The organism is Kosakonia pseudosacchari, assembly GCF_900184035.1.
Classification (GTDB): domain Bacteria; phylum Pseudomonadota; class Gammaproteobacteria; order Enterobacterales; family Enterobacteriaceae; genus Kosakonia; species Kosakonia pseudosacchari.
This window is the reverse complement of sequence record NZ_FXWP01000013.1, coordinates 171,241-632,613: the sequence shown is the minus strand read 5'-3', so window position 1 is coordinate 632,613 and position 461,373 is coordinate 171,241. Positions and strand designations below refer to the sequence as shown.

Here is a 461,373-nt window from a genome sequence, read left to right as displayed (position 1 = left end):
ACGTGTAGCAACAGGCTCCCTCGCGATGGCGAGGGAGCTTTCGTTTCACTTTTTTTATTTTGCCGCGTCGCGCATTACCGCATTGAACTTATCAATTGGACAGAACCCTTCGCCATCTACCGGGCAACCCTTTAAGGCCAGCGTGACACGCTGTGCCGGGGATTTCAGGGTCAACGCTTCGGCGTTGCGCAGCTGATCGCGGCTCTGATAAACATATTCAATCTTCATCAGATCGCGATTCCCCGCCGTGTCATGCCAGCGCTGGAAAACGATCTTCCCGCCAATCGGCGTGCGTTCATTCTGGTCATGCAACTGATAAGGTTTGAAGTCGAGCGCCGTGAGCAACGAAGCGATGTTGGAGTCATGCCCCACCAGCAGGGTCAGTTTCGGCGCGCGGTCAGCCTCTTCCACCAGCGTTTTGTCGATGTATTTCACCAGCGGTTTGGCCACGTTGCGCGCCACTTCCGGCGAGGTGAATAAGGTATCCTGATAGCTATTTTTCAGCTTCGACAAAATATTCCATTGCTGATCAGTTTTGATTTCGCCCCACGCCACCTGGTCCATTGGGAACCCTTCGTAGTACTGCAAGGTGAACGCGTCTACCAGCGAGTTCCCCACTTTCAGTGGCCCGGAAACTCCCGGCTCCTGCTGATATTTCGCGCTGAAGGTATCGGTGCTATCTGCCAGTGAGCATTGTTGTTTCTCTTTACAGGCTGGCGACTGCTGGTAGCGGATGATTTTTTCCAGCAGTTTGTAGCTCTCTCCCAGCGCATAGTGCTGGCGCTGAGTTTCCATCGCTTTCACCGCCTGCTGGCCGAACGAGGCGGACTCGTCGGTGATCACCGGATTGAAGGTCGGATCCATAGTGCCCATCTTTTCCTGATGATGTACCGGGACATCACAACCAGGAAACGCGCCGTTGATAAAGAACTGCGCTGTAGCGACAGTACGTTGCAGACTATTAGCCCAGGCGTAAACGCTTTCTGGCGCCGGGCACTCGCCCGTAGCGATGAGTTTCTGTTCCGCAAGCCATTCGCGCATATAGTGCCCCATATACACTTCCAGCACGCCGCCTTTGGTGGTGAGCTCCCCGCCGGGCACATCCCACTCGGGCCATTTGTTGGGTGTTGATTGTTCCAGCACGCTGCCATTATTCGCCAGCGGTGCACGTAAGTTATGACGGCTCATAATCAACACTTGCTGTAACTGATAACCCTGTGGTGCCGTTTGCGCCATCGCGGCAGGAAGTACCATGGTGGAGGCCATTGCACTAAGCCAAAAAACCGTTTTCATTATACTTTCCTTATTTTTCTACCCGAAATTAGATTGTGACACATTCATGACATCTCACTCGCATAAGATCTGCGGAGTGTGCACTGGCGCAAAAAGCGGTGTGAAGCCGCACGATGTGGTTTTATAATTAAACCGCTAACCGGAGAACCGCGATGAAACGTACTCGCTTTGAAGAAACTTTCTGCCCTGTAGCTCGTTCACTGAATATTATTGGCGACTGGTGGTCGTTACTCATTGTGCGCGATGCATTAGCTGGCGTGACGCGGTTTGGTGAATTCCAGAAAAACCTGGGTATTGCCAAAAATATGCTGACTGCACGTCTTAAGCTACTGGTGGATGAAGGTATTTTGCGCACGCAACCCGCCTCTGACGGCAGCGCCTGGCAGGAATATGTGTTAACAGAAAAAGGCCGCGCCCTGCAAACGGTGCTGGTCGCTCTCTCGCAATGGGGACAAGAATGGTTGTTTGAGCAGGGTGAACCCGCCAGCGTGCTGGTCGATAGCCATACACAACGTCCGTTACAAAAACTGGCTCTGCGCGCCGAGGATGGCCGTGAGTTGCTGCCAGAGGACGTGCGGCTGCGTACTGCCAAAATCTGATAATTCAATTTGTTACCTCAAACGATTATAAAATCGCACTTTTTGCCGCCCAATTTGGTTGCATTATAAAACCAAATAGCAGAAGCTACATTTAGTTTTATGATGAAACCATTTAATAACGAGGTAAGAGAAAATGACAACTGCATTGATTACCGGCGCCTCTTCAGGGATTGGTGCTATCTATGCCGACCGTCTCGCGGCACGTGGTTACGACTTGCTGCTGGTCGCGCGGCGCGGCGATCGTTTACATGCACTTGCCGACGATTTGCAGCAGCGACATGGCGTAAAAATCAACACGCTGGTGGCCGATCTCAGCAAGGCTGAGGGGATCCAGCTGGTTGAAACGGTTTTGCGTGACGACACGACGATAAATCTGCTGGTGAACAATGCCGGTGCAGCAAATCTTGCTCCTGTCCTCAGCAGCAATGCCGATCAACATGAAGCCATCAACACGCTGAATACGACGGCGCTGATGCGTCTGACGCTGGCAGTATTACCGCGTTTTGTGGAAAACAATCAGGGAACCATCATTAATATTGCGTCAGTCGTTGCTTTCCATGCTCGCGCAGGCAGCGCGGTCTATAGCGCGACGAAAGCCTGGGTGCTTAATTTCACCCGTGGTTTGCAAGAAGAGTTTGCCGGGAGCAATGTTCGCATTCAGGCTGTGCTGCCAGCCGCTACCGCGACTGAAATTTGGGGGCATTCCGGTATTACACTCGATGCGTTACCGGAAGGCTCAGTAATGACCAGCGAAGATCTGGTCGACGCGGCGCTGGCAGGCCTCGACCATGGAGAACTGATCACGGTTCCGCCAGTCGAGGATTTACAGCTGTGGGATAACTGGGAAGCGGCGCGACTCGCGCTATTTAGCGCTTCGCGTAATGGCAAACCTGCTTCACGTTACTCACGCGATTAACGTTTTAACTTATTACCGTGATTACGCATCCACTCGGCCAGCGGATCTAACGCGCCGCGCAAGGTCAGCCCCAACGGGGTAATGCAATATTCGACGCGCGGCGGGACTTCCGGATAAACCTGTCGGGAGACCAGCCCGCGTTGCTCAAATAACCGCAACTGGCGGGTCAGCTCTTTTTGCGTAATCGGTGAAACAGCACGCTGCAACTCGCTAAAGCGCACCGCCGTATTCAACACAATTAAGCGGTATAAAATCGGAATAGCCCATTTTCCGGAAATCAGGCTGACAAAATCAGTCATCGGACAGGGCTCTGTCACATAATTTTTTTTCGGCAACAATGCCGCTGAATCCGCCATAACGCACCTTCTGTCTCTTTAGTACCCATCTGGTACCTTGTATCCAAAGGATACTAACGGCTCTATAGTGCTTTCTCAAGTTTAAATAGAGGAGTCGAAAATGGGACGCTTAGCAGGAAAATACGCACTGATAACCGGCGGTACCACCGGGATCGGCCTTGCTACCGCACAAGAATTCATTGCCGAAGGCGCGCAGGTAGCCATCACTGGCCGTAACCCGGACACCTTAAAACAAGCGCAGGCAATACTTGGTGATAATGCCTGGGTTATTGCTTCTGATGCCAGCCGAACCGACGATCAGCGCCAGCTGGCCGCCACCCTCGCGACGCGCTGGCCACAACTGGATGTATTGTATATTAATGCGGGTGATGTCTCGCACGGCTTACTTGAAGAGTGGCGGGAAGAGAACTGGGATCGGTTGATGGACACCAATCTTAAAGGCCCCTACTTTCTTATTCAGGCTCTCCTGCCACTGCTACATAATCCCTCGTCAGTCATTTTGTGTGGTTCAGTCAGCGCGCGGATAGGACTGCCGACCAGCAGCGTGTATGCCGCGAGTAAGGCAGCGCTCCTGTCACTTGCCCGTACGCTATCGGCGGAATTGCTTGCGCGCGGGGTGCGCCTCAATGGTTTGAGCCCTGGCCCGGTTGAGACGCCGGCGCTGAATAAGCTGGGGCTGAGCGGCGCGGCGCAGGCATCGCTGCAAAGTGAAATCAAAGATCTGGTGCCATTAGGAAGAATGGGCACACCGACGGAGCTGGCGAAGGCCGCGCTATTTCTTGCTTCGGATGAGTCCGCTTATGTGGTCGGCACGGAATTACTGGTCGACGGCGGTACCGGTAGTTTGTAAATAAAACGGAGCCAGCCAGTGGCTCCGCTTTTACAACTCAGTAAAAATTCGCGCGGGTGGCTACTGTCATATGCGTCAACGCATCCCCGGAGTTTGCCGGGGTGACATTTATGTGGCAAATAACAGGAACTTGCCTTTCGTCGTACTGGCATTCACTCACCGCAGTGAAATTAAAACGGGCATCAAGAGCAGATTCGTTGACCATCGTATAATCGAGCGGTTTATTGACGCTATCCGGGTAGCTAATGCTGGTTGAAGAGGCGACGAGATCGCCTGAGTAATATTGCACCTTTTTGATATTGCCATCAGTGTCGTAGAAATGATCGGTAATTTTTAGCGTCCGCAGCATTGTCTCGCCGAGCAGGCCTTGCGCATTGGTTTTGTAATCAAGATGCCCATTACTCTCATCGCGGCTCGTTAAATTGCATTTATCATCCAGCCCAAAAGTGACAGGTTGATCGTTAAATGTCCCTTTTAACGCCCTCCCCTCTTTGACTAAATTCATATGGCTATTATCGGATTTCCCGTCGCGACGTAACCTCTGTACACAGCCCTCAGCTGATAACGCCACATGAAGCGTGTAAACCTCGTTGCCTTTATCATCGGTTCCCACAGAATCGATGGTCTTGACATGACCTTTGACCGGGTTGAAATCGAGCAGTGTCGACAGATTTAACAGTACCGGAATATAGGTTTGCTGTGCACAGGCTACCGTGGCGGTGCTACCAAGCACGAGCGCCAGCAAACAGGAGCAAATTTTCACTTCTGCCATCCTTTGACATAAAGTGAAAAGAGTAACAAATGCGGATAATTCAGCAAGACCAGACAGAGGAAAATCTGAAGGCGAACAGAGTCAGTTTTGCTTAAAACCGGTTAATTTGATCGCACATGTTGATAATCGCCAAAAGCATGGCTGTTTAAGCCCCAACATTCCCGGTTAATTACGCCCTTTCCTTTTCACAAACTGCGAATAAAAAGATCGCTACGGTTAAATCGACTATAGCGTTAATTTTATCCGGATAATTCAATCTGGTGCTTTCCATAACTCGACACGATTGCGCCCCTTATTTTTGGCAATATATAGCGCCTCATCAGCAACCTGTATTAAACGTTCGTAATCAGGGTGCCCACTGAACATTGCCGCACCGATAGAAAGGGACAGTGGAATATTTTCACCCGAAGGAGAAATAACATTGGTTTTTTCAACACGGCCACGAATACGCTCTGCAATACGCAACGTATCAAACTCTGTCGCCTCAGTTAAAATAATGACAAATTCATCACCGCCGTAACGGAAAACATAGTCACTGCTACGCACATTGTCATAAAAAGCGTTCGATACTTTGCGTAAAATTTCATCGCCTGTATGATGACCCCATGTGTCATTAATTTGTTTAAATTTATCAACATCAATAATTAATACAGACAACGGTGTATTCATCCGCTTGGCATGGGCAATTTCGCGTTTAAATATCGTCGGCAAAAAGCGTCGATTAAGGAGTTTTGTCAGCACATCCATTCCCACTTCATGCCGGGAAACCTCCTCAAAGAGTTCACGCAACATTGTAATGATCTGCGAAACGGTATTTCTGATCTGAATAAGAAATTTGACACGGAGCGTTCTGTTACTTAAAGCTCTGGGGGTAATGCGTGTATTACGAAAAACTTCATCAAGATCCTGAATGAGGCGAGAGATATGCCCCACTTCGGCGATACCGCTAAAGTAATGACGGCCTTTATGGTTGAACCACAGGCCAAAGTCAGACTGGCTGAGGGAGAGGCTGTTACCGAGATCAGCGTCCATAATGATTTTGTAGATAAGGTCAATCTCCCAGCTTAACAATGCAGCGATCTGACGCTCTTTTTCTTCTTCCGCATTCTCAAGTAGCGAGAAAATACGGTAATTCTCATCCTCCTTCGCTGAGTTGTGTTCCGTAAAGGTAAAAGCGCGCGACATCACTTCCATGGCCAGATCAATACTGTTAATGGCGTAATGGTAAACTTCGAGCTTGTCTGCTGCACTGTAAGAGGAAGAATTGATCACCGGGAAGAGGATTTTTTTAAGAACACGGAAACCCATTTCTACAATTTCAACCGCAATGCCAATACGCGCGTGGATCGAAGCCACGTGTTGCTGAACCGCTATAAGCCTATCAATATCAGTGATTTGACAAGCTAACACATCTTTAATCCACTTCTCTAACGCTCTTTTAAGATGCCGTTCTACTTGATCATTAGACAGAAACTCTTCCGCATGAGGGTCGGTCAGCACAATACGGTAGAACTCCTGACTCAGAATATGTGCATGCGTATTGCCAACTTCCGCCGCTAAAAAGCGAATACGTTCATCTGTTCTATCAATGAGATGAAACCATTCACTTTTCATTAATTTAAGATAATTTTCCATTACTTAAACCCTTACGATAGTTAACGCGTTTTCTGCCTGCCCTCATCAGCATGCTGAACATCGCAAGCCGGGAAATCCTAACAAATGTTGAAACTTCTCCATTCTATTTTAAAAAAGCGAAATAATATGCCAAGAAAAAAAGAATCTACAAGATAAAAAAACAACATTATCTAAAATGCATCAGTTAATATCTTTCTTTATTTAAAACAACAAAATCACAAAATTCATCTAAGAAGTATAGACGGCAAACACGTAATTACAATCCACTCCGCGTCTAACCTTATCACTCACAAGGTTCCATTTAAGACTATTTAATTACAGGTTCCACTCCCTGCTAATTATAATCCAGGAATTATCCGCAGAATTATTCAACATGATATCGAGCAAACACATGAAGATTTATACAATCAGTGACGATGTTTATTTCCAGAATGGAATTATTTCATTAGCCAAATCGAAGGGATGGGACATAGTTGCACATGAATTAGATTCTTCACTTACCAATCAGCTCACGCCAGATGACGTCGTTATCCTTCACCTGGACGCGAAAAATAACTCCTATGCCAAGGCAATCTCACCACTTAATAAGGTCTGTAAATTACTGGTTATTTTAGGTGCCACGAGGGATATCGTGATTAATGATGCCGATCTGGTCATCAAATCCAGGGACTCGCTTCTCGACATCAGCCGCGCAATTAGAGTTGTGGCTAAAAAGAAAAAAGAGGTTTCGATCAGAGATAGTGAGCTCAGTGATATCGAGAATACTATTCTCAAAGAATCACTAAAAGGCAAAAATATTCATCTGATAGCTAAGTCGCTTAATATACCGCCCAAAAGGGTTTACGCTTATCGCAACAAGGCGTGCAAAAAATTGGGGGGAAAGAAAATAAGCGACCTGCTTTTGATAAGAGATAAACTACTTGAAGAATCATCAACATTTTTCACCTCTCCTGCCAGTATAAGAGAACTGGATTACAGCTTTTAAAACATGCAAACACAAGATCGTCACCGCCTGTAGTAATAGAAAAGCTACAGGCGGTTTATTTATTTACCAAAGATGGGTCTGTTTGTCGATCGTCCCCCAGCGGAAGTACATGTCACAAGCCATCATAAAATCCCGATGCCAAAGCGCGTAAATATGTAGATAAGTAAAGCCAATGCAAGGTAAAAAGCAGATCAGAAAATAGATCTCAAACCAGAGTTGCCATCCGGACCATGCCAGTAACATGCTAGCAAGAATGATCCAGACAAATTCAATGCACAGTAACAGGATCATTCTCCACCAAAAGGGTTTGGCATAGAATGCAGGCCATGGCAATGACACTGAAAAGTAAAAATCAATTTCTTTTAAAAACAACCTACCGAGTAAAATATAACGTTTCGACAAACGAGTAAAAAGTAGGTTCATCATTAAAACAATGCAGCATAAAATAAACATTGCGACGACTGCCTCAGCAGAAAAAACACCGACCAGAAGCGAAAAATCCGCATCATGTTTCAAAGGCGAAATAGTCAGTAAATTTAAAGCGAGACTAAGAATAACATACGCAACAATATAGCGATAAAGATGTTTATACTTCACTTTTTCAACCGCCGCTGTTGCTACCTGCTTAATATAACTGGTCCTTAAGACCCGAAACACAGCGTAAATAAAAATCGGTGAAATCGCCAACAAAGGAATCATGACGTACATTGATGGATAAAGCAGAAAAACACCCTTTATAAATAATCCAAAGACAGCGGCAAAAAAAATACTGACAACGAATGGGTGAGAAAACCATTTTTCTATTCTGCCAAGTTTCTTCCCGGTAAAAAAGGTGAAGTCCATAGCTTTAGTAACGCATTTGTATGCCCAAAAAGCTTTAAGTTCATAAATTGAGTTAAAGAGTAAAATACTCACAATACCACTAATATAATAAACATCACTTTGATTAATTTTATAGCCGTTATTCTTCCAATAAAAACCAATCATAATAAAAACAACAACGAAGAGAAAAGGCAATATTTTTTTATCCTGAACACGGATAAATTTGAGATAGTCTGGAATCACAATAGCACCATTAAATTGAAAATAATCCCCTGCAATGTAATGTCATCTCAGAGTTAAAATTTACGAAATCCTTTAACACTTTCCCAAGGTAAGCTTTATTGCTAATTTCAATGAACAAGACTGGGATTTTATGTGCTAAAAACAGCGACATTGAATCTGCCCATTTAACAGTATGCGTCAAATGCAAGGAGAGATTTTCTTTGATCTGTACCGGTTCGCTTTCTGCCCTGCCCGTCACATTCATGACAACATCGTACTGGGGAGGGCAAATTTCAGCGTCTGAGAGATATTTGCGCATTAAAGGTACGCCTTCGGCCATCAGACGCGTATGCCAGGCACCGCTTACACCGAGCTTCGCAGGCTCATAGCCAGCAGCACGGAGCTGATGTGGAAACTCATTAAGCGCAGCTACCGATCCGCCGACTACTTGTTGTTGGCAGCTGTTATCACAACTGATATCGATTGGCAGATCGGATTCAGTGATCATTTGGCTGAGAGCGGTATGATCGACGCCTTTCACCGCCAGCATATAACCTTTGTTTTTTTTACTAACCTCATCCATCACCTGCGAACGAAGATGGATCAGGCGAAACAAATTTTCCAGTGTTAAGGCTCCGGCAGCATAAAGTGCACTATATTCCCCGACGCTATGCCCGCATGAACCGATAACATGTGTGTCACCAAGTTTATCTTTGCAAAGGGTATAGAGCGTAACATTCATCGCGGTTACAGCAATTTGTTGCACAGTTGTCTGGATCAAGCGATTCATTGGTCCTTTTAAACATAATCGCCTGATATCCATACCAGAAATATCGCTGGCGCAATCCCAGATGCCACGTATCGTCTGATTAATATTCCACAAATCAGCCCCCATACCGATAACAGGATTACCCTGGCCAGCAAAAAGAAAAACAACAGGTTGTGATGTACTATTGATATCCATAAATAATATCCTTACAAATGATATTCAACTCCCAAATAAAAACCAACCGATCTACCAAAGTGGGAAAATTCAGCATCTTGTGAGCCAACCGCCGAAAAAACACCCGCATAACCTTCAACTTTTCCGTCGAAATAATCAAACGGTGTCGAGTAGTGCATCCCTATTAACGAACTGTAATCCACCATGTTCGTAACAATATAAGGTTGCAAGCTAGAACCATCTTCTATAGCTAAACTTGCATAAGCATTAATATAATGTTTACCCTGTAAGTTTCCTTTATTTGCGACATTACTTATCTCTGCACCCATGAGATATTTATACGCATCAAACACCTGGTCTAGTACAGCATACTGATTTTTGGTGTTGAGATAATCGACAAAATTCATTTGTTGCCGCCACTCACGTGCAGAATATCCCTCGCTTTGAAAATAGTATTCCAAACCAAACATACTAAAGTTATCTGTTGTGTACTGCCCCCCTATCGCCAGCTCAATACCCTGCTTCTCTTCGGTGGTGTAAAGCGAAGACGGGAAAGCATAACTTTGCACCGCAGCAGCCCGCTGTGGTGAAAAATGGCGCCATTGCTGGTCTGAATGCAAGGCAATTTCGGCATTGATAATCCATTGTGGCGTGTAATTAAAACTGTCAGCTAAAGCAACAGAGCGAGATTCTCCTAACATCACATTCATTGAAGACGTATGTTTTTTAAGGCGATACTCAGTATAACTTAACAAATAACGTTCACTCGAATTAGAACGTTGATCAGCAGACCAGTTTCCTGATGAGTCATAGCGTTTATTTATTCGTGCTAATCGAGGTGCGACAGTGAAAGCCAGGCCATAATCTCTTGTCTCATGAATAAGGCTTGCTCCCCAAAATGATTCGGCATAAATCGGCTTCATTGCCGGAGTATAAAGTCGATCATTTTTAAATCCCGCATAATAGTTGGTTAGCAGAGCCGATGGCGATTTAAGAAAAAAAACACCCGGTCTATCTCTGAGTTTACCGGCTTCCAGTCGAACGTTATCTGAGGCTATAAACGTAAGCTTAACCTGATTCAGGAGCATTCGCGAATGATGATTATCCTTCTCAAATTTCCCCAGAGATCGCCATGGATAATAAGTCAATCCATACGCTGATAGCTCTAAATTCAGACGTTGTTCAATAAGCGAACAATCACTGCTGAATTTCACGCCTGCACTATTATTAATATTATCTTTTACATAAGCGTTCTTACCTTCAATATTCCATATCGATGGTTTCTTTTTTGTATAAGAGCCTTGCAACGTTAGCGTAACATCAGCATTTTTTTGAATATCTGAACCAGAAAGACAACTTGCATAGAGACTAAAAGGTAACAGTATAAATGATAAAGTCACCAGAGTTATGCGGCAACTCACTTAACACCTCGTTGAATATATTCCCTGGTAAAATTAGATTCAGGCAATAACTCGAACCTGGCATCACTGTATTCCATTACAGAATAGCCCTTACTGTGCTTTGCATCTCGCACAACTATTCTCATTGGTCGCATTTCCCCTAGCACCATTTGAAAATTTTCATACTTAACTGTTTTAAGCAATTTATCGTCCATTGAATAATAAGATGCCTGATATGGATGATAATTCTCTTTTTCAACCAAATAGATAATCTTTGGATATGTCACTGCATCTGATTTACGTAGCAAGACGAGTTCGTAGCAGATCGATTCCCCGCAGGGCTTATCTCCAGCCAGTGTTGCGCTATAAGAATATTCAAAGTTAGTAACGATAACATCACCATTTGAAATTTGCCCAACTAATCTTTGTTCGCGCGATACAGGTATAGGTCGTCGAAGCGATGGCGTATAAAACCATAAATCATACCAGTCAGATAGCATGATATTTCCTTTATCCCGGGGGGGGTAGATAAAACGAGCCAGTGAACGAGCATCAGCTGGCATTCCTTTTTCAGGCTTCATAAAGCGCATTGATATATCAAGAATCTGTTTGTTTTCTTCCTTTTCTACACCGTCTTTGTACTCCAGAACTGTAACGGTGTAGCGAAAAGGTTTATTTGGTGAGCGAATCTCATCAGCGCGACGAATAATATCCAGCGCTCCGACTGAAGCTATGACGCTGGCATTTGCCATTATAAGAAAAAAAGACACAATAATGATTCGGAGACTAGCAGTGACAATCATATTAAGCCTTAAGAGAATTTAAATGCATCTGATATATTTAACCTGGATGCTCGCAAAGCCGGCAGTATTGAAGCTAACGAGGAGGTTAACACAGGCAACACAAAGGTTAGCCATATTAGCTCGACGTTGTTAATTTTAATGAAAGCAGTATAACCTTGCGTTTGCCCGGGTGAGGGAGGCATGGCAATACCGTGTAGATTAATAATACCAGCAAGAATAAAGCCGATAACAAGACTACCTATCGCACCGAGAGTACCAATAAATATTCCTTCCAGCAGGAACAACCGCGAAACATGTAATGGCTGTAAACCAATAGCCCGTAGCGTGGTGATTTCTCGCGTACGCTCTATAATGTTCATCGTCATCGCATTACTGATCATAAAGATAACGACAAGAGCTACTATGAGCTTAATAAAGAAATAAATGCCTGATAATAAACTCTCTACTTGTTGATAAAAAATAGAACTATCTTTCCAGCTTTTTACTATTAACGGCAAATGATGTTCATCAATAAAATGTCGTAAATTATTAATAAAAAGATCCGTATTATCTTTTTTTAGCAGAATTAATACCTTGCTTACGCCATCTGTACCCATCAGTTTTTGTGCTGTCGCCAAAGGCATTTTCATCGCAACATCATCATAATCTTTAATCCCTGAGGAAAAAATACCTCGCAATTTCAATGAAAGAGCGCCCTGACCACCATGGGTGTTGACTGTCATTATATCAAGCCAGTCACCATAATTAGCATTTAGCGTTCCGGCAAGCCCTTCACCGAGGGTGACTTCATTGGTTTTCACTCGAGATAAATCACTACCAGAAATAATTTTATCGAATGAACCGAGCTTTAAAGATGGTAACGGCTCCACACCTAACCCTGAAAAAAAACTGGAGGTTTCATTTTCGTACTGTGATACGACGCCGCTAAACTCAAGTTGTCCTGAAATAGTTGAGATATCAGCAGATAACGCATGATCGCTGAGAATTTCTTTTTTCAGATTTGCATAATCTGCAATCAAGCTGCGGCTTTTATTTGATGTCTCGAAATATTTGGGGTTATAGATCTGTACGTGTCCTATATTTGTCCGAATCGTCTGCTCCTTCAAAATCCAAAAAGAGTAATCGATAAATCCACCATAAAGAAAAATAGACACGCCACCAAGCATAATGGCAATTGTTGTTGAAATTGTTCTTTTTTTATGCCGAAACAAATTTAGGAATGAAAACTTTGCATCTCTAAATTTAAAAAGTAGATAATAAAGGACAAAACACATTATCACAAGAATAATTATATTTGTTAAAAGCATGTGCATGGACATCTATTCGCCTTTGAATAATGGAATGACAATCTGGGTAACTTCATTCATATCCCACTCTGGTTCAGCATGAAGATTTGTATCGAAAAAATTAGCATCCACGGAGGTTTTCGCTTTTATTTTTTCCATTAACAATTCGGCCTGCTGAGGCTGATTACAGTTTACCAAGGCTTTATAACGCATATATTCAATATGTTTTAAAATATCATTATCGAATACATTCTTTTCTTTTAATAAACGCTCGGTATCATCAAGTGTAACCACGCAACGCCCTATTACAGCAGGTAAATAAGCGTCGATACGAGCACGTAGATATCTAATACGAGGATTGCCTTCATGTGAATCTACTGCTTCATCAAGATAAAAAAAACCCGTTTTCGCATATTCCGAAGCATGAATAAAATCATTAACAACCGAAAAATGATTCGCCTGTCGTAACATTCCATAAGAATAAAAGATCAGCGATGTCACGTTCTTCGTTTTTTCAAATTCCTGGAAAAGCGCCTGTGTCGTTTCCTCTAACGCTTCGGGTTGTTCAGGAAACCCGTGCTGTATCACTTTATCGGCCTCCGGAGCGGTCATCGCATAAGCCGTATTCGCTATAACAGCGCAGACCAACCCCACCCAGAATAACCAATAATACTTACGTATTTGTGCCATGAACTAACGCTCCATCTTTAATTTCAATGACCCGCCCGGCTCTGTCTCTGAGTTGGGTTGAATGCGTGGAAATAACAAATGTGGTGCCGGTCTGCTGATTTATTTTCATCAACAGCTCTAAAATGGCTTCCCCCGTTGTTAAATCCAAATTCCCGGTCGGTTCATCGGCGACAACGACACTGGGTTCATGCGCAAGCGCACGGGCAATCGCAACGCGCTGCTGCTGTCCTCCCGATAACTGACCGGGTTTGCGATCGACTAAATGGCCAAGCCCCACGCTATCGAGGAAATGTAAAGCGCGCTCTTTCGCTTCTTTCTTATTGAAATGTGCATTCAAAATAAGTGGATAAAATACATTATCAAAAACACTAAGTACGGGAATAAGGTTAAAAAACTGAAAAATAAACCCTAAGTATTTGCTCCGGATATAGGCCAACTGTTTTTCGGGCATTTCATTAAGAACATTATTAAGAAACATGGCAGTTCCAGCGGAAGGCGTATCGATGCCAGAAAGTATATTAAGCAATGTACTTTTCCCACTACCGGAGGGCCCACATAGCGCCACAAACTCCCCTTTCTTAATTTCAAGATTAATGTTTTTTAGCGCATCGACCTTATTCTCGTTAATACCAAAACTCTTAGAAATATCCTGCATAAAGATAGCTGGTAGTTCTTTTATTGTATTACTCATCAATCATCACCCTGCCGAAAAGAGAGTATCAAAATAACCATACCCGCCGAATTTATCAGCTAATACTGTGCGCATTTTTTTTGAAGAAACCGTTTTGTTTAACAGATACTCCCAACTCAGCGCTGGTGTCAGGCAACCACTCGCCCCATAGATATCCTTCAGGTCGACAACATCAATGCAAGTTTTCGGAGCTATATGCGTGATATTCTCTTTTCGCCCCAAAAAGGTGAGGAGATCACCTTCCGATAAATCTTTTGTTATCTCATGTTGAAGGTAATCCAGGTTATCGTGAGCCACATACTTACCACAATTCACTCGTAGTGCACTTTCGCGTAAACTAAAAATAAAACACCCTGTTCGTTCAACGGAGAGCTGGACGCCATTTTTATGCTTCGTTTTGATGCGGCCTCTTTTGCCCGGGATAGCTTCATCCGAAAAAACTAATACGGGGATCGCTCTGTATGCTCCGCATATCACTACAAAATCGAAAACATTCCAGTGCAAATAATCTTGCGCTAATTGCATCGCTTGTATTAATGAAAAATTCTCTCCACGAATTTTGCAGGTCACGTTTTTGATTGAGAATTTCTTTAATATATTTTTTGGTAATGTGTCAATCGTCGCTGTATGCAGCGCACTGGTGATATTTTCAAAGACAGATGATTCTCCCCACGTATCGATATAAATGAAAGCAGCACGCGACTTCAACAGTAACATCCGATCCCTCGGGGTCATCTGCTGCAATGCGGCATCCGCGGTTTGCTCCATGGACTCAATATAATCAATATAACGCGGTTTGCGTATCATTTCCCGCGCATACGCTTCTTTATCAGTGCCGAATCGCTTAAACGCCCAACCACTTGCGGAGGTAGATTTAAGCGCCTGATTATACAGATGAGCTTCCCATGCATTTAACCAGTGCGGAGCATAAAAATAAAAATTATCTGCTGGTTCCGCAAGCGAAAATGATGAAAGATAGATCTCGTTTTTCATATATATAAATCTCAAATGCTGGTATCAGACATGACAATACCGATAATTGATCCATCAACACCGAGCCCCGTCTTCAGCAAATGTTTCTTTTCATGTTTAACAACGCCGATATCCGTCAATAACTGACCTGCTATTTCTTCAATAATATCGTCATTGCTTACCGGAGTAAGTAATTCACGCTGGCGAAGAGAGTGTTCGCCAATAATCAAATCGACGATCCCTGAACCTGTTGTGGTGTAACCCAGTTGTCCTTTATAAGCGAGAACCGGAACAGAGTGCTTGTCAGAAAGCATTGCTATCGCTTTGGCTTCTGCCTTATCACTATTTGACGAACCATTGCCATGGGGAACAATCGCGCATAAATCACCGAGCTTAATACTCGCCTCATCAAGTATTTTACTCATTACTTTAATAATATTAGCGCTTAACCAGGCTGAATCATTGCTGCGGCTTGCACTAATTTGCGAATATGTTGATTTGAGTTGTATACCACCGTTTACTCCTCTGGCCTGGCGATGTTTCTCACTTTCAAGCAGTATGACGCAGCACCCCTCTGAAAATAATACCGAGCTGCTATTTTGGCAAAACGGTTGTACTGATTCACCATCAAGCATAGATTGATTTTCGAGAAACCAGATATCTTGCGTTTTAATTTTAGAACAGTTAATTACACAAATAAGATCTGCCCCATCATTATCAATCGCCTGACAACCAAGATGCACTGCAGTTAATGATGAATTACTGGTGCAATGTAAATCAGGCGGAAGATAGTGTAATCCATACTTATGCGCAATATTGTAGGCAAGTTTATCCTGCGACATATTGTTAGCATGAAGTCGGCTTATTGATGGCGAACATTTAAGATCCTCAACATCATTATGATCATAAAAGGATTTATAGTCCATGCCATCAACACGTGGCCCCAGGCCAGTTAAATATACCCTTACCCTTTCACCGGTAAGGGCGTTTTTGCTGAGATTAGCCTGGGCCAGCGCTTCATCAATTAATCGATACAATAACGTTAATGGGCTATCATCTATCTGCTCCAGTCTTGCCACGCGCTTATTTCCTGTAAATCCGCATTTCCGTGCAACTTCCTCAGAAACAAACCAATAATTTTCATTAACACGCTTACCGGAGCGAAGATTATTAATCAGCTGACAATAATTTTCTGCAAAGGGTAAATATAGACTGTAACCTGCAATGATAGCCGCATTATCCATTACGCTATTCCTTAATTACAAATGCATAATAGTTGCCACCTTCTGTAGCCCCAACCAGAAGTACATGCTTAAGCGTTAAATGTTGAGGGCTCCGTACGAAGTTTATACGTGAGTCGAAGAACGCTTGAGTATAAGGAATGGCCGGCACTGATTGCTTTTTAATGCAATCAGTGAGAACCAAAAGATTAAGTAACCCGGCAGATGAAGCCACGAAACCGAAATAAGCGTTATAGTTAACAACCGGAACCTGCGGATTCTCTTTGTGGAAAACGCTATAGATGGCGTCGATTTCGATTTGCGAATTTTCTTTACTACCATTGCTACTGCCGCAAACCAAATCGATATCTGCTGCACTTACACCAGCATCATTAAGCGCACGTTCAATGGCGAGCGACATTGCTGATGATTTTTCATTCAATAATGATGCGTCAAAGTAACTGTTACTGCTGGATTTACCGTAGCCCGCAATTTCGGCCATCACCTCTACACCACGTGCTACTGCGGCATCCGGGTCTTCCAGCAATAACATACAAGCACCTTCGCCGGGAATGAATCCCTTTGGCTGCTCACCATAAATCTGATAATCGTTGACATCAGAAGTCATATGGATTTTCTGTGTTAGCGCATCCATATAGAGTGACAGTGAGGGGAAATATTCATCAGCACCACCCACTATCACATGGGGTTGCAGGTTTTGCCGGATAATTTCATAGCCATAGGTTAGTGCGCCGAGTGCCGCATTTTCACCGGTAGCGAGTGTGGTGGTATAACCTTTAATACCTTCAGAAATACCGCAGAAAGTAGCGATAGAATTCATTAACGAGCCCGGGAACTCGGAGGTACTGACTTTCCGCGGATCGGGTTTCAGGCTCTGCAAATATTTATAGGTTGTCTCCTGAGGGCCACGAGACATCCCCATGATCATGCCGAGCTCTTCGCCATCACGCTTTATTTTACGCTTTGCCATATTCAACGATTCAGACATCGCAACAAGCGCAAACGTACCGCCACGCGTTGCCTTTCGGGCATCAAAACGGCGCAGATGTTTACGCGGCTCCAGCCCCGTTACCTGGAAGGTCTTAAAATCTGGCTCCTGTTCCGGAAACGTTACGGTGCTCATGGCAGCTTCATCACCAAAAATTTCTTCGAGTTGATTTGTGGCTACCAGCACCCGTAACAATTCACGCGCTTCTGCGAGGGTATCATCAGGAAACGTGACGCCGCCCAACACAGGAGCGCTATTTTTTTGCCAGACGTTGTACAAAATGTCATTAACCGTGTGACCAATCGCCGTTACAGCTCCTACACCAGTAATAGCTACACGTTTACTGTCATATTGACTGACCGGGACCGTCCCTGGTTTTGTACTCACCACCATGCAGCAGTTATTTCCACCAAATGCATAGTTATTTTTCATAAAGATATTAATTTCTTTTTCTCGAAACGCATTTGGAACATAGCCCAGGTCGCAATTTGGGCGCGCAATTGAGAAATTGAGCGTTGGCAAAACTTTATTTTCAGGTAGCGTCACCAGGCAAGCGATGAGCTCAACAATGCCTGCAGCGCCAATGTTGTGACCGAAATAAGATTTTGTTGAACTGACAAGCAAATTGTCGCTATCAGGAAACACTTTCTTCATCGCCAGCGTTTCAATGCGGTCATTCGCTTCTGTACCTGTACCGTGCGCGTTTACGTAATCAATTTGTTCCGGTTTTACGCCAGCATTCTCCATGGCTTTAAGCATGACCTGAACAGCACCACTGGCTCGCGGGTCCGGGCCTGTTTCGTGATAGGCATCGCAGGAGGTTGCGTAAGAGAGAATCTCACCATAAATTTTGGCGCCACGGGCGATAGCATGTTCATAATCCTCCAGCACGATCGCACCGGCCCCTTCGCCGATAGACATACCAGACTGGCCTGAAAAAGGGGTGCAGGAGTCGGGGTGCATAACATTCAATGCGTAAAACCCAGCAAACGTTGGCAGGTAGATAGGTTCTGTACCGACAGCCAGCATGGTCTTACTTTTACCATTTTGGATATAGTCAAAAGCCATACCGATCGCGTTAGGGCTGGCAGTACAGGCGGTTGCCACCAATTCCCCGCCGCCTTTAAGGCCTAAGAGTGTCGAAACACTTGAGCAACAGGAAGAAAATCCCCCCGAATAAATAGCCTTGCGGAGTGAGAAATCATCCATTCGCTGCTCAAAAATTGGCAGAAACGCTTCTGTTCCGGCGGAAGAGACGCCGATAATTAATCCTGTCTCATCCAGACATGTTTTGTTATTGATAAGCCCCGCCTGTGTCAGGGCATCCTTGCCCACTTTGTATGCCCATAAGGCGGCATTATCCAGTGAATGGATAATGTGTTCGGGGAGCTCTGAATAGTCTATTTCGTGAAGAACTTCCGCTGCACGAGCATTTTCAAACCACGCCGTAAATCGCTCACTGTTGCCGACACCATTTTTTTTATCAAAGAGCGCTTGTTTAAAATCTTCAATAGTTTCAGCAAGGGATGACAAAATCCCCATACCAGTAATGACAACACGTTTTCGATTCGTCTTCATCGTTATCCCCCGAGTAGAATATCTTTTAGTCAATAATAAATAGACAAAGTAAAGCGACATATTTATATGTGTCGCTTTACTTTCATTTTAATTATTAGAATTACATGATTCGCTTTGACTTTGACGCATCAATAAAACTATGTTCAGCCGGATTAACCAACATACTTAAGTTATATAAAAACGGCACACTTTGGGTTCTTGCCGGGATACTTTCTTCTGACGTTAAAATTTCAAACCCAGGGATATCCGCAAAAGCATAGTCATTATCAATTAAAGCTAGCGCGATAATTGATTGCAACGCAGGGGAAAAACCGGATTTAACAATAATGCCAACCTCTTTACCCTCAACCAAAACTTTATCATCAGATTGAATACTATTGCACTCAGCCGTCGGGAGCATACCAACGAGTTTACGCTCTCCTTGAGTATGCGACTGTGGCTCTATAACTGACTTGCCAATAAAGTTTTCTTTATCGTATTGAATTGCCCACTGCATTTGCAGTTCAATTGGGTTTTGGCTATAGCCGGAAAAAATACTTTCATCCCAGCCTGTATTCTCAAGGCGAACAATATCCTGATATTGAATGCCCCCTGCTTTCAATTGATATTTTTCACCAATTGAAAGGATAGTTTCCCACAATTTAACAAGGGAAGATTCCTGCCCAATGGCCATATACGCAAATTCACCATGCTTTCCGCAGCGGAAAATGATCAGATCATCGGCCTCATTAATATATTCAAAATAAGGCAAACCAATGATGTCATAGCCATATATTTCTGACATCACTTCCCAGGAGTAAGGGCCTTCCAACATGATTGAGCCCCAGCCATTGTCTGCCATAGATTTAATCTCCGGCGGTTCAACAATATCAACTGCTTCACCACTTTCTAAAATCGAGGTAAGACGTTCAATTATCTCCGGAGCCGGGATGTTTTCAGAAAGGATGTAATAGCCGTCAGAGGTGCAGAGCACATAAATGTCCCCACGGATGGTACCATCCTCATTTAATACTAATGAGTAGATACCTTGTTCATCACGAATGATTGAAATATCAGCAGAGGCCATATGATTGACTAAAGCCCAGGCATCGTCTCCCATCACGCTAACGATAGACATATGGGAGTAATCGACAAGTAATGCATTTTCCCTGACGGCTTTATATTCAATCGCAAGATCATGATATGCGACAGGCACAGTGCGATTATTATAAATGCCCATCCTGGCATTGTTTTCCAAGTGCAACTCATTAAGAGACTTCATAAAACCTCTTCGGGTAAACTGATTAAAAAGTCAGGAACGTTTCTTTGTGATAACAAATGATGCCAAATTATTAATGCTACGCATGTAAGAAGGATCATCCCCTTCATTTACCTGGATATCAAAAACCTTATCAAGCAAAACAATAATTTCTGTCGCGTCTACTGAGTCAAGTTTTAAACCGTTTCCAAATAATGGTGTATCATCATCAATTTGTGTTTCATCTCTTTGAATGTTTAATCGTTGAATGATTTCGGTTTTAATTGTGAAAAGTACATTTTTACGTTCCTGGATATTATCATACATAGTTGTCATTACTTATGTCCCATTAATGGTATGTTTCGCTTCACGGTAGTTAATTATTGTCCCTTGACTGATCAATTTCTTACCAACATTAGCCGTCACGGAATAGTGCTTAAAACCAGTTGGATCTGAAAATGCCAGCTTGCTTATGACCTCAATGGTATCTCCTGGATAAGCAATATCCTTAAACTTTAAATTCTGTGCTGCTAACACGCCACGCACTTGTGAACGTCTTGTTCGAATAATATCCAGTAATTCCTGTTGATGGAGCTTTGTATAAATATCTCGTAAGTTTTTTAATTCAATGCCAAACTTTTCAAAATAGATATCACAAACATCAGTAATAAATGAAAAATACTCACTTGCCTGACCGAATATCTCTGCAATGAGAACACCGGGCATGATAGGGTCATCTGGAAAGTGACCTAGTAAATAGGGCTCATTATAAGTAATATGCTTTACGATCTGTACATACCCATTTTCCCCATACTTATAATCATCTATTCTGTCGACCATTAATAAGGGTTGCCGCCATCCACCCATCTCAAGGAAAATTTTAGAGGGAATAGAATATCTGGACATAGATCACCGCATAACCAGACCACCATCGATCACGATGGTTTGGCCAACAATATAACTGGCGGCAGAAGAACTTAAATACACTATTGTATTCGCTACTTCCTGACACTGCCCCAGACGTTTCAAAGGAATAGAATGCGTAACCTCACGAACTACAGTTCGAGAAACTTTTTTTACCATTCTCGACTCAATCATTCCGGGAGCAACTGCATTCACTCGCACCCCCCGAGGGGCCAACTCTGCAGCTAATGTTCTGGTAAAACCGAGCAAAGCACCTTTTGAAGCACTGTAATTAACCTGTCCTATACTTGGAATTATTGCTGCTATAGAAGCAACATTGATAATCGCGGGGCTGTCAGAACATCTCAGCAGCATTAGCGCTTCTTTCGTCAATCTGAAGGTACTCAGCATATTTGTACCAATAACAGAACTAAAGTCCTCAAAGGTCATTGACGCAAAAAGATTGTCTTTAACAATACCTGCGTTATTCACTAATACGTCGATCTTCGTTACTTTATCATTCAAATATTTCATTAATATAGCTACTTTTTCAGGATCAGCTATATCACATTGCAATATATTTAATCTTTGCCCTGAGGAGTTATTTGCTTTTAACTCTTCCAAACGATCTGCATTTGTATTATACAATGCATAAATTTCACACCCTTGTTCCAGAAATTTTTCGCAGATGGCAATACCGATGTCACCACTGGCTCCTGATATCAAAACGGTTTTGCCTTTTAGATCATTATATTTATACATTTCCATTACACGCAATTGAGTTAACAACAGATACAGCTACGGCATGAGTGCGACAATGTGATATGCTAAGTGACACATCAACAACACCACTTTCCTTTATTACTTTGCTCAACCTTCCAGTAAATAAAAAAGATGGACAACCATATTCATCATGATTTATTTCAATATCTTTGAAGCACACTCCGCCGCGAAACCCACAACCCAGCGCTTTAACAATAGATTCTTTAGCGGCCCAAAATCCGGATGCCCTTTCAAAATTCGGTTCATTAGCATTAATTTTGTTTATCTCTTTTTTTGTAAATACTCGTTGTAAAAAAAACATACCGCCATTGTTAATCGCGCTGGCGATCCGTTCTACTTCAACGATATCAGTACCGATACGTATTCGAGGGTTTACCATATGATTACAGTTGATAAGTTACATTAAAATTAGATATAAATTGATCTTCAATGAGGCCAGTCGGGTACATTAAAGGAGCCGATAAAGAGATATCATATCCTAGAGATTTAATTGTTCCCTTAACTCCAATGATTGATCCCATTATCCTTTTCCCATCAAAAGCATTTTGCGGGTAGATTTCACCTGAAATCTGTCCATAATCGACGCCAAAATATAACTCTGCATTATAGTTCCCGATAAGAAAATGAAATGTATTCTGGATATAAAATCCTTTATTTCCATCTAATCCTGCGCTGGTTTCAAACCCTCTAACGTTCCACCGGTTACCGATTGAAAATTGATCTTGCAATGTCAACGGTACTTGCGAAAATTGTGCCCCCGTATTCAACTCATAATAATAGTGCCAAGGTGCAGTGTAGAACCATTTTACATAGTTTGTATTCAGGTTAAAAATTTGGCTTTTAGGACTCACATCCCCTGACACCATATCCGGCGTTTTCTCACCACCTAACCAAGTCATAAAATGTTGCCAGCTAAGGGAGGAGTCCAGCGTCGCATCCTGGAAATTTTGTTTAAAATTAAGCCCAAGTCGAATATTGCCCATATCCCGTTCTTGCAGTTCTAAATTCACACCACCTAATTGATACGCAGATCTACGTCTTAATAGTTCAACATTCCCTGTTATTTTTTTATCCATATTTCGGAAAAGGGTCCGGGTTCCTTTCAAACTAAGATACTGATTTTTTCCTTGATAATCTAAATCCCAATAACTCAGCCCAACAGGCTGGCGAGACATACTGCTACTGTAGAAAACTTCAAAATCCCAAAACCGAACAGGTAAGGTATAAAAAGCGCTGATGCTTTTATATCCACCTGTTGTACTGCTGGTGCCAGCCAGATAGAAAAGATCGCCAAGTCTTGCAGTGTTATACAAATAACCTGAAATACCTGTAAGCATCTTTCCTGTATTTCTATCACCCCAGTTGTTATACGTCGCTCTGATATTCCATAATTTTTTACGATTAGTGTTGATAACTATATCGCTATGCCCGTCGTGATCTCCCGGTACGATATTAATCTTAACATCAACGCCAGGTACTTTCTGCAAGTTCTCCAGACCTTGTTCAATATCGCGAAGATTAAGAATGTCACCCGATGTAAAAGGCAGGATCCAATGTTTGATGTCATCATTTTCAATGATCACATTACCGATCCTTCCTGCTAAAATTTTCAGCTGCAACTTTTTTACTTTTAAATTTTGCACAGGAATATCCACCCGTGTTGTTACATACCCGGCCTTTATATAATAATCCTGCAAATAGGTCGCAACATACTCAATACCTTTCGAGCCGAGGCAACTGTTCGAGACCATATCACTTATGTCTCGAATCATTTTATTACCCAAAAATTCATTTTCGAGGATGAGATCTTTGATAGGGTAACATTTTTTTTCAGCGGGTAATTCAAAATCTATAATGTTTTTATCTTCGACTTTCGAGAAAACATCTTTTTTATCAATTCGATTTTCCTGGGCGGTATTATTATCAATTTTTTGCTGCTCTTTAGCCAGTCGGTCCAGTTGAGTATCAGCATGAGCATAGGCACGACATAGCAAAATGAAAGCTAAGAAGTAAAATTTGATTTCCATCACCTCAAGAAAATTAAAAGTACAAGAACACCTAACACCGCTAAATTATGTTCATCACAACAACTAAAACAACTTAATTATCCTTAAAAAAATAAAAATCAACATCCATTAAAAATAATGCATCTTTAATATGGTAATGTTACTGATGTAATATATAATCACTGATTATGCATTAAATTAATTAACCATTAATACGCTCAGTTTATTATTGGTGGTATAACGATCATTTTCATCTCGAATAAACGCTTAAAACATATCTTCCTGGAGAGCCGTCCCTCTCGCAGCCCTCAAGCAAAACATAATGGAACACATTTAATTACCATCAAACAATTATATATTTTATAAATATATATCCTCGCAAAGAAAAACCATACCCCCCCTCATCTTAAATAAGAGTTTAAAGCAACAAAACTCAATTTAAGATATATGCCACCCTCACCCCCAAGAAGCATCTTCCTAACTATTAAGGATTTTTAAAATGCCTCATCCAAGAGCATGAATTATTAATCGACCTGAGATAAAATCCTCAGACCTACGGCATTTATTGTTGTAAAAAACATAGCAATACATCTATTGTTATGCTGAAATTAATAACATAACATTTTAACCTATTACATACATCGCTAATAAAGGACACAGCCTCTGGCTGCTTTGGAATATATATGTACTGGATTATCAACGACAACATTGAATTCAGACCGGGAATGAAAAGACTTTCATCAGTAAATAATCCCGAAATGAACGTTACTCTAACATCACCAGCCAGCCGTTGCCTTCTCTTACTGCTTGAAGCATCTCCAGATATTGTACTTCAGCAAGACTTTTTTAAGAAAGTTTGGGAAGAAGAAGGAATGTTAGTTCCAACGAATACACTCTATCAGAATATATCCATTGTTCGTCGTGGATTGCGCGCTGTAGGTGAGACAGACAGAAGACTTATTGCCACCATTCCCCGTAAAGGTTTTCAGATAGATGACAGTGTAAAAATCTCCAGACGGAACGATAACGAACCGACTACACCTTTTCCTGTTCCTATTACCAGTTATCAAACAGTCAATAACATTCCTGAAGTGAATAACCAACCAAAGGATGAAGTACTGGACGAACAAGATCTTCACGCCGAGACCGACACTCGTGAGATTAAGAAAAAGAAGTCGTCTGCAATGTCGAATGGAATTTTTGCTGCTTCATCTTCATTTATCGTAGGCCTGCTCGTCGTTTACCTGACATGGAATATTAATAACAATAACGATGCAACCTTTTTTAAAAGTTATAGTTTTATTGAAAAAGAAGATGGTTGCCATTTTTACACTAAGGATGATAGTCATGATAACAATGAATACTATCTGAAATACAAATCTCTTATTAAAGATTCAGGTTTGAATTGTAAAAATTACCCTTGGGTCTATTTTCCCACTTCACCTACCTCACCATCACTCGCTGCGTTAGTCTGCAAGAATAAATTCTCGACAACATCATCGCCAGGATGTATTTCACTTTTAATCAGGGGGGTAAACGGTGACTAAAAAAGCAATCTTCTTTTTAAGTCTCGTTTTTATAAGCGTTGGGATTGTGGCGGGATATTTTTATTATTCATTGCTTATTAAAAACAGAAATGCTGAAACTTGCAGCGCTTCCATGATTGTCTTTCATAAAGGAACACAAGCCAACATTACTTTCGACTTTATGTACAATAATGAAAAAAGAAGTGGCATCGTTTCAGTAAGCGGAAGTTATCTTGAAAACACTCACCCGGAAGGTACTATTCGAAGAGATATCTCCTTTACCTGGACCGAAAACCACGGTACCTACAATTTTCAGTCATCCGGGATAAACAAAATCGATAGTCTGGAAACCTTGCCGGATAAAGTCATCGCTACTGTTTTGCCCGGTTTTTATGTTTATCCTAATCAAAGCATCACGTATTCAATCCACCCCCAGGGAGCGCAAGGATTCCTTTTCACCATTGGTAAACGGCCGCTTTTCTTTTGCGCCCGCTAAAAGCCGTTAGCGAGAGACAGTAGATTTGCATGATGGGGACGACCAGACCAGTCCTCCCCTGCTTACATCGTTGATAAGAACGGCACAGCTGATTGTGCGTCGATGGAATTCACGTATTGTCCTGCCCACATCCTTAGAGTGCGTGCTAAGTGTAACCAGAGTTGATTTTCCCGATAAAAAAAGCCCCAGCTTACTAAGTAAGCTGGGGCTTTATATTTGGCGGAAGCGCAGAGATTCGAACTCTGGAACCCTTTCGGGTCGCCGGTTTTCAAGACCGGTGCCTTCAACCGCTCGGCCACACTTCCGGTGTGAGGCGCACTATAAACATCCTCGAGTCTCATGTAAAGCCCGGGAATGTTTGTTTGCCTGAAAAACCATCAAAATCGTGCTGTTAGATCGAAATACCAGCACTCTGAACGTTTATTCAGCGCATCTCAAATCAGTGTTGCTTGATGTACAAATCTTTTGTCAGATACACGCCCAGGCTATCGGGTTCAAAACCTCCGACCCAGGGCTTCACCAGATGTGTACGAACATAATGATAAACCGGGATAGCCGGAACGTCTTCTCCGAGTATATCCTCTGCCTGCTGGTAATATTTGCCACGTTCAGCAACATCCTTCGCTTTCGCTGCACTCTTCAGTGCCTCGTCATATGCCGGGTTACTGTATTTACTCGTGTTTTCACTGTCTCCGGTACGGAAATTATTCAAAAACGTTGCTGCATCAGCATAGTCTGCAATCCACGCATACCGTACCGCATCGAAATTACCCGTGTGCATGGTATCAAGCATGGTTTTCCACTCCTGATTTTGCAGCTTTGCATTCACACCAAGGTTTTTCTGCCACATTGAACTGGCGGCAATCGCAATCCGCTGATGTGTTTCCATCGTGTTATACAGAAGACTGAAGCTCAATGGGTGTTCATCATTGAAACCTGCTTCATTAAGGAGTTTTTTCGCTTCGGCGAGTCGTTTTTCCCGCGGCCATGACGCGTAATCTGGTGAGGCAATTTTCACACCGCCAATTTCTGGCTGGCTGACTACCCATGCAGGACGCTGCCCCTGCGCCATCACTTTATCCGCGATGACATCTTTATCCAGCGCCATATTGAGTGCGCGGCGTACCCGAGGATCGTTAAATGGCGGCTTAGTGGTATTAAACTCGTAGTAATACGTCGCCAGTTGTGGAGCGACATGCACCTGATCGCCTAACGTTTTCTTTAACTGCGCAAACTGGTTCACTGGAATGGTGTAGGTAATATCAATCTCGCCAGCTTTATAACGGTTAACGTCCGCAGTTTCTGCATTGATAGGAAGATAGGTGACTTTATTAATTACGGTCGCTTTATTGTCCCAATAGCGGGTATTACGTTGGGCAACAATGCGTTCATTAACGACCCAATCGGTGATCTTATAGGCACCGCTCGTCACGATATGTTCCGGCTTTGTCCATTTATCACCAAAACGATTGATCAACACGCTATCTACCGGAACCAAAGATGGATGCGCCAGCATCGGCAGGAAGGAAGCTGTAGGTTGCGTCAAAGTGACTTCCAGCGTTGAATCATCCAGCGCCTTCACCCCAAGCGTATCAGGCGTTTTTTTACCTTGCGCGATATCTGCGGCATTAACGATATGCATATTTCCAGGGTAGCTGGCATAAGGAGATGCCGTTTTCGGATCGACTAAACGTTGCCAGCTCCAGACCACATCTTTTGCGGTGATCGCCGTACCATCTGACCATGTGATCCCCGGGCGTAAGTGGAAAATCCAGACAGTGTTATCTTTGTTTTCCCATTTTTCCGCCAGCCGAGGTTCAATGGATCCATCTTTCTTAACTGCGACCAGGCCGTCAAAAATATCGCTAATAATGTTGAACTCGACGTCGCTTTCCACCTTATGTGGATCCAGCGATGCAGGCTCGCTGCCATTGTTACGCACCAACTCCTGTTTTTCCGCAAGCGTTGTTCCTGCGGGTACTGTCGCTGCAAGCGCGCCAGAACATGCGCTCAGAATACCGAGAGTCAATAATGAAAGTGCAATGTGGTTACGTGTTTGTGGTTTCATGTCCTTTCGCCTTAATAATGTACATTGTCACGACGCGATTACACTCTTAGCGCCCCAATAGTTATATAGCAATAGATTTCAGTGACATATAAGACACCAATATGGATCTGTCTCACATTTATCCCTTTATGCTGTGTAGCACTCATTTCCACGCATGAATCACTGTGTCAGCACCGCTGCTTTATGAGTAAAGATGGGTAAAACAACTTTGTCATCAAACGAGACTTTTTTAGACTCTGCAATCAATTACATCTGTCATAAGAGAGTGACTCATGGATCGCATTATTACTTCATCGCGTGACCGTACTTCCCTGCTAGGTACGCACAAAGTCCTGCGTAATACCTATTTCCTTTTAAGCTTGACGCTGGCGTTTTCCGCAATTACGGCGACCGCCAGTACCGTACTAATGTTGCCTTCTCCGGGCCTGATCCTGACGCTGGTTGGGATGTACGGTTTAATGTTTCTGACCTATAAACTGGCGAACAAACCGACCGGTATTCTGGCTGCGTTCGCCTTCACTGGTTTCCTCGGTTATATCCTGGGGCCCATGCTTAACGCCTATCTCTCAGCCGGAATGGGTGATCTGATTGGCCTGGCACTCGGCGGCACTGCATTGGTCTTTTTCTGCTGTTCCGCATACGTATTAACGACACGCAAGGTTATGTCTTTCCTCGGCGGCATGCTGATGGCGGGCGTGGTGGTAGTGCTGATCGGGATGGTCGCAAACATTTTCTTGCAGTTGCCAGCGTTGCACCTGGCTATCAGCGCCGTATTCATCCTGATTTCCAGCGGTGCTATCCTGTATGAAACCAGCAACATCATCCATGGCGGTGAAACCAACTACATCCGTGCCACTGTTAGTCTTTATGTGTCGCTGTACAACATCTTTGTCAGCCTGTTGAGTATTCTGGGTTTCGCCAGCCGGGATTAAACAAGACTGCTTCCAACTTAGCCCCGCTTATGCGGGGCTTTGTTTTTTGCTACACTCCCGCCGTTGTTGACTAACGCTGCTAAAAATTATGTTGATCTTTGAAGGTAAAGAAATCGAAACCGATAGCGAAGGCTATCTAAAAGACACTACGCTGTGGAGCGAAACCTTAGCGCCTATCATCGCTGAGAAAGAGAACATAACTCTCTCTCCTGAGCACTGGGAAGTGGTGCGCTTTGTGCGTGAATTTTACCTGGAATTCAATACGTCTCCCGCGATTCGCATGCTGGTAAAAGCGATGGCGAATAAATTTGGCGAAGAGAAAGGCAATAGTCGCTATTTGTACCGCCTGTTTCCAAAAGGGCCTGCTAAGCAGGCGACAAAGATCGCTGGTTTGCCAAAACCAGTGAAATGCATCTAATAGCGAATACCGAAGTTTGTCCATTCCCTGCCGGGTTGATGTGGTTCAGTAAGAACTCGGTCAACCCGGGCACTACGCGGTCCCCCCGCTTTTAGCCACGCAATCAGCTGATTCACTGCTTGCTCGTCGCCGCAGGCAACCACTTCAACACTGCCATCATCAAGGTTACGTGCATACCCCGTCAGACCGAGCCGCTGTGCTTCGTGCTGCGTGCTATAACGAAACCCGACGCCCTGCACCATTCCGTGTACCCAGGCGATTGTGCAGACATGTGCCATCTTTCCCCCCCTCTCAGCTCAGGCTCGTTGCATTTGCCCGATGAACCCGTGACAATAGCGCCCATTTTCTTCAGTTTATAGAATAGCCGAATATGAGTGTACGTTTAGTGTTAGCCAAAGGGCGCGAGAAATCCTTGCTGCGCCGTCATCCCTGGATTTTCTCCGGCGCTGTTGCGCGAATGGAAGGCAAAGCCAGCCTCGGTGAAACGGTTGATATTGTCGATCATCAGGGCAAGTGGCTGGCGCGTGGAGCATTATCTCCTGCATCGCAGATTCGTGCTCGTGTCTGGACTTTCGATAAAAATGAAAGCATTGATATCGCGTTCTTCACCCGCCGTCTACAACAGGCACAGCAGTGGCGAGATTGGCTGGCGCAATGTGATGGGCTCGACAGCTATCGCCTGATTGCTGGTGAATCAGACGGGTTACCAGGCGTAACCATCGATCGGTTTGGTAATTTTCTTGTTCTTCAACTCCTTAGTGCCGGTGCAGAATACCAGCGCCCAGCCATTATTTCAGCGCTCCAGTCTCTCTATCCACAATGTGCAATTTACGATCGCAGCGATGTTGCCGTGCGTAAAAAAGAGGGGCTGGAACTTGCGCAAGGGCTGGTGGTTGGCGATCTCCCGCCAGCGTTGTTGCCTATCCAGGAGCACGGCATGAAGTTATTTGTCGATATTCAGGGCGGGCATAAAACCGGTTACTATCTTGATCAGCGCGACAGTCGTCTGGCAACACGTCGCTACGTGGCAGACAAGCGCGTATTAAACTGCTTTTCCTACACCGGCGGCTTTGCCGTTTCCGCGCTGATGGGAGGATGCCGCCAGGTCGTTAGTGTCGATACCTCGCAGGAAGCGCTGGATGTAGCAAAGCAGAACATTACTCTGAACGAGCTGGATTTAAGCAAAGCAGAATTTATTCGTGATGACGTATTCAAACTGCTGCGCAAATATCGCGATCAGGGCGAAACTTTCGATGTCATCGTGATGGACCCGCCAAAGTTCGTGGAAAACAAAAGTCAGTTGATGGGCGCATGTCGCGGTTATAAGGACATCAACATGCTGGCGATCCAGCTCCTGAATCCCGGCGGTGTGCTCCTCACTTTCTCCTGTTCCGGTTTGATGACCACAGATTTATTTCAGAAAATTATTGCTGACGCCGCAATAGATGCTGGTCGTGATGTACAATTTATAGAACAGTTCCGTCAGGCCGCCGATCATCCTGTGATCGCTACCTACCCGGAAGGGCTGTATCTGAAAGGGTTTGCCTGCCGCGTCATGTAACTTGAAATTTGGAACCTCGCCCGCATATCTGCGGGTATGTAAGGTTCCCGGGAGGTGACAATGATTGCCAGCAAATTCGGTATCGGTCAGCAAGTTCGCCACTCACTGCTGGGGTATCTTGGCGTAGTGGTCGATATCGATCCTGAGTATTCACTGGACGAGCCGTCAGCAGATGAACTGGCAGTGAATGACGAACTTCGCGCGCTGCCCTGGTATCACGTCGTAATGGAAGATGATGATGGCCAGCCAGTGCATACATACCTGGCAGAAGCACAGCTGACAAGTGAAATTACGGATGAACATCCGGAGCAGCCATCCATGGACGAACTGGCGCGCACCATTCGCCGACAGCTTCAGGCTCCGCGCCTGCGTAACTAAAAATACCCCGCAAGTTGCGGGGTATTTTTTTATTTCGCCAGACCGAGCCGCGGGATCTCAATCGCCGGGCAGCGATCCATTACGACACTTAACCCCGCCTCACGCGCCAGCACGGCAGCTTGTTCATTAATCACTCCTAACTGCATCCAAAGCGTTTTCGCACCGATGGCAATCGCCTCCTGTGCAACCCCCCATGCCGCTTCCGAATTACGAAAAACATCCACCATGTCGATTTTTTCTGGCACATCGGCAAGCGTTGCATAGCCCTGCTGCCCAAGCAGGGTGGTACCGGCTACTTTCGGCGAAACGGGAATCACATGATAACCCTGGTCCAACAAATACTTCATAACGCGATAGCTTGGTCGATCGGGTTTATCACTCGCACCAACCAGCGCAATAGTTTGGGTCGTCTGTAAAATATCGGCAATATCGGTTTCTTTCATGTTTTCCTCCCGGCGATGTCACCAAAGTGTAAATCAAACAGACCCACTCGACCATTTTCGGATTTTTTTAACCACTTCTCTTGCAGCATCAGACGCTTCCAGTAATCTGTAGCGAAAACTACTGACGGAAGCGGATTATGGAATCAACCACTCGCACCTTACCCGTGCGCAAAAATATTGCACTGGTCGCACACGACCACTGCAAACAATCATTAATGAAATGGGTAGAACGCCATCAGCCTGTACTGGCCAAACATGAGCTATATGCGACGGGGACAACCGGGAATTTGATTCAGCGGGCAACCGGCCTTGAAGTCAATGCCATGCTGAGTGGCCCGATGGGCGGCGATCAGCAAGTCGGAGCGTTGATTTCAGAAGGCAAAATTGACGTACTGATTTTCTTCTGGGACCCGCTCAATGCTGTCCCGCACGATCCTGACGTGAAAGCCCTCTTACGTCTTGCAACGGTGTGGAATATTCCGGTTGCGACCAATTTATCTACCGCTGATTTTATTATCGAATCGCCGCAGTTTAATAACAGCGTCGACATTCTCATTCCGGACTACCAACGTTACCTCGCTGAGCGTCTGAAATAAGTCCTGGCGGCCGTAGCGGCCGCCTTCGTTTCACGGTTTTCGCGCTACCGGCACACCCAGCGATTTTAACGTGTCGACAAAGCGTGACGGTTCATCTTTATCAAACAACAGCCAGACGCGATGGCGCGCACGCGTCAAGGCGACGTACAACAATCGCCGCTCTTCCGCATCAGGGAACTCTTCCGCCTGCGGCAGTAAGGCTTGTTCCATAATAGATTCCCGCGCCGGAGCAGGAAAACCATCCGCGCCCTCTTTCAACCCCACCACAATCACATAGTCCGCCTGTTGCCCTTTACTGGCGTGGATGGTCGTAAAATCAAGCTGAAGTTTTGGCCAGCGGGTTGCGGCTTTCTCCAGAACGTCGGGTTTTCCGTGGTGATAGCGAGCCAGAACCAGAATCCTGTCTTCCGGCGTTGCATATCCGCTGAGTTTATCTAACAACGCATCCAGTTGATCCTGCGCCATCAGCGTCACTGCGTTTTTATCGCCTGTTTTCAAACTGTTCAACGGTTTTGCAAGCTGCCATGGGTTCTGCTGGATGAAGCGATTTGCCACTTCGCCAATACGGGAATTGAAACGATAAGTGGTATCCAGTGCGCATAAATCACCTTCACCAAAATAGTCATGGAAAGCGGTGGTTAAGGAAAGTTGCGCGCCGCTGAAACGGTAGATAGCCTGCCAATCATCACCAACTACGAACAGTGTCGTTTGTGAGTTTTGCTTACGCAACGCAGCCAGCAAAGCCGCGCGCTGCGGTGAAATATCCTGAAATTCATCGACCAGAATATGCTTCCATGGGCTTATAAAACGCCCTTTTTCAAGTACATTAATCGCCTGATGAATCAACCCGGAAAAATCGACAGCGTTTTCAGACTTTAGCTCGGCTTTCCACGCTTTTAAGATCGGCGCCATCAATTTAATGCGTTTACTGAACAGGTCACGTACTTCATCTGGTGCGCCGGCGATCATCTCCGCCTGTGCGCCACCATGCATACGCATCAGACCGATCCAGCGATCGAGACGCGGAGCGATGCGGCGCTGCAATGTTGCATCTTCCCAAAAATTGCCTTCAGGAACTTCCCATGCCATCTCATCCTCAAGCCATTGACGCCACCCTTTCGCTTGAGCTTTCTTTTCGCTGCACTGTTGGCGCCAGGTATCTGTTAGCAAGCTAAGACGCGCGGATGCGTCATTTTCCAGATTGCTTAACGTGGGCACTTTTTTACTTCCCTGGGAGATGATATACAGCGCCAGCGCATGAAAAGTGCGCGCGGTAATCTCCTCGGTATGCAGTCTTTGCTGGATACGCTCATCCATCTCCTGGGCAGCTTTGCGACCAAACGCAAGCAGCAGGATTTGATCTGCCGAGGCTTCGCCACGAGCCAGCAACCAGCCTGCTCTGGCCACCAGCACCGAGGTTTTTCCACTCCCCGCGCCAGCGAGCACTAATAAAGAGTGCTCACCATTGACCACGGCCCGCGCCTGCGCCGGATTTAATGGTGATGTTTCAACTTGCTCAAAAAAAGCAGCGTACTGAGTAACCATCGTTTCAGTATAAGTTTGATTGTGCTGTGTCCGGCGCGTCTCTACATCCGTCAGCCACGACTGGCACTCACGCCAGAGCTCACGGCAATTATCAAACGTCGGCAACCGGCTTGTCGGAATCGGCAACGCGGCAAACGCCTGCTGCAATTGCTGCTGTAGTCCCTGAAGCTGCTTTCGGGTAAGCCATTTCGTTGGCTCAATACGTCCGGAAATCAACGCCAGTTGCTCAGATAAAACCCCGGCAGCAACCTCGCTCATTTCCGCACTCCATCGGTTCCAGCGCTCATTTAAAAGATGGTAAAAGCGCTGTGTTTCGCTCCATTCCGTTCCGTGGAGACGAACCACTTTGTTGTCGGCAAGCTGAAATTCCATCTCTCCCCACACCAGCCCACGCTTACATTCAATCGCCAACAACTGATTGAAAGGAATGAGATACTCGTGTCTGTCACCTGCCACTTTAATGCCGGCGTTCAGCATGACTGCGCGATCATAAGGGTGTTGCGCCAGACGTTTTCCCAGTGAAGTCGCTTTCAGTTCCATGACTTATCGTTCTCAACTTGTGACAATAATTGCCAGTTTACCTGCCAGAGAATTGGCGCTCCAGCCCAAATAATCGTTACAATTAGCGGCATTCACTACCGACCGGCTTGTACTGAGGTTTTATGCGTACTGTTTTGAATATTCTAAATTTTGTGCTTGGTGGTTTCGCCACAACGCTTGGGTGGCTACTCGCGACAATGATCAGCGCTCTGCTCATTATTACTCTGCCGTTGACGCGCTCCTGCTGGGAAATCACAAAGCTCTCACTCATCCCGTGGGGAAATGAAGCCATTCACATCGATGAACTCGAACCACAGAATAAAAACAGCCTGTTAAATGCGGGTGGAACACTATTGAATATTGTCTGGTTTGTTCTGTTTGGCTGGTGGCTATGCATTATGCATATTACCGCCGGTATCGCTCAGTGTCTGACTATCATCGGCATTCCTGTTGGCGTCGCGAACTTTAAAATCGCTGCGATTGCACTGTGGCCAGTTGGCCGTCGGGTGGTATCTGTAGAAACCGCTCGAGCTGCCCGTGAAGCCAATGCGCACCGTCGTTTTCAATAATCGGATCGCTTGTCATTATGTTAAGTCCTCTGCTTCGCCGTTATACATGGAACAGTGCCTGGCTCTATAACGTCAGAATTTTTATTGCGCTTTGCGGGACCGCTTTGCTGCCCTGGCTACTCGGCGAAGTGAAACTGACCATCCCGTTAACGCTTGGCGTTGTTGCCGCCGCACTTGCCGATCTGGATGACCGCCTGACCGGGCGTCTGAAAAACCTGATAATTACGCTGGTGTGCTTTTTTATTGCTTCTGCATCTGTGGAGTTACTCTTCCCGTGGCCATGGTTATTTGCGCTTGGTCTTGTGACATCCACCATTGGTTTTATCCTGCTTGGCGGGCTCGGACAGCGCTACGCCACCATTGCTTTTGGTGCGCTGCTCATTGCGGTCTATACCATGCTGGGAATTTCCCTTTTCGAACAGTGGTATCAGCAACCACTACTGCTGTTGGCCGGTGCCATCTGGTTTAACTTGCTGACGCTGGTTGGACACTTGGTTTTCCCTATTCGAGCCTTACAAGACAACCTGGCACGCTGCTATGAACAACTGGCACATTACCTTGAACTGAAATCACGTCTTTTCGACCCGGACATCGAAGATGATAGTCAGGCGCCGCTCTATGATTTAGCACTGGCGAATGGCCAGTTAGTGAACACACTCAATCAAACCAAAGCCACGTTGCTCACGCGTTTGCGCGGAGATCGTGGGCAGCGCGGCACGCGTCAAACATTGCATTACTATTTTGCGGCACAGGATATTCACGAACGAGCCAGTTCGTCGCATATTCAATACCAAACGCTGCGCGAACACTTTCGTTATAGCGACGTGATGTTCCGCTTTCAGCGCCTACTTTCCATGCAATCACATGCATGCGCTCAGTTATCACGCGCCATTTTGCTTCGCACTCCGTATCAACACGATTCTCGCTTTGAACGAGCATTTATCCACCTTGACGCGGCGCTTGATCGCCTTCGTGCTAATGGCATCACGCCTCAGGAGCATATGAAAGCGCTTGGTTTTCTTCTGGATAACCTAAGGGCGATTGACGCTCAGTTAGCAACTATTGAATCAGGGCAACCACAACCCTCATTGTCGAATGACACGGAAAATCAGCTTTCGGATGATAGCCTGAGTGGGTTCAACGATATGCGGCAGCGGTTACGTAATAATTTAACGCCTGAATCCGCACTCTTTCGTCACGCAGTGCGTATGTCGGTGGTGTTATGCCTCGGTTATGCTTTTATCCAAATAACCGGGCTACAGCATGGTTATTGGATCTTACTGACCAGTCTGTTTGTCTGCCAGCCGAACTATAACGCCACTCGCCATCGCCTGACGCTACGCGTTATTGGTACGCTGATTGGGGTTGCGATCGGATTACCGGTACTTTATTTCGTTCCCTCACATGAAGGGCAACTGATACTCATCGTCATCACCGGTGTACTGTTTTTCGCATTTCGAACAGTACAATACGCGCATGCCACGATGTTTATCACTTTACTGGTGTTGTTGTGCTTTAACTTACTGGGCGAAGGATTTGAAGTCGCGCTTCCTCGTATTATCGATACGCTTATAGGTTGTGCTATCGCCTGGGCGGCGGTGAGTTTTATCTGGCCGGACTGGCGTTTTCGACACCTGCCCCGCGTCACTGAGCAAGCCTTTGACGCTAACTGCCGCTACCTTGATGCCATTCTTGAACAGTACCATCAGGGACGCGATAACCGGCTTGCTTACCGCATCGCCAGACGTAATGCTTATAACCGTGACGCTGAACTGGCATCGGTCGTTTCAAATATGTCTTCCGAACCCGGAACCTCACCTGAACTTCGCGATGCCGCGTTCCGTTTATTATGTCTGAATCATACCTTTACCAGTTATATTTCCGCACTTGGCGCACATCGTGAGCAGCTCACCCAGCCGGATATCCTACGTTTGCTTGATGATGCAGTCTGCTATGTTGACGATGCCCTGCATCACCTGCCAGCAGACCAAAAACGTGTTCAGGATACCCTTGCCGATCTATCCCAACGCATTAAACACCTGGAGCCGCGACCGGATAGCAAAGAGCCACTGGTACTGCAACAGATTGGCTTGCTGATCGCTTTATTGCCTGAAGTGTGCCGTCTGAAAAGCCAACTTACTCAGTAAGGACTCGCTCCTTTCTTGATTACACCGTTAAACCACTCCATCAGTTCCCGGCGTCGCGGCGCCGGTAACGCCGCTTCGTGAAGCCCAACAATTGCGCCCTCTAGTGCAAGAAGCACTTTCGCGCTTAGATGCTTGTTTGATTTTCTCAATCTAAGCCAACAAGCTTTTGCTCCGAGCATTCGCAGTGTATGTGCATCCAGTACACCAGCTTCATGGAGTTGAACTTCAAGTTGAAAAGTAAGGTTAGGCAGATCGCGCAACCGTTTTCTGGCACTGCGCCGATCTTTATCACGCCGCGCAGCATCAAGTGAAAGAGCCGAAAGTTGCAGAAGTAACGGACGATCGCGCCACACACTCTCGCTCACGAAGTAGTAATTTAACGAAACCTGACGCCCACGTTTGTTGAATACCAGTAAAGGGGCATCTTGCGTAACCGTATATTGCGCACTCTCGTCGCAAGCACGAAGGTAGAGTTCCCCCTCTGCAACCATTGCGAAAACAGTTTTATCCACTGACAAGCTGTAACCGCCAAAATGAGCGCGGTGACAAATTGTGCCGAGAGGCATGAGGTATTCGCGCGACTGATATATCCGTTGATAAGATAGGTCTTCCATGATTTTTGCCTTATAAATCACATAGTAAAAGCCAGATTTAAATTACTGAAACCACTACGCAGGAACATAGGCAACTGTGAGCAAGACGGCAAGCAAATTTTTCATTACACGGCAGGGACAAAACAAAAATGCGAGATAGTTTCCGAAAATGAGGTTGATCTCTGAGCATGCAAAGGTTACTGTATAAACATACAGTAACCCACAGGACTGGATTGATTATGTACACTTCAGGCTATGCTAATCGTTCGTCAACACTCGCTTCTACACTCAACAAATTAAACCACGTTGAGCCTTCCAGCATCACTACCGGGCTGATTAGCGAAATGGTCTATCGTGAGGACCAGCCCTGGATGACGCAGCTTCTTTTACTGCCTTTGCTGCAGCAACTCGGGCAACAATCCCGTTGGCAACTGTGGTTGACACCTCAACAAAAACTCAGCCGTGAATGGGTACAATCCGCCGGGTTACCCCTCAGCAAGGTGATGCAGGTGAACCAACTCTCTCCAAGCGTAACGCTGGACTCAATGATTCGTGCATTGCGCACCGGTAACTATAGCGTTGTAATTGGCTGGCATTCTGAAGAACTGACGGCTGAGGAACATCGCCAATTAGCTATGGCGGCAGAAGAAGGCAATGCGATAGGCTTCGTTATGCGTCCTATACGCCACGATCCTCTGGCTGCGAGACAGCTTTCCGGGATAAAAATTCACTCAAATTTGTATCATTGAGTAAATTTAGGAGTTTTCCTAGGATGTTTTTTGCGTAAGAACAGGTATTCAAATTTATCGTCAAAATACAGCGCGAAAGCCTGTGTAGCGCGCTTTGTTCGAAAATAGGCGCGGCTAAAAATTCATCAAAAGTGTTAAATATTGTGTATACAAAGCCTTTTTTTTCATATGCCTGACGGAGTTCACACTTGTAAGTTTCCAACTACGTTGTAGACTTTACATCGCTAGGGGTGCTCGGCATAAGCCAAAGATATCGGTAAAGATATCTGCAGAGTTGTCAGTGAGCAATGCCCCCGGTGAAGGATTTAACCGTGGCTTCTCTAAAGAGATTCCCATGGCGATTTTTGGATGATAACGAGGCGCAAAAATGAAAAAGACAGCTATCGCGATTGCAGTGGCACTGGCTGGTTTCGCTACCGTAGCGCAGGCCGCTCCGAAAGATAACACCTGGTATACAGGTGGTAAACTGGGTTGGTCCCAGTATCATGACAAAGGTGCGGTATGGCAGAACGATGGCCCGACCCACGAAAGCCAACTGGGTGCTGGTGCGTTCGGTGGCTACCAGGTTAACCCGTACGTAGGTTTCGAACTGGGCTATGACTGGCTGGGTCGTATGCCGTACAAAGGCGACACCGTTAACGGCGCGTTCAAAGCTCAGGGCGTTCAGCTGACTGCTAAACTGGGTTACCCGGTAACTGACGATCTGGACCTGTACACCCGTCTGGGTGGTATGGTTTGGCGTGCAGACGCTCAGAACAACCAGGGCTTCAAAGATCACGATACCGGTGTTTCCCCGGTCTTCGCTGGTGGTGTTGAGTGGGCAGTAACCCGCGACATCGCTACCCGTCTGGAATACCAGTGGGTTAACAACATCGGTGATGCAAGCACCGTTGGTGCTCGTCCGGACAACGGTATGCTGAGCGTAGGTGTTTCCTACCGCTTCGGCCAGCAGGAAGACGCTGCTCCGGTAGTAGCTGCTCCGGCTCCGGCTCCGGCTCCGGAAGTGCAGACCAAACACTTCACTCTGAAGTCTGACGTTCTGTTCAACTTCAACAAAGCGACGCTGAAACCGGAAGGTCAGCAGGCGCTGGATCAGCTGTATGGTCAGCTGAGCAACCTGGATCCGAAAGACGGCTCCGTAGTGGTTCTGGGCTTCACCGACCGTATCGGTTCTGACGCTTACAACCAGGGTCTGTCTGAGAAACGTGCACAGTCCGTAGTTGATTACCTGGTTTCTAAAGGTATCCCGGCTAACAAAATCTCCGCACGTGGCATGGGTAAATCCAACCCGGTTACCGGTAGCACCTGTGACAACGTGAAACCGCGTGCAGCGCTGATCGACTGCCTGGCACCGGATCGTCGCGTAGAGATCGAAGTTAAAGGTAGCAAAGACGTTGTAACTCAGCCGCAGGCTTAAGTTTCCGTCTAAAAAACCCCCGCTTGTCAGCGGGGTTTTTTATTGCCTGAAATACAGCAAATATAGGCAAGGGAAATTCACATCTATTCTTTCCCAAGTAATGCCTGAAGGTCATGTTTCAGCGTGGACATCTGAGATGCATACTTCTCCTTGTGTTCAGCATCTTCGATCAGTTGCACAATCGTTTCGGAAAGCGTTTTCCCTCTGCGCTGCGCTAACCCAGCCAGACGCTGCCAGACCACAAATTCCAGGTCGATCGATTTTTTACGCGTATGCTGATGTTCGGCATTGAAATGCCGCTTGCGGCGGGCGCGAATAGTTTGTTTCAGCCGGTTAATCAATGACGGATTGATATGCTGTACAATCCAGTCGTTGACCTGTACGGGTTCATTTTCGAGTGTCAACAATAAATCGACCGCATCTTTAGCGGCACTGGCTTCTATATAGCGCGTGATTAATTCCCCTTCACGATGCTTTTTTACCAGATACTTCCATTTCCAGCCGCTTTCGAGATTTTCCAGTTGTTGATATTTCATTGCGCTCTCAACGTGACCGTGTAACTCAGTTCAGAATATCAGTTTTTTCCAACTCTGCTGAAAAGAAATCGCGACCTCGATTAGGTCAATCGCGTTCGTGTCCCGAAAGCGTGTAATCAATGTGTGCTGTACGAGCGTTTACGGTATAATCGCGCCTTTGACATCAGACTAAAAAAACGACTTTGACCATTACAAAACTTGAATGGAACGACCTGGTTCCTGATACCACCTGCTATCAGGAAGTGTTTGAATCGTCCGAATTAACCCGCGAAACAGACTTCTCCCTGGCCGATACACAACCCCGATTACAGTACGCGCTGGAGCAATTGCTCTATCCGCAGGCGACGTCACGCTTTTTGCTGGCTAAAGCGCCAGAAGAAGCCGAATATCTTGCGCTTATCGCCAGCGCCACAGAGATGCTCATTCCTGAAGCCCGCCCATTTTCTGGCGGCCAATATCATGTCAACGGTTCGGCGATTCGCTTTGAACCTTCAACTGATGCCCAGGCAAATTTTATCGGCAACAAACCAACCGTAATCGCCGACTGGGTAGAGGCAGAACAGCTTTTCGGCTGCCTTCGCCAGTTTAATCAGGAAATCACGCTGCAACCCGGCCTCGTCCATCAGGCAAACGGTGGGGTGTTGATAATTTCCTTGCGAACTTTGCTCGCACAACCGTTGCTGTGGATGCGCCTGAAAACCATGATAACGCAGCGCCGTTTTGACTGGGTCTCCTTTGATGAATCGCGCCCCTTGCCCGTCATTGTGCCCTCCATGCCAATGGATCTTAAAGTCATCCTGGTGGGGGAACGTGAATCACTGGCGGATTTCCAGGAAATGGAGCCGGAACTCGCGTCGCAGGCTATTTACAGCGAATATGAAGAAACGCTGCAAATTGCCGATGCCGAAACAATGTCCATATGGCGTCAGTGGGTCGAGCAAACCGCACGCGATGCGCACTTACCTGCCCCTGCAGCCGATGCATGGCCAAAGCTCATTCGCGAAGCTGTCCGCTATACAGGCGATCAGGAAACATTACCGCTTTGCCCCATGTGGTTGTCACGACAATTGCGAGAAGTAGCGGCGATGTCCGCCGATGAAACCTTCAGTGGGGAAGAGTTCCAGACAATGCTTGCTCAGCGAGAGTGGCGAGAAGGTTTCCTCGCGGAACGCATGCAGGATGAGATCTTGCTTGAACAAATCCTGATCGAAACCGAAGGAGAACGCATCGGTCAGATCAATGCGCTGTCCGTTATTGAGTTTCCAGGACATCCACGTGCCTTTGGCGAACCCTCGCGAATCAGTTGTGTGGTACATGTTGGCGATGGCGAGTTTAACGATATTGAACGCAAAGCTGAGCTGGGCGGTAATATCCATGCCAAAGGCATGATGATCATGCAAGCGTTTCTGATGGCGGAACTGGAACTGGAACAACAGATCCCCTTCTCCGCCTCACTGACTTTTGAACAATCGTACAGCGAAGTCGACGGTGACAGCGCATCAATGGCTGAACTGTGTGCATTAATCAGCGCGCTGTCTGAAGTTCCGCTTAACCAGAGCATCGCTATCACCGGTTCGGTGGATCAATTTGGTCGCTCCCAACCGGTCGGCGGGCTGAATGAAAAAATCGAAGGCTTCTTCGCTATTTGCCAGCAGCGACAGCTCACTGGCAAACAAGGAGTGATTATCCCCTCGGCAAATGTGCGCCATCTCTGTCTGCATCAGGAACTTCTGGATGCTATCCAGGCGCAGCAATTTTTCATCTGGGCAGTAGATGACATGATGGATGCGCTACCCTTATTAACGGGCTTGCCGTGGGATGCCGAAGGGCAAAACACCCTTAAGCAACTCATCCTGGAACGTATTGCGCAGGCAACACAACAGGATGCGCGCCACCGCTTCCCGTGGCCGCTTCGCTGGTTGAACTGGTTTATCCGAAACTGATCGGACTTGTTCAGCGTACACGTGTTAGCTATCCTGCGTCCGAAACTATAAATAAGGCTTACTGAGAACATGGTAGATAAACGCGAATCCTATACAAAAGAAGATCTTCTTGCCTCTGCTCGTGGCGAATTGTTTGGTGCAAAAGGCCCGCAATTGCCGGCACCGAATATGCTCATGATGGACCGTGTGGTCAAAATGACTGAAACCGGCGGTAACTTCGATAAAGGCTATGTTGAAGCTGAGCTGGATATCAACCCGGATCTGTGGTTCTTTGGCTGCCATTTCATTGGCGACCCGGTGATGCCAGGCTGCCTCGGCCTCGATGCAATGTGGCAACTGGTTGGTTTCTACCTGGGCTGGCTCGGCGGCGAAGGCAAAGGCCGCGCGCTGGGCGTAGGCGAAGTGAAATTCACCGGCCAGGTGCTGCCAACGGCGAAAACCGTGACTTACCGTATTCACTTTAAACGCGTTGTAAACCGTCGTTTGATTATGGGTCTGGCAGATGGTGAAGTGCTGGTTGATGGTCGCGTTATCTATACCGCTGCCGACCTGAAAGTAGGTCTGTTCCAGGATACGTCTAATTTCTGATACCGGGTTACTTACCCAGTAAAGGCGAAACCTCCGCAATGCGGAGGTTTCTTTTTTAAAGAGACAGAATCAGGCAATGACTGCCCTGTCTTCCATGGCCTCCCGCCAGCCTCCCAGCCACTCGGACCTTTGATTCAGGGTTTGGTAGGGACACATTTCCTTCGGGCGCCCGGTAATACCAGCCTGATAACCACGTTGATGTGCCCGTTCCAGGCGATCGCGTTTTTGTCTCTTCATGCCTCGTTTCCCTCATTATTTGATCTGGTGGAAAAGAAAACAGTGGTCACTTAATGTGCAACCACAGGTCACAAATACCTTGAATAGACTTCGTCGTCAATGCGCAAAATTCACGCCAGTGTCATAAATGTGAGCTACACAAAAGTTCATTTGTACAAAAAATGTGAGCCAGCACAACTAATGGTTTGTACCCAAACATAAAAAAACCGCCATAAATTTTGTCTATGGCGGTTTTTTTTAGACTTCCGATTTACTTATGGCAGGCGATTTAACGCATTTGCAATACTGACAGCCTCTTGCTGCCAGCCCAGTGCCAGCATTTTCACCATATCATCATAGCCATCCTGCTGCTGTTTGAGCTCGATATGGAAAGGGCGCTTGATCAGTTGCCCCTGATGCTTGAGCAACCATTCACCGCTTACAATCACGCGCCCATCATAGCGGCCATGAAAACCGGTTACGGTTACGTTTAGCGTATCTTGTTCGCTTCCTAACGGCTGCGAGGCAACCACCCAACCCGGCAGCTGATTGCTCAGATTGGACACCAGCGTGTTACGCAGTTGCTGATCGAGCGGGCTGGCCCATAAATTGTTCGTTGCAATGACGTACTGCACATCGCTGGTTTGGTACACCACGCCATTTCCTGCGAGAAAATCAGGGACCGAAACTTGCTCAACCCATAACTGACGATTCCCCTGGTTTTGCCCGGCCATCGCCTGCGCCTTCACCTGAGCCGGCGAAGGCAGCTGATAGTAGCTTTTGTTATCACCGCCACTACTGCAGGCTGTCAGCAACAGCGCCAGTATTGCTAATGCGCTCTTTTTCATTCTTTTGCCCTCTTCGGCTGCGGATCGGGTTTCCCTTTCGCTTCAAATACCAGCGCGTTGCTCTTATCGTTGAGCGTTTTCAGCACTGGTTGCAGTTCACGCAATACCTGATCGAGGCGCTGCATATCCGCCACCATTTTGTTATAAGCGGCGGAACCCGGCTGGAAGCCCTGCATACTACGGTTGAGCTCGCGTAGCGTGCTTTGCATATCTGCGGGCAGTTGCTGCATCGACTGGCTGGCAGTCAGTTTGTTGAGGTTATCCAGCGTCGTTTGCAGACGTTTGAGCGTTTGCTGGCTTTCAGATAGCGTGCTCGTCGCCTGCTGGATCATCGGGTTCAACGGTAAGTTGTTGATTTTGTCCAGCGTGTCCATTAACCGTTGCTGGATCTGCGCCAGTCCGCCACTCACTGTCGGGATGATTGGATAGCCAGCGAACTCATGCATGCCGCTGATCGCTGGCGCATTATTGTAAAAGTCGAGATCGACATACAGCGCGCCGGTAACGATATTGCCGGTTTTCAACGAACCACGCAGACCACGCTTCAGTAGCTCATTGAGATGCGCGCTCATATCCGGATCTTCACCCAGTTGATTCGCCAGACGTTCCGGCTCAATACGGATCAGAACCGGAATACGATAATCATCATTCAGCGCCTGACGCATACCTTCCGTAAAGAATGGCACCTTGCTCACGGTACCAAGGCGGATGCCGCGGAATTCAACCGGCGCGCCGGGTTGCAAGCCCCGGATCGAATCTTTAAAGAACATCAGATAATCAACGTGTTCGGTGTATAGCGAGTCCTGAATACTGCGCTGATCGTCATACAACTTAAAGGCGCTATTTTCCGCCACCGGCTGCCCCAAATCCAGGCCTTCCGGCACATCGAAGCTGACACCGCCGCCGAACAGCGTCGTCAGCGACCCCATCTCGACGCGCATCCCGGCAGAGGTGAGATCGACGGCAATGCCGCTGTCTTTCCAGAAGCGCACATTGCTGGTCACCAGCCGATCGTTCGGCGCATTAATAAATAGCTGATAGCTCATGGTCCGTTTTTGCGTATCAAAAGTGCTGGTTTCCACCGACCCCACGCGATAGCCACGGAACAACACCGGATCGCCTGGCGTTAATTGCCCCGCTTTATTACTGTCAAGGATCACGCGGATGCCCTTCGCATCCGGCGGTGCCAGCGGTGGCGAATCGAGTAAGTTATAGCGCTCCGGCGCATTGCCTTTCATACCGGGCTGAAGCTCGATATAGGCACCAGAAAGTAACGTGCCAAGCCCGCTAATACCTTCGCGGCCCACTTGCGGTTTCACCACCCAGAACACCGAGTCATTATGCAGCAGCTTTTCCATGCCGGAATTCAGCCGCGCTTTGATCTCCACATGCGTAAGGTCATCGGTCAGCGTCGTGCTCTCCACCACGCCGACATCCACACTGCGACTTTTAATCGTCGTTTTGCCGCCGACAATCCCTTCGGCGTTATTGGTGATTAGGGTGACTTCCGGACCTTGATGGCTGTAATGATAAAAAAGGATCCAGGCACCAATCAGCGCCGTCACAATCGGGAAAATCCACACCGGTGACCAGTTTCTTACCTTTTGCACCCTGGCTTCCCCACTCTTATTCTCCATGCTTTAACGACTCCTCATGGTGCGTTTGTGGCTCGCGATCCCAGCTCAGACGCGGATCGAAAGTCATTGCCGCAAACATCGTGATAATAACGACCAGCGCAAACATCAGCGCACCCATCGCAGGATAAATATTCATCAGCCCCCCCATCCGCACCAGCGCAGACAGTACGGCAATAACAAACACGTCGATCATTGACCAGCGCCCAACGAATTCCACTATTTCATAAATAAAATGCATGCGTTCGCAATCGCGCTTTCCGTGCCCTTTTGCATCAATACACAGCCAGGCGATACCAATCATTTTCAGCGTCGGCACCATAATACTGGCGATAAAAATCACTAACGCGACCGGATACGACCCCTCGCTCCACAGTAAAATCACCCCGGCCAGAATAGTCGACGGCATACGGTCGCCCAACAGATCCGTCACCATGATGGGCAGAATATTGGCGGGTAGATAGAGCATGATGGCGGTCATCAGCAGCGCCAGCGTCCACTGAATACTGTTGCGCCGACGCACATGGCCGTGCGTATGGCAGCGTGGGCAAACCGGCTGGTCAATCGCGACTATCGCCGTACAGCAAGGGCAGGATCGCAGACCCTGCCGTATACCCGGAACACCGACATGTAGCGGCTGCGCAACAGCCGGCGCTGGCGCAATGTCGTCCCACAGCCAGTGGCGATCTACACACTGAAACGCCCGCAGTTGCAACAGACAGAACAGACACCAGGGAATGAAACTGCTGCCAATGCCAATATCGCCATAGGCCATCAGTTTGACAAAACTCACCAATACTCCGGCGAGAAAAATTTCTGCCATTCCCCAGCTTTTAAGCTGGAATAACACACGGGCCAGACCAATTTTCAGGCGAAAATCCATCGGCACGCGGTTAACCAACAGCAGGATCGTCACCAGGCAAAACGCCGGCACAAACTGCACGAACAACAGAAAGAAAGTGCCGAGGCTGGCGTAATCTTCCGAGAACATGACGCCAGGAATTTCCAGCAGCGTCACCTCACTGGCAACGCCCGCCACTTTCATATTTACGAAGGGAAAAAGGTTGGAGAGCAATAACATAAACAGCGCGACGATAGCATAAGCAGTGGGACGCTGCCGCGGCGCGTCCCACTCGGTCGTAAGCGTTGTCCCACAACGCGGGCAAGCCGCTTTATGTCCATGTTGCAGCGGAGGTAACGCCACCAGCATGTCACATTGCGAACAGAGAATGTGTCGAGTGGCGTGGTGGTGTTCACACATACAGGCTCCCTTTATGCGCCGTTTTTCAGAGCCTCCAGATACTCCCAGCGTTCAAACGCTTCCTCAAGCGCTTGCTCCGCCGAAGCCATATCGGCTAAGACTTTCTGCGTATGGTCGTGCGGCTGACTAAAGAAACTGGCATCGGCGACCTGCGCTTGCAAATCCCCAAGTTGTGCTTCCAGTTGTTCCAGCTTTTGCGGTAATTGTTCCAGTTCACGCTGCAGGTTATAGCTTAGTTTGTTACTGTTGCGTTTGACAGTTTCTGCTTTGGCGACCGGCGCTTCCAGACTTTTTTTCACGGCGTCCTGCTTTTGCATCTGCGAAGCAGCCTGTTGACCACGGGCATCGTGATAGCCGCCAACATACTGACCAATCTGGCCGTCACCTTCGAAGATCCAGCATTCGGTCACGGTATTATCAACGAACTGACGATCGTGGCTCACCAGCAGAACCGTACCCTGATAGGCGTCGATAAGCTCTTCCAGCAGCTCCAGCGTTTCAACATCCAGGTCGTTGGTCGGTTCATCGAGAATTAACAGGTTGCTGGGTTTCAGGAACAAACGCGCCAGCAACAGTCGGTTGCGTTCCCCGCCAGAAAGCGCACGTACCGGCGTCATCGCCCGTTTCGGATGGAACAGAAAGTCCTGCAGGTAACCCAGAATGTGGCGCGGCTTGCCGTTCACCATCACCTCTTGTTTACCCTCAGCAAGGTTGTCCATTACCGTTTTATCCGGATCCAGTTCGGCGCGGTGCTGATCGAAATAGGCCACTTCCAGCTTAGTCCCCACATGGACGCGTCCACTGTCGGCTTTCAGTTGATCAAGCATCAGCTTCAGCAAAGTGGTTTTACCGCACCCGTTCGGACCAATCAGCGCAATTTTGTCGCCGCGCTGCACTTGCGTGGAGAAGTCGCGCACCAGCACTTTGCCGTCGATGCCATAGTTAACGTTTTCCATCTCGAAAACAATCTTGCCCGAGCGGGAGGCTTCTTCCACCTGCATCTTCGCGCTGCCCATCACTTCACGGCGTTCACTGCGCTCGCGGCGCATGGCTTTTAACGCGCGCACGCGGCCTTCGTTACGCGTACGACGCGCCTTGATGCCCTGGCGGATCCACACCTCTTCCTGCGCCAGCTTGCGATCGAATTCCGCGTTTTGCAGCTCTTCCACACGCAGGGCTTCTTCTTTCTCCAGCAGATACTGATCGTAATTGCCCGGATAGGAAACCAGCTTGCCGCGATCAAGGTCGACGATACGTGTCGCCATATTGCGAATAAACGAACGATCGTGAGAGATAAAGATAATGGTGCCGCCGAAAGATTTCAGGAACCCTTCCAGCCAGTCGATAGTTTCAATATCCAGGTGGTTGGTCGGTTCGTCGAGCAGCAGTACGCGCGGGCCGCTTACCAGCGCGCGCCCCAGCGCGGCCTTACGCAACCAGCCGCCGGAAAGGGCAGAAAGCGACATATCAGCCGTCAGCCCAAGCTGCGCCAGCACTTCGTTGATACGATTTTCCAGTTGCCATAAACCGTGGTGATCCAGCATCTCCTGCACACGCGCTAACTCGGCGAGATTTTTATCGCTCGGATCGCTCATCACCAGATGAGAAACCTCATGGTAGCGCTTGAGATACTCGGCCTGCTCTTCAATCCCTTCAGCGACAAAATCGTAGACGCTGCCGGTAACATTACGCGGCGGATCCTGCTGCAGGCGCGCGACCACCAAATCTTGTTCATACACAATGCGACCATCGTCCAGGTTAACTTCCCGGTTGAGGATCTTCATCAGCGTCGATTTCCCTGCGCCGTTACGCCCAACAAGGCACACGCGTTCATTTTCTTCGATATGCAGTTCAGCATTATCGAGAAGCGGCGCGTCGCTGAACGACAGCCACGCGCCATGCATACTGATTAATGACATTTATTTATCCTTTCAGGCTGCGGTAATCAGCCAGCAGTTGTGGATCTGACGGTTGCGGGCAAAATCCTGCGACAGCGTTTTTTGGGTGATTTCTTGTGCTTTAAGACCCAGTTTCGCCAGCCCGTCGAGATCCATACGGAAACCGCGTTTGTTATTGGAAAACATAATCGTGCCGCCCTTACGTAACAGACGCTTCAGATCTTCCATCAGGCGCATGTGATCGCGCTGGACATCAAAAGAGTCCTCCATACGTTTGGAGTTAGAGAAGGTCGGCGGATCGATAAAGATCAGGTCGAACTGCTCATCAGTATCGCGCAGCCACGCCAGGCAGTCGGCCTGAATCAGGCGATGTGCACGACCGCTCAGCCCATTAAGACGCAGGTTGCGTTCGGCCCACTCCAGATAGGTACGTGACATATCCACCGTTGTCGTCGAGCGCGCACCGCCCAGACCGGCATGCACACTGGCGCTGCCGGTATAAGAGAAAAGATTCAGGAAATCTTTGCCTTTACTCATTTGGCCGAGCATACGGCGCGCGATACGGTGATCGAGGAACAGACCGGTATCCAGATAATCGGTCAGGTTGACCCACAGGCGAGCGTTATATTCGCTCACTTCCATGAAATCACCCTTTTCATTCATCTTCTGATACTGGTTGTTGCCCTTCTGCCGTTCACGGGTTTTTAGCACCAGTTTGTTTGGCGCAATTCCCAGCACCTGAATGGTGGCGGCGATGATGTCAAACAGGCGCTGACGTGCTTTTTGCGCATCAATCGTTTTCGGCGCGGCATACTCCTGCACCACCACCCAGTCGGCATAGCGATCGACCGCGACGTTGTAGTCCGGCAGATCGGCATCGTACAGGCGATAGCATTCGATACCTTCCTGACGCGCCCATTTCTCCAGCTTTTTCACGTTCTTGCGCAGGCGATTCGCGTAATCTTCCGCCATTGCCGGCGCTTTCGCTTCGCCGGTATTTTCCGCCAGATGGTAATTTTTCTGTACGCAGTCCAGCGGGCCATTTTTCGCTTTGAACTGGCGCTCAGCGCGCAATTGCAGGCAGTTCAGCAGATCAACGGAGGCGCTAAACAATGACAGATTCCAGCCACCAAATTGTGCTTTCAGCAGACGCCCCAACAGGCTGTGCAGCGCGATTAGCGCCGGTTCACTTTCCAGACGCTCACCATACGGCGGGTTACTGATCACCGTACCATACGGGCCTTTTGGCAGCGGGTTGCTCAGCTCAGCAACGTCTTTCACCTCAAACGTCACCAGCTCGCCAATCCCGGCACGGCGGGCGTTTTTACGGGCGATATCGATAACGCGCGCGTCGCTGTCTGAACCATAAAAATGGGATGCGTAATTTGCCAGCCCCGCACGCGCACGCGTTTGCGCTTCAGCTTTCACCTCTTGCCACAACGCGTCATCGTGCTGCGCCCAGCCACCAAAACCCCAGTGGCCGCGGTGCAGACCCGGCGCGCGATCGGTCGCCGCCATTGCAGCTTCAATCAACAGTGTCCCGGAACCACACATCGGATCGAGTAGGGGGGAGCCTGGCTGCCAGCCAGAACGCATCACGATCGCGGCGGCCAGGTTTTCTTTGATCGGCGCCATCCCGGTGCGATCGCGGTAACCGCGCAGGTGCAAACCTTCACCACTCAGATCAAGGGAGATATTCGCTGTATCCTGGTTCAGCCAGACGTTAATACGCAGGTCTGGCATCTCACGTTCCACATTCGGACGCGGCAGGTTTTTGCGGGTAAAGCTGTCGACGATCGCATCTTTAACTTTCAGCGCGCCGTACTGGCTGTTGCGGATTTCATCGTTCAGGCCGCTAAAATGGACGGCAAAGGTTGCGCCCGGATTAAATATCTCTGTCCAGTTGATCGCCTGCACGCCGAGGTAGAGATCAAGATCGCTGTAAACCTTGCACTCCCCGAGCGGCAGCATAATGCGCGAAGCCAGACGACTCCACATCAGGCTCTGGTACAGGAGCCGCGTGTCCCCTTCAAAATGGACACCACCCTGAACAACGCGGCACTCCACAGCGCCGAGTTTTTCCAGTTCAGTTTTTAACAGCTCTTCCAGCCCGCGGGCCGTACTGGCAAACAGAGAAATCATAATGTCACTTACATTCAACGAAAATTGTTGCGCATTATAGCTAATCTGGCGTTCATGTCATAAAGTTGAGGGCTAATTTTCATCAGACAGGGGGAAGACGTGCCAACGCTTTCACGTCTTTTTATTCATCCGGTAAAATCCATGCGCGGTATCGGCCTGACGCATGCACTTGCCGATATCAGCGGCCTCGCTTTTGACCGTGTTTTTATGGTCACGCAACCCGATGGCACTTTTATTACCGCACGGCAGTATCCGCAGATGGTGCGCTTTACGCCATCACCGTTAACCGATGGCTTGCACTTGACCGCACCGGATGGCAGCAGCGCGGTGATTCGCTTTGCCGATTTTGCGCCCGACGCCGCACCCACGGAAGTGTGGGGTAATCACTTTACTGCACTTATCGCGCCCGAAGAGATTAACCGCTGGCTGAGCGGCTTTTTTTCCCGCGAGGTGCAATTGCGCTGGGTTGGGCCTGAATTAACTCGCCGCGTCAAACACCACGAGGATGTGCCGTTATCTTTCGCCGATGGCTTTCCGTATCTGCTGGCGAACGAAGCCTCGTTGCGTGATGTACAAAACCGTTGTCCGGCCAGCGTGAAAATGGAGCAGTTTCGCCCCAACCTGGTGGTAACGGGCGCGCAGCCCTGGGAAGAGGACAGCTGGAAAGTGGTGCGTATTGGCGAGGTGGTTTTTGACGTCGTGAAACCGTGCAGCCGGTGTGTGTTTACCACTGTCAGCCCGGAGCGCGGGCAAAAACACCCTGCCGGTGAACCGCTCGCGACCTTACAGCGTTTTCGCACTGCGCAGGACAATGGCACTGTCGATTTTGGCCAAAACCTGATTGCCCGTAACAGCGGTGTGATTCGCGTCGGCGATGAGGTAGCCGTGCTGGCAACAGCGCCCGCGAAAATATACGGCGCAGGCGCAGTCGAAGAGTCTGTAGAACAGGATGCGCAACCCGCAGGCACAGTGGAAATTAACTGGCAAGGCCAAACATTTCGCGGGAATAACCAACAAGTGTTGCTGGAACAGCTGGAGAACCAGGGGATTCGCGTGCCCTACTCTTGTCGCGCGGGGATTTGCGGCTGCTGCCGGATCCGCGTAATGGAAGGTGAAGTTAGTGCGCTGAAGAAATCAGCGGTTGCACCGGATGGTTCAATTCTTTGCTGTAGCTGTGTGCCGAAAACATCGCTGCGACTGGAGGCTTAAACCGCCTGTTCGAGCTGGATGGCGTTGGTATGCAGCTGTGGTTTGAGGCGATCGTTCATAACTTTAATCGCGTCGCCCAGCTGCATGGTGCGCCCGGCAATCACCACACCGGGTTGCGCCAGCAGACACAGCGCGGCATTTTCACCCGGTTCGACCACCAGCAGATTCACACACTCCTGCGTATCGCTCAGCCAGACACAAGCGCCTTCGCCCGTAACTGGCGTCCACTGGGAATCATGCGTCATAAAGTGCCAGCTTTTCGGCATTTGCGGCTTCAGGAAGCGAATCGCTACCAGCGCATTAAGCACCAGTTCAGCGCGTTGCTCATTGGATAACGGCAAATCGCGACATTTTTCATCAAAGGAGAAATAAAGCGCAGCATCATCAACGCAAAAACCAGACGGCGAGAAAGCGTCTGGTGTCAGCGTCTTACGGGCAAAACGAGAGCGAAATAACATGCCATTGGCTAAGTCGAGCATCATGCGATCATGCTCATCATCAAAATACCATCGCCAATTATCGTCAGGTTTAATTCGCATTTTCCTCTCCCCTTCCCCTAAACATCCTGTCGTTTTTTCATCCTGTTTGCCGCCTCGTTTATTACCTAAATAATAAAAGACTAAAATGTTTAAATTAGCAACAGTGGTGGAATATAAAACAACCAGGGCGGGAAATAAAGCCCTGGTTACACAGGAAGGGATAAAAGATTAGATATGGGTAACGATTTCTTTAATCAGCGGTGGGCCTTTAAAAATAAAGCCCGAATAAATTTGCACCAGTGACGCACCGGCGGCAATTTTCTCGCGAGCCGCTATCACCGAGTCGATGCCGCCTACGCCAATAATCGGCAAGCGTCCGTTTAATTCTTGCGACAACCGCCGAATAATTTCCGTGCTTTTTAATTGCAACGGACGGCCACTTAAACCACCCGTTTCGTCACAATGTTTCATTCCCTGCACCAGCGATCTTTCCAGCGTGGTATTAGTGGCAATAACGCCATCGATATTGTGGCGAACTAAACTATCGGCTACCTGGATCAATTCCTCTTCAGAAAGATCTGGTGCGATCTTTACGGCTACCGGAACATATTTATGATGCACATTTTGCAGATCGTTTTGCTTATTCTTAATTGCCGTAAGCAGATCGTCCAGCGCTTCGCCATATTGTAACGTACGTAAACCGGGCGTATTTGGTGAGGAAATATTGATGGCGATATAACCGGCATAGGCATAGATTTTTTCCATACAAATCAGGTAGTCATCTTTACCCTGCTCGACAGGCGTGTCTTTATTCTTGCCAATATTAATGCCCAGGACACCGTCGAAGTGCGATTTTTTCACGTTCTCAACCAGGTTATCGACGCCAAGATTATTAAAGCCCATGCGGTTGATCAGCCCTTCAGCCTCCACCAGGCGGAAGATCCTCGGCTTGTCATTACCAGGCTGCGGGCGCGGCGTCACGGTACCGATTTCGATGGCGCCAAACCCCATCGCACCCAGCGCATCAATGCACTCACCATTTTTATCCAGCCCGGCCGCTAACCCCAACGGGTTTTTAAAGGTCAGACCCATGCATTTGACCGGTTTCTCCGGTACACGCTGACGCACAAGGGCTTCAAAAGGCGTGCCGGTAATACGGCGTAATTGCTGGAACGTTAATTCATGAGCGCGCTCTGGATCGAGCTGGAAAAGGGCTTTACGAACGAAGGGGTAGTACATGAACTCTCCTGGATTCCCGGTTGCAAACCGGGGGCGTATTATCTGCGATTACCCGGTGAAAGGGAATTGACCTGCGGCAAAAAAAGGCGATTCGACGCAATCGTTTTCTCTCATCACTCTCCTTTATGCAAATTTCAGCATATTTTCATCGAATAAATCATTTAGTGGAATAAATCGACTCTGCCACACTGCCTTAAATTGTTATGAATGTTATCTAAAAGCAAACAATTGGTTATAAGGAGCGATTATGAGAGTTGTCACCCTGGCCGGAAGCCCGCGCTTTCCCTCCCGCTCCAGCGCGTTGCTGGAGTATGCCCACGAGCGCCTGAATGCGCAGGATATCGAAGTGTGTCACTGGCATTTGCAAAATTTCGCGCCGGAGGATCTCATCTATGCCCGCTTTGATAGCCCCGCGTTGCAAACATTTATAGGGCAACTTAACGAGGCCGATGGCTTAATCGTCGCCACACCGATCTATAAAGCGGCTTACTCCGGCGCCCTGAAAACGCTGCTCGATCTACTGCCCGAGCGGGCACTGGAGGGCAAAGTGGTGTTGCCGCTGGCCACTGGCGGCACCGTGGCGCATATGCTGGCGGTGGATTACGCGCTAAAGCCGGTGCTCAGCGCGCTGAAAGCGCAAGAGATCCTGCATGGCGTTTTCGCCGATGACAGTCAGGTGCTGGATTACCAGCACAAGCCCAGCCTGACGCCTAACCTGCAAACCCGTCTGGATAAAGCACTGGAAACCTTCTGGCAAGCGCTGCACCGCCGGGATATTCAGGCCCCGGCTTTCCACCTGCCGCAAGGAGTCGCGCATGTTTAATCTGTTCAAAAACCGCGCGCAATGGTTAGCGTTAAGCGGTTTACTGACGCTTTCCGCCTGGACGCAGGCCGCCGAACCGGCACCGGAAAGTTTGCGTATTGGTTACCAGAAAGGCAGCGTCAGCATGGTGCTGGCAAAAAGCTATGCACTGCTGGAAAAACGCTACCCGAACACCAAAATCACCTGGACGGAATTCCCGGCAGGCCCACAAATGCTGGAAGCGCTGAATATTGGCAGTATTGATCTCGGCAGTACGGGCGATATTCCGCCGATTTTTGCCCAGGCCGCAGGCGCGGATCTTTTGTATGTCGGCGTTGAGCCGCCAAAGCCGAAAGCAGAAGTGATCCTTGTTGCCCAAAATAGCCCGATTAAAACGGTTGCCGATCTGAAAGGACACAAAGTCGCTTTGCAGAAAGGTTCCAGTTCACACAATTTACTGCTGCGTGCTCTGCAACAGGCCGGGCTGAAATTCAGCGATATCCAGCCGGTGTTTTTGACCCCAGCAGATGCACGTGCCGCGTTCCAGCAAGGTAATGTTGATGCGTGGGCCATCTGGGATCCTTACTACTCGGCGGCCCTGCTTCAGGGTGGCGTGCGCGTATTAAAAGACGGCACCACGCTGAAACAGACCGGTTCGTTTTATTTAGCTTCGCGTCCCTATGCGGAAAAAAACGGTGCATTTATTCAGGGCGTTCTGAATACCTTTAGCGAAGCCGACGCGTTAACCCTTAGCCAGCGTGACGAAAGCATCGCGCTGTTTGCCAAAACGTTGGGGTTGCCTCAGCCGGTGATTGCCAGCTATTTCGATCACCGCCCGCCAACCAAAATTTCGCCAGTCGACGACACCACCGCCGCACTGCAACAGCAAACGGCCGATCTCTTTTATGAAAACCGTTTACTACCGAAAAAAGTCGATATTCGCACCCGTATCTGGCAACCGGCCAATCAAGGAGCCAAGTCATGAGCTTAAATCTGTTCTGGTTTTTACCCACCCACGGCGATGGTCACTATTTAGGGACGGACCACGGCTCGCGCCCGGTAGATCATGCTTATTTACAACAAGTCGCGCAGGCAGCGGATCGTTTAGGGTTCAGCGGAGTGCTGATCCCCACCGGGCGTTCCTGTGAAGACGCGTGGCTGGTCGCCGCCTCACTTATCCCGGTGACACAGCGGTTGAAGTTTCTTGTCGCCCTGCGCCCCAGCGTCACGTCGCCGACCGTCGCTGCGCGTCAGGCGGCCACGCTGGACAGGCTCTCCAACGGACGGGCACTGTTTAACCTGGTGACCGGCAGCGATCCGCAGGAACTGGCCGGAGACGGCGTATTTCTCGATCATACGCAGCGTTATGAAGCCTCTGCCGAGTTTACTCACGTCTGGCGTCGTCTGCTGGAAGGCGACACTGTAGACTTCGAGGGTAAACATATTCATGTGCGTGGTGCGAAACTCTTTTTCCCGCCGGTGCAGCAACCGCGACCGCCGCTCTATTTCGGCGGATCGTCCGATGTGGCACAAGATCTGGCCGCTGAGCAGGTAGACCTCTATCTGACATGGGGCGAGCCGCCAGCGCAGGTAAAAGAAAAAATTGAAAAGGTACGCGCCAAAGCCGCAGCCTACGGGCGTAAAGTGCGCTTCGGTATTCGTCTGCATGTAATTGTCCGGGAAACGAATGCAGAAGCCTGGCAGGCAGCGAATAACCTGATCGCCCATCTGGATGATGCCACGATTGCTAAAGCGCAGGCCGCCTTCTCTCGCCAGGATTCCGTCGGTCAACAGCGGATGGCGGCGCTTCATGGCGGCAAGCGCGATCAGCTGGAGATCAGCCCCAACCTGTGGGCTGGCGTTGGGCTGGTACGCGGCGGCGCGGGAACCGCGCTGGTGGGCGATGGCCCGACCGTCGCGGCAAGAATCAATGAATACGCTGAGCTTGGTATCGACAGTTTTATTCTTTCCGGTTATCCGCACCTGGAAGAGGCATATCGTGTCGGCGAACTGCTGTTCCCGCACCTGGATGTCACGGTGCCGCAAATTCCGCAGCCACAGCCATTGCAACCGCAGGGCGAAACCGTGGCGAACGAGTTTATTCCCCGAAAAGTGGCGCAAAGCTGAGGCAAATTATGGCGGCAGAAAAGAGATGGCTCCTGCGCATTGCCCCCTGGCTGCTGCCGGCGGGGATTGTGGTGGTATGGCAAATCGCCTCCTCCACCGGCCTGCTCTCCACGCGCATTCTTCCCTCACCGGAGGGCGTGCTGGAAGCGTTCTGGACATTAAGCGTGAGCGGTGAATTGTGGCAACACCTGGCGATCAGCTCCTGGCGTGCGGTGATTGGTTTTTCGATCGGCGGCAGTATCGGTCTGACGCTGGGGTTGATTAGCGGGTTGTCGCGCTGGGGAGAACGTCTGCTGGATACCTCGATCCAGATGTTGCGCAATGTGCCGCATCTGGCACTGATCCCCCTGGTTATCTTGTGGTTTGGTATTGATGAGAGCGCGAAAATTTTCCTTGTTGCGCTTGGCACGTTGTTCCCCATTTACATCAATACCTGGCACGGCATTCGTAATATCGACCGCGGGTTACTGGAGATGGCGCGCAGCTACGGTTTGTCCGGTTTTGCGCTCTTTGCTCATGTGATCCTCCCCGGCGCTCTGCCGTCGATTATGGTCGGGGTACGCTTTGCGCTCGGCCTGATGTGGCTGACGCTGATTGTGGCGGAGACGATTTCCGCTAACGCCGGGATTGGCTACCTGGCGATGAACGCCAGAGAGTTCCTGCAAACGGATGTCGTGGTGGTCGCCATCATCCTCTATGCCCTGCTCGGTAAACTCGCCGATGTCAGTGCGCAATTGCTGGAGCGCCTGTGGCTGCGCTGGCATCCCGCTTATCACGTGAAGGAGGCAACAGCATGAATACTGCGCGACTCACTCAGGGGATCCCGCTGTTATTAAATGGCGTGAGTAAGCATTACGGCAATAACACCGTGCTGAGCGGGCTGGATCTGCATATTGCCGCCGGGCAGTTTGTCGCCGTGGTAGGTCGCAGCGGCGGAGGCAAAAGCACATTGCTGCGCCTGCTGGCCGGGCTGGAAACCGCCAATGCCGGAGAGCTGTTAGCGGGTAGTACACCGCTGGCGAACATTCAAAATGACACGCGAATGATGTTTCAGGATGCCCGGCTCCTGCCATGGAAATCCGTAATAGATAATGTCGGTTTAGGGTTGAAAGGCCGCTGGCGCGAGGCCGCACAGGATGCGTTACGCGCGGTCGGGCTGGAGCAGCGAGCCAGCGAGTGGCCTGCGGTGTTGTCCGGCGGCCAGAAACAGCGGGTCGCGCTGGCGCGGGCGCTGGTACATCAACCGGGGCTGCTGCTGCTCGACGAACCGTTAGGTGCGCTGGATGCATTAACCCGACTGGAGATGCAGGCGCTCATCACACAGTTATGGCAGACACACGGTTTCACAGTGGTGCTGGTGACGCATGATGTCAGTGAAGCAGTGGCAATGGCGGATCGCGTACTGTTAATAGAAGAAGGAAAAATCGGGCTGGACTTAGCCATCGATCTGCCACGTCCACGCCGCCTGGGTTCGGTAAGGCTGGCGGAGCTGGAAGCGGAAGTATTGAACCGGGTGATGAAACGCGGCGAGTCGGAAACCGTTCCGTTACCGCATACTCGCCACGCTTAATGCTCTGTAGTAACCGGCACAGGTCGCGCCCGTTAAGGCTTATTGCTTACTGAAAACCACGCTCTGTCGGCGCGATCATCAACCGGATTGAGTTCTGCCCGGTTGGCTTTGGGATTAAATAACAGACTGGCAGGCGCTGCTTATTACAGTTTCGGCGTGCCCTTTGTGGGGAAAACAGTGCCGCCTTCGGTGAAGGCGGCATTTTCATTACGCCAGCGCTTTGCTGACTTTCTCGTACAGATCGCCGGAAAGGTTCGGCAACGCTTTTAACTGCTCCAGCGCCGCACGCATCATCGCCTGACGTTTAGCGTCATAGCGTTTCAGGCGGATCAGCGGCTCAATCAGACGCGATGCCACTTGCGGGTTACGGCTGTTCAGCTCAGTTAACATCTCGGCCAGGAACTGATAACCGCTGCCATCCAGCGCATGGAACGCCGCCGGGTTGCTGCCGGCGAAAGCGCCAATCAGCGAGCGGATGCGGTTCGGGTTGCTGAGCGAGAACGAGCGATGCTTCAACAGGCTGCGCACCGTTTGCAGCACATCTTCCGCCGGGCTGGTGGCCTGCAGGATAAACCATTTATCCATCACCAGGCCGTCGTGATGCCATTTGTCATCGTACTCTTGCATCAGCGCATCACGGCACGGCAGTTGCGCGGCAACCGCTGCAGAGAGCGCCGCCAGGGCATCCGTCATGTTATCAGCGTCGTGATACTGCTGGCTCACCAGTTTGTCTGCCAGTTGCGCATCGCCAAACGCCAGGTAACGCAAGCACGTGTTGCGTAAAGAACGTTTGCCGATATCCGCATGTTCAACGCGGTAGCTATCGAGTTTGTGCGCGTTGTACACCGCCAGGCACTCATCAGCAAGTTCGGTGGCAAGCGTGCGCGTCAGTGCTTCACGTACTGCGGATATGGCGATCGGATCGATAGTTTCAAACAGCTCGGCGATCTCATTTGCCGACGGCAGCGTCAGGATCTCCGCGGCCAGCGCTGGATCAATCGTTTCGTCCAGCAGGATCGCACGGAAGGCATCCGCGACATGCAGTGGCAGCGACAGCGCCTGGCCCTGTTGGTGGCGCGCAACGTTCAGTTTAATGTGTGTTGCCAGCAGGCTTTGTGCCGCATCCCAGCGAGAGAAATCGTTACTGGCGTGGCGCATCAGGAAAGTCAGTTGCTGATCGCTCCACTTATATTCCAGTTTCACCGGCGCGGAGAATTCACGCAGCAGCGACGGCACCGGCTGGTAATAGACGTTATCAAAGATAAAAGTCTGTTCCGCCTGCGTGACGTTGAGGACGTTATGTACCGGGTGCCCGTCTTTCTGCAGCGGGATCACTTTACCTTCGTTATCATACAGTTCGATATCGAACGGAATGTGCAGCGGCAGTTTCTCTTGCTGTTCGGCGGTCGGCGGTGTGCGCTGGCTGATGGTCAGCGTGTATTGCTCGGTGTTCGGGTTGTAATCATCGTGCACCGTCACCACGGGTGTACCGGCCTGGCTGTACCAGCGGCGGAAATGCGACAGGTCGATATTCGACGCGTCTTCCATAGCCTGCACGAAATCGTCGCAGGTCGCCGCGCTACCGTCATGACGCTCAAAATAGAGCTGCATCCCTTTCTGGAAGTTCTCTTCGCCAAGCAGCGTATGCATCATGCGAATCACTTCCGCGCCCTTTTCATACACCGTCAGGGTGTAGAAGTTATTCATTTCAATGACTTTATCCGGGCGGATCGGGTGCGCCATCGGGCTGGCGTCTTCGGCGAACTGCATACCGCGCATGGTGCGCACGTTATTAATACGGTTTACCGCACGGGAGCCCAGATCGGAGCTGAACTCCTGATCGCGGAATACGGTCAGGCCTTCTTTCAGGCTGAGCTGGAACCAGTCGCGGCAGGTTACGCGGTTACCGGTCCAGTTATGGAAGTATTCGTGACCAATTACGCGCTCGATATCAAGGTAGTCTTTATCGGTGGCAGTATCGGTACGGGCAAGCACGTATTTCGAGTTGAAGATGTTCAACCCTTTGTTTTCCATCGCGCCCATATTGAAGAAGTCGACAGCGACAATCATATAGATGTCGAGATCGTACTCAAGGCCGAAACGCTGCTCGTCCCATTTCATGGAGTTTTTCAGCGAGGTCATCGCCCATGCCGCACGATCGAGGTTGCCGCGATCGACATACAGCTCCAGCGCCACTTCGCGCCCGGAACGGGTGGTGAAGGTGTCGCGCAGGACGTCGAAATCCCCGGCGACCAGCGCAAACAGATAGCAGGGTTTCGGGAACGGATCCTGCCACTGCACCCAGTGACGGCCATTATCCAGCTCGCCCTGATCAACGCGGTTGCCGTTAGAGAGCAAGAACGGATAGCGGGTTTTATCGGCAATCAGCTTGGTGGTAAAGCGCGCCAGCACATCCGGGCGGTCAAGATACCAGGTAATATGGCGGAAGCCTTCCGCTTCGCACTGCGTGCACAGCGCTTCACCGGACTGGTACAGACCTTCGAGCGCGGTGTTCGCGGCCGGGCTTATCTCATTCACAATGCGCAAGGTAAAACGCTCTGGCAAGCCATCGATCACCAGCTGGGAGCCTTCTTCTTTATAGTTGGTCCAGGGCTCATCATTTACGTGAATGGAAATCAGGGTCAGTTCGCCGCCGTCCAGGCGTAGCGGCGCAGCAGAGGCGCTATGGCGTGACACTTTGCTCTGCGCCGTGACGACGGTTTTGGCGGCGTCAAGGTCAAAGGTCAAGTCAATATCGCTAATCAGGTAGTCCGGCGCACGGTAGTCGTGGCGGTATTTGGCTTGTGGCTGTTGTGTCATAAAAAACCTTTAGCATCTTCTGTTGGTTACGACTCCAGTCTATTCCGGTTGCCGCAAACGCGCCACGCAGAATCTTCATCTTTTCAGAGGGAAAAGCTCTGTCTGCTACATTTTTATAACAGGAGGCACGAAATGCCATCGACCCATCCAGCACGTTATGGTGTGATCAGGGTTCAATAACCTGGTAAACAAGGTATACTCCAGCGACTACCTGCTTTGTTTATTGTACTAAACGCTCCTGTAAGAGGATGCTACTGCGCACCATGACTCAACTCGCTTTCTCTGGTCTGCAAACGCTGCTGGATACCGACGCTTACAAGCTGCATATGCAGCAAGCGGTGTTCCACCACTATTATGACGTGCATGTCACGGCCGAATTCCGCTGTCGCGGTGATGACCTGCTCGGTATTTATGCCGATGCCGTCCGCGAACAGGTCGACGCCATGCAGTCGTTGCGTCTGCAAGATGACGAGTATCTGTGGCTGTCCGGCCTCCCCTTCTTCCAGCCTGACTACCTTAACTGGCTACGTCATTTTCGTTACGACCCGCGCCAGGTCACGATTACCAATGACAACGGCAAACTGCATATCAGCCTTTCCGGTCCATGGCGCGAAGTGATCATGTGGGAAGTGCCGCTGCTGGCAGTGATCAGTGAAGTGGTTCACCGCTGCCGTTCGCCACAGACTGGTGTTCAGCAGGCTCTGCTGCATCTGGAAGAGAAACTGGCGGATTTCGCTACGCGCACCGCGCAAATAGATATGTCCGGTTTCCGTCTGATGGATTTCGGCACGCGGCGTCGTTTCTCCCGCGATGTGCAGCAAGCGATAGTCGAGCGGTTGCAACAAGAACCATGGTTTATCGGCACCAGCAATTATGATCTGGCCCGTCGCCTGTCACTGACGCCGATGGGTACCCAGGCGCATGAATGGTTCCAGGCGCACCAACAGATCAGCCCCGATTTGGCCACCAGCCAGCGCGCGGCGCTCGCGGCCTGGCTTGCAGAGTATCCAAACCAACTGGGGATTGCGTTAACAGACTGCATTACGATGGATGCGTTTTTACGTGACTTCGGCCCGGAATTCGCAACCCGCTACCAGGGCCTGCGCCATGATTCTGGCGATCCAGTGGAATGGGGCGAAAAAGCGATTGCTCACTATGAGAAACTCGGCATCGATCCCCTGTCGAAGACGCTGATATTCTCGGACAATCTTGATCTGAATAAAGCGCTGGATCTCTATTGCCACTTTGCCGATCGCGTCAAGCTGGGCTTTGGTATCGGGACACGCCTGACGTGTGATATTCCCGGCGTAAAACCGCTGAATATTGTTATCAAACTCGTTGAGTGCAACGGAAAACCGGTGGCGAAATTATCTGACAGCCCCGGAAAAACCATCTGCCATGACAAGGCGTTTGTCCGCGCCTTACGCGAAGCGTTTGACCTGCCGCAGGTCAAAAAAGCCAGTTAATAGCAGGGAGCCTGGGGGCTCCCTTCTTTTTTGCCAATAATTTATTAATTGTTCCTGCTAATTCTGCTTGTCTGATGGCGTACGCCAGGTAACATAGATATCCCCCCTAATCGGGCGGACAAGTGTTTATTTTTTCCGACTATTAACAGAGAGAATATTATGAGCGTTGTGCCTGTAGCCGACGTATTCCATAGCCGTGTTGCCGTTGACAGTGAAGTCACCGTACGCGGATGGGTACGCACCCGCCGAGATTCTAAAGCTGGTATCTCCTTCCTCGCCGTTTATGACGGCTCCTGCTTTAATCCTGTACAGGCCGTTATTAATAATTCTCTGCCCAATTACAATGATGAAGTGCTGCGTCTGACCACCGGCTGCTCGGTGATTGTGACCGGTAAAGTCGTGGCCTCACCGGGCGAAGGCCAGAGCCTGGAGATTCAGGCGACATCTGTCGAAGTCACCGGCTGGGTTGAAGATCCGGATACCTACCCGATGGCGGCAAAACGCCATAGTATTGAGTATCTGCGCGAAGTGGCCCACCTGCGCCCGCGTACCAACCTGATTGGTGCGGTTGCGCGCGTTCGCCACACGCTGGCGCAGGCGTTACATCGTTTCTTCGACGAACAAGGTTTCTTCTGGGTATCTGCGCCGCTTATCACCGCATCGGATACCGAAGGTGCAGGCGAAATGTTCCGCGTCTCCACGCTGGACATGGAAAACCTGCCGCGAACTGCGGAAGGCAAAGTCGATTTTGATAAAGATTTCTTTGGCAAAGAAGCCTTCCTGACCGTTTCCGGCCAGTTGAATGCTGAAACCTATGCCTGCGCCCTGTCCAAGGTTTATACCTTCGGCCCAACTTTCCGCGCGGAGAATTCCAACACCAGCCGCCATCTGGCTGAGTTCTGGATGCTGGAACCGGAAATCGCTTTCGCCGATCTCGACGATAACGCCCGTCTGGCTGAAGCGATGCTGAAATACGCCTTTAAAGCGGTGCTGGAAGAGCGTCTGGATGACCTTAAGTTCTTTGAAGAGCGCGTGGATAAAGACGCGATTGGCCGTCTGGAGCGTTTCATCGCGGCAGATTTCGCCCAGGTTGATTACACCGATGCGGTCGCTATTCTCGAAAAATGCGGTGAGAAGTTCGAGAACCCGGTTTACTGGGGCGTCGATCTGGCTTCTGAACATGAACGTTACCTGGCCGAGAAACACTTCAAAGCACCGGTGGTGGTGAAAAACTACCCGAAAGATATTAAGGCGTTCTATATGCGTCTTAACGAAGATGGTAAAACCGTGGCGGCGATGGATGTGCTGGCGCCGGGTATCGGTGAAATCATCGGCGGTTCTCAGCGTGAAGAGCGTCTTGATGTCCTGGATGCCCGCATGGCAGAAATGGGGCTGAATAAAGAAGATTACTGGTGGTATCGCGATCTGCGCCGTTACGGCACTGTACCGCACTCCGGCTTCGGTCTCGGTTTTGAACGCCTGATTGCCTACGTAACCGGCGTACAGAACGTGCGTGATGTGATCCCCTTCCCGCGTACGCCGCGCTCCGCAACATTCTGATGTTCTCAAGGCCAGCGTTATCGCTGGCCTTTTCATTTATGTGACGCCCGTCAACTTTTATTAACAGCCCATCAGTTGAGTCACCGCATTTTTACCCTTCTTTGCGCTTTTTTACCCCTGAAAAACATCTGTACATAAATCACCCAATCCGTTTATTGCGGAATATGTCAGCCTGTTAATTAGCACTTTTGGTTAAAATACGCACAGCAATCTGGACGGCTAAATGCCGTTATAAGAAAATACACGACACGAGCGTTTAGCGGATAAGAAAAGCCTTTAGCTTAATTAAACATAAGTAATTCATATAAATAGCAATGATATCGCTCATTAAATCAGCACCTGAAGCTGAACTTTGAGATGGTTCACAAAGTTCCCGTAAATACACAAAATCTTACACAATATTTCTTTTTGTTACTGCTTTAAGACATTTGTAGCACTTTCAGGGTAGCGAAACGTTGTTATGTTTGGAAAGATGCCTTTCAGACACAGAAAGACACCAAACTCTCATCAATAGTTCCGTAAATTTTTATTGACGGAATTTATTGGCGGCAGTGGCAGGTGTTCAAAAAAACCAATGAGGGTAATAAATAATGATGAAGCGCAATATTCTGGCAGTGGTTATCCCTGCTCTGCTGGCAGCCGGTGCAGCTAACGCTGCAGAAATCTACAACAAAGACGGCAACAAAGTAGACCTGTATGGTAAAGCTGTAGGCCGTCATGTTTGGACGACCACTGGCGAAGGCAGCTCTAACAGCGATGCGACTTACGGCCAGATCGGTTTTAAAGGCGAAACTCAGATCAATAGTGATCTGACTGGTTATGGCCAGTGGGAATATCGTACCAATGCAAGCAAAGCAGAAGGCGAGCAAGGCGCAGGTAATACCCGTCTGGCATTTGCAGGTCTGAAAGTTGCTAATGTTGGTTCTCTGGATTACGGCCGTAACTATGGTGTTGTATATGATGTTGAATCCTATACTGATATGGCACCGTACTTCTCCGGCGAAACCTGGGGTGGCGCTTACACTGATAACTACCTGACCAGCCGTGCTGGTGGTGTTCTGACCTATCGTAACTCTGATTTCTTCGGTCTGGTTGATGGCCTGGCTTTCGCTGTACAATATCAGGGCAAAAACGAATCCAGCCACAGCCTGAATGCACAGAACGGTGATGGTGTTGGCTACTCTGTAACTTATGATTTCGGTGAAGGTTTCGGCGTTTCCGGTGCATACAGTAACTCCAAACGCACCACCGCGCAGGAAGCAGATGGTAACGGTGACCGTGCTGAAGCATGGGCTGTTGGTGCAAAATATGATGCAAACAACATCTACCTCGCCACTGTTTACGCTGAAACGCGTAACATGACTATCGTTAACAGCGCTGCTGGTCAGACTGCAATTAACGATGCAACTCCGGCAGGAGAGACTGCAGCTGATTACTGGGAAGCAGCTAACAAAACTCAGAACTTTGAAGTTGTTGCCCAGTACCAATTCGATTTTGGTCTGCGTCCGGCAATTTCTTATGTCCAGAGCAAAGGTAAAAACCTGAACGGTGCAGAAAGCACTGCAGACCTGGCTAAATATATCCAGGCTGGCGTGACTTATTACTTCAATAAGAACATGAACGTGTTCTTCGATTACCGTTTCAACCTGCTGGATAGCAACGATTACAGCGCTAAAACCTACGGCATCGGTACTGATGACCAGGCAGCTGTTGGTCTGACCTACCAGTTCTAATAGTCACCCTCGACTGTTATATGCATATCAAACAGGGCCTTTGGCCCTGTTTTTTTATGCCAGCAAGATAAATCACGATGAGTTTTGAAAAGCATCGCGCTTTTTATCGCAAACGGTTGGCAATTCCTGTGTCAGCCGTTAACCTGATAGCGGACCTCCCTTCTGTCATCAAAATGGAACCTCGTCATGTTTGAGAATATAACCGCCGCCCCTGCCGATCCCATTCTGGGTCTGGCCGATCTGTTTCGCGCCGATGAACGCCCCAATAAAATCAACTTAGGCATCGGTGTCTATAAAGATGAAACTGGCAAGACCCCGGTGCTGACCAGCGTTAAAAAAGCCGAGCTTTATCTGCTGGAAAATGAAACCACCAAAAACTACCTCGGTATCGACGGTATTCCTGAGTTTGGCCGTTGCACGCAGGAACTGCTGTTCGGCAAAGGCAGCGCGATTATCAATGACAAACGTGCGCGCACCGCGCAAACGCCTGGCGGTACAGGTGGCCTGCGCGTGGCGGCAGATTTTCTCGCCAAAAACACCACCGCAAAACGTGTCTGGGTGAGCAATCCGAGCTGGCCGAACCACAAAGGCGTGTTTAACTCCGCCGGTCTGGAAGTGTGTGAATACGCTTACTACGATGCGCAGAACCACGCGCTGGACTTCGACGGTATGCTGGCAAACCTGAATAACGCTCAGGCGGGCGACGTGGTGCTGTTCCACGGCTGCTGCCATAACCCGACAGGTATCGATCCAACGCTGGAACAGTGGGAAACGCTGGCGAAATTGTCCGTTGAAAAAGGCTGGCTGCCGCTGTTTGACTTCGCTTATCAGGGCTTTGCTCGCGGTCTCGAAGAAGATGCCGAAGGGCTGCGCGCATTTGCCGCACTGCACAAAGAACTGCTGGTCGCCAGTTCGTTCTCGAAAAACTTTGGCCTGTACAATGAGCGCGTTGGTGCCTGTACACTGGTGAGCGCAGACGCGGAAAGCGCCGATCGCGCATTCAGCCAGATGAAAGCCGTTATTCGTGCCAACTACTCAAACCCGCCGGCGCATGGCGCTTCGGTGGTTGCAACCATTCTCAGTAACGAGGCTCTGCGTGCCATTTGGGAGCAAGAGTTAACGGACATGCGCCAGCGCATTCAGCGTATGCGCCTGCTGTTTGTTAATACCTTGCAGGAGAAAGGGGCTAACCGCGATTTCAGCTTTATCACCAAACAGAACGGTATGTTCTCGTTCAGCGGCCTGACCAAAGAACAGGTGCTGCGCTTGCGTGAAGAGTTTGGTATCTATGCGGTTGCTTCTGGGCGCATTAACGTCGCAGGTATGACGCCGGATAATATGTCGCCGCTGTGCGAAGCTATCGTTGCCGTACTGTAAGTTACAGCAGTAACAAAAAGGGTCGCCGAAGCGACCCTTTTTTATTTACCAGACCGGTAATTCATCTTGCAGGAACGGATTGTGCAACCTCTCATATCCCAGCGTAGACATTGGGCCATGTCCGGGAAGGAAAGTAACATCATCGCCTAATGGCAATAATTTGCGCTTGATGGAATCAATCAATTGCCCATGGTTGCCTTTCGGGAAATCACTGCGCCCCACGCCGCCTTTAAAAATCACATCGCCGGAAATCAGCAAACGGGATTGCGCGTCAAAGAACACAATGTGCCCCGGCGTATGACCAGGACAGTGCAATACCTGCAGCGTTATTTTACCCACCGTGACGCTGTCGCCTTCATTTAACCAACGATCGGGCGTCAGCGGCTGGCACTCCTCCAGGCCAAACATCCGGCTTTGTGCAGGCAGGCCTTGCAGCCAGAACTCATCTTCTTTTTCCGGGCCAATAATCGGCACACCATAATGCTGCGCCAGTTCGGCTGCCGCGCCAACATGATCAAGGTGACCATGCGTAAGCAGGATTTGCGCGAGTGTCACGCCAGAAGCATCCACTTCCTGAATAATCCGTTCGGCGTCACCACCGGGATCGACCACGGCGGCAAGTTGGGTTTGTTCACACCAGATAAGCGAACAATTCTGGGAGAACGCGGTAACCGGAATAATACGATAGTTCATACTGCTCCTGTAGCTCAGCCTGAATTTTACCAGTGCCTTACCGGCCCGGTATCAATATGCACAAAGTTGCTGCTGGGGTAGTATCCTACACCACCCGCGCGCAGAGATAACGCAGCTTTGCGAATATTACTCAGCGAAATCCCTTCAATATGGAAATCCATGGCCTGACCTTTGGTGTGATAGCTCTGTTTTGCCACACCGCGGCTGTGCGCGCGTAGTTCATTGTTGGTATCAACAGAACGGTAGCCGGAGATCAGCTGCACAGGCTTGCGTGTTCCCAGCAGCCCCTGCAAACGGAAAAGGTGGTCAAACAAGCGAGGGTCGATGGTTTTAATTTTATTCGCGCGGTAATCACGGAAAAAATGATTAAGTTTTGCTAATTCATCCTGAATATAGCCCCTGCCATCGAAGAACTCAGCTTTAATAGATTCACCGGTATTAAGATTATTCAACGTCAAAATACGCGGTCGTGGCGTGGAAAGGGTGGCAAAAGCCGGAGTTGGTAAGATGGCAGCACCGAGTGCAACCCCACCCAACGCCAGCAATTTGCGGCGATTAGCGTCAAATTTATCCATGATAATAAATTCTACAGATAAGCAATGTTGAACAAAATTTATGCACTCTTATAGCGCACGAGAGGCACCTTACCGGGCTACAAACGCCACGTCAAGGCTGCCTCATCCCAGTAAATACGGGCTCTGTAACCTCCAGAGCCCATTTTCTACCAGTTATTACGACAACACGCTGACTGAAACTGCTTCATTTATCTGATTAATTGTTCAGCTTTCGATAAGATTTGTGCACCCGATCGCGCCGTCAGATCATAATTGTAAATATCTGTACGATACTGGGTCCGCCCGTCAGCACCAACAAAGGCGGTCAGGTAATAGAGATTGACCGGGATATCATGACGAATATTGACATAACGCGTATCTCCCTGTTTTAGCGCATCGGAAATCCGCGTATCGTTCCATCCCGCATCCTGCAACAGCATATTAGCGAGCTCAGAGGCTTTGTTGACGCGCACGCAGCCCGAGCTTAACGCCCGCGCCTCTTTCTGGAACAGATTATGGTTCGGCGTGTCATGCAGATAGATAGCGTCTGAACTCGGCATATTGAACTTATAACGTCCCAGCGAATTCTGCGCACCTGGCGCCTGCTGGAAGCGGAACGGCAAGTTCGCAGGCGTTATGGTCGCCCAGTCAACCATGTACGGGTCAATCGCTTCCTTGCTGTTCCATCCCCGCAATACGGTGTAACCGTGGCGTTCAAGGTAAGTCGGATCGTTCCACACCTTCGGTAGAATATCCTTACGCGCCAGGGTTGGCGGCACGTTCCACGGCGGGTTAACCACCACGTTATTCAGCGCGCTGCTCATCATCGGCGTTTTGCGATCCGGGCGGCCCACAATCACCCGTGACGCCAGCACCTGGTTACCGTTGAGGTAATAAACCAGTGAATACTCAGGAATGTTGACCATGATGCCAGTCGAAAGCGTACCCGGCAGCAAACGCAGGCGCTGGATATTTAGTGCCAACAATCCGGCGCGCTGCGACTGACTTACGTTCAGCCAGTCGCGCGTGCCCTGGCCAATCACGCCATCCGCATGCAACCCTTGCCATGACTGGAAACGCTTGACGGCTTCCACCAACTGGCGGTCATATGCCGCGCGCGTCTGCGGCGCTTTTTTCACGTGCTGAGCTGAGGGGCTGACAGCGACGTTATCACCTGGTAAGGCGATATTGGGTCCGCCATCCAGCATGCCAGTGCGCTGCAGGATCTCACGCAGAGCCGGAATGTCATTGCTCCACTGCCCCGGACGCAACGTTACCGTGCTGGTGATTTGCGGCCACGGACGCGAATCCCCCACCAGCGCCAATAGTGACTGGTGCATAGCAGCATATTGCGGATGATGCGGCGCAAGATGATCGATAAAACCAGGCAGAGATCCCTTGTCCAGCGCCAGTTGCCACTGGTTAATGACCGAAATAGCAGGCGTCGCAAGCGCATAAGGTTTGTCGCTATAGAGCCAGCGCTGCCCTTTTGACTGAATACCCGAAACAAAGTGTAAATAGCCGAGCATCGCGTCCGACAGCACGACATCGCGCGCCATGCCGGAAACCGCCGGATCGGTCAGTAATTCAACCCAGGTAGTAAATTGTGGCTGAAACCCTGCAATCGCCACTTCAGCCAGTTGCTGCTGAAACGCCTGTACCGCTTCGCGGTTATCCCACATCGGTTTCTGCCCGCGCGCGGCATACAACGCAGCGAGCTGATCCATGTAGACCGGCGTCCAGCCAGCAGGTAATTGCGACTGAAGTTGTGCACGCACATCGGCAACGGAAACGCCGGACGGGAAAGATTTAACGCCGATCAACATCGCCGTCGCAGGCGACTGTTCCTGCGGCTGCGACAGCACAGTTGGCTGCTCACCTGGCGTCGCCGAGCTATCCACCGGCACGATTTCAGGCTCATCGGCCTGCACACTAAACAGTGGAGCGAATGCGAATGCCAGGCATAAACTCAGCGCCGACATTCGACGACCATACGACTTCTTAAGCAACATCCCTTGCCCCCTGTTTCTCTTACATTGCTCGTGACGAATTCGTCACCTTTCTCTCAGTATATAAAGACAAAAAAGCATTTGCCTTACCTAATGTAAAGAAGTTTAAAGATTAAACGCGGGCTGGCAATAGCTTTCCGCAAACAAAAAGGGCGACATTACTGTCGCCCTTTCGCATGATTCTTTGTTACGACGCATCTGCCGTGCCGGGAAGCGTTTCCGGCAGCTGCGCGGCAAAACCACGCAGACCGACAACATGCACATGCTCATGATTTTGCACGACTTTACGAACCAGCTTGTAGGTGGTGCCTTTTTCCGGGCTGATATTTTCCGGTGCCGCGATAATAAGCTGCATTTCCAGACGTTCGCACAGCTCAAACAGTGTAGCGATAGAGCGGGCGTCCAAACGTGCGGCTTCATCAAGGAACAGCAAGCGGCACGGAGAGATATCTTTGCCGCGCAGTCGACGCGCTTCATCTTCCCAACTTTGTACCACCATCACCAGAATCGACATCCCGGTACCAATCGCTTCACCGGTCGACAGCGCACCGGATTCCGCGCGCAGCCAGCCATCGGAGCCACGGTTAACTTCCACTTCCATCTCGAGATAGTTACGGTAGTCCAGCAACTCTTCACCGATGGTTTGCGGCGTACGCTGCCCCATATCGATTTGCGGGTTCAGACGCTGATAAAGTTTTGCCAGCGCCTCCGAGAAAGTCAGGCGGCTACTGTTAAACAGATCCTGATGCTGCTCGTGCTGTTCAGAAAGCACCGTCAACAATGTGGCATGGGTTTCCCGCACATTCACATTCAGACGCACGCTGTTCACCTGGCCGAAGGAGACACTTTGCAGCCCCTGGTTCAGCATACGGATACGGTTCTGCTCGCGCTGAATGGTTTTGCGAATAATATTCGCCACGCTACGCGAGCTGATCGCCAGCTTCTGTTCACGGGACGTCAACTCTTCTGTCAGGCGGCTAAGCTCGATTTCCATCTGTTCGATGGCTTCAACCGGATCGTCGGTACGAATAATATCCTGGCGGATACGCTCACGGAGATGCTGGTATACCGCGACAAAGAACTGGATCTTACGCTCAGGGCGTTTCGGATCTTCGGAAAGACGCAGCACATCGCGCAAATGTTCGTTATCGGCAACCGCCGGACGCAGCGCACCGAGCGCCTTATCCGACATCGAGCGTAATTCATCGGCAGAAAGGTAGGCCAGCTCACGGCGGTGCAGACGGCGTTCAACACCGCTGTCTTTCACCATGCGCATCACCGCGCACCACCCTGCTTTCGCGGTAACCACCTGTTCACGCATTTCATGGTAGTCACGTTCCAGGCGGCGCAATTTACGCGTCAGGTTATCCATCTCCGCTTCGCAGAAGGTGATGGCTTTTTCCAGCTGGTTACGGCGTGCGCGGTTGCCGGAGAGCTGCGCATGCAGCTCGTCACGACGGATACGCGCCCGTTCTTCTGCGCCGCTGTCAGCGCGAACGCCAATATCCTGCAACTCTTTTTGCAGATCGTTGAGCAACTCTTTTTTGGTATCGAACGAACTCTTCAGTGAAGCCAGTACCTGGTTGTACTGGCTGTATTGCGCGGCATGGCTGCGCATCGCTTCACGCGCTTTGGTGCGTTCCGCTTCTGCCTGTTCCAGGCGCTGGCGCAGTTTTTCGTTGAGATCGTTATTCCCGTTAAACATTTCAGCGGCATCAGAGTAGCTGAAGTGCGCACGGCGCTGTACCACTTCCGCCAGGGCGAAAGCTTGCTGACGGGCATCACGCTGTACCTGCTGCGAGGTAGCGTAATCTGCCTTCAACTGTTCAAACTGCTCCGGATCGCTTTGCAGTACGGAAACAACCGGCTCGAGTTTCGCCAGTTGGTTGCCAAACTGCTGGATAAACCGCGCCGCTTCCTGCGCTTCGTCCAGGCGTTCCTGAATTTCATCCACGCGATCGGCAAGGGTTTCGTCAGCCAGCAGATTAATGCGCGGCAGCAAGCGGTTAAGCTGGGCAACGCCCTCTTTCGCCTGTTCGAACTGCACACGGTTTTGCTGGTTGTCATTTTCATGGTTGCTGATTGCGCGTTCCAGCTCGCCACGACGGCTGCTGAGCGCGCGGATTTCCGCTTCCGGATCATCCTCAAATGCTACCGCCAGGTGGCTACCAATAAAGCGGCTGAATGCCTGATGCAGGCGCTGCGTTTTCTGCACATCAAAAGAGAGCGTGGCAAAACGCTCCGCCAGCGCTTCACGCTCTGCATGCAGGCTTTCAATACGGCTTTCGCGTGCCGCGCGGCCAAACAGCGGCAGCGTCGGGAAGCGTGAATAACGCCACTGGCGATCGGCGATTTTCACCACCACCGCTTTTTCCAGCTCATCCACGCTAAACACGCTGTCATCGAAGGATTGCGGGTCCCCTTCGATCAGATAGAGATCTTCCGGGCAATCTTCCAGCCCTTCGAGCATATCGGCGACCAGCGACAGATCCGGCACCACAATCGCATGACGCGAAGGCCCGTATAGCGCGGAGTAATACGGCGCATCGTCAATGCTGACATCGTCATAGATTTCCGACAGCAGTACGCCGCCAAAGCGCTCTGCCAGCGCATTGAGACGACCATCTTCGGCACCGCCCGGCTGGCTTAAACGTTCGATTTCATCATCGACAGCGCGTTTTCGTGCGCCCACTTCATCGCGCTCAACGATGGCTTCACGCTCACGTTCCAGCAGTTGCTGCAGATACTCGGTAACCTCCTGCCCGGACTCAAACTGCTCACCGCTTTGCTCGCACAGTTGCGTCAGGTTACTTTGCGCCGCCAGCCACACCGGCGCGCGCTTGGTCAGCGACTGAATACGCGATTGTAATTGTTCCAGTTCCTGACGCAGCGCCATGCGCTGCTCACCGGCAGCAGAAACGTTGTCAGAGAGTGCGGCGATTTGCGCTTCCAGTTCCTGATGCAGCGCTTCAAGCTCTTGCGCATCATACTGCTTGCCCTGGCGTTTGCAGAACTCTGCCAGCAAACGCTCGGCATCCTGCTGCTCACGCAGACGCTGTTCCAGCTCATTCAGGCGCATACGCAGCGGCTGCACTTGCTCAGCCAGATGGCGCTGGTTAACGCCATCACGCAGCAGCTCGCGCGCCACATCCCAGGCTTCGTTACGCGCCAGCGGGCCGTTAATCGCCGCCACCAGCTGGTAAGCCTGCTCGAACTGACTGTGCGCGGTTTGCGCCACACTTAATTTCTGATCCAGCGACAGCAGTTTTTCCGTCGCTTCCTGCTCTTTCGCCTGGAAGGTTTCCAGCCATTCGTCGGCGCTTTCCGGCGTCAAATCCGGCAGGTTGCATAGCTCTCTTGCACGCTGCAGAGCCTGCAACGCCTGGTTGTACTGAATGGCGCGAGTTTGCTGGACATCCAGCGCTTGCTGGTAATCGGCAAGCTGGCTTTTCAGTTCATCCACTTCAAGCTCGGCGGCTTCGGCGCGGGCCTCGTTCTCTTCCTGACGCTCAGCGGCTTCGGCAACAACTTCATGCTGCTCTTCAAGGCGAACTTGCAGTTCGTCGAGATCCGCTTCGTAGCGCTCGATTTTTTCCTGCTGACGCAGCGCGGTTTGCACCAGATTCAGGTGATCGCTGGCGGCCTGATAGTCAGCTTCCAGATCCCCTTCCGCACCGCTATGCTCGGAGAGTTCGCGCGCCATATCGACATGCTTATACTGCTCTGCCGCCAGTTGCTGGCGCGAGGTAAAGAGATCGCGACGATATTCAAGCGCTTTGTCCAGATGCACCCGCCGTTCGTTAGCGTGGCGCATATAGTCTGCCGCCACGTAGTTAGTCGCCTCGCTGATCAAATGCTTGAACAGATCACGATCCGACTGAGTCACGCGAATGGCTTCCAGCGTCATGCGGTTTTCACGCAGTGCCGCTTCCATATCCTGGAACGCTTTGCGCACCCCGCTGTTTTCCGGCAGTAAATAATCACGCAGCGAACGCGTAATGGCGCTGGAGATCCCGCCATACAGCGAGGCTTCAATCAGGCGATAGAACTTGCTGCGATCGGAAGCCGAGCGCAAACGACGCGCGACAATACCCAGATCAAACATCAGCGCGTGATAATCGGTGATGGAGTTGAACTGCTTGAACTGCACCCCTTCCATCGTATCCAGCTTGTCTTTCACTTCCTGCAGAGAAAGCACGCGCGCCTGACGCTCATTCAGCGTTTCCGTCAACAGCTGCGTCGGCAGCATCGAGGTCGGCAAGCCCTGAATAGCAAACGGTTTGATATCCACTTTACGATCGCGACCCGCGACCTGTTGCAAACGCACCCCCACCAGCACGCGCTGATGACGGGAGTTGATCACATCCAGCACTGAGTAACAAACCCCGGCTTTCAGTTTACCGTGCAGGCCTTTATCACGAGAACCTGAGGTCGCGCCCGCTTCGGTGGTGTTACGGAAGTGCAGCAGCGTCAAATCCGGAATCAATGCCGTAACAAAAGCGGCCATCGTGGTCGATTTGCCGGCACCGTTGCCCCCGGAGAGCGTTGTCACCAGCTCATCCAGATCAAATGTTCGGGCAAAAAAGCCGTTCCAGTTAATCAGCGTCAGCGAACGAAATTTACCGCGATCAATCATTACTCTTCCTCCGAGCTATCCGGCTGATTATCTTCAGGCTCATCATTGAGCTGCAGATGGTTTTCGACAGGCATCGCTTCACCGTCGCGGATCATGCGCAGTTGCGCTTCACGCGCATCATCGCCCGAGCGCACATCAGCGCCAAAGCGGAACACGGACTCAGTGATACGGAACTTGCTGCTGTCGTTACCCATAAACCAGATCATGCCGAGACGGCGCAGACGGTTCAGCGAAGAACGCACCTTTTCCTGCAGTTTTTGTCGGTCAAGATCGGAACCGGTAGAACGGTTATTTACCAGCTTCAGCAGCTTCGCTTCATCCGCCAGCGATAACAACTCGTCGTACAGCTCTTGTTGGGTGAAGATCCCTTCATTTGCCAGACGCTCCGGGCTGAGGTAGAGATAGCAAAGAATTTTACCTACCATCATATCCAGCTCCGAAAGCACCGAGCGCGGGATAAGCGTGGTGGAACGCGGACGCAGATAGAAAAAGCCTTCCGGTGCGCGGATAAGCTCAACGTTATAGCGCGCGTAAAACTCTTCCAGATACTCCTGGAAATCCATTAAAAAAGCGTGATTGTCCAGCTCGTCGAGGCCGATGTGTCGCCCTGAGCGCAATGCGCTGTCCAGTGCCGGAAACAGAGAGTTAGCCAACGCCTGTGCCAGTTTAACCGGCATCACTTGTTCAATATTTGTCGATGACATGCGCCTGTACCTTGGCTCCGTAATCATTAATCGGCTGCCACTTCGGCGGCAGTCCGGTGAAATCTGCTTGCGCTACGCCAAGACGTACCGCCTGATCAACCACGATGCGCGCGATATCGAAATGACGAACGCGCGGATATTGCGCCAGATATTCGCGCGCCACCAGGCCGAGATCCAGCGGCACGCCTTTGGTCTTATAAATTGCCAGTTGCTGCTCAATAAGCGCCGCCAGTTGCTCGCGGATTTCGTTAAACTCTTCATACTCCAGATCCGGCGGCAACTCACCCGTGACTTCTTCATCACGCAGCGCCATCTCTTCATCGCGCATGTCCAGCAGCCTGTCGGCGCTGGCGTAGGTTAACGCCCACGGCGCATCGAAGTAGGATTGTACCGACTGACGCAAACGCTGGGCAAAGACGCGGTTCTTATCCATATCAATAGCGGTACGGATGAATTTGTGTACGTGGCGATCGTAACCAATCCACAGATCGATCGCCTGCTGGCCCCAGCTCACAATACGATCCAGCTTACTTTGCAGGTTGAAGACCAGTTGATCGAGGAACTCAAGATCATCGCGCCCAAGGGTCGCGTCCTGAATGCTCAACAGATTGGTCTGCAACTTATCCCCGGCGGCATCAAGCGTATCCTGCAGTTCACGTAACGTACCGGAGGTTTCAGACAGCAACAATTCACAACTGGAGATGGCCGCGCGCCAGTCTTTATTCAGTAGCTGTGCAATATCATCTTTGACCTGTTGCTGCTGTTCATCCATCAGGCGCTGCGTCAGATCGATGCTGTCAAAAATCTCCGCGACCGAGTATTTCAGCGGTGCGTAAACATTGCGATGCCAGTGGAATTCGTCTCCGCCCTCCTGTGCTGCGTCTGCGGCGCGTTTTAACTCGCTGGCCACAATGGAAAGCTGCATAGAAAGACGCAGCGTGGAGAACTCACGCTGGCGAATGTAATAGTCAGTAATGCCAATGCCCAGCGGCGTCAGGCGGTAGATGGCATTGCCCTCCACCAGCTCACTGGTAAAGCGATTTAACAAACGCTGGCGAACCAGGTCGTTAATAGCGTTATTGGCACGCTGGATAATGGTTTCACTGGTTTGCTCAAACGCATCACTCACATGACGAAAGGCATCGACCAGTTCACCTTCGTTCATTTCCCCATCCAGACGCTCGCCATTGAGCGTGGCGATGGCCAGCAAGAAAGAGAGCCTGTCGACCGGCAGCGAGATGGAGAAATCATTTTTCCTGGCCCAGGCAACCAGTTCGGGGACTGTCTGGGAAAATTCACTCATCGTTTGTCCTTTCATCGATTTGCGGCTTAAGCGCGGTCACGTGGATATAGCGGCCAAAGCTAATATAGGGCTCCTGGCGGCAATAGCGTGTTTCCAGTTCGAGTAGCGCGTCAAAGCAGTCATGCTGCTGGTGTTTTTCGCGCAGATAATCGTGAAACACGCGCACCCCCGTTTTGCCCGTTACCTGCCAGCCAATCTGTTCGAGCCAGCCGTAAACATCCGCTGGAGCACGCGGAAAATCCGGGGAAAGGGTACGTTTTTTGCGCTTCGGCATACCGACTTTCACATAGTCAAAATTTCCTGCCACCATATTGTGCATCAGCAAACCGTCGGCATTGTAAAACATTAATGACAACGCGCCGCCAGGGCGTAGCACCGACCACAATATTTGCAACACCGGAACCGGTTCTGCGACCCACTCCAGCACAGCATGGAACAATATCAGATCAACCGGCGATTCCAAATGCTGAGCAACGTCCTGAACGGCGCATTGTATAAAATGCATGTTACCGCTCACACCTTTCTCTTCTGCCACCACCTGGGCACGCGCGATCATCGTTTTCGACACATCACAGAGCGTGACGTGATGCCCCAACTGCGCCATGCGAATCGCCGTCTGGCCTTCCCCGCCGCCAGCATCCAGCACACGCAACGGCTGGTCACCCATCCTAGCCAGCAGCGCATCAAGATCCTGCCACAGGATCGCCTGACGCAACTGACCTTTCGTCGTGCCGTAGATGTTGCGCGAGAACTTCTCGGCAATATCGTCGAAATTGCGATCCTTCATGGGGGCTCCACGCTCCTGGCAAAACCGCTATTTTGTCACAGCCGTGCCGATAATGAACCCATCTGGTGTAAGATCGACGCAAAAGGCCTGCTATATGGTCAAAAAGGAGACGGATACGGTGCTTTTTACCCTTAAAAAATACATCGGCGGCCTGATGCTGCCTCTGCCTTTTTTACTTTTGCTGATCGGGCTGGGCATTGCGCTGATCTGGTTTAGCCGCTGGCAGAAAACCGGCAAAGTTCTTATCAGCGTCGGATGGCTGGTTTTATTGCTGTTGAGCATGCAGCCCGTAGCCGATCGCTTTTTACAACCGATCGAAGAGACCTACCCGACCTGGCGCAACACGCAGCCGGTAAAATACATCGTGATTCTCGGCGGCGGCTACACCTGGAACGACGCGTGGGCACCGAGTTCTAACCTGATTAATAACAGTCTGCCGCGTCTGACGGAGGGCATTCGTCTGTGGCAGGCCAACCCCGGTTCAAAAATTATCTTTACCGGTGCGGCGGCGCAAACCAATCCGGTCAGCACGGCGGAAGCTGGCGCGCGCGTCGCTGAAAGCCTGGGCGTGCCGCGCAGCGCCATCATGACGCTGGATCAACCGAAAGACACCGAGCGGGAAGCGCTTGCGGTAAAACAGGCGATTGGTGATGCGCCTTTCCTGCTGGTGACATCGGCGTCTCATCTGCCACGCGCCATGATTTTCTTCCAGCATGCTGGCCTGCATCCATTGCCAGCACCGGCAAACCAGCTGGCAATTACCTCTCCGCTTAATCCGTGGGAACGCATTATCCCCTCCCCGGTGTGGCTGATGCACAGCGACCGGGTGGGTTATGAAACGTTAGGGCGTATCTGGCAGTGGTTGAAAGGCAGTTCAGACCAGCCAGGGGAGCAGTGATTTCGAGGCAAGATCGAAGTTAGCGCGGTTAAACCGTCCGGTATTCACCAACTGCGCCACTTCATCCCATAACAGATAGAGCCAGCGCCGCCACAGAAAGGATTCCGCAACCGGCGCGCGCTGAAGATAATGCCAGAGCAATCCTTCTGCCTGCGCACCGTCCACCAGCCGGAACAGTTCATACTCACGCGGCGCCCAGAGCATAATGCCAGGCCCAACCATTGCCAGTAACTGGTCGCTGCGGGCATCCTTCAACATACTGCGCAAGTTAAAACTGCCATGCACCAGCACGCAGTTATCGTTAAAACCATCAAACAACGCGGGTAGACACTCGCGAGTACGAAACAGCATGCGCTTATCCTGCATCGTCAACCCGGTGTTGTGATACTGGTTGAGCGTGGTCCACAGCACTTCCACGCGCTGGCGATACCAGGAAGGCCAGATGTTTTCCTGGGTACTGTCAACGGTGCCAACACAACCGTGGCTATCCTGGCGGTGCCAGAAAAGTAATGCCTCAACGATTTGATCTTTGAGTTGCTCCCAGCGCTCAGGCGTGCGTGCTGGGGCTTCAACCGGTACGCCGCGTAAACGTTCGATGAGCAGCACATCCGGCCCTGGATGCTCTTCGTGCGTCATGACACCATAAACAACCGGCATGCGGACAGCCCCACCACGCGCCAGCATTGATATCTTCCAGGCTAACTGGCGCGCAATGCCAGGCGTTGAAAAACTTCGTGCCAGCAGCGGCATCGGATTTCCCTGGCTGTCATACAGCGACCAGAGTGCGGAATCCGGCTTTTCGCTGACGCACTCCATGCGACTCAGTTTTTCACCCAACAGATGACTCAGTTCAGCGCGCAGTTGTTCCATAGCAGATTGCCCTCACAAAGATGACTGCTTTTATAATGAGCGCCGATAGCACAGATGTCATCCAGATGAGATCAAAACAGCATGAGAATTTCGCCGGCAAGCGACAAATCCCCTCCGAATGGAGGGGATGGAAGGATTAACGCAGCTCCTGACGGACGCGCGCCAGATCTTCAGGGGTATCCACACCGGTACCCGGCACCACACTGGCGACGGCAACGTGGATTTTCTCGCCGTACCAGAGCACGCGCAGTTGCTCCAGCATCTCTATCTGCTCAAGTGGGCTGGTTTGCCAGCTGACATAACGGCGGATAAAACCGGCGCGATAGCCATAAATGCCGATATGACGCAGGAAAGTATCGCCAATCATCTCGCGAGATTGTGCGAAACGGTCGCGATCCCAGGGGATCGTGGCGCGGGAGAAATAGAGCGCGTAACCTTCGGCATCCATCACCACTTTCACTGCGTTCGGATTGAATGCCTCTTCCGCGCTATGAATGGGAACCGCCAGCGTTGCCATCCCAACATCACGCGCGGCAAGGTTTTCTGCCACCTGGCGAATAATCGCCGGGGGGATCATGGGCTCGTCACCCTGCACATTGACGATGACGGTATCGTCACTGAAACCGCATTTTTCCACGACTTCTGCAAGGCGTTCCGTTCCGGACTGATGATCGGCGCGGGTCATACAGACTTCACCACCAACCGCCTGCACCGCATGCATCACCTCTTCGTTGTCCGTCGCCACGATAATACGCTCAGCGCCGGATTCACGAGCGCGCTCCAGCACATGCACTACCATGGGCTTACCGTTAATATCGACTAAAGGTTTGCCGGGCAAGCGAGTGGAAGCATAACGCGCGGGAATGATAACAACGAAACTCATGGCCGGCTCTCTTCCGCAGTTAATGAACGCGCTTCAGTTTCCAGTAATACCGGAATACCGTCCCGCACCGGATAGGCGAGGCTGTCGATTTTGCAGATTAGTTCTTGTTTATCCTGGGTGTAATTCAGTTTGCCGTTACACACCGGGCAGGCAATAATTTCAAGTAAACGGTGATCCATCTTTCCTCCTGATACACCGATAATTAACGGTTTAAGCTTATCATATTCATTTCTTACGCCGCGTCTATTTCCAGCCCGGCACGGCATGCGGCAAATAACCCCGCAGGCAGCTGCGTGAATGAGACCCGCAACGCTCCCTGCCAGCGGGCAAACTCGGTAATAGCACCTAACAGCCCCTTTTCCAGCGAATGTCCGGGCTTAACGCCATCTTCCAGATAGAGCGCAATAATCTCCAGCATGCCCTCTTTACGGTGCATTTTTGCATCCATACGTCCCACCAGACGCCCACGATGCAACAATGGCAACACAAAATAGCCAAATTGCCGTTTAGGGGCCGGGGTATAGCACTCCAGACGGTAGCTAAAATCGAACAGTTGTTCGGCTCGTTTACGATCCCATACCACCGGATCAAATGGTGAAAGCACCGCGCTGTGAGTAGCAACAAGTTTGCCAGCCTGCGCCTGTTCAAGTAGCGGCATCAGAGAAGAATGTATCCAGGCCGGCCCGAGCTGTTCGACATTCACCGGAAAGATGGTTCCTGCCTCCTGCATTTTTTCCAGCACGAGCGGCAGGTTCACCTGGCGCAGACGATAGTAATCCGCCAGCCACTGCGCGCGAAACAGCCCTAAACTGCGGGCGCTGTTTTCCAGCATCTGATACTCCGCAGCATCCTGTGACAGCAGGTCGCGCGTATCATCCCAGTGCGGCACAACCCGCTGCGTTAAATCATAAACACGCTGGAAATTGCGACGTTCCACCACCATCACTTTTCCGGCCGTAAATAGCCCTTCCAGATGCCGCTTATGCGGTTTCCATTCCCACCAGCCGCTGGTACCTTTACGTGGATGTTCAAAATCAGCCGAACGCACCGGACCATTTTGCTCAATATGCGCAATGAGCTGCTCGATTTCCTCCGCATGTTCCTGCATCCACGCTTCGCGATACTTCCAGCCCATTTTATCTGGCGCCAGCATGCGATGGCGCACCAGCGCAAAATCCTCGCGCGGCAGAAAGCAGGCTTCATGGGCCCAATACTCCATCAAATCACCGTTGCGTAGCGCATCATCAAGCCAGTGCTGAGGGTAGTGCCCAAGGCGGCTAAAAAGCACCAGATAAGGGCTGCGGGCAACAATATTAATGGTGTCAATTTGCAGCAGCGACATGCGCTGAATAGTGGAGAGAATATCGCCCGGTTTTGCCCGACGGGAAGGTTTACGTAATAGCCCCTGGGCTGCGAGGTGCAGATGACGAGCAGCAGTCAGAGAGAGTTGCGGCACGGACATGAGAGTTCCTGTTAAGTAACAGGGCGCGGCCGATACGACAACCGTCAGCGCGCCAGAGTGAACAATTCCTGCAGTAATTCTTGCGCCTGCTCGCCCTCAAGCTGCGCGTCTACAGGCAAATACCACCAGTTATCCTCAGCAAATAACCGACACTTTACCGCGTCTTTTTCGGTCATCACCAGTGTTTGCCCTGGTTTCACCAGTGGCTTAACATCATGCAGCGTTAACGCCTGATGATCGGCAAGCGCCACCGTCTGTTGCAGCGTCGCACCGCACTCGGTGAGAGTAGCAAAGAAACGCGGCGGATGACCGATTCCTGCCATCGCAACAATATTGGTCAATGTGTGAACTTCACGGCGTTCGCCGGTAAGCAGATTAACCGCCAGCCCAGGCCGCAAGCGCATCGGGATCTCTCCCGCTCTGGCTACACCGCCGTTGGTAATGATGGCATCCACACTTTTTAAGCGCGATGCCCGCTCGCGCATCGGCCCTGCGGGCAACCACCAGCCATTACCAAAACGCCTTACGCCATCAACAACGACAATTTCCTTATCCCGCGACAGCTTATAATGCTGCAAACCATCATCCGTAATGATCAGTTGTACCGGGTATAGCGCAAGAATTGCACTGACGGCGTCACTTCTGACGGGAGAAACCGCAACCGGCGCGCCAGTACGTTGATAAATCAGAACCGGTTCATCCCCCGCCTGGGCCGTAGAGGTTTCAGATGTCAGCACAAGCGGATAACGCTCCGCTTTACCGCCGTAACCACGCGACACCACACCAACACGGATGCCACGCTGCTGTAGTTGCTCCACCAACCAGATAACAACTGGCGTCTTACCGTTGCCTCCTGCCGTCAGATTGCCGACGACCACAACAGGAACAGGCGCACGCCAGGATTTTTTTAAACCAATGCGGTAGGCGAAACGAATAGCACCGCTCACCAGGCCGTAGAGCCAGGAGAGCGGTAGCAACAGTAACCACAGGGGGGATTCACCGGACCAGATGCGTGCAATCATTCGCCAAACTGCATTTTGTGAAGTTGAGCATAGACACCACGTTGCTCCAGCAAATCCGCGTGGGTGCCACGTTCAACGATACGTCCATCTTCCACCACCACAATTTCATCGGCCTGTTCGATGGTCGACAAACGGTGAGCAATAACCAGTGAGGTACGGTTCTTTTGCAGCTCATTCAGTGCGGCCTGAATGGCACGTTCAGATTCAGTATCCAGCGCCGAGGTCGCCTCATCAAGAATGAGGATCGGACTGTCGCGCAGCAGCGCACGGGCAATCGCAATGCGCTGGCGCTGACCGCCTGAAAGCAGCACACCATTTTCCCCTATTATTGTATCCAGCCCCTCATCCATCTTATTGATAAAGTCGTAGGCATAGGCCATTTTCGCTGCTTGCTCAATCTCTTCGCGGCTGTACTCTTCGGTACGCGCATAAGCAATGTTATTGGCAACCGTATCATTAAACAGATGTACGTTTTGCGACACCAGCGCAACCTGGTCACGCAACGAAGTGAGCTTATATTCGCGTAAGTCGTGGCCATCCATCAGGATTTGCCCTTCGTCGACATCATAAAAACGCGTGATCAGGCTTGCCAGCGTCGACTTACCCGAACCGGAACGCCCCACCAGGGCGACGGTTTTGCCCGCCGGAATCGTCAGGTTGATGTTGCGCAATGCTGGCGTTTCACGCCCCGGATAGGTGAAAGTCACGTTGCGAAACTCAATATCGCCGCGCGCACGTTCAATCACACGCGTGCCTTCGTCTTTTTCTTGCTCGCTATCCAGAATCGCAAATAGTGTCTGGCAAGCCGCCATCCCACGCTGGAACTGAGCATTGACGTTGGTCAGGGATTTCAAAGGACGCATGAGCGCGATCATGGAAGAGAAGACCACGGTAATCGTACCGGCCGTCAGGGTATCCATTACGCTTGGGAAACTGGCGGCATACAGTACAAAGGCCAGCGCCAGCGATGCGATAAGCTGAATAACCGGATCAGAAATTGACGATGCCGAGACCATTTTCATGCCCTGCAGGCGCATCTTGTTACTGACTTTATCAAAACGGCTGGTTTCGACTTCCTGGCCGCCAAACATCAGCACTTCTTTATGCCCTTTCAGCATCTGCTCCGCACTGGTGGTCACCTGGCCCATCGTGTTTTGCATATTTTTACTGATATTCCGGAAGCGTTTGGAAACCACGCGAATCGCTATCGAAACGATCGGTGCCAGCACAATCAGGATCAAAGAGAGCTGCCAGCTGTACCAGAACATCATGATAAACAGGCCAATGATCGAAGCCCCTTCACGCACGACGGTAATTAACGCGCCGGAGGAAGAAGAAGCGACCTGTTCAGAATCATAGGTAATACGCGAAAGTAAAGTACCGGTGGATTGCTTATCAAAGAATGAGACTGGCATGCCCATCATATGGCTGAACAGGCGACGACGCATGGTCATCACCACTTTTCCGGAAACCCAGGAAATGCAGTAACTGGAGACGTAGCTGGTGATACCACGCAGGATCATCAACCCAATAACCACCAGCGGCATCCACAGCAGCACAGAGCGGTCGGTTTTACCAAAACCATCATCCAGTAATGGTTTGAGCAGCGATAGCATAAAGGTATCGCTGGCTGCGTTGAGGATTAACGCTATCCCCGACACGATCAGACCCGCTTTGAAAGGCGCAATAGTTGGCCATAATCGGCGGAATGTCTGCCACGTGGAGAGATCTTTGTCGTTATGCATTCAAAAAACCAGCACTTGTTGAAATAGCCGCATATTCTACCCGTTATCACTGGGGACGCCAAACCACTGATGATACCAACGCGGTAAAAGTTGATCTCGTAAGCTATGGATTTCCCAGCCCTGTGGCGAAAACGATACCGTTATCTGCCCTTGATGCGGCGTGTCGTACCAGCGATATCCCTGCTCACGGTAGCGATCAATCACCTTTGTCGAGGGGAACCGCCACGCGTTGTAACGCGACGCCGAGGCCAACGCAGCCTCGCCGCCAATTCGCTGCACAAAGGGCAGCGACGATGAACTATTGCTTCCATGGTGAGGCACCTGCACTAGTGTAGACTGCAAATGCGTCCAATAGTGGCTCAGCATCGCCATCTCCCCCGCCGCTTCAATATCCCCTGTGAGCAGGAAGCTGTATTGGCCGTCATCGACTCTGACTACGCAAGAACGGTTGTTACCTTTCGTCCCGGCACCGCTTAGCGGCCAATGAACGGTAAAGGTTAGCCCCTGCCACTGCCATTGCTGGCCACGAAAGCATGGTTGATGAGCAGCCCAGCCCAGTGGGCTACGAACCCATAATTGGGGCCAGGCATTCATCAGTGAGTCCAGTCCACCACGATGATCCAAATGTTCATGACTCAGAATAATGCCTTCAGGCTGTAACGCATGCCAACGCAACCATGGAATAATTAACTGCCGCCCACTATCACCGCCGGGCCACGCAACACCTGTATCATAAAGAATTGCTTTACCATTACGTTCAATTACCATTGCCAGGCCCTGCCCAACGTCCAGCATATGCACCGCCCACTCCCCTTGCCGTTCTGTGCGCCAGAACGGCAGAGTAAGCAATGTCAGGCATGCCAGACACAGCGCCGGGATGCTCCGCCATAAATGCAAACGCCAAACAATCAGCGCCAGCCACGGTAAACAGGCCAGCCACTGCCAGCGCATATCCACATTAAGCCAACCGGCGGGTAGCCAATGCAGAAAAGCAAACAGGAAATCCAGTGTCTTATCTGCAAGGTACCAGCAAGCCAATTCCCCCGTTACAGGGCCAACCAGGTGCAGCAACATTCCCAGTAAAATGAGCGGTACGGTAATAAAAGTCACCAACGGGATGGCCAGCAAATTTGCCGCTAACGAGCTCAGGCTTATACCGTGGAAAATTGACAACTGCATAGGGAACAGTAGTAGCGTCATCCCTACTTGTAGATGAAGCAAATTAATACTGCCCTGGACCAGCCGGGTATGTTGTTTTGTAGAAGCGGGTAACCATTGATACCAAAACAGCAGCGCGACTACTGCGAAAGCGGACAGCCACAGGCTGGTTGATAGCACGGCAAGGGGATCGGCGAATAAGATAGCGGCAATGCAACAAAGCCATACCTGCCAGGGCGACCACAATCGCCCGGATAGCCGTAACGCGGCCCAGACGCTAAGAGAAATAGCGGTACGCAATGCAGGAGGTTGTAGTCCGGTCAGCCAGGCGTAACTTACTGCAAACCCTACGCCAATAAGCAATGGTAAACGCCAGCCAATCCAGCCGCCGGGAAAGAAAAATTGCATGCCACGAACAATCAGCCAGCCCAACATTGCCGCCAGAGCAATATGTAGCCCTGATATCGCCATTAAATGCGCCGTACCGGTTTGCCGCATTATCTCTTTGACACTGGCATCCAACGTTGCGCGTTCGCCCATGCCTAACGCCAGTATCACCTGCCGCCAGGAATATTTAGTCAGAGTTTCGGTTAATGATTGAAGGTAGCGCGCACGCCATGTGCACTGGGGTTCGGTCAGACGGGCATCAATAAAACGGCCACTCAGCGGCAGATGAGAAGCCATTGCATAACGTTGAGAATCGAAACCGCCATCATTCAATTGCCCATGGACAGCACGTGCTCTCATCGTCATTGTCCATCGCTGACCGGTACAAACTGGTTCAGGCAAATACTGACCATAGAAGCTTATTCCTGGTGACGGAAACAGGCGCTTGCCATCCAGACGGGTAATTTTACCCCAATGCCGGGTCATATGATCCGTATCGGTAATTACCACTTCAACCTGGTGATTCGCTCCAGGTAGTTGCTCTGCAGGCCAGACAGCCTGCATTGCTGCCAGCACTCCCCATGCAAAGGCAAGTAACGTGACAGCGCAATAACGAAACAGACGAGGCCGAAAACACGCGATCAGGCATCCGATGGCAATTACAAACCATACACATCCTGGCGTGGGTAGTGAAGGCAACCACTCTAATGGCAAAATGCCAATTATCAGGCACATAGCTAATGCCGGTAACGTCATGCATACCTCCTTGTCGCGTGGAGAGTATGCCCACTGTCGCCAGTACTTTCTGGCTGAGATTACCGTTTTGCGGTGCAGGCTGGTTGCTTTCGACACACTTACAAAGCATCTGCAAAATTGTGCGAAGCAGCTTCAGAAATAAAGAAGTCCGAGAAACAAAAAAAGCACCCACAGGTGCTTTTTTTGTCGAAGTAAATTTCAGCGTATAGCTAAAAATTACTCATAAATATTGGCGCGGTCGCGTAATTCTTTACCCGGTTTAAAGTGCGGAACGTATTTTCCTTCCAGATCCACTTTATCGCCTGTTTTCGGGTTACGCCCGGTGCGAGGTGCACGATAGTGCAGGGAAAAACTGCCGAAACCGCGGATCTCAATGCGCTCGCCCTGGGCAAGAGTAGAGGCCATATGCTCCAGCATCTCTTTTACAGCATCTTCCACAGCTTTAGCCGGAATATGCGACTGCTGGCTTGCAAGTCTTTCAATCAATTCTGACTTGGTCATGATTCCTCCGGTTTCCTTCAACGCAAAATTAGCTTTACTAGCTTTAACAAGGGCGGCCGTAGCCGCCCTTTGTCATTGATTACAGGACGAATCCTGTGATCTGTCAAGTAACTCATCATCGTTCACGCTGCTGCCATGTGACTTACGTCCTGGTACAGCGTAAATAATTCAGAGCACTTGATATTACTCGCCTTTCGCTGCTTTGAAAGCTTCAGCCATAGCGTTAGAGAAGTTGCCTTCTTCCTGTTTGTTGTTAACAGAAGCGATTGCATCTTTCTCGTCAGCTTCGTCTTTCGCACGAACAGACAGGCTAACTACGCGGTTTTTACGATCAACACCGGTGAATTTAGCTTCAACATCGTCGCCAACATTCAGAACCAGAGTTGCGTCTTCAACGCGGTCACGGGAAGCTTCAGAAGCGCGCAGGTAACCTTCAACGCCGTCAGCCAGTTCTACGGTTGCGCCTTTAGCGTCAACTGCAGTGACTTTACCGTTTACGATTGCGCCTTTCTTGTTCAGTGCAACGTAGTTGTTGAACGGATCTTCTGCGAGCTGTTTAACGCCCAGAGAGATACGCTCACGCTCTGCGTCAACCTGCAGAACAACAGCTGCGATTTCGTCGCCTTTTTTGTATTCACGAACTGCTTCTTCGCCTGCAACGTTCCAGGAGATGTCAGACAGGTGAACCAGGCCATCGATACCGCCGTCCAGGCCGATGAAGATACCAAAGTCAGTGATAGACTTGATTTTACCTTCAACGCGGTCGCCCTTGTTGTGGGTTTCTGCGAACTGCTGCCACGGGTTGGATTTGCACTGTTTCAGGCCCAGGGAGATACGACGACGTTCTTCGTCGATATCCAGAACCATAACTTCCACTACGTCGCCAACGTTAACAACTTTGGACGGGTGGATGTTTTTGTTGGTCCAATCCATTTCGGAAACGTGAACCAGGCCTTCAACGCCTTCTTCGATTTCAACGAAGCAACCGTAGTCGGTCAGGTTGGTCACGCGACCAGTCAGCTTGGTGCCTTCCGGGTAACGTTTAGCGATAGCTACCCACGGATCTTCGCCCAGCTGTTTCAGGCCCAGGGAAACACGAGTACGTTCGCGGTCGAATTTCAGCACTTTAACAGTGATTTCATCGCCAACGTTTACGATTTCGCTCGGATGCTTAACGCGTTTCCATGCCATATCGGTGATGTGCAGCAGGCCGTCAACGCCACCCAGATCAACGAATGCACCGTAGTCAGTGAGGTTCTTAACGATACCTTTAACTTCCATGCCTTCCTGCAGGTTTTCCAGCAGTTGATCGCGCTCTGCGCTGTTTTCGGATTCGATAACCGCACGACGTGAAACAACAACGTTGTTACGTTTCTGGTCCAGCTTGATTACTTTGAATTCAAGCTCTTTGCCTTCCAGGTGCAGCGTGTCGCGGACCGGACGAACGTCTACCAGGGAACCTGGCAGGAACGCGCGAATACCGTTCAGCTCAACAGTGAAGCCGCCCTTGACTTTGCCGTTGATAACACCGGTAACAGTTTCAGCATCTTCGTAAGCTTTTTCCAGCGTGATCCAAGCTTCATGACGTTTAGCTTTTTCACGGGACAGCAGGGTTTCACCGAAGCCGTCTTCTACTGCATCCAGAGCAACGTCAACTTCGTCACCAACCTGGATTTCCAGCTCGCCCTGGGCGTTTTTGAACTGCTCTGCCGGAATGGCGGACTCAGATTTCAGACCGGCGTCAACCAGAACTACGTCTTTGTCGATAGCAACAACAACACCACGAACGATAGAACCCGGGCGGGTTTCGATTTCTTTCAGGGACTCTTCAAAGAGTTGAGCAAAAGATTCAGTCATATTGATAATCTTCAGGATTCTTCAATTTAACGTCCACCTGGCTTCATGCCGGATGGGGTTGTTTCACATGCCTGCTCACACTCCATTGCAGCAGGTACTACGAATTCGGTCGCTTACGCGAGAGCCAATTTTTGGCGAGCATATTGTAGCGCTTTCTCAATCACTTGCTCAATACTTAAACTGGTTGAATCCAGTACTAAAGCATCGGCAGCGGGAACCAGCGGTGCAACAGGGCGGTTTCGATCGCGATCGTCACGTTCCTTTATCTCGGCCAAAAGGCGTTCAAAGTTAACACTAAAGCCCTTCTCCTGCAACTGTAGCATGCGTCGATGCGCACGCTCTTCAGAAGAGGCGTCAAGAAAAATTTTTACCGGCGCATCCGGAAAAACCACCGTCCCCATATCACGCCCGTCGGCGATAAGACCCGGCGCGTCACGGAATGCGCGCTGACGGCGTAATAACGCTTCACGCACTCGCGGAAAAGCCGCAATCTGCGAGGCCGCATTCGCCACGTCTTGCGTACGGATTTCGCTGCTGACATCTTCACCTTCCAGAATGACTTCCAGATGGCCATTTGTTGACACAAAACGCACATCCAGGTGTGCTGCCAGCGGAACCAAAACATCTTCGGAAGAAACATCGACATGGTGATGCAGCGCGGCCAGCGCCAGAACACGATAAATTGCGCCTGAGTCCAACAGATGCCATTGCAACGCTTCCGCCATTGCCTTGCAAAGCGTGCCTTTACCCGCGCCGCTTGGCCCATCAATGGTGATTACCGGGGCAATTGCCGTCATCTTTCTCTCCTTAATCAAGGCATACCGTTACATAACCGCGCGCATTATACGCGCCAATGGTCACAACCGTTACTGTTGCGTGCGAATAACCGAAGAGGATGCAGCTGAGTGTAGAATAATTGCGCGGGAAGCGGGCTGATTTACACCAGCCCGCAAGAAGATGAGTTATGCCAGCGTACTAATACGGGCTAATTGCTCGAAATAATCCGGGAAGGTCTTCGCTGTACATTTCGGATCAAGAATGGTGACCGGCGTATCAGACAGCGCTACCAGCGAGAAACACATCGCCATACGGTGATCGTTATAAGTCCCTATTTCCGCAAGCTGCAGTTTGGCAGGCGGTGTCACGCGAATATAGTCTTCGCCCTCTTCCACTTCGGCCCCGACTTTACGCAGCTCTGTCGCCATCGCGAACAAACGATCGGTCTCTTTCACGCGCCAGTTATAAATGTTGCGCAGAGTGGTCGTGCCTTTGGCAAACAGCGCTGTCGTCGCGATAGTCATTGCCGCATCGGGAATGTGGTTCATATCCATATCGATGGCGTTCAACTCGCCACGCGTGCAGGCAATATAATCATCGCCCCAGACAACGGTTGCGCCCATTTTTTCCAGCACATCGGCAAAACGAATATCGCCCTGCACGCTGTTACGGCCGATACCTGTGACTTTCACCGTACCGCCTTTGATGGCGCCGGCCGCGAGGAAATAAGAAGCTGAAGACGCATCGCCTTCGACCAGATAATGGCCCGGTGACTGGTATTGCTGCGCACCACGCACAACAAAGCGTTGATATTGCTGGTTTTCAACCTCAACACCGAAGGTCTTCATCAGATGCAGCGTGATATCAATATACGGTTTGGATACCAGGTCACCTTTGATGGTGATAACCGTGTCGTTGGGTGCCAACGGGGCGGCCATTAGCAATGCGGTTAAAAACTGGCTGGAAACGCTGCCGTCGACGCTGACTTCACCGCCAGTAAAGCCACCGCGCAGATGCAGCGGCGGATAATTTTCCTGTTCGAGGTAGTCAATCTTTGCCCCGCCCTGACGAAGCGCATCGACCAGATGGCCAATCGGACGCTCTTTCATACGCGGCTCGCCAGTCAGCACAATATCGTTTTCGCCAAGGCACAGCGCAGCAGCCAACGGACGCATGGCGGTTCCTGCATTACCCAGAAACAGCTCCAGTTTTTCGGCTGAATGCAGCGGACCGTCCCCCCCTGTCACTTCACAACGGGTACGATCGGCAGACAACGTGTAATGAACCCCCAGCGCGCTGAGGGCATTGAGCATGTGGCGCACATCATCACTGTCCAGCAGGTTAGTCAGAACAGTCGTGCCACGAGCGAATGCAGCCAGCAACAAGGCGCGGTTGGAGACACTTTTTGAACCAGGCAGATTGATGGTGCCATCTACTCGCGCGATGGGTTGTAACGTCAGGGATTCCATGAAACTTCACTCTCAACAAACAGAAGAAAACCCCCGCAGTAAAACTACGGGGGTACGTCAAAACAGTGTAATTAACCGTGGCGGCGTTCGAAATCGACCATAAAGTCAGTGAGCGCCTGTACGCCCGCCAGCGGCATCGCATTATAGATAGAGGCGCGCATCCCGCCGACAACACGGTGGCCTTTCAGCGCATGCAGACCCGCAGCGAACGACTCCTCAAGGAAGACTTTATCAAGCGCGCTGTCCGCTAACTGGAACGGCACATTCATGCGTGAACGGTTCGCTTTCGCGACGTCGTTGCGATAGAAATCGCTGTTGTCGATCACCCCGTAGAGCAACTCGGCTTTTTGCTGGTTAATTTTATCCATTGCCGCCACACCGCCCTGTTTTTTCAGCCACTTAAACACCAGCCCGGAGAGATACCAGGCAAAGGTTGGCGGCGTGTTAAACATTGAGTCGTTTTCATTCAGCACGGTGTAATCAAGGATCGACGGGCAAGCCTGATGCGCTTTACCCAGCAGATCTTCGCGCACAATTACCAGCGTCAAACCTGCCGGGCCGATATTTTTTTGCGCACCTGCATAGATCACACCGAAGCGGCTTACGTCAATCTGACGAGAGAGAATTGTTGAGGAGAAGTCAGCGGCGACGATCACATCACCGAAGTCCGGCGTTTCATCGATCGCAATACCGTCAATCGTTTCATTCGGACAGTAATGCAGATAGGCCGCATTATCGCTCAATTGCCAGTCACGCATCGGTTTCACCGCACGCAAACCATCAACAGTGATTTTGGCGTCAATAACGTTCGGTGAGCAGTATTTTTTCGCTTCTTTAACCGCGCTCGCCGCCCAGTAGCCCGCATCAACGTAATCAGCGGTGGTTTTATCGCCCAATAAGTTCAGCGGAACGCCCGCAAACTGGCCGCGTCCGCCGCCGTGACAGAACAGAACCTTATAGTTAGAGGGAATATTCAGCAGGTCGCGAAAATCCTTTTCTGCTTCTTCCGCCACGTGGATAAACTCTTTACCACGATGGCTAATTTCCATCACCGACGTTCCAAGACCTTGCCAGTCGCACAGCTCTTGTTGCGCTTGTTTGAGCACATCCGCCGGTAATACTGCCGGGCCAGAACTAAAATTAAAGACCTGAGTCATTTCCCCTCACCACGCTATAAAGCAATAAGTTATTCCTGTGACATCGGTTTTATCATTCAGCGCTACGCGCCGCAACGGGTAATGGGCGCCAGCGGCAAGATGTGCGCTAACTCACATAGCAGAAAGTTTTGTTTGCTCAGCGCAGACCCGATAAAAACGCTGTTATGTCACGCGAACGGCCCGGCTTGCCTTCGACCATTCCGGATTTGCACAACGCGGGCAAGATTGCTTTTCCCCTTTTTGCATGGCGACAATTTTACTGCAGCGGACACAAACATAGTCCCCCGCTTCGGGAACCTCTGTGAAACGCTCACTGCATCCTTCAGGCAAAATACATAACCCGGGTTTCACCTCATCGTCCGGGAAGTAGTAAACGCTAATTTGACCGTTGGTTTCCATTATTGCCAGGCGAATCTGTCCGAGTTGTTCCACGCCACTTAAACGCAGCTCCATAAAGAACTCGAATTCCGTCATGTTCTCCGCATGCACTTTTTCCCATGCCAGTTCGCCGTTCTCGACGATGACAACCGGTTTGCCTTCCAGCAAATCCTCCAGCTTTTCGCTGTGCGACATCAGCCACATCACAAACCGATAGAGCACCGCTAAAGTGATAAACACCACCAGCACTGGCAGCATTGGCACATCGTCGTAGAAAGCGACATCCCCGGCAGCCGATCCCAGTGTCAGGATTATCAACACCTCAAACAGGGACATCTGGCGTACGCCACGTCGCCCGGTGATTTTGAGAAATAAAAAGACCAAAACAAAGGTATAGAGACTACGCAGTGCGACTTCCCCGAGAAACTCAAGAGGGACCTTGTCGAGCGCCATACGCTGCAGATCAAACGCTTTCATTTTTTATGCCTGAACAGTTCGTTACTTTTCTTAATCATAGCCAGAAGTTTTATTTTCGTCGGTCAGACGTGGAAGATAGCGTCAGTCACGCAAAACCCGTATCATTGCGCGCTTTACGTACGAAAAAAGTGACCGCCATGACTCAAACATTTATTCCCGGCAAAGACGCCGCACTGGAAGATTCCATCGCCCGCTTCCAGCAAAAGCTCACCGATCTCGGCTTTAACATCGAAGAGGCCTCATGGCTGAACCCGGTGCCAAACGTCTGGTCTGTACATATTCGCGATAAAGAGTGCGCGCTGTGCTTCACCAACGGTAAAGGTGCGACCCAAAAAGCTGCGCTGGCCTCTGCGCTGGGCGAGTATTTCGAGCGTCTGTCCACCAACTACTTCTTCGCTGATTTCTGGCTGGGTGATGAAATCGCACAGGGCCCATTCGTTCATTACCCGAATGAGAAATGGTTCCCGCTGCCAGAAGATGACTCCCTGCCGGAAGGCATTCTGGATGCGCGTCTGCGCGCTTACTACGACCCGCAGAACGAACTGGCTGCCGGGATGCTCGTTGATCTGCAGTCCGGCAACGATGAGCGCGGTATCTGCGCCCTGCCGTTTACCCGCCAGTCTGATGAGCAGACGGTTTATATCCCGATGAATATCGTCGGTAACTTATACGTTTCTAACGGCATGTCCGCCGGGAATACGCGCAATGAAGCCCGCGTGCAGGGGCTGTCCGAAGTATTCGAACGCCATATTAAAAATCGCATTATTGCCGAGAGCATCAGCCTGCCGGAAATCCCGCAGGATGTGCTGGCGCGCTATCCGGGCGTTGTCGAAGCGATTGCCAAACTGGAAGCGGAAGGTTTCCCGATTTTTGCTTACGACGGTTCGCTGGGCGGTAAATATCCGGTTATCTGCGTTGTCCTGTTCAACCCGGCTAACGGCACCTGTTTTGCCTCTTTTGGTGCGCACCCTGATTTCGGCGTGGCACTTGAGCGTACCGTTACCGAGCTGCTGCAAGGCCGCGGGTTGAAAGATCTGGACGTGTTCACACCGCCAACCTTTGATGATGAAGAAGTGGCCGAGCATGCCAACCTCGAAACGCACTTTATCGACTCCAGCGGTTTGATCTCATGGGATCTCTTCAAGCAGGATGCGGATTATCCGTTTGTTGACTGGAGCTTCGCTGGCACGACGGAAGAAGAGTTCGCCACACTTATGGCTATCTTTAAGGCGGAAGATAAAGAAGTCTACATTGCCGATTATGAACATCTGGGCGTTTACGCCTGCCGTATTCTGGTGCCTGGCATGTCCGATATTTATCCGGCGGAAGATCTGTGGCTGGCGAACAACACCATGGGCAGCCATTTGCGCGAAACCATCCTCTCTTTACCAGGCAGTGAATGGGAAAAAGAGGAGTACCTCAACCTTATCGCACAGCTTGATGACGAAGGTCATGATGACTTTACCCGCGTTCGCGAACTGTTGGGTCTGGCGACCGGTAAAGACAATGGCTGGTACACGCTGCGCATTGGTGAACTAAAAGCGATGCTGGCGCTGGCAGGCGGCGATTTGGATCAGGCATTGGCCTGGACTGAATGGACGATGGAATTCAACGCCTCGATCTTTAGCGCCGAACGGGCCAACTACTACCGCTGCCTGCAGACATTATTGTTACTGGCACAGGAAGAGGATCGCGAGCCGCTGCAATACCTGAATGCATTCGTTCGTATGTATGGTGCACAAGCGGTTGAAGTTGCCAGCGCCGCGTTAAGCGGTGAAGCGCCGTTCTACGATCTCCAGCCTGCAGACGGTTCGCTGAAAGCCTTCCCTGCACACCAGTCTTTGTTAGCGGCTTACGAAAAATTACAACGCGCTAAACGTGCGTTCTGGTCGAAATAACGACAAGTAGTACGACAATATGTAGGCTTAATGAACGGTCTACGCTATATTACGGGGCAATTTCATTGCCCCTTTTTATTTATTATTTGGCGATGACAACCATATGTAATATTAAAGTTAAATATGGGTAAATATAATTATCCATTAAAACTAATATTGTTACTTATTATGGTGATTACTCCATTTTAATTAACTGTTGTTTGGGAGACCGCATAAAAAAATTCAACTCATTTTGTAATTCTTAAACTTTATTTTTATTTTGATAATCAACAAGTTACTCCGCAACCGTAGAAAAACCATACGCTTTGCGGTCCTATAAGCCAGGCGAGATATGATCCATATCAAATTCTCTTCTATAATGCTTTGTTAGTATCTCGTCGCCGACTTAATAAAGAGAGAGTTAGTGTGAAAGCTGACAACCCTTTTGATCTTATTCTTCCAGCCGAGATGGCCAAAGTTGCCGAAGAAGCTGGTGTCTATAAAGCGACTAAACATCCGCTTAAGACTTTCTATCTTGCGATTACCGCAGGTGTGTTTATCTCCATTGCTTTCGTGTTCTACATCACCGCCACCACAGGTACCGGCGCAATGCCGTACGGTATTGCTAAACTGATCGGTGGTGTCTGCTTCTCCCTGGGGCTGATCCTTTGCATCATTTGCGGTGCCGATCTCTTTACTTCAACCGTACTGATTGTCGTGGCGAAAGCCAGTGGGCGTATTACCTGGGGGCAGCTGGCCCGCAACTGGATTAACGTCTATATCGGCAACCTGGTGGGTGCGCTGCTGTTTGTGTTGTTAATGTGGTTGTCTGGCGAGTATATGGTCGCCAACGGCGGTTGGGGCTTAAACGTGCTACAAACCGCAGATCATAAAGTACACCACACCTTTGTTGAAGCTGTAGCGCTGGGCATTCTGGCTAACCTGATGGTGTGTATGGCCGTGTGGATGAGTTATTCCGGCCGCAGCCTGATGGATAAGGCCATGATTATGGTTCTGCCGGTGGCGATGTTTGTTGCCAGCGGTTTTGAACACAGTATTGCGAATATGTTTATGATCCCGATGGGTATTGTAATTCGAAACTTTGCAAGCCCGGAGTTCTGGACCGCCGTTGGCTCCAGCCCGGAAAATTTCTCTCACCTGACCATTATGAATTTCATCACTGATAACCTGATCCCTGTAACAATCGGGAATATCATCGGTGGAGGATTATTAGTCGGGTTGACATACTGGGTCATTTACCTGCGTGGCAACGATCATCATTAATGGTTGTTTCAGGCAGTAAATAAAAAATCCACTTAAGAAGGTAGGTGTTACATGTCCGAGCTTAATGAAAAATTAGCCACAGCCTGGGAAGGTTTTGCGAAAGGTGACTGGCAGAAAGAAGTCAACGTACGTGACTTTATCCAGAAAAACTACACCCCGTACGAAGGCGATGAGTCCTTCCTGGCTGGCGCTACTGAAGCGACCACCAAACTGTGGGACAAAGTCATGGAAGGCGTTAAACTGGAAAACCGCACTCATGCGCCAGTTGATTTTGACACCTCCGTTGCATCAACCATCACTTCTCACGACGCGGGTTACATCAACAAGTCATTAGAGAAAATCGTTGGTCTGCAGACTGAAGCTCCGCTGAAACGCGCAATCATTCCGTTCGGCGGTATCAAAATGGTTGAAGGTTCCTGCAAAGCGTACAACCGCGAACTGGATCCGCAACTTAAAAAAATCTTCACCGAATACCGTAAAACCCATAACCAGGGTGTATTCGATGTTTACACCAAAGATATTCTGAACTGCCGTAAATCCGGTGTTCTGACCGGTCTGCCGGATGCTTACGGCCGCGGTCGTATCATTGGTGACTACCGTCGCGTTGCGCTGTACGGCATCGACTTCCTGATGAAAGACAAATACGCTCAGTTCCAGTCTCTGCAGTCTGATCTGGAAAATGGCGTAAACCTGGAAGCGACTATCCGTCTGCGTGAAGAAATTGCTGAACAGCATCGCGCACTGGGTCAGATCAAAGAGATGGCAGCGAAATACGGTTGCGATATCTCTGGTCCGGCTACCAACGCTCAGGAAGCAATCCAGTGGACCTACTTCGGTTACCTGGCCGCTGTTAAGTCTCAAAACGGCGCTGCAATGTCCTTCGGCCGCGTATCCACCTTCCTGGACGTGTACATCGAACGTGACCTGAAAGCAGGCAAAATCACTGAGCAAGACGCTCAGGAAATGATTGACCACCTGGTCATGAAACTGCGTATGGTTCGCTTCCTGCGTACTCCTGAATATGATGAACTGTTCTCTGGCGACCCGATTTGGGCAACTGAATCTATCGGTGGTATGGGCGTTGATGGCCGTACGCTGGTTTCCAAAAACAGCTTCCGTTTCCTGAACACCCTGTACACCATGGGCCCGTCTCCGGAACCGAACATCACTGTTCTGTGGTCTGAAAAATTGCCGCTGAACTTCAAAAAATTCGCTGCGAAAGTCTCCATCGATACCTCTTCTCTGCAGTATGAGAACGATGATCTGATGCGTCCGGACTTCAACAACGATGACTACGCAATTGCTTGCTGTGTAAGCCCGATGGTTGTGGGTAAACAAATGCAGTTCTTCGGTGCGCGTGCTAACCTGGCGAAAACCATGCTGTACGCCATCAACGGCGGCGTTGATGAAAAACTGAAAATGCAGGTTGGTCCGAAATCTGAACCGATCAAAGGCGACGTGCTGAAATTCGACGAAGTGATGGATCGTATGGATCACTTTATGGATTGGCTGGCTAAACAGTACGTCACCGCGCTGAACATCATCCACTACATGCACGACAAATACAGCTACGAAGCTTCACTGATGGCGCTGCACGATCGTGACGTTATCCGTACCATGGCTTGCGGTATCGCTGGTCTGTCCGTAGCGGCTGACTCCCTGTCTGCTATCAAATACGCGAAAGTTAAACCGATTCGTGACGAAGACGGTCTGGCTATCGACTTCGAAATCGAAGGCGAATATCCGCAGTTTGGTAACAACGACGCTCGCGTTGATGATATGGCGGTTGACCTGGTTGAACGTTTCATGAAGAAAATTCAGAAACTGACAACTTACCGCAACGCTATCCCGACTCAGTCTGTTCTGACCATCACTTCTAACGTTGTGTACGGTAAGAAAACGGGTAACACCCCGGATGGCCGTCGCGCTGGTGCGCCGTTCGGACCGGGTGCTAACCCGATGCACGGCCGTGACCAGAAAGGTGCTGTTGCCTCTCTGACTTCCGTTGCTAAACTGCCGTTTGCTTACGCTAAAGATGGTATCTCTTACACCTTCTCTATCGTGCCGAACGCGCTGGGTAAAGACGATGAAGTCCGTAAAACCAACCTGGCTGGTCTGATGGATGGTTACTTCCATCACGAAGCGTCCATCGAAGGTGGTCAGCATCTGAACGTGAACGTCATGAACCGCGAAATGCTGCTCGACGCGATGGAAAACCCGGAAAAATATCCGCAGCTGACCATTCGTGTTTCTGGTTATGCCGTACGCTTTAACTCCCTGACTAAAGAACAGCAGCAGGACGTAATTACTCGTACTTTCACTCAGACCATGTAATGGTATTGACTGAAACTACGCAGTAAAAAGCGTATAATAAAGGCTCCACGACCGTGGGGCCTTTTTAACACATGAAGTGTGCTTCGTCAGCCATCTATACTTGCTGGATGTCTGCCAAAACAGACTTAGCGCAGAAGGAATTAAACTGCGCAGACACAGGCCCCGGATGGGCCACATCTGGAGAAAACACCGCAATGTCAGTTATTGGTCGCATCCACTCCTTTGAATCCTGCGGCACGGTCGACGGCCCGGGCATCCGTTTTATCACCTTCTTCCAGGGCTGCCTGATGCGCTGCCTGTATTGCCACAACCGCGATACCTGGGATACACACGGTGGCAAAGAGATCACCGTTGAAGAACTAATGAAAGACGTCGTTACTTATCGGCACTTTATGAACGCCTCCGGCGGGGGCGTCACGGCATCCGGTGGAGAAGCAATCTTGCAGGCAGAATTCGTTCGCGACTGGTTTCGTGCCTGTAAAAAAGAGGGCATCCACACCTGCCTCGATACTAACGGCTTTGTGCGCCGTTACGATCCGGTGATTGATGAATTGCTGGAAGTTACCGATTTGGTGATGCTCGATCTCAAGCAAATGAACGATGAGATCCACCAGAATCTGGTCGGCGTATCCAATCACCGGACCCTTGAATTCGCCCAGTATTTATCGAAGAAAAATATCAACGTCTGGATCCGTTACGTCGTGGTACCCGGCTGGTCTGACGATGACGATTCTGCCCATCGCCTTGGTGAATTTACCCGCGACATGGGCAACGTCGAGAAAATCGAACTCCTGCCCTATCACGAGCTGGGCAAGCATAAATGGGTGGCGATGGGCGAAGAGTATAAGCTGGATGGCATTCACCCGCCGAAGAAAGAGACCATGGAGCGCGTTAAAGGCATCCTGGAGCAGTACGGTCATAAAGTAATGTACTAAGCCATCCTGAGACAAAAAAGCCACAACACTCAGTTGTGGCTTTTTTATTTATCAAGCGGCGTATTTCAGGCGTGCGCCACCGGCGTTGGGTGATGTCCTGCTTTGCGCATCAGCATCACCAGATAGATAAACGACACACCCGCAATCATGATAAACAGCAAGCTATCTGAGTAGCTTTGCATCAGCATTGCGGTCAGCGTCGGACCAAGCAGGCTGCCAATGGTGTAACTCAGCAACAGCGCCTGGTTCATTGCCACCAGCTGGTGATGTTCCACTTTCTCACAGGCCCATGCCATCGCCACCGGGTACAGGGTAAAGCCTGCGGTCCCGAGCACAAAAAGCGCGGGAGCCATAGCGGCATTGCTCAACATCGCAAAACATCCCACGATCACGACAAACACCTGCACACGCAGCACCAGCAGGCGACCAAAACGATCTGCCAGCCGACCAATCGGCCACTGCCCTACAATACCGGCGCTAACCATCAGCGCCATCCAGAAACCAATCCCCGAATCGCTGATCCCCTGGTGCGAAAGATAAAGCGGCATCAAGCCGTACAGCGAACCAAGAATGATCCCGGAGATGATACAGCCATTCACGCCCAGGCGAGCATGGCGCAGGCGCAGCATCGGCCATACCGAGGTCGGAGCCTGCTCTTCACTCTGCTGGTTGACAATGCGAGTAAACAGCAGCGGCAGGATCGCCGTTAACACCAGCGCAGTCGTCCACGGCAGTACGCTCATCAGATCTGTCGGCAACTTACTGACCATCACCTGGCCAAGCACTGTGCCGACGTAGTAAACCATCATATAAGCTGCTAACAGGCGCCCACGATTGCGCGATGTGCCGCTGCACATCAGAGCACTTTCCACGACCACCCAAATCATCGCGCAGCCCACACCAGCGACAAAGCGCCAAACCATCCAGCTCCAGAAACCAATCATTAGCCCCAGGCCAACACAGCCTGCGGCAAAAATCAGCGAAGCAAGATAATAGCTGCGGTTAAAACCCAGACGGCGAATTAAACGGCCGGTCAGTAACGTACCCAGCAAATTGCCAGTGAAATAGGAAGAACCCACCATCCCAACCTGCCAGGTCGGTAAATTTTCGTGGGCGAGCCAGAGCGGTACGAGCGTATTTAGCGTCGCGATCGCCAGCGTCAACAGCATTAAGCCACAGAGCAATAGCAGCACTGGCCGGGTATAGATGGACATGGATAAAAACCGTGAGGAAGTTCAGTTTGCGTGCGCATCATGCCACCGGTAAGGACATTGTCAATCCACGGATTTTGGACGCTGACGTGTTTTGCACCACGACGATTCGTAAAACTTATCCAGCATTGGGCTTAAAAGAGAATGACATGATTCACACTATTGAAAATAAAAGAATACTTTTGCTAACAGGCAGAATTATCGGTCGAAAAAATTCATGATGAATGCCGACATAAAAAAGGCTGAAACTGGTACGGGAAAATGTGCAGTAAAAATTATTTCCCTGCACAGCAGGCTGCATGGATCTTATCCAGCAAGGACGTGCCAAAACCTGAAACAGAAACTTCAGCCAGTTCTCTGAACGTTAACCCCGAACCTGGTGCTCCCCCCGCGCACGGGGCGTTGTTTTTTAGTAAGCAATAAAAAAGCGCCCGCAGGCGCTTTCAGAATGAACATTCACTACAGGCAGATGATTAGCCGATAAACTCAAGGCCGTTCATGTACGGACGCAGTACTTCCGGCACTTCAATTCGACCATCAGCCTGCTGATAGTTTTCCATTACCGCCACCAGCGTACGGCCAACTGCCAGACCGGAACCATTCAATGTATGTACCAGGCGGGTTTTCTTGTCGGACTTGCTACGGCAGCGCGCCTGCATACGACGAGCCTGGAAATCCCAGACGTTAGAGCAGGAAGAGATTTCGCGGTAAGTGTCCTGCGCCGGTACCCACACTTCCAGATCGTAGGTTTTGCAAGCGCCGAAGCCCATATCACCCGAGCACAGCAGCACTTTACGATAGGGAAGCCCCAGCAGCTGCAACACTTTCTCCGCGTGACCCGTCATCTCTTCCAGCGCCGCCATGGAATCTTCCGGGCGAACGATCTGCACCATTTCAACTTTATCGAACTGGTGCATACGGATCAGACCGCGCGTATCACGCCCATAAGATCCCGCTTCTGAGCGGAAACATGGCGTGTGCGCAGTCATTTTGATCGGCAGATCATCTTCATCAATGATCTCATCACGCACCAGGTTTGTCAGCGGAACTTCCGCTGTCGGGATCAACGCGTAATTGCTACTGTCTGCTTCTTCTTCCAGCGGACGAGTGTGGAACAGATCACCCGCGAATTTCGGTAACTGCCCGGTGCCGTACAGCGTATCCTGGTTGACCAGATACGGAACATAGTTCTCTGCGTAGCCATGCTGTTCGGTGTGTAAATCCAGCATGAACTGCGCCAGCGCACGATGCATGCGCGCAATCTGCCCTTTCATCACTACAAAGCGAGAGCCGGTAAGTTTCACCGCTGCGGCGAAATCCAGCCCGCTGTGCATTTCACCCAGCGTCACGTGATCGCGAATGTCGAAATCAAATTTGCGCGGCGTACCCCAACGGCTGACCTCAACGTTGTCATTTTCGTCACGGCCGACTGGAACACAATCGTCTGGCAGGTTAGGGATTGTCAGCGCGATGTCGCGGATCTCCGCCAACAGAGTTTCCAGCTCCGCTTTAGCCGCGTCCAGCTCTTCACCCAGCTTGTTCACTTCCAGGCGTAAAGGCTCGATATCTTCCCCGCGTGCTTTCGCCTGGCCAATGGATTTCGATCGCGAGTTGCGTTCCGCCTGCAAGTTTTCCGTATTAACTTGCAAGACTTTACGACGCTCTTCAAGCGCGCGTAATTTATCTACATCCAGCTTAAAGCCCCGGCGTGCCAGTTTTTCAGCGACTGCGTCTGGCTCGGTACGCAGCAGATTGGGATCGAGCATGCTTTTCCTGTGCTTATCGAATTGAAATAAAAGAATACGACCGCAGCCTGCGGTCGATGGTGTAAGTCGTAACCTTACCGCAACGCCCGCACTAGCGATAGCGTTTTATAGGGCTTTTATGATCCTGTTCGGTAAGCCAGGCGAGCTTTTCGCCAATCTTACCTTCAAGGCCTCTTGTCGAGGGGTGATAATAGCGTGTCTGTGCCAGTTCTTGCGGGAAATACTCTTCACCAGCGGCATAGGCATTGGGTTCGTCATGAGCGTAACGATACTCCTGCCCGTAGCCCATCTCTTTCATCAGTTTGGTGGGTGCATTACGCAGATGAACCGGCACGTCATAATCGGGGCGATCGCGTGCATCCGCCAGCGCCGCTTTGAACGCGGTATAAACGGCATTGCTTTTCGGTGCGCAGGCAAGGTAGACAATCGCCTGCGCGATGGCACGTTCGCCTTCTGCAGGACCAACGCGCGTAAAACAATCCCAGGCGGCAATCGCGACCTGCATCGCACGCGGATCGGCGTTACCGACATCTTCAGAGGCAATCGCCAGGCAGCGGCGCGCGACATATAAAGGATCACCACCGGCCGTAATAATTCGCGCATACCAATAAAGCGCCGCATCCGGCGCACTGCCGCGGACCGATTTATGCAACGCGGAGATCAAATCGTAAAAACGATCGCCTTTATTGTCGAAACGGGCGCTGCGTTCACCGGCAATTTCCGTGAGCAGTTCTGGCTTTAATACACGCTTGCCGGAACTGTCGAGTTCCGCCATATCTGCCATCATCTCAAGCGTGTTAAGCGCCCGACGCGCATCACCGCCAACCAGCTCGGCAATCGCCCGCCGGGTTTCATCCGGCAGAACAATATCCTGCCCGCCGTAACCACGTGCTTTGTCTTCCATCGCCTGCGTTAAGACCTGCTCGATATCCTCGGTGGTCAGCGATTTAAGCAAATAAACACGCGCGCGAGACAGCAACGCAGAATTGAGTTCAAAAGAGGGGTTTTCCGTCGTCGCGCCAATAAACGTGATGGTGCCATCTTCAATATGCGGCAGAAAAGCGTCCTGCTGACTTTTATTAAAGCGGTGAACTTCATCGACAAACAGAATGGTACGACGTCCGGCGTTACGGTTTTGGCGCGCGCGCTCAATGGCTTCACGGATCTCTTTCACCCCGGAGGTCACCGCAGAGATACGTTCTACATCTGCACTGGCATAACGCGCTATCACTTCTGCGAGCGTGGTTTTGCCCGTTCCCGGCGGCCCCCACAGAATCATGGAGTGCAAATGCCCGGCTTCAATCGCACGCGGGAGCGGCTTACCCGGTGCAAACAGATGTTGCTGACCAATGTACTGCGCTAAATTTTCTGGCCGCATACGCGCGGCCAGAGGTTGAAACGCATTATCGGAAAAGTCGAGCGACATGTTACTCATGCACGCCTCTTACTTGCGCTGATCGTCAACCGTTACGCCCTTCGGCGGGGTAAAGGTAAATTTAGATGCATCAACAGTGCCGTTTTGCTGCGATTTAAGCTGATAGCTGCTGCGCTGATCGTCCTGCTCAATGGCGCTAAATTGATGGATTGTGCCATCACGCCCCACGTTGATGGTGAACTGTTTCAGGTTGCCGTTGTTGCCTTTCGGCGTCAGAACGAAATCGTCACCCTTTTGCTCAATATTGTACTGCTGCCAGTCGCTTGCCTGATTACGGGCAATCAGCATAAACGGTGTGTTACCCGTGGCGTCTTTCAGCCAGGTTGCAGTTGCCTGTTCAACAAATGGGTTATAGAACCACAGCGTTTTACCATCTGACACCAGAACACTTTCATCCGGTTGGGTCATGTGCCAGTTGAACAGGTTCGGGCGTTTCACCCATAGATCGCCCTGACCTTCCTGCACCGCAGCACCGCTGCCATCGGTCACTTTTTGAGTGAAGGTAGCGTGAAAGCTGCTGACTTTATCGAGACGGCTTTTCAGGTCGCTGGAAGCATCCGCCCAGACATTGCTGACCAACAGACTACCCATTAATGCACAAACCAAAGCGACTTTTTTCATTGCTGTTCCTTAAATACGTCACTCCCGACATGGGAGAATACTTCTGTCACTCTAAGCACCATGTACCGGCAGCAACAGAAGAAAAGACTGAATTTCTATTGCGTTACATATTTTTGCAATCAGTCAAACGGCGGCGGTGCCAGCACTTCACGGTTTCCGTTATGCCCTTGTTCGCTGACGATCCCCTGGGCTTCCATCTGCTCAATGATGCGCGCAGCGCGGTTATAGCCGATACGGAACTGGCGCTGTACGCCGGAGATAGAGGCTTTGCGTTTTTCGGTCACGAAATTAACAGCCTGATCGAATAACGGATCCAGCTCTTCGCCCCCATCAAAACCGCCACCTGCACCGCCTTCGTTTTCGCTATCCGACGTAATGCCATCGACATACTGCGGACGCCCGCGCGCCTTCCAGTCCTGCACAACAGCATGCACTTCCTGGTCACGAACGAATGCACCATGTACACGTACCGGTGCAGAAGTCGAGTTCGGGCCGGAATAGAGCATATCCCCCATCCCCAGCAGCGATTCAGCACCGCCCTGATCGAGGATGGTACGTGAGTCAATTTTGCTCGAAACGGTAAACGCGATACGTGTCGGGATGTTGGCTTTAATCAGGCCTGTAATGACATCCACTGATGGACGCTGAGTCGCCAGCACCAAGTGAATGCCCGCAGCGCGCGCTTTTTGCGCAAGACGCGCAATCAGCTCCTCTACTTTCTTACCGACGGTCATCATCAAATCGGCGAATTCATCCACCAGCACCACGATATACGGCAGTTTTTCCAGCACCGGATGTTCGACATCCATGCTGTCACCCGGCTTCCAGTAAGGATCCGGGATCGGGCGGCCCATCCGCGCTGCTTCAGCGATCTTCTCGTTGTAGCCCGCCAGGTTACGTACTCCGAGCGCCGACATCAGCTTGTAGCGACGTTCCATTTCATTGACGCTCCAGCGCAAGGCGTTGGCAGCGTCTTTCATGTCGGTGACGACTTCGGTAAGCAGATGCGGGATCCCTTCATACACTGACAACTCAAGCATTTTCGGGTCGATCATAATAAAGCGCACCTCTTCCGGCGTCGCTTTATACAACATGCTGAGGATCATGGCATTCACGCCTACCGATTTACCGGAACCGGTCGTACCCGCAACCAACAGGTGTGGCATCTTCGCCAGGTCGGCTATAACCGGGTCACCTGCGATATCTTTACCCAGCACGACTGTCAGCGGCGACGGGTTTTCGCGGAATTTCACGCAATCCAACACTTCACGCAAGTAAACGGTTTGTCGTTTCTTGTTCGGCAGTTCCAGACCAACGTACGGTTTACCCGGAATAACTTCCACCACACGCACAGCAACGGTCGACAACGAACGCGCCAGATCGCGGGAAAGGTTCGAAATACGCGCAGCTTTCACACCAGGGGCGAGATTTAACTCAAAACGGGTGATAACCGGGCCAGGAGAATAATTGACCACATCAGCTTTGATGCGAAAATCCGCCAACCGCGCTTCCACCAGACGCGCCATCTGTTCCAGCGCGAACGTATCTACCGGTTCAACTTCCGCTGGCGGCTGCGTCAACAAATCCAGCGACGGCAGCGGTGTCGTCGGTTTTTGCATCGGGCGGCTGTCGCCATTACGCATTAGCAACGGGTGAATCAGACTCTCTTGCGGTTGTGCAGCAGGTTGCTGAACCGGCTGCTGATACTGCTGCGACTGTGCAGCTGGTTGATGCACCGGTTGCTGATAGTGCTGCGGTTGTGCAGCTGGTTGATGCACCGATTGCTGATAGTGCTGCGGTTGTGCAGCTGGTTGATGCACCGGCTGCTGATACTGTTGCGGCTGTGCAGTAGGTTGATGCGCCGACTGCGGATATTGCTGCGGCTGTGCAGCTGGTTGATGCGTCGGCTGTTGATAGTGTTGTGGCTGTGCAACAGGCTGATGAGCGGGCTGCTGATAGTGCTGCAGCTGTGCATATGATTGGTGAGCGGGCTGCTGATAATGCTGCAGCGGTTGTTGGTGGTGCTGCACAGCAGACGGTTCCTGCTCCGGCATCACGCCAGGTGTGAACAGCGGTTCGCCTGGACCATCATCTACCAGCGTCTTCATTGGTGAGAACGCAAAGTCCTCCGGCATAAATGCTTGCGCCGCGGCAGGCTGTTCACCTGCATACCGCTGCTGCTGCGACGCCGCAAACTGACGTGCAAGCTCCGCCTCTCCTGCGTCTTCTTCACTCGGTACAGCATGCTGCGACTGGAATTGCGGCGTTTCATGCTGGAATCCATCACCATAGCGATCATGCTGCGTAGCGGCAAACTGGCGTGCCAGTTCATCCTGCTGCTGCATATCAGCGGCGTCTTCTGAGAATTGATCATTATGATGGCGCGTTTCATCTTCTTCGCGCGCGCGTTCTTCGGCCATCCGTTGAGACGGCAGCTTGATGCCATAAGAAGCCAGTTCACGGCGCGTCGGTACACGCACCCGGTTCGGACGTGGCAGTTGCGGGCCAATTCCCTCTTTCACCTGCGGACGCGGCGTACCACCCGCTGCAAGGCTGAAAACCGGACCTGCGGCTGTTGCTGCGGCGACACTACTGGTGACCTGCTGCACCCCGGCGGCAACTGGCGCAACGGTTGCTTCAACAGGCGGTATCGACGGCATTGTCGGCGCAGCCGGTTTTGAAACCGGCTCGATATTTTCAGGCTCAGGAATCGGCTGATACCACGCCGCCAGTTGCTCACGCTCACGCGCGCGTTTCTCCTCTACTTCCTCAAAGTAATAAAGAGGAGGACGAGTCTGTTTCACTTCTTCAACCACAGGCTCAGGCTCGACAACGAGTTCAGGCGCCGGGGAGATTTGCGGCTGCGGCTCACTCTGCCATGGCAGCGGATCATGTACCGGCTGCGAATAAACCTCATTTTCTTGCGGCTGTGCTGTCACCGGAGCTTCTGGCATCCAACTATCCTGCGCGACAGGCTGTTGCCACTGTGGCTCAGCGTATTGTGCAGCCGGATATTCAGCTTCGTGTGAAACCGATTGGTTTGATACAGGCTGGTAAGATGCGAGAGAGTTCTGCTCTTCTGGCGTTGGCTGATACGCAGCGGTCTGTTGAACAGGCGGCTGAGCATAGGGCCATTCACTATCCTGCGGTGCCTGCACAACCGGGTCAACCGGCGCGGCATAAGCCTGCGCAGCGACAGTCGTCGCGGCTGCAGCGGTGGCCACTGGTGCCGTTATGCTGCGACCGTTGAGCAGAGGATCGTATTCTTGTTCAGATTCAGTTGCACGATGTCCGGAGAACAACACATCGTCAGCGTCCGCAGGGACACCACGAGCGCTATAAGCAATATCGTCTTCATCGTCATCCATGCGCTTACCGGAGAACAACGCCTCATCGGTTTTACGCCCCATAGGGTTAGCGAATTTTTCAGCAACACGTTTACGCCTTGCCAGGGCACCACGCAGGATACGCGCACGACGAGATTCTCGCGGAGCATCCATGTCGCCTGCATCCTCGTCATCATCTTCATATTCGTCGTCATCAACCCAGGTGTCATCCCGGCGGGTACGATTACTGGCAAAAGTGAGAATATTGAGGATCACACTGCCAATTTTCTCGGCAATGGTCACCCATGACCACCCGGTGAACAGCGTCAAACCGGCGGCCCAGATACAGAGCAGCGCCAGTGTACCGCCACTGCTACGCAGCAAAGGTTGTAGCGTGGTACTTAGCAAGCTGCCAATAACACCGCCGGAGGCGAAATACCAGATATCATCCGCATTAATCGCCGCCAGGCCACAAGAAGTGAGGATCAGCGCCAGCGCGCCAATCATGCGCAGCGATACGGCAAAATAGTCGATATAGTCTTCACTGGCCCGATGGCGATAAGCAAACCAGCAGCCGCCGATAATAATCACCGGGATGGTATAAGCCATGATGCCAAAAATGAAAAACAGCGTATCGGCAAGCCACGCGCCAGGCACGCCGCCAAGATTATGGATAGGCTCATGCCAGGCCGTTTGCGACCAACTCGGATCGGACGGGTTAAAGCTAAGAAGCGCTGCCATTAACCAGACGGCAGAAAGTGAAACGAGGATCAGCAACGCCTCCAGGAGTCGACGTCCGCTGCTTAACTTGGTCAGTGTGACTTCTTTGTCTTCGGTGTATTCCTGGCTCAAGACAGGCTCTCCAGGTCCTTGATGCTAAAACGGACAACAGCGCCGGGTCTCCCCGGCACTGTTGCTGTATGGATTAACAGGAGTGTAATCAAAAAACAGCGATTTTGCACCTGTTCCGTATTAGCGCGTCTTAATTACCAGACGATTGCTCTGTTTGACTTCTTCCATTACCACATATGTGCGGGTGTCGTTAACGCCCGGCAGACGCAACAGGGTTTCCCCTAACAGTTTGCGGTAGGCCGACATATCCGGCACACGCGTCTTCAACAGGTAGTCGAAATCGCCTGAAACCAGATGACACTCTTGAATCTCTTCAAGTTTTTGCACGGCGGCATTGAATTGTTCAAACACATCCGGCGCGCCACGATTCAGAGTAATCTCAACAAATACCAGAAGTGATGCATCCAGATAATGCGGGTTCAGCAGCGCCGTATAGCCCTGAATAAACCCTTGTCTTTCCAGCCTGCGCACACGCTCAAGGCATGGCGTTGGGGAAAGCCCCACTCGTTTAGAAAGCTCGACGTTGGAAATACGCCCATCTTTTTGCAATTCGTTCAGAATATTACGATCGATGCGGTCGAGATCTTTGCCAGGGCGCTTCTTGCTATCTACCATTATTATTGTCTCTCTGTATTCCTTCCCTACTCCTGTCTTGACCCTGTGCACTTCACTGTTCAGAGTCTTTGCCCGTCGCGCTACGCGGCGCGTAATGTTAATTAGCGCGTCACGTAATCCCAGGGGCAGTATTGAGAAGACCGTTGCCAGGGGCAGCTATCGATATCACGAATGGCGTCTGTCCACGCCATACGTAGATTTCGCTAGCCCGGTAAAAATGGCATTTACATGCATGAACTTGCGTCACGCGCGAAACACTGCTTTTTTTCTTCCTTTGATGTTTTCGCAAATGCGCAGGGGATTGTCAAAGCAAAACATCTTTTTTTAGTACAACATGCCAGATATTCATCAGGGTCGTTCCCTAATCATCATTTTATCACCTTATAACTGCCCCTTTTTCAGTAGGAATTATTATGTTTCACCTGTGAATTCGTAGTCAGCCATTGGTCATTTCTATTACACATATCGTTAACAAAATCGCTGCGCCCTTTTTTTACGCCAGTAAATTCCCTACAATCCAGCCCAATGTCTGCCAAACAACAATGAGGATCTCATGGGTACGGCCAAACACAGTAAGCTGCTTATCCTTGGTTCAGGCCCTGCCGGTTATACCGCTGCGGTCTATGCTGCGCGCGCAAACCTGCAGCCGGTTCTGATTACCGGTATGGAAAAAGGCGGCCAGCTCACCACCACCACTGAAGTGGAAAACTGGCCGGGCGACCCGCACGATCTGACCGGGCCACTGCTGATGGAACGCATGCATGAGCATGCCACCAAATTTGATACCGAAATCATTTTCGATCACATCAACAGCGTGGATTTGCAAAATCGTCCGTTCCGCCTGACTGGCGACAGTGGCGAGTACACCTGCGACGCATTGATTATCGCCACTGGCGCGTCTGCGCGTTATTTGGGCCTGGCGTCTGAAGAAGCGTTCAAAGGCCGCGGCGTTTCCGCCTGCGCAACGTGTGACGGTTTCTTCTACCGTAACCAGAAAGTCGCGGTGATTGGCGGTGGTAACACTGCAGTAGAAGAAGCGCTATATCTGGCAAATATTGCCTCTGAAGTGCATCTGATCCATCGCCGTGACACGTTCCGCGCAGAAAAAATCCTTATCAAACGCCTGATGGATAAAGTGGAAAGCGGTAACATCGTGCTGCATACCCACCGTACACTGGAAGAGGTGACGGGTGACCAGATGGGCGTTAGCGGCCTGCGTTTACGCGATACGCAGAATGCAGATAACGTCGAATCACTGGAAGTTGCAGGTCTGTTTGTGGCTATCGGTCACAGCCCGAACACCGCCATCTTTGAAGGTCAACTGGCGCTGGAAAACGGCTACATCAAAGTGCAGTCCGGTATTCATGGCAATGCCACGCAAACCAGCATTCCTGGCGTCTTTGCTGCCGGTGATGTCATGGATCATATTTACCGTCAGGCGATCACTTCTGCAGGTACAGGCTGTATGGCAGCGCTGGATGCAGAACGCTATCTCGACGGGCTTGCTGAACGTAAATAATCTTTACAACTCAGTAACAAAGGTAAAAAAGGCGACTATAAGTCGCCTTTATTTTTGCCCCGATGTAACATTGCGCCAGCTCAAAAATTCGATAACTTCACCTGCAAAGCGCGCAATGAACAAAACCCGTCAACAAGAACTGACCCGCTGGTTAAAACAGCAAAGCATTATTTCCCGTCGCTGGCTGACACTCTCCCGCCTGCTTGGCGTGGTCAGCGGCGTGCTGATCGTCGCGCAAGCGTGGATTATGGCGCGTATTCTGAACCATATGATTATGGAGAATATCCCACGCGAAGCCCTGTTACTGCCATTTATCTTGCTGATCCTGATTTTTATCCTGCGCAGTTGGGTGGTCTGGCTACGTGAACGCGTCGGTTTCCATGCGGGTGCGCATATTCGTTTCGAAATCCGCCGGCAGGTCCTTGATCGGCTCCATCAGGCCGGCCCGGCGTGGATCCAAGGAAAACCCGCCGGAAGCTGGGCTACGCTGATACTTGAGCAAATCGATGACATGCACGATTTCTATGCCCGTTATTTACCACAAATGGCACTGGCGGCGAGCGTTCCGCTGCTGATTGTTATTACCCTGTTTCCGATTAACTGGGCTGCGGCACTGATATTGCTCGGTACAGCGCCGTTAATTCCGCTCTTTATGGCGATGGTCGGCATGGGCGCGGCGGACGCCAACCGTCGTAACTTCAAAGCGCTGGCTCGTCTGAGCGGCCATTTCCTTGACCGCTTACGCGGGATGGAGACGCTGCGCATTTTTGGCCAGGGTGCCGCGGAAACAGAAAATATTCGTCATGCCTCGCAGGATTTTCGCAGCCGTACCATGGAAGTGCTGCGCATGGCCTTCTTATCTTCCGGTGTGCTGGAGTTCTTCACCTCGTTATCAATTGCATTGGTGGCGGTCTATTTCGGTTTCTCCTACCTTGGCGAGCTGAATTTTGGTCACTACGGGGCTGGTGTGACCTTGTTCGCCGGTTTTCTCGCGTTAATTTTGGCCCCCGAGTTCTTCCAGCCGCTGCGCGATCTCGGTACCTTTTATCACGCTAAAGCCCAGGCGATTGGCGCAGCGGATAGCCTGAAAACGTTTATGGAAGCACCGCTCGCCCATCCACAGCGGGGCGATATTACGCTGAAAACTGATGAGCCGGTAACGCTGACGGCGAGCAATTTGCTGCTGAAATCTCCCGAAGGCGCGATACTCGCCGGGCCACTCAATTTTTCCCTGTCCGCTGGTCAGCGCGTCGTCGTGGTAGGAAGAAGCGGCTCGGGCAAGAGTTCGCTGATCAATGTGCTTTCTGGTTTTCTGCCTTATGAAGGTTCATTGCGTGTTAATGGCGTCGAACTAAGTGAGTTAGATCCGGATAGCTGGCGCGACGCGATAAGTTGGGTTGGGCAAAATCCGCAACTTCCCGCCAGCACATTGCGCGAAAATGTGTTGCTCTCACGGCCCAATGCCAGCGATGCAGAGTTGCAAGCCGTTCTGGATAAAGCGTGGGTCAGCGAGTTTCTGCCACTGCTGCCAGAGGGGCTGGAGACGCAGCCTGGCGATCAGGCGGTACGTCTCTCGGTTGGCCAGGCGCAGCGCGTGGCCGTTGCCCGTGCACTGCTCTCTCCCTGTAAACTGCTGCTACTGGATGAGCCTTCCGCCAGCCTTGATGCCCACAGTGAACAACGCGTGATGCAGGCACTTACCGAGGCCTCACGCCAGCAAACGACGCTGATGGTGACGCACCAGTTAGAAAATCTGGCTGACTGGGATGCTATCTGGGTCATGCAGGATGGCCAGATTATGGAACAAGGCAGCTACGCCGAGCTCGTTGCTGCGCAGGGGATCTTTGCGGATCTCCTTGCCCATCGCCAGGAGGAGATTTAAATGCGCGCATTACTGCCTTATCTTGCACTGTATAAACGCCATAAATGGATGCTGATGCTTGGCGTTATCCTCGCCGTTATCACTTTGCTTGCCAGCATAAGCCTGCTGACGCTCTCCGGCTGGTTTCTCTCTGCGTGCGCCGTGGTTGGCGTCGCGGGCATCTACAGTTTTAACTATATGCTGCCCGCGGCCGGTGTTCGTGGCGCAGCGATTATTCGTACGGCCGGGCGCTATTTTGAACGGCTGGTCAGCCATGATGCGACGTTTCGCGTACTGGAACATTTGCGCGTTTCGACATTCAGTAAACTGCTCCCCCTCTCTCCTGCCGGGCTGGCGCGTTTTCGCCAGGGTGAGTTGCTCAACCGGGTCGTCGCCGATGTCGACACGCTCGATCACCTTTATCTGCGCGTAATCTCCCCGCTGATCGGCGCACTGGTGGTCATCATCGTTGTCACACTGGGTTTAAGCGTACTGGATATACCGCTGGCGCTGATGTTGGGCGGTATTATGCTGGCAACCTTGATTATCCTGCCGCCGTTATTTTACCGCGCGGGTAAACCAACCGGCGAAAGTCTGACTGCCCTGCGCGGTCAGTATCGCCAGCAATTAACCAGCTGGCTGCAGGGTCAGGCCGAGTTAACTATTTTTGGTGCCAGCCAGCGCTATCGCGAACAGTTAGAAAACACCGAACTCAGCTGGCATGACGCCCAGCGCCGTCAGTCCGATCTGAGTGCCGTTTCGCAGGCCGTGATGCTACTAATCAGCGGCGCGGCAGTGTTGGTTATGCTGTGGTTTGCTTCCGCCGATATTGGTGGTAACACCCAGCCGGGCGCATTGATTGCGCTGTTTGTCTTCTGTGCGCTTGCAGCTTTCGAAGCGCTGGCCCCGGTAACCGGTGCGTTCCAGCATATGGGCCAGGTTATTGCTTCCGCCATGCGCATCACGCAGGTAACGGAATGCCAGCCGGAAGTGACGTTCCCGCAAAATAGTGCCGCCACACCAACAAATGTTGCCGTGCAATTCGATGCCCTGACGTTTAACTACCCAGGCCAACCGCAGCGCGCGCTGGAGGCAATTTCTTTATCGATTGCTGCCGGAGAACATGTGGCGATCCTTGGTCGAACCGGGTGCGGCAAATCCACATTATTACAATTACTGACGCGCGCATGGGATCCGCAGCATGGAGAGATTCGTCTCAATGACCAGCCGCTGACAAGCTTTGCGGAAGCTGATTTACGCAAACTTATCAGCATGGTGCCGCAGCGCGTGCATCTGTTTAGCGCGACGCTGCGTGATAACTTATTGCTGGCCTCGCCGCAGGCCAATGACGATACACTGAGTGCGATGCTAACCCGCGTCGGGCTGGAAAAACTCCTTGAGGATAATGGGCTGAATGCCTGGCTCGGCGAAGGTGGACGCCAGCTCTCCGGGGGCGAATTGCGCCGTCTGGCTATTGCTCGCGCACTCTTGCATGATGCGCCGTTGGTGCTTCTGGACGAACCGACCGAAGGTCTGGATGCTGCGACCGAGAGCCAAATCCTTGAATTACTTGGCGAAGTGATGAAGGGCAAAACGCTGCTGATGGTCACACACCGTCTGCGTGGGCTGGCACGTTGCGATCGGATAATTGTGATGGACAACGGGCAAATAATTGAGCAAGGTAATCACGCAGCGTTAATGGCGAAACAGGGTCGGTACTACCAGTTTAAGCAGCGTCTGTAGTGGCTATTGGTCATTTTGCCGTTTCTGTAACGGCAACGCTAAAGTGAAACGGCCAAAATGACGATAGTAAGTAGGGTCCCTTGTCGCGTTGTGGAGCACAGAAGTCATGCGCCTGGTGCAGCTCTCTCGTCATTCTATCGCTTTTCCTTCGCCCGAAGCGGCGTTGCGTGAACCCAACGGGCTGCTGGCGCTGGGCGGCGATCTCAGCCCGGCGCGTCTGTTGATGGCCTACCAGCGAGGCATCTTTCCCTGGTTCTCGCCCGGTGATCCCATCCTGTGGTGGTCGCCCGATCCTCGCGCCGTACTGTGGCCTGCAACATTTCATGTCAGCCGCAGTATGAAGCGTTTTCATAAAACCTCTCCCTATCGCGTAACGCTGAATCATGCTTTTGGTCAGGTGATCGATGGCTGCTCGCAGGATCGCGATGAGGGCACGTGGATCACGCCTGACGTGGTGATGGCTTATCATCGCCTCCACGAGCTTGGGCATGCGCACTCAATTGAAGTCTGGGAAGGTAACGAACTGGTGGGTGGCATGTACGGTGTATCGCAAGGTGCGCTGTTCTGCGGTGAATCAATGTTTAGTCGCCGTGTAAATGCCTCCAAAACCGCGTTGCTTGTTTTTAGCGGTGAATTTGTACGCATGGGCGGCGAGTTAATTGATTGCCAGGTGCTGAACAGCCATACTGCGTCGCTCGGCGCCATTGAGATCCCGCGTCGGGATTACCTTTTACATCTTGAGAAAATGCGCAAACTTCCGCTCCCTTCCCACTTCTGGGTGCCCCGAACGCTGTTTTCATCGCTCTGACGAATGTTTTCGGCACATTTTTTATCAGGGTGTTATAATGGACGCTCAGAGCAGCTTTTGCCTGTTGCCCCGCCCCACCCGGGAATTGTTCGTATCAGGGATGCCCTTCGTTTTACTCCACCGCTCCCCTTTACGGTTGCGCTATTAGCGCGTCCTGGCTGTTGGCGTGAGGGTAACTGGCAAAAGTCGTTTTGCTGCGTTTTATCAGCGCAAATCTTTACTTAACACACGAACTTCGGCATTATCTTGCCGGTTCAAAAATTATGGTAGTGATACCCCCGAGGATTAGATGGCCAAAGAAGACAATATTGAAATGCAGGGCACCGTTCTAGAAACGTTGCCTAATACGATGTTCCGCGTAGAACTGGAAAACGGTCACGTGGTCACTGCGCATATCTCCGGCAAAATGCGTAAAAACTACATCCGCATTCTGACGGGCGATAAAGTGACTGTGGAACTGACCCCGTACGACCTGAGCAAAGGCCGCATTGTCTTCCGTAGCCGCTAAGATCTTCCATCAGCACAGCTAAGTGCACCTATTTTAAAGGCCGGGTAATTCCCGGCCTTTTATTATGTTTAACTAGATACGCTCAATTATTAATGCTATCCCCTGCCCTCCGCCGATACACAGCGTCGCCAGGCCTGTTGTTTTATTCCGCCGCTGTAATGCGTGAACCAGTGTCACCAGAATGCGCGCACCGCTTGCGCCGATGGGATGCCCCAGTGCAATAGCGCCACCATTGACATTAACCTTGTCTGGCGGGAAATCCAGTTCTCTGGCAACAGCCAGATATTGCGCCGCGAAGGCTTCGTTAGCTTCGATTAAATCCAGATCGCCAACGGTCATTCCGGCTTTAGCCAACGCACGTTGCGTGGCAGGTATTGGTCCTAATCCCATCATGGTGGCATCCACCCCTGCCGATGCCCAACTTTTGAGCCGCGCAAGTGGTACCAGCTCCTGAGCGCGTGCCGCTTTTTCTGACATCAATACCAGTGTTGCCGCGGCATCGTTAATACCAGAGGCATTTCCCGCTGTCACGGTGCCCGCTTTATCAAACGCCGGACGCAGTGTCGCCAGTGAAGCAGCATCGACTTCCGATCGCGGAAATTCATCAGTATCGAACTGGCGCGTCTCTTTTTTATATTTTACGGAAAGCGGTACAATCTCGCTGGCGAAATGGCCCGCGCGAATGGCGGCAATTGCTTTTTGTTGTGATGACAGGGCAACCTGATCCTGCTCCTCACGGCTTAACTGATAGCGCTTAGCAATATTTTCCGCAGTAATCCCCATATGGTACTGATTGAAAGCACACCATAAGCCGTCGTTAATCATTACATCCGTCAGCTCGCCGTTACCCATGCGATAACCCTGACGGGCGCGGGAGAGAAGATAAGGTGCGGCGCTCATATTTTCCATGCCGCCAACAATACAAGTCTGATTATCACCACTCAGAATTGACTGCGCGCCAAGTATCACGGTTTTCAAGCCGGAGCCACACACTTTATTGACGGTAAAGGAAGGGACAGAGTCAGGTAAACCAGCGTGACGAGTAACCTGGTGGGCCGGGTTTTGCCCCAACCCAGCCTGCAATACGTTGCCGAGAATCACCTCGTCAATGTTAATTTCTGCCGGTAACTCCATCAGATTTGCCCGCACACTGGCCGCGCCCAGCATTACGGCGGAGATCTCAGCCAGGCTTCCGCCAAATTTACCAATAGGTGTGCGCTTTGCGCTTACAATCACTACGGAGTCGGTCATGGCTGTTCCTCCATTGGCTGGACGATTTTCAAATGTTCCGAGAGTCGGAAATTGGCTTCCGTTCGCGCCCGCAGCTCATCCAGAGTGATCGTGTCGCTGATTTCGTCGAGTATCATCTCGCCGTTTACAAAGCTGAATACCGCGTATTCGGTGATAACTTTGCTCACTTTTCCAACAGCCGTTAAGGGGTAGTGGCAACGATGTAGTAGTTTCGGTTCGCCACTTTTGGCGCAATGCTCCATCGCAATGATGACTTTTTTCGCTCCGACCACCAGATCCATTGCGCCCCCCATACCCGGCACCATTTTTCCTGGCACCATCCAGTTGGCGAGGTTGCCCTGCTCATCGACCTGCAAGCCACCGAGCACACAAACATCAACATGCCCGCCGCGAATCAACGAAAAAGAGAAACAACTGTCGAATATCGAAGCGCCAGGTAAGATGCCACAAGGCTGTCCACCAGCGTTGACGAGGCTGGTATTGACCTCTTCTAGCGGTCCAAGGCCAAGAAAACCGTTTTCTGACTGCAACGTGACCTGAATATCATCCGCCAGGAAATTTGCCACCTGAGTCGGAAGGCCGATACCCAGGTTAACGACATCGCCATCACTCAGTTCTTGCGCGACACGTCGGGCAATACGCTCTTTTGCGTTCATCATTGCGCCTCCTCCATTACCAGGTAATCCACCAGCGCCCCCGGCGTTACGACTTGCTCTGGAAACACGCTTCCCAGGGGTTCAATGGAACTGACCTCCGCGACGACGATATCCGCCGCCAGCGCCATCACCGGGTTAAAATTTCGCGCGGTCAGGTCATAGGTGAGATTGCCAGCCTCATCAGCGGTCTTTGCCAGTAAAATGGCGAGATCGGCTCGCAAAGGGCGCTCAAGCAACCATTTCTCACCTTCAACCAGCACGGTTTGCTTGTTCTCTTCTACTACCGTTCCGAGACCTGTCTGGGTGAGAAAGCCGCCTAAACCGGCACCGCCCGCGCGGATCTGCTCGGCGAGCGTTCCCTGGGGAACTAACTGTACGTCCAGCTCATTGGAAATCATTTTTTTCCCGGTTTCCGGATTCGTGCCAATATGCGAGGCAACAACACGTTTGACTTGCCCACTAGAAATGAGCGGCCCAATGCCTTTATCAACAAACGCAGTGTCGTTACCAATCAGCGTTAACTCTTTTACACCTGAACGGATAATTTCGGCGACCAGATATTCCGGCGTGCCAACACCCATAAATCCGCCAAACATAATGCACATACCGTCGTGTAATAATCCGCGGAATTTTTCCGCCGTTATTTTTTTATTTCGCATTGTTGAGATCTTAATTTTTTGCAACAGCGCTCCCGTGGCGGAGTATTAACTCCGCCAGAGAAGTATGATTGCTTGGTTAGTGAAGATTAAATCGACATATCCAGCAGCGCTGAACTTAGCCCTTTTCCATGCATGTCCAGCGCCAGCGAACGCGTCACACCGCCGCCTAACGCTTTATGCATGACAAAATTCAACGCTCCCAGTTCAGGTAATTCGTAACGAATAACGTCACCATGAACAATATCGCCAAACCAGGCTTTTACTTTTTCAGCCGTAACCTGTTTAACTAATTTTTCATAATCTTCGGTACGCCAGGCAATTAGCGAAATATTGGAAATATTTCCTTTATCACCGGTACGGGAATGAGCAATTTCGCGAAGTTTCATTATTTACTCTCCAGGACGGTTATATGGTGTTGAACGCAGTCACGCGCTATAAGCGTGGAATCCATCGCCAGGATCTCTTTTACGGATTTCATAACGCCGCCGCCACCCGCTGGGCCGTTGGTATAGAGCGTTTCTACTTCATTACCTACATTCACAGCCTCGGCTCTGGTGGCGCAGCGGGCGGCAACTCGGGCACGAACTTCATAAGGATCGCTGTACTGCCCGCGCGTTTCACCATGCAGCGCATTGACGCCGATGAGATCAAATCGCGTTTCTTGCGGTTGAAAATCGCACAATGCAAAACGCTCGCGAACAATATCCAGCGCAAGGCGACCACGGCTTACCGCCCCAGGCCCTGCATAGGAAATCTCTCCCTCGCCAATAAAACCATCCAGATAACCAACAGAGACTTTAAGACTATCGGTACGCTGCGTACCGGTTGCACCCGTGACCGCCACGGCATCCTCTCCGACATGTTCAAAGCGGACATGGCTGAAATCCGCGACAACATCAGGCGTGAGATAGCGATCCGGTTGATGAATTTCATACAGCAACTGCTCTTTACACGTATCCACCGTGACCTGCCCGCCGGATCCAGCCACTTTCGTGATCGTTGCGCGGCCATCTTCACTCACCTCCGCCAGCGGGAAACCGAGCCGCGCCAGGTCAGGCACCTCTTTAACGCCTGGATCGGCATAATATCCACCGGTAATTTGCCCGGCACATTCCAGAAGATGGCCGATACAGGTTCCCTGGCCCAAGCGATGCCAGTCATTAGCGGCCCATTTAAATTCATGCATCATCGGCGCAAGAAATAATGATGGATCGGCAACACGCCCGGCGATAACCACATCGGCTCCCGTTTCCAGCGCTTCACACAACCCTGCCGCACCCAGATAAGCGTTCGCCGACAGAAGCGGTTTATCAAAGCGGGAAACCGGTTGCCCAGCTTCATCAAGAGTCAGATCCTTCGTGCGGATTAACGTCAGAACATCATCGCCTGTGATAACAGCCACTTTAAGACTGCTCAGACCGAGTTCTTGCGCCACTTTAATTACCGCATTGCCAGCGGCGATCGGGTTTGCCGAACCCATATTCGAGATAATGCGCACACCTTTGGCCTTACATATCGGTAACACTGCGTGCATCCGCGCTTCGAGCAATTCGTTATAACCTCTGTTCGCATCCTGCTGCTTTTGTTTTTGCCCGATGGCGATCGTGCGTTCGGCCAGACATTCGAAAACCAGATAGTCCAGCTCGCCTTTTTCGGCCAGCTCAACAGCGGGCTCTATTCGATCACCCGCATAGCCTGCACCGGAACCAATTCGGATTGTTTTCATTTTAGATCCTTCATTTTAAACATGATTTAACTATCAAAACGGGAATACACCGGCTAATGCGGCGGCAAATGTCATCACGACGCTGGCGGCCCATAGCACCGGGATAGAGAATTTTTGGTGATCCGCGAGATCGACACCCGCGAGGCTGACCAGCAAGAATGTTGCGGGCGTTAAAGGGCTGACCGGGAAGCCTGTCGTCATTTGCCCCAGAACGGAAGCTTGTGCAACCTGAATGGCGGGGATCCCCATCATATCAACGGTATGTGCGATAACCGGCATAATGCCGAAATAGTAGGAATCGGGGTCGAAAATAAGCGAGAGCGGCATGGACACCAGGCCGACGAGAAAAGGAATATGCGAAGCCAGCGCATCCGGCATAAACTCAACGGCGGCATGAGACATTGCTTTTAACATCCCCGCGCCGCCCATGATCCCGGTGAAGGCCCCCGCCGCGAAAAGGATACTCGCCATCATCAACGCTGCTTTCGCGTGAGCGTTAATGCGTTCTTTCTGCATCTCGACATTCGGGTAGTTGATCATCAGCGCTAGCGTCAGGGCGATCATAAACGCGACGGTAGGCGAAATGCGCGTAAAGACCATCGTGCTGATAACAGCCACCACGAGGCCAATATTGACCCAGAAAAGGTGAGGACGACGCAGCGCCTTCTCCTGATCGCTCAGCGATTTATGGTGTGAGATATCACCGACTGCGGCGGCGAAATGCGCGATGCCAAGTCGCTTCTCTTCGCGTTTTCCCCAGTACCAGCCCATCGCAACCATAAAGGCAAGCCCTGCGGCCTGAGCCGGAATAAGCGGGATAAAAAGATCGTGCGTGGTAACATTCAACGCGGCAGAAGCGCGGATCATCGGGCCGGTCCACGGTAAGAAGTTAACCCCGGCGCTCAGCGCGGTAATGCCAAGCAGGATCCGTTTATCCATACCAAGACGATTAAAGAGCGGCAGCATGGTGGGCACGGTAATTAAGAAGGTCACCGCGCCGTTACCATCCAGATGAGCAATCAGCGCCAGTACCCCCGTTCCGATGATGATTTTGACCGGGTTTGTCCCAACGAAACGCAGGATGCCGCGCACAATAGGGTCAAACATTCCGGCATCCGTCACGACACCAAAAAACGTGATAGCAAAGACGAACATCGCCGCCATTGGGGCTAGCTTGGTTATGCCTTCAACCACATATTTTGCAGTATCTGCCCCACTCCCCGCTGCAAGTGCGCCGATGACAGGAATGACGATCAGGGCAACCAGAGGTGACATGCGTTTCGACATGATAAAAAATAATAAGGTGGCTATTGTCAGCACACCTATTAAAGCCAGCATACATTTCTCCTTAATATTGTTATAGATTCGCCTGGTGTTGGTTCAGAGATAAATAATTCATCACATCCACATGATGTATTATTGCTAGCGTTATTTTTACCATAACCATGAGAAACTACTAATTTGTAAATTCGATAGAGCCATTCGTCAGCGGCTTAGAAGGTTTTAATTGAAATACAAATAATCTCATAAAAATTTCAGATTAATTAAAAAATATCAATAAAACAATGAATTATGATTTAATTCCTTTTTATGATTCAAGGTGAATATTTATAGAAAAGATCGAAACCTAAAAAAAATAAAATACAGTTAATGTGGGATAGATCATAAAAATAACCGCATAGGATTTTTATTGATTTAAAATAACGATAATATCATTTGCGATGCAGGAAAATGGAGCATGAAATGAACTTTTCTATAAAGCAACTCAGGGCCTTTTTAATATTAAGTGAAGCTGACAGTTTTACCCAGGCCGCACGCCGATTTAACCTTTCACAGCCTGCATTTAGCACCCTGATTGCTTCTCTGGAGGAGGAGATTGGCTACCGGTTGTTTGACAGAGATACGCGGCGCGTTTTGTTAAACGCCGACGGCATTCATTTTCTCGATCTCGCCCGCAGTATCGTTCAAAGCCACGATGATGCCATCGGTGAAATTAAAGCCCGCGTAGCGGGCAATCACACGGATATTACCCTGGCGGTGCTGCCTTCGCTGGCGGTGGAATGGCTGCCTGAGATCCTTGTAAAGTACAGTAAAGCGGCTCCTCAAAGTAAGGTAAGGCTGATCGATACGCAGTGGGATCGCTGCCTGAAAGCGCTGCTGGATGGACAGGCAGATATGGCGTTAACCGCCGGCCAGCCTTCGCTTTCCACCTTCAATTCCGTTTTACTGTTTTCGGATAAGTTCTTCCTGATTTGCCACCGCGAACACCCACTGGCCCAATATTCCTCCGTCTCTCTGAGCCAGGCCTGCAACTATCCGTTTATCGGTTTTAGCGTCGGTACCAGTATCCGACAGTACACCGATAAGCTTTGCGAAAATCTCTCTATCAATCTGAATTACCATCTCGAAGTGAGGCAGCTCACCACAATGATGGGGTTAATTGCCGCTAATTACGGTATCAGCATTACCACCGGCTTGACACTTTTCCAGTTTAATCACAAAGATATTGTGATTTTGCCGTTCGAAGACCTGGCGCTTGAACGTGCTATTTACCTTGTGACGCCGAAAGGACGACATCTCTCCCCTGGCGTTGCTTCGTTTGCAGAATTCATCACCTGTCAGGCGCATACCTTTGCTTCTGAACACAAATAACAGGAAGGCCGCAACTATTCGCAGTTTGTTCTTTTGAGGCAATTATTTCGCAGGAGCTCGGCGGCCTGCAAAGAGGGTCTGCGCACCATGTTTAAAGCTGTCTGTCGGCAGTGCATTCCTTGCCCTCTGTCGCAAGAGGACTTACCAGTTTCTAAACTGTCTGTACGACAGTGAACCACATAGCTCCGGGCTATTTAATCCACACATTGCCAGGATGTCTGTATGGCAATGAACCAGACGATAACCTTGTCAACTTGCTGTATTTAAAAAAATTAGTCTTTTCTGAACGCTTCCCCCTTTTTATACCCACATATACAATCTATATAAATCAACAAGTTAATAAATAACCTAAAAAGGGTTGGGTGATGCTGAATAATGAAACATGCGCCAACACTATCAAGAGGACGATATAAGACGGATGATCGGTCATACAGACGGAGTATGAAACTTTCCCTTACCTGCGTGACATTACGAGATGGCCTGGCTGATCCATACTCTTCTGAGCAAAACGCCCTACTTACTTTGATTGTCAATGCAGCCCCGCTCTCTGCATTAACGTACTGAAACCGGTAACGCAGGCAGGAACATAACGTTAGACAGGTCATTATTTGCTCTGTGCACGCGGCCTGCAAAAGCAAAAAGAATGAAACTCAATGGATTCGTTGTTAGAAGAGGATCAAGAACGTCTCTTTCATAGAGATACTGACGCTTATTAACGCAATTACAGCCCTCGGAACTGAGACAGTTGCATCGAACCTTATTTAAATAAAACTTTTCTATCAACCAATTAAAAACTGGCTATTCCTCATTTTTTCTCGGCTGACTTTAACGCAGGCATAAAAAAACCGGGCTGATATCGCCCGGTTTTTAGACATGAACCGCTGAAATTAATGTGCCGCTTCCGGTTTGTGCTTCTGCGCACTCTGGAAGCCGTACTCCAGCTCATTTTTCTCTTTGTTCAGCGTTACCGTGACCTGGCCACCATCAACCAGCGAACCGAACAGAAGTTCGTTGGCCAGTGGTTTTTTCAGGTTGTCCTGGATAACACGCGCCATCGGGCGAGCGCCCATTGCGCGGTCGTATCCTTTCTCTGCCAGCCAGTCGCGAGCTTCCTGACTGACTTCCAGCGATACGCCTTTCTGATCCAACTGCACCTGGAGCTCGACAATAAATTTGTCGACCACCTGATGGATCACCTCAGTAGACAAGTGATCGAACCAGATAATGTTGTCCAGACGGTTGCGGAACTCCGGCGTAAAGATCTTTTTGATCTCTTCCATCGCATCGGTGCTGTTATCCTGGTGGATAAGACCAATGGATTTACGCTCGGTTTCACGCACCCCGGCGTTGGTGGTCATGACCAGCACCACGTTGCGGAAATCCGCTTTGCGCCCGTTGTTATCGGTCAGCGTTCCGTTGTCCATCACCTGCAACAGCAGGTTAAAGACATCCGGATGCGCTTTTTCGATTTCATCAAGCAGCAGCACCGCGTGCGGATGTTTGATCACCGCGTCGGTCAACAAACCGCCCTGATCAAAGCCCACATAACCCGGAGGTGCACCAATCAAACGACTGACAGTATGACGTTCCATATACTCGGACATATCAAAACGCAGCAGCTCAATACCCAGCGCTTTCGACAGCTGCACTGTCACCTCGGTTTTACCCACGCCGGTCGGGCCAGCAAACAGGAAGGAACCGACCGGTTTATGGTCTTGACCCAGCCCTGCACGGCTCATTTTGATGGCTTCGGTTAATGCCTCAATGGCTTTATCCTGGCCGAAAACCAGCATTTTCAGACGATCGCCAAGATTTTTCAGCGTGTCGCGGTCACTCTGAGAAACGCTCTTCTCAGGAATACGTGCGATACGGGCCACCACCGATTCGATATCCGCCACGTTAACGGTTTTCTTACGCTTGCTTACCGGCATCAGACGCGCACGCGCACCCGCTTCGTCGATAACATCAATCGCTTTATCCGGCAGATGGCGATCATTGATGTATTTCACCGCCAGTTCTACCGCCGCACGCACCGCTTTCGCGGTATAACGTACATCGTGGTGCGCTTCGTATTTCGGTTTCAGGCCATTGATAATCTGCACCGTTTCCTCAACGGACGGCTCGGTGATATCAATTTTCTGGAAGCGACGCGCCAGAGCGCGATCTTTTTCAAAGATATTGCTGAATTCCTGATAAGTAGTGGAACCCATGACGCGGATTTTACCGCTGGAAAGCAGCGGTTTGATCAGGTTTGCGGCATCCACTTGCCCACCAGACGCAGCGCCCGCACCGATGATGGTATGGATCTCATCGATAAACAGAATGCTGTTATTGTCCTGCTCAAGTTGTTTCAGCAGCGCCTTAAAACGTTTTTCGAAATCGCCACGGTATTTGGTACCGGCCAGCAAGGAACCGATATCCAGCGAATAAATTGTGCAATCTGCCATAACTTCTGGCACGTCACCCTGCACAATACGCCACGCCAGCCCTTCGGCGATGGCGGTTTTACCTACGCCGGACTCACCCACCAGCAACGGGTTATTTTTACGACGGCGGCACAGAACCTGAATCGCACGCTCAAGCTCTTTACCACGGCCAATCAGCGGGTCGATTCCTCCCACACGAGCAAGCTGATTAAGGTTGGTGGTGAAGTTTTCCATACGTTCCTCCCCTCCTGCCTGCTCTTCGCTGTTCACCTGCCCGCTACTGCTGCTGCCAGTGGCGTCAGATGATGGGCCTGGCTCGTCTTTACGCGTGCCATGAGAGATAAAGTTCACCACGTCAAGGCGGCTTACTTCATGTTTGCGCAGCAGATAAGCCGCTTGCGACTCCTGCTCGCTAAAAATGGCAACCAGCACGTTCGCGCCGGACACTTCGCTGCGCCCGGATGACTGAACGTGAAACACCGCGCGCTGAAGAACACGCTGGAAGCTGAGCGTCGGTTGTGTGTCGCGCTCCTCTTCGCTCATGGGTAGAACGGGTGTGGTTTGTTCGATGAAGGCTTCGAGTTCCTGCCGCAGCGCCACCAGATCCACTGAACACGCTTCCAGCGCTTCGCGGGCAGATGGGTTACTGAGCAACGCCAGTAACAAGTGCTCGACGGTCATAAACTCATGTCGGTGCTCGCGCGCTCTGGCGAAAGCCATGTTTAAACTGAGTTCCAGTTCTTGATTGAGCATAGGCACCTCCCCCAAGTTTCATGCCTGCATTCAGGCTCTTTCCAGCGTACACAGCAACGGATGCTCGTTCTCCCTGGCGTACTTGTTCACCATTGCGACTTTCGTCTCGGCAACCTCGGCGGTGAAAACACCACAAATGGCCCTGCCGTGATAGTGAACCGTAAGCATCAGTTGCGTTGCACGTTCTACATCATAAGAAAAGAACTTTTGTAGCACGTCAATAACAAATTCCATCGGCGTGTAATCATCGTTCATTAACATAACTTTATACATGGATGGCGGTTTCAGCGCGTCGCGCAGTTTATCTTCCGCCAATTGGTCGAAATCCAGCCAGCTATTGCTCTTACCCATCGTTAGCGTTTCATCTTAGGTTACAGTTTCCGGCCGCGTTTAATCGGCCGATTACATGAGTCTAGATGTATTTTCAATCTACATCAGATGACAGATAACAATCATCTATCGTTGTCATTCGCGACGGCTGTCACATTCCTTCGTAATAGCGTTAACTGCTTCAAAATTTTGATGCGCCGCCTCCCAGAACCCCTGCCAAACGCTTGACGCGTTATACGAATTATCTAAATTGTACAGTCGAGAGTTGGCGAGGTTTTGAACAGCCCGCTTGCTCTACCACCGGTTCATTCCATCTTACTTAAATAAGATTTACGAAGGATGTCGAAGCATGGAAACGGGTACTGTTAAGTGGTTCAACAATGCCAAAGGGTTTGGTTTTATCTGCCCTGAAGGCGGCGGCGAAGATATCTTCGCGCATTACTCCACCATTCAAATGGATGGTTACAGAACGTTAAAGGCCGGGCAGACTGTCCGGTTTGATGTACACCAGGGCCCAAAAGGCAATCACGCCAGCGTCATCGTGCCCGTAGAAGTGGAAGCCATGGCCTGAAGCCTGTTATCACATTGTGTACACGCCGCAGTCAAAATGCCAGCCCAATCGGCTGGCATTTTTATTACTCGCGAGCCAGCGCATCCACCGGGTCGAGCCGCGCGGCATTGCGCGCAGGTAACCAGCCGAACAGCACACCAGTAAACGTCGAACATAAAAACGCCGTTAACAGCGCCACTGGCGAAAAACCAATCTCCCAGCCCGGTAAAAAGAGTTGCAAAGTAAAGGCAATCAGCATGGATAGCGTGACGCCGAGCGCGCCACCGACAAGGCAAACAAACACCGCCTCAATCAGAAACTGCGACAAGACATCGCCAGCCCGGGCACCAACTGCCATTCTGATGCCAATCTCTCGAGTCCGCTCGGTGACCGACACCAGCATGATATTCATCACGCCGATACCGCCAACCAGCAACGAAATGACCGCCACCAGCGTCAAAAACAGCTGAAGAGTACGTGTGGTCTTTTCCGCCGTTTTCAAGACCCCGTCCATATTCCAGACGAAGAAATCTTTCTTACCGTGGCGCAAGCTGAGCAACCGCGTGAGCTGCTGTTCAGCCTGCTCACTGCTGTACCCCTCATTTACTCGTACCGTAATGGAGTTTAGCCAGGACTGCCCCATAATTCGCCCCGAGATAGTGCTGTACGGCAGCCAGACGCGCAGAATTTTGCTGCTGCCAAACATCGTCTGCTTCTCCTCTGCCACGCCAATTACCGTCGCGGGCATGTTGCCAACCAGGATCACCTCACCGACAACGCTGGCTTTGTTGGGGAATAACTGACGGCGGGTGTTGCTGTCGAGCACCACCACCTGCGCCCGGCCTTTCAGTTGCTCGTCATTAAACGAAGCGCCTTCGCTGAACGTCATGCCATACACATTAAAATATTGCCCGCTTACGCCATTGGCGCTCGCCGCCACATCAATATTGCCGTAGCGCAAACGCAGGTTTTGTGAAACGGCAGGTGTGGCTGATTTAACCCAGGGCTGTTTTTGGATCGCCTGCAAATCGTCATATTTCAGCGCCTGCTGGTATTGCGGCTCGTCGTCACCAAAATCTTTGCCGGGATAGACATCAATAGTGTTGGTACCTATTGAGCGAATATCCGCCAGCACCAGCTGTTTAGCCGCGTCGCCGACCACCACAATCGAGACTACCGACGCAATACCGATAATGATGCCGAGCATGGTCAGCAAGGTGCGCATTTTGTTGGCCGCCATGGCGCGCCAGGCCATGGTCAGCGCTTCCTGAAAACGGCTGACGAACTGCCGCCAGCCTCCGGCGTGCGTGATGACCGCATCGTGATTCGCGGGCGCGGCGGCGTCCGTTTTGGCTGGCGGGTTACTGATTATCTCGCCATCACGAATTTCAATCACCCGCTCTGCCTGCGCGGCCACCTGCGGATCGTGAGTCACGATAATGACCGTATGCCCGCGATCGCGAAGCTGATGCAGGATTGCCATCACCTCTTCGCCAGAGTGGCTGTCGAGTGCGCCGGTCGGTTCATCGGCCAGAATCACCTGGCCGCCGTTCATCAACGCGCGGGCAATACTCACGCGCTGTTGCTGACCGCCGGAAAGCTGCGACGGCTGATAATCAGCCCGCTCCCCCAACCCTAAGCGGGTCAGCAATGCTTTTGCGCGCTCCAGCCTTGCTTTACGTTCGGTCCCCGCATACACAGCCGGGACTTCGACGTTCTGCGCCGCTGTCAAATGGGAAAGCAGATGATAACGCTGAAAGATAAAACCGAAATGTTCGCGGCGTAGCTGCGCAAGTTGATCGCTGCTAAGTAACGACACATCCGTTCCCGCCACCCGGTAAGTGCCGCTGGTGGGTTTGTCCAGGCAGCCCAGAATGTTCATCAGCGTGGATTTACCGGAGCCGGATGCCCCCACAATCGCTACCATTTCACCGGCATTAATGCGCAGCGTGATGCCTTTCAATACCTCAACCTGTCCGTCACCGGACGGATAACTGCGGCGGATGTTATTCAGATCCAGCAAGGCGGTCATTGCGCCGCTCCGCTTTTCTCGCCAATCACCACTTCTTCACCCGCATCCAGGCCTTTCGTCACCACCACTTCCGTATCATTCCGTGCGCCCAGCGTCACCTCGCGCTCGCGGGTTTCACCATTGCGCAGCACCTTCACTTTGTAACGGTTGTCCCCCACCGGCTCGCCAAGCGCCGCCAGAGGGATCGTGATCACATTTTTCAGCCCGGTCAGCTGAATATGCACCTGCGCGGTCATATCAAGACGCAGCACGCCCTCCGGGTTTGGCACTTCAAAACGCGCATAGTAAAAAATCGCGTCGTTGACCTTTTCCGGTGTCGGCAGAATATCTTTCAGCTCGCCTTCATAGCGTGTTCCCGGATCGCCAAGCACGGTGAACCACGCTTTCTGCCCCGGCTTGAGGTGGATGACATCCGCTTCGGAAACCTGCGCTTTCACCAGCATGGTACTCATATCGGCGAGCGTCAGAATATTCGGCGCTTGCTGTACGGCAATCACCGTCTGGCCCTGCAGGGTGGTAATTTGCGTCACTTCACCGGCCATCGGCGCAAGAATGCGAGTGTAATCAAGATTGGTTTTCGCGGTATCCAGCGTGGCCTGGTTACGTTTGATCTGGGCATCAATGGTGCCGATTTGCGCTTCTTTTACTGCCACATCCGTCGCCGAGGTGTCCAGATCCTGGCGAGAGATCAAATTGCTTTTTACCAGTTGTTGCTGGCGCGCGAAGGTGACTTGCGCCAGTTTAAGCTCAGCCTGCGCCTGGCGTCGCTGCGCCCGCAGTTCCATCAACGTGGCATCAACTTCTTTAATTTGGTTTTCTGCCTGTTCAGGATCTATCACGCCTAAAAGCTGATCTTTTTTTACTTTATCGCCGATATTCACCGACAGCGTTTTTAACTGACCATTCACCTGGGCACCCACATCCACCTTACGGAGCGCATCCAGTTTCCCGGTCGCCAGCACGCTTTGTTGTAACTCACCGGGTCGCACAATCAGCGTCTGATACTGAACAACCGGAGCATTGAGCTTGTCCCATAACCAAAACGCCGCCAGTAAAACCACTACTGCCAGCACAATCATTACCGTCCTGCGTTTTCCCTTCAGTTTCATAAAAATCCCAAATAATCGGACCTGCGGTTTATCAAATCATTTTTAACTAAACAAAATATCAACGAAACAGAAAATTCTTATTTTCTCCATCTTTCATTTAGCTGCCGTTGAGTTTGATTGTGCTGAAATTGGCTCATTCTTGTTACCTCCGGATTGCACCATGTCCACCATTGCCGATCTTTCCCATTCCGACGAACAGCCGCTCCCGAAAACCGCCTGGCAACTCTTTCGTTGTTTAATTTCCGGTGAACTCATGCCAGGCCGCGCCTGGCAAAATCCGGCTTATCGTCGTAAATTTCTGCTGCGCTCATTGACCACGCCGGTCAGCACTGCCAGCTATCTGGCCCGCCTGGTTCAGCAACCTCTCCTGGCGCAGATGCTGCACGTTCAGCCCGGGCTGCCGTGCCGGTTACACCGCCCCTGGCTGTCAATCAATATGAACCGCACGCAAACGGCGCAAGCTATTTGCTGGCACTATGAAAACATGATTCACCTATTGCCCGCGTCACTTATCAATAGTTATCTCAGCAAATCCGGCCTCACGCTGGCTGTGTTGACCGGTAAAGATGAGCAGGCCTATTCGCTGCGGTTGCGTTCTGATTTCATGCTGGATAAAGAGGGCGAAGCGACACTGGTGTTCTGCGATGCGCAGGACACCGTCCTCGCGGAACTGACTTTTGCGCTGTGCCAGTTCGCCGGCAAAAGCACGCTCTATATTGGTGGGCTGCAGGGGGCGAAAGCGCATGTTCCACATGAGGCAATTCAGGTAGCGACCAAAGCGTGTCACGGGCTGTTCCCGAAACGTCTGCTGGTGGAAACGGCCATGACGATGGCGCAATTTCTGCAAGTGGAAGCGATCCGCGCCGTCAGCAATGAAACGCATATCTACCACACCGCACGTTACCGCAAGAAAAAACAGGGGCTGCTGCATGCCGATTACAACAGCTTCTGGGAATCGCTGGGCGCCGTTGCTGACCAGCACGGCGACTTCGTGCTGCCGCTGGTGATGCCACGCAAACCGATGGAAGAGATCGCCAGCAAAAAGCGTTCTGAGTATCGCCGACGCTACGAGCTGCTCGACAGCCTGCAGGCGCAGACTGCCGCTCACTGCCAGAACTAATCTGCCCGCCCGCGCGCCAGCCACAGCACGCGGGAAAACATTTTACGAAACAGATGCGGCACCGACTCCACGCCGCGCTTGCCCGCTTCCAGTGCCACCTCAATCGCCAGATCCGGTTTTGACGAACGGTGAATCGCTTTGATAATCACACGCCGCATATTCATCGACACATTTTCCGGTATCTGCGCGACGCGCTGATAGACATCGGCGAACCCTTCGCGGTACATAAAATGCTCCATATCCAGCGCCGGCAGTTCCGTCAGATGCTCGCGCGTCTGATCTCTGTCGTTATCAAGCAGGCTTCGCACGGTGGCGGCATACTTCTTCCCGGCTTCGTCACCATCCACCAGTACATGCCATTCAATGCCCATGCGGCGCGCAAACTTGATCAGCGGCTTTAAGCCTGACTGGGCAAATTCGATAATTTTTACCCCTTCAGCATCGAAATGATGGCCGCACTGGCGCGCCAGTTCATTGATAACCCAGTTCTCCGTCTCCCCTTCCACCAGCAACCAGCAACGGGCAAACAGTGAAGAAGGTCGGTTAACGCGAATATGAAACGCAATGCGCCGCCCATCTTCGGCACTTAAACCTCCAGGGCCCAGACGCCAGGCCGCCACACGCGAAGACTCGCGCACCAGGCGGCAAACATGTTCAACGGGCGTTAATGACAACAACTCACCTGAGTTGGTGGTAGTGATCTTTTGTAGCGGTAGCAAGTTCAACAACTGCCAGGCCACAGAGAGCATGATCGGATGCAGCCGCGTTTCCGGATCTTCCACCAGCAATAGCGGTCGCGCATCACGGTCGAGATGAACAGAACCTTTCGCCTGCAACAGCGTGGCGAAAAACCCCAGCAGGATCACCCGGTACATCCGCCCGCCGGGTTTATCGATCATGCGGTTAATAATATCGAGATAGCGCCAGCTGCGTTGCTCGTCATGAGAGCGGCGGCGCATCAAGCGCTGGTGTGAAGCGCCACTGCCCTGCTCAGAAAAATAGTGCTCCAACAATTGCACCATCGCCGATAAACCATGACGTATCTGTCCGTCGGTTAAATTTTGCGGGCGGGAGATTAATTCGCGAGAGAGGAAATCAAGCTGACGCGCCGTGTTTTCCAGCAACGGCGTCTCCGGCACACTGCCGTTACGGATACGGCGCATAAAGCGCGCGTCACGCAGCCGCAGTACCGGCATCAGCCGCACCAGATGGCGGGCACTTTCATCAATGTCCGCCAGCGGCAGCAAATTCCCTTGCGCATCCAGAAAACCGCGTAGCGTCATTACGCTGCCATCATCGGAAAGCTCGCCTTCATGCCGGTAGAACAGGCGGCGATAACCATCATTACCGGCAACCCAACACTCTGCCAGCGGGCGATAACGCCGCGTGCGGTAGCGCCCGGGTTCGGATTCGCGGAACGTCAGAATAATATGCAGATGATGTTCCCGCCCTTGCAGATCCCCCGGCGGGAACCAAAAATCATCGCGAACAAAATGGTAGAGATCCGTTTCCGGTGACAGCAGCAGGGTTAACGCGTCCAACAAGCTTGATTTACCCCAGGCGTTTTCCCCAATTAACACGTTGTTCTGCTCAAGCATCAGCGATAAACGATTAATGCCACGAAAGCCGACAATTTCCACACGCTCCAGAATCATTCTTCCTCCGGCATCTCTGGGCTTTTCCGTCTATTCTTGAAGGAGTATAGCGGGACGAAAAGCGGCAGAACACGCGCTAAGTGCAATATTTCATTGAAATATATGCAGTGGCTCCATCGTTGTAATATTTAAAAAACGAACCACGATATTAAATAGCATATATTTCTTATTTATTGAATTAAGTAAAAACTTAACACCAGTTCAAAGCAATAACTTACGATGAATTATCTATTTGAAATCAATTTATTGGTTTTTATAACTGGTTATTTTATTTTGCTACTCCCTACAATACGCACGCTTTTATTCACGCATCCATTGATGTCTGACACACGGCGGGCCTGGGTCCGTTTCTGTTTTTATCGAGGTGGCTATGTTTAGAAAATTAGCGGCGGAGTGCTTTGGCACATTCTGGCTGGTATTTGGCGGCTGCGGCAGCGCAGTGCTGGCAGCGACATTTCCACAAACCGGCATTGGTTTTGCCGGGGTGGCGCTGGCGTTCGGTTTAACGGTCATGACCATGGCATTTGCCGTCGGGCATATTTCCGGCGGTCATTTTAATCCGGCAGTCACACTCGGCCTGTGGGCCGGCGGCCGTTTTCCGGCAAAAGAGGTGGTGGGATATATTCTCGCGCAATTGGTTGGCGGCATTATTGCCGCAGCCGTGCTCTATTTAATTGCCAGTGGTAAAAGCGGTTTCGATGCCGCGACCAGCGGTTTCGCCTCCAACGGCTACGGAGAACATTCACCAGGACATTACACAATGTATTCCGCCATTATTATTGAGATTGTCCTGAGCTGCGGTTTCTTGCTGGTGATTCACGGAGCGACAGATAAAAATGCACCTGTCGGTTTTGCACCTGTCGCCATTGGCCTGGCGCTGACCTTAATCCATTTGATTAGCATCCCGGTCACCAACACCTCCGTCAATCCGGTGCGCAGCACCGCCGTGGCAATTTTCCAGGGCGGCTGGGCGTTAGAGCAGTTATGGTTGTTCTGGGTGATGCCGATTATCGGCGGCCTCCTCGGTGGCGTTATTTACCGTACGCTACTGGAAAAACGCACGTAATATAAAGACCCGGTTTTTTACCGGGTCTTTTGCATAATCTTTCTTATTTTTTGCAGCTTTACTCATTTTCCACCTTTGGGTAGTGTGTTCCCCGGTGTTTTCACTTTGCAAGGATTCGGGCGCTTCATGCTTTCAGGACTGTTAATTATTCTTTTGCCGTTGGTCATCGGTTATCTGATTCCCCTGCGTCACACTGCTGCGCTCAAACTTATCAATAAATTACTCAGCTGGATTGTCTATCTGATCCTCTTTTTTATGGGGATAAGCCTCGCCTTTCTCGATAATCTCAGCGCGAACTTACTGGCGATATTGCATTATTCAGCGGTCAGCGTGGTGGTGATCCTGCTGTGTAACGCCGCGGCACTGCTGTGGCTGGAGCGCACACTGCCGTGGCATCACCAGCACCAGCAAGAAAAATTGCCTTCGCGTATTGCGATGGCGCTGGAGTCCCTGCGTCTGTGCGGTGTGGTGGTCATCGGTTTCGCCATTGGGCTTTCCGGGCTGGCGTTTTTGCGCTATGCCACGGAAGCCAGCGAATATACACTGATCTTCCTGTTGCTACTGGTGGGTATCCAGTTGCGTAACAGCGGGATGACGTTGAAACAGATTGTCCTCAACCGCCGCGGAATGATTATTGCCGTGGTGGTTGCTGGCAGTTCACTGATTGGCGGTGTGATTAATGCGCTGATCCTCGGCCTGCCGCTGAAAACGGGTCTTGCCATGGCATCAGGATTTGGCTGGTATTCTTTGTCGGGCATTCTGCTTACTGAGTCGTTCGGCCCGGTGATCGGCAGCGCCGCCTTCTTTAACGATCTGGCGCGCGAGTTGATTGCCATCATGCTGATCCCAGGTCTGGTACGTCGCAGCCGTTCAACCGCGCTCGGGTTATCGGGCGCGACATCGATGGATTTCACCCTGCCGGTACTTCAGCGCTCCGGTGGCCTGGAACTGGTGCCCGCCGCCATTGTGCATGGTTTTATTCTCAGCTTGCTTGTGCCGCTATTAATGGCCTTTTTCTCTGCCTGATACCGCATTGGCGGTAGATGCCTGCCGCCAAACTTGCGCTAAATCAATATCCCCTTAAATTGCCGACAAAATCGCTTTTAAGCCTCCCAACGGCAGCATAATCTTAAACATGCATTTCAAATATAACTTTAACATAAAGGTGTGACCATGTTTTGTGTGCAATGTGAACAAACCATCCGAACTCCGGCGGGCAACGGCTGTGCATACGCGCAGGGGATGTGCGGTAAAACCGCTGAAACCTCCGACCTGCAGGATCTCTTGATTGCCGCGTTACAAGGGCTCTCCGCCTGGGCCAGCAAAGCACGTGAGTACGATCTGATTGATCATGAGATCGATAACTTCGCGCCGCGCGCCTTCTTCTCTACCCTCACTAACGTTAACTTCGATTCCGTGCGCATTGTCGGCTACGCGCGCGAGGCGATTGCCAAACGTGAAGCGCTGAAAGCCCGCTGCCTCGCTATCGATCCGCATGCCCACGTCGATAATCCGATGGCCGACCTGCAACTGGTCAGCGATGATCTCGGCGCTTTACAGCGCCAGGCGGCGGAGTTCACGCCGAACAAAGACAAAGCGGCGATTGGTGAAAACATCCTTGGCCTGCGCCTGCTCTGTCTGTATGGCCTGAAAGGTGCGGCGGCTTATATGGAACACGCCCATGTACTCGGCCAGTACGACAACGATATCTACGCCCGTTACCACAACATCATGGCATGGCTGGGCACCTGGCCTGCCGATATGAATGCCCTGCTTGAATGTTCAATGGAAATCGGCCAGATGAACTTCAGCGTGATGAGCATCCTGGACGCCGGTGAAACCAGCACTTATGGCCACCCGACGCCTACTCAGGTCAACGTCAAAGCCGTTGCCGGTAAATGTATCCTGATTTCCGGTCACGACCTGAAAGATCTCTACAACTTGCTGCAACAAACCGAAGGCACCGGCGTAAACGTCTATACCCACGGTGAAATGCTGCCCGCGCACGGCTATCCGGAACTGCGCAAATTCAAACATCTGGTGGGTAACTACGGTAGCGGCTGGCAGAATCAGCAGGTGGAATTCGCCCGCTTCCCTGGCCCGATTGTGATGACGTCCAACTGCATTATCGATCCGACCGTTGGTTCTTATGACGACCGTATCTGGACACGCAGCATCGTCGGCTGGCCGGGTGTTAACCATCTCGAAGGTGACGATTTCGCACCGGTGATCCGCCAGGCGCAGCAGATGTCCGGCTTCCCGTTCAGCGAAATCGAACACCTGATCACCGTCGGTTTTGGTCGCCAGACGCTGCTTGGCGCGGTGGATTCCCTGATCGATTTGGTGAGCCGCGAAAAACTGCGTCACGTTTTCCTCGTTGGCGGCTGTGACGGCGCGCGCGGTGAACGCAGCTACTTCACTGATTTCGCCACCCAAGTGCCGGATGACTGCCTGATCCTGACGCTGGCCTGCGGTAAATACCGCTTCAACAAACTCGACTTTGGCAACATTGAAGGCCTGCCGCGCCTGATTGATGCGGGTCAGTGTAACGACGCTTACTCAGCCATCATCCTGGCGGTGACGCTGGCGGAAAAACTGGGCTGCGGCGTTAACGATCTGCCGCTGTCGCTGGTGCTCTCCTGGTTCGAACAAAAAGCGATTGTCATTCTGCTGACTCTGCTCTCGCTGGGTGTGACGAATATTGTCACCGGGCCGACGGCACCAGGCTTCCTGACGCCTGACCTGCTGGCGGTGCTGAATGAGAAATTCGGCCTGCGCCAGGTCACGACCGTGGAACAGGATATGCAGCAGTTGCTGAGCGCGTAAGGAGCTAACCATGACCATGCCAACCCCTCAATGCCCGTGGCGTATGCAGGTTCACCATATCCAGCAGGAAACGCCGGATGTCTGGACACTGTCGCTGTTGTGCCACGATTACTACCCGTATCGCGCCGGGCAATATGCGCTGGTGAGTATCCGCAACAGCGCGGATACGCTGCGGGCCTATACCCTCTCTTCAACGCCGGGCGTTAGCGAATACATTACGCTGACCGTACGCCGTATTGATGATGGCGCAGGTTCTCAGTGGCTGACACGGGAGGTAAAACGCGGCGATTATCTGTGGCTTTCCGATGCGCAGGGGGAATTCACCTGCGATAACGAACCGAACGATAAGCTGTTGCTGCTGGCGGCAGGGTGCGGCGTGACGCCAATTATGTCAATGCGCCGCTGGCTGGCGCATTACCGTCCGCATGCTGACGTACAGGTGATCTTCAATGTGCGCTCGCCGCAAGACGTGATTTTCGCCGATGAATGGCGCGATTACCCGGTCACGCTGGTGGCTGAAAATAACGCCACGGCAGGCTTTGCCTCTGGCCGTCTGAGCCGCGAGTTACTGAGCCAGGTACCGGAACTGGCAGCGCGTACGGTAATGACCTGCGGCCCGGCGCCGTATATGGATTGGGTTGAAAGCGAAGCCAAAGCGCTTGGCGTGACGCGTTTCTTTAAAGAGAAATTCTTTACGCCAGTGGCTGAAGCCGCGACCAGTGGACTGAAATTCAGCAAACTCTCGCCGATGAAAACTTTCTACGCGCCGGTGGGTAGCACACTGCTGGATGCGCTGGAAAGCAATAAAATGCCGGTTAATGCCGCCTGCCGCGCCGGTGTCTGCGGTTGCTGTAAAACGCAGGTGGTTTCCGGGGAATACACCGTCAGCAGTACCATGACGCTAACGGAACAAGAGATTGCCGATGGCTTCGTACTGGCCTGCTCCTGCCACCCGCAGGGCGATTTAGTGCTGGCATAACCCGCAATAAAAAAGCGCCCCTCATCTGAAGGGCGCTTTTTCCTTAAACCGTTTACTTCCAGGCTGGTGCGACGGAGTAACGACCCGCACCGATAAACGCAATCACCAGCGCCGCAATAAAGTAATACACCATGCTCTCAATCGCCCATGCGCCAGTCGCATCCAGCGATCCGGTTTTACCCACGCCAACCAGCAGCCAGGCCACAATCATGGTGAATGCCAGCACCAGCGCAGCAGGACGCGTCAGTACGCCGAGGATAATCAGGATCGGGCACAGCACTTCGCCAATCAGCACACCATAAGCGATAAAACCAGGCAGCCCCTTCGCCGCCAGCATCCCTGCAATCCCATCAATACCGCCGATTAATTTATGCAGCCCGTGGAATAGCATCAGCCCGCCAACCATCAAACGCAGCAGCAGACGGCCAAAATCTTCATGCGAAAACATATTATTAACTGAGTTTAACAATGATTTAACCATTTGAAATGATTCCTGTTTTCATCGACCTGTGTCAGACTATTCCGTTCTGTAACAAAAATAAACCCCTGTTTTATAAAAGGTCATCGCAAATCTCCTTTGTGACGCATTCATTGTCTAAGCTTGTAAGCAAGATCACAAAAAGGAGCGTCGTAGATGAAACAGACAGTGGCCGCGTATATCGCCAAAACGCTGGAACAGGCAGGCGTAAAACGCATTTGGGGAGTCACCGGCGATTCCCTTAACGGCTTAAGTGACAGCCTGAACCGCATGGGCACCATCGACTGGATGCCGACCCGTCATGAGGAAGTCGCCGCGTTTGCCGCAGGCGCAGAAGCACAACTGACCGGCGAGCTGGCCGTCTGCGCGGGTTCGTGCGGGCCAGGCAACCTGCATTTGATTAACGGCTTGTTCGACTGCCATCGCAACCATGTTCCGGTGCTGGCGATTGCCGCACATATCCCGTCCAGCGAGATCGGCAGCGGCTATTTCCAGGAAACGCATCCGCAGGAGCTGTTTCGCGAATGCAGCCACTACTGCGAACTGGTGTCTAACCCGGAACAGATCCCGCAGGTACTGGCGATTGCCATGCGCAAAGCCATTCTCAACAAAGGCGTGTCGGTGGTGGTACTGCCGGGCGATGTCGCGCTGAAACCTGCGCCGGAAAGCGCCAGCAGCCACTGGTATAGCGCACCGCAACCGGTTGTCACTCCTGCTGAACAGGAACTGCACAAGCTGGCGCAACTGCTGCGCTATTCCACGAATATTGCGCTGATGTGCGGCAGCGGCTGCGCCGGGGCGCATAAAGAGTTACTGGCGTTTGCCGGTAAGCTGAAGGCGCCGATTGTCCACGCCATGCGCGGCAAAGAACATGTGGAGTACGACAACCCCTTTGACGTGGGTATGACCGGCTTAATTGGCTTCTCGTCGGGTTTCCATACCATGATGAATGCCGACACGCTGGTGCTGCTCGGTACACAATTCCCTTACCGCGCGTTTTACCCCACCGATGCGAAAATCATCCAGATCGACATCAATCCGGCGAGTATCGGCGCGCACAGCAAGGTAGACATGGCGCTGGTAGGCGATATCAAAGCCACCCTTGCCGCCCTGCTACCGTTGCTGGAGGAAAAAACCGACCGCAAATTCCTCGACAAAGCGCTGGAAGACTATCGCCAGGCACGTAAAGGGCTGGATGATTTAGCAAAACCGAGCGATAAAGCGATCCATCCCCAGTATCTGGCGCAGCAGATTAGCCACTTCGCTGACGATGATGCCATTTTCACCTGTGATGTCGGTACGCCAACCGTCTGGGCTGCGCGTTACCTGAAAATGAATGGCAAACGCCGCCTGATTGGCTCCTTTAACCACGGTTCGATGGCAAATGCCATGCCACAAGCGCTGGGCGCTCAGGCCACATTCCCGCAACGGCAAGTGGTTGCGCTGTGTGGCGACGGTGGTTTTAGCATGCTTATGGGCGATTTCCTGTCGGTGGTACAGATGAAACTGCCGCTGAAAATTATCGTTTTTAATAACAGCGTGCTCGGTTTTGTGGCGATGGAGATGAAAGCGGGCGGCTACCTGACGGATGGCACAGAGCTGCAGGATACCAACTTTGCGCGTATCGCCGAGGCCTGCGGCATTACCGGTATTCGCGTGGAAAAATCGGCCGATGTTGACGACGCGCTGCAACGCGCATTCTCTATCGATGGCCCGGTGCTGGTGGATGTCACCGTGGCGAAAGAAGAGCTGGCGATCCCGCCGCAAATCAAGCTGGAACAGGCAAAAGGCTTTAGCCTCTACATGATGCGCGCCATCATCAGCGGGCGCGGCGATGAGGTGATCGAACTGGCGAAAACCAACTGGCTCAGGTAAAACAGAGGGCATTACCCATCGTAAGATAAGGAAATGCCGTGATCGATTTACGCAGTGATACCGTAACCCGCCCGAGCCGCGCCATGCTGGAACAGATGATGGCCGCCCCGGTCGGGGACGACGTTTACGGTGATGACCCGACGGTCAATGAACTGCAACGTTACGCCGCCACACTCAGCGGTAAAGAGGCGGCGCTGTTTTTGCCTACCGGTACCCAGGCCAACCTGGTCGCCCTGCTCAGCCACTGCGAACGCGGTGAAGAGTATATTGTCGGCCAGGGCGCACATAACTATCTCTACGAAGCAGGCGGCGCAGCGGTGCTTGGCAGCATCCAGCCACAACCGATCGATGCCGCCGCCGATGGTACGCTGCCGCTGGATAAAGTCGCGGCGAAAATCAAAGCCGACGACATTCACTTCGCCCGCACCAAGCTGCTGAGCCTCGAAAACACCCACAACGGCAAAGTATTGCCGCGCGAATACCTGCGACAAGCGTGGGAATTTACCCGCGAACGCGGCTTATCGCTGCATGTCGATGGTGCGCGCATCTTCAACGCGCTGGTGGAATATGGCTGCGAACTGAAAGAGATCGCCCAATTTTGCGACTCGTTCACTATTTGCCTGTCGAAAGGTCTCGGCACGCCAGTAGGCTCCCTGCTGGTGGGCGATAAAGCGTATATCACCCGCGCTAATCGCTGGCGCAAAATGACCGGCGGTGGCATGCGTCAGGCCGGGATTCTGGCGGCAGCGGGACTGTATGCATTACAAAACAATGTCGCGCGGCTGAAAGAAGATCATGAAAATGCCGCGTGGCTGGCCGCGCAACTGAAAGCGATCGGTGCCGATGTTATGCGCCACGACACTAATATGCTGTTTATCCGTGTGGGCGATAACGCACAAGCGCTGGGCGCGTATCTGCGTGAGCGCGGCGTGTTGATTAATGCCTCGTCAGTGGTGCGGCTGGTCACGCATCTGGATGTCGACCGTGAGCAACTGGCTGAGGTGGTTCGCCACTGGCAGGCCTTTTTACAGCGCTAAGGAGCGGGATGTGGCGCAGCGGATCCTGGTGCTTGGTGCCAGCGGCTATATTGGACAACGGCTGGTCGAAGCGCTCAGCCAGCAAGGTCATCAGATAAAAGCGGTCGCGAGAAACTTAACTCGCCTGCAAAAGCAACAACTGCCGGGCGTCAGTTGCCATCGCGTTGATCTCTGGTGGCCGCAGGAGTTGCCCGCGTTATTAACTGATGTCGATACGCTCTATTATCTGGTGCACAGCATGGGCGAAGGCGGCGATTTTGTCGCCCACGAGCGGCAAATCGCGTTGAATGTGCGCGATGCGCTGCAGGGTTCGTCGGTCAAGCAGCTTATCTTTCTCAGTTCATTACAGGCGAAGGGCGCAACCCATTCCGACCACCTACTGGCCCGGCAATACACCGGCGATCTGCTGCGCGCGGCAGGCATTCCCGTTACCGAATTACGCGCGGGTATCATCGTTGGTGCCGGTTCCGCCGCCTTCGAAGTAATGCGTGACATGGTGTTTAACCTGCCGGTGTTAACGCCGCCGCGCTGGGTGCGCTCGCGCACCACGCCGATTGCGCTGGAAAATTTACTGCATTATCTGGTCGAACTGCTTCAGCACCCCACGCAAGAACACCGGGTGTTTGAGGCCGCCGGGCCGGAAGTGCTGAGCTATCAACAGCAGTTCGATCACTTTATGCGCGTAAGCGGCGTTCATCGCCCGTTGATCCCAATTCCCCTCCCCACCCGGCTGATTTCTGTCTGGTTTTTACACCTCATCACGTCTGTGCCGCCGACCATCGCCAAAGCATTAATTCAGGGCTTAAAGCATGATTTGCTGGCAGATGATACCGACTTGCGCCGCCTGATCCCACAGACGCTGATCCCGTTTGATGACGCGGTGCGCCGCACCCTGCAGGAGGAGGAAAAGCTGGTCAACTCCAGCGACTGGGGTTACGACCCGCAGGCGTTTTCCCGCTGGCGTCCGCAATATGGTTACTACCCGAAACAAGCGGGTTACACCGTGAAAACCGCTGCCAGTCTGAGCGCATTGTGGGAAGTGGTTAACCGCATCGGTGGCAAAGAGCGCTACTTTTTTGGCAACCTGCTGTGGCAAACTCGCGCGGCGCTGGATCGTTTAATAGGCCACAAACTGCCACGCGGGCGGCCAGAGCGTGCATTTTTACAGACTGCCGACGCGGTAGACAGCTGGAAAGTGATCATCGTTGAGCCAGAGCAGCAACTGGCGCTGCTGTTTGGTATGAAGGCGCCGGGGCTTGGGCGGCTTAGCTTTACGCTGACCGATAAAGGCGATCACCGGCTGCTGGATGTCCGCGCATGGTGGCATCCGCACGGTATGCCGGGGCTGTGGTACTGGTTATTGATGTTCCCGGCACACCTGTTTATTTTTCGCGGCATGGCGCAGCGCATTGCCCATATTGCAGAACAAAATAGAGAAAAAGTCTGAGCTTAACCGCTTTTCTTTTCGTCATCCCATTGCATCAGAGCGTAATTCACGGAAGAATGCCCGCGATAAAGCCTTTTCAACACAATGGATCGATATGAAAGTACTGGTCACGGGCGCAACCAGCGGTTTAGGCCGAAACGCGGTCGAGTATTTACGGCAAAAAGGAATTAGCGTCAGGGCCACTGGTCGTAACGAAGCCATGGGCAAGTTACTCAGTAAAATGGGCGCTGAATTTGTGCACGCCGATCTGACCGAGCTGGTCTCCTCTCAGGCTAAAGTCATGCTTGCCGGGATCGACACGCTGTGGCACTGCTCAAGCTTCACGTCGCCGTGGGGCACGCAGGAAGCGTTTGACCTGGCAAACGTGCGCGCGACTCGCCGTCTCGGTGAGTGGGCCGTCGCCTGGGGCGTACGCAACTTTATTCATATCTCCTCCCCTTCGCTCTATTTTGACTATCACCACCATCGCGAAATCAGTGAAGACTTTCGCCCGGCGCGTTTCGCCAACGAATTTGCCCGCAGCAAAGCGGCCGGGGAACAGGTGATCGATCTGCTGGCGCAGGCGAATCCCAACACCCGTTTCACCATTTTGCGTCCGCAAAGCCTGTTTGGTCCGCACGATAAAGTCTTTATTCCACGTCTGGCGCAGATGATGCACCACTACCGCAGCGTGTTGCTGCCGCGCGGTGGCGAAGCGCTGGTAGATATGACCTATTACGAAAACGCGGTGCATGCGATGTGGCTCGCCAGCCAGCCGCAGTGCGATAAGTTACCTTCCGGGCGGGCGTATAACATTACCAACGGCGAGCCGCGCTCGCTGCGCAGCATCGTGCAGACATTAATTGATGAGCTGGGTATTCACTGCCGTATTCGCTCGGTGCCATACGCGATGCTGGATATGGTGGCGCGCAGCATGGAGCATTTCGGCGATAAACGCGCCAAAGAGCCTGCCTTCACCCATTATGGCGTGTCGAAGCTCAATTTTGATTTTACGCTGGATATCAGCCGCGCCCAGCAGGAACTGGGCTATACGCCGATAGTGACACTGGATGAAGGCATCAAACAGACGGCGTACTGGTTAAAAGACCACGGCAAACTGCACCGCTGAATGATTTAAAACGGGCCGGATTTGACGTCAGAAATTTTCTGCCCGCTTTTGTCGATATAGAACCACTCCCCGCCGACCAGCGCGGTATGCTCGCCATCCTTTTGCGGTTTGCAACCGTTACACACCAGCGCTCTGCCTTCTTTAAACTGCCAGCCGTAATCGAATTGCGGCGCGATGCGGTTGCGGAAATTGTCGTCCCAGTAGCCCACTTTGCCGTTCTGGCGCGAGCGCACCAGCCCTTCAACAAACCAGTCCGGCCCATTATCAAAGTGCACAACGGAAAGGTAGCTCTCCGGCGAGCGCACATAGTAATCGGCATCCATCAACCCGGCGGCGCGCATATAGTCATACAGACCGACCCACGACATCCCCTCGACGTCGCGGGTTTTCGCAAACAACGCAGGCAGGAATTTGAGCTTGCCGTCTTTTACTTCAACGCACTTATCGAGTTTTTCCACGTTATCCGTGGACTTATCCCAGTAAGCACAGCTGAACACCGTCACCGGGTTTGGCGCGGCATGGGCAGAAAAAGCCGCCATCAGTAGCGCGCCTGACAGGATGCGAAACCTCATCTCCATTGACCTCGTCATAAAAAACAGTGGGAATTAACCCGCCTGGCCATATTTTTCCAGTAATGCCTCGGCAATCGCCTGGCTTTCAGCATCCGCGATACCGTTCCAGAGACCGGGGCGAAAATGCATCTGAAACGCCATGATCACCCTTTTTTGCTCGGCGGGTGTCATTTGCGGTTTCACCTCATAGCCATAACGCGCCAGGAGATCCAGCAGCGAGGCGGTATCAACCGGCTCATGCGCGGCGCGTCCATTCAGATAAAACGCCACACGCTGCGCATCCGGCCAGGCGCCAATTCCCTGAGCAAACAACGTTTGCCACGGGAACAACGGGCCAGGGTCGTCTTTACGCTGCGGCGCGATATCCGCATGCGCGACGACATTCTGCGGCGCAATGTTGTAGCGTGAGACTATATCTTTTACCAGAGGAATCAATGCATTAATTTGCGCGGGCGCAAAAGGTGCGAATTGTTTTCCGCCAGAGGTACGTTGCCAGCCGCGATTTTCCAGCTCAATGCCGATGGAGGTATCGTTGATGCGCGTCGCGCCGCGCCAGAAACTCACCCCTGCGTGCCAGGCTAACTCCTGCTCCGGAACCAGTTGCCAGATCCGCGGTTTGCCGTGATGAAGCGGTGGATCTGCCGGGATCAGGTAATGCGCACTCACCTGCTTATCCGTAAGCGTTGCCAGCGACACGTCAAAATCATCGGCGGTGTAGTGAATAACCAACACTTTAATACGCGGATACGCCGCCTGCGCCTGCCGCCGGGTATCAAGCTGATAACCGTTTTTATCAAGAATGCCTTTTTCACTGGCGCAACCCGCGAGTAACAGCGCCAGTAACAGGAACACAATCTTTTTCATGCCCGCGTTTTCACCGCCGTACCGCTGACACACACCATCAGCATACTGCCCTCTTTGCCTACCGTTTCGTAATCAACATCAATGCCGACCACCGCGTTCGCACCCAGTGCTTTAGCCTGCTCACCGAGTTCGCGAAATGCGATATCGCGCGCCTTGCGCAGCTCTTTCTCATAAGCACCGGAGCGGCCGCCAACGATATCGCGGATGCCGGCAAAGAAGTCACGAAAAATATTCGCCCCAAGAATCGCTTCCCCGGTAACGACCCCGCAGTACTCGACAATCGGTTGCCCTTCCAGCGTCGGTGTGGTTGAAAACTGCATCGGTTTCTCCTTTTAGCGTTCAATGCGTTACACCACACATTATCAGATCAATACACTATTCTTGAAAGGTCGTGACTTCTGAAGAGAAATAAGGAAATCAATATGCGCTATTCAGTTTTGACTCTCGCCTTGCCATGCGCGCTGCTGTTAAGCGCCTGCACCACGGTAACGCCTGCATTTAAGGATACGGGCGCGCGCGTTGGCCCGTGTGTGGAAGGCGGTCCGGATTCCGTAGCACAGCAATTTTATGACTACCGCATCGCGCACCCCGGTAACGACTGGACTGCGCTGCGCCCCTATCTGAGCGATGATCTAAGCAAAATGCTCACCGCCGCCAGCCGTGATTCGCGCAATGCCACGCTTTTAAAAGCGGATCCGTTCTCCAGCCGCAATGTCACGCCAGAAAAAGCTGACGTCGCCAGCGCATCGACCATTCCGAATACCGATGCACGGAATATTCCACTGCGCGTCACGCTCACCAAAGGTGACCAAAGCTGGCGGGATGAAGTGCTGATAATCCGCGAAGGCCAGTGCTGGGCAGTAGACGATGTGCGCTATCTCGGCGGTACGGTGCATGCGCCCGCCGGAACGCTACGTCAGTCGGTTGAACATCGGTAATTATTTCATGCTCTAATCGATAACCCCCGTAAAATGTCTGGCATTCCGCGGTGAATGCCGACATTTATGCCTGGTTCCCGCACCGCTCGGTATTTTGTGCTAACTTTATGTATGAAGTTGGTTTATTTTTAAGTTTTAACGCACAAATATTGCATAACTATTCTGTCAACGTTACTATTTGCGGCCTCAATTGCTATCAGACTGCTTCGATGAGTATTAAATTAAACAGCATCAATTGCTTTTATGGCGCACACCAGGCGCTGTTCGATATCACACTGGATTGCCCGCAAGGGGAAACACTGGTGCTGCTCGGCCCAAGCGGTGCGGGTAAAAGTTCGCTGTTGCGCGTACTCAACCTGCTCGAAATGCCGCGTTCCGGCCAGTTAAGCATTGCAGGCAATCACTTCGATTTTGCCAAAACCCCGTCTGATAAAGCGATTCGCGAATTGCGCCAGAACGTGGGCATGGTATTTCAGCAATATAATCTCTGGCCGCATCTGACCGTGCTGCAAAACCTGATTGAAGCGCCGTGCCGCGTGCTCGGTTTAAGCAAAGATCAGGCGCTGGCGCGCGCGGAAAAACTGCTGGAGCGTTTACGCCTCAAACCTTATAGCGATCGTTTTCCGCTGCATTTATCCGGCGGACAGCAGCAACGTGTCGCTATCGCCCGCGCGCTGATGATGGAACCGCAAGTATTGCTGTTTGATGAACCTACCGCCGCGCTCGATCCAGAAATCACGGCGCAAATCGTCAGCATCATTCGTGAACTGTCGGAAACCGGCATCACGCAAGTTATCGTGACCCACGAAGTGGAAGTGGCGCGTAAAACCGCCAGCCGCGTGGTGTACATGGAAAATGGTCACATTGTTGAGCAAGGGGATGCGGGCTGCTTTGCCGCGCCGCAGACCGACGCGTTTAAATATTACCTATCTCACTGAAGAATCGGGATTAATGACAATGAAAAAAGTACTGATTGCCGCGCTACTTGCAAGCGTAAGCCTTACCGCTACAGCAGCCCAGACTATCCGTTTCGCCACCGAAGCGAGCTACCCCCCGTTTGAATCCACCGACGCGAATAACAAAATTGTTGGTTTCGATGTCGATCTGGCTAACGCGTTGTGTAAAGAGATTGACGCAACCTGTACCTTTACCAACCAGGCGTTTGACAGCCTGATCCCAAGCCTGAAATTCCGCCGTTTCGACGCGGTCATGGCCGGTATGGATATCACCCCGGAACGTGAAAAACAGGTGCTGTTCACCACGCCTTATTACGACAACTCCGCGCTGTTTGTGGGTCAGCAAGGTAAATTCACCAGCATTGACCAGCTGAAAGGCAAACGTGTTGGCGTGCAGAACGGCACCACGCACCAGAAATTCATCAACGACAAGCACCCGGAAATCACCACCGTTCCTTACGACAGCTACCAGAACGCGCGTCTGGATCTGCAAAACGGCCGTATTGATGCCGTGTTCGGCGACACCGCCGTGGTAACAGAATGGCTGAAAGCGGACGCGAAACTGGCCGCAGTGGGCGATAAAGTCACCGATAAAGAGTACTTCGGAACAGGTCTGGGCATCGCGGTACGCCAGGGCAACACCGAGTTGCAGCAGAAATTCAATGCCGCGCTGGAAAAAGTGAAGAAAGATGGGACTTACCAGACCATCTATAACAAATGGTTCCAGAAGTAATCCTTAATGAACGAAATGTTTCCATTAGCAAGCGCCGCCGGGATGACCGTCGGCCTTGCCGTTTGTGCGCTGATCATCGGCCTGATTCTGGCGATGATCTTTGCCGTTTGGGAGTCCGTTAAGTGGCGCCCGATTGCCTGGATTGGCACCGCGCTGGTCACCGTACTGCGTGGCTTGCCGGAGATCCTGGTGGTTCTGTTTATCTATTTCGGCTCGTCGCAACTGCTGCTGACGCTCTCTGATGGTTTCACCATCAATCTGGGCGTGGTGCAGATCCCGGTGCAGATGCAGATTGAGAACTTTGATGTCAGCCCGTTTCTGTGCGGTGTGATTGCGCTCTCCCTGCTGTATGCGGCTTACGCCTCGCAAACCTTGCGCGGTGCGTTGAAAGCTGTACCGGACGGGCAGCGGGAATCCGGCCAGGCGCTGGGTTTGTCAAAGGGAGCTATCTTTTTCCGCCTTGTGATGCCGCAAATGTGGCGTCACGCGCTGCCGGGGCTGGGTAACCAGTGGCTGGTGCTGCTGAAAGATACCGCGCTGGTGTCGCTGATCAGCGTGAACGATTTGATGCTGCAAACCAAAAGCATTGCTACTCGTACACAGGAGCCATTTACCTGGTATATCGTGGCGGCGGTGATTTACCTGGTTATCACCCTGTTAAGCCAGTGGGTGCTTAAACGCATCGATATGCGCGCAACCCGCTTTGAACGGAGGCCGGAATAATGCTCGAGTTTTTACCAGAGCTGTTCAAAGGCCTGCACACCAGCCTGACGCTCACCGTGGCGTCGCTGATTGTGGCGCTGATCCTATCGCTGCTGTTCACCATTGTGTTGACGCTGAAAACGCCGGTGCTGACGCACATTGTGCGCGGCTATATCACGCTGTTCACCGGTACGCCATTGCTGGTGCAGATTTTCCTGATTTACTACGGCCCTGGGCAGTTCCCGTCGCTGCAGCACTATCCGGTTATCTGGCATCTGCTCTCTGAACCATGGTTGTGCGCACTGCTGGCGCTGTCGCTGAACAGCGCGGCATATACCACGCAGTTGTTCTATGGCGCGATCCGCGCCATTCCGGACGGGCAGTGGCAATCCTGCGGCGCGCTCGGGATGAGCAAGAAAGACACGCTGGCGATTTTGCTGCCTTATGCATTTAAACGCGCGCTGTCGTCCTACTCCAACGAAGTGGTGCTGGTGTTTAAGAGTACCTCGCTGGCGTACACCATCACGTTAATGGAAGTGATGGGCCACGGCCAGTTACTGTATGGTCGCACTTATGACGTCACCGTGTTCGGTGCCGCCGGGCTGATTTATCTGGTGGTCAACGGGCTGTTAACGCTGATGATGCGCCTGATTGAGCGTAAAGCGCTGGCATTCGAACGACGTAACTAATTTGCATAAATAGTAAGCAAAGGCGAGCTAATGGTTTCATTACTCGCCTTTTTTATTGTCATGAAAATATATTTAAGCATTTTTATTGAATATAAATTCATTTAATGGCATGGTTAGCGTCACGCTTTAGACACGGCAACAACAATAAGATTGACCGACAGGAGTTCGATAATGAAAAAACTGCTACTCGCCGCCCTTCTCGCTTCATTCGCCGCTGGTGCTTCTGCAGCAGATAAAATTAACTTCGGGGTTTCCGCTACTTACCCGCCATTTGAATCGATGGATGCGAGCAACAACATCGTCGGTTTTGATATCGACCTGGCAAACGCCCTGTGCAAACAGATGCAGGCTGATTGCACGTTTACCAACCACGCATTCGACAGCCTGATCCCGTCGCTGAAATTCAAAAAATATGACGCGGTGATTTCCGGTATGGACATCACCCCGGAACGTAGCAAACAGGTCGCTTTCACCGACCCGTACTACGCTAACTCCGCGCTGGTGATCGCCAAAAAAGACGCCTTTAAATCTTTTGATGATCTGAAAGGCAAACGTATCGGCATGGAAAACGGCACCACCCACCAGAAATACCTGCAGGACAAGCATCCGGAAGTAAAAACCGTGGCTTACGACAGCTACCAGAACGCGATTATCGACCTGAAAAATGGCCGTATCGATGGCGTGTTCGGTGATACCGCGGTGGTCAATGAGTGGCTGAAAACCAACCCGCAACTGGGTGTCGCAACACCGAAAGTGACCGACCCGCAATACTTCGGCACCGGCCTTGGCATTGCGGTGCGCCCGGATAACAAAGCGCTGCTGGAAAAACTGAACGCCGCGCTGAAAGCGATTAAAGCTGATGGTACTTATCAGAAAATCAGCGATCAGTGGTTCCCGCAGTAACGCATATTGGTTGTGATAAAAAAGCCGCTCTCGCGGCTTTTTTATTGCTTCACCAACAGCGCCAACACCTCATAATGCGCGGTATGCGGGAACATATCGAACAGTTGAACGCGCTCAATGCGATAACCCGGCAGCAGGCGAATATCTTTCGCCATCGTGCGGGCGTTGCAGCTGGAGTAGATGATGTACGGCGGTGCCATGCGGCTTAAATAGTCGCACAGCGCCGCGCCAATCCCGCGCCGCGGTGGGTTGACCAGCACCAGCTCAGGAATGTCGTGCGAAGCGGTAGCAAACCGGGTTGAATCCAGCGCCTGGAAGTGCAGGTTTTGTAAACCAAGCGCCTGCGCTGATTGTGTGGCGCAGGCAATCGCTTCCGGGGCGATTTCAATACCCGTCAGCCGCATCTCCGGTGTTGCGCAGTGCAGACCAAAACCGCCGACGCCGCAAAACAGATCCCACATATGGTTAACCGGCAGCGCCCGAACCCAGTTGCGGGCAGTCGCATACAACGCGCTGGCAACGGCCGGGTTGGTCTGGAAAAAGCTCTGCGGGCGGATCCACAGCGGCACGCCGTTAAAGTTTTCCGCCAGCGCCTGCTGTTCGGTGAAAAAAATCTCCGTCTCGCCTTCCATGATCGCCATATGTACCGGCTGGATATTGGCGGAGATCACTTTCAGTTGCGGCAATTGCGCCTGAAGCACAGGCAAGGCCGCGCGCAACTGCGCAAGTTTCGCCTCCGAGCGCAGCACAAAGCGCAGCATCATGCCTCCATCCAGCTGGCTTTCGGTCAGCAGCAGGTATTTCAGCTCACCACGTTTACGCGCCACGTTGTAAGGCGTTAAACCGGCGCGGGCAATAAACGGCTTGAGCGCGGCAAAAACCGGGGCAAAAGAGTGCGGGTAGAGTGGGCAATCGGTCAAATCTTCGGGCGTACCATCGCGATGCAACATGCCAAGCAGCGGTTTTTCCACACTGCCGCTGACCACCATTTTGGCTTTATTACGAAATCCCTGCTCCGGGCCACTCACTGGCGAACACCACTCGGCAACAGGCAAGCCATCCAGCAGCGTATGGAGATCGTCCATTTTTGCGGTAAGTTGCTGTGAGACGGGTTGTTCTATCCATTGACAGGAACGACAACGACCAGCGTCAAAGAGAGCGCACTGCATAGTAAAGCCTTTCATTTTGCGGGGCCGGGATTGTACCACCGTTATTGCAGGCGGAAAAAGCGTCGGCTGGGCGCAGGAACAAACAGCAGGAATAACACCAGCAGATCGGGGAGTTTTTGCATCACTAATGCGTGGAAAATCTCACGTCGGGAGCTACCGGCAATGCTGAAGAGCTCCGGGTAACCATACCCGAGTGAAGCGGCCCATAAATAACCAGTTGCCACCACTTGCGTGCCGAGATAGAGCCAGCGCGCCCAGCGTCGCCCTTTAACCACCGAGAAAGCACAGAGAATTTCGATGAACACTAAAAACAGGCTGCCAAGGAAAACCAGCGTCAGGCTCCAGGTCTGCGCGCTGCGCTGCACAAAATCGAGCAGGCCACGCCATCCCAGCAAATTAAACACCATCAATACATCAACGCAGCGAATCATAATAATGGCGATGGCCGCCACCTGCACCAGTGCCGGTACATTCAGTTTCGCGTGATGAACGGTTTTCTTGAAGAACCCCAATCCGATGATTTCCCTGTGAAAAATGCCGCGACAAGCGCGGCATCAGCAACACAATTTCACGATTCTAATAAGTTCAGCCTTGTCTTGCACGCTGGATATCACGGATCCGCTGTTTTTCTGCCCGCGCCATTAAATACCAGGCGATAAAACCAACAATCCCGACCACGCCAAGGATAAGTGTCGCCAGCGCGTTGATTTCCGGGTTAACCCCCATACGCACGCTGGAGAAGACCAGCATCGGCAATGTCGTCGCTCCCGGCCCCGAGACAAAACTGGCGATCACCAGGTCATCCAGCGACAGGGTAAACGCTAAAAGCCAGCCGGAAACAATCGCCGGCATGATCATCGGCAGCGTGATGACAAAGAACACTTTTAGCGGCGTCGCACCCAGATCCATTGCAGCCTCTTCAATAGAGCGATCCAGTTCGCGCAGGCGCGAGGAGATCACCACCGCAACATAAGCGGTACAGAAAGTCACGTGCGCCAGCCAGATAGTGAGCATCCCACGATCGGCGGGCCAGCCAATGGCATGCCCGAGCGCGACAAACAGCAGCAGCAGCGACAAGCCGGTGATCACATCCGGCATCACCAGCGGCGCGGTGATCATAAACGCAAAACCATTGGAACCACGAAAGCGACCAAAACGCACCATTACCACCGCCGCGATAGTGCCCAGCACCGCCGCCATTGTTGCCGCGCAGGCGGCGATGGTCAGGCTTAAGCCCACCGCACTCATCATCGCGTCGTCGTGAAACAGCTCGCCATACCAGCGCGTCGACCAGCCCGCCCACACGGTCACCAGCCTTGAGCTGTTAAAGGAGTAGATCACCAGCATCAGCATTGGCGCGTACAGGAACGTAAAACCGAGCACAAGAATCAAAATGCGCCACGGAGAGCGCACTACCGGTAAGTTGTTCATGCGTGGTCCTCCCCTTGTTTCTGCTGATGTTTGTGGAACCACATGATCGGCACAATCAGCAACAGCAGCATAATCACCGCCACCGCTGAGGCCACCGGCCAGTCGCGGTTATTAAAGAACTCCTGCCACAACACGCGACCAATCATAATGCTGTCCGGGCCGCCGAGCAGTTCCGGGATGACAAACTCGCCAACCGCCGGGATAAACACCAGCATCGAACCGGCGATAATCCCGCCTTTGGTCAACGGCACAATCACGCTAAAAAAGGTTTTCAGCGGGCGCGCCCCCAGATCCAGCGAGGCTTCCACCAGCGAATAGTCGATACGCGTCAGCGCGGTATAAATCGGCAGCACCATAAACGGCAAATAGGCATAAACAATGCCGATATAAACCGCGAGGTTGGTATGCAGAATCGTCAACGGTTGATCGATAACTCCCAGCCACATCAGGAAGTTATTCAACACACCGTTGTTTTTCAGGATCCCCATCCACGCATACACGCGGATCAGAAACGAGGTCCATGACGGCAAAATCACCAGCAGCAACAAAATATTGCGCGTCGACGCTTTGCTGTGCGCCACCGCCCAGGCCAGCGGATAACCGAGCAACAGACAGCAAATTGTTGAGACTGCCGCCACCTGTAACGACTGCAGATAGGCTTCGAAGTAAAGCGGATCGTCGGTAAGTTGCAGGAAGTTGCCAATATTCAGCGTTACCGTCAGTTGGCTGTCCGCCCACTCGATAAGATCGGTATAGGGTGGGATCTGCCGCGCCATCTCTGCAAGGCTGATTTTGAACACAATCAAAAACGGCAGCAGAAACAGCAAAGTCAGCCAAATATAGGGCAGCGCAATAACCAGTTTGCGCCCGTGACGCATCTGCATGCGCCCCAGCCATAACGTAAAACCGCCCGGTTTTTCGACGCGGGACGGTGGCTCCAGTGTACTCATCGCCGCTCCTTAAACCGTCAGAACCACACAACTATCGGCATCCCAGCAGAGGCGAACTTCATCACCCCAGGTTGGCGCGCCTTTACGGTAGCGATGCGCGTTCTGCAACTGGGCGCTGATCATCTGCCCGCTTTGCAAACGCACGTGATAAATAGAGAGGTCGCCAAGGTAGGCGATATGCACCACTTCCCCGACAGCAAAGTTATAGCCATCGGCCGGCGGATCGTCGCAAAGCATGATTTTTTCCGGGCGCAGCGCCACATACACCGGTACGTTATCCACCACCGATGCATCGGCATCCACTTTCAGCGGATGCACCAGCCCCGGCGAGTCGATCACCAGACCATCTTCCTGACGCTCTTTCAGCAGCCCTTCGAACACATTCACCGAACCGATAAACTCAGCGCTGTAACGCGTGGTCGGGTGCTCATAGATCTCTTCCGGTTCGCCGATTTGCACAAACTTACCGCGGTTCATGATGGCGATACGCCCGGCCATGGTCATTGCCTCTTCCTGGTCGTGGGTCACCATGACGCAGGTCACGCCAACGCGCTCAAGAATATCGACCACTTCAAGCTGCATCCTGTCGCGCAGCTTTTTATCCAGCGCGCCCATCGGTTCATCCAGCAGCAGCAGTTTCGGGCGTTTCGCCAGGCTACGTGCCAGCGCCACGCGCTGACGCTGGCCGCCTGAAAGCTGGTGCGGCTTACGTTTGGCATACTCACTCATGTGCACCAGGTGCAACATTTCAGCCACGCGGCTGGCAATTTCCGCTTTCGGCAACTTGTCTTGTTTAAGACCAAAAGCAATGTTCTGTTCCACCGTCATATGCGGGAAGAGCGCGTAGGACTGGAACATCATATTGATCGGGCGCAGATAGGGCGGCACATGCGCCAGGTCTACGCCATCAAGCATGATTTGCCCGTGGGTAGGCAGCTCAAAACCGGCGAGCATGCGTAGCAATGTTGATTTACCGCAGCCGGACGCGCCAAGCAGGGCAAAAATTTCACCTTTATAAATGGTCAAACTGACATCATCAACGGCGTGCTGACCATCAAAGGATTTGGTCAGATTGCGAATTTCCAGCAGCGGCGTCAGATCCTTACGGCTCTTCGCCTGTGGGCGGGGAATAGCGTCATTCACTCAAATGCTCTCCGGCAAAAACATCAACCCGTTTCAACGAGTTGTCGTACAAATGACTGGACAGAGGCGCATCACCTCTGTCCATTTTTGGGGCAGGCGCACCGCCACGGTGCAGCCTTATCACCACTCAGGTGATTGAATTATTTGCCGCTTTTAACTTTAGTCCAGGCGCGCGTTCTCACGCGGTCGATTTTCGGATCCTGGACTTTCAGCGTAAAGAGTTTGGCGAAAACATCCGGCGGCGGGAAGATAGCCGGGTTATCACGCACTTCCGCGCTGATCAGCGGAACAGAGGCTTTGTTACCGTTCGCGTAGAACACATGATCGCTGATATGGGCAATCACATCCGGGCGCATCAGGTAGTTGAGGAACTGATACGCTTCGTCTTTGTTTTTGGCGTCAGCCGGCATTGCGAAGACGTCGAAGAACGCCAGCGCGCCCTCTTTCGGAATGGTGTAAGTGATATTTACGCCATTCTTCGCTTCTTTCGCACGGTTTGCCGCCTGCCACACATCACCCGCCCAGCCGATAGCCACGCAAATGTCGCCATTTGCCAGGTCATTAATGTACTGAGAAGAGTGGAAGTAACGAATGTTCGGACGCAGTTTTAACAGCAGGTCGGTTGCGGCAACGCTGTAATCATCCGCTTTGTTGCTGTTCGGATCTTTGCCAAGGTAGTTCAGCACGGTGGCAAAAATCTCTTCCGGCGCATCGAGGAATGAGACGCCGCAGCTTTTCAGTTTTTCCAGGTTTTCCGGCTTCAGCACCAGATCCCAGCTGTTTACCGGTGCGTCTTTGCCGAGCGCGGCTTTCACTTTGTCAATGTTATAGCCGATACCGGTGGTTGCCCACAGGTACGGGATAGCGTATTTGTTGTCAGGATCGTGCTTGGCGACCATTTTCAGCACGTCCGGATCGAGGTTTTTCCAGTTCGGCAGTTTGCTCTTATCAAGCGGCTGGAACACGCCGGCGGCCAACTGGCGCTCAAGGAAACTCGCGGAAGGTACCACCAGATCAAAGCCGGTGCTGCCCGCCATCAGTTTGCCTTCCAGCACTTCGTTGGAGTCAAAGACGTCATAAACAACTTTGATGCCGGTCTCTTTTTCAAAATTCGCGACGGTGTCCGGCGCAATATAATCAGACCAGTTATAAACATGCAGTGTCTTTTGCTCGGCTGCGAGCGTGCTGGCAGAGACAGCCATCAACGCACCCGCGACAAGACCTGATACCCATTTTTTGCTCAAGGCGGTCATATCTCATTCCTTCTGGAAAGTCCGTTAACATACGAACTAAATGTACGCATCATAAGATATGCAAGAATCATGCATATTTTGTCACTCTGCACAGCCCCGGAGAAGAAAACGCTTCCGGCTGACACCGCATGCTGTTTTAAGCATCGCAAGAATAACTGTAGCCAGGGTTTGAGGCTATAGGGCAGATTAAAAAACGCCTTTTATCAATTTTTTATGCAGGATACGTCTATGTGATAAGCCGTTACGCGAGGAATAGCGGTGAAAAATTCTTTAAGGAAAGGTTAATAGCAGAATAAAAATATTTATTATGCAGCCGCCATGGCAGCGACTGCGCTAATGCTGCACAGAGTCAGTGGAGAAAATTGTGCGACTCTTCACCAGGCGCCATCTCTTCTTCGCCAGGCGTAAACAGCAGTTGATGTGCGTTAGCTTCCATAATGACCATGGAAATCTGCTCTTCACTCTGGCGCGTAAACCAGGCGAACTGCTCAAACGTTATGCCAGGCCCGACGCATAAAGACTGGCAGACCACCAACTTCGGCAGATTATCATCCTGAATGTCGAGAAATGCTTTCACGGTCAAAGAACTGGCATTAATGGCGGAGAGATCGGCGGCCAGCGCCAGCAGTGCCGACGGTTTGACTTCAGCCATGGCGGTAAACAGCACAACGTCATTAACAAGGTCGACTTTTGCATCAAACACGCCATCAAAATTTTGCATGTGCGGCAGATGCAGCGCCTGGCAGTTATCGCACTCAAAAAAATTAATGCCCAGTTCATCCAGCCAGTGACGCAGCGTGTCCAGACCCGGAACGACGAGTGAATCCATAAAGCAGTACTCTCTTAGCGAAAAAATTGGCCATAGCTTACGCAAAAAGGCCAGAACGTACCATTCATTGCGCGGGAAAATCCTTTTAGCCGCCGGTTTTCAGGCAAAAACCCGGCGTTGCCTGGCGTTCGATCCACTGGATCATGCGACCCGCAATATCGATACCGGTGGCTTTTTCAATGCCTTCAAGCCCCGGTGAGGCGTTAACTTCCATCACCAGCGGGCCGCGTTCGGCGCGCAGGATATCGACGCCAGCCACATCCAGCCCCAGCGTTTGCGCGGCAGCCAGCGCGATTTCACGCTCGCGCGGAGTGATATGCGCCACCAGCGCCTTGCCGCCGCGATGCAAGTTAGAGCGAAAATCGCCCTCTTTTGCCCGGCGTTCAATGGCGGCGACCACTTCATTGCCGACGACCAGACAGCGAATATCGGTTCCCTTCGCTTCGGCAATAAATTCCTGAACCAGGATGTGTGCATTCAGACCGCGAAAAGCATCAATCACGCTCTCTGCCGCCTGGCGGGTTTCCGCCAGCACCACGCCGATGCCCTGCGTGCCCTCCACCAGCTTCACCACCAGCGGCGCGCCGCCGACCATATCAATCAGATCGCTGGTGTCGTCCGGTGAATGGGCAATGCCGGTTACCGGCAAATCAATCCCCTGGCGCGCCAGTAACTGCAACGAACGCAGCTTGTCTCTGGCGCGGGTGATCGCCACCGATTCATTGAGCGGATAACTGCCAAGAATTTCAAACTGACGCAGCGCAGCGGTGCCATAGAAAGTGATGGCCGAGCCGATACGCGGGATCACCGCATCGAAATGCGGTAGCTGGCGGCCTTTGTAGTGAATAGACGAGGCCGCCGGGCTGATATTCATATAACAGGAAAGCGGATCGAGGATCTCGACCAGATGGCCGCGCTGCATCGCCGCTTCGCGCAGGCGTTTACACGAATAGAGCGTTCCATCCCGGGACAATATGGCAATTTTCACCCTGCACCTCTCTAAAAAGACCTGTCAAAGCAGGCGTATGATACACGCAGCGACGTGCAGGATGAACGGGAATTAGCGTGTCGCCCATCCCTGTTTATGCAAATAATCGAGAATAAACGGACGGCTCTCTTTAATGATGGTGCGGCGAATATGGTCGCTCCAGGTGTCACGCCGCGTATTGCTGTCGCGGGTCATATAGTAGTGGGCGATCTCCTCGTCGTATTGCGCCAGCACCTCTTTATCCAGCGGCTGATAGCGGTTTTCATGCACCACCAGTTGCGCAGGCAGACGCGGCTTCTTATCCGGCGCATCCGCCGGCCAGCCAAGACACAGACCAAACAGTGGCAGCACATGTTTTGGCACCTGCAACAGCTCACCTACGGCTTCAATGCTGTTACGAATTCCGCCGATATAAACGCCGCCAAGCCCGAGCGATTCTGCCGCAGTAAACGCGTTTTGCGCCATCAGCGCGGTATCCACTACGCCGAGCAGCAACTGCTCAGCAAGCCCGGGGTTCGCCTCGGGGCAAATTTCGAAATTGCGGTGGAAATCCGCGCAGAACACCCAAAACTCCGCCGCCTGCGCCACGTGTTGTTGCCCGCCGGTAAGCGTCACCAGTTGCTCGCGTAGCGCAGGATCGGTGATGCGAATTATCGAGCTGCATTGCAAAAAGCTGGAGCTGGATGTTGCCTGTGCGCTGGCGATAATCGCCTCACGCTGCGCCTGGGTAATCGGTTGATCGGTAAAATGGCGAATGGAGCGATGGGCGCACAGCAATTCAATAGTTGGTGTCATGAATAATCCCCCAAATAAACAAGACCCTCAGTATAGGCGAAGCCTGCATCCTCGTTGTATCCGCAATTTGCGCTGAAAGGTTGTAAAGATTAAAGCAACAGGCATAACCTGCTTTTCATTACGCGCAGTTATGGTCATGATAACCGGCAGTTACCTTCAGATTCCGGAGAGAGTATGTTTGCTGTAATTTTTGGTCGCCCTGGCTGCCCATACTGTGTACGTGCAAAAGAACTGGCAGAAAAACTGACCGCCGAGCGTGATGACTTCAACTATCGCTACGTGGATATCCACGCGGAAGGCATCACTAAAGCCGATCTGGAAAAAACCGTTGGAAAACCGGTGGAAACCGTTCCGCAAATTTTTCTCGACCAGAAACATATTGGCGGCTGCACGGATTTCGAAGCCTACGCCAAAGAACATTTCGGTCTGTTTGCCTGAACCGATCAACGCCCTCTAATGGAGGGCGTTTTATTTTTTGCAGCGCAGAATTTTCCGCATAAATAGAGAGAATAAGCCGCCTATTCCGCACCAGAAAATCGCGCTGAATAACCAGGCGATAACCTGCCAGTGCGACTGCGAAGAGGCTAACTGCAGGTGAATCAGCACGTAGCAGAATGGCGCAGCCAGCACGGCGCCGAAAAGCGGCACGATCGCTTTGCGTCGGCGAGCAATCCCCCCACCGACAATGCCGGGAAGCGTGAAAAGCAGTAAGCCTAATTCAGGATTACCGGACACGGGTAGTGCGCCTTTCATATTTATGACCAGCAAAAAACACACCGCAATAAAAAGTAATGCGCAGCAAATAACGCCAACCCGACTTCGCCTGTTCTTCAAACACGCCTCCTGACTTTTTCTCTATCGCACTAACAACTCGTTCAAAAGAATGTCCGGACAGATAAAGCGTTGCGGCAATCCGTGCCAGAAAAGCACCCACGTAAATACGCGATTCTCACTAGCCGTTGTAATCTAATACGATTAAACTAGCGGCCTGTTTTTGTTTTGTGGGGAGTGTCTGGTGTTGCACCGCTTTTTTCATACGCCAGCGCATGGACAAAACACTAGCTCAAATAACCATTTCTTTCAACAGCTTACAAGTAAACAAGAAGTTAGCCTCCGTGAATATAAACGTCGCAGATTTGTTAAACGGGAATTACATACTGTTATTGTTTGTCGTTCTGGCACTTGGACTTTGCCTCGGTAAATTACGACTGGGTTCTGTTCAACTCGGTAATTCCATTGGCGTTTTAGTGGTTTCATTATTATTAGGCCAGCAGCATTTCAGCATTAACACGGATGCACTTAACCTTGGCTTTATGCTGTTTATTTTTTGTGTCGGTGTTGAAGCCGGGCCAAACTTTTTCTCTATTTTTTTCCGCGACGGTAAGAATTACCTCATGCTGGCGTTGGTATTAGTTGGCAGCGCGCTGTTAATTGCGTTAGGCCTTGGCAAACTGTTCGGCTGGGATATTGGCCTGACGGCAGGCATGCTGGCCGGTTCGATGACCTCCACTCCTGTTCTGGTGGGTGCTGGCGACACGTTGCGCCATTCTGGTATGGAAAACGGGCAACTCTCCAGCGCGCTGGATAACCTGAGCCTCGGTTATGCCCTGACGTATCTGATTGGTCTGGTGAGCCTGATTTTCGGCGCACGTTATTTGCCGAAATTGCAGCACCAGGATTTACAGACCAGCGCCCAGCAGATCGCCCGTGAACGCGGTCTGGATACCGATGCGCACCGTAAAGTTTATCTGCCGGTGATCCGCGCCTACCGCGTGGGGCCGGAGCTGGTGGCATGGGCCGATGGTAAAAACCTGCGCGAGCTGGGGATCTACCGCCAGACAGGGTGTTATATCGAACGCATTCGCCGTAACGGCATTCTCGCCAGCCCCGACGGTGATGCCGTGCTGCAAATGGGCGACGAAATTTCGCTGGTCGGTTACCCGGATGCGCACGCTCGCCTTGACCCGAGTTTCCGTAACGGCAAAGAGGTGTTCGACCGCGATCTGCTCGACATGCGTATCGTCACCGAAGAAGTGGTGGTCAAAAACCACAACGTGGTGGGTCGTCGTCTGGCGCAATTGAAGCTGACCGATCACGGCTGCTTCCTCAACCGCGTGATCCGCAGCCAGATTGAGATGCCGATTGACGACAATATTGTGCTCAACAAAGGCGACGTTTTGCAGGTCAGCGGCGACGCGCGACGCGTTAAAACCATTGCCGACCGCATCGGCTTTATCTCGATTCACAGCCAGGTTACCGACCTGCTCGCCTTCTGCGCGTTTTTTATTGTCGGCCTGATGATCGGTATGATCACCTTCCAGTTCAGTTCGTTCAGCTTTGGCGTCGGTAACGCTGCCGGCCTGTTGTTCGCCGGGATCATGCTCGGCTTCCTGCGTGCCAACCACCCGACTTTCGGCTATATCCCGCAGGGTGCGCTGATGATGGTGAAAGAGTTTGGCCTGATGGTATTTATGGCGGGTGTGGGTTTAAGCGCCGGCAGCGGCATCGGCAACGGTCTTGGTGCGGTGGGTGGCCAGATGCTGATTGCCGGACTTATTGTCAGCCTGGTACCGGTGTTAATTTGTTTTCTGTTTGGCGCATATGTGCTGAAAATGAACCGTGCTTTGCTCTTTGGCGCGATGATGGGCGCACGCACCTGTGCTCCGGCGATGGAGATCATCAGCGATACGGCGCGCAGCAATATCCCGGCGCTGGGCTATGCGGGAACCTACGCCATCGCCAACGTTCTGCTGACGCTTGCGGGGACGTTGATCATCATTATCTGGCCGGGTCTCGGATAAGTCTGAAGCTGAGAAATATTTCAGTTATGCGCAGAACTTTTTTGTGGGGCGTCAGTCATAACTAGTGCCACTGCTTTTCTTTGATGTCCCCATTTTGTGGAGCCCATCAACCCCGCCACTTAGGTTCAAGGTTGATGGGTTTTTTGTTGCCCTTTTTCCATTCTCCCCCTCGATTTGACCCGCTAAGAAGCCTGTTTTTCGCTTTCTTTCTGTATCTGGCGAAGCGACCAGGATTTGGTAATATCGATACCGGAAACAGCATAACTTGATATAACGGGGAAACGATGAAAGCGGAAGAAAACATACTCGAAAACTGGCTTAAAAAATCATTATGGCGTGATATCTTTTATAAAATCGGCATGTGGTGTGTTATTTCCATTATTTCATTTTATATTGCAGCAAAAACAGCGAATTTTGACATCGCAAAATATCTGCTTAATTTCCTGGATAAAAGTATGCCGCAAGTTAATTACGGCTGGATGGTATTATTTATTATTATCCCGGTCTCCTTTTTCATGAAAGATATGGAAGCAATGAAACCCGACGCCTGGGGAATAGAGACCCTGAGAGGCAAGTGTGGCGCAGCACTGCGCAAAGTCACCAGCGATCTGCTGTTGTGGTCCAGCGGGATTTCTACAGCGTTACTGACAACATCATTAATTGCGCTCACGATTCTTTTTTATAGAGAGCCACAAGTGACCTATAAAAATTTCGCGCAGGTCACTTTGATATTAATGGTATTGTTCATTTTCTTATGCGCCAACGTGTGGTGTTATTTCATGTTAAAACGTAACAAAGCAGCCCTTTTTTCCATTATGAATAGCCAGCGCGGAGTAAAATTAGGGTATTTCTTTATTATGCTTTTCTGCCTTTACGGTATACATGACATATCTGCCGATATCGACAAAAAAACGACAGTTGAACAATCGCAGCCAAAAACGTCTTAAAACGCCACACGAAACCATATCGCCCACAGCACATAAACGCCACCCGCTAGAAAGCAGAGTCCGTAGGCCCGTACAATTCCCGGTTCGTGGTGCAGGTAGAATTTAAGCGGGTTGCGGTGCAGATTGGCGGCGTTATAGGTTTTATGAAAGTGCGTCATCTGTTGCGCCCCTTTGCTGATAAGCCCCAAGAAAAAGCTCACCGTTATGATCATGACAAACGCCATATAACACTTCAAAAACAGTCTGAGACCGGTAAAAACCCACGGGCCAGAGTCTCTGCTGACAACCGCAATGCCGTGCTTTTTCAGCATAATGGCGGCACCACTTAACATCAGATGCACCAACAGGAAAAGGCCAAAATGTTTCGCATTTGTGGCAAAGGTATTTTTTAAAGTGATCCCAAAGATCCAGGCAAAAAACGCTGCCACGGATATCAGCCACATTACCGTGTTTAAAAACATTCTATTCCTTTTCAACAGGTTGTTTGATTTTCCTATTTTTGCATTAATACTAAAGCGATCGCCAGCGCCTCGTTTTTCATTGTGCTCTTTTTAACCATCACCCGACACTACAAGGAACCCCACAATGCTGATTTACAACGTTTTTGGCCGTTACATAGGTGTGAAACGCGTGGCGGATGACTGGCACGTATTCCGCGTGGACAGAAACGAAGGCAAGTATTCGCGGCTTTATAGCATCATCGTTCCGGGTGAATTAAGCGAAGCGGAGATCCCCGGCTGGCTGGGAGATATTTTCCATGAGGCCGCAACGGAACAACATCCCGATGTTCTTCGCGTGGAATAAAGGAACAGAAAATGTGTGCACAGTGGTACAGCCAAGGCCCGTTCGATGTACGTCTGGAGTGGGGTTTAGCCGCAGCGGAGCAGCTGGCGCGGGAAGCCGACTGCGTAGTAATCGTCGATGTGATGTCGTTTTCCACATGCGTAAGCATCGCCACCGATAACCAGGCACTGATTTACCCGTGGCCGTGGAAAGATGCCAGTGCGCAGCGCTACGCGCAGGAAAACCACGCCGATGTCGCCAGCTTCAACCGCACCTTTGCTGGTGGCCAATATACGCTCTCGCCCGCCTCGCTACTGCCTATTCCCGCCGGATACCGGCTGGTGCTCCCCTCGCCTAACGGTTCCACCCTTTCGTTTACAGCGCGCGATTGCGGCGGCGCGGTATTTAGCGGCTGTTTTCGTAATCGACTGGCGACCGCGAAAGCTTGTGCAGGTTTTGAACGCATTTTGCTGATCCCGGCCGGGGAACGCTGGCCGGATGGCAGCCTGCGCCCGGCGGTGGAAGATTATATGGCTGCGGGCGCCATTATCGCTGCACTTGGCAAGCGTAAACTCTCGCCTGAAGCGCAAGCAGCAAAGGCAGCATTTCAGGGCGGCGACGTCAGTAATCTCTATCACTGCGCATCCGCTAATGAACTCCACGCACGGGGTTTTTCAGCGGACGTAGAACTGTGTCTCGCGCTTGACGCAAGCCATCACGCCTGCGTATTAATCGACAACGCGTATCGCTCACTGCCCGGCGAGACGCCCAATCATTAAGCGAATGGCTTCGCGGCTAAGCGGCTCCCGGTCAACCACAAAATGCAGCGTCATCCCTTCGATAAACGCATCCAGCGCACGTGCCGTCGTCGGTTCAAACCAGTGCTCCAGCGTGGTCTGGCTGGTGCACATCCAGTCTTGCATCACCCTTTTCAGCGTGGGCTGGCGGCTCATAAACGCGTACAGTTGGTACATCAGTTCCATATTGCGCGCGGTGGTCACCTGAGCGCTATAAATCAGCTCGGTTAGCGCCTCACAGGCTTTGGCCGGACTGTCAACGCCGTCGAAAAACGCGGCATATTGTGCCGACATCTGCCGCGTAAACAGGCTAAAAGCCTCTTCTAACAACGCATCGATACCGGAAAAGTAATAGGTCATTGAGCCCAGCGGCACATCAGCACAGCTGGCGATTTTACGGTGCGTCACCGCCTGAATCCCATGTGCGGCAATGGTATCCAGCGTCGCTTGCAGAATGCGGTCACGCCGCTGCGGGTCGTTGGGTCTTCGGGCCATAGATCCTCTCACTCATTTATGTACAAATGTACACTTCCTTGCTAGTGTTGTCTTATCTTTTCTTTTTTCACCGTGACGTTATGACTGAAAATGCATCGCGAAAAGCCCTGCAACACCGCTTGTGGGCGCTGTTTACCTTCTTTTTTATCCCGGGGCTATTAATGGCGTCGTGGGCCACGCGAACGCCCGCAATCCGCGATATTTTATCGGTTTCCACCGCGGAAATGGGCGTGGTGCTGTTTGGCCTGTCGGTCGGTTCGATGAGCGGCATTCTCTCCTCCGGTTGGCTGGTGAAGCGCTTTGGCGCGCGGAAAGTGATCCGCGCCAGCATGTCGTTCAGCGTCATCGGCATGGTGGTACTGAGTCTCGCCTTGTGGCTGGCGTCTGCGCTGTTATTTGCCATCGGCCTTGCGTTGTTCGGCGGCAGCCTGGGGGCGGGCGAAGTGGCCATGAACATCGAAGGTGCGGAAGTCGAGCGTGAGATGGGCAAAACCGTGCTGCCAATGATGCACGGTTTTTACAGCTTCGGCACGCTGGTCGGCGCAGGTATTGGTATGAGCGTTACCGCTATAGGCCTGGCGGCCAACTGGCATATTCTGGCAGCGGCACTGGTGGCGATTGTTCCCATCATGCTGGCAATTTCCGCCATTCCGCCAGGCACCGGCAAAGACTCCGCTGAGGAGAAAGCGCGCGGAAAAGAAGGGCAACCGTTCTGGCGTGATATCCAACTGTTGCTGATTGGCGTGGTCGTGCTCGCAATGGCATTTGCCGAAGGTTCCGCCAACGACTGGCTGCCGCTATTGATGGTGGACGGGCACGGCTTTAGCCCGACGTCCGGCTCGCTGATCTACGCCGGTTTTACCCTTGGAATGACCGTCGGGCGATTTATTGGTGGCTGGTTTATTGACCGTTACAGCCGCGTCACCGTGGTGCGTGCCAGCGCTTTAATGGGGGCACTGGGCATCGGGCTGATTATCTTTGTTGACAGTGCATGGGTGGCGGGCTTCTCGGTGATTTTGTGGGGGCTTGGTGCGTCACTCGGTTTCCCGCTGACCATTTCCGCCGCCAGCGATACTGGCCCGGACGCGGCAACCCGCGTCAGCGTCGTCGCCACGACCGGCTACCTGGCCTTTCTCGTCGGCCCGCCATTGCTCGGTTTTCTCGGCGAGCACTATGGCCTGCGTAGCGCCATGCTGGTGGTGATGGGGCTGGTGTTGATTGCCGCGCTGGTTGCCCGCGCGGTTGCCAAACCGGCCCCGGAAACGCAGGCGGAAACCTGCTGATTACGCAGCGGCGCTATTGATGAGCGCCGCCCTATCCTTCCAGCGAATTCCCTACCCGTTTATCACGCAGAAATACCACCATCAAGCCCAGCCACAGCACGCCATTAGCCAGGTTAAAGAGGCTGAACAGGCCGTTACCGCCGCTCAGCCAGGCGTGTTTACTGATTTCGATACCGACGGTAAAAATAAACATCTGCAACATGCCCATTGCCGCCGAAACGGTGCCTTTACTCATGTCGCTGGCAAAGAGTGTCAGACGCACCAGCCCGGCATTTGCCAGCCCAATACCGAACGCATACAGGCTCAGCCCGGCCGTCATCCATAAATAAGCATGCGAAGAGACAACAGTTGCAACAGCCGCCATCACCAATCCGGCAGCAATTGGCCAGCCGCCCATAATGATTAACGCACGCACGGTGCGGCGGGAGGTGAGTCGCGCCAGCACCAGATTACCGATAATCAGCGCACCGAAAATCGGTACCTGTAACAGGCCGTATTCATAGCTACTCAGCTGCTCGCCGCTGATGATAATAATCGGCGACTGGGCAATCCACGCCAGCAAAGGCAGGCTGACAAAGCCTGTCGCCAGCGCGCCGGCGACAAAACGCAGGTTCTTCATCACTTCGGCATAGTCGCGCCACAAGGCTTTAAAGGAGAGCTTTTCACCGAGTCGCGTGGCGGTCTCCGGCATTGCCCGTTGCAGGCCAAAAAAGGCGAATGCCGCCAGCAACGCGAAAAGGACAAACATTCCCTGCCACGGCGCAGCATGCACCCACGCCGCCCCCACCAGCGGGCCGAGCAGCGGCGCTATCAGCGCCACGTTTGCCATCAGCGCGGTGATTTTTATACACACCGCCTCTTCAAAAGATTCCTGGATCGCCGCGTAACCTACCGCGCCAATAAAGCACAGGCTAATGCCCTGCAAAAATCGCAGTAACGTGAATTGCTCAATGTCCTGTGCCAGCAGTGTTGCCAGGCAAGTGACGATAAACCACACCACGCCGGTTAGCATCACCGGGCGGCGGCCAATGCGATCCGACAGCGGCCCCAGCAACCACTGCAAAAACATGCCGCCCGCGAGGTAAGCGGTCATTGACGTTGGCACCCACTCAATGCCGGCGTTGTACTGCTCCACCACGGCCAACATGCCGGGCTGGATCATATCGTTGGCGATATAGGTGGAGAATTCGTAAAGCACCAGGCAGAGAGGAAACAGTAGCGCCCGTCGTCCCAGACGTTGGCCAGTTAAAGTATGGTTTTGCATGCAATCTCTTCATCTATGAAAAATCGCGCAGAGTGTAATCAAAGCCGCTTTGCAACGACAGGAAATTCTCCGTCACACAATAAATAAAGCACATTTCAGTTCGTTTAAGGTTCACTTAAGTGCACCGTCGTACGATACGCCTTCCGGGTTTCACTCCAGGAATCGTCTAACTCTCAGATGAGTAAGACAAAACCGCTTTACCGTTAACCATGCCGCTTTTAAGGTGGGCGCTTTCGCGTCAAGTTGGATTGTTGTTTAATCAAAGAGTAACAAGCGTATGTTAGAGAGCCTGAATTACACCCTGTTTTACTGGATTAACGCCACGCCAGACTCTCCGCGCAGGCTGATAGCATTTGCCGATTTTGCCGCCAGCGATTTAATCAGCATTGTGCCATTGCTGGCGGTTGGCCTCTGGTTGTGGGGGCCACGCGAGCAGGTAAACGCGCAGCGTCAGCTGGTAATTAAAGTCACGCTGGCCATGCTGGTCAGTCTCTGTTGTTCGGCGTTACTGGGGCATTTTTTCCCGCACGATCGCCCGTTTGCCGATCGCGTAGGCTATAACTTCCTGCACCACGCGCCGGATAGCTCCTTCCCGAGCGATCACGGCACGGTAATTTTCACCTTTGCGGTCGCTTTCCTTGCCTGGCACCGTTTGTGGTCAGGCGCGCTGTTGATGATCATCGGGCTGACCATCGCCTGGTCACGCGTTTATCTTGGGGTGCACTGGCCGCTGGATATGCTCGGCGCGCTGCTGGTTGGCATCGGCGGCTGTTTGTCCGCACAAATACTCTGGCAAGGCTTTGGACCGGCGCTCTACCACAGCGTGCAACAGTGCTATCGCGCCTGTTTTGCCCTGCTGATTCGCCGCGGCTGGGTACGTGACTAAGCCCTGAGGCAAAGGTAATATGAACGCCCTGCTCAATGCGGGGCTTTCTTTTATTCAGGGGAATTATGGAAACAAGACGCGACGAACGGATAGGCCAGTTGCTGGCGGCGCTCAAGCGCAGCGATAAACTGCACCTGAAAGAGGCGGCGACGCTGCTTGGCGTATCTGAAATGACCATTCGCCGCGATCTCAGCGCCAACAGCGCGCCGGTAGTGCTGCTGGGTGGTTACATCGTACTGGAGCCGCGCTCCGCCAGCCATTATCTGTTAAGCGACCAAAAAAATCGTCTGGTAGAAGAGAAGCGCCACGCGGCAAAACTCGCCGCCGGGCTACTAAAAGCGCATCAGATGGCCTTTTTCGATTGTGGCACCACCACACCATGGATTATCGAGGCGATCCCGGACGATCGGCCCTTCACCGGTGTCTGTTACTCGCTGAACACCTTTCTGGCATTACAGGAAAAACCGCAGTGTCGCGCCATTCTCAGCGGCGGCGAGTTTCACGCCAGCAACGCCATTTTCAAGCCGCTGAATTTCAACGAAACGCTGAACAACCTGCGCCCGGATATCGCCTTTTATTCGGCGGCAGGCGTGCATGCCCAGCAAGGCGCGACCTGTTTTAATCTGGAAGAGTTGCCGGTAAAGCACTGGGCGATGGCCAGCGCGCAATACCACGTTCTGGTGGTGGATCACAGCAAGTTCGGCAAAGTGCGTTCGGCCTGCATGGGGCCATTAAACCGTTTTGATGTGCTGGTCAGCGACTGCCGCCCCGACGAGGCGCTGGAAAGCGAAGCAAAAAAACACGCGATAACGTTGCTCTATTGACCGTGCCCGGAGGGGCACGGTCGCCTGAGTATCAGGAGAACCAGCCGCCAAACCACTGGTGGAATTTCAGCAGCACAAAATCCCACATCCGACCGATAAAACCGGCCTCTTCTACCGCCTCCATCACCACCAGCGGGCGATGCTCAATGGTTTTACCATTCAACTGAAAATCGATGGTGCCGACCACCTGACCTTTCGTCAGCGGTGCCTGCAGTTCCGGCTGCGTTAAGGTGTAGCTGGCTTTCAGGTTATTTAACTGCCCCTTAGGAATAGTGATAGAGCCTGTATCGCCCGCGCCAAGCTTCGCTTCGCTTTCATCGCCAAACCACACCCGCTGGCTGACAAACGTCGCGCCGGGTTTGATAGGCGTAACCGTGTCGAAGAAACGGAACCCCCAGGTGAGCAATTTTTCTGACTCATTAAAGCGGATGCGGTCTGTTTTCGCACCCAGCACCACAGAAATCAGACGCATATCACCTTGTGTCGCCGAAGCCACCAGGTTGTAACCCGCCCCATCGGTGGTGCCAGTTTTCATGCCATCCACATTCATGCTGGTGCTCCACAGCAACCGGTTACGGTTCGGCTGGCGGATCTTATTAAAGGTGAACTCTTTTTCTTTATGAATGGCGTACTCATCCGGCACATCACGAATCAGTGCCTTGCCGAGCAACGCCATGTCGCGCGCAGTGCTGAACTGCCCTGGAGCATCAAGGCCGTGCACCGTTTTAAAGGTGGTATTGGTCAGACCGAGTTTTTGCGCGTAGCTGTTCATCAGGCTGACGAATGAGTCCTGGCTGCCCGCCACGAAATCTGCGATGGCGATGCTGGCATCATTGCCGGACTGGATAATCACACCTTTGTTGAGATCGGCTACGGAAACCTGATCGCCAGGTTTCAGGAACATCAGCGAGGAACCGCGCAGCGCCGGATTACCGGTCGCCCAGGCGTCTTTGCCGACGGTCACCGTATCGGTGAGATGAATTTTGCCGGCTTTCAGCGCCTGGCCAACCACATAGCTGGTCATCAATTTCGTGAGACTGGCAGGATCAAGCTTCTCGTCAGCGTTGCCTTCTGCCAGCACTTTGCCGCTGGCGTAATCCATCAGGATCCACGCCCTGGCATCGACCGTGGGCGCACCCGGCGTCTGTTCCACCGCGTACAACGAAGGGGAGAAAAGCATCAACAGCGCAGAGCCCGCAACCAGGCCGCGAAGGGATAAAGAGAAATGCGTCATAGGGGCCACCCGAGTATCCATTCAAAACGTCACAACACCGTGCCGCAACAAACGGTGAGTAATAGCGCACAAACGAAACGAAAAAAACCGTCACAGGGTAAAGTTTTTAAAGTTTACGCAATAACAGCGTGTTGCGCTCCATGTGTGCTGAATATTTATCCGCTGAATAATTCGAGTTGCACCTCTCGCGCGTCGAGCCGTGCTTGCGCTGCACCGAAGAGACGACGCTTGCGAAGGAACCGGTAACAAAACCCGCGCATCTGCAACTTGAAGAATGACGGAGATTGGCACACGATGAATGTCACACCGACACTCATTCACACCACTGAGGTAAAAATGATAACGCTATGGGGCAGAAATAACTCTACTAACGTCAAAAAAGTTCGCTGGCTGCTGGAAGAGCTGGAATTGCCGTACCAGCATATTCTGGCGGGCAGAGAGTTCGGCGTGAACCATGAGCCTGAATATCTGGCGATGAACCCGAATGGTCTGGTGCCGCTGCTGCGTGATGACGAAACCGATGTGGTGCTGTGGGAATCCAACACCATCGTGCGTTACCTGGCAGCACAGTACGGACAGGGGCGTTTGTGGGTGGAATCCCCTGCTGAACGTGCGCAAGGGGAAAAGTGGATGGACTGGGCGCTGAGCACCCTTTCGCCAAAACATGGCCCACTGTTGCAGGGGCTGGTGCGCACCGCGCCGGAACAGCGCGACAACGCCGCGATTGAAGCCAACAAAAACGCGCTGGATGGGCTGTTCGCGCTGCTCGACGATGTACTGGCTAAACAGGCGTGGCTCTCCGGGGACGCGTTTGGCTGCGGGGATATCGCCGTCGCTCCGTTTATCTATAACCTTTACAACATTCCCGGATTACGCTGGGCACCGCACGCCAACCTGCAACGCTGGTATGCGCAATTGTGCGAACGCCCCGGCTTCAAAAACGCGGTAATGATCCCGGTAACCTGAGTATTTTTTTGACCGGTGGCGCTGACGTTATCGCCTGTTGTTAACGGTGAAATGCGCCCGGCGCCATCCGGTATTCCCCACACGGCAATCCGCAAGTTGTTGCGGCCAGCAGCTAATGCGTTACTCCTCTTCGCCTTCGATATCGGCAAACAGTGAATCGTCTTCTAAGGGAAGCAGGCTACTTTCATCCCACTCGATCTCATCTGTTGCGTAGTCAATAAGATCCACTTCGCAGCACTCCTCCAGCAGCGCTTCTGCCTCATCAAGAAGTTCGATTGCATCCTGATAAAAGGCCATCACGTGAGGTGATGCCACTTCGTCATTATTTATCGCCTCGAGTTTCTGGATAGCAAAATCGATATTCTGCAAACTCTCCTGCAAAAGCGTCACCTCTTCGCCAAACTCCATACCCGACATCACCGCAGCATGATCGTCACTCAACGCGTCATCCCGATGCGTAAAAGCGTGACCGGCTAAGCCAGATTGTCTGGCGACCGACAGAAATGATTGCGATCGTTTCTTTAAAAAACTGGCCCGTTCTAATGACAGCCCCAACTGCTCAGTGGCGATATTATCCATCATTCGCATCTCGTAAAGTGATATAAGATTTTCATTACAGCTGAATAATTAATTTTTACATGGCTTGCATGCGGTACTGCACCGAAACACGCCGCAGCAATACCGGGACGGTTTCTATATATTGAAAGCAAGTGCTAATGGCGTTACGCATTTCTCCGGGGGAGCTGGAATTTAAATAATCATCCAATGTTATCAACGCGCACTCATAGGTAAATAAAAAATCGGTCAACTCTGGTGGATAGGGACGCAGCGTCAGTTCAACACGAAGTTCATTATACAACGCCATCAATTTTTTCAGCGCAACACAGGCATCGATCTTTCTATTTTCAAATGCATGTTCATTCAATGCAGGTTTGATAATGGCAAGCAGCGAACGATGAACGTTAGTATATTTTGGGTTAAGAAACATGAGTCACCTCTGACATCATTAAATTTGCCAGCATCTACACCCGGCGTTTTCATTGACGGTTAAGCGCGATAAATCAGACACATTCTACATTACAGGCACAGCACGACTGCTGAGAGACAAACACGTTTCAAAAACGAATGTTTGTATCTCAACATATTTTCATAGTCAGCGATCGTGTCGCTGTGATTACAGCTTAATTAAGACAATCAAACCATTACAATGTATTCAGTCTTGCGTTAATTCTGCCGCCAACATCGCTGCCAAAACTATAATATTTCTCCTTCATAATATCGCCTTCACGCACCATCATGAAAACCCGACGGGATAAATTATTATCTTTGATATTAATGTATTTAATACTGTGGTGATCGTTGCCGAGCGTTGAAAGTTTTGGAAAAAAGGAGACATTATCCGAATTCTTTACCATATAGCGGATGGTTTCCAGATCGTTTGAAATACTCCTTGCATGGTTGAGTATCTCTTCGCTGCCAGGTTCAAGATTAAGATGCTCTGGCATCGATTTGGTCATAATCAGTTTATGCTTTTTCAACTCGCTGAGATCGATCACTTCCTGTGTAGACAGCGGGTGACTGTTGTTTACACCCAACACAAATTGCTCTTCATAGAGCTGAGCCTCAAGAAAGTTGTCGTTATCAATAGGCCCAATCAGCAGCCCCAATTGTAATTGCCCTTTTCCTAACATATTCAGCAAATTATCTTCACTGACTTCATGTAGCTTGATCTCATTATCCGGAAATTTTTCTTTGAAGGCGCTGAACAGATCTTCATATATATAGGAACCAAGCGTCGGGGTGACACCAATATTGATAACGCCAACCGGCTGAAAACGCAGCCGCTGCGCCAGTTCATGCAGGTTATGCACCTCACGAAGAATATTTTCAATCAGCGGCAGCAAATGCAAACCGATCGGCGACAGGCTAAACCCTTTGCCTTTACGGTGCAGTAATGGAATGCCTAATTCCTCTTCCAGTTTTTTGATCTGGATGCTCAGGGTGGGTTGAGAAACGTCGCACTCCTCAGCCGCCTTTTGAAAATTCATATGTTTTATCAACGCGACAAAGTATTCCAAATCTTGCGTTCTCATAACGTCAACTCTCCCGTGTGCAGACAAAAAACACAGAAACACCACACAATATAAGCCTTTTATGTTTCAGCCCGGGTAGCAAACGCGACCGGGACTGATGCGTGATTTTTCGTGCTAAATTTAATTTAAGTGCCACTTTAGGCACAACTATTCAGTTATTTGTTATATAAACAACGCAATATTCTTTCTAATCAGTCATCGAAAATCTGGCGTAAAACTTTAATTGTTAATTCATATCATCAACCACGCAATAGGATGCGCCGATGCAATAATGTTGGAATTTGCTTTTAGTATCCACATTATGGGCAACATTTAACCTTTCCAGACAAATAACGTTGAGACCACAGCATATTTAAATATCAGCCTAACAGTATCTTTGCGCCAGGAAAAGAAAATTCAACTACTGTGAAGTTACAAAAAATAATCTTCCTCATAAAATAATTCAATAATACTTAATTATAGTTTAGCAACACTAAAACAACGTAGTGCGGTTATTCTTATTTATCACTGCCCTATCCGGAATTAGGATCGGATGTACCTATAAGCATTATTAGAATAGAATGCGGCAGCGGCAATTAAAATATATTTACAACCGCTATTAGCTATAAAATCATTGTATTAAAGCGCTTCATTTATAAAAATGAACTATTAGGCATTTAAATTTAAAGTTTTATTCCCTGCGGACGATATCCATTTCGCCTGGCAATATCAGGCAATACGAATAGATTAATTCTATATTTCTGAAGAAATGAAATGGCCGTTATTAACACCAACACCTTATCTTTAATGACCCAAAATAACCTGAGCAAATCTCAGTCTTCTTTAGGCACATCTATTGAGCGTCTGTCATCCGGTCTGCGTATTAATAGCGCAAAAGATGATGCTGCTGGTCAGGCAATTGCTAACCGTTTCACGTCAAATATTAATGGCCTTTCCGTTGCGGTGCGTAACGCGAATGACGGCATTTCACTGGCGCAGACCACCGAAGGCGCACTGAGCGAAGTGAATAATAACCTGCAGCGTATTCGCGACCTGACTGTACAGGCACAGAATGGCTCCAACTCCGCATCCGACGTCGACTCCATCCAGGCGGAAGTTAACCAGCGTATGGAAGAGATCAACCGTATTACCACCCAGACCGATTTTAACGGCCTGAAAGTGTTGAATACCGGCTCGGGCGACAGTCAGTATAATTTCCAGGTTGGCGCGAAAGATGGTGAAACCATCAGCATTACCGTAAGCAGCAGCGACGCGTTCAACCTCTACAACACCACAGGCGCAACGGCCGCAACAACAGGTCAGATCGTCAACGGCAGCGCACGTACGACTGACGCGCATGGCTTTGATGTGCTGCAGGGCGTTGTCAGCTCCGGCGGCACCACGGATGGTAATCCGCTGGCCGATCTGGATAAAGCTATCAAAGCCGTGGATACCGAACGCAGCCTGCTTGGTGCTTCCCAGAACCGTTTTGAATCAACCATTTCCAACCTGAACAATACGACGAATAACCTGTCGGCAGCGCGCAGTCGTATTCAGGATTCTGACTACGCGACAGAAGTGTCTAACATGTCCCGTTCGCAGATCCTGCAACAAGCTGGCAGCTCCGTACTGGCGCAGGCTAACCAGGTTCCACAGACCATGCTGTCCCTGTTGCGTTAAGTGGTGTGAAATCCGCTTACCTCCTTCAGAGCGGATTTCAACGATGTAATTCCTTGACTAACCCCCGCTTTGTCATGAGAGCGGGCTTCATTGAGCATAACGAATTTATTTTTCTTTTTTATCCCGCATATGTTGATGGCATGGCGGGATTTTTTTATTTAATGGAATACGCTTTTTATGCGGTGTAAATAGAAAAAAAAGTGAATGCAACTGGATTGCATTCACCAAAAGAACAAATAGAGGATATAAATAAGCACAACAACGAGGGTGAAAATAAATAAATTACAGGCCAAGGCTATTCAGCAACGCGTCAATATCTTGCTGGTCTGCCAGCGGGGCAGCCGGATCGGCGCTGGCTTTATTGATTGGAGAACGCCCTTCTCGCGGTACGTTTTCTAACAGCACGTTCAGGAATTCTTTCTCAATATTTTCCAGCAACGCCATCATGCGCAAAATGATCCGCGCGGTGGTATCCGGGAAATCCTGCGCCATCATAATTTCCCGCAGCCAGGATTTGCTGGCTTCGGTGCACGTCGGCACAGAGCCCAGCCAATCACGCGTGGCGCGGGCAAGCGCCATCGTCTCTTCGATGCTTGCGGCGTCATCATGCAGCAGCCATTGCGAAAGCAACTGCTTCGCCTGCTGGCTCAGTTGCTCCTGAAGGGGTTGTGTCAGTTCGATATAGTTGAGCGTCTTACCCGATGCCTGCGCGGTAAGATCGACCACATATTGCAACCGGCTACGCGCATCCGGAATGGAGTTAGCCAGTTCAACAATGGTGATATCGTGGCCCAATTCGCGCAGGCTGCTTCTTAACATGCGGGTGACGTTGCCAATACGGGAAATCAATTCATAAATATCTGTCGACGCCCCCGGAATACCCTGATGATGCATTATTACTTCTCCTTTAACGCATGTCCTAAGATATTCCTTTATCGGCAATAACCACTGACACTTAAATAAAAACCGCCACATAGCCAGACACTATAAAAATAAAAAAGCAGCCATTAATTTATTTAAAAACAATTAACAGAAAACACTTATATAAAAATAAAACATAGCTTTCAGCTATTAACGGCAGAAAAGGAAAATATCTCTTAATAATACACAGGATAAAGAAAGGGGAATATCCCCTTTCTGCTTCATGAAGCCGGGCTCACTTTCCACAACGCGCCGTCGGATTCATCGGTCAGCACATAAAGATAACCGTCCGGTCCAACGCGGACATCGCGGATGCGCTGCCCGCGATCGCCAAGAATACGGCCATCTTCCGTCACCTTGTCGCCCTGTACGCTCATAACGATGAGATCTTCATCTTTCAGCGCGCCGATGAATAATTTGTTTTTCCACTGCGGGAATACATCCATATTGTAGAAAGCCATACCGCTGATCGCCGGGGATTTTTTCCAGTAGAAGATCGGCTGTTCGGTGCCGACGACAATCTCCCCTTTCGCTTCCGGGATCTTCAGCCCGCTATAGTTAATGCCCCAGGTGGCAATCGGCCAACCGTAATTTTTACCCTTTTGCGGAATGTTGATCTCATCGCCGCCGCGCGGGCCATGCTCGTTGAGCCACAACGCGTTACTCCACGGGTTCATCGCCATTCCCTGCGGGTTGCGAATACCGTAAGACCAGATTTCCGCTCGCGCCCCCGGTTTACCGACAAACGGGTTATCCTCAGGCACCTTGCCTTGATCCGTCAGCCGCACCAGTTTGCCCTGTAATTTATCCAGATCCTGCGCTGTCGAACGTTGATTATTCTCGCCCAGCGCAATCCATAAATAGCCTTTGCCATCAAACACCAGTCGACCACCAAAATGGTTACCGGTGGAGAGTTTCGGCTGCTGGCGGAACACCGTCCGGAAATCGTCGAGGCGTTTAAAATCCTCGCTAAGACGACCATACCCTACCGCCGTTCCGGCTTTACCCTCCTGACCCGCTTCGGCGTAGCTCAGCCACACCCGGCGCGACTGGGCAAAATCCGGTGCCAGCGCCACATCCAGCAAGCCTCCCTGCCCCTGCGCCCAGACGTTGGGAACGCCAGTAATCGGATCGGAAATTCCCCTATCTTGTTGCCATAAACGCAGTTGCCCGCCGCGCAGGGTAATTAACATGCCGTGATTATCGGGCAGAAAAGCCAGCGCCCAGGGGTGATCGAGTTTGGTTTGCAGCACATCGACTTTCACCGCCGCAGGCGCGGCGGATACCGAGAGGGAGAGAAACAGTAAAAGCAGCGGGATCTGGCGCATACGGCGCTCCTTTATGCAGTTTTTTATTCTGATAAAGGGTAGACCGCGCAGCGCGGGCAAAAGCGACTTTTACACTCTCTATACACAACCGCATGCGTATCGCGGTTGTTGCAGTTAAACCGCCGGATAAAATGTGGAGGAGGTATATGCAGAAAGGGGGAGTTTCCTCCCCCTGGTATCAGGCTTCTTCGAGCGGTGAATGCTCGTTCAGATACTGAATGCAGTAATTAAGCACATTCAGCGAACGTTCCAGCTTGTCGACATTCACCGAAATGTAGGTGGGACAATCCTGTCGCCCGCTCATCAGACAAACAGCAGCTGAGGAGAGCGCTTCCTCGGCCCGGTATATTGCACTACGTGAGTCGCGATCCGGCAGGTCGTTTAACCGTTCGCCTTTATCGCGGATCTCCAGCGCCAGGGCAAAGAAGCGTTCACGCAGACGATCATTTTCGCTGACCGACATATACCCTTTCGCTTTTCGCATCTGGATATAGGCCGCAAGGTCACTTCGGGCAGCAATCAACTTCTTCAGCAGACGACGCGCAAGTTCATCAACGGTCATACATCTTCCCCCCTTGTCAGCCAGTGTAGGATCATAGTATGGTCGCTTTTCGAACAAAAGCATGCGTCTGGTCAATATTTAATTTTGTTTGCCGGACCTTTACATTTCACTTAAGGTGAGCCACGCCAGCCAATTGCCGTGTTTTTTTATGTCGCACGCGCCCTGCAATTCATAAGCCTCACAAATGAATCAAACCCATCCCTGGATGGCGCTTCCCACACCCAGGCGTTTTCGCCGTCTATTGCATCCTGTCTTGCTTCATCAGGATGTGTTAGCCATCCGCTAACATTACGCGCAGTCGTTACTGGCTGGAACTCATCTACCGGTGGTCAGAAAGCATTTGTCTGGTGTATTGTTTTTAAACAATTAATCACGCAAATGGATACCTGCAATATGCTTACCATTCTTGGCAAAACGACGTCGATCAATGTGCGAAAAGTACTCTGGACCTGTGAAGAAGCCGGGCTGGATTATGTGCAGGAAGATTATGGCAGCGGTTTTGCCTCCACGGAAACGGATGAATTCCGCGCCATGAACCCTAACGCAATGGTGCCAGTGCTAATAGACGACGGTTTTGTACTGTGGGAGTCCAATTCGATTTGCCGCTATCTGGTGCGTAAAGCCGGGCGTGAAGATTTGCTCCCCAGCGAACCGCAAGCCTGTGCCAACGTTGAACACTGGATGGACTGGCAGGCCACCGAATTCAACAACGCCTGGCGCTATGTCTTCCCGGCGCTGGCGCGCAAGAACCCGGCGTTTAACGACCCGAAAGCCATCGCAGCAGGCATCAAAGAGTGGAATCACTGTATCGGCATTCTGGAAAAGCAGTTGCAGCGCACCGGCGCATTCGCTGCAGGCGACACCTTTACGCTGGCGGATGTGGTGCTGGGACTGTCGGTCAACCGCTGGAAGATGACACCGTTTGACCACCCGCCCGTTCCCGCTATCGACGCGTGGTTTGAACGATTAAACCAGCGCCCGGCATTTTTGCACCACGGCAATAATGGCATGGTGTAACGCGATGCTATCCCGGGCGAATGTTACCCGCGATTACACTTCGGCGTATCCCGATCCGATTGCGGTGAGCAAAGGCGAGCATGTACTGATAAGCCACTGCGATTTACAGTGGCGCGGCTGGGTGTGGGTGACGTTGGCGTCGGGGAAAAGTGGTTGGGCGCCGCAGCAACTTTTCGCACCCCTTAGCGCGTATGAAGGCCGTGCGCGTGATGACTACTGCGCGCATGAACTGACCGTGCGTGTGGGAGAAACGCTTACGCTGATTAACGCCCTCAACGGCTGGTATTACGCGCAGAAAGCGGACGGGGAAAAGGGTTGGCTGCCGCAGGAGTGCGTCAGGTTATGGGAAAAATAGTGGGAATCACATGAAGCGAGAACGCTATAACTTACCGGTTGCGGTATTTGTGTTGCTGAGAAAAGCGCAGCGGATTTGCATGCTTAAACGCACCGGAACAGGCTGGATGGACGGTTGCTATAGTTTGCCTGCCGGTGGTCTTGAGCAGCATGAAACGCTGGCGGCCGCCGCCAGAGAAGCCAACGAGGAAACCGGTGTGGTAATCGCACCGGAGGATCTTCACCTGGCGCATACTTTGCACGTCTGGACAGAGAATCGCTCGTGGATGGGGCACTTTTTCTGTTGCACCCGCTGGCAGGGCGAACCGTTTATCGCCGAGCCAGAGAAACATGGCGATTTATGCTGGCACGCCATTGACGATTTACCTGAAAACACGATTGGTTATGTCAAACAAGCGATTGAGCAGATTGCCGCGGGACAACCCTACTCCGAATATGGCTGGTGAAACGCCGCCCTTAGAGACCCATTTTAGCGCGCAGCACTTTCACACCGCGCGCTAAAAGCCAGGCGATAGCCAGCACGATGAGCACCAGCATAATGGTGCCCGGCGGATCCATTCCCCATTCGTAGGTGTCGGTAATCAGCTGGTGCCGCCAGAGCAGATCAAACAACCAGCCCGATGACCACGCCCAGAACAGGTTAACCGGCTTGATGACAGCGCTGATAAAAAAGGCGAGTACCACATACAGCAGCCCCGCCAGAATCTTAATGATTGCCGTGCGCATCATTTTTCCTTCCCGGAGTGGTTAAGCCGGACGGTTTTACCAGCGCGGAGTGCGCATTTCAATGACAACGCGTGATGGCTATGTTTCGCCGCAAGCGGGCTTGCGAACTACTTTTCCGTCCGCCTGGCCTGTTTGTAAATGTCCGGGCGGGCAATCGTCCACGTATAATCGGGCCGGTTGACAGGCTCGTAGCCCGCCTGCGCGTACAGCCAGGGCGCGGTGGACGTAAAGAGAACAATCCGGCGCAGTTTTGCAAAAAGCGGGTGCGCATGGCAGCAGGCGATTAACCATTTCCCCAGTTTTTGCCCCTGATACGCTTCCAGCACATATACATCACACAAGTACGCGAAGGTGGCGTAATCGGTGACTAACCGGGCAAACCCTATCTGCTCATCACCATGAAAAAGACCAAAATTAAGGCTATTTTGCACCGAGATCGCTACCGTTTCCCGGTCCATTCCCACAGCCCATGTGGATCGTGTCAGATAACGGTGAATCGCTGCGATATCCTGCTTTTCGGCGTCGGTTGTTACCAGATAATTCTCTTTGCGCCACTCCTGAACGTCGAAATTTGCCATAACCTTGCCCTTATCACATGAGGAAAACGTTCAAATTAGCATGAATTTTGCGCACCGGTGAGCGTGAGAAAAGACGAAAACCAGGGGCTTTTTTGCCGGCTAAGCGAAGCGCATAGTAAGCATTTCCAGCGCTCAGGGGTAAACGATCGTTACCCGATGCCGATAACACAACTGCCACCAACCGTTTCATTTACAAGGAAGATGTCATGAAAACCTATGTATTCTACTCCAGTGACATTGCCGTGAATGTCTATGAGAAAAAAGCCTTGTCGGCAGAAGAAGTGCGGCAGCTTAAAGCTGAAGGCTTTCGCAAAATGCCGTTTGAAACCCAGGCGGAAGACGAAGCGCAGGCAATTGATATCATGCTGGCACATTTCAAAGAGAACCTGGAAGCGCTTGAAGAGTTCACCAAAGACTGGTGTATTCCCGCCACTATTTTCGCCGCCATTTATGCGTTGAGCTAAGCCGCAGAAGGCCGCCTTCGCGGCCTCTTTTACTCTGCTTCAGGGAACGTCTCGCCGGACATATGCCACAGCGCCGAATGCATCGACGCGGCAAACATCGCGCCGTGCGTCAGGCCAGGATAAAGCCGATAAGTCGCTGGTATTCCTCTGCTGCGCAGGCGTGATACTGTCTGGCTCACCGCATTTAACACGTCCGACGTGGCGTTTTCGTCCCGCGCTTTTCTATCGCCGTCGCCTTCCATAAACCACAGTGATTTCTGGCTGCCCTGCACTTTGTTGACATGCTCAAGCGCGCTGAGCAGCGCAGCGTTATTACGATCCAGTGAAGGAACGGCTGCGTAGAACGAATGAAAGAAGCCGGACGCTAAAAAGCTCTCCAGCACGAACAATCCGCCGTACGAGTGTCCCCATAGCGCCCGCTTTTGCGGGTCAATAGCAAGATCTTTTTCTGCCTGCGGTGCAATGGTGTGTTCCAGTAACGCACGGAAAACAGCGCTACCACCACCGGCCCTGCCGCGCAAGTTCTGCGGGCCGCTTTGCGTTGCGGGCGTGTAATCATACGCTCTGGCGGTTAAATCAAACGGCAGATCGGTTTGATAGCCAATCGCTACCAGCACGGGCGCATCGCGCTGCGACAGTTTTTGCAACAGGTCATCTGATAACCGGTCCATCACCGCGTTGCCATCCAGTAGATAGAGCACCGGATAACCGCGAGCAGGCGGCTTTTTATTCGGGATGGCGGTCCACACATTGTAGTGGCGCTTGCCATCAGCGGAATCAAAGGTATTGATGGTGAAATGGTAAAACGCGGAGCCTTTATCGGCGATATTTGGCCCCAGCGGAGTCATGTCCGGGCGGGCATAACTGTTAGCCGCGCAGAACAGCAGAAAAGGCACCAAGCGCATGGCATAAGCTCGACAATTGATCATGCCGTTTTCCCTTATATTATCAAAACGCAGCTCTGGCTGCTCCGACTGAAAAATGAAATTGAACCGGGCAAAAGTTAATAGGAATTATTCTTAATTGCAACAAATTCGCCATAGGTCCATATCTTTCGAACACACCTCAACGTTACCGTCGGCAGGGTTCTTTTCTTAGCGTCATTTACTACTGCGCAGGAAAAAGCCGCCCCTGAAGCGGTGCGGCTTTAAGGTAAAAAGAGCGAAGGTTACTGGATTTTGTCTGCCTGAATCGTCGCCTGCCCAGTGTTATCAACGCAGTTATCATCTGTGACATACGCCATGAATTTGGAAACCGTCGGTACGTTAACCGTAATCGGCGTAGTGCTGAGCGTTAAGCCCCAGCGCCCATTCCCCAAGCCGCCCTGCAAATAGATTGTGCTAATATTGCAGCCATTCGCTAACGAACCGTTCATGCAGCTCATATTATTGGATAACAGCGACATCGTATATGTACCTGGCGCCAACTGGAACTGCAATGCTGTTCCAGCCTGCAATGCCACATTACTCAGCGGCGGATAAATACAGTGGGCTTTAGCATTAATAGTGAATGATTCAGCCTGGCTTCCGAACGACAGGAATCCCAGCAAGAAAAGTGCATGTAATTTGGTTTTCATGTTTTGCGTTCCTTTGATGATTAACAGTGTAAGGGCATGACAGCGCTGTCAAAAAGGAGCATACCGCTTATGCCAGAAACGCTTCAAAGCAAAGCTGTATTGATGCAAACCATACAACGAACCCGGCAAAAATCGCTTGTCTGCGAGGTGTGATATTCAGTATGAAGATCCACATAAAATGCCGTGCCTTGGTAGAAAGATAATGTCCTCAGGATCAGGTCGTCCTAAGTCCTCCGGGCTGTTGCCACCGATCACGCTGTAATAGCGAGGTGAATTTACTGCTTGCAAATATTCAGGCTGATATGCAACAGCCCCCTTGTGAGTTATCCATCTAATTACTTTCTGCGGCATTCTCTTTGTAGGCCGCATGTGCTTCTGTAAGTATTCCCCCTTAATTACCCTATAAATCCAGGCGAGAGCCCTGTACAATCCCTGCCCTAAGATCCTATAACTGATTACTTTTTGAACTATGAGCAATGTGAACCTGCAGCCGAAAATCGGCTTTGTCTCTCTTGGCTGTCCGAAAAACCTGGTGGATTCCGAACGTATCCTCACCGAGCTGCGCACCGAAGGCTATGACGTGGTGCCAAGCTATGACAACGCCGATATGGTTATCGTCAACACCTGCGGTTTTATCGACAGCGCGGTGCAAGAGTCACTGGAAGCCATCGGCGAAGCGCTGAATGAAAACGGCAAGGTGATTGTGACCGGCTGCCTGGGCGCAAAAGAGGATCAGATCCGCGAAGTCCATCCGAAAGTGCTGGAGATCACCGGGCCGCACAGTTACGAGCAGGTGCTGGAGCATGTACACCACTACGTGCCGAAACCGAAGCACAATCCGTTCCTGAGCCTGGTGCCGGAACAGGGCGTAAAACTGACGCCGCGCCACTACGCTTACCTGAAAATTTCCGAAGGCTGTAACCACCGCTGCACATTCTGCATTATTCCGTCGATGCGTGGCGATCTGGTGAGCCGTCCGATTGGCGACGTGTTAGCCGAAGCCAAACGTCTGGTCGATGCGGGCGTGAAAGAGTTGCTGGTGATCTCGCAGGACACTTCCGCCTACGGCGTGGATGTCAAACACCGCATGGGCTTTCACAACGGCGAGCCGGTGAAAACCAGCATGGTCGGCCTGTGCGAGCAACTGGCGAAACTCGGTGTCTGGACGCGTCTGCATTACGTTTACCCCTATCCGCACGTTGATGATGTCATTCCGCTGATGGCGGAAGGCAAAATCCTGCCGTATCTGGATATTCCGCTGCAACACGCCAGCCCGCGCATTCTGAAGCTGATGAAGCGCCCCGGCGCGGTCGACAGGCAACTGGCGCGCATTAAGCAGTGGCGTGAAATCTGCCCGGAACTGACGCTGCGTTCCACCTTTATCGTCGGTTTCCCTGGCGAAACCGAAGAAGATTTCCAGATGCTGCTCGATTTCCTCAAAGAAGCGCGTCTGGATCGCGTCGGCTGCTTTAAATACAGCCCGGTAGAAGGCGCAACCGCCAACGAACTGGCCGATCAGGTGCCGGAAGAGGTGAAAGAGGAGCGCTGGAACCGCTTTATGCAACTGCAACAGCAGATCTCCGCCGAGCGCTTGCAGGAAAAAATCGGCCGCGAAATTCTGGTGATCATCGATGAAGTCGACGAAGAAGGCGCAATTGGCCGCAGCATGGCAGACGCGCCGGAAATCGACGGCGCGGTGTACCTGAACGGCGAAACCGGTGTTAAACCAGGCGACGTTGTCCGCGTGAAAGTGGAAAACGCCGACGAATACGATCTGTGGGGCTCCCGCGTTTAAATCGTTCTTCCCTCTCCTCCTACGGAGAGGGAATCTTCTATCCCTTAATCTTCGGGTCCAGCGCGTCGCGCAGGCCATCACCCAGCAGGTTAAACGCCAGCACCGTCAGAAAAATCGCCAGCGAAGGGAACAGCGCCACATGCGGCGCAATCACCATATCCGCACGCGCTTCGTTAAGCATTGCTCCCCACTCCGGCGTTGGCGGCTGCGCGCCCAGGCCTAAAAATGAGAGGCTGGCGGCTGAAATAATCGACGTGCCAATGCGCATGGTGAAATAGACCACAATCGACGATACCGTGCCCGGCAGAATATGGTGAAACAGGATCACCGCATCGCTGGCCCCGATGCTGCGCGCGGATTCGATAAAGGTTTGTTGCTTGAGTACCAGCGTGTTGCCGCGCACCAGACGGGCAAACGCCGGCACGGAGAACACCGCCACGGCGATGATCACGTTCGCCATGCCGCTGCCCATCACCGCCACCACCGCAATCGCCAGCAGAATGCCGGGAAACGCGAACAGCACATCACAGATGCGCATAATCAGGCGATCCCACCAGCCTTCGTAGTAACCCGCCAGCAATCCCAGCACCGTACCAATGAGCGCGCCAATCAGCACCGCAAAAAGACCAGCGGCAAGCGAAATCTGCGCACCGACCAGCACACGGCTTAAAATGTCGCGCCCCAGCGAATCGACGCCGAACCAGTGCACCAGCGACGGCCCTTCATTCAGCCGGTCGTAGTCAAAATAGTTTTCCGCATCAAACGGGGCTATCCACGGGGCGGCAATCGCCAGCAGGATCAGCAGCAGCACAAAAATCCCGGCGGCCATCGCCAGCGGCTGGCGGCAAAAACGCCGCCAGAATTCATGCCACGGCGTGCGCACATGCCCCGGTTTGACTACGGGCATGGCGTTTAATACCGCCTGTCGACGCCAGTTTAATAATCGCATCCTTACTTGTACCTGATCGCGGGATTAAGGGCGGCGTAGAGCACATCCACCACCAAGTTGATAAGAATAAACTCCAGCGAGAAGAGCAGCACCTCGGCCTGAATCACCGGGTAGTCGCGCATCTCCACCGAGTCCACCAGCAAACGGCCCAGCCCCGGCCAGTTAAAGACTTTCTCCACCACAATGGAACCGCCGAGTAAAAAGCCGAATTGTAGCCCCATCATGGTGACCACCGGGATCAGCGCGTTGCGCAGACCATGTTTGAGAATGACCCACCGCTCGCTCACACCTTTCGCGCGCGCGGTGCGCATGTAGTCTTCGTTGAGCACGTCCACGAACGAGGCGCGGGTAAAACGCGCCATCACCGCCGCCACGGCCGCGCCGAGCGTTAACGACGGCAAAATATAGTGTCGCCAGCTATCAGCACCGACGGTCGGCAGCCAGCCGAGTTCAACCGAGAAGATCTGCATCAGCAACATGCCGAGCGCAAAGGCCGGGAATGACATGCCCGTTACCGCCAGCGCCATCCCCAGATGATCCGGCCAGCGGTTACGCCATACGGCGGCGGCAATCCCCGCGCCAAGCCCAAACAGCATCGCCCAGCACATGCTGGTGATGGTCAACAGTAGCGTTGGCATAAAGCGGCTGGCTATCTCTTCCGCCACCGGGCGGCGCGAGGCCATGGAGATGCCAAAATCACCCTGCAGCACATTGCCGATGTAGTGCCAGAACTGCCGCCACAGCGGTTGATCCAGCCCAAGCTGACGGCGCACCAGCTCAATGACCTGCGCATCGGCTTCCGGCCCGGCAATCAACCGCGCCGGATCGCCCGGCAGCAAGTGGACAAACAGAAACACCAGCACCGCCACAATCAGTAGCGTCGGGATCAGGCCCAGCAAGCGTTTAATAATATAATTTTGCATTGTGCGTTCCCTCACGCCTCCTTTTGCTCTGCGAGGTGGAGTGAGTTATTTCACCAAATCCGCGTTATCAAAACTGAACCCGGTATCGGGCATAATGTAGAACCCTGTGAGCTTCTTGTTATGCGCAGAAACCAGCTTTTCTACCACCAGCGGCACCCACGGCGACTCCTGCCAGATGAGATCCTGCGCCTGTTTGTACAGCTGCTCTTTCTCCGCGGCATCCGTGGTTTTTAGCGCGTCGGCCAGGTCTTTATCCACCTGCGAGTTGCTGTAAAACGCGGTGTTGAACTGCGTTGGCGGCCAGTTCCACGAGGCGAACAGCGGCGACAACGCCCAGTCGGCTTCGCCGGTCGAGGCCGACCAGCCGGTATAGAACATGCGCACACCGCTCTGCGCCTGCCCTTTGGCTTCCACTTCCGCTGCACGCTGCCCGGCGTCCATCGCCGTCACCTGCACTTTGATACCCACCTGCGCCAGTTGCTGCTGGGTAAACTGTAATACTTTCTGCGCGGTGCTGTGGTTATGCGACGACCACAAAGTGGTGCTGAATCCCTGCGGATAACCGGCTTCTTTGAGCAGCTCGCGGGCTTTTGCCGGATCGTACGGCCAGGGTTGATAAGCCTGTGAATAGGCAATGGTTGGCGGCACAACGCCGGTAGCAGGCGTCGCAAAACCGGCGAACGCTACTTTCACCAGCGCCGGGCGGTTAATAGCGTAGTTGATTGCCTCGCGCACTTTCGGATTATCGAACGGTTTTTGCGTGACATTCATGCTGATGTAACGCTGCATAATCGACGGGCTGGCGACCAGTTCCAGCTTGCTGTTTCTTTTCAGCACTTCAGCCTGTTCGTAGGGAATGGGGAAGGCAAACTGCGCTTCGCCGGTTTGCAGCATTGCCGCGCGGGTGTTGTTATCCACCACCGGCCGCCAGGTAATGGAGTCCAGCTTGGGTAAACCTTGCTGCCAGTACCCGGCGAATCGCTTCACTTTCACGTAATCGGTCTGGTTCCACGCTTCCAGTTCATACGGGCCGGTGCCTACGGGGTGAAAACCGATGTCGTTGCCATACTTTTGCAGCGCCGCCGGAGAAATCATGGCGCTTGCCGGGTGCGCGAGAATATTAATAAAGGCGGAAAAAGGCTGCTTCAGGGTAATTTTTACCGTGTAGGCATCTACCACGTCGGTTCTGGCGATATTTTTATACAGATTATAACGTTTGAGGCTATTGCGCGGATTACTGGCCCGGTCGAGGTTCGCTTTTACCGCTGCGGCGTCAAAGTCCGTCCCATCCTGGAACTTTACGCCGTGACGCAAGTTGATGGTATAGACCATGCCGTCAGCAGAAATGCTGTAGCTCTCGGCCAGCACATATTCCAGCTGCATATCTTTATCAAGGCCAAAGAGCCCTTGATAGAACGATTTCGCTATCGCCTGCGACAGTGTGTCGTTGGCATCATACGGGTCGAGGGTAGTGAAATTGGATCCCACCGCGACAACCACATCTTTCGCCGCAAAGGCAGGGATGGCGGTCAGCGCGAACATCACGCCGGCGAGTCCCCGCCAGTGCCGTGAAATGAATTGTGTCATGTTGCTCTCCTGAAGAACCCTGCCAGTGCTCAATTAAAAACGGGATTGCGTGCTACCGGGCGTCGAGCGGGCGACAAAATGTCCCGGCCCCACGTTCTGCAACTGCACGCGTTGCATTGACTCGCCGCGTTTGCGGATATTGCTGGGCATGTCATCAGACAACAACACACGCTGCACATGATGGTGCGCAGGGTCAGCAACCGGCACCGCCGACATTAACTTACGTGTATACGGATGCTGCGGGTTTTCAAACACCGCCTGCCGCGGGCCGATCTCGACAATTTGCCCGAGGTACATCACCGCGACACGGTGGCTGATGCGCTCCACCACCGCCATATCATGCGAGATAAACAGAAACGCAATGCCCATTTCACGCTGCAAATCGAGCAGTAAATTGATGATTTGCGCGCGGATCGACACATCCAGCGCCGACACGGATTCATCCGCCACCACCACGCGCGGGTTGAGCGCCAGCGCCCGCGCGATGCAGATGCGCTGGCGCTGCCCGCCGGAAAACTCATGCGGGTAGCGCCATGCGTGTTCCGGCTTCAGTCCGACGCGCTCCAGCAACCACTCCACGCGCTGTCGTCCCTCTTTCTCACCCAATAAATTGTGCACCCGCAGCGGTTCGATAATCGAGTCGCCAACGGTCTGGCGCGGGTCCAGCGAGGCGTAAGGATCCTGAAAAATAAACTGAATATCGCGGCGGATCCGTTTCATCTTATTATCCGGTAGCGTATCAATGCGCTCGCCGTTAAAGGTGATTGAACCGCTCTGGTGCTCCACCAGCCGCAGCAGCGCGCGCCCGGTGGTAGATTTACCACTGCCGGATTCGCCCACCAGCGACAGCGTTTCGCCCGGCCAGAGATCAAAGCTCACCCCTTCCACAGCGTGCACCTCTTTGGTGACGCGATTAAGAATGCCGCTGCGCAGCGGGAAGCGCGCCACCAGATCGCGCACCTGCAAAATCGGCTCGCCCGGCACGACCGTATCCTGCTCAATTTCCGCTTCCTGATGCGCCGGGTTTTTCGGCGAGATCAGCGGAAAACGGCGCGGCAGCGTACTGCCATGCATCGCCCCCAGTTTGGGCACCGCTGCCAGCAGCGCTCTGGTATAGGGATGCTGTGGATGATTGAAAATCTGCTCGACGCTGCCGGTTTCCACCGCTTCGCCCTGGTTCATCACCAGTACGCGGTCGGCCACATCAGCGACCACGCCCATATCGTGCGTGATGAAAATCACCCCCATCGACATCTCTTTTTGCAGCACGGCGATAAGTTGCAGGATCTGCGCCTGGATCGTGACATCCAGCGCGGTGGTCGGTTCGTCGGCAATCAGCACCGCCGGGCGACAGGAGAGCGCCATGGCAATCATCACGCGCTGGCGCATGCCGCCGGAAAGCTGGTGTGGAAAGCTGGATAAGATCTCGTGGGATTCAGGAATGCGTACCAGATCGAGCATACGCCGCGCTTCTATCATGGCGTCTTCGCGCCCCAGTTTCTGGTGCAGGCGAATCGACTCGGCGATCTGCTCGCCCACCGGAAATACCGGGTTGAGCGAGGTCATCGGTTCCTGAAAAATCATCGCGATATCCGCGCCGCGCACGCTGCGCATCTGCGATGCGCTCAGCCGGGTGAGTTCCACGTTCTGCCGGTTACGCCGGGCCAGACGCATGTGATCGCAGCTCACTTCGCCGCCCGCCTGCTCAATCAGGCGCAGCAATGCGAGCGCGGTAACCGATTTACCGGAGCCGGACTCGCCGACAATCGCCAGTGTTTCGCCGCGTTTAAGGGTAAAGGAGAGATGGCGAACCGCCGGGATGCGTTGCTTGTCATGGCTGAAAGCAACGTTCAGATTACTGACATCCAGCACCATGTTCGCGTCGGTTTCCATCCGCTCAATCCCACTCGCATTATTCACGATAAATGCCCACGCTTGGCGCATCGCCCGCGTAACCCCACGCGCGATACATCCCTTCACTGTTGAACGGCAACGCGACGTTGCCTTCGCGATCAACTGCAATCAACCCACCGCTGCCGCCCAGCGCCGGGAGTTTTTCCATCACCACGGCGTCGCAGGCTTCCTGCAGGCTCAACCCGCCGTACTCCATTAGCGCAGCGATGTCGTAAGCCGCCAGCGCGCGGATAAATACTTCGCCAGTGCCGGTGCAGGAGACCGCCACGTTGGCGTTATTGGCGTAACATCCGGCGCCAGGTAATGGACTGTCGCCGACGCGGCCCGGTAATTTATTGGTCATGCCGCCGGTCGATGTCGCAGCCGCCAGGTTGCCCTGCTTATCCAGCGCCACCGCACCCACGGTGCCAAATTTTTTGCTCTCATCGAGCGGTGCTGAACCATGATCCAGTACCGTGTGCCCGGCGTCCCGCGCTTCCATTAATTGTGCAAAGCGTTCCGGGGTGGAAAACAGGCTCGGCGACACCGCTTCCATGCCGTGGGAAAAGGCAAATTTTTCCGCCCCTTCACCAATCATAAAGACATGCGGGCTGTGCTCCATCACCAAACGCGCCGCCAGCACCGGATTGCGCAAGCGGCTGACACCCGCCACCGCCCCCGCCTTCAGTGTGTTGCCGTCCATCACGCAGGCATCCAGCTCATGGGTTTCATCGCGGGTAAACACCGCGCCGATACCGGCATTAAATAAGGGGCACTCCTCCAGCAGCCGCACCGCTTCCGTCACCACATCCAGCGCGCTTACGCCCGATTCCAGCATACGCTGTCCGGTTTCGATAATTGACGAAAGTACGTGTACGTAACGTTGCTCTTTTTCCGGGCTCATCTGCGCACGGCCGATAGCACCCGCACCGCCGTGTATTGCGATTACCGCTTTAACCATTTGTGCCGCCTGGATTTCTCTGCGCCTGGAGGGATTTCTGAATATAGAAAGTCGTTACAACGATGTAAAGCAATGTCATTACAACGGGGTAGGCGTAAGGCATGTTGAGGCCTTCTCTTTTCTGCCATAATGGCCGCTTCATCGCGTTGACTGGATATTAACTATGGAATCATCAAATGGCCTGATCTCGCTCGAGACGGCCCTGTCACAGATGCTGTCACGCATTTCACCGCTGACTGAAAGCGAAACTCTGCCACTGGTGGCCTGCTTTGGCCGCGTGGTGGCGCACGATATTATCTCTCCGCTGAACGTTCCGGGTTTTGATAACTCGGCGATGGACGGCTACGCCGTGCGGCTGGCGGAGGTACAAAGTGGCAACGCCCTGCCGGTGGCGGGTAAAGCGTTTGCCGGGCAGCCCTTCGACGGCGAGTGGCCAGCAGGCACGTGCATACGCATTATGACCGGCGCGCCGATCCCCGCCGGATGCGACGCGGTAGTGATGCAGGAACAGACAGAACAGACCGATGACGGTATTCGTTTTACCGCCGGGGTACGGGCTAACCAGAATATTCGCCGCGCGGGGGAAGATATTCGACAAGGCGCCAGCGTTTTTGCGGCGGGTACAAAACTGACCGCCGCCGAGCTGCCGGTTATTGCTTCGCTGGGCATTGCCGATGTCAGCGTGCTGCGCAAAGTGCGCGTGGCGCTGTTCTCCACCGGCGATGAACTGCAACTGCCGGGCCAGCCGCTGGCTGACGGACAAATCTACGATACCAACCGCTTGTCCGTTCACCTGATGCTGAGCCAGCTCGGTTATGAGGTGATTAACCTTGGCATCGTGCCGGATGACCCGCAGAAACTGCGCGACACCTTTATTGCTGCCGATAGCCAGGCCGATGTGGTGCTGAGTTCCGGCGGTGTGTCGGTGGGCGAAGCCGATTACACCAAAACCATTCTCGATGAACTGGGCGAAATCGCGTTCTGGAAACTGGCGATCAAGCCGGGTAAACCGTTCGCCTTCGGTAAGCTCAAAAACAGCTGGTTCTGCGGCCTGCCGGGCAATCCGGTTTCCGCGACGCTCACCTTTTATCAACTGGTTCAGCCGCTGCTGGCGAAACTGAGTGGTAACACCGCCAATGCCCAGCCGCTGCGTTTTCGCGCCCGGGCGATGGAGCGCCTGAAAAAGTCCCCAGGGCGTCTCGATTTCCAGCGCGGTGTGTTAAGCCGTGGCGACGATGGCACGCTGGAAGTGCGCAGCACCGGACACCAGGGTTCACATATTTTCAGCTCCTTTAGCCAGGGCAACTGCTTTGTGGTGCTGGAGCGCGAACGTGGCAATGTCGAAGCCGGTGAATGGGTGGATGTCGAGATGTTTAACCATCTCTTCGGAGGCTAACGATGGCTGAAGAACTCAGCGACGCGGAGATGATGCGTTATAACCGGCAAATTATTCTGCGCGGTTTTGATTTCGACGGCCAGGAGCGGTTAAAAGCCGCGCGTGTGCTGGTGGTCGGCCTTGGTGGGCTGGGCTGTGCCGCAGCGCAATATCTGGCGGCGGCAGGCGTCGGGCAGATGACGCTGCTCGATTTTGATACAGTTGCACTCTCCAACCTGCAACGCCAGACGCTGCACAGCGATGCGGATATCGGCGTGGCAAAAGTGGATTCGGCGCGTGAATCATTACTGCGCATCAACCCGAATGTGCACTACACCGCCATCAACGCCCTGCTTGACGACACGGCGCTGCTGGCACAGATTGCCGCACATGATGTGGTGCTGGATTGCACCGATAACGTCGCGATTCGTAACCAGCTCAACGCGGGCTGTTTCCAGCATCGCGTACCGCTGGTTTCCGGCGCAGCCATTCGCATGGAAGGCCAGATCAGCGTCTTTACCTGGGGCGAAAACGACCCATGCTACCGCTGCCTGAGCCGTCTGTTTGGCGATAACGCGCTGACCTGTGTCGAAGCGGGCGTTATGGCGCCGCTGGTCGGGGTGATTGGTTCATTGCAGGCGATGGAAGCCATTAAAGTGCTGACGGATTACGGTACGCCTGCGGCGGGGAAAATCGTGATGTACGACGCGATGACCTGCCAGTTCCGCGAAATGAAACTGCTGCGCAACCCTGGCTGCGACGTCTGCGGGCAGTAATCTCCCCTCTTTTTCCGGATGGCGTAACGTCATCCGGCGTCGCGATAAAAGATCGATATTCGTCACAGTAACTTTCATTCGAAAGTAATTTAATCTCCATATGAAATATATGGAGATAAATGATGATCTTCAACATCCAGCGCTATTCCACTCACGACGGCCCAGGTATTCGCACTGTCGTGTTCCTGAAAGGCTGCTCGTTAAGCTGCCGCTGGTGCCAGAACCCGGAGAGCCGCAGCCGCACGCGCGATCTGCTGTTTGACAACCGTTTGTGCCTTGCGGGGTGTGATTTATGCCAGCACGCCGCGCCACAAGCCATTGAACGCGCGGCAAACGGTTTGGTTATCCACCGCGAAAAACTTGATGATGTGCAACTGGATGCACTTACCGATTGCTGCCCGACACAGGCGCTGAGTGTCTGCGGTGAAACGCCTGATGTGAGTGATATCATGGCTACCGTTTTGCGCGATAAACCCTTTTATGACCGCAGCGGCGGCGGCATCACCCTTTCCGGCGGCGAGCCGTTTCTGAACCCGCAACTGGCGCTGCAACTGTTCCAGAGCAGCCATCAGCACGGCATTCATACGGCAGTGGAAACCTGCCTGCATGTGCCGTGGCGCTATATCGAACCATCCCTGCCCTTTGTTGATCTGTTTCTCGCCGATTTAAAACATGTCGATGAGTCCGCCTTTCGCCAGTGGACCGGCGGCTCGGCAAAACGCGTGCTGGATAAGCTGAAACGGCTGGCGCAGGAGGGGAAAAAACTCACCATCCGTGTACCGCTGATCCCCGGTTTTAATGCCGATCACGCTTCCATAAGCGCCATTACCGCTTTCGCCGCTGATGAGCTGAAGGTCAGCGATATTCATTTTTTGCCTTACCACACGCTGGGCATGAATAAGTATCACCTGCTCGGCGAACCCTACACCGCCCCAGAGAAGCCGCTCGACGCCCCGCAACTGCTGGCGTTTGCGCAGGATTGCGCCTGCCGTAAAGGGCTGACGGCGACATTACGAGGATAGAACCATGACCACGCTGCAACTCAACACGCTAACTGACCGCATCAAAAAGCACAAAACCGCGCTGGTGCATATTGTGAAGCCACCGGTTTGCACCGAGCGCGCCCGGCATTACACGCAGGTTTACCAGCAGAATATGGACAAACCGCTGCCGGTACGCCGTGCGCTGGCGCTGGCGCATCACCTGGCCGAACGTACTATCTGGATCAAACATGACGAGCTGATTATCGGTAACCAGGCAAGCGAAGTACGCGCCGCGCCGATCTTCCCGGAATACACCGTTTCGTGGATCGAAAAAGAGATCGACGACCTCGCCGACCGCCCCGGTGCTGGCTTTGCGGTGAGCGAAGAGAACAAACGCGTGCTGCATGCGATCTGCCCGTGGTGGCGCGGACAGACAGTGCAGGACCGCTGCTACGGCATGTTTACTGACGAACAAAAAGCGCTGCTGGAAACCGGCATTATCAAAGCTGAAGGCAACATGACCTCTGGCGACGCGCACCTGGCGGTGAACTTCCCGCTGCTGCTGGAGCTCGGTCTAGACGGGCTGCGTCACAAAGTGGATGAACGCCGGACACGCATCAACCTGACGGTACTCGACGATCTGCACGGGGAGCAGTTCTTAAAAGCGATTGATATTGTACTGGACGCCGTGAGCCTGCATATCGAACGCTTTGCCGATCTGGCGCGCCAGATGGCCGGGGAAGAGGCACGGCAAAACCGCCGCGATGAGCTGCTGGCGATAGCAGAAAACTGCCTGATTATCGCCCACGAACCGCCGCGTACCTTCTGGCAGGCATTGCAGCTTTGCTACTTTATCCAGCTGATTTTGCAGATTGAATCCAACGGGCATTCGGTCTCTTTCGGCCGCATGGATCAGTATTTGTATCCGTACTATCGCCGCGATGTGGAACTGCAACAGTCTCTGCCCCGCGAACAGGCCATTGAGCTGCTGCACAGTTGCTGGCTGAAACTGCTGGAAGTGAACAAAATTCGTTCCGGCTCGCATTCGAAAGCCTCGGCGGGTAGCCCGCTGTACCAGAACGTCACCATCGGCGGTCAGCAGTGGCACAACGGTGAAGCGCGCGATGCCGTCAACCCGCTCTCTTACGCGATTCTGGAATCCTGCGGACGCCTGCGTTCCACCCAGCCGAACCTGAGCGTGCGTTACCACGCCGGCATGAGCAACGACTTCCTCGACGCGTGCGTACAGGTCATTCGCTGCGGCTTCGGCATGCCCGCGTTCAATAACGATGAAATTGTTATTCCCGAATTTATCAAGCTCGGCGTGGAACCCGCCGATGCCTATGATTACGCAGCCATTGGCTGCATTGAAACCGCCGTTGGCGGCAAATGGGGCTATCGCTGTACCGGCATGAGTTTTATTAACTTCGCCCGCGTGATGCTGGCGGCGCTGGAAGGCGGCCGCGATGCCACCAGCGGCAAAATCTTTCTGCCGCAAACCCAGGCGATGTCGGCGGGTAATTTCAAAGCGTTCGAAGAGGTCATGCACGCCTGGGATCGGCAGATTCGCTATTACACGCGAAAATCGATTGAGATCGAGTATGTGGTCGACACCATGCTGGAAGAGAACGTGCCGGATATTCTCTGCTCCGCGCTGGTCGATGACTGCATTGAGCGGGCGAAAAGCATTAAACAAGGCGGCGCGAAATATGACTGGGTGTCCGGCTTGCAGGTGGGAATTGCCAACCTGGGTAACAGCCTCGCGGCGGTGAAAAAGCTGGTCTTTGACCAGGGGGTTATCGGGCAACAACAACTGGCGCAGGCACTCGCAGAGGATTTCGACGGCCTGACGCACGAACAATTGCGCCAGCGGCTGGTTAACAGCGCGCCGAAATACGGCAACGATGATGACAGCGTGGATATGCTGCTGGTTCGTGCCTATCAAACCTATATCGATGAGCTGAAGCAGTATCACAACCCGCGTTATGGTCGTGGCCCTATTGGCGGCAACTATTACGCCGGAACGTCGTCCATTTCCGCGAACGTGCCGTTTGGTGCGGCGACGATGGCGACCCCGGACGGCCGCAAAGCGCATACGCCATTGGCGGAGGGTGCCAGCCCGGCCTCCGGCACCGATCATCTGGGGCCGACGGCGGTGATAAGTTCGGTGGGTAAATTGCCGGTGGAAGCAATCCTCGGTGGAGTGCTGCTGAACCAGAAACTGAATCCGTCGACGCTGGAAAATGAGGGCGATAAGCAAAAGCTGATGGTGCTGCTGCGCACGTTCTTTGAGGTGCACAAAGGCTGGCATATTCAGTACAACATTGTGTCGCGCGAAACGCTGCTGGAGGCGAAGAAACACCCGGATCAGTATCGCGATTTGGTGGTGCGTGTCGCCGGTTATTCCGCGTTCTTTACCGCCCTGTCGCCAGATGCGCAGGATGACATTATCGCCCGCACTGAACATACGTTATGAGGTGATGACCGGGCTTCCCCACCAAGCCCGGTCTACTTTCCGTCTGCCAAAAACAGGAACTCCGTCATTTACTTTCCGGCACCACACCGGCAACCCAAATGACTTTTTAGCTCTTCCAGGCTGTTTAACCGATGGATTTCGGATTGCAGGAAGGCGGTAAGTCCCGGGAGCTTACCTCAGTAAGTGACCGGGGTGCACCGCCGCAGTCAACACACCCGCGGTTCGAAAGACGACGGTTAAACTTTCGAATGAAATAAAATTTGTGCTTCCCCTCACATTATCTCTAGAATGTTTCTCGTCGCAGTTACATTCAGGAGTTCTATGTATGACCGTCAAAGTTATCGTTACCGATATGGACGGAACCTTCCTTGATGACGCCAAGCAGTACGATCGCACACGATTTATGGCGCAATTCGAGCAGCTTCGTCAGCGGAATATTGAATTTGTTGTCGCCAGCGGCAACCAGTATTACCAGCTGATCTCCTTCTTCCCGGAGCTAAAAGAGACCATTTCGTTCGTCGCGGAAAACGGCGCGCTGGTGTATGAGCACGGTCAACAGTTGTTCCACGGTGAACTGACCCGCCACGAAGCGCAGGTGGTGATTGGCGAACTGTTAAAAGACAGTAGCCTCAACTTTGTTGCCTGCGGCCTGGAAAGCGCGTACGTAAGCGAAAACGCTCCGGCAGAGTTCGTCGATCTGATGTCGAAACACTATTACCGCTTAAAGCCGGTACGCGATTTTCAGCAGATTGACGATACCCTGTTCAAGTTTTCGCTGAACTTGCCGGACAGCGACATCCCGCAACTGATCGACGCCTTGCATGTCTCGCTCGACGGCATCATGAAGCCAGTCACCAGCGGTTTTGGTTTTGTCGATTTGATAATCCCGGGTCTGCATAAAGCCAACGGCATTACGCGCCTGCTTAAACGCTGGGGCATCTCACCGCAACAGTGCGTCACTATTGGCGACAGCGGTAACGACGCGGAAATGCTGCGCATGACCGATTTCTCGTTCGCCATGGGCAACGCCAGCGAGGCCATTAAAGCCATTGCCCGTCATCAGACCGATGACAATAACCACCACGGCGCCCTGAATGTGATTCAGGCCGTGCTTGATCACACCGCGCCATTCGATTGCTGATCCTCCGCCGGAGCGCCCGCTCCGGCCCTTCCTGTTGCTACTTTTCCGCTTTGTGCTCCCCATCAACTTTTTAAACTTGCATTAACTTCTTTTTAACTTATTTTATCACTTGCAAGCTAAATAACTTTCGAATGAAAGAATGCGAGGTTCAACATGGCTTTTACCAGTGAAACGCTGCCCATCGATCACAAAGCATCGATTCGTCAGATGAAACAGGAACTGCGCGCGCAGATCGGCGACGTACAGCAGGTGTTTAACCGCCTGAGTGAGCAGATTGCCACCCGTGTAGCCGATATCAATGCCCTTAAAGCCCAGGGCAAATCCGTGTGGCCACAGATCGCCTACAGCGACATTGCGCAAGGTAAGGTCAGCGAGGCGCAGCGGGCGCTCATTAAGCGGCGCGGTTGTGCGGTCATCAAGGGGCATTTCCCGCGCGAGCAGGCGCTGGGCTGGGATCGCGCCATGCTGGATTACCTCGACCAGAACCATTTTGATGAAGTGTACAAAGGGCCTGGCGACAGCTTCTTCGGCACGCTGGAGGCCTCGCGCCCGGAAATCTACCCTATTTACTGGTCGCAGGCGCAGATGCAGGCGCGCCAGAGCAACGAAATGGCCGCCGTGCAAGCCTTCCTCAACCGCCTCTGGCGCTTCGAAAGTGAAGGCCAGCAATGGTTTGATCCGGATGTGAGCGTGATCTACCCGGATCGCATTCGCCGCCGCCCGCCGGGAACCACCTCAAAAGGCCTCGGCGCACATACGGATTCCGGCGCGCTGGAGCGCTGGCTTCTGCCCGCTTACCAGCGTGTGTTTGCCAGCGTGTTTAGCGGCAAAGTTGAGGAATATGACCCGTGGAACGCGGCGCACCGCACTGAAGTTGAAGAGTACACGGTGGATAACACCACCAAATGTTCGGTGTTCCGCACCTTCCAGGGCTGGACGGCGTTGTCGGACATGATCCCCGGCCAGGGGTTGCTGCATGTGGTGCCGATCCCGGAAGCGATGGCCTATATCCTGTTGCGCCCGTTGCTGGACGATGTGCCGGACGATGAACTGTGCGGCGTGGCGCCAGGCCGTGTATTACCGGTGTCGGAGAAGTGGCATCCGCTGCTGATGGAGGCCCTGAGCAGCATTCCGGCGCTGGAAGCCGGGGACTCCGTGTGGTGGCACTGCGATGTGATCCACTCGGTTGCGCCGGTGGAAAACCAGCAAGGCTGGGGGAATGTGATGTACATACCCGCCGCGCCGCTGTGCGCGAAAAACCTTGCGTATGCGCGCAAAGTGAAAGTTGCGCTGGAGCAAGGCGCTTCGCCGGGCGATTTCCCGCGTGAGAACTACGAAAGTGACTGGTCAGGCCGCTTTACGCTGAACGACCTGAATATTCATGGTAAGCGCGCGCTGGGTATCGAGGTTTAGGCATCGTACAACCCTTCTCGTTCCACGGCGGTACGTTGTTGCCCCGGACGTATCCGCCGTACCGATTCTCGCACCGCAAGGGTGCCGTTGAGTAACAGCGAACCGGTGGTGGCTTGCGGGCGGATCAACCGCTGTTGCAGCAGATGGACCGCCTCCACGCCCAACTCATCACGCGGCACATGCACCGCGGTGAGCGGCACATCCTGAATCGCCGCCAGGTTAAATGCGTCAATGCTCATCACCGAGACATCCTGCGGCACACGCAGTCCACGCTGCTGGAGCGCATGAACTGTGCCTTCAGCCATAAAATCGCCCCCGACGAGAAACGCGGTAGGTGGCGATTTGTGCGCCGGATCATCAAGCCACTCCCCTACCCGCATCCCCGCTTCTTTGGCACTAAAACTGGGAACGGTGATCAAATCCCGCTTACTTTGAAAACGCAGATTGCGCCGTTGCCAGGCCTCTTTGATGCCCGCAAGACGCAGATCCATGGTGTAGCGCCGCAAACACATCACATTCACCACCTCGCGGTGGCCCATATCGAACAGATAATTGGCAGCAAATTCGCCGATCGTGCGGTGATCCGGCGCGATGGAAGGCAAACGCATGCGCCCGTCCCGACAGTTGATTAACACACAGGGTTTGCCCATATCGGCCGCCAGGTCATGGATATGGGGATCGTCAATCCCCAGCAGGATCGCCGCCTGGGTTTCCGGGGCGTTCATGCGCGCGAGAAATTCATTGGCGTCGCTGTCCAGCTCTTCCAGCGTGCAGTAACGCAGCCGTACTTCATGGGGTGCCAGCGCTTTGTTAATGCTCTGGATCACGCGGTAATAGAAAATATCGGAACGCTCATCAAATGCCCGCTGGGGTGCGAAAACAATCAGGTTATTCAGCAGCAGCCGCCCGGCGGCAATCCCCTCCATCACCCCCAGCTCACGCGCGCAGGCCAGCACTGCGGTACGCGCTTTTTCACTGGTATTGGCTTTGCCTGCCAGCACACGGGACACCGTGCTGGTCGACAAGTTAGTACGCAGGGCAATTTCGTTGATTTTGAGCTTTTTATCCATTCTGTGATCTTGCTCCGTTTCCGAAATGGGAAAATTTTCATGAATCGAGAAGCCTGATATTCATGGCATCAATAGAATTTTGCCGCATATGGTCGCTGATTGATGAGAATCCTTGCACAAAATCCACTTTAGCTGCCGATTTTTCTCGCCTAACGTAAACGTGTCATACAACTTCCATACTAGTTGTAGAAACAATAAGTAAAAAAACGCAGATAAATCATCACGCAAACCTGTGCGGTATAACAACTCCGCAAGAGTTTGCCCCGACTTCCCTACAAGAAGATATGCGGAGAAAAGAATGAGCCAGGGGATCAATAATGAAATGGCGGCCAGCAAGAGCCGCCGGATAGTCAAAAAATTACGCTGGTGGATGTTAGTGCTGTTCTTATTCGGCGTAACGGTGAACTACATCACCCGTAACTCGCTGGGGATACTGGCACCGGAATTAAAAACCAGCCTCGGCATCACCACCGAACAATATTCGTGGATTGTCGGCGCGTTTCAGTTGGCTTACACCATTTTCCAGCCGCTGTGTGGCTGGCTGATTGACGTGATTGGCCTGAAAGTCGGTTTTATGGTGTGCGCCATCATCTGGGCGCTGGCTTGTATTTTCCACGCCGGCGCGGGCAGTTGGGTACATCTGGCGATTTTGCGTTTCACCATGGGCGCATCGGAAGCGGCAGCGACACCCGCGAACGCCAAAACCATCGGCGAATGGTTCCCGAAATCAGAACGCCCGGTGGCTGCCGGTTGGGCTGGTGTGGGCTTCTCGATTGGCGCCATGCTGGCTCCGCCGATTATCTACTTCGCTCACGCCTCATTTGGCTGGCAGGGCGCGTTTATGTTTACCGGTGTGCTGGCGCTGCTGTGGGTGATTTTGTGGTGGGCCTTTTACCACAACCCGGACAAACACCCGAATCTCAGTAAAGACGAGCTGGCATTTATTCAGCAGGATAATGAGCCACCCGCAGTCAAACTGCCCTTCTTTACTGCCCTGAAAACCGTCTCGAAGAACAAACGTTTTTACGGTATTGCCATCCCGGCGTTTATGGCTGAACCGGCCTGGGCGGTGCTGAGCTTCTGGGTGCCGCTCTATCTGGCAAAAGAACACGGTATGGATCTGAAACAGATCGCCATGTTCGCCTGGCTGCCGTTCCTCGCCGCCGATCTCGGCAGCGTCGCCAGTGGTTACCTGACCAAACTCTATACCCGCTGGTTTGGCTGCTCGCGCGTGAACTCGGTGGTTGCCAGCTCGGTGACCGGCGCATTCTTGATGATTTCGCTCGCCATCGTCGCCATCACTCGCGATCCGTACATCACCATTGTGCTGATTTCGATCGGCGGTTTTGGCCATCAGATCATCTCCTGCATGTTGAGTGCGCTGGTGGTGGAATCCTTCGATAAAGGACAGATGGCGACGGTGAACGGCATGCGCGGCTCGGCGGCGTGGATCGCCAGCTTCCTCTTCTCACTGCTGATTGGCGTCACCGCCGACAAAATTGGTTTCAACCCGCTGTTTATTGCCATGGGTTTCTTTGACCTGATTGGCGCTTTTTTCCTGGTGGCATTTATTGCTGAACGACGCGCAAAACGCGCCTGATTGTGGATGTCTGATATGAAAACCCTGAAGAACTGGACGTTACAAAACCAGGCAGCTCATCATGTTGAGCTGCTGGTAGACGGGCAACACACCTTGTGCCTGTATGTGCTGGAAGAGAACCTGTTTCGCGTGCTGCTCAAGCGTAAAGGCGAGCTGGCGCTGGATCGGACCTGGAGCATTGCGCCGAAAGATGACGTGCCGTGGGAAGGCCGCTCGCGCGACGATCTTTCCGGTTTTAGCCTGCCGCAGTGGTCGCTGGCGCAGCAGCACGAGACATTAACCATTGAGAGCGCAAAACTGCGTGTTACCGTGCATCAGCCGCTGTGGCTGGAGTGGCACTACCGTAACGACGCAGGCGAGTGGCAATGGCTGGCGAGCGATCGCCCGACCAGCGCGTATCTGGTTAACGCTCATGGCGACGGTGTGGCGCACTATCTCAGCCGTAAAAAAGAGGAGCGTTTCTACGGCCTCGGCGAGAAAGCGGGTAACCTGCAACGTAACGGCCAGCGCTATGAGATGCGCAACCTTGATGCGATGGGCTATAACGCTGCCAGCACCGACCCGCTGTACAAGCATATTCCGTTTACTCTCACCCGCCGCGACGATATCAGCTACGGGCTGTTTTATGACAACCTCAGCAGTTGCTGGCTGGATCTGGGTAACGAGATCGATAACTACCACACCGCCTATCGCCGCTGGCAAGCGGAAGCGGGCGATATTGATTACTACCTTTTTACCGGCGCGCGTGTGCTGGATGTCACCAAAGCGTTTGTGCGCCTCACCGGGAAAACGCTGTTCGGCCCGAAATGGAGCCTCGGTTATAGCGGCTCAACCATGCATTACACCGATGCGCCGGATGCGCAAAACCAACTGATGAATTTTATTCGTCTGTGCGAAGAACACGCGATTCCGTGCGATTCGTTCCAGCTCTCATCCGGCTACACCTCGATTAACGGCAAGCGCTATGTCTTTAACTGGAACTATGACAAAGTGCCGCAGCCGAAGGTGATGAGCCAGGCGTTCCACGATGCGGGCCTGAAACTGGCGGCGAATATCAAACCCTGTCTGTTGCAGGATCACCCGCGTTATAGCGAAGTGGCGGAGCGCGGTCTGTTTATTCGTGATTCCGAAACCGATGCGCCGGAACGCTCCAGTTTCTGGGACGACGAAGGCTCACACCTTGACTTTACCAACCCGCAGACTGTCGCCTGGTGGCAGGAAGGCGTCTCCACGCAGTTGCTGGAGATGGGTATCGATTCGACCTGGAACGATAACAACGAGTTTGAAGTGTGGGATGGTGAAGCCCGCTGCCACGGTTTTGGTTGTGAGATTGCCATCAAGCATATTCGCCCGGTGATGCCGTTACTTATGATGCGCGCCTCGATGGAAGCGCAGCAGCGATTTGCTCCGCACAAGCGCCCGTACCTGATTTCCCGTTCCGGCTGCGCCGGAATGCAGCGGTATGTGCAGACCTGGAGCGGCGATAACCGTACCAACTGGCAGACGCTGCGCTACAACATCCGCATGGGCGTGGGCATGAGTTTGTCCGGATTGTATAACGTCGGGCACGATGTCGGCGGTTTTTCCGGCGATAAACCGGATGCGGAGCTGTTTGTGCGTTGGGTGCAAAACGGGGTGATGCACCCGCGTTTCACCATCCATTCCTGGAACGACGATCACACGGTGAACGAACCGTGGATGTACCCGGCGATCACGCCGACGATCCGCAGCGCGATAGAACTGCGCTACCGCCTGCTGCCTTACCTCTACACACTGCTGTGGCAGGCGCATGCTGACGACGAACCGATGCTGCGCCCGACGTTCCTCGATCACGAACATGACGAGCAGACGTTTGAAGAGTGCGACGACTTCCTGCTCGGCCGCGATCTTCTGGTGGCAAGCGTTGTCGAACCCGGCCAGCGCGAGCGCCGCGTCTGGCTGCCTGCCAACGACACCGGCTGGTACGATTTTTACACCGGTTGCTGGTATGCGCCTGGCCAGTGGGTGACGCTGGATGCGCCGCTGGAAACGCTGCCATTGCTGGTGCGCGCCGGTGCCGGTCTGCCGCTCAGCGATCGCATCAGGCATGTCGATGCCAGCGCGGATACCACGCGTGAACTGCAACTCTTCCCGATAAAAGGCACCGGGCGTTCAGGTGGCTTGCTGTTTGAGGACGATGGTGAGTCCTGGGGTTATAAAGAGGGCAACGCGCTGTGGCTGGAGTGGGAAATGGTCTGCACGGGCAGCACCATTGATTTGCAGGTACACACGCGCGGCGACTATCGCCCGGCCTGGCAGGCGCTGAAAGTGGCGCTGCCTGCGGGTGAAAAACGCCAGTTACTGATTAATGGCGCTGCGGCCAGCGAGTGGACGTTTGCTTAATGTGAAAAGCCCGGTAGCCATTGTGCTTACCGGGCTTGCTTCGATTATTTACTTGAGTATTTCGCGCGACAGGAAGGCGGCAAACCTGAGTAGCCCCGGGAGCTTACACAAGTAAGTGACCGGGATACGAAAGCGTAACTAACGCATCTGTCGTGAAAGAAGAGCGGGAAATGATTTACCTGAGTATTTCGCGCGACAGGAAGGCGGCAAACCTGCGTAGCCCCAGGAGCTTACACAAGTAAGTGACCGGGGTGCGAAGGTGCAGCTAACGCACCTGTGATGTGAGAGAGGGCGGTAAAGCATTTACCTAAGTATTTCGCGCGACAGAAAGGCAGCAAACCTGCGTAGCCCCGGGAGCTTACACAAGTAAGTGACCGGGGTACGAAGGTGCAGCTAACGCACCTGTCGCGTGAAAGACGACGGTAAAACGACGGTAAATTTATTCGATACCCTGACTACGCAGATAATCTTCATAGTTCCCGCTGAAGTCGATGACGCGCTGCGGCGTAATCTCAATCACGCGGGTTGCCAGCGAACTCACAAACTCACGGTCGTGGGAAACGAAGATCAATGTGCCCTGGTACATTTCCAGCGCCATGTTCAGCGATTCGATGGATTCCATATCGAGGTGGTTGGTCGGCTCGTCCATGACGAGGATGTTCGGTTTTTGCATCATCAGCTTGCCGAACAGCATGCGCCCTTTTTCACCACCGGAGAGCACTTTCGCCGGTTTCTTGATATCGTCCTGGCTGAACAGCAGACGACCGAGGATGCTGCGCACGGCTTGTTCGTCATCACCTTCCTGTTTCCACTGGCTCATCCAGTCGAAGACGGTCAGATCGTTATCAAAATCTTCGGCGTGATCCTGCGCGTAGTAACCGATCTGCGCGTTTTCAGACCATTTCACGGTGCCGTTATCAGGCTCAAGCTCGCCCACCAGCGTTTTCAGCATGGTGGATTTACCCACGCCGTTCGCACCCAGAATGGCGATTTTCTCGCCCACTTCCAGCAGCAGGTTGAAGTTTTTAAACAGCGGGCCTTCATCAAAACCTTTGCTAAGCGCTTCCACTTCCAGCGCGTTGCGGAACAGTTTCTTGTCCTGTTCGAAGCGGATAAACGGGTTCTGACGGCTGGAAGCCTTAACTTCTTCCAGCTTGATTTTGTCAATCTGGCGCGCGCGTGAGGTCGCCTGGCGAGATTTGGAGGCGTTCGCGCTAAAGCGGCTGACGAACGATTGCAGGTCGGCGATCTGCGCTTTTTTCTTGGCGTTATCCGCCAGCAGACGTTCGCGCGCCTGGGTCGCCGCCGTCATGTATTCATCATAGTTGCCCGGATAAACGCGCAGCTCGCCGTAGTCGAGATCCGCCATGTGCGTACAGACCATGTTAAGGAAGTGACGGTCGTGCGAAATGATGATCATGGTGCTGTCACGTTCGTTCAGCACCTGCTCCAGCCAGCGGATGGTGTCGATGTCCAGGTTGTTGGTCGGTTCATCAAGCAGCAGAATGTCCGGATTGGCAAACAGCGCCTGCGCCAGTAACACACGCAGTTTCCAGCCAGGGGCGATTTCGCTCATCGGGCCGTAGTGCTGCTCAACCGGAATCCCAACGCCGAGCAGCAGTTCGCCCGCGCGCGCTTCCGCCGAGTAACCGTCCATTTCGCCGTACTGCACTTCGAGGTCGGCCACTTTGTAGCCATCCTCTTCGCTCATTTCCGCGAGACCATAAATACGGTCACGTTCCTGTTTCACTTCCCACAGTTCCGCATGGCCCATGATCACCGTGTCGAGCACGCTGAACTCTTCAAAGGCGAACTGATCCTGGCGCAGCTTACCGATGCGCTCATTCGGATCGAGAGAGACGTTACCCAACGTCGGCTCTAAATCGCCGCCGAGGATTTTCATAAAGGTGGATTTACCACTCCCGTTAGCCCCGATCAGGCCGTAACGGTTGCCGCCGCCAAATTTGACGGAGATATTTTCGAACAGCGGCTTGCTGCCGAATTGCATGGTGACGTTGCTGGTGACTAACACAGAGGTATCCTGAAATATGTGACAAACACCCTATTATGCCACAATTCCGAATTAGATTCCTGCCTGGTGTCAGGCCACTAAACTGCAAGCAAAGGGAAAAAAGTGTGATTTCGTACACATCTGAATTCCCTGGACGGTGGAATGCACATATAATGCGCTTCCTGCATTCTCAACCCAACGGCCAGTGTGGCAATAAGTCTTGCATAAGATGAACATGAAATTAACAACCCTTTTAGCGGCGGCGTTTGCTGTCGTGGGATTTTGCAAAAGCGCGTCTGCTGTTACATATCCGCTGCCGACTGATGGCAGTCGTCTGATCGGTCAGAACCAGGTCGTTACTATTCCGGAAGGCAATAGCCAACCGCTGGAATATTTTGCGGCTGAATATCAAATGGGTCTGTCCAACATGCTGGAAGCAAACCCGGGCATTGATGCCTACCTGCCGAAAGGCGGCACTGTGATGAACGTTCCACAGCAGCTGATCCTGCCGGATACGGTTCACGAAGGGATCGTGATCAACAGTGCGGAAATGCGCCTCTACTACTATCCGAAAGGCACCAACACGGTGATCGTGCTGCCAATCGGTATCGGCCAGTTGGGTAAAGACACCCCGATTGCCTGGACCACCAAAGTAGAACGTAAAAAAGCCGGTCCGACCTGGACGCCGACGGCGAAAATGCATGCAGAATATGCAGCGATGGGTCAACCGCTGCCGCCGGTTGTACCGGCTGGCCCGGATAACCCGATGGGCCTGTACGCGCTCTATATTGGCCGCCTGTACGCCATTCACGGCACCAACGCTAACTTCGGTATCGGCCTGCGCGTGAGCCACGGCTGTGTGCGTCTGCGCAACGACGACATTAAATTCCTGTTCGAAAACGTGCCGGTCGGTACGCGCGTACAGTTTATTGATGAGCCGGTAAAAGCGACCACCGAGCCGGATGGCAGCCGTTACATCGAAGTTCACAACCCGCTGTCCACCACGGAAGCGCAGTTCACCGGTGGTGAGATTGTGCCGATTGCGCTGACCAAAGCGGTGCAGGCCGTGACCAACCAGTCTGATGTTGATTCCAACGTGGTCGATCAGGCGATTCAGAACCGTTCCGGTATGCCGGTACGTCTGAACTGATTGCGGTTGATAGCATAAAAAAGCGGAGCAATGGCTCCGCTTTTTTTATCCGTGATTCACCACAATAATGCCGCCGTGATCGTAGCGATAATGACAATGGGCATACTCCAGCGGCGTGCCATCTTCCAGATAAATCACCTGCTCCACTTCCAGCACCGGGTCGGTCTCTTCGCAGTTCAGATACTGCTTATCTTCCGCCCAGGGTTTTAACGCGCGCACAATGCGGTATGAGCCCATGATCTTCAGCGCCAGATCGTCCTGCACGTAGCGAAACACCGAGCTTTCGAGATGCCCACGGTTTAACCCCGGCACCAGGTTCACCGGCATCAGGGTAAACTCCAGCGACATCGGTTCACCTTCCAGCAAGCGCAGGCGAATAAAGTCATACACCGGGTCATCCGGCCCCACCAGCAGCGAGGCCTGCTCCTTTTCCGTGGGAAAACGCAGCTCGAAGCGGATAATTTTACTGGTCACTTCGCCGACGTTTTCCCAGGTTTTGGTGGCGCCAAAATAGTCGCTGCCGGGCAGATCCCAGCGCGACAGTTGCAGGAAATTCTTGCGGATAAACGTGCCCTGACCCTGACGGGTATAAACCAGACCTTCCACGATCAACTGGCGCATCGCCTGCTGAATGGTCATGCGGCTGGTGGCGAACTCCGCTGCCAGCGCGAACTGATCCGGTAATGGCGCGCTGGCGGCGTACTGCTGGCTGAGAATACGCCGCTTAATTTCCCGCGCGATAGTGATGTATTTTGCCGCCATAGCCTTCCTTCATTTTTAGTCTATCCCGTTGTTTCTTAAGGCCACTCTCTCGGCAATTTTGAGGAAAGGCAGGTAGAAGAATACACCAAAGATGATGATTATCAACTGAACCACCACTGCCCGCCAGTCGCCTGCGGTGGCCAGCCAGGCGCTTAAAATCGGCGGCGTTGTCCACGGGATCATCACCACACAGCGCGAGATCCAACCGAGCGAGGTACAAAGCCAGGCAAACCAGATACCCAGCGCCGGAAGCAGCACAAACGGGATCATCAGCGGCAGGTTAAAGACGATGGGCAGACCAAAAATCACCGGTTCATTAATATTGAATAAGCCAGGCGAGATGGCGAGGCGCGCCACCTGCTTCGCCGACTGCTGCTTCGCGAAGATAAAGATGGCGATAAGTAACGAAAGGGTGCTGCCGGTGCCGCCAATCATGCCGAAAGTAGGCACAAAAATACTGTTGATGATATGCGGAATTGGCTGCCCGTTGGCAAACGCCAGCATGTTCTCGTTGGTGTTAATCAGCAGCAGTGGTTCAAGGATCACGCCGTTAACCACCGTCTGGTGAATCCCGAGCGTAAACAGAAAGTTACCAAAACTGTAGATAAACAGCGTGCCTGGTAAACTGGTATTAATCTGCCGCAGCGGCTGTTGGATAAGCGTGGTGATGAGGTGAATCAGATCCGTGTGCAACAGGTTCGCCAGCAGCGCCGCGACAATGGCGAACAGCGACAAGGTTATAATTGCCGGGATAAGCGAAGAGAAAGATTGCCCCACCGCCGAGGGCACATTTTCCCCGAGCGAGATAGAGAATTTCTTCACGCTGGCAACGCGGATAAACAGCTCTGTGGAGAGCAAACCAATAATCACCCCGGCGAAAATCCCCGTCGTGCCAATGTTGGTGAAAGCCAGCATCTGCGTCACGCTCACCGTCGCTTTACCGCCAACGGGTACCACATCCAGCTGCATCGGCATCATGATGATAAAACTGGAGAGCGCAATGACCACCGCCGACACCGGGTTGTCAAAGTTCTTATTGCGCGCCAGCGACCAGGCCGTCATTGGCGCAATCAATAACGCAGCGATATTCAGCGTGCCGTTGATCACCGCCTCGCCCCACACTTTAAATCGCGCCAGCGTCTCCCCCTCCAGCACCCAGGGGAAAACCACGTTATTAATCAACACGGCCAGCCCGGCGAGGATAAAAATTGGCATCACCGCCGCGAACGCGTCACGCAGCGATCGCAGATGCACCTGGTTTGCCAGCCTGGCGGAGAACTCCACAAACTTGTCGACGAATGACTGCATTTTCGGCGTGATGTTGCTGTCAGACATTGCGGCTACCCTCTCAATCGTTACTTACATGTCGCGGCCGTTGCTGCGAATCAGCTGTTGCAGCCAGCGATAGCTCTTTTTCGGTACGCGTTTTAAATCTTTCAGGTCGTGGTTTTCGCGGTTGACGTACACCACGCCGTAGCGCTTACGCATATCGCCCTGCGAACTGAGAATGTCGATCAGGCCCCAACCGAGATAGCCCAACACCTGTGCGCCGTCCTCAAAGATGGCGTCCTGCATCGCCTGGATATGGTCGCGGTGATAAGCAATGCGGTAATCGTCCTCAATCGGGTTAACGCCGTCCCACGCTTCAATCACCCCGATGCCGTTTTCAATCGGGAACACCGGCAAGCGCCAGTCGTTGTAATACCGGGTGATAATGGCGCGAAAACCGAGCGGGTCGATTTGCCAGCCCCATTCGGTCGCGTCGAGATACGGGTTCGCTTTATCACCCTGTTGCAGGAAATAATTGACCGGTGTTCCCGGCGCAATGGCATCGCTGTCGAGGGTTTTACTGGCGTAGTAGCTAAACGCCATAAAATCGTTTTTGACCCGCGCGATTTCCGCCAGATCCTCATCGCGGTAGATATCGCGGAAACCTTCCCTGTCGACCACCGCCAGCACTTCCGGGCTGTAACCCTGCCCGGCATAGACGCGCAGTAAGTTTTGATTGAGGAATTCATCGTATTGCGTGGCGCAAAACACATCGCGCGGTTTGCAGGTCGCCGGGTAAACCAACTGGTGCGCCAGCATGCCGCCCATTAATTTTCCGGGCTGGGTAGCGTGCAGATAATGGGTCAGCAGCACATGCGCCATCATCACATGGTGCTGAATCTGATAAAGCTCGCGCAGGGTTTTCTCGCCTTTCAGATAGCCGCCAACCTGAAACGCGCCTGGCATGTGGTAAATATTCTGCTCGTTAAACGTCAGCCAGTACTTCACCCGGCTACCAAAGCAGTCGATCATCTTTTTGCCGTAGCGCACAAAAGCATCCTGCACGCGCCGGTCGGCAAAACCGTTGTACTGCTCGGCCAACGCCAGCGGCATATCAAAGTGATACAGGCAGATCATCGGTTCAATGCCGCGCGCCAGCAGATCGTCGATAAAGCGGTCATAAAAGGCGATGCCCTCGTCGTTGAACTCACCATCGCCCTGCGGGCAAACGCGGCTCCAGGAAATCTGAAAGCGGTAGCAATTCATGCCGAGATCCTGCATCAGATCGAAATCTTCCTGATAGCGGTGGTAGGAATCGGTGGCGACTTTCCAGTCGGAGGCAAATTCGCTGGCTTCGCGAATATCGTAGACCGACATCCCCTTCCCGCCCTCATTCCACGCGCCTTCGGTCTGCATGCTGGATACGGAGTTGCCCCATAAAAATCCGCCCGGTAACGTTTTGTTCATCTCGCTGCTCCATGACTAGTCATTTTTAATATATGACTAGTCATATAGATAACGGCGAAAAAATGGGCAAAAGGGACGATGCGATTTTGTGACGCTATTCGAAAGAAAAGAAAAACGCGACGGGATGAGCGTCGCGTTTGGCAGGAGAGATAATTACTGTTGTTTTAGCTGGTTACGGCGGTATTCTCCCTGGCGCTCAAACATCCAGCCGGGATATTCACGCGGCAGAGCGCTCACGGCATCCAGTTGCTGCAGTTCGTCGTCACTCAGGCGAATAGCCGTCGCCGCAATGTTATCGTCCAGTTGTTCCGGGCGTTTCGCACCAATAATCACGCTGCTGACCACCGGTTGGTGCAGCAGCCAGGCCAGCGCGATTTGCGCCACAGAAACCCCTTTGCTGTCGGCAATGGTGCGCATGACGTCGACGCAATCAAAGGCGCGGTCTTTATTCACCGGCGGGAAATCGAACGCCAGTCGGCGTCCACCGGCTTCCGCCTGACCGTCGCGGCCATATTTACCGCTCAGCAAGCCGCCCGCCAGCGGGCTCCAGACCATTAAACCGACGCCTTCGCTCTGCATCATCGGCACCAGTTCACGTTCCAGATCGCGACCGGCGATGGTGTAGTAAGCCTGAAGCGAAGCAAAGCGTGCCAGCCCTAGACGCTCCGAAATCCCCAGCGCTTTGGCGATTTGCCACGCCGCCCAGTTAGAGACGCCGATATAGCGAACATGGCCGTGCTGGACGAGGTTATCCAGCGCGTAAAGCGTCTCTTCGATAGGTGTGGCCGGATCAAAACCGTGCAACTGGTAGAGATCAATATGATCCAGTTGCATGCGCTTGAGGCTCTCTTTCACGCTATTCATGATGTGATAACGCGAACTGCCGCGCGAGTTCACCCCGGCGGTGCCGGTTTCGCCAAACACTTTGGTGGCGACGATGACATTTTCTCGCGGCACTTTCAGGTTTTTCAGCGCCTGGCCAGTGATCTCCTCCGAACGCCCGTCGGAATAGACGTTCGCGGTGTCGATAAAGTTAATGCCGGCATCGAGCGCGCTGCCGACCAGTTGCTCGGCTTGCGCCTGTTGCAACTGGCCGATTTTGCTCCACATGCTCTCGCTGTCGTCACCCCCAAACGTCATGGTGCCGAGGCACAGTTCAGAAACAAACAGTCCGGTATTGCCCAGTTTTTTGTAGCGCATGATGGCGTCTCCTCATCTGTTTAGTTGACGCAGACAGTTATACGCAATCCTCTGCGGCGGCGAATGTGAGGATCCTGCCTGTTTCTTGCCCAATTCTCTGATTATCCGCGCGGCGCTTCACCAAAGACTTTGTAATCAGGCAGTTGCACATTCTGATACGGTTCCCAGCCGCCGCCGAGCGCTTTATACAACGCCACCAGATCGAGGCTACTTTGTACCCGCGCCTGCTCGCGCTGCTGGCTGGCCTGCGCCAGCTGGCGTTGTGCATCCAGTACATCGATAAAGCTGGCGATCCCCTGACGGTAACTGTCGGTGGCAAGTGAGAAGGCGTTTTGCAGCGCACTGAGCGTTTTATCCAGCCCCGCTTCCCGCTGCTGATCGGCACGGTAACTGACCAGCGCATTTTCCACATCGCCCAGCGCACTGAGCACCGTCTGACGATAGTTCAGCACCGCCGCGCCCTGCTCTGCGCGCGCCAGCTTGACGCTCGATACCAGCCGCCCGCCCTGGAAAATGGGAATCGAAATCTGCGGGCCGAAGCTATAAAAATGGCTGCTCCAGTCAGTAAGCCAGTTAGTTTCGCTGTTGCGCAGACCAAACTGGCCGCTCAATGACAAGCTGGGGAACAACTGTGCCACCGACACGCCAATCTGTGCCGTCGCCGCATGCAGGCTGGCTTCCGCTTCGCGGACATCCGGGCGACGGCGCGCCAGCGTCGACGGAATGCCGGTGGGCACAATGTCCGGTAGCGCGGGTAACGGCTGCGCATTGCGCAACTCGCTGTCCAGCGCGCCGGGCGGTTTACCAAGCAGGATAGCTAACGCGTTCATCGCCTGGCGCTCCTGCGCCTCATATTGCGGGAGTTGCGCTTCCAGATTGCCGACCTGCGCGCGGGCGTTTTCCACATCCAGTTGAGGTGAAAGCCCGCCTTTTTGCCGGTTTTCAGTTAGCGTAAATGTCTGCTGCGCGCTGTCGATTTGTGTTTTCAGTGTACTGATGATGTTCTGCGCACCGCGCAGTTGCAGCCACGCGCGTGCCACTTCCGCTTCCAGCGATACCAGCGCATCGTTACGCTGTTCAATTGCCTGTTGTTGCTGCGCTGTCGCGGCTTCTACCTGGCGCCGCACTTTGCCCCACAGATCCAGCTCCCACTGCGCGTCGAAACTGCCCTGATAGAGATTCACTGGTTGAGTAAGCGCTCCGAGCGCCCCACTGATTGCCGGGTCGGCGTCCTGCAACTGGCCTTCCACGTTGTGGGATTTCAGCTCGCCTTCAATGCCCAACTGTTGGCGGGTCGCTTTCAGCGAACCATTAACCGCTGGCAGAAACGCGCCGCCCGCCTGGTTAATCTGCTCGCGCGCACCGGCAATGCGCAGCACCGTTTGCTGGAGCGAGAGATTATCTTTAATCGCCCGCTCAATCAGGCTGTTCAACTGCGGCGACTGGAAGGTGGTCCACCAGCGCGGATTCACCGCCTGCGAAGAGGTTTGCGATTTTACCGCGTTATCACCCGGATCGTTCCAGCGCGCAGGCGTTTGCGGTTCGGGCGCCTGATAATCCGGCCCGACAGCACAACCTGCCAGCCACAGCGATAACAGGGTTACGGGAAAACGACACCACGTCATATTAATGTGCTCCTGCGCTGCCTTCGCTTTTGATCGGCGAAAGCAATAAACAAAAGGGGATCAGCAACATCGCCACCAGGCTGAGCACGGTGAAAACGTCGATATAGGCGAGAAAACGCGACTGGGCGATCATCGCTTTGTACATCTGTCCTGTGGCGCTGGTCAGCGGATCGCCGACCAGGCTGGTGAAGTTACGGATCGCTTCCGCGGATTCACGCAAAGCCTGCTGAAATTGCTCATTAAAGGGAGAGGTATGCTCTGATAAGTGCGACATATGCGCCTGCGAGCGCTCGGTGATCGCCGCCGTAGAGAGCGAAATACCAACCGATCCCGCCACGTTACGGAACATGGTAAACAGCGCCGCCGCATCGGCATTAAGCTGACGCGGGATCGAGATAAAGGCGATGGTCGTCAACGGCACAAACAGGAAGCCAAGGCCAATCGACTGCGCGCTGCGAAACAGCATCAGCGTTTCAAAGTCGATATCCGGGGCCAGTGTGCGCGACCACCAGAATGAGGCGGCCAGGCAGAAAAAGCCGAAGGCGATTATCCAGCGCGTCTGTACCACCGGCATCAGTTTCAGCACCAGCGGAATGGTCAGCACAATCAGCACCGCGCCGGGCGACAGCACCAGCCCGGACCAGGTGGCGGTGTAGCCCAGATCCTGCTGCGCCAGTTGCGGGATCACCACCGAGCTGCCGTAGAGGATCATCGCCATGCCAGCCATCAGCAGGCTGGAAACCGTAAAGTTCTTATCCGCCATACAGCGCAAGTCAACCACCGGCTTTTTGGCATACATCAGCCAGTAAATGGCACCGACAATACCAATCGCTGTAAGAACGGCGAAAATGCGCGTGAAATCGGAGTTGAACCAGTCTTCATCTTCACCGCGATCGAGCATCACTTGCAGGCAGCCCAGCCCCAGCGCAATCAGGCCAATGCCCGGCCAGTCGATGGACAATTTCTGCTTCGATTTGCGCTCCCAGGGCGGATCTTCCAGCAGCTGGTAAATCGCCAGAACCGTGACAATACCCACCGGAATATTAATAAAAAAGACCCAGCGCCAAGAGTAGTTATCGGTTATCCAGCCGCCCAGCGTTGGCCCCAGCACCGGGGCGACAATAATGGCGATAGAGGACAAACCAAACGCTTTGCCACGATCTTCCGGCTTGAAGTAATCCAGCAACACCGATTGCTGCGTGGGTTGCAAACCGCCGCCGAAAAAGCCCTGCAAAATACGAAACAGGATGATTTGCCACAGCTCGGTGGCGATGCCGCACAAAAACGAACAGACGGTAAACATCACAATGCAGATAAGGAAAAACTGCTTGCGCCCGAAGGTGCGGCTGAGAAATGCGGAAATCGGCAGGACAATACCGTTCGCCACCAGGTAGCTGGTCAGCACCCATGTCGATTCGTCATAACTGGCGGAGAGCGACCCGGCGACGTGCGGCAACGCCACGTTGACAATCGTGGTATCGAGGATCTCCATAAACACCGCGAGGGTGACGACCCACGCCACCGCCCACGGGTTACTGGCGGGTTTCCAGTTCTCGTGGCTGTGATCCGTCATTCCAGCGTTACCTTCGGTTCAACGGAAAGGCCTAACGGCAACGGTTTGTTGGGATCTAATCCTTTATCGATGACGATTTTCACCGGCACGCGCTGAACGATTTTGACAAAGTTACCCGTGGCATTTTCTGAAGGGAAAGCGGCGAACTTCGACCCGCTACCCTGCTGGATACTGTCGATATGCCCTTCCAGCTCCAGATCCGGCCACGCATCCACTTTGACACTGACTTTATTGCCCGGACGCATCCGCTCAAGCTGCGACTCTTTAAAGTTCGCCACCACCCACACGTCCGGTGAGACCAGCGAAAACAGCGCGGTGCCCGCCTGCACCAAGGTTCCGTTTTGCACATTGCGTTTGGTGATAAAGCCATCGAATGGGGCGCGAACTTCCGTCCAGGATAAATTCAGATTCGCCGTTTCCAGCTGCGCTTTGGCCTGCGCCACTTGCTGCTGGCGCGCTTCGACATTGGTTTCCTGCTGGCGGATTTGCAACTGTACCTGGTCGGCGACTTCCAGCTGCGCTTGTGCGCTGGCAAGCTGTGCCTGCGCGCTACGCAACTGGGCATTGGCGCTATCGATATTTTGTTGGGTGGTGGCGCGAGGATCGACACCACGCTGGCGGCGATAAGCCGCTTCGGCGTTCGCCAGATCGGCTTTTGCTTTCAGTACCTGCGCGCGCGCTTCGTCACGCTGTGCGGGATACTGCACTTTTGATAAATCCAGTTGCGCCTGCGCCTGGTGTAGCTGGGCGATTGCCAGTCCCAGTTGCGCTTGCGCCTGATCGCGCTGCGCGGTGGCATCGCGCGGGTCAATCGTGACCAGTAAATCCCCTTTCTTCACGCGCTGGTTATCTTTCACCCGCAGTTCAGTGACATAACCTGCCACTTTCGGCGCAATCGTCACCGCGTCGCCATCGGTAAAGGCGTCGTCTGTCGTCTCTTCATTACGGGTTAAAAACCACCACACCAGCGCAACAATCACCATCACGCCGACAACAATGGCGAGGATAATCAGTGGCTTCTTTCCGGGGCGTTTACGTGGGTTTTGATTGTTATCGTCCTGAACATCGTCAGGATGCGTTGTGTTTTCTGCCATAGTTTCGCAACAGTCCTGTCAGGTAACGGCGCCAGGGATGCGCCGTTAACTAAAGTTAGGCGGTTGCTATACATTTGCCAGGATAAACTGACAAATCAGCACTATCTGAATAAGAGTAATCCGTATCCCACCAGCGCCGCCCACAGCAGCATCGGCATGGAATAGAGATGAAAGCGCCACCAGATGCGGCGATCGTTTGCCATACGCAGCGCGATAAGATTGGCCAGTGAACCGGGCAACAAACCAAAGCCGCCAACATTCACCGCCCAGGCCAGCAGCGTATCCGGCGGGACATAATTGATCAGCAAAATGGTCGCGGGCACGTTACTGATAAATTGCGACAGACCGATGGCCGTCAACCACAAACCTGAAGGTGACAACTGGCTGGCACTGCTCAACACCGAATGCAGCGCAGGCAACTGAATAAGCAGGTGGACATCAATAAACATGGCGATAAAGACCAGCAATAGCGTCCAGTCCACGCTCAGCACGACCCGGCGCGCCAGCAGCAGGAACCCGAAAGCGACAATGGCCAGCCCCCACAGCTCTTGTTTCAGTTCCAGGGCGGTAATAAAGATTATGTAGAAACCGAGGCAACTCCACACCAGACGGGGCTGCCAGTCTGGCGTTTGCGCGCCGCTGTGGTAGTTAAGCGCCTTTTTCGGAAAACAGAACCAGCACAACACCAGCAGCGTCACCATCATTGCCAGCGCCAGCGGCGACATCTGCCAGATGAACGCAGGAAAAGAGAGACCAGAGCGTCCCCAGATAAGAATGTTTTGCGGGTTTCCGATAGGCGTTAATAACGACCCGGCATTTACCGCCAGCGCTTCAAAAATGATCAGCCGGTTAACCGGAATTTCGCACAGTTTTTTCAGCGTGATGGTCAGCGGCACAACAATAAACAGCGCCACATCATTGGTGAGAAAGGTGGAGAGGAGCGCCGCAGCCAACACCATAAACATCGCCAGCCGACGCTGATGATGAAAACGACGCACCATACGCCGTCCAATCACATCAAAATAACCGCTCAGCTCGACCCCTTTGGTCAGCAGCATCAGGCCACTGAGAGTAATAATGGTGTGCCAGTCAATCGCCCCTGGCCAGGTTTTGGGCGCAAAGGGAACAAAAAAGCACAACGCAATTCCAATAAGCAGTAACAGATGCAGGAAGCGATCGCGCGCCAGGGCGCGAATGAGGGGCATAGTCATTCGGGTGATTGCTCGTGTTGCAGAGTGAAGCGGCGGAAACAGTCGAGCGTTTCCTGGCTAACGTGGTGTTCCATACCTTCGGCATCGCGGCGCGCAATTTCCGGGCTCACGCCCAGCACCAGCAGAAAGCTTTCGACAATTTGGTGCCGTTCGCGGCTCTCCTGCGCCAGCCTCTCGCCTTCCGCAGTTAAAAAAACGCCGCGCCAGGGGATCTGTTCAATTAAGCCCACTGTCGCCAGTCTTTTTAACATTTTAGCAACCGTCGGTTGTGATACACCAAGACGGGCGGCCATATCCACCTGGCGGGCTTCGCCCACTTCGCGGATCAAATCCGAAATCAGTTCAACATAGTCATCGATCAGCTCGCGACGATGCGCTTCACGCACCTGACGAAAGCCTTCAACGTGCTCTTCTACATTTACCAGCGTCACTTTTTTTATTGTTTGCTTACCTGCGCGACGGTTCATTGTGCTTCCTCTGAAGGTGTGACACCTGTGCAGCATCATATAAGAGAAGCGCCATTGTAAACCATCCGTGAATCAGCACAAAAAATTAACGTCTTAGCCATAGCTATAGAACATAGCCTGTGCTATATCTGTATGTAATGCGTTCACCCTTCATGGAACGAAGGGCATGAAAATGGCAGGAGGTAACGATGAATGAGTTCAAGAGGTGTATGCGCGTGTTTAGTCACTCTCCCTTTAAAGTCCGTTTAATGCTGCTGAATATGTTGTCCGATATCATTACCGGCAAACCGCAGCAGGACTCCGACAAATCTTCTCACTAATGCGGCGTCGCGGTACGCCGCTTCATTTTTCTGTCACAAACCCCCGCCATACTGGCTAATTCGTCTAAAAATCCGCGTATTTTTGCTGGATTTGCAATCATTCTCTCAAAACAACCGCTTAGCCCCTGTTGACCTTCGTCGCGCCTCGCTCTATCTTTGCGCTGCCCTGCACAAATTGCGGCTCGCAGATGCGGACCCCCTCCCCTCTTCACACGCACTGTCCGGCAGGTTTTGACCCTTAACGCCAGGGTGAGCACATGGCGTTTTCATGACAGTAATCTATGAGCCTAATCCTTAAAGAATCCGTTGCCTTTCGCAGCCAGACGCTCAACCCGTGGACGGGTTTCTACTTTTTACAATCGATGTTGATTAACTTCGCTCTGGGTTATGAATTTAGCGTGATGTATGCGGTTCTTTTAACCTGCGCTCTGATGATTCTCTGGCGTCATGCGCCTCGCGCGCAAAAAACCGTTATCGGGATTATCTCGCTGGTTGCCGCCTGTTATTTCCCGTTTGGCCGGGCATATGGCGCGCCAAACTTCAACACGCTGCTGGCGCTGCTGTCGACCAATATGGAAGAGTCGACGGAAATTCTGACTATCTTCCCGTGGTATCACTACGCTATCGGCGTATTCATTTTTGCGCTGGGCGTTATTTCGCTGCGCCGGCGGATAATCGAGCGTTCCACGCCGTGGCTGAAATGGGACACGCTGGGCACGATTGTGTGCATCGCTTCTTATTTTATTGGCCCGGTGCAAAACCATTTCAAAGGGTACGAATTCAGGATCATTGATACCGGTGTTCCGGTGCTTCGTTTCGTGCGCGATGTGGCGTTTAACTACTATGTCGTCAAAGAAGAACAGAAAAATATGGCCGCGCTCGCCAGTGTGAAAGACACCTGGACTGTGCTGGCGGTGAAACCGAAATACCATACTTACGTGGTGGTGATTGGCGAAAGTGCACGCCGCGACGCGCTGGGCGCTTTTGGCGGTCACTGGAATAACACCCCGTTTGCCAGCCAGGTAAACGGCACGCTGTTTATGGATTACATTTCCGCGAGCGGTTCAACACAAAAATCCCTTGGGCTGACGTTAAACCGTGTGGTGGAAGACAAACCGCAGTATCAGGATAATTTTGTCACGCTGGCTAACCGTGCCGGTTTCCAGACGTGGTGGTTCTCTAATCAGGGACAAATTGGCGAATATGACACGGCCATCGCCAGTATCGCTAAGCGTGCTGATGAAGTGCAGTTTTTGAAACACGGCGACTTCGAAGCAGATAAAAACACGCGCGATGAAGATCTGTTAAAACTCACCAGCCAGGTGCTGAGCACAAAACGCACTCAGCCGCAGCTGATTGTGCTGCATTTGATGGGCTCGCACCCGCAGGCCTGCGATCGCACCGGCGGCAAGTACAACGAGTTTGTGCAGTCAAAAGAGACCTCCTGCTACCTCTATTCCATCACGCAGACCGATGATTTCCTCGGAAAAATGTATTCGCAACTGGTCAATACCGGCGAAAGTTTCTCAATGGTTTACTTCTCGGATCACGGACTGGCGATTAAAGAACGCGGGAAAGAGGTGCAGTACCTGGCGCATGCTGATACTTTCCAGCAGGACTTCCAGGTGCCGTTTATGGTGCTTTCCAGCGACGATACCAAACATCGGGTGATTAAAGCGCGCCGTTCAGCGAACGACTTTTTGAGCTTCTTTTCGCAGTGGACGGGGATTAGCGCAGAGCAGATTAAAAATCCTTACCGTTTTATGTCCGAGCAAAAAGCCGGGCCAGCGTACATTACCAACTTTAAATTACAGAAAGTTGACTATAACCATCTCGGCACGGATCTCTTCGATACGCGCAGTAAGCGGTAATATCTGAAGTAAATTGCAGGCAAAAAAAATCCGCCCATTGGGCGGATTTTTTATTATCGCCGAAGCGATTAGAAGCGGTAACCAACGCCGGCGATCCAGGTGCCAACGTCTACGTTACGAATACGGCTCTGCTCGTAGGAGAAGTCCAGAGCAACGTTTTCCATCGGGTTGAACTGCAGACCAGCACCGTAAGAGAAACCGTAGTCGCTGGTGTCAGACACTTTCGCAGTGTCTACAGTCTGCTGGAATTTACCGTAACCTACACCCACAACACCGTAGATGCTCGCCCAGTCGTTGATGCGGTAAGCCGGACCTGCGGTGATGCCGTAGTACTGCGCTTTGTTATAAACGCTGTTTTCGGTGCGATCTTTTTCAGTGTAAGTAAAGGAACCGATAACACCCAGCGGCTGGTCATCCTGCTCGTAGCGGTATTTCAGGTTGAAGCCGTTAGTTTTGTTGGCAATACCCTGAGCGTCGCTCTGAGCGTAGCCGCCAGTTACGGTTGAAGTTGCTGCTACTGCGGAACCTGCAGAAACCGCCAGAAGAGCGGCCAGAGCTGAAAGACATGCAATTTTTTTCATAATCCACCTCAAATGTGCTTCAAGTAAATCCTACGTCCTACGCATTTAAATATATCAAAATTAGTTAAGAAACTCTTTGCGGGAATTGGGGTCTAATGCGCCATTTGATGTAACAGAAAGTTTCCGCTACTGACCAACCCTTTCAAAAAAAAGCACTTTTCCCACACAACGTACCATTATGCTGCGCATTTAATGGCACATTCATCCAGATAATTCTTAATTGGATAGGTTAATTAACCATCAGAGAGGCGTTATTCTACGGTTTTTTCAGTTACTTTTTTTCAACAAACGCTCAACCAGCCGGGGGTAATTCAAGTAGACTGCCTCTTTTACTTTATTTGACAGAAATTGACGGGAGAAAGGATGCCTGCGCAGTCTCGTAAATTGCCGGTGTGGTTGCCGGTGTTGATATTGCTTGTCGCGATGATGTCCATTCAGGGAGGCGCATCGCTGGCGAAATCGCTTTTTCCGGTGGTGGGTGCTCCTGGCGTCACCGCACTGCGCCTCGCGCTTGGCACGATTATTTTGGTCGTGGTGTTTAAGCCCTGGCGTTTACGTTTTACCCGTGAACAACGCCTGCCGCTGCTGTTTTACGGCCTGTCACTCGGGGCCATGAACTATATGTTCTATTTATCGATCCAGACGATACCGCTCGGCGTTGCGGTGGCGCTGGAATTTACCGGCCCGCTGGCGGTGGCGCTTTTCGCCTCACGTCGCCCGGTGGATTTCATCTGGGTGATCCTCGCAGTACTAGGCCTCTGGTATCTGCTGCCGCTGGGCGAAAATGTGTCACATGTTGATCTCACTGGCGCGGCGTTTGCTCTAGGTGCCGGCGCTTGTTGGGCAATCTATATCCTTTCCGGGCAGCGCGCCGGGGAAGAGCATGGCCCGGCAACAGTGGCGCTGGGTTCATTAATTGCGGCGGTGGTTTTTGTGCCGCTTGGCGCATTCCAGGCAGGTGAGGTGCTGTGGCACTGGTCTGTTCTGCCGCTGGGGATCGCCGTGGCGATTTTATCCACCGCCCTGCCTTACTCACTGGAGATGATCGCCCTGACGCGCTTACCAACTCGTACGTTCGGCACATTAATGAGTATGGAACCAGCAATGGCGGCCATTTCCGGCATGATTTTCCTCGGTGAAACGCTAACCTTCCAGCAAGCGCTGGCGCTGGCGGCGATTATTACTGCGTCGATGGGCTCGACACTCACGCTGCGTCGGGAAGCCACAGTCAAAAAAATTGATATTGGTTAAATAACTATTATTTGGCATGAGATCCTTCTTATGCCAAATATTCCCACCACACCGCCGACATTATTTCTTACTTTTCCCAGCATCCTGCATAAAATAGAATCATTCGCATTTTTAAAATAATACATTATTAGAATTATCTTACATTTCATTTAATTAGTTGCGCCATCCTGAAATCCTCTCCTATATTTTATATTCGCTATCGAACTGATAGGCACAGCCAAGACTGCCAGTAAAAATCTGGTGCTATACTTAATTTCGGTAATTTCCTGGGACACAAACATCAAGAGGATATGAGATTATGAGTACCGCTAAACTGGTTAAAACGAAAGCGTCTAATCTGCTTTATACCCGTAACGATGTATCGGATAGCGATAAAAAAGCGACTATTGAGCTGCTGAATCGCCAGGTGATCCAGTTCATTGACCTGTCTTTGATCACTAAACAGGCCCACTGGAATATGCGCGGTGCTAACTTCATTGCCGTTCATGAAATGCTGGATGGCTTCCGTACTGCGCTGGTGAACCATCTTGATACCATGGCAGAGCGCGCCGTACAGCTCGGCGGTGTCGCGCTGGGCACCACACAGGTGATTAACAGCAAAACCGCGCTGAAAAGCTACCCGCTGGATATCCATAGCGTGCAGGATCACCTCAAAGAACTGGCCGATCGTTACGCAGTAGTCGCCAACGATGTGCGTAAAGCCATTGGCGAAGCGAAAGACGAAGATACCGCTGATATCTTTACCGCCGCTTCCCGCGACCTGGATCAATTCTTGTGGTTCATTGAGTCCAATATTGAGTAATCCATAAGTTTTGCCTATACACCCTGCGCATCCTGCGCAGGGTTTTGCACTGTTATAGTGCGACTTATTCTCTCCATCCACGCCAAAAGTTACCGCCACGTAATTATCCCATCACAAAATTGTTAATAAGTGATTGTTTTTACCCCACGATCTGCGCTAAAAAAAAGCAAAACAGGCCATGCCGCCAGAATGCACCAAAATAGTGACTCAAAATGGTGCGTGCGGCTATTGTTGCTACACTTATTGTGCAACCGGGTAAAGGTTCACCTTTACAAAACAATAGGTTGTAAACCTGGCATGATTTTTTCATACTGCGTTCATTCTCGCAGGGGTTCGTTCCCCGGATACAAAAGGAAAAACTATGAAGTCTGTATTGAAATTTTCCCTGGCTGCACTCGCTCTCGCTTTTGCCGTCTCTTCTCAGGCTGCTGATAAAAAACTGGTTGTCGCTACCGACACTGCGTTCGTTCCTTTCGAATTCAAACAAGGTAACAAATATGTTGGTTTCGACGTGGATCTGTGGGCAGCGATCGCCAAAGAACTGAAACTGGATTATGAACTGAAGCCAATGGACTTCAGCGGCATCATTCCTGCGCTGCAAACCAAAAATATCGATCTGGCGCTGGCGGGTATTACCATTACTGAAGAGCGTAAAAAAGCCATCGATTTCTCTGACGGCTACTACAAAAGCGGTCTGCTGGTGATGGTGAAAGCCAACAACAACGACGTGAAAAGCGTGAAAGATCTTGATGGTAAAGTGCTGGCAGTGAAGAGCGGTACCGGTTCTGTTGACTACGCGAAAGCGAACATCAAAACCAAAGACCTGCGTCAGTTCCCGAACATCGACAACGCGTATATGGAACTGGGCACGGGTCGCGCTGACGCGGTACTGCACGACACGCCGAACATCCTGTACTTCATCAAAACTGCAGGCAACGGTCAGTTCAAAGCTGTTGGCGACTCTCTGGAAGCGCAGCAGTACGGTATTGCCTTCCCGAAAGGCAGTGATGAACTGCGCGAGAAAGTGAACGGTGCGCTGAAAACGCTGCATGACAACGGCACTTACAACGAAATCTACAAAAAATGGTTCGGCACCGAACCGAAATAATTATTAAAAAATAAAGTGTTACACCTCGGAGGCGGCTTTCGCCTCCGATGCTTTTTGTTAAAACCACGGTATACAGGAACACATCATGCAGTTTGACTGGAGCGCCATCTGGCCCGCCATTCCGCTTTTGCTTGACGGGGCCAAAATGACCTTATGGATTTCGATCCTCGGTCTGGCTGGCGGCATCGTTATCGGCCTGCTGGCCGGTTTAGCCCGTACCTATGGCGGCTGGATTTCTAACCACATCGCACTGGTATTTATCGAAGTGATTCGCGGTACGCCGATCGTCGTGCAGGTGATGTACATTTACTTCGCCTTACCGATGGCCTTCCCCGATATCCGTATCGACACCTTCAGCGCCGCGGTGATCACTATTATGATCAACTCCGGGGCTTATATCGCCGAAATCACGCGCGGTTCTGTACTGTCTATCCATAAAGGGTTCAGCGAAGCGGGCCAGGCGCTGGGGCTTTCCCGCGTTGAAACTATCCGCCATGTGATCATGCCGCTGGCGCTGCGTCGCATGCTGCCGCCGCTGGGGAACCAGTTGATCATCAGCATCAAAGATACATCGCTGTTTATTGTTATCGGCGCAGCCGAATTAACCCGTCAGGGCCAGGAAATCATTGCCGGTAACTTCCGTGCGCTGGAAATCTGGACCGCCGTAGGGGTGATTTATCTGATCATTACCCAGGCGCTGAACATCGTGCTCCGCCGTCTTGAAAAAAGGATGAAAATCCTGTGATTGAATTTAAAAACGTTTCCAAGCACTTCGGTCAAACCCAGGTGCTGCACAATATCGACTTGAACATTACTCAGGGTGAAGTGGTGGTGATTATCGGGCCGTCTGGCTCCGGGAAATCGACGCTGCTGCGCTGCATCAACAAACTGGAAGAGATTACCAGCGGCGATCTGATTGTCGACGGACTGAAAGTTAACGATCCGAAAGTGGACGAACGCCTGATCCGCCAGGAAGCGGGCATGGTGTTCCAGCAGTTCTATCTGTTCCCGCACCTGACCGCGCTGGAAAACGTCATGTTTGGCCCGCTCCGTGTGCGCGGCGCAAAGAAAGACGAAGCGGAAAAACTGGCAAAAGATCTGCTGGCGAAAGTCGGTCTCGCCGAGCGAGGCCATCACTATCCGTCTGAGCTTTCCGGCGGTCAGCAGCAGCGTGTGGCGATTGCCCGTGCGCTGGCAGTGAAACCGAAAATGATGCTGTTTGATGAGCCAACCTCTGCCCTCGACCCGGAACTGCGCCACGAAGTGCTGAAAGTGATGCAAGACCTGGCCGAAGAAGGTATGACCATGGTGATCGTGACCCATGAAATCGGCTTCGCCGAGAAAGTGGCCTCTCGTCTTATTTTCATCGATAAAGGCCGCATTGCCGAAGATGGCAACCCGCAGCAGCTGATCGAAAATCCGCCGAGCCAGCGCCTGCAGGAATTCCTGCAACACGTCTCCTGATTTACCCCGCCCCTCCTTGCGGAGGGGCACTCCCCCAGATTCTTCTCAATTCATCGCGGCTGCAGTACGGCATCTATACTTATCATTTTGCTGGACTTTCTCACCGGAGGAGCACATGCCGTGGATCCTGCTATTGATTGGGTTGTGGTGCGCGCCGTTACAGGCTGCGACGATACCCGGCATTACCTCTGCGGCGACCACGCCCCCGCCTGCCACGCAAACAAGTGAGCCCAATGTCGAACAGAAAAAGGCCGCTTATGCCGCACTGGCGGATGTGCTGGAAAATGATGAGTCGCGTAAAGAACTGATTGATCAGCTACGTAAAGTTGCCACCACGCCGCCGCAAGAACCGGTGCCGGAGATCACGCCTCCCGAGGTGAAAGAGCAAAAAACGGTGCTGGAAAACGTGACCGAGGTTAGCGAGCATTATGGCAACGCGCTGGCATCGCGTTTTGCTCAGCTTTATCGCAATATCACCGGTTCGCCCCATAAAGCCTTTAACCCGCAGACCTTCAGCAACGCCGCCAGCCATTTTCTGCTATTAGCCGCGCTGGTTTTTGCTTTCTGGTTTCTGGTTCGCTTAGCGGTATCGCCGCTGTATCGCAAAATGGGTGCCTGGGGACGGCGTAAAAACCGCGACCGTAGTAACTGGTTGCAACTGCCCTCAATGATTATCGGCGCGTTTATTATCGACCTGATGCTGCTGGCGTTGGCGATATTTGTCGGTCAGTTGCTGAGCGCGAATCTTAACGCCGGCAACAGCACCATTGCCTTTCAGCAAAGCCTGTTCCTGAACGCCTTTGCGCTGATTGAGTTTTTTAAAGCGATTTTGCGGCTGATTTTCTGCCCGCGTATTGCCGATCTGCGCCCCTTTCGCATTACCGATGAAACCGCCCGCTACTGGCACCTGCGCCTGAGTGCGCTGAGCAGCCTGATTGGCTACGGTTTGCTGGTTGCAGTGCCGATTATCTCCAACCAAATCAATGTGCAGTTTGGCGCACTGGCCAATGTGGTGATTATGCTCTGCATTACCGTATGGGCGCTGTACCTTATTTTTCATAATAAGCGGCAAATTCAGCACAACTTGATTATCCTGGCGGATCACTCGCTGGCCTTTTTTAGCTTGTTTATCCGCGCCTTTGCGCTGATCTGGCACTGGCTCGCCAGCGCTTACTTTATTGTGCTGTTCTTCTTTTCGCTGTTCGATCCCGGCAACAGCCTGAAATTCATGATGGGTGCCACGGTCAATAGCCTGGCGATTCTGAGCATTGCCGCGTTTCTTTCTGGCGTATTGTCGCGTTGGTTGAATAAGACCATCACCCTTTCGCCGCAGGTACAGCGCAACTATCCCGAGTTGCAAAAACGGCTCAATGGCTGGCTCTCCGCGTCGTTAAAAGCCGCACGTATTCTGGTGGTCTGCGCAACGATCATGCTGCTGCTGAATGCCTGGGGGCTGTTTGATGTCTGGCACTGGCTGAATTACGGCGCGGGGGAGAAAACCGTCGATATCCTGATCCGGATTGCCTTGATCCTCTTCTTCTCCGCCGTTGGCTGGACGCTGCTCGCCAGCATTATTGAAAACCGGCTGGCGTCGGATATTCATGGCCGCCCGCTGCCAAGCGCGCGTACCCGCACACTGCTAACGCTGTTTCGCAATGCGCTGGCGGTGGTGATAAGCACCATCACGGTGATGATTGTGCTGTCGGAAATTGGCGTGAACATTGCGCCATTGCTGGCCGGGGCCGGCGCGCTCGGGCTGGCTATCTCCTTTGGTTCGCAAACGCTGGTGAAAGATATTATCACCGGCATTTTCATCCAGTTTGAAAATGGCATGAACACCGGGGATTTGGTCACCATCGGCCCGCTCACCGGTACCGTAGAACGGATGTCGATTCGCTCTGTTGGCGTACGTCAGGATACCGGCGCGTACCACATCATTCCGTGGTCATCGATAACCACTTTCGCCAACTTTGTACGCGGCATTGGCTCTGTGGTGGCGAATTACGACGTGGATCGCCAGGAGGACACCGACAAAGCGAATCAGGCGTTAAAAAATGCCGTGGCGGAACTGATGGAGCAGGAAGAGATCCGCGGCTTGATTATTGGCGAACCGTCGTTTGCCGGGCTGGTCGGGCTGACCAACACGGCATTCACGCTTCGCGTCACCTGCACTACCCTGCCGCTGAAACAGTGGACGGTGCGTTTTGCCCTCGACACGATGGTGAAAAAGCATTTCGACCGCGCGGGCGTGCGCCCGCCGGTGCAGACTTACCAGATGCTACCGGCACCGGGAAGCGCAGCGCAGCCAGCATCACCCGCCAGCCCGCCGCCGCCGACAGAACCTACCCTTTAAAACGCGTCTGCGCCCAGCGTTTACGCTGGGCCTCATCAAGAAACGTCCAGGCGATAAAACGGCTCTGCTTCTGGCCCTGCGCCATCTCTTTTTTCATCACTTTCACTGCGCCAACCTGGGTCAAGGCGCGATAGAGTTCGGGCAAGTTATCGCCGCGTGACACCAGCGAGGTAAACCATAACACCTGGCGTGCAAATTGTTGGCTTTCCGCAATCATCTTGCTGATAAAGGCCACTTCGCCGCCTTCGCACCACAGCTCCTGTTGCTGACCACCAAAGTTAGCGGCGTCGCTGGCGGCTTGCCCGAGGTTGCGACGCTTGCGCTCGCTTCCGGCCTGCGCGCTTTGCGCGGAGTCGTGGAACGGTGGGTTGCAGAGAACCGCATCGTACTGCTCATTTTTATGAATAATGCCGGTGAGAACAGACGCCGGATCTTTCTGGCGACGCAACCGTATCGCACGGCTCAATCCAGGATTGGCATTGATGATCGCCTGCGCGCTGGCAAAAGCCTGATCGTTAACTTCGCTGCCGGTAAAACGCCAGCCGTACTCATGCGCACCAATCAGCGGGTAGATACAGTTTGCGCCAGTACCGATATCCAGCACGCTGGCCTGCGTCGGCACAATGCCATCATTGCTTTCTGCCAGCACATCTGCCAGATGGTGAACGTAATCCGCGCGCCCCGGTACTGGCGGGCAGAGGAAACCGTCCGGGATATCCCACTCACCAACACCATAAAACTGTGCCAGCAGCGCTTTGTTCAGAGCTTTCACTGCCTGCGGCTCGGCAAAATTGATGGTCGTCTCACCGTTCGGGTTGGTGGTCAGAAACGCGCGCAGTGACGGGTTCACGGCGCACAGCGCCTCGAGATCGTAGCGGCTGTGGTGGCGGTTACGCGGGTGCAGACCCGGCTTCTGGGCATTCATGGCATTCTCCTGTTAGCAGCGGCGTAAGATACCCGTTGACGTTGGTCGGGTAAATAAGTGAGGCTGAAGAATCTGTTTTTTAATGACCGGAAAGCGCTATGTATTTTTATGAACCTGCAAAAGGTCATGGTCTACCCCATGATCCCCTGAATGCCATTATTGGCCCGCGCCCCATCGGCTGGATCGCCTCGCTGGATGAACAAGGCCGACGAAATCTTGCCCCGTACAGCTTTTTTAACTGCTTCAATTATCGCCCGCCGATTATCGGCTTTGCCAGCAGCGGCTGGAAAGACAGCGTACGCAATATTAGCGAAACCAAAGAGTTTGTCTGGAACCTGACAACGCGTGAGCTGGCTGTGCCGATGAATGAAACGTCTGCCTCTTTACCGCACGGCGAAGATGAGTTTGCCCGTGCGGGACTCACCCCCGCTGCCAGCCGAATCATCAAGACGCCACGCGTGGCGGAAAGCCCGGTCAACTTCGAATGCCGCCTCTCGCAGTGTATTCAACTAACCGCCGCCGACGGAACGCCGGTTGATAGCTGGCTGGTGCTTGGTGAAGTGGTTGCCGTGCATATTGATGAAACGCTGCTGGAAAACGGTATCTACCAGACGGCCAGGGCCCAGCCGGTGTTACGTGCAGGTGGCCCTTCAGCTTATTACGGCATTAGCGAAGCGCAGCGTTTCGATTTGACGCGCCCGGATAACCGCTAGCCTCTTCGCCGGGCAACGTTTTTACCGTTCGCCCGGCCCGACATCAGCGCCACCGGGCAGTTTGCTATAATGATGGTTTTAGTCCGGGAGAACAGATTATGGCTTCAGGTTGGGCAAATGATGGCGCAGTGCAACAGCAAATCGACAGCACCATTGACGATGCGGTCGCGCGAGCGCGCAGCGGTTTACCTTCCGGCGAAAGTTTAAAGGCTTGCGAAGAGTGCGGAGAGCCCATACCGGAAGCACGGCGTAAAGCGATTCCCGGCGTGCGCTTATGCATAACCTGTCAACAGGAGAAAGATTCACATAACTCTACGTTTGCAGGATATAATCGCAGAGGATCGAAAGACAGCCAGCTACGTTGACCTTTCCTGACGTATGTAACCAGCGCAAGCGGTTGCCTTTACATCCATAAAATCCCGCCCTGCACGTAGCAAAATGTGCCGCAAAAACGGGTGCCAGCCTGAGCGGTGGTAAATTGCATTATTTTCATCCTTAAATATATTTAAATTCAATAAATTAGTCCTTATTCAATTTTTTAGAATAAGGCCGTCAATTCTCTTCGATTTTATCTCCCGCCAAAAACAGTGATACTCATCACATCGACGGAACATTGTCCCCTATACAGAATAACCTGCGAGATATTACCCATGAAAACCATCAAATATGCTGTTGCTGCCATCGCGTTGTCCACCCTCTCTTTCGGTGCTTTTGCGGCACAATCCGTCACCGCTGCTCAGGCAGAGAATCTGAATAAAATCGGTGTTGTTTCCGCTGAAGGCGCGACCACGCTGGACGGGCTGGAAGCCAAACTGGCAGAGAAAGCACAAGCCGCTGGCGCAACGGGCTACAGCATCACGTCCGCGACAGGCAATAACAAACTGAGCGGTACCGCCATTATCTACAAATAACCGAAACCCGTGTTTTACCCCGGGCAAATTAACCCTCTGCCTGGGTGCTCCACCCTCATTAACCCTGTTGTTACCCTGTTTTGCCCGTCCAGAAATGTGACGGGCTTTTTTTGTCAGAAACTTTGCGCAACCCGCGCCAGCCCCTCTTCCAGCGTCGCCACTTCACCCGTCGCCACCAGGCAGCAGGCAAGCTGAATTTTGAGCGACTCCGGCACCGCTTCACTTCCCGCAAGGCAGCGTTCTGTCCAGCGCGCCGTACTTTCCGCATCTTTCGCGGCACCGTCACTTACTGGCGCTGCCGCATCGTCACGCGCATAAAGTACGCGCTCGCCCTGCGCATCAATCAGGTTGATTTGCGGGCAGCGCTGCGGGTTGGCATACACTTCCCCTTCCGTGCCATGCATCAGCAGGCCGCGCCCGCCGATATCGGCAAAGAATTTCGCCACGCGCGTGATGTATTCCGGGTGCGAAACGCTGGATAAACGCAGCGCGGCATCTTTTTCAAACGGCGTTGCCAGCTTCGCCAGCGTATGCGCGCTGTTGCGCACGCCCATCCGCCAGCGCATCGCCAGCTGTTTTTCCAGCGGTGGGCAGAGTGCGCTCACAGGAATGTAGACCGGTTGATGCCCCTCCAGCTTCGCCTGCGCCTGACCGGCGTGCAGCGTGGCGTCGATACCCAGCAGTTGGAAAATGCTCTCCGTCACCACGCGCGTCGGATCTTCAGTAACGCCGTGCACCACAACCGGAAAACCGAGTTTGTTGAGCAAAATCGCCAGTAGCGGCGTCAGGTTCGCCTGTTTGCGCGCACCGTTATAGCTGGGGATCACAACCGGCATCGGCTTTGCAACCGGCGGCGTCAGTTTCAGGGTGTGCTGCTGCATCGCCTCGTAAAAACCGCGCATTTCCGCTTCCCCTTCCCCTTTAATACGCAGGGCAATCAAAATTCCGCCCATCTCCAGATCCGGCACTTCCCCTTTCAGCATCTGCGAGTAGAGACCCCGGGCGGTATCGAAATCCAAATCGCGGGCGTGGTTTTTCCCACGACCAATTTCTTTAATGATTTTGCGGTAATCCATAGCGACTCCTTGCGGGCTCACATCGTTAACGGCGTTTGCGACGCTTCTGTTCTGATTTTTTCACAGGCTTCTTCACTATAACGTCCGGCATCACCGGTTGTGAAATAGGAAACACAGGTAGCGCGTCGAGCAGCCGTTTACCGTAGTTTTTGGTCAGTAGCCGTTTATCGTAAATCACCACTTCGCCACGACAACTGTGGCTGCGAATCAGCCTTCCTACTTGCTGGATAAGGTTAAACGACGCGCTGGGCAGGCTCTGCACTTCGAAAGGATAGCGATTCAGGCTTTTCAGCCACTCGCCTTCGGTGATCACCACCGGGCTGTCGATGGGCGGAAAAGCAATTTTATGGATGTGCACCTGCGTCAGGTAATCGCCTTTGAGATCCAACCCTTCAGCGAATGACTGCAAACCCACCAGCACGCTGCGCTCGCCGTTATCGATGCGTTTGCGGTGCAGTTCCACCAGCCGATAGCGCGGCTGATCGCCCTGCACCAGCAGCAATAAACGCAAGTCCGCGACATAGGTTAAAAACAGCTGCATCGCGCGCTGGCTGGCAAAAAGCACCAGCATCCCGGGATGCGCTTTACTCTCAACCTGCTCACGAAACCAGGTGGCCATTTCCGCAATGTGCTGCTCTTCGTTTTCTATCAGCGGCTCGTAGCGCATCTGCGGAATAACAATTTTTCCCTGCTCAACATGGTTGAACGGCGAATCAAGCGTGACAAAGCGATCTCCGGCTTTCTCTTTTAAACCGCTCATCTCCTGCAGACGATTGAAACTGTTCAGCGAACGTAACGTCGCTGAGGTCACGACGATATGCGGTACGCTGCGCCAGAGCAGCTTTTCCAACTGATCGCTCACGCGAATACCCACACAGTGGAAGAGCAAATGCAACTGTCCGTCACGCGCCTCACGGGTGACCCATTTGGTTACCGGCGCACCGGACGCCTGCGCCATTGAAGCCAGCCGCCAGAGTTTGCTCTGGCTTTCGAACATGCCCAGCGCGCGGTTCATCTGCAAAATAACCCGATGCAAACGCACAATGTCGTGGCTGCCCGTCTTCTCGCTTAAATCATTCAGGAACAACTCAGCCAGCCCGCGCAGCATCTCGGTGAGTTTTGCCAGCCGCTGGCAATTCTCCATCACTTCGTCAGGCAATTCACCCATTGCAAAGCGATATTCCGCTTCCTGACCCGCCGGAAGATAAAGGTTGAGAATGTTGTTAAGCGAAGCGATAAGCGCGTAAAGCTCCTCGCAATGGGCGTTGAGCCGCTCCGGTGTCGCCAGCGGCGGCAGCGTTTTCGGGCGAAACTGTTCAAGACAAGTTGCCACCAGTTTGGTGAACAGATCGAGCTGAAGCTGATACCAGGGGGCGGTGATTTCCGCCGTCATCTCCAGTGCGTCGCGAGCCACATCCGGCAAATGGTGGCCTTCATCCAGCACCAGCAGCAGGTTTTTTGGCTCCGGCAGCACCGCCTCGCTCTCCATCGCCGCCATTACCAGCGCGTGGTTGGCGACCACCACTTCCGCTTCCTGGATTTCGCGGCGTGCGACAAAAAAGGGGCATTCGCGGTAGTAATGGCAATTACGGTTCAGGCAACTGGCTTTATCGGTGCTGAGCCGTCGCCACAAATCATCGCTAATCGCCTTGTCAGTGTGATCGCGCAGACCGTCCCACTTGTAGCTGTCGAGATCCGCTTTCAACGCCGCGCAACGTTTCTGCTCCTCCTGGTTACCAGGCGTCAGTTCATCGTCCAGAAATGCCAGCAGATCCTGCTGATTCGGCTCGCTGCTTGCCAGCGCCGCCAGGTTGCGCGGGCAGACATAGCGCCCACGTCCAAACGCGGCGGTAAAGCGTAAATCCGGGATGATTTTGCGCAGCAGCGGCAGATCTTTACTGAAGATCTGATCCTGCAGCGCCACATTCGCGGTGCTGACCACCAGCGTTTTTTGCTCTTCACGCGCGATGGCGATGCCCGGAATCAGGTAAGAGAGCGTTTTCCCCACGCCGGTTGGCGCTTCAATCGCCAGATGACGTCCTTCCTCCCCCGCCAGCGTTTTCGCCACGTCAGCAATCATCTGCCGCTGCGGCGCGCGGGGAATAAAGTCCGGGATCTGTTGTTGCAACGCCTTATACCAGGCGGCGATCTGCGCTTTTAGCGCGGCGGTAAGGGCCATGAGGGAACCTGAAACACTGTATAAACAGCCACTATTGTGGCATTTTTAGCGCCCGTAGGGTAACCCTTTTTGCCTTTGCGCGAGCACCCTCGCGAATCCTTTTTCTCCCCACAGCGATACAGGATATTTTTCGCCGTGCCGATCACAAATCGGTAGTTCCATTCGTTAATGTGCCCTTTCGCGCGTTGATCATTTATTAGGGCGGTGCTAGTTTTTTACCTGCATTACGCTTGTTACCGAATATCGGGCAAAACCTAAATGCAGAGAATGCGGGCGACATCCGCTCGTTGCTGTATTTACGTTTTGCCCGTTTTTGTTTGCAGGAGTTGGCGATGCTGGTCAAACAAATATTAAATAATAACGTTGTCAGCGCCATTGATGAGCATGGCCTTGAGGTTATTCTGACCGGGCGCGGCTTAGGGTTTAATACCCAAAGCGGTGCGCGCGTCGATGCGCAAGCCATCGAAAAAATATTCCATTTGCAGGATTCTCAAGTCTCCGCTCGTTTTAAAGATCTGGTCAGCGAAGTGCCGGTGGAAATAGTGCAACTCACCGCCGATATCGTCGCGCTGGCACGATCTACGCTTGCGCATAAATTAAGTGAAGGCCTGTACGTTACGCTCGCCGATCACTTGCACTTTGCCCTGCAACGCACAGAAAAGAATGAAGTTTTGCCCAATCCGTTAGAGTGGGAAGTGCGCCATTTCTATACCGACGAGTACGCCATTGGCCGCCAGGCGCTCGGCATGATTATCGCGCGTACCGGCACATTATTACCCGACAGTGAAGCCTGTAGTATTGCGTTGCATATTGTGAATGCCGGGCTGAACGATACGATGGGAAAAACCACAAAAATTACGCGGCTTATTTATCAGTTACAGAATATCGTTAAATACTTTTTCACCCTGCCGCTCGACGAGCACAGTCTGAATTACCAGCGTTTCATTACCCATTTAAAGTTTTTTGCCCAACGGGTCATTGATGGCGTGGTGTTAAATAATAACGACGAAGAGTTATTCGCGATGGTGCAGCGTCGTTATCAAACCACCCTGAAATGCGTTGACGCAATTAACGAATTTGTCGGCAAAAATTATCACCACACGATGAGCAATTCGGAAAAACTCTACCTGACCGTGCATATCGAAAATGTGGTGCAACGGACAGAGTCGTAAGGCAACCACGTCGCGCCTGCGACCCGAAGCATGATGTGTATGAATTCTTTCCAGGCTTGTTACTGTTAAATCAGGCAAACCCCAGAAGAACAAAGCGCCGGTGGATAACCGGTAATTGTTATGGCACCTGTCATGCAGGTGCCAGTCTGGAGGAATGACCATGAACTATCAGGATACCGCGCAGCAGATAATCAATAAGATCGGCGGCAAGGGCAATATTCTGTCACTGTTTCACTGCATCACCCGTTTGCGTTTCTTACTGAAAGATAACGACAAAGCCGATCGCGCCGCGCTGGAAGCGCTGGATGGCGTGATTGGCGTAAACATTTCCGGCGATCAATATCAACTCATCATCGGCAATGACGTGGCCCCCCTGTGCGACGCCTTGCTGGCGGCCTTACCGGGCGTCTCTGCCGCCAGCGCAGCGCACTCAGGAAAACGCCGCAACCCGGTATCGGTGGTACTGGAGGGGTTATCCAGTATCTTCTCACCAATCATTCCGGCGATTGCCGGAGCCGGTATACTGAAAGGCGTGCTGGCACTGATGGTGGCCATGCACTGGCTGGAAACCAGCAATCAGACGTATCAAATCCTGCTCGCCATCAGCGATGGCGTGTTCTACTTTATGCCGCTGGCGCTGGCCTTCAGCGCGGCGAGTAAGTTTGGCGCGAACCCCTATGTGGCCGTTGCGCTGGCCGCCGCCCTCTTCCACCCGGCGATTCAGACACTGTTTAAATCCGGCGCAGCGATCACCTTCATGAGCCTGCCAGTACCAACGGTGAACTACGCCTCCACGGTGATCCCGATTCTGCTCGCTGTCTGGCTGCTTAGCCGGGTGGAAAAGCTGATAGATCGCCTGATGCCCGGCGTGCTGAAAACCATGTTCGTGCCGTTGCTCAGCCTGGTTATCGTCACGCCCATCACCCTGATTGCCATCGGCCCACTGGGTATTTTCGCCGGGAACGCGCTCTCCAGCGGCATTATCTGGCTGGTGGAAAACGCAGGCGTTGTGGCGGGCGTGGTGGTTGGCGGCACGCTGTCGATGATCATCATCACCGGTATGCACTATGTGCTGGTGCCCATTATGATCAACAACATCAGCACCATGGGTTTTGACCCGTTCAAAATCCTTTTCTATGTCGCCAACCTCGGACAGGCGGGCGCGGCATTTGGCGTGTTCCTGCGCGCTCGCGATAAGAAGCTAAAATCACTGGCGTTGAGCACCAGTTTCAGCGCCGCGATGGGTATTACCGAACCGGCGATGTACGGCATCAACATTCGCTATAAACGCCCGTTTGCCGCAGCACTTATTGGCGGTGCCTGCGGCGGCGGTTTTGCCATGGCGATGGGTGTCAAAACCTACGCCTTCGCCCTAAGCGGTCTGCCCGGTCTGCCGGCGCTGGTTGGCCCGACGTTTATGTGGGCGCTGGTCAGCATCGCCATCTCTTTTGTCTGCGCGGCGGTTGTCACCGTGGTGCTGGGTTTTGAAGAAACCGTCGTGGCAGGCGTTAGCCCAATGCCGGTGGCACGCAGCGAAGAGAAACTCTTCGCGCCGGTCAGCGGCGAGTTGAAACCGCTCAATACCCTGAGCGATCCGGTGTTTGCCGATGAAATTTTCGGCAAAGGGATCGCCATTTATCCCACCAGCGGCGAGCTGCGTTCTCCGGTCAACGGTACGGTGGCATCCCTGTTTGAAACGCATCACGCGCTGGCGCTGCAAAGCGATACCGGGGCGGAGATCCTGATTCATATCGGCATTGATACGGTGAAACTCGGCGGTAAACACTTCACCAGCCACATCGCCGCCGGGCAAAACGTCGAAGTCGGTGATTTGCTGGTGAGCTTCGATCTGGCGGCATTGCAGGCCGCAGGCATTGATCCGAGCGTGATTGTGGTGGTCACCAACAGCGAACAATACGGCGATATCAGCCCGGTGAAAACCAATGGCGATGTCGCCAGCCGGGACGCATTTCTCACACTGACCGCAAGCGCGGCGTAAGGAGCAGAGACATGGCATTTTCAAAAGCATTTCCTGAAGGGTTTTTATGGGGGGGCGCAACCGCTGCCAACCAACTGGAAGGTGCGTGGAATGTAGGCGGCAAAGGGCTTTCCGTCTCGGATGTTTACACCTTTGACAGTAACACGCCGCGTGAGCGCTGGCTCGATCAGTGGCTCGGCATGACGCATGCGCAGGTGCGGGAAGCGCAGGATCCGAACAGCAAAAAATATTACCCGAAGCGCAAAGGCAACGACTTTTACCACCGTTTTAAAGAGGATATCGCGCTGTTCGCCGGCATGGGTTTTGGCTGTTTTCGTATGTCGATTGCCTGGACGCGCATCTTCCCGCGCGGCGATGAAACCACGCCGAACGAAGCGGGGCTGAAATTTTACGATGAAGTCTTCGACACGCTGCTGGCGCACGGTATTGAACCGATAGTGTCGCTCTCGCACTATGAAATGCCGCTGGCGCTGGTGACCGATTACGGCGGCTGGCCGAACCGCCAGGTAGTGGACTTCTATGTGCGTTTCGCCACCACAGTGTTCACTCGTTATCGCAAGAAAGTGAAGTACTGGATGACCTTTAACGAGATCAACTGCGTGAAGCATCACCCGTATGTCAGCGTGGGCGTGATCGAAGAGAACAACCCGCATCTGGAGCAGGATAAATACCAGGGCGCGCATCACCAGTTTGTTGCCAGTGCTCTTGCGACCAAAGCCTGCCACAACATCATTCCCGGCTCGCAAGTCGGTTGCATGATCAGCTACCAGATGCTTTACCCACACACCTGCCACCCGGACGATTTGCAAGCCTGCGAAGAGATGCAGCGTGTATCGCTGTTCTTTAGTGATGTGCAGGCGCACGGTTATTACCCCGCCTACACCGACCGCATGCTGGCCGAAAAAGGCGTGACGCTGCAAAAAGTGGTCGGCGATGATGAGATCCTGCGCCAGCACCCGGTGGATTTCGTCTCCTTTAGTTATTACATGTCGAGCACCGTCAGCGCGCACCCGGAAACGCTGGAAGGCACCGAAGGCAACCTGGTCACCGGCGGCATTCGCAACCCGTATCTGCCCACCAGCCAGTGGGGCTGGCAAATCGACCCGAAAGGGCTGCGCCTTGCGCTCAATCAACTGTATGACCGCTATCAGAAGCCACTGTTTATTGCCGAAAACGGCCTTGGCGCGGTGGACACCGTCAACCCGGATGGTTCCATCGATGACGACTACCGCATCGATTACCTGCGTCAGCACGTTGAGCAGATGAAAGAGGCCATCGCCGATGGCGTGGATCTGTTCGGCTACACCTGGTGGGGGCCGATTGACGTGGTCAGCGCGGGTACGGCGCAGATCTCCAAACGCTACGGCTTTATCTATGTCGACCAGGACGACATGGGCAATGGCACGCAGGCGCGTTCGCTGAAGAAAAGCTACCACTGGTATAAAAAACTGATCGCCTCGAACGGCGAAGACTTAGCCGATTAAGGAGTAGATATGTCTGTTTTTCCGAAAGATTTTTTATGGGGCGGTGCCATTGCCGCCAACCAGGCGGAAGGGGCGTGGAACGAAGACGGCAAAGGGCCGTCTATCGCCGATGTGGTACGCGGCGGCATCGCCTCCGGCAAACACGATGCGGTGATTGACCCCAACCTTTACTATGCCAGCCACCAGGCGATAGATTTCTATCACCGTTACAAAGAGGACGTGGCGCTGTTCGCCGAAATGGGTTTTAAATGCTTTCGCACATCAATTGCCTGGTCGCGCATTTTCCCACGCGGCGATGAAACCACGCCTAACGAGGCCGGTTTAGCGTTTTATGATTCACTGTTTGATGAGCTGCATAAATATGGCATTGAGCCGGTGATCACGCTTTCGCACTATGAAACGCCGCTGGCGCTGTATCAGGAGTATGGCGGCTGGAAGAACCGCCAGTTGATTGACTTTTTCAGCCGCTACTGTGAAACGGTATTTCGCCGCTACAAAGGCAAGGTCAAATACTGGATGACCTTCAACGAACTCAACAACATGAACCGCATGCCGTTCGCCACCGGCGCGGTGGATGCCGATGCCGGCGCGCAGGCGATCTGGCAGGCAAATCATCACCAGTTTGTCGCCAACGCGCTGGCCAACAAGTTATGCCATGAGATTATCCCGGAGGCGAAAATCGGCTGCATGTTGTCGCTGAGTACCGTCTACCCGGCAACCAGCAATCCGCAAGACATCTTCTCCACCATGCAGTTGCGCCGTCGTTCGCTGTTCTTCTCGGATGTAATGATGTTCGGGCACTACCCGGCGTTTGCGCCACGTCTGTTCCGTGAACTAGGCGTAAAACTGGAGATTGCCGAAGGCGATCTGCAACTGCTGGCAGAGTACCCTTCGGACTACCTCGGCTTTAGCTACTACCGCAGCGTGCTGCACCAGGCGGGCGGCCAGTTCCGCATTGATACCGGCGGCACCGCCGGGCTGGACAACCCCTATCTGGAGAAAACCGAATGGGGCTGGCCGATTGACCCGCAAGGTTTTCGCATCGTCTGTAATGAGCTGGCGGATCGCTACCGTAAACCGCTGTTCATTGTTGAAAACGGTTATGGCGGCGTGGATGAACCGGACGAAAATGGCCAGATTAACGATGACGCCCGTATCGATTATGGTCGTCGCCACATCGAAGCCATGGCGCAAGCCATGGAAGATGGCTGTGACATTATGGGCTACACGTGGTGGGGGCCAATCGACATTGTCAGCGCCGGGACGGGCGAAATGAAAAAACGCTACGGCTTTATCTATGTCGATAAAGACAACGACGGCAACGGCACGCTCACGCGCAGTAAGAAGAAGAGTTTTGGCTGGTATCAACAGGTTATCGCCAGCAATGGCGAAGTGCTGTAAGGTTAAAACCGGGAAGCGCTGCGGCGCTTCTCTTATTTTAGCCTGTTGACGATAAAGGTTTACGCATGAGTACATGGCATCTGGTTGACCCCGAGCTTCGCCCCACCCTGCAATCCTGGACACCTTCCACACTGCAAGCCGACGCCCTTCCCGCCCTACGCGAGCAGCGTCAGCAAGCCGCGCTGCAGGCCATGCATCTTGATGATGGGCTTTCACTGGTGATGCACGAACAGCACATTGCGGGTAACCGCGGTGAACCCGCCGTGCGGGTGCGTGTTATCACCCCCACGGCACGTCGGGCCAACCGGATGGGGATCTTGCATATGCATGGCGGCGGTCATCTGTTTGGCAGCCCGGAACAATCTTTGTCGCTCACCCGCCCGACGGCCGCACATCATGACTGCGTGGTGGTCTCTGTCGACTACCGTCTCTCGCCGGAGACCCGCTTTCCCGGTTCGCTTAATGACTGCTATGCCGCGCTGGTGTGGATGGCGGAAAACGCGGCGCAATTAGGCATCGATGCCAGCAATATCGGCCTGATGGGTGACAGCGCAGGCGCGGGCGTTGCCGCCGCGCTGGCGCTACTGGCGCGCGATCGCAAAGGGCCGAAACTGGCGTTTCAGAACCTGATGTTCCCGATGCTCGATGATCGTACGGTCGTGGAAACGGAACGAAACCCGGTGACGGGCGAATTTATCTGGACGCGGGAAAACAATGCCTTTGGCTGGCGTGCGCTGCTTGGCTGTGAGCCCGGAAGCGTTGACGTATCGCCGTATGCCGCACCGGCGCGCGCCGATGACCTGGCAGGGCTACCGCCGACCTGGATTGGCGTTGGCACGCTGGATCTGTTTCTTGATGAAGATATGGCGTATGCGTGGCGGTTAATGCGTGCGGGCGTCGAGGTGGAGCTGAATGTCTGGCCGGGGGCGTATCACGGTTTTAATTCCGACCCGCAGGCAAGCATCGCCCAGCGGGCCAGAGAGACGCGCCAGAACTGGCTGGCGCGTTTTAACCGCTAATTACTCGGCGGCGGAAGGCTTACGCGGACGACGACGGCGAGACGGGTTGCCCGCCGGTGCCGCGCCGCCATCAAGACGGCGTCCACCTGTTGGTTTAGCGGCACCACCATCAAGGCGGCGCCCGCCCGCTGGCTTCGCACTACCTTCAGCACGGCGTCCCCCCTCCTGCTTCGCAGCGCCACCTTCGGCGCGGCGCGGGGTGCGCGGTTTTTGTCCTTCGCCTTCACTGCGGCGCGGCGCAGACTGACCACGGCCACCGCCGCCCTGCCCGCGACCACTGCCCTGACGACCACCGCCCTGGCCGCGACCATTCTGAATCGGCTCGGCTTTGATCGACGGATCCGGCTCATACCCTTCCAGGGCAATACGCGGGATCTCTTTTTTCAGCAGGCGTTCGATATCGCGCAGCAGTTTATGTTCGTCAACGCATACCAGCGACAGCGCTTCGCCGGTCGCCGCTGCCCGGCCGGTACGGCCAATACGGTGCACGTAATCTTCCGGCACGTTCGGCAGTTCGTAGTTCACCACATGCGGCAGCTCTTCAATGTCGAGCCCACGCGCAGCAATGTCGGTCGCTACCAGCACACGAATGTCGCCAGATTTGAAATCTGCCAGCGCACGCGTACGCGCCCCCTGGCTCTTATTGCCGTGGATCGCCGCGCTGGTGATGCCGTCTTTATTCAGTTGCTCCGCCAGGTGATTAGCCCCGTGTTTCGTACGGGTGAAAACCAGCACCTGCTGCCAGTTGCCCTCGCCAATCATCTGCGACAGCAGTTCCCGTTTGCGTTTTTTATCGACAAAATGCACATGCTGGGTGACCTGCTCAGAGGCGGTATTGCGGCGCGCCACTTCGATCTCCAGCGGATTACGCAGCAGCTTTTCTGCCAGCTGTTTGATCTCATCGGAGAAGGTCGCGGAGAATAGCAGGTTCTGACGCTTCGGCGGCAGTTTTGCCAGCACGCGGCGAATATCGTGAATAAAGCCCATATCCAGCATGCGGTCGGCTTCGTCGAGCACCAGAATTTCCACGCTATCGAGTTTCAGCGCGTTCTGGTGTTCCAGATCCAGCAGACGTCCCGGTGTCGCCACCAGGATATCCACGCCGCCGCGCAGCTTCATCATCTGCGGATTGATACTGACGCCACCGAACACCACCAGTGAGCGGATATTCAGGTATTTGCTGTACGCCTGAACGTTTTCACCCACCTGCGCCGCCAGCTCACGGGTTGGCGTTAAGATCAGCGCACGGATCGGGCGACGGCCTTTGGCGTGCGGCTCGTTTTGAATCAGGCGTTGCAACAGCGGCAGCGTAAAACCAGCAGTTTTACCGGTGCCGGTCTGGGCGCTCGCCATCAGATCGCGGCCTTGCAGCACCGCCGGGATAGCCTGCTGCTGAATAGGGGTCGGCTGAAGATAACCCTGCTCGGCAACAGCGCGCAGGATTTCCGGGTTCAGGCCAAGGGCATCAAAAGACATAACAACTCCACACCGCCCCGACCTGTGAACAGGTGTAGTTTTCGAGGAGATAATAATTTGGCTGATGACAAAAACCACAATGTCATGAAGGGGCGGAGTGTATCAGCTTTTGTGATCACACGCATAAAATATCCCTTCGGGAGCGGAATGCGCGATATTAACGCACCGCTAACTGGACAAGCCTAAATTTTAGCCATAAAGTTAATCAATCGATTGATTAACTTTCATCACCGCCATGCATACAACACCGACCACCAGCCGGGGTGAACAGGCCCGAAACCAGCTGATTGCCGCCGCGCTGGCACAGTTTGGTGAATATGGCTTGCATGCCACCACGCGGGATATTGCCGCACAAGCCGGGCAGAACATCGCCGCGATCACTTACTATTTTGGCTCAAAAGAGGATTTATATCTCGCCTGCGCGCAGTGGATTGCCGATTTTATCAGCGACAATTTTCGCCCGCATGTGCAAGCCGCCGAAGAGCTGTTCGCCCAGCCTACGCCGGATAAAGCCGCCATTCGCGAGCTGATCCACCGCGCCTGTAAAAATATGATTGTGCTGCTCACCCATGACGAGACGCTCAACCTGAGCAAATTTATCTCCCGCGAGCAGCTCTCGCCGACGCGCGCTTACCAGTTGGTGCATGACCAGGTGATTGCGCCGCTGCACAGCCACTTTACGGCGCTGCTCGCGGCCTACACCGGGCGCGACGCCAAAGATATACAAACCATTATTCATACCCACGCGCTTATCGGTCAGATCCTCGCCTTTCGCCTCGGGCGGGAAACCATTTTGCTGCGCGCAGGATGGACGCAGTTTGATGAAGAGAAAGCGACACAGATTTATCAGGTCATCACCTGCCATATCGATCTTATCTTGCAAGGATTAACGAACAGGAGTTCAACGTGATGAAAAAACCCATCGTCGTGGTAGTGATAGTTGTGGTGGTACTGGCCGCGCTGGGCGGCGGCTGGCTGTGGTATCAAAGCAAACAAGACCGCACGCTCACCCTGTACGGGAATGTCGACATTCGCACGGTGAATTTAAGCTTCCGCGTTGGCGGGCGGCTCTCTGCGCTGAACGTGGATGAAGGGGATGCGATACGTGCCGGGCAAACCCTTGGTGAAATAGACAAAGCGCCGTATGAAAACGCGCTGTTGCAGGCACAAGCCAATGTCGCCACCGCGCAGGCAAAATACTCGCTGGCGACCGCCGGTTACCGCTATGAAGAGATAGCCCAGGCCGTCGCCGCCGTACGCCAGGCGCAGGCGGCATATGACTACGCGCAGAATTTCTATCAGCGCCAGCAAGGGTTGATGAAAAGCCGGGCGATTTCGGCAAACGATCTGGAAAATGCCCGCTCTTCGCGGGATCAGGCCGAGGCCACGCTGAAATCGGCACAAGATAAATTGAGCCAGTACCGCGCCGGTAATCGCCCGCAGGAAATCGCCCAGGCAAAAGCCAGCCTGGAACAGGCCGAAGCCGCGCTGGCGCAGGCGCAACTGGATCTGCATGACACCACGCTTATCGCGCCAAGTAACGGCACGGTACTGACGCGCGCCGTCGAACCCGGCAGCATGCTGAGCGCCGGAAGCACCGTATTAACCCTCTCCCTGACGCGCCCGGTATGGGTTCGCGCCTATGTGGGTGAGCGCAATTTGCACCAGGCACAGCCGGGGCAAGAAATTTTGCTCTATACCGATGGACGCCCGGATAAGCCTTATCACGGCAAAATTGGCTTTGTTTCGCCCACCGCCGAATTTACGCCGAAAACTGTCGAAACCCCGGATTTGCGTACCGATCTGGTCTATCGCCTGCGCATTATTGTGACCGATGCCGATGACAGCCTGCGCCAGGGGATGCCTGTAACGCTGCGCTTTAGCGGCGAGGCCCGCCATGAGTGAAGCGGCTATCCATCTGCGCGGTCTGGTTAAGCGCTTTGCCGGTATGGAAAAACCCGCCGTCGCGCGACTGGATTGTGAAATCAAAGCGGGATATGTCACTGGCCTTGTCGGCCCGGATGGCGCCGGGAAAACCACGCTGATGCGCATGCTTGCCGGGCTGATGCGCCCGGATGAGGGTAGCGCGCAGGTGATGGGGCTTGATCCCATCGCTAATGACAGCGAGCTGCATGCCATGCTCGGGTATATGCCGCAAAAGTTTGGCCTGTATGAAGATTTGACGGTAATGGAAAACCTCAATCTGTATGCCGATTTGCGCAGCGTTACCGGTGAACAGCGTCGCCAGACCTTTGCGCGACTGCTGGAGTTCACCGCCCTCGCCCCGTTTACCGGGCGACTGGCGGGGAAACTCTCCGGCGGCATGAAACAGAAGCTGGGGCTGGCCTGCACGCTGGTCGGCGAGCCGAAAGTGCTGTTGCTGGATGAGCCAGGTGTCGGTGTCGATCCGATCTCCCGCCGCGAACTGTGGCAGATGGTGCACGAGCTGGCGGGCGACGGCATGCTGATCCTCTGGAGCACCTCCTACCTTGATGAAGCCGAGCAGTGCCGCGATGTGTTGTTGATGAACGAAGGCGAACTGCTCTATCAGGGCGAGCCGAAAGCGCTGACGCAAACCATGGCCGGACGCAGCTTTTTAGTGACCAGCGCCGCGGAGAACAACCGCCGTCTGCTGCGCCGCATTCTTAAGCAGCCGCAGGTCAGCGACGGCATGATCCAGGGGCGTTCTGTACGCATGATCCTGAAAAAAGGGGCGCAAGCGCAGGCGTTGCAGCAGGCAGAAAATATGCCAGCCCTGCAAATCGAGGAGACGGCCCCGCGCTTTGAAGATGCCTTTATCGACCTGCTTGGCGGCGCGGGCACCTCCGAATCGCCGCTGGGGGCGATTCTGCACACTGTGGAAGGCAGCGCGGAAGAGACGGTAATTGAAGCCAAATCGCTAACCAAAAAGTTTGGCGATTTCGCCGCCACCGATAATGTCAATTTCGCCGTCAAACGCGGGGAGATTTTTGGCCTGCTCGGCCCGAACGGCGCGGGGAAATCCACTACCTTCAAAATGATGTGCGGTCTACTGGTACCGACGGATGGCAAGGCGCTGGTGCTGAATATGGATCTGAAAGTCAGTTCCGGTAAAGCACGCCAGCACCTGGGATATATGGCGCAGAAGTTCTCCCTCTACGGCAACCTGACGGTGGAACAAAACCTGCGCTTCTTTTCCGGCGTCTATGGCCTGCGTGGCCGGGCACAGAACGAGAAAATCGCGCGCATGAGCGAGGCGTTCGGGCTGAAGAGTATCGCCAGTCATGCCACCGACGAACTGCCGCTCGGCTTTAAGCAGCGGCTGGCACTGGCCTGTTCGCTGATGCATGAACCGGACATTCTGTTTCTCGATGAGCCGACTTCCGGTGTTGATCCGCTGACGCGCCGCGAGTTCTGGCTGCATATCAACAGCATGGTGGAAAAAGGGGTCACCGTGATGGTGACTACCCACTTTATGGATGAAGCGGAGTATTGCGATCGCATTGGGCTGGTCTATCGCGGGAAGTTAATCGCCAGCGGCACGCCGGACGCGTTGAAAGCGCAAACCGCCGATGAAGATCACCCGGACCCGACCATGGAGCACGCGTTTATCACGCTTATCCATAACTGGGATAAGGAGCATCACGATGAGCGTTAAAGCCCTCTCCTGGCGGCGCGTACGCGCGTTATGCGTGAAAGAGACGCGCCAGATTGTGCGTGACCCCAGTAGCTGGTTGATTGCGGTGGTGATCCCGCTGCTGCTGCTGTTTATTTTCGGGTACGGTATTAACCTGGATTCCAGCAAACTGCGCGTGGGTGTCCTGCTTGAACAGCACAGCGAAGAGGCGCTGGATTTTACCCATACGCTGACCGGTTCGCCCTATATTGATGCCACCATCAGCGATAACCGCCAGCAACTGATCCAGATGATGCAGGCCGGGCGCATTCGCGGGCTGGTGGTGATCCCGGTGCACTTCGCCGCGCAAATGGCGCGTCCGGGCGACAGCGCGCCGATTCAGGTGATAACCGATGGCAGCGAACCGAACACCGCCAACTTTGTGCAAGGGTATGTCGAAGGCATCTGGCAGCTCTGGCAACAGCAACGCGCGGAAGATAGCGGCGAGACGTTTAAACCATTGATTGATGTGCAGACGCGCTACTGGTTTAACCCGGCGGCTATTAGCCAGCACTTTATTATCCCTGGTGCGGTGACCATTATTATGACGGTGATAGGCGCGATCCTCACCTCACTGGTGGTGGCGCGCGAATGGGAGCGCGGCACCATGGAAGCCCTGCTTTCGACCGAAATTACCCGCGCGGAACTGCTGCTGTGCAAACTCATTCCTTATTACTTTCTTGGCATGCTGGCGATGGGGCTGTGCATGCTGGTGTCAGTGTTCATTCTCGGTGTGCCCTATCGCGGCTCGCTGCTGATCCTCTTTTTTATTACCAGCCTGTTTTTGCTGAGTACCTTAGGCATGGGGTTGTTGATTTCCACCGTCACACGCAATCAGTTTAACGCCGCACAGGTGGCGCTGAACGCCGCGTTTTTACCGTCGATTATGCTGTCCGGCTTTATTTTCCAGATAGACAGCATGCCCGCCATTATCCGCGTGGTGACGTACATCATTCCGGCACGTTACTTTGTCAGCACCCTGCAAAGCCTGTTCCTGGCGGGTAATATCCCGGTGGTGCTGCTGGTAAACGTGCTGTTTTTAATCGCCTCGGCGGTGATGTTTATTGGCCTGACGTGGCTGAAAACCAAACGCAGACTGGATTAAGGAAAAGCCATGTTTTACCGCTTACTGACGCTTATCCGCAAAGAGTTGCAATCGCTGCTGCGCGAGCCGCAAACCCGCGCTATTTTGATTTTGCCGGTGCTGATACAGGTGCTGCTGTTTCCGTTCGCCGCCACGCTGGAAGTGACCAACGCCACTATCGCTATCTATAACGAAGATAACGGCAAGCACGCCGTTGAACTGACGCAGCGTTTTGCCCGTGCGAAAGCCTTTACCCACGTTTTGCTGCTGAACAGCCCGCAAGAAATCCGCCCGACCATCGACACGCAAAAAGCGCTGTTGCTGGTGCGCTTCCCGGCAGATTTCTCGCGTAATCTCGACAGCGGCATCACCGCGCCGATGCAGTTGATTCTCGATGGGCGTAACTCCAACAGCGCGCAAATCGCCGCCAACTATTTGCAGCAGATCGTTAAGGATTATCAACAGGAGCTGCTCAGCGGGCGGGAAAAACCGAACAATAGCGAGCTGGTCGTGCGCAACTGGTATAACCCGAATCTCGACTACAAATGGTTTGTCGTGCCGTCGCTGATTGCGATGATCACCACCATCGGCGTGATGATTGTCACCTCGCTGTCGGTGGCGCGTGAACGCGAACAAGGCACGCTCGATCAACTGCTGATTTCACCGCTGGCGACGTGGCAAATCTTTGTCGGTAAAGCGGTGCCCGCCCTCATTGTCGCCACCTTTCAGGCAACCATTGTGCTTGGCGTCGGCATTCTGGCGTACAAAATCCCCTTCGCCGGTTCGCTGCTGCTGTTCTATTTCACCATGCTGGTGTATGGCTTATCGCTGGTGGGCTTTGGCTTGCTGATTTCGTCGCTCTGCTCAACACAACAGCAGGCGTTTATTGGCGTGTTTGTCTTTATGATGCCGGCGATTTTGCTCTCCGGTTATGTATCGCCGGTGGAGAATATGCCGGTCTGGTTGCAGGATCTCACCTGGGCGAATCCAATCCGCCACTTTACCGATATCACCAAGCAGATTTACCTGAAGGACGCCAGCTTCGCGATTGTCTGGCAGAGTTTGTGGCCGCTGCTGGTGATTGCGGCAACCACCGGTTCAGCGGCGTACGCGCTGTTCAGACGCAAAATTATGTGATGCATTTTTCGGCTTGCGTACGGGCATGTGCGCTTGCCCGTCTGTTTTACTGCATTAGCGGTGATCGTGAGGATTGGCTGTGTTGCCGCGTTGATGCAGACCGAAGGATTTAGCGGGAAGTTTTCTCTCTTTGGTTAGCAGCGACACCACCGCCGGCCCCGCGAGGATCGCCAGCCCGACAACCGCCAGCAAATAGTTATTTTGCAATACGCGGGAGAGCAGCCAGATAACAATCAGCGACGCGCCAAAATACCAGGTAGTGGTCAACTCCTCCAGTACATCGCCGAACTCGCGCCAGCGCGCTTCATGGTGGCGCTGGAGAAATAGCATCAGCAACACGGAGATGCCATACAGCACGCACAGCCCTAAGCCAACACGCACCAGCGTGCCGCTCGTCCAGCCCATCACCAGCAGCGTTACAATCAGTACGTGCAACATAATCTGCCAGCAACTCAGGCCAGTCGCGACACGAACACGTTGTTGCCACTTCATGGCTTCTCTCCTGAAGGATTTTTATCTGTATGAAGAGTACTCGTATCTACGGAAAATTCCGTAACCCCGCCCTTTTTTGTGACAGGGACTACAATTTATTTTCACGAGGAGAGTGACGCTGGCAGGAGAGTTATGACCCAACACGCGCGAAATTTTTCATTAAAAGTGCTCACCATAAATACCCACAAAGGCTTCACCGCATTTAACCGCCGCTTTATTTTGCCCGAGCTGCGCGATGCGGTGCGCACTGTCAGTGCCGATATCGTCTGCCTGCAAGAGGTGATGGGCGCTCATGAAGTCCATCCGTTGCATGTGGAAAACTGGCCGGACACCACCCATTACGAATTCCTTGCCGATACCATGTGGAGCGATTACGCCTACGGGCGCAATGCGGTCTACCCGGAAGGACATCATGGTAATGCAGTGCTCTCCCGCTTTCCGATTGAACACTATGAAAACCGCGACGTCTCCGTTGATGGCAGCGAAAAACGCGGCCTGCTCTACTGCCGGATTGTGCCGCCGGATTTGGGTCATGCGTTGCATGTGATTTGTGTCCACCTGGGGCTGCGGGAAGCGCACCGCCAGGCACAGTTGACGATGCTGGCGGAGTGGGTCAATGGGCTGCCGGAAAACGAACCGGTGGTGGTGGCTGGCGACTTTAACGACTGGCGGCAAAAAGCCAATCACCCGTTGAAAGTGCAGGCCGGGCTGGAGGAGATCTTCACCCGTGCGCATGGCCGCCCTGCCCGCACGTTTCCGGTCAGCCTGCCGCTGCTGCGCCTCGATCGTATTTATGTGAAAAACGCGAATGCCAGCGCACCGACCGCGTTGCCGCTGCGTAACTGGCGTCATTTGTCCGATCATGCCCCACTGAGCGCGGAGATCCACCTATGAAATGTAGCTGGCGGGAAGGCAATCGCATTCAGTTGCTGGAAAACGGGGATAACTATTATCCCGCGCTGTTTGACGCCATCGACCATGCGCAACAGCGCGTTATTCTGGAAACCTTTATCTGGTTTGAAGACGATGTTGGCCGTCAGTTGCAGCAGACGCTGCTGCGCGCTGCCCAACGCGGGATCAGCATTGAAGTGCTGCTGGACGGTTACGGTTCGCCGGATCTGAGCGAACCGTTTGTCAGTGCCTTGACGTCGGCGGGGGTCATTTTCCGTTACTACGATCCCGGCCCGCGGCTGTTCGGTATGCGCACCAATCTCTTTCGCCGTATGCACCGCAAAATCGTGGTGATCGATAATACGGTGGCGTTTGTTGGCGGCATTAACTATTCGGCAGAGCACGTCACCAGCTACGGCCCGGAAGCGAAACAAGATTACGCCGTGCGGGTTGAAGGCCCGGTGGTGCTGGATATTTTGCAATTTGAACTGGAGAATCTGCCGGATAACGCACCGGTAAAACGCTGGTGGCGTAAGCGCCGCCATCGCCCGGAGGAGAACCGCAAACCCGGCGAAGCGCAGGCGCTGTTTGTCTGGCGCGACAACGATGATCACCGCGACGACATTGAACGCCACTACCTGAAAATGCTGGCGAACGCGCGCCGCGAAGTGATCATCGCCAATGCCTACTTTTTCCCCGGCTACCGTTTGCTGCACGCCATGCGCAGCGCCGCGCGGCGGGGCGTCACGGTGAAACTGATTGTACAGGGCGAGCCAGACATGCCGATTGTCAAAGTCGGCGCGGAGCTGCTCTATAACTATCTGCTGAAAGGTGGCGTGCAGGTGTATGAATATCGCCGCCGCCCGCTGCATGGCAAAGTGGCGCTGATGGACGATCACTGGGCCACTATCGGCTCCAGTAACCTTGACCCGCTGAGCCTGTCGCTCAACCTCGAAGCCAATCTGATTATTCATGACCGCGTATTTAACCAGACCCTGCGCGACAATTTGCAGGGGCTGATTAATAACGACTGCGTGCGGGTAAATGAGTCCATGGCGCCGAAACGAACGTGGTGGAATCTCGGAAAAAGCGTGGTGGTGTTCCACTTTTTACGTCATTTCCCGGCGATGGTTGGCTGGTTACCGGCGCATACGCCAAGGCTGGCCGAGGTGGAGCCGCCCGTTCAGCCCGAAATTGAAACCCAGGATCGGACTGAAGCGCAGCACTCAGGGGTGAAACCATGACATCACGCTCACATCCGCGCTGGCGGCTGGCGAAAAGAATCCTCACCGTGCTGTTTTTTATTGCTGTTGCGGTGCTGCTGGTGCTGTATGCACAAAAAGTGAACTGGGATGATGTCTGGAAAGTCATCCGCGACTATAACCGCACCGCGCTGCTGAGCGCCGTCGCACTGGTGGTGATCAGTTATTTGTTATATGGCTGCTATGACTTGCTCGGCCGCGCTTATTGCGGGCACAAGCTGGCAAAACGCCAGGTCATGCTGGTGTCGTTTATCTGTTACGCCTTCAACCTGACGCTCAGCACGTGGGTGGGCGGTATCGGTATGCGTTACCGGCTGTACTCACGTCTTGGCCTGCCGGGCAGCACGATTACGCGCATTTTCTCGCTGAGTATTACCACCAACTGGCTGGGCTATATTTTGCTCGGCGGGGTGATTTTTACCTTCGGCGTGGTGCAGATCCCGGCGCACTGGTATATCGACGACACGACGCTGCGCATCGTTGGCGTGGTGTTATTGCTGGTGATTGCGGTCTACCTGTGGGGTTGCGCGTTCGCCAAACGCCGTCATCTGACGATCAAAGGCCACAAGCTGGTGCTGCCATCGTGGAAATTCGCCGTGGCGCAGTTGGCTATTTCCAGCGCCAACTGGATAGCCATGGGGGCGATAATCTGGCTGCTGATGGGTATGCAGGCCGATTTCTTCTTCGTGCTCGGCGTATTGCTGGTGAGTAGTATCGCGGGCGTCATTGTGCATATTCCGGCGGGGATCGGCGTGCTCGAAGCGGTATTCATCGCCCTGCTCGCCAGCGAGCATGTGTCACAAGGCATGATTATCGCCGCCCTGCTCGCCTATCGCGTGCTCTACTACTTCCTGCCGCTGCTGCTGGCGCTGGTTTGCTATCTGTTGCTGGAGAGCCGGGCGAAAAAGCTGCGGGCGAAAAACGAAAAAGCGATGGCGCAGCAGTAAGTTTTTAGCGCGAGTTGGTGCCCGGCAAGAGATACGACAGCAGTTCCAGCGTTCTGAAAAACGCGGTGATGACCCCAAGCCAGACAGCCAGGGCGCCACGGATCGCACAGCTCTGCACGGTGGTGAACTCGCGGGCGTAGAGTTCACGCGCGCTCACGGTGATGGCATTGCTTTTGTATGCGCTTACCGCGCTAAAGAAGAGTACCGCCATTATGCTACCGAACCACAGCAGCAGACCGCTGTGACGCAGGCTGTTTACGGTTATCGCCAGCAACAGACCCGCCAGCGCCATCAGCCAGTAGTATCCGCTGCCGCGCAGGGATGAACCAGCAAAGTGGGCAATTGCCGCGCCAAGCAGATACATCCCGCCGGTTATCGCCAGATGCACGACAATCCCGCCGAGCGGAAACAGGCTGGCGAGCAGCAAGCCCGAGAGGATACTCATCAACGCCAGACCGGCTAACGCCAACCAGGTATTGAAGCGGTCAAAAAGAACGTTGAGCACCAGGGCGGCGACAAACCAGAGGATCACCAGCAGCACAATGATCGCGCTGTGTTCGGTAAACGCGCGGATCGCCATGACATCCAGCACCAGCCAGGCCGTCGCGATACTCAGCGCCATCCCTGCCGCCAGCCATAAGCAAATAGTCACCATCAGCTCTGCGGGGGCGACCTGTGCAGGCTGGATCCAGCCAAAGGGTTTCACCGGGTTCCTCCTTGAATAGTGGCTATCCGCCAGGCAAAAAAATCCCGGCCAGTGCCGGGATCGTGAAGCGGGATATTAACGGCGGTTGCCGAAAATACGCAACAGCATCAGGAACAGGTTGATGAAGTCCAGGTACAGCGTCAGCGCGCCGAGAATGGAGGATTTACGCAGCTGTGAGGCGTCGCGAACATCGATTTGCTGACCGATATTTTTCAGCTTCTGCGTGTCGTAGGCGGTCAGGCCAACGAAAATCACCACCCCGATATAGGTTACTGCCCACATTAGCGCTTCACTTTTCAGCCAGAAGTTGACCAGTGAAGCCAGCAGAATACCAATCAGCCCCATAAACAGCATGCTGCCGAGGCCGCTGAGATCGCGTTTGGTGGTGTAACCGTACAGACTCATCGCGCCAAACATCCCGGCGGTGACAACAAAGGTGGCGGCGATAGATTGCGCGGTGTAGACCAGCAAGATACTGGAAATCGTCAGCCCGGTTAGCGCCGAATAGAGCATAAACAGCGTGGTTGCCAGCCCGGCGCTTAGCTTATGAATCAGCCCGGAGAGCACAAACACTACCGCCAGTTGCGCAATCACCAGGCCAAAGAAGGTTATCTGGCTGGAAAAAACGAACGACATGATGGCTTCGCTGCGCGCGGCGTACCAGGCGACAAACGCCGTCAGCAGAAGGCCGCAGGTCATCCAGCCATATACCTGCGCCATATACGTTTGTAAGCCGGTGCGGCTGTGCTGAACAATTGAATCAGAACGAGGGAAACGGTCCATAATCACTCCAGATTGATGGGTTAGCCTTTTAAGGTTAACACATCTCTGCTCAACGGATTACCAACGTTCCGCCGCCTGCTTGTCGCTGTCGCGGGCTTCCACCCAGCGATCGCCTTCCGGCGTCGCCTCGCGTTTCCAGAACGGCGCGCGCGTTTTCAGGTAATCCATAATGAATTGCCCGGCGTCAAACGCGCTGCTGCGGTGCGCGCTGGCTACGCCAACAAAAACTATCTCGTCGCCCGGCCACAATTCGCCCACGCGGTGATACACCGTGACACGCCCGAGCGGCCAGCGGCTGCGCGCTTCATCAACGATCTCCGCCAGCGATTTTTCCGTCATGCCCGGATAGTGCTCCAGCGTTAACGCACTGACGCTGTCACCTAAATTGTGATTGCGCACTTTGCCGGTAAACGTCACCACGGCGCCGTCTTCATCGCGCGCGGCCAGCCAGGCGTACTCCTCACAGACGTTGAATGTCGCATGATCGACGCAAATTCGCGTGTCGCTCATTTTAGCCTCCGGTCACCGGCGGGAAGAAAGCGACTTCATCGCCGCTTTGCAACGGATGGTCAAAACTGACCAGCGTCTGGTTGACCGCCGCCAGCAGTTTGCCTTCTTCCAGCGCCAGCGCCCAGCGCTCGCCCTGCGCCGCCAGATGCTGGCGCAGCGCCTCGACGGAAGCGAAAATAGTGTCAATAGTGGTGCTGTCGCACCCCACCAGCTCGCGCACCTGCGCGAAAAAAAAGACTTTAATCATTGCTATCCGCCCTGAAATCACCGGATTTGCCGCCGCTTTTCGCCAGCAAGCGCACCGGGCCAATCACCATATCTTTCTGCACCGCTTTACACATATCGTAAATGGTTAACGCCGCGACCGAGGCCGCGGTGAGCGCTTCCATCTCCACGCCGGTTTTGCCGCTCAGGCGGCATACGGCCTCGATACGCACGCGGTTATGTTCCGTCTCCGCCTGCAACAGCACTTCAACTTTGCTCAGCAATAGCGGGTGGCACAGTGGGATCAGTTCCCAGGTGCGTTTCGCCGCCTGGATCCCGGCGATACGCGCGGTGGCAAAGACATCACCTTTGTGGTGGCTACCATCGACGATCATCGCCAGCGTTTGCGCCGACATGGTGACAAACGCTTCAGCGCGCGCTTCGCGGACGGTTTCCGCTTTAGCGGAGACATCCACCATGTGCGCTTCGCCGTCGGCGTTAATATGGGTCAGTTGTGACATAACTTATTTCTTAAGATGGGGGTAGAAATTACACGGGCGCGTACGCGCATCCAGCTGTGGCGCAATGATATTTTCCCATGCGGTGCGGCAGGCTTTGTTCGAACCGGGCATGGCAAAAATCAATGTCTTATTCGCCATACCGGCAACGGCGCGGGATTGCAGCGTCGCCGTACCAATCTCTTCAAAAGAGAGCATGCGGAACACTTCGCCAAACCCTTCGACTTCACGATCGAACAGCGGCAATAACGCTTCCGGCACCTGATCGCCTTCCGTCAAACCGGTGCCGCCGGTGATCAACACGACCTGCACATTTTCGCTTGCGATCCACGCGGAAACCTGGGCGCGAATGGCGTAACGGTTCTCTTTGACAATGGCTTTCTCAACCAACTGATGACCAGCTTCATGCGCGGCGTCGCGCAGCCAGTGACCGGAGGTATCGTCTTCTTCACCGCGACGGCTGGAGACCGTCAAAATAGCAAGCCTTACCGGGATAAACTCCGCGCTGACCTGGCTCATGTCATTCTCCTTGCGGTTTAACCGCCGATGTAGGAAAGGTTTTGCGTAATGCCTGTATTGCCCTGATGCAGGAAGTGCGTCTGCTTTTTGTGCGTTAACGCCACCGCAATACGCTGTTCCAGCATCGCTTGCTGCGCATCGTCTTGCAGCAGATCGCGCAGATTCACGCCGCCATCACCAAACAGGCACAGATGCAGTTTACCGGTCGAGGAGACGCGCAAGCGGTTACAACTGGCGCAGAAATCTTTTTCATACGGCATGATGAGGCCGATTTCACCCTCATAATCCGGGTGGCAGAAAACCTGCGCCGGGCCGTCGCTGCGCTGGCGCAACTGGTGGATCCAACCGCGTTTAAGCAGTTCATCGCGCAGCACCATGCCGGAGATATGGTGGTTGCGGAAAAGCTCGCTGCCCTCGCCGGTTTCCATCAATTCAATAAAGCGTAGCTGGATAGGGCGTGATTTGATCCACGCCAGAAAGGTGTCGAGCTGATGATGGTTCACGTCGCGCATCAGCACGGTGTTGACTTTGACTTTGGCAAACCCGGCGCCGAAGGCAGCATCTATGCCGTTCATCACCTGGCGGAATTTATCCTGCCCGGTAATGGCGTGAAACTGACGCGCATCGAGGCTGTCGACGCTGACGTTGATGGCGGTAAGACCGGCGTCGCGCCACTGTTTAGCGTCGCGCGCCAGGCGGTAGCCGTTCGTGGTGACGGCAATCTGGCGGATAGCGCGGTTTTCGCGCACCGTCGCGATGATGTCGGTGAAATCGCGGCGCAGGGAGGGTTCCCCGCCGGTCAGTCGCACTTTCTCCGTGCCCATGGCGCTAAACGCGCGGGTAACCCGGCGAATTTCCTCGACGCTCAGGAAGCCATTATTGTTGACGCCGCTCGGCTTGTAGCCGTCGGGCAGACAGTAGGTGCAACGGAAATTGCACACATCGGTGATCGACAAACGCAAGTAATAGAACTTACGCGCGAACGCATCGGTAAGTTGTGAGGCCATGTACACCTTTCCAAGTATGGGAGATGCAGTCATTTCTTCCTGCACCCTGGCAGCAGAACCGTTCGGTTTTGCTACGGCCAAAGCACCATGTCGTGAGAGTTAGGTTGCCAAGGCTTGAGTGTATGTTTTGTCAGTAACGCTAAAATTGCTTAGGCGATAGTAGCGCGAACGTCGGGCTTTCGCTATCACGATCATCGCTATATAAATGCATACATAGCGACATGATCGTGCACTTTCGCTACAGAGTACGCGAAAATGCCCTTTTTGCTTTGATATGTGTCATTTTCCTTTCCGCGCGGCATCGTCTTTTGGTGGTATTTAGGCTAACGTAGCGCGGTAAATTTTCATAAGGAACCATTATGCGTAATCGCACACTTGCAGACCTGGATCGTGTTGTCGCCCTCGGCGGCGGGCATGGCCTCGGGCGTGTGATGTCTTCGCTTGCCTCGTTGGGATCGCGGCTTACCGGCATTGTCACCACCACCGATAACGGCGGTTCTACCGGGCGTATTCGCCGCTCTGAAGGCGGGATCGCCTGGGGCGATATGCGTAATTGTTTAAACCAGCTCATTACCGAGCCGAGCGTGGCGTCGGCGATGTTTGAATACCGTTTTAGCGGTAATGGCGAACTTTCCGGGCATAACCTCGGAAATTTAATGTTAAAGGCGCTCGATCACCTCAGTGTGCGGCCTCTGGAAGCGATCAATTTAATTCGCAATTTATTAAAGGTGGACGCGTTTTTAATCCCGATGTCTGAGCAACCGGTCGATCTGATGGCTACCGACAGTGAAGGGCACCAGGTTTATGGCGAGGTCAACATTGACCAGCTTCATGCGCCAATTCAGGAATTAATGCTGTTTCCGAAGGTGCATGCCACTCGCGAAGCGGTCCAGGCAATCGCCGAAGCGGACTTGATTATCATCGGCCCTGGCAGCTTTTACACCAGTCTGCTGCCGCTGCTGCTGCTTGACGATCTGGCGCAGGCGTTACGCCGTACACCCGCGCCGGTCGTTTACATTGGCAACCTTGGTAAAGAACTCAGCCCGGCCGCCGCCAGCCTGAAGCTGGCAGACAAACTGGCGATTATGGAGCAGTACGTCGGTAAAAAAATTATCGATGCCGCCATTGTTGGCCCGAAAGTCGACACGCAAGCCGTTAGCGATCGGTTAATCATTCAGGAAGCGCTGGAAGCCAGCGATATTCCCTACCGCCACGACCGGCATCTGCTGCGCGTAGCGCTGGAAAAAGCGGTGCAACATCTGGGTTAAAACGCAGGCGGCGGGAATTTTTTCTCCCGCCATCGCTTTGCTTAATTTCTTAAGGTTGTCTTAAAAATCGGCTGTCAGCATAGCGCTACTTTCATTGCAGGATCCGAGTATGCGTATGCTTCACCTTCGTCGGCCAACTTTAAGCCGCCTCCATTTTCTTCTGCTCTTCGCCGCTTATATTGCGCTGGGCCTGAATATTGCGTTTTATCATCAGGCATTCACTTTATTGCCGGTGAACTCATTGCATAGCTGGCTGGTTTTCCTTTCCATGCCACTGGTTGCTTTCAGCGTCATTAATATTGTGTTGTCTCTGGCGTCGTTTGTGCGTCTTGACCGCCTGGTTATCTCACTCTTTGTGCTGGTGAGTTCGGCGGCGCAGTATTTCATTTCGACGTTTGGCATTATTATCGACCGTTCAATGATCACCAATATTCTCGACACCACGCCGGCGGAAAGTTTCGCCCTGCTGTCGACCAAACTGGTGCTGACGCTGCTGCTGACCGGCATTCTGGCCGTGGTTATCGCTTGGTGGATTAAAATAAAACCCGCCCGCTCCGCGTTACGCAGCGTAATGTTGCGCGTTGCCAGCATTATTATTTCTGTGCTGGTTATCGTGGCGGTGGCGCTGCTGTTTTATAAAGATTACGCCTCGCTGTTTCGCAATAATAAAGAGCTGGTGAAAACACTCAGCCCGTCAAACTCCATTACGGCTTCACTGTCGTGGTATTCCCATAACCGCACCGCCAATCTGCCGCTGGTGAGAATTGGCGAAGATGCGCGTCAACGCCCGGAAATGCAGCGCGGTCCGCACAAAAACCTCACTATTCTGGTGCTGGGTGAAACTTCGCGTGCGGCGAACTTTTCACTCGGCGGGTATGAGCGTGAAACCAACCCGTTGTTAAAACAGGATAATGTTATTTACTTTCAGAACACCGCTTCCTGTGGGACGGCGACCGCCGTCTCCGTACCGTGCATGTTCTCCGGTATGACGCGCGCCCATTATGATGATCAACTGGCGGCGCATCAGGAAGGGTTGCTGGATATTATCCAACGAGCGGGAATTAACGTGCTGTGGAATGAGAACGACGGCGGCTGTAAAGGCGCGTGCGATCGTGTTCCGCATCAGGATATGACGCAATTAAACTTGCCGGATTACTGCATTAAGGGCGAATGCCAGGATGAGATTTTATTCCACGACCTCGCCAGTTATATCGATAAATTACAGGGAGACGGAGTGATTGTATTACACACGATCGGCAGCCACGGGCCGACGTATTACAACCGCTACCCGGCGCAGTTCCGTAAATTTACACCGACCTGCGATACCAATGAAATTCAGACCTGCTCACAGCAGCAACTGATTAATACTTATGACAACACCATTTTGTATGTCGATTATATTGTTGATAAAGCAATAAAATTGCTGCAATCGAAGCAGGATAAATTCACCACCAGCCTGGTTTATCTCTCCGATCACGGTGAGTCGCTTGGCGAAAATGGCGTTTACTTGCACGGTCTGCCGTACTCCATCGCGCCGGAAACACAAAAACATGTTCCGCTACTGATTTGGCTGTCGCAGGAGTATCAAACGCGTTATGGCGTGAACAGTCAGTGTCTGCAAAAAAATGCGCGGGAGAAGGCGGTTTCACAGGACAACCTCTTCCCGACGATGTTGGGTATACTGGGTGTCAGCACGAAAGAGTACCGTGCTGAAGACGATCTTTTAACCGCGTGCCGGGGGCCGTTGAAATGAAGATTCTGGTGGTTGAGGACGATGCTCTGCTGTTGCAGGGGTTGATTCTGGCGATGCAAAGCGAAGGATACGCCTGCGATGGCGTCTCTACCGCGCACGAAGCGGCGTTGTGTCTGGCGAACGGCCATTACAGCCTGCTGGTGCTCGATTTGGGGCTGCCGGATGAAAACGGTTTACATCTGCTCACCCGGCTGCGTCGCGAAAAATATACGCTGCCGGTATTGATCCTCACCGCCCGCGATACGCTTGAAGATCGCGTCGCGGGGCTGGATACCGGTGCAGACGACTACCTGGTTAAACCTTTTGCGCTGGACGAGCTGAACGCGCGCATTCGCGCGCTGCTGCGCCGCCATAATAATCAGGGTGATAATGAAATCAGCCACGGTAATCTGACGCTGAATGTGACCCGCCGCCAGGCGTGGCTGGATAATCAATTACTTGAGCTGACGCCAAAAGAGTACGCCCTGCTCTCGCGCCTGATGCTGAAAGCCGAAAGCCCGGTACACCGGGAGATCCTCTATAACGATATTTACAACTGGGATAACGAACCGTCGACGAATACGCTGGAAGTGCATATCCATAATTTGCGCGACAAAATCGGCAAATCGCGTATCCGTACTGTGCGCGGATTTGGTTATATGCTGGTGCAACCGCAGGAACGGAGCTGATTGATGGCGCTCTTCAATTTCAGGCGCTGGAGCATGCGCCGCCGTTTGTTACTCACCATCGGTGGCATTCTGGTGTTTTGCCAGCTGGTCAGCGTGTTCTGGCTGTGGCATGAAAGCGAAGAGCAAATCCAGTTGCTGGTGCAGGCAGCGATTCATAACCACAACAATCGCAAACATATTGAGCATGAAGTCCGCGAAGCGGTGGCCAGCCTGCTGGTGCCAAGCCTGCTGATTATCGGGCTGGCGTTGCTGCTCTGTATGCAGGCGGTGAAAACCATTACCCGCCCCCTGCTTGAGTTGCAGGATGAGTTGAATAAACGCACGCCGAACAACCTGCAACCCATCACGCTGAACAATAGCGTCAGCGAAGTAGAAGCCGTTACCTCATCGATTAACGAACTGGTCTCCCGCCTGACGCTAACCCTCGACAGAGAACGGTTGTTTACCGCCGACGTAGCCCATGAGCTGCGCACGCCGCTGGCCGGGCTACGTCTGCATCTGGAATTAATGGCAAAAACCAGCGGTATTAACGTCGACCCACTGGTACAGCGCCTCGAGCAAATGACGGAAAACATTGCCCAGTTGTTGCTGCTGGCGCGCGTCGGGCAATCATTCTCCGCCGGTAGTTACCAGCAGGTGATGCTGCTGCAGGATGTGGTGCAACCCATGCGCAGTGAACTGGAACAGATGCTGACCGCGCGCGAACAGAGGCTGGAAATTGCAGAGCCAGAAAGGGATATTGCGGTCGCCGGTGATGCCACGCTGCTGCGGCTGCTGGTGAGAAACCTGGTGGAAAACGCGCACCGCTATAGCCCGGCAGGATCGACCATTACCGTGCGGATCGAAAACGCCGCCGCACCGGTACTGGCGGTGGAAGATGAAGGGCCGGGCATTGATGAAAGCCGCAGCGGAGAGCTTAGTAAAGCCTTCGTGCGTATGGACAGCCGCTATGGCGGCGCGGGTCTGGGATTAAGCATTGTGTCACGTATCGCGCAACTGCATGACGCGCAGTTCTTTTTGCACAACCGGCTGACGCAATCTGGCGTGCGGGCGTGGGTAAAATTTCTCCCCGGCGCCCGCCAGGCATAAATCAGTAGGTCAGCACCCACAGACGGGCAAAACCAATCACTAGCGCCAGCGCGAAAGCGACAGCGAAAAACTCACGAACCTTAAATTGTTGCATCAGATTGCCCTCCAGAATACCGGTGGGCAGTGTGTCAGGCATACGTTAAGCCAACATTAAGAGAGCCCCGACAGGCTCTCTTTTTTGTTATTTTGTGCTGTCACGTCACCGCGCTGATTTCAGGATGCGGCAATAAACAGCTCGCGCAACTGGTGCAGTTGGTCGCGTACTTTCGCCGCCTCTTCGAACTCCAGGTTCTGCGCATGCTGCATCATCTGGCCTTCCAGCTCGTGGATTTTCTGCTGCAGCGCTTTCGGCGTTAACGCCAGTTCAGCCGCTTCCACCTGCGCAGGTGTGCGTGTTTTACCACGCCCTTTAGCACGCGTCTTCGCCAGCCCTTCGCCAAGCGCGAGAATATCCACCACTTTCTTATTCAGGCCCTGCGGGGTAATGCCGTGCTCTTCGTTATAGCGCTGCTGTTTTTCACGACGACGCTCGGTTTCACCAATCGCTTTCGCCATCGACGGCGTGATTTTGTCACCATAAAGAATTGCTTTACCGTTGATGTTACGCGCGGCGCGGCCAATCGTCTGGATGAGTGAGCGCTCAGAACGCAGGAAGCCCTCTTTGTCGGCATCCAGAATCGCCACCAGCGAGACTTCCGGCATATCCAGCCCCTCACGCAGCAAGTTGATGCCGACCAGCACATCGAACTCGCCAAGGCGCAAATCGCGGATAATCTCCATACGTTCAACCGTGTCGATATCCGAGTGCAGATAACGTACCCGTTCGCCGTGCTCTTCCAGATATTCCGTGAGATCTTCCGCCATGCGTTTGGTCAGCGTCGTCACCAGCACACGTTCGTTAATGGCGGCACGCTGGCGAATTTCAGAGAGCAAATCGTCCACCTGTGTCGCCACCGGGCGCACTTCAATTACCGGATCGAGCAGGCCGGTCGGGCGCACCACCTGATCAATCACTTCGCTGCCCGATTTCTCCAGCTCGTAATTGCCCGGTGTCGCCGAAACATAAATCGACTGCGGTGCCAGCGCTTCAAACTCTTCAAACTTTAACGGTCGGTTATCCAGCGCCGACGGCAGGCGGAAACCATACTCCACCAGCGTCTCTTTACGCGCGCGGTCACCACGATACATCCCGCCGATCTGCGGAATAGTCACGTGTGATTCGTCGATTACCAGCAGACCATCGGCGGGCAGGTAGTCGAATAGCGTCGGCGGCGGTTCGCCCGGCCCGCGCCCGGAAAGATAGCGCGAGTAGTTTTCAATCCCCGAGCAGTAGCCCAGCTCGTTCATCATCTCGAGGTCGAACTGCGTACGCTGGCTGAGCCGCTGCTCTTCCAGCAGTTTATTATTTTCCAGCAGCGACTTACGGCGTTCTGCCAGCTCAACTTTGATCTCTTCCATCGCCTGCACGATCCGCTCGCGCGGCGTCACATAGTGCGTTTTCGGGTAGATAGTGAAGCGCTGAATGCCCGACTCAATATGGCCGGTCAGCGGATCGAACAGCGACAGACGCTCAACCTCTTCATCGAATAATTCGATACGCAGCGCCAGATCGTCAGATTCCGCCGGGAACACATCGATAACTTCACCGCGCACGCGGAACGTGCCGCGCTGGAACGCCTGATCGTTGCGGGTATATTGCAGCTCCGCCAGGCGGCGCAGGATCGCGCGTTGATCGATGATCATGCCCTTAGTCAGGTGCAGCATCATTTTCAGATAGAGATCCGGATCGCCCAGACCATAGATGGCGGATACAGAGGCCACCACAATCACATCGCGACGCTCCAGCAGCGCCTTCGTCGCTGACAGACGCATCTGCTCAATATGTTCGTTCACCGAGGCATCTTTTTCGATAAAGGTGTCAGAACTTGGCACATACGCTTCCGGCTGGTAGTAGTCGTAGTAAGAGACGAAATACTCGACCGCGTTCTCCGGGAAGAACTCTTTCATTTCACCGTACAGCTGCGCGGCCAGCGTTTTATTCGGTGCCAGCACCATTGTCGGGCGCTGCAGATCGGCAATCACATTGGCGACGGTGAATGTCTTCCCTGACCCCGTCACTCCGAGTAACGTCTGGTGCGCCAGGCCGTCTTCCAGACCTTCCTTGAGGCGGCGGATAGCTTCAGGCTGATCGCCGGAGGGACGAAAAGCGGAATTCAGTTTGAACGGTTTACTCATGAACGGCTACCTGATGAAGGAATGAGCGGGCAGGTAACACATTTTACTCACCCTGTTCACTTTTGCCAATAAATAACACTGGATGAAAAAACAGTAGCGAAACAGGCAATTTGTTCTACTCCCCGTTAGGGCGCCGCTTCTCCCGTCAAATTTCAGCGCGGACAAGATAAAACACTAACCCTTTCAGGTTATCCCCAAAATTTTTCCTCTTTTAACATTTGTCAAGCGAGCCTTTGAAAGTTTTGTGGCAACGAGTGACACTTTTCTTACAGGCATTGCTTTTATATAACCTTTTGATTATTAAAAATAATTACAAAAAGACGTGTTTAACACCAATTCAGGCGAAACCCGCGTCCCTTCTCGCTTGCCGCATGTTTTCTAACTCTAATACACAAGGTTATCCACAGGAATAGTGGATAACTGCCGCCAGGCCGGATACCTCGCCTTCCCGCCAAATCCCATTTTGTCCCAGGCGAGTGCCGCTAAAAATTTTTTATCATTTCTTTTTGATAATTATCGGCAAACGAAACGCAGGATCCGCATGAGATCGTTCTCACAGATCCTGCTATTGCTGCACCACAACTCAACACTGCAGGCACTGGCAAAGTGCAGAATTTTTACCTGGCTTCTTCCCTCCTCACGTTTTAAAAGCCACTTTTCTCAGCGGCATCCGAAAAAAAAGCCTTTTTTATGTTCTGGCAAGCCTTTTGCAGAATCATCAAAGTCATCAGATCCGAACAAGGAGCGGACAATGTTGAGCTTACGGGCAGTAAACCAGTATTACGGTAATCAGCATACATTGTGGAATGTCGATCTCGATTTATCCCCCGGGGTCTGCACATCAGTTATTGGTTTGCCAGGCATGGGCAAGACGACACTGGTGAATTGCATCACTGGCTATTTACCCATTGAAAGCGGCAGCATGATTTGGCAGGACGCGGGCGCACCGCCGTGCGACTTGCTCTCTCTGCAAGCCGAACACCGCAGCGCCATCGGCATCAGCTATGTGCCGCAGGACAGGCGGATTTTTTCGCAACTTACCATTGAGGAAAATCTGCATGTCGCGATGCGCGCCGGCAGGGAGCCGGGCAGCGCAGTGCGGCGGGATATTTACGATTTGTTCCCCGAACTGTATGAGTTACGCCAGGTACGTGGCGCGGAGTTGTCAGAGGATAACCAACAACAGTTAGCGATGGCGCGGGCGCTGGTTACGCACCCACGGTTGTTGATCCTTGATGAGCCAACGCGCGGTCTGGGGCAGGCCTTTATTCATAAACTGGGCAATTTGATCGTGCGGCTCAACCAGGAGTTTGGCATGACCATTCTGCTGGCTGAACAGCACCTGTCATTTATTCGCCGGGTCGCCGATCGTTTCTGCCTGCTGCATCGCGGGCGCAATGTCGCGCAGGGCGAGGTTAAACAGCTTGATGATCCGCTGCTCTCAAAGTGGATGACGCCGGAGTCAGGACACTGAGATCAAGATAATGACCCGTTTTTTCTTTTTCCGGTGCGTGGGCAAACCAGGGAATTTCGCCAATCAGCGGAGCCTGCATCACGCGCCGAAGCGTCGCCAGATACTCAGTATGTCGCCTGCCCGGCTGCACGACATCGTTAGCAATCCAGCCTGCCAGCCGTAATCCCGCCTGGCGCACCGCCTGCGCGGTTAACATGGCATGGTTGATACAGCCAAGTTTTACGCCAACAACCAGAATCACCGGCAACTGCTCCTGTACCACCCAATCGGCGAAAGTGAGTGTCTCTGAAAGCGGTGTAAACCAGCCCCCCGCCCCTTCCACCAATAGCCACTGCGCCTGTGTTTCCAGCGCGCGCAGCCCGGCGGACATCACCTGCGCATCAATGGGCTCCCCTACATCGGCACTGACAATATGCGGTGAAGTTGGCTCCGCAAAGGTATACGGATTGACGGTTTTATAGGCCATCGGCAGGCTGCTGTGGTGTTGCAACGCCAGCGCATCGCTGTTGCGCAGCCCCTCTGCGGTCATCTCACTCCCGGAGGCCACCGGTTTATACCCCGCGCTGCGTAAACCACGCAGATTTGCCGCCTGCAAAAGCGCGCAACTGGCGACAGTTTTCCCGACTTCCGTATCCGTACCGGTCACAAAATAGCGTTCAATCACGGACGATCACTCCCCAAAAAAGATAGTACGTCAGCGGGCATTTGCCCTGCCGCTGCGGCCAGGCCAGCTGCAAGCGTTGCAGTTTGCCGCGTGTCAGCCCCTGCTGCCTGCCCGCATGTAAATGTGTTGCGCCAATACCTTTTAGCGAACGCAGCGCGGCGGTCGCATCGTCAAAGTGCAAGGTTATGGTCTCGACGCCACTACGCAGACGCCAGCCGTGCAAAGCCTGTTTGATGGCTGGCAAGGTTAAGAAACGATTGGCGTGCGGATGGTCGTCAATCTCGCGCCAGGCCTGATTTAGCTCCGGCAGTGATGCGGCTGCCAGCGTGGTGAACGCGACACAACCGCCGGGTCGGGTCACGCGATACAACTCCCCGACAGCCTGGCGCAAATCATCACACCACTGCACCGCCAGGTTGCTCCAGACCAGCGAAAATTGCGCCTCCGCCAGCGGCATGGCTTCAATATCCCCCCTCACGTAGCGCTGCGCGCTGTGCTGACGGCGTGCCTCATCGAGCATATTCGCCGAGAGATCCAACGCCGTTACCTCACCGCCCTGCCCGCGCCAGTAGCGGCTCATCGCGCCGGGCCCGCAACCGGCGTCCAGCACCTGAGCTGGCGTAATAGCGCCCAACTGCGCTAACAGCAGATCGGCGCTCCGGCGCTGTAATTCGTCGTGTTGCGCGTAACTGTGCGCCGCGCGGCCAAAAGCAGCAGCCACCGCCTGTTTATTCACCGTCATGCAAGGCCTCCAGCAAGCGCTCGATATCGTCGAACTGGTGCTCTGCCGTCAGCGTCAGGCGCAAACGCGCCGTGCCCGGCGGCACAGTGGGCGGGCGAATCGCAGTCACCCAACAGCCGCGCTGACGCAAGCGTTCAGCCAACCGCAATGCCCGGCTATTTTCCCCCACGATCAGCGGCTGGATTGCGCTGGTGGAATCCGTCATCGTGACGGATGCGTGTGCCACGCTAGTGCGAAAATGGGTAATCAGCGCCGCCAGTTTTTCACGCCGCGCATGACCGTCGTCGCTACGAATAACCCGCAATGACGCACCCAGCGCCACGGCCTGTGCCGGCGGCATCGAGGTGCTGTAAATCAGATGGCGGGCAAATTGCAGCAGATAATCCGCCACCGTGTCGCTGCACAACACCGCCGCACCGCTGACACCAAAACCTTTGCCGAAGGTCACCACCAGCACGTGCGGCTTGATGCCCTGCAGGTGACAACTGCCGCGCCCCTGTTCGCCCACCACGCCAATACCGTGTGCATCATCCACCATCAACCAGGCCTGCGCTTCCCGCGTGGCATCAGCAATGGTCGCCAGCGGTGCGCTATCGCCATCCATGCTGAATACGCCCTCGGTCACCACCAGTTGCTGTCCGGTAAGTGGTTTTGCCAGCAGCATAGTCAATTGCCCGACATCGTTATGCGCGAAACGCCGCAGCTGCGCCGGGCTGTGGCTGGCGGCTTCCAGCAGTGAGGCGTGGCTTAATTTGTCGGCGACAATCCGGTCATCCTTTCCCGTCAGCGCAGCAATCACCGCCTGATTGGCGGCAAAACCGGAGATAAACAGCAACGCGCGCGAGTAACCGAGCCAGTCGGCCAGTTCCTCCTCCAGTTCCCGGTGCGCTGTGGTGTAACCACTCACATGCCCGGAACCGCCGCTGCCCACGCCATAACGTTCCGCGCCCTGTTGCCAGGCGCGGATCACGGCGGGATGTTGGCTTAAACCGAGGTAATCATTACTGGAGAAGTTGCAAAAGCGCTGATCGCCAAGCGTAAGCCAGCGCCCCGCCCCCTGCGAGACAGCACGCCTTGTGCGCAACGCATCCGCCGCGCGGCGCTCATCGAGTGCGGCATCAATACGCTGTTGCCAGCTCATACGGCTGCCGCGTTGTAATACTGGTCGGTATCGGCGTGCAATAACTGTTGCTCAAGCTGCTGCTGTTGTTCGTTGTCGCCGTTCAGTACTGCCGTCTGCTGCGGGTTCAGGCCGAGCTTACGGAACAGTTGCAGGTCTTTATCCTCTTCCGGGTTCGGCGTGGTAAGCAGTTTGCAGCCGTAGAAAATGGAGTTCGCCCCGGCCATAAAACACATTGCCTGAGTCTGCTCGTTCATCTGCTCGCGTCCGGCAGAAAGACGCACATGCGAGGTCGGCATCATGATGCGCGCAACCGCGATGGTGCGGATAAAGTCAAAGGCGTCGACGTCCTCGTTATCCGCCAGCGGCGTGCCTTTTACTTTGACCAGCATATTGATCGGCACGCTTTCCGGCGGTGTCGGCAGGTTCGCCAGTTGCAATAACAGACCGGCACGATCGTTGACCGTTTCGCCAAGACCAACAATGCCGCCGGAGCAAACTTTGATGCCCGCGTCGCGCACTTTATCGAGCGTGTCGAGGCGCTCCTGGTAAGTACGCGTGGTGATGATATTGCCGTAAAACTCCGGCGAGGTGTCAAGATTGTGGTTGTAGTAATCCAGCCCGGCGGAAGCCAGCCGCTGCGCCTGGTTTTCATTGAGCGTGCCCAGCGTCATGCAGGCTTCCAGCCCCATCGCTTTCACCCCTTCAACCATTTTTTCGAGGTACGGCATGTCGCGATCGTGCGGATTTTTCCACGCTGCGCCCATGCAAAAACGCGTCGATCCTGCGCGTTTCGCCTGGCGAGCGGATTCCAGCACCTGTTCAACTTCCATTAACCGTTCGGACTCCAGCCCGGTTTTATACCGCGCGCTCTGCGGGCAGTATTTGCAATCTTCCGGGCAGGCACCGGTTTTAATCGACAGCAAGGTGCTGACCTGAACCTGGCGGGGATCAAAATGTTGACGGTGTACCTGCTGCGCTTCAAACAGCAGTTCCAGGAGGGGTTTTTCAAACAGCGCAGTGACTTGCGACATTGTCCAGCGTGCGTGGTGAGCCATCGGGCGTCTCCAAAGGGTGTTGTTAAATCGTTATTCGGTGTAGACTCGTAAACCTAAAACTTTTTAATTTGGTTTACAAGTCGATTATGACCCTGGACGATCTCGCCTTTGACACGCGACATATCTGGCATCCTTACACCTCCATGACCTCCCCGCTGCCGGTTTACCCGGTACAGTCCGCACAGGGTTGCGAGCTGATACTCAGCAGCGGCGAACACCTGGTGGACGGCATGTCCTCCTGGTGGGCGGCAATCCACGGCTACGGGCACCCGGCGATTAACGCGGCGATGAAAGCGCAAATCGACGCGGTATCCCATGTGATGTTTGGCGGCATTACCCATCAACCGGCAGTCGATTTGTGCCGCAAACTGGTGACAATGACGCCAGAGCCGCTGGAGTGCGTATTTCTGGCCGACTCCGGTTCCGTGGCTGTTGAAGTGGCAATGAAGATGGCGCTGCAGTACTGGCAGGCGAAAGGCGAGCCGCGACAGCGTTTTCTTACCTTCCGTAACGGCTATCACGGCGACACATTTGGCGCGATGTCGGTCTGCGATCCGGATAACTCCATGCACAGCCTGTGGAAAGGCTATTTGCCGGAAAACCTGTTTGCCCCCGCGCCGCAAAGCCGTTTTGACGGCGAATGGGACGAACGTGACATGGTGGCCTTCGCGCGTCTGATGGCGGCGCATCGCCATGAGATTGCGGCGGTGATTGTAGAGCCAGTCGTGCAGGGTGCGGGCGGCATGCGCCTCTATCATCCGGAATGGCTGAGGCGCATCCGTAGGATGTGCGACCGGGAAGGCATTTTGCTGATTGCCGATGAAATCGCCACTGGCTTTGGCCGCACCGGCAAGCTGTTTGCCTGTGAACATGCCGGGATCGCCCCGGACATTCTGTGCCTTGGCAAAGCGCTGACCGGCGGCACCATGACGCTTTCGGCAACGCTCACCACGCGCAATGTGGCCGACACCATCAGCAACGGCGAAGCGGGTTGCTTTATGCACGGGCCAACATTTATGGGTAATCCGCTGGCCTGCGCGGCAGCTCACGCCAGCCTCGGGATTTTACAAAGCGGCGCGTGGCAAACGCAGGTAGCGGCTATCGAGAGGCAGCTAAAAGCGGAGCTGATGCCCGCGCGCGAAGCGGCCAATGTTGCCGATGTGCGCGTACTGGGGGCCATCGGCGTGGTGGAAACCCGCTCGCCAGTCAATATGGCGGCGCTACAACGTTTCTTTGTTGAACAAGGTGTATGGGTGCGTCCGTTTGGCCGGCTGATCTACCTGATGCCGCCCTATATCATCACCCCGGCGCAGCTCTCCCGTTTGACCCGTGCCGTCAATGCCGCCGTGCTGCGCGATGACCTTTTTGCCTGAGATCGGCTACACTTCCCGGCACGCATGAAAAGCAGAAGGAGTGCATATGAAGTTGGTCAGCCATGATTTACGCGACGGCGAAAAGCTGCCGCATCGCCAGGTGTTCAACGGTATGGGCTACGATGGCGACAATATTTCCCCGCATCTGGCGTGGGATGAAGTGCCTGCCGGCACCAAGAGTTTTGTCGTGACCTGCTACGACCCGGATGCGCCAACGGGCTCCGGCTGGTGGCACTGGGTGGTAGCGAACCTTCCCGCCGATACGCGCGTTCTGCCGCAAGGCGCGGGTTCCGGTCTGGCGGCATTACCGGATGGCGCGGTGCAGACACGCACCGATTTCGGCAAAGCCGGTTACGGCGGCGCGGCACCGCCAAAAGGTGAAACCCATCGTTATATTTTTACCGTACATGCTCTGGACGTAGAGCGCATTGAGGTCGACGAAAACGCCAGCGGCGCGATGGTTGGTTTTAATGTCCACTTCCATGCGCTTTCCAGCGCCTCGATCACCGCCCTTTTTAGCTGAAATTCACGGGATTTACAGCCGATTGTACAAATCGGCTTCCCGTTTCGCTCAACTTAGTATAAAAAAGCAGGCTTTGAAGTCCTCTTTCAACTTTTGCATAGTCTGGAGCTCCCCTTGAACACATCATCGGTTTCCCGTCTGGCGCTGGCGCTCGCTTTTGGCGTGACACTGACCGCCTGTAGCTCAACCCCGCCAGCGGAACGTCCGTCTGAACAGAAAGCGCCTGGCACCGCCGCGCGCCCGATCCTCAGCGCAGGTGAAGCGAAAAACTTTGTAGCGGACCGCTATTTTACCGCCATGACGCCGGATAACGCGGCATGGAAACCGGTCGCCATCCGCCTGCCGGAAAAAGCGAATTTCGTGGTTGGCCCTGCCGGCACGCCGGGTGTGACGCACACCACCATTCAGGCTGCGGTTGATGCGGCAATCAACAAACATGCCAGCGATCGTCAGTACATCGCGGTGATGCCGGGCGAATATGAAGGCACGGTGTATGTGCCTGCCGCGTCCGGCAGCGTGACCATTTACGGTACCGGCGAGAAAGCGCTGGATGTGAAAATCAAACAGGCTATCGATGCCGAAATGGACCCGAACAGCTGGCGCCGTCTGGTCAATCCGTCGGGCAAATATATGCCGGGCAAACCGGCGTGGTATATGTTCGATAACTGCCAGAGCAAACGCACTGCAACTGTCGGCGTAATGTGTTCTGCGGTCTTCTGGTCACAGAATAACGGCCTGCAGCTGCAAAACCTGACCATCGAAAATACGCTGGGTGACAGCGTCGACGCGGGCAACCACCAGGCGGTGGCACTGCGCAGCGATGGCGATAAAGTGCAGATCAACAACGTTAATATTCTGGGCCGCCAGAACACCTTCTTTGTCACCAACAGCGGCGTGGATAACACCCTGCGTACCGATCGTCAGACCCGTACGCTGGTAACCAACAGCTACCTTGAAGGTGATGTCGATATCGTGGCTGGTCGCGGCGCGGTGGTGTTTGATAACACCGACTTCCGCGTAGTGAACTCGCGCACCCAGCAGGAAGGTTATGTGTTCGCACCCGCCACCCTGTCTAATCTGTATTACGGTTTCCTTGCCGTGAACAGCCGCTTTAACGCCGCCGGTAACGGGGTTGCGCAGCTCGGCCGTTCACTGGATGTTGATGGCAACACCAACGGCCAGGTGGTGATCCGCGATAGCGTGATCAACGAAGGCTTTAACGTAGCGAAACCGTGGGCCGATGCCGCCGTTTCCGGTCGTGCTTACGCCGGTAACACCGGAACCGTCGACGATAAAGGTAACGTGCAGCGCGAGCTGAACAACCCGCAGTTCAACCGCATGTGGGAGTTCAACAACCGCGGCGTGGGCAGCCAGGTTGTGGCGATGCCGAAAAATTGAGCCGATCCTGATAATAAAAAACCTCGCCGTGGCGAGGTTTTTTTATGCGCGAAATGCAGCATCAGAAGGCGTTAACCACGACCCACATTGGCCCCTGGCCTACGGCATAGCGGGCTTTTTCGGTCAGCAGTCCTTGCTCGCCACTAATCTCGTACACCGCAATGTGGTGCGATTTCTGCCCGGCGGCAATCAGGTATTGGCCGCGATTATCAATATTGAAGCCGCGCGGCTGCGTTTCTGTTGGCTGGAAGCCTTCGATAGCCAGTACGCTACCATCTTCCGAAACGCTGAACACGGTGATAATGCTGGCGGTGCGATCGCAGGTATAAAGATGGCGACCATCCGGCGTGATATGAATATCCGCCGCCCAGCGCGTGTCGCTGAAATCAGCAGGCATCATATCCAGCGTCTGCACACACTCAATGTTGCCGTGCGCGTCGCTGAGCTGCCAGACATCCACCGAACTGTTGAGTTCATTGACGCAGTAGGCGAAACGCTGGTTCGGATGAAACGCCATATGACGCGGGCCGGCGCCCTCGACAGTGGTGACTTCCGCGGGCTCCTGCGCCGTCAGGTTACCGTCATCGGCCAGGGTAAACAGGCAGATGCGATCCTGTTTCAGTGCCGGTGTCCACAACGTACGGTTGTCAGGGGAGATATTCGCTGAGTGGCACCCTTCCAGCCCTTCCACCACATCAACAACCCCGGTCGGCAGGCCATCTTCCAGACGGACAACACTCACACTGCCCGCGTTGTAGGACGCGCTGAACAGGAAGCGCCCGCTGCGATCGGTCGAAATATGCGTCGGGCTGCCCGGCAGCGGAGATTCCGCGGCGAAAGTCAGGGCGCCATCATCCGGCGCAATGCGATACGCGATAACGCGAAACTCAGGGCGAACCCCGACATAGAGGTAACGTTTATCCGGGCTGACGACCATCGGCTGCACCTGGCCGGGCACATCCACCACCTGGACAAGCGTCAGGCTACCTTCAGAGTTCAGGCGCCAGACGTGGATCTGCTGACTTTCCGGGCTGGCGGTATAAACGGTTTGTTTCATGAACGCTCCTTTCCTCTAATTCTTCTTTGCATTAAGTAACCAGGATAGCTGCTTTTGTTGGTTGATGCTGAATTTTACCCGGAGATTTTGCGCAGCCGGTGACCCGGTGTACCATCCCCGGACATTTGAATTTCAACATCGACCACGGAATACGATATGACTTCGCGCGTGATTGCACTGGATTTAGACGGTACGCTACTGACCCCGAAAAAAACGCTTCTGCCCTCATCCCTTGAAGCGCTGGCTCGCGCAAAAGCCGCCGGACATCAACTCATTATCGTGACAGGTCGGCATCATGTTGCCATCCACCCTTTTTATCAGGCACTGGCGCTGGATACACCTGCAATTTGCTGTAATGGCACTTATTTGTATGATTATCATGCAAAAAAAGTGTTAAGCGCCGATCCATTGCCGGTTTTACAAGCCCAGCAGTTAATCACACTGCTTGATGAGCATGCGGTTCACGGCCTGATGTATGTCGACAACGCTATGCTGTATGAAAAACCAACGGGTCATGTTGAGCGCACCAACACCTGGGCGCAACAGTTACCGCCAGAGCAGCGCCCGGTCTTCCGGCAAGTGGCTTCCCTGCGCACAGCGGCGCAGGAAGTGGAGGCTATCTGGAAATTCGCGCTCACCGATACCGACACGCAGAAACTGAAAAATTTTGCCCACCACGTGGAGCAAACCCTGGGGCTGGAGTGCGAATGGTCATGGCATGATCAGGTCGATATTGCCCGCGCGGGCAATAGCAAAGGCAAACGTCTGCGCGAATGGGTGGCGTCACAGGGGCTATCGATGAAAGACGTGGTGGCATTTGGTGATAACTATAACGATATCAGCATGCTGGAAGCCGCCGGTGTCGGCGTGGCGATGGGCAATGCCGACGATGCGGTAAAAGCCCATGCGAATGTAGTGATTGGCGACAACACCGTCGACAGCATTGCGCAATTTATCTACAAAGAACTGCTGTAAACGGCGGCCCAGGTTCACCGGTAAAAGATGACGCCCCTGACGCAGGGGCGAATACCGGGCGTGGGATGATGTCATCGCCCAATGAATCGCAGCTTGCGTATCCGCCGCTCACGCGGTTATCGACACGCTTTTGATTTGCGCATATAACCACTGACCTGGCTTCACGGCCAGCTCATCTCTGGCCCACGGACTGATACGCGCCCACAGAGTACGGCTACCCACTTCCAGTTGCACTTCCACCTGGCCGTCGATATCAAAACATTGCGCCACTTTCGCACGCAGAATATTACGGATACTGGTATTCATCGGTGGCTGCAGGACCAGCGAAACATCCGTCGCCTGAATACGGATCCGCAGCGCGCTTTGCAGCGGAAGGTCAATCTTGTTGACCCAAATGTGCTGATCGCCGAGCGCCAGCGCCGTCATCGCATAGTGCGGATGGTGCTCCAGCACCACCACTTTCAACACGCTACTTTGTTGCTCCGCCGGTAGCCACGGGTTCATTACGCGGCTACCCCAGACATCTTCCAGGCTGCCGAAGGCCTTCACTTCTCCCGCCTCCAGCACCATCACTTTATCCGCCAGATGCAGAATTTCATCCAGGGAGTGGCTGACATACAGCATCGGGATATTGATCTCCCGCGCCAGCCGTTGCAGGTACGGCAGCAATTCGCGCTTACGCGGAATATCCAGCGACGCCAGTGGCTCATCCAGCAATAGCAGCTCCGGCGCGGTTAATAACGCACGACCAATTGCCACCCGCTGCTTTTCCCCACCGGAAAGCCCGCCGGGTAAACGATCCAGTAACGGCTCGATACCGAGTAACGCCACCAGTTTGTCAAACTGGCCAGCCATGGATTTGGCCATGCCGTAACGCAGGTTTCCGCGCACTTTGTAATGGGGAAACAACCGTGCATCCTGGAAAACATAGCCGACACGCCGCTTCTCCGGCGGCAGGCAAATTTTGCTTTCGGTATCAAACAGCACGCGATTATTGAGCGTTATCCGCCCTTGCTGCGGATGTGTCAGGCCGCCAATCGCGTTGATTAACGACGTTTTCCCGGCACCCGAAACGCCAAAAATGGCGGTGATGCCGCTGGCGGGCAGCGTTTCAGCAATGCGTAAGCGATGCGTCCCCAGCGTCTGGGTAAAATTCAGCTCCAGCATGGTTATCTCCCTGTCCTTTCGCGGCTAATGCGCGCCAGCCATTCAGAAACCAACAGCGAAACCAGCGCCAGCACAATCGAGATAATACATAACCGCGCCGCCGCGCCTTCACCGCCAGGCGTCTGAATCAGGGTGTACATGGCAGAAGGAATGGTGCGGGTTTCACCCGGAATATTGGAAACAAAGGTGATCGTCGCGCCGAATTCACCCAGTGAACGGGCAAAGGCCAGCACCGTGCCGACGATAATCCCTGGCAAGGTAAGCGGTAATGTGATGGTGAGAAAAACGCGCCAGCGCCCGGCACCTAACGTACGAGCCGCCTGCTCCAGTCTGGTATCAACCCCCTCAAGTGCCAGACGGATAGCGCGCACCATCAGCGGGAAGGACATCACCGCGGCGGCCAACACCGCGCCGCGCCAGCTAAAGGCAAAGGTGATACCAAACCAGTCATACAACCACTGGCCAATGAAACCGCGTCGTCCCATCGCCACCAGTAATAAATACCCCACCACCACCGGCGGCAGTACCAGCGGCAGATGCAGCAAACTGTCGAGCAGCGCTTTGCCCGGAAACGTGCAGCGTACCAGCAACCAGGCAAAGAAGATCCCAAAGGGCAAACTGAATAACACCGCCAGGGATGAGACTTTCAGGCTCAGCAAAACCGCCTGCCATTCGGGATCCGTCAATATCATTGGTGCGTTGTAAATCCGTAACGTTTAAAGATTTCAGAAGCCTGCGGGCCTTTCAGATAGTCATAAAACGCCGTTACCGTCGCGTTTTTATGACCGTCGATAATAGCCAGCGGGTATTCAACTTTTTGGTGTGAATCTTCCGGGAAAGTCCCGACCACTTTCACCCCTTTACTGGCAACCGCGTCAGAGCCGTAAACAATGCCGAGCGGCGCTTCGCTGCGTTCCACCAGCGCCAGCGCCCCGCGCACATCTTCCGCCGGAGCCAGCTTCGGCGACAGGGTTTCCCACGCGCCCAGTTTGGTCAATGCGTCTTTGGCATAAATCCCTGCCGGAACATGTTCCGGGTCGCCAACGGCCACACGTCCGCCTTTCAGCAGACTATTCCAGTCGGTTTTAGCATTAATGACGATATCGCCCTGCGCACTGCTTTTAGGTGCCACAACCACCAGGCTGTTACCAAGTAGTGTTACGCGGGTTGCAGTATCGATAGATTTTTTCTCTACCGCGTAATCCATCCATTTCTGATCGGCAGAAATGAACAGATCCGCGGGTGCTCCCGCTTCAATCTGGCGCGCCAGTGTCGAAGAAGAAGCAAACGAGGAGACCACCTCGACGTTTTTCTCTTTTTTATAGGCCGCCGCGATATCCTGCATTGCGTTGGTCAGTGACGCTGCGGCAAAAACGGTAATTTTACCTTCATCCGCCAGAGCATGCCCGGCAACGGAGAGCGTTAATGCCGCCCCGGCCAAAAGGCGTAACCATGTACGTGCCATTTGTAACTCCTGTGAGTATCGTTATATACAAAAAAACATAACGATATTACCAGAGTTTCCCGGCGGTTAGGTAATACCCATCAAGAATTAGCGACCTATTTAAATATATCGGCAGGAAGTGGGGAAATCTTGAATATCTGACAGATAAACGCCCGCGAAAGCGGGCGTTTGCAAGAGAGGATCAGCGTTGCTGACGGCTTTGATCGCGGCGACCGACGCCGGAAAACACGTTAAACACTTCACCCAGGCCATAAATCAGCCCCAGGATAATCGCCATCACGACAGGCACCATGACGACGGCAAACACCAGGCTTTTCAACAACTCAAACATAGTCGTCTCCAGAAATTGTCAACGGGGCATTCTAGCCTTATTCAGGTGAAAAACACTCGCCTTTTGTGCGATTGGCCTCGCAACGTTATGCGCATTCACCGGCATCAGGCTAGGTTTAGTGACGGTTTTCCTTCACAATAGTTCTTTTGCCAGGACATTGCGTAATGCAGGCTGAAATTCTCCTCACACTCAAACTCCAGCAGCGCCTTTTTGCCGATCCGCGTCGTATCTCCCTGCTCAAGCAGATAGTTGAAACCGGCTCCATCAGCCAGGGCGCGAAGAACGCTGGCATCAGTTATAAAAGCGCCTGGGACGCCATTAATGAGATGAACCAACTCAGCGAACAGCCGCTGGTTGACCGCGCGACCGGCGGTAAAGGCGGCGGCGGCGCGGTGGTGACGCGCTACGGGCAACGCTTAATTGAACTTTACGATCTGTTAGCGCAAATCCAGCAAAAAGCGTTTGACGTGCTGAGTAATGATGACGCCCTGCCGTTAAACAGCCTGCTGGCGGCGATTTCGCGATTCTCACTGCAGACCAGCGCCCGCAACCAGTGGTTTGGCACTATAACCGCGCGCGAACACAACGACGTGCAGCAACATGTCGACGTGTTGCTGGCGGACGGCGAAACCCGCCTCAAAGTCGCTATCACCGCGCAAAGCGGCGAACGCCTGGGCCTCGACGAAGGCAAAGAGGTGCTGGTGCTGCTGAAAGCGCCGTGGGTGAGCATCACACAAGATGCCAAACGCGCCGCGCAGGCGGATAACCAGCTTACCGGGCGCATCAGCCATATCGAGCGCGGCGAGCAACAGAGTGAAGTGCTGATGACACTGCCTGACGGCCAGGTGCTGTGCGCCACCGTGCCGACGCACGAGATGGATAATTTGCAGGAACAGAGCGAAGTGACCGCATATTTTAATGCCGATCGCGTGATTATCGCCACGTTATGCTAATCGCATTGACAAGATAGTCCATTGCACGTATCCCTGAGTTTCTTCGCTGCAAAAAATGGGATACATCATGTCGTCATTGCAAATTTCGCAAGGTACGTTTCGTCTTAGCGACACCCGCACGCTGCATATTGAACACTTAGCGCTACGCGCTGGCGAAAGTTGGGCTTTTGTCGGCGCGAATGGCAGCGGCAAGTCAGCGCTTGCTCGCGCGCTGGCGGGGGAGTTGACCTTGCTGAAAGGTGAACGTCAGTGCCAGTTTACCCGCCTCACCCGCCTCTCTTTTGAGCAGTTACAAAAACTGGTCATCGACGAGTGGCAGCGCAATAACACCGATATGCTCAGCCCCGACGAAGAGGATACCGGGCGTACCACCGCCGAGATTATTCAGGATGAGGTGCAAGACGCGCAGCGCTGCGCACAACTGGCGACACAGTTTGGCATCGCACATCTGCTGGAGAGGCGCTTTAAATACCTCTCGACCGGCGAAACCCGTAAAACGCTGCTGTGCCAGGCCCTGATGTCCGAACCGGATTTACTGATCCTGGATGAGCCTTTCGACGGGCTTGACGTCCATTCACGCCAGCAACTGGCAGAGTTGCTTGCGCGCCTCAATGCCGACGGCTTTACACTGGTGCTGGTGCTGAACCGCTTTGATGAGATCCCGGACTTCGTGCAATACGCTGGGGTTCTGGTGGATTGCTCGCTCACAGAGACCGGAGAAAAAGCAGCCCTGCTGCAACAAGCGTTGATCGCCCAGTTAGCCCACAGCGAAAAATTATCCGGTATCACGTTGCCGGAACCGGATGCGCCCCCGGCGCGCGAAACATTGAACGCAGACGCGCCGCTTATCGTGCTGAACGATGGTGTTGTCTCTTATAACGACCGGCCAATCATCGATCACCTTTCATGGACGGTAAACCCCGGTGAGCACTGGCAGATTGTCGGCCCGAACGGCGCAGGCAAATCTACTCTACTGAGCCTGATAACCGGCGATCATCCGCAGGGCTACAGCAATGATTTGACGCTGTTTGGCCGTCGTCGCGGCAGCGGTGAAACCATCTGGGATATCAAAAAGCATATTGGCTATGTCAGCAGCAGCCTGCATCTGGATTACCGCGTCAGCACCAACGTGCGTAATGTGATCCTCTCTGGCTATTTCGATTCGATTGGTATTTACCAGGCGGTATCGGACAAACAACACAAACTGGCACAACGCTGGCTGGATATTTTAGGTTTCGATACGCACACTGCCGACGCACCGTTTAATAGCCTTTCCTGGGGTCAGCAGCGGCTGGCGCTGATTGTACGGGCGCTGGTCAAGCACCCGACGCTGCTCATTCTTGATGAACCGTTACAGGGCCTTGATCCTTTAAACCGCCAGCTTATTCGCCGCTTTGTTGATGTATTAATTAGCGAAGGCGAAACCCAGCTATTATTTGTTTCGCACCATGCCGGCGACGCGCCCGCTTGTATTACCCACCGGCTGGAATTTGTACCAGAAGGTGACGGATATCGTTATCAACTTACATCACAATAATTAGGGGGATGGTTCAATTTAGCAGGATATGATGTAATAGCCCCGTTTTAAATAAGCAACATAATAACGATCTCTGACTGGTCAGTTGGCAACATAAAATTGTCGGCGGCCAGTTTTTGTTATGGCAAGAAAAAAGCCCGTCGATAGACGCCGGGTAAAAATTACGGGACTATGATGAATCAATTCCTCCGCATGACCCGCGCCGTTTCTCTGGCCGCGGCGCTGTTACTGGGTTTCTGCAGTGTCGCGTTCGCCGATGAGAACGCGCAGACATCCGCTTCCGGGCAGGAAGCACAATTAAAACAAGCCGTCGAAAATATGCAGCGAGCCAGTATTCATGGCCCGCATAAAATTGATCTGGGTAATCAGGCGATTCTGAACCTGCCCGAAGGTTTCGCTTATATTCCGTCACAGCAGGCTGCGGTATTTATGCGCGCGCTGGGTAACCATGTTGATAACAACTCTTTTTATGGTCTGGTATTCAGTAATGATATTTCTGGCTTTGTCTCTATTGAATATGCCGATGCCGGTTATATCAAAGATGACGATGCCAAAGACTGGGATGCCGACGAACTGCTGAGTAATTTGCAGGAAGGCACCAAAGCGGGCAATAAAGAGCGTAGCGAAAAAGGCATCCCGCCAATTGAAGTATTGGGTTGGGTAGAAAAACCAACCTACGAATCGGCGACGCATCGCCTGATTTGGTCTGCGGCAATCCGCGATATTGGCAGCAACGTGCCGGAAAAAGAACAGGGTGTTAACTACAACACCTACCTGCTGGGTCGTGAAGGTTATCTGTCGTTAAACCTGGTAACCGATCGCGGCGCCGTTGAGCAGGAAAAACCACTCGCCAAAACGTTACTCAACGCCGTGACCTTTAACGACGGCAAAAAATACAGCGACTTTAATGCCTCTACCGACAAAATTGCCGAATATGGCCTGGCGGCGCTGATTGGTGGTCTTGCGGCGAAAAAATTGGGCCTGCTGGCGCTTATCGGCGTGACGTTGCTGAAGTTCTGGAAACTTGGCCTGATCGCCGTGGCGGCATTCGGCATGGGCGTGAAAAAAATGCTGTTTCGCAAAAAAGCCGGGTAAGCCATGAGCATGCTCTTGCTGCTGCTTAAAGGGGCAAGCCTCGGGAAGTTTTTCCTTTCCGGGGCCACCATGCTGCTGTCGATCGCCACTTACGCGCTCGCCTTCGGCTGGCCTTATGCGACCGGGTTTGTGGTGCTGTTGTTTTGCCATGAGCTGGGACACTATCTGGCGGCGCGTCAACGTGGGTTAGCGACGGGATTACCGATGTTTATCCCCTTTGTGGGTGCCTGGATCGCGTTGAAAGATGAGCTGCCAGATGCGGAAACCGAAGCCTGGGTCGGCATTGCCGGCCCGCTGCTCGGTTCGCTTGCTGCCCTCGGTTGCTACTATCTGGCGGAGTATTTCCACAGTTCGCTGCTGATGGCGGTGGCCTATTCCGGTTTTGTCCTTAATCTGTTTAACTTGATCCCCGTGCCGCCGCTGGATGGCGGGCGCATTACGGTCGCCATCTCGCGCAAGATCTGGTATCTGGGCATTCCCGTACTGTTGGGTTTCTTTTATCTTCACCCGAGCCCGTTGTTACTGCTGGTGTGCTTTCTCGCGGCATCCCAAATCTGGGCGCGACGCCATGATCAACCCAATCTCGACACGCTGACCCCTGGCAAACGTCTGGAATATACGCTTTTGTACTTCGGGCTGATTGCCTGGCTCTCCCTGATGACTTATAACCTCCACGAGGCGTTATCCGGCTTTCGCTGACGCTGCCTGCGTTGCTGCACCGCAGTAACGTCATTTTAAGACTTTTTACTTACGTCGGACGAACCCCGCTATTGCGGGGTTTTTCTGGCGTTTACCCCGCAAACCGGCTGGCAGAAAATTGAGTGTAAACGATTCCACTAATTTATCCCATGTCACAGTTTTCACCTCTCTGTTATGCTAAGGTTTGTTCATATCAAATGCTTTATGGAGGGAAATATGCGAGTTCTGGTTACAGGTGGTAGCGGTTACATTGGAAGTCATACCTGCGTACAACTGTTGCAAAACGGCCACGACGTTATCATTCTCGACAATCTCTGTAACAGTAAGCGCAGCGTGCTTAATGAGATCGAACGCTTTGGCGGAAAAGCCGCGCTGTTCGTCGAAGGCGACATTCGTGATGAAGCGCTGCTCGCAGAGATCCTGCACGATCACGCCATTGAAGCGGTAATTCACTTCGCCGGGCTGAAAGCCGTTGGCGAATCCGTGGCGAAACCGCTGGAGTATTACGACAACAACGTCAACGGCACGCTGCGCCTGATTAACGCCATGCGCGCCGCGAATGTTAAAAACTTCATTTTCAGCTCCTCCGCCACCGTTTACGGCGACCAGCCAAAAATTCCTTACGTGGAAAGCTTCCCGACCGGCACGCCGCAAAGCCCCTACGGCAAAAGCAAACTGATGGTGGAGCAGATCCTCACCGACCTGCAAAAAGCACAGCCGGAGTGGAGCATTGCGCTGCTGCGCTACTTCAACCCGGTTGGCGCACATCCATCAGGCGATATGGGCGAAGATCCGCAGGGCATCCCGAACAACCTGATGCCATATATCGCCCAGGTTGCGGTTGGCCGCCGCGATTCACTGGCGATCTTTGGCAGTGATTACCCGACACCAGATGGCACCGGCGTGCGTGATTACATCCACGTCATGGATCTGGCTGATGGCCATGTGGCCGCCATGCAACAACTGGCCGGCAAACCGGGCGTGCATATTTATAACCTCGGCGCGGGCGTCGGCAGCAGCGTGCTGGATGTGGTGAACGCCTTCAGTAAAGCCTGTGGCAAACCGGTGGCCTGGCACTATGCGCCGCGTCGCGATGGCGATCTCCCGGCTTACTGGGCCGATGCCAGCAAAGCGGCTAAAGAGCTGAACTGGCGCGTAACCCGTACGCTTGACGAAATGGCAGAAGATACCTGGCGCTGGCAGTCTCGCCACCCGCAGGGCTATCCCGACTAAAGGAGTGGTAATGACGCAATTTAATCCGGTCGATCACCCGCATCGCCGTTACAACCCGCTGACCGGCCAGTGGATCCTGGTTTCTCCGCACCGCGCAAAACGCCCCTGGCAAGGGGCGCAAGAGACGCCTGCGAAACAAACCCTGCCGGCGCACGATCCGGACTGTTTCCTCTGCCCGGGCAATACCCGCGTAACCGGGGATAAAAACCCTGATTACACCAGCACTTATGTGTTCACCAACGACTTCGCCGCGTTGATGACCGACACGCCGGACGCGCCGGTGAGCGACGATCCGCTAATGCGCAGCCAGAGTGCGCGCGGCACCAGCCGGGTTATCTGTTTTTCACCGGATCACAGCAAAACGCTGCCGGAACTGAGCGTGGATGCGCTGGAATCAGTAGTAAAAACCTGGCAACAGCAAACTGCTGAGCTGGGCCAGCAGTACCCCTGGGTACAGGTATTTGAAAACAAAGGTGCGGCGATGGGGTGTTCCAACCCGCACCCGCACGGGCAAGTCTGGGCCAACAGTTTCCTGCCGAATGAAGTGGATCGTGAAGATCGCCTGCAACGCGACTATTTCGCCCGGTATCACTCCCCGATGTTGCTGGACTACGCAAAGCGCGAGCTTAACGATGGCAGCCGTACCGTGGTGGAAACCGAGCACTGGCTGGCGGTGGTTCCTTACTGGGCGGCGTGGCCGTTTGAAACCTTGCTGCTGCCGAAAGCGCATGTGCAGCGCATCACTGATTTAAGCGATGAACAGCGCCGCGATTTAGCGCTGGCATTGAAAAAACTGACCAGCCGTTACGACAACCTGTTCCAGTGCTCGTTCCCCTACTCGATGGGCTGGCACGGCGCACCTTTTAACGGCGAAGAGAATGATCACTGGCAACTGCACGCACATTTCTACCCGCCGCTGCTGCGCTCCGCCACGGTGCGTAAATTTATGGTCGGCTATGAAATGCTGGCCGAAACCCAGCGTGACCTGACGGCAGAACAAGCCGCCGAACGCCTGCGCGCGGTCAGTGATATCCATTTTCGCGAATCCGGAGAATAACAATGAGTCTGAAAGAGAACACACAATCCCTGTTTGCTGAAAAATTCGGCTACCCTGCCACCCACACAATCCAGGCACCTGGCCGCGTGAACCTGATTGGCGAACACACCGACTATAACGATGGTTTTGTTCTGCCGTGCGCTATTGATTACCAGACGGTGATCAGTTGCGCACCGCGTACTGACCGCATCGTTCGGGTCATCGCTGCCGATTATGACAACCAGAGCGATGAGTTCTCGCTGGATGCGCCAATTGTGACCCACGACAGCCAACAGTGGTCGAACTACGTGCGCGGCGTGGTGAAACATTTGCAAAAACGCGATGCCAGTTTTGGCGGCGCGGATCTGGTCATCCGCGGTAATGTGCCGCAGGGCGCGGGCTTGAGTTCGTCTGCCTCGCTGGAAGTGGCAGTCGGTACGGTGTTCCAGCAGCTTTATCATCTGCCGCTGGATGGCGCGCAAATTGCCCTCAATGGTCAGGAAGCGGAAAACCAGTTTGTCGGCTGTAACTGCGGCATCATGGATCAGCTTATCTCGGCGCTGGGCAAAAAAGGCAGCGCGCTGCTGATCGATTGCCGATCGCTTGGCACCAAAGCGGTGTCGATGCCGGAAGGCGTGGCGATCATCATCATTAACAGTAACTTTAAACGCACCCTGGTGGGCAGCGAGTACAACACGCGCCGCGAGCAGTGTGAAACCGGTGCGCGCTTCTTCCAGCAAAAAGCGCTGCGCGATGTCAGCATTGATCAGTTCAATGCCGTGGCCCATGAGCTTGATCCGCTGGTCGCCAAACGCGTGCGCCACGTGCTGACCGAAAACGCCCGTACCGTGGAAGCCGCGGCTGCGCTGGAGAAAGGCGATCTGCAACGCATGGGCGTGCTAATGGCAGAATCCCACGCGTCGATGCGTGATGATTTTGAAATCACTGTGCCGCAAATCGATACGCTGGTTGAGATTGTCAAAGCGACCATTGGTGACCAGGGCGGCGCGCGCATGACCGGCGGCGGCTTCGGCGGCTGCGTGGTCGCACTGGTGCCGGAAACGCTGGTACCGGCGGTGAAACAGGCAGTAGAAAGCCAGTACGAAGCCAAAACCGGTATCAAAGAAACCTTCTATGTTTGCAAACCTTCACAGGGAGCAGGACAGTGCTAAACGAAGCTTCTGCAGCAGCCCCGGACGGGCTGCCCTTTCGTCTGATCACCCTGCGCAATAGCGCCGGGATGGTGGTGACATTAATGGACTGGGGCGCGACGCTGTTATCCGCGCGCGTACCGCTAAAGGATGGTTCCGTGCGTGAAGCGCTGCTGGGCTGCGCCACACCGGAACACTACCTGCAACAGACCGCGTATCTGGGCGCGTCGGTAGGCCGTTACGCCAACCGTATCGCCAAAAGTCGTTTCACGCTGGATGGTCACACCTATACGTTGACGCCAAGCCAGGGTGAAAACCAGTTGCATGGCGGCCCGGATGGGTTCGATAAGCGGCGCTGGTTGATAGAACGGCAAAATGATAACGAAGTGGTCTTTGTCCTGAATTCAGCGGATGGCGACCAGGGCTTCCCTGGAAACGTTCATGCCCGGGCGCATTTCCGCCTCGGTGATGATAACCGGCTCGCCATTGAGTACCGTGCAACCACCGACAAACCGTGCCCGGTCAACCTGACTAACCACGCTTATTTCAACCTTGATGGTGAGCAGTCGGATGTTCGCAACCACACGTTGCAACTGCTGGCGGATGCTTATCTGCCGGTCGATAAGATGGGCATTCCGACCGACGGGTTAAAAAACGTTGAGCAGACCAGTTTTGATTTCCGCACCCCGAAAACCGTGGCGCAGGATTTTCTGGCTGAAGAAGACCAGCGCGTGGTGAAAGGTTACGACCATGCGTTTTTATTGCAGGCAAAAGGCGATGTCAGCCAGCCCGCCGCGCAGTTGTGGTCAGCGGACAAACAGCTGCAAATGACGGTATATACCAGCGCGCCTGCACTTCAGTTCTATTCCGGTAATTATCTGGAAGGCACGCCAGCGCGCGGCGGCAAACCTTATCAGGCATGGCAGGGTCTGGCGCTGGAGAGCGAGTTTTTGCCCGACAGCCCGAACCGCCCGGATTTCCCGCAGCCGGACTGCTTCTTACTGCCTGGCGACGTTTATGTCAGCCTGACGGAATACCACTTTATTGCGCAGTAATCCCCCCGCCCTCCTTCCGGAGGGCTTTTTTTACCCGTTTTGCTGAAATATGCGCCACTTATCGACAAAACCATAACCCCTGATTCACAAGCACCTTACACTCAGCGGCTATTTTCGCTATGGTTATGGGTAACCGTTGCCGGGAGCACCTTCACGGCAATATAATGAGAATTGTTATCATTCAATCAGGCTCACAGGAGTAAGTGTATGGCTGTTACTAAGCTGGTTCTGGTTCGTCATGGCGAAAGCCAGTGGAACAACGAAAACCGCTTCACCGGTTGGTACGATGTTGATCTGTCCGAAAAAGGCGTTGGCGAAGCAAAAGCGGCAGGCAAACTGCTGAAAGAGGAAGGCTACACCTTCGATTTTGCTTATACCTCTGTGCTGAAACGTGCCATCCATACGCTGTGGAACGTGCTGGACGAGCTGGATCAGGCGTGGTTGCCGGTAGAAAAAAGCTGGAAACTCAACGAACGTCACTACGGTGCGTTGCAGGGTCTGAACAAAGCTGAAACCGCAGAAAAATACGGTGACGAGCAGGTTAAACAGTGGCGTCGCGGCTTTGCTGTTACACCGCCGGCGCTGACCAAAGATGACGAACGTTACCCGGGCCACGATCCGCGTTACGCAAAACTGACCGATGCCGAGCTGCCGCAGACCGAAAGCCTGGCGCTGACCATCGATCGCGTCATTCCTTACTGGAACGACACCATTCTGCCGCGCCTGAAAAGCGGTGAGCGCGTGATCATCGCCGCGCACGGTAACTCCCTGCGCGCGCTGGTGAAATACCTCGATAACATGAGCGAAGAAGAGATCCTTGAACTGAACATCCCGACTGGCGTACCGCTGGTATATGAGTTCGACGAAAACTTCAAACCGCTGAAACATTACTATCTGGGTAACGCGGACGAGATCGCCGCGAAAGCTGCTGCGGTAGCAAACCAGGGTAAAGCGAAGTAAGTTTTCGCCCATAAAAAAAGCGTGGAGCAGTCCACGCTTTTTTATTTGTACAACCGTTAACTGCGTCGCGCTTTCACTGCCGCCGCAAGCTGGCGCAAAAGCGTTTCAGTGTCATCCCAGCCGATGCAGGCGTCGGTAACGCTTTTACCGTACACCAGCGGTTCACCGCTCTCGAGGCTCTGATTACCTTCCACCAGATGGCTTTCAATCATCACACCGATAATGGCTTTTTCACCCCCGGCGATCTGCTGACACACATCCGCACCCACTTCCATCTGTTTCTTGAACTGTTTGCTGGAATTGGCATGGCTGAAGTCGATCATCACCTGCGGCTCCAGGCCAGCTTTCTGCAGACCCACTTTTACTTCCGCGACATGTTTCGCGCTGTAGTTCGGCTCTTTACCGCCGCGCAGGATAATATGGCAATCACCGTTACCGGCGGTGTTCACAATGGCGGAGTGACCCCATTTGGTGACGGACAAGAAGCAGTGCGGCGCGCCTGCGGCATTAATGGCGTCAATCGCGACTTTGATGGTGCCATCGGTGCCATTTTTGAATCCCACCGGGCAGGAGAGACCGGAAGCCAGCTCACGATGCACCTGCGATTCCGTTGTGCGCGCGCCAATCGCGCCCCAGCTCATCAAATCGGCCATATATTGCGGGGTGATCATATCAAGGAACTCTCCCGCCGCCGGTAAACCGCTGTCGTTGATTTCCAGCAGCAACTTACGCGCAATACGTAAACCATCGTTAATCTGGAAGCTGTTATCCATATGCGGATCGTTAATCAGCCCTTTCCAGCCCACGGTGGTACGCGGTTTTTCGAAGTAAACGCGCATAACGATTTCCAGATCGTCTTTTAACGCTTCACGCAAAGCCAGCAGACGCGAAGCGTACTCTTTCGCCGCCGCAGGATCGTGAATCGAACACGGTCCGATAACCACCAGCAAGCGATCATCATTTCCGCGCAGGATCTTATGAATCGCTTTGCGGGCATGAGATACCGTGTTGGCGGCGGTTTCAGTGGCGGGGAATTTTTCAAGGAGTGCTACAGGAGGTAATAACTCGTTGATCTCTTTAATACGTAAATCGTCGTTCTGATAATTCATGTTCGTTCCAGTCTGGCCATACTTTTTTTGATGAATGCAATCTTTCCAATCTATCTCGTCGGCGGCAAAGTGTAAACGCGATTTTACACTTCGGCCGGATAATTCCTGGAATGCGGCCAAATCGCGTTAAAAAGTAGCGAGTGGAGATATCAGCGCTACACTTTTTAACTGTTAACACTTCTATTTTTCATTTTATCGCTATTCCATGCTGCCATATCGCACATGAATGGTATCTTTAACCACTGAGCGTGATAATTCGTTCGCGCTGCTTTTACCGGCCCCGGCGGCGGTGAAAACGACCGGAACAGGAGCATCATGATGAAAATGAATAAATTAGCGACACTTTTACTGACGACGACGCTGACTTTCGCAGGTGGCGCAGCCTACGCGGCCGACACAGCATCTTCCAACGACAGTAACGGTGATGCCAATGCCGCAGCAGCGGCTGGCCAGCCGGCACCGGACGCAAAACAGAATGTTGCGCCAAACAATGTGGATAACAGCCAGATCAACAGCGGCAGCATGAATACCAACTCGACCACTCAGCACAGCTCAAAGCATATGAGCAAAGATGAGGTGCATAAAAACACCATGTGTAAAGACGGTCGCTGCCCGGATGTGAACAAAAAGGTTGAAACCGAAAGCGGTAACAACCATAGCGTCGATAAGAAAACCGATGGCACAACCCAGTAAAATCCGGTGCATTAACCATCAGGGAGAGCTTCGGCTCTCCTTACTTTTTTCTCTCCGAACTCCCCCGCAAACTGAAAAATCTGTAATGATGTAAGGCGTTAAAATAATTACAAGGAACGACCCGCCTATGGCGCATTCACACTCGCACACTCCCGCAGATGCCAACGCCCGCCGCCTGCTGCTGGCGTTTATTGTTACCGCCGTTTTTATGGTCATCGAAGTGGTCGGCGGCCTGGTTTCCGGCTCTCTGGCGCTGCTTGCCGATGCCGGCCATATGCTGACAGACGCCGCCGCGCTGCTTTTCGCGTTATTAGCGGTCTATTTTGCCCGCCAGCCGCCCAGCGCTCGCCGGACGTTTGGCTGGCTGCGTCTGACTACGCTTGCAGCATTTATCAATGCACTGGCGCTGGTGCTGATTACCGTGTGGATTGTCTGGGAAGCGATTCAGCGTTTCACCCATCCGCAGCCCGTTGCAGGCTTCACCATGATGCTGATTGCGATAGCCGGGCTTGTGGCTAACGTGCTGGCCTTCTGGTTACTGCATCGGGGTAGTGAAGAGAAGAACCTAAATGTCCGCGCCGCCGCGTTGCATGTGCTGGGTGACTTACTCGGTTCTGTGGGTGCCATCGCTGCGGCGCTGGTGATTTTGTTCACCGGCTGGACCCCAATTGACCCGATACTCTCGGTGCTGGTTTCCGCGCTGGTATTACGTAGCGCCTGGCGGCTAATGAAAGAGAGCATTAACGAGCTGCTGGAGGGGGCGCCGGGCTCGATGGATATTGGCGCGTTGCAGCGACATCTGCGACGCGCTATCCCGGAGGTGCGTGATGTTCACCATGTGCATGTCTGGCTGGTCGGCGAAAAACCGCTTATGACGCTGCATGTGCAGGTGATCCCACCGCGCGACCATGACAAGCTGCTGAGTGAGATCCACCACTTTTTAGCACATCATTACGAAATTGAGCATGCGACGGTGCAGATGGAATACCAGCCCTGTAGCGGGCCAGACTGCCATCTGGGTGAGACACAGCCTGACCACCACCATTCACACTCGCATTAATGCGAAAGCGCGTGAGAGCCCCGCTCACGCGCGCTGTTAATCCACATCCTGCTGCCGTTAAGCGCGATAAAGGTCAGGATCAGATACTCCAGCGACATCGCCCAGACGCCCTGCAGTGCGAAGATCGCCACACTTATCACGTTAATCACCACCCACAGTAACCAGTTCTCAACATATTTGCGCGTCATCAGGATCATCGCCACGATGGAGAGCACCATCATGCTGGAGTCCCAGAACGGGAACGCATCAGGCTGTAACTGCGGCATGACCACGTTCAGCCCCAACGCTTGCATGACGGCAACGGCGATTTTCGTCAGAAAGGCAAAGACCGGATCGATAAAGAAGGTCATCAAGCCAATCGCGACCACACATACCGCCAGCCAGCTCATCGCTTTGGGTAACGGCAACCAGCGGATTTGTAATTCGGCTTCATTCTGCGAGGTTTGCCGCGACCAGGCATACCAGCCGTAAATGTTGGCGGCAAAGAAAAACAGCTGCAGCAATAAGCTGGCATACAGTTGGATCTGGAAGAAAATAATCGCAAACAGCGTCACGTTGATCAGACCAAACGCATAATTACTGATCTTCTCAAGGCTGGCGAGCCAGATGCACAATAAGCCTGCCAGTGTGCCTGTGGCTTCAATCCATGAAAGATCGTACCCACCGGTGCCAATCGGGATATGCACCAGGATGTTCTGTGTACTAAAAAAATCCATTCTTTCCCCACAGCGTATTGCTACGCATTGATTATTCACTAAGAACGTAGTGTAGCCGCAAAATCGAGCATACGGTTAAGCGGCAGCAGTGCGCCTTCACGCAGCGCGGCATCAACGTGGATTTCATGCTCCGAGCCACCGTTTTCCAGGCTGTCAGCGATCGCTTTCAGACCGTTCATCGCCATCCAAGGGCAGTGCGCGCAGCTGCGGCACGTTGCTCCCTCACCTGCGGTAGGCGCTTCCAGCAACTCTTTTTCCGGCACGGCCTGCTGCATTTTATAAAAGATACCGCGGTCGGTCGCGACGATAAGTTGCTTATTCGGCAGTGTTTTTGCGGCTGCGATAAGCTGGCTGGTTGAGCCGACAGCATCGGCCAGATTCACGACTGACTGCGGCGATTCAGGATGCACCAGGATGGCAGCATCAGGATAGAGCGCTTTCATGCGCGTCAGCGCCTGCGTTTTGAATTCATCATGCACGATGCACGCGCCCTGCCAGCACAGCACATCCGCGCCGGTCTGTTTTTGTACATAGTTACCGAGATGGCGATCCGGCGCCCAGATAATTTTCTCGCCAAGGCTGTCGAGATGCTCAATTAACTCTACCGCGATGCTTGAGGTCACAACCCAGTCGGCACGCGCTTTCACGGCCGCAGAAGTATTGGCGTAAACCACCACGGTGCGATCCGGGTGCGCGTCACAAAAGGCGCTGAACTCCTCGATCGGGCAACCGAGATCAAGCGAGCATTCCGCATGCAATGTCGGCATCAGGATGGTTTTTTCCGGGCTGAGGATTTTGGCCGTTTCCCCCATAAAACGTACGCCTGCTACCAGCAGCGTTGAGGCGGAATGTCTGGCACCAAAACGCGCCATCTCCAGCGAATCAGAGATACAACCGCCCGTCTCTTCCGCCAGTTGCTGAATTTCCGGGTCGGTATAGTAGTGCGCAACCATCACCGCATCTCGCTCTTTGAGCAAGCGCTTGATTTTCTCGCGGTAAAACTGCTTCTCATGCAGGTTTAGCGGTGTGGGTTTGGGCGGGAACGGATAGATTGCGGTTTCAGGATCAAACATTACGCTCATCATGCTTACTCGTTTTGCTTGCTTAACTTAATTACCAGAACAACGCAAATGCGTGACGTCATTAGCGCACTGGTGTTTTATATACTAAACAAGATAGCTGATTGGACAAAAAATGTCGTGGGGAATTTGTGTGGAATAGCAGAAAGCAAAAAAGCGCCGCCAGCGCCATTTTTACATTGGTGGGTCGTGCAGGATGACTCGCTTCGCTCACCCTTCGGGCCGTCGCCGCAAGCGGCTCCGTTGTCTCACTGCGTTCGACCCGAACCTGCTGCAGGTTCGAATCTTTAAATAGGGCAGATAGCAAAAAAGCGCCTTTAGGGCGCTTTTTTACATTGGTGGGTCGTGCAGGATTCGAACCTGCGACCAATTGATTAAAAGTCAACTGCTCTACCAACTGAGCTAACGACCCCTTTCAGGATTGTACTTCGAAGTTAACCGGCGCCAATGTGATGTTAAATTGGTGGGTCGTGCAGGATTCGAACCTGCGACCAATTGATTAAAAGTCAACTGCTCTACCAACTGAGCTAACGACCCATACGGGTAGCGACTTCGAAGATAATTTTATTGTGACCACATTAAGTGGTTGATCGTGCTGGATGGCTCGCTTTTAGCCGAATGCTGCTGACGCAACGTTATCCTTCACGTTTAACACCATCGCAGGATGTTAAATTGGTGGGTCGTGCAGGATTCGAACCTGCGACCAATTGATTAAAAGTCAACTGCTCTACCAACTGAGCTAACGACCCGAGTGGTGGGTGATGACGGGATCGAACCGCCGACCCCCTCCTTGTAAGGGAGGTGCTCTCCCAGCTGAGCTAATCACCCGATACTGCGCTGGATACTGCTTTACGTGGTGGGTCGTGCAGGATGACTCAGTTTTACCTCGCCCTACGGGCCGTTGCTGCGCAACGTTATCCTTCACGTTTAACATCTCCACCCGGATGTTAAATTGGTGGGTCGTGCAGGATTCGAACCTGCGACCAATTGATTAAAAGTCAACTGCTCTACCAACTGAGCTAACGACCCACTTTTGCGTTGCTTCTGGTCTGTGCGATATCCCCTGGCAACGGCGGCATATATTACTGATTTAAGAATTCAGCGCAACAACAATTTCGATGAATATCACTTAACTGCTTATGATTCATGCGACAAGACCAGAAAAAGTTCGATTTCTGGTCATGTGCTATGCATTACATCGAACCAAGACGTTTTTGCGCTTGTTTCGCGCCATCGGTACCAGGGTATTTACTGACCACCTGCTGGTAGACTGCTTTCGCTTTTGCTGTATCTCCTTTGTCTTGCATAATCACACCGACCTTGTACATAGCGTCTGGCGCTTTAGGCGACTTCGGGAAATTTTTCACCACCGAGGCGAAGTAATAAGCAGCGTCGTCTTTTTTACCCTTGTTGTAATTCAACTGACCGAGCCAGTAGTTGGCATTCGGTATGTAGGTTGAATCAGGATACTTTTTGACGAAATTCTGGAATGCGGCGATCGCTTCATCCTGGTGGGATTTATCCTGCACCAGCGCAACCGCAGCATTGTAATCGGTATTGGCATCACCGCTTTGTACCGGCGCGCCAGTGTTTGCCGCCCCTGCGTTAGCACCAGAATCCGCTGCCGGAGCCTGCGTTGCCGCACCGCTTTGATCGCCGGACGCCTGCTGCGTCTGCCCCGCCGCGCCGCCACTGCTCAGATTGCCTATCTGCTGCAAAATTTGCTGTTGACGTTCAACCACCTGGTTCAGTTGATATTGATTTTCCTGGATTTGCCCACGAAGCGTATCAATATCGGCCTGATTATCGGAGAGTTGTTGCTGGAGTTGAGTTAAAAGCTGGCTGTGAGCATTGGAAATACGCTCGAGTTGAGTGACGCGGTCTTCGACCGAGCCTGAGCCGACACTACTGATTGGCGCCTGAGCATTAGCGGCCCATGGGGCCGCTATGCCAACCAGTAACGACAGACTCAACAGATGATGTCTGAAGTTACTGCTCATGCAATTCTCTTAGTAAACCAGTACGGCGCGACGGTTTTTAGCGTAAGCCGCTTCGTCGTGACCCAGTACTGCAGGTTTTTCTTTACCGTAAGAAACGATGGAGATCTGGTCAGCGGAAACGCCTTTACCCTGCAGGTACATTTTAACGGCGTTAGCACGACGTTCGCCCAGGGAGATGTTGTATTCCGGAGTACCACGTTCGTCAGCGTGACCTTCAACGGTAACTTTGTAGGACGGGTTGCTACGCAGGAAGTTAGCGTGAGCATCCAGCATCGCTGCGAAGTCAGAACGGATGTCATACTTGTCCAGATCGAAGTAAACAATGTTGTTCTGCTGCAGCTGTTGCATTTGCAGACGCGCTTGTTCTTCGGAGGACATGTTGCCGCTACCGTTCATGCCAGTGCCAGCACCCATCATGCCTTCGCCGCTCTGGTCGCTTGCATTCTTGTGAGAAGAACATGCAGCGATCGCCATTACAGGCAGAGCCAGCATCAGGCCTTTCAGCACTTTGTTCAGTTGCATTTCTTTGATTCCTTTATAATCAATTATTTATTATTACAGATACGGAGACCAGGCAGGGAATTTAACCTGTCCATCAGTCGCCGGAATACGCGCTTTGAAACGCCCATCTGTAGAAACCAGATTCAGCACGGATCCCATCCCCTGAGAAGAGCTGTAGATTACCATTGTGCCGTTAGGTGCCAGACTTGGCGTTTCATCCAGGAACGTCGACGTCAGAACCTGTACGCCACCCGCTTCCAGATCTTGTTTAGCGATGTGCTGCTGACCACCGTCAGAGCTAACCATCACCATAAATTTGCCGTCGCTGCTGATATCCGCGTCCTGGTTCTGTGAACCCTGCCAGGAGATACGCTGTGCTGCGCCGCCATTAATCCCTACTTTATAAACCTGTGGACGCCCGGCCTGGTCAGAAGTGAAAGCCAGGGTCTGGCTATCCGGGAACCAGGTCGGCTCCGTATTGTTGCTGCGACCATCGGTAACCTGGCGGATCTGGCCTGAGCCGATGTCCATAACGTAAATGTTCAGACTACCGGTTTTCGACAGTGCGAATGCCAGTTTAGAACCATCCGGCGAGAACGCCGGTGCGCCGTTGTGACGCGGGAACGAAGCAACCTGGCGAACACTGCCGTTAGCCAGTGTCTGGATAACCAGTGCAGAACGGCCGCTTTCAAAGGTAACGTATGCCAGTTTGGAGCCATCTGGTGACCATGCCGGAGACATCAGCGGCTGCGGAGATTTATGCACCAGGAACTGGTTGTAGCCATCGTAGTCGGAAACGCGCAGTTCATATGGGAACTGGCTGTTAGCCGTCTGCACAACATAAGCGATACGGGTACGGAACGCGCCTTTAATGCCGGTCAGTTTCTGGAATACTTCGTCACTGGCGGCGTGAGCGGCATAACGCAGCCACTGTTTATTCACTTTAAAGGAGTTTTGCGCCAGTACGGTTCCCGGTGCGCCACCGGTATCCACCAGTTGGTAAGCGACATTGTAGCTGCCGTCAGGATTCGGGGTCACCTGGCCGACAACCACTGCGTCAATGCCCAACGCTGACCACGCAGCTGGCTGCACTTCCTGAGCGCTGCCAGGCTGCTGCGGCAGACGGGAACGATCAAGTGGATTGAATTTGCCGCTGTTACGCAGATCCGCAGCAACGATGCCGCCAGCATCCTCAGGCGCAGCGCCAGGGCCAGCCCACTGGAAAGGCACGACGCCAATCGGGCGTGCCGAGTCCACCCCCTGGGTGATCTCGATACGTACTTCTGCGTGCAGCACAGCTGCCCACAGCATCAGAAAACCAAATGCAACACGTAATGCCTGCTTCATCATATCTCCCTTATCCGGGCGGAAAACCCGCGATAATTTAGCAGAATTTTAACAAACTCAATAAGACAAAACTACACGCGTCAGGACACCCTCTGCACGATCTCCCCCGCAGTTTGCGAGGGAAAGTGTACCTTAAGGTTTAAAGTCCAGCGGCGCATTTTTGAACACTTCATATACGGCCTGGCTTGGCGGTTTCGGCATTTTTGCCTGTCGGGCTGCAGCAAGCGCAGCCTGGCAAAGCGCCGGATCGCCACCTTCGGACTGAATATCTAACAGCATACCGTCTGGCGCCAGTTTGACACGTAACGTACAGGTTTTCCCCGCATAGGAGGAGGCGTCATAGAAGCGGCTTTCTATAGCCGATTTAATCTGCCCTGCATAGTTATTAATGTCAGCACCAGACGCGCCATTGTTCTTAGTGTTACCAGAACCAGCAGGAGCTGCATTATTCCCTTTCGCTCCACCACCCGTTTTCGGTGCATTCTTACCGGAGCTTAAATCGCCAAACAGATCGTCAACGCCAGCTGCATCCGCTTTCTCTGCTGCGGCTTTCTTGGCTGCTGCGGCCTTCTCTGCGGCCGCTTTTTTGTCGGCTGCCGCTTTTGCCGCTGCAGCTTTTTTCTCTGCGGCCGCTTTTTCAGCCGCTGCTTTCTCGGCAGCAGCTTTTTCAGCGGCGGCCTTCTCGGCAGCAGCTTTTTCAGCGGCGGCCTTCTCGGCTGCTGCGGCTTTCTCGGCTGCCGCTTTTTCGGCGGCGGCTTGTTTGGCGGCTTCAGCCTGCGCTTTCTTCGCGGCTTCGGCTTCGGCTTTTTTCTTCGCATCGGCAGCCGCTTTCGCCGCTTCCGCTTCGGCTTTTTTCTGTGCGTCTGCAGCAGCTTTCGCGGCTTCGGCTTCCGCTTTCTTCTTCGCGTCGGCGGCGGCTTTCTTCGCAGCCTCTTCAGCCGCTTTTGCCTGTGCGTCCGCTTTTGCTTTCGCATCGGCCGCTGCTTTTGCGGCGGCTTCTTCAGCTTGTTTCTGCTGCTGTTGCGCCTGTTTTGCCGCCTCTTCCGCTTTTTTCTGCTGCTCGGCCTGTTCTCGCGCCGCTTCCTGCGCCTGCAAACGTTCCTGCTCAAGTTGTTTCAGGCGTTCCTGCTCTGCAGCCTGCTTCTCTCGCAACTCTTCTGCTTGCTGCTGCGCCTGTTTTTCACGCTGCTCTTTAGCGCGTTGCGCGCTGGCTTGCTGCTGCTGTTGGCGATTGTAATTTTCCACCACAGCACCCGGATCGACCATCACCGCATCAATCGCAGAGCCACCGCCACCGCCTGAAGAAGCATCTATATGCTCATCAAACGAGCTCCAGATCAGCAGCGCTACAAGGATTACGTGCAGCACTGCTGAAATGATTATTGCTCGCTTAAGCTTGTCGTTTTGTACGGTTGCCTTTGACACTCTCGGTTCCCAAAAACTGTCCGCCTGTTAAGCCGGTGATCAGATAGGCTGTGTCATCAAGCCGACTGATTTCACACCCGCGCTATGTAACAGGTTCAGCGCTTTAATGATTTCATCGTACGGCACATCTTTCGCCCCGCCGATTAAGAACACGGTTTTCGGATTGGATTGCAGGCGACGCTGCGCCTCCGCAATCACCTGCTCCGGCGGCAGTTGATCCATACGATCTTTTTCCACCACCACGCTGTACTGTCCGACACCGGAAACCTCAATAATGACCGGAGGATCGTCATTGGTGCTGACGGTTTGCGACTGTGTCGCATCCGGCAGATCAACCTCTACGCTTTGCGTAATGATCGGTGCCGTCGCCATAAAAATCAGCAGCAGCACCAACAACACGTCCAGCAACGGAACGATGTTGATTTCAGACTTGAGGTCACGACGGCCCCGTCCACGCGATCTGGCCATGGCTTACTCCTTGTTGCTGTCGCTGCTGGCAAATGCCTGGCGATGCAGAATAGCCGTGAACTCTTCCATAAAGTTGTCGTAATTCAGTTCCAGTTTGTTCACGCGCTGGTTCAGTCGGTTGTAAGCCATAACCGCTGGAATAGCAGCGAACAGACCGATTGCTGTTGCGATCAACGCTTCGGCGATACCTGGCGCAACCATTTGCAACGTCGCCTGCTTCACCGCGCCCAGCGCGATAAAGGCATGCATGATCCCCCAGACCGTACCGAACAGGCCGATATATGGGCTGATAGACCCCACGGTACCGAGGAAAGGAATATGGTTTTCCAGCGTTTCCAGTTCGCGGTTCATCGAAATACGCATCGCTCTTGATGCCCCTTCGACAATCGCTTCTGGCGCGTGGCTATTGGCACGGTGCAGGCGGGCAAACTCTTTGAAACCGCTATAAAAGATTTGTTCCGAACCGCTTAAATTATCACGGCGTCCCTGGCTTTCCTGATACAAACGAGAGAGTTCGATGCCGGACCAAAACTTGTCTTCAAAGGCTTCCGCTTCGCGTCCTGCTGCGTTGAGGATGCGCGTTCTCTGGATGATGATTGCCCAGGATGCGATAGAAAAACCAATCAAAATCAACATGATAAGTTTGACCAGAAGGCTAGCCTTCAGGAACAAATCAAGGATGTTCATGTCAGTCACTGCTTAAACTCCGCGACAATAGACTTGGGAAGCGCACGAGGCTTCATTAAGAGTGGATCAACACAGACAATCAGCACTTCAGCTTCATTCAGCACTTTATTCTCTGCATTGACAATCCGCTGCGAGAAAACCATCGAGGTTCCGCGCATTGATGTAACTTCCGTTTGGACTTCGAGCATGTCGTCGAGTCTGGCGGGTGCAAAATACTCCAGCGTCATTTTGCGTACCACGAATGCAACGCGCTCAGCCAACAAAACTTGTTGGCTAAAGTGATGGTGGCGCAGCATCTCAGTGCGGGCTCTTTCATAAAAAGCAACGTAGCTGGCGTGGTAAACCATGCCACCGGCATCGGTATCTTCGTAATAGACCCGAACCGGCCATCGAAACAGCGTTGTATTCACTTTACATCCCGGTAATGCAAAAAAAGTTAGAGCTTTTAAACTTCGCTACTATACGCGCGGGCAAGATGCTTTGGAATGGGTTGAGGTAAACGGAGAGTAAAAATTTATGGGCTTTTGCAAGCCCATGAGGATAGCGGATATTTCTTATTCAAAAGAAGAAAAAAACAAGCCCCGCAAGCATTACCAGAAAAGCGACTGGCGGGCAGAAAAAACCCTGCCAGTGAAGCGCGCGCGGGCGAAAGCCAACACCGTGAACCACGCCGGCGCACACCGCCCACATTAATAGCAACCCGTGCCAAATCTCCAGCTCGCTGGTTTTGGCCGCGAAACGGGAGGGATCCCAGAAGATACAGCCCGCCAGCAGTAATGCCATTATTAAGGAAAGGGCCCTTAACGGGCCCTTGTCCATTACCGCATACAGTTTTGCGATAATTTTTTCCATCAGTGTTCTTCTTTCCCGGCTTTAGTCGCTTCCACATGTTCCAGCGCCAGCGCGGTAATCACTCCGAAAGCACAGGCAAGAAGCGTTCCTAAAATCCATGCAAAATACCACATATTCTGCTCCTTACTTAGTACATAGAGTGGGTATTGCTTTCAATGTGCTCTTTGGTAATACGACCGAACATTTTCCAGTAACACCAGATGGTGTAGAGCAGGACAATCGGTACAAAAACCAGCGCCACATAAGTCATCAGGTTCAGCGTCAGCTGAGTCGATGTCGCATCCCACATGGTCAGGCTTGCTTTCAGCATGGTGCTTGACGGCATGATGAACGGGAACATCGCGATACCAGCAGTCAGGATGATGCATGCCAGCGTCAGTGAAGAGAACACGAACGCCCAGCCGGCTTTATCCAGACGCGCCGTCAGCACGGTCAGCAGTGGCAACACCACGCCCAGCGCCGGCACCAGCCACAGCACAGGCATGTTGTTGAAGTTAGTCAGCCAGGCTCCCGCCTGTACCGCCACTTCTTTGCTCAACGGGTTAGATGCGGCATGATGATCGATGGCGGAAGTCACCACGTAACCGTCGATACCATAAACCACCCACACACCCGCCAGTGCGAAGCACACCAGCGTGACCAGCGCAGCAATTTGCACTGTGGCACGCGCGCGCAAATGCAGTTCGCCGACCGTACGCATTTGCAGATAAGTCGCGCCCTGAGTCAGGATCATCGCCACGCTCACCACGCCAGCCAACAGACCAAACGGGTTCAGCAACTGGAAGAAGTTACCGGTGTAGAACAGGCGCATATCGTTATCGAGATGGAACGGCACGCCCTGCAGCAGGTTGCCGAATGCCACACCGATCACCAACGGCGGAACAAAGCTGCCGATGAAGATGCCCCAGTCCCACATGCCGCGCCAGCGCATATCTTCAATCTTCGAGCGGTAGTCAAAACCCACCGGACGGAAGAACAGTGAAGCCAGCACCAGGATCATCGCGACATAAAAACCGGAGAACGCGGCAGCGTAAACCATCGGCCAGGCGGCAAACAGCGCGCCACCGGCGGTGATCAGCCAAACCTGGTTACCGTCCCAGTGCGGCGCGATGGCGTTAATCATCACGCGGCGTTCGGTGTCGCTACGACCCAGCACGCGAGTCAGCATACCCACGCCCATGTCGAAGCCGTCGGTGACCGCAAAACCAATCAGCAGAATGCCAACCAGCAGCCACCAGATAAAACGTAATATTTCATAATCAATCATTTGACGACTCCTGTCTTAGCGTGCCGGCTGAGAAGCCACAGTGGACTGCTCGTAGTGATAGCGACCTGTTTTCAGACTGCTCGGCCCAAGGCGAGCAAATTTGAACATCAGGAACACTTCCGCCACCATAAACAGCGTATAAAGGCCGCAAATCAGAATCATGGAGAACAGCAGATCGCCAACAGTCAGCGATGAGTTCGCAACCGTGGTCGGCAACACTTCACCAATCGCCCACGGTTGACGGCCGTACTCAGCGACGAACCAACCCGATTCAATGGCAATCCACGGCAGCGGAATACCATAAAGCGCAGCGCGCAGCAGCCATTTTTTCTCACCGATGCGGTTACGAATCACGGTCCAGAAAGAGGCACCAATGATCAGCAGCATCAGCACACCACAAGCCACCATCAGACGGAAAGCGAAGTACAGAGGCGCCACGCGCGGAATAGAATCTTTGGTCGCTTGTTGGATCTGCGCTTCTGTCGCGTCTGCCACATTCGGCGTATAGCGTTTCAGCAGCAGGCCATAACCAAGATCTTTCTTGATGTTATTGAACTGGTCACGAATGGCCTGATCGGTAGAACCTGCGCGCAGTTGCTCCAGCAACTGATACGCTTTCATACCGTTACGGATGCGCTCTTCGTGCTGCACCATCAGATCTTTAAGACCGATAACCGGCGTATCAACAGAACGGGTGGCGATGATGCCCAGCGCGTACGGGATCTGGATAGCAAATTTATTCTCTTGCTTATCCTGGTCCGGCACGCCAAACAGGGTAAACGCCGCCGGTGCAGGCTGGGTTTCCCATTCGGCTTCAATCGCAGCCAGTTTGGTTTTTTGCACATCGCCCATTTCGTAGCCGGATTCATCACCCAGCACAATAACAGACAGCACTGCGGCCATACCGAAGCTGGCAGCGATAGCAAAAGAGCGTTTAGCAAAAGCGATGTCGCGCCCGCGCAGCAGGTAGTAAGAGCTGATGCCAAGGATAAAGATCGCGCCACAGGTGTAACCAGACGCCACAGTGTGAACGAATTTCACCTGTGCAACCGGGTTAAGCACCAGCTCAGCGAAGCTGACCATCTCCATGCGCATGGTTTCAAAGTTGAAATCAGAGGCAATCGGGTTTTGCATCCAGCCGTTTGCGACCAGAATCCACAGTGCGGACAAGTTGGAGCCAAGCGCGACCAGCCAGGTCACCGCCATGTGCTGTACTTTGCCCAGACGATCCCAACCGAAGAAAAACAGACCGACAAACGTAGACTCGAGGAAGAAAGCCATCAGACCTTCAATGGCCAGCGGCGCACCGAAGATATCCCCTACATAGTGGGAATAGTAAGACCAGTTAGTCCCGAACTGGAACTCCATAGTCAGACCGGTAGCCACGCCCAGTGCGAAGTTGATACCAAACAACTTGCCCCAGAACTTGGTCATATCTTTATAAATCTGTTTGCCGGAGAGGACGTAGACCGTTTCCATAATTGCCAGCAGGAACGCCATACCGAGCGTCAGTGGCACAAACAGAAAGTGGTACATCGCGGTCAAGGCAAACTGTAAGCGCGACAGTTCGACTATATCTAACATTATGACTCCTTGCTCATCGCATGAAGACTCCGAGAGTAAACCCCGTTAGCGAAGGTTCACACGCATGCCCCAATACAAAATTGCTGCACTGTTTTATTCACATCACATAAAGCGTGACAATGAATGAAAAAAGTTACAACCAGGTTAATAAAAAACTCGAATTGATCTCTCGAATATATTACTCCGTAAAACCCTTACAATAAAAAGGTTTTTATTGAGCTAGTTTTACGTTTTTCGACAGTGATCAATTTATAGCGAATTTACCACTTTTGCACCAATTTGATCGGCGACAATTTAACGATTTTCAGCATGTTTTCCAAGCTTTTAAATATTGATTTAAATCAATTTTATCCATCATTGTTAATTTTGTAGTCGGTGTATAATCACAGTAAAAACATTGTTAACAACATGTTCATTTTAACGCCATCCATGGTTATCAATCGGCAGGTAAAGATAAATAATGACGACTTTATTTAACGTTTATCATTCATGTAAAAAATGAGACAACCGTGGCATCTTTAGGTGGGCATAAAATTAGCGCTGATGATTATCTTGTTTATTTTACAATTATTTCACCTTCACGATTATCATACTTAACACCGCGCAGTGATTATTCTTTATATTTCCTGGCGCACTAATACCCTTTTATTTTATAGGACTTTACTGACAAGCATCCAACGTCGGGTTGCAGCCCAGACGATAAGCGCCAGCAAAGTCACTGTTGCGCCAAGCAAGCAAACCCCTTGCCAGCCGAAAACAGCATAAACCGCCGTCGTTGCCATGGCGCCCAACCCACTGCCGAGGGCATAAAACAGCATATACAACGCCACCAGTCTGCCGTGCTGAGATGCGTCGGCACGCAAAATCAGGCTCTGATTGGTAACATGCAGCGCCTGGCCGCCGAGATCGAGTAAAACAATGCCGAGGATAAACAGCACCAGAGAGTGTTGTAGCTGTGACAGCGGCCACCAGGCCAGAAGTAACAAGAGGAGCGCCAGCACACTTGTGCGCTGCGCATTGCCGCGGTCCGCTTCGCGCCCGGCCTTTGCCGCTACCAGCGCACCCGCAACGCCCGCCAGGGCAAACAAACCAATTACCGTACGGGAGAAATCAAACGGTGCCGCGCTTAACGGCAGCACCATTGCGCTCCAGAAAATATTAAACGCGGCAAACATCAACAACGCCAACACACCACGGATTTGTAAAACGCGATCCGTGCGTAACAGCCCCAGCATTGAGGCCATCAAACGCAACCCACTGACCGGAATCATCGCGCTGCGCATAACGGGTAACCGTCGCCAGAGCAGCAGCAATAACACCAGCATCAGCGACGCCGAGACGCCATAAACTGCGCGCCAGCCCGCTAAATCGCTAATAACCCCGGCAAAAACCCGCGCTAACAGCAGGCCGATAAAGACGCCGCCTTGCGCCGCACCCACTACCCTGCCCCGCTCTTGTTCGTTAGCAATGCTGGCCGCGCTGGCAATCAACCCTTGTGTCATGGCTGTGCCCAGCAACCCTGTCGCCAACATGCCGAAGAGCAACACCGTTGCCGATAGCGCCAGCGCGACAATGGCAAGCGCAACCACCAGCCCCAGCAACTGCAGCAACAATAACCGGCGCCGCTCAACAAGATCGCCCAGTGGCACCAACACCAGTAAGGCCAGTGCCGATCCCACTTGTGTTGCCGTCACCACGCCACCGACAGCCGCCTGGCTGATGGCAAAGCTCTGCGCCAGTGCATCCAGCAACGGCTGCGCGTAATAGACATTCGCCACACATAAACCGCTGGCGACCGCAAACAGTGCGATTAAAGCGCGCGGTGTCGCCTGTATATTTTTATTCATAGCAGCAACCTGGTTGCAAAACGAAACTGGTTGAAGCGTAGATAATCCAGTTTTAAAATGCAACCAGAATCCTTAACCGGAGATTCACCATGCCACTGAATACTCAACCTTGCCCCGTCGCGCGTTCTGTCGATTTGATTGGCAATCGCTGGGCACTCCTTATCGTGCGTGATGCTTTTGACGGCACGCGGCGGTTTGGCGATTTTCAGCGTGGTCTTGGCGTGGCGCGTAACATTCTTACCGACAGGCTACGCAAACTTGTGGAAGCGGGTATCTTCAGCACCCAGCCAGCATCCGATGGCACGGCGTATCAGGAGTATGTGCTGACAAAAAGAGGCGAGTCGTTGTTTCCGGTGGTCGTGGCGCTACGCCAGTGGGGAGAACAGCATCTTTTCGCGCCGAATGAGCCCCATTCCGTGTTGATTGATAGTCAAAGCGGCGAAGCCATTGCACCAATGCAACCACAAGCGGCAGACGGGCGTGTTCTTAGTGCGGCAAATACGCAGGTACGTAAACTGCAGCCATAAAAAAGGCCGCTACGGGAGCGGCCAACCATGTCGAAAGGATACTTGCTCCCCTACATGGAGGAGCAATGAGGTTTTATTTGATAACAGATTTCAGCGCTTCGCCGATGTCGGCCAGGCTGCGCACGGTTTTCACACCCGCCGCTTCCAGAGCAGCGAATTTCTCATCCGCTGTCCCTTTACCACCGGCAATGATGGCACCTGCGTGGCCCATACGTTTGCCTTTCGGCGCAGTCACACCCGCGATATATCCCACAACCGGCTTGGTCACGTGATCTTTGATATACGCCGCTGCTTCTTCTTCCGCGCTACCGCCGATTTCACCGATCATCACAATCGCTTCGGTCTGCGGATCTTCCTGGAACAGTTTCAGGATATCGATAAAGTTAGAACCCGGGATCGGGTCACCGCCGATGCCCACACAGGTGGACTGGCCGAAACCATAATCCGTGGTCTGTTTAACCGCTTCATAGGTCAACGTACCGGAACGGGAAACAATACCGACTTTACCAGGCTGATGAATGTGGCCAGGCATGATACCGATTTTGCACTCGCCTGGGGTGATAACACCCGGGCAGTTCGGGCCAATCATACGCACGCCAGCTTCGTCCAGCTTCACTTTCACCGTCAGCATATCCAGCGTCGGAATACCTTCAGTAATGGTGATAATCAGTTTAATGCCCGCGTCAATGGCTTCGAGGATCGAGTCTTTGCAAAACGGTGCCGGAACATAGATAACGCTCGCGGTCGCGCCCGTCGCTTCTACGGCTTCACGCACGGTGTTAAACACCGGCAGACCAAGGTGCGTGGTGCCGCCTTTGCCCGGCGTCACGCCGCCGACCATCTGCGTACCATAGGCAATTGCCTGCTCGGAGTGGAAAGTCCCCTGGCTTCCGGTGAAGCCCTGGCAGATAACTTTGGTGTTCTTATCAATCAAAACAGACATTATTTCCCCTCCACTGCGGCAACAACCTGCTGCGCTGCATCCGTCAGACTTTTCGCTGCGATAATATTCAGGCCGCTGTCCGCCAGGCGTTTCGCGCCCAGTTCAGCATTGTTACCTTCCAGACGCACTACCACCGGTACGTTAACACCCACTTCTTCTACCGCGCCGATGATACCGTCAGCGATCAGGTCGCAACGCACGATACCGCCGAAGATGTTAACCAGCACCGCTTTCACGTTCTCATCCGACAGGATGATTTTGAACGCTTCGGTCACGCGCTCTTTAGTTGCGCCGCCGCCCACATCGAGGAAGTTCGCCGGTTCGCCACCGTGCAGTTTTACGATGTCCATGGTGCCCATCGCCAGACCTGCGCCGTTGACCATACAACCGATGTTGCCGTCCAGCGCAACATAGTTCAGCTCCCAGTGAGCCGCCTGCGCTTCGCGCGGGTCTTCCTGAGACTGGTCGCGCATTTCGCGCAGTTCCGGCTGGCGGAACAATGCGTTGCCGTCAGCGCCCAGTTTGCCGTCGAGGCAGATCAGATCGCCCTGTTTGGTGATAACCAGCGGGTTGATTTCAATCAGCGCCAGATCGCGCTCAAGGAAAATGGTTGCCAGACCCATGAAAATCTTGGTGAATTGCTGAACCTGCTTGCCTTCCAGACCCAGTTTGAACGCCAGATCGCGCCCCTGATACGGCATCGGGCCGGTCAGCGGATCGATGGTGGTTTTGTGGATCAGGTGCGGGGTCTCTTCCGCCACTTTTTCGATTTCCACGCCACCTTCGGTGGAGGCCATGAACACGACACGGCGAGAGCTACGGTCAACCACCGCGCCCAGGTACAGCTCTTTGTCGATATCGGTCGCCGCTTCAACCAGAATCTGGTTTACCGGCTGGCCATTCGCGTCTGTTTGGTAGGTCACCAGGCGTTTGCCCAGCCAGTTTTCCGCGAAGGCGCGAATATCTTCTTTGCTGTTGACGACTTTTACGCCGCCCGCTTTACCACGGCCGCCTGCATGGACCTGGCATTTTACCACCCACGGGCCTGCGCCGATCTTGGATGCCGCTTCTTCTGCTTCACGCGGGGTAGTACAGGCGTAACCAACCGGAGTCGGCAGACCTGACCGGGCAAACAGTTGTTTCGCCTGATACTCGTGTAAGTTCATGTGTTCTATCCATCCTTCATTTAATTTGTCACGCCGGATGACGGCCTACAAAGCAGGTGTTCGTTATAGTGGCCCGGCAGCGGACGCCGCCGGGCTAAGGACACTAGACGTCCAGCAGCAAGCGAGTCGGATCTTCCAGCAGCTCTTTGATGGCTACCAGGAAACCAACGGATTCGCGACCGTCAATCAGACGGTGATCGTAAGAGAGCGCCAGGTACATCATCGGCAGGATCTCGACCTTGCCATCCACCGCCATCGGGCGATCTTTAATGGCATGCATACCGAGGATCGCACTCTGCGGCGGGTTGATGATCGGTGTCGACATCAGCGAACCGAACACACCGCCATTGGTGATGGTGAAGTTACCGCCGGTCAGATCGTCAACGGTCAGTTTGCCGTCACGGCCTTTCACAGCCAGCTCTTTGATTTTCTTCTCGATGTCCGCCATGCCCAGCGTATCAACATCACGCAGTACCGGTGTTACCAGACCACGCGGCGTAGAAACCGCCATGCTGACATCGAAATAGTTGTGGTAAACCACGTCATCACCATCGATGGACGCGTTCACTTCCGGGTAGCGTTTCAGCGCTTCAACCACGGCTTTCACATAGAAAGACATAAAGCCCAGGCGGATACCGTGACGTTTTTCAAAGGCGTCACCGTACTGCTTACGCAGATCCATAATCGGCTTCATGTTGACTTCGTTGAACGTCGTCAGCATGGCGGTGGAATTTTTCGCTTCCAGCAGGCGCTCGGCTACGCGTTTACGCAGACGGGTCATCGGCACACGTTTTTCGGTGCGGCCAGCCAGCGGTGCCACCGGGGCGCTCGCCGGAGCAGCAGCCGGTTTTTCCTCTTTCGCCGGCGCTTTGGCCAGATGTTTCTCAACATCTTCACGCGTGATACGACCACCAACGCCAGTGCCTTTGATAGCGCTGGCTTCGAGGTTGTGCTCAGCCAGCAGGCGACGGATCGCCGGGCTCAGGGCGTCATTGTTTTGCTCTTCCAGCGAGGCCTGCTGGCGCTGTGCCGGCGTGGACTCTTTCTCTTCAGATTTGGCGCTGCTCTCTTTACCAGAGCTGTTGCCCTCTTTCAGGCGACCCAGGATCTGACGGGAAGTCACAGTGGTGCCTTCATCTTCCAGCACCGCGTCCAGAATACCGTCTGCCGACGCCGGTACTTCCAGTACCACTTTGTCAGTTTCGATTTCGACCAACACTTCGTCGCGTCGTACGCTATCGCCTGGTTTTTTGTGCCAGGTCGCAACGGTCGCGTCAGCAACGGACTCGGGCAGATCGGGAACAAGAATATCTACGCTACTCATTATTTATCCTTTAATTAATCGACGTTCAGCGCGTCATTTACCAGATCTTGTTGCTGTTTCTGGTGAACGGACAGGTATCCCACCGCCGGAGAGGCGGAGGCCGGGCGACCTGCATAACGCAGAGCGGCCCCAAACGGAATCACATCACGGAAATGATGCTGGCTGCAGTACCATGCGCCCTGGTTGAGCGGCTCTTCCTGGCACCAGACAAAATCATGTACGTGAGCGTAAGGTTTCAGCGCTTCCTGCACCGACTGGTGCGGGAACGGGTAAAGCTGTTCGATACGCACAATCGCGACATCTTTCTGGTCGTTTTTACGACGCTGTTCCAGCAGATCATAATAGACCTTACCAGAGCAAAGGATCACGCGCTTAACGCCTTGTGGATCAAGATCATCCACTTCGCCAATCGCCGGCATAAAGGTGCCGTTCGCCAGCTCATCCAGCGTGGAAACCGCCTGCGGATGACGCAGCAGCGACTTCGGCGACATCACCACCAGCGGGCGACGCATACCGCGCAGCGCCTGGCGACGCAGCATGTGGTAAACCTGCGCCGGGGTAGACGGCACGCACACTTGCATGTTTTGTTCAGCACACAGTTGCAGATAACGCTCCAGACGCGCGGAGGAGTGCTCCGGGCCCTGGCCTTCATAACCGTGCGGCAGCAGCATCACCAGGCCACACATACGGCCCCATTTCTGCTCGCCGGAGCTGATGAACTGGTCGATAACCACTTGCGCACCGTTGGCGAAATCACCGAATTGCGCTTCCCAGATGGTCAGCGTGCGCGGCTCTGCCGTGGCATAACCATATTCAAACGCCAGTACCGCTTCTTCAGAGAGCACGGAGTCCCACACGCGGAACGCCCCCTGTGAATTGTGTACATGGCTCAGCGGCGTATAGGTAGACCCGTTGGCCTGGTTGTGGATCACCGCATGACGATGGAAGAAGGTGCCGCGGCCGGAGTCTTCACCGGACAAACGTACCGGGATGCCTTCATCCACCAGCGTGGCATACGCCAGTGTTTCCGCGCCGCCCCAGTCGAACAACTTCTCGCCGCTCGCCATCAACTGACGGTCAGCGTAAATTTTCGCCACGCGGGACTGCATTTCAATGGCTTCCGGCACTGTACTGATGCGTTTTGCCAGCTCCTGCAAGCGCTTCATTTCCACCTTGTTCGGGTAGCTCTCATCCCACTCGTGGTTGAGGTACGGCGACCAGGTAAAGGAGTGCATATTCATCGGACGCCATTCGGCGACCACACACTCACCCGCATCCAGCGCATCGCGGTACAGGTTGACCATTTCGGTGGCATCTTCCAGCGTAATGGTTTTTTCCTGCTCCAGACGATCGGCATAGATTTTGCGCGGCGTCGGGTGTTTTTTGATTTTCTGGTACATCAGCGGCTGGGTTGCGCTCGGCTCGTCGGCTTCGTTATGGCCATGACGGCGATAGCACACCAGGTCGATAAAGACATCGCGTTTGAAGGTGTTACGGAAATCGAGCGCCAGGCGAGTAACGAACGCCACCGCTTCCGGATCGTCCGCATTCACGTGGAAAATCGGCGCCTGCACCATTTTACCGATGTCGGTACAGTACGGCGTAGAGCGTGCGTCCAGCGGGTTCGAGGTGGTGAAGCCCACCTGGTTGTTAATGACGATACGCACGGTGCCACCCACTTCGTAGCCGCGTGCTTTCGACATGTTCAGGGTCTCCTGCACCACGCCCTGACCCGCCACAGCGGCGTCGCCATGAATAGTGATTGGCAGCACTTTATTGCTGCTCGGTTCGTCAAGGCGGTCAAGACGCGCACGAACGGAACCGATCACCACCGGGCTGACAATCTCAAGGTGAGACGGGTTAAACGCCAGCGCCAGGTGAACCAGGCCGCCTTCTGTTTCCACATCGGACGAGAAGCCCATATGGTATTTCACGTCGCCGGTACCGAGGTGTTCTTTATGTTTACCGGCGAATTCGTCGAACAGATCCTGCGGCTGTTTACCCAGCACGTTAACCAGTACGTTCAGACGTCCGCGGTGCGCCATTCCCAGCACCACTTCACGGGTGCCGCTCTTGCCCGCATGGCGGATCATCTCTTTGAGCATCGGCACCAGCGCATCGCCGCCTTCCAGCGAGAAGCGTTTCGCACCAGGGAATTTCGCGCCGAGATAACGTTCAAGACCTTCTGCAGCCGTCAGTTCAGTCAGGAAGCGTTTTTTCTCTTCGCTGCTGAAGCTGGATTTACCGGCTGCGGATTCAATGCGTTGCTGGATCCAGCGTTTCTCTTCGGTGCTGGTGATATGCATATATTCCGCACCGATCGAACCGCAATAGGTCTCTTTCAGTGCGTTAATCAATTCGCCCAGCGGCATGGTGTCTTTGCCAATCGCAAAAGACCCCACGTTAAAGCTGTTCTGGAAATCGGCTTCCGTCAGATCGTGGTAAGCCGGATCGAGATCGGCCACCCTCTCTTGCTGCCACAATCCCAGCGGATCGAGGTTGGCATGTTGATGACCACGAAAACGGTATGCGTTGATAAGTTGCAGGACTTTAACCTGCTTCACATTGGTGTCGGGGTCGGAAATAGAGGAGGAGTAACGTGAAGCATCTTTCGCCAGCTGACGGAAATAATCACGCGTCTTGGAGTGGAACTGATCCGGTTTGACTCCGGTGCCCGGTAACTGCTGGAACATAGAACGCCAGTTTGCATCTACCGAGTCAGGATCGGTTAAGAAGTCTTCATAGAGCTGTTCTATCCAGCTCTGGTTAGACCCAGAGAGGTAAGAAGAGTCCAGCCAGGCTTTCATTGCGCCGTTCTGCATCGTGATCCCTTAAGCATTGTTATGCTTACTTCGCCGTGGATAACTACGACGTACACCCGTTAGCGCACGTCCCAGGGTTCACTTGCGGGCTCTTGGTGGCCCGCGAAGGAACCTTTAAAAACTGCCTAATCTTCGCTGTCCGGGCTGCGACTGCGTTGGCTGCCTTTGCTTACCCTGGTCACATAGTTGACTATGCTCCCAGGGATGCGCTCAGTTGCCGCCTTGTCTCGCACCAGACATCTCGATTATGTCTACTGTGGCGGTTTTTAAAGGTTTCCTGCTTCCTTGTTACCCGGCGGCGCTAACGCTGCCGGGCAAAAAAAACATCACTACAAATGTAGGCCGGATACGCGTCAGCGCCATCCGGCACTGACATTTATGCGCTTCGTTGCAACAACATCGACTTAATATGGCCGATGGCGCGCGTCGGGTTCAGCCCTTTCGGGCATACACTGACGCAGTTCATAATGCTGTGGCAGCGGAATACGCTGAAAGCATCGCTTAAACCTTCCAGACGGTTATCGGTTTCCGTATCGCGGCTGTCGATCAGGAAACGGTACGCCGCCAGCAGACCGGCCGGGCCGATAAATTTGTCCGGGTTCCACCAGAACGACGGGCAAGATGTCGAGCAGCAGGCGCAGAGAATACATTCATACAAACCGTCGAGTTTTTCACGCTGGTCAGGCGACTGTAAGTGCTCTCTTGCTGGCGGATTTTGCCCATTATTCAATAAGTAAGGCTTAATCTTCTCATATTGGGCATAGAATTGTCCCATGTCCACCACCAAATCGCGGATCACCGGCAGGCCAGGCAGAGGACGGATCACAATCTTCTGCTTGCCATTGCCCAGTGCAGAAATCGGGGTGATACAGGCCAGGCCATTCTTACCGTTCATGTTCAAACCATCGGAACCACATACCCCTTCACGGCAGGAGCGGCGGAACGACAGCGTAGGATCTTTTTCTTTCAGCTGCATTAAGGCATCCAGCAGCATCATGTCACGCCCTTCTTCGCCTTCCAGGGTGTAATCCTGCATGCGCGGCGCGTCATCAACGTCCGGGTTATAGCGATAAATCGAAAATTCGAGTTTCATTATCCTGTCTCCGCATTAATAAGTACGAATCTTCGGCGGGAATGCCGGACGCAGTTTCGGTTCCATATTGACGCTGCGACGCGTCATGGACTCCGTTTCTGGCAGATACAGGGAATGGCACAGCCAGTTTTCGTCGTCACGATCCGGATAGTCGAAGCGGCTATGCGCGCCACGGCTCTCGGTACGGAAGTTTGCGGAGACCGCCGTTGCATACGCGGTTTCCATCAGGTTATCCAGCTCCAGGCACTCAACGCGCTGGGTGTTAAACTCGGTGGAAGTATCGTCCAGACGAGCGTTTTTCAGACGTTCGCGAATCACTTTCAGTTGCTCAAGCCCTTTCGCCATCGCATCGCCTTCGCGGAAGACCGAGAAGTTATGCTGCATACACTCTTGCAGCGCTTTACGAATCGTGACCGGATCTTCGCCGTTACGGTTGTTGTTCCAGCGGTTGAGGCGCTCAAGGGACGCTTCAACATCAGACTCGCTGGCATCACGCAGCGCGCCCTGCTCGGCGATAGACTCTTGTAAATGCAGACCCGCCGCGCGGCCAAACACCACCAGATCGAGCAGCGAGTTACCCCCCAGACGGTTAGCGCCGTGGACGGATACACAGGCAATTTCACCCACTGCAAACAGACCCGGAATGACGACATCTTCGCCCTTCTCGTTCACCGTCAGCGCCTGACCGGTAACTTTGGTCGGAATGCCGCCCATCATATAGTGACAAGTTGGGATAACCGGGATCGGCTCTTTTACCGGATCGACGTGGGCAAAGGTGCGCGACAATTCAAGGATCCCCGGCAGGCGCGATTCCAGCACCTCTTTGCCCAGGTGATCGAGTTTCAGTTTCGCGTGCGGACCCCACGGGCCGTCGCAGCCGCGACCTTCACGGATTTCGATCATAATGGAACGCGCCACCACATCACGACCCGCCAGGTCTTTAGCGTTCGGCGCATAACGCTCCATAAAGCGCTCGCCATGTTTGTTCAGCAGGTAACCGCCTTCACCACGGCACCCTTCCGTTACCAGCACGCCCGCTCCGGCGATACCGGTCGGGTGGAACTGCCACATCTCCATATCCTGCACCGGGACGCCTGCGCGCAGCGCCATGCCAACGCCGTCGCCGGTGTTGATATGGGCGTTGGTAGTAGACTGGTAAATACGGCCCGCACCGCCGGTCGCCAGCACGGTGGCACGCGCTTTGAAGTAGACCACTTCACCGGTTTCAATACACAGCGCGGTACAACCCACCACGGCGCCATCCTGGTTTTTCACCAGATCCAGCGCGTACCACTCGGAAAAAATCGTCGTGTGGTTTTTCAGGTTTTGCTGATAAAGGGTGTGCAACAGCGCATGACCGGTACGGTCCGCTGCGGCTGCCGTGCGCGCCGCTTGCTCGCCGCCGAAGTTTTTCGACTGGCCGCCAAACGGACGTTGATAGATACGGCCATCATCCAGACGGGAGAATGGCAGACCCATATGTTCCAGCTCAAGAATCGCTTCCGGGCCAGTTTTACACATATATTCAATGGCATCCTGGTCACCGATGTAATCGGAACCTTTTACCGTGTCATACATGTGCCATTCCCAGTTATCTTCATGGGTATTACCCAGCGCAACGGTAATACCGCCCTGCGCAGATACGGTGTGAGAACGGGTTGGGAAAACTTTAGAGAGCAGCGCACAGGTTTGCCCGCTCTGGGAAATTTGCAGTGCCGCGCGCATACCTGCGCCACCGGCACCAATTACAACAGCATCAAATTCTCTGACTGGCAGTTTCATTACACACCCCACACCACAACAAATCCATAAATCACGTAAGCCGCGAGTGCAACGACGATAGCCAGTTGCAGAACCAGGCGCACAGCCAGCGGTTTAACGTAGTCGGTCAACACCTGCCACATGCCAATCCAGGCATGGATCAGAATCGAAAACAGCGCCAGCAGCGTGAAGACTTTCGTGAAAGCGGAGGAGAAGAATCCAGTCCAGACCACCCAGGTCAGATCGCCGTGCATGGCAAAAAAACCGACCATATAGATGATGTAGAGCGTCAGGACGATGGCAGTGGCACGAACAAGAATAAAATCATGTACGCCGTTGCGTCCTAATGCGGAGGCGTTGCTTACCATACGAGGACTCCTGCGAGAATTGAAAGCACGACAGTGATTGCAAAAGAGAGATTAGCGGAACGCTTTCCTGCTTCGAAGGTTTCTTCCAGCCAGCCAAAATCCATTAACATATGGCGAATACCGCCCACAGCGTGATAAGCCAGCGCTGTCAGGATGCCCCAGAAAATGAATTTAACGAAAAAGCTGCTCATGATGGCAGAGGCGGTCAGGAAGCCCTCTTCGGATGACAGCGACAGGCCCAGTAACCACAGCAGAATGCCAACCGCCACGAAAGTAATGACGCCGGAAACGCGGTGGAGAATGGAAGCTATAGCCGTAACAGGAAACCGAATTGTTGTCAGATCCAGATTGACAGGTCTTTGTTTTTTCACATTTTTTATCATGAATAACGCCCACATGCTATTCTTATAGTTTCCTTCCTCCGGTCTGCGTGCGGGTCAGACAGCGTCCTTTTCTATAACTGCTCGTCATGCAAAAAATTAGCTTCCAGATGCTAAACGACAGGTTACAACGCTGGGTGGCTCGGGATTGCAGGGGTATTCCGGAGACCTGGCGGCAGTATAGGTCGTTCACAAAATCATTACAATTAACCTACATATAGTTTGTCGGGTTTTATGCAGAACAGTGACCCCCATCACGATAACAACATTCTTTTAAATTTTAATCATCTGATTTGACAAAAGTTAAACATTCTTGTTACAAACTACGCCAGAAAGGGCTTATAATTCGCAAAAGTTATGGGGTCTTACTTTCACCTGAGAATAAGTTATGTAACAGTGTGATGGTATTGACCGATGTAATCAGGACAGTTATTAGTGATATACAGGTTTGACAAATTCGGACTGCTAAGACGCTGATTTGCTGTTTTTTCGCTGTATTTTCAATGTGTACTTGCACGCGCCCATCGCTCTGTACCCTGGTACCTCCTCTCAACAGAGCTGCGAGCCAAATAACAAACTGGTAACGTTGATTGGCAGTTGAATGCAAATCCGGTGACTGGCGGTCTTAAGCAATAAGGCGCTAAGGAGACCGTAAATGGCTGATAAGAAAGCAACCATCACCTACAATGGTGACGCTGCTATTGAACTGGATGTGCTAAAAGGCACGCTCGGTCAGGATGTGATTGATATCCGTAGTCTCGGTTCAAAAGGGGTATTCACTTTTGACCCAGGTTTTACCTCTACCGCATCATGCGAATCAAAAATCACCTTTATCGACGGTGACGAAGGTATTCTGCTGCACCGTGGTTTCCCTATCGACCAACTGGCGACTGAATCCAACTATCTGGAAGTCTGCTACATTCTGCTCTACGGTGAAAAACCGACCCAGGAGCAGTTTGACGAATTCAAACTGACCGTCACGCGCCACACCATGATCCATGAGCAGATCACCCGTCTGTTCCACGGTTTCCGTCGCGACTCGCACCCGATGGCGGTGCTGTGCGGGGTGACTGGCGCGCTGGCGGCGTTCTACCACGATTCACTGGATGTTAACAATCCGCGTCACCGTGAGATTGCCGCGTTCCGCCTGCTGTCGAAAATGCCGACCGTGGCGGCGATGTGTTACAAATATTCCATCGGTCAGCCGTTCGTTTACCCGCAGAATAATCTCTCCTACGCCGGTAACTTCCTGCACATGATGTTCTCCACACCGTGTGAACCGTATGAAGTGAACCCGGTGCTGGAACGCGCAATGGACCGTATTCTGATCCTGCACGCCGACCATGAGCAAAACGCCTCCACCTCGACCGTGCGCACCGCTGGCTCTTCTGGCGCGAACCCGTTCGCCTGTATCGCTGCCGGTATCGCTTCTCTGTGGGGACCGGCGCACGGCGGCGCCAACGAAGCGGCTCTGCGCATGCTCGAAGAGATCAGTTCTGTAAAACACATCCCTGAATTCCTGCGCCGCGCCAAAGACAAAAACGATTCGTTCCGTCTGATGGGCTTTGGTCACCGTGTCTACAAGAACTATGACCCGCGCGCTACCGTGATGCGTGAAACCTGCCACGAAGTGCTGCGTGAGCTGGGCACCAAAGATGATCTGCTGGAAGTGGCGATGGAACTTGAGCATATTGCGCTCAACGACCCGTACTTCATCGAGCGTAAGCTCTACCCGAACGTTGACTTCTACTCCGGTATTATCCTGAAAGCGATGGGGATCCCGGCCTCCATGTTTACCGTTATCTTCGCGATGGCGCGTACCGTTGGCTGGATTGCGCACTGGAACGAAATGCACGACGACGGCATCAAAATTGCTCGTCCGCGTCAGCTGTACACCGGTTACGAAAAACGCGAGTTCAGCTCCGATCTGAAAAAAGATTGATAGCCAACCCGCCTAAAAAAACGCGCCTTCAGGCGCGTTTTTTATTTTAACGCTGACAAACCGGGCACCAGTAAAACGGCCGGGACGACATGGTGGTTTTCTCAATTATCCCACCGCAACGCTCGCACGCTTCTCCGGCGCGGTGAAATACCTTAAAGCGAAACAGCGCGCCGTGGTGTTTATTCTCATCCACCACGCCGCGTGTCTGGTATGACAAACGGGGAATATCAAGTAGCGCCTGCGATAACACATCCAGTTGCGCTTCGCTAAGTTGCGAGGCGTTGTGCTGTGGCGCCAGTGCGCTTTGCCAGAGAATTTCGACACGCAGATAGTTACCCAGCCCGGCCAGAAAGGCCTGATCGAGCAATAACCCGGAAAACTGGCGACGGCGAAAACGGGGCGATAACAACCGCGCTTTTACCTGCTCTACGGTTAGCGTCATATCCAGCACATCCGGCCCGACGCGCTGTAAAAAGGGATGCTGCGCTAGTTGTTCCGGGGTGAGTAACGAAATGTCCGACGCGCTGTACAGCAAAATCGCCTTTTGCTCCGTTTGCAGCCGCACGCGTAGTACTCGGTTGGTTTGCGGGATCTCTCCTGCCCTGACCACGCGCCAGACGCCGTAAAGCTGGTTATGACTGTAAAGGGTTAGCCCACCGGAAAAATGCGTCAGGAGCGCTTTTCCCCGCGTTTCCATTTTCTCAACGCACTGTCCCACCAGATCAGCGGCGAAACGCGCCAATGACGGCAGACCAAACCAGACATCGGTTAATGGTTTGCCTTTAACCGCGGCTTCAAGCGTATCTGCCGCCCGGCGGATCTCCGGTCCTTCCGGCATAAAAACTCCTTGCGTTAGTGGGCAGAAATCATCACGCCACGTTGGGCAAAGGCACTGTGTAAGCGGCGGGCAAACAGCAGCGCGTGCTCGCCATCGCCGTGCAGGCAGACCGTTTGCGCCTGCACATTAACAAACTCACCGGTGATGCATCTCACCCGCCCCTCCAGCACCATCTCCAGCGTTTGCGCCAGCGCCAGATTGTCATCATCAATTAGCGCGCCCGGCGCACTGCGCGGCACCAGACGCCCATCGCGGAGGTAGCCACGATCGGCAAATACCTCCTGGCGCGTGCGCAAACCATAACGCTCTCCGGCACGAATCAACTCGCTGCCCGCCAGCCCAACCAGAATCAATGCGGGATCAGCATCGTAAACCGCTCCGGCAATGGCATCGGCCAGCGCCGCGTCATCCGCCGCCTGGTTGTAGAGCATACCGTGCGGTTTCACATGATGCAGTTTGCCGCCTTCTGCACACACCATCGCCGCCAGCGCGCCAATTTGATACAGCATTTGGGCATAGACAATATCCGGCGGCAAATGCATCGCCGTGCGGCCAAAGTTTTCCCGGTCCGGAAAGGAGGGATGCGCCCCCACCGCCACACCATTACGCAATGCGTCACGCACACAAGTCAGCATGGTTTGCGCATCGCCTGCGTGGAAACCGCAGGCGATATTGGCAGAAGAAACCAGCTGGAGTAACGCCGCATCATTGCCGCAGCCTTCGCCGAGATCGGCGTTTAAATCAATTTTCATTGTGCAGACGCCATGCCAGTTGATCGAGGTAGATACGCTGCTCGCGACGCGCCTTCAGCGCCTCATCCAGCGAGCACTGAACAAAATGTATCGGCTGCCCGAGTGGGATTTGCGCCAGGTGGTACATATCCGCCTCGATAATGCAGGCAATTCGCGGGTAACCGCCGGTGGTCTGGGCATCATTCATCAGCACTATCGGTTGCCCGTTAGAGGGAACCTGCACTATGCCCGGCAACAAGCCGTGGGAAAGGAGTTCGCGCGACGTGGTACGCACCAACGGCTGCCCCTGCAAACGGTAACCCATACGGTTACTCTGCGGGCTTATCTGCCACGGCAAACGCCAGAACGCCTCCTGCGAGGCGCTGTCGAATTCGTGATACTCCGGCCCTGGCAACGCGCGAATGCGGTTGCCCCACAGCAACTGTTTTACCCCTTGCTGTGTGTGAAAATGACGCACAGGTTCGCCCAGTGGCAACACATCGCCATCGCGCAAGAGTCGCCCTTCCAGCCCGCCGATGGCGGTTTTCAGATCGGTGCTGACCGAGCCCATTACCGCTGGTACGGCAAAGCTCCCGGCAACCGCAAGATAGCTGCGCACGCCGTGCAGCGGCCTTTTCAGCACCAGCCGCTGACCGGCTTTTGCCGCAAACCGCCAGCCGGTCCACACCGCTTTACCGTCGAGTTTCGCCTCACAGCCTGCGCCAGTGAGCGCAAACCAGGCATCGCGACCAAACTCAACTTCGCACTGACCAAAAGTAATTTCCAGCGCCGCTGCCTCAGGCGCGTTGCCCACCAGCGCATTGGCAATCTGTAATGCAGGCTCGTCCAGCGCGCCGCAGTAGCTGACGCCAGACTGACGCAAGCCAATACGTTTGCCCCCCTGCAAGGTGGTATACATTCCCGCGCGGATAATTTTCAGCATACGCCCTCCTTGCGCGGCACAAACCGTAGCGTATCGCCCGGACGTAATAACACCGGCTCCGGCAAACGCGGGTTGAACAATGCCAGATCGGTACGTCCGATCAGGTTCCAGCCGCCGGGCGTTTCCAGGGGATAAATGCCGGTTTGCGCGCCGCCAATGGCGACAGAACCGGCGGGAACGCGCACACGCGGTTCGGCGCGGCGCGGTGTGGCAAGCGCCTCCGGCATCCCGCCCAGATAAGGAAAACCGGGCTGGAAGCCAAGAAACCACACCACGTAATCGATGGAAGCATGCAGCTCAACGACCTGCTTTTCCGTCATCCGGCAGTGTTCCGCCACCAGCCCCAGATCAGGCCCGGCAGTTTTGCCATACAGCACCGGGATCTCAATGGTGCGAGACTCGGGTTCCAGCGCCTCGCTCTCTTCCCACCAGCGCTGTAAACGCTCAATCGCGTCGAGCGCCAGCGAATGCGGATCGCGCAGCACCACCATAATGTTATTCATCCCCGGAATAGCCTCCACCACGTCCGGCACGTCCGCCAGCCGTTGCGTCAGCCGCCAGATACGCTTTTGCGTCGCCAGTTGTACCGGCGGCTCCAGCTCCAGCACCACCGCGCTTTCACCTAACAAATAACACCGTGCTCGCTGCACTTGCCCTCTCCTTACGCCGGGTTCGGAATATCGATAAACGTGACGTCAAGATCGCTATTTTCATTCAGCCAGTCGCTGAGCGCGCGGATGCCACCGCGCTCGGTGGCGTGGTGGCCCGCAGCGTAGAAATGCAGCCCCTGTTCACGGGCGGAATGAATAGTCTGTTCGGAGACTTCGCCGGTGATAAACGCATCAACGCCGAAGCGGGCCGCTTTATCAATAAAGCTCTGCCCACCGCCGGTACACCAGGCAACGCGGGTGATTTTTTCCGGCCCGGTATCGCCACACCACAGCGGCTTACGCCCAAGTCGCGCTTCAATCCACGACGCCAGCTCCAGCCCCGGAACCGGCATCGACAGTTCGCCCCACGGCAGCAACTCTTCAATTTCCCCCATCACGTTAATGCCGAGCAAAGCCGCCAGTTGCGCGTTATTGCCAAGCTCAGGGTGCGCGTCAAGCGGCAGGTGCCATCCGTACAGATTGATGTCATTCGCCAGTAACGTTTTCAGGCGGTGACGTTTCATACCACGAATGATCGGCGCTTCGTTTTTCCAGAAATAACCGTGATGGACAATCACTGCATCCGCCTGCTGGCGTACCGCTTCGTCCAGCAGCGCCTGGCTTGCGGTCACACCAGTGATAATTTTCTGTACCGTTTCCCGCCCTTCAACCTGAAGCCCGTTCGGGCCGTAATCACTGAACGCCGCACTGTTAAGTTTTTCGTTAATCAGTTTTTCCAGCTCGGTATTTTTCATCATCACTCCTTTACGCTTTACGGGCAGCTTCATAGGCCGCCAGCGTGGCGGTTCGCGCCTGTTTATGGTCAACAATCGGGCGAGGATAATCGAGTTTTACCCCCTGTTTATCCGCCCAGTCCCAGGGTTGATGCACGGATTTTTCCGGCACATCGCTTAGCGCCGGTAGCCAGTGGCGAATAAACGCGCCATCAGCATCAAAGCGTTCACCCTGCGTGGTCGGGTTAAAAATTCGAAAATAGGGAGCCGCATCGGTGCCCGTCGAGGCCGCCCACTGCCAGCCGCCATTGTTCGCCGCGAAATCGCCATCGATCAACTGCGACATAAAATAACGCTCCCCATGACGCCAGTCGATAAGTAAGTCCTTGACCAGAAAGCTCGCGGTTATCATCCGTAAGCGGTTGTGCATCCAGCCGGTGGCGTTCAACTGGCGCATCGCCGCATCAACAATCGGGTAGCCGGTGTTGCCGCATTGCCAGGCTTGCAGATGCTTGTCGTTTTCCTGCCACTGCACCTTATCAGTCCAGGCGATAAAAGGGCGATGCTTACAGAGTGCCGGATGATAAGTCATCAGATGGCGATAAAATTCGCGCCAAATCAGCTCACTCAGCCACACGGCCCCCGGCCCACCGTCAAGCGCCTGCGGTTGTTCAGCCAGCAGACGATGCAGACACTGGCGCGGCGATAGTGCGCCAATCGCCAGACACGACGACAAACGACTGGTGCCCTCGATTGCCGGGAAATCGCGCTGCTGCTCATACGCTGCTGCCTGCTGCTGGCAAAACTGACGCAGCCGCGCGATTGCGCTTTTCTCATCAGCCGGGAACAGATTTTCATCAAAATCCTGTTGGGGGTAATCAAGCGTAACCGGATGTGGCGCGACGTCGACGCCTTCACGCGGGTGCGGCGCGGCAACACACTGGGGCAGATCCGCTTTCAACCGGCGCAGAAAGGCGTTTTTAAAGGGCGTAAAGACTTTGTACATCTCATGATTGCCGGTCATCACGCTACCGGGTGCCAGCATCACGCTGTCGTCAAAGCCCTGGCAGGCGACATTCGGTAGCGCTTTTTCGACGGCGGCGTCGCGCTGTCGCTCGTTGAATTCGTATTGATAGTTGTAAAAGAGATGGCTGACTTGCTCGCGCTCGCAGACATCCACCACTGTTTGTACGCTGTCGGTAAAATCCGCCGCTTCCCGGTAAATCAACGGAATGCCTTTTTCCGCCAGCGCCAGTTGTAAGGCGTTGAGATGCGCATTGATAAACGCCGCCTGACGAGGCGCCAGATGATGTTGCTGCCACTGCGCAGGCGTGGCGATAAACAGGGCTTTTACCTGCGCGTTATCGCTGCGACAGGCGGCCGCAAGCGCAAGATTGTCATGTACGCGCAGATCCGCGCGAAACCAGACCAGATGGGTGGTCATACCGCTCCTAATATCCGTAACGTAAGCGCCGCGCCTCTGACCCGGAGTCAACATTGCGTTGCCCGGCCCGGGACGCGTCGGGAAATCCAGTCATATAGTGTTTGAGTAAAGTCTTCGGCGCAAGCCGTGGCTGGGTTGGCTGGCGGTAACGTTTAATCAGTGTGAAGAGTGTTGGCTGCTGCCGGGCATGAAACGTTTTACAAACACCGGGCATCAGCGCCCTGATGTGATTGCACCGCGTATCAATCGCCTGGTGGGCCAGTGCACATGTTTGCCGGGGAGAATGCGATATCGCCGCGAGCGCAAGCCTCACATAGCCGCCGTCAAAACAGACCGATTTCCCGGCCAAATAGGTATGCATGCCCGCAGGAATTTTCTCGCGCATTACGGCTCCTTTTTCTACCCGCAGTAAGTGTAGTCAAAGGCCGCAGGTAAAAAAAAGCCACCGCGAATGCGGTGGCGATGAGGTTTGCTGTGTGTCGTCGATTAATAAAAGTCGCAGCTTACTTTCTCTGCTTGATCCATCCACACCGGTTTTTCACTGGTTTTTGCCCAGACGCGATGCAGATAGCTATAAAAACGTGCGCGGTCTTTCCAGAACAACATTACCGGCAACGCCAGCACACCCGCCAGAACGGCGAAAGCACGTCGCAACAGCACAATATGAGCCGGAAACGCTTTGTATGTGTCCATAATTCTCTCCCCTTTGTCAGGCCGGTAAGCAGCACCGGAAAATTATTAGCCCCCCTGAAAGTCACTAACGTAAAAACCAGGGCGGCACTGAAATCTGGTTAAAATAGTACCGTTTTGTTTGTAATTTTACTACTCATCCGACCACTATTTTTTGTCAATTTCGGCTTTATTTACATTGAGCCGGTAAATAAGTTACAAAATAGTTAAATTAATACTAACCATCAGTTAAATTGTGGATTTTTTGTTAAACATGACAGCCCCACAGAAAAGGGCAATGCGTATATGCACCACTCCGCCAGTTCATTCCGCGTGATTTTTATATTTTTTTTACACTCCGCCCGCCGATTTTTGCGAAATCTTTGCGCCGAAAATCCTACTTTTTCTGCACATCGTTAAATCACCCCGGAGGTGGATTGTGAGTGCAGGCGTAGTAATCGGCATCGTGCTGGTTTTCCTGTTATTGGGCTATCTGGTTTATGCCCTGATCAACGCGGAGGCTTTCTGATGGCCGCTCAGGCGTTTCTTCTGATTGCCAGCTTTCTGCTGGTATTGTTTATCCTCGCGCGCCCGCTCGGTTCGCTGCTGGCGAAGATGATCGCCGGTCAGCCACTTCCCGGTGTGCGCGGTATGGAAAACCTCCTCTGGCGCGGGCTCGGTATCGATACCCGTGAAATGAACTGGCGGCACTATTTACTGGCGATTTTATGGCTGAATATCTTCGGCCTGGTGCTGCTGTTTGCGATGCTGATGCTGCAAGGCATGCTGCCGCTCAACCCACAAAACCTGCCGGGGCTCTCCTGGCATCTGGCGCTGAATACCGCCGTCAGCTTTGTATCCAACACTAACTGGCAGTCATATTCCGGGGAAAGCACCCTGAGCTACTTCAGCCAGATGGCTGGGCTGACGGTACAAAACTTCTTATCTGCCGCGACCGGTATTGCTGTGGTCTTTGCGCTGATCCGCGCTTTTTCACGCCGCAGTATGGAGACACTTGGTAATGCCTGGGTTGATATCACACGTATTACCCTGTGGCTGCTGTTGCCTGTCTCGCTGCTGATTGCGCTGTTTTTTATTCAGCAAGGGGCGCTACAAAACGTTTCGGCGTACCAGGCTTATACCTCGCTGGAAGGCGTGCAACACCTGATGCCGATGGGACCTGTTGCGTCGCAGGAAGCGATCAAAATGCTCGGTACCAACGGCGGCGGTTTCTTTAATGCCAACTCGTCGCATCCGTTTGAAAACCCCACTGCCTTAACCAATTTCGTGCAGATGCTGGCGATCTTCCTGATCCCGGCCGCACTCTGTTTCGCCTTTGGCGATGCGGTTGGCGATCGCCGTCAGGGACACATGTTGCTGTGGGCAATGTCGATTATTTTCGTCGTCTGCGCCGGGATTGTGATGTGGGCGGAATTACAGGGTAACCCGCACTTCCTGACGCTCGGCGGCGATAGCGCCATCAATATGGAAGGGAAAGAGAGCCGTTTTGGCATTCTGGCAAGCAGCTTGTACGCCGTCGTCACCACGGCGGCCTCTTGCGGGGCGGTCAACGCCATGCACGACTCGTTTACTGCGCTTGGCGGCATGATCCCGATGTGGCTGATGCAGATAGGCGAAGTGGTGTTCGGCGGCGTGGGGTCGGGTCTGTACGGCATGCTGTTGTTTGTGCTGCTGGCGGTGTTTATCGCCGGGCTGATGATTGGCCGCACGCCTGAATTTCTCGGTAAGAAAATTGACGTTCGCGAAATGAAAATGACCGCGCTGGCAATCCTTGTCACCCCGGCTCTGGTGCTGATTGGTACCGCGCTGGCGATGATGACCGATGCCGGACGCAGCGGCATGTTCAACCCCGGCATTCACGGCTTTAGCGAAGTGCTGTACGCCGTCTCATCTGCCGCCAATAACAACGGTAGCGCCTTTGCGGGTTTAAGCGCCAATACACCGTTCTGGAACTGTTTGCTGGCGTTTTGCATGTTCTTTGGCCGCTTCGGTGTGATTGTTCCAGTCATGGCGATTGCCGGTTCGCTGGTGGCGAAGAAAATTCAACCGACCAGCTCCGGCACGCTGCCAACGCATGGCGCGCTGTTTATCGGCCTGCTGATCGGCACCGTGTTACTGGTCGGCGCTTTAACCTTTATTCCTGCCCTGGCGCTCGGCCCGGTGGCGGAATACCTGCAATTTTAAGAGTGGCGGAGACGCGTTATATGAGTCGTAAACAACTGGCGCTTTTCGAACCGAATCTTGTTCGCCAGGCGCTGATGGATTCCGTGACCAAGTTAAGCCCGCATGTGCAGTGGCGTAACCCGGTAATGTTTATTGTCTGGATTGGCAGCGTGTTAACTACCCTGCTGGCGCTGGCGATGGCGACTGGTCATCTCGACGGCAGTGCGTGGTTCACCGGCACTATCAGCGTGTGGCTGTGGGTGACGGTTCTGTTCGCCAACTTCGCCGAAGCGCTGGCCGAAGGCCGCAGTAAAGCGCAGGCCAACAGCCTGAAAGGGGTGAAAAAGACCGCGTTTGCCCGCAAACTTCGTGCTCCGCAGCATGACGCGCAAATCGACCATATTCCGGCGGAAGATCTGCGCAAAGGCGATATCGTGCTGGTGGAAGCAGGCGATATTATCCCCTGCGATGGCGAAGTGATCGAAGGCGGCGCGTCGGTGGATGAAAGTGCGATTACCGGGGAATCCGCACCGGTGATTCGTGAGTCCGGCGGCGATTTCGCCTCGGTAACCGGCGGTACGCGCATTCTCTCTGACTGGCTGGTGATCCAGTGCAGCGTCAACCCCGGCGAAACGTTCCTTGATCGCATGATCGCGATGGTGGAAGGCGCGCAGCGGCGTAAAACGCCAAACGAAATCGCGCTGACCATTTTGCTGGTGGCCCTGACGATTGTGTTCCTGCTGGCAACGGCAACGCTGTGGCCCTTCTCCGTGTATGGCGGCACGCCGGTGAGTGTCACCGTGCTGGTTGCCCTGCTGGTGTGTCTGATCCCGACGACTATCGGCGGGCTGCTTTCCGCGATTGGAGTCGCCGGGATGAGCCGCATGCTGGGCGCAAACGTCATTGCCACCAGCGGTCGCGCGGTGGAAGCCGCGGGCGATGTCGATGTGTTATTGCTGGATAAAACCGGCACCATCACGCTGGGTAACCGCCAGGCGTCTGACTTCCTGCCTGCCCAGGGTGTGGATGAAAAAACGCTGGCCGATGCCGCACAGCTCTCCTCGCTGGCCGATGAAACACCGGAAGGCCGCAGTATTGTTATCCTGGCAAAACAGCGCTTTAACCTGCGCGAGCGCGATATGCAAAGTCTGCAAGCGACCTTTGTGCCGTTCACCGCGCAAACCCGGATGAGCGGGATTAACGTGCAGGACCGGATGATCCGTAAAGGTTCCGTTGATGCTATTCGCCGCCATATCGAAGCGAACGGCGGGCACTTCCCGGCAGATGTCGAAGCGCTGGTCGAACGCGTGGCGCGCCAGGGGGCAACGCCGCTGGTGGTGGCCGAAGGAGCAAAAGTGCTGGGCGTGATCGCGCTGAAAGATATCGTCAAAGGCGGCATCAAAGAGCGTTTTGCCCAGTTACGCAAAATGGGGATTAAAACGGTGATGATCACCGGTGATAACCGCCTGACCGCCGCCGCGATTGCCGCCGAAGCGGGTGTCGACGATTTTCTGGCCGAAGCGACCCCGGAAGCCAAGCTGGCGCTGATCCGTCAGTATCAGGCGGAAGGCCGGCTGGTGGCGATGACCGGCGATGGCACCAACGACGCCCCCGCGCTGGCGCAGGCGGATGTGGCGGTTGCGATGAACTCCGGTACGCAAGCGGCGAAAGAAGCGGGCAACATGGTGGATTTGGATTCCAACCCCACCAAGCTGATTGAAGTGGTGCATATCGGCAAACAGATGCTGATGACGCGTGGTTCGCTGACCACCTTCAGTATCGCTAACGATGTGGCGAAGTACTTCGCCATTATCCCGGCGGCGTTTGCGGCGACCTATCCGCAGCTGAATATGCTCAACGTGATGCACCTGCACTCCCCGGCGTCGGCGATTTTGAGCGCGGTTATTTTTAACGCGCTGGTGATTGTGTTTCTGATCCCACTGGCATTGAAAGGGGTGAGCTACAAACCGCTGACCGCCTCTGCCATGTTGCGCCGTAACCTGTGGATCTACGGGCTGGGCGGTTTGATCGTGCCGTTTATTGGCATCAAAGCGATCGACCTTATTCTCACGCTGTTCGGCCTGGTGTAAGAGGAAGTTAAAAATGGCTTTATTACGTCCCGCATTTCTGCTTTTGATACTCTTTACCCTGATTACCGGCGGGCTTTACCCGCTGCTTACCACCGCGCTGGGGCAATGGTGGTTTCACGATCAGGCCAACGGCTCACTTATTCGTGAAGGTGACAACGTGCGTGGTTCACGCCTGTTAGGCCAGGATTTTACCCAACCGGGATATTTTCATGGTCGCCCTTCCGCCACGGCGGACGCGCCTTATAATCCTATGGCGTCTGGCGGCAGTAACCTGGCGGGTAGCAACCCCGAGCTGGATAAAGAAGTGGCGCAGCGCGTCGCGCAACTGCGGGCCGATAACCCGCAAGCGGATACGCATGTTCCGGTAGAACTCATTACCACCTCGGCCAGCGGCCTTGACGGGCAGTTATCTCCGCAGGCCGCTGAATGGCAGATCCCACGGGTGGCGCAGGCGCGTAACCTTCCGGTGCAGGTGGTGGCGAAACTGGTGGCAGAGCATACCTCAACACCGCTGGTGAATTTTATCGGCCAACCGGTGGTGAATGTGGTGGAACTTAATCTGGCGCTGGATGCGCTCAAGGACAAATAAAGCATGACTGATGAGCCTTTGCGCCCCAATCCCGACCGCCTGCTGGAGCATGCCGCCACCGCGCACCGGGGCAAGCTGAAAGTCTTTTTTGGCGCCTGCGCCGGGGTGGGGAAAACCTTTGCGATGCTGCAGGAAGCACAGCGGCTGCGGGCGCAAGGGCTGGATATTCTGATTGGCGTCGTTGAAACCCACGGTCGAAAAGAGACTGCCGCATTGCTGGAGGGGCTGGCAACGCAGCCCGCCCGGCGTATTCATCATCGCGGACGCTTAATTCAGGAATTTGATCTGGACGCCGCCCTTGCGCGGCGTCCGGCGCTTATTTTGATGGACGAACTGGCGCACAGTAACGCGCCCGGCTCGCGCCACCCGAAACGCTGGCAGGATGTCGAAGAGCTGCTGGAAGCAGGGATTGATGTTTTTACCACCGTCAACGTTCAGCACCTTGAAAGCCTCAACGATGTGGTCAGCGGCGTAACCGGGATTCAGGTGCGCGAAACGGTGCCGGACCCTTTCTTTGACAGCGCCGATGAAGTGGTGCTGGTGGATTTACCGCCGGATGACCTGCGCCAGCGTCTGCACGAAGGCAAAGTCTATATTGGCGGTCAGGCGGAACGCGCGATTGAACACTTCTTTCGTAAAGGCAACCTGATTGCCCTGCGCGAACTGGCGCTGCGCCGCACAGCCGATCGCGTGGATGACCAAATGCGCGCCTGGCGCGATCGCCAGGGCGAAGAAAAAGTCTGGCACACGCGCGATGCGATTTTGCTTTGCGTCGGCCACGGTGCCGGCAATGAGAAACTGATCCGCACTGCCGCACGCCTGGCGGCTAAGCTCGGCAGCGCCTGGCATGCGGTGTATGTCGAAACCCCAACGTTGCATAAACTGCCGGAACCGCAGCGGCGGGCGATTTTAAGTTCACTGCGCCTGGCGCAGGAGCTGGGCGCAGAAACCGCCACCCTTTCCGATCCGGCGGAAGACCGCGCCATTTTGCGTTACGCGCGCGAGCATAATCTCGGCAAGATTCTGATTGGCAGACGCAATAAACGCCAGTGGTGGAGCCGGGAATCCTTTGCCGATAAGCTCGCCAGACGCGCGCCGGATCTCGATCTGGTGATTATCGCGCTGGAAGACGCGCCGACTCCCCTGCCCGCCCGCGCCGGGGATATTCGCCCGTTTATGGATCGCTTTCGTGTGCAACTGAAAGGCTGCGTCGTAGCGCTTGCGCTTTGTGCCGCCATTACCCTGATTGCCATGCAGTGGCTGACGGCATTTGATGCCGCCAACCTGGTGATGATCTATCTGCTTGGCGTGGTGCTGGTGGCGCTATTTTTTGGCCGCTGGCCCTCCGCTTTCGCCACGGTGATTAACGTTGTCAGTTTTGATCTCTTTTTTATCGCCCCGCGCGGTACGCTGGCGGTTTCCGATGTGCAATACCTGCTGACGTTTGGCGTAATGCTGACGGTAGGCCTGGTGATTGGTAACCTGACGGCCGGTGTGCGTTATCAGGCGCGGGTGGCGCGCTACCGGGAGCAGCGCACCCGCCATCTGTATGAGATGTCAAAAGCGCTGGCGGTTGGACGTAGCAATCAGGATATCGCCGCGACCAGCGAAACCTTTATCCACTCCACTTTTAATGCGCGCAGCAAACTGCTGCTGCCGGACAGCCACGGTCAGTTGGCGGCTGTGACGCAGACGCACGGGATGACGCCGTGGGATGACGCCATCGCCCGCTGGAGTTTTGATAAAGGCCAGCCGGCAGGCGCGGGCACCGATACGCTGCCCGGCGTGCCGTATCAAATTTTGCCGCTAAAAAGCGATCAAAAAACCCATGGATTGTTGATTGTTGAACCGGCGAATCTGCGCCAGTTAATGATCCCGGAACAACAGCGCCTGCTGGAAACCTTCACCCTGCTGGTCGCCAGCGCGCTGGAACGCCAGGCATTAGCCACCAGCGAAGAACAGGCGCGGCTGGCCAGCGAGCGCGAAAGCATTCGCAACTCGCTGCTGGCGGCGCTGTCCCACGATCTGCGCACGCCGCTGACCGTGCTGTTTGGTCAGGCGGAGATCCTCACGCTGGATCTGGCCAGCGAAGGGTCAGCACATGCGCCGCAAGCCAACGAAATTCGCCAGCATGTGCTGAACACTACGCGACTGGTGAATAATTTGCTGGATATGGCGCGCATCCAGTCTGGCGGCTTTAACCTGAAAAAAGAGTGGCTGACGCTTGAAGAGGTGATTGGCAGTGCGTTGCGAACGCTGGAGCCAGGGCTTGGCGGCCAGCATATTGCGCTCGACCTGCCCGACCCGCTGATGCTGGTGCATGTTGACGGCCCGTTGTTTGAGCGCGTACTGATTAATCTGCTGGAAAATGCGGTGAAATATGCCGGGCATCGCGCCGAAATTGGGATTACCGCGCACAGCACGCCGGACCAGTTAACGCTGAATGTGTGGGATAACGGACCGGGGATCCCTGCGGGCCAGGAAGCGGCGATTTTCGATAAATTCGCCCGCGGGACCAAAGAGTCAGCCATTCCCGGCGTTGGGCTGGGGCTGGCGATTTGCCAGGCGATTGTCGAGGTGCATGGCGGCACCATCGCCGCCCGCAACCGCCCACAAGGCGGCGCGCTGTTTTGTGTTACACTTCCACGGGAAACACCGCCGCAACTGGATGAATTACCTGAGGATCTGTGATCAACGTTCTGATTGTTGAAGATGAACAAGCTATCCGCCGTTTTCTGCGTACCGCGCTGGAAGCCGAAGGGCTGCGCGTCCATGAAGCAGAGACACTTCAGCGCGGGCTAATTGAAGCCGCCACCCGCAAACCGGATCTGGTGATCCTTGATTTAGGGCTGCCGGACGGCGACGGGCTCGACTTTATCCGTGATCTGCGCCAGTGGAGCAAGATGCCGGTGATTGTGCTCTCTGCGCGCGCAGAAGAGAGCGACAAAATCGCCGCGCTGGATGCGGGTGCCGATGATTATCTCAGCAAACCGTTTGGCATTGGCGAATTGCAGGCGCGCCTGCGCGTCGCGCTGCGCCGCCATGCCGCCGCCACACCCGATGAGCCGGTGGTCACCTTTTCTGATATCCGCGTCGATCTGGCTAACCGCCGCATTCAACGCGGTGAAGAAGAACTGCATCTCACACCGATTGAGTTTCGCCTGCTGGCGGTGCTGCTCAATAACCACGGGAAAGTCCTGACGCAGCGCCAGCTGCTTAGCCAGGTCTGGGGACCAAACGCCGTGGAACACAGCCATTATCTGCGTATTTATATGGGGCATTTACGGCAAAAGCTGGAAGTCGATCCGGCGCGTCCTCGCCATTTACTGACGGAAACAGGTATCGGCTACCGGTTTATGCTCTGACGGCGTATCCTTCTGATTTTTGGGAGGGGAATCATGAGTGCCTGGTTAATTTATGCCTTGTTGTCGGCGCTAACCGCTGCGCTGGTGGCCATTTTCGGCAAAATCGGTTTACAACATCTTGATGCCAATACCGCTACCGCAATCCGCGCAGTGGTGATGGCAATTTTCCTGGCTGGCGTGGTAGTGGTTCAGGGCAAGCTGTCGCTGATTTCGACGGTTTTCGCCGACAAAAAAGCGCTGCTGTTTGTGGTGCTAAGCGGCGTAGCGGGTGCGCTGTCGTGGCTGTTCTACTTTATGGCGATCAAAAGCGGGAATGTGTCGCGCGTGGCGCCGATTGATAAGCTCAGCGTAGTGTTTGCGGTGATTCTGGCGGTGGTGCTGTTTGGCGAGAAGGTTTCTCTGATTTCCGGCGCGGGAGTGGCGCTGATCACCGCCGGGGCGCTGATGGTGGCGCTGGGGTAATCGCTAACAGGCAGTAAAAAGGCTCCCGAGGGAGCCTTTTCTTTTCAGTGATTACGCGTTTTTCAGCACTTCGCTGACAATCTCTACCGCTTCTTTTTCGATCTGCTTACGGTGTTCAGCACCGAGGAAGCTTTCACAGTAGATTTTGTAGGCGTCTTCCGTTCCTGACGGACGCGCGGCAAACCAGCCGTTATCGGTCATCACTTTCAGCCCGCCAATCGACGCGCCATTACCCGGTGCGGCGGTCAAACGCGCGGTAATCGGATCGCCTGCCAGTGTGCTGGCGCTAACCATTTCCGGGGAAAGTTTAGACAGTGCGGCTTTCTGCGCGGACGAAGCGGAAGCCTGCAAACGGTTATAACTCGGCGCGCCGAAACGCTCTGCCAGCTCATCGTAGTGCTGCTGCGGGTTTTTCCCGGTGACGGCGGTGATTTCCGCAGCCAGCAGGCACATAATGATGCCATCTTTATCAGTAGACCATGGTGTGCCGTCGAAACGCAGGAACGAAGCCCCCGCGCTCTCTTCGCCGCCGAAGCCGAAGCTGCCATCATGCAGACCATCGACAAACCATTTAAAGCCAACCGGCACTTCCACCAGCTTGCGGCCCAGGTCATTCACCACCCGGTCGATCATCGCCGAGGAAACCAGCGTTTTACCGACGGCAACATCTTTGCCCCACTGCGGACGGTGCTGGAACAGGTAGTTGATGGCAACCGCCAGGTAGTGGTTCGGGTTCATCAGGCCAGCCGGCGTTACAATGCCGTGACGGTCGTAGTCCGGATCGTTGGCGAAGGCCAGATCGAACTTGTCACGCAGCGCCAGCAAGCCCGCCATGGCGCACTCGGAGGAGCAATCCATACGGATAACGCCATCTTTATCGAGATGCATAAAGCGGAACGTCTGATCGACCTGATCGTTAACGATGGTCAAATCCAGCTTGTAGTGCTCAGCAATGCGTTTCCAGTACTCAATACCGGAGCCACCCAGCGGGTCAACGCCCAGTTTCAGACCCGCTTTCTGGATAGCCGCCATATCGACGATATCCGCCAGCCCTTCAATAAACGGCTGTACCAGATCTTTTTCCGTCACATGACCGGACGCCAGCGCGGCATCCAGCGTAATGCGTTTTACGCCTTTCAGACCGTCTGCCAGCAGTGCGTTAGCGCGATCTTCCACCACTTTGGTGACGTTGGTGTCCGCCGGGCCGCCGTTCGGCGGGTTGTATTTGATCCCACCATCTTCCGGTGGGTTATGTGATGGCGTAATAACGATACCGTCAGCCTGCGCGCCGCCGTTTTTGTTGTGAACCAGGATAGCGTTTGAGATGGCAGGCGTCGGCGTGAAGCCGTTATTTTCCTGCACGATAATGTCCACACCGTTGGCTGCCAGCACTTCCAGCACAGAGATAAACGCCGGTTCAGACAGCGCGTGGGTATCTTTACCCACATAGCACGGGCCGGTAATACCGTTTTTCGCACGCTCTTCGGCGATAGCCTGAGCGATGGCGAGGATATGTTGCTCGTTGAAGCTGTGGCGACCTGCGCTGCCACGGTGACCGGATGTTCCGAACTTCACCGCATGTTCTGAATTTCCGACTTCCGGTTTCAGCACGTAATACTGCGCAGTAAGCTGAGCGACGTTGATCAAATCGCCCTGTTGTGCAGGTTGCCCCGCACGCGGATGGTTAGCCATTGCCTGGTCCTTTCAATGCAAGGATTAAATTGTGCCGCAAACTTTTTCAATCAATTCCGCGGGGAACTGCATTGATTGCATGATGTGCTCGATCATGCTGCATTTACGACCCGTATTGGTGTTGGTGATGACCCAGTAAGGGGTGTCCGGCACCTGTTTCGGCTTGGTTTGATTGCCGTTTTGCAAAAGCGTTTGCTCGTTCGCGGCAAAGTATACGCGGGTGCGCCCATGCAGAGACTCGGTGGATTCCGTAAACCCTTTTTCATCCAGTAAGTAGAGTGTAGACAGCACCAGCAGGAAACGATTCACCGCCTTTTTCTGCTCGGCGTATTCATCAGACAGAAGCAGCTCGCGCACGGCACGGACTTTGTCTTTGGCGGTGTTTGTCGGTTTAACCTCAACGGTGCTGACAGTACGCGTCTCTTTTACCGGCGCGAGGGAAGCGGCAGGCTGTGATGATTGAGGAACGGCGGAAAATTTTAACATGCGCCGTAAAATGTCGGATGCGCTCTCGCCAATGTGCTTCGTGTGGCTAGCAATATAACTGTAGAGCTCATCATCAACTTCGATCGTTTTCATCTTAATCCAGTGCGATATCTTATCTGAATACAAGTGTTGGGATTATAAAGTGAAATCTCAACAGCGGATAGCGTCAAACCAGGATGGCGGCAAAAGTAAGAGTAATTCTTAACCTTGCGGCCGGGCGGCAGAATGTTCAACATAATAACCTAACCCGAATCAGTGAAAAAAAGAACTTTGCCATGAAATTGAATACGCGCGCGCAAACTGCGCAACATCCGCACAACAATTCTCCGATCGTCCTTGTTCACGGTCTTTTCGGTAGCCTTGATAATCTTGGCGTGCTCGCCCGTGAACTGGTTCAGGATCATGACGTGTTGCAAGTGGATATGCGTAACCACGGCCTTTCAGACCGCGCTTCAGAAATGAACTACCCGGCCATGGCGCAGGATCTGCTGGATACGTTGAACGCTCATCAGCTCGACAAAGCGACCTTTATTGGTCACTCCATGGGCGGTAAAGCCGTGATGGCGTTAACAGCGCTCGCGCCGGAGCGTATTGATCAACTGGTGGCGATTGATATTGCGCCTGTGGATTACCAGGTGCGCCGGCATGACGAAATTTTTGCCGCCATCAACGCGGTCAGTGATGCAGAAGCATCCACTCGTCAGCAAGCTGCAACCCTGATGCGTGAACATATAAATGAAGAAGGTGTCATTCAGTTCCTGCTGAAATCCTTTGTCGACGGCACGTGGCGTTTCAACGTGCCGGTGTTATGGGAGCAATACCCGCATATTGTCGGCTGGGAAACGGTTCCGGCCTGGAACAAACCGGCCCTGTTTGTTCGCGGTGGAAATTCCCCTTACGTCACTGAAGCCTACCGTGACACGCTGCTGGCGCAGTTCCCACAAGCGCGAGCGCATGTGATTGCCGGTGCCGGCCATTGGGTTCATGCCGAGAAACCCGACGCGGTTTTGCGTGCTATTCGTCGCTATCTCGCTGAAAAGACAAATTGATTAAAAAGGCGGCGACTGGTCGTTTCAACGCGCCCGGTCGTTGGCGTGTCCGTTGTGCTGATGTATGATGGCGCGCTATTCAGCCCGGGCGCGCCGCCCGATTGCTTGTTTTTCCCGTAGTATGCTTAGACCATGGCTAAAGAACAAACGGACCGTACGACACTAGATCTGTTCGCGAATGAGCGTCGCCCGGGACGGCCGAAGACAAACCCGCTCTCGCGCGATGAACAATTGCGCATCAACAAACGCAATCAGTTAAAACGCGATAAAGTTCGTGGGCTTAAGCGTGTCGAATTAAAACTCAACGTGGAAGCCGTCGATGCGTTAAACGAGCTGGCGGAAGCGCGTGATATGAGCCGCAGCGAGCTTATCGAAGAGATGCTGCTGGCGCAGCTGAAGGCATTGCGCGGCTAGCGAATCCTCCGAAACATCATCGAAATAACACTTTCATGTGTCATACAGTGCAGTCCGACGCGATAGCAGTTTCCGCGTGCTTCCCTGTTCTGCTATGATTGCCCTTATCTGTGGGCGTAGCACCACCACCATACTCATTAAGTTTCAAGAGGTTATTTTACTCATGGCAATTACAGGCATTTTCTTCGGCAGCGACACCGGCAACACCGAAAACATCGCGAAAATGATTCAGAGTCAGCTTGGTAAAGACGTTGCCGACGTACATGACATTGCCAAGAGCAGCAAAGAAGATATCGAAGGGTATGACATTCTGTTGCTCGGCATTCCTACCTGGTACTATGGTGAAGCGCAGTGCGACTGGGATGACTTTTTCCCGACGCTGGAAGAGATCGACTTTAACGGTAAATTAGTTGCGCTGTTCGGCTGTGGCGACCAGGAAGATTACGCGGAATATTTCTGCGATGCGCTGGGCACCATTCGCGATATCATCGAACCGCGCGGCGCGACCATTGTTGGTCACTGGCCGACTGCGGGCTACCATTTTGAAGCCTCTAAAGGTCTGGCGGACGATGACCACTTCGTTGGCCTGGCGATTGACGAAGACCGTCAACCTGAGCTGACTTCCGAACGCGTTCAAAAATGGGTAAAACAGGTTCGCGAAGAGTTGCACCTGGACGATATCCTTAATGCCTGAGTTTTTTACGGCGTAATCTGTGGATTACGCCGTATTAATAGATAAAAGCAATGGAAATAATTGCTACAAATTTTTAACTTTTTTCTCCATCGCTGTACAATGAGCCCTGCTAAACTGGGTGCCGCCGTAAAGGACTTTGCTGGCGACACCACGTTTTATAAGCTTACTTTACTTGAGGGCTTGCAGTTTTCATCCAGCCATGGCAGTTCTATAATGAGACGCATTACCCCAGGTGCATTCCTTATAACTTCCGCTAAGGAAGTGAATCGTATAGCAACAGGACAGATTCCGCATGACTGACAACAATACCGCATTAAAGAAGGCCGGCCTGAAAGTCACGCTTCCTCGGTTAAAAATCCTTGAAGTGCTTCAGGAACCGGATAACCATCATGTCAGTGCGGAAGATTTATACAAACGACTGATCGACATGGGCGAAGAGATCGGACTGGCAACGGTTTACCGTGTACTGAACCAGTTTGACGACGCCGGGATTGTGACCCGTCATAACTTCGAAGGCGGCAAGTCCGTTTTTGAACTGACTCAGCAACATCACCACGATCACCTGATCTGCCTCGATTGCGGCAAGGTGATTGAATTCAGTGATGACTCCATTGAAGCGCGTCAGCGTGAAATCGCCGCGAAACACGGCATTCGCCTGACTAACCACAGTCTTTACCTTTACGGTCACTGCGCCGAAGGTGACTGCCGCGAAGATGAACACGCGCACGACGCGAAATAACAGCTTTTGAAGCCTAAAAAGCCAACCTGACGGTTGGCTTTTTTTTGCCTGCAATATCGGCAAAAAAAGAAAAACCCGGCAAGCTCGCGCCGCCGGGTGTAATCACTGCCTCACATTACGCTTTTACGCTGTCGACACGGCTAAAGCGTTTACCGTCCGGGCTGACGGTTCGCACCTGCACTTCCCCGCTCACTTGCGGACGCGCTTTATCGTCGTAGCGCTGCCAGTTTTTGCCGCCGTCGGTTGAAAACTCAACCACCATGCCTGGGAAGCTGGTATTGGCTTCAAGTTTTCCACCCACCACGCGCGCGCCCGGTACTGGCAGGCGGTAATGAACACCAGCCTTATCCAGTTTCGCCAGTTCGCGATGACCTAACAGGTTCGCAAAGCGTTGCCAGTCACGTTCCAGCGCTTTCACATCTACCAGATGTGTCTCACCGCCTTTGTATTCACGTCCGGCTTTGTAATCCTGCTCCCAGCCCGCGCGATGCCATGCACGTTCAGCCACCGAAACCATACGCGGATAAATCATGTACTCCATCTGGTTATCGGTGCGCACCACCTCGCTCCACAGCTGCGCAGAAAGGCCATACGCGCCCGGCCACGGTTTGTCGGATTTCGCGCTAAACGGGTTGCCATCACGATCGAGCGAGGTTTCCGCGTTCTGCGGCATGTTGTCCGGGGCGAAACTGAAAATCTTACGTTCATCGCTAAAACGCGTACCCCAGTAGTAACCGCTTTCGGCCGGGTTGACCTCATTCGGGAAATCGAGATAAACGTAATCAGGGTTAGAGACCACAACGCGGAAGCCTTTGTTCGCCCAGTCATTCACCGAGTCAAAACCGCCCCAGTAGAGCGTATCCCAGAAGTTAACATTGACATGATCGGTGGCGAACACCGACGCGTCTTTGGCATCTTTCAAACCGTCCTGCCACGCCTGCATCGTGTCAATGCCGTGCGCTTTCACCAGCTTGCTGACCTCAACGCCAAAATAGCTGGAGAGATGTTCCACGTCGGCAACTTTGCCCTCTTTGATCATCGCCTGGCAGGCTTGCGATTTCGCCCACGGCTTATCCTGATTGCTCTGATCAATAATGCCTTTGCCCGCTTCCGGTTTTTTCTGATCCGTATAACCGGCGCCCAGATAGATGTTTTTCGCTTCGTCACCGCCAAAATGCCAGGTATTCAGCGGCAGCCCGGCTTCTTTATGCATCTGCTGGATTTCGCCAATCACTTTGTCTACAAAGTTACGCGACGAATCGAGGCACGGGTTGAGATAGCCGGTGCGGTTATAGAACTGCACACCGGTGGTGTTGGAGGTATCCGTCGGATCCAGTAAACGGTACTGGTTCGCCTCTTTCTCTTTACCCTCTTTCATCAGGCGCTCATACCGCGCTTCCATCGAGATTACCGCGGCACGCGCATGAGCTGGCATATCGATTTCCGGGATCACTTCGATTTGTCGCGCTTTGGCGTATTTGAGGATTTCGATGTAATCGGCACGGCTGAAGTGACCGCTGCCGTTGTTATTGCTGTCCGGTCCGGAACCGAGCTGTGGCAACAGGCATGTTTTCTCACTCAAATCATGACAACGTTTACTGCCGATATCGGTCAGTTCTGGCAGACCGGGGATCTCAATGCGCCAGCCTTCATCATCCGTCAGATGGAAATGGAATTTGTTCAGTTTGTACCCCGACATCTGATCTAACAGGCGTAGTACCGCCGCTTTACTGTGGAAGTTGCGACCAACATCCAACTGGATGCCGCGATAATCAAAACGCGGTGCATCTTTCGCTTCAAGCGCGGCAATCTTCATCTCGCCGGTGGCAGGAACGAGCGACAGCAGCGATTGCAGACCGTAGAACACGCCCGCCTGATCGTAGCCGGTCACCACGGTTTCTTTCGCGCCAATATGCAGACGGTACGCGCCAGACACCGCCTCATCGCCGCTAAAGGTGTTGCTGGCAATTTCAGTCCGTAGCGGATAACTGCCCTCTTTCACGCCCAGTAATGCAAAGCGTGATTTCACCGCATCTTGTGCATCGGCACTCAGCGCGGAGAGATCCAGCTTCACCCCCTTACCCAAGTCGACATCCTGCCCGTGGATGTTAACGTGCTGCGGCGTGGGCACAATCTGGCCGCGTAGCGATGCGAGATTTAGCGCTTTCACATCGCTATTTTTCTCAAAGCGCGCCTCGGCAGTCATCAGGATATTTTTGTCGTCCGGTGTGCGTTTCCACTGATTATCAAGCGGCGCAACAAAGCGGGATAAATCTTCCGTGTCCGTATTAGCAATCACTTTCGCCGTCGCGCCGTCGGCGGTGACGTACCAGCGCGGCAGTACATCCGTGATAAACAACTGCCAGTATTCATTGATAATCGGGATCTCTATCGCCTGCTTTGCCGGGAAACCGGTAAATTTGTCGGTCGGCTCCAGCTTATGCAGGTCGCCCATAATATGGGTCACTTTGAACTGATCGTTTGCCACCTCCAGCACCGGACGAATGCTGTGAAAATAGATGGCCCACGCGTTGTCGGTTACCGCGTCGCCATTATTGGTCAGGGTGATCACCGCTTTGTTGCAGGACGCCCAATCGGCGCCGAGTTTCGCGCAGTCAACGCCGTGTTGCGCGGCGAAATTATCTTTCACCGCATAGTTGAGATGAAACTGGCTGATAGCATCAACGGTACTCTGATTCGCCAGCGCCCCAGTGCTGCCCAGCATCGCCAGTACGGCACTGGCGAGCAGACTTAAACGAACTGTTTTCATTACGTATTCCTTGTAGTTTGCCGGGCCGAACCCGGCATGCGCTCATCAGAAAATAGTAAACGGTGCGATAACCATAAACTTCACATCGCGCTCATCCTGGAAGATGTTGCCATAACCACCGCTGTAGCTTGGGATGTCGGAATGGTTGTCGTACTGAGTGAAATGCAGCTTGAACATCGTGCCTTTCGCACGTCCTTCTTGCAGGGTGTAAATTGCATCGAGGCTGTAAGAGGACTCTTTCAGGCGATAGTTCGGATCGTAATAGGCATCTGGCGTTGCCATGTCAGCCGGTTTCGCATCCCAGGCGTAAGCGTAAGACGCGCCCACCGTCCAGCCCGGCAGGTTCCAGTTCTTCAGGTCGTACATTGCGCCGAAGAACACCGCTTTTTCGCCGTTGGCGTTAAAGTCAGAGCGGTTATCCCACCAGATATCCAGCCGACCGTTGGATGAAGCGTAAGTCGGCGTCATACGTTGCAGGAAGTAGCCTTGCTGACCATCGGCTTTTACCCACGTGCCTTCCAGACGCAGATCGACCTGACCGACTTTGTAGCCAAATGTCAGTGCCTGCAGCCACGCCGTACCGTCATAAATATCGTTTACGCCGCCATTACTCACTTTGTCGCGCGTGCCATAGAACTGATAACTGGTGCTCAGCGGGCTGCCCGCGATATCGAATTTGTAGCTGGCTTTGGCGAAATATTGATCAACATAACCCTGAGCCTGACCAAACGCGGCTTCCAGGATCAGATCGTTTTTGAAGTCATACTTCGCGCCAATCGAATGCAGGTAATCGACTTTGGTCTTTTTATCGTTTTGATAGAACTTGTCCATCTCGATATGCCACGGCGATTTGTACTCGTTGGTCCACATGTAGGAAAAACTCAACGCCCCGGCATTGCCGTAGTCAAAATTCGCCCCGGCTTCCGCGCCCTGATAAGTACCGGGCATAAAGCTCCAGTGCGGCGCTAACAGCGTCTGGCCGGTTGGCTGGATGTAACCCGCGCGCGCCCATACCGGACCATATTTAAATTTCGCTGCGGCTTTATACAGGCTGACCCCGCTCTTATCACCTGACCAGTCTTCTTTATAGGCTTTATTGCTGGAGGAGAAGGCGATTTCGTTCGGGTGCGCGCTGTCGCCATTTTCCGCCATCTCAATGGCGGTGAAGGCCGCAATATCCAGCCCAAACATATCGGCGGCGTAACCAGACTGGAAATCCAGGTTCGCGTTCCATGTCGAATGGGAAAGGTTGGTTTTGTATTTATCTTCCAGAACATCTTTGCGGTCACGTTCACGCTGCCAGTAATAGATACCGCCCGTGAGCGTGGAATCATCGATAAAGCCTGCTGCATGAGCCTGTGGAGAGACAACCCAGCCCGACATTGCTGTGACACCGGCGATTGCCAGCGCCAGCGTACTACGTTTGCCACTAAACGTACGCATGTGTGATTCCTTCTAGACGTATTTATAAAATCGCCAGAGATAGCGAAAAAAAGACCAAATAGTTTAGGTAGTTACGAAAACCCCCGAATTCACTACCGGCTTAAGACTATTTTTCGCGACGCGAATTATCAATGTTTTTTAGCGGCAAAATGACAGGATTATGACGAAGAGCACATATTACGTAGTGTTTTGAAACATGTTACACAAAACAGGAAAACAACAAACAAAAACCAGCAAAACAAAGAGATTAATGCTAATTGATAGCGATTACACATTGAAATTGACTTTTAAAACCACGAGAATGCTTTCCAGCTGTTCAATGCAGACATCAATAAGAAGATACATTAATTCGCGACGCGAATGTATATAAAGTGTAACAACCTAATCGATAAGCAAAAAAAAACGCCGCTGGAAGCGGCGCTTTAACACAATTGTTTCTGGTTGACTTACTCAGTCACCGATTTTCGCCCAGGTATCACGCAGACCCACGGTGCGGTTGAACACCAGTTTGGAAGCGGTTGCATAACGGCTATCGAGGCAGAAGTAACCTTCACGTTCGAACTGATACGCTTTACCCGCTTGTGCTTCTTTCAGCGACGGTTCCGCATAGCCTTGCTTGATGACCAGCGATTCCGGGTTGATGGTCGCCAGGAAATCTTCGGCAGCGCCCGGGTTCGGCACACTGAAAAGGCGATCATAAAGGCGGATTTCGACCGGCAGCGCATCCTGTGCGCTAACCCAGTGGATAACCCCTTTCACTTTGCGACCATCGGCCGGATCTTTACTCAGCGTTTCCGCATCGTAAGAACAGAAAATCGTAGTGATGTTGCCGTCGGCATCTTTCTCCACGCGTTCAGCTTTGATGACGTAAGCATTACGCAGACGCACCTCTTTCCCCAGCACCAGACGTTTGTACTGTTTGTTCGCTTCTTCGCGGAAATCTGCGCGATCGATCCAGATTTCACCGCTAAACGGCACATCACGCGTGCCCATTTCCGGCTTATTCGGATGGTTCGGCATGCTAACCATTTCGCTGCTGCCCTGCGGGTAATTTTCGATAACCAGTTTCACCGGATCGATAACCGCCATCGCACGCGGTGCGTTTTCGTTCAGATCTTCACGGATGCAGGACTCCAGAGAAGCCATCTCAATGGTGTTGTCCTGTTTGGTAACGCCGATACGTTTGCAGAATTCACGGATAGAGCCAGCGGTATAGCCACGACGGCGCAGACCAGAGATGGTCGGCATACGCGGATCGTCCCAGCCTTCAACATGCTTGTCAGTGACCAGCAGGTTCAGTTTGCGCTTGGACATCACGGTGTATTCCAGATTCAGGCGCGAAAACTCGTACTGACGCGGGTGAACCGGAATGGTGATGTTATCCAGCACCCAGTCATACAGACGGCGGTTATCCTGGAACTCCAGCGTACACAGTGAGTGGGTAATGCCTTCCAGCGCATCGCTGATGCAGTGGGTAAAGTCGTACATCGGGTAGATGCACCACTTGTTACCGGTCTGGTGATGTTCAGCGAATTTAATGCGGTACAGCACCGGGTCGCGCATCACGATAAACGGTGAGGCCATATCGATCTTCGCACGCAGACACGCTTTGCCCTCTTCGAAGCCACCCGCACGCATTTTTTCAAACAGTGCCAGGTTCTCTTCCACGCTGCGATCGCGATACGGGCTGTTTTTACCCGGCGCTGTCAGCGTGCCGCGGTATTCGCGGATCTCATCAGCGGAGAGCTCGTCAACGTAGGCCAGACCTTTGTTGATAAGCTCAATCGCGTATTCGTACAGCTTGTCGAAATAATCCGAGGAGTAGCAGATATCGCCAGACCAGTGAAAGCCCAACCATTGCACGTCGTTCTTAATAGATTCAACGTATTCGATGTCTTCTTTTGCCGGGTTTGTGTCATCGAAACGCAGGTTGCACTGCCCCTGGTAATCTTGCGCGATACCAAAGTTCAGGCAGATCGATTTCGCGTGGCCAATGTGCAAATAACCATTCGGCTCCGGCGGAAAACGGGTATGGACGGTAGTGTGCTTACCACTGGCCAGATCTTCATCAATGATCTGGCGAATAAAGTTAGTCGGGCGGGCTTCTGCCTCACTCATCACAGGTTCCTCAAGGCGTAAACAACGTATAACGGCATATGATCTAATAAGAGGACGCAGGAAACAACCTTTACTTATACAAATCACTGATGCCCAGGAGAAAGGTATTCAGCTACGTCCCGCGCTTGTCGGCAGCGTAAATCTTGCGTGGTCGGTTTAAGGATGACCGGGCTCTCAATCTCATCACCCTGTCCGTTTTGCGGAACATAACCCGGCGCTTCAATACACCAGCCCCACGAGTAGAAATTCGTCCCGTGCAAAAAGAAAATCATATTTTCCCACTGGGATTTTTTCTCCACCTCAATATGCCCTTGCCGATCAGCACGAAACGCTTCCGGCGGTGGATAATACCCCGGCGGTGAACGCCCGGTGCTCACCCACATCATTGCCGTTGAGATCGGCTCCCCGGCCGGATTACGCACATCCACATCATAGTGTGGGCGCAGCGTGGCGTAACGTGGAATACAGCCGCTTAACGTCAGTGCGATACAGAACGCGCAAATTATCCTTTTCATCCTCATCCCCCTAATAAAAGCGACATCAGTATGGCACTGATTAAATGCAAGGCAAAAAAAAGCGGCGGAGGATAATCCCCCGCCGCTTAAGGCATGAAAGCTTACTCAGGAGCCATTAGCCTTTAATTTCAAACAGCGGCGTCTGACCAGCAACCACCGCGCCCTGCGCCTTGATAACCAGGCCGCTAAAGTCGTCGATATTGCTGACCACCACCGGGCTAATCATCGAACGGGCATTGGCGTTGAGGTACTCCAGATCCATTTCGAGGATCGGCTGCCCCGCCACCACTTCCGCGCCTTCTTCAACCAGGCGAGTAAAGCCCTGACCGCCCAGCGCAACGGTATCAATGCCCATATGGACAACGATTTCCGCGCCTTTCTCCGTTTCCAGGCAGAATGCGTGGTTAGTGTTGAAGATTTTCACAATGGTGCCTGCCGCCGGAGAAACCACGATTTTATCCGTCGGTTTCACCGCCACGCCGTCACCCACTGCTTTGCTGGCAAACGCTTCATCCGGCACCTGATCCAGCGCTACCAGTTCACCGGTTACAGGCGATACCAGCTCAGCGATGGTTGTCGCGTTCGGTACCGCCTGCGGCTTTACCGCTGCCGCCGGCGCCGCTGCGGACGCAGCATTACCTGCCGCCGGAACTTCACCAGCCGTTCTCATTGCGTCGGCAATTTTTTCCGCCACGAAACCAACGATAATCTGTACGCCGGTTTTGTTCAGACGAATAACGCCGGATGCGCCAAGACGTTTCGCCATGGACTCATTGACCAGCGAAGAGTCTTTCACCGTTAAACGCAGACGAGTGATACAGGCGTCAATGCCGGTCAGGTTAGAAGAACCCCCAATCGCGGCGATGTACTGACGCGCCAGGCCACTCACATCCTGCTCGGTGTTACCGCTGACATTGACATCCTGACCATCAATTTCATCACCTGCAACGGCCAGTTCACGACCCGGCGTAAGCATGTTGAACTTAGTGATAGCGAAACGGAAAACCACATAATAGATAACAAAGAACACCAGACCTTGCGGGATCAGCATCCACCACTGGGTTGCCAGCGGGTTACGCGAGGAGAGCACCATATCCACCAGACCGGCGCTGAAGCCGAAACCGGCAATCCAGTGCATGCTGGCAGCGATAAATACGGAGATCCCCGTCAGCACGGCATGGATCACATACAGTACCGGCGCAACGAACATAAAGGAGAATTCCAGCGGTTCGGTGATACCGGTAAAGAACGAGGCAAACGCGCCCGCCATCATGATACCCAGCACTTTGGCTTTGTTTTCCGGACGTGCGCAGTGGTAAATCGCCAGCGCCGCACCTGGCAGGCCGAACATCATGATCGGGAAGAAGCCCGCCTGGTAACGGCCAGTGATGCCGACCACCGCTTTACCGGCTTCGATAGACTGCGCGCCACCGAGGAAGTTAGGAATATCGTTAATGCCCGCGACATCAAACCAGAACACGGAGTTGAGCGCGTGGTGCAAACCGACCGGAATTAACAGGCGGTTAAAGAAGGCGTAAACGCCAGCGCCCACGGAGCCGAGTTTCTGAATGCTTTCACCAAACTCCACCAGACCGCTAAATACGACCGGCCAGATATACATCATGATGAAAGCAACAACGATCATCACAAACGAGGTGAGGATCGGCACCAGACGGCGGCCGCTAAAGAAGGAGAGCGCTTTCGGCAGCTCAACGCTGCTAAAGCGGTTATACAGTTCAGCTGCAATAATCCCCACCAGAATACCGACAAACTGGTTTTTGATTTTGCCAAACGCGGCCGGAACTTGATCCGCAGGGATTTTTTGGATCATTGCCACTGCTGCCGGTGAACAGAGCGTGGTCAGAACCAGGAAGCCGACAAAGCCAGCCAGCGCAGCGGCACCATCTTTGTCTTTTGACATACCGTAAGCGACACCCACCGCGAACAGCACGCCCATATTGTCGATAATGGCGGAGCCAGACTGGATGAAAAACGCCGCCAGTGCGTTTTGCCCACCCCAGCCGACCGGGTCAATCCAGTAGCCGACGCCCATCAGAATTGCCGCCGCAGGCAGCGTGGCGACAGGCACCATTAGCGCGCGGCCGATCTTTTGCAGATAACCTAGAATACTCACTTTTATTCCCCCTATGAACCCGATGAGAGCTCACTGAAACAGTCGTTTTTTATTGTGTCACTAACCCTGAAATCACGGCTATTTTCTCACTACCTGACAGAGTGTGTGAAAAATTAATTCGCCTCGCAAATTAAAAGCGTATTTTCTGTGATTAAAATCACTAAGTATCGTCAATCACCCTCCCAATCACTGGCAAACAGGCAAAACTTATTTTATGATTAAAAATATCAGGACGGATTGCTCCCTTCTCTCTGTCGCGAACCAGGTTACGCTTAACGCTGAGTTAGCACGCATTCCGCCAACTTTCTTCATTTAACTTTTGAGGTGAACAATGAGACTGATTCCCCTGGCGACAGCTGAACAAGTCGGCAAATGGGCAGCCCGCCATATCGTCAATCGTATCAACGCGTTCAAACCGACCGCAGACCGTCCGTTTATTCTCGGCTTACCGACCGGTGGAACCCCGCTCACCGCGTACAAAGCGTTAGTTGAGATGCACAAAGCAGGCCAGGTCAGTTTCCAGCATGTTGTCACCTTCAACATGGATGAGTATGTCGGCTTGCCGAAAGATCACCCGGAAAGCTACCACAGCTTTATGCACCGCAATTTCTTCGATCACGTTGATATTCCGGCTGAAAATATTAACCTGCTCGATGGCAACGCGCCGGATATTGACGCAGAATGTCGCCGTTATGAAGAAAAAATCCGTTCTTACGGCAAAATTCACCTGTTTATGGGTGGCGTAGGCAACGATGGGCACATTGCGTTTAACGAACCGGCGTCTTCGCTGGCTTCGCGCACCCGTATTAAAACCCTGACCCATGACACCCGCGTGGCGAACTCTCGCTTCTTTGATGGTGACGTTAATCAGGTGCCAAAATACGCACTGACCGTGGGCGTGGGCACATTGCTGGATGCCGAAGAAGTGATGATCCTGGTGCTCGGCGGTGTTAAAGCACAGGCGCTGCAGGCGGCTGTTGAGGGCAACGTTAACCACATGTGGACCATCAGTTGCCTGCAGTTACATCCGAAAGCGGTCATCGTCTGCGACGAACCGTCCACGATGGAGCTGAAAGTGAAAACGTTGAAATACTTCAACGAGTTAGAAGCGGAAAATATTAAAGGTCTGTAAGTCAGTTCCCGCTCCGCGAGGCGGATCCTGCGGAGTGGTATACCTAGTTAACCGGGGGTAGTTATGTATGCTTTAACCCAGGGCCGGATCTACACCGGCCATGAAATTCTGGATGACCATGCGCTGGTCATCGCCAATGGTCTGATTGAACGCCTTTGTCCGCTGGCTGAGCTGCCAACAGGAATTGAACAACGCTCGCTGAATGGTGCCATCCTTGCCCCCGGTTTTATCGACGTGCAGCTTAACGGCTGTGGCGGCGTACAGTTTAACGACACCGCAGAAGCCGTTAGCGTAAAAACGCTGGAAATCATGCAGCAGGCGAATGAGAAATCCGGCTGCACCAGCTACCTGCCGACGCTGATTACCACCAGCGATGAATTAATGAAACAGGGCGTGCAGGTGATGCGCGATTACCTGGCTAAATACCCGCATCAGGCACTGGGTCTTCATCTGGAAGGGCCGTGGCTGAATATTGTTAAAAAAGGCACGCACAACCCGGAATTCGTGCGTAAACCGGATCCAGCGTTAGTCGACTTCCTGTGCCAGAACGCCGATGTGATCACCAAAGTTACGCTGGCCCCGGAAATGGCGGGCACCGAGGTGATTCGCCAGTTAGCTGACGCAGGCATCGTCGTTTCTGCCGGTCACTCCAATGCCACGCTGAAAGAAGCAAAAGCCGGTTTCCGCGCTGGGATCACGTTCGCCACACATTTATATAATGCGATGCCATACATTACCGGCCGTGAACCTGGTCTGGCAGGCGCAGTGCTTGATGACACAGACGTTTACTGCGGCGTGATTGCAGATGGCCTGCATGTCGATTACGTTAATATCCGTAATGCTAAGCGATTGAAAGGCGACAAACTTTGCCTGGTAACTGACGCGACAGCGCCAGCTGGGGCGAATATTGAGCAGTTCATTTTTGCTGGCAAAACAATATACTACCGTAATGGACTGTGCGTGGACGAAAACGGAACGCTGAGCGGTTCCTCCCTGACGATGATCGAAGGGGTACGAAATCTGGTGGAGCATGTCGGCATTGCGCTGGATGAAGCGCTGCGTATGGCAACACTCTACCCCGCTCGCGCCATTGGCGTTGACGAAAAGCTGGGAAGTCTCGCCGCGGGGAAAGTGGCGAACCTGACGGCGTTCACGCGCGATTATAAAATCATCAAGACCATCGTTAATGGCAACGAGGTCGTCACTGCATAAAGAGACGGTATGACATCAGGCGGACAAGCTCAAATCGGTAACGTTGACCTCGTAAAGCAGCTTAACAGCGCGGCGGTTTACCGCCTGATTGACCAACACGGCCCCATTTCGCGCATTCAAATTGCCGAACAAAGCCAGCTAGCTCCCGCCAGCGTGACAAAAATCACGCGCCAGCTTATCGAACGCGGGCTGATCAAAGAAGTCGATCAGCAGGCCTCCACCGGAGGCCGTCGCGCTATCTCCATTGTTACCGAAACCCGCAGTTTCCAGGCTATCGGCGTGCGTCTCGGGCGTTATGACACCACGCTGACCTTGTACGATTTGAGCAGCAAAGTGCTGGCGGAAGAGCATTACCCGCTGCCCGAACGTACCCAGGAAACGCTGGAACACGCGCTGCTCAACACCATCAGCCACTTTATTGAAACCAGCCAACGCAAAATCCGCGAACTGATCGCGATTTCCGTGATTCTGCCGGGTCTGGTAGACCCGGAAAGCGGGGTGATTCGCTATATGCCGCACATTCAGGTTGAAAACTGGGCACTGGTGGAAGCACTGGAAGAACGCTTCAAATTGACCTGTTTTGTCGGGCATGACATTCGTAGCCTGGCGCTGGCCGAGCACTATTTTGGGGCAAGCCAGGATTGTGAAGACTCCATTCTGGTGCGTGTGCACCGTGGGACGGGCGCCGGGATTATCTCTAACGGGCGTATTTTTATTGGCCGTAACGGCAACGTCGGCGAAATTGGGCACGTGCAAGTCGAGCCGCTGGGCGAACGCTGTCACTGCGGCAACTTTGGCTGTCTGGAAACTATCGCCGCCAATGCCGCGATAGAACACCGCGTTCGTCACCTGTTAGAACAGGGCTACCAGAGTCGCCTGACGCTGGAAGATTGCTCAATCAAGACCATCTGTAAAGCCGCCAACAAAGGCGATGCGCTGGCCTGTGAAGTGATTGAATATGTTGGCCGCCATTTGGGTAAAACCATCGCCATTGCCATAAACCTGTTTAATCCGCAGAAAGTGGTGATCGCCGGGGAAATTGTCGAAGCAGAAAAAGTGCTGCTCCCGGCCATTGAGGCGTGCATTAACACTCAGGCGTTAAAAGCGTTTCGCAAAAACTTGCCGGTGGTACCTTCCGCGCTGGATCACCGCTCGGCGATCGGCGCGTTTGCGCTGGTGAAACGCGCTATGCTGAACGGTCTGTTGCTGCAACGTTTGCTGGAAAACTGACAGCGTCTATCGTTAATACTTATTTTTTTATCCGGACAGTCCATGACCATTCAGAATGTAATCTGTGATATTGACGGCGTGCTGATGCACGACAACGTTGCCGTGCCGGGTGCTGCTGAGTTCATCACCCGCATCCTTGAAAAAGGCATGCCGCTGGTATTGCTGACCAACTACCCTTCGCAAACCGGCCAGGATCTGGCAAACCGCTTTGTCTCTGCTGGGATTGATGTGCCTGCCAGCGTCTTTTATACCTCTGCGATGGCAACCGCCGATTTCCTTAAGCGCCAGGAAGGGAAAAAAGCCTATGTGGTGGGCGAAGGCGCACTGATCCACGAGCTTTACAAAGCCGGTTTTACCATTACCGATATCAACCCAGATTTTGTCATCGTTGGCGAGACCCGTTCCTATAACTGGGAAATGATGCATAAGGCTGCGTTCTTCGTGGCGAATGGCGCGCGCTTTATCGCCACCAACCCGGACACCCACGGGCGCGGATATTATCCGGCCTGCGGCGCGCTGTGCGCCGGCATCGAAAAAATTTCCGGGCGTAAACCTTTCTATGTCGGCAAACCCAGCCCTTGGATCATCCGTGCGGCACTGAATACCATGCAGGCGCACTCAGAACAGACAGTGATTGTGGGTGATAACCTGCGTACCGATATCCTGGCGGGCTTTCAGGCCGGGCTTGAAACCATCCTGGTACTCTCCGGCGTATCGCGCATTGATGATATCGACAGCATGCCGTTTCGCCCGTCGTGGATTTATCCCTCGGTCGCGGAAATCGACGTTATCTAAACTTCACCACGTCTTCGGACGTGGTTTTTTATTTTCACCCCTGCCAAAAAGAACATCATTCAATAAAATGCGCATTATTTTGGCGATTCATCAATAATAGCGTCTTTTGCATACTCTTTTTTCAGCATTCAATAATCATCATTGCACTTTTTACTTTCAGCGCGGTAAAAGGCTTGCGCCCTGCCCCGTTTTTGCGGCATTTTGACTGCAAGCACACAACATTACAGCTTTGCACTCAAGGTTAACGGAGAAGTCTATGTGTTCAATTTTTGGCGTACTGGATATTAAAACCGACGCGGTCGAATTACGTAAAAAAGCGCTGGAATTATCCCGACTGATGCGCCACCGCGGCCCGGACTGGTCCGGTGTTTATGCAAGTGATAAAGCCATTCTGGCGCACGAACGACTCTCTATTGTCGACGTTAACGCCGGGGCACAGCCGCTCTACAACGAAAAGAAAACACATGCGCTGGCAGTGAACGGTGAAATTTATAACCACCAGGCGCTGCGCGCAGAATATGGCGACCGTTACGCATTCCAGACCGGTTCTGACTGCGAAGTGATCCTCGCGCTGTATCAGGAAAAAGGGCCGGAATTCCTCGACGACCTGCAAGGCATGTTCGCTTTCGCGCTGTATGACAGTGAAAAAGATGCTTACCTGATTGGCCGCGACCATATCGGTATCATTCCGCTGTACATGGGCCACGACGAACACGGCAACTTGTACGTGGCGTCAGAAATGAAAGCGCTGGTGCCGGTTTGCCGCACCATTAAAGAGTTCCCGGCAGGCAGCTACCTGTGGAGCAAAGACGGTGAAATCCGCTCTTATTATCAGCGCGACTGGTTTGACTACGATGCAGTAAAAGACAATGTGACCGACAAAGCGGGACTGCGCCAGGCGCTGGAAGATGCGGTGAAAAGCCATCTGATGTCCGATGTGCCATACGGCGTGCTGCTGTCAGGCGGCCTGGATTCTTCGGTCATTTCCGCCATCACCAAAAAATTCGCAGCCCGTCGCGTTGAAGATCAGGAGAAATCAGAAGCCTGGTGGCCACAACTGCACTCCTTCGCTGTAGGTCTGAAAGGCGCGCCGGATCTGAAAGCGGCGCAGGAAGTCGCCAACCATCTTGGCACCGTACACCATGAAATTCATTTCACCGTGCAGGAAGGGCTGGATGCGATTCGCGATGTGATTTACCACATTGAAACCTATGACGTGACGACGATTCGCGCCTCAACCCCGATGTATCTGATGTCGCGTAAAATCAAAGCGATGGGCATCAAAATGGTGCTCTCCGGCGAAGGTTCCGATGAAGTGTTTGGCGGTTATCTCTATTTCCATAAAGCGCCAGATGCCAAAGAGTTGCACGAAGAAACCGTGCGTAAACTGCAGGCCCTGCATATGTTTGACTGCGCCCGTGCAAACAAAGCGATGTCCGCCTGGGGTGTGGAAGCGCGTGTACCGTTCCTGGATAAAAAATTCCTTGACGTGGCCATGCGTATCAACCCGGAAGACAAAATGTGCGGCAGCAACGGCAAAATGGAGAAACACATTCTGCGCGAATGTTTTGAATCCTACCTGCCGGCAAGCGTGGCATGGCGTCAAAAAGAGCAGTTCTCCGACGGCGTTGGTTACAGCTGGATCGATACGCTGAAAGAAGTCGCCGCGCAGCAGGTAACGGATCAGCAACTGGCAACGGCCAGCTACCGTTTCCCGTACAACACGCCAGCATCGAAAGAAGCGTATCTGTACCGTGAAATTTTTGAAGAGCTGTTCCCGCTGGCGAGTGCCGCAGAATGCGTTCCTGGCGGTCCATCCGTTGCCTGTTCTTCCGCGAAAGCGTTTGAATGGGACGAAGCCTTCAAAACCATGAACGATCCGTCAGGTCGCGCGGTAGGTATTCACCAGTCAGCTTATTAATAAGTAATGGTTATTCTTACAGGCCCTGCGGGGCCTGTTGTTTTTTGTGCGCTGATTTAATGAATAAAATCAATTTTCGCCCAATAAAGCGTCATGCTGTTCGCAACCTAACCAAACAGTCACATTCCGGCAATTTTCGATGAAAAAGGTATTGACGCTGTAAGGCCCAATACGCATAATGCGCCCCGCAACGCCGATAAGGTAACGCGAAAAAAGATGGCTACGTAGCTCAGCTGGTTAGAGCACAGCACTCATAATGCTGGGGTCACAGGTTCGATTCCCGTCGTAGCCACCATCTTTTTTGCGGGAGTGGCGAAATTGGTAGACGCACCAGATTTAGGTTCTGGCGCCGCAAGGTGTGCGAGTTCAAGTCTCGCCTCCCGCACCATTCCCAAGTAAGCGTTGCACGGATGGGGTATCGCCAAGCGGTAAGGCACCGGTTTTTGATACCGGCATTCCCTGGTTCGAATCCAGGTACCCCAGCCATCTCTTCTTCGACTCCTGCGAAACGCACTAGTCGTTGGGGTATCGCCAAGCGGTAAGGCACCGGTTTTTGATACCGGCATTCCCTGGTTCGAATCCAGGTACCCCAGCCAGTCGATGACTGGGAAAGCAGTAAAACTTGGCTACGTAGCTCAGCTGGTTAGAGCACAGCACTCATAATGCTGGGGTCACAGGTTCGATTCCCGTCGTAGCCACCATATTTAAGGTCTAATGTTAAAACATTAAGCCTGAAAAAGATTTGTTGGGGTATCGCCAAGCGGTAAGGCAGTGGATTCTGATTCCACCATCCCGAGGTTCGAATCCTCGTACCCCAGCCATCTCAAAGACGTTTGCTTTCGCGAACGCACTTTTGGGGTATCGCCAAGCGGTAAGGCAGTGGATTCTGATTCCACCATTCCGAGGTTCGAATCCTCGTACCCCAGCCAACAAAACAAAAAAGCTCGCTTAGGCGGGCTTTTTTGTTTTCTACACATCCCCGGATGTTGGTAGTTAATCACTGCATAAAACGTATGGTAATTTATCCGCCACTCTCCTCTGAGTCAGCATGATGAACTATCAAAACACTGCCCTGCTAATTTATGCCCCGCTGTATGTACTCTTTGTGGTCACCGGTTTCGGTCTTGCTTTTATGGGCCTCTCCGCACCGATCTTTTATGGTCTCTGTATGGGGTTGGTCTTCCCGGTTGTCATATCCATGCGTCTGCATACGCTGAGCGAAAGCGGCCAGGCTCTGCTGCTGAAGGAGACAACTCACTGGACGGTGTATGTGCAGGGCATTCCGGTGCAGGAAACACGCTCATCGCTGAAAAACCCCTGCTTCTCTACGCCACAGCGCCTGCAGCAATTCTGTATGCGGACACTGCTCACAAGACTCGTGCTGCAAGTTGCGTCTGTCGCGCTACTGGTGCAACAGGCCAGCGCAAACCCGCTCTCCACGAGCTATGGGACGGCAGCCTTCGTGGCGCTGATTATTCTGCTGGTGCCGCTTTACCGCACAGTGCGGTTGCTGCGCAAAATGCACAATGGCGAATGGGCACTGCAACAGGTTGAAGGGATTGACGGGTATCAGGCCTTTTTTATCGACAAAAAAGGCGCGCACACGGCACTGGATAAATTATTGGCAATTATGTGAGTACTGCGGGCGCTGCGCCCGCAGACCTTTTACAATCCTAATGCGTACTTCAGCGCCTGCCGTTTCAACACGCCTGCGCGTTCCGCCGCCATCAGACCGATATTACGCAGCAGTCGCACCGGGCCGAGGGAGTTACTAAACCCGGCGTAAAACAGATCCATCCCGCTTTGCATAATAAAGTTATCCGCCATACGCCGCGTTTGATAGCGTTTTAGAATCTGCTGACTGGCCCAGACTTCACCGTGCGTACGCGCACTGGTCAATACATCCAGCAACGCATCCACATCGCGATACCCCAGATTAACGCCCTGCCCGGCCAACGGATGAATGGTATGCGCCGCGTCTCCCACCAGCGCCAGCCCCGGCCTGACATACTGCAGCGCATGACGGCGAGTCAGCGGAAAAGAGGCTGCGGCGACAGGTTTAACAGCACCTAAGCGCGCCGGGAAATGTCGGGCAATCTCTTGCTCCAGTTGCACCATCGTCAATGTCTGTAACTGGCGGATACGCGCCGGGCTGTCATACCACACCAGCGATGCCCAGTTATCAAACAGCGGTAAAAAGGCATGCGGGCCATCAGGCGTAAAATGCTGCCAGGTGCTGTCACCCGCTTCGTGTTCGCATTGAACAGTGATAAGCATGCAGGATTGCTGATACTGCCAGGCGTGAATGCCAATCCCCGCCGCTTGCCGTACCCAGGAATTCGCGCCATCGGCCCCTACCACCAGCTTCGCCGTTAACGTGTCACCATCCGCAAACGTTAATTGCTGATGCGCATCGTGCGCATGCAGCGCGGTTAATTCTTTCGCCGTAAGTAGCGTTACCTGCGGGTGCGCCTGTAACGCCTCCCACAACGCACGCTGTAGCACCGTGTTTTCCACCATATAACCGAGCAGCGGCAACTTCAGCTCGCGAGCGTCGAACACCACATGCGCATTTTCCCACTCCCAAGTTTCCAGTTGCCGATATGGATGGCAGCGCATGGCCTGAATGTTCTCCCAGACGCCCAGGCCTCGCAGCAACGCCACCGATGCGGCACTGATTGCCGAAATGCGTACGTCCGGCGGCAACGTTGCATCAAACGCCGCGGGCTCCTGTTTTTCAATCACGGTCACGGCAAAACCATGTTGCGCCAGCCCCAGTGCCAGCGCTCCGCCGACCATTCCGCCGCCGACGATAGCAACTTCAGTGGATTGATTTGTCATGGCTACTTATCCTTCAACGATAATCCGTCAAGTTTACCGGATTTTTTACCCCTTGAGGCTGACAACCGTCATACTGGTCAGCACGCGACCAAAGCATTACAATACGCGGCCTGCAATCCTGGCTGATACCCGTCATACTCAGCGTATACGAACTTAAGCAAGAGCAAGTCGATGACAAAAAAACTCCACATAAAAACCTGGGGCTGTCAGATGAACGAATACGATTCATCGAAGATGGCCGATCTGCTGGATGCCACTCACGGCTATCAACTGACCGAGGTGGCGGAAGAAGCGGATGTGCTGCTGCTTAATACCTGCTCAATCCGTGAAAAGGCTCAGGAAAAAGTCTTCCATCAGTTAGGCCGCTGGAAGCTGCTGAAAGAGAAAAACCCCGATCTGATTATCGGTGTTGGCGGCTGCGTAGCGTCTCAGGAAGGCGATCATATTCGCCAGCGCGCGCACTATGTCGACATTATTTTTGGGCCGCAAACCCTGCACCGCTTGCCGGAAATGATCAACTCCGTACGCGGCACCCGTAGCCCGGTAGTCGATATCAGCTTCCCGGAAATTGAAAAATTCGATCGCTTACCGGAACCGCGTGCCGAAGGCCCGACCGCGTTTGTATCAATAATGGAAGGCTGTAACAAATACTGCACTTACTGCGTGGTGCCTTATACCCGTGGTGAAGAAGTCAGCCGCCCTGCCGACGATATCCTGTTTGAGATCGCGCAACTGGCGGCACAGGGCGTACGCGAAGTGAACCTGCTTGGCCAGAACGTGAATGCCTGGCGTGGTGAAAACTACGATGGCAGCATCGGCACCTTTGCTGAATTGCTGCGCCTGGTCGCCGCTATTGATGGTATCGACCGCATCCGTTTCACCACCAGCCATCCGATTGAATTCACCGATGACATTATCGAGGTCTATCGCGACACCCCGGAGCTGGTGAGCTTCCTGCATCTGCCTGTGCAGAGTGGTTCTGACCGCATACTGAACCTGATGAGCCGCACGCATACCGCACTGGAATACAAAGCGATCATCCGTAAGCTGCGCGAGGCGCGGCCGGACATTCAGATTAGCTCCGATTTTATCGTCGGCTTCCCGGGTGAAACCACCGAAGACTTCGAAAAAACCATGAAGCTGATTGCCGATGTTAACTTCGACATGAGCTACAGCTTTATCTTCTCCGCACGCCCGGGCACGCCCGCTGCCGATATGGTAGATGATGTGCCGGAAGAGGAGAAAAAACAGCGCCTGTACATTCTGCAAGAGCGTATTAACCAACAGGCGATGGCCTGGAGCCGCCGTATGCTCGGCACGACCCAGCGCATCCTGGTAGAAGGTACTTCGCGTAAGAACATCATGGAGCTGTCCGGCCGCACCGAAAATAACCGCGTGGTGAACTTCGAAGGCAAGCCGGAGATGATCGGTAAATTTGTCGATGTGGAAATCGTCGATGTCTACCCGAACTCCCTGCGCGGCGTGCTGGTGCGTACCGAAGAGGAAATGGGACTGCGCGTGGTGGAATCACCGCAATCTGTTATTGCCCGTACGCGTAAAGAGAACGATCTCGGCGTCGGTCTGTACCAACCATAATGCCACCGGCCTGCCCTATCTGGCAGGCCTTGCTTTTCCCCTCGCCGACCCCAACATCTTGCGCAATGCTTGCGACTTCTTTATATGCCGTGAATAATTCCCTAATGGGCATAGCCCTCGACACATCGAAAAGAGGAACAGTTTGAATATAGATACGCGTGAAATTACCCTTGAGCCAGCGGACAACGCACGTCTGCTAAGTCTGTGCGGCCCGTTTGACGACAACATCAAACAACTGGAGCGGCGACTGGGCATCGAAATCAACCGCCGCGATAATCACTTCAAACTCACCGGACGCGAAATTTGCGTTAATGCCGCGGCCGATATTCTGCGCACCCTGTATGTCGATACCGCCCCAATGCGCGGTCAGATCCAGGATATCGAACCGGAACAGATCCATCTGGCTATCAAAGAAGCGCGCGTGTTGGAGCAGAGCGCCGAAAGCGTGCCGGAGTACGGCAAAGCAATTCATATCAAAACCAAGCGTGGCGTGATTAAACCGCGCACGCCGAACCAGGCGCAGTACGTCGCCAATATTCTCGACCACGACATCACCTTCGGCGTGGGTCCGGCGGGCACCGGTAAAACCTACCTTGCCGTCGCCGCTGCGGTGGATGCGCTGGAGCGTCAGGAAGTGCGCCGCATTCTGCTGACACGCCCGGCGGTAGAAGCGGGTGAAAAACTCGGCTTCCTGCCCGGCGATCTCAGCCAAAAAGTCGATCCTTATCTGCGCCCACTGTATGACGCGCTGTTTGAGATGATTGGCTTTGAACGCGTCGAAAAGCTGATTGAGCGTAACGTTATTGAAGTCGCGCCGTTAGCCTATATGCGCGGCCGTACGCTAAACGACGCGTTTATCATTCTTGATGAGAGCCAGAACACCACCATCGAACAGATGAAAATGTTCCTGACGCGTATTGGTTTTAACTCCAAAGCGGTGATTACCGGCGATGTCACGCAGATTGACCTGCCGCGCAACACCAAATCCGGTTTGCGTCACGCCATTGAAGTGCTGGCGAACGTCGACGAAATCAGCTTTAACTTCTTCCACAGCGAAGATGTCGTACGCCATCCAGTGGTTGCCCGTATCGTTATTGCCTATGAAGCGTGGGAAGAAGCCGAACAGAAACGTAAAGCAGAACTGGCCGCCGAGCGCAAACGCGAAGCCCAGGAGCAGGAGCAGAAATGAGTCAGGTGATCCTTGATCTACAGTTGGCGTGTGAAGATAACAGCGGCCTGCCGGAAGAAGCGCAGTTCCAGAAGTGGCTTGACGCCGTTATTCCGCAATTTCAGGAAGAAGCGGAAGTCACCATTCGCCTGGTCGACAATGCGGAAAGCCACGAACTGAACCTGACCTACCGCGGGAAGGATAAGCCGACTAACGTGCTCTCTTTCCCGTTTGAAGCACCGCCAGGGATCGAAATGCCGCTACTTGGTGATTTGATTATTTGCCGCCAGGTTGTGGAACAGGAAGCCCAGGAGCAAGGCAAACCGCTGGATGCTCACTGGGCGCACATGGTGGTGCACGGCAGTTTACACCTGCTCGGTTACGACCATATCGCAGACGATGAAGCCGAAGAGATGGAAGGGATCGAGACAGATATAATGCTTGCTCTGGGCTATGAGGATCCGTACATTTCCGAGAAAGAGTAAGTTGGCGCGCAGATTACTGCGCTCCACTCACTATAAATGCCGTCCGGCGCTGAGTTTACGCGCGACGAGCGACAGATTAACCAACACGAGAACCCACACGACGCCATGAGCGACGATAACTCACACAGTAGCGACAACACCAACAACAAAAAGGGATTCTTCTCCCTTTTACTCAGCCAACTCTTTCACGGCGAACCGAAAAACCGTGATGAACTGCTGGAACTGATCCGAGACTCCGGGCAGAACGAGCTTATCGACAACGATACGCGCGACATGCTGGAAGGGGTAATGGATATTGCGGACCAGCGCGTTCGCGACATCATGATCCCCCGCTCCCAAATGATTACCCTGAAACGCAACCAGACGCTGGACGAATGTCTCGATGTCATTATCGAGTCTGCCCACTCGCGTTTTCCGGTGATCAGCGAAGATAAAGATCACATCGAAGGGATCCTGATGGCTAAGGATTTGCTGCCTTTTATGCGCAGCGATGCCGAAGCGTTCAGCATGGAAAAAGTGTTACGCCAGGCGGTAGTGGTGCCGGAAAGCAAGCGTGTCGATCGCATGCTGAAAGAGTTCCGTTCCCAGCGCTACCATATGGCTATCGTTATTGATGAGTTCGGCGGCGTGTCCGGTCTGGTGACGATTGAAGATATTCTCGAGCTTATTGTCGGCGAAATCGAAGACGAATATGACGAAGAAGAGGATATCGATTTCCGCCAGCTTAGCCGCCATACATGGACAGTACGCGCACTGGCACCAATTGAAGATTTCAATGAAACCTTCGGCACCCACTTCAGTGATGATGAAGTAGACACCATTGGCGGTCTGGTGATGCAGGCGTTTGGCCACTTGCCTGCGCGCGGCGAATCGATTGACATTGATGGTTACCAATTCAAGGTCGCTATGGCTGATAGTCGACGTATTATTCAGGTCCATGTCAGAATGCCGGATGATTCTCCGCAACCGAAACTGGATGAGTAATGTAAATGGTATTTGCCGCATTGTTTGAGCGCCAGCGCATACGTCTGCTGCTGGCGTTGTTATTCGGAGCCAGCGGAACGCTGGCTTTTTCTCCTTATGACTTCTGGCCCGCCGCACTTATCTCCCTGATTGGTCTACAGGGTTTAACCCTGAATCGCCGCCCGTTACAGGCTGCCTGGATTGGCTATTTCTGGGGGCTTGGTCTGTTTGGTAGCGGTGTGCACTGGGTGTATGTCAGTATCGCCCAGTTCGGCGGCATGCCAGGCCCGGTCAATATTTTCCTTGTGGTACTGCTGGCGGCCTATTTGTCGCTCTATACCGGGCTGTTCGCCGGTATTTTGTCGCGTCTGTGGCCGCATACCACCTGGTTGCGCCTGGCCGTTGCCGCACCGGTCGTCTGGCAAATTACCGAGTTCCTGCGCGGCTGGGTGCTGACCGGTTTCCCGTGGCTCCAGTTTGGTTACAGCCAGATAGATGGGCCGCTGAAAGGCCTTGCACCGGTGCTTGGCGTTGAAGCAATCAATTTCTTACTGATGGTGGTGAGCGGTCTGGTGGTGCTGGCGGTAGTGCAACGTCGCTTGCGCCCGCTGGTTGTCGCCGTTGTGCTGTTCGCTCTGCCCTTCCCGCTGCGTTATATCCAGTGGTATCAACTGCTGCCGGAGCGCACCACTCAGGTGTCGATGGTGCAGGGGAACATTCCACAATCGATGAAGTGGGACGAAAACCAGTTGCTCAATACGCTGAAAATCTACAGCGAAGCCAGTGAGCAAGTGATGGGTAAATCGCAGTTGATCATCTGGCCGGAGTCCGCCATTCCTGATCTGGAAATTAACCAGCAACGCTTTTTAAGCGCCATGGATAATCTGCTACGGGCGAACAACAGTACGCTTATCACCGGGATTGTCGATGCACGTCTCAATAAGCAAAACCGCTACGATACCTACAACACCATCATTACACTGGGCAAAGACAACGCGTATAGCTACAGCTCAAGCGATCGCTACAACAAAAACCATCTGGTGCCGTTCGGCGAATTTGTACCGCTGGAGTCGATTCTGCGCCCGCTGGCACCGTTCTTCGATTTACCGATGTCCTCCTTCAGCCGTGGCGCTTATGTACAACCTCCGCTGACGGCTCATGGGCTAACGCTGACGGCGGCAATCTGCTACGAAATCATCCTTGGCGAGCAGGTGCGTGATAATTTCCGCCCGGATACTGATTTCCTGCTGACCATCTCGAACGACGCCTGGTTTGGCAAATCCATCGGCCCGTGGCAGCACTTCCAGATGGCGCGGATGCGTGCGCTGGAGCTGGCGCGACCGCTGTTGCGTAGCACCAATAACGGCATCACTGCGGTCATTGGCCCGCAGGGTGAAATCCAGGCGATGATCCCGCAATTTACTCGCGAAGTATTAACCGCGAAGGTGACGCCCACCTCTGGTCTCACGCCGTATGCCCGCACGGGCAACTGGCCGCTGTGGATTATCACCGTGCTGCTGGGCTTTGGCGCCCTGGTGATGGGCTTGCGTCAGCGCCGCCGTTAATCCCTTTCCCCGCTGTTCTGCCCGGTGACTGTCTGCTTGCCGGGCATCCTCTCTTCGCTACGCAAAATTTACGATTAAGCCGTTTTTGGCATGCGGTTTGCTTATATCTATCAGGCAGCTATGAAATCCGCTTATGTGCAACTTACGTCGCACCAACAGGAAACAGTAGCAGCACCAATCTGGTGCAATGGGAGATTTTTGCCTCTAAACGGTGCGGCGCGCCTCGCAAAAATAAACAATACCGCAGCAAAATCTTTACATTAAGCCAGACTGAATGTAACAAACACACACACGACACTGCACGATATTGTCGCAGAACAACAAAAACACAATACACACAATGGGTATCAATACGCGTCTCTGGCGCTGACGATAAAGGAGTCTGGATATGCAATTACGTAAACTGGCCGCCGCGATGCTGGTGATGGGACTGTCCGCCGGTCTGGTGCATGCTGAAGATGCAAAACCTGCCGACGCAGCGCCGGCCGATCAACAAGCTACGCTGGCTAAAATTGCTAAAAACGGCGTTATCGTCGTCGGTCACCGCGAATCTTCCGTACCGTTCTCCTACTACGACAATGAACAAAAAGTCGTGGGTTACTCCCAGGACTACTCCAACGCTATTGTTGAAGCCGTGAAGAAAAAACTGAATAAGCCGGATCTGGCGGTAAAACTGATTCCAATCACTTCACAAAACCGTATCCCGCTGCTGCAAAACGGCACCTTCGATTTTGAATGTGGTTCCACCACCAATAACGTTGAACGTCAGAAACAAGCGGCGTTCTCTGACACCATTTTCGTGGTTGGCACGCGTCTACTGACCAAAAAAGGCGGCCCAATTAAAGACTTCGCTGACCTGAAAGGCAAAGCCGTGGTGGTAACTTCCGGTACTACGTCGGAAATTCTGCTGAACAAGCTGAACGACGAGAAGAAAATGGATATGCGTATTATCAGCGCGAAAGACCATGGCGACTCGTTCCGTACGCTGGAAAGCGGCCGTGCGGTGGCCTTTATGATGGATGACGCGCTGCTGGCGGGTGAACGTGCGAAAGCGAAAAAACCGGACAACTGGGACATCGTTGGTACACCGCAATCAAAAGAAGCCTATGGCTGTATGCTGCGTAAAAACGATCCGGAGTTCAAAAAGCTGATGGATGACACCATCGCGCAGTTGCAGACATCCGGTGCCGCGGAAAAATCCTTCGATAAATGGTTTAAAAACCCAATTCCGCCAAAAAACATGAACCTCAATTTCGATCTCTCTGACGATATGAAAGCGCTGTTCAAAGAACCGAATGACAAAGCTCTGAACTAATTAAAACCATTAGGGGCGGGTTTACCTGCCCTCTCGATTGTCGAAGTAGCACGGACAGACTATATGCTGAGTGGTCGTTCCCCACTCAACACGAAAACTCGCTCTTCATACAATCTTCGAGGGTAGCGCTGCTACCCTTTTTTTTCCGGAGTAGATTTATGTCCATAGACTGGAACTGGGGAATATTCCTTGAACAGGCCCCGTTCGGCAACACCACCTATCTTGGCTGGCTATGGAGTGGTTTTCAGGTCACCATCGCGCTTTCCGTGACGGCCTGGATTATCGCTTTCCTGGTCGGTTCCCTGTTTGGCATCCTGCGCACCGTCCCTAACCGTTTCTTGTCCGGCATTGGCACCCTATATGTCGAACTGTTCCGCAACGTGCCACTGATCGTGCAGTTTTTCACCTGGTACCTGGTGGTACCGGAACTGCTGCCAGAAGATATCGGCATGTGGTTCAAATCAGAACTGGATCCGAATATCCAGTTCTTCGTCTCCTCAATGGTCTGCCTGGGGCTGTTTACTGCAGCGCGCGTTTGCGAGCAGGTACGCGCCGCGATTCAGTCGCTACCGCGCGGCCAGAAAAACGCCGGTCTGGCGATGGGGCTGACGCTGCCGCAAACCTACCGTTATGTATTGCTGCCTAACGCCTATCGCGTGATTGTGCCGCCGATGACATCGGAGATGATGAATCTGGTAAAAAACTCAGCCATCGCCTCCACTATCGGCCTGGTGGACATGGCTGCGCAGGCAGGGAAATTGCTGGATTACTCGGCACATGCCTGGGAATCGTTTACGGCAATCACCGTTGCGTATGTATTAATTAACGCTTTCATTATGTTGGTGATGAACCTGGTTGAACGCAAAATTCGCCTGCCGGGCAATATGGGGGGCAAATAATCATGTACGAATTTGACTGGAGTTCAATCGTCCCTTCGTTGCCGTACCTGGTCGCGGGTCTGATCGTCACGTTGAAGATCACGGCGATTGCGATTGTTGTCGGTATCGTCTGGGGAACGCTGTTGGCGGTAATGCGCCTGTCCACTTTCGCCCCGCTGCGCTGGTTCGCCAAGAGCTACGTTAACGTGTTCCGCTCCATTCCGCTGGTGATGGTGCTGTTGTGGTTTTATTTGATCGTGCCGGGTTTTCTGCAAAACGTGCTCGGCCTGTCACCCAAAACCGATATCCGCCTGATTTCAGCGATGGTGGCCTTTTCAATGTTTGAAGCGGCCTACTATTCAGAAATCATTCGCGCAGGCATCCAGAGTATCTCCCGTGGGCAGTCCAGTGCCGCACTGGCGTTGGGTATGACGCACTGGCAGTCTATGAAACTCATCATCCTGCCGCAGGCGTTTCGCGCCATGGTTCCGTTGCTGCTTACGCAGGGCATTGTGCTGTTCCAGGATACCTCGTTGGTCTATGTCCTGAGCCTCGCGGACTTCTTCCGCACCGCATCTACTATTGGCGAGCGCGATGGTACGCAGGTTGAAATGATCCTGTTTGCTGGTGCTGTCTATTTTGTTATCAGTTTGAGTGCTTCGCTGTTGGTCAGCTGGCTGAAGAAAAGGACCGTCTAATGATTTCCCTGAAAAATGTTTCTAAATGGTATGGTCACTTTCAGGTGTTGACCGATTGTTCCACCGAAGTGAAAAAAGGCGAAGTGGTTGTGGTTTGCGGGCCGTCCGGCTCCGGTAAATCCACGCTGATTAAAACCGTCAACGGTCTGGAACCGGTGCAGAAAGGCGAGATTGTCGTCAACGGCACCAAAGTGAATGACAAGAAAACCGATCTGGCGAAGCTGCGTTCTCACGTCGGGATGGTGTTTCAGCACTTTGAATTGTTCCCGCACTTGTCGATTATCGAAAACCTGACGCTGGCACAGGTAAAAGTGCTGAAGCGTGATAAAGCCGCTGCACGGGAAAAAGGGCTCAAGTTGCTGGAGCGCGTTGGTTTGTCAGCGCATGCGAATAAGTTTCCGGCGCAACTCTCAGGCGGTCAGCAGCAGCGCGTGGCGATTGCGCGTGCGCTCTGTATGGATCCGGTGGCAATGCTGTTTGATGAGCCGACTTCCGCACTCGATCCAGAGATGATCAACGAAGTGCTGGACGTGATGGTCGAGCTGGCGAACGAAGGCATGACCATGATGGTGGTGACCCACGAAATGGGCTTTGCCCGCAAAGTGGCGAACCGGGTGATCTTTATGGATGAAGGGAAAATTGTCGAGGATTCAGAGAAAGACGCTTTCTTCGATAACCCGAAATCCGAACGTGCTAAAGACTTCCTCGCAAAAATTCTGCATTAACAACCTGCGCCTGCCCACACCGGGCAGGCGCTTTTTTTGGATTACGGTTCAAACGGGCGGCGCTGGAATTGGTCATGTCCGCATTTCGGGCATAATGGCAACACATCCGGCGTGTAAACCGCCAGATGAAAGTGGCACTTCTCACAGACCAGATTCCCAAGCCCTACCACTTCGCCGCTGTGATACACGCCGTGGTGATTGAGATCCTGGAACACTTCGCGCCACTCAAGCTGGGTTTTATCGGTGATATCTGCCAGCTCCTGCCAGATACTCTCTTTAATCACTCGCATAAACACGCTGTCGGTGACTTCTTCCTGGCTTTCGCTGTAACTGAGGGCGAACTCTTCCAGATCGCGGCGAATGGCGCGCATCAGCTCGTCAACCTCGGTACGCGTTAACTCGCCGGTCTTCGCCACGCGCAGGCGCGCTTGTTCAACCAATACGTCAATATCTCGCTCTCCATTGCGTAGACGCTCGGTCAACGCCGCTACCAGTTCACGGTAAAAATGAGCAACCTTGTTCATCGTTTCGCCTCCCGGTTCAGTAACTCTCTCTAATGGTAGACGTTATTTCTTGCTCTCAGTGCCGACTCGCCCGCACTGTCGACAAAAAATTAGCCGCCAACGGCTGCGGCAATTTCATTCCCGCCTCGCGGAAAGGCTGTTTTGAGAGTGGCGTTTGGGCTATGCTATGCCTTTCGAAAAATCACGTAACAACGCTACATTTGTAGCTGTAGCAAAAACAGGACTACTGGCTGCCATGCAAGAGCAATACCGCCCGGAAGAGATAGAATCCAAAGTACAGCGCCACTGGGAAGAGAAGCGCACATTTGAAGTCACTGAAGACGAGAGCAAAGAGAAATACTATTGCTTGTCGATGCTCCCCTATCCTTCTGGCCGACTACACATGGGCCACGTCCGTAACTACACCATCGGCGATGTGATCTCGCGTTATCAGCGCATGCTGGGTAAAAACGTGCTGCAGCCGATTGGCTGGGATGCGTTTGGTCTGCCGGCTGAAGGCGCGGCGGTAAAAAACAACACCGCACCAGCACCGTGGACTTACGACAACATCGCGTACATGAAAAACCAGCTTAAAATGCTGGGCTTCGGCTATGACTGGAGCCGCGAGCTGGCGACCTGCACCCCGGAATATTACCGTTGGGAACAGAAGTTCTTCACCGAGCTGTACAAAAAAGGGCTGGTTTACAAGAAAACCTCTGCGGTGAACTGGTGCCCGAACGACCAGACCGTGCTGGCGAACGAACAAGTTATCGACGGTTGCTGCTGGCGCTGCGATACCAAAGTTGAGCGTAAAGAGATCCCGCAGTGGTTTATTAAAATCACCGCTTACGCCGACGAGCTGCTGAATGATCTGGATAATCTGGATCACTGGCCGGATACCGTGAAAACCATGCAGCGCAACTGGATTGGCCGTTCTGAAGGCGTGGAGATCACTTTCGACGTGCAGAACAGCGACCAGAAACTGACGGTCTACACCACTCGCCCGGACACATTTATCGGCGCAACTTACCTTGCCGTTGCAGCGGGCCATCCGCTGGCGCAACAGGCTGCCGCGAGCAAACCGGAGCTGGCGTCCTTTATCGACGAATGCCGTAACACCAAAGTTGCGGAAGCCGATATGGCGACGATGGAGAAAAAAGGTGTTGATACCGGCCTGAAAGCCGTTCATCCGCTGACCGGCGAAGCCATCCCGGTATGGGCGGCTAACTTTGTGCTGATGGAGTATGGTACTGGCGCGGTGATGGCCGTTCCGGGTCACGATCAGCGCGACTACGAATTTGCGACCAAATATGGCCTGCCGATCAAACCGGTTATCCTGAACGCCGACGGCACTGAGCCGGATCTTAGCGAACAAGCGATGACCGAAAAAGGTGTGCTGTTTAACTCCGGCGAGTTCGACGGTCTCGATTTTACCGCGGCTTTCAACGCCATTGCCGACAAACTCGCGGCCAAAGGCGTGGGCGAGCGCAAAGTGAATTTCCGTCTGCGCGACTGGGGCGTTTCCCGTCAGCGTTACTGGGGTGCGCCCATCCCGATGGTGACGCTGGAAGATGGCACGGTGATCCCAACACCGGAAGATCAACTGCCGGTGATCCTGCCGGAAGATGTCGTCATGGACGGCATCACCAGCCCGATCAAAGCCGACCCTGAGTGGGCGAAAACCACCGTTAACGGCCAACCGGCGCTGCGCGAAACCGATACCTTTGACACCTTTATGGAGTCTTCCTGGTACTATGCGCGTTATACCTGCCCGCAGCACAACGAAGGCATGCTCGACCCGAAAGCGGCTAACTACTGGCTGCCGGTAGATATTTATATTGGCGGCATCGAACACGCCATCATGCACCTGCTCTACTTCCGCTTCTTCCACAAACTGATGCGCGACGCGGGCATGGTGAATTCCGATGAGCCTGCGAAGCAGCTGCTGTGCCAGGGCATGGTACTGGCTGACGCATTCTATTACGTGGGTGAAAACGGCGAGCGTAACTGGGTTTCGCCGAAAGATGCCATTGTTGAACGTGACGAGAAAGGCCGCATTGTCAAAGCGACCGATCCGGCAGGTCACGAGCTGGTTTATACCGGCATGAGCAAAATGTCCAAGTCGAAAAACAACGGTATCGACCCGCAGGAAATGGTCGAGCGTTACGGCGCGGACACCGTGCGTCTGTTCATGATGTTTGCATCACCAGCCGATATGACGCTGGAGTGGCAGGAATCCGGTGTGGAAGGGGCAAACCGCTTCCTGAAACGCGTCTGGAAACTGGTTTACGAACACACCGCTCAGGGTGCGGTTGCCGCGCTGGATCTAGCTGCGCTGAGCGAAGATCAGCAAGCCCTGCGCCGCGACGTGCATAAAACCATTGCTAAAGTTTCCGATGATATCGGTCGCCGTCAGACCTTTAACACCGCTATCGCGGCGATTATGGAGCTGATGAACAAACTGGCGAAAGCGCCGCAGGAGAGCGAACAAGATCGCGCCCTGCTGCAGGAAGCTCTGCTGGCGGTTGTACGTATGCTCAACCCGTTCACTCCGCACGTTAGCTTCACGCTGTGGCAGGCGTTGGGCGGTGAAGGCGATATCGACAACGCGCCGTGGCCAGTGGCTGATGAAAACGCGATGGTGGAAAACACCACGCTGGTCGTCGTCCAGGTCAACGGTAAAGTGCGTGGTAAAATTACGGTTGCCGTCGACGCGACAGAAGAACAGGTGCGTGAACGTGCAGGCCAGGAACATCTGGTCGCAAAATATCTTGATGGCGTGACCGTGCGTAAAGTGATTTACGTACCGGGTAAACTGCTTAATCTGGTCGTTGGCTAAGCGCGGGAGGAAGCGTGCGATATCTGGCTACATTGTTCGTATCACTGGCGGTGCTCATCACCGCCGGATGTGGCTGGCATCTGCGTAATACCACGCAGGTGCCGAGCGAAATGAAAACGATGTTCTTTGATTCAGGGGATCCGAATGGCCCACTGAGCCGCGCGATCCGCAGCCAGTTGCGTCTGAATGGTGTCGAACTGCTGGAGAAAACGTCCACACGTCAGGATGTGCCTTCTCTGCGTCTGGGCGCTGTCACGTTCTCCCGTGACACGGCTTCTGTTTTCCAGGATGGCCGCACTGCGGAATATCAAATGGTGCTGTCCGTAAACGCCAGCGTACTGATCCCGGGTCATGATATTTACCCGATCAATACCAAAGTTTATCGTTCCTTCTTTGATAACCCGCAAACGGCACTGGCGAAAGCCGCAGAGCAGGAGATGATCGTTCAGGAGATGTACGACAAAGCAGCCGAACAACTGATTCGTAAGCTGCCCAGCGTACATACGGCAGATGCGAAAAGCACGCAGGACGCCGCCACCTCGACGACCGGCTCCGCTTCCACGCAACCGGGTAGCTAATGCTCAGGTTGTATCCGGAACAACTCCGCGCGCAGCTTAATGAAGGGCTGCGCGCGGCGTATTTACTTCTCGGTAATGATCCGCTGCTGTTGCAAGAGAGCCAGGACGCTGTGCGTCAGGTCGCTTCTGAACAGGGCTTCATCGAACACCACACCTTCACACTGGATGCCAGCACAGACTGGGATGCGATTTTCTCCATCTGCCAGGCATTGAGTCTGTTCGCCAGCCGCCAGACGTTGCTGTTACAGCTGCCCGAAAATGGCCCAAACGCTGCTATCAATGAACAACTGGCAAAGCTGGTCAGCCTGCTGCACGACGACCTCATTTTAATGGTCCGTGGGAACAAACTGACCAAAGCGCAGGAAAACGCGGCATGGATAACGCAGTTAAATAACCGCGCCGTGCAAGTAAGCTGCCAGACGCCGGAACAAGCGAACCTGCCGCGCTGGGTTGCTGCCAGGGCGAAGCAAAACAAGCTGGAACTGGACGACGCGGCCAATCAGTTACTTTGTTATTGCTATGAAGGAAACTTACTGGCACTGGCGCAAGCGCTGGAGCGCCTGGCGCTGCTGTGGCCGGATGGCAAACTCACCCTGCCCCGCGTGGAACATGCAGTGAACGACGCCGCGCACTTTACGCCATTCCACTGGGTTGATGCGCTACTGGCGGGCAAAAGCAAACGCGCGTTGCATATTCTTACCCAGTTGCGGCTGGAAGCCTGCGAACCGGTGATTCTGCTACGTACCGTGCAACGCGAATTGCTGTTGCTGGTGACACTGAAACGCCAGTCAGCACATACACCACTGCGTGCGCTGTTTGATAAGCATCGGGTGTGGCAAAACCGCAGGGGTGTTACGGGTGATGCGCTTAATCGCCTGAGCCTCGATCAGTTACGCCAGGCGGTCCATTTGCTGAGCCGTATTGAGCTGATTGTGAAGCAGGATTTTGGTCAGTCGGTGTGGAGCGAGCTTGAAGGGCTTTCTCTGCTACTCTGTCATAAGGCACTGGCAGACGTTTTTATTGATGGTTGATATGAATCAGTTGCAGGCACTGTTTGGCGGTACTTTCGATCCGATCCATTATGGACACCTGAAACCTGTGGAAGCGCTGGCGAACCAGATTGGCCTTTCCAGGGTAATCATCATGCCCAATAACGTGCCGCCGCACCGCGCACAGCCAGAAGCCAGCAGCCAGCAACGCAAAAAAATGGTCGAGCTGGCCATCGCCGACAAACCCTTATTCACCCTTGATGAACGCGAACTTCGCCGCGATACGCCATCGTACACGGCGCAAACCTTGCAGGAGTGGCGGGAAGAGCAAGGCCCTCAACACCCACTGGCGTTTATCATCGGTCAGGATTCACTGCTGACCTTCCCGACATGGCACCATTACGAGACCATTCTGCATAACTGCCATCTGATTGTTTGCCGCCGGCCCGGTTACCCGCTGACAATGGAGCAGGAAGCGCATCAGCAGTGGCTGGAAGCCCATCTCACCACCAATCCTGAAGAGCTGCATACTTTACCTGCGGGACGGATTTACCTTGCCGAAACGCCATGGTTCAACATCTCGGCAACGCTTATCCGTGAACGGCTGGAACACGGCGAAAAGTGTGATGATCTGCTTCCCGAGTCCGTCATGTCGTATATCAACGAGCAGAGTTTGTACCGCTGATCACCACCGTCATGGCAGCGATTAGCCGATCATTTTCCTCTTCGCTTCGCACCGCCACACGGTAATAGCGCGTATCGAGCCCTGGGTAATTGGCGCAGCTACGAATCAAAATGTGGCGGGAAAGCAATGCGCGTTGTAACTCCACATCCGGCACGTCACAGCGCATAAAAAGATAGTTTGCACAGCCAGGCCAGACCGTTAACCCCGACAGCGCGTTCAATGCGGAGAACAGACGCGGACGTTCGTTTTTGATCCAGTTCCAGCTTGCCTGCTGATAATCGCTGTCCTGCAAAATCACCTCACCGGCGAGCGCAGCAAAGGCATTGATGGACCACGGCATCTGCGCGTCGCGCATAGACCGGACTTGCTGTGCGTTGCTGCCCAGCACATACCCCAATCGCAAACCAGGAATAGCGTAAAATTTGGTGAGTGAACGCAGCACCCAAACATGCGGATTTTGCGCCAGATAAGGAATAAAGCCTTCGCGTTCGGGAATAAAATCCATAAAGGCTTCGTCGAGAACAAGCGTAATCCCCAGCGCTTTGCAACGTGCGGCAATCGCGTGCAGCAAGGCATCGTCCGGCAACAAACCGGTGGGGTTATTCGGTGTACAAAGAAATAAACAGTCGAGATCGGCGGTAAGTGCGCCCAGCAGCGCATCAGTAAGCTGCCAGCCATCAATTTCACGTAATGAATAGTCGCTAATTGCGCACCCCACCAGTGCCAGCGCCCGGCGATATTCCGCAAACCCTGGTGTTATCAGCATCGCTTTACGTGGCTTAAGCATGTTGACCAGCGCAAAGATCGCTTCCGTTTCACCATTTCCGGCAAGTATCCATGAAGCCGGAACCTGGTGATGCGTCGCCAGTACCTGATGCAGGCGCTGATACTCAACATCCGGATAGCGCTCGGCGATCGACAGATTATTCCGCAATGCATGTTTAAGCGATGCCGGCATGCCGGCCGGGTTAATGTTGGCGCTGAAATCTAGCAACTGCTCTGCCGATATCCCCAACAGTTCTGCCGCCTCACGCGTGTTGCCACCGTGCGCGCTGTGAAACAAAGCCATCTTCCGCTCCGGTTAAAAGCCGTTATCTTAAACGAAAAAGAGACTGTGATTGAGGGCGCGATGGTAAACTTTGCCCACAAATCCAGACAGGAGACCATCATGCGACTCTGGCTGATACGCCACGGAGAAACCGAAGCGAATGTCGCCGGGCTTTATAGCGGCCATTCACCGACTCCGCTGACACCAAAAGGGCTGGCGCAGGCGAAAACCCTGCGTGATTTACTCGCGCATGTGCCCTTCGATTATGTGCTTTGTAGCGAACTGGAGCGCGCGCAGCAGACGGCCGCGCGCGTGCTGGAATCGCGCGCGCTTGCCGTACATACCACACCGTTACTCAATGAGATGTTTTTCGGCGACTGGGAAATGCGCCATCATCGCGATTTAACGCGAGAAGACCCGGAAAGCTACGCGGCCTGGTGTACCGACTGGCAGCACGCCGTTCCCACCAATGGTGAAGGGTTTCAGGAATTTTCTGCACGAATTGAGCAAGTTATTGCGCTGCTTGCCGATATAAAAAGTCAGCACAAGAATGTGTTGGTTGCCAGCCATCAGGGGGTATTGAGTTTGTTGATCGCCCGCTTACTCGGCATGCCTGCTGCATCGCTGTGGCATTTTCGTGTTGATCAAGGGTGCTGGAGCGCTATTGATATCCATGATGATTTCGCCACGCTGCGGGTATTAAATAGCCGGGCAGCATGGCACGCTGACGATGTATAGCGTGTTTTTCATGCATCCTATTCACACCGCTGATTCGGCCATTGACACACCCTCACAGGCTGCTATCCTCCGCGCGCAGAGATTGTTTTACAAAATTGGCAATGCAATCGCGCGCCCGTGATGGGATGATAGCCAACTTTTAAACTTGCCGGATCTCTCTTACCCCGGCAATCGATGCAGTTCAGGTATAATGTCAGGCCGTTCATTAACAGTACATTTTTCACTCACCCCAGGGGGAACACTTGCAGGGTAAAGCACTCCAGGATTTTGTTATCGACAAAATTGATGACCTGAAAGGTCAAGATATCGTTGCCATTGACGTTCAGGGTAAATCCAGTATCACCGACTGCATGATTATCTGCACCGGCACATCGACTCGCCACGTTATCTCTATTGCGGATCACGTTGTGCAGGAATCGCGTGCAGCCGGCATGATGCCGCTGGGTGTCGAAGGTGAAAGCGCCGCGGACTGGGTCGTTGTCGATTTAGGCGATGTGATTGTCCACGTTATGCAGGAAGAGAGCCGTCGCCTGTATGAGCTGGAAAAACTCTGGGGTTAATGCGTGAAACTGCAACTGGTCGCCGTCGGCACAAAAATGCCGGACTGGGTACAGACAGGTTTTAGTGAATACCTGCGCCGCTTTCCAAAAGATATGCCGTTCGAGTTAATCGAAATTCCGGCTGGAAAGCGCGGCAAGAACGCAGATATCAAACGTATTCTCGATAAAGAGGGTGAGCTGATGCTGGCCGCGGCTGGCAAAAATCGTATCGTTACCCTCGATATTCCGGGTAAACCCTGGGATACGCCGCAGCTGGCAAACGAGCTGGAGCGCTGGAAGCAAGACGGACGCGATGTCAGCTTGCTGATTGGCGGGCCGGAAGGGTTATCCCCGGCCTGCAAAGCGGCGGCAGAACAAAGTTGGTCACTCTCTGCGCTAACGTTACCTCACCCGCTGGTGCGCGTGCTGGTTGCCGAAAGCTTGTATCGCGCATGGAGTATTACCACCAACCATCCTTACCACCGTGAGTAACGACGAGTCTTGGGTAGATTAAGCAGCGGATGAAATTACAGAATTCTTTTCGCGACTATACGGCTGAGTCCGCGCTGTTTGTGCGCCGGGCGCTGGTCGCTTTTACGGGGATTTTGCTGCTTACCGGCGTGCTGGTAGCCAACCTTTATAACCTGCAAATCGTCCGTTTTGCGGACTACCAGACCCGCTCCAACGAAAACCGCATCAAGCTGGTGCCTATCGCGCCAAGCCGCGGCATTATCTACGATCGCAACGGCACGCCACTGGCGCTGAACCGCACCATCTACCAGGTCGAGATGATGCCGGAGAAAGTCGATGATGTGCAGCAAACGCTGGATGCCCTGCGTGATGTGGTCGATCTGAACGACGATGATATCGCCAACTTCAAAAAAGAGCGCTCACGTTCGCACCGCTTCACCTCCATTCCGGTAAAAACTAACCTGACGGAAGTGCAGGTGGCGCGCTTTGCGGTGAACCAGTACCGTTTTCCCGGCGTTGAGGTCAAGGGCTATAAGCGCCGGTTTTATCCCTATGGTTCCGCGCTGACGCACGTCATTGGCTACGTGTCGAAAATTAACGATAAAGATGTCGAACGGCTGGATAAAGAGGGCAAACTGGCGAACTACGCCGCCACCCACGATATCGGCAAGCTAGGCATTGAGCGCTATTACGAAGATGTGTTGCACGGTCAGACCGGCTATGAAGAGGTGGAAGTCAACAACCGCGGCCGTGTGATCCGTCAGCTCAAAGAGGTGCCTCCGCAGGCCGGTCACGATATCTACCTGACGCTGGATTTAAAACTGCAGCAGTATATCGAAACACTGCTCGCTGGCAGCCGTGCGGCGGTGGTGGTAACCGACCCACGCAATGGCAGCATTCTCGCACTGGTATCGATGCCCAGCTACGATCCGAACCTGTTCGTCGATGGCATTTCCAGCAAAGATTACTCTTCACTGCTAAACGATCCGAATACGCCGCTTATCAACCGCGCAACGCAAGGGGTTTACCCGCCGGCGTCCACGGTGAAACCGTATGTGGCCGTTTCCGCCCTCAGCGCCGGGGTGATCACGCGCAACACCAGCTTGTTCGATCCCGGCTGGTGGCAATTACCTGGCTCGGAAAAACGTTATCGCGACTGGAAAAAATGGGGGCACGGCCACCTGAATGTTACCAAGTCGCTGGAAGAGTCCGCCGATACCTTCTTCTATCAGGTTGCCTATGATATGGGCATTGACCGCCTTGCAGAATGGATGGGCAAATTTGGCTACGGTCACTATACCGGCGTTGATCTCTCGGAAGAGCGCGCCGGGAACATGCCAACCCGCGAATGGAAGCTGAAGCGCTTTAAAAAGCCGTGGTACCAGGGTGACACCATCCCTGTGGGGATCGGCCAGGGTTACTGGACGGCTACGCCATTGCAGATGAACAAAGCAATGATGACGCTGATTAATGACGGCATTGTTAAAGTACCGCATCTACTAATGAGCACGGTAGAAGATGGCAAGCAAGTGCCGTGGCAACAGCCAGCACAGCCGCCGGTGGGGGATATTCACTCCGGCTACTGGGAGATTGCCAAAGACGGGATGTATGGTGTAGCCAACCGCCCGAACGGTACGGGTCATAAGTACTTCGCCAACGCGCCATACAAAGTCGCGGCGAAATCCGGTACCGCCCAGGTCTTTGGTTTGAAAGCCAACGAAACCTATAACGCCCACCGTATTGCGGAACGCCTGCGCGACCATAAATTGATGACGGCGTTCGCCCCTTACGATAACCCGCAGGTCGCCGTGGCGGTCATTCTGGAAAACGGTGGCGCAGGTCCGGCGGTGGGTACGATTATGCGCCAGATCCTTGACCACATTATGCTTGGCGATAACAACACCGAGCTGCCAACGGAAACCCCGTCCGCGGCAGCAGTGGAGGACCAATAACATGACGGATAATCCGAACAAGAAATCGTTCTGGGATAAAATCCACATCGATCCGGTGCTGCTGCTGATTATCCTCGCGCTGCTGTTTTACAGCGCGATCGTTATCTGGAGCGCCAGCGGCCAGGATATCGGTATGACCGAGCGCAAAATCGGCCAAATCGCCATGGGGCTGATTATCATGGTTATTCTGGCGCAGGTGCCACCAAGGGTCTATGAAGGATGGGCGCCCTATCTCTACATTTTCTGTGTGGTGTTGCTTGTCGCGGTGGATGCTTTCGGCGCTATTTCAAAAGGCGCGCAGCGCTGGCTCGATTTGGGCGTGGTGCGTTTCCAGCCTTCGGAAATCGCCAAAATAGCCGTCCCGTTGATGGTGGCGCGTTTTATTAACCGCGATGTCTGCCCGCCTTCGCTGAAGAATACCGCTATCGCGCTGGCGCTGATTTTCGTGCCGACGCTGCTGGTTGCGGCGCAACCGGATTTGGGCACCTCCATCCTGGTGGTGCTCTCCGGGTTATTTGTGCTGTTTCTTTCCGGGTTAAGCTGGCGGTTGATTGGCATTGCCGCCGTGCTGGTGGCGGCGTTTATCCCGGTGCTGTGGTTCTTCCTGATGCATGATTATCAGCGTCAGCGCGTGATGATGCTGCTCGATCCGGAAACCGATCCGCTCGGCGCGGGCTATCATATTATTCAGTCAAAAATCGCCATCGGCTCCGGCGGTCTGAGCGGTAAAGGCTGGCTGCATGGAACGCAGTCACAACTGGAGTTTCTGCCCGAACGCCATACCGACTTTATCTTTGCCGTGTTGGCGGAAGAGCTGGGCCTCATCGGCATTCTGATTTTGCTCACACTATATGTGTTGCTGATTATGCGTGGGCTGTGGATTGCCGCCCGTGCGCAAACCACGTTCGGACGTGTCATGGCCGGTGGTTTAATGTTGATTTTGTTCGTTTATGTGTTCGTAAATATTGGTATGGTGAGTGGTATCCTGCCGGTGGTGGGCGTACCGCTGCCACTGATCAGTTACGGGGGTTCTGCCCTGATCGTACTCATGGCCGGGTTTGGTATCGTTATGTCGATCCATACCCACAGGAAAATGTTGTCAAAGAGCGTATAAGAGGTGGGCAATGCGTAAGCAATGGCTTGGGATCTGCATAGCAGCAGGATTACTGGCGGCATGTTCGAACGATGATGGTCAGCAGCAGACGACCGTAGCGCCGCAACCTGCGGTGTGTAACGGCCCTGTCGTTGAAATTAGCGGTGCGGGGCCTCATTATGAAGCGCCTGTCGCCATGGCGAATCAGGATTATGAGCGCGACGGTAAGCGCTACAAAATCGTGCAGAATCCGGCGAACTTCAGCCAGGCGGGATTGGCCGCTATTTATGATGCCGAACCCGGCAGTAATTTGACCGCCTCCGGCGAAGCGTTTGATCCGATGCAGCTTACCGCGGCACATCCGACGCTCCCTATTCCAAGCTATGCGCGTATCACCAACCTGGCGAATGGTCGCATGATCGTGGTGCGTATTAACGACCGCGGCCCTTACGGTAACGATCGCGTGATTTCCCTGTCGCGCGCCGCAGCGGATCGACTGAACACCTCTAATAACACCAAAGTGCGTATTGACCCGATTATCGTTGCGCAGGATGGCTCCCTTTCCGGCCCGGGCATGGCATGTACGAAAGTCGCACAGCAAACCTACGCATTGCCTGCGCGTCCCGATCTGGGCGGCGGTCTCGGCAGCGTCTCTTCGGCTCCGCAGCCTGAAGAACCACAGGGCAATGTACACGCTATCAGCAACGATACGCTGAAAAGCGACGATACGACCGCCGCGCCAGTACGTAGCGGCGGCTTCCTGGGTGCGCCGACCCCACTCGCCTCTGGTGTACTGGAAGGAAGCACTGATACTTCCGCCGCAACAGCAGCGCAGCCGGCAACAACACCGGTAACGCCAACGGCTATGCAGACCGCTCCGACTGCGCAAACTTACACACCAACGCGTACTTCTCCCGTTACAGCACCTGGCTCGGTACAGGGCAACGTACATACGGCCGCGCCTGCCAGTAGCGCTGCGGCGGCAAGCAGTGGCGGTTATATGGTGCAGGTGGGTGCCGTTAGCGATCAGACGCGTGCTCAACAATACCAGCAACGCCTGGCGCAGCAGTTTGCGGTGCCTGGTCGCGTCACGCAAAACGGCGCTGTCTGGCGCGTACAGTTAGGGCCGTTCAGCAATAAAGCGGACGCCAGCGCCTTGCAGCAGCGCCTGCAAAACGAGGCGCAGTTGCAGTCATTCGTTACGAACTCCCAGTAAGCTTGCGAAGGCGTCTGGCTTTGTCAACTTATGTCAGCAACATTAACAAAGTCATGCTGAAAGTCAGATGCCTGCAAGTATAGCTTTTGCTATAGTAAGGCACTTTTTTTAACTCCATCACGGATGTCGTTGTTCGACCATGAAGACCACTTTTTCCGTTCGTTTTATGCAGCGCCTGGCGCTCACCACGGCGCTGGCTGCAGCCTCTCTTTCCGCTGCGCATGCCGATGACCTGAATATTAAGACCATGATCCCGGGTGTTCCGCAGATTGACGCGGAATCCTATATCCTGATCGACTATAACTCCGGCAAAGTGCTCGCTGAGCAAAACGCCGATGCGCGCCGCGATCCGGCAAGTCTGACCAAGATGATGACCAGTTATGTCATTGGCCAGGCTATGAAAGCGGGCAAATTCAAAGACAGCGATCTGGTCACGATTGGTAACGATGCCTGGGCCACCGGCAACCCGGTGTTCCGTGGTTCTTCGCTGATGTTCCTGAAACCTGGTATGCAAGTGCCGGTTTCCCAGCTGATTCGTGGTATCAACCTGCAATCCGGTAACGATGCCTGCGTGGCGATGGCCGATTATGTGGCGGGCAGCCAGGATGCGTTTGTCGGCCTGATGAACAACTATGTTAAAGCGCTGGGCCTGCAAAACAGCCACTTCCAGACCGTACACGGCCTGGATGCCGATGGGCAGTACAGCTCCGCGCGTGACATGGCGCTGATTGGCCAGGCGTTGATCCGCGATGTACCGAACGAATACGCCATTTATAAAGAGAAAGAGTTCACCTTTAACGGCATTCGTCAGACCAACCGTAATGGCCTGCTGTGGGATAACAGCCTGAATGTCGACGGTATTAAGACCGGTCACACCGATAAAGCGGGTTATAACCTGGTAGCATCGGCAACCGAAGGCCAGATGCGCCTGATATCTGCTGTGATGGGTGGTCGCACGTTTAAAGGCCGTGAAACCGAAAGTAAGAAACTGCTGACCTGGGGCTTCCGTTTCTTTGAAACCGTAAACCCGATCAAAGCCGGTAAAGAGTTTGCTTCAGAGCCAGCATGGTTTGGCGACAGCGATCGCGCTTCGCTGGGCGTTGATAAAGATGTTTACCTGACCATTCCACGCGGCCGCATGAAAGATCTGAAAGCCAGCTATGTGCTGAACACCAGCGAGCTGCACGCGCCGCTGCAGAAAAATCAGGTGGTTGGCTCTATTAATTTCCAGCTGGATGGTAAAACCATCGAACAGCGCCCACTGGTGGTACTGCAGGAGATCCCGGAAGGCAATTTCTTCGGTAAAATCATTGATTACATTAAATTGATGTTCCATCACTGGTTTGGCTAAAAATTGAACACTTGAAAGTGTGATTTCCATCCCCATATACTTAGCATCTCAGAAAAACTCCTGCCCTTGCGGCAGGAGTTCTTATTTTTTACGCCGGAGCTGACATGAAAACCAATCTTAAAGAACTGCTTGAATTCCCGACTCCCTTTACTTACAAAGTGATGGGTCTGGCGAAACCAGAGCTGGTTGATCTGGTGGTTGAAGTGGTACAGCGCCATGCGCCAGGTGATTACTCTCCGCAGGTAAAACCGAGCAGCAAAGGCAATTACCACTCGGTATCCATCACCATCAACGCAACGCACATTGAGCAAGTTGAGACGCTGTACGAAGAACTCGGCAATATCGAAATTGTTCGTATGGTGCTGTAATTGTTCATCACGTTACCCGGAGCCATTCGGGTAACGTCTTCGCTGTGATATACTTCCCCCACTCTTTTTCTCCCCCGGGGATGCCGTTTTGTCTCAGGACACCATTCTTATCCGCAATCTTGGCTTGCAGCCCTATGATCCTGTTTCTCGGGCAATGCATGAATTCACCGATGCTCGCGACGAGACAACGCCGGATGAAATCTGGCTGGTAGAACACCATCCCGTCTTTACACAAGGCCAGGCCGGTAAGGCCGAACATGTGCTGGCTCCGGGTGATATTCCGGTGATCCAGAGCGATCGCGGCGGTCAGGTAACCTACCATGGGCCAGGCCAGCAGGTAATGTATGTTTTAATTAACCTGAAGCGGCGAAAAGTGGGCGTTCGCGAGCTTGTCACGCTGCTGGAAAATACGGTTATCAATACGCTGGCAACACTCGGGATTAACGCACAGGCGCGCGCTGACGCGCCGGGTGTATATGTGCAGGGCAAAAAAATCTGTTCGCTGGGTCTGCGCATCCGCAAAGGATGCTCATTCCATGGCCTGGCGCTGAATATCGATATGGATTTAACACCCTTTATGCGCATCAACCCTTGCGGGTACGCTGGTATGGAAATGACGCAGGTCAGCCAGCTGGTGGAAAATAGCGATATGGATAAATTAAGGACGATTCTTACCCAGCAATTTTTAGCGCTACTAAACAATCCACCACATCAATATATGAGCGCTTAATATATCATGTACAGAAGCCCGCATTTTGTGCGGGTAGGTATTTATTTGGCCTGTTAGCGCTTTACAATAGAAGCCATATTCTCTATTTTCAACCTGCCTGCTCTGTCGGGATAATTAGTATTAAAGCACGTTGGCAGGCTTTGTATACGCGCTCCAGGCCAATCTTTTTTGCGTGTATTGTCTGGCCTCGCGATAAAAAACTACGTCATGATGACGAGAGACAGGATGTTTACCCAAGTTAATAATCAACAAAAAAAATAAATTCAACTATCATTCAGGTTTTGAATGAATACGGAGCACAAGCGTGGATAATAATAACCTGCAGGAAAAGCGAATAACCGTGCGCCCCGACGATGATAAGCCGCAAGTTTTCAGAACACTGCGCAATATTGATCTCAATTTACTGACTATTTTTGAGGCAGTATATGTTCACAAAGGGATAGTCAACGCGGCAAAAGTGCTCAATTTAACGCCTTCCGCAATTAGCCAGTCCATTCAAAAATTACGCGCAATATTTCCCGATCCGCTTTTCATTCGTAAAGGCCAGGGCGTGACGCCTACGGCTTATGCTTCCCATCTGCACGAATATATCAGCCAGGGGCTGGAGTCTATTCTTGGCGCATTAGACCTGACCGGCAGCTATGACAAACAACGTACGATTACCATCGGCACGCCACCATCGATTGGCGCATTAGTTATACCTGTTATCTTCAAGGCAATAAAAGAGAGTTCGCCGCATCTGATGATGCGTAATATTCCCGTTAACGATGCGGAAAGTCAGCTCAGCCAGTTTCAAACCGATTTAATTATTGATACGCATATTGCAGGCTCTCGTACCATTAATCATCACGTCCTTTATAGCGACCGTATCATGCTGGTATGCCGTAAAGGGCATCCTTGTTTAAATGGGCCGATCAATGAAGAGGTTTTGCAGCAGTACGAACACACGCTGCTGATGCTGGAAGGGCAAAATCTTAGCGGCCTTCGCCAGCGTGTGCAGGATCTTTTCCCGGAGCGTCAGGTAAGCTTCAGCAGTTACAATATGTTTACGATTGCGGCACTGATCGGCAACAGCGATATGCTGGGGCTAATGCCGGCGCGACTGTTTGAGTTATTCAGTGGCTGTTGGCCGCTGGTTGAAATTGATTACCCGCCAATCAGTAATGAGCGTCTTGAAATCTCACTCTTTTACAATAAGTTGAGCCTGCGCGACCCGGTACTGGAAAGCGTCATTAATGTTATCCGACGGGCTTTTTAACGCCCGTCCGTGCCAGGCGAGAGCGCTAACCCTAAGTGGGCATTTGGCACAAAACAACAACTATTTTACAAATTGCCCCCGTTGTCAGGCTGCTTTCTATCCCCCATCAATGGTATACTGCACGCAAGTTAATTCAAAAATAGTTGATAAATACAACATTCATTTGAATTGAAATGCTTACTTCGTTATCCGCAACTGGAACACGCACGCTATGAGTAAACCCATTGTGATGGAACGCGGTGTTAAGTACCGCGATGCCGATAAAATGGCGCTTATCCCGGTTAAAAATGTGGCGACAGAACGCGAAGCCCTGTTAAGAAAACCGGAATGGATGAAAATCAAACTCCCGGCCGACTCTTCCCGTATCCAGGGTATTAAAGCAGCCATGCGCAAAAATGGGCTGCACTCTGTATGCGAAGAGGCTTCCTGCCCGAACCTCGCTGAGTGTTTCAACCACGGTACGGCAACCTTTATGATCCTTGGTGCTATCTGCACGCGCCGTTGCCCATTCTGCGATGTGGCACATGGACGTCCTGTGGCGCCCGATGCCAACGAACCGCAAAAACTGGCGCAGACCATTGCTGATATGGCGCTGCGTTATGTGGTAATCACCTCTGTAGACCGTGACGATCTGCGTGATGGTGGTGCGCAGCATTTTGCGGATTGCATTACCGCAATCCGCGAAAAAAGCCCATCGATTAAAATCGAAACGCTGGTGCCGGATTTCCGTGGTCGCATGGATCGTGCGCTGGATATCCTCACCGCCACGCCACCGGATGTGTTTAACCACAACCTGGAGAACGTGCCACGTATTTACCGCCAGGTTCGCCCGGGCGCCGATTACAACTGGTCGCTGAAACTTCTGGAGCGTTTTAAAGAAGCGCATCCGGAAATCCCAACAAAATCCGGCTTGATGGTCGGCTTAGGTGAAACCAACGCCGAGATCATCGAGGTTATGCGCGATCTGCGCCGTCACGGCGTGACGATGCTGACGCTAGGCCAATATCTACAGCCAAGCCGCCACCATCTGCCGGTACAGCGCTATGTCAGCCCGGATGAATTTGATGAAATGAAAGAGGAAGCGCTGGCGATGGGCTTTACCCATGCGGCGTGTGGTCCGTTTGTGCGTTCCTCTTACCATGCAGACCTGCAGGCAAAAGGCGTTGAAGTGAAGTAATACTTGCTTACACTGCAGACAAAAAAACCGGCTTCTGCGCCGGTTTTTTTTCGCCTGTCAAAGCCGCTGTTACTCTTTGTGAGAGAGTTTTTCTGCTGTGACTTCGTCAGCTTTTTTCGCTGCATCATCATCATTCATGGCTTTTTTAAAGCCTTTGATGGCTGCGCCCAGGTCACCGCCGAGCGTACGCAATTTTTTGGTTCCAAACAGCAGAACAACCAGTGCGGCCACAACCAGCAGTTTGGTAATACTAATCTCACCCATAGATACCTTCTTTCGTAAAACAGGCTGCATAAAACGCTATTATAACCGGACTTCATTAACGGTCATTCGACGCGCGCACACAATAGCAATGTGTAACGAGATGAATCAAGTGTTGTTTAAAAAAACATCACAATAAATGCGGCACAGCGAAACGCCGATTACGTAACACCGGTAGTTTCTCGCGCGTCTGCACCACGCGTTCAGGCGTGACCTCGGCGAAAATCAACTGAGGTGCTTCCGCCGCCGCCGCAACCGTCACGCCCTGCGGATCAACGACCCGGCTCTGCCCGATATTCTTGTTGCCACATTCGCCTGCCGCGACAATATAACATGTTGTATCCAGCGCCCTTGCCGATAGCAGCGTCGCCCAGTGCTGCTCTTTGAGCGGGCCACGTACCCAGGCGGCAGGCAATACCAGCAGTTCTGCCCCCTGCAGCGCCAGCGACAAAGCGAGTTCCGGGAAACGCAGATCGTAGCACGTCATCAGTCCGACCTTCATACCCTCCACCTCAATCAACGGAGGAATATCGCACCCGGCGTCCACACGCGCAGATTCCTGCATGTTAAACGCGTCATACAGATGCAGCTTGGCATACTGCGCGATCACCTCTCCAGCGCGCAATACTACCAGCGAATTAACTGCCCTGCCCTCGGTTGACGGAACATGCACCGTTAGCACCGTCGTCAACGCGTTACGCTGGCTCTCCGTACGTAACAGGCTCAGAAAGCCACCATCCAGCGTCTGCGCCGATTTGACCGAAAGGTGTGGGTCAGCATCATCTCTTGCCAGTAATGCCTCTGGCAGCACCAGCAGCGACGCCTGACGCGCTGCCGCCTGTGCCATCAACGCAACACATGTCTGCGCGTTGGTCCGCCAGTCTGGCGTGACCGCAAATTGTCCGGCTGCAACAATCATCTTAAGTCCTCCCGCTTCGTCACCATAGCCAGAAAATAGCCGCGACGCTAAACTCAACACTCTAACAAATCAAATAGCAGGATCTCACGGTGTTACAACTTCTTTTAGCGGTATTTATTGGCGGTGGAACGGGCAGTGTAGCGCGCTGGATGTTAAGCATGAAACTTAATCCGGCACATCAGGTGATTCCTGTTGGTACCCTTACCGCCAACCTGCTAGGTGCGTTTATTATCGGTATGGGGTTAGCGTGGTTCAATCGTATGACGCACATCGATCCCGTCTGGAAAGTGTTGTTAACCACCGGTTTCTGTGGCGGTCTGACTACCTTTTCTACCTTTTCCGCAGAAGTGGTGTTTTTGTTGCAAGAGGGGCGAATTAACTGGGCGCTGCTTAACGTGGCGGTAAACCTGCTGGGTTCGTTAGCTATGACGGCTCTGGCGTTTTGGCTGTTTTCCTCGGTTAACGCAAATTGAAAGCATAAAAAAACCCGCCTTACGGCGGGTTTTGGAATTCTTACTGTACGTACGTAGCTGAATTAAACAGGCATTACGTTCGCAGCAGATGGGCCTTTGGCACCGTTAGTGATTTCAAACTCAACGCGCTGACCTTCAGCCAGGGTTTTGAAACCATTGCTCTGGATTGCAGAGAAGTGTACGAACACGTCTTTGCTGCCATCTTCCGGAGTAATGAAACCGAATCCTTTGGATTCATTAAACCACTTAACGTTACCTTTAATCTTAGACATCAAAATTACCTTTACATGAAAAATCGACACAAATGCTGTGTCGGGTATCAGTACAACAATTGTGACGACTTTTGTCCAGTCGTTATTCGTGAAAAAGTGATAAATGTCGCTAACTTTTTTGCAAAAGTGAGTTTATTCCGCGTTTTAGGCAATGATTAAAATTTGCACATCGCGTTAACACCGCATTTGCAGCTAAAACTGAAAGCGCATCCAGGCAAAGTAAACGTTCCCGTTGTTATAGGTGCCCGGAATGTAAGTCATCTGGAAAGTCGCCGGGCCGTAACCGACAGATGCCAGCGGCAATAACACTGGAATGGGAATGTACTTCCAGTTATCACGCGCGGTAAACCCGGCCGTGTAACCCAACCCCAAACGGAAGTTATCATCTGCCAGCGGACGCCATGTCTTCTCCCACCCGTAGCCGCCAATGGGTTCCCATTTGTTATAGGAATCTTTAAACGCCATCAGATAAAGGCCGTGCCAGTTGCCTTTTTCGTCCCAACGTGACTGACCAAAACCCGCGCCCCACGGACGTTCGTTATAACGGTCCGTTTTCTCCTTGTCATAGGCGAAACGCGCATGCCAGGTGATAGCAGGAACATAGAGATCATAATGCTCTGGCTGCTGCCAGGTTTGCTTCACATTGTCAGTAAAACTCGAGAACCAGGATTCCTCTGCGGCAACTGCTGTGGTAACCACCGAAAACTGGCAAAATAACGACAAAAAAATAGCTAAATTTTTCTTATTTACAGACACCGTACTTATTCCATATTACGCAACGACGTTTATTCTCGGGCATGTTATCTGAATAGTTCCTTAACGAGATCGGATTAATTCTGAAAAAACCTACGGAATAATCGCAGTATTTACGTCACCTGACACAGAATAGGGTTTGATGCGCCCCCTCACAGAGGCGCAAAAAAACGGCTAACGTTTGCGATGTAGTAAGAAATAAACCGCCGGAATAACCAACATCGACAGCAAAGGGGCTGTTATCATGCCGCCAATCATAGGCGCGGCGATACGGCTCATCACCTCCGAACCGCTGCCACCGCCCCACATAATGGGAAGTAGCCCTGCCATAATCGTCGCAACCGTCATCACCTTTGGCCGCACGCGGAGCACCGCACCTTCATGGATAGCCTGTAGCAATACCTTATTCCCGCCATCTGGCTCGCGCGTGAGATATTTCTCAAGCGCGTGATTAAGATAGAGCACCATAATAACGCCGAACTCCGCTGCCACCCCGGCCAGAGCAATAAAACCAACAGCTCCCGCAACGGATAAGTTATATCCCAGCAGCCACAATAACCAGACACCGCCAATCAACGAGAAGGGCAATGTCCCCATTATTAACAGGGCATCCGATATACGCTTAAAGGTAATAAATAACAGGACAAAGATAATCGTTAACGTTACCGGCAATACGATTTTCAATTTTGCCGTGGCACGTTCCAGATATTCAAACTGTCCGGACCACGAGAGTGTTACCCCTTGCGGCAGTTTTACCTGCTGCGCTACCCGCTGCTGCATCTCGTCCACAGCCGATTTCAAATCGCGACCACGCAGATCAACGTAGATCCAGTTCGAAAGGCGCGCATTCTCGCTTTTTAGCATCGGCGGCCCCTCTTTCACCACGATATCCGCCAGTTCACCTAACGCAATCTGGCTGCCATTTTCAGTGATCACCGGTAATTTGCGCAGATCATCAACGTTATCACGGATTTCACGCGGATAACGTACATTGATGGGATAGCGCTCCCGTCCCTGTAGCACTTCGCCAATGTTTTCCCCACCCACCAGCGTAGAAACCAAAGATTGCAGCTCTTTTACCGACACGCCATAGCGCGCGGCTTGCTGCCGGTTAATGTTGATATCGACGTAGCGCCCGCCCGCCAGACGCTCGGCCAGCGCCGATGTCACACCCGGCACCGTTTTCACCACCTGCTCGATTTGCTGCGCCACACGTTCAATATCCGCAATATTATTGCCGTTCACCTTAATCCCCACCGGGCTTTTGATCCCGGTTGCCAGCATATCGAGTCGGTTACGGATAGGCGGCACCCAGACATTGGCAATGCCCGGCACCCTGACGGTTTTATCCAGTTCTTCCACCAGTTTTTCCGGCGTCATCCCCGCTCGCCACTGATCGCGCGGCTTAAAGCGAATGGTGGTTTCCAGCATGGTTAACGGCGCGGGATCGGTCGCGCTCTCCGCTCTGCCTGCTTTACCAAACACGCTCGCCACTTCCGGCACGCTTTTAATCAGCCGGTCGGTTTGTTGCAATAAACGCCCAGCTTCCCGCGCAGAGATCCCCGGTAACGTCGAGGGCATATACAGCAAATCGCCTTCGTTGAGCGGCGGCATAAACTCACTGCCCAGACGGCTCAACGGCCATAACGTTGCCAGCAACAACAATAGCGCCACCGCCAGCGTCGCTTTCGGCCACTCCAGCACTTTATCCAGCAGCGGCTCATACATGCGGATCAGGAACCGGTTGATCGGGTTGGCTTTCTCATCAGGGATCTTGCCGCGAATAAACAAGCCCATCAGCACCGGAACCAGCGTAATACCAAGCCCGGCCGCGACTGCCATCGCCCAGCTCTTGGTGAAGGCCAGCGGCGAGAACATACGCCCTTCCTGCGCTTCCAGCGAAAATACCGGAATAAACGACAAGGTGATGATCAGCAGGCTGCAAAATAGCGCCGGTCCCACTTCGACTGCCGCCTGTTCTGAAAAACGCCAGTAATCAGCACTGGTCGGCTGGCGATCCGGGTTATCGTGTCGCCACTGCTCCATTACTTTGTGCATGTTTTCAATCATCACAATCGCCGCATCCACCATTGCGCCGATCGCAATCGCAATCCCGCCAAGCGACATGATATTGGCGTTAATACCCTGGTAATGCATGACGATAAACGCACCGAGGATCCCCAGCGGCAGCGACACAATCGCCACTAATGCCGAACGGAAATGGAACAGGAACAGCGTACAAACCAGGGCTACGACGATAAATTCCTCGATCAATTTATGCGTCAGCGTTTCGACTGCACTTTCAATCAGCGTCGAGCGATCATAAACCGGCACGATAGCCACGCCGTCAGGCAGCGTTTTTTGCACCTCACTGAGTTTGGCTTTCACCGCATGAATGGTATCGAGCGCGTTTTTGCCATAGCGCATAACGATGATGCCGCCCGCGACTTCGCCTTCACCATTATATTCCGCTACGCCACGACGCAGCTCCGGCCCCAGGCGCACCGTCGCCACATCTGAAAGCATCACCGGCACACCTTCCCGGCTGGCAATGACTATCTGGCGAAAATCTGCCAGTTGCCGCAAATAACCGGTCGTGCGCACCATAAATTCGGCTTCGCCCATCTCCAGCAGCGCGCCGCCGCTCTCCTGGTTCGCTGCCTGCACAGCGCTGACAATCTGTTCATGGGTTATATTCAGCGCCCGCATTTTCGCGGGATCCGGCACAACCTGATACTGCCGCACCATCCCGCCAACACTCGCCACTTCCGCGACGTTTGGCACTGTTTTCAATTCGAACTTCAGCGTCCAGTCCTGCAACGCGCGCAGATCCGCCAGATTATGTTTGCCGCTGCGATCCACCAGCGCATATTCATAAATCCAGCCTACGCCGGTCGCATCCGGCCCTAAGCCGACGTTCACGCCGGCAGGCAATGAAGACTGGATTTGGCTTAAATTCTCCAGCACGCGAGAACGCGCCCAATAGAGGTCGGTATCATCATCAAACAGCACATAGACATAGGCATCGCCAAACATCGAATAGCCGCGAACTGTTTTCGCCCCCGGCACGGAAAGCATGGCGGTAGTCAGCGGGTAAGTCACCTGATCTTCAATGAGTTGCGGCGCTTTACCCGGATAGCTGGCGCGGATAATCACCTGCACATCGGAGAGATCCGGCAGGGCATCCAGCGGCGCGCGCTGTATCGACCAAATCCCCCAGCCGGTAAGCACCAGCGCGGCCAGCAGGATTAACAAGCGGTTACGCAGCGAGGCGCGAATCACGGCAGCAATCATTTCATCGTCTCCTGCACCGGCATCAGATGGGTAATGACAGCGCCCTGCTCATCATCCAGCGTGAAGCTGAACATCACCTTATCGCCCACTTTGATGGCGGGTTCCGGCTGCTTAAGAACGAAATCCATCGTCATCGCTCCCCAGTTCAGCGCCGGGATCGGCTGGTGCGACAGCGTAATGCTCCCCGCATCCATCGCTTTCACCACACCGGTAGAATCGTAGGTTGGCGCTTTTTTCGCAGCCGCTTGCGGGGCTTGCTGTTGCGGTAACGCGCTACGCAGGCTGGCTTCCGAATCAATCAGGAACTGACCGGACGTCACTACGTTGTCGCCCTCTTTCAACCCGGAAAGCACTTCGGTCCAGCCCTGTGCTGTACGTCCGGTGGTGACGTTAACGGCCTGGAAATGCCCGTCGCCCGTCGCCAGTAACACGCGGCTTGCCGCACCGGTTTCAATCAGTGCCTCTTCCGGAATGGCCAGCACGTCAGGCTGTTGCGCTGAAGCAGGTTGAGTAACGGTAAGGAACATGCCGGGTTTGAGTTTTTGCTGCGGATTATCCAGCACGATGCGCGCTTTCAGCGTCCGGGTGGTGGTTTCAAGCTGAGGCAGCAGCTCGCTGACGCGACCGTGAAACTGCTCGCCCGGCCAACTACCTGACGTGGCAATGATGTCGCTACCCACAGTGAGTGCCTGCGCCTGGCTTTGCGGGTAATCGACCACCAGCCAGACAGGATCAAGGTTCGCCAGCTCAAAGAGAACTTGGGTAGCGGCAACTTGTGCGCCTTCGCGGGAATCAAGTTTCACCACATAACCGTCGCGATCGGCGCGCAGGGTGAGCCGGGTTTGCGGTTTCCCGCTGCGTTCAACCGCGCGAATAATGGCATCCGGCATAAACTGCAGCGCCAGCCGCTCGCGGGCGGCGCGCGTCAGTTCGCCATCACCTAACTGGCGCACCGCCAGATACTCCTGCTGCGCCGTGGTCCATTGCGGGATCCACAGCTGCGCCAGTGCTTCCCCTTTCTTTACCCACTGTTGTGGCGCGCGGACAAACAGCTTTTCCACCACGCCAGCCGCCGGAGAAGGCACGCTCTGAATGCTGCGCTCATCGGTGGTTACCGTGGCGAAGGCAGAAAACGCCTCGGCAAGCGCTCGTTTTTCCGCTTTCGCCGTCGTCATCCCCAGGTTTTGCTGCTGCTGCGCACTGACGCTGACACCACCGCTGGCAGGTGTTTCATCGGCATAACGCGGCACCAGCGGCATATCCATAAACGGTGATTTACCCGGCTTGTCAAAACGCTGATCCGGCACCATTGGATCGTACCAGTAGAGCACTTTTCGTTGCGGCGTTTGTTCGCCGGAAGCCACAGGCGCACTGTGCTGGCGACCGGCGAAATACCCTACGCCCGCCGCCAGGCAAGCCGCAATCACGACGGCTAAAATCGTTTTCTTCATTACCTTAACTCCTGTGGGATCAGCCAGCGGATTGCGGCCCATTTCTGTGCCATCGCTTTCTCGGCCTGGTTCGCGGCCAGTTCGCTATCAAGCACATTGCGCCGTGCTTCCAGCAGTGCAGAGAGATCTGACTGCCCGGAACGATATTGCGCCGCCAGTAACGTGGCTCGCTGGCGAACCAGTGGCAGCACTTCGTCACGCTGGCGCATCCACAGGGTTTGCGCGGCGTTATATTCGGCAATAAGCGAATGCAACTGTGCAGCGTGATCGCGCTCAGCCAGCGCCAACTGGTCGTTGGCCTGCATGGTGCGGGAGACATCGGCGGCGTGATCTTTGTCCTGCCGGTGGGACTGGAACAGCGGCAAATCGACGGTAAACATGACCCCAGCCATATCTTCGTACCCTTCGGCGCGGCGTCCGTACCAGACTTCCACCTCGACATCCGGGATGGCGGCAACCGCTGACTGTGCAGAACGCGCTTTCGCGCTGTTCGCCATGCTGGCAGCAGCGATAATGTCAGGATGCTGCGCGATGCCCTGCTCCAGCGTTTTTTCATCCGCAGGCAGACGTTGATATCGCGGAAGCTCGCCGGAAACGGCGCTCACATCCTCGCCAGTCAGCTGTGTCAGGCGGGTTTGCGCCAGTTGCACATCACGTTCGGCGAGCGTGAGCTTATCGCGCATTGCGCTCAGGCCAACCCGGAAGGCCAGCACACTGTCTGGTGCAGCATTGCCGGCACCCACGCTGGCGCGCTGCGCGCCTTGCTGGCGTTCGGTTTCTGCCAGCAATTTACGCGCAGTCTGCAACGCCTGTTGCGAAAGCGCTAAGTCGAGCCACGCCTGGGCGGTGTCGCGCTGTAAATTGGCGCGCACGACGGCGGATTTGGCGCTAACACTTTGCGCTTCCGCCAACAAGGTATCGGCTTTACGATCGCGTTTTTCGGCGCTGACATACTGCTGCATGATGCCGATCCGCTGCATCGTCATCCCTTCGCGGGTTAAACGGTGGTCGTTATTGCCCTGCACCGGGACGTTTTCAATACCGAATTTCAGCTTCGGGTCAGGTAACTGGCGAGCAGAATCCGCCATCGCATCCAGCGCCTGCGCTTCATTGCGATTAGCGGAAAGTTCTGCGGAATAGCGCTCAGCGGCGGCAAGGGTTTGCGTCAGCGTCAGTGACTCCGCCTGCGCGGCGGAGCACATCAGTCCAAGCAACACCCCGCCGAGCCGCAGGCTCAGCGAGTAACGTTTCATTGTTGCCCCCGGTTAGCGTTGCGGCGTTAATGAAACGAGCTGGTAGCCGTTTTCGCTCTGCACAAAGGTGAAGTCGACCTTATCGCCCACTTTCACCGGTGCAGACGTGCTGCCTTTGACCACTGCAAATTGCATAGTCATTGGCGGCCAGTTCAGTGCAGGAATGGCTTTATGGGCGATCGAAATCGCATCGGGGGTGATTTTTTTGATAACGCCCTGGCTTTGGTAGGTTTGCATTTGGCTATGCATCGCCGGGTGCTGCGACATATCGTGCATACCGTGCATTGCGGGCATATCTTCCGCGTGAGCGGCAAAGGAGAAAAACAGCACGCCAGAGAGCATGCAAAGAAGAGAAGAACGCATAATAAAAACTCCTGTTAAACAATGAAATAGATGAAATTCAATGCATTAACAGGTTTCTATTCACGGAACCGACAAAAACGAATCGTTGCCGGCGGGCCTATCGCGGGAGGGGTTAACGACCATCCGTCATGCGCGACGGAGTCACAAACAGGTTCAGCGACCGAAAGCGTCAGCGAAACGGGCAGCGCCACCAGTGAAACGTGATCGGTGTCTTTTTGCGCCAGATCCGGCACACAATGTTTTTCGCACAGCGGCGTTTTCATCATGTCCATTTGCGGCGCAGTGTCAGGCATCGCCATTTGATGGTTCATATGCTGAACCATCATATTTGCACCCTGCACGCTGACATCACAGTCGTGAGACGCAATCGCCACCTGGCTTTGAATCAAAAGCCAACCAAACGCCATCAGCAGCATCAACAAATGCCGCTTAATAAAGCGCAATCGGTATAGCCAGCCTGCGTACATAACGTTGCCATGGGTGAAAAGAAAGTAATGGCGAGTATAAGCAGCATCATTTTTATTTTTAAAGTGTTTTTTAGCTAATTTACGCCCGGGAATAAATCGCAACCGAAACTATTAAATTAATTAACTTATCAGCACTCTTTAAATAACAAATTTATCATTTCCGATTAATACCGATTATTGCTCAGCCACTATTAATTGAGTGGAGTGATAACAAATTAACGAGATTATTCGCTCAACACATCGCTTTGTTGATTTTAATCATCTATCCGTTAGCGGTTATTCGGCACATTGCGTTGCCAGTTTTTTTACTTACTTTTCCTTCAGGTCAACCTCCGGGGCCAACAACATGTTATTAACACTCATTGAACTGCTGATAGGCGTGGTGGTGATTGTCGGCGTAGCGCGCTACATCATCAAAGGCTACTCCGCCACCGGCGTGCTGTTTGTCGGCGGTCTGGCGCTATTAATTGTCAGTGCGCTGATGGGCCATAAAATATTACCCGGCAGCGCCACCAGCACCGGCTATAGCGCGACCGATATTGTCGAATACATTAAAATTCTGCTGATGAGCCGCGGTGGCGATCTCGGCATGATGATCATGATGCTGTGTGGTTTTGCCGCTTATATGACCCACATCGGCGCCAACGACATGGTGGTGAAGCTGGCTTCACGTCCGCTGCGCTTTATCAACTCGCCTTACTTGCTGATGATTGCCGCCTATTTTGTCGCCTGTCTGATGTCGCTGGCAGTCTCTTCCGCCACGGGTCTTGGCGTACTGTTGATGGCAACCCTGTTCCCGGTGATGGTCAACGTCGGCATCAGCCGCGGTGCGGCAGCCGCGATTTGCGCCTCTCCGGCAGCAATCATTCTTTCGCCCACCTCCGGTGATGTGGTGCTGGCCGCGAAAGCCGCAGAGATGCCGCTTATCGACTTCGCCTTTAAAACCACCCTGCCCATCTCTATTGCGGCGATTATCGCCATGGCGATTGCGCACTTTTTCTGGCAGCGGTATCTGGATAAAAAAGAGCACATTGTCAGCGAAATGCTGGATGTGAAAGACATCACCACCAATGCGCCCGCGTTCTACGCCATCCTGCCGTTTACGCCAATTATCGGCGTACTAATTTTCGACGGCAAATGGGGTCCTGAACTGCATATCATCACCATTCTGGTGATTTGCATGTTGCTGGCGGCAGTGCTGGAATTTTTGCGCGGTTTCAACACGCAAAATGTCTTTTCCGGGCTGGAAGTGGCTTATCGCGGCATGGCGGATGCCTTTGCCGGCGTGGTGATGTTGCTGGTTGCCGCCGGGGTTTTCGCCCAAGGGTTAAGCACCATTGGCTTTATCCAGAGCCTGATTTCGATTGCCACCTCCTTCGGCTCAGCGAGCATTATTTTGATGCTGGTGCTGGTCACGCTGACGATGCTGGCGGCGATGACTACCGGTTCCGGTAATGCGCCGTTCTACGCGTTTGTCGAGATGATCCCGAAACTGGCGCACGAATCGGGGATCAACCCGGCTTATCTGTCTATTCCGATGTTACAGGCCTCTAACCTTGGGCGCACCATTTCCCCGGTTTCCGGCGTGGTGGTTGCCGTGGCGGGGATGGCGAACATTTCCCCCTTTGAAGTGGTGAAACGGACATCGGTGCCGGTGATCGTCGGTCTGATTGTGGTGATCATCGCGACCGAAGTATTGGTCCCGGGAGTCGCAGTACATTAATTTATAAACACCATTTATGAAAAAGCGCCTGCCCGGCGCTTTTTTTATGGTTTAATAACGCATGGCAATTACCCGGATACATCCATCAGGAACTGTTATGTTTATAAAGGGATTCTTCACCTGCGCAAGCCTTGCCGCAACGCTGTTCTCCGTCGCTTATGCCGCACCGCTCAAACCCACACAGTATGGTGACTTTGACCGCTATGTTCTGGCGCTCTCCTGGCAAACCGGTTTTTGCCAGAGCCTGCATGCGCAAGGTCGCAATGAGCCAGATGAGTGTCGGCCGCAAAAAGAACCCGCCAACAAAGCCGATTATCTGACCGTGCATGGTCTGTGGCCTGGTCTGCCGAAATCCATCGCCGCGCGCGGTGTCGACGATCGCCGCTGGATGCGCTTCGGCTGCGCCACGCGTCCGATTCCAAACATGCCGGAGGCGAAAGCCAGCCAGAAATGCGCCGCTGCGGAAACCGGCCTGTCGCTGGAAGTGGCCAACAAACTCAACGCCGTCATGCCGGGCGCGGGTAGCACCACCTGCCTTGAGCGTTATGAATATGCCAAACACGGCGTCTGTTTTGGTTTCGATCCGGACGACTATTTCGGCGCGATGGTACGCCTGGACACGGAAATTAAACAGAGCGCGCTCGGCCAGTTTCTGGCAGAAAACTATGGGAAAACCGTCACCCGCGACGCATTCAACGCCGCCGTCGCGAAAGCTTACGGCGAACAAAGCGTGAAAGCGGTGAAACTGACCTGTAGCGGCAACCCGGCGTGGCTGACAGAAATGCAGATCGCCATCAAAGCCGAGGCGATAAACGCCCCGCTCGCGGCAACATCTTTACTGCCGCAGCCGCACCCCGGCAACTGCGGGAGCAGCTTCGTGATTGATAAAGCGGGCTACTGAAAAACCATAATTCCGGCAAATGTGCGCGGCATCACTTCACAGCGCGCTGCCGTGTCAGTATCATCCCCTGTAGACAAACCCTCGCTGCCATACGGCGAGGGTTTTTCTTTGGATCAATCACCTGACATGGAGTACCAGATGTCCAGACCTGCCATTATCATTAATGAGCGAGACGCCGAGCGCCTCGACCGTCTGCTTGAGCAGCCCGCTCACGCTAACCTGCCGGTCGCGGATGCGCTAAATGAAGAGTTGGATCGCGCCCAGATGTGCGCGCCAGAAGCGATACCACACGATGTGGTGACCATGAACAGCACGGTAAAATTCCGCGAGCTGAAAAGCGGTGAAGAGCGCGTGCGCACGCTGGTTTATCCGGCGAATGTGACCGACAGCGCCAGCCAGCTTTCGGTGCTTGCGCCTGTCGGTGCAGCGCTGCTGGGCTTGCGCGTTGGCGATACCATTCACTGGGAACTGCCGGGCGGCACCACCACCGACCTTGAAGTGCTCGAACTGCTGTACCAGCCCGAAGCCGCAGGCGATTTCATGCGTTAAGCCCCGCCCTGCGTTGTTATGCAGAGGATGCGCCCGCATCCTCTTTCCGTTCCCGCCCGTTTATTCTTCAGATTTGCCATCCAGGCAGCAAAATATTCCTCCCGTTTATGATTCAATCAGAAGGACATAACCTACAGGGAGAAGCGTTTATGTATAAGACAATCATTATGCCGGTCGATGTTTTCGAAATGGAGTTAAGCGACAAAGCCGTGCGTCACGCTGAATTTCTCGCGCAGAGTGAAGGCGTTATCCATCTTTTGCATGTACTGCCCGCCTCTGCCAGCCTCAGCCTGCACCGTTTCGCCGCTGATATACGCCGTTTCGAAGAGCATCTGCAACAGGAAGCGCAAACGCGCCTGAACACCATGATTACCCACTTCAATATCGACGCCTCGCGTATCAAAACCCATGTTCACTTCGGCAACGTGCGCGATATGGTGAATGAACTCGCGGAAGAGATCGGGGCAGATATGGTGGTCATTGCTTCACGTAACCCGTCTATCTCCACCCATCTGCTCGGCTCGAACGCCGCCAATATTGTGCGCCATGCGCACATCCCGGTGCTGGTGGTCAGATAAAGACGCTCAGGCGTAAAAAAGAGGCTACCAAAAGGTAGCCTCTTTACATTTGCAGGTATTGTTTACTTTCTTATTTTTGCTTACGCAGTTTTCGTGCGGATGAGGTAGTCAAACGAACTCAGCGACGCTTTGGCACCTTCACCCGTGGCAATAATGATCTGTTTGTACGGCACCGTGGTGCAGTCGCCTGCGGCAAACACACCTTTCACGCTGGTTTCACATTTGGCGTCGATGATGATTTCGCCCATGCGGTTGCGCTCAATCGCGCCTTCCAGCCAGGTGGTGTTCGGCAACAGACCAATCTGCACGAAAATCCCCGCCAGCGCCACGCTGTGAACATCGCCGCTCACACGATCGCGGTACTCAAGACCGGTCACTTTGCTGCCGTCACCTTTCACTTCGGTAGTCTGTGCGTTCAGAATAATGTCGACGTTTTTCAGGCTGCGCACTTTATCCTGCAACACCTGATCAGCTTTCATTTCCGGGGCGAATTCGAGCAGGGTAACGTGCTCAACAATCCCCGCCAGATCGATTGCCGCTTCCACGCCGGAGTTACCGCCGCCAATCACCGCCACACGTTTGCCTTTAAACAGCGGGCCGTCACAGTGCGGGCAGTAAGTCACGCCTTTGGTGCGATACTGATCTTCACCCGGCACATTCATGTTGCGCCATTTCGCGCCGGTAGCAATGATGATGCTGCGCGCTTTCAGTACCGCGCCGGACGCGGTTTGGATCTGATGCAGACCGCCTTCAACCGCAGCCGGAACCAGCTTGCTGGCGCTCTGGCTGTCAATCACATCGACATCGTAATCCGCAACGTGCGCTTTCAGCGCGCCCGCCAGTTTCTGGCCTTCAGTTTTCGGCACAGAAATGTAGTTTTCAATATCAACGGTATCCAGCACCTGGCCGCCGAAACGCTCGCCCATCAGACCGGTACGAATGCCTTTACGCGCTGAGTAAACCGCCGCTGCCGCGCCCGCCGGGCCGGAACCAACAATCAGCACGTCGTAAGCGTCACGCGTGTTCAGCTCTTCCGCCGCGCGTTTTTCCGCGCCGGTATCAATTTTGGCAACGATTTCGCTCAGCGTCATACGCCCCTGGCCGAACTCCTGGCCATTGACGAACACCGCAGGAACACCCATCACGTTGCGATCGGTGATTTCATTCTGGAACGTACCGCCATCAATCGCCGTGTGCTTAATACGCGGGTTCAGCACCGCCATCAGGTTCAGCGCCTGCACCACGTCCGGGCAGTTGTGGCAGGAGAGCGAATAGTAGGTTTCAAACTCAAAATCGCCGTCCAGATCGCGGATCTGCTCCAGCAGCGCCTGCGCCTCTTTCGACGGATGACCACCGGTCCACAGCAGCGCCAGCACCAGTGACGTAAATTCGTGACCCAGCGGCGAACCGGCAAAACGCGGGCCGTTATTAGCGCCTGGGTTGGTTATCAGAAATGACGGTTTACGCACCGCCAGGCTGTTGTCTTCTTTGAAGGAGACCTTGTCTGACAGCTCAGCAATTTCAGTCAGCAGTTCTTTGATTTCTGCCGATTTCGCACTGTCATCCAGCGTAGCAATCAACTCAACAGGTTTGGTCAGTTTCTCAAGATAGGCCTTGAGCTGGGTTTTCATCGTGGTGTCGAGCATAACGTTCTCCCTTAAAACATCATCATGCAAGCCGAATTGTTTAAGGCTGCATTAATGCAACTTGCATCATGGTGCTGAGTAAAACGGGTACCCAAAAGCACCCGTTAACAATAGTAATTTCCGAAGTATTTCTTGTCACAGAAAGGCGGCAAGCTTATGAATCCCCGGAAGCTTACAAAAGTAAGTGACCGGGGTGAATAAGCGCAGCCAACGCGCCTGTGGCATGAAAGACGCCGGAATTTTTAGATTTTGCCGACCAGGTCAAGAGAAGGAGCCAACGTCGCTTCACCCTCTTTCCATTTCGCCGGGCACACTTCACCCGGGTGAGAAGCCACGTACTGTGCTGCTTTGATTTTACGCAGCAGATCAGATGCGTCGCGGCCGATGCCTTCAGCGGTGACTTCGATAGCCTGGATGATGCCCTGCGGGTCAACCACGAAGGTTGCACGATCTGCCAGACCTTCATTTTCACGCATGTTGTCGAAGTTACGGGTCAGGGCGCCAGTCGGGTCGCCGATCATCGCATATTTGATTTTTGCGATAGTTTCGGAGCTGCTGTGCCACGCTTTATGAGTGAAGTGGGTGTCGGTGGAAACAGAGTAAACGTCCACGCCCAGTTTCTGCAGCTCTTCGTAGTGGTCAGCCACGTCGCCCAGTTCAGTCGGGCATACGAAGGTGAAGTCAGCCGGGTAGAAGAAGAAGACGCTCCAGCGGCCTTCGGTATCTTTCTCGGTTACTTCGATGAACTCACCGTTTTTGAACGCCTGGTTTTTAAAAGGTTTGATCTTGGTATTAATTAAGGACATCTATACTTCCTCCGTGTTTTCGTTGGGATGTAAGTTAACGAACTTCGATTGATTGAGCCAATGCGTTTGCTTTATCAAATCAATAAGTGTTAGCTAACAACCCACAACGAGCAACCTTGTGAACGGCTGAATTGCCAAAAGTAAAAAGGCCACCGCGACGGGTGGCCTCGATACCTGAAATACCCGTGGGTAACTTCAGCGCCAGCAAGCTGGCTTTGCGTTGCGCTCATAACCTGTTGGTCATCAAGCGTCGTTGATTACACCACTGCAGGCAGATGAGGACAATGCTTTCCCCGGCGGTCTTACCGATGGTTGTGATAGGTTTTCTCTACCTTGCTCTTTCCCCCTGTTTTATAAGGAATTTTATGCTCAAGCGCCTGTTAATGCTGACCCTGCTCCCGCTGACTCTGCACGCCGAAGAACTGCCCGCGCCAGTAAAAGCCATTGAAAAGCAAGGCATCACCATCATCAAATCCTTCGACGCGCCCGGTGGTATGAAAGGCTACCTCGGCAAATATCAGGAAATGGGCGTCACCATTTATGTCACGCCGGACGGCAAACACGCCATCTCCGGCTATATGTACGATGACGCGGGCACCAATCTGAGCGAAAAGTTGATCGCCAAAGAAATTTACGCCCCGGCGGGCCGTGCGCTGTGGCAGCAAATGGAAAAAGCCGACTGGCTGCTGGATGGCAAAAAAGAGGCACCGCGCGTGGTGTACGTATTTGCCGACCCGTATTGCCCATACTGCAAACAGTTCTGGCAGCAGGCGCGCCCGTGGGTGGAATCCGGCAAAGTGCAGATCCGCACGCTGCTGGTGGGCGTGATCAAACCGGAAAGCCCGGCGGCGGCGGCGGCCATTATGAGCGCCAAAGATCCGGCGAAAAGCTGGCACGACTTTGAACAATCCAACGGCAAAATGGCGCTCACGCTGCCGAAAAGCGTACCGCCGGAAATGATGAAAAAGCTCAATATCAACCAGAAAATCATGGACGATCTCGGCGCGAACGCCACGCCTGCCATTTACTACATGAATGAAGACAATGTGTTACAGCAGGAAGTGGGTTTACCGGACGCGGAAAAACTGAAAACGATTATGGGCGAGAAATAACGGCGGCGCGGGTGGCACCGCCGGGAAGCGTTACAGCTTACACAGGCGCTCTGCCGCCGCCCGCAGCGTCGATTCCTGTTTGGCGAAGCACAGGCGAATGAGTTTGTGCGGGAAGGGATCGGCGCAGAACACCGACAGCGGGATCGCCGCCACGCCCACCTCTTTTGTCAGCCACTGGCAGAAGCTCACGTCATCCAGATCGGAGATCGCGCTGTAATCGGCCAGCAGAAAATACGTGCCTTCGCACGGCAAAATCTCCAGTTTGCTGCTCGCCAGCGCATTGACCAGCACATCGCGCCGCGCGCGGTAAAACTCCGGTAACTCACGATAATGTTCTGGTTCGGCGCGCAGCATATCCGCCAGCGCCAGTTGCGCCGGGGTATTCACGGCAAAAGTCAGATACTGGTGCACTTTGCGCAGCTCCGCGCTAATGGCGGCGGGCGCTACACAGTACCCCACTTTCCAGCCGGTCATATGGTAGGTTTTGCCAAATGACGACACCGCCACCGCCCGTTCGCGCAGTTGCGGATGCGCCAGCACGCTGGCATGCCCCTCTTCGACAAAACAGATGTGCTCGTAGACTTCATCGCTCAGCACATAGATTTCCCGTTCGGCAATCGCCTGCCACAACGCGGCGAAATCCGCCTTTTGCCACACCGTCGCCGACGGGTTGTGCGGCGTGTTCAAAATCACCAGCCGCGTACGATCGCTGAGCTGCGCGGCAAACTGCTGCCAGTCGACGCGAAAATGCGGCGGTTGCAGCGCAATGCGTTTCAGCACCCCGCCGGAAAGCTCCACCGCTGGCGCGTAACTGTCGTAACTCGGATCAAAACAGATCACCTCATCGCCCTGGCGCACCAGCGCGGTGATTGCCGCGTACAGCGCTTCGGTCGCCCCGGCGGTCACCGTAATATCGGTGTTGGCATCCGGTTTATGGCCGTACAGCTCCGCTGTTTTATCAGCAATCGCTTCACGTAACGCCTGCACGCCGGTCATCGGCGCGTACTGATTCGCCCCCTGCGCCACATGAAACGCCAACCGCTCCTGCAAATAGCGCGGGCCGTCGAAATCCGGGAAGCCCTGCGACAGATTAATCGCCTGGTGCTGCTGCGCCAGGGCGCTCATTTGCGTGAAGATGGTGGTGCCAAGTGCGGGAAGTTTACTTTGTGGAATCAGTGCGTTATTGCTCATTGTTGTGTGCCTGCTTGTCATACGCGTGTTGCCGCCACTATAACACGATGCTAGTATTTGGCAATCAAGACGCTTAGACGTCTATACGATAACAATATTCCTTATTAAGGAAGTGCGATGACCGACAACCTGCAACTCCAACAACTCGTCGCCGCCTGCCACTGGATAGGCGCCAAAGGCTGGGCGCCTGCCACCGGCGGCAATATGTCCGTACGCCAGGATGCCGACTGGTGCTGGCTGAGCGAATCCGGCAAAGACAAAGGCAGCCTGACCACGGCGGACTTTTTGCAGGTTTCCATTGCCGATAACCATGCCCCTTCCGGGCGTAAACCCTCGGCGGAAACCGGCCTGCACACCCTGATTTATCGCCTCTACCCGGACGCCAACGCCGTGCTGCACGTGCACACGGTGAACGCAACGGTGCTGTCGCGCGTGGAGAAATCCCCTGCCCTGCTGCTGAACGGTTTTGAAATGCAAAAATCGCTCAGCGGCCAGACCACGCACCTGGACACCGTGCCGGTGGCGATTTTCGACAACGACCAGGATATCGACGCGCTGGCGGCGCGCATCGCTGACTATGCGCAGACCCATCCGTTGCGCTATGGTTTTCTGCTGCGCGGCCACGGGCTAACCTGCTGGGGGCGCGATGTCGCCGAAGCCCGCCGTCACCTGGAAGGGCTGGAATTTTTATTTGAATGCGAAATGCAGCGTCGCCTGCTGGAGAAACCATGATCCGCGCTATCGTTACCGATATTGAAGGCACCACCAGTGATATCCGCTTTGTGCACAACGTCCTGTTTCCTTACGCCCGCGAACGCCTGGCGGCGTTTGTCACGGCGGAGCAGTACAACGAACCGGTCAGCACCATTCTTGATAACCTGCGGGAAGAGATCGCCCAGCCAGAGGCCAGCACCGCCGAACTGATTGAGGTGCTGTTTGCTTTTATGGATGAAGATCGCAAATCAACGGCGCTGAAAGCGTTGCAGGGCATTATCTGGCGCGACGGTTATGTAAATGGCGATTTCAAAGGGCACCTCTACCCGGACGTGTTGCCCCAGCTTGAGAAATGGAAAGCGCAGGGTATTGATCTGTATGTATATTCCTCGGGCTCCGTTGCAGCGCAAAAACTGTTATTTGGCTACAGCGACGAAGGTGATATTACTCCTCTGTTCAGCGGGTATTTCGACACGCTGGTTGGCGCGAAACGCGATGTGCAGTCGTACCGCAATATTGCGGCGCAAATTGGGCTGCCGCCTGCCGCCATTTTGTTCCTCTCCGATATTCACCAGGAGCTGGATGCCGCCGAAGCGGCAGGGTTTCGCACCACGCAACTGATTCGCGGCGATGATGACGCAGCCAGCCATCATTACCAGGTTCCCTCTTTCAGCAACATTCAGCCGGAGCAGATCCCTTCATGAGCGCACTGACGATTTACACCGATACCGATGCCAGCACGCCGGTGTGGCACAGCACCGACGGCGCAGAGATCCAGCAAAAACTGAACGCCAAAGGCGTACGTTTTGAACGCTGGCAGGCCGACCGCGATCTCGGCGCCAACCCGACGCCGGAGACGGTGATCACCGCTTATCAGCACGCCATCGACAAACTGGTGGCCGAGAAAGGTTATCAGAGCTGGGATGTGATCAGCCTACGTGCCGACAACCCGCAGAAAGAGGCGATGCGTGCCAAGTTTCTCAATGAACATACGCACGGCGAAGATGAAGTGCGCTTCTTTGTGGAAGGCGCAGGGCTGTTTTGCCTGCACATCGGCAGCGAAGTTTATCAGGTGCTGTGCGTAAAAAACGACCTGATTTCCGTCCCCGCCGGAACTCCGCACTGGTTTGATATGGGCTCAGAGCCAAACTTCACCGCCATCCGGATTTTTGATAATCCCGAGGGGTGGATCGCGCAGTTTACCGGCAGTGAAATTGCAGACGGGTATCCGCGGTTGGCGTGATAAAAATATATTTATCTTGTATGCCTGTTTTTACTCATAGTAAAGACAGGCAAAATGCAGTTCCAAAATGCCTCCAAAAAGAATAAAAAAATATCAAAGCAATTTTACAATCAAGCACCGCTTATATAAAACCAATCATCATTATAATATCTACAACTATTTAACACTTGTTAAAAACAAGTCCAATAAATATATTAATCTTATAAATACATTTGAAATCTTACAATAAAAAATAACCATCAGAGTAATTATAAAAAGGCCATCAAAAAATTAATGATAGCCTAATATAGTAAAATCTAATAAATCACAAAAAAAACATCCACTGCTATACAACATCTTTTTTAAGGTAACTTTGTTGACAGCAAATATTTTCTATGTCTGTTTTATACTTCTCCATCAATACGATTACTTTATCTGTTAATCCAGACATCATCTTATAATCAATGAGGAGTTTTTCACCATGGGCAATACCATTGCGATTACTCACTAATGATTCATCAATATAAGGATAATAATCCTTATAAAAAGAAGTATCTACACCAATAGATTTAGCAATATTATCAAAAACCACTGAACTTAAGTTTGACTCTGTGTCAACGTAATTTTCATGTTTTATTTTCGCCACATCATTACCTTTGGCAAAAATTGCTTCCAACAACCTAACTGAAGTAATTACGTCTTTAGTTTGTGCAAACCCATATATTTCATTTTTAAAGAAATGAGTAGCATATACATATTCTAAAAGGCTGACGTTAATCCTTTGAAAATTTAAAAACTGAAGAAAAAACTCTGTGGCTTGCTTCACGAACCCTTCCCAATGAGAGTAGCTCATCGCAACCCCAGCCCTAATCAAAGTATTTTGAAGTGCTCCACTCTTGTCTTTAGCCTGTATACGTAAGTGAGAAATTTCAACTTTCCTCCAGGCTAATTCATTTGTTAGAGCTCTACTGAGCTGTTCTAGAGTTCTTATCTCCATTAGCTAAACCACCTAGCTGCATTAGGAAGCGTATTAATTAGCCGTGTAGAGGCAGTAACACCCGCCTTGGCATATTTAATAAAATCATCCATTTGCCATAAGCCTTTTATTTTATCAACAATGTACTTCGTATTATGCCCTTCATATATATCAATATTAGTGGCAATACCGTGCGTAATTACTTCGAAACTCGAAATAAGAAAATTTCTTGAAAATGAAGTGCCATCATATTTTTTGAAAGAATCTTGTCCGGCACTTTTTTCCAAAACAGAAAGCGTCCTCTTAAAAATTTCCGCCTCACTGTCAATATCATATTGCTCATCTTTACTCATATCATAAACAACAGAGCTTAACCATTCATTGATATCTACACTTCTATCATATTGCTTATAACGATATGCCAAGAACCTTAAAACTAATTCAATTGGTTTTTGTTCGAGTTTTGCTTTCTCTGTTTGAAGGTTAATATTGACAAACGCTGGATATTTGCTCAGCTCTTCAATTTTGTTGAAGAAAGCAGGATTGATCATAATCATGATACAATTTCGAACTTCTTGTGGTGTCAGAGATGATCCTCCGGTATTCAACCGTTCAAAAAGATCAAATTTAGTTTTTTCATCACTCTCTTTCTTTAGAATCTCAACTCGGATCCGCGAGCGTTCAAAATCCAGACGAACTGATAAAGGTAGTTTTTCATCAGGATTGACCGCATCCCATTTTAAACCATCGAGCGAAGGTAAAGCTTTAGTCCCAGAAGGAATAAAAAAATCTTTAATTTTCCCATCACCGTCTTTCAGAACTCCTGCAAATTCAAAAATTGTTGATAATCGTTGTAATCCATCAATAACTTCCCAACGACCATCTTCACTAGTAAAGACGAAAATTGGTGGAATAGGAATGCCAAGCAATAAAGATTCAATAAACCGTGTTTTCTGGGACTCGTCCCAACGATAAAGACGCTGATAAACAGGGTTTATTACCATCTCCTCTCTTTCATATATCCTAATTAACTCGCCGACAGACATGTCAAATCCATCTTTAATTATTTCTCTTTTAGCTTCATCTAATTCTTTCAATAGGCTCATAATTTTTTCCTTAAATGAGTGGTTATTATTAAAATATCAATGCCAGATTTTATAAAAAAACAGATTTATTTTATCTCATTCCTTTAGCTCAATCCCTTTCGCCTGCAACTCTTTCCTGATTATCCGCTTAATCCACGCAGAAAGCGTTGCATCTCCATCCGCTTTCAACGCCTGCTGCATTGCTTCTTCCAGCGCAGGTTCTACACGCAGCGCGATCTGTTTATTGCCCTTTTTTTTGAATGATACGGTTGACATGTGTCAGACACCATTTTAGAGTAGCGATGTGAGCAAGTGTATGACACTTGTCTTACGAAATCAACGAAGCCCACAGGTGCTACCAACACCTGCGGGCCTCTAACCACATCATTACTGGAGGTAATGTATGGCTGTAGCCAATGGTATCACGCATGGGTATTTAAAGCCCAACCCCTTCTCTCTTAACGCTTTTGTTTGTCTTTCTGCTGTTCTTTTCTCCGCTTTGCCGGAGGTGCGCTATGCTGCCTGACACCGATATTCTCTCTTCCGAACTGCGCGATATTTTTCGCAAACTGGATACCTCAAACCTGAGCGAAGAAGAGATGCTGCAACTGGCGAACGGGTGCGAAGACCACATCGCCGGGCTTTGCCACGGTCTGCACTTTTTGGGCAAAACCTTCGTCACCTTCGCCGACAGCGACGTGCTGGAGTTTTCCCGCGAAAGTCTCTGCCAGTTAGGTCATGGGTTAAAAGCCACTGCAACGCTGCTTCCCGCGCTGATGGAACTTCATCAAATGACTGAACGAAATATCGCCGCAGAAGAGTTTCTGATCTAACCCATACGGCTCCCACGATGCGCAGTTAACGCTTTTGGGAGCCTGCTCGGTTTTTCATTTTCCACGCCTTGCGATAAGCCCCTTTTTTGCGTTGCAATGCGCGCTGTCCACTCTTATCCTTTTGTACGGATTAAATCCGTACATAACTGACAAGATGATTGGCAGATCTGGATAAAGCAGGCTGCCTGGGAGAGTACCGATATGCCCGCAGTGAAAAAGCAGCGCATCGATCTGCGATTGACCGACGAGGATAAAAAAATGATTGAAGAAGCGGCGGCAATGACCAACCAGACGATAACCCAGTTTCTGGTGAGCAGCGCCTCGGAACGCGCCGCAGAAGTGATTGAACAGCATCGCCGCCTGGTGCTTAGCGAGGCGTCGTGGAACCGGGTAATGGACGCTATCGAAAATCCACCTGCACCAAACGATAAACTTAAACGCGCCGCAAAACGTCTGCAAAACAGGGAGTGAACCGTGGACAACCTGACCATTGAGATGTTCTCAGGAGAGACAGCGTATGAAACCGGCGGTTTTGATTGTGGTGAGGTCTCGCTCAACACCTTTTTAACCCAGCATCTCAAGCGCCAGCACGACGGAAAAATTTTACGTGCCTACATTTTGCAAACGGCAACGGCCAGGCCGCGTGTTTTCGGTTATTACACGTTGTCGGGCGGCAGTTTCGAGAAAGCGCAACTGCCTACGAAAACGCAGCAAAAAAAGATGCCCTATCGCACTGTGCCCTGCGTCACTTTAGGTCGTCTGGCTGTCGATAAAACACGCCAGGGAAACGGCTGGGGAGAGATGCTGGTCGCGCATGCCATGAAAGTGGTTTACAACGCTTCACTTGCCGTTGGTGTGCATGGGTTATTCGTCGAAGCGCTCACAGACAATGCGAAAAAATTTTATGAAAAGCTGGGCTTCATACCGTTAGCCGAAGGCAACCCGCATTCGCTGTTCTATCCGACAAAATCGATTGAGCGGCTCTTCACAGAGTGAACGCTCTGCAGCCATAGCGAATTACCCTATCCCTTTCACTATCTCCTCTGGCTCCAGCCCTACCAGTCTCGCCAGGTGGACAAATTCCACCACAACCAGCCTTCTCTCGATTTTGGCGATAAAAGATTGCGGGCGACCGAGCGCTTCGGCGAGTCGCACCTGCGTGCTCCCCCGTTCTTTACGTGCTTTTTTAAGCGCCGTGATGACGCACTGATACTCTTTCGAATAGATATAAGCCACTTGATCACCTCCTTTTGACTAAGCCAAAACCCATCTTTCTAAAAGCCTTCATTCATCAATGGGATAATCGAAAAGGTCGTTTTCTGGAGCGCTGTGTTTTACGGGTAAAAACGATTTCTCATTATTTTCACAATGCCTTTGTTACGACGAAACATTTGTGATCCCTGCGGAATACGCCGCACCGCGCACTGGCAATCTCCTTCGTCACCAGCAACACTCTGTAAGCCGCCAGCACACATAAAGGAGCAAAACATGTCGGATGATTTTTACTGGATTAACGAACCGCAGCAGTGGTGCGAAACGCAGGGCAAAGTGGAAGTGGTGACCGATGGGCATACCGATTTCTGGCGCAAAACCTGGTACGGGTTTGAGCGCTTCAGCGGCCACGGTTTTGTGCGCGATGTGGTGGGTGATTTCACCTTTCAGGTGCGGATTCAGGCGCGCTTTTCCGCGCTGTATGACCAGGCGGGTGTGCTGTTGGTGGCGGATGAGCAGAACTGGTTAAAAGCCGGGATTGAGTTTAACGATGGCGCGCCCGCCATCGGCAGCGTGCTGACGCAGGGGTATTCGGACTGGGCAACCGGTATTTTCCCCGGTGACGCGGGTGATTTCTGGCTGCGCCTGAGCCGTAAAGGTGATGCGCTGCGGCTGCAATACTCTACCGATGGTCGCGTCTGGCCGCCGCTGCGGCTGTGTCATTTTCCGCATTCGCGCTGTGCGGTGGGCGTAATGTGCTGCACGCCGGAACGCAGCGGGCTGGAAGTCGCGTTTTCAGAAATGGCGCTCACGCCGTTGCTGGAAAAAGATCTGCACGATCTGAGCTAGTTTCGCCGCCACACGGCCAGTTAATCAGCGTTTTTCTCCATCCGGTGACCAGGGCAACCGCAAGCGACACATCTGCGTTTCGGTTGCCTGCCTTTTAAAGACCATAAACAGCAAGAAACATCGCATTTCGCATTATTTTTATCATAAGTAATTTGCTTTACTACACGATATTTCAGCACCACTAAATCATTAAGTTAAATAACAGTAACAATACAGGATATATTATTATTTCACTCGCCTTCGCATGCCGATATATTATATAAATGCGCGCACAACCAAATTCCCAAAATGGCTTAACGATTGTATTTCATAGCCATTTTTAACATTACTTAACGGGCTAATTAAAAAGCCAAATCCAGATCTCTTTTTATAAAAAACACCATGAAGGTTTCGCTTTAGTCGCCGATAAAAATAATGTTCACCCTGGATATGGATAGTGCCTGAGGCCGTTATGACCATTTTAAAGAAACTGCTATTTGTTTTTGCCATTACCTTTATTGCCATGATTTTGCTTGGCGGTTTAAGCATCCGTGCGTTAGACAAAGCGCAAGAGCGTTTTGACTACGTTGTGGATAACAGTCTGCCCAGTATCAGCAAGCTCAGCGAGGCGCTCCAGCACCGCGAAGAGGCGCGTCGACAGATCCTGATGTCGCTACTGATAAGCGATGAAGCGGTGTTTATCAAACATATGACGCAAGCGAAAGATGAGCTGAATAAAACCAACGAAATATTTAAATATTATCGCGAGCACCTTGTTAGCGACGATATGGATGGCCAATTATTGAAAAAAACCCAGGACTCGTTTGATGATTATCTGCAAAAAGCGGAGTCGATGGTGAATGTCTACCACAGCGAAGGTATTGAAGCGGCACGAAAAATGGTTTCGGATGGCGGGATTACCGCCAATGCGTCTGTCGCGTTGAGCGCTAATTTAAAAGAGATGCTGGTGCATAATTATAATATCGCCAGAACTTACGCTGAAAATAACCATGCGCAATATATCAATACATTCTGGTTACTGGTGGGAACGATTATCTTTTTGCTGGCATTAATTGGTGTATTTGCCACCACTATTCTTAGTTATTTAAATAAAGGCTTAAAAAGCCTGCAAAATAGTATGGGAACCATTAGTAACACGTTGGATTTAACCGTTGAGGTGGATCTCAAGAAAAAAGATGAACTGGGCGCAACCGCCGCCAGTTTTAATGCGTTGATGGCAAAAATCCGCGAAGTGCTGAGCAGTGTGAAAGACGCCAGCAACGAAGTGGATGTCGCAGCGAGCGAAATCGCCAAAAGCAATGATGACCTATCATCCCGCACCGAATCGCAGGCCTCGTCGCTGGAGCAGACCGCCGCCAGCATGAACGAATTGTCAGCCACGGTGCGCCACAATATGGACAATGCCCAGGAGGCGAACGCCTTTATCGGTCGCGTACAGTCGATGGTGAATGAAAGCCACCGCGAACTCAGTTCGCTGCAAAAATCGATCGACGATATTTCGGCTTCGTCGGCGAAAATCTCCGAAATCACCGACATTATCGACGGCATCGCCTTCCAGACGAACATCCTCGCGCTGAACGCGGCAGTAGAAGCCGCCCGCGCCGGTGAGCAAGGGAAAGGCTTTGCGGTGGTGGCTGGCGAAGTGCGATCGCTGTCGCAGCGCTCCTCGGTGGCGGCGCGCGATATTCGTGGTTTAATCGATGAAGCAATCAAGAATGTCGGCCAGGGCGTCAGCTATGCGGCCAACGTGACAACACGGATGAACGAGGCGCTCGGCGCGGTGGATGAAACCACGGTGCTGATAAACCAGGTGAATAACTCTTCAACCGAGCAGAGCCACGGTATTGAGCAGGTTAACGTGGCGGTCAGCCAGATGGAGGGCAACTTGCAGCAGAACGCCGCCATGGTCGAAGAGATGGCCACCGCCGCGAACTCGCTCAGCCACCAGGCCGGTAAACTGCTTAACGATGTGAATGCCTTTAAGCTGTAATGACGATGCCGGGAAACGCTCATGCTTCCCGGCCATTACCATGACCCTAACGCTTCAGGTAAATGGCTCACAAACGCGGTTTTATCGGCTGGATAGCACCGCGATAACTCGATAAACATCATCTGCGCTTAGCGCTTGCCGTTCAGCGGCAACCTGATCCAGCGCGTTGATGGCAGCACCCTGATCCCGCCGGTTTTCACCAGTAAACTTAAGGAAAATGGCTAAATCGGCAACCACTTTCGCCAGCGCGATTTCACCGCTCCTTATAGATGCATTTTCAGTTGTTTCGGCGTACATATTACGAAGCGGAACCGTCGCCTTTCACAATCAATTCTTTCATATGTTCAATACTGAAAGTCCCCCATTTACCGCCGTAGTCGTTAAAAATTTCAACGGCGAGGCGGTACTCCTCTTCGCTGATGGGCGCGTCTTCTTCGACGATATAATCGCAAATCGTTTCAAACGCTAAACCACTCTCATCGTAATCGACATATTCAATGGCAAAGCGCAGTTTCTCTGCATCAACACGCCCGGCGAAACGTGCGCCAAAGGCCTTGATACCTTCGCTCATGACGATCCTCTCTTCTCCCGCGATGCGTTAATCAGTGCGCAGATCTCCGGCACAGATACCGCCAGCAAAAACAGCACGATGCGGGTGGTTGCGTTATCCGCGTTTTCACGCCAGTGATCGGGCAGCGCCGGAAAGAGAAAAAATCCTGCACCGCAGGCAAGCATCACCTTGCCAAACGGACGATTCGCCCGATACCAGGCCGCGTCATCCCGCAAGGTCAGCGCGGTACGCACGCCGTAAAAACGATTGGGTTCGATTCGCTGTCGCGCCAGCGGAGTGGCGACTGCCATTAACACCCGCATCCCGACGCTGAGGGAGAGAAAAATGTCGTTCATTGCAGGCTCCTGATGCTGAGCAGACATATTCTGTGGCGAAACATGATGTTCCCGACAACGGCAGAAAGCAACGGCTATGCCTGAGCGGGATAGCGCTGTTTTTAGTGGAGGGAAGAAGCCCGCACACCAGACGGTGCGCGGGAAAGTGCGAGGTTTAGAAGAAGGTCAGCAGGCTGAGGTTAAAGCGGTTGTCCTGCGATTCGCCGCTTTGATTACCGCGTGCGTACTCCAGCGTCAGCATCGCACTGTTCGGGCTTGCTGCCTGGCTGGCGCTCAGGCGCAAACCGGCACCGTATGCGCTACCGTGCACCTCTTTTTTCTCCAGCGCCGTCGGTTTCGCCTGGCTTACGGAACCGAGCGAACCGAAGACGTATGGCATTACCGCGCTACCCAGGTCTGGTGCCCAGGAAAACGCGCCGAGCGGCTGCGGCAAGCCCACTTCAGCACGCGCTGCCAGGGCACTGTCGCCGCTGACCGTGCCGGAATCAAACGCCGACAGCCACGTACTGCCGCCAAGTGAAGCCTGCTCAGAAGATGGCAACGCCTGGTCAAACGAGGTCTGCGCCAGGCCAGAAAGCGAGAGCTGTACCTTGCCATCGACTAACGGCTGGCTGTAATTCATGGTCAGCTCCAGCTTCTGGAAATCCGGATCGGCCCCCTCTCTGCTCATCGGCAGATCGGTAGTCCCGTGGCGGGCGCCCAGGCCATCGATACCAAAAGAGGCCGTCAGGCTGGAGGCGAAACGCGCGTCAAAATTGGTGGTGTAATCCATCGACTGCGCCAGGCGCACAATGCGCAGGCGATCGTCGGTAAATGGCACCTCATTGTTATTGAACTGCAAATGCTGCGTTTCGTTTTGCACATCCAGCGACAGCAAGGTCGACGTGTTGAAATCACGCGCACGCACCCAGTGGTAGCCGACACGCGATGACAGACGCTGGAAGTGATCGCGCGAGGTCAACCCGCTGTCGGTTTTCGGTTTCGTGCGGCTGTCCACCCCTTCGACGTTCATCCACAAACCATCAGTACCCAGCGGCACGACCACGCCGAGCGCCCACTGGCGGTTACGCGGCTGCGTATCGGTAAACGGGTTATCGCCGCGCGGGTAGCCGTTCAGGCGCACGTATACCTGCTCGCCAAAGCCCGTCAGGTTATTAAGCTGGCCGCCAAGCCCGAGTGAGTACTTACCCAGCTCGTCAGAAAGACCGTTATCAAAGGTCACCAGCCCGGCAACCGGATCGTAGCGACCATCAACAATCAGCACCGTTGAACCCGGTTTGCTGCCCGGTTTGAGGGTCGATTTCAGCATCACACCCGGCGTGTCACCTGCCAGCAGCAAACGCCGCTCCAGCGCTTTACGGGTTAAATGTTTCTCGCCTACCAGCGGTTGCAACAGGCTTTCCACCCGGCTGCGCGCGGTGTCCGGCAGCGCAGAGGCATCCACTTTTTCCACATAGCCATCGGTAATCACCACACGCAGCGGCGCACCATCTTTGAGTTGTTGCGGCGGCAGGCTGACGCGCGCCAGCAAGTAACCCGCCTTGATATACGCGGTTTCCAGTTCCTGCGCGGCGGCAAACAGATTCGCGGCAGAGACACGGCGGCCTTTGACGCGCGACTCAATGCGCGCCGTTTCGCTGGCTAATTGCGGGAAGCCACCTTCAACCCGCAGACCGGCTGGCGTGACAAACAGTTTTTCCGCGCCGTTCGGCGCAGTGAGCCCGGTGGTGGCAGGCAGCGTAATGCCGCCGCCGGTGTGCTGCTGAACCGGCGCATACGAGGGTTGCACCAGTTGACCGGCGCTGGGTGCTGCCATCACGGCTCCCGCGTGTAAGCTCGCGGCGATACTCAGGCTCAGCAATGTCGGTGCAAAAAGTGAAGATTGTGAAAATAAACGCATGAGTTATCTCTTATTTTTACTTGCCGGAGCAGGAAAGGGCTAAATCCGCGCCCATGGAACAGACCGCACCCGCCAGGCGAGGGTCGGCCGTGGCGATAACCGTGTTATCCGCACTGCCAGCGCTGCTGGCATCATGGGTTACCAGCATCGTGTTACCCGTCAACTGACGCGTCACATCCTGCGCCGAGACACGGTTGCCAATGGTGGCGGCTAACGGTGTTGATACCGGTGTTTGTATCGGGGTTGGCGTCGGCGTGCCAGTCTGCGGGTTCACCACAAGCGTGCCGTCGATATAGTTGATGATGTAGTTATCCAGCCCGTTACCGCTGGCGTTGGCTGCAACCACCGCATAGCTGCCAGCAACGGCAGTACGGTCTGCGCCATCACTAGTGACATCAACATGGCTAATGGCATCGCTGTTCAGCAGGCCGCTTGCGCTATAGCCCAGTTGCACGGTGTTACCGGCCGTTTTGCTGCCGCTATTCGCGGTGATGGTCAGCGCGGCAGGCGTCACGTTCAGCGAGCCGTTGTAGCTAATAACGTAGTTGGACAAACCGCTGCCGGTCGCGTTACTACCGTTGATGCCGTAACTGCCAACATTAGCCGTCGCCGCTGCACCTGCGCTGTTCAGCGCCACACCGGTCACCGTGTCGCCATTAAGCAGGCCGAGCACGCTATAATCGCGGAGGCTGACAAGGTCGCCATAGGTTTTGCTGGCGTTACCCGCGTTGATCACCAGTTGCGCTGGCGTCACGTTCAGCGAACCTGCGCCGTAACTGATGGTGTAGTTCGACAAGCCGTTACCGCTTGCATTGCTGGCGTTAATGGCATAACTGCCCACGCCTGCGGTGATGGCGGCACCGGCGCTGTTAAGGGCGACATTCGTTACCGTATCGCCGTTTAACAAGCCCACAATGCTGTAGCCACTTAAATTCGCCGCACCGCCGTAAACCTTGCTGGCGTTATCGGCGGTGATGGTCAGCGCAGCAGGTGTGACGGTCAGATTGCCGTTGTGATAGACAATGTTGTAGTTGGACAAACCACTGCCGCTGGCGTTACTCCCCGTAATGCTGTAGCTGCCAACGTTAGCCGTGGTGGCAAAGCCCAGGCTGGTATAGGTCAAGCCATTGACGGTGTCTCCGTTAACCAGGCCTTGCGCGGTGTAATTCACCAATCCCGGGAACTGCCCGTACACTTTACTGGCGTCAGCCACGTTGATGGTCAGCGTGGCTGGCGTTACCGTGGCGCCCACGCCCACAATGCTGGCTGGCTGCCCGTTAGGTTTAAGCGCACTGATACCGGTGGTGTCCAGTGCATAACTACCCACGTTATCGGTGCTTCTCAGCCCGTTCGTCAGGCTGCCGCTGATGGCATTCCAGAACCCGGCGCCGTAGTAAGTCGTAACCGGGTTCGTACCATAGATAGCAGTCTGCGCCACACCAACAATACCGGACACGCCGAAAAGTGCCGGCGTGGCGGAACCGGTGGCCGGTGCCCAGACTTTATTATCCAGCCCGATAAAATTCGCGCTGTTGTTCATTTGCGCGGTAGTTAAACCGGTGATCGCTTCCGTTCCATTGGCACCGCGCCCAATGCCTGCCGCGACGTTATCGCTATTCCAGTAGAGGTTGCTCTGCGTTCCGCTCCCGCTTTTGGAACCCACTACCCCACCTATCGCGCTGGGTGTGGAGGTGACGTTGATGGTGTTGGTGGCAATACCGCCGCTGATCGTTCCGGTGTTACTGCCCGCCAGCCCGCCTGCCTGCGCGTTCAAACCGGCGTTAATCGCGCCGGAGGAGTAGACGTTAGTGATACTCCCGGCGTTATTCCCCACCAGCCCGCCGACATAGCCAATCGCGCCGCCCATCCCGCTGCCGGTCACGCTACCGGACGCGTAACTGGCGCTGATGGTGCCGCCCGCCATGTTGTAGCCGGTCAACCCGCCGACATACTGCAAGCCGTTGCCGCTGGTGCCGGAGAGGTTCAGGGAGCCGTCGAAATAACTTTGCGTAATGTTTTTGCTGTTCTGCCCGACCAGGCCGCCCCAGTAAGACCAGTTAGAGCTGTTCGTCGCGCTAATTGACGCGCCCGAACGGCTGTAGGAGATCTGCCCGGCATTGTTACCCACCAGCCCACCCATATACGCGGTGGCGTCGGACGAACGGGTTAATGAGCCCAGCACCGTAGAATAGGCGATGGTGCCGGTGTTATAGGCCGCCAGCAGCCCGGCGTAGAACGGCGATGTCGAAGAGGCGGTAAGCTGCGCCGAGTTGAGCCCCATGTTACGGATGGTGCCGGTGTTATAGCCGAACAAGCCAACATAGGTATCGGCGCTGTTAATGGTCAGGCTAGAGATGGTGTGCCCAAGCCCCGTGAAGATGCCACTAAATGGCGCGCTGGAAGAGACGCCAACCAGTGAAGACGTGTATGTATTACCAATGGCAAGAATGTTTTGCGCCAGCGCGTATTTGCCGCCAAGCCCGGTGCTGTCAATGGCATCGAGATCCGCCATCGTACGGATCAACGTGTAATTCTGCCCGCCAATGGTTAATGACGCATTCGCGCCAGGAATGGTTATCTGTTTGCCGGAGAGCAGCGTGTAATCTTTGCCGATGCCATAGTTCAGTGCCAGGCCCGCGTTCGCGCCGGTGGCCGAGATATTACCGTTGAGAATGATATTGCCTGCCGCCGCCAGCGTTAGGGTGGTATCGGTCGTCCAGCCAAGGTTGGTGGCAAGCGTGATGTCGCCATTCTGGCTGCCGGTTGAGCCGGTGGAGACCGTGACGTTGGCGGTAGAGAGCGCGTTTTGTAACGTGGTCACGTTAATAATGCTGTCGTCCGCGCTGGCGCTAAAGCCGGTGCTGCTGTCAGCCGCCGTGGAGATCACCACGTTATGCGGGTCGAGCAGCAGGTTGCCGAATTTACCGCTTTGCGCAGAGAGATCGGTGCTACCGGTATAGGCCAGTTTGGCTTTACCGGAGACTTCCGCTTCACCGCCTTTGCCGGTGCCCGCGCCGCGTGCGCTGATTTTACCGCTGAACGTCGTCTGGTTATCCGACCACACCACCACATCGCCGCCATTGCCCTGGCTTGTGGCATCTGCCGTGATCCGGCTGGCGCTGTCGATGTGTGTATTCGTTGCGCGTTGCGTGCTGCCTTTGCCCTGGCGCTCGCCGCCAATGTTAATGTTACCGCCGCCGGTTTTGCCGGAAGCGTCGATTTTCGCGCCCGCCAGCGTAATGTTATCGCCGGTAACGGTGATTTTTCCGCCCGCGCCGTCGCTTGATTTCGCGCTCAGCGTGCCGGAAAGCGCCACATTGCCGCCTTCGCCGCCGCCAATCACGATGGCGCCGTTCTGACCGCTGACGCTGTCGGCTTCCACCACGCCGCTCAGGTTGATGGCATTACGCGCCGCATTGCGCGCCGAGGCTGCCGTCATCACCACCGAACCGCCCTGGGCCGACACAGTACCGCTGTTTTGGATCAGCGCCTCTTTCACGCCGGAATTGCCCGGTACAGCAACCTGCAAGAAGCCGTCGCCGGAGAGATCCAGCGTGGCAGATTCCCCCGCCCCCAGCCCCACTTTGCCGACCGGGACATTAATCAAGCCGTCGTTTTTGACGCTGCCGCCAATCAATGCCGCATAACCGCCGCGCCCGACGCTTATCACGCCTGCGTTGCTCACTTCAGCCGATGAACCGTTGCCGGTAAAGACGCGCTTCCCTTTGAGGAAGTCTTCATCTTTGATATCCAGCGTCGAGGCAACAAAGCCGCCGCCGGTTTTTACTGTGCCGCCCGGCGTAATGGCGATGCCGTTCGGGTTCACCAGGTAAACCTGACCATTGGCGGTTATCGAGCCGGCAATGGTGGATTTTGTTGCGCCAGTGACGCGGTTAAGAATGGCGGAGGAGCTGCTCGGCTGCACGAAGTCGACCGAATTGCCCTTGCCGACGGAGAAACTGTTCCAGTTAACAATCGCGGTATTGGAGTGCTGGTTCACCGTGACGGCGGAACCATTTTGCCCAATGGAAACCTGCCCCGCCGCGACGTTCGCGCCAGTGGGCAACTCGCCCGCCAGCGCCGGTGCGGCGCAAAGTGCACTGACAAACAACGCGATAACACGTTTTGTAAAAACCGGTGGCGTATTACGGCCCTGGTGCTGAACTGAAGATAAGCAAAACGATGATGTCATGAGCATCATTCCTGTGATAGCAAGAAAGTAATGGGGTGTTTACTCGCAAGTTGCTGTTTGCAAAGCAACGTTACATCCCTTGCAGATCAACATGTCTGAGCTGTCGCTATCGCAGAATTATGTAAATGCGCCGTAACAATAGGGTTATCGTCACCTTAAGATAAATCTTTATCATTTCGGATACATCTCGTTGCATATTTTCACAAATGAAAATAAGGGATTGATTAGCAGGATATTCTGCCGGGTGCAGCGCGCTGACCCGGCCAGTCTGCGTGGTTAATCCTGAGGAGGCACGCGATTGATCCCCATCGCCATCACCTGTGCCGGGTCGAACAGCGACAAACTTTCCACCTGCGAGAGCAGCAGCACTTTGCGGAAATCGAGCGCCGAGCGGGGTTGTGAAGCGAGATCAATATTGTGTGCGTCATACCACGCGCTGTAGTTGTGTTCGACATGCAGATCGAGGGTACTTTCATCGCGATAGCCGCTGAGCATCGGGATCAGCACAATGTTATTGGCGTCGCCGCTATCAAAGGTGGCGGTATGGATCATGCCAATGTAGATGCGTTGCGATTTGAGCGTGATCCACGCCAGATCGCCCTTTTCCATACACTGATAAATCAGCCCTTCCACGCCGTTGGCGCGCGAAAGGTGTTTATACAGTTCGCGGCGGCCGTTGCTGTCGAGCCTGGCGCTGCCGGACCAGTTTGAGCGCCACAGGCAAAACAGCACCGCAAACGCGAGCATAATCACCACCGGTGCCTGGATGCCTAAAAAACTCCAGTTCATAAAACTCATGTGCAGGTGGTGTTGCTCCGGGCCAAACACCGCAGGCCAGGCGTTCATCACCGCAGAGGTGATCAACAGGCACAGCCACAGTAACCCGGTCGCCAGAATCCCCTGTAATACAAAAACGCAGCCATACAGCGCCACGAGGAAGTAGACATCCCAGCCGAAGCTGCGTTTGAATTTAAAACGGGTGGAGAGATCGTGCGAGGTGTACCAGTAGCCGCAGACCATCAACACCATAAAGATTGCCGTTCCCATGTCAGGCCCTCTTTAACGCGTCGACGTGGCGTTTGAAATCTTCCTGCACGCGCTGGCAATGGATATTCACCGAAGTGTTGCCATCGGCATCAACCACAATACGTTCGCCATCTTCAATAGCGTCCTGAATTTCACTGTGGCTCATCACCTGCAACAGTCTGTCCGGGCTTGCGAATAATGAATACAACATTTTTTTCATCTCTTACCTCCGCAGCCAAGTATAGAAACCCTGTCGCGCGTAAGGCGTTTTTCATCCGGATTCTTACTGCCGCACGGCTTTTCGATCAGGTTGTCACTTTTACGCAATACCTTGTCCGTTGCGCGGGGGCGACGCAGGGTCGCGGCGTGGAAACTGAAACCACACCCTGCGGAGACCCGAAAAATGTTAACGACCCCTGCTGAAAAATATCAACGCCACAAACCCTTAGCGCTGCGTGATCGCCACTGGCCGGATAACGCGCTGACCCATGCGCCGCGCTGGCTCTCCACCGATCTGCGCGACGGCAATCAGGCGCTCGCTGAGCCAATGGACGCCACGCGTAAGCTGAAATTCTGGCAACTGCTGCTCGACTGCGGCTTTAAAGAGATTGAAGTGGCGTTTCCGTCCGCCTCGCAAACGGATTTCAATTTCGTGCGCCAGTTGATTGAGGAACAACGGATTCCGGACGATGTGACCATTCAGGTATTAACCCAGGCGCGGGAAGAGTTGATTACCCGCACCTTTGCTGCGCTGCAGGGCGCGAAACGCGCCACCGTGCATCTGTATAACGCCACCGCGCCGGTGTTTCGCGAGCAGGTTTTTCGCCAGAGCCGCGAGGAGATCGTCGCGCTGGCGGTCAACGCCGCGCGGCAAATTCGCGGCCTTTGTGAAAACGCGCCAGAAACCGCGTGGGTTTTCCAGTACTCACCAGAAACCTTCTGTTTTACCGAAGCGGAGTTTGCGCTGGCAATTTGCGAAGCGGTGGCCGATGTCTGGGAGCCATGCGCAAACCGGCCGATGATCATCAACCTGCCCGCCACGGTGGAAGTGAGCATGCCGAATGTGTATGCCGACCAGATTGAGCACTTTTGCCGCCACTTCTCGCGTCGCGAACAGGTGTGCATCAGTGTGCATACCCATAACGATCGCGGCACCGGGATTGCCAGCGCCGAACTGGCGCTGCTGGCGGGTGCGGAGCGCGTGGAAGGTTGCCTGTTTGGCAACGGCGAGCGCACCGGTAATGCCGACCTGGTGACGCTGGCACTGAATCTCTATACCCAGGGCATCGCGCCGGGGCTTGATTTCAGCCAGATGAAAAAGGTGGTGGAGATCGTTGAAGAGTGCAACCAGTTGCCGGTGGCGCCGCGTCATCCCTACGCCGGGGAACTGGTGTTCACGGCCTTTTCCGGTTCGCATCAGGATGCGATTAAAAAAGGCTTTGCCGCGCGGCAAAACAGCTCGACCGCGTTCTGGGAAGTGCCTTATTTGCCGCTTGATCCGGCAGACATTGGCTGTAGTTATGAAGCGGTGATCCGCGTCAATAGCCAGTCCGGTAAGAGCGGTGCAGCGTGGCTGCTGGAGCAGAACCACGGCCTGAATTTGCCGCGCAAACTTCAACAGGAGTTCAGCCAGCATGTGCAGGAGGCGGCAGATGCGAACGGCAAAGAGATGTCGCAAATGGAAATCTGGAATCTGTTTCGTCAGCACTACGGGCTGGTGGAGCGCCCGCCGCTGCAACTGATTGAGTATGTCTGCACTAACCAGCCGGGGCAGCGCACCACCTTACAGGCGGAGATCGTGTGCCTCGATAAAAAATTGAAACTGGACGCCAGCGGCAACGGCTTTCTTTCCGCCGCCATCACCGCCCTGTGCCGCAGCTTGCAGGTGGAGATCAACATTGAGAGCTACCACGAACATACGCTTGGCAAGCACAGCGACAGCCGCTCGGTGGCGTATGTCTGCTGTGAGAATACAAACGGCGAACGTGCCTGGGGGGTGAGCATTGATAGCGACATCACTCGCGCATCGTTGCAGGCGGTGCTGAATGCCGCACAGCCCTTCATTACGAGGTGAAGTAATCGCCGGGCGGCACGCCCATCACCCGGCGAAACATGGCGCTGAATGCGCTGGGGTTGGCATAACCGCACTCCAGCGCCACCTGCGTGACCGGCTCACCCTGCGCCAGCCGGGTTAACGCCGCCAGCAAACGCGCCCGGCGTAACCATTCGCTGAACTGTAACCCGGTTTGCTGGTAGAAATGGCGCGACAACGTTCGCCCGCTCATGCTGACCTGGCGGGCGGCGTTTTCCAGCGTCCACTCACCCGCCGGATCGCGTCGCACCGCGTCACAAAGCTGCTTTAACCGGGCGGAAGTGGGTTCCGGCAGGCAAAACGGCAGCGTATTCATCAGGCGGATTTCATCCAGGATCAGTTCGTAAATGCGCTCCGCGCGGCTGCCTGCCTGATACGCCTGGGGCAATTCCAGCGCATTCAGAATCAACGCCCGCAGCAAATCGCTGACGCGCACCACCTGGCAAACCACCGGTAAATCCGCCCGCGCCAGCGGTTCGACAAACACCCCGCGCGCCTGCACTTCGCCGTCAATTCGCAGCGCGTGAGACACCTGCGCGGGTATCCACACGCCACGGCCAGGCGGCACAATCCATATACCCTGCTGCGTTTCCACGCGGATCACCCCGCTTAAGGTGTGAATCAGTTGATCGCATGGATGGGTATGCCAGTGCTCATGCTCCCCGTGCCGGTAATCATGGGCGTAGGGGATCACCGCGCGGTGGGAAAAATCGAGGGCGAATGTCTGTTTCACGGCGTGACCGTTGTTATTTTGCAGGGTGACATTACCTTAATCACCGCCGCGCTCGCTGTCATTTATTTCTCCCGGCACAGCGGGCAGTTGTGGCAATACTCCACCGGCGTTGAGGCTTTGTAATAAAAACAGCAGGTGCGGCGAAAACGCACCATCTTACCCGCCGCGTTCTTTTGCGCAGGCCGGCGAAAGCGCTTCAGCGGATTCCAGGGCGCGGCAAATAGATCGGGCGCGGCGGCGTCCAGCAGCCAGGCGAAATCCGCCTGCTGGCGCTGCGCTTGCGGCGCATTCAGCCCCTCCATTCGCCCCTGGTAGAGCGAGTAAACGCGCACGGCGGTGTTTTCCCAGAGAATCGCTTCCGGCAAACCGCTGACCCGCGCCAGGCTCTGCCACAACGGCGCTAAATAATCGCGAAACAGCGCGCCAACCACCGTTTCGCGCCACGCGTCGCGCTGGCCGGGAAGGTAATGCGTTACCGTGACATCCACCGGCAGCGACGAGCTCCACAGCCCGTTGTCATGCGCATACTCCAGCCGGCTGTCGTGCAGGGATAACGGCAAGCCTTTATCAAACACGCTCATCGCGTACAGCACATTCCCGGTCGCCAGAAAGGCCAGCCGTTTGGCGAGCAGCGACGCGGCAATCGCCAGATCCGGCGCGCCAGTCAGCGGCATCACCCGCACTAACAGCTCGCGACAGGTTTGTGCATCCAGCAGCGCGTTGGCCGGTATGCTGCGCGCATCGGCTTGTGATCGCGAACACAGGCGAAAAACGCGTTGCAGATACGAATGCTCTTCAACCGTCAGCATCTGACGCTCCGGGAAATGGAATGCATAACGGCGTATGGAAAAAGGGATCGTCGATGATGCGACAGCGCAGATTAAACACGTCGCTGACCAGCGTTTCGCTCATTATCTGTTGCGGCGCGCCTTCGGCATAAACGCGCCCGTCATGCACAGCGACCAGATGATCGGCATAACGGCAGGCGAGGTTAAGATCGTGCAGCACCATCACAATGGTTTTGCCCTGCTGCCGGTTGAGCTGACGCAACAGTTCGAGGATCTCAATCTGGTGCGCCAGATCGAGATAGGTGGTCGGTTCGTCCAGCAAGAGGGTGTCAGTGGCCTGCGCCAGCGTCATGGCAATCCACACGCGCTGGCGCTGTCCGCCGGATAACGCATCCACCGGGCGATGCTGCAACGCGTCGGTTCCCGTCAGGCGCAGCGCCGCATTCACCTGCTGCTCATCCTCTTGCGACCACTGGCGCAGCCAGTTCTGATAAGGAAAACGCCCCAGGCTCACTAACTGGCGCACCGTGATGCCCTCCGGGGCGACAGGCGTTTGCGGCAAAATGGCCAGCTTGCGGGCAATCTCCGCCGTATTGCTGGCGTGAATGTCCAGTCCATCGAGAATAACGGTGCCGGATTGTGGTGTCAGCAAGCGCGCCATGGCTTTGAGCAGCGTACTTTTGCCGCAGCCGTTGCTGCCAATCAGCACCGAGACTTTCGCGCCAGGCAGGGTTAAATCCAGCGCGTTAATCACTTCCCGCTGTTGATAGCTGACGCTCAGCTTTTGCGTTGAGAGAGACACATTTTCCCCATCAGATTACGTCCGCTGCCGAATCAGCAGCCACAAAAAGAACGGCGCACCGGCCAGCGCCACAAAAATGCCGGCCGGTAAATCAGCCGGGCGGAATAGCGTTCTGGCGAACAGGTCGGCGATAACCACCATACTGCCAGCGCTGCAAACGGTGACAAACGCCTGGCCGAAAAAGCCCTGGCGCACCACAAGCCTTGCCAGGTGCGGCGCAATCAGCCCGACAAAGGCCATCGCCCCCACCTGCGCAATCGCCCCGCCGGAGAGCACCACACAGCTTAGCAGTAACAGCACTCGCAGCGGCTGCACCCGAACGCCAAGCCCGATGGCAAGCGCGTCGTCCAGTTGCAGGGTTTTCAGATAACGAGCCAGAAACAGCAGTACCGGCACCGCCCAGACATACACCGCCAGCAGGCGTAGCACTTTATCCCAGGTGGCGGCATAGACGCTGCCGCTCAACCATACCCAGGCGGAAAAGGTGGTGGTCAGCGGGCTGAACACCAGCACCAGCGTCACCACCGCGCCCGCCAGCGCGGAAACACCCACGCCGGTGAGAATCAGCCGCAACGGCGTCAGACCTTTGCGCCACGACAGCAAAAAGATCAGCCCGACAGCGCAGGCCGCGCCGCCCATCGCCGCATACGGTAAGGGCGCGCTGCCATAGCGCAGGCTGAAAAAGGAGAGCCACAGCAACGCACCGGCACTCGCCCCGGCGGTCACACCGAGCGTATCCGGCGACGCTAACGGGTTACGCACCAGCGTTTGCAGGATCAACCCGGCAAGCCCCAGCCCGCCGCCCGCCAGCATCGCCAGTGCCACGCGCGGCAGGCGCAACTGGTGCAGAATAAAACTGTGCGCGCTGGCGTCAGGCTGCACCAGCAGCCGAAGCGTTTGCGCCAGCGAGAAAGCCACATCGCCAGTGTTCAATGCCACCAGCGCGACCAGCAAAGTCATCGCCGTACAGCCGAGTAATAGCGGCAGTAAACGCCGGGAGTAGTGGCGGGAAAATGGCCCGCAGCGCAAAAGCTGGCTATCCGGCATGGTTCCCCCTGCGTTGCGCCAGCAGAATAAAAAACGGCGCGCCCATCAGTGCGGTCATCACACCAACCGGTAACTCCTGCGGCAGGATAACCACGCGCGCGGCGATGTCTGCGGCCAGTAACAGTAACGCGCCGAGCAGCGCACAGGCCGGAAGCGTCCGGCGCAGGTCGCTGCCAAATAACTGGCGCGCTATATGCGGCACCATCAGACCGACAAAACCGACATTTCCCGCTAATGCTACGGCACAGCCCGCCAGCCCCACCACCAGCATGCTCGCCAGCAGGCGCACCAGCGCGATATTCAGCCCCAGCCCACGAGCAATCTCTTCTCCGGCGTTGAGCACGTTCATCTGCCCGGCGAAAAAGCAGGCGGCAACCACCAGCAGCGCACCGGGAAGCAGCATCGGGTACACATGCTGTACATCGTTACCCGCCAGGCTACCTGCCAGCCAGAACAACATGGTGTCGAGGCTTTCCTGATCGATAACGAGAATGGCCTGGGTAAACGCATTACACAGCGCGGTGATCGCCACGCCCGCCAGTACCAGCCGCAGGGGATTAAGCTGCCCGTTGCTGACTTTACTGGCAAACCACACCAGCGTGCCGGTGGCGCAGGCCCCGCTAAAAGCCAGCAACAGCGTGCTCCACGGATCGCCGACGGCGAAAAAACTGCCTGCCAGCACAATCAACAGCGCCGCGCCCGCATTAACACCAAACAGCCCCGGCGAGGCCAGCGGGTTGCGGGTCAACGCCTGCATCAACGCGCCCGCCACGGCGAGAAATGCGCCAACGCCAACCGCCAGCACTGTGCGCGGCAGGCGCGAGGTGCGAATAATGATATCCACCGCGCTGCCAGGATCGGCATGCAGCAGCGCCTGCGTCAGTTGGGTGAGCGAATAAAACCGCGCGCCAGTCATGATGCTGAGCACCATCAGCGCCACCAGCAGCAGCCCGCAGAGCAGAAAACGCCCGCTCATACATGCCCCCGGTTGAGCGCCTGTTCCACATCATTGAGCATCTGGTTAGCGCCAAGAATGCCGCCGGATAAGCTCCACGGCACGCTGTCCACCTCCCACAGTTGCCGCGCTTTCACCGCGCGCAGTTGCCGCCACAACGGGTGCGCCGTCAGCGTGTGGTACTGGCGCGTGATGGCCGGGCTGCTGGTCCGCAACAAAATAAAAAACAGATCGGCATCCAGCAGCGGAATATTCTCCATGCTGGAAAAACGCAACGAGGCGCTGTGTGCCTGCATGGCCTGCGCATTCCAGGCAAATCCCACTTCGGACATCACCGAGCCGGGAAAGCTGTTCGCCACATAGCTGCGAATGTGGTCAGGACGTATTTCAATCACCGACACCTGCGGCGCACGTTGCCCGGCAAAGCGCTGTTGCATCAGGCTGCGCAGTGCGGCAATACGCGCATCCCAGCGCTGGAGCAGTTGCGCGGCAGTGCTGGTTAGAGCGAGTTTTTGCGCCACCGCCGTCAGCGTTTTTTTGAATTCAAAGACATCGTCCAGTAGCGTAACAGGGGCGATTTTCGCCATCAGCGGCGCAACATCCTGGTGGCGAAAGCGGGAAGCGAAAATGATATCCGGTTTAAGCAGCGCGATTTTTTCCAGCGCAGGCTGCGTCTCCAGCCCCAGTTGCGGCACGCCGGAAAGTTGCGGGCGTAAATAGCGGTACACCGGTTTTTCCGCCCAGGATTCAACAATGCCGCAGGGCGTAACGCCCAGCGCGGCCAGGCTGTCGGTTGCCCCCTGAAACAGAGAAACCGCGCGCGGTACGCCGGGTCGGGCAAACAGCAATGGTGAGACACTGCACAACAGTAGCGCCTGTAAGCTGCGTCGGCGCGAAAGCGAGAAAGCGAGTTCGTTTTTCATCATCCACTCAAACCGCCCCGCTAAACGGGGCGGCAACACTCAGAAATCGAGACTGTAGCCCAGCGTCGCGGTGCGTCCCCGTCCGGCGAAATAGCGATCCGGATCGACAGACGCGCTTTGCGAATAGTAGGTGATGTACTGCTTATTCAGCAGGTTAGACACCCCAAGGCTCACCTGCCCGTACGGCAGCTTGTAGCCAACCGCCGCGTCCACCAGCGCATAGCCGGAAAAGTCCTTTTCCGCGTCGTCGAATGTCTTACTGAGCGCCCAGTTGGCCTGCAGGAAGGTGCTCAGTTGCGCATTCCAGTTTGCCGACCAGTTGGCGATGATGCGATCCGGGGCGATGTTTAAGCCATCGAGTTTCGCATCCAGGCTACCGTTGTCATCGCTGTCATAACGCCCGCGCATGTGTGACCACGACAAGGTTAATTTGTGATCGGCATTAGGGCTGTAACCGGCGCTTACTTCCACACCGTCAATCTCGGTCTTTTCGCGACGGGCGACAAAGGCGTCGTTGACCAGCTCAACGCGGCTACCGAGCTTCGATGTGGACTGGTAGTAACTGGCTTCGAAATCAAACGGCGCCTGTTGTACGCGGAAACCAACTTCGCTGTTTTTGGTGACGATCGGTTTTAGCCCGTTGTAGTTATCCAGTTTGACGCCCGGCGTGTCGATGCCGCGCAGCACGCGTCCGACGTCCGGCACGGCAAACCCTTCGCTGTAGCTGGCGAACAGGCTTAACGGTTCGATCGGCGTCCAGACCACACCGGCGTTATACAGCGTCTGGTCAAACGATGGCGTGCCGCCTTCCACTGTCACGCGGTCATTGGCCCACACGGTTTGATAACTGTCGATATTCAGCCGGGCGTATTCATAGCGCACGCCGCCGCTTAATTTCACCGATTCAACCGGCGTGTATTCGAGTTGCAGGAACGGTGACAGATCGGTGTAGTTAATTTCCGGTACGTAGGTGCGCCCGGTGGCCCATAAATCCTGTTTCGAGTTATCAAACAGGGTATCGAAACCCACCGTCGCTTTAATGCGGTCATCCCAGAGATCGTCTTTGGTGAGCGCGATTTTGCTGCCGTACTTATCGGTATATGCACGGCTCTGATCGTACAACGTGCCGATGGGGGCAATGGCGGGATCCTGGAATGACGAGGAATTGGTCGCGCCGAACAGCGCCTCATAACGCTGATAATAGGCCAGCGCCGTCAGCTTCATGCCTGCCAGATTGTAATTATCGTAGGTAGCACCCACCGTCCAGACATCGTTGTGCGGCGCGCTGCCCGGCGGATTGCCTTTCTTCGATGTGGTTAATACGCCGTCATCACGATCGCCTCGCACGCTGACATAGTTATCTTTGTTTTTCAGGCGGTAACGGTTAAGGCTCAGTTGTACGCGCTGATCGTTATCCAGCCAGTAACCCACTTTCGCCAGCAGATCCCAGGCGCGGGAATCCATCAAATCGCCCTGCGTGTTATCCACGCCGATGGCGTGATTATCGGCGTCTTTGAACAGCCCCTGATCTTCGTAGCTCAGCGCGAACAGGTAATCGATGTACTCTTCGCTGCCATTGATGCTGTAGTTGGTTTTATAGGAAAGCGTATCGCGGTCAAATTCCGCGGTGGGCGTGGTGGTTTCCACGCTGACGTGCTGGTTGACGGTGCCCGGTTTCGCACGTTTGGTGATGATGTTAATTACCCCACCCGTCGCGCCGACGCCGTTGCTGGCGTTCGCCCCTTTGATCACTTCAATGCGCTCGATCATTGAGGCATCAATGGTATGCATTTCGCGACCAGTCGGGCGCAGCGGGTTTGATTGCGGGATCCCGTCAATCATTACCAAAGGCGTGCGCCCGCGCAGCGTTTCGCCACTGCCGGACATTTTCTGTCGTGACGGCGAAAACGACGGCAGCAGGTTGCTGAGGATCTGCGAGGTATCGGAGGTGATTTGCCGCTGCTGGGCAATCTCTTTTTCGCTGATGACTTTAATGACCTGTGGCGAATCATTACGCGAACCGTCAGTTCGGGTGGCGGTCACAATCAGTTCATCATCGTTATTTTTCGCATCCTGCGCATAAAGCGGCGAGGCGAAAAGCAGAGCCATCGCGCCGTACAAAGGGGAAATTCTCATCTAACCAACCCTCAATTTTTATTATTCCCTACGTTTTGCAGGGATCATTCCGTAACAAAATCAAATGACAACAATAAGAAACATTTTGATACCGATTATCATTATCGATAAAAGAATGTAAAGTGAATATTTTCCAGGCGAAATTGTGGCCCGCAGGATTAGCGCGACGTGAATGGAATAAACGCAACACATAAGCAAAATTAATTAAATTTTGTCTAAGCGGTCTACCCTTTAACAAGCAGATCCTGTGGCTTACCCCGATTGTTTCCACAAAAAGGAAAGACCAATGCAAACACTCTCCGGGCCATCGCGCGCGACGCTTGCGCTTTACGAACTCTTTAACCCGCTGCCCACCGGCTTTTTTGTCGCGGCGTGGATTTTCGATATTCTCTACATTAAAACCTTTCAAATCATGTGGACCGATGCGGCAAGCTGGCTTATCGCCATTGGTCTGTTGATTGCCATCATTCCGCGCCTAATCAGCCTTGTGCAGGTTTGGGTAACGCAGCGCCATAGCGTTACGAAGGCGGAGAAACTCCATTTCTGGCTCTGGCTGGTGGCTATCGTGCTGGCGATTTTTAACGCTTTTGTGCATAGCCGGGATGCTTACGCGGTGGTGCCGTCTGGTGTGTTCCTCTCAACGGCGGTGGTGATTTTGCTGCTGATTGCTCATGTTCAACTCGCCCTGCGCACACGTCTCCAGTAAGGAAAAAACCATGAATATGCGTAATCGCTTACTGACTGTTGCCGCCCTCGCCGCCCTGCTCACCGCCTGCGATCAGGGGGCTAACATTGATCCGATGAAGCAAGTTGGTCCTGAGCCTGAGCTCCCCAAAGCGCAGAATTTTCTTTTACCGCCCATGCTGGTGCCGGAAGGCGTGGCGTGGAAAGCGGGCGAAACGCCAACCGTCCCGCCGGGGTTAAAGATTGAAAAAGTAGCGGAGGGCTTGCTGCATCCGCGCCAGCTATACGTTTTGCCGAATAACGACATTCTCGTTGCCGAGGCCAACGCGCCAGCCAAACCGACTACGCGCCCGAAACAGCTGATTATGGGTCTGGTGCAAAAAGCCTCCGGCAAAGGCGGGCCTGGCGGCAACCGCATCACCTTACTGCGTAACGTGGGAGGGACATGGCAGAAACACACGTTTATTGAAAACCTGCACTCGCCGTTTGGTATGCAGTTGATTGGCGATACGCTGTGGGTCGCCAATGCCGATAGTCTGGTGAAATTCCCCTATCAACAGGGGGAAACCAGCGTCAGTGCGCCGGGTGAAACCGTTACCGAACTGCCCGGCGGGCCAATTAACCATCACTGGACCAAATCCCTGCTCGCCAGCCCCGACGGCAGCAAACTTTACGTGGGCGTGGGTTCCAACAGCAACATCACCGAAAACGGCATTGGCGCGGAATATCGCCGCGCGGCGGTGCTGGAAGTGGATGCCGCCACTGGCGCAAGCCGTATTTACGCCAGCGGGCTGCGTAATCCAACCGGCCTGCAATGGGAGCCAGAAAGCGGCGCGTTATGGGCGATCGTCAACGAACGCGACGAAATTGGCTCCGATCTGGTGCCGGACTATATGACCTCGGTAAAAGAGAAAGGGTTCTACGGCTGGCCTTACAGCTACTTTGGCCAGCACGTGGACGAACGCGTTAAACCGCCGCGCCCCGACTTAGTTGCCGGGGCCATCAAGCCGGATTACGCGCTTAGCTCACACGTCGCCCCGCTGGGGCTGCTGTTCTATACCGGCGATAACATGCCGCAGTATCGCGGTGGCGCGTTTATCAGCGAGCACGGAAGCTGGAACCGTAAGCCGCTTAATGGCTACCAGGTGGTGTGGGTGAAATTTGAGAATGGCAAACCGGTTGGCCAACCGCAGCCGGTAGTGACCGGTTTTCTTACTGATGACCAGAAACAGGTGCGCGGGCTGCCGGTCGGGCTGGCGATGGATAAACAAGGCGGCCTGCTGGTTGCCGACGATGCCGGTAACGCTATCTGGCGGATCAGCGCGCGCTAATCTTGTGGCTGCCTGTTGCCTGCTTTATAACGTTCAAACCCCCTTAACGGATGAAAACGATGGATAGCAGATTGCAGGCAGCGATTGCGCTGCGCAAACAGGGTCAGCACGATAAATGCCGTCAGGCGCTGCATGCCCTGGCAGAAGAGCCCGCGCTACGCGCGCAGGCGTTGCTCAATATCGCCTGGTCATATGATAACGAAGGCAAAGAGCGCGACGCCGAGCCTCACTATCTGGCGGCGCTTGAGGCCGGATTAAGCGGCGAAGATAAGTTCGAAGCGCAGTTTGGTCTGGCGTCAACGTGGCGCTGCCTGGGGAAATATGCGCAAGCGAAAACCCTGTTTGAGGAGATCATGACAAGCTGGCCGCAAGCCACCGAAGTGCGGCCTTTTTATGCCCTGTGTTTGCACAATCTTGGCGAACACGACAGCGCCATTGCCGTGCTGCTGGAGTCGATTATTCAGCATCCCGACGCCCGCACCGAACCCTATAAAGCGGTGCTGCATCACTACGCACAGCACCCGCATCAACGCTGGTGACGCTTTAGCGGTGCCGTTTGCCGCAGCCCGCCGACAGCCGACAGTCGTTGCCGATGCCGATGCCGATGCCGATGCCGATGCCGCGTTCAGGCTAGCTTGCCTGGTGGGTTAAGCCGTCAATAATCACCTGCTTCATCCCTTGCGAGCAGGGTTCCACGCGCCCGCGCACACCGTACACCTGCGCCAGGCTTTCCGGCGTTATCACCTCGCCCGGCACGCCGTTTGCCACCAGTTCGCCTTTTTTCAGGATCAGCACGTGGTCGCCGTGGCGCAGCGCGATATTGATATCGTGCACCACCACAACCGTGACGATATTGCGGCTACGCGTTTCCCGCTTTACCAGATCCATTACGTGGAACTGGTAGTTGAGATCCAGCGCGCTGAGTGGCTCATCGAGCAGCAGCAGCGAAGGCTGGCGGATCAGCGATTGTGCCAGCCCGACTAACTGTTTCTGCCCGCCGGAGAGCTGGTCGAGATAGTGCAGCGCCAGATGCTCAATACCGAGCTGGCGCAAGAGCGACATCACTTCGCCCTGCTTTGCCGCACTGTGTAAACCGCCGGAAGCACGCTGCGCCACAATAATCGACTCCAGCACATGCAGATGAACACCCGCCGGCAGCGATTGCGGCAGGTAAACTACCTGCTCCGCACGTCGGGCAAACGGCTGGCTGAGCAGCTCTTCGCCATCCAGCAGCAATTCCCCTTCCGCCTTGTTCAGCCCGGCCATTGCCCGCAGCAGCGTCGATTTGCCGCTGCCGTTTGGCCCAAGCAGAATTGTCACTTTGCCGCGCGGCAAATTAGCAATATTGAGATCGCGAATAATCTGTCGCTTGTAATATCCCGCGCCAAACCCGCGCAGGCTCAGGCCGCTCTGGCTCATACACTCCCCCGATGGCGCACAATAATAGTGATAAAGAACGGCACGCCGACCAGCGAGGTGACAATGCCCACCGGAATAATCACGCCATCGATCAGATTCTTGGAAACAATAGAGGCCAGCGATAACACCAGCGCGCCAGTCAACGCGCTACCGGGCAGATAAAAACGGTGATCCTCGCCGAACACCATGCGGGCAATATGCGGGGCAACCAGACCGATAAAACCGATCGGGCCGACAAACGCCACCGACAGCGCCGACAAAATGCTGATGCGCAGCAGTGTCGCCAGCCGCAGGCGACGCACATTAATGCCAAAACTTATCGCCCGGTCTTCGCCGAGGCGCAGCGACGTCAGCTTCCACGAGCTGAGCATCGACAGCGGCAAGATCACCGAAAGCGCCAGCAGCAAAATGCCCAGTTTTTCCCACGACGCGCGCGCAATGCTGCCCATGGTCCAGAACACCAGCCCCTGCAGCGTGTCTTCGTTAGCGATAAATTGCAGCATCGACACCAGCGCGTTGAAGGTAAACACCAGCGCGATACCAAACAGCACCACGCCCGATGTCGCCACCTGCGTCCAGCGGGTGATACCGTCCAGCAACAGCGCCGCCAGCAGCGCGAAGAGAAACGCGTTCGCCGAGATAAACCACTGCGCCGGAACGCCGGGAATACCGATACCAAGCACAATCGCCAGCGCCGCGCCAAACGCCGCCGCCGACGACACGCCGAGCGTAAACGGGCTCGCCAGCGGGTTGTTGAGGATGGTCTGCATCTCCGCACCCGCCAGCCCCAACGTCAGCCCAACAATGATTGCCATCAGCGCGTAGGGCATGCGGATATCCCAGACAATCACCCGCGTACCGGCATCGGCACTCGCCGGGTCAACCAGCGTTTGCCACAGCGTATCCAGCGGCAGACCGGAGGGGCCAAGGGTGAAATCCAGCAGCATCGAGGCAACAATGAACACCACCAGCAGCGCCAGCAAACTGACGCGGCGGCGAAGGATCACGCGGTAGTTGAGCATCAGGCTGTCCTGCCTCTGCTCGCGGGTTTCCAGAGTGGTACTCATTTGTCCTGCTGCCAGCTATACACGAAGTTGTTATCCGGCAGTTTGGTGAAGTTTTTGATGATGTGATGGTAGGTCGCATCCGGGTTCAAATCCGCAAACGCCTGCGGGTAGATATCTTTCGCCAGATATTCCATGCCGACAATGTTGTACGGATGGTTATAGAAGTGATGGTAAACGCCATACACATGTTTGGCGCTGACCGCCGGGATCTGCGCGATGCCAGTGCGCTGCAGCAGCACCTGCGCCTGGTTGTTCACCTCACTCTGTGACACATTCAAACCGAGCGGCAGCACCTGGCTGTTGCCCCGTTTTGAGCCGGTCATGATATAGACATCCGGGTTGACGCTGATGATTTTCTCCAACGAGATAAACCCGGTTGCGCCCGGCAGCAGTTCCGAGCCAAGGTTCTTCGCACCGACGGCTTCAACCAGCCCGCCCCAACCGCTGTGGCCATGCGTAAAGCAGCAGCTCTCCGCGTTACCGGCCAGCGCTTCGACGAAGACTTTCGGTTTCGGATTGATGGCCGCTGTTTTCTGCTCAATCGCTGCCAGTTGCTGGCGATAATACGCAGTGTACGCCGCCGCGTTGCTTTCGCGGTTAATCACTTTGCCCAGCAGATCGATACTCGGTGCGGTGTCTTTTACCGGGTTCACTTCGTAATCAACAAACACCACCGGAATGTGCAGCGCGGTCAGTTTGGCCAGCACGCCGCTATCGGTCAGCGCCGGTTTCGCGCGCAGTTGCGCAATCATCAGATCCGGCTGTTTTGCCAGCACGCTTTCCAGGTCAACATTGCCTTTATCGCTAAAGCCCATGTCCATAATGCGGGTCGCTTCCGGCCACCGGGTTTTCAGCATTTCCCAGGTGGCAATGTCCTGTTTTTTCGCCAGGTTGTTCCATGCCACCAGCCGTTTAAACGGATTATCGCGATCGAGCAGCGCCATCGTCATGATGTCGCGCCCGTCCTGCAAAATAATGCGTTGCGGTTCGTGTTCAATGGTCACGTTGCGGCCATCGAAATCGGTTACGGTGAGCGGATATTGCGTGGCCTGTGCCAGCATGGGAACAGCGAGAAAAGCGGAGAGCGCGAGCGTAAAGATCGATTTCCCTTGCATAAAAAAACAACCCTGCCGATAGTCAGATATGAATGATTTTGATAATTATTATCATGTCAAAGTAAACGAAGCCTATACAACATCAAAAAACAGGCTGGCCGCAACCCCGCGTTAACATCCTGATTCGTTTTCTCTTTTGCTGACATCGTTTCTTACGGATTTTCACCAGCGCGATGGATTACCTTCGTGCTTTGCCAAAAACCTGCGGAAACCGCCGATGAAATACTCCCTGCTTCTCTTGCTGGTAACCTTTATCTCCAGTGTGAGGGCTGATGAGGCCGTCAAACTTCACTGCCCGACACGCGGCAATCTGACGGTCTCTTTTTTCGACTACAACCTGATTACCATGAAATGGAGCGACCATTTTCAGGTCGCGGCGGGAAAAGAGCGCAGCAAAACTAAAGCGGGCGTGCCGTTCTGGAGCACCACCTTTGGCAACGGCGACAACTTAGCCTTTTTCCCGGATTCCGGTCAGTACTTTCTGTTTTATGCTGGAGCGCAAGCGCCGGAGCAGTGCAGCGAAGTGGGCAGTTTTGTCTACCCGGTGATCACGCCGCCGCGCTATGACAAAAACGCCGCAACGCCACAAAGCCAGGCCAGCACCATCGATAACGATGTGATTTTGCTGCACCCGGCGACATAAACGCCCCCTACCCAATTCTGTAGCCTCCCCTTGTGGCACGCCGCAAGGCGTGTATGCTTCCCCGGCGCTAACGCTTACCGGGAGGCCATCATGCAAAAGGTTATTGTGCTGTTTTTTATCGTGCTGCTGGGTGGCTGCGCGACGACGTCCCCGATGCCGGAATGGGACACCATCACCGCGCTGGAAGTGCGCCAGGATCGCATCACCGCCTATTCAAATAAGTACGCCTACAACTTCATCCGGAATGATCCACATGCTGATGCCTACGCCCGGTACGCGGAGTTTTATCAGGAGTTTGCCAGCCATGTTCCTGGCGTTGCCGTGAATTTTGTGGTGAAAGACGAAAAGGTGACGGCGGAGTACAAAGCGCTCGTTGATGTCAGCGGGCTGAGTGCCGCGCAGATTGAACGCCTGCGTTACCACTACGGCGCGAATATTATTGAACCGAATAAAAAGCTGGCGGTGACCTTCAAAGCGCAGGGGGATGTGGTCTATATTCTGCAACACCCACCCGGCCCCGATACCCGCACGCTGGAAAAACCGGTGACCGTGACAATTAACGACACCACCGAACAGAACGTCTCGTGGGTGGCCCCGTTACTGATCCCGGCGTTTCCGTTGATGATGATTTACGGCTGCGCCACCGGGCCGTGCGTGTGATTTAGGTGGTTGTTCAATAAGGCACCGCCGCTATCCGGTAAGCAGACGGCGGTGTTGACGCCGGATAACGGTTATCCGGCCTTTTACGTTGCGCTTAGTGTGGCTGGAATATTCCGTTTACCACATTGGCAGGCGTCACCACGCCGCTGTCGAGTACCCAGCCGCTAATCAGCGCCGCCGGCGTGACATCAAACGCCGGGTTGTAAACCCGCGCGTTTTCCGGCGCCCAGCTCACCGCGCCAAAACTCCCGGCCACGCCGGTCACTTCCGCGGCAGCACGCTGCTCGATGGGAATGGCATCGCCGTTCGGGCAATGTGGATCGAGCGTCGTTTGCGGCGCCGCCACATAAAACGGCACGTTGTGGAATTTCGCCAGCACCGCCAGCGAATAGGTGCCGATTTTGTTCGCCACATCGCCATTGGCAGCAATGCGATCCGCCCCCACCCACACCGCATCCACCTGCCCTTTTGCCATCAGGCTGGCGGCCATCGAATCGGTAATTAACTGATACGGCACGCCCAGTTCGCCCAGTTCCCAGGCGGTTAAACGCCCGCCCTGCAGCAAAGGTCGGGTTTCATCCACCCACACATTCGCCACATTGCCCTGCTGATGGGCGAGCGCAATCACCCCCAGCGCGGTACCGACACCCGCCGTCGCCAGCCCGCCGGTGTTGCAGTGGGTCAGCAAGCGGCTGCCCGGCGTCACCAGTGCGCTACCGGCATTGGCGATGTTGTCGCAAAGCGCTTTATCTTCCTCAATAAGCCGCAGCGCTTCGGCGCTTAACGCCGCCACAAAGTGCTCCTGCGCGAGCGCCTGTTTCATGCGATCGAGGTTATTCATCAGGTTCACCGCCGTCGGGCGCGACGCGCGCAGCGTTGCCAGCGCCTGCGCCAGTTGATCGCGATTTGCGCCCTGCTCTGCCAGCAGCGCCAGCAATAGGCTCGCAGAAAGGCCAATCAACGGCGCACCACGCACGCGCAGGGCATGAATATGGCCGACAAGTTCTTCTACCGTACTGGCCGGTAGCCACTGTTTCTGCTGCGGTAAGGCCTGTTGGTCGAGAATAAATAATTGATTGTCGGCGACTCGCAGACTGGTGGTCTGTAATGGCTGCATTGCGTTAAATCCCTGTTGCGTTGTTGTAGCGTATTGTGTCAGGATGAATTCCGGATGTATAGACGTCTAAATGGCTTTATTAGCAAAAGAGGATCGAGGCAATGTCGCAATACCGTACCTTCTCCGCCCGCGATGCCGTGGCGTATGCACAACAATTTGGCGGCCTGGACAACCCGTCCGAACTGGTGGACGCGCAGGAGGTGGGCGACGGTAACCTCAATCTGGTGTTCAAAATTTTCGACACCCAGGGCGTGAGCCGCATTATCGTCAAACAGGCGCTGCCCTATGTGCGCTGCGTGGGTGAGTCCTGGCCGTTAACGCTCGACCGCGCCCGGCTGGAAGCGCAAACGCTGGTCGAGCATTACCAGCACAGCCCACAGCACACGGTGAAAATCCACCATTTCGACCCGCAACTGGCGGTGATGGTGATGGAAGATCTCTCCGATCATAAAATCTGGCGCGGCGAACTCATTAACAATGTGTTTTACCCGCACGCCGCCGCGCAACTGGGCGAATACCTGGCGCAGGTGCTGTTTCACACCAGCGATTTTTACCTGCATCCGCATGACAAAAAAGCGCAGGTCGCGCAGTTCATCAACCCGGAAATGTGCGAAATCACTGAAGATCTGTTCTTCAACGACCCTTACCAGATTCATGAGCGCAACAACTACCCGGCCGAGCTGGAAGCCGATGTCGCCGCCCTGCGCGATGACACGCAGCTGAAACTGGCGGTGGCGGCACTCAAACACCGCTTCTTCTCCCACGCCGAAGCGCTGTTGCACGGCGATATTCACAGCGGCTCAATTTTTGTCGCCGAGGGTCGCCTGAAAGCCATTGACGCCGAGTTTGGTTACTTCGGCCCGATCGGCTTTGATATCGGCACCGCCATCGGCAACCTGCTGCTCAACTACTGCGGTTTACCGGGGCATCTTGGCATTCGCGATGCGGCCAGCGCGCGCGAGCAGCGTCTGAGCGATATTCAAACCCTGTGGACCACTTTCGCCGAACGCTTTCAGGCGCTGGCGAGTGAGAAAACCCGTGACGCCGCGTTAGCACAACCGGGCTACGCCAGCGCTTTCCTGAAAAAAGTGTGGTGCGACGCGATTGGTTTTTGCGGTACCGAGTTGATTCGCCGCAGCGTCGGGCTTTCGCACGTCGCCGATATCGACACCATCAAAGACGAAGCGATGCGCCACGCCTGCCTGCGTCACGCCATTACGCTCGGCAAAGCGCTGATTCTCATCGCCGGGCGCATTGAGAACGTTGACGAGCTGATTGCCCGCGTGCGTCAGTACAGCTAATCCCCTTCTCTCCCCTTTGCGGGGGAGAGAATATGGCTAACCCAGATACTCAATGACCGACAGCCCGCCGTTGTAATCGGTGCTGTAGATAATGCCGTTCGCATCCACAAACACATCGCAGGACTGAATAACGCGCGGGCGTCCAGGCCGCGTATCCATCATCTTTTGCGGCGCGGCAGGCACCAGCGCGCCGGTTTCCACAGGGCGATACGGGTTAGAAATATCGTAAGCGCGTACGCCCGCGTTCTGGTAAGTGGCGAAAATCAGCGTCGAGCTGATAAAGCTGCCCGGGCGGTTTTCGTGCAGGTTGTGCGGGCCGAAATGCGCCCCTTTCGCCACATAATCGCTTTCGTCCGGCTGCGGAAAGGTGGCGATGCTTACCGGGTTTGCGGGCTCACGAATATCAAACAGCCAGATCAGCTTCTCGCCATCTTCCTGATGGTCGAGCACCGCTTCATCCAGCACCACCAGTAAATCCCTGTCCGGCAGTGGCAGCGCGGTGTGCGTACCGCCGCCAAACGGCGGGCTCCAGTTGCGGTGGCTAATCAGTTTCGGCTGCGTGCGGTCTTTCACATCCAGCAGCGTTAACCCGCCATCACGCCAGCTACCGTAAGCGGTATCCCCGGCGATAATCGCGTGATGTAACGCATAACGTTTGCCTTCCGGCCAGTCTGGCGTTTCCCCTGCGGCCTGGTTCATCCCCGGTAGCCACCAGCGCCCGGCGACCTGCGGTTTGCGCGGATCGGCCAGATCGATGGTCAGGAAGATGTAGTCGGTAAAACCGTCGATCAATGCCGAGACATACGCCCAGCGCCCGCCCACATACCAGATGCGGTGAATGCCGATGCCGTTAAGCGACAGGAAGCTGATTTCGCGCGGTTTATCGGGCGTGGAGATATCAAAAATGCGCAGCCCGGCGCTCCAGCCTTTATCCTGCACATCGCTGACTGTCTCGCCGACCGAACGGGTGTAATAGACCTTTTCATCGGCAAAGCGCGCATCAGCGAACAGATCGCGGGCGTTGATCACCAAAAGCAGATCGTCATGGGCTTGCAGATGCACATTCCAGGTGCCCGGCGGCGCCGGTACGTAACCGGCGGCTTTCGGGTTTTTCGGGTCGCGCACATCCACAATCGAAAACCCCTGCGACACCATATGGCCGATATAGGCAAAGCCACGGTGTACCATCAGTTGCACGCCGTCCGGGCGTCCGCCCTGGTCGCTGTGACCAATCAGCCGCATATTGCGGCTGTATTCGGGGCGCGGTAATTCACTCGCCATGTCCGTTCCTTACTTGTTTTTCGCTTCCAGCGTGGCGAACCACGGCGCGATAAAATCTTCCGTCTGGCCCCAGCCCGGAATGATTTTGCCAAGCGACGCCACATTCACCGCCCCCGGCTGGCTTGCCAGCAGCGCTTGCGGAATGGCCGCGGCTTTAAAATCATACGTCGCTGGCGTCTGTTCACCGGCAATTTTGTTGGCAATCAGACGCACGTTGGTCGCGCCAATCAGTTTCGGATCGACGGCTACGCTCACTTTCCACGGGCTGCCCGACTCGCGCATCAGTTGCAGATCCTGGTTCGAAACATCGATGCTGTAGAGTTTGATCTCGGTGCGACCGTTCTCTTTCAGCGCTTTATACGCGCCCTGGCTGAACGCATCCCAGGTGCCCCAAATGGCATCAATTTGCCCTTTCGGGTATTTCGCCAGCACCGCGCCCACTTTATTCGCCGTGTCGCCCTGCACATCGGAAGAGACCGCGCCAATCGACTCCAGCTCCTTAATGCCTGGGTTGGCTTTCAGCAACTCGGCGTAGGCGGCCTGGCGGCGCTCCATCGGCGGGAAACCGGCGACCCACAGCTTGATAATGTTGGCTTTGCCGTTGAAATCTTTCACCAGCTCGCCAAAAGAGAGTTTGGTCAGCGAGGCGTCGTCCTGCTGGGTGACTGTCACGCCAGGAATGTCGCCGTTTACGGCGGTATCAAACACCGCCACTTTGATCCCGGCGGCGACCGCTTTTTTAATCAGATCGGTGGAGTACGGATCGCGCCCCTGCGACAGAATTATGCCGTCATACTTCTGGCTGATCGCCTGGTTGACGAAGTCCTGGAATTTGGCGTCATCGCCGTTGCTTAAAAAGGTGCTGATTTTAAAGCCCAGTTTTTTGCCTTCCTGCAACGCGCCTGCGACAAACTGGGTGGTGTTATCGTCCGAACCGAGGTTGCGGATAAGCGCAATACGTATCGGGCCGTGATGATTAGCAATGGCGTCCGGCACCGGCGCAGGTGTGGTAGCGTGACCCGGCAGCGCGCTCAGTAAGCCCAGCGCCAGCAGTGAGAGTGCAATTTTTTTCATCTGTTTTCCCCTGAAGAATTAACGACGCTGGAAGTAAGTCAACGCAAGAGCACCGGCCAGCACCAGCCCCTTAATAATGTCCATCGCGTAATAGGGCACCGACAGCATCACCAGCCCGTTTTGCAGCACGCCGAGGATCACCGCCCCCACCAGCGTGCCAAGCGCATTCGGTTTGCCGGAACCGGCGAGTGAAAAACCGATCCACGCCGCCGCCACCGCATCCATCAAATAACCGCCACCGGCGTTGACCTGCGAAGAGCCAATGCGTGACGCCAGCAGAATGCCGCCCAGCCCGGCGAGCAGCGAAGCAATCACATACGCCGCCACTTTGTAGCGCGTGGTGCGAATGCCGGAAAGACGTGCCGCTTCCGGGTTGCCGCCAATCGCATACATGCGGCGACCGTGGGTGGTCAGCGACAAGCCCAACTGGGCGACAACCGTCACCACCAGCATAATGATGACGATAGTCGGCACCTGACCGAGCAGGCCAAACGCCGCCGGAATGGTGCCTTCCGCCATCTCCCCGCTCGGCAGCACCATGTTTTCGGTAATCGAGCCGCCATAGCTGTAGGTCATCGCCACGCCCTGAATCACAAACAGGCTGCCGAGCGTCGCCAGCATGTCCGGAATGCGCAGTACCACAATCAAAAAGGCGTTGAACAAGCCCACCAGCGTACAGAGCGCCAGCGTGATAATGATCGCTTCGGTGGTACCCACGCCGTGCCAGACAAACAGCGAAATCACCAGCGCGTTCGCCAGCGAAGCGGTCGAACCGACCGACAGATCAAACCCGCCGATGGTCAGTGAGATGGAGACGCCAATCGCGATTACCGTGACAATGGCGATCGAGCGCAAAATGTTGATGATGTTGAACGGATCGAGGAAGTTGTCCGACGCCACGCCAAAGATGGCGACAAGCGCGACCACGGTAAGCAACATGCCCCATTTATAAAGAAAATCAAAAAACTGCTGGCGGGGCGTCGCCGCCGCATTGACTGAAAGGGCCTTACTCACGGCGCCGTTCCTCCGGTGGAATAATAAAGAAGCGTCTCTTCGCGGGCATCCTCGCCCTGCACTTCCGCAACAATGCGCCCATCCCACAGCACACAAATCCGATCACACAACCCCACCAGTTCGGCGAATTCGCCCGAGGCGTAAATCACCCCTTTGCCTTCGCGCGCCAGCCCGTCAATCAACTGGAACAGGTCGGTTTTCGCTTTCACGTCCACGCCTTTGGTTGGTTCATCAAAAATCACCACATTGGCGTTACCGCGTAGCCATTTGCCAATCGCCACTTTCTGCTGATTGCCGCCGGAAAGGCGGCGCAGCGTCTGCCCTGGCCCGCTGGTGCGCACGCCAACGCGGGCAATCACTTCCTGCGCCCAGCGCCAGGCCTGGCGATGCGCAAAAAATCCCCAGCGCGAGAAACTGTTATCCGCGCTGATCGACAAATTCATGCTCACCGGCTCATCAATAAAAATGCCCTCTTTGCGCCGCTCCTCCGGCACCAGCGCCAGCCCGCGCATCACGGAATCGGCCGGATCGCGCGGGCGCCACGGCTGGCTGTTTAGCTCGCCACGATTAATACGGCTTTTGCTTGCGCCGAACAGGGCTTTGCATAGCTCGGTTTTTCCGGCTCCCGCCAGCCCGGCAATGCCCAGAATCTCCCCTTTGCGCAGGCGTAACGAGATATCTTTCAGCAGCCCTTCGTCATGCAAACCGTCAATGCTTAACAGCACCTCTTCGCTGTGCGGCGGGCGCGCAGGTGGGTAGATATCGCTCAGTTCATGGCCGAGCATCTTCTCGACAATCTCTTCACCGCTCAGCTCGCGCATTGGGCCAGATTCAATTAATTTGCCGTCGCGCAGCACCGTTAAGGTGTCGCAGATGGCTTTCAGCTCATGGATGCGATGCGAGATAAACACCACGCCAATGCCCTGCTGTTGCAGGCGCTTAACCACGGTGAACAAGCGCTCACTTTCGTGCTGGTCGAGCGGCGCGGTGGGTTCATCAAGAATTAAAAAACGGCAGTGGTGCGACAGCGCGCGCGCCAGCAAAATCTGCTGTTTCTCTGCCAGCGTGCAGCTATCAATCGGGCGTTTCACATCAAGCGTGACGTCAAGTTGCGCCAGCGCCTCACGCGCCCGGTTACGAACATCACCCCAGTGAAAGCGGTGCCCGGCATCCGCCAGCTTATCGAGCATGATATTTTCGGCGATGCTTAAACCTGGGATCAGCGCTACATCGACTTCCTGCTGCACCAGATGGATGCCGAACTGTTTGGCATCGCGCGGGGTGCGAATCGACACCGCCTGGTTGTTGATGGCGATTTCGCCTTCGTAATGGTCGTATGTGCCGCACAGCACCGCCATCAGCGTCGATTTCCCCGCGCCGTTCGCGCCGGTTAAGGCATGCACCGAACCGCCGCGCAGGGTGAAATCCACATGCGACAGCGCCTTAAAGCCGCCAAAGGCCAGGCTAATGCCGCGCATTTCGAGGTGGTTACTGCTCATACGCACGCTGTTCCTGCAATTAATAGATTGATTTAACGAATTTTTCACAGCCTCGCTTGACTGGCAACGACAGAAAATGCATAAGATAAAGCGAAATATTATTAGCCATCCGGATGTCCAGACATAACATCGGGTTAGCGATCACGCACAAGGACACAACACATGAGCAGCACTGATATCCGCGTCGTACCCGGCCCGGCGAACTACTTTTCCCACACCGGTAGCCTCGCGCGGTTGCACGATTTCTACACGGAAGAACAACTGACCCGCGCGGTATGGATTTATGGCGAACGCGCCTTTGCCGGGGCAAAAGCGTTTCTGCCGCAAGGGTTTAACGCGCCAGGCGCGAAACACATTGTGTTTAAAGGGCACTGTAGCGAGCACGATGTGAACGCGCTGGCGCAGCAAGCGGGCGACGATCGCGCTGTGGTGATTGGGCTTGGCGGTGGCGCACTGCTGGATACCGCCAAAGCGGTGGCGCGCCGTCTCGGTTTGCCGGTGGTTGCCATTCCGACCATCGCCGCCACCTGCGCGGCATGGACGCCGCTGTCGGTCTGGTATAACGATGCCGGCCAGGCGCTGCACTTTGAAATTTTCGATGACGCCAATTTTCTGGTGCTGGTGGAACCGCAAATCATCCTTAATGCGCCTGCGGAATATTTACTGGCGGGCATCGGCGATACGCTGGCGAAATGGTACGAAGCGGTCGTGTTAGCCCCGCAGCCGCAAACGCTGCCGCTCACCGTGCGGCTGGGGATCAATGGCGCGCTGGCAATCCGCGATGTGTTGCTGGAAAGCAGTGAACAAGCCCTTGCCGACCAGCAGCGCGGCGAACTGAGCCAGGCGTTTCGCGATGTCGTGGATGCGATTATTGCCGGTGGCGGGATGGTTGGCGGCCTCGGCGAGCGTTACACCCGCGTCGCCGCCGCGCATGCGGTACATAACGGTTTAACGGTGCTGCCGCAAACGGAGAAATTCCTGCACGGCACCAAAGTGGCGTATGGCATTCTGGTGCAAAGCGCCCTGCTCGGTCAGGATGATGTGTTGGCGCAGTTGATTGCCGCCTATCAGCGCTTCAACCTGCCGACCACACTGGCGGCACTGGAGGTGGACATTAATAACCGCGCGGAGCTGGATAAGGTGATTGCCCACACGCTGCGCCCGGTGGAGTCGATCCACTACCTGCCGGTGGAACTCTCCGCCGATACGCTGCGCGCGGCGTTTGAAAAAGTGGAAGCGCTGTCGCGCTGATGATAAGTACGCTCTGTTTCATGCCGCCGATAAGCGACAACTTACCGGCGGCATTCTCTTTTACGCCCGAACAGGCTCGCCGCGAACCGGGCGATCGCCCGCCACGAAATACGTCGCGTTGCTAGGCGGCAGCGGCGTACGGCCACGGATGTTATCGGCAATCTTCTCACCAATCATAATGGTGGTGGCGTTGAGATTACCGGTGATGATCAGCGGCATGATCGACGCATCGACCACGCGCAGGGCTTGCAGCCCGTGTACGCGCCCTTCGCCATCGACCACCGCCATCTCGTCGCTGCCCATTTTGCAGGTGCCGCACGGGTGATAGGCGGTTTCCGCGTGGTTACGCACAAACTCATCCAGTTGCTCATCGCTCTGACATTCAATGCCGGGGCTGATTTCCCGCCCGCGATATTTATCCAGCGCCGGCTGGTTGATGATCTGCCGGGTAATTCGGATCGCATCGCGGAACTCGTGCCAGTCCTGTTCATGCGCCATGTAGTTAAACTGGATGGCCGGATGCTGATGCGGATCGCGCGATTTCAGGCGCACAAAACCCCGGCTTGGCGAGCGCATGGAACCCACATGGCACTGGAAGCCGTGCGCTTCCACCGCATTCGAGCCGTTGTAGTTAATCGCCACCGGCAGGAAGTGGTACTGAATGTTCGGCCAGGCGAACTCGTCGCGGCTGCGGATAAACCCGCCGCCCTCGAACTGGTTGCTGGCACCAATCCCGGTGCCGTTAAACAGCCACTCCGCGCCGATTTTCGGCTGGTTCCACCACTTCAGCGCCGGGTAGAGCGACACCGGCTCTTTGCACTCGTATTGCAGGTACATTTCCAGGTGATCCTGCAAGTTTTCGCCGACGCCCGGTAAATCATGTACCACTGGGATATCAAATTGCCTGAGCAGCTCGGCGGCACCGACACCGGAGCGCTGCAAAATTTGCGGCGAAGCAATCGCACCGGCGCACAGCAACACTTCCCGGCGCGCATGCACTTCATGCAGCGTGTCGCTGGCACCGTGCAAATAGGCCACGCCGATTGCGCGTTTGCCTTCAAACAGGATGCGATCGGTGGTGGCATGGGTAATGATTTTCAGGTTCGGCCGCGTTTTCGCCATATCGAGATAGCCGCGCGCGGTGCTGGAGCGGCGGCCTTTTGGCGTAACAAAACGATCCATCGGGCCAAACCCTTCCTGTTGGTAACCATTCAGATCGTCAGTGCGCGGATAACCAGCCTGCACGCCCGCTTCGATCATCGCGGCAAACAGCGGGTTATTGCCCGGTTTACAGGTGGTGATGCTGACCGGGCCGTCGCCGCCATGGTAATCGTTGGCGCCGATATCGCGCGTTTCCGATTTACGGTAATAAGGCAGGCAATCGAGATAACTCCAGTGCTCAAGCCCCGGCTGCTGCGCCCAGTTATCAAGATCCATCGCGTTACCACGGATATAGCACATGCCATTAATCAACGATGAACCGCCCAGCCCTTTGCCGCGCCCGCACTCCATGCGGCGGTTGTTCATGTGCGGCTCAGGTTCGGTTTCATAGGCCCAGTTGTAGCGTTTGCCTTGCAGCGGGTAAGCCAGCGCCGCAGGCATTTGCGTACGAAAATCAAAGCGGTAATCGGGACCGCCCGCTTCCAGCAGCAGCACATTGACATCGCTGTCTTCGGTCAGTCTTGTTGCCAAAACGTTCCCTGCGGATCCGGCTCCAATGATGATGTAATCAAATTCCATTCGTCGCTCCTCAGGTTAAAACTTTTTTCAAAATACGGACTGAAAACGGCTCAGCTCAAGCTGGACGGATTTGACCTGGGTGTAGTTTTGCAACGTCATCAGGCCATTTTCGCGCCCCACGCCAGAGTGCTTGTAGCCGCCCACCGGCATTTCGGCGGCGGATTCGCCCCAGGTGTTGATCCAGCAAATTCCGGCTTCAATCTGGTGAATAACGCGGTGCGCGCGATTAAGATCCTGCGTCACAATACCCGCCGCCAGGCCGTAATCGGTGGCGTTGGCGCGGCGCACCGCTTCTTCTTCACTTTCATAGGTGAGAATCGACATCACCGGCCCGAAGATCTCTTCGCGCACGATGGTCATCTCATCGCGGCAATCGGTGAACACGGTGGGTTCTACCCATGCACCGTTATCGAAATCGCCACCGGTAAGACGTTTACCGCCGCACAGCAGGCGCGCGCCTTCGTTGATGCCGGATTCGATATAGCGCATCACGTTGTCGCGATGCGCAAAGCTGACCAGCGGCCCGAAATTGGTATTCAGATCGTTAACATCGCCCGCTTTAATGCGTGCCACGCGCTCGACGATTTTCGCTTCAAACGCGCTCTGCAATGCCGCCGGAATAAACACCCGGGTGCCGTTGGTGCACACCTGGCCGGAGCTGTAGAAGTTCGCCATCATGGCGATATCGGCGGCAAGGTCGAGATCCGCGTCGTCAAAGATAATCAGCGGCGACTTGCCGCCCAGTTCCATAGTGACGTCTTTCAGCGTCGATCCGGCGGCATTGGCCATCACTTTCTTACCGCTGGCAACACCGCCGGTGAAAGAGACTTTGGCGATGCCCGGATGGTCAGTCAGCAACTGGCCGGTTACCGCACCGCTGCCGTTCAGCACGTTAAATACGCCGTCCGGCACGCCAGCTTCGCTGTAAATCTCCGCCAGTTTCAGCGCGGTGAGCGGCGTGACTTCGCTCGGTTTAAAGATCATGGCGTTACCAGCCGCCAAAGCAGGTGCGGATTTCCACAGCGCTATCTGAATCGGGTAGTTCCACGCGCCAATCCCGGCGATCACGCCAAGCGGTTCGCGGCGGGTGTAGACAAACGAGGTGTCACGCAGCGGAATTTGCTGCCCTTCAAGCGAGGGGATAAGCCCCGCGTAATACTCCAGCACATCCGCGCCGGTGACGATATCAACAGCCTGGGTTTCGCTCAGCGGTTTACCGGTGTCCAGCGTTTCCAGCGCCGCCAGTTCGTCATTGCGTTCACGCAGAATATCCACGGCGCGGCGCAGGATGCGCGAACGTTCCATCGCGGTCATCGCCGCCCAGATTTTCTGCCCTTTTTGCGCACTGGCAACGGCGCGATCAACATCGGCCTGCCCGGCTTCGTGGACGTCGGCCAGCACCTCGCCGTTCGCCGGGTTAATGGTCTGGAATGTGTTACCCGCCGCAGCCGGGACGTATTGACCATCGATATAAAGCTGCTGTTCTGCGAATCGGGACATACTTCCTCCTTCTCAGTGATTCGTCGCGCCAGCCAGTTGCTGGCGAATGAATTGGGTGGTGAGCGTTCTGGCAATGTCCAGATTAAACGGCTTGCCGCTCAGCGCCGCGCGAAGCCAGAGGCCATCGATCAGCGAGGCAAGGCCATGCGCCGCCAGCCGTGCCTGTTCGCGCGGCAGATCGCGGCGAAACTCCGCCGCCAGTGTCGAAAACAGACGGCGGCTGCTCACGCGCTCCAGGCGGCCAAGCTGCGGCTGATGCATGCTGCTGGCCCAGAAATCGAGCCAGGCTTTCATCGCCGCGCTGTGTACCTGGCTGTCATCAAAATTGCCTTCGACAATCGCCAGCAAACGCGTTTCGGTACTGGCCTGCGCGAGCGGTTTTAACCGCTGTGCCACGGCGTCGCGTAACTGGCGGGTGATGTCGCGCATGGTCGCTTCCAGCAGACCATTTTTGTCCCTGAAGTAGTGGCTGATGATGCCGGTCGATACGCCAGCGCGGCGCGCAATCTGCGCAATCGTGGCGTCGTTAATGCCCACTTCGTTAATGGTACTCAGGGTCGCATCAATCAGCTGCCGACGGCGTATCGGCTGCATTCCCACCTTTGGCATGGCTCCATCTCCACCACAATGTAAGGGCCTTATTTAATCTTTTTTTGATTGCACGTTCAATATAAAAAAAGATTTTGTTAGGATGTTGTGCTTCAATTGTTAAGTAAACGAAGCGGGAATGTATAAGCTGAACAGGGCGAAGCAAACCGCGAGAAAAACGAGGGACAAGCACGAGAAAACAACCGATATTTTGAATTTAATTCTTTGAAAAATTACAGGAAATTAACCAGAGGTAACCGATGATTAATCCACCTGCCAGTGAAAAAGACAGAATCAATCCCGTGGTGTTTTACACCTCTGCCGGACTGATTCTGACATTTTCACTGGTCACCATTTTGTACAGCGATTTAGCCGCGGCCTGGATCCAGACCACCGTAAACTGGGTGTCATCCACCTTTGGCTGGTATTACATGCTGGCCGCCACGCTCTATATCGTGTTCGTGATTTATATGGCCTGTTCGCGTTACGGGGCTATCAAGCTCGGGCCGGAACAGTCCAAGCCGGAGTTCAGCTTATTAAGCTGGTCGGCGATGCTGTTTGCCGCCGGGATTGGTATCGACCTGATGTTCTTCTCCGTCGCGGAGCCGGTCACGCAATATATGCAGCCGCCGGAAGGCGCAGGCCAGACGATGGAAGCCGCACGCCAGGCGATGGTGTGGACGCTGTTCCATTACGGGTTAACCGGCTGGTCGATGTATGCGCTGATGGGCATTGCGCTGGGCTACTTTAGCTACCGCTATAATTTGCCGCTCACGATTCGTTCGGCGCTCTACCCTATTTTCGGCAAACGCATTAACGGCCCGATTGGTCACACGGTGGACATTGCCGCGGTGATCGGCACTATTTTTGGTATCGCCACCACACTTGGCATTGGCGTGGTGCAGCTTAATTACGGTTTAAAAGTGCTGTTCGATGTGCCGGAAGGGCTAACCGCGCAGATGGCGCTGATTGTGCTGTCGGTGGTGATCGCCACCATCTCGGTCACTTCCGGTGTGGATAAAGGTATCCGCATTCTTTCGGAACTGAACGTGGCGCTGGCGCTCGGGCTGATTCTGTTTGTGCTGTTTATGGGCAAGACCGATTTCCTGCTCAACGCGCTGGTGCTCAACGTCGGCGATTACATCAACCGCTTTATGGGCATGACGCTGAACACCTTCGCGTTTGATCGCCCGACGCAGTGGATGAACAGCTGGACCCTCTTCTTCTGGGCCTGGTGGGTGGCGTGGTCGCCGTTTGTCGGGCTGTTCCTCGCGCGGATTTCTCGCGGGCGCACCATTCGTGAGTTCGTGCTCGGCACGCTGATCATTCCGTTTACCTTCACCCTGCTGTGGCTGTCAGTGTTTGGTAATGCCGCGCTGTATGAAATTATTCACGGTGATGCGGGATTCGCCCAGGAGGTTATCTCCCACGCTGAACGCGGTTTCTACAGCCTGCTGGCGCAGTACCCGGCGTTTAAACTCAGCGCTTCTGTCGCCACCATTACCGGCCTGCTGTTTTATGTCACCTCGGCGGATTCTGGCTCGCTGGTACTGGGTAACTTCACCTCGAAGCTGAAAGATATCAATAGCGATGCGCCAAACTGGCTGCGGATTTTCTGGTCGGTCGCCATCGGTGTGCTGACTATGGGTATGCTGATGACCAACGGCATTTCCGCCCTGCAAAACACTACGGTCATCATGGGCTTACCGTTCAGTTTTGTGATCTTCTTTATTATGGCCGGGCTGTATAAATCCCTGAAGGTGGAAGATCACCGTCGCGCCAGCGCCAGTCGCGAAACCGCGCCTTATATTCCGGCGAGCAACGACCGTCTGAGCTGGAAAAAACGCCTCTCGCGGCTAATGAATTATCCGGGTACGCATTACACCCGGCAGATGATGGAAACGGTGATTTACCCGGCGATGCAGGATGTGGCAAAAGAGCTGGAACTGCGCGGTGGACGCGTATCGCTTGAAAAGGTCGCGCCGGAGGAAGGCCAGCCGCTGGGCCACCTGGATCTGCGAGTCCATCTCGGCGAGGAGCAAGATTTTGTCTATCAGGTATGGCCGCAGCAATACTCCGTACCCGGTTTTACCTACCGCGCACGCAGCGGGAAATCGCACTACTTCCGCCTGGAAACCTTCCTGCTGGAGGGCAGCCAGGGCAATGATTTGATGGATTACAACAAAGAGCAGGTGATCATCGACATACTGGATCAGTATGAGCGCCACCTGAACTTTATCCATCTGCACCGTGAAGCACCGGGTAATAACATCGTCTTTCCACAACCATAAACAAACGGGCCACGTCGGTGGCCTGTTTTTTCTTGCAAAAGAATTGAAATTCGCCAACCTAATCGCTACGATTTTTAAAAAATCACATCGCTTAAGGTGACGACATGCCTGAGACCAAAGTGCTAACCGCGCACGTCCCAATTGAACTCGCGCAGAAAGTTGATTTACTCGCAGAAAGTAGCGAGCGCTCGCGCGGCTGGATAATCAAGCGTGCGCTGGCAGAATATGTCGAGCGCGCGGAGTTGCGACAATCGATGATCCAGCAAGGGCTGGAGGCTGTAGAGCGTGGTGAAACGCTCAGTAATGCAGAAGCCACAAATTGGCTTAAAAGCCTGGGGACGGCTAATCCACTTCCCTTACCAACGCCCCGAAAATAGGTATTTTTCATGCAATTAGAATGGACGCTGCTTGCATTACAGGATATCGAAAGATTATCCCGGTTTTTATTTCTGAAAAATCCCGAAGCGGCGCGAAAGGTCGTCGCGATGCTTGCCGATGCGCCAGAAATGCTGTTACTGCATCCGCAAATAGGCCCGGCGGATGACGCATTCTCGCCGCGTGACGTCCGCTCGTTATTTGTCGGTAGCTACGAGATGATTTACGAGCTGACCGACACCCGTATCATTATTTTGCGTGTCTGGCACACCAAAGAAGATCGATAAGCCCATCCCCGGAGACCCTTTTCGGGATTATGCAGGCCACAACCCCATTGCCATCCGCGCGATGCCGAGCAGTGTTTCCCGGCTTGCGCCGTCGCGCGCCTGAATCGACATCCCCTGCTGGATGCTGACATACAACCGGGTCAGCGCGTCGATATCGGTCGCCGCAGGCAACTCACCGCGTTCTTGTGCTTCGCTCAGGCGCGCTTTTAACTGCGCAATCCCACCGTCACGCAACTGCCGCACCCGCTCGCCGAGACGCTCATTGCCTTCGCTGGCGACAGCGGAAAGCGTCACCATGCAGCCGTGCGGCAAATCGCAACGCGTTAAAATCTCCGCTGAACGCGCCAGCCACTGCGCAATGGCCTTTTTCGGCGATGGCTCGTTTGCCATATCGCCCCAGATAAGCGGCGCAACGCACTGTTCGTAGTGCTGCAACACCTCATCGTAGAGATCTTCTTTACTGCCGAACGCCGCATACAGGCTCGGCGATTTGATGCCCATCGCCTCGTAGAGATCGTTCATGGATGTCGCCGTGTAACCCTTCTGCCAGAAGAGTTTCATCGCTTTATTCAACGCCTCGGTACGGTCAAATTCCCGTGGTCTTCCCCGGCTCACTTTCGCCTCCTCGCATTTTGTGCTGATCGGTATATTAATAAGATTGACGAATGTATGGAAGCCTGTTTATTTTAATTATGTATCAATCGACACATAATTCAGGAGACACCATGTCACATTCACTTGCAGGAAAACGCGCGCTGGTCACCGGTGCGAGCCGTGGTCTCGGCAAAGCCATTGCCTTAACGCTGGCGCGGGAAGGGGCGGACGTCGCCATCACCTGGGAAAAATCCGCCGATAAAGCACACGCTGTTGTAGAAGAGATCCGTGCGCTGGGGCGTAACGCCGTGGCGATCCAGGCCAACAGCGCCGAGCCACAAGCAGCCCGCGCCGCTGTTGATCAAACCGTACAGCAACTCGGCGGGCTGGATATTCTGGTCAATAACGCCGGCATCGCGCGCGCCGGGCAGTTAGAAGCCATGGCGCAGGAAGATATTGACGCGATGATCAACGTCAATATTCGCGGCGTGGTCTACGCCACCCAGGCAGCAATTCCGCACCTGCCGGACGGCGGGCGCATTATCAATATCGGCAGTTGCCTCTCCGATCGCGTGCCGTTTAAAGATATCGCCATTTATTCGATGACCAAATCGGCGCTGAACTCGCTAACGCGCGGGCTGGCGCGGGATCTGGGCTCACGCGGCATTACCGTCAATATGGTGAAACCCGGTTCGACAGACAGCGACATGAACCCGGCCGATGGCGAAGGCGCGGAGGAGCAGCGCCGTATGATTGCGCTGGGGCATTACGGCGAAGCGCAGGATATTGCCGAAGCGGTCGCTTTCCTCGCAAGCCCGGCGGCGAAGCAGATTACCGGTGCGGATATTGTGGTTGATGGCGGGACAAACGCCTGATCCCGACGTAAAAGAAAAGCGGCGCTGTGCGCCGCTTTTTCGTAAGCGAGGTTAACAGCAGCGTGCGCCACCTTTCCCGCCGTAACGCGCATCCTGGCGCTCGCGGAAAAACTCCTCATAGGTCATCGGCGTCTGCTCCGGGTGCGTCACGCGCATATGCTCGACATAGTTGTCGTAATCCGGAACGCCAATCATCATTTTCGCCGCCTGGCCTAAATACTTCCCGGCTTTTGAAAGCGTATCGAACATAAAACCTCCGCGTTACGCGATTAATGCACGCCTTTTGCCTGGCCGACAATCTGCTCAACATCGCCCGTCATTTCCTGATACGGCGTCTCGTTCGCTGTCGGTTGATCGTCTTTCAGCGCCGCCAGCGCGGTTTTCAGCGAATAGAACGCCAGCACCACCACCACAACCATAAAGAAGATGGTTAAACCAGCATCCAGGCGGTTGTTAAACACCAGTTGCGCCAGTTGCGACTGGGTATACTGCGCCGGAATGTTACCGCTGTCGATCATCGCCTGGAATTTATTGGCAATCGCCAGGAAGCCCACTTTCGCATCCGGGCTAAAGGCTTTTTGCCAGCCAGCGGTAAGCGTACAAACCAGCAGCCAGGCTGTCGGCAGCAGCGCCACCCATGCATAACGCTGGCGTTTCATCTTGAACAGCACCACCGCACACAGCATCAGCGCCATGCCCGCCAGCATCTGGTTGGCAATACCAAACAGCGGCCACAGGGTGTTAATACCGCCGAGCGGATCAACGACGCCCTGGTGCAGGAAGTAGCCCCACGCCAGCACGCACAAGCCGGTTGCCAGCAGGTTAGCAGGAAGTGATTCCGTGCGTTTGAGATTCGGCGAAATCACGCCGAGTAAATCCTGCAGCATAAAGCGCGCCGCGCGCGTTCCCGCATCGACCGCCGTCAGAATAAACAGCGCCTCAAACAGAATGGCGAAGTGATACCAGAACGAGACATCCATCAGGCCGCCGAGCGCACCGTGCAGAATGTAGGCCATGCCCACCGCCAGCGTTGGCGCGCCGCCCGCGCGTGAAATGATCGACTGCTCGCCCACTTCGCTGGCAATCTGCCGGAGCGCATCCGGGGTAATACTAAAGCCCCAGCCGCTCACCACCTGTGCCGCCGAGGCCACCACATCGGCGGTTCCGGCTGGCGCTAATACCGCCATCGGGCTGTTCATGGCGAAGTAGACGCCCGGATCAATAATGCACGCCGACACCAGCGCCATGATCGCTACAAACGACTCCATCAACATGCCGCCGTAACCGATAAAACAAGCCTGCCCTTCACTGGCGAGCATCTTCGGCGTGGTGCCGGAGGAAATCAGTGCATGGAAGCCAGACACCGCGCCACAGGCGATGGTAATAAACAGGAACGGGAACAGGTTACCGGTCCACACCGGGCCGGTGCCGTCGACAAATTTGGTCAGCGCAGGCATGGTCAGCGTCGGGCGCATGATCAGAATGCCAATCGCCAGGCCAATAATGGTGCCGATTTTCAGGAACGTTGACAGGTAATCACGCGGTGCCAGCAGCAGCCATACCGGCAGCACCGAAGCGATAAAACCGTAGCCCACCAGCATCCACGTCAACTGCACACCGGTGTAATCAAAATACGGCGCTATCGCCGGATTCGCTGCCACCCAGCCGCCAGAAATAATGGCGAATACCAGCAGCACCAGGCCAATCACCGACACTTCGCCAATGCGCCCAGGGCGCAGATAGCGGATGTAGATGCCCATAAAAATGGCCAGCGGAATGGTAAAGGCGACGGTGTAGGTTCCCCACGGGCTGTGGGTCAGCGCTTTGACAACAATCATCGCCAGCACCGCGAGAATGATCACCATGATCATAAAGGTCGCCACCAGCGCAATCACGCCGACGGTCGGCCCCATCTCCGCTTTCACCATCTCGCCGAGCGAACGCCCGTCGCGGCGGGTGGAGATAAACAGCACCATGAAATCCTGCACCGCACCGGCCAGCACGACGCCCGCGAGGATCCAGATCATGCCCGGTAAATAGCCCATTTGCGCCGCCAGCACCGGCCCCACCAGCGGACCTGCCCCGGCAATCGCCGCAAAATGGTGACCGAACAGCACTTTTTTGTCTGTCGGCACGTAGTCAAGGCCATCGTTGTAACGCACCGCCGGAGTCATGCGCGTTGGGTCAACCTGCAGCACATTTTTGGCGATGTAGAGGCCGTAAAAACGGTAAGCGATAAGGTAGATACAGACCGCGGCCACCACTATCCACAGCGCGTTGATCTGTTCACCGCGATTAAGCGCGATATAGCCGAGGGCAAATGCGCCAACCAACGACAGCACGCCCCAAATAAGGTATTTCCCTGAGTTGTTCATAGCGGGTATCCGTTGAGAGACAGAGAGATGTTACATTTTGTATCTATATCAACTCGCGGGTTTTAACAACTTTGAAACATGGGAAATTTGCCCTGCCACCAGGCATTTACCTGATTGTGTTAACGGGATCGCAAGAATGCGCCCTCTCCCGTCAAGGAGAGGACGAAACTACCCCAGCACCGCCGTGCTGAGGCGACAGGTGCAGCAGCGTCGGCCTTGTTCGTCAAACACCACGATTTCCCAGCTTTGGTTTTGCCGGCCAAGGTGCAGCGGCTGGCAAACGCCGCGCACTTTCCCCTGTGAAACCGGGCGATGATGGGTGGCGTTTAATTCCGTGCCCACCACACACTGGCCGTCGCGGGTCATCAGATAGCCCGCCATCGATCCCAGCGTTTCCGCCAGCGCCGCCGAAGCACCGCCATGCAGCAGGCCAAACGGTTGATGCGTGCGGCTATCCACCGGCATTTCCGCCTCAAGGAAATCATCACCAATGCGGGTATAAACCATTGCCAGATGCGCCACCAGCGTGTTTTCGCTGGTCGCATTCAGTTCTGCAAGCGTTAAATGACGTTTCCAGATCATCTACGCCCCCAGCGTTGAGCCGCCATCCACCACGATGTCCTGCAAAGTGATATGGCTTGCCAGATCGGACGCGAGGAACAAAATGGTGTTCGCCACCTCCTGCGGGCGGGCGATTTTCCCCAGTGGAATGCCGAGCTTAAACTGCTCGCCAAAACCGCGAATCCGCTGCTGTTCGGCGTCATCGCTCACCCACAGCGTGCGCTGCATATCAGTATCAGTCGAACCCGGCGAGACAATGTTGCAGCGCACATGGCTTGCCGCCAGCTCAAGACCGACGGTGAGCGCCAGGCTTTTCAGCGCCGCTTTCGATGCGCCATAGGCGCTCATGCCAATACGCGGTGTGTGCGCCGCATCGGATGCGACGGTGACTATCGCCCCGCTTTGCTGACGGCGAAATTGCGCCATCGTCTGCTGAAACAGGTTAAACGCGCCGCCAACGTTAACTGCAAAAGTGGTTTGCCAGGCTTCTGGTGTCAGCTCATCGGTGGCGCCCATATGTAAAACCCCGGCGGCGTTCACCAGCACATCCAGCCGCGCGCTCTGCGCCAGCACGCGCTGGCATACCGCCTGTACTTGCCCGGCATCGGCAACGTCCACCACTTCACAGGAGAAGGGGTAATCCGTGCCGCCAAAGGCCAGATCAAAACCAGTCACCTGTGCGCCCGCCTCGACAAAGGCCTGCGCGGTGGCGTAACCGATGCCTTTACCGGCACCGGTCACCCAGACAATTTTGCCGGTAAAATCCAGACCGGCCATTATTTCACCTCGCGCGCAAGCAGCGCCCACCAGGCATCAATGGTCGGGTTCTTCGCCAGCATGACAAAATCGATATCGCTGTGGACTTTGCGCCAGCGCGCGGCGAGCGCCATCATGCGCACGGAATCGAGACCATAATCAATCAGGTTTTCATCGTCCTGCGGTTCGTCGGATTCATCCAGCAGCGGCAGGATCAGCGCGCGTAACGCCGCTTTGTTTGCCGGTGCGGGCAGCAGATCGTGCGTCATCACCACGCGACCGGAACGCCCGGCGACATAGTTCAGCGACATCAGATGCTCTTCGCGGCTGAAATCCGCCAGCGCGTCGGCAACCATAAACGGTTTGATATCGCGCATAAACGCGTCAGTCGCAGTGGTCATACAGCCAATGTGCGAATAAACGCCGGTGATCAACAACTGGTTACGCCCTGTCTCTTTGAGCATCTGCTCCAGCGGCGAGCGGTGAAACGCGCTGTAGCGCCACTTCACCAGCACGGTGTCGGCTTCTTCGGGGGTCAGCGCAGCGACAATTTTCTGCTGCTCCGGCGAGCGGGTTAAGCCCGGCCCCCACATATCGTTGAGCAACGCGCGGTCTTCATCGTTCTGCTCTTTCGGCTGCGCGGTGTAGTAAACCGGGATATGGTTTTGCTTACAGAAATCGCGCAATCTGGCGATGTTCGCCACCACTTGCTGCATCATCGGGCAGTTTTCGCCCCAGAAGTTAACAAAGTAGTCCTGCATATCGTGGATCAGCAGCGCCGCACGTTCCGGCTCGAATGGCCAGCTCACCTTGTTTTGCGGAATATCGGCCGCGACTGGCAGCGCGTAGCCCTGTAATTTTGGAATCGCCATCTTCTCTCCTTTACGCGGTGGCGCGCTGCGCTAACCACTGGCGTAACTGTTTTTTATCAACCTTGCCTACCGGCGTTAATGGCAGCGCGTCCACGCACTCCACGCGATCCGGCAGCTTGAACTCGGCAACGCCCTGCTCGCGCAGGAAGCGGCGGACTGCCACCGCGCGCAGCGGCGTTTTCACCACCAGATACGCGCAGCTTTTTTCACCCAGCAGGCTGTCTTCCATGCTGACCAGCGCGGCGTGGATCACCGACTCATGGCGCAGCAGCAGGTTTTCGATCTCCTCGGCGGCAATCTTCTCGCCCCCACGGTTGATCTGATCTTTTTCGCGCCCCTGTACGGTGATGTACCCCTGTTCGTCGATCGAAATCAGATCGCCGGAGCAGTAAAAACCGTTGTCATCAAAGGCGCTGGCATTGTGTTCTGGGCTGTTAAAGTAGCCGCGAAAGGTATACGGGCCACGCGTCATCAGGCGGCCAACGTGGCCTGGCGGCAGCAGATTGCCGTTTTCATCCGCCACCCACACTTCATCATCCGGGCACATCGGGCGGCCTTGCGTATTGATAATGCGTTCGAAGGGATCATCCAGTCGGGTGTAGTTCACCAGCCCTTCCGCCATGCCGAACACCTGCTGCAACTGGCAGCCAATCTCCGCCGGAATGCGTGCTGCAAGCGTTGCCGATAACCGCGCGCCGCCCACCTGTAACAGCCGCAGCGAGGCGAGTGGCACATTGCTGCCCCACTCGGCAATCGCCTGTAACCACAGGCTCACCGCCGGCGGCACCAGCGCGGTGACGTTAATCTGGTGTTTTTCAATCAGCGGGAAGCAGAGCGTAGCGCTCGGATCGGCCGCCAGCACCACGCAGCCTCCGGCATGGAAAACACCCAGCGCGCCGGGTGAACTCAGCGGGTAGTTGTGCGCCGCCGGCAGTGCGCAGAGATAACGTGTTTGCGGGTTAAATCCGCAGATTTCGTTACTGCGCACAATGCTGTAGTAGTAATCATTGTGCGTGCGCGGAATGAGCTTCGGCGTGCCGGTGCTGCCGCCAGAAAGCTGGAAAAACGCCACTTCATCGGCAGGCGTTGGCGTGGCGATAAAGTTATCTGCCGGGCGGGCAATGGCGTTTTCCAGTGCCTGCTCACCATTGTCGCCACGCAGCAGCACTGCGCGCACCGACGGGTGCTGCGCGGTAAACGCGGTGAGGAAATGGTCATTCTCGAACAGCGTGTGGGCGCGATCGGCAATCAGCAGCGCCGGAGCGATTTGCGCGGCATAGGCGTTCAATTCGCTACGCTGATGGCTGAACAGCGCATTCACTGGCACGACGCCAATTTTCAGCAGCGCAAAGAAGGCGATATAGAACTCACTGACGTTGCCCAACTGCACCAGCGCGGTTTCCCCGCGCTTGATGCCCTGCGCCTGCAGCGCCGAGGCCAGATTGTCTGAAGCCTCGTTGAGCTGGCGGTAGCTGTAGCGCCGTTCACCGTCAATCACCGCCGTGGCATCGCTATGCGCGTGGCGGGTTAAAATATCGGTCAGCGGTAAATCCTGCCAGTAGCCCTTTTCACGATAACGACGGGCAAAATCTTCCGGCCAGCGGGTAAAAGCAATGGTCATGGTTAATCCTCAGTGCAAACCGAATGCGTTCAGCATGGTGCTCAGCTTGACGCCGGTTTCGCGCCACTCCGAAAGCGGCGACGAGGCCGGAACAATTCCGGCACCAGCGAACAGACGTACGCTTTTATCGTGAAGCCGCGCGCAGCGGATGGTAACCACCCACTCACCGTTACCTTCGGCGTCGCACCAGCCGACAATGCCGCCAAACAGCTCGCGGTTGAACGGCTCCAGCTCGGCAATCACCTGTTTCGCCACCTGGTGCGGGAAGCCGCTCAGCGCAGGTGTCGGATGCAGCAGACAAGCCAGCGTCAGCGCGTTTTCCTCTGCTAATGCGGTGCCTTCAATCGGCGTGGCCAGGTGCCATAACGTTGGTGTCGTGATCAGTTGCGGTGAATCCGGCAGCGTCAGGGTTTTACTGCGCGGTTGCAGCACGTTTTTCATCGCCTGGGTCACCAGTTCGTGTTCATGGCGGTCTTTTTCCGAGGCCAGCAGTTTGTTGCCCGCTTCACGATCGAGAATGTCGTCCGGCTGACGACGCGCCGATCCGGCGAGCGGCAGTGAACTGAAGTGCTCCTGCTCCTTACGCAGCAGCAATTCCGGGCTCGCGCCCAGCAGTACGCCGTCATCGGGCAGCGGAACGTGGAAGTTGAAACTGGCCGGGTTCTGGGCAATCAGCCGTTCCAGCAGCACGCCGCTGTCGATGCGGCTGTCGGTAGTGATCTCAATCAGACGTGAGAGCACCACTTTGTCGACTTCCGGCGTGGCGGTGCGGGCGGCGGCGTTCGCCACCATTTGCATAAAGGCGTCCTGAGCGGGGATTTCCTGCTGCGCCATGACATTCGGCATCGCGCCGCTGTTGAAATAACGCGCGGATCGTTGTTTCTCCGGGCGGGAGAAGGTTTGCCAGGATTGCGGGATAAACAGTGCGGACGGCTGCGTGGTATCGAACGGGATCGCCCCTACCATCACCGGGCGGGCAATGCCCTGCGCTTTCGCATCGGCAAAGGCTTGCGCCAGCTTTTGCTGGAAAGCGCTCTGCGGCGCATCGCCGCCTGCGGCAGGCTCGCAGAAACGCGCCACGCACCCGGAGGTGGTGAAACTGCGGTACGGCGACATAAAGAAAAACTGATCCGCGGCCAGCGTCTTCGCAGACTGCCGGGTTTCCTCAGCCAGGGACGTATCCATATCATCCTCCAACAATGATAAATGAACTAAGAATGATTATCATTTGTGTTTTGTCGCAGTAAGATAAAAAGTTATGCCCTGCTCTGTCAACAGCAGATTCTTCGCCAGTAGTGCTAATGCTTGCATCTGCTTCATTCAGCGATGAAAATGAGAAGCATTAACTTCAACAAAAACAGGATACGCGTTGTGAGATTCTCTTTATGGAGCCGTAAACCCTTAGTGTTTTTGAGCATTTTTGTTTTAGGACTAACCTCAGCCACCGCCGCCGACTGGCCGCGCCAGGTAACGGACAGCCACGGCACCCACACGCTTACCAGCAAGCCGCTGCGCATTGTTTCCACCAGCGTGACGCTCACCGGTTCGCTACTGGCGATTGACGCGCCGGTTATCGCCAGTGGAGCCACCACGCCCAATAACCGTTTCGCCGATGATCAGGGCTTTTTGCGCCAGTGGGGCGACATCGCCAGACAGCGCAATGTCGGCCGTCTCTACATTGGTGAAACCAATGCGGAAGCCGTTGCCGCGCAGATGCCGGATTTAATTTTGATCAGCGCCACCGGCGGCGACTCCGCGTTGCCGCTGTATGATCAGCTCTCGACCATCGCCCCGACGCTGGTTATCAACTACGACGATAAAAGCTGGCAGGCGCTGTTAACGCAGCTTGGCGAAATCACCGGTCACGAAAAAGAGGCGGCAGCACGTATCAGCCAGTTCAATCAACAGCTTGCTGACGTTAAAACACGCATGAAACTGCCGCCGCAGCCGGTCACCGCGCTGGTTTATACCCCGGCGGCGCACGCCGCTAATCTGTGGACCGCAGAGTCCGCTCAGGGCAAATTGCTGCAGCAACTGGGCTTTGCCCTCGCGCCGTTACCGGCGAACCTGCACACCAGCCAGAGCCAGGGGAAGCGTCATGACATCGTCCAGTTAGGCGGCGAGAACCTGGCCGCCGGGCTGAATGGCGAAGCGCTGTTCCTGTTTGCCAGCGACCAGAAAGACGCCGACGCGCTTAGCCAGAACCCGCTGCTGACGCACTTGCCAGCGGTGCAAAACCACCGCGTGTATGCACTGGGTGCGGAAACCTTCCGTCTTGATTACTACAGCGCCACCCGCGTGTTACAACGTTTGTCGGCGCTGTTTGGGTAATCAGGCTTCTGTGGCGGGCTGCGCCTGGCGAAAACGCCGCAGCTCGCCGAGCACCACCACCAGCAACACGCCAACAATCGCCAGCACAAAACCGCTGATGCTCGCCGATGATGTGGGCGTCATCATTGATGCCATCGCGCCAAGCAGCGCCGCGCCGATGGCGTCGCCCGTGACATTCTGCGCCGTCCATAAACCGTTAATTCGCCCGAGCATCGCTTCCGGGGTTTGTGTTTGCAGCAGCGTGTATTGCAGCAGCGAACTCACCGCCGTCAGCCAGCCGCATAACGCCAGGAACAGCACACCCAGCGCCCAGACGGGCATCAGGCTGAATAAACCGATGGCAATAAACGCGCCCACGGACGCCAGCAGCATAATTACGCCGGGGCGTTCGCTATGCGCCAGCCTGCCGCTGGTTAACGCCCCAATCGCCGCGCCAAGCGGCAGCGCGGCATACAGCAAACCAATTTCTGCCGCCGACATATTCCAGCTTATCGCCAGCGCCGGGTAGAGCACCCGCACCGCGCTGGCCATCGTTAATAGCCCGCCAAGCAGCGCGATGCCGCCAATGAGCGGGTTATGCAGTAAAAATTGCAGGGCGGTAAGCAGTGATTTCAGCGGGTGCTCGCGCGGTTGGGGCGGTGGCGGTAATGCAGGCAGGCTAAGCAACGGCAACAGGGTGATAAACGTGCCCGCCGCCGCCAGCCCGTAGTTCCACGCCACGCCGCCGGTCGCCAGCAGCAAGCCGCCGCACATGGGCGAAATAACCGACCCCAGCCGCACCGTCAGCATGGTAATTGCGCCAGCGTGCATCAGATTTTCACGCCCGACCAGCGCCGGGGTCGCCGCCAGCAGCGCCGTCACACCCAGCGCGCCGAAAAAACCATCCCACAAACCGAGCAGATAAATTGCCAGCAGCGAAGGCGCCGGTAATAAGGCATTCAGATACAGGCCGATAAAACCAACGCCGCAGGTGGAACGCGCCAGCAGGATCAGTTTTTTGCGTTCAAAACGATCCGCCAGAACGCCGCCAAACATCAGGCCGACGAACATGGCGCTACCGGTCAGCGTGACAGCAAGGCCAACTTGCCAGCTGGAGTGGGTCATCGCCTGGATTTGCACCGGTACCGCCACGCCCAATAACCCCAGCGAGAGAATTGAGATAAAACGCGCCAGAAATACCGCGCGAAACGCCGGATGCGTACGCAGCAGACTCAGGTTTAACAGCCAGGATTGTTGCTTCATTCCAATGCCTTAAATACACACTTTCTATGTCCATTCGCAGGCTGCGCATGGTAACATATCAAAACAAGATCGATAACGATAATTACTATCATTATCAAATTTGGGACGTTTTATGTCGTGTTCTGCTTTCCCGGCGCGCCCCGTTGCCCTCGCCGGGTTATTGATATTGCTGGTTGTCGCCGTTGCACTCAGCCTGTTTATTGGCGCAAAACCCCTGCCCGCCGCGGTCGTCATCGATGCCCTGACTGGCGTCTGCCAGAGCGCGGACTGCACCATCATCAATGATGCTCGCCTGCCACGTACGCTGGCAGGTTTACTGGCGGGCGGCGCACTGGGTATTGCCGGTGCGTTAATGCAAACGCTCACGCGAAATCCGCTCGCCGATCCCGGCTTACTCGGCGTTAACGCTGGTGCCAGTTTCGCCATTGTGCTCGGCGCGGCGCTGCTGGGTACAGTCACTCCCGTCGAACAACTGTTGCTCGCTTTTTGCGGCGCACTGGCGGCGTCGCTGCTGGTCGCCTTTACCGGCAGCCAGGGCGGCGGGCAGCTCAGCCCGGTTCGCCTGACGCTGGCGGGCGTGGCGCTGGCAGCGGTGCTGGAAGGGTTATCCAGTGGCATTTCGTTGCTTAATGCCGACGTTTACGATCAGTTGCGCTTCTGGCAGGCCGGTTCGCTGGATATCCGCACCCTGCAAACGCTAAAAATTGTCCTGATCCCGGTGCTGCTGGCAGCGACCATTGCACTAATGCTGAGCCGCGCGCTTAACAGCCTGAGCCTCGGCAGCGACACCGCTACCGCGCTGGGCAGCCGCGTGGCACGCACGCAGTTGCTCGGTTTAGTGATCATCACGGTGCTGTGCGGCAGCGCGACGGCGGTTGTCGGCCCGATTGCCTTTATCGGTCTGATGATGCCGCACATGGCACGCTGGCTGGTCGGCGCGGATCACCGCTGGTCGCTGCCGGTCACGCTGATTGCCACCCCTGCCCTGCTACTGTTTGCCGATATCATTGGCCGCCTGCTGGTGCCGGGCGAATTGCGGGTTTCCGTGGTTAGCGCCTTTATTGGCGCGCCGGTGTTGATCGTGCTGGTGCGCCGCGCGCGCGGAGGTGGCTTATGATGGCGCCCTCCCGCCGCCTGCTCGGCAGTTGTTTATTCATGGTTATCGCCGCGTTGTTATTGACAGCGTGGGGGTTACGTAGCGGTGCAGTGACGCTGGCGTTTTCGCAGGTGCTTGACGCGCTCACCGGCGACGCGCCACGCGCCATGCAACTTGTTGTGATGGAGTGGCGCTTGCCGCGCGTACTGATGGCGCTGCTGGTGGGCGCAGCGCTTGGCGTCAGCGGCGCGATTTTCCAGTCGCTAATGCGTAACCCGCTCGGCAGCCCGGATGTGATGGGCTTTAACACCGGCGCGTGGAGCGGCGTGCTGGTGGCGATGGTGCTGTTTGGTCAGCATCTGGCGGCGATCGCGCTGGCGGCGATGGTCGGCGGTCTGCTGACCTCGCTGGTGGTCTGGCTGCTGGCCTGGCGCAACGGCATTGAGACGTTCCGCTTGATCATCGTCGGTATTGGCGTGCGGGCGATGCTGGTGGCGTTTAATACCTGGCTGCTGCTGCATGCCTCGCTGGAAACGGCGCTCTCCGCCGGGCTGTGGAACGCCGGGTCGCTCAATGGCCTGACCTGGGTGAAAACTATTCCTTCCGCGCCGATCATGCTGGTGATGTTTCTTTTTGCCGCTCTGCTGGCGCGACGTATGCGGCTGCTGGAAATGGGCGATGACAGCGCCTGCGCGCTTGGCGTCAGCGTTGAGCGTTCACGACTGCTGCTGATGCTGGTGGCTGTCGCACTCACCGCCGCCGCAACAGCGCTGGCGGGGCCGATTTCGTTTATCGCGCTGGTCGCGCCGCATATTGCCCGCCGGATCAGCGCCACCGCGCGCTGGGGGTTAACTCAGTCCGCGTTGTGCGGTGCGGTGTTGTTACTGCTGGCGGATATGATTGCCCAGCACGGTTTTACGCCTTATCAGTTGCCGGTTGGCGTGGTGACCGTCAGCCTGGGCGGTATTTACCTTATCGCCTTGTTAATTCAGGAGTCTCGCAAGAAATGACCGATTTATCTGCCCGTTTGCGCGGCGAAGCGCTCACCCTTGGCTACGGCAAAAAAGTGGTTGCCGAACGTTTAAGCGTGGCGATCCCCGACGGCCATTTCACCGCCATTATCGGCCCTAACGGCTGCGGTAAATCCACCTTGCTGCGCACGCTGAGCCGCCTGATGACGCCAACGCAAGGTCATGTTTATCTTGATGGCGAGCAGATCCAGCGCTATGCCAGCAAAGAGGTGGCGCGCCGCATAGGGTTGCTTGCGCAAAACGCCACCACGCCCGGCGATATCACCGTGCAGGAGCTGGTCGCGCGCGGGCGTTATCCGCACCAGCCGCTGTTTACCCGCTGGCGTAAAGAGGATGACGACGCGGTGCAGCGGGCGATGCGGGCAACCGGGGTGGAAAACCTGGCCACACAGAGTGTCGATACGCTCTCCGGCGGGCAGCGTCAGCGGGCATGGATCGCGATGGTGCTGGCGCAAGAGACGGCGATCATGCTACTTGATGAACCAACGACCTGGCTGGATATCAGCTACCAGATCGACTTACTGGAACTGTTGAGTGAGCTGAACCGCGAGCAGGGCTACACGCTGGCGGCGGTGCTGCACGATTTGAACCAGGCTTGCCGCTACGCCACGCATCTGATTGCCCTGCGCGACGGCAAAATCGTCGCCCAGGGCGCGCCAAAAGAGATTGTCACCGCCGAATTGATTGAGGCGGTGTATGGCATGCGCTGCATGATCATTGATGATCCCATCGCGCATACCCCACTGGTGGTACCGCTCGGGCGTAGCGGGCGGTAACCACATTGGATGTTACTTACATAAGATCGGTGTTACCGCTAAGCCGCCGCATTTTGCGTCATCGTCCTCTGAACGAGTTTACTGACAAATTTTTTGGGCACTAGCACCTGAGCCCGGTACATGACCGAAAGCACGAGATCAAACTCCTGCGGTGTTCTGGCGCTAAATATTTTTTTCTGCCCCTCTGCGGATAAATTTTTCGTGCTATTGACTATTCTGTAAGCCAGACTTTCTTTAAGATCTTTAATATCAAAAACGGTTTGATTAGCCGCTTTCGCTATTATTTCCCGATTTAAAAAGTTTATATCTGATTTATTCTTCAGTAGCGCGAGTTGTCTTTCCAGGCCCGTTTTTTTTCTGGCGGACATCAAATAGTAAGGTATCGTTAATGGCGACATGTGCATAATTCATATATTTATAATTCACGGTTTCACGTAGTGGAATTTCATATTTATTACCCCCCAGGACACTGGTTAACTTACCTTTCGCCCCTACGACTTCCAGTGAGAAAAAGGAAAAGTCGTCTGTTTTTAGTTGTGAAATATCTACCGGCGTCGTATTCAATTCATTAAAAATTATTTTTTCTTTTCCAATTCGACTCTTGAATAAAAAACGCCTTTAGACAGATCCGAATTAGAAAAGTGAACCAAATTAAAATCTATTCTCTGAAACCGATTAATAAAAACAGCTGCTTCAGGTGACAAAACTTTATTGGCTGATTTTATATCTTTTAAATTCTGTTTTGCTTGTTGCAGAAAGGATGCATAATCACTGAACCCACTCCATATTTCGCCTTCAGCCATTCTCTGGTAACTTAAATTCGCCCGTTTCGCCGGAGAAATACCCCACCATTTAAATGAGAACAGACCTGAATCATCGCTTAATACAATGGGATTGTTATTAACCATCTGATAGATGTTTATCCCGTCCACCGTGCCCGCCGGATCTGCCGAGAGCCATCGTCCCGCCCACGGCTGATAATAGCGATATCCGTAGTAATACAAG

The 461,373-nt window shown here is 53.7% G+C and carries 430 protein-coding genes, 13 tRNA genes, 1 other RNA gene, 1 pseudogene and 1 riboswitch (2 of these 446 cut by a window edge); of the genes and pseudogenes, 205 read left to right on the top strand and 240 right to left on the bottom strand.

Translation table 11 applies throughout. The features are described 5' to 3' along the window. Positions 1 to 8, top strand: the end of a protein-coding gene (locus BN2591_RS13000; RefSeq protein WP_017456265.1) for a YccJ family protein. The gene continues 220 nt to the left of window position 1, outside the view; 8 of the gene's 228 nt are visible here — the last part of the coding sequence; its start codon lies off the left edge, out of view; the stop codon is at positions 6 to 8. A gap of 46 nt (positions 9 to 54) precedes the next feature. On the opposite strand, the gene agp is transcribed toward BN2591_RS13000, so the two are convergent. Beyond that, positions 55 to 1,293 carry a bifunctional glucose-1-phosphatase/inositol phosphatase gene (agp, locus tag BN2591_RS12995; RefSeq protein WP_086872053.1) on the bottom strand — a complete coding sequence of 413 codons (1,239 nt, stop codon included), beginning with the start codon at positions 1,291 to 1,293 and terminating at the stop codon, positions 55 to 57. A gap of 152 nt (positions 1,294 to 1,445) precedes the next feature. Between agp and BN2591_RS12990 the strand changes: the two genes are divergently transcribed. Together BN2591_RS12990 and BN2591_RS12985 are read left to right on the top strand one after the other, a co-directional pair. After that, positions 1,446 to 1,892: a winged helix-turn-helix transcriptional regulator gene (locus BN2591_RS12990; protein ID WP_086872051.1), complete on the top strand. Its 447-nt coding sequence runs from the start codon at positions 1,446 to 1,448 to the stop codon at positions 1,890 to 1,892. 133 nt (positions 1,893 to 2,025) lie between these two features. Continuing rightward, positions 2,026 to 2,808, top strand: a complete 783-nt coding sequence (locus BN2591_RS12985; RefSeq protein ID WP_086872049.1) for an SDR family NAD(P)-dependent oxidoreductase — start codon at positions 2,026 to 2,028, stop codon at positions 2,806 to 2,808. Here the strand turns inward: BN2591_RS12985 and BN2591_RS12980 are convergent. Further along, complete coding sequence (locus tag BN2591_RS12980) at positions 2,805 to 3,164, bottom strand: winged helix-turn-helix transcriptional regulator (RefSeq protein WP_086872047.1); 360 nt, start codon at positions 3,162 to 3,164, stop codon at positions 2,805 to 2,807. The genes BN2591_RS12985 and BN2591_RS12980 overlap by 4 nt on opposite strands. Positions 3,165 to 3,264: 100 nt before the next feature. On the opposite strand from BN2591_RS12980, the gene BN2591_RS12975 reads away from it, so the two are divergent. Next, positions 3,265 to 4,014 carry an SDR family oxidoreductase gene (locus tag BN2591_RS12975; protein ID WP_086872046.1) on the top strand — a complete coding sequence of 250 codons (750 nt, stop codon included), beginning with the start codon at positions 3,265 to 3,267 and terminating at the stop codon, positions 4,012 to 4,014. Between the two features lie 37 nt (positions 4,015 to 4,051). Here the strand turns inward: BN2591_RS12975 and BN2591_RS12970 are convergent, their stop codons facing one another. After that, positions 4,052 to 4,786, bottom strand: coding sequence for a YnfC family lipoprotein (locus tag BN2591_RS12970; RefSeq protein WP_244173005.1), 735 nt, complete (start codon positions 4,784 to 4,786; stop codon positions 4,052 to 4,054). Positions 4,787 to 5,038: 252 nt separating this feature from the next. Continuing rightward, positions 5,039 to 6,421 carry a diguanylate cyclase gene (locus tag BN2591_RS12965; RefSeq protein WP_086872042.1) on the bottom strand — a complete coding sequence of 461 codons (1,383 nt, stop codon included), beginning with the start codon at positions 6,419 to 6,421 and terminating at the stop codon, positions 5,039 to 5,041. 391 nt (positions 6,422 to 6,812) lie between these two features. Between BN2591_RS12965 and BN2591_RS12960 the strand changes: the two genes are divergently transcribed. Then, positions 6,813 to 7,406, top strand: a complete 594-nt coding sequence (locus tag BN2591_RS12960; RefSeq protein ID WP_244173004.1) for a helix-turn-helix transcriptional regulator — start codon at positions 6,813 to 6,815, stop codon at positions 7,404 to 7,406. 63 nt (positions 7,407 to 7,469) lie between these two features. Here BN2591_RS12960 and BN2591_RS12955 read toward each other — a convergent pair whose 3' ends face one another. The 16 genes from BN2591_RS12955 to BN2591_RS12880 all read right to left on the bottom strand — a co-directional run bounded on the left by BN2591_RS12955 (position 7,470) and on the right by BN2591_RS12880 (position 23,992). Continuing rightward, complete coding sequence (locus BN2591_RS12955) at positions 7,470 to 8,471, bottom strand: hypothetical protein (protein ID WP_086872039.1); 1,002 nt, start codon at positions 8,469 to 8,471, stop codon at positions 7,470 to 7,472. A 10-nt stretch (positions 8,472 to 8,481) separates the two neighbouring features. Next, on the bottom strand, positions 8,482 to 9,414 hold the full coding sequence (locus BN2591_RS12950) for an ACP S-malonyltransferase (protein ID WP_086872037.1): 933 nt from the start codon (positions 9,412 to 9,414) through the stop codon (positions 8,482 to 8,484). A gap of 11 nt (positions 9,415 to 9,425) precedes the next feature. Beyond that, complete coding sequence (locus BN2591_RS12945; RefSeq protein ID WP_244173003.1) at positions 9,426 to 10,793, bottom strand: hypothetical protein; 1,368 nt, start codon at positions 10,791 to 10,793, stop codon at positions 9,426 to 9,428. A 17-nt stretch (positions 10,794 to 10,810) separates the two neighbouring features. Further along, positions 10,811 to 11,545: an outer membrane lipoprotein-sorting protein gene (locus BN2591_RS12940; protein ID WP_244173009.1), complete on the bottom strand. Its 735-nt coding sequence runs from the start codon at positions 11,543 to 11,545 to the stop codon at positions 10,811 to 10,813. A 59-nt stretch (positions 11,546 to 11,604) separates the two neighbouring features. Continuing rightward, positions 11,605 to 12,915, bottom strand: a complete 1,311-nt coding sequence (locus tag BN2591_RS12935; protein WP_086872031.1) for an ABC transporter permease — start codon at positions 12,913 to 12,915, stop codon at positions 11,605 to 11,607. After that, positions 12,916 to 13,572 (bottom strand): hypothetical protein, encoded by a 657-nt coding sequence (locus BN2591_RS12930; protein ID WP_086872029.1) that lies wholly within the window; start codon positions 13,570 to 13,572, stop codon positions 12,916 to 12,918. After that, the gene (locus tag BN2591_RS12925) at positions 13,556 to 14,263 is read right to left on the bottom strand and encodes an ABC transporter ATP-binding protein (RefSeq protein WP_086872027.1); all 708 of its coding nucleotides are present in this window, start codon (positions 14,261 to 14,263) and stop codon (positions 13,556 to 13,558) included. Before BN2591_RS12925 ends, BN2591_RS12930 begins: the two co-directional genes overlap by 17 nt. 6 nt (positions 14,264 to 14,269) lie before the next feature. Continuing rightward, positions 14,270 to 15,256 (bottom strand): ATP-binding protein, encoded by a 987-nt coding sequence (locus BN2591_RS12920; protein ID WP_086872025.1) that lies wholly within the window; start codon positions 15,254 to 15,256, stop codon positions 14,270 to 14,272. A gap of 11 nt (positions 15,257 to 15,267) precedes the next feature. Next, positions 15,268 to 16,479, bottom strand: a complete 1,212-nt coding sequence (locus BN2591_RS12915) for a beta-ketoacyl synthase N-terminal-like domain-containing protein (protein WP_086872023.1) — start codon at positions 16,477 to 16,479, stop codon at positions 15,268 to 15,270. Positions 16,480 to 16,483: 4 nt separating this feature from the next. Beyond that, a complete protein-coding gene (locus tag BN2591_RS12910) occupies positions 16,484 to 19,042 on the bottom strand; it encodes a beta-ketoacyl-[acyl-carrier-protein] synthase family protein (protein ID WP_086872021.1) in 2,559 nt (852 codons plus the stop codon). A gap of 100 nt (positions 19,043 to 19,142) precedes the next feature. Then, positions 19,143 to 20,303, bottom strand: a complete 1,161-nt coding sequence (locus BN2591_RS12905; protein ID WP_086872019.1) for an aminomethyl transferase family protein — start codon at positions 20,301 to 20,303, stop codon at positions 19,143 to 19,145. Between the two features lie 30 nt (positions 20,304 to 20,333). Then, the gene (locus BN2591_RS12900; RefSeq protein WP_086872014.1) at positions 20,334 to 20,615 is read right to left on the bottom strand and encodes an acyl carrier protein; all 282 of its coding nucleotides are present in this window, start codon (positions 20,613 to 20,615) and stop codon (positions 20,334 to 20,336) included. A 3-nt stretch (positions 20,616 to 20,618) separates the two neighbouring features. Then, entirely contained in the window at positions 20,619 to 21,185 is a 567-nt protein-coding gene (locus tag BN2591_RS12895) for a hotdog family protein (RefSeq protein ID WP_086872000.1), read from the bottom strand. A 3-nt stretch (positions 21,186 to 21,188) separates the two neighbouring features. Continuing rightward, positions 21,189 to 21,944: an SDR family oxidoreductase gene (locus BN2591_RS12890; protein ID WP_086871998.1), complete on the bottom strand. Its 756-nt coding sequence runs from the start codon at positions 21,942 to 21,944 to the stop codon at positions 21,189 to 21,191. Further along, positions 21,937 to 22,329, bottom strand: coding sequence for a holo-ACP synthase (gene acpS, locus BN2591_RS12885; RefSeq protein WP_162842162.1), 393 nt, complete (start codon positions 22,327 to 22,329; stop codon positions 21,937 to 21,939). Before acpS ends, BN2591_RS12890 begins: the two co-directional genes overlap by 8 nt. 19 nt (positions 22,330 to 22,348) lie before the next feature. Then, on the bottom strand, positions 22,349 to 23,992 hold the full coding sequence (locus BN2591_RS12880; protein WP_086871994.1) for a ShlB/FhaC/HecB family hemolysin secretion/activation protein: 1,644 nt from the start codon (positions 23,990 to 23,992) through the stop codon (positions 22,349 to 22,351). 662 nt (positions 23,993 to 24,654) lie between these two features. Here BN2591_RS12880 and BN2591_RS12875 point away from each other — a divergent pair. Beyond that, entirely contained in the window at positions 24,655 to 25,518 is an 864-nt protein-coding gene (locus BN2591_RS12875) for a winged helix-turn-helix domain-containing protein (RefSeq protein WP_086871992.1), read from the top strand. Then, on the top strand, positions 25,511 to 25,993 hold the full coding sequence (locus BN2591_RS12870) for a hypothetical protein (RefSeq protein WP_086871990.1): 483 nt from the start codon (positions 25,511 to 25,513) through the stop codon (positions 25,991 to 25,993). Before BN2591_RS12875 ends, BN2591_RS12870 begins: the two co-directional genes overlap by 8 nt. A gap of 217 nt (positions 25,994 to 26,210) precedes the next feature. On the opposite strand, the gene BN2591_RS12865 is transcribed toward BN2591_RS12870, so the two are convergent. Together BN2591_RS12865 and BN2591_RS12860 are read right to left on the bottom strand one after the other, a co-directional pair. Beyond that, positions 26,211 to 26,298, bottom strand: a tRNA-Ser gene (locus BN2591_RS12865). A 134-nt stretch (positions 26,299 to 26,432) separates the two neighbouring features. Next, a complete protein-coding gene (locus BN2591_RS12860) occupies positions 26,433 to 28,061 on the bottom strand; it encodes an ABC transporter substrate-binding protein (RefSeq protein WP_086871988.1) in 1,629 nt (542 codons plus the stop codon). Positions 28,062 to 28,333: 272 nt separating this feature from the next. Here BN2591_RS12860 and yccA point away from each other — a divergent pair, with 272 nt between their 5' ends. Both yccA and tusE read left to right on the top strand, forming a co-directional pair. Further along, positions 28,334 to 28,993: an FtsH protease modulator YccA gene (gene yccA, locus BN2591_RS12855; protein ID WP_086871986.1), complete on the top strand. Its 660-nt coding sequence runs from the start codon at positions 28,334 to 28,336 to the stop codon at positions 28,991 to 28,993. 88 nt (positions 28,994 to 29,081) lie between these two features. Then, positions 29,082 to 29,411, top strand: coding sequence for a sulfurtransferase TusE (gene tusE / locus BN2591_RS12850; protein WP_086871984.1), 330 nt, complete (start codon positions 29,082 to 29,084; stop codon positions 29,409 to 29,411). Here tusE and yccX read toward each other — a convergent pair. Next, a complete protein-coding gene (gene yccX, locus BN2591_RS12845) occupies positions 29,408 to 29,689 on the bottom strand; it encodes an acylphosphatase (RefSeq protein WP_086871982.1) in 282 nt (93 codons plus the stop codon). The two genes, tusE and yccX, sit on opposite strands and share 4 nt — an antisense overlap. A gap of 92 nt (positions 29,690 to 29,781) precedes the next feature. Between yccX and rlmI the strand changes: the two genes are divergently transcribed. Both rlmI and hspQ read left to right on the top strand, forming a co-directional pair. After that, entirely contained in the window at positions 29,782 to 30,972 is a 1,191-nt protein-coding gene (gene rlmI, locus BN2591_RS12840; RefSeq protein WP_086871981.1) for a 23S rRNA (cytosine(1962)-C(5))-methyltransferase RlmI, read from the top strand. 60 nt (positions 30,973 to 31,032) lie between these two features. After that, entirely contained in the window at positions 31,033 to 31,350 is a 318-nt protein-coding gene (hspQ, locus tag BN2591_RS12835) for a heat shock protein HspQ (RefSeq protein WP_017456235.1), read from the top strand. Between the two features lie 29 nt (positions 31,351 to 31,379). Here the strand turns inward: hspQ and BN2591_RS12830 are convergent, their stop codons facing one another. Continuing rightward, positions 31,380 to 31,793 carry a CoA-binding protein gene (locus BN2591_RS12830; protein WP_086871979.1) on the bottom strand — a complete coding sequence of 138 codons (414 nt, stop codon included), beginning with the start codon at positions 31,791 to 31,793 and terminating at the stop codon, positions 31,380 to 31,382. 137 nt (positions 31,794 to 31,930) lie between these two features. Between BN2591_RS12830 and mgsA the strand changes: the two genes are divergently transcribed. After that, positions 31,931 to 32,389 carry a methylglyoxal synthase gene (gene mgsA, locus BN2591_RS12825; protein ID WP_086871977.1) on the top strand — a complete coding sequence of 153 codons (459 nt, stop codon included), beginning with the start codon at positions 31,931 to 31,933 and terminating at the stop codon, positions 32,387 to 32,389. A 30-nt stretch (positions 32,390 to 32,419) separates the two neighbouring features. On the opposite strand, the gene helD is transcribed toward mgsA, so the two are convergent. Then, on the bottom strand, positions 32,420 to 34,474 hold the full coding sequence (gene helD / locus BN2591_RS12820) for a DNA helicase IV (protein ID WP_086871975.1): 2,055 nt from the start codon (positions 34,472 to 34,474) through the stop codon (positions 32,420 to 32,422). Between the two features lie 122 nt (positions 34,475 to 34,596). On the opposite strand from helD, the gene BN2591_RS12815 reads away from it, so the two are divergent. Further along, positions 34,597 to 35,043 (top strand): YccF domain-containing protein, encoded by a 447-nt coding sequence (locus tag BN2591_RS12815; RefSeq protein ID WP_086871973.1) that lies wholly within the window; start codon positions 34,597 to 34,599, stop codon positions 35,041 to 35,043. Between the two features lie 17 nt (positions 35,044 to 35,060). After that, positions 35,061 to 37,190, top strand: a complete 2,130-nt coding sequence (yccS, locus tag BN2591_RS12810) for a YccS family putative transporter (RefSeq protein ID WP_086871971.1) — start codon at positions 35,061 to 35,063, stop codon at positions 37,188 to 37,190. On the opposite strand, the gene BN2591_RS12805 is transcribed toward yccS, so the two are convergent. Then, complete coding sequence (locus BN2591_RS12805; RefSeq protein WP_086871969.1) at positions 37,184 to 37,804, bottom strand: TfoX/Sxy family DNA transformation protein; 621 nt, start codon at positions 37,802 to 37,804, stop codon at positions 37,184 to 37,186. The genes yccS and BN2591_RS12805 overlap by 7 nt on opposite strands. 218 nt (positions 37,805 to 38,022) lie before the next feature. Here BN2591_RS12805 and sulA point away from each other — a divergent pair, with 218 nt between their 5' ends. Next, positions 38,023 to 38,532 carry an SOS-induced cell division inhibitor SulA gene (gene sulA, locus BN2591_RS12800; RefSeq protein ID WP_086871967.1) on the top strand — a complete coding sequence of 170 codons (510 nt, stop codon included), beginning with the start codon at positions 38,023 to 38,025 and terminating at the stop codon, positions 38,530 to 38,532. Positions 38,533 to 38,899: 367 nt separating this feature from the next. Further along, positions 38,900 to 39,949 carry a porin OmpA gene (ompA, locus tag BN2591_RS12795; RefSeq protein WP_086871964.1) on the top strand — a complete coding sequence of 350 codons (1,050 nt, stop codon included), beginning with the start codon at positions 38,900 to 38,902 and terminating at the stop codon, positions 39,947 to 39,949. Positions 39,950 to 40,032: 83 nt separating this feature from the next. Here the strand turns inward: ompA and matP are convergent, their stop codons facing one another. Further along, a complete protein-coding gene (gene matP, locus BN2591_RS12790; protein ID WP_086871961.1) occupies positions 40,033 to 40,485 on the bottom strand; it encodes a macrodomain Ter protein MatP in 453 nt (150 codons plus the stop codon). Positions 40,486 to 40,667: 182 nt separating this feature from the next. Here matP and BN2591_RS12785 point away from each other — a divergent pair, with 182 nt between their 5' ends. Next, positions 40,668 to 42,428: an AAA family ATPase gene (locus BN2591_RS12785; RefSeq protein ID WP_086871959.1), complete on the top strand. Its 1,761-nt coding sequence runs from the start codon at positions 40,668 to 40,670 to the stop codon at positions 42,426 to 42,428. A gap of 69 nt (positions 42,429 to 42,497) precedes the next feature. Beyond that, the gene (gene fabA / locus BN2591_RS12780) at positions 42,498 to 43,016 is read left to right on the top strand and encodes a bifunctional 3-hydroxydecanoyl-ACP dehydratase/trans-2-decenoyl-ACP isomerase (protein WP_086871957.1); all 519 of its coding nucleotides are present in this window, start codon (positions 42,498 to 42,500) and stop codon (positions 43,014 to 43,016) included. Positions 43,017 to 43,085: 69 nt separating this feature from the next. Here the strand turns inward: fabA and rmf are convergent, their stop codons facing one another. From rmf to rlmKL, 6 genes are all read right to left on the bottom strand, one after another. After that, positions 43,086 to 43,253 (bottom strand): ribosome modulation factor, encoded by a 168-nt coding sequence (rmf, locus tag BN2591_RS12775; protein ID WP_017456222.1) that lies wholly within the window; start codon positions 43,251 to 43,253, stop codon positions 43,086 to 43,088. A gap of 254 nt (positions 43,254 to 43,507) precedes the next feature. Beyond that, complete coding sequence (gene pqiC, locus BN2591_RS12770; RefSeq protein WP_086871955.1) at positions 43,508 to 44,080, bottom strand: membrane integrity-associated transporter subunit PqiC; 573 nt, start codon at positions 44,078 to 44,080, stop codon at positions 43,508 to 43,510. After that, positions 44,077 to 45,717: an intermembrane transport protein PqiB gene (gene pqiB / locus BN2591_RS12765; protein ID WP_086871953.1), complete on the bottom strand. Its 1,641-nt coding sequence runs from the start codon at positions 45,715 to 45,717 to the stop codon at positions 44,077 to 44,079. Before pqiB ends, pqiC begins: the two co-directional genes overlap by 4 nt. Further along, the gene (gene pqiA / locus BN2591_RS12760; RefSeq protein WP_086871951.1) at positions 45,707 to 46,975 is read right to left on the bottom strand and encodes a membrane integrity-associated transporter subunit PqiA; all 1,269 of its coding nucleotides are present in this window, start codon (positions 46,973 to 46,975) and stop codon (positions 45,707 to 45,709) included. The genes pqiB and pqiA overlap by 11 nt, the downstream gene beginning before the upstream one ends. 11 nt (positions 46,976 to 46,986) lie before the next feature. After that, positions 46,987 to 48,894, bottom strand: a complete 1,908-nt coding sequence (locus BN2591_RS12755; protein ID WP_086871949.1) for an ABC transporter ATP-binding protein — start codon at positions 48,892 to 48,894, stop codon at positions 46,987 to 46,989. A 12-nt stretch (positions 48,895 to 48,906) separates the two neighbouring features. Beyond that, on the bottom strand, positions 48,907 to 51,015 hold the full coding sequence (gene rlmKL, locus BN2591_RS12750) for a bifunctional 23S rRNA (guanine(2069)-N(7))-methyltransferase RlmK/23S rRNA (guanine(2445)-N(2))-methyltransferase RlmL (protein ID WP_086871947.1): 2,109 nt from the start codon (positions 51,013 to 51,015) through the stop codon (positions 48,907 to 48,909). A gap of 99 nt (positions 51,016 to 51,114) precedes the next feature. Here rlmKL and BN2591_RS12745 point away from each other — a divergent pair, with 99 nt between their 5' ends. Next, positions 51,115 to 52,224, top strand: a complete 1,110-nt coding sequence (locus BN2591_RS12745) for a YcbX family protein (RefSeq protein WP_086871944.1) — start codon at positions 51,115 to 51,117, stop codon at positions 52,222 to 52,224. Here the strand turns inward: BN2591_RS12745 and zapC are convergent. Both zapC and pyrD read right to left on the bottom strand, forming a co-directional pair. Next, the gene (zapC, locus tag BN2591_RS12740; protein WP_086871942.1) at positions 52,221 to 52,763 is read right to left on the bottom strand and encodes a cell division protein ZapC; all 543 of its coding nucleotides are present in this window, start codon (positions 52,761 to 52,763) and stop codon (positions 52,221 to 52,223) included. The genes BN2591_RS12745 and zapC overlap by 4 nt on opposite strands. Positions 52,764 to 52,931: 168 nt before the next feature. Beyond that, a complete protein-coding gene (gene pyrD / locus BN2591_RS12735) occupies positions 52,932 to 53,942 on the bottom strand; it encodes a quinone-dependent dihydroorotate dehydrogenase (protein WP_086871940.1) in 1,011 nt (336 codons plus the stop codon). A 247-nt stretch (positions 53,943 to 54,189) separates the two neighbouring features. On the opposite strand from pyrD, the gene ssuE reads away from it, so the two are divergent. The 5 genes from ssuE to ssuB are packed head-to-tail and all read left to right on the top strand — an operon-like array spanning position 54,190 to position 58,441. Further along, positions 54,190 to 54,765 carry an NADPH-dependent FMN reductase gene (gene ssuE, locus BN2591_RS12730; RefSeq protein WP_086871939.1) on the top strand — a complete coding sequence of 192 codons (576 nt, stop codon included), beginning with the start codon at positions 54,190 to 54,192 and terminating at the stop codon, positions 54,763 to 54,765. Then, entirely contained in the window at positions 54,758 to 55,729 is a 972-nt protein-coding gene (locus tag BN2591_RS12725) for a sulfonate ABC transporter substrate-binding protein (protein WP_086871937.1), read from the top strand. Before ssuE ends, BN2591_RS12725 begins: the two co-directional genes overlap by 8 nt. Next, on the top strand, positions 55,726 to 56,871 hold the full coding sequence (gene ssuD, locus BN2591_RS12720; protein ID WP_086871935.1) for an FMNH2-dependent alkanesulfonate monooxygenase: 1,146 nt from the start codon (positions 55,726 to 55,728) through the stop codon (positions 56,869 to 56,871). Before BN2591_RS12725 ends, ssuD begins: the two co-directional genes overlap by 4 nt. Before the next feature lie 8 nt (positions 56,872 to 56,879). Continuing rightward, positions 56,880 to 57,668, top strand: coding sequence for an aliphatic sulfonate ABC transporter permease SsuC (ssuC, locus tag BN2591_RS12715; protein WP_086871934.1), 789 nt, complete (start codon positions 56,880 to 56,882; stop codon positions 57,666 to 57,668). Further along, positions 57,665 to 58,441: an aliphatic sulfonates ABC transporter ATP-binding protein gene (ssuB, locus tag BN2591_RS12710; protein WP_086871932.1), complete on the top strand. Its 777-nt coding sequence runs from the start codon at positions 57,665 to 57,667 to the stop codon at positions 58,439 to 58,441. Before ssuC ends, ssuB begins: the two co-directional genes overlap by 4 nt. A gap of 207 nt (positions 58,442 to 58,648) precedes the next feature. Here the strand turns inward: ssuB and pepN are convergent, their stop codons facing one another. After that, positions 58,649 to 61,261 carry an aminopeptidase N gene (gene pepN, locus BN2591_RS12705; protein ID WP_086871931.1) on the bottom strand — a complete coding sequence of 871 codons (2,613 nt, stop codon included), beginning with the start codon at positions 61,259 to 61,261 and terminating at the stop codon, positions 58,649 to 58,651. 263 nt (positions 61,262 to 61,524) lie between these two features. Between pepN and pncB the strand changes: the two genes are divergently transcribed. The 4 genes from pncB (at position 61,525) to BN2591_RS12680 (ending at position 67,397) form a co-directional block, all read left to right on the top strand. Beyond that, positions 61,525 to 62,727: a nicotinate phosphoribosyltransferase gene (gene pncB, locus BN2591_RS12695; RefSeq protein WP_086871930.1), complete on the top strand. Its 1,203-nt coding sequence runs from the start codon at positions 61,525 to 61,527 to the stop codon at positions 62,725 to 62,727. Positions 62,728 to 62,886: 159 nt separating this feature from the next. Continuing rightward, a complete protein-coding gene (asnS, locus tag BN2591_RS12690; RefSeq protein WP_086871928.1) occupies positions 62,887 to 64,287 on the top strand; it encodes an asparagine--tRNA ligase in 1,401 nt (466 codons plus the stop codon). 590 nt (positions 64,288 to 64,877) lie between these two features. Beyond that, positions 64,878 to 66,020 carry a porin gene (locus tag BN2591_RS12685; RefSeq protein ID WP_086871927.1) on the top strand — a complete coding sequence of 381 codons (1,143 nt, stop codon included), beginning with the start codon at positions 64,878 to 64,880 and terminating at the stop codon, positions 66,018 to 66,020. A 186-nt stretch (positions 66,021 to 66,206) separates the two neighbouring features. Then, the gene (locus BN2591_RS12680; protein WP_086871925.1) at positions 66,207 to 67,397 is read left to right on the top strand and encodes an amino acid aminotransferase; all 1,191 of its coding nucleotides are present in this window, start codon (positions 66,207 to 66,209) and stop codon (positions 67,395 to 67,397) included. Between the two features lie 45 nt (positions 67,398 to 67,442). On the opposite strand, the gene BN2591_RS12675 is transcribed toward BN2591_RS12680, so the two are convergent. From BN2591_RS12675 to cmoM, 7 genes are all read right to left on the bottom strand, one after another. Further along, entirely contained in the window at positions 67,443 to 68,090 is a 648-nt protein-coding gene (locus tag BN2591_RS12675; protein ID WP_086871924.1) for an MBL fold metallo-hydrolase, read from the bottom strand. A gap of 26 nt (positions 68,091 to 68,116) precedes the next feature. Beyond that, positions 68,117 to 68,665: a peptidoglycan L,D-endopeptidase MepK gene (mepK, locus tag BN2591_RS12670; RefSeq protein ID WP_020457248.1), complete on the bottom strand. Its 549-nt coding sequence runs from the start codon at positions 68,663 to 68,665 to the stop codon at positions 68,117 to 68,119. A 188-nt stretch (positions 68,666 to 68,853) separates the two neighbouring features. Then, positions 68,854 to 70,656 (bottom strand): L,D-transpeptidase, encoded by a 1,803-nt coding sequence (ldtD, locus tag BN2591_RS12665; protein WP_086871922.1) that lies wholly within the window; start codon positions 70,654 to 70,656, stop codon positions 68,854 to 68,856. A 184-nt stretch (positions 70,657 to 70,840) separates the two neighbouring features. Continuing rightward, the gene (gene mukB, locus BN2591_RS12660; RefSeq protein ID WP_086871920.1) at positions 70,841 to 75,289 is read right to left on the bottom strand and encodes a chromosome partition protein MukB; all 4,449 of its coding nucleotides are present in this window, start codon (positions 75,287 to 75,289) and stop codon (positions 70,841 to 70,843) included. After that, entirely contained in the window at positions 75,289 to 75,993 is a 705-nt protein-coding gene (gene mukE, locus BN2591_RS12655; protein ID WP_045506691.1) for a chromosome partition protein MukE, read from the bottom strand. Before mukE ends, mukB begins: the two co-directional genes overlap by 1 nt. Beyond that, positions 75,974 to 77,296 carry a chromosome partition protein MukF gene (mukF, locus tag BN2591_RS12650; RefSeq protein ID WP_086871919.1) on the bottom strand — a complete coding sequence of 441 codons (1,323 nt, stop codon included), beginning with the start codon at positions 77,294 to 77,296 and terminating at the stop codon, positions 75,974 to 75,976. The genes mukE and mukF overlap by 20 nt, the downstream gene beginning before the upstream one ends. After that, positions 77,289 to 78,083 carry a tRNA uridine 5-oxyacetic acid(34) methyltransferase CmoM gene (gene cmoM, locus BN2591_RS12645; RefSeq protein WP_086871917.1) on the bottom strand — a complete coding sequence of 265 codons (795 nt, stop codon included), beginning with the start codon at positions 78,081 to 78,083 and terminating at the stop codon, positions 77,289 to 77,291. The genes mukF and cmoM overlap by 8 nt, the downstream gene beginning before the upstream one ends. 118 nt (positions 78,084 to 78,201) lie before the next feature. Between cmoM and elyC the strand changes: the two genes are divergently transcribed. Beyond that, positions 78,202 to 78,981: an envelope biogenesis factor ElyC gene (gene elyC, locus BN2591_RS12640; protein WP_086872148.1), complete on the top strand. Its 780-nt coding sequence runs from the start codon at positions 78,202 to 78,204 to the stop codon at positions 78,979 to 78,981. Here the strand turns inward: elyC and BN2591_RS12635 are convergent. The 13 genes from BN2591_RS12635 to BN2591_RS12575 all read right to left on the bottom strand — a co-directional run bounded on the left by BN2591_RS12635 (position 78,958) and on the right by BN2591_RS12575 (position 93,880). Then, complete coding sequence (locus BN2591_RS12635; protein WP_086871916.1) at positions 78,958 to 79,851, bottom strand: YcbJ family phosphotransferase; 894 nt, start codon at positions 79,849 to 79,851, stop codon at positions 78,958 to 78,960. The two genes, elyC and BN2591_RS12635, sit on opposite strands and share 24 nt — an antisense overlap. A gap of 136 nt (positions 79,852 to 79,987) precedes the next feature. Further along, entirely contained in the window at positions 79,988 to 80,734 is a 747-nt protein-coding gene (gene kdsB / locus BN2591_RS12630; RefSeq protein ID WP_086871914.1) for a 3-deoxy-manno-octulosonate cytidylyltransferase, read from the bottom strand. Beyond that, entirely contained in the window at positions 80,731 to 80,913 is a 183-nt protein-coding gene (ycaR, locus tag BN2591_RS12625) for a protein YcaR (RefSeq protein ID WP_020457241.1), read from the bottom strand. Before ycaR ends, kdsB begins: the two co-directional genes overlap by 4 nt. A 53-nt stretch (positions 80,914 to 80,966) precedes the next feature. Continuing rightward, positions 80,967 to 82,196 (bottom strand): winged helix-turn-helix domain-containing protein, encoded by a 1,230-nt coding sequence (locus tag BN2591_RS12620; protein ID WP_086871913.1) that lies wholly within the window; start codon positions 82,194 to 82,196, stop codon positions 80,967 to 80,969. A gap of 44 nt (positions 82,197 to 82,240) precedes the next feature. Further along, positions 82,241 to 83,218 (bottom strand): tetraacyldisaccharide 4'-kinase, encoded by a 978-nt coding sequence (gene lpxK, locus BN2591_RS12615; protein WP_086871911.1) that lies wholly within the window; start codon positions 83,216 to 83,218, stop codon positions 82,241 to 82,243. Continuing rightward, entirely contained in the window at positions 83,215 to 84,963 is a 1,749-nt protein-coding gene (gene msbA, locus BN2591_RS12610; RefSeq protein ID WP_086871909.1) for a lipid A ABC transporter ATP-binding protein/permease MsbA, read from the bottom strand. The genes lpxK and msbA overlap by 4 nt, the downstream gene beginning before the upstream one ends. A gap of 36 nt (positions 84,964 to 84,999) precedes the next feature. Beyond that, the gene (locus tag BN2591_RS12605) at positions 85,000 to 87,264 is read right to left on the bottom strand and encodes a ComEC family protein (protein ID WP_086871907.1); all 2,265 of its coding nucleotides are present in this window, start codon (positions 87,262 to 87,264) and stop codon (positions 85,000 to 85,002) included. Positions 87,265 to 87,480: 216 nt separating this feature from the next. Beyond that, positions 87,481 to 87,765, bottom strand: a complete 285-nt coding sequence (gene ihfB, locus BN2591_RS12600) for an integration host factor subunit beta (protein ID WP_007374142.1) — start codon at positions 87,763 to 87,765, stop codon at positions 87,481 to 87,483. Positions 87,766 to 87,948: 183 nt separating this feature from the next. Continuing rightward, a complete protein-coding gene (gene rpsA, locus BN2591_RS12595; protein WP_017456188.1) occupies positions 87,949 to 89,622 on the bottom strand; it encodes a 30S ribosomal protein S1 in 1,674 nt (557 codons plus the stop codon). Positions 89,623 to 89,735: 113 nt separating this feature from the next. Beyond that, on the bottom strand, positions 89,736 to 90,419 hold the full coding sequence (gene cmk, locus BN2591_RS12590) for a (d)CMP kinase (RefSeq protein WP_017456187.1): 684 nt from the start codon (positions 90,417 to 90,419) through the stop codon (positions 89,736 to 89,738). A gap of 165 nt (positions 90,420 to 90,584) precedes the next feature. Next, positions 90,585 to 91,868: a 3-phosphoshikimate 1-carboxyvinyltransferase gene (gene aroA, locus BN2591_RS12585; protein WP_086871906.1), complete on the bottom strand. Its 1,284-nt coding sequence runs from the start codon at positions 91,866 to 91,868 to the stop codon at positions 90,585 to 90,587. Between the two features lie 71 nt (positions 91,869 to 91,939). After that, the gene (serC, locus tag BN2591_RS12580) at positions 91,940 to 93,025 is read right to left on the bottom strand and encodes a 3-phosphoserine/phosphohydroxythreonine transaminase (RefSeq protein ID WP_086871905.1); all 1,086 of its coding nucleotides are present in this window, start codon (positions 93,023 to 93,025) and stop codon (positions 91,940 to 91,942) included. A 162-nt stretch (positions 93,026 to 93,187) separates the two neighbouring features. Further along, positions 93,188 to 93,880 (bottom strand): DUF421 domain-containing protein, encoded by a 693-nt coding sequence (locus BN2591_RS12575; protein ID WP_086871903.1) that lies wholly within the window; start codon positions 93,878 to 93,880, stop codon positions 93,188 to 93,190. Between the two features lie 137 nt (positions 93,881 to 94,017). On the opposite strand from BN2591_RS12575, the gene ycaO reads away from it, so the two are divergent. The 4 genes from ycaO to pflA all read left to right on the top strand — a co-directional run bounded on the left by ycaO (position 94,018) and on the right by pflA (position 100,310). Then, on the top strand, positions 94,018 to 95,778 hold the full coding sequence (gene ycaO, locus BN2591_RS12570) for a 30S ribosomal protein S12 methylthiotransferase accessory factor YcaO (protein ID WP_086872146.1): 1,761 nt from the start codon (positions 94,018 to 94,020) through the stop codon (positions 95,776 to 95,778). A gap of 405 nt (positions 95,779 to 96,183) precedes the next feature. After that, positions 96,184 to 97,041 carry a formate transporter FocA gene (gene focA, locus BN2591_RS12565; protein WP_141399339.1) on the top strand — a complete coding sequence of 286 codons (858 nt, stop codon included), beginning with the start codon at positions 96,184 to 96,186 and terminating at the stop codon, positions 97,039 to 97,041. A 51-nt stretch (positions 97,042 to 97,092) separates the two neighbouring features. Further along, positions 97,093 to 99,375, top strand: coding sequence for a formate C-acetyltransferase (gene pflB / locus BN2591_RS12560; protein ID WP_086871900.1), 2,283 nt, complete (start codon positions 97,093 to 97,095; stop codon positions 99,373 to 99,375). 194 nt (positions 99,376 to 99,569) lie between these two features. Continuing rightward, on the top strand, positions 99,570 to 100,310 hold the full coding sequence (pflA, locus tag BN2591_RS12555; RefSeq protein ID WP_020457230.1) for a pyruvate formate lyase 1-activating protein: 741 nt from the start codon (positions 99,570 to 99,572) through the stop codon (positions 100,308 to 100,310). A 65-nt stretch (positions 100,311 to 100,375) separates the two neighbouring features. Here the strand turns inward: pflA and BN2591_RS12550 are convergent, their stop codons facing one another. The 6 genes from BN2591_RS12550 to lrp form a co-directional block, all read right to left on the bottom strand. Further along, positions 100,376 to 101,524: an MFS transporter gene (locus BN2591_RS12550; protein ID WP_020457229.1), complete on the bottom strand. Its 1,149-nt coding sequence runs from the start codon at positions 101,522 to 101,524 to the stop codon at positions 100,376 to 100,378. A 470-nt stretch (positions 101,525 to 101,994) separates the two neighbouring features. Next, positions 101,995 to 103,287: a serine--tRNA ligase gene (serS, locus tag BN2591_RS12545; protein ID WP_017456177.1), complete on the bottom strand. Its 1,293-nt coding sequence runs from the start codon at positions 103,285 to 103,287 to the stop codon at positions 101,995 to 101,997. A gap of 91 nt (positions 103,288 to 103,378) precedes the next feature. After that, entirely contained in the window at positions 103,379 to 104,722 is a 1,344-nt protein-coding gene (gene rarA / locus BN2591_RS12540; protein WP_086871898.1) for a replication-associated recombination protein RarA, read from the bottom strand. Between the two features lie 9 nt (positions 104,723 to 104,731). Then, positions 104,732 to 105,343 (bottom strand): outer membrane lipoprotein periplasmic chaperone LolA, encoded by a 612-nt coding sequence (gene lolA / locus BN2591_RS12535; RefSeq protein ID WP_045506659.1) that lies wholly within the window; start codon positions 105,341 to 105,343, stop codon positions 104,732 to 104,734. 119 nt (positions 105,344 to 105,462) lie between these two features. Beyond that, entirely contained in the window at positions 105,463 to 109,521 is a 4,059-nt protein-coding gene (ftsK, locus tag BN2591_RS12530) for a DNA translocase FtsK (RefSeq protein ID WP_086871897.1), read from the bottom strand. Between the two features lie 120 nt (positions 109,522 to 109,641). After that, entirely contained in the window at positions 109,642 to 110,136 is a 495-nt protein-coding gene (lrp, locus tag BN2591_RS12525) for a leucine-responsive transcriptional regulator Lrp (RefSeq protein WP_000228469.1), read from the bottom strand. 553 nt (positions 110,137 to 110,689) lie between these two features. Between lrp and trxB the strand changes: the two genes are divergently transcribed. From trxB to infA, 5 genes are all read left to right on the top strand, one after another. Further along, the gene (trxB, locus tag BN2591_RS12515; RefSeq protein ID WP_086871895.1) at positions 110,690 to 111,655 is read left to right on the top strand and encodes a thioredoxin-disulfide reductase; all 966 of its coding nucleotides are present in this window, start codon (positions 110,690 to 110,692) and stop codon (positions 111,653 to 111,655) included. 115 nt (positions 111,656 to 111,770) lie between these two features. Further along, positions 111,771 to 113,537 carry a heme ABC transporter permease/ATP-binding protein CydD gene (gene cydD / locus BN2591_RS12510; protein WP_086871893.1) on the top strand — a complete coding sequence of 589 codons (1,767 nt, stop codon included), beginning with the start codon at positions 111,771 to 111,773 and terminating at the stop codon, positions 113,535 to 113,537. Next, a complete protein-coding gene (gene cydC, locus BN2591_RS12505) occupies positions 113,538 to 115,259 on the top strand; it encodes a heme ABC transporter ATP-binding protein/permease CydC (RefSeq protein ID WP_086871891.1) in 1,722 nt (573 codons plus the stop codon). It begins immediately after the preceding gene. Positions 115,260 to 115,365: 106 nt separating this feature from the next. Continuing rightward, positions 115,366 to 116,067, top strand: a complete 702-nt coding sequence (gene aat, locus BN2591_RS12500; protein ID WP_086871890.1) for a leucyl/phenylalanyl-tRNA--protein transferase — start codon at positions 115,366 to 115,368, stop codon at positions 116,065 to 116,067. A gap of 289 nt (positions 116,068 to 116,356) precedes the next feature. Beyond that, positions 116,357 to 116,575, top strand: coding sequence for a translation initiation factor IF-1 (gene infA, locus BN2591_RS12490; protein ID WP_001040187.1), 219 nt, complete (start codon positions 116,357 to 116,359; stop codon positions 116,573 to 116,575). A gap of 72 nt (positions 116,576 to 116,647) precedes the next feature. Here infA and BN2591_RS12485 read toward each other — a convergent pair whose 3' ends face one another. The 6 genes from BN2591_RS12485 to BN2591_RS12460 form a co-directional block, all read right to left on the bottom strand. Further along, positions 116,648 to 117,826, bottom strand: coding sequence for an acetyl-CoA C-acetyltransferase (locus BN2591_RS12485; protein WP_086871888.1), 1,179 nt, complete (start codon positions 117,824 to 117,826; stop codon positions 116,648 to 116,650). Next, complete coding sequence (locus BN2591_RS12480; protein ID WP_086872143.1) at positions 117,823 to 118,482, bottom strand: 3-oxoacid CoA-transferase subunit B; 660 nt, start codon at positions 118,480 to 118,482, stop codon at positions 117,823 to 117,825. The genes BN2591_RS12485 and BN2591_RS12480 overlap by 4 nt, the downstream gene beginning before the upstream one ends. Next, entirely contained in the window at positions 118,482 to 119,141 is a 660-nt protein-coding gene (atoD, locus tag BN2591_RS12475) for an acetate CoA-transferase subunit alpha (RefSeq protein WP_086871886.1), read from the bottom strand. The genes BN2591_RS12480 and atoD overlap by 1 nt, the downstream gene beginning before the upstream one ends. An 86-nt stretch (positions 119,142 to 119,227) precedes the next feature. Continuing rightward, entirely contained in the window at positions 119,228 to 119,527 is a 300-nt protein-coding gene (locus tag BN2591_RS12470) for an AtuA-related protein (RefSeq protein ID WP_086871884.1), read from the bottom strand. Further along, the gene (locus BN2591_RS12465; protein ID WP_086871883.1) at positions 119,527 to 120,867 is read right to left on the bottom strand and encodes an acyclic terpene utilization AtuA family protein; all 1,341 of its coding nucleotides are present in this window, start codon (positions 120,865 to 120,867) and stop codon (positions 119,527 to 119,529) included. Before BN2591_RS12465 ends, BN2591_RS12470 begins: the two co-directional genes overlap by 1 nt. A gap of 33 nt (positions 120,868 to 120,900) precedes the next feature. Next, positions 120,901 to 122,205: a CitMHS family transporter gene (locus BN2591_RS12460; protein WP_086871881.1), complete on the bottom strand. Its 1,305-nt coding sequence runs from the start codon at positions 122,203 to 122,205 to the stop codon at positions 120,901 to 120,903. A 405-nt stretch (positions 122,206 to 122,610) separates the two neighbouring features. Here BN2591_RS12460 and BN2591_RS12455 point away from each other — a divergent pair, with 405 nt between their 5' ends. Beyond that, positions 122,611 to 123,519: a LysR family transcriptional regulator gene (locus tag BN2591_RS12455; protein ID WP_086872141.1), complete on the top strand. Its 909-nt coding sequence runs from the start codon at positions 122,611 to 122,613 to the stop codon at positions 123,517 to 123,519. 887 nt (positions 123,520 to 124,406) lie between these two features. Here the strand turns inward: BN2591_RS12455 and clpA are convergent. Continuing rightward, complete coding sequence (clpA, locus tag BN2591_RS12450) at positions 124,407 to 126,698, bottom strand: ATP-dependent Clp protease ATP-binding subunit ClpA (protein ID WP_017456165.1); 2,292 nt, start codon at positions 126,696 to 126,698, stop codon at positions 124,407 to 124,409. A gap of 30 nt (positions 126,699 to 126,728) precedes the next feature. Further along, positions 126,729 to 127,049: an ATP-dependent Clp protease adapter ClpS gene (gene clpS, locus BN2591_RS12445; RefSeq protein ID WP_017456164.1), complete on the bottom strand. Its 321-nt coding sequence runs from the start codon at positions 127,047 to 127,049 to the stop codon at positions 126,729 to 126,731. Positions 127,050 to 127,377: 328 nt separating this feature from the next. On the opposite strand from clpS, the gene cspD reads away from it, so the two are divergent. After that, on the top strand, positions 127,378 to 127,599 hold the full coding sequence (cspD, locus tag BN2591_RS12440; RefSeq protein WP_007374119.1) for a cold shock-like protein CspD: 222 nt from the start codon (positions 127,378 to 127,380) through the stop codon (positions 127,597 to 127,599). A gap of 64 nt (positions 127,600 to 127,663) precedes the next feature. Here the strand turns inward: cspD and macB are convergent, their stop codons facing one another. After that, positions 127,664 to 129,610, bottom strand: a complete 1,947-nt coding sequence (gene macB / locus BN2591_RS12435) for a macrolide ABC transporter ATP-binding protein/permease MacB (RefSeq protein ID WP_086871879.1) — start codon at positions 129,608 to 129,610, stop codon at positions 127,664 to 127,666. After that, positions 129,607 to 130,719, bottom strand: a complete 1,113-nt coding sequence (macA, locus tag BN2591_RS12430) for a macrolide transporter subunit MacA (protein ID WP_086871877.1) — start codon at positions 130,717 to 130,719, stop codon at positions 129,607 to 129,609. Before macA ends, macB begins: the two co-directional genes overlap by 4 nt. A 160-nt stretch (positions 130,720 to 130,879) precedes the next feature. Here macA and BN2591_RS12425 point away from each other — a divergent pair, with 160 nt between their 5' ends. Next, a complete protein-coding gene (locus BN2591_RS12425; protein ID WP_086871875.1) occupies positions 130,880 to 131,839 on the top strand; it encodes a VirK/YbjX family protein in 960 nt (319 codons plus the stop codon). Here the strand turns inward: BN2591_RS12425 and BN2591_RS12420 are convergent. After that, complete coding sequence (locus BN2591_RS12420; protein ID WP_086871873.1) at positions 131,836 to 133,494, bottom strand: ATP-dependent endonuclease; 1,659 nt, start codon at positions 133,492 to 133,494, stop codon at positions 131,836 to 131,838. The two genes, BN2591_RS12425 and BN2591_RS12420, sit on opposite strands and share 4 nt — an antisense overlap. Positions 133,495 to 133,864: 370 nt before the next feature. Here BN2591_RS12420 and aqpZ point away from each other — a divergent pair, with 370 nt between their 5' ends. From aqpZ to hcr, 4 genes are all read left to right on the top strand, one after another. Further along, positions 133,865 to 134,560 (top strand): aquaporin Z, encoded by a 696-nt coding sequence (gene aqpZ / locus BN2591_RS12415; protein ID WP_086871871.1) that lies wholly within the window; start codon positions 133,865 to 133,867, stop codon positions 134,558 to 134,560. Between the two features lie 126 nt (positions 134,561 to 134,686). Beyond that, positions 134,687 to 135,586: a LysO family transporter gene (locus tag BN2591_RS12410; protein WP_086871869.1), complete on the top strand. Its 900-nt coding sequence runs from the start codon at positions 134,687 to 134,689 to the stop codon at positions 135,584 to 135,586. Positions 135,587 to 135,733: 147 nt separating this feature from the next. Next, positions 135,734 to 137,386: a hydroxylamine reductase gene (gene hcp, locus BN2591_RS12405; RefSeq protein ID WP_086871868.1), complete on the top strand. Its 1,653-nt coding sequence runs from the start codon at positions 135,734 to 135,736 to the stop codon at positions 137,384 to 137,386. A gap of 10 nt (positions 137,387 to 137,396) precedes the next feature. Beyond that, a complete protein-coding gene (hcr, locus tag BN2591_RS12400) occupies positions 137,397 to 138,365 on the top strand; it encodes an NADH oxidoreductase (RefSeq protein WP_086871867.1) in 969 nt (322 codons plus the stop codon). A 52-nt stretch (positions 138,366 to 138,417) separates the two neighbouring features. Here the strand turns inward: hcr and BN2591_RS12395 are convergent, their stop codons facing one another. Further along, on the bottom strand, positions 138,418 to 138,846 hold the full coding sequence (locus BN2591_RS12395) for a DoxX family protein (protein ID WP_086871865.1): 429 nt from the start codon (positions 138,844 to 138,846) through the stop codon (positions 138,418 to 138,420). Between the two features lie 153 nt (positions 138,847 to 138,999). Between BN2591_RS12395 and poxB the strand changes: the two genes are divergently transcribed. The 4 genes from poxB to BN2591_RS12375 all read left to right on the top strand — a co-directional run bounded on the left by poxB (position 139,000) and on the right by BN2591_RS12375 (position 144,310). Beyond that, complete coding sequence (gene poxB, locus BN2591_RS12390) at positions 139,000 to 140,718, top strand: ubiquinone-dependent pyruvate dehydrogenase (protein ID WP_086871863.1); 1,719 nt, start codon at positions 139,000 to 139,002, stop codon at positions 140,716 to 140,718. A gap of 38 nt (positions 140,719 to 140,756) precedes the next feature. Further along, on the top strand, positions 140,757 to 141,755 hold the full coding sequence (ltaE, locus tag BN2591_RS12385; RefSeq protein ID WP_086871861.1) for a low-specificity L-threonine aldolase: 999 nt from the start codon (positions 140,757 to 140,759) through the stop codon (positions 141,753 to 141,755). Between the two features lie 10 nt (positions 141,756 to 141,765). Continuing rightward, positions 141,766 to 143,202: an SDR family oxidoreductase gene (locus tag BN2591_RS12380; protein WP_086871859.1), complete on the top strand. Its 1,437-nt coding sequence runs from the start codon at positions 141,766 to 141,768 to the stop codon at positions 143,200 to 143,202. 94 nt (positions 143,203 to 143,296) lie between these two features. After that, entirely contained in the window at positions 143,297 to 144,310 is a 1,014-nt protein-coding gene (locus BN2591_RS12375) for an NAD-dependent epimerase/dehydratase family protein (protein WP_086871857.1), read from the top strand. Between the two features lie 5 nt (positions 144,311 to 144,315). Here the strand turns inward: BN2591_RS12375 and BN2591_RS12370 are convergent, their stop codons facing one another. Genes BN2591_RS12370 through BN2591_RS12360 form a run of 3 tightly spaced genes read right to left on the bottom strand, consistent with a single transcriptional unit; the run spans position 144,316 to position 146,066 of the window. After that, positions 144,316 to 144,882, bottom strand: coding sequence for a WG repeat-containing protein (locus BN2591_RS12370; protein ID WP_228007822.1), 567 nt, complete (start codon positions 144,880 to 144,882; stop codon positions 144,316 to 144,318). Between the two features lie 33 nt (positions 144,883 to 144,915). Beyond that, positions 144,916 to 145,746 carry an N-acetylmuramoyl-L-alanine amidase gene (locus tag BN2591_RS12365; protein WP_086871853.1) on the bottom strand — a complete coding sequence of 277 codons (831 nt, stop codon included), beginning with the start codon at positions 145,744 to 145,746 and terminating at the stop codon, positions 144,916 to 144,918. Next, positions 145,743 to 146,066: a heavy metal-binding domain-containing protein gene (locus tag BN2591_RS12360; protein ID WP_086871851.1), complete on the bottom strand. Its 324-nt coding sequence runs from the start codon at positions 146,064 to 146,066 to the stop codon at positions 145,743 to 145,745. The genes BN2591_RS12365 and BN2591_RS12360 overlap by 4 nt, the downstream gene beginning before the upstream one ends. 102 nt (positions 146,067 to 146,168) lie before the next feature. On the opposite strand from BN2591_RS12360, the gene BN2591_RS12355 reads away from it, so the two are divergent. The 6 genes from BN2591_RS12355 (at position 146,169) to artJ (ending at position 150,667) form a co-directional block, all read left to right on the top strand. Further along, entirely contained in the window at positions 146,169 to 146,684 is a 516-nt protein-coding gene (locus tag BN2591_RS12355) for a lipoprotein (protein WP_086871849.1), read from the top strand. A 209-nt stretch (positions 146,685 to 146,893) separates the two neighbouring features. Continuing rightward, positions 146,894 to 147,622, top strand: a complete 729-nt coding sequence (gene artP, locus BN2591_RS12350; protein ID WP_020457200.1) for an arginine ABC transporter ATP-binding protein ArtP — start codon at positions 146,894 to 146,896, stop codon at positions 147,620 to 147,622. A 19-nt stretch (positions 147,623 to 147,641) separates the two neighbouring features. Continuing rightward, positions 147,642 to 148,373, top strand: a complete 732-nt coding sequence (artI, locus tag BN2591_RS12345; protein ID WP_086871847.1) for an arginine ABC transporter substrate-binding protein ArtI — start codon at positions 147,642 to 147,644, stop codon at positions 148,371 to 148,373. A gap of 6 nt (positions 148,374 to 148,379) precedes the next feature. Beyond that, the gene (artQ, locus tag BN2591_RS12340; protein ID WP_017456143.1) at positions 148,380 to 149,096 is read left to right on the top strand and encodes an arginine ABC transporter permease ArtQ; all 717 of its coding nucleotides are present in this window, start codon (positions 148,380 to 148,382) and stop codon (positions 149,094 to 149,096) included. Next, positions 149,096 to 149,764 (top strand): arginine ABC transporter permease ArtM, encoded by a 669-nt coding sequence (gene artM / locus BN2591_RS12335; protein WP_086871845.1) that lies wholly within the window; start codon positions 149,096 to 149,098, stop codon positions 149,762 to 149,764. The genes artQ and artM overlap by 1 nt, the downstream gene beginning before the upstream one ends. A 171-nt stretch (positions 149,765 to 149,935) precedes the next feature. Next, positions 149,936 to 150,667 (top strand): arginine ABC transporter substrate-binding protein ArtJ, encoded by a 732-nt coding sequence (artJ, locus tag BN2591_RS12330; RefSeq protein WP_086871843.1) that lies wholly within the window; start codon positions 149,936 to 149,938, stop codon positions 150,665 to 150,667. Positions 150,668 to 150,708: 41 nt separating this feature from the next. On the opposite strand, the gene rlmC is transcribed toward artJ, so the two are convergent. From rlmC to nfsA, 9 genes are all read right to left on the bottom strand, one after another. Beyond that, on the bottom strand, positions 150,709 to 151,836 hold the full coding sequence (gene rlmC, locus BN2591_RS12325; RefSeq protein ID WP_086871841.1) for a 23S rRNA (uracil(747)-C(5))-methyltransferase RlmC: 1,128 nt from the start codon (positions 151,834 to 151,836) through the stop codon (positions 150,709 to 150,711). A gap of 41 nt (positions 151,837 to 151,877) precedes the next feature. After that, a complete protein-coding gene (locus BN2591_RS12320; RefSeq protein ID WP_086871839.1) occupies positions 151,878 to 152,348 on the bottom strand; it encodes a YbjO family protein in 471 nt (156 codons plus the stop codon). Between the two features lie 73 nt (positions 152,349 to 152,421). Beyond that, positions 152,422 to 153,267, bottom strand: a complete 846-nt coding sequence (potI, locus tag BN2591_RS12315) for a putrescine ABC transporter permease PotI (RefSeq protein WP_017456138.1) — start codon at positions 153,265 to 153,267, stop codon at positions 152,422 to 152,424. Next, positions 153,264 to 154,217: a putrescine ABC transporter permease PotH gene (gene potH, locus BN2591_RS12310; protein WP_086871837.1), complete on the bottom strand. Its 954-nt coding sequence runs from the start codon at positions 154,215 to 154,217 to the stop codon at positions 153,264 to 153,266. Before potH ends, potI begins: the two co-directional genes overlap by 4 nt. Positions 154,218 to 154,226: 9 nt before the next feature. Beyond that, complete coding sequence (gene potG, locus BN2591_RS12305) at positions 154,227 to 155,360, bottom strand: putrescine ABC transporter ATP-binding subunit PotG (protein WP_086871836.1); 1,134 nt, start codon at positions 155,358 to 155,360, stop codon at positions 154,227 to 154,229. A gap of 140 nt (positions 155,361 to 155,500) precedes the next feature. After that, positions 155,501 to 156,613 carry a spermidine/putrescine ABC transporter substrate-binding protein PotF gene (potF, locus tag BN2591_RS12300; RefSeq protein WP_086871834.1) on the bottom strand — a complete coding sequence of 371 codons (1,113 nt, stop codon included), beginning with the start codon at positions 156,611 to 156,613 and terminating at the stop codon, positions 155,501 to 155,503. A 349-nt stretch (positions 156,614 to 156,962) separates the two neighbouring features. Then, positions 156,963 to 157,442, bottom strand: a complete 480-nt coding sequence (locus BN2591_RS12295; protein ID WP_086871832.1) for a type III secretion system chaperone family protein — start codon at positions 157,440 to 157,442, stop codon at positions 156,963 to 156,965. Positions 157,443 to 157,527: 85 nt separating this feature from the next. Beyond that, a complete protein-coding gene (gene rimK, locus BN2591_RS12290; protein WP_086871830.1) occupies positions 157,528 to 158,430 on the bottom strand; it encodes a 30S ribosomal protein S6--L-glutamate ligase in 903 nt (300 codons plus the stop codon). A gap of 72 nt (positions 158,431 to 158,502) precedes the next feature. Beyond that, positions 158,503 to 159,225 (bottom strand): oxygen-insensitive NADPH nitroreductase, encoded by a 723-nt coding sequence (nfsA, locus tag BN2591_RS12285; protein ID WP_086871828.1) that lies wholly within the window; start codon positions 159,223 to 159,225, stop codon positions 158,503 to 158,505. 174 nt (positions 159,226 to 159,399) lie between these two features. On the opposite strand from nfsA, the gene BN2591_RS12280 reads away from it, so the two are divergent. After that, entirely contained in the window at positions 159,400 to 159,663 is a 264-nt protein-coding gene (locus BN2591_RS12280) for a GrxA family glutaredoxin (protein ID WP_017456131.1), read from the top strand. A 30-nt stretch (positions 159,664 to 159,693) separates the two neighbouring features. Here the strand turns inward: BN2591_RS12280 and ybjM are convergent, their stop codons facing one another. Continuing rightward, a complete protein-coding gene (gene ybjM, locus BN2591_RS12275; RefSeq protein ID WP_086871826.1) occupies positions 159,694 to 160,059 on the bottom strand; it encodes an inner membrane protein YbjM in 366 nt (121 codons plus the stop codon). 281 nt (positions 160,060 to 160,340) lie between these two features. Here ybjM and BN2591_RS12270 point away from each other — a divergent pair, with 281 nt between their 5' ends. After that, positions 160,341 to 162,026, top strand: coding sequence for an aspartate:alanine antiporter (locus BN2591_RS12270; RefSeq protein WP_020457185.1), 1,686 nt, complete (start codon positions 160,341 to 160,343; stop codon positions 162,024 to 162,026). 284 nt (positions 162,027 to 162,310) lie between these two features. Then, entirely contained in the window at positions 162,311 to 162,973 is a 663-nt protein-coding gene (locus tag BN2591_RS12265) for a hypothetical protein (RefSeq protein WP_086871824.1), read from the top strand. Here BN2591_RS12265 and BN2591_RS12260 read toward each other — a convergent pair. Further along, positions 162,970 to 163,434 carry a hypothetical protein gene (locus BN2591_RS12260; protein ID WP_086871822.1) on the bottom strand — a complete coding sequence of 155 codons (465 nt, stop codon included), beginning with the start codon at positions 163,432 to 163,434 and terminating at the stop codon, positions 162,970 to 162,972. The genes BN2591_RS12265 and BN2591_RS12260 overlap by 4 nt on opposite strands. A 124-nt stretch (positions 163,435 to 163,558) precedes the next feature. Between BN2591_RS12260 and BN2591_RS12255 the strand changes: the two genes are divergently transcribed. Next, complete coding sequence (locus BN2591_RS12255) at positions 163,559 to 163,777, top strand: DUF7661 family protein (protein ID WP_086871820.1); 219 nt, start codon at positions 163,559 to 163,561, stop codon at positions 163,775 to 163,777. Positions 163,778 to 163,788: 11 nt separating this feature from the next. Then, positions 163,789 to 164,535: a 2-phosphosulfolactate phosphatase gene (locus BN2591_RS12250; protein WP_086871818.1), complete on the top strand. Its 747-nt coding sequence runs from the start codon at positions 163,789 to 163,791 to the stop codon at positions 164,533 to 164,535. Here the strand turns inward: BN2591_RS12250 and BN2591_RS12245 are convergent. Next, entirely contained in the window at positions 164,506 to 165,048 is a 543-nt protein-coding gene (locus BN2591_RS12245; protein WP_086871816.1) for a TetR/AcrR family transcriptional regulator, read from the bottom strand. The two genes, BN2591_RS12250 and BN2591_RS12245, sit on opposite strands and share 30 nt — an antisense overlap. A 26-nt stretch (positions 165,049 to 165,074) precedes the next feature. Between BN2591_RS12245 and BN2591_RS12240 the strand changes: the two genes are divergently transcribed. Next, positions 165,075 to 166,331 carry an MFS transporter gene (locus BN2591_RS12240; protein WP_143468249.1) on the top strand — a complete coding sequence of 419 codons (1,257 nt, stop codon included), beginning with the start codon at positions 165,075 to 165,077 and terminating at the stop codon, positions 166,329 to 166,331. A 31-nt stretch (positions 166,332 to 166,362) separates the two neighbouring features. Here the strand turns inward: BN2591_RS12240 and BN2591_RS12235 are convergent, their stop codons facing one another. Then, complete coding sequence (locus tag BN2591_RS12235; protein ID WP_086871812.1) at positions 166,363 to 167,595, bottom strand: MFS transporter; 1,233 nt, start codon at positions 167,593 to 167,595, stop codon at positions 166,363 to 166,365. Between the two features lie 277 nt (positions 167,596 to 167,872). Between BN2591_RS12235 and ybjG the strand changes: the two genes are divergently transcribed. Next, positions 167,873 to 168,481: an undecaprenyl-diphosphate phosphatase gene (gene ybjG / locus BN2591_RS12230; RefSeq protein ID WP_086871810.1), complete on the top strand. Its 609-nt coding sequence runs from the start codon at positions 167,873 to 167,875 to the stop codon at positions 168,479 to 168,481. A 65-nt stretch (positions 168,482 to 168,546) separates the two neighbouring features. Further along, positions 168,547 to 169,305 carry a DNA-binding transcriptional repressor DeoR gene (gene deoR / locus BN2591_RS12225; RefSeq protein ID WP_086871808.1) on the top strand — a complete coding sequence of 253 codons (759 nt, stop codon included), beginning with the start codon at positions 168,547 to 168,549 and terminating at the stop codon, positions 169,303 to 169,305. Between the two features lie 31 nt (positions 169,306 to 169,336). On the opposite strand, the gene dacC is transcribed toward deoR, so the two are convergent. Further along, complete coding sequence (dacC, locus tag BN2591_RS12220) at positions 169,337 to 170,539, bottom strand: serine-type D-Ala-D-Ala carboxypeptidase (protein WP_086871805.1); 1,203 nt, start codon at positions 170,537 to 170,539, stop codon at positions 169,337 to 169,339. A gap of 336 nt (positions 170,540 to 170,875) precedes the next feature. On the opposite strand from dacC, the gene BN2591_RS12215 reads away from it, so the two are divergent. Next, a complete protein-coding gene (locus BN2591_RS12215; RefSeq protein ID WP_086872139.1) occupies positions 170,876 to 171,505 on the top strand; it encodes a glutathione S-transferase family protein in 630 nt (209 codons plus the stop codon). A 120-nt stretch (positions 171,506 to 171,625) separates the two neighbouring features. On the opposite strand, the gene BN2591_RS12210 is transcribed toward BN2591_RS12215, so the two are convergent. From BN2591_RS12210 to BN2591_RS12200, 3 genes are all read right to left on the bottom strand, one after another. Beyond that, entirely contained in the window at positions 171,626 to 172,087 is a 462-nt protein-coding gene (locus tag BN2591_RS12210) for a hypothetical protein (protein ID WP_228007821.1), read from the bottom strand. Between the two features lie 52 nt (positions 172,088 to 172,139). Then, positions 172,140 to 172,493: a hypothetical protein gene (locus BN2591_RS12205; RefSeq protein ID WP_086871801.1), complete on the bottom strand. Its 354-nt coding sequence runs from the start codon at positions 172,491 to 172,493 to the stop codon at positions 172,140 to 172,142. 214 nt (positions 172,494 to 172,707) lie between these two features. Then, complete coding sequence (locus BN2591_RS12200) at positions 172,708 to 173,598, bottom strand: LysR substrate-binding domain-containing protein (RefSeq protein WP_086871799.1); 891 nt, start codon at positions 173,596 to 173,598, stop codon at positions 172,708 to 172,710. Positions 173,599 to 174,351: 753 nt separating this feature from the next. On the opposite strand from BN2591_RS12200, the gene BN2591_RS12195 reads away from it, so the two are divergent. After that, the gene (locus BN2591_RS12195) at positions 174,352 to 175,257 is read left to right on the top strand and encodes a flagellin N-terminal helical domain-containing protein (RefSeq protein WP_086871796.1); all 906 of its coding nucleotides are present in this window, start codon (positions 174,352 to 174,354) and stop codon (positions 175,255 to 175,257) included. 282 nt (positions 175,258 to 175,539) lie between these two features. Here the strand turns inward: BN2591_RS12195 and BN2591_RS12190 are convergent, their stop codons facing one another. The 3 genes from BN2591_RS12190 to BN2591_RS12180 all read right to left on the bottom strand — a co-directional run bounded on the left by BN2591_RS12190 (position 175,540) and on the right by BN2591_RS12180 (position 178,068). Beyond that, positions 175,540 to 176,151, bottom strand: a complete 612-nt coding sequence (locus BN2591_RS12190) for a protein phosphatase CheZ (protein WP_086871795.1) — start codon at positions 176,149 to 176,151, stop codon at positions 175,540 to 175,542. Positions 176,152 to 176,399: 248 nt separating this feature from the next. Then, complete coding sequence (locus BN2591_RS12185) at positions 176,400 to 177,506, bottom strand: PQQ-dependent sugar dehydrogenase (RefSeq protein ID WP_086871793.1); 1,107 nt, start codon at positions 177,504 to 177,506, stop codon at positions 176,400 to 176,402. 178 nt (positions 177,507 to 177,684) lie between these two features. After that, positions 177,685 to 178,068 (bottom strand): biofilm formation regulator BssR, encoded by a 384-nt coding sequence (locus BN2591_RS12180; protein ID WP_086871791.1) that lies wholly within the window; start codon positions 178,066 to 178,068, stop codon positions 177,685 to 177,687. Between the two features lie 393 nt (positions 178,069 to 178,461). Here BN2591_RS12180 and BN2591_RS12175 point away from each other — a divergent pair, with 393 nt between their 5' ends. From BN2591_RS12175 to BN2591_RS12165, 3 genes are read left to right on the top strand one after another with little or no spacing between them, the layout of a single operon-like run. Further along, positions 178,462 to 179,085, top strand: a complete 624-nt coding sequence (locus BN2591_RS12175; RefSeq protein ID WP_086871789.1) for a glutathione S-transferase family protein — start codon at positions 178,462 to 178,464, stop codon at positions 179,083 to 179,085. A gap of 4 nt (positions 179,086 to 179,089) precedes the next feature. Next, positions 179,090 to 179,440, top strand: a complete 351-nt coding sequence (locus BN2591_RS12170) for an SH3 domain-containing protein (protein WP_086871787.1) — start codon at positions 179,090 to 179,092, stop codon at positions 179,438 to 179,440. 10 nt (positions 179,441 to 179,450) lie between these two features. Continuing rightward, on the top strand, positions 179,451 to 179,885 hold the full coding sequence (locus tag BN2591_RS12165; protein WP_086871785.1) for an NUDIX hydrolase: 435 nt from the start codon (positions 179,451 to 179,453) through the stop codon (positions 179,883 to 179,885). A 10-nt stretch (positions 179,886 to 179,895) separates the two neighbouring features. Here BN2591_RS12165 and BN2591_RS12160 read toward each other — a convergent pair whose 3' ends face one another. Continuing rightward, a complete protein-coding gene (locus tag BN2591_RS12160; RefSeq protein WP_244173002.1) occupies positions 179,896 to 180,168 on the bottom strand; it encodes a hypothetical protein in 273 nt (90 codons plus the stop codon). Positions 180,169 to 180,272: 104 nt separating this feature from the next. Beyond that, complete coding sequence (locus tag BN2591_RS12155) at positions 180,273 to 180,743, bottom strand: GNAT family N-acetyltransferase (protein WP_086871781.1); 471 nt, start codon at positions 180,741 to 180,743, stop codon at positions 180,273 to 180,275. 206 nt (positions 180,744 to 180,949) lie between these two features. On the opposite strand from BN2591_RS12155, the gene BN2591_RS12150 reads away from it, so the two are divergent. Beyond that, on the top strand, positions 180,950 to 181,207 hold the full coding sequence (locus BN2591_RS12150; protein ID WP_017456059.1) for a hypothetical protein: 258 nt from the start codon (positions 180,950 to 180,952) through the stop codon (positions 181,205 to 181,207). A gap of 29 nt (positions 181,208 to 181,236) precedes the next feature. Here BN2591_RS12150 and BN2591_RS12145 read toward each other — a convergent pair whose 3' ends face one another. Together BN2591_RS12145 and BN2591_RS12140 are read right to left on the bottom strand one after the other, a co-directional pair. Continuing rightward, positions 181,237 to 182,136: an alpha/beta hydrolase gene (locus tag BN2591_RS12145; RefSeq protein ID WP_086871780.1), complete on the bottom strand. Its 900-nt coding sequence runs from the start codon at positions 182,134 to 182,136 to the stop codon at positions 181,237 to 181,239. Between the two features lie 239 nt (positions 182,137 to 182,375). Further along, the gene (locus tag BN2591_RS12140) at positions 182,376 to 182,783 is read right to left on the bottom strand and encodes a hypothetical protein (protein WP_086871778.1); all 408 of its coding nucleotides are present in this window, start codon (positions 182,781 to 182,783) and stop codon (positions 182,376 to 182,378) included. Positions 182,784 to 183,252: 469 nt separating this feature from the next. Here BN2591_RS12140 and rimO point away from each other — a divergent pair, with 469 nt between their 5' ends. Then, positions 183,253 to 184,578, top strand: a complete 1,326-nt coding sequence (rimO, locus tag BN2591_RS12135; protein WP_086871776.1) for a 30S ribosomal protein S12 methylthiotransferase RimO — start codon at positions 183,253 to 183,255, stop codon at positions 184,576 to 184,578. Between the two features lie 37 nt (positions 184,579 to 184,615). On the opposite strand, the gene gsiD is transcribed toward rimO, so the two are convergent. Genes gsiD through iaaA form a run of 5 tightly spaced genes read right to left on the bottom strand, consistent with a single transcriptional unit; the run spans position 184,616 to position 190,891 of the window. Next, positions 184,616 to 185,527 carry a glutathione ABC transporter permease GsiD gene (gene gsiD, locus BN2591_RS12130; protein ID WP_086871774.1) on the bottom strand — a complete coding sequence of 304 codons (912 nt, stop codon included), beginning with the start codon at positions 185,525 to 185,527 and terminating at the stop codon, positions 184,616 to 184,618. Positions 185,528 to 185,529: 2 nt separating this feature from the next. Next, a complete protein-coding gene (gene gsiC, locus BN2591_RS12125) occupies positions 185,530 to 186,450 on the bottom strand; it encodes a glutathione ABC transporter permease GsiC (RefSeq protein ID WP_086871772.1) in 921 nt (306 codons plus the stop codon). 45 nt (positions 186,451 to 186,495) lie between these two features. Continuing rightward, positions 186,496 to 188,037, bottom strand: a complete 1,542-nt coding sequence (gsiB, locus tag BN2591_RS12120; RefSeq protein WP_086871770.1) for a glutathione ABC transporter substrate-binding protein GsiB — start codon at positions 188,035 to 188,037, stop codon at positions 186,496 to 186,498. Between the two features lie 33 nt (positions 188,038 to 188,070). Continuing rightward, positions 188,071 to 189,930: a glutathione ABC transporter ATP-binding protein GsiA gene (gene gsiA / locus BN2591_RS12115; protein WP_167372803.1), complete on the bottom strand. Its 1,860-nt coding sequence runs from the start codon at positions 189,928 to 189,930 to the stop codon at positions 188,071 to 188,073. 19 nt (positions 189,931 to 189,949) lie between these two features. After that, entirely contained in the window at positions 189,950 to 190,891 is a 942-nt protein-coding gene (gene iaaA / locus BN2591_RS12110; protein ID WP_086871766.1) for a beta-aspartyl-peptidase, read from the bottom strand. A gap of 163 nt (positions 190,892 to 191,054) precedes the next feature. Here iaaA and moeA point away from each other — a divergent pair, with 163 nt between their 5' ends. The 6 genes from moeA to BN2591_RS12080 all read left to right on the top strand — a co-directional run bounded on the left by moeA (position 191,055) and on the right by BN2591_RS12080 (position 199,055). Beyond that, the gene (gene moeA, locus BN2591_RS12105; protein WP_086871764.1) at positions 191,055 to 192,287 is read left to right on the top strand and encodes a molybdopterin molybdotransferase MoeA; all 1,233 of its coding nucleotides are present in this window, start codon (positions 191,055 to 191,057) and stop codon (positions 192,285 to 192,287) included. 2 nt (positions 192,288 to 192,289) lie between these two features. Then, positions 192,290 to 193,042, top strand: a complete 753-nt coding sequence (moeB, locus tag BN2591_RS12100) for a molybdopterin-synthase adenylyltransferase MoeB (RefSeq protein WP_086871761.1) — start codon at positions 192,290 to 192,292, stop codon at positions 193,040 to 193,042. Between the two features lie 122 nt (positions 193,043 to 193,164). After that, on the top strand, positions 193,165 to 194,064 hold the full coding sequence (locus BN2591_RS12095; protein ID WP_086871759.1) for a glycyl-radical enzyme activating protein: 900 nt from the start codon (positions 193,165 to 193,167) through the stop codon (positions 194,062 to 194,064). 4 nt (positions 194,065 to 194,068) lie between these two features. After that, positions 194,069 to 196,501 carry a formate C-acetyltransferase/glycerol dehydratase family glycyl radical enzyme gene (locus BN2591_RS12090; RefSeq protein ID WP_086871757.1) on the top strand — a complete coding sequence of 811 codons (2,433 nt, stop codon included), beginning with the start codon at positions 194,069 to 194,071 and terminating at the stop codon, positions 196,499 to 196,501. A gap of 325 nt (positions 196,502 to 196,826) precedes the next feature. Then, positions 196,827 to 197,642 carry a Cof-type HAD-IIB family hydrolase gene (locus BN2591_RS12085; protein WP_086871755.1) on the top strand — a complete coding sequence of 272 codons (816 nt, stop codon included), beginning with the start codon at positions 196,827 to 196,829 and terminating at the stop codon, positions 197,640 to 197,642. A 153-nt stretch (positions 197,643 to 197,795) separates the two neighbouring features. Further along, positions 197,796 to 199,055 (top strand): DUF1479 domain-containing protein, encoded by a 1,260-nt coding sequence (locus BN2591_RS12080; RefSeq protein ID WP_086871753.1) that lies wholly within the window; start codon positions 197,796 to 197,798, stop codon positions 199,053 to 199,055. On the opposite strand, the gene BN2591_RS12075 is transcribed toward BN2591_RS12080, so the two are convergent. Further along, complete coding sequence (locus tag BN2591_RS12075) at positions 199,052 to 200,125, bottom strand: LacI family DNA-binding transcriptional regulator (protein WP_086871751.1); 1,074 nt, start codon at positions 200,123 to 200,125, stop codon at positions 199,052 to 199,054. The two genes, BN2591_RS12080 and BN2591_RS12075, sit on opposite strands and share 4 nt — an antisense overlap. Before the next feature lie 298 nt (positions 200,126 to 200,423). Between BN2591_RS12075 and BN2591_RS12070 the strand changes: the two genes are divergently transcribed. Together BN2591_RS12070 and BN2591_RS12065 are read left to right on the top strand one after the other, a co-directional pair. Further along, positions 200,424 to 201,725, top strand: coding sequence for an MFS transporter (locus tag BN2591_RS12070; protein WP_086871749.1), 1,302 nt, complete (start codon positions 200,424 to 200,426; stop codon positions 201,723 to 201,725). A gap of 15 nt (positions 201,726 to 201,740) precedes the next feature. Next, positions 201,741 to 204,107, top strand: a complete 2,367-nt coding sequence (locus BN2591_RS12065) for a glycoside hydrolase family 31 protein (protein ID WP_086871747.1) — start codon at positions 201,741 to 201,743, stop codon at positions 204,105 to 204,107. Between the two features lie 439 nt (positions 204,108 to 204,546). Here BN2591_RS12065 and BN2591_RS12060 read toward each other — a convergent pair whose 3' ends face one another. Continuing rightward, a complete protein-coding gene (locus BN2591_RS12060) occupies positions 204,547 to 206,139 on the bottom strand; it encodes an ABC-F family ATPase (protein WP_086871745.1) in 1,593 nt (530 codons plus the stop codon). Positions 206,140 to 206,347: 208 nt separating this feature from the next. Between BN2591_RS12060 and ldtB the strand changes: the two genes are divergently transcribed. Then, complete coding sequence (gene ldtB / locus BN2591_RS12055) at positions 206,348 to 207,268, top strand: L,D-transpeptidase (RefSeq protein WP_086871743.1); 921 nt, start codon at positions 206,348 to 206,350, stop codon at positions 207,266 to 207,268. Positions 207,269 to 207,313: 45 nt separating this feature from the next. Here the strand turns inward: ldtB and BN2591_RS12050 are convergent, their stop codons facing one another. The 9 genes from BN2591_RS12050 to mntR all read right to left on the bottom strand — a co-directional run bounded on the left by BN2591_RS12050 (position 207,314) and on the right by mntR (position 217,936). After that, entirely contained in the window at positions 207,314 to 208,030 is a 717-nt protein-coding gene (locus tag BN2591_RS12050) for a GntR family transcriptional regulator (RefSeq protein WP_017456037.1), read from the bottom strand. Positions 208,031 to 208,045: 15 nt separating this feature from the next. Next, positions 208,046 to 209,365 (bottom strand): PTS sugar transporter subunit IIC, encoded by a 1,320-nt coding sequence (locus BN2591_RS12045; protein WP_086871742.1) that lies wholly within the window; start codon positions 209,363 to 209,365, stop codon positions 208,046 to 208,048. Between the two features lie 24 nt (positions 209,366 to 209,389). Continuing rightward, the gene (locus BN2591_RS12040; protein ID WP_086871740.1) at positions 209,390 to 210,766 is read right to left on the bottom strand and encodes a glycoside hydrolase family 1 protein; all 1,377 of its coding nucleotides are present in this window, start codon (positions 210,764 to 210,766) and stop codon (positions 209,390 to 209,392) included. Positions 210,767 to 210,919: 153 nt separating this feature from the next. Next, positions 210,920 to 211,966 carry an aldo/keto reductase gene (locus BN2591_RS12035; RefSeq protein WP_086871738.1) on the bottom strand — a complete coding sequence of 349 codons (1,047 nt, stop codon included), beginning with the start codon at positions 211,964 to 211,966 and terminating at the stop codon, positions 210,920 to 210,922. 101 nt (positions 211,967 to 212,067) lie between these two features. Continuing rightward, the gene (locus BN2591_RS12030) at positions 212,068 to 213,591 is read right to left on the bottom strand and encodes an efflux transporter outer membrane subunit (protein WP_086871737.1); all 1,524 of its coding nucleotides are present in this window, start codon (positions 213,589 to 213,591) and stop codon (positions 212,068 to 212,070) included. Between the two features lies 1 nt (position 213,592). Further along, the gene (locus BN2591_RS12025; protein ID WP_086871735.1) at positions 213,593 to 215,164 is read right to left on the bottom strand and encodes a DHA2 family efflux MFS transporter permease subunit; all 1,572 of its coding nucleotides are present in this window, start codon (positions 215,162 to 215,164) and stop codon (positions 213,593 to 213,595) included. Further along, positions 215,161 to 216,258, bottom strand: a complete 1,098-nt coding sequence (locus tag BN2591_RS12020; RefSeq protein ID WP_017456031.1) for an HlyD family secretion protein — start codon at positions 216,256 to 216,258, stop codon at positions 215,161 to 215,163. Before BN2591_RS12020 ends, BN2591_RS12025 begins: the two co-directional genes overlap by 4 nt. Positions 216,259 to 216,359: 101 nt before the next feature. Further along, complete coding sequence (locus BN2591_RS12015; RefSeq protein ID WP_086871733.1) at positions 216,360 to 217,469, bottom strand: anion transporter; 1,110 nt, start codon at positions 217,467 to 217,469, stop codon at positions 216,360 to 216,362. After that, on the bottom strand, positions 217,466 to 217,936 hold the full coding sequence (gene mntR, locus BN2591_RS12010; RefSeq protein WP_086871731.1) for a manganese-binding transcriptional regulator MntR: 471 nt from the start codon (positions 217,934 to 217,936) through the stop codon (positions 217,466 to 217,468). Before mntR ends, BN2591_RS12015 begins: the two co-directional genes overlap by 4 nt. Positions 217,937 to 218,124: 188 nt before the next feature. Between mntR and mntS the strand changes: the two genes are divergently transcribed. Beyond that, a complete protein-coding gene (mntS, locus tag BN2591_RS12005) occupies positions 218,125 to 218,256 on the top strand; it encodes a manganase accumulation protein MntS (RefSeq protein WP_017456028.1) in 132 nt (43 codons plus the stop codon). A 281-nt stretch (positions 218,257 to 218,537) separates the two neighbouring features. After that, positions 218,538 to 220,127, top strand: coding sequence for a phosphoethanolamine transferase (locus BN2591_RS12000; protein ID WP_086871729.1), 1,590 nt, complete (start codon positions 218,538 to 218,540; stop codon positions 220,125 to 220,127). 68 nt (positions 220,128 to 220,195) lie between these two features. Here BN2591_RS12000 and ompX read toward each other — a convergent pair whose 3' ends face one another. After that, positions 220,196 to 220,708, bottom strand: coding sequence for an outer membrane protein OmpX (ompX, locus tag BN2591_RS11995; protein ID WP_086871727.1), 513 nt, complete (start codon positions 220,706 to 220,708; stop codon positions 220,196 to 220,198). Positions 220,709 to 221,071: 363 nt separating this feature from the next. Here ompX and rhtA point away from each other — a divergent pair, with 363 nt between their 5' ends. From rhtA to ybiO, 6 genes are all read left to right on the top strand, one after another. Continuing rightward, the gene (gene rhtA / locus BN2591_RS11990) at positions 221,072 to 221,959 is read left to right on the top strand and encodes a threonine/homoserine exporter RhtA (RefSeq protein ID WP_086871725.1); all 888 of its coding nucleotides are present in this window, start codon (positions 221,072 to 221,074) and stop codon (positions 221,957 to 221,959) included. Positions 221,960 to 222,257: 298 nt separating this feature from the next. Continuing rightward, a complete protein-coding gene (gene dps, locus BN2591_RS11985) occupies positions 222,258 to 222,761 on the top strand; it encodes a DNA starvation/stationary phase protection protein Dps (protein WP_086871723.1) in 504 nt (167 codons plus the stop codon). A 361-nt stretch (positions 222,762 to 223,122) separates the two neighbouring features. After that, entirely contained in the window at positions 223,123 to 223,869 is a 747-nt protein-coding gene (glnH, locus tag BN2591_RS11975) for a glutamine ABC transporter substrate-binding protein GlnH (RefSeq protein ID WP_086871721.1), read from the top strand. An 85-nt stretch (positions 223,870 to 223,954) separates the two neighbouring features. Continuing rightward, on the top strand, positions 223,955 to 224,614 hold the full coding sequence (gene glnP, locus BN2591_RS11970; protein WP_017456022.1) for a glutamine ABC transporter permease GlnP: 660 nt from the start codon (positions 223,955 to 223,957) through the stop codon (positions 224,612 to 224,614). Beyond that, positions 224,611 to 225,333 carry a glutamine ABC transporter ATP-binding protein GlnQ gene (gene glnQ / locus BN2591_RS11965; RefSeq protein ID WP_086871719.1) on the top strand — a complete coding sequence of 241 codons (723 nt, stop codon included), beginning with the start codon at positions 224,611 to 224,613 and terminating at the stop codon, positions 225,331 to 225,333. The genes glnP and glnQ overlap by 4 nt, the downstream gene beginning before the upstream one ends. Positions 225,334 to 225,448: 115 nt before the next feature. Continuing rightward, on the top strand, positions 225,449 to 227,686 hold the full coding sequence (gene ybiO / locus BN2591_RS11960; RefSeq protein WP_086871717.1) for a mechanosensitive channel protein: 2,238 nt from the start codon (positions 225,449 to 225,451) through the stop codon (positions 227,684 to 227,686). Here the strand turns inward: ybiO and rlmF are convergent. Beyond that, a complete protein-coding gene (gene rlmF / locus BN2591_RS11955; protein ID WP_086871715.1) occupies positions 227,676 to 228,611 on the bottom strand; it encodes a 23S rRNA (adenine(1618)-N(6))-methyltransferase RlmF in 936 nt (311 codons plus the stop codon). The genes ybiO and rlmF overlap by 11 nt on opposite strands. A gap of 98 nt (positions 228,612 to 228,709) precedes the next feature. On the opposite strand from rlmF, the gene BN2591_RS11950 reads away from it, so the two are divergent. The 3 genes from BN2591_RS11950 (at position 228,710) to ybiJ (ending at position 230,235) form a co-directional block, all read left to right on the top strand. Beyond that, entirely contained in the window at positions 228,710 to 229,324 is a 615-nt protein-coding gene (locus tag BN2591_RS11950; RefSeq protein ID WP_086871713.1) for a flavin reductase family protein, read from the top strand. A gap of 98 nt (positions 229,325 to 229,422) precedes the next feature. Further along, complete coding sequence (locus tag BN2591_RS11945; RefSeq protein WP_086871712.1) at positions 229,423 to 229,689, top strand: DksA/TraR family C4-type zinc finger protein; 267 nt, start codon at positions 229,423 to 229,425, stop codon at positions 229,687 to 229,689. A 285-nt stretch (positions 229,690 to 229,974) separates the two neighbouring features. Continuing rightward, a complete protein-coding gene (gene ybiJ, locus BN2591_RS11940; protein WP_086871710.1) occupies positions 229,975 to 230,235 on the top strand; it encodes a DUF1471 family protein YbiJ in 261 nt (86 codons plus the stop codon). 113 nt (positions 230,236 to 230,348) lie between these two features. Here ybiJ and ybiB read toward each other — a convergent pair whose 3' ends face one another. Together ybiB and dinG are read right to left on the bottom strand one after the other, a co-directional pair. Next, complete coding sequence (ybiB, locus tag BN2591_RS11935) at positions 230,349 to 231,311, bottom strand: DNA-binding protein YbiB (RefSeq protein ID WP_086871709.1); 963 nt, start codon at positions 231,309 to 231,311, stop codon at positions 230,349 to 230,351. Positions 231,312 to 231,336: 25 nt separating this feature from the next. Beyond that, the gene (gene dinG, locus BN2591_RS11930; protein ID WP_086871707.1) at positions 231,337 to 233,490 is read right to left on the bottom strand and encodes an ATP-dependent DNA helicase DinG; all 2,154 of its coding nucleotides are present in this window, start codon (positions 233,488 to 233,490) and stop codon (positions 231,337 to 231,339) included. 332 nt (positions 233,491 to 233,822) lie between these two features. On the opposite strand from dinG, the gene licT reads away from it, so the two are divergent. The 5 genes from licT (at position 233,823) to BN2591_RS11905 (ending at position 240,565) form a co-directional block, all read left to right on the top strand. After that, positions 233,823 to 234,662, top strand: a complete 840-nt coding sequence (gene licT, locus BN2591_RS11925) for a BglG family transcription antiterminator LicT (protein WP_086871705.1) — start codon at positions 233,823 to 233,825, stop codon at positions 234,660 to 234,662. A 160-nt stretch (positions 234,663 to 234,822) separates the two neighbouring features. Next, a complete protein-coding gene (locus tag BN2591_RS11920) occupies positions 234,823 to 236,661 on the top strand; it encodes a beta-glucoside-specific PTS transporter subunit IIABC (RefSeq protein ID WP_086871703.1) in 1,839 nt (612 codons plus the stop codon). Between the two features lie 11 nt (positions 236,662 to 236,672). Beyond that, entirely contained in the window at positions 236,673 to 238,145 is a 1,473-nt protein-coding gene (locus tag BN2591_RS11915) for a glycoside hydrolase family 1 protein (RefSeq protein ID WP_086871701.1), read from the top strand. A gap of 9 nt (positions 238,146 to 238,154) precedes the next feature. Beyond that, a complete protein-coding gene (locus BN2591_RS11910) occupies positions 238,155 to 239,546 on the top strand; it encodes a glycoside hydrolase family 1 protein (protein WP_086871699.1) in 1,392 nt (463 codons plus the stop codon). Between the two features lie 65 nt (positions 239,547 to 239,611). Continuing rightward, positions 239,612 to 240,565 carry an alpha/beta hydrolase gene (locus BN2591_RS11905; protein WP_086871697.1) on the top strand — a complete coding sequence of 318 codons (954 nt, stop codon included), beginning with the start codon at positions 239,612 to 239,614 and terminating at the stop codon, positions 240,563 to 240,565. On the opposite strand, the gene rhlE is transcribed toward BN2591_RS11905, so the two are convergent. Next, positions 240,566 to 242,041 carry an ATP-dependent RNA helicase RhlE gene (gene rhlE, locus BN2591_RS11900; RefSeq protein ID WP_086871695.1) on the bottom strand — a complete coding sequence of 492 codons (1,476 nt, stop codon included), beginning with the start codon at positions 242,039 to 242,041 and terminating at the stop codon, positions 240,566 to 240,568. It lies immediately after the preceding gene. A 235-nt stretch (positions 242,042 to 242,276) separates the two neighbouring features. Here rhlE and cecR point away from each other — a divergent pair, with 235 nt between their 5' ends. From cecR to BN2591_RS11875, 5 genes are read left to right on the top strand one after another with little or no spacing between them, the layout of a single operon-like run. Further along, positions 242,277 to 242,951, top strand: a complete 675-nt coding sequence (gene cecR / locus BN2591_RS11895) for a transcriptional regulator CecR (protein ID WP_017456006.1) — start codon at positions 242,277 to 242,279, stop codon at positions 242,949 to 242,951. Continuing rightward, on the top strand, positions 242,951 to 243,946 hold the full coding sequence (hlyD, locus tag BN2591_RS11890; protein WP_086871693.1) for a secretion protein HlyD: 996 nt from the start codon (positions 242,951 to 242,953) through the stop codon (positions 243,944 to 243,946). The genes cecR and hlyD overlap by 1 nt, the downstream gene beginning before the upstream one ends. Next, on the top strand, positions 243,939 to 245,678 hold the full coding sequence (locus BN2591_RS11885; RefSeq protein WP_086871691.1) for an ATP-binding cassette domain-containing protein: 1,740 nt from the start codon (positions 243,939 to 243,941) through the stop codon (positions 245,676 to 245,678). The genes hlyD and BN2591_RS11885 overlap by 8 nt, the downstream gene beginning before the upstream one ends. Further along, entirely contained in the window at positions 245,668 to 246,801 is a 1,134-nt protein-coding gene (locus BN2591_RS11880) for an ABC transporter permease (protein ID WP_086871689.1), read from the top strand. Before BN2591_RS11885 ends, BN2591_RS11880 begins: the two co-directional genes overlap by 11 nt. Positions 246,802 to 246,810: 9 nt before the next feature. Then, on the top strand, positions 246,811 to 247,917 hold the full coding sequence (locus BN2591_RS11875) for an ABC transporter permease (RefSeq protein ID WP_086871687.1): 1,107 nt from the start codon (positions 246,811 to 246,813) through the stop codon (positions 247,915 to 247,917). A gap of 54 nt (positions 247,918 to 247,971) precedes the next feature. Here BN2591_RS11875 and BN2591_RS11870 read toward each other — a convergent pair whose 3' ends face one another. Beyond that, the gene (locus tag BN2591_RS11870) at positions 247,972 to 248,409 is read right to left on the bottom strand and encodes a YbhQ family protein (RefSeq protein ID WP_086871685.1); all 438 of its coding nucleotides are present in this window, start codon (positions 248,407 to 248,409) and stop codon (positions 247,972 to 247,974) included. A 132-nt stretch (positions 248,410 to 248,541) separates the two neighbouring features. Between BN2591_RS11870 and BN2591_RS11865 the strand changes: the two genes are divergently transcribed. The 3 genes from BN2591_RS11865 to BN2591_RS11855 are packed head-to-tail and all read left to right on the top strand — an operon-like array spanning position 248,542 to position 251,509. Further along, on the top strand, positions 248,542 to 249,303 hold the full coding sequence (locus tag BN2591_RS11865) for an endonuclease/exonuclease/phosphatase family protein (protein WP_086871683.1): 762 nt from the start codon (positions 248,542 to 248,544) through the stop codon (positions 249,301 to 249,303). Further along, positions 249,300 to 250,544 (top strand): cardiolipin synthase ClsB, encoded by a 1,245-nt coding sequence (gene clsB / locus BN2591_RS11860; RefSeq protein ID WP_086871681.1) that lies wholly within the window; start codon positions 249,300 to 249,302, stop codon positions 250,542 to 250,544. Before BN2591_RS11865 ends, clsB begins: the two co-directional genes overlap by 4 nt. Next, a complete protein-coding gene (locus tag BN2591_RS11855; RefSeq protein WP_086871679.1) occupies positions 250,541 to 251,509 on the top strand; it encodes a lysylphosphatidylglycerol synthase domain-containing protein in 969 nt (322 codons plus the stop codon). The genes clsB and BN2591_RS11855 overlap by 4 nt, the downstream gene beginning before the upstream one ends. 4 nt (positions 251,510 to 251,513) lie before the next feature. Here the strand turns inward: BN2591_RS11855 and BN2591_RS11850 are convergent, their stop codons facing one another. From BN2591_RS11850 to moaA, 7 genes are all read right to left on the bottom strand, one after another. Then, entirely contained in the window at positions 251,514 to 252,215 is a 702-nt protein-coding gene (locus tag BN2591_RS11850) for a Bax inhibitor-1 family protein (protein ID WP_086871677.1), read from the bottom strand. Between the two features lie 75 nt (positions 252,216 to 252,290). After that, positions 252,291 to 252,998 carry a Bax inhibitor-1/YccA family protein gene (locus tag BN2591_RS11845; protein ID WP_017455996.1) on the bottom strand — a complete coding sequence of 236 codons (708 nt, stop codon included), beginning with the start codon at positions 252,996 to 252,998 and terminating at the stop codon, positions 252,291 to 252,293. A gap of 57 nt (positions 252,999 to 253,055) precedes the next feature. Next, complete coding sequence (gene moaE, locus BN2591_RS11840) at positions 253,056 to 253,508, bottom strand: molybdopterin synthase catalytic subunit MoaE (protein ID WP_086871675.1); 453 nt, start codon at positions 253,506 to 253,508, stop codon at positions 253,056 to 253,058. Between the two features lies 1 nt (position 253,509). After that, the gene (moaD, locus tag BN2591_RS11835) at positions 253,510 to 253,755 is read right to left on the bottom strand and encodes a molybdopterin synthase sulfur carrier subunit (protein WP_086871674.1); all 246 of its coding nucleotides are present in this window, start codon (positions 253,753 to 253,755) and stop codon (positions 253,510 to 253,512) included. Further along, positions 253,748 to 254,233: a cyclic pyranopterin monophosphate synthase MoaC gene (gene moaC, locus BN2591_RS11830; protein ID WP_086871673.1), complete on the bottom strand. Its 486-nt coding sequence runs from the start codon at positions 254,231 to 254,233 to the stop codon at positions 253,748 to 253,750. Before moaC ends, moaD begins: the two co-directional genes overlap by 8 nt. 3 nt (positions 254,234 to 254,236) lie before the next feature. Continuing rightward, positions 254,237 to 254,749, bottom strand: a complete 513-nt coding sequence (moaB, locus tag BN2591_RS11825) for a molybdenum cofactor biosynthesis protein B (protein WP_086871671.1) — start codon at positions 254,747 to 254,749, stop codon at positions 254,237 to 254,239. A gap of 17 nt (positions 254,750 to 254,766) precedes the next feature. Continuing rightward, entirely contained in the window at positions 254,767 to 255,756 is a 990-nt protein-coding gene (moaA, locus tag BN2591_RS11820; protein WP_086871669.1) for a GTP 3',8-cyclase MoaA, read from the bottom strand. Then, positions 255,744 to 255,889, bottom strand: a riboswitch (molybdenum cofactor riboswitch). It overlaps the preceding gene by 13 nt. Positions 255,890 to 256,115: 226 nt before the next feature. On the opposite strand from moaA, the gene yvcK reads away from it, so the two are divergent. From yvcK to pmrB, 4 genes are all read left to right on the top strand, one after another. After that, positions 256,116 to 257,024 (top strand): uridine diphosphate-N-acetylglucosamine-binding protein YvcK, encoded by a 909-nt coding sequence (gene yvcK, locus BN2591_RS11815; protein WP_086871667.1) that lies wholly within the window; start codon positions 256,116 to 256,118, stop codon positions 257,022 to 257,024. A gap of 109 nt (positions 257,025 to 257,133) precedes the next feature. After that, the gene (gene eptA, locus BN2591_RS11810; protein ID WP_086871665.1) at positions 257,134 to 258,777 is read left to right on the top strand and encodes a phosphoethanolamine transferase EptA; all 1,644 of its coding nucleotides are present in this window, start codon (positions 257,134 to 257,136) and stop codon (positions 258,775 to 258,777) included. Next, complete coding sequence (gene pmrA / locus BN2591_RS11805; RefSeq protein ID WP_086871663.1) at positions 258,774 to 259,445, top strand: two-component system response regulator PmrA; 672 nt, start codon at positions 258,774 to 258,776, stop codon at positions 259,443 to 259,445. The genes eptA and pmrA overlap by 4 nt, the downstream gene beginning before the upstream one ends. Before the next feature lie 3 nt (positions 259,446 to 259,448). Continuing rightward, a complete protein-coding gene (gene pmrB, locus BN2591_RS11800) occupies positions 259,449 to 260,534 on the top strand; it encodes a two-component system sensor histidine kinase PmrB (RefSeq protein ID WP_086871662.1) in 1,086 nt (361 codons plus the stop codon). Between the two features lies 1 nt (position 260,535). On the opposite strand, the gene BN2591_RS24885 is transcribed toward pmrB, so the two are convergent. Further along, entirely contained in the window at positions 260,536 to 260,670 is a 135-nt protein-coding gene (locus BN2591_RS24885; RefSeq protein WP_279627233.1) for a hypothetical protein, read from the bottom strand. A 77-nt stretch (positions 260,671 to 260,747) separates the two neighbouring features. Further along, complete coding sequence (uvrB, locus tag BN2591_RS11795) at positions 260,748 to 262,769, bottom strand: excinuclease ABC subunit UvrB (RefSeq protein WP_086871659.1); 2,022 nt, start codon at positions 262,767 to 262,769, stop codon at positions 260,748 to 260,750. A 751-nt stretch (positions 262,770 to 263,520) separates the two neighbouring features. Here uvrB and BN2591_RS11790 point away from each other — a divergent pair. Next, on the top strand, positions 263,521 to 264,243 hold the full coding sequence (locus BN2591_RS11790) for an ABC transporter ATP-binding protein (RefSeq protein ID WP_086871657.1): 723 nt from the start codon (positions 263,521 to 263,523) through the stop codon (positions 264,241 to 264,243). On the opposite strand, the gene bioD is transcribed toward BN2591_RS11790, so the two are convergent. Genes bioD through bioB form a run of 4 tightly spaced genes read right to left on the bottom strand, consistent with a single transcriptional unit; the run spans position 264,185 to position 267,827 of the window. After that, entirely contained in the window at positions 264,185 to 264,907 is a 723-nt protein-coding gene (bioD, locus tag BN2591_RS11785; protein ID WP_086871655.1) for a dethiobiotin synthase, read from the bottom strand. The two genes, BN2591_RS11790 and bioD, sit on opposite strands and share 59 nt — an antisense overlap. Beyond that, positions 264,900 to 265,649, bottom strand: coding sequence for a malonyl-ACP O-methyltransferase BioC (bioC, locus tag BN2591_RS11780; RefSeq protein WP_086871653.1), 750 nt, complete (start codon positions 265,647 to 265,649; stop codon positions 264,900 to 264,902). The genes bioD and bioC overlap by 8 nt, the downstream gene beginning before the upstream one ends. After that, positions 265,636 to 266,790: an 8-amino-7-oxononanoate synthase gene (bioF, locus tag BN2591_RS11775; protein ID WP_086871651.1), complete on the bottom strand. Its 1,155-nt coding sequence runs from the start codon at positions 266,788 to 266,790 to the stop codon at positions 265,636 to 265,638. Before bioF ends, bioC begins: the two co-directional genes overlap by 14 nt. Then, positions 266,787 to 267,827 carry a biotin synthase BioB gene (gene bioB, locus BN2591_RS11770; protein ID WP_086871649.1) on the bottom strand — a complete coding sequence of 347 codons (1,041 nt, stop codon included), beginning with the start codon at positions 267,825 to 267,827 and terminating at the stop codon, positions 266,787 to 266,789. The genes bioF and bioB overlap by 4 nt, the downstream gene beginning before the upstream one ends. 86 nt (positions 267,828 to 267,913) lie before the next feature. Between bioB and bioA the strand changes: the two genes are divergently transcribed. The 3 genes from bioA (at position 267,914) to BN2591_RS11755 (ending at position 271,121) form a co-directional block, all read left to right on the top strand. Continuing rightward, positions 267,914 to 269,200 (top strand): adenosylmethionine--8-amino-7-oxononanoate transaminase, encoded by a 1,287-nt coding sequence (gene bioA / locus BN2591_RS11765; RefSeq protein WP_086871648.1) that lies wholly within the window; start codon positions 267,914 to 267,916, stop codon positions 269,198 to 269,200. A gap of 46 nt (positions 269,201 to 269,246) precedes the next feature. Then, on the top strand, positions 269,247 to 269,723 hold the full coding sequence (locus BN2591_RS11760) for a kinase inhibitor (protein WP_017455978.1): 477 nt from the start codon (positions 269,247 to 269,249) through the stop codon (positions 269,721 to 269,723). Positions 269,724 to 269,837: 114 nt separating this feature from the next. After that, positions 269,838 to 271,121: a putative acyl-CoA thioester hydrolase gene (locus BN2591_RS11755; RefSeq protein ID WP_086871646.1), complete on the top strand. Its 1,284-nt coding sequence runs from the start codon at positions 269,838 to 269,840 to the stop codon at positions 271,119 to 271,121. A 61-nt stretch (positions 271,122 to 271,182) separates the two neighbouring features. Here the strand turns inward: BN2591_RS11755 and pgl are convergent, their stop codons facing one another. Beyond that, complete coding sequence (pgl, locus tag BN2591_RS11750; protein WP_086871644.1) at positions 271,183 to 272,178, bottom strand: 6-phosphogluconolactonase; 996 nt, start codon at positions 272,176 to 272,178, stop codon at positions 271,183 to 271,185. A 156-nt stretch (positions 272,179 to 272,334) separates the two neighbouring features. Here pgl and BN2591_RS11745 point away from each other — a divergent pair, with 156 nt between their 5' ends. Beyond that, positions 272,335 to 273,153, top strand: coding sequence for a pyridoxal phosphatase (locus tag BN2591_RS11745; protein ID WP_086871642.1), 819 nt, complete (start codon positions 272,335 to 272,337; stop codon positions 273,151 to 273,153). 108 nt (positions 273,154 to 273,261) lie between these two features. On the opposite strand, the gene modC is transcribed toward BN2591_RS11745, so the two are convergent. From modC to BN2591_RS11725, 4 genes are all read right to left on the bottom strand, one after another. Next, a complete protein-coding gene (gene modC, locus BN2591_RS11740) occupies positions 273,262 to 274,320 on the bottom strand; it encodes a molybdenum ABC transporter ATP-binding protein ModC (protein WP_086871639.1) in 1,059 nt (352 codons plus the stop codon). Positions 274,321 to 274,322: 2 nt separating this feature from the next. Continuing rightward, a complete protein-coding gene (modB, locus tag BN2591_RS11735) occupies positions 274,323 to 275,012 on the bottom strand; it encodes a molybdate ABC transporter permease subunit (protein WP_086871637.1) in 690 nt (229 codons plus the stop codon). Continuing rightward, positions 275,009 to 275,785 (bottom strand): molybdate ABC transporter substrate-binding protein, encoded by a 777-nt coding sequence (gene modA, locus BN2591_RS11730; RefSeq protein WP_086871635.1) that lies wholly within the window; start codon positions 275,783 to 275,785, stop codon positions 275,009 to 275,011. Before modA ends, modB begins: the two co-directional genes overlap by 4 nt. 181 nt (positions 275,786 to 275,966) lie before the next feature. Further along, the gene (locus tag BN2591_RS11725; protein ID WP_017455971.1) at positions 275,967 to 276,116 is read right to left on the bottom strand and encodes an AcrZ family multidrug efflux pump-associated protein; all 150 of its coding nucleotides are present in this window, start codon (positions 276,114 to 276,116) and stop codon (positions 275,967 to 275,969) included. A 164-nt stretch (positions 276,117 to 276,280) separates the two neighbouring features. Here BN2591_RS11725 and modE point away from each other — a divergent pair, with 164 nt between their 5' ends. The 9 genes from modE to gpmA all read left to right on the top strand — a co-directional run bounded on the left by modE (position 276,281) and on the right by gpmA (position 285,835). Further along, positions 276,281 to 277,069 (top strand): molybdenum-dependent transcriptional regulator, encoded by a 789-nt coding sequence (gene modE / locus BN2591_RS11720; RefSeq protein ID WP_086871633.1) that lies wholly within the window; start codon positions 276,281 to 276,283, stop codon positions 277,067 to 277,069. A 67-nt stretch (positions 277,070 to 277,136) separates the two neighbouring features. Continuing rightward, a complete protein-coding gene (gene modF / locus BN2591_RS11715) occupies positions 277,137 to 278,606 on the top strand; it encodes a molybdate ABC transporter ATP-binding protein ModF (RefSeq protein ID WP_086871631.1) in 1,470 nt (489 codons plus the stop codon). A 174-nt stretch (positions 278,607 to 278,780) separates the two neighbouring features. After that, a complete protein-coding gene (locus BN2591_RS11710; RefSeq protein ID WP_086871629.1) occupies positions 278,781 to 279,701 on the top strand; it encodes a DUF2167 domain-containing protein in 921 nt (306 codons plus the stop codon). A gap of 3 nt (positions 279,702 to 279,704) precedes the next feature. Next, a complete protein-coding gene (locus BN2591_RS11705) occupies positions 279,705 to 280,400 on the top strand; it encodes a site-2 protease family protein (RefSeq protein WP_025263685.1) in 696 nt (231 codons plus the stop codon). Between the two features lie 216 nt (positions 280,401 to 280,616). Next, positions 280,617 to 281,633: a UDP-glucose 4-epimerase GalE gene (gene galE, locus BN2591_RS11700; RefSeq protein ID WP_086871628.1), complete on the top strand. Its 1,017-nt coding sequence runs from the start codon at positions 280,617 to 280,619 to the stop codon at positions 281,631 to 281,633. Positions 281,634 to 281,643: 10 nt separating this feature from the next. Further along, on the top strand, positions 281,644 to 282,690 hold the full coding sequence (gene galT / locus BN2591_RS11695; protein WP_086871626.1) for a galactose-1-phosphate uridylyltransferase: 1,047 nt from the start codon (positions 281,644 to 281,646) through the stop codon (positions 282,688 to 282,690). 2 nt (positions 282,691 to 282,692) lie between these two features. Next, positions 282,693 to 283,841 carry a galactokinase gene (galK, locus tag BN2591_RS11690; RefSeq protein WP_086871624.1) on the top strand — a complete coding sequence of 383 codons (1,149 nt, stop codon included), beginning with the start codon at positions 282,693 to 282,695 and terminating at the stop codon, positions 283,839 to 283,841. Then, on the top strand, positions 283,835 to 284,875 hold the full coding sequence (galM, locus tag BN2591_RS11685) for a galactose-1-epimerase (protein WP_086871622.1): 1,041 nt from the start codon (positions 283,835 to 283,837) through the stop codon (positions 284,873 to 284,875). Before galK ends, galM begins: the two co-directional genes overlap by 7 nt. A gap of 207 nt (positions 284,876 to 285,082) precedes the next feature. After that, a complete protein-coding gene (gpmA, locus tag BN2591_RS11680) occupies positions 285,083 to 285,835 on the top strand; it encodes a 2,3-diphosphoglycerate-dependent phosphoglycerate mutase (RefSeq protein WP_020457072.1) in 753 nt (250 codons plus the stop codon). 56 nt (positions 285,836 to 285,891) lie between these two features. Here gpmA and aroG read toward each other — a convergent pair whose 3' ends face one another. After that, complete coding sequence (aroG, locus tag BN2591_RS11675) at positions 285,892 to 286,944, bottom strand: 3-deoxy-7-phosphoheptulonate synthase AroG (RefSeq protein ID WP_086871620.1); 1,053 nt, start codon at positions 286,942 to 286,944, stop codon at positions 285,892 to 285,894. A gap of 318 nt (positions 286,945 to 287,262) precedes the next feature. Here aroG and BN2591_RS11670 point away from each other — a divergent pair, with 318 nt between their 5' ends. Together BN2591_RS11670 and zitB are read left to right on the top strand one after the other, a co-directional pair. Then, a complete protein-coding gene (locus BN2591_RS11670) occupies positions 287,263 to 287,637 on the top strand; it encodes a protein YbgS (protein ID WP_086871618.1) in 375 nt (124 codons plus the stop codon). A gap of 127 nt (positions 287,638 to 287,764) precedes the next feature. Beyond that, positions 287,765 to 288,697: a CDF family zinc transporter ZitB gene (gene zitB, locus BN2591_RS11665; RefSeq protein ID WP_086871616.1), complete on the top strand. Its 933-nt coding sequence runs from the start codon at positions 287,765 to 287,767 to the stop codon at positions 288,695 to 288,697. Here the strand turns inward: zitB and pnuC are convergent. The 20 genes from pnuC to BN2591_RS11565 form a co-directional block, all read right to left on the bottom strand. Then, positions 288,694 to 289,413, bottom strand: coding sequence for a nicotinamide riboside transporter PnuC (gene pnuC, locus BN2591_RS11660; RefSeq protein WP_086871614.1), 720 nt, complete (start codon positions 289,411 to 289,413; stop codon positions 288,694 to 288,696). The two genes, zitB and pnuC, sit on opposite strands and share 4 nt — an antisense overlap. A gap of 38 nt (positions 289,414 to 289,451) precedes the next feature. After that, entirely contained in the window at positions 289,452 to 290,495 is a 1,044-nt protein-coding gene (gene nadA, locus BN2591_RS11655) for a quinolinate synthase NadA (protein WP_086872137.1), read from the bottom strand. A gap of 177 nt (positions 290,496 to 290,672) precedes the next feature. Next, positions 290,673 to 290,795: non-coding RNA, RtT sRNA (locus tag BN2591_RS11650), on the bottom strand. Between the two features lie 33 nt (positions 290,796 to 290,828). Continuing rightward, positions 290,829 to 290,904: transfer RNA gene (locus tag BN2591_RS11645), tRNA-Lys, on the bottom strand. A 49-nt stretch (positions 290,905 to 290,953) separates the two neighbouring features. After that, a tRNA-Lys gene (locus BN2591_RS11640) sits at positions 290,954 to 291,029 on the bottom strand. A gap of 136 nt (positions 291,030 to 291,165) precedes the next feature. After that, positions 291,166 to 291,241 (bottom strand) — tRNA-Lys (locus BN2591_RS11635). 3 nt (positions 291,242 to 291,244) lie between these two features. Further along, positions 291,245 to 291,320: transfer RNA gene (locus BN2591_RS11630), tRNA-Val, on the bottom strand. A gap of 125 nt (positions 291,321 to 291,445) precedes the next feature. Then, a tRNA-Lys gene (locus BN2591_RS11625) sits at positions 291,446 to 291,521 on the bottom strand. A 164-nt stretch (positions 291,522 to 291,685) separates the two neighbouring features. After that, positions 291,686 to 292,492, bottom strand: coding sequence for a cell division protein CpoB (cpoB, locus tag BN2591_RS11620; RefSeq protein ID WP_086871611.1), 807 nt, complete (start codon positions 292,490 to 292,492; stop codon positions 291,686 to 291,688). Between the two features lie 9 nt (positions 292,493 to 292,501). After that, entirely contained in the window at positions 292,502 to 293,014 is a 513-nt protein-coding gene (pal, locus tag BN2591_RS11615; RefSeq protein ID WP_017455955.1) for a peptidoglycan-associated lipoprotein Pal, read from the bottom strand. A gap of 33 nt (positions 293,015 to 293,047) precedes the next feature. Beyond that, complete coding sequence (gene tolB, locus BN2591_RS11610; protein WP_086871609.1) at positions 293,048 to 294,340, bottom strand: Tol-Pal system beta propeller repeat protein TolB; 1,293 nt, start codon at positions 294,338 to 294,340, stop codon at positions 293,048 to 293,050. A gap of 132 nt (positions 294,341 to 294,472) precedes the next feature. Beyond that, positions 294,473 to 295,765: a cell envelope integrity protein TolA gene (tolA, locus tag BN2591_RS11605; protein ID WP_086871607.1), complete on the bottom strand. Its 1,293-nt coding sequence runs from the start codon at positions 295,763 to 295,765 to the stop codon at positions 294,473 to 294,475. A gap of 39 nt (positions 295,766 to 295,804) precedes the next feature. Beyond that, positions 295,805 to 296,233 carry a colicin uptake protein TolR gene (gene tolR, locus BN2591_RS11600; protein ID WP_017455952.1) on the bottom strand — a complete coding sequence of 143 codons (429 nt, stop codon included), beginning with the start codon at positions 296,231 to 296,233 and terminating at the stop codon, positions 295,805 to 295,807. A gap of 3 nt (positions 296,234 to 296,236) precedes the next feature. Continuing rightward, on the bottom strand, positions 296,237 to 296,929 hold the full coding sequence (tolQ, locus tag BN2591_RS11595) for a Tol-Pal system protein TolQ (protein ID WP_017455951.1): 693 nt from the start codon (positions 296,927 to 296,929) through the stop codon (positions 296,237 to 296,239). After that, entirely contained in the window at positions 296,926 to 297,330 is a 405-nt protein-coding gene (gene ybgC / locus BN2591_RS11590) for a tol-pal system-associated acyl-CoA thioesterase (RefSeq protein WP_017455950.1), read from the bottom strand. The genes tolQ and ybgC overlap by 4 nt, the downstream gene beginning before the upstream one ends. Positions 297,331 to 297,478: 148 nt before the next feature. After that, on the bottom strand, positions 297,479 to 297,772 hold the full coding sequence (gene ybgE, locus BN2591_RS11585) for a cyd operon protein YbgE (protein WP_086871605.1): 294 nt from the start codon (positions 297,770 to 297,772) through the stop codon (positions 297,479 to 297,481). Further along, complete coding sequence (cydX, locus tag BN2591_RS11580) at positions 297,772 to 297,885, bottom strand: cytochrome bd-I oxidase subunit CydX (protein ID WP_004100325.1); 114 nt, start codon at positions 297,883 to 297,885, stop codon at positions 297,772 to 297,774. The genes ybgE and cydX overlap by 1 nt, the downstream gene beginning before the upstream one ends. A gap of 14 nt (positions 297,886 to 297,899) precedes the next feature. Beyond that, the gene (cydB, locus tag BN2591_RS11575) at positions 297,900 to 299,039 is read right to left on the bottom strand and encodes a cytochrome d ubiquinol oxidase subunit II (RefSeq protein WP_086871603.1); all 1,140 of its coding nucleotides are present in this window, start codon (positions 299,037 to 299,039) and stop codon (positions 297,900 to 297,902) included. 15 nt (positions 299,040 to 299,054) lie between these two features. Then, on the bottom strand, positions 299,055 to 300,623 hold the full coding sequence (gene cydA / locus BN2591_RS11570; RefSeq protein ID WP_086871601.1) for a cytochrome ubiquinol oxidase subunit I: 1,569 nt from the start codon (positions 300,621 to 300,623) through the stop codon (positions 299,055 to 299,057). A gap of 650 nt (positions 300,624 to 301,273) precedes the next feature. Then, positions 301,274 to 302,470, bottom strand: a complete 1,197-nt coding sequence (locus BN2591_RS11565; protein ID WP_086871599.1) for an MFS transporter — start codon at positions 302,468 to 302,470, stop codon at positions 301,274 to 301,276. 89 nt (positions 302,471 to 302,559) lie between these two features. Here BN2591_RS11565 and BN2591_RS11560 point away from each other — a divergent pair, with 89 nt between their 5' ends. Beyond that, positions 302,560 to 302,997: a winged helix-turn-helix transcriptional regulator gene (locus BN2591_RS11560; protein ID WP_086871597.1), complete on the top strand. Its 438-nt coding sequence runs from the start codon at positions 302,560 to 302,562 to the stop codon at positions 302,995 to 302,997. A 73-nt stretch (positions 302,998 to 303,070) separates the two neighbouring features. Here BN2591_RS11560 and sucD read toward each other — a convergent pair whose 3' ends face one another. The 8 genes from sucD to sdhC all read right to left on the bottom strand — a co-directional run bounded on the left by sucD (position 303,071) and on the right by sdhC (position 312,872). Next, complete coding sequence (gene sucD / locus BN2591_RS11555) at positions 303,071 to 303,940, bottom strand: succinate--CoA ligase subunit alpha (RefSeq protein WP_039054823.1); 870 nt, start codon at positions 303,938 to 303,940, stop codon at positions 303,071 to 303,073. Next, complete coding sequence (gene sucC, locus BN2591_RS11550; protein WP_017455943.1) at positions 303,940 to 305,106, bottom strand: ADP-forming succinate--CoA ligase subunit beta; 1,167 nt, start codon at positions 305,104 to 305,106, stop codon at positions 303,940 to 303,942. Before sucC ends, sucD begins: the two co-directional genes overlap by 1 nt. 103 nt (positions 305,107 to 305,209) lie before the next feature. After that, the gene (odhB, locus tag BN2591_RS11545; RefSeq protein WP_020457054.1) at positions 305,210 to 306,430 is read right to left on the bottom strand and encodes a 2-oxoglutarate dehydrogenase complex dihydrolipoyllysine-residue succinyltransferase; all 1,221 of its coding nucleotides are present in this window, start codon (positions 306,428 to 306,430) and stop codon (positions 305,210 to 305,212) included. 14 nt (positions 306,431 to 306,444) lie between these two features. Next, positions 306,445 to 309,252: a 2-oxoglutarate dehydrogenase E1 component gene (sucA, locus tag BN2591_RS11540; protein ID WP_086871595.1), complete on the bottom strand. Its 2,808-nt coding sequence runs from the start codon at positions 309,250 to 309,252 to the stop codon at positions 306,445 to 306,447. A gap of 376 nt (positions 309,253 to 309,628) precedes the next feature. After that, positions 309,629 to 310,345 (bottom strand): succinate dehydrogenase iron-sulfur subunit, encoded by a 717-nt coding sequence (locus tag BN2591_RS11535; protein WP_017455940.1) that lies wholly within the window; start codon positions 310,343 to 310,345, stop codon positions 309,629 to 309,631. 15 nt (positions 310,346 to 310,360) lie between these two features. Further along, a complete protein-coding gene (gene sdhA / locus BN2591_RS11530; protein ID WP_086871593.1) occupies positions 310,361 to 312,127 on the bottom strand; it encodes a succinate dehydrogenase flavoprotein subunit in 1,767 nt (588 codons plus the stop codon). Beyond that, entirely contained in the window at positions 312,127 to 312,474 is a 348-nt protein-coding gene (gene sdhD, locus BN2591_RS11525; protein WP_086871591.1) for a succinate dehydrogenase membrane anchor subunit, read from the bottom strand. The genes sdhA and sdhD overlap by 1 nt, the downstream gene beginning before the upstream one ends. Continuing rightward, positions 312,468 to 312,872 carry a succinate dehydrogenase cytochrome b556 subunit gene (gene sdhC, locus BN2591_RS11520; RefSeq protein WP_017455937.1) on the bottom strand — a complete coding sequence of 135 codons (405 nt, stop codon included), beginning with the start codon at positions 312,870 to 312,872 and terminating at the stop codon, positions 312,468 to 312,470. The genes sdhD and sdhC overlap by 7 nt, the downstream gene beginning before the upstream one ends. Before the next feature lie 275 nt (positions 312,873 to 313,147). On the opposite strand from sdhC, the gene BN2591_RS24990 reads away from it, so the two are divergent. Beyond that, entirely contained in the window at positions 313,148 to 313,306 is a 159-nt protein-coding gene (locus tag BN2591_RS24990; RefSeq protein ID WP_419177752.1) for a hypothetical protein, read from the top strand. Between the two features lie 203 nt (positions 313,307 to 313,509). Further along, positions 313,510 to 314,796 (top strand): citrate synthase, encoded by a 1,287-nt coding sequence (locus BN2591_RS11510; RefSeq protein ID WP_086871589.1) that lies wholly within the window; start codon positions 313,510 to 313,512, stop codon positions 314,794 to 314,796. A 46-nt stretch (positions 314,797 to 314,842) separates the two neighbouring features. On the opposite strand, the gene nei is transcribed toward BN2591_RS11510, so the two are convergent. The 8 genes from nei to BN2591_RS11470 form a co-directional block, all read right to left on the bottom strand. Then, on the bottom strand, positions 314,843 to 315,634 hold the full coding sequence (gene nei / locus BN2591_RS11505) for an endonuclease VIII (protein WP_086871587.1): 792 nt from the start codon (positions 315,632 to 315,634) through the stop codon (positions 314,843 to 314,845). A gap of 14 nt (positions 315,635 to 315,648) precedes the next feature. Next, positions 315,649 to 316,386 carry a 5-oxoprolinase subunit PxpA gene (gene pxpA / locus BN2591_RS11500; protein WP_086871585.1) on the bottom strand — a complete coding sequence of 246 codons (738 nt, stop codon included), beginning with the start codon at positions 316,384 to 316,386 and terminating at the stop codon, positions 315,649 to 315,651. After that, a complete protein-coding gene (gene pxpC / locus BN2591_RS11495; RefSeq protein WP_086871582.1) occupies positions 316,376 to 317,308 on the bottom strand; it encodes a 5-oxoprolinase subunit PxpC in 933 nt (310 codons plus the stop codon). Before pxpC ends, pxpA begins: the two co-directional genes overlap by 11 nt. After that, positions 317,302 to 317,958 (bottom strand): 5-oxoprolinase subunit PxpB, encoded by a 657-nt coding sequence (gene pxpB, locus BN2591_RS11490; RefSeq protein ID WP_086871580.1) that lies wholly within the window; start codon positions 317,956 to 317,958, stop codon positions 317,302 to 317,304. The genes pxpC and pxpB overlap by 7 nt, the downstream gene beginning before the upstream one ends. 11 nt (positions 317,959 to 317,969) lie before the next feature. Beyond that, positions 317,970 to 318,713 carry a type 2 GTP cyclohydrolase I gene (locus tag BN2591_RS11485; protein WP_086871578.1) on the bottom strand — a complete coding sequence of 248 codons (744 nt, stop codon included), beginning with the start codon at positions 318,711 to 318,713 and terminating at the stop codon, positions 317,970 to 317,972. A 10-nt stretch (positions 318,714 to 318,723) separates the two neighbouring features. Further along, positions 318,724 to 320,136 (bottom strand): deoxyribodipyrimidine photo-lyase, encoded by a 1,413-nt coding sequence (gene phrB / locus BN2591_RS11480; RefSeq protein ID WP_086871577.1) that lies wholly within the window; start codon positions 320,134 to 320,136, stop codon positions 318,724 to 318,726. 7 nt (positions 320,137 to 320,143) lie between these two features. Next, complete coding sequence (locus BN2591_RS11475; RefSeq protein ID WP_086871576.1) at positions 320,144 to 320,521, bottom strand: DUF1722 domain-containing protein; 378 nt, start codon at positions 320,519 to 320,521, stop codon at positions 320,144 to 320,146. 101 nt (positions 320,522 to 320,622) lie between these two features. Next, positions 320,623 to 320,829: a YbfA family protein gene (locus BN2591_RS11470; RefSeq protein ID WP_086871574.1), complete on the bottom strand. Its 207-nt coding sequence runs from the start codon at positions 320,827 to 320,829 to the stop codon at positions 320,623 to 320,625. 415 nt (positions 320,830 to 321,244) lie between these two features. On the opposite strand from BN2591_RS11470, the gene kdpF reads away from it, so the two are divergent. From kdpF to BN2591_RS11435, 7 genes are read left to right on the top strand one after another with little or no spacing between them, the layout of a single operon-like run. Beyond that, a complete protein-coding gene (gene kdpF, locus BN2591_RS11465; RefSeq protein WP_020457044.1) occupies positions 321,245 to 321,334 on the top strand; it encodes a K(+)-transporting ATPase subunit F in 90 nt (29 codons plus the stop codon). Next, on the top strand, positions 321,334 to 323,010 hold the full coding sequence (gene kdpA, locus BN2591_RS11460; RefSeq protein WP_086871572.1) for a potassium-transporting ATPase subunit KdpA: 1,677 nt from the start codon (positions 321,334 to 321,336) through the stop codon (positions 323,008 to 323,010). The genes kdpF and kdpA overlap by 1 nt, the downstream gene beginning before the upstream one ends. Positions 323,011 to 323,030: 20 nt before the next feature. Then, on the top strand, positions 323,031 to 325,079 hold the full coding sequence (gene kdpB / locus BN2591_RS11455; RefSeq protein ID WP_086871570.1) for a potassium-transporting ATPase subunit KdpB: 2,049 nt from the start codon (positions 323,031 to 323,033) through the stop codon (positions 325,077 to 325,079). A 13-nt stretch (positions 325,080 to 325,092) separates the two neighbouring features. Beyond that, entirely contained in the window at positions 325,093 to 325,668 is a 576-nt protein-coding gene (gene kdpC / locus BN2591_RS11450) for a potassium-transporting ATPase subunit KdpC (protein ID WP_086871568.1), read from the top strand. 3 nt (positions 325,669 to 325,671) lie between these two features. Further along, a complete protein-coding gene (gene kdpD / locus BN2591_RS11445; protein WP_086871566.1) occupies positions 325,672 to 328,359 on the top strand; it encodes a two-component system sensor histidine kinase KdpD in 2,688 nt (895 codons plus the stop codon). Next, a complete protein-coding gene (kdpE, locus tag BN2591_RS11440; protein ID WP_086871564.1) occupies positions 328,356 to 329,033 on the top strand; it encodes a two-component system response regulator KdpE in 678 nt (225 codons plus the stop codon). Before kdpD ends, kdpE begins: the two co-directional genes overlap by 4 nt. A gap of 33 nt (positions 329,034 to 329,066) precedes the next feature. After that, entirely contained in the window at positions 329,067 to 329,495 is a 429-nt protein-coding gene (locus BN2591_RS11435; protein ID WP_086871562.1) for an EamA family transporter, read from the top strand. A 51-nt stretch (positions 329,496 to 329,546) separates the two neighbouring features. Here BN2591_RS11435 and pgm read toward each other — a convergent pair whose 3' ends face one another. Both pgm and seqA read right to left on the bottom strand, forming a co-directional pair. Then, positions 329,547 to 331,187, bottom strand: coding sequence for a phosphoglucomutase (alpha-D-glucose-1,6-bisphosphate-dependent) (gene pgm, locus BN2591_RS11430; protein ID WP_086871560.1), 1,641 nt, complete (start codon positions 331,185 to 331,187; stop codon positions 329,547 to 329,549). 24 nt (positions 331,188 to 331,211) lie between these two features. After that, a complete protein-coding gene (gene seqA / locus BN2591_RS11425) occupies positions 331,212 to 331,766 on the bottom strand; it encodes a replication initiation negative regulator SeqA (protein ID WP_086871558.1) in 555 nt (184 codons plus the stop codon). 182 nt (positions 331,767 to 331,948) lie between these two features. On the opposite strand from seqA, the gene ybfF reads away from it, so the two are divergent. The 4 genes from ybfF (at position 331,949) to fur (ending at position 334,569) form a co-directional block, all read left to right on the top strand. Next, positions 331,949 to 332,722 carry an esterase gene (gene ybfF / locus BN2591_RS11420; RefSeq protein ID WP_086871556.1) on the top strand — a complete coding sequence of 258 codons (774 nt, stop codon included), beginning with the start codon at positions 331,949 to 331,951 and terminating at the stop codon, positions 332,720 to 332,722. Between the two features lie 132 nt (positions 332,723 to 332,854). Further along, positions 332,855 to 333,136, top strand: coding sequence for a LexA regulated protein (ybfE, locus tag BN2591_RS11415; RefSeq protein ID WP_017455918.1), 282 nt, complete (start codon positions 332,855 to 332,857; stop codon positions 333,134 to 333,136). Positions 333,137 to 333,299: 163 nt separating this feature from the next. After that, positions 333,300 to 333,830, top strand: a complete 531-nt coding sequence (gene fldA / locus BN2591_RS11410; RefSeq protein WP_017455917.1) for a flavodoxin FldA — start codon at positions 333,300 to 333,302, stop codon at positions 333,828 to 333,830. A 292-nt stretch (positions 333,831 to 334,122) separates the two neighbouring features. Continuing rightward, positions 334,123 to 334,569, top strand: a complete 447-nt coding sequence (gene fur / locus BN2591_RS11405) for a ferric iron uptake transcriptional regulator (protein WP_007373881.1) — start codon at positions 334,123 to 334,125, stop codon at positions 334,567 to 334,569. A gap of 115 nt (positions 334,570 to 334,684) precedes the next feature. Here fur and BN2591_RS11400 read toward each other — a convergent pair whose 3' ends face one another. The 5 genes from BN2591_RS11400 to nagE all read right to left on the bottom strand — a co-directional run bounded on the left by BN2591_RS11400 (position 334,685) and on the right by nagE (position 343,549). Continuing rightward, positions 334,685 to 337,339 carry a beta-N-acetylhexosaminidase gene (locus tag BN2591_RS11400; RefSeq protein WP_086871553.1) on the bottom strand — a complete coding sequence of 885 codons (2,655 nt, stop codon included), beginning with the start codon at positions 337,337 to 337,339 and terminating at the stop codon, positions 334,685 to 334,687. Positions 337,340 to 337,384: 45 nt separating this feature from the next. After that, positions 337,385 to 338,782, bottom strand: coding sequence for a chitoporin ChiP (gene chiP / locus BN2591_RS11395; RefSeq protein WP_086871551.1), 1,398 nt, complete (start codon positions 338,780 to 338,782; stop codon positions 337,385 to 337,387). Positions 338,783 to 339,232: 450 nt separating this feature from the next. Then, positions 339,233 to 340,900: a glutamine--tRNA ligase gene (gene glnS / locus BN2591_RS11390; protein WP_086871549.1), complete on the bottom strand. Its 1,668-nt coding sequence runs from the start codon at positions 340,898 to 340,900 to the stop codon at positions 339,233 to 339,235. Positions 340,901 to 340,983: 83 nt separating this feature from the next. Further along, positions 340,984 to 341,415, bottom strand: coding sequence for a membrane lipoprotein lipid attachment site-containing protein (locus tag BN2591_RS11385; RefSeq protein ID WP_086871547.1), 432 nt, complete (start codon positions 341,413 to 341,415; stop codon positions 340,984 to 340,986). Positions 341,416 to 341,530: 115 nt separating this feature from the next. Beyond that, positions 341,531 to 343,549, bottom strand: coding sequence for an N-acetylglucosamine-specific PTS transporter subunit IIBC (gene nagE, locus BN2591_RS11380; RefSeq protein ID WP_086871545.1), 2,019 nt, complete (start codon positions 343,547 to 343,549; stop codon positions 341,531 to 341,533). 331 nt (positions 343,550 to 343,880) lie between these two features. Here nagE and nagB point away from each other — a divergent pair, with 331 nt between their 5' ends. The 13 genes from nagB to BN2591_RS11315 all read left to right on the top strand — a co-directional run bounded on the left by nagB (position 343,881) and on the right by BN2591_RS11315 (position 351,475). Further along, positions 343,881 to 344,681, top strand: coding sequence for a glucosamine-6-phosphate deaminase (gene nagB, locus BN2591_RS11375; RefSeq protein WP_017455911.1), 801 nt, complete (start codon positions 343,881 to 343,883; stop codon positions 344,679 to 344,681). 63 nt (positions 344,682 to 344,744) lie between these two features. Then, entirely contained in the window at positions 344,745 to 345,893 is a 1,149-nt protein-coding gene (nagA, locus tag BN2591_RS11370; protein ID WP_017455910.1) for an N-acetylglucosamine-6-phosphate deacetylase, read from the top strand. Between the two features lie 9 nt (positions 345,894 to 345,902). Beyond that, complete coding sequence (gene nagC / locus BN2591_RS11365) at positions 345,903 to 347,123, top strand: DNA-binding transcriptional regulator NagC (protein WP_065368999.1); 1,221 nt, start codon at positions 345,903 to 345,905, stop codon at positions 347,121 to 347,123. 42 nt (positions 347,124 to 347,165) lie between these two features. Beyond that, complete coding sequence (locus BN2591_RS11360; RefSeq protein ID WP_017455908.1) at positions 347,166 to 347,918, top strand: HAD-IIA family hydrolase; 753 nt, start codon at positions 347,166 to 347,168, stop codon at positions 347,916 to 347,918. Positions 347,919 to 348,174: 256 nt separating this feature from the next. After that, on the top strand, positions 348,175 to 349,839 hold the full coding sequence (asnB, locus tag BN2591_RS11355) for an asparagine synthase B (protein ID WP_065369000.1): 1,665 nt from the start codon (positions 348,175 to 348,177) through the stop codon (positions 349,837 to 349,839). A 218-nt stretch (positions 349,840 to 350,057) separates the two neighbouring features. Beyond that, positions 350,058 to 350,134, top strand: a tRNA-Met gene (locus BN2591_RS11350). 8 nt (positions 350,135 to 350,142) lie between these two features. Continuing rightward, positions 350,143 to 350,227: transfer RNA gene (locus BN2591_RS11345), tRNA-Leu, on the top strand. 23 nt (positions 350,228 to 350,250) lie between these two features. Next, positions 350,251 to 350,325, top strand: a tRNA-Gln gene (locus BN2591_RS11340). Between the two features lie 35 nt (positions 350,326 to 350,360). Next, a tRNA-Gln gene (locus tag BN2591_RS11335) sits at positions 350,361 to 350,435 on the top strand. 28 nt (positions 350,436 to 350,463) lie between these two features. After that, positions 350,464 to 350,540, top strand: a tRNA-Met gene (locus BN2591_RS11330). A gap of 45 nt (positions 350,541 to 350,585) precedes the next feature. After that, a tRNA-Gln gene (locus tag BN2591_RS11325) sits at positions 350,586 to 350,660 on the top strand. A gap of 33 nt (positions 350,661 to 350,693) precedes the next feature. Continuing rightward, positions 350,694 to 350,768, top strand: a tRNA-Gln gene (locus BN2591_RS11320). A gap of 119 nt (positions 350,769 to 350,887) precedes the next feature. Continuing rightward, positions 350,888 to 351,475, top strand: a complete 588-nt coding sequence (locus tag BN2591_RS11315; RefSeq protein ID WP_086871543.1) for a hypothetical protein — start codon at positions 350,888 to 350,890, stop codon at positions 351,473 to 351,475. 29 nt (positions 351,476 to 351,504) lie between these two features. Here BN2591_RS11315 and ubiF read toward each other — a convergent pair whose 3' ends face one another. Further along, positions 351,505 to 352,680, bottom strand: coding sequence for a 3-demethoxyubiquinol 3-hydroxylase (gene ubiF, locus BN2591_RS11310; RefSeq protein WP_086871541.1), 1,176 nt, complete (start codon positions 352,678 to 352,680; stop codon positions 351,505 to 351,507). Positions 352,681 to 352,851: 171 nt separating this feature from the next. Here ubiF and miaB point away from each other — a divergent pair, with 171 nt between their 5' ends. The 9 genes from miaB to gltL all read left to right on the top strand — a co-directional run bounded on the left by miaB (position 352,852) and on the right by gltL (position 362,073). Beyond that, positions 352,852 to 354,276, top strand: coding sequence for a tRNA (N6-isopentenyl adenosine(37)-C2)-methylthiotransferase MiaB (gene miaB / locus BN2591_RS11305; protein WP_086871539.1), 1,425 nt, complete (start codon positions 352,852 to 352,854; stop codon positions 354,274 to 354,276). Positions 354,277 to 354,418: 142 nt separating this feature from the next. Further along, the gene (locus BN2591_RS11300) at positions 354,419 to 355,465 is read left to right on the top strand and encodes a PhoH family protein (protein WP_065369003.1); all 1,047 of its coding nucleotides are present in this window, start codon (positions 354,419 to 354,421) and stop codon (positions 355,463 to 355,465) included. Beyond that, positions 355,462 to 355,929 carry an rRNA maturation RNase YbeY gene (gene ybeY / locus BN2591_RS11295; RefSeq protein WP_065369004.1) on the top strand — a complete coding sequence of 156 codons (468 nt, stop codon included), beginning with the start codon at positions 355,462 to 355,464 and terminating at the stop codon, positions 355,927 to 355,929. Before BN2591_RS11300 ends, ybeY begins: the two co-directional genes overlap by 4 nt. 105 nt (positions 355,930 to 356,034) lie before the next feature. Beyond that, the gene (gene corC / locus BN2591_RS11290) at positions 356,035 to 356,913 is read left to right on the top strand and encodes a CNNM family magnesium/cobalt transport protein CorC (protein WP_040016553.1); all 879 of its coding nucleotides are present in this window, start codon (positions 356,035 to 356,037) and stop codon (positions 356,911 to 356,913) included. Between the two features lie 5 nt (positions 356,914 to 356,918). Then, complete coding sequence (gene lnt, locus BN2591_RS11285) at positions 356,919 to 358,457, top strand: apolipoprotein N-acyltransferase (protein ID WP_017455900.1); 1,539 nt, start codon at positions 356,919 to 356,921, stop codon at positions 358,455 to 358,457. A 388-nt stretch (positions 358,458 to 358,845) separates the two neighbouring features. After that, positions 358,846 to 359,772: an amino acid ABC transporter substrate-binding protein gene (locus BN2591_RS11280; protein ID WP_017455899.1), complete on the top strand. Its 927-nt coding sequence runs from the start codon at positions 358,846 to 358,848 to the stop codon at positions 359,770 to 359,772. A 158-nt stretch (positions 359,773 to 359,930) separates the two neighbouring features. Next, positions 359,931 to 360,671 (top strand): amino acid ABC transporter permease, encoded by a 741-nt coding sequence (locus tag BN2591_RS11275; RefSeq protein ID WP_017455898.1) that lies wholly within the window; start codon positions 359,931 to 359,933, stop codon positions 360,669 to 360,671. Between the two features lie 2 nt (positions 360,672 to 360,673). Then, positions 360,674 to 361,348, top strand: coding sequence for a glutamate/aspartate ABC transporter permease GltK (gltK, locus tag BN2591_RS11270; protein ID WP_017455897.1), 675 nt, complete (start codon positions 360,674 to 360,676; stop codon positions 361,346 to 361,348). Continuing rightward, entirely contained in the window at positions 361,348 to 362,073 is a 726-nt protein-coding gene (gltL, locus tag BN2591_RS11265) for a glutamate/aspartate ABC transporter ATP-binding protein GltL (protein ID WP_017455896.1), read from the top strand. The genes gltK and gltL overlap by 1 nt, the downstream gene beginning before the upstream one ends. Before the next feature lie 41 nt (positions 362,074 to 362,114). Here the strand turns inward: gltL and BN2591_RS11260 are convergent, their stop codons facing one another. Then, complete coding sequence (locus BN2591_RS11260) at positions 362,115 to 362,597, bottom strand: zinc ribbon-containing protein (protein WP_086871537.1); 483 nt, start codon at positions 362,595 to 362,597, stop codon at positions 362,115 to 362,117. A 235-nt stretch (positions 362,598 to 362,832) separates the two neighbouring features. Between BN2591_RS11260 and leuS the strand changes: the two genes are divergently transcribed. Genes leuS through nadD form a run of 4 tightly spaced genes read left to right on the top strand, consistent with a single transcriptional unit; the run spans position 362,833 to position 367,667 of the window. Further along, the gene (gene leuS / locus BN2591_RS11255) at positions 362,833 to 365,415 is read left to right on the top strand and encodes a leucine--tRNA ligase (RefSeq protein ID WP_086871535.1); all 2,583 of its coding nucleotides are present in this window, start codon (positions 362,833 to 362,835) and stop codon (positions 365,413 to 365,415) included. Between the two features lie 14 nt (positions 365,416 to 365,429). Next, entirely contained in the window at positions 365,430 to 365,993 is a 564-nt protein-coding gene (gene lptE, locus BN2591_RS11250; RefSeq protein WP_086871533.1) for an LPS assembly lipoprotein LptE, read from the top strand. After that, positions 365,993 to 367,024 (top strand): DNA polymerase III subunit delta, encoded by a 1,032-nt coding sequence (gene holA, locus BN2591_RS11245; protein ID WP_086871531.1) that lies wholly within the window; start codon positions 365,993 to 365,995, stop codon positions 367,022 to 367,024. Before lptE ends, holA begins: the two co-directional genes overlap by 1 nt. A 1-nt stretch (position 367,025) precedes the next feature. Further along, the gene (nadD, locus tag BN2591_RS11240) at positions 367,026 to 367,667 is read left to right on the top strand and encodes a nicotinate-nucleotide adenylyltransferase (protein WP_086872134.1); all 642 of its coding nucleotides are present in this window, start codon (positions 367,026 to 367,028) and stop codon (positions 367,665 to 367,667) included. Here nadD and cobD read toward each other — a convergent pair. Continuing rightward, the gene (gene cobD / locus BN2591_RS11235; protein ID WP_086871529.1) at positions 367,642 to 368,736 is read right to left on the bottom strand and encodes a threonine-phosphate decarboxylase CobD; all 1,095 of its coding nucleotides are present in this window, start codon (positions 368,734 to 368,736) and stop codon (positions 367,642 to 367,644) included. The genes nadD and cobD overlap by 26 nt on opposite strands. Positions 368,737 to 368,835: 99 nt before the next feature. Between cobD and BN2591_RS11230 the strand changes: the two genes are divergently transcribed. The 11 genes from BN2591_RS11230 (at position 368,836) to lipA (ending at position 379,608) form a co-directional block, all read left to right on the top strand. Continuing rightward, positions 368,836 to 369,453, top strand: coding sequence for an adenosylcobalamin/alpha-ribazole phosphatase (locus tag BN2591_RS11230; RefSeq protein ID WP_086871527.1), 618 nt, complete (start codon positions 368,836 to 368,838; stop codon positions 369,451 to 369,453). A 242-nt stretch (positions 369,454 to 369,695) separates the two neighbouring features. Next, entirely contained in the window at positions 369,696 to 370,013 is a 318-nt protein-coding gene (gene rsfS, locus BN2591_RS11225; RefSeq protein ID WP_017455887.1) for a ribosome silencing factor, read from the top strand. Between the two features lie 3 nt (positions 370,014 to 370,016). Further along, complete coding sequence (gene rlmH / locus BN2591_RS11220) at positions 370,017 to 370,484, top strand: 23S rRNA (pseudouridine(1915)-N(3))-methyltransferase RlmH (RefSeq protein ID WP_017455886.1); 468 nt, start codon at positions 370,017 to 370,019, stop codon at positions 370,482 to 370,484. A gap of 29 nt (positions 370,485 to 370,513) precedes the next feature. Further along, the gene (gene mrdA / locus BN2591_RS11215; protein WP_086871525.1) at positions 370,514 to 372,415 is read left to right on the top strand and encodes a peptidoglycan DD-transpeptidase MrdA; all 1,902 of its coding nucleotides are present in this window, start codon (positions 370,514 to 370,516) and stop codon (positions 372,413 to 372,415) included. A 1-nt stretch (position 372,416) separates the two neighbouring features. Beyond that, on the top strand, positions 372,417 to 373,529 hold the full coding sequence (gene mrdB, locus BN2591_RS11210; protein WP_086871523.1) for a peptidoglycan glycosyltransferase MrdB: 1,113 nt from the start codon (positions 372,417 to 372,419) through the stop codon (positions 373,527 to 373,529). Positions 373,530 to 373,539: 10 nt separating this feature from the next. Beyond that, the gene (rlpA, locus tag BN2591_RS11205; protein WP_086871517.1) at positions 373,540 to 374,724 is read left to right on the top strand and encodes an endolytic peptidoglycan transglycosylase RlpA; all 1,185 of its coding nucleotides are present in this window, start codon (positions 373,540 to 373,542) and stop codon (positions 374,722 to 374,724) included. 139 nt (positions 374,725 to 374,863) lie between these two features. Then, entirely contained in the window at positions 374,864 to 376,075 is a 1,212-nt protein-coding gene (dacA, locus tag BN2591_RS11200) for a D-alanyl-D-alanine carboxypeptidase DacA (RefSeq protein ID WP_086871515.1), read from the top strand. Between the two features lie 104 nt (positions 376,076 to 376,179). After that, complete coding sequence (gene ybeD, locus BN2591_RS11195; RefSeq protein WP_017455881.1) at positions 376,180 to 376,443, top strand: DUF493 family protein YbeD; 264 nt, start codon at positions 376,180 to 376,182, stop codon at positions 376,441 to 376,443. An 88-nt stretch (positions 376,444 to 376,531) separates the two neighbouring features. Next, on the top strand, positions 376,532 to 377,173 hold the full coding sequence (gene lipB, locus BN2591_RS11190; RefSeq protein ID WP_086871513.1) for a lipoyl(octanoyl) transferase LipB: 642 nt from the start codon (positions 376,532 to 376,534) through the stop codon (positions 377,171 to 377,173). A 304-nt stretch (positions 377,174 to 377,477) separates the two neighbouring features. Further along, positions 377,478 to 378,431 (top strand): YbeF family transcriptional regulator, encoded by a 954-nt coding sequence (locus BN2591_RS11185; RefSeq protein WP_086871511.1) that lies wholly within the window; start codon positions 377,478 to 377,480, stop codon positions 378,429 to 378,431. A gap of 211 nt (positions 378,432 to 378,642) precedes the next feature. Next, positions 378,643 to 379,608, top strand: a complete 966-nt coding sequence (gene lipA / locus BN2591_RS11180; protein WP_020457001.1) for a lipoyl synthase — start codon at positions 378,643 to 378,645, stop codon at positions 379,606 to 379,608. Positions 379,609 to 379,677: 69 nt separating this feature from the next. On the opposite strand, the gene tatE is transcribed toward lipA, so the two are convergent. Beyond that, positions 379,678 to 379,872 (bottom strand): twin-arginine translocase subunit TatE, encoded by a 195-nt coding sequence (gene tatE / locus BN2591_RS11175; RefSeq protein WP_017455877.1) that lies wholly within the window; start codon positions 379,870 to 379,872, stop codon positions 379,678 to 379,680. A 127-nt stretch (positions 379,873 to 379,999) separates the two neighbouring features. Continuing rightward, positions 380,000 to 380,788, bottom strand: coding sequence for a deaminated glutathione amidase (locus BN2591_RS11170; RefSeq protein WP_086871509.1), 789 nt, complete (start codon positions 380,786 to 380,788; stop codon positions 380,000 to 380,002). Positions 380,789 to 380,877: 89 nt separating this feature from the next. On the opposite strand from BN2591_RS11170, the gene crcB reads away from it, so the two are divergent. Beyond that, positions 380,878 to 381,261 carry a fluoride efflux transporter CrcB gene (crcB, locus tag BN2591_RS11165; RefSeq protein WP_086871507.1) on the top strand — a complete coding sequence of 128 codons (384 nt, stop codon included), beginning with the start codon at positions 380,878 to 380,880 and terminating at the stop codon, positions 381,259 to 381,261. 62 nt (positions 381,262 to 381,323) lie between these two features. Here the strand turns inward: crcB and cspE are convergent, their stop codons facing one another. From cspE to BN2591_RS11130, 7 genes are all read right to left on the bottom strand, one after another. After that, positions 381,324 to 381,533 (bottom strand): transcription antiterminator/RNA stability regulator CspE, encoded by a 210-nt coding sequence (gene cspE, locus BN2591_RS11160; protein WP_007373839.1) that lies wholly within the window; start codon positions 381,531 to 381,533, stop codon positions 381,324 to 381,326. Positions 381,534 to 381,725: 192 nt separating this feature from the next. Continuing rightward, on the bottom strand, positions 381,726 to 382,256 hold the full coding sequence (gene pagP, locus BN2591_RS11155) for a lipid IV(A) palmitoyltransferase PagP (protein WP_407659146.1): 531 nt from the start codon (positions 382,254 to 382,256) through the stop codon (positions 381,726 to 381,728). Positions 382,257 to 382,460: 204 nt separating this feature from the next. Then, complete coding sequence (locus tag BN2591_RS11150; RefSeq protein ID WP_086871504.1) at positions 382,461 to 385,580, bottom strand: efflux RND transporter permease subunit; 3,120 nt, start codon at positions 385,578 to 385,580, stop codon at positions 382,461 to 382,463. Further along, the gene (locus tag BN2591_RS11145) at positions 385,577 to 387,031 is read right to left on the bottom strand and encodes an efflux RND transporter periplasmic adaptor subunit (protein WP_086871501.1); all 1,455 of its coding nucleotides are present in this window, start codon (positions 387,029 to 387,031) and stop codon (positions 385,577 to 385,579) included. Before BN2591_RS11145 ends, BN2591_RS11150 begins: the two co-directional genes overlap by 4 nt. Next, positions 387,031 to 388,284 carry a TolC family protein gene (locus BN2591_RS11140; RefSeq protein ID WP_086871499.1) on the bottom strand — a complete coding sequence of 418 codons (1,254 nt, stop codon included), beginning with the start codon at positions 388,282 to 388,284 and terminating at the stop codon, positions 387,031 to 387,033. The genes BN2591_RS11145 and BN2591_RS11140 overlap by 1 nt, the downstream gene beginning before the upstream one ends. 12 nt (positions 388,285 to 388,296) lie before the next feature. Next, complete coding sequence (locus BN2591_RS11135; protein ID WP_244173001.1) at positions 388,297 to 388,647, bottom strand: copper-binding protein; 351 nt, start codon at positions 388,645 to 388,647, stop codon at positions 388,297 to 388,299. A gap of 56 nt (positions 388,648 to 388,703) precedes the next feature. Beyond that, positions 388,704 to 389,114 carry a hypothetical protein gene (locus BN2591_RS11130; RefSeq protein ID WP_086871495.1) on the bottom strand — a complete coding sequence of 137 codons (411 nt, stop codon included), beginning with the start codon at positions 389,112 to 389,114 and terminating at the stop codon, positions 388,704 to 388,706. A gap of 346 nt (positions 389,115 to 389,460) precedes the next feature. On the opposite strand from BN2591_RS11130, the gene dcuC reads away from it, so the two are divergent. From dcuC to uspG, 4 genes are all read left to right on the top strand, one after another. Next, positions 389,461 to 390,837 (top strand): anaerobic C4-dicarboxylate transporter DcuC, encoded by a 1,377-nt coding sequence (gene dcuC, locus BN2591_RS11125; RefSeq protein ID WP_086871493.1) that lies wholly within the window; start codon positions 389,461 to 389,463, stop codon positions 390,835 to 390,837. A 97-nt stretch (positions 390,838 to 390,934) separates the two neighbouring features. Continuing rightward, on the top strand, positions 390,935 to 391,738 hold the full coding sequence (gene rna / locus BN2591_RS11120) for a ribonuclease I (RefSeq protein WP_086871490.1): 804 nt from the start codon (positions 390,935 to 390,937) through the stop codon (positions 391,736 to 391,738). Between the two features lie 138 nt (positions 391,739 to 391,876). Further along, complete coding sequence (gene rnk / locus BN2591_RS11115; protein WP_086871488.1) at positions 391,877 to 392,287, top strand: nucleoside diphosphate kinase regulator; 411 nt, start codon at positions 391,877 to 391,879, stop codon at positions 392,285 to 392,287. Between the two features lie 149 nt (positions 392,288 to 392,436). Further along, positions 392,437 to 392,865: a universal stress protein UspG gene (uspG, locus tag BN2591_RS11110; protein WP_086871486.1), complete on the top strand. Its 429-nt coding sequence runs from the start codon at positions 392,437 to 392,439 to the stop codon at positions 392,863 to 392,865. Between the two features lie 80 nt (positions 392,866 to 392,945). Here uspG and ahpF read toward each other — a convergent pair whose 3' ends face one another. Together ahpF and ahpC are read right to left on the bottom strand one after the other, a co-directional pair. Next, positions 392,946 to 394,511: an alkyl hydroperoxide reductase subunit F gene (gene ahpF / locus BN2591_RS11105; RefSeq protein ID WP_086871484.1), complete on the bottom strand. Its 1,566-nt coding sequence runs from the start codon at positions 394,509 to 394,511 to the stop codon at positions 392,946 to 392,948. Positions 394,512 to 394,753: 242 nt separating this feature from the next. Further along, positions 394,754 to 395,317, bottom strand: coding sequence for an alkyl hydroperoxide reductase subunit C (gene ahpC, locus BN2591_RS11100; RefSeq protein WP_086871483.1), 564 nt, complete (start codon positions 395,315 to 395,317; stop codon positions 394,754 to 394,756). 365 nt (positions 395,318 to 395,682) lie between these two features. Between ahpC and dsbG the strand changes: the two genes are divergently transcribed. Then, positions 395,683 to 396,429, top strand: a complete 747-nt coding sequence (dsbG, locus tag BN2591_RS11095; protein ID WP_017455862.1) for a thiol:disulfide interchange protein DsbG — start codon at positions 395,683 to 395,685, stop codon at positions 396,427 to 396,429. Positions 396,430 to 396,459: 30 nt separating this feature from the next. Here the strand turns inward: dsbG and BN2591_RS11090 are convergent, their stop codons facing one another. Continuing rightward, positions 396,460 to 397,620 carry a pyridoxal phosphate-dependent aminotransferase gene (locus BN2591_RS11090; RefSeq protein WP_086871481.1) on the bottom strand — a complete coding sequence of 387 codons (1,161 nt, stop codon included), beginning with the start codon at positions 397,618 to 397,620 and terminating at the stop codon, positions 396,460 to 396,462. 117 nt (positions 397,621 to 397,737) lie between these two features. Between BN2591_RS11090 and BN2591_RS11085 the strand changes: the two genes are divergently transcribed. Genes BN2591_RS11085 through BN2591_RS11075 form a run of 3 tightly spaced genes read left to right on the top strand, consistent with a single transcriptional unit; the run spans position 397,738 to position 399,577 of the window. Continuing rightward, entirely contained in the window at positions 397,738 to 398,352 is a 615-nt protein-coding gene (locus BN2591_RS11085) for a methylthioribulose 1-phosphate dehydratase (RefSeq protein WP_086871479.1), read from the top strand. Continuing rightward, positions 398,349 to 399,038, top strand: coding sequence for an acireductone synthase (gene mtnC / locus BN2591_RS11080; RefSeq protein WP_086871477.1), 690 nt, complete (start codon positions 398,349 to 398,351; stop codon positions 399,036 to 399,038). Before BN2591_RS11085 ends, mtnC begins: the two co-directional genes overlap by 4 nt. Further along, positions 399,035 to 399,577: a 1,2-dihydroxy-3-keto-5-methylthiopentene dioxygenase gene (locus tag BN2591_RS11075; protein WP_086871475.1), complete on the top strand. Its 543-nt coding sequence runs from the start codon at positions 399,035 to 399,037 to the stop codon at positions 399,575 to 399,577. Before mtnC ends, BN2591_RS11075 begins: the two co-directional genes overlap by 4 nt. A 325-nt stretch (positions 399,578 to 399,902) precedes the next feature. Here BN2591_RS11075 and BN2591_RS11070 read toward each other — a convergent pair whose 3' ends face one another. The 3 genes from BN2591_RS11070 to BN2591_RS11060 all read right to left on the bottom strand — a co-directional run bounded on the left by BN2591_RS11070 (position 399,903) and on the right by BN2591_RS11060 (position 401,893). Then, on the bottom strand, positions 399,903 to 400,553 hold the full coding sequence (locus tag BN2591_RS11070; RefSeq protein WP_086871473.1) for an MAE_28990/MAE_18760 family HEPN-like nuclease: 651 nt from the start codon (positions 400,551 to 400,553) through the stop codon (positions 399,903 to 399,905). After that, on the bottom strand, positions 400,553 to 401,638 hold the full coding sequence (locus BN2591_RS11065) for a DUF262 domain-containing protein (protein WP_086871471.1): 1,086 nt from the start codon (positions 401,636 to 401,638) through the stop codon (positions 400,553 to 400,555). The genes BN2591_RS11070 and BN2591_RS11065 overlap by 1 nt, the downstream gene beginning before the upstream one ends. 75 nt (positions 401,639 to 401,713) lie before the next feature. Further along, positions 401,714 to 401,893 (bottom strand): hypothetical protein, encoded by a 180-nt coding sequence (locus tag BN2591_RS11060; RefSeq protein WP_086871469.1) that lies wholly within the window; start codon positions 401,891 to 401,893, stop codon positions 401,714 to 401,716. A 127-nt stretch (positions 401,894 to 402,020) separates the two neighbouring features. Between BN2591_RS11060 and BN2591_RS24880 the strand changes: the two genes are divergently transcribed. The 4 genes from BN2591_RS24880 (at position 402,021) to BN2591_RS11045 (ending at position 403,446) form a co-directional block, all read left to right on the top strand. Then, a complete protein-coding gene (locus BN2591_RS24880) occupies positions 402,021 to 402,143 on the top strand; it encodes a hypothetical protein (protein WP_279627232.1) in 123 nt (40 codons plus the stop codon). After that, entirely contained in the window at positions 402,133 to 402,450 is a 318-nt protein-coding gene (locus BN2591_RS11055; protein ID WP_086871467.1) for a hypothetical protein, read from the top strand. Before BN2591_RS24880 ends, BN2591_RS11055 begins: the two co-directional genes overlap by 11 nt. Before the next feature lie 201 nt (positions 402,451 to 402,651). Then, complete coding sequence (locus BN2591_RS11050) at positions 402,652 to 402,921, top strand: type II toxin-antitoxin system TacA family antitoxin (protein WP_086871465.1); 270 nt, start codon at positions 402,652 to 402,654, stop codon at positions 402,919 to 402,921. Between the two features lie 3 nt (positions 402,922 to 402,924). After that, a complete protein-coding gene (locus tag BN2591_RS11045) occupies positions 402,925 to 403,446 on the top strand; it encodes a GNAT family N-acetyltransferase (protein WP_086871463.1) in 522 nt (173 codons plus the stop codon). A 21-nt stretch (positions 403,447 to 403,467) separates the two neighbouring features. Here the strand turns inward: BN2591_RS11045 and BN2591_RS11040 are convergent, their stop codons facing one another. After that, positions 403,468 to 403,686 carry a helix-turn-helix domain-containing protein gene (locus BN2591_RS11040; RefSeq protein ID WP_086871461.1) on the bottom strand — a complete coding sequence of 73 codons (219 nt, stop codon included), beginning with the start codon at positions 403,684 to 403,686 and terminating at the stop codon, positions 403,468 to 403,470. Between the two features lie 252 nt (positions 403,687 to 403,938). Between BN2591_RS11040 and BN2591_RS11035 the strand changes: the two genes are divergently transcribed. After that, entirely contained in the window at positions 403,939 to 404,511 is a 573-nt protein-coding gene (locus BN2591_RS11035; RefSeq protein ID WP_086871459.1) for a DUF1349 domain-containing protein, read from the top strand. A gap of 451 nt (positions 404,512 to 404,962) precedes the next feature. Beyond that, positions 404,963 to 406,501 (top strand): methyl-accepting chemotaxis protein, encoded by a 1,539-nt coding sequence (locus BN2591_RS11030; protein ID WP_086871457.1) that lies wholly within the window; start codon positions 404,963 to 404,965, stop codon positions 406,499 to 406,501. Positions 406,502 to 406,582: 81 nt separating this feature from the next. On the opposite strand, the gene BN2591_RS11025 is transcribed toward BN2591_RS11030, so the two are convergent. The 7 genes from BN2591_RS11025 to BN2591_RS10995 all read right to left on the bottom strand — a co-directional run bounded on the left by BN2591_RS11025 (position 406,583) and on the right by BN2591_RS10995 (position 414,745). Next, positions 406,583 to 406,798: a hypothetical protein gene (locus BN2591_RS11025; protein WP_244173000.1), complete on the bottom strand. Its 216-nt coding sequence runs from the start codon at positions 406,796 to 406,798 to the stop codon at positions 406,583 to 406,585. A 1-nt stretch (position 406,799) separates the two neighbouring features. After that, positions 406,800 to 407,072, bottom strand: a complete 273-nt coding sequence (locus BN2591_RS11020; protein WP_086871455.1) for a MafI family immunity protein — start codon at positions 407,070 to 407,072, stop codon at positions 406,800 to 406,802. Next, positions 407,069 to 407,407: an SdpI family protein gene (locus tag BN2591_RS11015; protein ID WP_086871453.1), complete on the bottom strand. Its 339-nt coding sequence runs from the start codon at positions 407,405 to 407,407 to the stop codon at positions 407,069 to 407,071. The genes BN2591_RS11020 and BN2591_RS11015 overlap by 4 nt, the downstream gene beginning before the upstream one ends. A 154-nt stretch (positions 407,408 to 407,561) precedes the next feature. Next, complete coding sequence (locus tag BN2591_RS11010; RefSeq protein ID WP_086871451.1) at positions 407,562 to 409,223, bottom strand: ShlB/FhaC/HecB family hemolysin secretion/activation protein; 1,662 nt, start codon at positions 409,221 to 409,223, stop codon at positions 407,562 to 407,564. Between the two features lie 100 nt (positions 409,224 to 409,323). Further along, positions 409,324 to 413,499 carry a beta strand repeat-containing protein gene (locus BN2591_RS11005; RefSeq protein ID WP_086871449.1) on the bottom strand — a complete coding sequence of 1,392 codons (4,176 nt, stop codon included), beginning with the start codon at positions 413,497 to 413,499 and terminating at the stop codon, positions 409,324 to 409,326. Between the two features lie 276 nt (positions 413,500 to 413,775). Beyond that, the gene (locus BN2591_RS11000; RefSeq protein ID WP_086871447.1) at positions 413,776 to 414,546 is read right to left on the bottom strand and encodes a hypothetical protein; all 771 of its coding nucleotides are present in this window, start codon (positions 414,544 to 414,546) and stop codon (positions 413,776 to 413,778) included. Between the two features lies 1 nt (position 414,547). Next, positions 414,548 to 414,745: a hypothetical protein gene (locus tag BN2591_RS10995; RefSeq protein WP_086871445.1), complete on the bottom strand. Its 198-nt coding sequence runs from the start codon at positions 414,743 to 414,745 to the stop codon at positions 414,548 to 414,550. A gap of 183 nt (positions 414,746 to 414,928) precedes the next feature. Here BN2591_RS10995 and leuA point away from each other — a divergent pair, with 183 nt between their 5' ends. Then, positions 414,929 to 416,599: a 2-isopropylmalate synthase gene (gene leuA / locus BN2591_RS10990; RefSeq protein ID WP_086871443.1), complete on the top strand. Its 1,671-nt coding sequence runs from the start codon at positions 414,929 to 414,931 to the stop codon at positions 416,597 to 416,599. Here the strand turns inward: leuA and BN2591_RS10985 are convergent. The 7 genes from BN2591_RS10985 to BN2591_RS10955 all read right to left on the bottom strand — a co-directional run bounded on the left by BN2591_RS10985 (position 416,589) and on the right by BN2591_RS10955 (position 424,001). After that, positions 416,589 to 417,350: an AraC family transcriptional regulator gene (locus tag BN2591_RS10985; protein WP_086871441.1), complete on the bottom strand. Its 762-nt coding sequence runs from the start codon at positions 417,348 to 417,350 to the stop codon at positions 416,589 to 416,591. The two genes, leuA and BN2591_RS10985, sit on opposite strands and share 11 nt — an antisense overlap. A 62-nt stretch (positions 417,351 to 417,412) precedes the next feature. Beyond that, a complete protein-coding gene (locus BN2591_RS10980) occupies positions 417,413 to 418,159 on the bottom strand; it encodes an IucA/IucC family C-terminal-domain containing protein (protein WP_086871438.1) in 747 nt (248 codons plus the stop codon). Further along, positions 418,146 to 418,940 carry an ABC transporter ATP-binding protein gene (locus BN2591_RS10975; protein WP_086871436.1) on the bottom strand — a complete coding sequence of 265 codons (795 nt, stop codon included), beginning with the start codon at positions 418,938 to 418,940 and terminating at the stop codon, positions 418,146 to 418,148. The genes BN2591_RS10980 and BN2591_RS10975 overlap by 14 nt, the downstream gene beginning before the upstream one ends. A gap of 15 nt (positions 418,941 to 418,955) precedes the next feature. Continuing rightward, positions 418,956 to 419,987, bottom strand: a complete 1,032-nt coding sequence (locus BN2591_RS10970) for a FecCD family ABC transporter permease (RefSeq protein WP_086871434.1) — start codon at positions 419,985 to 419,987, stop codon at positions 418,956 to 418,958. Next, complete coding sequence (locus tag BN2591_RS10965; RefSeq protein WP_086871432.1) at positions 419,977 to 420,963, bottom strand: FecCD family ABC transporter permease; 987 nt, start codon at positions 420,961 to 420,963, stop codon at positions 419,977 to 419,979. The genes BN2591_RS10970 and BN2591_RS10965 overlap by 11 nt, the downstream gene beginning before the upstream one ends. Continuing rightward, positions 420,960 to 421,868, bottom strand: a complete 909-nt coding sequence (locus BN2591_RS10960; protein WP_086871430.1) for an ABC transporter substrate-binding protein — start codon at positions 421,866 to 421,868, stop codon at positions 420,960 to 420,962. The genes BN2591_RS10965 and BN2591_RS10960 overlap by 4 nt, the downstream gene beginning before the upstream one ends. A 36-nt stretch (positions 421,869 to 421,904) precedes the next feature. Next, complete coding sequence (locus tag BN2591_RS10955) at positions 421,905 to 424,001, bottom strand: TonB-dependent receptor (protein ID WP_425268952.1); 2,097 nt, start codon at positions 423,999 to 424,001, stop codon at positions 421,905 to 421,907. 286 nt (positions 424,002 to 424,287) lie between these two features. On the opposite strand from BN2591_RS10955, the gene BN2591_RS10950 reads away from it, so the two are divergent. The 3 genes from BN2591_RS10950 to BN2591_RS10940 are packed head-to-tail and all read left to right on the top strand — an operon-like array spanning position 424,288 to position 426,555. Then, a complete protein-coding gene (locus BN2591_RS10950; RefSeq protein WP_086871426.1) occupies positions 424,288 to 424,707 on the top strand; it encodes a DUF2231 domain-containing protein in 420 nt (139 codons plus the stop codon). Positions 424,708 to 424,717: 10 nt separating this feature from the next. Then, positions 424,718 to 426,016: a PQQ-dependent sugar dehydrogenase gene (locus BN2591_RS10945; RefSeq protein ID WP_086871423.1), complete on the top strand. Its 1,299-nt coding sequence runs from the start codon at positions 424,718 to 424,720 to the stop codon at positions 426,014 to 426,016. Between the two features lie 59 nt (positions 426,017 to 426,075). Next, positions 426,076 to 426,555, top strand: coding sequence for a tetratricopeptide repeat protein (locus tag BN2591_RS10940; RefSeq protein ID WP_086871421.1), 480 nt, complete (start codon positions 426,076 to 426,078; stop codon positions 426,553 to 426,555). 91 nt (positions 426,556 to 426,646) lie between these two features. Here BN2591_RS10940 and BN2591_RS10935 read toward each other — a convergent pair whose 3' ends face one another. Genes BN2591_RS10935 through BN2591_RS10925 form a run of 3 tightly spaced genes read right to left on the bottom strand, consistent with a single transcriptional unit; the run spans position 426,647 to position 429,617 of the window. Further along, the gene (locus BN2591_RS10935; RefSeq protein WP_086871419.1) at positions 426,647 to 427,435 is read right to left on the bottom strand and encodes an ABC transporter ATP-binding protein; all 789 of its coding nucleotides are present in this window, start codon (positions 427,433 to 427,435) and stop codon (positions 426,647 to 426,649) included. Next, positions 427,432 to 428,460 carry a FecCD family ABC transporter permease gene (locus BN2591_RS10930; protein ID WP_162494950.1) on the bottom strand — a complete coding sequence of 343 codons (1,029 nt, stop codon included), beginning with the start codon at positions 428,458 to 428,460 and terminating at the stop codon, positions 427,432 to 427,434. Before BN2591_RS10930 ends, BN2591_RS10935 begins: the two co-directional genes overlap by 4 nt. 38 nt (positions 428,461 to 428,498) lie before the next feature. After that, positions 428,499 to 429,617: an ABC transporter substrate-binding protein gene (locus BN2591_RS10925; protein ID WP_086871414.1), complete on the bottom strand. Its 1,119-nt coding sequence runs from the start codon at positions 429,615 to 429,617 to the stop codon at positions 428,499 to 428,501. Positions 429,618 to 429,834: 217 nt separating this feature from the next. Here BN2591_RS10925 and BN2591_RS10920 point away from each other — a divergent pair, with 217 nt between their 5' ends. After that, entirely contained in the window at positions 429,835 to 430,260 is a 426-nt protein-coding gene (locus BN2591_RS10920; RefSeq protein ID WP_086871411.1) for a hypothetical protein, read from the top strand. Between the two features lie 90 nt (positions 430,261 to 430,350). Next, positions 430,351 to 430,920: a hypothetical protein gene (locus BN2591_RS10915; protein WP_086871409.1), complete on the top strand. Its 570-nt coding sequence runs from the start codon at positions 430,351 to 430,353 to the stop codon at positions 430,918 to 430,920. 94 nt (positions 430,921 to 431,014) lie between these two features. Here the strand turns inward: BN2591_RS10915 and mtnA are convergent, their stop codons facing one another. Beyond that, positions 431,015 to 432,037, bottom strand: coding sequence for an S-methyl-5-thioribose-1-phosphate isomerase (mtnA, locus tag BN2591_RS10910; RefSeq protein WP_086871407.1), 1,023 nt, complete (start codon positions 432,035 to 432,037; stop codon positions 431,015 to 431,017). Positions 432,038 to 432,138: 101 nt separating this feature from the next. Between mtnA and mtnK the strand changes: the two genes are divergently transcribed. Further along, positions 432,139 to 433,338 (top strand): S-methyl-5-thioribose kinase, encoded by a 1,200-nt coding sequence (mtnK, locus tag BN2591_RS10905; RefSeq protein WP_086871405.1) that lies wholly within the window; start codon positions 432,139 to 432,141, stop codon positions 433,336 to 433,338. Positions 433,339 to 433,374: 36 nt separating this feature from the next. Here mtnK and BN2591_RS10900 read toward each other — a convergent pair whose 3' ends face one another. The 4 genes from BN2591_RS10900 to BN2591_RS10885 are packed head-to-tail and all read right to left on the bottom strand — an operon-like array spanning position 433,375 to position 438,206. After that, positions 433,375 to 434,619, bottom strand: coding sequence for an LVIVD repeat-containing protein (locus tag BN2591_RS10900; RefSeq protein ID WP_086871403.1), 1,245 nt, complete (start codon positions 434,617 to 434,619; stop codon positions 433,375 to 433,377). A 9-nt stretch (positions 434,620 to 434,628) separates the two neighbouring features. Further along, positions 434,629 to 435,693: a sugar ABC transporter substrate-binding protein gene (locus BN2591_RS10895; protein WP_086871401.1), complete on the bottom strand. Its 1,065-nt coding sequence runs from the start codon at positions 435,691 to 435,693 to the stop codon at positions 434,629 to 434,631. Positions 435,694 to 435,711: 18 nt separating this feature from the next. Then, the gene (locus BN2591_RS10890) at positions 435,712 to 436,707 is read right to left on the bottom strand and encodes an ABC transporter permease (RefSeq protein ID WP_086871399.1); all 996 of its coding nucleotides are present in this window, start codon (positions 436,705 to 436,707) and stop codon (positions 435,712 to 435,714) included. Next, positions 436,704 to 438,206 carry a sugar ABC transporter ATP-binding protein gene (locus BN2591_RS10885; protein ID WP_086871397.1) on the bottom strand — a complete coding sequence of 501 codons (1,503 nt, stop codon included), beginning with the start codon at positions 438,204 to 438,206 and terminating at the stop codon, positions 436,704 to 436,706. The genes BN2591_RS10890 and BN2591_RS10885 overlap by 4 nt, the downstream gene beginning before the upstream one ends. Before the next feature lie 162 nt (positions 438,207 to 438,368). On the opposite strand from BN2591_RS10885, the gene BN2591_RS10880 reads away from it, so the two are divergent. Then, the gene (locus BN2591_RS10880) at positions 438,369 to 439,457 is read left to right on the top strand and encodes an oxidoreductase (protein ID WP_086871395.1); all 1,089 of its coding nucleotides are present in this window, start codon (positions 438,369 to 438,371) and stop codon (positions 439,455 to 439,457) included. A 60-nt stretch (positions 439,458 to 439,517) separates the two neighbouring features. Here BN2591_RS10880 and betA read toward each other — a convergent pair whose 3' ends face one another. From betA to betI, 3 genes are read right to left on the bottom strand one after another with little or no spacing between them, the layout of a single operon-like run. Further along, entirely contained in the window at positions 439,518 to 441,197 is a 1,680-nt protein-coding gene (betA, locus tag BN2591_RS10875; RefSeq protein WP_086871393.1) for a choline dehydrogenase, read from the bottom strand. Positions 441,198 to 441,224: 27 nt separating this feature from the next. Further along, on the bottom strand, positions 441,225 to 442,697 hold the full coding sequence (betB, locus tag BN2591_RS10870; protein WP_086871388.1) for a betaine-aldehyde dehydrogenase: 1,473 nt from the start codon (positions 442,695 to 442,697) through the stop codon (positions 441,225 to 441,227). 12 nt (positions 442,698 to 442,709) lie between these two features. Continuing rightward, positions 442,710 to 443,306, bottom strand: a complete 597-nt coding sequence (betI, locus tag BN2591_RS10865) for a transcriptional regulator BetI (RefSeq protein ID WP_044489591.1) — start codon at positions 443,304 to 443,306, stop codon at positions 442,710 to 442,712. Between the two features lie 239 nt (positions 443,307 to 443,545). Between betI and BN2591_RS10860 the strand changes: the two genes are divergently transcribed. The 3 genes from BN2591_RS10860 to BN2591_RS10850 all read left to right on the top strand — a co-directional run bounded on the left by BN2591_RS10860 (position 443,546) and on the right by BN2591_RS10850 (position 446,238). After that, positions 443,546 to 445,576, top strand: a complete 2,031-nt coding sequence (locus BN2591_RS10860) for a choline transporter (protein ID WP_086871386.1) — start codon at positions 443,546 to 443,548, stop codon at positions 445,574 to 445,576. A gap of 104 nt (positions 445,577 to 445,680) precedes the next feature. Beyond that, positions 445,681 to 445,953 carry a CopG family ribbon-helix-helix protein gene (locus BN2591_RS10855; RefSeq protein ID WP_086871384.1) on the top strand — a complete coding sequence of 91 codons (273 nt, stop codon included), beginning with the start codon at positions 445,681 to 445,683 and terminating at the stop codon, positions 445,951 to 445,953. A 9-nt stretch (positions 445,954 to 445,962) separates the two neighbouring features. After that, the gene (locus BN2591_RS10850) at positions 445,963 to 446,238 is read left to right on the top strand and encodes a type II toxin-antitoxin system RelE/ParE family toxin (protein ID WP_086871382.1); all 276 of its coding nucleotides are present in this window, start codon (positions 445,963 to 445,965) and stop codon (positions 446,236 to 446,238) included. Between the two features lie 27 nt (positions 446,239 to 446,265). On the opposite strand, the gene BN2591_RS10845 is transcribed toward BN2591_RS10850, so the two are convergent. Then, positions 446,266 to 446,853, bottom strand: a complete 588-nt coding sequence (locus tag BN2591_RS10845; protein ID WP_086871380.1) for a TetR/AcrR family transcriptional regulator — start codon at positions 446,851 to 446,853, stop codon at positions 446,266 to 446,268. 110 nt (positions 446,854 to 446,963) lie between these two features. On the opposite strand from BN2591_RS10845, the gene BN2591_RS10840 reads away from it, so the two are divergent. Continuing rightward, positions 446,964 to 447,707 (top strand): SDR family NAD(P)-dependent oxidoreductase, encoded by a 744-nt coding sequence (locus BN2591_RS10840; protein WP_086871376.1) that lies wholly within the window; start codon positions 446,964 to 446,966, stop codon positions 447,705 to 447,707. A gap of 51 nt (positions 447,708 to 447,758) precedes the next feature. On the opposite strand, the gene BN2591_RS10835 is transcribed toward BN2591_RS10840, so the two are convergent. The 7 genes from BN2591_RS10835 to entC all read right to left on the bottom strand — a co-directional run bounded on the left by BN2591_RS10835 (position 447,759) and on the right by entC (position 455,077). Then, positions 447,759 to 447,956 carry a YbdD/YjiX family protein gene (locus BN2591_RS10835; protein WP_017455812.1) on the bottom strand — a complete coding sequence of 66 codons (198 nt, stop codon included), beginning with the start codon at positions 447,954 to 447,956 and terminating at the stop codon, positions 447,759 to 447,761. Positions 447,957 to 447,976: 20 nt separating this feature from the next. After that, positions 447,977 to 450,082, bottom strand: coding sequence for a pyruvate/proton symporter CstA (gene cstA / locus BN2591_RS10830; protein ID WP_086871373.1), 2,106 nt, complete (start codon positions 450,080 to 450,082; stop codon positions 447,977 to 447,979). Positions 450,083 to 450,250: 168 nt separating this feature from the next. Next, positions 450,251 to 450,664: a proofreading thioesterase EntH gene (entH, locus tag BN2591_RS10825; protein WP_086871371.1), complete on the bottom strand. Its 414-nt coding sequence runs from the start codon at positions 450,662 to 450,664 to the stop codon at positions 450,251 to 450,253. Continuing rightward, positions 450,665 to 451,420 (bottom strand): 2,3-dihydro-2,3-dihydroxybenzoate dehydrogenase EntA, encoded by a 756-nt coding sequence (entA, locus tag BN2591_RS10820; protein WP_143468247.1) that lies wholly within the window; start codon positions 451,418 to 451,420, stop codon positions 450,665 to 450,667. After that, positions 451,420 to 452,271, bottom strand: coding sequence for an isochorismatase (locus BN2591_RS10815; protein ID WP_086871369.1), 852 nt, complete (start codon positions 452,269 to 452,271; stop codon positions 451,420 to 451,422). The genes entA and BN2591_RS10815 overlap by 1 nt, the downstream gene beginning before the upstream one ends. Positions 452,272 to 452,281: 10 nt before the next feature. Beyond that, positions 452,282 to 453,892: a (2,3-dihydroxybenzoyl)adenylate synthase EntE gene (entE, locus tag BN2591_RS10810; protein ID WP_086871367.1), complete on the bottom strand. Its 1,611-nt coding sequence runs from the start codon at positions 453,890 to 453,892 to the stop codon at positions 452,282 to 452,284. A 9-nt stretch (positions 453,893 to 453,901) separates the two neighbouring features. Further along, positions 453,902 to 455,077, bottom strand: coding sequence for an isochorismate synthase EntC (gene entC / locus BN2591_RS10805; RefSeq protein ID WP_086871365.1), 1,176 nt, complete (start codon positions 455,075 to 455,077; stop codon positions 453,902 to 453,904). 219 nt (positions 455,078 to 455,296) lie between these two features. On the opposite strand from entC, the gene fepB reads away from it, so the two are divergent. After that, positions 455,297 to 456,223, top strand: coding sequence for a Fe2+-enterobactin ABC transporter substrate-binding protein (gene fepB / locus BN2591_RS10800; protein ID WP_425268953.1), 927 nt, complete (start codon positions 455,297 to 455,299; stop codon positions 456,221 to 456,223). On the opposite strand, the gene entS is transcribed toward fepB, so the two are convergent. Further along, complete coding sequence (gene entS / locus BN2591_RS10795; protein ID WP_086871361.1) at positions 456,224 to 457,465, bottom strand: enterobactin transporter EntS; 1,242 nt, start codon at positions 457,463 to 457,465, stop codon at positions 456,224 to 456,226. 112 nt (positions 457,466 to 457,577) lie between these two features. Between entS and fepD the strand changes: the two genes are divergently transcribed. The 3 genes from fepD to fepC are packed head-to-tail and all read left to right on the top strand — an operon-like array spanning position 457,578 to position 460,368. After that, on the top strand, positions 457,578 to 458,582 hold the full coding sequence (gene fepD, locus BN2591_RS10790) for a Fe(3+)-siderophore ABC transporter permease (protein WP_086871359.1): 1,005 nt from the start codon (positions 457,578 to 457,580) through the stop codon (positions 458,580 to 458,582). Next, on the top strand, positions 458,579 to 459,571 hold the full coding sequence (gene fepG, locus BN2591_RS10785; RefSeq protein WP_086871357.1) for an iron-enterobactin ABC transporter permease: 993 nt from the start codon (positions 458,579 to 458,581) through the stop codon (positions 459,569 to 459,571). The genes fepD and fepG overlap by 4 nt, the downstream gene beginning before the upstream one ends. Continuing rightward, positions 459,568 to 460,368, top strand: a complete 801-nt coding sequence (gene fepC, locus BN2591_RS10780; RefSeq protein ID WP_086871355.1) for an iron-enterobactin ABC transporter ATP-binding protein — start codon at positions 459,568 to 459,570, stop codon at positions 460,366 to 460,368. Before fepG ends, fepC begins: the two co-directional genes overlap by 4 nt. Positions 460,369 to 460,406: 38 nt before the next feature. On the opposite strand, the gene BN2591_RS10775 is transcribed toward fepC, so the two are convergent. Both BN2591_RS10775 and BN2591_RS24735 read right to left on the bottom strand, forming a co-directional pair. After that, positions 460,407 to 460,766 carry a hypothetical protein gene (locus BN2591_RS10775; RefSeq protein ID WP_143468246.1) on the bottom strand — a complete coding sequence of 120 codons (360 nt, stop codon included), beginning with the start codon at positions 460,764 to 460,766 and terminating at the stop codon, positions 460,407 to 460,409. 465 nt (positions 460,767 to 461,231) lie between these two features. Next, a pseudogene (locus BN2591_RS24735) lies at positions 461,232 to 461,373 on the bottom strand (RHS repeat-associated core domain-containing protein); its annotated part runs 188 nt beyond the window's last position; the annotation flags it as partial.

Bases quoted from the DNA above. Each gene is read 5' to 3' on its own strand.
- BN2591_RS12930 (WP_086872029.1), bottom strand. From the start codon at position 13,572: ATGGCACAAATACGTAAGTATTATTGGTTATTCTGGGTGGGGTTGGTC.
- BN2591_RS12455 (WP_086872141.1), top strand. From the start codon at position 122,611: ATGAACTTTTCTATAAAGCAACTCAGGGCCTTTTTAATATTAAGTGAA.
- BN2591_RS12295 (WP_086871832.1), bottom strand. From the start codon at position 157,442: ATGGATTCACTCGTCGTTCCGGGTCTGGACACGCTGCGTCACTGGCTG.
- BN2591_RS10965 (WP_086871432.1), bottom strand. From the start codon at position 420,963: ATGAGCGGGCGTTTTCTGCTCTGCGGGCTGCTGCTGGTGGCGCTGATG.
- BN2591_RS12420 (WP_086871873.1), bottom strand. From the start codon at position 133,494: ATGATTCTGGAGCGTGTGGAAATTGTCGGCTTTCGTGGCATTAATCGT.
- moeA (WP_086871764.1), top strand. From the start codon at position 191,055: ATGGAATCATCAAATGGCCTGATCTCGCTCGAGACGGCCCTGTCACAG.
- yccS (WP_086871971.1), top strand. From the start codon at position 35,061: ATGTTAAGTCCTCTGCTTCGCCGTTATACATGGAACAGTGCCTGGCTC.
- tolB (WP_086871609.1), bottom strand. From the start codon at position 294,340: ATGAAGCAGGCATTACGTGTTGCATTTGGTTTTCTGATGCTGTGGGCA.
- BN2591_RS12185 (WP_086871793.1), bottom strand. From the start codon at position 177,506: ATGCGCCAGATCCCGCTGCTTTTACTGTTTCTCTCCCTCTCGGTATCC.
- BN2591_RS11745 (WP_086871642.1), top strand. From the start codon at position 272,335: ATGACTTCGCGCGTGATTGCACTGGATTTAGACGGTACGCTACTGACC.
- ybjG (WP_086871810.1), top strand. From the start codon at position 167,873: ATGTTAGAGAGCCTGAATTACACCCTGTTTTACTGGATTAACGCCACG.
- BN2591_RS11140 (WP_086871499.1), bottom strand. From the start codon at position 388,284: ATGAAACGTTACTCGCTGAGCCTGCGGCTCGGCGGGGTGTTGCTTGGA.
- sulA (WP_086871967.1), top strand. From the start codon at position 38,023: ATGTACACTTCAGGCTATGCTAATCGTTCGTCAACACTCGCTTCTACA.
- artM (WP_086871845.1), top strand. From the start codon at position 149,096: ATGCTCGAGTTTTTACCAGAGCTGTTCAAAGGCCTGCACACCAGCCTG.
- lipA (WP_020457001.1), top strand. From the start codon at position 378,643: ATGAGTAAACCCATTGTGATGGAACGCGGTGTTAAGTACCGCGATGCC.
- dacA (WP_086871515.1), top strand. From the start codon at position 374,864: ATGAAGACCACTTTTTCCGTTCGTTTTATGCAGCGCCTGGCGCTCACC.
- BN2591_RS11510 (WP_086871589.1), top strand. From the start codon at position 313,510: ATGGCTGATAAGAAAGCAACCATCACCTACAATGGTGACGCTGCTATT.
- BN2591_RS11670 (WP_086871618.1), top strand. From the start codon at position 287,263: ATGAAAATGAATAAATTAGCGACACTTTTACTGACGACGACGCTGACT.
- kdpC (WP_086871568.1), top strand. From the start codon at position 325,093: ATGGCTTTATTACGTCCCGCATTTCTGCTTTTGATACTCTTTACCCTG.
- mrdA (WP_086871525.1), top strand. From the start codon at position 370,514: ATGAAATTACAGAATTCTTTTCGCGACTATACGGCTGAGTCCGCGCTG.
- BN2591_RS12950 (WP_086872037.1), bottom strand. From the start codon at position 9,414: ATGGATATCAATAGTACATCACAACCTGTTGTTTTTCTTTTTGCTGGC.
- moaE (WP_086871675.1), bottom strand. From the start codon at position 253,508: ATGAGCGACACGCGAATTTGCGTCGATCATGCGACATTCAACGTCTGT.
- BN2591_RS12960 (WP_244173004.1), top strand. From the start codon at position 6,813: ATGAAGATTTATACAATCAGTGACGATGTTTATTTCCAGAATGGAATT.
- BN2591_RS12070 (WP_086871749.1), top strand. From the start codon at position 200,424: ATGAGCCAGGGGATCAATAATGAAATGGCGGCCAGCAAGAGCCGCCGG.
- cstA (WP_086871373.1), bottom strand. From the start codon at position 450,082: ATGAACAACTCAGGGAAATACCTTATTTGGGGCGTGCTGTCGTTGGTT.
- BN2591_RS24885 (WP_279627233.1), bottom strand. From the start codon at position 260,670: ATGCCTGACACACTGCCCACCGGTATTCTGGAGGGCAATCTGATGCAA.
- BN2591_RS12075 (WP_086871751.1), bottom strand. From the start codon at position 200,125: ATGGATAAAAAGCTCAAAATCAACGAAATTGCCCTGCGTACTAACTTG.
- BN2591_RS11950 (WP_086871713.1), top strand. From the start codon at position 228,710: ATGTATTTTTATGAACCTGCAAAAGGTCATGGTCTACCCCATGATCCC.
- BN2591_RS12980 (WP_086872047.1), bottom strand. From the start codon at position 3,164: ATGGCGGATTCAGCGGCATTGTTGCCGAAAAAAAATTATGTGACAGAG.
- bioF (WP_086871651.1), bottom strand. From the start codon at position 266,790: ATGAGCTGGCAACAGCGTATTGATGCCGCACTCGATGAGCGCCGCGCG.
- artP (WP_020457200.1), top strand. From the start codon at position 146,894: ATGAGTATTAAATTAAACAGCATCAATTGCTTTTATGGCGCACACCAG.
- potH (WP_086871837.1), bottom strand. From the start codon at position 154,217: ATGAGTACACTGGAGCCACCGTCCCGCGTCGAAAAACCGGGCGGTTTT.
- nadA (WP_086872137.1), bottom strand. From the start codon at position 290,495: ATGAGCGTAATGTTTGATCCTGAAACCGCAATCTATCCGTTCCCGCCC.
- BN2591_RS12255 (WP_086871820.1), top strand. From the start codon at position 163,559: ATGCTGATTTACAACGTTTTTGGCCGTTACATAGGTGTGAAACGCGTG.
- pnuC (WP_086871614.1), bottom strand. From the start codon at position 289,413: ATGGATTTTTTTAGTACACAGAACATCCTGGTGCATATCCCGATTGGC.
- gltK (WP_017455897.1), top strand. From the start codon at position 360,674: ATGTACGAATTTGACTGGAGTTCAATCGTCCCTTCGTTGCCGTACCTG.
- ldtB (WP_086871743.1), top strand. From the start codon at position 206,348: ATGAACATGAAATTAACAACCCTTTTAGCGGCGGCGTTTGCTGTCGTG.
- BN2591_RS12245 (WP_086871816.1), bottom strand. From the start codon at position 165,048: ATGGCCCGAAGACCCAACGACCCGCAGCGGCGTGACCGCATTCTGCAA.
- BN2591_RS11905 (WP_086871697.1), top strand. From the start codon at position 239,612: ATGAGTACATGGCATCTGGTTGACCCCGAGCTTCGCCCCACCCTGCAA.
- ssuB (WP_086871932.1), top strand. From the start codon at position 57,665: ATGAATACTGCGCGACTCACTCAGGGGATCCCGCTGTTATTAAATGGC.
- ybgE (WP_086871605.1), bottom strand. From the start codon at position 297,772: ATGGAAAAAATTATCGCAAAACTGTATGCGGTAATGGACAAGGGCCCG.
- lnt (WP_017455900.1), top strand. From the start codon at position 356,919: ATGGTATTTGCCGCATTGTTTGAGCGCCAGCGCATACGTCTGCTGCTG.
- ybfE (WP_017455918.1), top strand. From the start codon at position 332,855: ATGGCTAAAGAACAAACGGACCGTACGACACTAGATCTGTTCGCGAAT.
- sdhA (WP_086871593.1), bottom strand. From the start codon at position 312,127: ATGAAACTGCCAGTCAGAGAATTTGATGCTGTTGTAATTGGTGCCGGT.
- kdsB (WP_086871914.1), bottom strand. From the start codon at position 80,734: ATGAGTTTCGTTGTTATCATTCCCGCGCGTTATGCTTCCACTCGCTTG.
- pflA (WP_020457230.1), top strand. From the start codon at position 99,570: ATGTCAGTTATTGGTCGCATCCACTCCTTTGAATCCTGCGGCACGGTC.
- BN2591_RS12925 (WP_086872027.1), bottom strand. From the start codon at position 14,263: ATGAGTAATACAATAAAAGAACTACCAGCTATCTTTATGCAGGATATT.
- hspQ (WP_017456235.1), top strand. From the start codon at position 31,033: ATGATTGCCAGCAAATTCGGTATCGGTCAGCAAGTTCGCCACTCACTG.
- BN2591_RS11485 (WP_086871578.1), bottom strand. From the start codon at position 318,713: ATGAAAAATACCGAGCTGGAAAAACTGATTAACGAAAAACTTAACAGT.
- ldtD (WP_086871922.1), bottom strand. From the start codon at position 70,656: ATGTTGCTTAAGAAGTCGTATGGTCGTCGAATGTCGGCGCTGAGTTTA.
- BN2591_RS11230 (WP_086871527.1), top strand. From the start codon at position 368,836: ATGCGACTCTGGCTGATACGCCACGGAGAAACCGAAGCGAATGTCGCC.
- ssuC (WP_086871934.1), top strand. From the start codon at position 56,880: ATGGCGGCAGAAAAGAGATGGCTCCTGCGCATTGCCCCCTGGCTGCTG.
- BN2591_RS11015 (WP_086871453.1), bottom strand. From the start codon at position 407,407: ATGAACGACATTTTTCTCTCCCTCAGCGTCGGGATGCGGGTGTTAATG.
- rhtA (WP_086871725.1), top strand. From the start codon at position 221,072: ATGCCTGCGCAGTCTCGTAAATTGCCGGTGTGGTTGCCGGTGTTGATA.
- nagB (WP_017455911.1), top strand. From the start codon at position 343,881: ATGAGACTGATTCCCCTGGCGACAGCTGAACAAGTCGGCAAATGGGCA.
- BN2591_RS11315 (WP_086871543.1), top strand. From the start codon at position 350,888: ATGATGAACTATCAAAACACTGCCCTGCTAATTTATGCCCCGCTGTAT.
- BN2591_RS12045 (WP_086871742.1), bottom strand. From the start codon at position 209,365: ATGTCTGACAGCAACATCACGCCGAAAATGCAGTCATTCGTCGACAAG.
- hcr (WP_086871867.1), top strand. From the start codon at position 137,397: ATGACCATGCCAACCCCTCAATGCCCGTGGCGTATGCAGGTTCACCAT.
- BN2591_RS10855 (WP_086871384.1), top strand. From the start codon at position 445,681: ATGCCTGAGACCAAAGTGCTAACCGCGCACGTCCCAATTGAACTCGCG.
- cpoB (WP_086871611.1), bottom strand. From the start codon at position 292,492: ATGAGCAGTAACTTCAGACATCATCTGTTGAGTCTGTCGTTACTGGTT.
- BN2591_RS10850 (WP_086871382.1), top strand. From the start codon at position 445,963: ATGCAATTAGAATGGACGCTGCTTGCATTACAGGATATCGAAAGATTA.
- moaD (WP_086871674.1), bottom strand. From the start codon at position 253,755: ATGATTAAAGTCTTTTTTTTCGCGCAGGTGCGCGAGCTGGTGGGGTGC.
- BN2591_RS12685 (WP_086871927.1), top strand. From the start codon at position 64,878: ATGATGAAGCGCAATATTCTGGCAGTGGTTATCCCTGCTCTGCTGGCA.
- BN2591_RS12410 (WP_086871869.1), top strand. From the start codon at position 134,687: ATGCTTTCAGGACTGTTAATTATTCTTTTGCCGTTGGTCATCGGTTAT.
- BN2591_RS12465 (WP_086871883.1), bottom strand. From the start codon at position 120,867: ATGAAAACAATCCGAATTGGTTCCGGTGCAGGCTATGCGGGTGATCGA.
- mntR (WP_086871731.1), bottom strand. From the start codon at position 217,936: ATGAACCGTCGCGCAGGTAAGCAAACAATAAAAAAAGTGACGCTGGTA.
- tolR (WP_017455952.1), bottom strand. From the start codon at position 296,233: ATGGCCAGATCGCGTGGACGGGGCCGTCGTGACCTCAAGTCTGAAATC.
- rarA (WP_086871898.1), bottom strand. From the start codon at position 104,722: ATGAGTAACATGTCGCTCGACTTTTCCGATAATGCGTTTCAACCTCTG.
- lpxK (WP_086871911.1), bottom strand. From the start codon at position 83,218: ATGATTGCACGCATCTGGTCCGGTGAATCCCCCCTGTGGTTACTGTTG.
- artI (WP_086871847.1), top strand. From the start codon at position 147,642: ATGAAAAAAGTACTGATTGCCGCGCTACTTGCAAGCGTAAGCCTTACC.
- BN2591_RS12890 (WP_086871998.1), bottom strand. From the start codon at position 21,944: ATGTATAAATATAATGATCTAAAAGGCAAAACCGTTTTGATATCAGGA.
- BN2591_RS11880 (WP_086871689.1), top strand. From the start codon at position 245,668: ATGAGCGTTAAAGCCCTCTCCTGGCGGCGCGTACGCGCGTTATGCGTG.
- pepN (WP_086871931.1), bottom strand. From the start codon at position 61,261: ATGACACAACAGCCACAAGCCAAATACCGCCACGACTACCGTGCGCCG.
- modC (WP_086871639.1), bottom strand. From the start codon at position 274,320: ATGCTGGAGCTGAATTTTACCCAGACGCTGGGGACGCATCGCTTACGC.
- BN2591_RS12265 (WP_086871824.1), top strand. From the start codon at position 162,311: ATGAAAGCGGAAGAAAACATACTCGAAAACTGGCTTAAAAAATCATTA.
- leuA (WP_086871443.1), top strand. From the start codon at position 414,929: ATGTTAACGACCCCTGCTGAAAAATATCAACGCCACAAACCCTTAGCG.
- eptA (WP_086871665.1), top strand. From the start codon at position 257,134: ATGCGTATGCTTCACCTTCGTCGGCCAACTTTAAGCCGCCTCCATTTT.
- BN2591_RS11845 (WP_017455996.1), bottom strand. From the start codon at position 252,998: ATGGACCGTTTCCCTCGTTCTGATTCAATTGTTCAGCACAGCCGCACC.
- bioA (WP_086871648.1), top strand. From the start codon at position 267,914: ATGACCCTGGACGATCTCGCCTTTGACACGCGACATATCTGGCATCCT.
- bioB (WP_086871649.1), bottom strand. From the start codon at position 267,827: ATGGCTCACCACGCACGCTGGACAATGTCGCAAGTCACTGCGCTGTTT.
- BN2591_RS12015 (WP_086871733.1), bottom strand. From the start codon at position 217,469: ATGACTATGCCCCTCATTCGCGCCCTGGCGCGCGATCGCTTCCTGCAT.
- BN2591_RS12035 (WP_086871738.1), bottom strand. From the start codon at position 211,966: ATGCGCTACAAAAAACTGGGCAATACCGGACTGTTTGTTTCTGAACTG.
- BN2591_RS11010 (WP_086871451.1), bottom strand. From the start codon at position 409,223: ATGGCAGCACCCAGCGCCGGTCAACTGGTGCAACCCTCGTATGCGCCG.
- BN2591_RS12975 (WP_086872046.1), top strand. From the start codon at position 3,265: ATGGGACGCTTAGCAGGAAAATACGCACTGATAACCGGCGGTACCACC.
- BN2591_RS10860 (WP_086871386.1), top strand. From the start codon at position 443,546: ATGATTAATCCACCTGCCAGTGAAAAAGACAGAATCAATCCCGTGGTG.
- BN2591_RS12680 (WP_086871925.1), top strand. From the start codon at position 66,207: ATGTTTGAGAATATAACCGCCGCCCCTGCCGATCCCATTCTGGGTCTG.
- BN2591_RS11020 (WP_086871455.1), bottom strand. From the start codon at position 407,072: ATGAGCGAAGGTATCAAGGCCTTTGGCGCACGTTTCGCCGGGCGTGTT.
- potI (WP_017456138.1), bottom strand. From the start codon at position 153,267: ATGAACAACTTACCGGTAGTGCGCTCTCCGTGGCGCATTTTGATTCTT.
- aat (WP_086871890.1), top strand. From the start codon at position 115,366: ATGCGCCTGGTGCAGCTCTCTCGTCATTCTATCGCTTTTCCTTCGCCC.
- potF (WP_086871834.1), bottom strand. From the start codon at position 156,613: ATGACCGCCTTGAGCAAAAAATGGGTATCAGGTCTTGTCGCGGGTGCG.
- pmrA (WP_086871663.1), top strand. From the start codon at position 258,774: ATGAAGATTCTGGTGGTTGAGGACGATGCTCTGCTGTTGCAGGGGTTG.
- BN2591_RS12725 (WP_086871937.1), top strand. From the start codon at position 54,758: ATGTTTAATCTGTTCAAAAACCGCGCGCAATGGTTAGCGTTAAGCGGT.
- ycaO (WP_086872146.1), top strand. From the start codon at position 94,018: ATGACTCAAACATTTATTCCCGGCAAAGACGCCGCACTGGAAGATTCC.
- BN2591_RS10950 (WP_086871426.1), top strand. From the start codon at position 424,288: ATGCAAACACTCTCCGGGCCATCGCGCGCGACGCTTGCGCTTTACGAA.
- cspD (WP_007374119.1), top strand. From the start codon at position 127,378: ATGGAAACGGGTACTGTTAAGTGGTTCAACAATGCCAAAGGGTTTGGT.
- mntS (WP_017456028.1), top strand. From the start codon at position 218,125: ATGAATGAGTTCAAGAGGTGTATGCGCGTGTTTAGTCACTCTCCCTTT.
- BN2591_RS12900 (WP_086872014.1), bottom strand. From the start codon at position 20,615: ATGACAACTATGTATGATAATATCCAGGAACGTAAAAATGTACTTTTC.
- BN2591_RS10775 (WP_143468246.1), bottom strand. From the start codon at position 460,766: ATGTCGCCATTAACGATACCTTACTATTTGATGTCCGCCAGAAAAAAA.
- BN2591_RS12080 (WP_086871753.1), top strand. From the start codon at position 197,796: ATGGCTTTTACCAGTGAAACGCTGCCCATCGATCACAAAGCATCGATT.
- cspE (WP_007373839.1), bottom strand. From the start codon at position 381,533: ATGTCTAAGATTAAAGGTAACGTTAAGTGGTTTAATGAATCCAAAGGA.
- BN2591_RS12460 (WP_086871881.1), bottom strand. From the start codon at position 122,205: ATGCTGGCTTTAATAGGTGTGCTGACAATAGCCACCTTATTATTTTTT.
- pxpA (WP_086871585.1), bottom strand. From the start codon at position 316,386: ATGAAAATTGATTTAAACGCCGATCTCGGCGAAGGCTGCGGCAATGAT.
- cydX (WP_004100325.1), bottom strand. From the start codon at position 297,885: ATGTGGTATTTTGCATGGATTTTAGGAACGCTTCTTGCCTGTGCTTTC.
- mtnA (WP_086871407.1), bottom strand. From the start codon at position 432,037: ATGCAGCCATTACAGACCACCAGTCTGCGAGTCGCCGACAATCAATTA.
- BN2591_RS12355 (WP_086871849.1), top strand. From the start codon at position 146,169: ATGCGCTATTCAGTTTTGACTCTCGCCTTGCCATGCGCGCTGCTGTTA.
- BN2591_RS12165 (WP_086871785.1), top strand. From the start codon at position 179,451: ATGAAGCGAGAACGCTATAACTTACCGGTTGCGGTATTTGTGTTGCTG.
- sdhC (WP_017455937.1), bottom strand. From the start codon at position 312,872: ATGTGGGCGTTATTCATGATAAAAAATGTGAAAAAACAAAGACCTGTC.
- BN2591_RS12175 (WP_086871789.1), top strand. From the start codon at position 178,462: ATGCTTACCATTCTTGGCAAAACGACGTCGATCAATGTGCGAAAAGTA.
- BN2591_RS11760 (WP_017455978.1), top strand. From the start codon at position 269,247: ATGAAGTTGGTCAGCCATGATTTACGCGACGGCGAAAAGCTGCCGCAT.
- pmrB (WP_086871662.1), top strand. From the start codon at position 259,449: ATGGCGCTCTTCAATTTCAGGCGCTGGAGCATGCGCCGCCGTTTGTTA.
- BN2591_RS12620 (WP_086871913.1), bottom strand. From the start codon at position 82,196: ATGTCCGTGCCGCAACTCTCTCTGACTGCTGCTCGTCATCTGCACCTC.
- fepC (WP_086871355.1), top strand. From the start codon at position 459,568: ATGACCGATTTATCTGCCCGTTTGCGCGGCGAAGCGCTCACCCTTGGC.
- BN2591_RS12990 (WP_086872051.1), top strand. From the start codon at position 1,446: ATGAAACGTACTCGCTTTGAAGAAACTTTCTGCCCTGTAGCTCGTTCA.
- BN2591_RS12050 (WP_017456037.1), bottom strand. From the start codon at position 208,030: ATGGCGGCAAAATACATCACTATCGCGCGGGAAATTAAGCGGCGTATT.
- gsiA (WP_167372803.1), bottom strand. From the start codon at position 189,930: ATGGAAACCGACGCGAACATGGTGCTGGATGTCAGTAATCTGAACGTT.
- BN2591_RS11075 (WP_086871475.1), top strand. From the start codon at position 399,035: ATGAGCGCACTGACGATTTACACCGATACCGATGCCAGCACGCCGGTG.
- BN2591_RS12935 (WP_086872031.1), bottom strand. From the start codon at position 12,915: ATGTCCATGCACATGCTTTTAACAAATATAATTATTCTTGTGATAATG.
- seqA (WP_086871558.1), bottom strand. From the start codon at position 331,766: ATGAAAACGATCGAAGTTGATGATGAGCTCTACAGTTATATTGCTAGC.
- atoD (WP_086871886.1), bottom strand. From the start codon at position 119,141: ATGCGAAATAAAAAAATAACGGCGGAAAAATTCCGCGGATTATTACAC.
- BN2591_RS12145 (WP_086871780.1), bottom strand. From the start codon at position 182,136: ATGATCAATTGTCGAGCTTATGCCATGCGCTTGGTGCCTTTTCTGCTG.
- BN2591_RS12880 (WP_086871994.1), bottom strand. From the start codon at position 23,992: ATGGAAATCAAATTTTACTTCTTAGCTTTCATTTTGCTATGTCGTGCC.
- pqiC (WP_086871955.1), bottom strand. From the start codon at position 44,080: ATGAAAAAGAGCGCATTAGCAATACTGGCGCTGTTGCTGACAGCCTGC.
- BN2591_RS12860 (WP_086871988.1), bottom strand. From the start codon at position 28,061: ATGAAACCACAAACACGTAACCACATTGCACTTTCATTATTGACTCTC.
- BN2591_RS10980 (WP_086871438.1), bottom strand. From the start codon at position 418,159: ATGCTGACGGTTGAAGAGCATTCGTATCTGCAACGCGTTTTTCGCCTG.
- betA (WP_086871393.1), bottom strand. From the start codon at position 441,197: ATGGAATTTGATTACATCATCATTGGAGCCGGATCCGCAGGGAACGTT.
- BN2591_RS12200 (WP_086871799.1), bottom strand. From the start codon at position 173,598: ATGAGAACGCAAGATTTGGAATACTTTGTCGCGTTGATAAAACATATG.
- BN2591_RS12235 (WP_086871812.1), bottom strand. From the start codon at position 167,595: ATGCAAAACCATACTTTAACTGGCCAACGTCTGGGACGACGGGCGCTA.
- BN2591_RS11050 (WP_086871465.1), top strand. From the start codon at position 402,652: ATGCCCGCAGTGAAAAAGCAGCGCATCGATCTGCGATTGACCGACGAG.
- BN2591_RS12940 (WP_244173009.1), bottom strand. From the start codon at position 11,545: ATGGCAAATGCCAGCGTCATAGCTTCAGTCGGAGCGCTGGATATTATT.
- BN2591_RS11000 (WP_086871447.1), bottom strand. From the start codon at position 414,546: ATGGGAACGGCAATCTTTATGGTGTTGATGGTCTGCGGCTACTGGTAC.
- asnB (WP_065369000.1), top strand. From the start codon at position 348,175: ATGTGTTCAATTTTTGGCGTACTGGATATTAAAACCGACGCGGTCGAA.
- nagC (WP_065368999.1), top strand. From the start codon at position 345,903: ATGACATCAGGCGGACAAGCTCAAATCGGTAACGTTGACCTCGTAAAG.
- BN2591_RS12970 (WP_244173005.1), bottom strand. From the start codon at position 4,786: ATGGCAGAAGTGAAAATTTGCTCCTGTTTGCTGGCGCTCGTGCTTGGT.
- mukF (WP_086871919.1), bottom strand. From the start codon at position 77,296: ATGAGTGAATTTTCCCAGACAGTCCCCGAACTGGTTGCCTGGGCCAGG.
- BN2591_RS12095 (WP_086871759.1), top strand. From the start codon at position 193,165: ATGATCTTCAACATCCAGCGCTATTCCACTCACGACGGCCCAGGTATT.
- mgsA (WP_086871977.1), top strand. From the start codon at position 31,931: ATGGAATCAACCACTCGCACCTTACCCGTGCGCAAAAATATTGCACTG.
- fur (WP_007373881.1), top strand. From the start codon at position 334,123: ATGACTGACAACAATACCGCATTAAAGAAGGCCGGCCTGAAAGTCACG.
- BN2591_RS11920 (WP_086871703.1), top strand. From the start codon at position 234,823: ATGAACTATCAGGATACCGCGCAGCAGATAATCAATAAGATCGGCGGC.
- BN2591_RS10835 (WP_017455812.1), bottom strand. From the start codon at position 447,956: ATGTTCGATACGCTTTCAAAAGCCGGGAAGTATTTAGGCCAGGCGGCG.
- nei (WP_086871587.1), bottom strand. From the start codon at position 315,634: ATGCCGGAAGGACCGGAGATCCGCCGGGCGGCAGATACGCTTGAAGCC.
- BN2591_RS10960 (WP_086871430.1), bottom strand. From the start codon at position 421,868: ATGATGAAAAACGAACTCGCTTTCTCGCTTTCGCGCCGACGCAGCTTA.
- BN2591_RS12895 (WP_086872000.1), bottom strand. From the start codon at position 21,185: ATGTCCAGATATTCTATTCCCTCTAAAATTTTCCTTGAGATGGGTGGA.
- BN2591_RS10995 (WP_086871445.1), bottom strand. From the start codon at position 414,745: ATGAAAAAAATGTTGTATTCATTATTCGCAAGCCCGGACAGACTGTTG.
- clpA (WP_017456165.1), bottom strand. From the start codon at position 126,698: ATGCTCAATCAAGAACTGGAACTCAGTTTAAACATGGCTTTCGCCAGA.
- iaaA (WP_086871766.1), bottom strand. From the start codon at position 190,891: ATGGTTAAAGCGGTAATCGCAATACACGGCGGTGCGGGTGCTATCGGC.
- rlmKL (WP_086871947.1), bottom strand. From the start codon at position 51,015: ATGATTTCTCTGTTTGCCAGTACGGCCCGCGGGCTGGAAGAGCTGTTA.
- BN2591_RS10925 (WP_086871414.1), bottom strand. From the start codon at position 429,617: ATGCAAGGGAAATCGATCTTTACGCTCGCGCTCTCCGCTTTTCTCGCT.
- uvrB (WP_086871659.1), bottom strand. From the start codon at position 262,769: ATGAGTAAACCGTTCAAACTGAATTCCGCTTTTCGTCCCTCCGGCGAT.
- entA (WP_143468247.1), bottom strand. From the start codon at position 451,420: ATGGCCGGTCTGGATTTTACCGGCAAAATTGTCTGGGTGACCGGTGCC.
- BN2591_RS10880 (WP_086871395.1), top strand. From the start codon at position 438,369: ATGAGCAGCACTGATATCCGCGTCGTACCCGGCCCGGCGAACTACTTT.
- infA (WP_001040187.1), top strand. From the start codon at position 116,357: ATGGCCAAAGAAGACAATATTGAAATGCAGGGCACCGTTCTAGAAACG.
- BN2591_RS12065 (WP_086871747.1), top strand. From the start codon at position 201,741: ATGAAAACCCTGAAGAACTGGACGTTACAAAACCAGGCAGCTCATCAT.
- serC (WP_086871905.1), bottom strand. From the start codon at position 93,025: ATGACTCAGGTCTTTAATTTTAGTTCTGGCCCGGCAGTATTACCGGCG.
- BN2591_RS12000 (WP_086871729.1), top strand. From the start codon at position 218,538: ATGAGCCTAATCCTTAAAGAATCCGTTGCCTTTCGCAGCCAGACGCTC.
- BN2591_RS12965 (WP_086872042.1), bottom strand. From the start codon at position 6,421: ATGGAAAATTATCTTAAATTAATGAAAAGTGAATGGTTTCATCTCATT.
- ybiB (WP_086871709.1), bottom strand. From the start codon at position 231,311: ATGGATTACCGCAAAATCATTAAAGAAATTGGTCGTGGGAAAAACCAC.
- agp (WP_086872053.1), bottom strand. From the start codon at position 1,293: ATGAAAACGGTTTTTTGGCTTAGTGCAATGGCCTCCACCATGGTACTT.
- BN2591_RS11025 (WP_244173000.1), bottom strand. From the start codon at position 406,798: ATGTACGCCGAAACAACTGAAAATGCATCTATAAGGAGCGGTGAAATC.
- zapC (WP_086871942.1), bottom strand. From the start codon at position 52,763: ATGCGAATTAAACCTGACGATAATTGGCGATGGTATTTTGATGATGAG.
- BN2591_RS12985 (WP_086872049.1), top strand. From the start codon at position 2,026: ATGACAACTGCATTGATTACCGGCGCCTCTTCAGGGATTGGTGCTATC.
- rhlE (WP_086871695.1), bottom strand. From the start codon at position 242,041: ATGTCTTTTGATGCCCTTGGCCTGAACCCGGAAATCCTGCGCGCTGTT.
- BN2591_RS11915 (WP_086871701.1), top strand. From the start codon at position 236,673: ATGGCATTTTCAAAAGCATTTCCTGAAGGGTTTTTATGGGGGGGCGCA.
- BN2591_RS11910 (WP_086871699.1), top strand. From the start codon at position 238,155: ATGTCTGTTTTTCCGAAAGATTTTTTATGGGGCGGTGCCATTGCCGCC.
- BN2591_RS12605 (WP_086871907.1), bottom strand. From the start codon at position 87,264: ATGACGTTACCGGCATTAGCTATGTGCCTGATAATTGGCATTTTGCCA.
- dinG (WP_086871707.1), bottom strand. From the start codon at position 233,490: ATGGCCCTTACCGCCGCGCTAAAAGCGCAGATCGCCGCCTGGTATAAG.
- BN2591_RS11385 (WP_086871547.1), bottom strand. From the start codon at position 341,415: ATGAAAAGGATAATTTGCGCGTTCTGTATCGCACTGACGTTAAGCGGC.
- modF (WP_086871631.1), top strand. From the start codon at position 277,137: ATGTCGTCATTGCAAATTTCGCAAGGTACGTTTCGTCTTAGCGACACC.
- BN2591_RS12195 (WP_086871796.1), top strand. From the start codon at position 174,352: ATGGCCGTTATTAACACCAACACCTTATCTTTAATGACCCAAAATAAC.
- fepG (WP_086871357.1), top strand. From the start codon at position 458,579: ATGATGGCGCCCTCCCGCCGCCTGCTCGGCAGTTGTTTATTCATGGTT.
- pal (WP_017455955.1), bottom strand. From the start codon at position 293,014: ATGCAACTGAACAAAGTGCTGAAAGGCCTGATGCTGGCTCTGCCTGTA.
- moaC (WP_086871673.1), bottom strand. From the start codon at position 254,233: ATGTCACAACTGACCCATATTAACGCCGACGGCGAAGCGCACATGGTG.
- BN2591_RS11280 (WP_017455899.1), top strand. From the start codon at position 358,846: ATGCAATTACGTAAACTGGCCGCCGCGATGCTGGTGATGGGACTGTCC.
- gsiC (WP_086871772.1), bottom strand. From the start codon at position 186,450: ATGCAAAATTATATTATTAAACGCTTGCTGGGCCTGATCCCGACGCTA.
- dcuC (WP_086871493.1), top strand. From the start codon at position 389,461: ATGTTATTAACACTCATTGAACTGCTGATAGGCGTGGTGGTGATTGTC.
- BN2591_RS12155 (WP_086871781.1), bottom strand. From the start codon at position 180,743: ATGGCAAATTTCGACGTTCAGGAGTGGCGCAAAGAGAATTATCTGGTA.
- helD (WP_086871975.1), bottom strand. From the start codon at position 34,474: ATGGAACTGAAAGCGACTTCACTGGGAAAACGTCTGGCGCAACACCCT.
- BN2591_RS11875 (WP_086871687.1), top strand. From the start codon at position 246,811: ATGTTTTACCGCTTACTGACGCTTATCCGCAAAGAGTTGCAATCGCTG.
- ahpF (WP_086871484.1), bottom strand. From the start codon at position 394,511: ATGCTCGACACCACGATGAAAACCCAGCTCAAGGCCTATCTTGAGAAA.
- BN2591_RS12425 (WP_086871875.1), top strand. From the start codon at position 130,880: ATGTCCACCATTGCCGATCTTTCCCATTCCGACGAACAGCCGCTCCCG.
- ybiO (WP_086871717.1), top strand. From the start codon at position 225,449: ATGCCGTGGATCCTGCTATTGATTGGGTTGTGGTGCGCGCCGTTACAG.
- BN2591_RS11360 (WP_017455908.1), top strand. From the start codon at position 347,166: ATGACCATTCAGAATGTAATCTGTGATATTGACGGCGTGCTGATGCAC.
- clsB (WP_086871681.1), top strand. From the start codon at position 249,300: ATGAAATGTAGCTGGCGGGAAGGCAATCGCATTCAGTTGCTGGAAAAC.
- BN2591_RS11030 (WP_086871457.1), top strand. From the start codon at position 404,963: ATGACCATTTTAAAGAAACTGCTATTTGTTTTTGCCATTACCTTTATT.
- sucD (WP_039054823.1), bottom strand. From the start codon at position 303,940: ATGTCTGTTTTGATTGATAAGAACACCAAAGTTATCTGCCAGGGCTTC.
- glnS (WP_086871549.1), bottom strand. From the start codon at position 340,900: ATGAGTGAGGCAGAAGCCCGCCCGACTAACTTTATTCGCCAGATCATT.
- BN2591_RS11275 (WP_017455898.1), top strand. From the start codon at position 359,931: ATGTCCATAGACTGGAACTGGGGAATATTCCTTGAACAGGCCCCGTTC.
- holA (WP_086871531.1), top strand. From the start codon at position 365,993: ATGCTCAGGTTGTATCCGGAACAACTCCGCGCGCAGCTTAATGAAGGG.
- mtnC (WP_086871477.1), top strand. From the start codon at position 398,349: ATGATCCGCGCTATCGTTACCGATATTGAAGGCACCACCAGTGATATC.
- licT (WP_086871705.1), top strand. From the start codon at position 233,823: ATGCTGGTCAAACAAATATTAAATAATAACGTTGTCAGCGCCATTGAT.
- BN2591_RS10940 (WP_086871421.1), top strand. From the start codon at position 426,076: ATGGATAGCAGATTGCAGGCAGCGATTGCGCTGCGCAAACAGGGTCAG.
- BN2591_RS12160 (WP_244173002.1), bottom strand. From the start codon at position 180,168: ATGATGCGCACGGCAATCATTAAGATTCTGGCGGGGCTGCTGTATGTG.
- BN2591_RS11470 (WP_086871574.1), bottom strand. From the start codon at position 320,829: ATGGACACATACAAAGCGTTTCCGGCTCATATTGTGCTGTTGCGACGT.
- deoR (WP_086871808.1), top strand. From the start codon at position 168,547: ATGGAAACAAGACGCGACGAACGGATAGGCCAGTTGCTGGCGGCGCTC.
- BN2591_RS12170 (WP_086871787.1), top strand. From the start codon at position 179,090: ATGCTATCCCGGGCGAATGTTACCCGCGATTACACTTCGGCGTATCCC.
- rnk (WP_086871488.1), top strand. From the start codon at position 391,877: ATGTCCAGACCTGCCATTATCATTAATGAGCGAGACGCCGAGCGCCTC.
- BN2591_RS12040 (WP_086871740.1), bottom strand. From the start codon at position 210,766: ATGAACAAAACGTTACCGGGCGGATTTTTATGGGGCAACTCCGTATCC.
- ompX (WP_086871727.1), bottom strand. From the start codon at position 220,708: ATGAAAAAAATTGCATGTCTTTCAGCTCTGGCCGCTCTTCTGGCGGTT.
- rlmF (WP_086871715.1), bottom strand. From the start codon at position 228,611: ATGAATGCCCAGAAGCCGGGTCTGCACCCGCGTAACCGCCACCACAGC.
- BN2591_RS12020 (WP_017456031.1), bottom strand. From the start codon at position 216,258: ATGGCAGAAAACACAACGCATCCTGACGATGTTCAGGACGATAACAAT.
- BN2591_RS10915 (WP_086871409.1), top strand. From the start codon at position 430,351: ATGCAAAAGGTTATTGTGCTGTTTTTTATCGTGCTGCTGGGTGGCTGC.
- betI (WP_044489591.1), bottom strand. From the start codon at position 443,306: ATGCCAAAGGTGGGAATGCAGCCGATACGCCGTCGGCAGCTGATTGAT.
- pgm (WP_086871560.1), bottom strand. From the start codon at position 331,187: ATGGCTAACCATCCGCGTGCGGGGCAACCTGCACAACAGGGCGATTTG.
- BN2591_RS10955 (WP_425268952.1), bottom strand. From the start codon at position 424,001: ATGAGAATTTCCCCTTTGTACGGCGCGATGGCTCTGCTTTTCGCCTCG.
- BN2591_RS12085 (WP_086871755.1), top strand. From the start codon at position 196,827: ATGACCGTCAAAGTTATCGTTACCGATATGGACGGAACCTTCCTTGAT.
- pflB (WP_086871900.1), top strand. From the start codon at position 97,093: ATGTCCGAGCTTAATGAAAAATTAGCCACAGCCTGGGAAGGTTTTGCG.
- BN2591_RS12030 (WP_086871737.1), bottom strand. From the start codon at position 213,591: ATGACGTGGTGTCGTTTTCCCGTAACCCTGTTATCGCTGTGGCTGGCA.
- BN2591_RS12365 (WP_086871853.1), bottom strand. From the start codon at position 145,746: ATGAAAAAGATTGTGTTCCTGTTACTGGCGCTGTTACTCGCGGGTTGC.
- BN2591_RS11560 (WP_086871597.1), top strand. From the start codon at position 302,560: ATGCCACTGAATACTCAACCTTGCCCCGTCGCGCGTTCTGTCGATTTG.
- ompA (WP_086871964.1), top strand. From the start codon at position 38,900: ATGAAAAAGACAGCTATCGCGATTGCAGTGGCACTGGCTGGTTTCGCT.
- macB (WP_086871879.1), bottom strand. From the start codon at position 129,610: ATGACCGCCTTGCTGGATCTGAATAACATCCGCCGCAGTTATCCGTCC.
- BN2591_RS12140 (WP_086871778.1), bottom strand. From the start codon at position 182,783: ATGAAAACCAAATTACATGCACTTTTCTTGCTGGGATTCCTGTCGTTC.
- BN2591_RS10885 (WP_086871397.1), bottom strand. From the start codon at position 438,206: ATGAGCAGTAACCACCTCGAAATGCGCGGCATTAGCCTGGCCTTTGGC.
- ssuE (WP_086871939.1), top strand. From the start codon at position 54,190: ATGAGAGTTGTCACCCTGGCCGGAAGCCCGCGCTTTCCCTCCCGCTCC.
- BN2591_RS11060 (WP_086871469.1), bottom strand. From the start codon at position 401,893: ATGTCAACCGTATCATTCAAAAAAAAGGGCAATAAACAGATCGCGCTG.
- modA (WP_086871635.1), bottom strand. From the start codon at position 275,785: ATGGCACGTACATGGTTACGCCTTTTGGCCGGGGCGGCATTAACGCTC.
- BN2591_RS10840 (WP_086871376.1), top strand. From the start codon at position 446,964: ATGTCACATTCACTTGCAGGAAAACGCGCGCTGGTCACCGGTGCGAGC.
- BN2591_RS11065 (WP_086871471.1), bottom strand. From the start codon at position 401,638: ATGAGCCTATTGAAAGAATTAGATGAAGCTAAAAGAGAAATAATTAAA.
- nfsA (WP_086871828.1), bottom strand. From the start codon at position 159,225: ATGACACCAACTATTGAATTGCTGTGCGCCCATCGCTCCATTCGCCAT.
- odhB (WP_020457054.1), bottom strand. From the start codon at position 306,430: ATGAGTAGCGTAGATATTCTTGTTCCCGATCTGCCCGAGTCCGTTGCT.
- BN2591_RS11790 (WP_086871657.1), top strand. From the start codon at position 263,521: ATGTTGAGCTTACGGGCAGTAAACCAGTATTACGGTAATCAGCATACA.
- bioC (WP_086871653.1), bottom strand. From the start codon at position 265,649: ATGACGGTGAATAAACAGGCGGTGGCTGCTGCTTTTGGCCGCGCGGCG.
- moeB (WP_086871761.1), top strand. From the start codon at position 192,290: ATGGCTGAAGAACTCAGCGACGCGGAGATGATGCGTTATAACCGGCAA.
- pqiA (WP_086871951.1), bottom strand. From the start codon at position 46,975: ATGTGTGAACACCACCACGCCACTCGACACATTCTCTGTTCGCAATGT.
- BN2591_RS11710 (WP_086871629.1), top strand. From the start codon at position 278,781: ATGAATCAATTCCTCCGCATGACCCGCGCCGTTTCTCTGGCCGCGGCG.
- BN2591_RS11145 (WP_086871501.1), bottom strand. From the start codon at position 387,031: ATGAAGAAAACGATTTTAGCCGTCGTGATTGCGGCTTGCCTGGCGGCG.
- rlmI (WP_086871981.1), top strand. From the start codon at position 29,782: ATGAGTGTACGTTTAGTGTTAGCCAAAGGGCGCGAGAAATCCTTGCTG.
- BN2591_RS11855 (WP_086871679.1), top strand. From the start codon at position 250,541: ATGACATCACGCTCACATCCGCGCTGGCGGCTGGCGAAAAGAATCCTC.
- BN2591_RS12250 (WP_086871818.1), top strand. From the start codon at position 163,789: ATGTGTGCACAGTGGTACAGCCAAGGCCCGTTCGATGTACGTCTGGAG.
- BN2591_RS11535 (WP_017455940.1), bottom strand. From the start codon at position 310,345: ATGAAACTCGAATTTTCGATTTATCGCTATAACCCGGACGTTGATGAC.
- fldA (WP_017455917.1), top strand. From the start codon at position 333,300: ATGGCAATTACAGGCATTTTCTTCGGCAGCGACACCGGCAACACCGAA.
- pxpC (WP_086871582.1), bottom strand. From the start codon at position 317,308: ATGCTGAAAATTATCCGCGCGGGAATGTATACCACCTTGCAGGGGGGC.
- BN2591_RS12375 (WP_086871857.1), top strand. From the start codon at position 143,297: ATGAAAGTACTGGTCACGGGCGCAACCAGCGGTTTAGGCCGAAACGCG.
- entE (WP_086871367.1), bottom strand. From the start codon at position 453,892: ATGACCATTGCTTTTACCCGCTGGCCGGAAGATTTTGCCCGTCGTTAT.
- BN2591_RS10970 (WP_086871434.1), bottom strand. From the start codon at position 419,987: ATGCCGGATAGCCAGCTTTTGCGCTGCGGGCCATTTTCCCGCCACTAC.
- BN2591_RS12875 (WP_086871992.1), top strand. From the start codon at position 24,655: ATGTACTGGATTATCAACGACAACATTGAATTCAGACCGGGAATGAAA.
- cydC (WP_086871891.1), top strand. From the start codon at position 113,538: ATGCGCGCATTACTGCCTTATCTTGCACTGTATAAACGCCATAAATGG.
- uspG (WP_086871486.1), top strand. From the start codon at position 392,437: ATGTATAAGACAATCATTATGCCGGTCGATGTTTTCGAAATGGAGTTA.
- BN2591_RS12755 (WP_086871949.1), bottom strand. From the start codon at position 48,894: ATGTCATTAATCAGTATGCATGGCGCGTGGCTGTCGTTCAGCGACGCG.
- pyrD (WP_086871940.1), bottom strand. From the start codon at position 53,942: ATGTACTACCCCTTCGTTCGTAAAGCCCTTTTCCAGCTCGATCCAGAG.
- ubiF (WP_086871541.1), bottom strand. From the start codon at position 352,680: ATGACAAATCAATCCACTGAAGTTGCTATCGTCGGCGGCGGAATGGTC.
- matP (WP_086871961.1), bottom strand. From the start codon at position 40,485: ATGAAATATCAACAACTGGAAAATCTCGAAAGCGGCTGGAAATGGAAG.
- cydD (WP_086871893.1), top strand. From the start codon at position 111,771: ATGAACAAAACCCGTCAACAAGAACTGACCCGCTGGTTAAAACAGCAA.
- BN2591_RS12480 (WP_086872143.1), bottom strand. From the start codon at position 118,482: ATGAACGCAAAAGAGCGTATTGCCCGACGTGTCGCGCAAGAACTGAGT.
- BN2591_RS11005 (WP_086871449.1), bottom strand. From the start codon at position 413,499: ATGACATCATCGTTTTGCTTATCTTCAGTTCAGCACCAGGGCCGTAAT.
- cecR (WP_017456006.1), top strand. From the start codon at position 242,277: ATGCATACAACACCGACCACCAGCCGGGGTGAACAGGCCCGAAACCAG.
- artQ (WP_017456143.1), top strand. From the start codon at position 148,380: ATGAACGAAATGTTTCCATTAGCAAGCGCCGCCGGGATGACCGTCGGC.
- BN2591_RS12675 (WP_086871924.1), bottom strand. From the start codon at position 68,090: ATGAACTATCGTATTATTCCGGTTACCGCGTTCTCCCAGAATTGTTCG.
- dsbG (WP_017455862.1), top strand. From the start codon at position 395,683: ATGCTCAAGCGCCTGTTAATGCTGACCCTGCTCCCGCTGACTCTGCAC.
- BN2591_RS11085 (WP_086871479.1), top strand. From the start codon at position 397,738: ATGACCGACAACCTGCAACTCCAACAACTCGTCGCCGCCTGCCACTGG.
- BN2591_RS12240 (WP_143468249.1), top strand. From the start codon at position 165,075: ATGTACACTTCCTTGCTAGTGTTGTCTTATCTTTTCTTTTTTCACCGT.
- BN2591_RS11260 (WP_086871537.1), bottom strand. From the start codon at position 362,597: ATGAACAAGGTTGCTCATTTTTACCGTGAACTGGTAGCGGCGTTGACC.
- modB (WP_086871637.1), bottom strand. From the start codon at position 275,012: ATGATATTGACGGATCCCGAATGGCAGGCGGTTTTGCTGAGCCTGAAA.
- gpmA (WP_020457072.1), top strand. From the start codon at position 285,083: ATGGCTGTTACTAAGCTGGTTCTGGTTCGTCATGGCGAAAGCCAGTGG.
- gltL (WP_017455896.1), top strand. From the start codon at position 361,348: ATGATTTCCCTGAAAAATGTTTCTAAATGGTATGGTCACTTTCAGGTG.
- mepK (WP_020457248.1), bottom strand. From the start codon at position 68,665: ATGGATAAATTTGACGCTAATCGCCGCAAATTGCTGGCGTTGGGTGGG.
- yvcK (WP_086871667.1), top strand. From the start codon at position 256,116: ATGCGTAATCGCACACTTGCAGACCTGGATCGTGTTGTCGCCCTCGGC.
- asnS (WP_086871928.1), top strand. From the start codon at position 62,887: ATGAGCGTTGTGCCTGTAGCCGACGTATTCCATAGCCGTGTTGCCGTT.
- hcp (WP_086871868.1), top strand. From the start codon at position 135,734: ATGTTTTGTGTGCAATGTGAACAAACCATCCGAACTCCGGCGGGCAAC.
- cydB (WP_086871603.1), bottom strand. From the start codon at position 299,039: ATGATTGATTATGAAATATTACGTTTTATCTGGTGGCTGCTGGTTGGC.
- BN2591_RS10945 (WP_086871423.1), top strand. From the start codon at position 424,718: ATGAATATGCGTAATCGCTTACTGACTGTTGCCGCCCTCGCCGCCCTG.
- BN2591_RS11035 (WP_086871459.1), top strand. From the start codon at position 403,939: ATGTCGGATGATTTTTACTGGATTAACGAACCGCAGCAGTGGTGCGAA.
- BN2591_RS12370 (WP_228007822.1), bottom strand. From the start codon at position 144,882: ATGAGGTTTCGCATCCTGTCAGGCGCGCTACTGATGGCGGCTTTTTCT.
- modE (WP_086871633.1), top strand. From the start codon at position 276,281: ATGCAGGCTGAAATTCTCCTCACACTCAAACTCCAGCAGCGCCTTTTT.
- BN2591_RS12920 (WP_086872025.1), bottom strand. From the start codon at position 15,256: ATGAAAAACGAGATCTATCTTTCATCATTTTCGCTTGCGGAACCAGCA.
- BN2591_RS12090 (WP_086871757.1), top strand. From the start codon at position 194,069: ATGACCACGCTGCAACTCAACACGCTAACTGACCGCATCAAAAAGCAC.
- galK (WP_086871624.1), top strand. From the start codon at position 282,693: ATGAGTCTGAAAGAGAACACACAATCCCTGTTTGCTGAAAAATTCGGC.
- macA (WP_086871877.1), bottom strand. From the start codon at position 130,719: ATGAAACTGAAGGGAAAACGCAGGACGGTAATGATTGTGCTGGCAGTA.
- BN2591_RS12025 (WP_086871735.1), bottom strand. From the start codon at position 215,164: ATGACGGATCACAGCCACGAGAACTGGAAACCCGCCAGTAACCCGTGG.
- BN2591_RS12280 (WP_017456131.1), top strand. From the start codon at position 159,400: ATGTTTGCTGTAATTTTTGGTCGCCCTGGCTGCCCATACTGTGTACGT.
- BN2591_RS12635 (WP_086871916.1), bottom strand. From the start codon at position 79,851: ATGGAACAACTGCGCGCTGAACTGAGTCATCTGTTGGGTGAAAAACTG.
- pncB (WP_086871930.1), top strand. From the start codon at position 61,525: ATGACTCAACTCGCTTTCTCTGGTCTGCAAACGCTGCTGGATACCGAC.
- chiP (WP_086871551.1), bottom strand. From the start codon at position 338,782: ATGCGTACGTTTAGTGGCAAACGTAGTACGCTGGCGCTGGCAATCGCC.
- BN2591_RS11130 (WP_086871495.1), bottom strand. From the start codon at position 389,114: ATGTACGCAGGCTGGCTATACCGATTGCGCTTTATTAAGCGGCATTTG.
- nagA (WP_017455910.1), top strand. From the start codon at position 344,745: ATGTATGCTTTAACCCAGGGCCGGATCTACACCGGCCATGAAATTCTG.
- BN2591_RS12550 (WP_020457229.1), bottom strand. From the start codon at position 101,524: ATGTCCATCTATACCCGGCCAGTGCTGCTATTGCTCTGTGGCTTAATG.
- ihfB (WP_007374142.1), bottom strand. From the start codon at position 87,765: ATGACCAAGTCAGAATTGATTGAAAGACTTGCAAGCCAGCAGTCGCAT.
- BN2591_RS10920 (WP_086871411.1), top strand. From the start codon at position 429,835: ATGAAATACTCCCTGCTTCTCTTGCTGGTAACCTTTATCTCCAGTGTG.
- BN2591_RS11705 (WP_025263685.1), top strand. From the start codon at position 279,705: ATGAGCATGCTCTTGCTGCTGCTTAAAGGGGCAAGCCTCGGGAAGTTT.
- kdpA (WP_086871572.1), top strand. From the start codon at position 321,334: ATGGCCGCTCAGGCGTTTCTTCTGATTGCCAGCTTTCTGCTGGTATTG.
- zitB (WP_086871616.1), top strand. From the start codon at position 287,765: ATGGCGCATTCACACTCGCACACTCCCGCAGATGCCAACGCCCGCCGC.
- BN2591_RS11870 (WP_086871685.1), bottom strand. From the start codon at position 248,409: ATGAAGTGGCAACAACGTGTTCGTGTCGCGACTGGCCTGAGTTGCTGG.
- rpsA (WP_017456188.1), bottom strand. From the start codon at position 89,622: ATGACTGAATCTTTTGCTCAACTCTTTGAAGAGTCCCTGAAAGAAATC.
- entS (WP_086871361.1), bottom strand. From the start codon at position 457,465: ATGAAGCAACAATCCTGGCTGTTAAACCTGAGTCTGCTGCGTACGCAT.
- BN2591_RS12205 (WP_086871801.1), bottom strand. From the start codon at position 172,493: ATGTTTCTTAACCCAAAATATACTAACGTTCATCGTTCGCTGCTTGCC.
- aqpZ (WP_086871871.1), top strand. From the start codon at position 133,865: ATGTTTAGAAAATTAGCGGCGGAGTGCTTTGGCACATTCTGGCTGGTA.
- poxB (WP_086871863.1), top strand. From the start codon at position 139,000: ATGAAACAGACAGTGGCCGCGTATATCGCCAAAACGCTGGAACAGGCA.
- ahpC (WP_086871483.1), bottom strand. From the start codon at position 395,317: ATGTCCTTAATTAATACCAAGATCAAACCTTTTAAAAACCAGGCGTTC.
- BN2591_RS12575 (WP_086871903.1), bottom strand. From the start codon at position 93,880: ATGAAAGCGTTTGATCTGCAGCGTATGGCGCTCGACAAGGTCCCTCTT.
- BN2591_RS11565 (WP_086871599.1), bottom strand. From the start codon at position 302,470: ATGAATAAAAATATACAGGCGACACCGCGCGCTTTAATCGCACTGTTT.
- BN2591_RS10815 (WP_086871369.1), bottom strand. From the start codon at position 452,271: ATGGCGATTCCAAAATTACAGGGCTACGCGCTGCCAGTCGCGGCCGAT.
- BN2591_RS11150 (WP_086871504.1), bottom strand. From the start codon at position 385,580: ATGATTGCTGCCGTGATTCGCGCCTCGCTGCGTAACCGCTTGTTAATC.
- msbA (WP_086871909.1), bottom strand. From the start codon at position 84,963: ATGCATAACGACAAAGATCTCTCCACGTGGCAGACATTCCGCCGATTA.
- ycaR (WP_020457241.1), bottom strand. From the start codon at position 80,913: ATGGATCACCGTTTACTTGAAATTATTGCCTGCCCGGTGTGTAACGGC.
- ybiJ (WP_086871710.1), top strand. From the start codon at position 229,975: ATGAAAACCATCAAATATGCTGTTGCTGCCATCGCGTTGTCCACCCTC.
- rna (WP_086871490.1), top strand. From the start codon at position 390,935: ATGTTTATAAAGGGATTCTTCACCTGCGCAAGCCTTGCCGCAACGCTG.
- BN2591_RS11475 (WP_086871576.1), bottom strand. From the start codon at position 320,521: ATGCGCGAGAAAATTCCTGCGGGCATGCATACCTATTTGGCCGGGAAA.
- BN2591_RS10900 (WP_086871403.1), bottom strand. From the start codon at position 434,619: ATGGCGAGTGAATTACCGCGCCCCGAATACAGCCGCAATATGCGGCTG.
- BN2591_RS12915 (WP_086872023.1), bottom strand. From the start codon at position 16,479: ATGGATAATGCGGCTATCATTGCAGGTTACAGTCTATATTTACCCTTT.
- ybeD (WP_017455881.1), top strand. From the start codon at position 376,180: ATGAAAACCAATCTTAAAGAACTGCTTGAATTCCCGACTCCCTTTACT.
- miaB (WP_086871539.1), top strand. From the start codon at position 352,852: ATGACAAAAAAACTCCACATAAAAACCTGGGGCTGTCAGATGAACGAA.
- BN2591_RS12215 (WP_086872139.1), top strand. From the start codon at position 170,876: ATGATAACGCTATGGGGCAGAAATAACTCTACTAACGTCAAAAAAGTT.
- rimO (WP_086871776.1), top strand. From the start codon at position 183,253: ATGAGCAATGTGAACCTGCAGCCGAAAATCGGCTTTGTCTCTCTTGGC.
- sdhD (WP_086871591.1), bottom strand. From the start codon at position 312,474: ATGGTAAGCAACGCCTCCGCATTAGGACGCAACGGCGTACATGATTTT.
- pqiB (WP_086871953.1), bottom strand. From the start codon at position 45,717: ATGGAGAATAAGAGTGGGGAAGCCAGGGTGCAAAAGGTAAGAAACTGG.
- BN2591_RS12180 (WP_086871791.1), bottom strand. From the start codon at position 178,068: ATGACCGTTGATGAACTTGCGCGTCGTCTGCTGAAGAAGTTGATTGCT.
- BN2591_RS11725 (WP_017455971.1), bottom strand. From the start codon at position 276,116: ATGTTTGAGTTGTTGAAAAGCCTGGTGTTTGCCGTCGTCATGGTGCCT.
- artJ (WP_086871843.1), top strand. From the start codon at position 149,936: ATGAAAAAACTGCTACTCGCCGCCCTTCTCGCTTCATTCGCCGCTGGT.
- sucA (WP_086871595.1), bottom strand. From the start codon at position 309,252: ATGCAGAACGGCGCAATGAAAGCCTGGCTGGACTCTTCTTACCTCTCT.
- hlyD (WP_086871693.1), top strand. From the start codon at position 242,951: ATGAAAAAACCCATCGTCGTGGTAGTGATAGTTGTGGTGGTACTGGCC.
- mukE (WP_045506691.1), bottom strand. From the start codon at position 75,993: ATGTCATCGACAAATATTGAACAAGTGATGCCGGTTAAACTGGCACAG.
- BN2591_RS12210 (WP_228007821.1), bottom strand. From the start codon at position 172,087: ATGATGGATAATATCGCCACTGAGCAGTTGGGGCTGTCATTAGAACGG.
- BN2591_RS12830 (WP_086871979.1), bottom strand. From the start codon at position 31,793: ATGAAAGAAACCGATATTGCCGATATTTTACAGACGACCCAAACTATT.
- lrp (WP_000228469.1), bottom strand. From the start codon at position 110,136: ATGGTAGATAGCAAGAAGCGCCCTGGCAAAGATCTCGACCGCATCGAT.
- tatE (WP_017455877.1), bottom strand. From the start codon at position 379,872: ATGGGTGAGATTAGTATTACCAAACTGCTGGTTGTGGCCGCACTGGTT.
- cmk (WP_017456187.1), bottom strand. From the start codon at position 90,419: ATGACGGCAATTGCCCCGGTAATCACCATTGATGGGCCAAGCGGCGCG.
- BN2591_RS11435 (WP_086871562.1), top strand. From the start codon at position 329,067: ATGAGTGCCTGGTTAATTTATGCCTTGTTGTCGGCGCTAACCGCTGCG.
- clpS (WP_017456164.1), bottom strand. From the start codon at position 127,049: ATGGGTAAGAGCAATAGCTGGCTGGATTTCGACCAATTGGCGGAAGAT.
- trxB (WP_086871895.1), top strand. From the start codon at position 110,690: ATGGGTACGGCCAAACACAGTAAGCTGCTTATCCTTGGTTCAGGCCCT.
- ybeY (WP_065369004.1), top strand. From the start codon at position 355,462: ATGAGTCAGGTGATCCTTGATCTACAGTTGGCGTGTGAAGATAACAGC.
- BN2591_RS12360 (WP_086871851.1), bottom strand. From the start codon at position 146,066: ATGCAGTTTTCAACCACACCGACGCTGGAAGGGCAACCGATTGTCGAG.
- ssuD (WP_086871935.1), top strand. From the start codon at position 55,726: ATGAGCTTAAATCTGTTCTGGTTTTTACCCACCCACGGCGATGGTCAC.
- lolA (WP_045506659.1), bottom strand. From the start codon at position 105,343: ATGAAAAAAGTCGCTTTGGTTTGTGCATTAATGGGTAGTCTGTTGGTC.
- galT (WP_086871626.1), top strand. From the start codon at position 281,644: ATGACGCAATTTAATCCGGTCGATCACCCGCATCGCCGTTACAACCCG.
- serS (WP_017456177.1), bottom strand. From the start codon at position 103,287: ATGCTCGATCCCAATCTGCTGCGTACCGAGCCAGACGCAGTCGCTGAA.
- BN2591_RS11055 (WP_086871467.1), top strand. From the start codon at position 402,133: ATGCTGCCTGACACCGATATTCTCTCTTCCGAACTGCGCGATATTTTT.
- BN2591_RS11945 (WP_086871712.1), top strand. From the start codon at position 229,423: ATGGCTTCAGGTTGGGCAAATGATGGCGCAGTGCAACAGCAAATCGAC.
- BN2591_RS11090 (WP_086871481.1), bottom strand. From the start codon at position 397,620: ATGAGCAATAACGCACTGATTCCACAAAGTAAACTTCCCGCACTTGGC.
- BN2591_RS11135 (WP_244173001.1), bottom strand. From the start codon at position 388,647: ATGCGTTCTTCTCTTCTTTGCATGCTCTCTGGCGTGCTGTTTTTCTCC.
- glnH (WP_086871721.1), top strand. From the start codon at position 223,123: ATGAAGTCTGTATTGAAATTTTCCCTGGCTGCACTCGCTCTCGCTTTT.
- mukB (WP_086871920.1), bottom strand. From the start codon at position 75,289: ATGATTGATCGCGGTAAATTTCGTTCGCTGACGCTGATTAACTGGAAC.
- gsiB (WP_086871770.1), bottom strand. From the start codon at position 188,037: ATGACACAATTCATTTCACGGCACTGGCGGGGACTCGCCGGCGTGATG.
- BN2591_RS10935 (WP_086871419.1), bottom strand. From the start codon at position 427,435: ATGAGCCAGAGCGGCCTGAGCCTGCGCGGGTTTGGCGCGGGATATTAC.
- moaB (WP_086871671.1), bottom strand. From the start codon at position 254,749: ATGAGCCAGGTCAGCGCGGAGTTTATCCCGGTAAGGCTTGCTATTTTG.
- phrB (WP_086871577.1), bottom strand. From the start codon at position 320,136: ATGACCACCCATCTGGTCTGGTTTCGCGCGGATCTGCGCGTACATGAC.
- kdpD (WP_086871566.1), top strand. From the start codon at position 325,672: ATGACTGATGAGCCTTTGCGCCCCAATCCCGACCGCCTGCTGGAGCAT.
- fepD (WP_086871359.1), top strand. From the start codon at position 457,578: ATGTCGTGTTCTGCTTTCCCGGCGCGCCCCGTTGCCCTCGCCGGGTTA.
- nadD (WP_086872134.1), top strand. From the start codon at position 367,026: ATGAATCAGTTGCAGGCACTGTTTGGCGGTACTTTCGATCCGATCCAT.
- rlpA (WP_086871517.1), top strand. From the start codon at position 373,540: ATGCGTAAGCAATGGCTTGGGATCTGCATAGCAGCAGGATTACTGGCG.
- BN2591_RS12395 (WP_086871865.1), bottom strand. From the start codon at position 138,846: ATGGTTAAATCATTGTTAAACTCAGTTAATAATATGTTTTCGCATGAA.
- cobD (WP_086871529.1), bottom strand. From the start codon at position 368,736: ATGGCTTTGTTTCACAGCGCGCACGGTGGCAACACGCGTGAGGCGGCA.
- sucC (WP_017455943.1), bottom strand. From the start codon at position 305,106: ATGAACTTACACGAGTATCAGGCGAAACAACTGTTTGCCCGGTCAGGT.
- BN2591_RS10895 (WP_086871401.1), bottom strand. From the start codon at position 435,693: ATGAAAAAAATTGCACTCTCACTGCTGGCGCTGGGCTTACTGAGCGCG.
- mtnK (WP_086871405.1), top strand. From the start codon at position 432,139: ATGTCGCAATACCGTACCTTCTCCGCCCGCGATGCCGTGGCGTATGCA.
- moaA (WP_086871669.1), bottom strand. From the start codon at position 255,756: ATGGCCTCACAACTTACCGATGCGTTCGCGCGTAAGTTCTATTACTTG.
- aroA (WP_086871906.1), bottom strand. From the start codon at position 91,868: ATGGAATCCCTGACGTTACAACCCATCGCGCGAGTAGATGGCACCATC.
- BN2591_RS11170 (WP_086871509.1), bottom strand. From the start codon at position 380,788: ATGATTGTTGCAGCCGGACAATTTGCGGTCACGCCAGACTGGCGGACC.
- BN2591_RS11400 (WP_086871553.1), bottom strand. From the start codon at position 337,339: ATGAAAACAGTTCGTTTAAGTCTGCTCGCCAGTGCCGTACTGGCGATG.
- BN2591_RS11070 (WP_086871473.1), bottom strand. From the start codon at position 400,553: ATGGAGATAAGAACTCTAGAACAGCTCAGTAGAGCTCTAACAAATGAA.
- BN2591_RS12190 (WP_086871795.1), bottom strand. From the start codon at position 176,151: ATGCATCATCAGGGTATTCCGGGGGCGTCGACAGATATTTATGAATTG.
- mrdB (WP_086871523.1), top strand. From the start codon at position 372,417: ATGACGGATAATCCGAACAAGAAATCGTTCTGGGATAAAATCCACATC.
- betB (WP_086871388.1), bottom strand. From the start codon at position 442,697: ATGTCCCGATTCGCAGAACAGCAGCTTTATATCGATGGTCAATACGTC.
- BN2591_RS12910 (WP_086872021.1), bottom strand. From the start codon at position 19,042: ATGAAGACGAATCGAAAACGTGTTGTCATTACTGGTATGGGGATTTTG.
- BN2591_RS12485 (WP_086871888.1), bottom strand. From the start codon at position 117,826: ATGACCGACTCCGTAGTGATTGTAAGCGCAAAGCGCACACCTATTGGT.
- dps (WP_086871723.1), top strand. From the start codon at position 222,258: ATGAGTACCGCTAAACTGGTTAAAACGAAAGCGTCTAATCTGCTTTAT.
- pgl (WP_086871644.1), bottom strand. From the start codon at position 272,178: ATGAAACAAACCGTTTATACCGCCAGCCCGGAAAGTCAGCAGATCCAC.
- corC (WP_040016553.1), top strand. From the start codon at position 356,035: ATGAGCGACGATAACTCACACAGTAGCGACAACACCAACAACAAAAAG.
- BN2591_RS12805 (WP_086871969.1), bottom strand. From the start codon at position 37,804: ATGGAAGACCTATCTTATCAACGGATATATCAGTCGCGCGAATACCTC.
- BN2591_RS11885 (WP_086871691.1), top strand. From the start codon at position 243,939: ATGAGTGAAGCGGCTATCCATCTGCGCGGTCTGGTTAAGCGCTTTGCC.
- tusE (WP_086871984.1), top strand. From the start codon at position 29,082: ATGTTGATCTTTGAAGGTAAAGAAATCGAAACCGATAGCGAAGGCTAT.
- dacC (WP_086871805.1), bottom strand. From the start codon at position 170,539: ATGACGCATTTCTCTTTATCCCTTCGCGGCCTGGTTGCGGGCTCTGCG.
- galE (WP_086871628.1), top strand. From the start codon at position 280,617: ATGCGAGTTCTGGTTACAGGTGGTAGCGGTTACATTGGAAGTCATACC.
- BN2591_RS12470 (WP_086871884.1), bottom strand. From the start codon at position 119,527: ATGAAACTTCGCGAAATTGCTCATTCCCGTACCGGTGATAAAGGAAAT.
- BN2591_RS12905 (WP_086872019.1), bottom strand. From the start codon at position 20,303: ATGAAGTCTCTTAATGAGTTGCACTTGGAAAACAATGCCAGGATGGGC.
- BN2591_RS12260 (WP_086871822.1), bottom strand. From the start codon at position 163,434: ATGTTTTTAAACACGGTAATGTGGCTGATATCCGTGGCAGCGTTTTTT.
- leuS (WP_086871535.1), top strand. From the start codon at position 362,833: ATGCAAGAGCAATACCGCCCGGAAGAGATAGAATCCAAAGTACAGCGC.
- BN2591_RS12150 (WP_017456059.1), top strand. From the start codon at position 180,950: ATGAAAACCTATGTATTCTACTCCAGTGACATTGCCGTGAATGTCTAT.
- fabA (WP_086871957.1), top strand. From the start codon at position 42,498: ATGGTAGATAAACGCGAATCCTATACAAAAGAAGATCTTCTTGCCTCT.
- ybfF (WP_086871556.1), top strand. From the start codon at position 331,949: ATGAAATTGAATACGCGCGCGCAAACTGCGCAACATCCGCACAACAAT.
- entC (WP_086871365.1), bottom strand. From the start codon at position 455,077: ATGGATACGTCCCTGGCTGAGGAAACCCGGCAGTCTGCGAAGACGCTG.
- BN2591_RS24880 (WP_279627232.1), top strand. From the start codon at position 402,021: ATGGCTGTAGCCAATGGTATCACGCATGGGTATTTAAAGCCCAACCCC.
- kdpB (WP_086871570.1), top strand. From the start codon at position 323,031: ATGAGTCGTAAACAACTGGCGCTTTTCGAACCGAATCTTGTTCGCCAG.
- rlmC (WP_086871841.1), bottom strand. From the start codon at position 151,836: ATGCAGTGCGCTCTCTTTGACGCTGGTCGTTGTCGTTCCTGTCAATGG.
- glnP (WP_017456022.1), top strand. From the start codon at position 223,955: ATGCAGTTTGACTGGAGCGCCATCTGGCCCGCCATTCCGCTTTTGCTT.
- aroG (WP_086871620.1), bottom strand. From the start codon at position 286,944: ATGAATTATCAGAACGACGATTTACGTATTAAAGAGATCAACGAGTTA.
- cmoM (WP_086871917.1), bottom strand. From the start codon at position 78,083: ATGAAGGATCGCAATTTCGACGATATTGCCGAGAAGTTCTCGCGCAAC.
- BN2591_RS11865 (WP_086871683.1), top strand. From the start codon at position 248,542: ATGACCCAACACGCGCGAAATTTTTCATTAAAAGTGCTCACCATAAAT.
- yccX (WP_086871982.1), bottom strand. From the start codon at position 29,689: ATGGCACATGTCTGCACAATCGCCTGGGTACACGGAATGGTGCAGGGC.
- entH (WP_086871371.1), bottom strand. From the start codon at position 450,664: ATGATCTGGAAACGTCATTTAACGCTTGCAGAACTGAATGCGACCAGC.
- gsiD (WP_086871774.1), bottom strand. From the start codon at position 185,527: ATGCGATTATTAAACTGGCGTCGACAGGCGGTATTAAACGCCATGCCC.
- yccA (WP_086871986.1), top strand. From the start codon at position 28,334: ATGGATCGCATTATTACTTCATCGCGTGACCGTACTTCCCTGCTAGGT.
- cydA (WP_086871601.1), bottom strand. From the start codon at position 300,623: ATGTTAGATATAGTCGAACTGTCGCGCTTACAGTTTGCCTTGACCGCG.
- BN2591_RS12815 (WP_086871973.1), top strand. From the start codon at position 34,597: ATGCGTACTGTTTTGAATATTCTAAATTTTGTGCTTGGTGGTTTCGCC.
- rmf (WP_017456222.1), bottom strand. From the start codon at position 43,253: ATGAAGAGACAAAAACGCGATCGCCTGGAACGGGCACATCAACGTGGT.